Consider the following 329,098-nt stretch of genomic DNA (forward strand, 5'->3'; position numbering starts at 1 on the left):
GGATCTCCGGCTCGTAGGTCGCGTGCTTGCCGATGGAGAAGAAGATGCCGGTGGTGCACTCGTCAGCGAGCGCCTTCAGCACCGCGGGCGTGTTCTTAGGCCATGGGCCGTCGTCGAAGGTCAGCACGACCTCCTTGTCGCGCAGGAAGTCGAGCTCCTTGAAATGCTCGAAGCCGAAACCGGGACCGCCCGTGGTATCGATCTCGACGGTGCGGGCGACCCCGAGCGCGCCCGGCGTGTTGCAGGCTGCGCGCGCGGGCTGCGGCGCCTGTTTAGGCGGGGGAGGATTGACGAACCCCGCCGGCGCGGCGGCTGCTGCAGGAGCGGGTGCGGGAGCTGCAGCGGGCGCAGCCGCAGCCGGTGTTGCCGCCGGTGCGGCCTGCGTCGCGACAGCGGGCTTCGCAGCCGGGGTCTGCGACCATGCCGCGCCCGTCATCGCCAGAGACATCGCGCTTGCCAAAATCAGTCCTGCCGCCACACGCATGGTGTTGTCCTCGAGATTGATCCCGTTGTTCCGCCGCGGCTTTTCGCCTCCGGCAAAACCATCCTGCCCCTAACGATCCTAGCCTAGATGGTGGGCCCTCGCCATTGCAACGGCTGTTTGGCGCGCCAGCCCAATTGTGCCCAACCGGGTTGGGGACGCGTGGCGTCAAGTGTCGGCCAACGCCTTGGCGATTGCTGTCTTGATCCGGGTGTCGGCCGGCTCGACCGTCGATGCAAAGACATCGGCAATATAGCCGTCCCGGCCAATCAGATATTTGTGGAAGTTCCAGCGCGGAACTTCTCGCGGGCGCGCCTCTGCCGCCCATTTGTAAAACGGATGCGCCTTCGCACCGACCACGGCGGCCTTGGCGGCAATAGGGAAGGTAACGCCGTATTGGTGGTGGGCGGTTTCCGATATCTCGCTGGTGCCGCCGGGCTCCTGTCCGCCGAAGTCGTTGGAGGGTACGCCAATGACGGTGAGGCCGCGTTCGCGAAACTCGCCCCAGATGTCTTGCAGGCCGGCATATTGCGGCGTGTAACCGCAGAGCGAAGCGGTGTTGACCACCAGCAGCGGCTTGCCGGTGAATGCCGCAAGGCGGATGTCGTCGCCTGACAATGCCGGGAAAGAGAAGGCATAGGCGGAGATTCGGCTCATGCCGCCATCCGCCAGTGCACGCGTCGCCGGCGCCAGCGTGCCAGCAAAGGCGGCGATGAGCATGGTCCTGCGGTTCATCATGACGGCGTCCCCCGAAATGATCCGGGGCGGATGTTACCCCCTCGGCGCGAGCGGCGTCGTCAACACCGCGTTATCTGACGCGATGAAGCGCTTAGTACAGGCGGACTATGAAATCGGTGCCTTCGCCAGTCTCGCCCTGGTTGATGCCCTGATCGGAGACGATGATCGAGCCGCCTGATGTCAGCATTTCGTTGATCCTTGCGATCGTGTCGGCCGGGATCGAGACGCGGTCGAGCGCCTCGGCAGGGCTGTCCGGCGTGACCACAGGCTTGGCAGCGACGGGAATCACGGCCGCGCCACGCTGGCGGACTGTCAGGCGGACGTTATCTTCGCGTGCGGCAGAGCGGACGGACACTGGCAAGGACACCACCGACCAATGCAGCGCATTGGAATCCGTCTTGTCGACTTCGGCGGTGAAGACATGCGTGCCGAGCGGCCGATCGCTCGCAGCGATCGTGACAGGCACCTCGAACAGCGGCGCAAAGTTCTGCCGGACGTAGAGCTTGGAATCCTTGCGGCTGATGAAGACCGCGATCTGGCCCGCCCGCTTGGGCGCGTCGGGTTTTGCCACGGGCGCCGGATCGGCAACGCGGGTTTCGTCCTTCTTGACCTCGGGCGTCGCCGCCTGCGCTGGCGCCATGACCGGCGCATCGGGCGTCTTCGCGGGTTCGGACTTGGCCGGTTCAGGCTTGGCGGTTTCGGCCTTCGGCGCTTCCGCGGCGTCGACAGGCTTCGCTTCAGTGTTCGCGGGCAGCGCGGCGTCTCCGGCCTGGGGCTTGGCCGCGTCCGCCGCCTCAGCGGTGTTGGTCTCGGGCTTTGCCGTTGTCTCGGTCTGGTCGACCGATGCCGCCGCCTCCTCGCGGGCCGGGACATATCCGGTGGTCACGTCCGACATGACGGTGTGGCCGACCGACGAGCGCAGCTCGAGCACGCCGTCGGCGCTGGCGGTCTTCGTTTCGGCCGGGTTTGCTGCGGCGGCTCCGGTATTGGCAGCGACCTTGTCGGCCTTGTCGCCGGCATTGGTCTGCGGCTCGAGGCTGGCCGCGGATTGGAGCGGCACGCGCAGCGAGGCAAGCAGCGGATGTGAGAAGTTCTGCGGCGACATCTGGCCCGGCGAAACTATCACGCGCGCGCCCATCCTGGTCCAGTTCCACATCTTCACAGCGAACGCCATCGGCATGCGGATGCAGCCATGCGAGGCCGGATAACCCGGCAGCACGCCGGCATGCATGGCAACGCCCGACCAGGTGATCCGCTGCATGTACGGCATCGGCGCGCCGCTATAGATGTTGGAGTGGTGAAATTTGTGCTTCTGGATGACGCTGAACACACCCATCGGCGTCGAATGGCCCTTCATACCCGTCGACACCGGGGATTCCGCGAACACGCCGTTGGTGTCGTAGACCGTGACCCTCTGCCGGTCGATCGAGACGACGATGACCAGAGGACCTTGCGGTTTCGTGCCGGCTTCCTTTTCGGCAACAAGGTCTTTCTTGACGGCCGCACCGCGCTTCTGCGGCTTCTGGCGCGGGACTTCGGGATGGCGCTCCTGGCGCCCGTAGGACCCGTCGGAATAATCCGTCCAGTAATAGAATGCTGCATCCGCCTGGCTCGCCGTGCCGATCGCACCTGCCGCCGTCAAAATGGCGACCTGCCAAAATCGCGCCGGCTTGGCAGAAAAACCAGACCCGTTCACGCTGTTCATCATCGAATCCATAATCCAAATCAGATGTTAGTCTCTCAGAGGGGATACGCGTTCACCAGCACGGCGGTTCTGCGATCAGCTACTTTTGTCCAAAGCGTAGCAAAAAAGCCTCACGGAGCGGTAAACGGCGGCCGCGTCGGCTGGCCGGCCGTCTTCCTGATCGGTCGCCCGATGCCTACATTGCTGGGACTTGTTACTGGAGAACTTCATGTCATCTCGTTTCCCCGGTCTTTCCAGCATCCGCTTGAAAGGCCTCGCTTTATTCCTCCTGGCGCTGACCGTACCGGCAGCGTCCGCCTTCGCCGCGGACGAGCCGGATCTGATCTTCCGCCGCTCGACGGTGTTCAAATGGATGAGCCCGAACGACAAGCTTGCGACCTATGGCCTCGACGATCCTGAAGTCGAGGGCGTGGCCTGTCATTTCACGGTGCCGGAGAAGGGCGGCTTCAAGGGCTGGCTGGGTCTTGCCGAGGAGGTCTCGGACATTTCGCTGGCCTGTCGTCAGGTCGGCCCGATCAAGTTCAAGAACAAGATGGAGCAGGGCGACGACATGTTCCGCCAGCGACGCTCGCTGTTCTTCAAGAAAATGCAGATCGTGCGCGGCTGTGACGCCAAGCGCAACGTGCTGGTCTACATGGTCTATTCGGACAGGCTGATCGAGGGTTCGCCGAAGAACTCGACCTCGACCGTGCCGGTCATGCCGTGGGGACCGGCAGACGCCAATGTCCAGAAGTGCGGAGAGTTCTTCACTCAGTGACGCTCTTGCGTTCACTCACTGAGGGGTTTGCGTTCACTCGGTGATGTCAGCGCGGCTGGCGCGCGGTTTTGCAAGATGCGAGCCGGTCAGCCGCACGAATGACTGCGGCGTCGCCTCAAATCCACGACTTGATTGCAGCGCCATTTCGCCAGGCGAATTGGCGCTGCTGTGAACAGGTCGTTGCTCCCGGCGGTCCGTTCGTTGGTCCGCATCGCGCGCCGTTGCGCGATTCTGCGCCGTCATGATGGCCGTTCCTCGCATGAACGCGCTCGGCGATGCCCGGGCGTCCTCGGTCTCGATAGCTTGGGTCGCAGTCGAAGCGCCCCCGGTTCGACAGCACCCAGCCTTCGTTCGGCTTCTCTTCAGCAGAAAAACGTAAAACGCATGTGAAGGGTGTGAGGCGGGATCATGACGGCGCCAGCGTTCCGGCGCGCATCCGATCTCGCCCGGAACCCGCCAAATCACTTTGGGCTGCCGCACGACCCATCTGAAAAGATTGAGATTTTCCGTCGAATATGTCGTCGCCGCGAGCGGGACGAAACAATTCTCACGGAGATGAAACCATTTTCCGGCTTTGGCGCATCACGCGCGAAACCGCCCATGGTTATCAACCTCACAACGACGACGGCGCACGCCGGCCACCGAATTCGGAGAGAAGTTCATGCGCACGCTTAGCCTCATTCTTGCTTTTGGTTTCGTGCTCGCCGGCTCCTCGTTCGCAGGCTCGCCGGATGGCAATGTCCCGGGCATCGGTACGTTCCAGTACAGCGGCTCGCCGATCATGACCCCGGCGCCGCAGCCGATCGTGGTTGCCGCGCGCTTCTGATCGTCAACAAGAAAAATCAGCCGATAAAGGCCATCATGCTTGTTCGTGCTTTCGCTGCGGCGTTCATATCCCTTCTGACGATCAGTGCCGTTCAGGCGCAGGTGCGCTCTCCCTCAAGATTACCCGATCCCCGTACTGAGTTCGTGAGGCAATGTGCGCCGCGCATGCTCGGACGGTGGGAGCATCCGGAAGAGGTCTGCGGCTGCCTGCACGATCATGCTGCCGCCGTCGTCGAGGATCGCGATCTCCGCGAGGCCCTGCTGCGCGGCATCAGCGAGACCGGGGTGCCGACGATCGAGACCGACTGGGTGCCGGCCGCAAAGCAGACCGAAATCGGCCCGACCTTCACCAAGATCGCCAAGCCGACCCTGCAATGCATGTTCGATCCGGCGAAGTAGCGCTCATCGCTTTGATTTCGGACCAAACCGCGACACGCAGGTGCTGGTCCGTGCGATGCCCTTGTCGGTCATCTTGGCGCCGCGCACTTCCTTGACCTGTCCGGCGGGACAAGTTCCGTCGTCCACTTGCACGCGCTGGCCGAGCTTGAGATCGACGATGTCCTGCTCGCGTCCGACCGTGCCTGCGCGCGCCGTCGCGGCAAGTGCGATGAAGATCATGAGCGAGAGGCAAGTCGCACGGCGTAGCAGCATGGTGTGAGCTCCCGGCATCGGTGCCGCAATGTAGGGACCGGCAGCCGATTCTCATAGTGAACGTTCGTCATGCGCGCCGGGCCGGCTTGCGCCTTGCACGCACGGCTGCTCGCGATTCCTGCGCGAGCCGCGCGGCGGATGCCACGAGCTTCGGAACCGCGTGGCCGGAAAATCCCAGCACGAAACCGGGCAGTGGACGTGAGCGTGAATAGGTGTCGGCCAACAGCCAGCCTTCGGCGCCGGCGGCCTGCTTGGCTTCTGCCGCCACCAGCAGGTCGACCGAGGGATCGAAGCGGGCGACAAGATGCAGGCCCTGTGATGGGACCGGCACCGACAGCACGCCGCCGGATACGGCTTCGAGCGTCCCGGCCAGCGCGTCGCGCGCCTCGCGGTAGAGCTTGCGCACGCGCTTCAGGTTGGCCGCGAAGGCGCCGGAATTGAGCATGTCGGCCACCGCGGCCTCCATCAGCGTGCCGGGAAAGCGGTCGAGCGCGGCCCGCGCTGCGGTGACATCCGCAATCAAGCGCTCGGGCAGGGCGCAATAGCCGATCCGCAGGCCCGGAAACAACGTCTTGGCGAACGTGCCCATGTAGATCACACGCTGGAGGTGATCGATGCCGGCCAGCGACATCAGCGGCGCGCCGTCGTAACGGAATTCGCTGTCGTAATCGTCTTCCAGCACGAAGGCGCCGGCCTGCCTGGCCCAGTCCAGCAGCTCGAGCCGCCGCGGCATCGACATCTGCACACCCAGCGGAAACTGGTGCGACGGCGTCACATAGGCTGCGCGCGCGGACGGCGCCGCCGCGCGGCCTCTGGCGATCCGCATGCCGTGCGCGTCGACGGGCACGGACACGGCACGATAGCCGCAATGCGCGATAGTCTTGCGCGCGGCGGGATAACCTGGGTCCTCGCACCAGACCTGGTCGTTGGACTTCAGGATCGCGCTCAGCACGATGCGCAGCGCGTGCAGCGTGCCCGACGTCAGCATGATCTGATCGGGATCACAGCGCAGGCCCCGCGCCGACAACAGATGATCGGCGATCGCCGCACGCAGCTCGCGGCTGCCGCGGGGGTCGCCATAGTGCAGATGCTCCGCGCCGAAGGCGCGCATGCGGCGGCCGACAAAGGCCCGGAAACGCTGCACTGCGCGCGCGTCAATATGGGTGCAGCCGAGCGAAAACGCGCCTTGCCCGGGCGCTTCCACGAAGATCTTCGGCCGCTTCGGCTCGGCCGCGCGCGCGGGGATGCGCGTGGCAACGAAGGTGCCGGAGCCGACGGTGGCATCGGCAAAGCCGTCGGCGATCAGCCGCTCATAGGCGGTGACGACGGCATTGCGCCGAAAGCCCGTCTGCTTGGCCAGCGTGCGCGACGGCGGCAGCGGCTCGCCGGGTTTCACCAGGCCGCCGACGATCATCTCGCACAGCGCCTGGTACAGCCGGTGCGCCGACGAAGCGCCGGCCGTGATGTGCGGGCCTGCGAGGTCGAGCGGCAGCTCGGCTTTGGCCGGCGAGGGGACAGAATTGGTCGGAATTTTTTGCATGGAATTGGCACTATCGCAGACCAAATCCGCGGCTACAACTGCGCTGGAAGTGATCCAATCCGACAGGAGCGGCCGTGAGCCAGACCGAGAGCCCAAATTCCTATCCGACGTCCGCGCGCAGCCAGGTGAAGCGCCGTCACGACCGCGGCTTCTACGATCACGACACCGTTCATCGCATCCTGGATTCCTCGATGCTCTGCCACGTCTCCTATGCGATCGACGGCCAACCCTATTGCACGCCGACCTTCTTCTGGCGCGAAGGGACGAAGCTGTATTGGCATGGCTCGAGCGCCAGCCGCATGCTGCGCAACCAGACCCGGGGCGAGCGTGTGTGCCTGACGGTCGCCCATCTCGACAGCATGGTGCTGGCGCGCTGCGGGTTCAATCACTCCGCCGACTACCGCGCCGTGATGGCGTTCGGCACCGCCTATCTCGTCACCGATCCCGAGGAGAAAGAACGCGCGGTTATCGCGATGGTCGACCGCTTCTTCCCCGATCGCACCGCAAGCCTGCGGGCGAGCAACACGCAGGAGATCAAGGCGACCTCCTTTATCGCGATGGAGATCGAGGAAGCCTCCGCGAAAATCCGGGCCAAGGGTGTGGCCGACGATGAAGAGGACTATGCGCTGCCGATCTATGCCGAGCGCATCCCGGTACGCACCGTGCTCGGCGCGCCGGAGCCTTGCCCGCGGCTGCTCGACGGCGTCAGCCGGCCAGCGACACTGAACGGCTATTCGGAAGGCCGGCTGCTCGAAGATGCATTGCGGGATGCCTATTTTGCAGAGTACCCGAACGGCTGAAATCGGTTAGCTTGCGCTCCATCGATGATCTCAATGCCCGATTGGAGTTGCCTGATGAATGCCGAAACGCAGCAGAGGATTCTTGACGCCGTCGATGCCGGCTTCGAAACCCAGCTCGCGACAACCCGCGATTTCGTGGCGATCCCCTCGACCCGCGGGGCGGAAGGGCCTTGCCAGGACATGATCGGCGACCTCCTGCGCGCGCGCGGCTACGAGGTCGACGACTGGCACATCAATGTCGACGACCTCAAGGATCTGCGCGGCTTCGGGCCCATCGAGCACGATTTTTCGAAGGCGCGCACTGTGGTCGGCACGTACCGGCCCAAAACCGAGGCGGGCAAATCGCTGATCCTCCAGGGTCATTGCGACGTCGTACCGGCCGGGCCGCTGGAACTGTGGGACACCCCGCCGTTCTCGCCCGTCATCGAGGACGGCAAGATGTTCGGTCGCGGTGCCTGCGACATGAAGTCGGGCACCATCGCAGCGCTCTCCGCGCTCGATGCTATCAAGGCCGCAGGCCTCAAGCCTACGGCGCGGATTCACTTCCAGTCCGTGATCGAGGAGGAGAGCACAGGCGTCGGCGCGCTCTCGACGCTTCAACGCGGCTATCGTGCCGATGCTTGCTTCATTCCTGAGCCGACCGGCGGCAAGATGGTGCGCTCGCAGGTCGGCGTGATCTGGTTCCGCCTGCGCGTGAAGGGCCATCCGACCCATGTCGCCTTCGCCGGCTCCGGCGCGAACGCAATCATGGCGGCCTATCATTTGATCCAGGCGCTGCAAAAACTCGAGATCGAGTGGAACGAGCGCGCGAAAGCCGATCGTCACTTCAAGACGCTGAACCATCCCATCAACTTCAACCCCGGCATCATCAAGGGCGGCGACTGGGCCTCCAGCGTGCCGGCCTGGTGCGACGTCGATTGCCGGATCGCCGTGTTGCCGGGCTGGTCGATCGCCGATCACCAGAAGGAGATCATGGCCTGCGTTGCGGCTGCCGCGCGCAACCACCGCTTCCTCGCCAACAATCCCCCGGAGGTCGAATGGTCGGGCTTTTTGTCGGAAGGCTATGAGCTGACCGACGCCGCCGCGCCTGAGGCGGCGTTCGGCAAGGCCTTCAACACCGTCTATGGCGGCGCAGTCGAAGATCTCGTCTTCACTGCGCTCACCGACACCCGCTTTTACGGCCTCAATCACGGCATCCCGAGCCTGTGCTTCGGCGCGAGCGGCGGCGAGATGCACGGCTTCAATGAATATGTCGATCTGGACTCGCTTAAGAAGACGACCAAGGCAATGGCGCTATTCATCGCGAATTGGTGCGGGGTGGAGAAGGGGTAGGGGCCTTCCGCCGTCATTGCGAGGAGCCCTTGCGACGAAGCAATCCAGTCTGTCACCGCGGAGACAGTCTGGATTTGCTTCCGCCTTCGCTAAAGCTTCGGCGGACAAGTCGCTGCGCTCGCAATGACGGGGATTGCCCAATCCACCGGCGTTCCAAAATCCTTTAAGCTTAAAAGAAAGACTAGGATGCCGCCCGCGCCGGTGGCAGACTGGCGCCAGGTCCAGAAGGCCTTGAGTCCGTCGAGGAAGCACGATGCGCGATTGGGATGACGCTTACGCCAATTCGGCCCATATCCCAGGCTCCGACAAGATACCGGCGCTGTGGGCGGAGCGGGCGGCGGCTTATCGCGCCGGGCTTAAGGAGTTTCGCGCTGACATCGCCTATGGCGCGGGCGAGCGCCAGCGGCTCGACCTCGTCCTGCCCGACGGCGACAGCAAGGGCCTCGTCGTGTTCGTCCACGGCGGCTATTGGATGCGCTTCGACAAATCGGCATGGACTGATCTCGCCGAAGGCGCGCGTCATCATGGCTGGACCGTGGCACTGCCAAGCTACACGCTGACGCCGGCCGCGCGCATCTCCGACATTACGGCAGAAATCACCACGGCGACCGCCAAGGCGGCCTCGCTCGTCGCGGGTCCGATCCGGCTCGCCGGCCATTCCGCCGGCGGCCATCTCGTCACGCGCATGCTGTGCGACGACAGCCGGCTGGAGCCGGCCGTCGCCGACCGCATCGCCGGCACGCTTTCGATCAGCGGCCTGCATGATCTGCGTCCACTGCTCAAGACCAGGATGAACGACACCCTGCGCATGACGATGGAGGAGGCGACGCTGGAAAGCGCGGCGCTGCATCTGCCGCGCGGGCCTTCGCCGGTGACCGCCTGGGTCGGTGGCAACGAGCGACCCGAATTCATCCGCCAGTCCGATCTGATGGCCAATGTCTGGACTGGATTCGACGTGCCGACTCGTCTTGTCGTCGATCCCGGGCTGAACCATTTCACCGTGATCGACGCCCTCAAGGACCCGTCGTCGCCAATCACCGCGCGCCTGATCGGCCTCAACTGACGGGGCCTCAAAGATCGATTGAAAGGGCCTGCCATGACGTCCAGCCAATACGATCCCGCAAGCGAAGGCGCCGAGACCGATTTCGCCCGGCGCATGTCCTACGGAAGCTATCTGGCGCTGGACGCGATCCTCGGCGCGCAGCATCCGCTGTCGGAAGCGCATGACGAGATGCTGTTCATCATCCAGCATCAGACCACCGAACTGTGGATGCGGCTCGCCATCCACGAGCTCAGCGCCGCACGCCGTTCGATCGCGAAGGACGAGGTGCAGCCTGCAATGAAGATGCTGGCACGGATGTCGCGCATCTTCGAGCAGCTCAACGGCGCCTGGGACGTGCTGCGCACCATGACGCCCAGCGAGTATACGCGCTTCCGCTCGCAGCTTGGCCAGTCCTCAGGCTTCCAGTCGCGGCAATACCGGTTGATCGAATTCCTGCTCGGCAATCGCAACCACGCCATGCTCAAGCCGCACGCGCACGATCTGGAAACCACGCAGCTGCTCGAAGCCGAACTCGCGACCCCGAGCCTTTATGACGAGGTGCTGCGGCTCGCCGACCGCAACGGGCTCAAGATGCCCGCGGCGGTGCTGGCGCGCGATGTTCGCGAAACTCATAGCTTCAATGAAGGTGTGCTGCAGGCCTGGCGTATCGTCTACGAGGCGCCGGAAACGCACTGGATGCTCTATGAGCTCGCCGAAAAGCTGGTCGATTTCGAGGATTATTTCCGGCGCTGGCGCTTCAACCATGTGACGACGGTCGAGCGCGTTATCGGCTTCAAGCGCGGCACCGGCGGCACCGGCGGCGTCAGCTACCTCAAGCGGATGCTGGAGGTCGAACTGTTTCCTGAACTCTGGCGCGTGCGCACGATCCTGTAGAGATTTTCATGACCAAGCTTCGCGTCTACGACGACACCAAAGCGCTATTCCATATGCCGGACGGTGTAATCTATCTCGACGGCAATTCGCTCGGCGCGTTGCCGCTTGGTGTCGCCGAGCGCGTCAGCCGCGTCATCACCGCCGAGTGGGGTGATGAGTTGATCCGCGCATGGAATACGGCGGGCTGGTATGCCCAACCGCGCCACGTCGGCGATCGCATCGCGCGGCTGATCAGTGCGGAAGCCGGCTCCGTCATGGTCGGAGATACGCTGTCGCTCAAGGTCTATCAGGCGCTCGCCGCCGCGCTTGACATGAACGCATCGCGCAAGGTCGTCCTGTCAGACACCGGCAATTTTCCGACCGACCTCTACATGGCCGAAGGCCTGATCGCGACGCTCGGCCGTGGCCATCAATTGCGCCTGGTGGCGCCGGAGCAGATCGAGGCTTCGTTGTCGGAGGAGATCGCGGTGCTCTACATCACCGAGGTCGACTACCGCAGCGGACGCCGCCACGACATGGCGAAGCTGACCGCAAGAGCGCATGCGCTTGGCATCGTCACGGTCTGGGACCTCGCGCATTCGGCCGGTGCGCTGCCGGTTGACCTTGCGGGTACCGGCGCTGATTTCGCCGCCGGATGCACCTACAAATACATCAACGCCGGCCCCGGCGCGCCGGCCTTTCTCTACGTCGCGCCGCGCCACGCCGACAGCGTGCGCGCCGCTTTGTCGGGGTGGATGGGACACGCAAAGCCGTTCGCATTCGAGCTTGCCTATGCGGCCGCAGGCGGCGTCGAGCGCATGCGCGTCGGCACGCCGCCGGTGCTGGCAATGGCGGCATTGGAGGCCTCGCTCGACATCTGGGACCGCGTCGATATGGCGGAGGTCCGGGCCCGCTCGCTGGCGCTAGGCGATCTCCTGATTGCCGAGGTCGAACGCCGCTGTCCGTCCTTGAAGCTCGTTACGCCGCGCACCCATGAGCGCCGCGGGTCTCAGGTCTCCTTTGCTTTCGACGGCGGCTATGCCGTGATGCAGGCCCTCATCGCCCGCGGCGTCATCGGCGATTTCCGCGCGCCTGACATCATGCGATTTGGCATCGCGCCGCTGTATATCGGCGAGAGCGAGATCATGCGGGCGGCCGAGATCACGGAAGAGGTGATCGCGGGCGAGATTTGGCGGCGGCCAGAGTATCAGGTGGTGAATGCGGTGACGTGAGGGGGCCCGTGCCCCGGACGCAGCGCAGCGCCTCTCGGCGATGCGCTGCAGAGCCGAATGTCACGGCGGCGATTACCTCGGACGTCATTGCTTTGCCGCGCGGAGCAATTCACCCTGAGAGCAGAATGATTTGGGAGGAGATCCGATGACGCCGCTCGAGAAACTTAAAGCAATGAAGATGCCGTTTGCCGAACTCAAGGGCGTCGAGTTCGTCGAAGCCGGAAAGGATCGCGTGGTGGCGCGGATGATGGTCAGGCCCGATCTCTGCACACTTCATCACACGATTCACGGAGGCGCGGTGATGGCGCTGGCCGATTCCGTCGGCGCGGCGGCCACCGTGATCAATCTGCCGGAGGACGCCAAGGGCACGACCACGCTCGAGAGCAAGACCAATTTCATCGGCGGGGCCAAGGAGGGAACCACGGTGATCGCGACCGCTACCCCAATCCACAGAGGCCGGCGCACCCAGGTCTGGACCACCCGGCTGGAGACCGAGGACGGCAAGCTGATCGCCGTGGTGACGCAGACCCAGCTGGTCCTCGTATGAATACGGGGGCTTGATTTTATTAACGAATTAGTCGCCTCCAATGCCCGAAACTTGGGCAGGTTCCCGTCTTGAAAAGTTTGTTGCGATGCACAATATTGGAGGCCTAGGGATTCGAACGCCTCCTCGAGGGACACCAAGAGGAGTTTTGACTTGTCACTCGCAGCAGATTTTGGACTTGAAGTAACCAGCCGCCCGAAGTCCGTCCAGGGCTACGTGCGGACCTTGAGCCAGCAGGAAGAATTGCCGCTTTTGCGCGATCATCTGCTGAGGCTCGATGCCGAAAGCCGGCACGACCGCTTCAACGGTTTTCTCGACGACAGTTTTATCGAGCGTTACGCCGCGCGCTGTGCCGAGGACGGCACCGTGATCGTCGCCTACATCGTCGATGGCGTGGTCCGCGGTGCGGCCGAGCTGCATCCGCCAGAGGGCGATTCGCTGCCCGAGGTCGCCTTCAGCGTGGAAGCCTCGGCGCGGCGCCAGAACGTCGGCACCGTGCTGTTCAGCCGTTTGATCGCGGAAGCGCGCTGGAAAGGCTACAAGCGCCTGCGCATTACAACCGGTGCCGAGAATCACGCAATGCGCGCGCTCGCCAGGAAGTTCGGGGCGCATCTGCAATTCCGTCATGGCGAATCGACCGGTACGATCGATCTCGCCAAGGCGCCTGAGGACGAGCTCGCTGATCTCGCGGCCTCGCCATTCGCGGCCGGCCGCGCTCTTATCAGCTTCAACTCGACCTGCTGGAAGATCATTTCCAGCATCTATGGCAATCGCGCCGCCTGACCTGAAAAAGCCGACTGGAATCAAAAAGCGGACCGGCAAAACCGGTCCGCTTTTGTATTGGAAATAGGGAACTAAGCCTTCAGGTGCCGGTGCGCTTGTCGTTGCCGAAGCGGCGCACGACACGGCGTTCGACCACCACCGAGCGCTGCGCACCCTGTTCGCCGGCGATCACGCGGGTCGAGGTGATGCGGCTGTTGGTGCGAACCTGTTTCTTGACCTCGGCCTGGACGACATCAAGCGGCATGCCCATCAGGGCTGCGGCGATCTCGGCCTGCTGCTCCTGATCATCGGTGATGCCGACGGCGGCGAAGATCGCCTCGTCCAGGGTCGGCGGATCGTGGCGCACGCGCCGCGTGCCATATTTGGTATTCCAGTCTGCGTTCATAACGGCCTCATTTCGATGCCGGGATACCTAGTGCCGTCTATGTTGCATTGCAATATGAAATCGGTGTGGCATCTCAGCTATGCACCGGTTGGGTGTCAGGGTGGTGACGCGACACCGGCAACATCCGCAACCCGCTGCTGTGGCCAGCGTTTCAGCGCCGCGTGGCCCGCTTCCGTCAGCCCGTAGATTCCCCGTTCGGTGCGTTCGAACCAGCCATACACATTGTTAAGCATGATCTTGCCGGCATCGGGACAGCGTTGGCGCAACTCGCTCACCCTCCGCGGGCCTGCCGCAAGCTCCGAGGCGCAGGCCAGCGCCTGCTGCCGATAAGCCGTCATGATCGGCGCGCGCGTGCTGCCGCCCAGCACCGGATCGCCCTGGCGGCGCTGATGCTCCGCAACGAGGCGCGAACGGACCTTCGGCTCGCGGCGTGGGGCTGCCGTCGGCGGCTTCACCAGCACCTCGACCTGACCCCGGTCGGTCACCCCGAGCATGCCGAAGCCGAGGCGGCGACAGAGATTGCGATAGCGCGCGTCGGTCTCGCGTCCCTTGCCGCGCACCGACATCTTGGCTGCGATCCAGACCTCGTCGCCGGCCGGTGCACGATCGACCGCCTGAAGGATCAGCTCGAGATTGAAGGTGAGCTTGAGCTCGCCGATCACCACCACCGGCGGATCGCCGGCGCTGAGGCCCACGAGATCGCAGCCGCCGATCTCGCCCTTGACCGTGAAGCCGAGCTCTTCGAGGAAGCGTTTGACAGGCAGATAGAGCGTGGTTTCCAAAGCAAGCTTCCGAGTGTCACGTCCGAGAATCAGTCTGCGGCAGTTTAGCCCCGGAATGGACTTAGAGCTCTGCGCCATTTGATCGGGAACAGATGATCCGGCTATCCTGAGGGTAGGATAATCGGGCGGTTCACGAAGATGACCATCAGGAATGGGCTCTATCATATCCGCATCGAAATGTTGGATGCCGTCCAGGGCGGCAACCAGGGCGTCATGGTGATGCGCGACGGCAGCATGCGGGGAGGGGATTCGTTCTTCTTCGCCTACGGCAGCTACACCTCGGCCGACGGCAAGTGGAAGGGCGAGCTGACCAACGAGGAACATCCCCCTTCGTTCGACGAGCGCCCGGTGGGGGGCCGCAAGGTCGTGACCATCGGCTTCAGCGGTACCTATAATGACGAGACCGCGTACGGCGAGGGCATCGCGCTCGCCGGCAAACAGAGCATCCGTTTCAAAGGCAATCTCCGGCTCTTGGTGCCGGATTGATTACACCCGGCCGCCGACCGGGATCAGCGCGCCGGTGACGCCGCTCGCGGCATCGCTGGCGAGGAACAGGATGACTTCGGCGAGTTCTTGCGGTGTCACCCATTTGGTGAAGTCCGCTTTCGGCATGTCGGCGCGATTGGCCTTGGTGTCGATGATCGAGGGCAGCACAGCGTTCACGGTCACCTTGCCTTTCCACTCGCTTGCCAACGCCTCGGTGAGGCGATGGACGCCGGCTTTCGACGCCGCATAGGGGCCCATGCCGGAGCCGGCCTGAAGCGCGCCCATGGCGCCGATGTTGACGATGCGGCCGGCCTTGGACGCGGCCAGATGCGGAAGCGCCGCGTGCGAGGCGTTGAGCGCCGTCAGCAGGTTGAGCGCATGCATGCGCTGCCATGTCTTGATGTCGCCGTCGCCCACGGTCTCGAAGGCGAAGCCGCCGGCGATGTTGATCAGCCCATCGAGCTTGCCAAAGTGTCTTGCCGCCGCCTCGACCGCCGTCTTTGCTTGTGCTGCGTCGGACAAATCGACGCCGCCGATCTCGATGCGCTCAGGCGTCGCGGAGATTTGCGATGGCGCATGGTCGATGCCGGCCACGCGCGCGCCGCGCGACTGCGCGGTCTCGGCGACGACTTTTCCAAGTGCGCCGAGTGCGCCGGTCACCACAATGACTTTTCCCTGCACGAGACTCTCCGTCCATCAATGGGCCGGACTATTGCGCGGCCCGCATTGGACTTGCAATGGCGGCCGGTTCCAAATTGGGCTATAGATGCAACTTCAGATAGTGGAGGAGGCTGTTTCATGGGCGACAATTTGCCGACCCTCGAGTTTCCTGCTGCGATCGTTGACTTGCAGTATCCGCTGCCGAACTTCAGGAAAGCATTGGGCGGAAGGGGGCCCGTGCGCATCGTGGCGATGGGGTCGTCCTCGACGGCCGGACTTGGCAACGTGGTTGCATATCCAGCGCGGCTCGAGCTGTATTTGAGAAAGCACTACAAGGATGACGATCCCCATCGGGACATCCGGATAGATGTGCTCAACCGTGGCAAGGGCGGCGAAGAGGCGCCGCAAGAAGTGGCTCGGTTCAACGATGACATCTTTGCCGACAATCCTTCGCTGGTGCTCTGGCAGGTCGGAACCAACGCCGTGTTTCGCAGCAACGAATTCGACTTCGATAAAGTGTTGGCTAAGATCGCCGAGGGATTGGCCCGCCTGCGCGATCATCCGGCCACAGATGTCATTCTCATCAACCCGCAATACGTCACGGCCATGCTCGGCGACAATGCCAAGCTCTCGGAGAAGATGGTCTCGGCGATCCGGGCCGCCGCGCAAGAGGCCAAAGTCAATTTGTTCCAGCGCTGGGCCCTGATGCGGCACTGGAACGAGCACAACAACGCCTCGCTCGAGCAACTGCTCGCGCCGGACGACGAGTTGAAGCTGCACCAGAGCGACTGGAGCACCATGCAAGTCGCGCGGGCTCTGCGTTCGGCGATCCTAACGGCGACGGGTGCAACACAGAGATGCCCGTGTATGATTACGACGTGAGATAGCGTTCCTTGAGCGCCGTCCGCTCGGCCGCGCCGAGCTTGAGCCCGTCCCGCAAATAGGTTTCGAGATCGCCATATTCGGCGCCGACAGCTTCGAAAGCCGCGGCAAGGTACGACGCCTCTACGCTACCGATGGCATTGCGTACGTCCTCGGGCAGATCGGTGGCCGCCGTCGCGTCGCGCTTGTAGTGCTGGTTGGTCAGCAGATAGTCCTCGGCAATGACGTCATCCGGCACGCCGAGCGCATGCAGGATCAGCGCGCTGGCAAAGCCGGTGCGGTCCTTGCCGGCGGTGCAGTGAATGACGAGCGGCGCGCGGTCCTCCAGGAGATGACCGAACAGGTTGCGGAAACTGGCCGTGTTGTGGCGGACATAGTTGCGATAGGATTCGCGCATGAGTTCGAGCGCGACCGGCGCGGTCAGCCTGCCTCTGGCGAGCTCGGCGCGCAGCGCAGCCACGACCGTCGGCTCGATCGGCAGCGAATGCACGGCGATCTCGTTGATCACGCAGACGCCCGCCGCGCGCTCCTCGACGCCGCGAAAATCGAAGGCGCTGCGCACACCCAGCGCGCGGACGATCTCGACATCGGCAGCAGTGAGCTGGCCGAGATGGTTGGAGCGGAAGATGTGCCGCCAGCGCGTGGTCCGGCCATCTGCGGTCGGATAGCCGCCGAGGTCGCGAAAATTGCTGGCGCCTTGCAGGGCGAGATGGCGGGCAGGGGAGCCCTGTACCGAGGAGTCTTGTCCGGAGGAGTCTTGCAGGGACTTGTCTTGCATGAGATCAGTTTGGGTTATGGTTCCATTGGACGCACAACGGGCGTCCTTGAATCTATTACAGGGGGCGATCATGGGCCGGCACAAGGCCATTCTTTTGACGGTCGCCATGCTGGCGGGCGGAATGATCGGAGCGCGGCAGGCCGATGCGCAGACGTTCCGGACCTACCACTGCGCCGATGGTACGCAGTTCATCGTTGGGTTTTATGACGCCGACAAGCGCGCCTTCCTCCAGATCGACGGCGAGCCTGTCACGCTTGCGAAGCGGCTGACGGTCTCCGGCGCGCGCTATTCGGGGGCGGGCATCACGCTTGTGATCGGCAAGACCGGCAGCACCACGGTCAAGCATCTGAAGCGGCCGGTCACGGCCTGCGCGGGGATCTGAACGGCGGCATTCCACAAAAATCAAAAAGGGCCGAAACTTCGTTGTTTCGACCCTTTTTCAAACTGACGCCGGACGCTTGAGAGGGCGCGGCGGTATCGAACCGAACGCAGGCATCAGCGATCCCATTTCGGCTTGGCTTCATCGATTGCTTCCTGATGGTACCAGCTGCCGCTGCAAATCGTCTCGTTCACGGGGAGCGAGGCGTGGTTGGCGGGAAGGCGGGTCTCACCGTTGCGGCGCCCCCCGAGAGCGGAGCGGCCCCCGACAGGGAATTGGTAGATCTGTGCAGATCCGTGACTCAGTCCATTGTTCATCATTGCGGTATCTCCCGAGATCGCAGCGCTGGCCTCCATGGTGCGCCCGACTCGTTGGCTTGTGGTTACTGGAATCCCCATATCGGCCGCGCATTCCGAAATGCAAAGTGCTGAAAAGGAAATCAGCCTTGGCCTATTTTGTAGGCAGGGTGCATTCTGCTTCCTCTAAGGCAGCGGTCGGGTGGCTAACGCGTGGGCCATTGCGAAGGTTGCGGGCGACGGGCGCAGACTTGGCGAATATTGCCGGACGTTGATGCGCGTTTAGTCGGCAACCTCAGGCACCGGCCTGCCTGCTCCAGAATCGGGCGTTTTCCGCGGGATTTTTGCGGTGCAGCTTCACGCAAAGGTGCGCCGCTATGACGCACGGCGCAGTCGACGATCCGACGGGCGGGAGAGGAGGCCGGCCGCGGTGGAAAACCTCCCGCGCTGCGGCCTTTTGGCACGTTAAATGCTTGGAAAGGGTCGGCCGATGTTGGCCGGGTAAACAATCGTGCGGGGGCCTGCGGCCCCCACCTTTCGCATCATCTACAGAGAGGCTCAATGACCAAGTATAAGCTCGAGTACATCTGGCTCGACGGATATACGCCGACTCCGAACTTGCGCGGCAAAACTCAGATCAAGGAATTCGCGTCGTTCCCGACGCTCGAGCAGCTTCCGCTCTGGGGCTTCGATGGCTCCTCCACCCAGCAGGCTGAAGGCCACAGCTCCGATTGCGTGCTGAAGCCGGTCGCGGTGTTCCCGGATGGCGCCCGCACCAACGGCGTGCTCGTGATGTGCGAAGTCATGATGCCCGACGGCAAGACCCCGCACTCGACCAACAAGCGCGCCACCATCCTCGACGATGCCGGCGCCTGGTTCGGCTTCGAGCAGGAATACTTCTTCTACAAGGACGGCCGTCCGCTCGGCTTCCCGGCCTCCGGCTATCCGGCGCCCCAGGGTCCGTACTACACCGGCGTCGGCTTCTCGAACGTCGGCGACGTCGCCCGCAAGATCGTCGAAGAGCATCTCGACCTCTGCCTGGCCGCCGGCATCAACCATGAAGGCATCAACGCGGAAGTCGCGAAGGGCCAGTGGGAATTCCAGATCTTCGGCAAAGGCTCCAAGAAGGCCGCTGACGAAATGTGGATGGCCCGCTACCTGATGCTGCGCCTGACCGAGAAGTACGGCATCGACATCGAGTTCCACTGCAAGCCGCTCGGCGACACCGACTGGAACGGCTCCGGCATGCACGCCAACTTCTCGACCGAGTACATGCGTACGGTCGGCGGCAAGGAGTACTTCGAGGCGCTGATGGCGGCCTTCGACAAGAACCTGATGGACCACATCGCCGTCTACGGCCCGGACAACGACAAGCGTCTGACCGGCAAGCACGAGACCGCGCCCTGGAATAAGTTCAGCTACGGCATTGCCGATCGCGGTGCTTCGATCCGCGTGCCGCACTCCTTCGTCAACAACGGTTACAAGGGCTATCTGGAAGACCGTCGTCCGAATTCGCAGGGCGACCCATACCAGATCGCTTCGCAGATCCTGAAGACGATCGCCTCCGTGCCGGCCGACAAGAAGGCCGCCGCCTAAGATCCTCCCGGCCCGGGCTGGGGGGCTGGCCCGGGTTGGACTTCGATCCGCCGAAGCCGAAAGGCTTCGGCGGATTTTTCGTTCTGATGACAGCCGTTTGCGGAGCCGCCTCGGACCTCATGGCGGGAAACTTGTCCATCGCCGCCGAAAGCGGGATAGAGTGCGCCTGGGTGCGCGCAGGGCCGGGGACGGCTGGTGTTTGAAGGCTTCTACAAGGTGAGATTTCAGCTCGGCGACGCCGTCGGCCGGAGCGTGATGCATGCCGGCAACGGCAAGATGCTCGGCGGCAATTCGGCCTTCGCCCATATCGGCACCTACGCGAAGACCGAAGGCGGCGTCGACATCGTGATCAACACTGTCCGCCACAATCCCGATCCGAACTATCGCGCCATGGCGGGTACGGACGACGCGACCTTGCTCGCCAAGGGCTGGGCCGACGGCGATCTCTATCGCTTCAAGGGCGAGCTCAAGGAGCTGCCCGGCGTACCCTTTCAGTCGTTGATGACACCCATCACCGAAGACGAGATGCCGATCGCCGGCGGCGTCGGCGAGGCCGGCATCGCCGACGGGCTCTACTCGGTGCATCTGCGCATGCTCGATGGTGTCGACGGCGGTCTCACCGGCGTGATGCTGCTCAACAAGGGCCGCATCCTCGGCGGCGATGCATCGTTCTATTATCTCGGCAGCTACACCGCCGCCAACGGGCGCTGGAAGGGCCAGATCCTGAATCAGGAGCACACGCCGGCCAAGGACGATCCGATCTTCGGCGGCCACGAGGTCGGCATCGGCTTCTCCGGCACTTATGATGCCGAGCAGGCGGTGCTGGAGGCAACGGCGCTCGCTGGCAAGCGTAGCCTGCGCCTGACCGCCGCGCTCAAGCTGATGCACCGCGCCTGATCGCCACAGGAATCGCTGATGGAAAAAATTCGCATGCTTTCGACGCTCGGCCTGATGGGCGCGATGCGCAGCCTGTCCTCCGCGTACGAGACCGCAACCGGCGTCCACATCGACGCCGATTTCGCGCCGACGCTGGCGCTGCTCAAGCGGTTGCGCGACGGCGAGTCCGCCGATCTCGTCATCCTCACCCGCGAAGGGCTCGACGAGATGATCGACGAGGGTCGCGTCGTCGCAGGGAACGCAGCCGATCTGGCGCGCTCCTTCGTCGGCATCGCGGTGCGGGCAGGGCAAGCACATCCCGACATCGCCACCGCATCCGCGCTGCGCAGCACGCTGCTCGCGGCGCGGTCCGTGGCCTATTCGCGGCTGGGTGCGAGCGGCGTCTATTTCGCCCGGTTGATCGCGCAGATGGGCATCGCGGCAGAGATCAACGCCAAAGCCACCATCGTCGAGCAGGGCTTTACCGCGGAGCGGCTCGTGAGCGGCGAGGCTGAGCTCGCCGTGCAGCAGATCAGCGAACTGAAGCAGGTCGAAGGCATCGAGGTGATCGGACCGATTCCGCATGATCTGCAAACGCCGGCCGTGTTCTCCGCCGGCCGGATGACAAACGCCGAGCATGCCGACGCCGCGGATCGGCTGCTGCGCTATCTGGCATCACCCGAGGTCGTCCCCGTGCTGCGCCAATCGGGACTCGAGCCTTGAATTTGCCGGGGCGACGACGCAACTTGGCGTCCATGCGGACTTTCCTCGTTGCCATCCTTCTCACGCTTGCGGCGCCGTTGTCGGCGCATGCGCAATCGGCCGATCTCGTCCTGTGCGACCGCGTCGCCGCGGACCCCAGCGATCCCGACAAGCCGGCCGATATGAAGGGCGTGACGGAGATTGCGGCCTCCGACGTTGCGACCGCCATCAAATTCTGCAAGCAGGCCGCACCCTCATCGCGGCGCGCGATGTTCGCGCTCGGCCGCGCCTATGCCGCCAACCGGCAGACGGCGGACGCGATGGCCGCCTGGCGCAAGGCCGCGGACAAGGGATCGAGTGCGGCAATGGTCGAGCTCGGTGTCGCCTACGGCACCGGCTCCGGTGTCGCCAGGGATGAAGCGCAGGCGCGCAAATTGTTCGAGAAAGCGGCGCAGGCCGGCAATCCCCGCGGCATCAGCAATCTCGCCGCGCTCGGCGGCAGCGGCGGTGCCGCGCCGGCCGATCCCGCACAGGCGCGCGCATTGCTCGGCAAGGCCGCCGAGACCAATGCCGAGGCGCAATACCAGCTCGGCATGATGCTCTCCGAAGGTACGGGTGGTGCGAAGGACGACGCCGCGGCGCGTGCGCTGTTCGAGAAGGCTGCCGCGCAAAACCATCCCGGCGCGCTGGAGCGGATGGGCGCCTTCGCGCAGGAAGGCCGCGGCGGACCAAAGGACAAGGACGCCGCGAAATCCTATTACGAGCGCGCTGCGGCGCTCGGCGACGCGGATGCCAAGCAGGCGCTGGAGCGGCTGCGCTGTCCCTATGCGATCAAGGACAAGCAGGGCAAGCTCGTCACCACGCTGTGCTTCTAAAGCGCGATGAACGCGCTTTGGATTCATGTGTGAGCATGACCTTTTCGGACAACCGCTGCGCACTTTTCCGGATCATGCTGTCGCTCACTTGTAGTAGTAGGCGAAATTGTTGCGGGCGTCGTGCTTGTGTCGACGGGGTCGAATGCGTCAGGAACCAGCTCGGACACGGTCCGTTGAATCCTCGACAGCAGGAGGCGTAACCATGATCCGCAAGCTCGCATCCGGCGAATATCGGCTCTATTCGCGCAAGGTGAATCCCAAGACCGGCAAGCGCCGCAACCTCGGCACTTTCAGGAGCCGCGCGGCGGCCGAGAAGCATGAGCGCGAGGTGCAGTATTTCAAGCGTCACTAGCGCCTGAGGAAGGCCGTCGCGACCGCCCGAACAAAAAACGCGAAAAACAACCCCATGCACAGTAGCCAAGTGCTTGAAATCTCAGCTCTCGCAAATGGTGTGAAATCACCATCTACGGAATTGCCGAATTCGGTTGCGCCGTCGGGCAAAACAGGCGCATGATGGCATCATGGCAGGGGTGTGGCTTCGCGAATGGCCCTGCGCGAAAAAGCCCGATGGTCTTGGTGCGACGGCGGTGCTAGGTAGCGCGTGCTTTCCTTCTGATATTGCGGGTCAATTGCGTTGCTGGATGGGCTCTACAAGGTTGAATACGGCGTCAACGATGCCTTCGGCCGCAGCATCATGTGCATGCATGACGGCAAGCTGCTGGGCGGCAATTCGGCCTTCGCGCATCTCGGAAGCTATGTCGAGCGCGACGGCGAGATCATCGCCGAAGTCATCACCGAACGGCACAACGACGATCCCAACTACAAGCCGCTGATGGGGGCTGACGTCGCCTCGATCGGCGCGCGAGGGCGGCTCGTCGGCAACCAGATCCACCTCGCGGGCAGCGCGGACACGATGCCGGGCGCCGGTTTCTGGGCCAATCTCACGCGGCTCGATGACGATGGGCTGCCGCCGCAGGGGACGATCGGTCCGGGCGGGGTCGTGAACGGGCTCTATGCAATTCATCTGCGCGCACTCGACGGCGTTGATGCCGGACTCTCCGGCGTCATGCTGCTGATGGACGGCCGCATCCTCGGCGGCGATGCTTTCTTCTACTACCTCGGCTCCTATTCCTCAGCTGACGGCCGCTGGAAGGGCGAGATGCTCAACCAGGAGCACACGCCAGCGAAAGGCGAAAACCCCGTGTTCGGCGGCTACGAGGTCGGGATCGGCTTCTCCGGCACCTGCACAGAAGACAGCGGCGAGCTCGAAGGCATTGCGCTCGCTGGCAAGCGTAGCTTGCGGCTGGCAGCATCGCTCAAGCTGATGCGAAGGGCGTAGGCTACCGATCATCTCGTCGCGTGCTAGTCCTGGTTCTCCAATGCAGAGGGTTGCATGTTTTGGCTGGATCTCTCGAGCCACTCACGCGTCGTGACCAGATTGACCGCATCGGTGAGGTACATCCCCACTGCGAGGCCACGGTCATAGCTTGCCCAGAAACGCGGAAGAATCTCGATGTTGCGTCCCCCGCGTCCGATGATCCTGACGAGCCCGGCTGATTCAGCGGAGATCATCAAGTTGCGGACATGGGTTCGGGAGACGCCAAAACGGCTGGTGGCCTCGATATAGGGCACGACCGCGCTCGGGTCGCCGGCATCCATTGCAGCCTTGAGCACCGCATTCTGGATGAGCGGCCCGGCGGCATGGCTGAAGAGCAGCATCGTGTCCGGCAGCGTCATCATGAGGCGAGCCGCTGCAGGATTGAAGGGCGGAGATTTGCTGCAGTTGAGGACGTAAAAGTCCCGATCGCGCGAAAATATCGGGCCGTAATCGTGACCGGGATACAGCGTGGCAAGGGGCACATAGTGAGCCACCAGCCATTCGATGTGATGCGCGCGCAGCCTGTCCGTGGTTGCCAGCAATCGGACCCGGCCGTCGTCGGGGGCTCTGCGCAATTCGAGAAACCCGACCTCCCGCAACCGCGCGATCAAATGATCCACCTGCCGGTCGCTCGCGTATCCGAACAAGGCAAGTTGCTGTTTGAGGGCGCTGACGGTGAACCAGGTCTCGTGTCGGGAAGGGTCATGGGCGGCTTCGAGGACTGCCGCACAGTGGAAGACAAAGAACCGCCCCGCCTCCAGGAGAAGCCGAACCAGAAATGGTTCGCCCTCGTACACCTTCACGAAGCTTGCCAGATAAGCGTGCCGCGCCTCAGGCAGGCGAGAATGCTGCACGATCTCATCAAGCGTCAATCGCAACCGGCCGCCAACCAAGCGCTCAAGTTCGTCCTGCTCCAAAGCCGCCCCCTGATCCTGACGTGAGGAAAATATAAAAGGGGCGAAGCGATAGGCGCAATGTTTTCCATTCAATCCTGAGTAGAAGCCGCTAGGTTTCTGGCGATTGCTCGGGCACCGGCCGCCCCAAGGAAGTTTAGCTGGGGCGCGGCCGAGCCCGTGCGGCGTCGCAGTTTGCAGCGATAGGCCGGCAGCGATCTCAATGAGTGCGTGTGTTGTTTCCGATAATACAAAATACTACTTAAAATTGTCTTTCATGAGGCGTGCCATTACGGAGTCCTTCAAAATGCCTGATACGAACACAGATTTCCCGCTCGTCCCCGAACTCGCGAACGCGAACAGTCAGCCGCCGGACAGGTCAGCCTATGTCCAGCTTCAAAGCGTGGATCGGCCCTTGGTCATGTGGGCCAATTCCGACAATTCGAGCAAGAGCGCCTATGTCTGCGACGAGCCGAACGAGAATCTGTCAAACACCACCGCGATCATCGAGAACTACTGGGACGGCAAGGGGCCGCCGGTCTACCAGCTGGTCTTGCGGCAGTTCTGGCGCCCCGTTGGGAAGTCGTACCATCGGATTCCAGTGGGCAACACCCTGACGATCAGTGTCACGAAGACTCAGGGGGTATCCTCGACAGTCTCACAGTCGATTACCGCATCGCTGGGCATCTCGTACGGCGCACTGAGCGCCGAGGTGTCAGCGACGTTCTCGAAATCCGTGACGACTAGCGACGAAAGCTCGTACACAGAAACGGTCCAGATCAGTCCGCCAGCGGACGGAATGGTTCGGGTGTGGGTGCTGTGGCAGCTGGTGCACGAGATCGTGGCGATCCAGGGCTCGTACGACACCGGCGGCAAGTTCGTTTCCAACGGCAACGTGCTTCCGAAGGGGGACCGGAACTACGCCAATCGCAAGGCTCAAGTCGCGTGGAACGGGCGCGGTCGTTACAGTAGCGGGGCGTGGGTCAACTACGACGATACGTCCTGGTTGTTCCCGTCCGATACGTTCGTGGCCTACCAAAAGGACTTCCCCGCAAGCGGGGCTGTTGGCAGGCTGGCATAGGCTCGGGCGAGTGCGGCTAGGAAGAGTGGCGCATCCGTGACGGAAAGTTCCTGCTGTGCGGTGACAGTGCACTCAATGATCCCAGCCACACTCGTGCGCTCGAAGTGCTGACTGAACCAAAGTGCACTGTCACCGCAATATACTCCTCGGCGGATTGCCGTGGAAAGTTGAGATGCTGAACCCGGCGCAAACGTCGCCGAAAGGCGAGAACCCCTCGTTCGGCGGCTACGAGGTCGGGATCGGCTTCTCCGGCACCTGCACGGAAGACAGCGGCGAACTCGAAGGCATCGCGCTTGCCGGCAAGCGCAGCCTGCGGCTGGCGGCCTCGCTCAAGCTGATGCGGCGGGCGTGAAGGTGCGGGTACACATAAGCTTGCAAGTATCTGCTTTTCACGCGCGCAACACGGCCATGAACATTGGTTCCTGTGGTTTTGACGCTCGCCGGCCGCAGATCCTTCGCCACTCCTCGAAGTGGCGTTTGGGACAAGGGCTCACCTTTTCATTCGCGCGCAACACGTAGGCGGCTGCGTCAAGAGACTTTTCCGCGCGCCTTGTTTGCCGCGGACCACCGCCGCTCGATTTCCTTCACCGCCGCCCGCATGTTGGGCAGATACTTTTTGGCGGCCACCTCCGGCGTCATCGACGACGAGAAGAAAATCAGATTCAGGCTGCCGAGGACGGGGCCGCCCCCCGGAATGGCCAGCGCGATCGCGCTGATGCCCGCCTCCGATCCACCGACGGACGAGGCGTAACCGTCCTTTTTCGTCTGTGAGAGAATGTCCTCGATGAAACGACGGTCTTTCGCCAAAGCCGCGTCCTCCTCGACGAGTGATGCGGTGAGGTCCAGCATCTCTCGTCGCAGAGCAGGCGCGGAGGCAGCCAAGATGGCTTTCCCAAGCGCGCTGCGCACCAAGGATCTCCTCCGTCCGACCATGGACCGATGAACGGAGAACGGACTGAAGGGATGTGTGCTTTCCCGAATAAGTACCGACCCGAGTTCGAACACTCCGAAGTCGCTTGGCCAGGAGACGCCATCCAGTAGGCCGAACATCGCGGGCAGTGCCGCCTGGCTCGATAGATCCCGTGAAGACACGCCTTCGCTCAAGGTGCGTACTTGGGACGTCAAGCCGAACAAGGCATTCGTCTCGTCAAAGGTCACGTAGCCATCTTCGCGCAGCGTATCGAGCAGACGATAGCAGGTGGTACGGTTGAGTCCTGTCCGCTTTGCGAGTTGTACGACGTTGGATGGGCCGCTTGCATTGAGCTCGTTGATCAGCGCCAAGCCACGGGAAAGTGCCCTTACGCTGCGGTGCATGATCCCTCCAGACGTGTTCGCACTGCGAACATTTCATAGACTCAGATGGAATCCTAGTTCAATCGGCGGCAATCCATCCCGGCACGCCCAAAAGGGCGGCGACGGGAGGAAACGATGGTTCATTCAAGCTTTTATTTGTCTGCGGCCGTGTGCTTGGCTCTCGCGGCGCCGGTCGCGGCGCAGACCGCCGGCGGCCCCCCGAATCTCAGCGGTGGCAAGGTCAAGGTCGGTGTCCTGACCGACATCGCCGGCCCCACGGCCATGGCGAACGGCAAGGGTTCGGTGATCGCGGCTGAAATGGCCGCCGAGGACTTCGGCGCCGGCCTCAACGTCGAGGTGATCTCGGCCGACCATCAGGGCAAGCCGGACGTCGGATCGCAGATCGCCGCACGCTGGTTCGACGTCGAAGGCGTGGACGCGATCGCCGACATGCAGGGATCCCCGATCGGCTTCGCCGTGCAGAACATGGCGGCGCAGAAGAGCAAAATCATGCTGTTGTCCGGTTCGACCTCCTCGGACTTCAACGGCAAGGCCTGCTCGCCGCTAACGGTCCAGTGGACGGTCGACACCTACAATCTCGCGAAAGGCGCCGCCAAGTCCGTGGTCGAGGCCGGCGGAACGAAATGGTACTTCCTCACAGTCGATCAGGCGTACGGCAATGCCCTGACGCGCGATACGTCTGAGCAAGTCAAGCTCAATGGCGGGCAGGTGGTCGGCAATTCCGTGTTCCCGCCGAATACGTCCGACTTCGCTTCGTTCCTACTCACCGCGTCCAATGCCGGCGCCAACGTGATCGCGATCGCGGCGTCGAGCGGCGATACGGTGACCGCGCTGAAGCAGGCGGACGAATTCGGTCTGAGCTCAACGGCCAAGATCGTTCCGCTTCAATCGGTGCTGACGGACGTCTACGCGGTAGGTCAGAAGATTGCGCACGATGCCTACGAAGTGTCGCCGTTCTACTGGGACCGGACGCCCGAAACGCGCGCTTGGGCCGAACGCTTCTTCGCCAAAGCCAAGATAATGCCGACCGGATTCCATGCGGGCGTCTACTCCTCGGTCGCGCACTACCTGAAGGCCGTCAAGGCCACCGGTACCGACGACGCCCCGACGGTCATGAAGCAGATGGAGAAGGAACACGTGCACGACTTCTTCGCGGCCGACAACTACATCCGTGCCGACCGCAAGATGATCCACGACATGTACCTGCTCCGGGTCAAGAAGCCTGGCGAAAACAAGGGTGCCTGGGATCTCTACAACGTCATTCAGACGCTGCCCGGCGAGTCCGTCAACCGCCCGCTATCCGAAAGTCCGTGCCCGCTGGTGAAGAAGTAGCCGCCAGCCATCGATCGACCATCCAACTCGGCGCGAGGAATCCGAACATGTCAGTCGCCATCGTCTGCGCTTCTCACACGCCTCTGATGTACAAGGGACCGGCCAGCAACGAAACCGAGCAACGCGTCCGAACCGCGTTTGGACGGCTCGGGACCTTCGTGAAGGAGTTCGCACCCGACTACATCATCCAGTTCGCTCCCGATCACTTCAACGGCTTCTTCTACGACCTGATGCCCTCGTTCTGCGTCGGGGCCGGCGCAGTCTCGCTGGGCGACTGGGGAGGCGGGACGGGACCGCTGGATGTTCCGGAGAAGACGGCGCTCGAGCTCATCGACCACGTGAGGGCCGAGGACTTTGACGTGGCCGTATCTTATCGCATGCCGGTCGATCACGGCTTCGTTCAACTGTGGGAGGCGATGCTCGGTGACTTCAAGTCGATCCCGATCCTGCCGATCTTCGTCAACGCCGCTGCGCCGCCCGTTCCGACCTACCGCCGTGCCCGGCAAATCGGTGAATCGGTAGGGCGGTTCGCTGCGCATTCCGGCAAGCGAGTCTTGTTTGCCGCGTCGGGGGGCCTCTCGCACGATCCGCCACTGCCATCGATCAAGGACGCGCCACCGGAGATTCGGGAGCGGCTGATTAATGGGCGAAATCCGACCGCGGAAGCCAAGGAAGCCCGCGAGAAGCGGGTGCTCGAGGCGGGCGTTCTCGCAGAAGCGGGAGAGGGGCCGTGCCAGCCGCTCAATCCGGATTGGGATGCGCAGTTCATGGAGATCCTGCGTAGCGGCCAGATCTGGCGTGCCGACGCGCTCGACACCGACAAGGTCCGCGAAGTTGCGGGACGCGGTGCCAACGAGGTGCTCGCATGGGTCGCCGCCTTCGGCGCCTTCTCGACCGGCGGCCGCTTCAAGATGGAGCAGGAATTCTACGAAGCCATTCCGGGCTGGATCGCCGGCATGGCGATGATGGCGGCCAAACAGGCTGACGGCGCTCACTGATCACGAAAACACCGCGCGAATGCGGAAGCATCGCGGAGCAGGCAAATGGCATACGAAACAGACGTGCTCATCATCGGCGCCGGGCCAACGGGCTCGACGACCGCTCTGGCGCTCGCGAACTGCGGCGTTCGCAGTCACATCGTGTCACGCGGCAACTGGATGGCCGACAGTCCGCGAGCCCACATCACGAACCAGCGGGCCAACGAGGTCTTCCGCGATCTCGGGATCGCGGACGACGTGGCCAGGTACGCGAGCCCCTGGGAACTGATGGGCGACACGACCTTCACGACCAGCCTGGCCGGCTCCGAGTTGATCCGGATGCGGACGTGGGGAACCGGCGACGATCGCCGCGGCGATTACCTGCGTGCCAGTCCGTGCGGAATGGTCGATATCATTCAACCGCTGCTCGAGCCCATCCTGTTCCAGAAGGCGGCCGAGAAGGGTGCGACCTTCGCATTCAACACCGAGTATATCCGTCATGAGCAGGATGCGGACGGCGTAACGGCGACGCTGCGAGATCGCCTGGATAGGCGTGAGTACACCATTCGCGCACGCTACATGGTCGGCGCGGACGGCGCTCGATCCATGGTGGTGGACCATCTCGGGCTTCCGATCGAAGGCCAGATGGCGCGCGCCGGCACCGTCTACACCATCTTCAACGCAGATCTGTCCAGGTACAGCAAACATCGGCCGAGCATCCTGAACTGGATCGTCACTCCGGACGCGAGCTTCGGGGAGATTGGCATGGGGCTGCTGCGGGCCGTGCATCCGTGGACGCAGTGGATCGCCGGTTGGGGCTTCGATATCAGCAAGGGCGAGCCGGACCTCGCACCGGAAGCGATCATTCCGAAGATCAAGGTGCTGATCGGCGACCCTTCGGTCGACATCGACATCGTGAGAACCTCGATCTGGTACGTCAACCAGGCCTACGTGACCCAGTATTCGAAGGGTAGGGTGTTCTGCGGCGGCGACGCGGTCCACCGGCATCCGCCGTCGAGCGGGCTCGGCAACAACACATGCGTACAGGACAGTCACAACCTCGGTTGGAAGCTCGCGTACGCCGTGAAGGGTTGGGCCGGTCCGAAGCTTCTGGAAAGCTACTCACAGGAGCGGGCGCCGGTTGGAAAGCAGATCGTGCTGCGCGCCAACCAGTCCCGGCTCGACTATGCCCCGCTGAACGCATGCTTCCGCGTGCCCGGCGCCGAGAATCCGGTCGCCGCCGGCATCGCGCGTTTTCGCGATCCGGGCCCAGATGGCGTCGCGGCCCGGAAGGCGGCGCAGGCCGCGCTTGATCTCAAGCAGACGGAATTCAATGCCCAGGGTACCGAGATGAACCAGCGATACGAATCCTCGGCCGTGATTCCCGACGTCGGTGGCGAGCCCGAGCAATGGCGGCGAGATCGCGGCCTCTACAATCAGCCCACGTCGCGCCCGGGTGCCAAGATCCCGCATGCGTGGCTCGTCGATCGCGACGGCTTGCGGGTGTCGACCCTCGACGTGACGGGTAAGGGCCTCTTTGCCGTCGTGACGGGCCTCGCCGGCGTCGCGTGGAAGGAAGCGGCACTGCGCCTTGACCTCCCGTTTCTCCGGGTCGTCGTGACGGGCTCGCCCGAAGCGCAGGACCTCTATTGCGAGTGGCAGCGCATTCGCGAGATCGACGAAGCTGGAGTTCTTCTTGTTCGCCCCGATGGTGTGGTCGCCTGGCGCGACATGGAGGGGACTTCGGACACTGGAGAAGCCGTGGACCGGCTGAGCGCTGCGATACGGAGGGTCCTCGATGTTTCGGACCTTTCGGCGATCCCGCGCGAGAAGCCGCAGCCGCCATCGAGGCCCAGCGGCACCCCGCTCTTCGCCTGACACACAAACCAACGAGATCGAGTCATGAGCGACACAAGACCAGCGAACTTCTCCAGCGTCTGGGCCGACCTGCGGGGCGCTTCCTTCAAGCAGCACTACATCGACGCCGGCGGAATCCGGACCCGCTGCATCGAGTCGGGCGACCCGTCCAAGCCGCTCGTCCTGGCGCTGCACGGTGTCGGGGGCCATGCAGAGGCATATTCGAGGAATTTCGGCCCTCATGCCGATAGCTTCTGGTTCGTTGCCATCGACATGCTGGGACACGGTTGGACCGACAAGCCCGCGATCCACTACCAGGTCAAGGACTACGCCGACCACGCGCTCGCCGTCCTCAAGATCCTCGGCAGGGACAAGGCGATGATCAGCGGTGAATCGCTGGGTGGATGGGTCGCGACCTATCTCGCCGTACATCATCCCGCCGTGGTGGAAAAACTGGTCCTCAACACCGCCGGCGGTTGGACCGCGCACCCGCAGGTGATGGAACGACTGAAGAAGCTGTCGAACGAGGCTGCTTCCGATCCCTCATGGGAGCGGATCAAGACGCGCCTTGAATTCCTGATGTGCGACAAGAGCATGGTCTCGGACGACCTGATCGAGACCCGTCGTGCGATCTACGCGCAGCCGGGATTCGCCGACACGATGAAGCGGATCATGTGTCTGCAGGACATGGAAATCCGTCGACCGAACATGATCACCGCCGACCAGTACCGATCGATCAAGGCTCCGACCATGGTCGTGTGGACCTCGCATGATCCGACCGCCACGCCCGAGGAAGGCAAGCAGATCGCGGACATGATTCCGGGTTCGAAATTCGTCGTCATGAACCGCTGCGGCCACTGGCCTCAGTTCGAGGACGCGGAGCAGTTCAACCGCCTCCACATCGAATTCCTCCGGACCGGCAAGTAAGGATCGTTCAGATGAACCAGCAAACCAAGCACGGCGGGCTCGCCGCCGAGATCCGCGCGGCTTACGCCGGCACCCCGATCGCGCCCATCCGGACGCAAGTGGCAGAGCTCGATGTCGATGCAGCCTACGCCATCCAGCAGGAGAACACTGCGCACTGGGAAAACGAGGGGCGGCGCGTCGTCGGAAGCAAGATCGGATTGACCTCCCGTGCGGTCCAGAAGCAGCTCGGCGTCGATCGTCCCGACTTCGGCGTACTTTTCGCCGACATGATCGTGGGAGAAGACGAACCTGTCGTGGTGGGACGCGTCCTGCAGCCGAAGATCGAGGCGGAGGTAGCCTTCCTACTCGACCGCGATATCGAGGTCGAAACGCCGACCGTGGCCGACGTTGTGCGGGCAGTGGCCTATGCGATGCCCGCCCTCGAGATCGTCGGCAGCCGTATCACCAATTGGGATATTGGGATCGTCGATACCATCGCCGACAACGCCTCGTCGGGGCTCTTCGTTCTTGGAGGACCCGTCAGACGGCTGGATGGCTTGGATCTCCGCTCGCTCCAGATGCAGATGACGAGGAAGGACGAGGTGGTCTCGAAGGGGACGGGCGCCGCCTGCCTCGGCAATCCGCTCAACGCGATGGCCTGGCTCGCCGGCGAACTGGCCCGTCGCAAGCGACCGCTGCGCGCCGGCGACGTCGTTCTCTCCGGAGCGCTGGGGCCGATGGTGCCCGTGAATCCGGGCGACGCATTCGAGGCCAACATCGCCGGGCTCGGGACCGTTTCGGCGCGGTTCGCCTAGCCACACGAGCCGTACGCGTCGTGAACTCCTCGGGTGGCGGTGGTGCAGTCGACGTCGTCACGGCGCCGGGCAAGCCGCTCCGGTCTTCACCCACGCCTCGACCAGCGCGCCGGCCTGCGCTTGCGTGCCCGGCACGGGCGAGCGGCCGAAGCCGGGCTTCCAGGCCCAGCCGACGAGGGTGTCCTTGCCGATATGGTCGATCAGGACTTCCACCTTGCGCCCGCCATTGCGGGCGGGATCCCTGATCTGTTCGCAGATCTCGCCGACGGTCTTGCCCTCCCAGGCCATCTCGCGCGGGGCGAGATGCCAATCGGGATGGCCGGGCATGCGGCCGGGCTCGAAATTGGCCTTCTGATGGCAGCTGTTGCAGCGCATCGCCTCAAGGCCGTGGCCGTCAGCGCCGCGCGTGACCGGCGGCTGATGCAGGCGGGCATTGTCGCCCTGGTGCGGCCTGTCGCCGGCCGGATGGCAATTGGTGCAGCGCGGATTTGTCAGCACCTTGCCGAGCTCGCTGAAGATTGCAACCGAACGCTTCTCTGTGTCTCCGATCGAGGCAAAGCTCTCGGGCGAGGCGAGGGCATGGCTTGCCGTCTCCGAGCCCGCGTAGCCCGCACCGAGACTGCCGGCGAGGGCGGCGACCACGGCGATCATCTTGAACCGCACGTCGGAGATCATGATGCGTGTCACTTCGTGGCCATGAGGTAGCGCTTCGAATCGGCCAGGATCACGTCGCGCACCGCCTCGTGATATTTGACGTAGCCGGTGCAGCGACAGAGATGACCGTCGAGCGCATCCGCGATGGTCTGCTCCAATGCTTCCCGCGCGACCGGTGTCCGCGAGAGGCGCTCCAGCAAGACCTGGCCCTCATTGAGGAAGCCGGCGGTGCAATAGCCGCACTGAAAGGCGAAATGCGCGATGAAGGCCTTTTGCAGGGTCGAGAGCTCGCCGTCCTTCGCGTGCCCCTCGACGGTGCGGATCGACGTTCCGTCGAAATTCACGGCGGGCGCGACGCAGGTCGGGCTGGTGGTGCTGGTGCCGTCGGGCGCGTCGACGATGACGGCGCAGCTCAGGCATTGCGCGGCGCCGCAGCCGAACTTGGTGCCGGTCATGCCGAGCATCTCGCGCAGAAAATCATTCATCGAGAGGTCGTCGCGGACGTCCATCGGACCGTGCTTCTGGCCGTTGATGGTGAGGCTGAGGGTCGTCACGCGAGCACTCCCTTCAATAGGCTTGCGGTGACCGGCAGCGCGCGGAAGCGATGGCCGGTGGCGTCGTGGATGGCGTTGATCAGCGCCGGCACGATCGGGATCATCACGACCTCCGCCATGCCCTTCGGCGCTTCGTCTGGTACTAGCGGCTTCAGCATCTCGATCTCGAGATCGCGGAGCGGCAGGTCGGAGCCGCGTGCGACCAGATAGCGCCCGAGATTCCATTCGCCGTTGCCCGGCCCGCCCTCGAACGGGGGCAGGGTTTCGAGCAACGCGTAGCCGACGCCCATGGCGAAGCCGCCCTGGGCCTGGCCCATCACCACCTCGGGCACCAGCGCGGTGCCGCATTCGAGCACGCTATAGGCCTTGGCGATGCGAAGCGCGCCGGTTGCGCGCTCGATCTCGATGCGAACGACCGTGCCGCACATCGAGGTGTAGGCGGTGCCGATCCGGTTGTTGTCGGTCGGCGGAAACTTGACCCTGGTGCGGTTGATCCGCTCGAACTTGCCGTTGCCTTTGCGGATCGCCAGTGCGTCGATATCGGCGCGGTACTGCTCGCCGGAGAGCGGAAAGCGGGCCCGCGACCACGCCCAGCGCGAGAAGCTGTGCGCAACCGCACCGGTGACGAAGCCGCGCGCGTGAGCCGTTGCCGCGAGCGCAGGGAGGCCGAGCGGTTCGAGGCCGGGCATGGTGAGCTGGCCGTTCTGCCAGCTTGCGGTGGCCCATTGTCCCGCGCGCGGATCGGCCTTTGCGATGCGCCACAGCTCGAGCGCCGCGGGCCACAGGCCGAAGCGGAAAATGACCCGGGCGGCCTCCGCGGCGGAATGCGTGCCGGCATGGGCGCCGATCGAGGAACTCGTCGGCGAGCTGATCGCAGGCACCCAGCGCGGGTTTTTCTCCGCGGCATCCTGCGTCTTCTGGTCCATGGTGGAGGGATCGCCCGACGTGACCAGCCCGAGCACGTCATAGCTGTCGACGCGGGCGACCGAGACCTCGTCGGCGATGGCGCCGAGATGGCCGGCGACGCGGTTGGCCAGCGCCGTCCCGATGCCGTTGCCCATCTCGACATGATCGCAAAAGATCACGATCTTGCCGTCGGGGGCAAGCTCGACACGGCCGAGCGAGCCGTCCGCGCCGGAGCCATAGTCTTTCGTCACGCAGGCAACGCCGGTGCCGACGAGCCGATCCGACGAGGTCTGCTTGAACTGCGCCCGCTGCTGCCAGATCGGGTGCTTCTCGAGCTTGTCGAGGATTTCGGGCGTCCGCACCGAGACGATGTAGGGATTGCCCGTCATGGTCCGACCGTTCTGCGGCAGCGCATTGCGCCGCCGGAAATCGATGGGATCGCGCTTGAGCTCGGACGCGGCTTCGTCGATCAGGACCTCCAGCGCCGTCATGGCTTGCAGGATGCCGTAGCCGCGCATCGAGCCCGCGCTCACGCCGCGCGAGTGCACCGCGACGGTCCTGACGTCGACCTTCGGAATGTCGTAGATGCCGATCGCGCCGGTGGCCGCGACGACGGCGACGCTGGCCGAGAAATGGGCGAGCCCGCCGCCGTCGAGCACGTGATCGGCGGCGAACCCCTTGATCTTGCCGGTTGCGCGATCGATGCCGATGCGCGAGCGCATCTTGATCGAATGGCGCTTGATGCCGGCCTGAAACTGCTGGTAGCGGTCATGCGCCAGCCGCACCGGCTTGCCGGGAAAGCAGATCGCCGCGAGCGCAACATAGAGAATGAAAGGCGTGTGATCGCGGCCACCAAAGCCGCCGCCGACATGGGCGAATTGCGCGTTGATGTGCGCCGGCTTGTAGGGCGCGCGGGCCTTGGCCAAGAGATGCGCGATCGATTCCGCCGCCTCGTAGGGCGACTGGACCCCAAGCAGCAGTTCGAGATTGCCGCCCTTGCCGTCGTACCAGGCGAGCCCGCATTCGGGCTCCAGGAACATCGGGTCGACCGATTGCGTCTCGAACTCGCGGTCGAGCACCAGCATGGATGCGTCATCCGCGGCAAGCTCGGCACGAATCTGCTCGCCATGTTTCGCCGCCTTGGCGTAATCCGCCGGCATGTCCTTCGCGAGCGGCGACCACACCGGCAGCGCCGCGCTCTGGACCTTCTTGGGCGAGACCCAGCCGGCCTGGAGCGGCGAATAGACATCCGGCTTGTCAGGCGAGGGACCTGCCACGCGCGTGAAGCGGAAAGCCCCGTAATCCGGCGCGACGACAGGCCCGGTCTCCTCGCCGAACTGGACGAACGTGCCGTCGCGCAGCGCGAGACGCGCCTGGTCGAAGGTGTCGAACTTTTCGAAGATCAAAAGCGCGACCGGCTGGCCGAGGTAGAGCGGCGTCTTGCCGATCGGACAGAACAGGTCGCCCGCGTAGAACTCCGGCACCTGCGTCCCGATCCGGTCGAGCTCGGCGGCAGTCACCACCACCGACGGCTTGAGCGCGCCGCCGAGGCGGGCGAGGTCCAGTCCGGTGTAGACGTGCGTGGCGTCGTTGGCGCGGACCAGGATGGCGTGCGAGGTGGCCTGCGGCCAGCCCTGCAGATCATTGGCGCGGAAGTCGGAGGCGTAGAGCTTCGCACCGGTGACCTTGGCGACGCCGTCGACGCGGCCGGCGCCATTTGTCGCGGGATTGAACTTGCCGCGTCCAGGCAGCGTCTCGTGCGCTGCGAAGGGCACACCGGCTGCGGATGCAAGATGTGAGAGGCTGACCGAGATGCCTCCCGCCGACAACCACTTCACGAACTCGCGTCGCGAAGGCCCCATGATCATATCCTTGTACAGAGTTTCGAGAACATCGGGATGCCGTCAACATGCGATGTCCGAAGGGCATAGGCGCGCGCCAGCGCGAATCCGTCACGATGCATCATGCGACGATAGAACGGGTGAGAAGGTTTACAACCGCTGAATGTCGTGCGCTCGCAGATCGAATTGTGGTTTCGTGCTTGCTTTAGAGTCGAATCGAACGGAAGACGGTCCGGCAACAGAGGGCGCAATTCAAATGCAGCAGGATCCGAACGGTGCGTCTTCAGTCACCGGCACGATGGGCACGACGACATTGTCGCGCCGTCAATTGCTGGATTGCGGTCTCAAAGCCGGCGCGTTGTCGCTGTTCGCAGGTGCGGCGAACGCCCAGCACGCCGTGCACGACCATGCGGGCACGTCCCACACCGCGGACATGTCGCCGAGCATGGGGATGGTCGCTGAAACGCCCGTTCCTGCCATGGACCAAGCGCTGGTCGAGCCCGAGGTGCGGCGGTCCGTCAATGGCGTGCTGAGCACGACCATGCGGGTCGGCTATGCCTATCGCCAGATCGGCGGCGTCAGGCTCTATGTCAGGTCCTATGAGGGCGGCAGCCCCGGCCCGACCTTGCGCATGAAGCCCGGCGATACCCTGCGCATCAAGATGATCAACGATCTGCCGCCGAACCGCGATGGATTGCCGGCCGACATCAGCCATCCGCACCAGTTCAACAACACCAATTTCCATTTCCACGGCGCGCACACCAGCCCGAGCGGAATTTCCGACAACGTCATGCGCTCGATGGCGCCGGGCCGCAGCTACAACATCGAAATCACCCTGCCGGCCGATCACACCAGGGGCACCTACTGGTATCACCCGCATCACCACGGCAGCGCCGACATCCAGATGTCCTCCGGCATGGTCGGCGCCATTGTCATCGAAGGCGATTTCGCCGAAATTCCCGAGATCGCCACAGCCCGCGAACGGCTCATGGTGCTCACCCAGGTGGTCTACGATGCCAACGGAATGGTCGAGAATTTCGAGACGCTGTTTCCCGAGACTGCGACGCGCTTTCTCGCCATCAACGGCCAGCGCCGGCCAATGATCGAGATGCGACCCGGCGAGGTGCAGCGCTGGCGCATCCTCAATGCCGCGTACCAGGACGACATGCTGCTCGACCTGGAAAAGCACGATCTGCAAGCGATCGCCTATGACGGCATCCAGCTCGGCGCCATGCAGCCACTCAAGCAGGTCCTGATCGCGCCCGGTCAGCGCGCCGACATTCTGGTGAAGGCAGGAAGCCCCGGCACCTACGCCTTCAACGCCACGCCCTACGATCAGGGGCATCCTTCGCCAGTGGGACCGCTGGCGCGGGTCCTGGTGTCAGGCGCGCCAATGGACATGAAGCTGCCGCGCGCTTTGCCACCGGCGCCGCTCGCGACCATCAAGGACTCCGAGATCACCAACCGCCGCAAGGTGGTGCTGTCGGCGACCGCGCCGGAGGCGGATGCCGCCGGCCATTGGCAGGAATTCGAGTTCTTCGTCGACGGCAAGAAGTTCGACCCCGGCCGCATCGATCAGCGGGTCAAACTGGGTGCGGTCGAGGAGTGGACCATCGTCAACACGCACGAGCATGACGACCACGTGTTCCACATCCATACCAACCCGTTCCAGGTGATCTCGGCCAACGGCAAGGCGCTGGCGGTGCCGGAATGGCGGGATTCCGTGATCGTGGAGCGCAAGGGCGGGCAGGTCGTGTTCCGCTCGCGCTTCATCGATTTCACCGGCGTCTACATGCTCCACTGCCACATGATGAACCATGAGGAGATGGGCATGATGCAGACCGTGGAGGTCTACAAGGCGTAAGCTGCGGGTCGAATTGCGCGAATTTGGCGGCGGACAGGGCGGATCCGGGTCCGGCCGGGCTTCCCCTGGCGGCCCGCATGGCCTATTGACGCTGCAACGCAACAATCCTCCAAAAAGACCTCATGATCCGCCTCGACAACGTCAGCAAGCAAGCCGGCCACCAGATCCTGTTCATCGAAGCGTCCGCCGCCCTCAACAAGGGCGAGAAGATCGGGCTCGTCGGCCCGAACGGCGCCGGCAAGACCACGCTATTCCGGATGATCGCCGGCGAGGAACTGCCCGATGAGGGGCAGGTCTCGACCGACCGCGGCATCACCATCGGCTATTTCAACCAGGACGTCGGCGAGATGGCCGGCCGCAGCGCCGTGGCCGAGGTCATGGACGGGGCGGGGCCGGTGAGTGCGGTGGCCGCCGAACTGCGCGAGCTCGAGACCGCGATGGCCGACCCTGACAAGGCCGACCAGATGGACGAGATCATCGCACGTTACGGCGAGGTGCAGCACGCGTTCGAGGAACTCGACGGCTACGCGCTCGACGGCCGCGCGCGCGAGGCGCTGTCCGGCCTCGGCTTCAGCCAGGAGATGATGGACGGCGACGTCGGCAAGCTCTCCGGCGGCTGGAAGATGCGCGTGGCGCTCGCCCGCATCCTCTTGATGCGTCCCGACGTCATGCTGCTCGACGAGCCCAGCAACCATCTCGATCTCGAAAGCCTGATCTGGCTGGAGAAATTCTTGCACGACTACGAAGGCACGCTGCTGATGACCTCGCATGATCGCGAGTTCATCAACCGCGTGATTTCGAAAGTGGTCGAGATCGATTCCGGCTCGCTCACCACCTACGCCGGCAATTACGAGTTCTACGAGCAGCAGCGGGCGCTGAGCGAGAAGCAGCAGCAGGCGCAGTTCGAGCGCCAGCAGGCGATGCTCGCCAAGGAGATCAAGTTCATCGAGCGGTTCAAGGCGCGCGCATCTCATGCGGCTCAGGTCCAGAGCCGGGTGAAGAAGCTCGACAAGATCGAGCGGGTGGAGCCGCCGCGCCGCCGCCAGACGGTGGCGTTCGACTTTCCGCCGGCGCCGCGCTCGGGCGAGGACGTCGTTGCGCTCAAGAAGGTGTTCAAGGGCTACGGCAGCAAGCGGATCTATGACGGGCTCGATTTCATGATCCGCCGCCGAGAACGCTGGTGCGTGATGGGCGTCAACGGCGCCGGCAAATCGACGCTGCTCAAGCTCGTCGCTGGTGCGAGCGAGCCGGACGATGGCACGGTGGCGGTCGGCGGCAGCGTCAAGATGGGTTATTTCGCCCAGCACGCGATGGATTTGCTCGACGGCGAGCAGACGGTGTTCGAGTCACTCGAATACGCGTTTCCAACGGCGGGGCAGGGCTCGTTGCGCGCGCTCGCCGGCTGCTTCGGCTTCTCCGGCGACGACGTCGAGAAGCGCTGCCGCGTGCTCTCAGGCGGCGAGAAGGCGCGCCTGGTGATGGCGAAGATGCTGTTCGATCCGCCGAACTTTCTGGTGCTGGACGAGCCGACCAACCATCTCGACCTCGCCACCAAGGAGATGCTGATCACGGCGCTGTCGGATTTCGAGGGCACCATGCTGTTCGTCTCGCATGACCGGCATTTTCTCAGCGTCCTGTCGAACCGCGTGCTGGAGTTGACGCCCGAAGGCATCCACCAGTTCGGCGGCGGCTACACCGAATACGTCGCGCGCACGGGGCAGGAAGCGCCGGGGCTGCGGAGCTAGCATACCGCTACGCCGCCTTGACGCGTTGCTGCGGCCCGCTACGCTCCTTCCAAAAGGGGAGCGAAACAGCCATGAAGCAGCTGCGCATCGGCGACATCACCATCGATGCGGTGATCGAGCGGGAGGGGCCGTGGCGGCGGCCGCAGGATTTTTTCCCGGCTTATGACGAGGCCGTGTTCAGGCATCATCTGCCGACGATGGAGCCTGAGGTGTTCGACGCCGCGCGCGGCATGATGGTGATCACCTATCAGACCTTCGTGGTGCGCACGCCGCGCTACACCATTCTGGTCGATACCTGCACCGGCGAGGACAAGGGCCATCCGCCGCCGTTCGATTTTCCGGGCAAGGAGCGCTGGCGCAACGAGCTGTTCGCGCTGGGCATCCCTTTCGAGCAGATCGACTACGTCTTCTGCACGCATCTTCATATCGACCACACCGGCTGGAATACGACCTTGCGCGACGGCCGCTGGGTGCCGACGTTTCCCAATGCGAAATACGTCTTCCACAAGGGTGAATATGCGGCCTGGGAGGCCGAGCATGCCAAGGGCGGCAATCCGCCCGGTACCGTGTTCCGCGACAATTGCCTGCCGATCGTCGAAGCAGGCCAAGCGCTATTGGTCGATGACGACTACGCGCTCGACGACACCGTCACGCTGACGCCGACGCCGGGGCATTCGCCCTACCATTGCTGCGTGAACATCTTCTCGAAGGGGCGCCGCGCGGTGGTCGCTGGCGATCTCATGCATCACCAGATCCAGTGCCGCGAGCCGGACTGGTCGGCCAAGCCGGATTGGGATGCGAAGCAGTCGGCGGTGTCGCGGCGAAAGTTCTTTGCTTCCGTCGCCGACACCGACACGCTGATCTTGCCTGTCCATTTTCCGGCGCCGACGGTCGGGCTGATCAAGCCGCTCGGCGCCGCCTTTGATTACCGTTTCAAGCGGGAGTAGGGCGACCGCCTCGCCGTCATGGCCGGGCTTGTCCCGGTCATCCACGACCTTTGCTACACGGAAACAAGGCCGTGGATGCCCGGGCCTTCGCCTCGCCGAAGAGGCTTCGGCCTCGCAGGCGGGACAAGCCCGGGCATGACGAGTTCGTGGAGCGACCGTACGTCCGACGGTCTAGTACGTGTAGAACATCCGCTGGATTTCCTTCGTGTCGGTCGTCCTGGTCAGCGCCAGCATCAGCAGAATACGCGCCTTTTGAGGATTGAGCGTATCCGAGACGACGAAGTCGTGCTCGTCGTCCTTGGCCTCGCCGTTGCGCGCGACGATGCCGTTGCCGACCCGGCTGCTGCGCACGATCACGACACCCTTCTTGCGGGCCTCGTCGAGCGCCGGCTCGACCGCGGGACGAGCCAGGCTGCCGTCTCCGACGCCGGCATGCACGATCCCCTTGGCCCCGGCGGCGACAAACGCGTCGATCGCAACCCGGTTCATGTTGGCGTAGCCGTAGACGATGTCGACTTGCGGCAGGACATCGAGGCTGGAGACGTCGAATTCGGAGTCTGCCGTGTGCCGGCGCGTCGATTGACGATAGAAGTACGGCTTGTTGCCCTGCATGTAGCCGAGAAAGCCGAGTTCAGGCGTGCGGAAGGTGTCCGCCGTCGAAGTGTTGTTCTTGGTGACATCGCGGGCCGCGTTGATCTGATCGTTGAGAGCGACGAGCACGCCCTTGCCGACGGCCTCGTCACTGCCCGCGAGGATCACCGCATTGAAGAGGTTGATCGGCCCATCCGCGCTGATCGCCGTCGACGGCCGCATCGCGCCGACGACGACGACAGGTTTCTTGCTCTTGACGACGAGGTCCAGAAAATAGCTGGTTTCCTCGATCGTATCGGTCCCGTGCGTGATCACAATGCCATCGACGTCGTCCTGCGCGAGCAGCGTGTTCACGCGCTTGGCAAGCTTGAGCCAGTAGTCATTATTCATGTTCTCGCTGGCGATCTGGAAGACCTGCTCGCCCTTGACGTTAGCCACCGTTTTCAGTTCGGGAACGGCGTTCAGGAGGGTCTCTATGCCCACGGTGGCTGCGGTGTAACCCACCACGGTGGTGCTGCTCGCCCCGCTGCCGGCGATCGTGCCGCCGGTTGCGAGCACCATGACGTTGGGCAGTCCCGGGCCCCGCGCGTTCGCGGCTTCAAGTCCGATGAGCAGAGCGAAGAGCAAGCTCATTGCCGCCATCGTGTAATCACGCACTCGAAACTGCAACATCTCGACCACCCTTTGCTGGAAGACTCGTTGGTGCGCCCCGGTTCGCTCAGCGCTGCATGTTCCGCTAGCCGAGGCACTCTGTCTAGGGTGGCGACGATTTTGCTGTGCGCGCTCGGCGCGTGCGAGAAGAGGCAAACGGTCTTTGCCTCTGTTATTTGGAAACAAAAACGTGGATGCCCGGGACAAGCCCGGGCATGACGAGTTTGTGGAACCGTTGCTCGCTAAATGAGCACCAAAATCGCAGCGGTCAGGCGCCGACTTCGCACTTCTTCATAAAGCTGTTCTTGGCGGCGCCGGCGAGCGGCTTGCCCTCGGCGCTGACGGCCTTGGGCGCGCAGGCGTCGGCCTTGCACTTTTTCATGAACGAGGTCTTGGCGGCGCCAGCAAGGGCCTTGCCGTCCTTGCCGACGGCCTTGCTTTCGCAGGTGTCTTCCGCGAAGGCCGAACCCGCCGCAAACGTGGCAACGATCGCAGCCAGGAAAATTCGCTTCATCATGATTGTCTCCCTAAACCAGAAATGGCGCGCGGATTGGAGCCGGGAATCGTGGCGCAATCAAGCTGGATGATCGCCTGCCGCCCGGTCTTCCTGGCGATTTTCCGAGCGCGGGTGCGACGGGGCCCACCGCCTGCTGCACTGCTCGCTGACCGGGACGGGCGATCCTGCTAGCTTCGGGCGAGTATAGCCGAAGGGAGCATCGTGATGGAGACCCTGATTGCGAACATGCCGGATGCCGCTTCTGACCGGCATTCTCACCTGGTTCGGCCGCAAGACATGGAATGGCAGAAGACGCGCTTTCCCGGCTGCGAGGCCAAGACACTGCTGTTCGATGGCAGCAGCGGTCTGATGACGGCCTTGATGCGCTTTGCGCCGGGATCGGTGCTGCCCGATCACGAGCATGTCGGCGTCGAGCAGAGTTATGTCATCGAGGGCGCTCTCGTCGACAACGAGGGGCCGGCCAAGGGGATTGCCTGCAAGGCCGGCGAATTCATCTGGCGCGAGGCGGGCAGCCGGCATGCTGCCTGGTGCCCGGAGGGCGCCCTGATCCTGGCGATCTTTCAGGTGCCGAACAAGTTCTTCGAAGCCGACGGCCGCGTCGTCGATGCCGCCGGTCAGGATTGGGACCAGACGTGGGGGCACACCGACGCGCAACGGGCGGGGAGCACCTAGCCGCTCATACGCCGCGCGCGAGAAGCGCCTTGAAGTCCGCGCGTGCGCGCTGCGCTTCGGCGCGCGCCACCTCGGAGGCGTCGCCGAGGCCGAAATAGCCGTGGATCAGGCTGGGGCCTTCATGGTGCTTTACCGGCACACCGGCGACTTCCAGCGCCCGTGCATAGGCCGTGCCCTCGTCGCGGAGGGGATCGAACCAGGCGGTGGTGACGATCGCGGGCGCGACGCCGGCAAGCGAAGTCGCGCGCAGCGGCGAAACGCGCCAGTCGGTCGCGTCCGAGGGATCGGCGAGATAATGACCGCAGAACCACTCCATCACGGCGCGGGAGAGGAAGTAGCCTTCGGCATTCTCGGCGCGCGAGGGGAAGCGTGCGTTCTCGCGCGCGTCCGCATAACTCCCAAGGACGTCGGTGACGGGATAGACCAGGAGTTGCGCGGCGAGCTTGATGCCGGCGTCGCGGCAGGCGATCGCGGTGGTGGCGGCGAGATTGCCGCCGGCGCTGTCGCCGGCGACGCCCAGGCGTTTTGCATCGCCGCCAAATTCCGCGACGCGGCCAAACACGTCGCTGACCGCGGCAAAGGCGTCCTCGAACGCGCCGGGAAAGCGCGTTTCGGGCGGGCGACGATAGTCGACGGAGACGACGACTGCGCCGGTCTCGATCGCAAGATTGCGTGCCTGCCGGTCGTGGGTCTCGAGGTCGCCCGCGACCCAGCCGCCACCATGGAAGAACACCACGGTCGGTGCGGGCGTGGTGCCGACCCGGTAGACCCGTGCATCGAGCGGTCCGGCGCCGCCTTTCACCTTGATATCCGCGACGATGTCGACCGGCGGCGGCGGTATGGCCGCGCGCGAGGCAGCCAGTGCGCGCAAGGAATCGCGGGCGCTCTGTGGCGTCATCGTCGTGTGATCGCGCATCGGCAGCAGCGGAATGATCTGGGCGATGACTGGATCGAGCGGTGCGGCCATGGAATCCTCACACGGTTCTTGGTCTTGCTTGCGGGTTAGCATAGATATTGCGCGCCGCATCGGCAACCGCTCGCATGTGGCGATGCCGGGGAATGCAATGCCGTGGGATGAACGGGCAGGGAGGTCTTGAGGTGGAATTCGAAACGCTGGTCCAGTCGCGCCGCAGCGTGCGCGGCTTCAGGAACGAGCCGGTGCCGCGCGCGGTGATCGAGGCGATCATCGACAGCGCCAAGCGTGCGCCGTCGTCGATGAACACCCAGCCCTGGCATGTCCACGTGCTCACAGGCAGTCCGCTGGAACAGCTGCGCCGACGCAACATGGAGGAAATGGTTGCCGGCGCCAAGGTCAAGCGCGACATCGTCAGCCACGGGGAGTACCAGGGCGTGCACCGGACCCGGCAAGTCGACGTCGCCAAGAAACTGTTCGGCGCGATGGGAATCGCGCGCGACGACAAGCCGATGCGCCAGGACTGGGTGCTGCGCGGCTTCCGCCAGTTCGACGCGCCGGTCTCGCTCGTCTTGACCTATGACCGCGTGCTCGATCCCGGCGCGGTCTGCCATTTCGATCTGGGCGCGCTCTGCTACGGAATCGTGCTCGCGGCCTGGGACCGCGGTCTCGGTTCTGTGATCAACGGGCAGGGCATCATGCGTTCCGACATCGTGCGCGAGGTCGCAAACATTCCGGAGGACGAGGTGATCATGACCTGCGTCGCGATGGGCTATCCCGACGACAACTTTGCCGCGAACGCCGTTCGCTCCGATCGCGAGGGCAACGACGATTTCGTGCGCTACGTCGGATTCGCCGAGTAACGCAGGCAGAGGAGATTATTCTCTCGCCGGAATTTTTTTGGTGCGGACCCCTTGGCGGCCTCTTGCAATCTCTATCGTGCAGGAGGAACAATGTACGGACTGAAAGGTTTGATGCTGGCGCGAGGGAATTGACATGCGGCGGCTCGCTAGCCTGGTTCGACGGTTCTTCGGCCCGCGAGTGCGGCGTCCGATCGATGATGATCCAAGTCTTCCTTTCACACCCGAAGAGTTCGGCCGGATGATCCGTAGCGGCCGGCACGAGGACATGAAGCTGCTGGCCGAAGGGCTCGCCTGCCGGACCGTTCCGCGCCGCACCAGACATCGCGCCGCGCACTAGACTGGGGTCGAGACGGATTGCTGCGCTCATCTCGTGAGAGCGACCTGCCTGAACGCGGTCAGCAGCGCCTTCTCCAACTTTCCGCTCATCCCGCATAGGATCTCATAGGCCTCGCCGCGTGGCAGCGTCGGCTTGTAATGCCGATATTCGATCAGGGCCGCGAAGATGTCCGAGATCGTGAGAATCCGCACGATGTCGCCAATGCTCTCGGCCCCGAGCGCATCCGGATAGCCGCTGCCGTCGAGATATTCGTGATGATGCCGCACGGCATCGAGGATCTCCGGCGAGATATCGTCTTGGTCTTTCAGAAAATCGTAGCCCGCTGCCGGGTGAGTCTCGATCATGGCACGTTCCTCCGGATCGAGACGGCCGGGCTTGTCGAGGATGGCAAGAGGGATCCGGGCCTTGCCGATGTCGTGGAACATGGCCGCCGTATACAGGCGCTCCAGATCGGGCCTGCCGACGCCGAGGCTCAGGCCGAAGTCGATGGTGACGCCGGTGACGAGGAGACAATGCTGATAGGTCCCCTCGTGATGGCGCCGCACCGCCGTGAGCCATTCCGACAGGCCATGCTGGCTGATGCGATCGGCGATCTGGCGGCCGGCTTCTCTGGCGCCGTTGATGTCGATCGGCTGGCCTGATGTCACCGAGGTGAACATCGACGCGATCGCGGTCGCCGCGGTCTCGACTGCATTGTCCGACTGCGCCGCGTGACCTGAGGAACCAGACGCCTCTTCGGCGGGATCAGCAAGCGCTGCCAGCAGCTTGATCTTGTCGATCGTCCCGGGAAGGACGAGCGTGGCCCCGAGCGCGTAGGCCTGCGAGATACTCATGTGAGAGGCGTGCTCGACCAGGAAGATGCGCTTCGTTGCCTTCGCGAGCTTTACGGCTCGTTTCTTGATGGCCGCAATGGTGCGGACATCACGCAATTCCGCACGGATGACGATCGCGAACGGCACCTGGGACAGCTTGGCTTCCGCGTCGAGCCGTTCGCCTGCGACGGCAAACTGCTGCTCGAGGATCGAACAGATGCTCGATAATTTGTCTGAGGAATCAGCCAGCACATGCACGAACGGGCGTGCCGCTTCCTTCTCTCGGATGCCGCCGTTGCCTTTGACGGGGCGGGATATAATTCGCGCGTTCTGCACGGTTGACCTGAATTATGCTGAGTGGATGGGGCTGATGAGTCCTTGGGCCTATTTGCTCTGAGCGGCAGCGGCGGCTGCCGGTTTCCTCTTGCCGTCTACGGTGACGAAGTGCACGCCGGCCGTGGTGCCGTCGATCCAGACCAATTCGCAGCGCCGGTAGGCGAGCCCCGTCGACGACAGCAGCAGGAAGAATTCCTTGGCCCGCAGAACATCGAGCGTGCCCTCGACTTCGATCTTCGCACCGCTTTGCGATATGTCGAGCAGAACGCAACTGCGCCGCCACGTGCCGTCGGAGCCCATCAGATTGACCGGCTGCTTGTGATCCATTTTCACGCGCTGCGCTTTGCGACCGTCGAACTTCATCGGCTAACCCCCATCTTCGCGCCGCGATTTGCCGGATCGCTCGTGTTGGCGCTTGCGGCTATTTCCCCCCATCGCACTGTCCATTGGCTGGTGGACAGAAGCAGCGTCTCGAAGATCCGTTGCGCGCGCTCGCGCCCGGCATAGGAGAGCCTTTTCCCGCTGCGGTTGCTCAGGATGGTCAGGGTGGTCTGCCAGTTCAGCCGCGAGGCCCGGCACGCCATGACCAGCCCCTCGCAATCGTCGTCGCTCACGACATGCTCGATGATTTCGAGCGGCGCCCCTGAAAGCACCGACAGCGCCGTGAACAGGTTGGCCGTCTCGCCGCGGATCGCAAAACGGTTCACCGTGGAATCGTTGAGCTTGCCGATGCGGTTGAGGATGACGATCTCCGGCCTCGCGCTTGCATACTCGGCCCGGCAAGGCCGCTTTGGCGGAGCCGGCTCCGCTTCCGGCACCGGCGCCGCGGCGGATGGGTTGGGCGTCGCCGGTGCCTGCCGCATTGGTGGGGCGGAGAGCAGCTTGCGCACGACCAGGTCGGGCGTGCCGGGCCGGAGCGCCAGCGCCTTCGCGATCTCGCCGTCCTGGTCGGCCTTGGCAATCAGCGCTGCATAGGCTGCGTCGGAGAATTTCGTTCCCGGGTTCTTGATCAGGGCAAGGCAGATCGGGCCGCCGTGCTTGATCAACGCTTCGGTCACGGCCGGCGCGATGTCGCTGCGGGCGGCGATTGCGCGTCGATGCAACTCGCCACGGGAGTCAATGACAGCCTCGAGATCTGCCGCGGAAAGTGCGCGCGACTTGAGCAACACAGGACATGCCACGTCCGGATTATCGTGCGAGGCGAGACGCCACAATGTTTCGGGAGGCGCGATGTCAAGCTCGGCGAGCGCCGTGCTGAGCTGAACCAGTGCGCTGGTCTCGACTCGTTCCGTCAATCGCAGCAGAACACCATCGACCACGTTGCTGAGCAATTCCCGGCACTGGTCGCGGCTGCCAGTGAGCAACTGCACCATGCCGGAGAGAATGCGTGCGCAACGCTCCGCCGGGCAGGTTGCGACCGTCTCTTCCAATTCAGCAAGAACATCAGCAGGCGAATTTGCCATCATGGCAGGGGCCTGACCTAAAATTAATTTGGACTATCGAACTGCGCCTATTCCGCTCGACAGACGTTAATTTGAAATTTGGATTTTGCTCGTCTAGGTATATGTGCACCGCTGGATACACGGAAAACGCTATCGAAAATTGGCGAGATTTGATGCGCCGGCTTGTCCTTGGACTTCGCCGCTCGCCAACTGGGCAACATAGTGCGAAGTGATTCTTTCAGACTTAAGGGACACCGGAACGGGGAAGTTGGGCCGGCATCCTCGCCGGACGCGCGTTTGTTGCGACGCGAAGTTTCACATTGCCATGAACAGAACTGATGATGCGCCGACGCTGGCGCCGAAGGTATTTCGTTTCACCGACGTCGATGAATTTCGAAGTGCCATACGAGGCCTGAACTTCGAGTTCACGCCTTTCGTCCGGAGGATTTCGGCCGAGCAGACCATTCTGTCGCTGCCCGGCTGCGACGTGAATCTGACGCGGGCATTTCCGCGGGTGGTCGACGCACAACTCGTCGAGAATTGCACCGCGATCGGATTCACGATGGACGATTTGGACGTGCCGGTTCGATTCAACGGCACGCAGCGCACACGACCCGTCATCGTCATCGGCAGCAGCGGCGCGGCTTACACCACCATCGAGGAGGTGCAGCGGCAAATCGCCTCGGTGGTGTTCAGGCCGGAGGTGACAGATCGCGGCTGGCCACAAGCAGCCCTCTGCTTCAACATCTTCGAAACGACCGCCGCGGGCTTGAACCGGCTCCGCGGTGTGGTTCGGGAGGTGTTGGCAGCCGCTTCAGAGCCGGTCGATGCGCCCGACGTGCCGCTGAAGGCTGCCGCCATGAGGGAGACCCTGCTCGGCGCTGTGGACGCAATTTTCGAAAGCATCGTTCCTGCGCGATGGACCCTGCGCCCCAATGACGAGCGGAACTTCAAGGTCTTTCAGGACATCCGCGCGCTGCTTTCCGACGACCTCTCGCAGCCCATCTACAGCGACGAGATCGCGCGCACGCTCGGCCTGTCCGTTCGCACCATGCACGACGTCGTCCGCCGCTATCGCGGCATGAGCCTGCACCGCTACTTGCGCCTGCGCCGGCTGTGGCTGGTGCGCCAGCGGCTGCTCGCCGGTGCCGACAGCGTCAAGGCCGTCGCGCTGGCGTTCGGCTTCTGGCATCTCGGCGACTTCTCCAGAAGCTATCGCGACCAGTTCGGCGAGACACCGTCGCAAACGCTTGAATGCGGACGGCGAACCTAGTGCGTCAAAACGTTGAGGCCGGTCTTGATGATCCGTGCTATACTACCGGTCATGAGCAATCGCATCCTCCTCCTCTACGGTTCCTACCGTTCCGACCGCATGGGCATCCGCCTCGCGAATTTCGTCATCGATCGCCTGCGCGCCCGCGGCGACGAGGTCGTGTTCATCGACGCCAAGGCGATCGGCCTGCCGATGCTCGATCGCATGTACAAGGAATATCCCAAGGGCTCCGCACCCGAGGCGCTGGAGAAGCTGGCGGGAGAGATCCGCGGCGCCGATGGTTTCGTCTTCGTCACCGGCGAATACAATTGGGGCATTCAGCCCGGCCTGAAGAATCTCACCGACCACTTCCTCGAGGAGTGGTTCTGGCGTCCAGCCGCGATCGTGAGCTACTCGGCCGGCCGCCTGTCCGGCGCGCGTGCCTCGACCGCCTGGCATGGCACGTTGTCGGAGATGGGCATGGTGGTGGTGTCGAGCACCATCGGCGTCGGCCCGATCGCACAGACACTGTCGGAGGCGGGCGAACCGATCGGCGAGGGCGGCAAGGCGCTGGAACGCTCGTTCCCGCGTTTCGCCGACGATCTCGCATGGTGGATCGAGGCGGCCAAGGCGCAGCGGGCGCGCAAGGCGCCGCCGTATTGAGCGCCTTACGCGGCCCTGACCTCACCGAGGAAGCGATCGAACTGTCCGGCGAGATCGCGTGACTGGGTCGAGAGCTGCTCGGCCGCGCCCAGCACCTCCCGCGCGGCCGTACCGGTATCGTCGACGGCGCGCTGCACGCCTGATATGTTGGTGTTGACCTCCTGGGTGCCGCGCGCGGCCTCCTGGACGCTGCGGGCGATCTCCTTGGTCGCCGAGCCCTGTTCCTCGATCGCGGCCGCAATCGCGGTGCCGATCTGGTCGATTTCGCCGATCACGTCGGCGACGTTACGGATCGCGGTGACGGTCTCGTCGCTCGCGGCCTGGATCGCCGAAATCTGCTCGGAGATTTCGGTGGTGGCCTTGGCGGTCTGGCCCGCCAGCGATTTCACCTCGGCAGCAACCACCGCAAAGCCGCGGCCGGCATCGCCGGCGCGGGCAGCCTCGATGGTCGCGTTCAACGCCAGCAAATTGGTCTGCTCGGCGATGCTCTGGATCAGCGTGACGACGTCGCCGATCTTCTGCGCGCCCTCGGCCAGCGCACGGGCGGTGTCGCCAGTGCGGCGGGCGTTGTCGACGGCGCGGGCGGCGATCTCGGTGGACTGGGCCACTTGACGGCCGATCTCCGAGATCGAAGAGGTCAGCTCTTCGGTGGCGCTCGCGACGGTCTGCACGTTGCTCGATGTTTGCTGTGAGGCGGCGGCGACGACCGCGGCCTGGCTGTTGGTCTGGGCCGCCGTCGAGGTCATCGACTGCGCCGTGCTTTCCATGGTGGAGGAGGCTTTCGACAATCCGCCGACGAGCTCGGTGACCTTGGCTTCGAACGCGCGGGTGATCCCGTCGAGCGCCTGGGCGCGGCGCATCTTGCCGTCGTTCTCGGCCTGCTTCTCGGCCGCAAGGCTGTCGGCCCGGATCATGTTGTCCTTGAAGACCCGCACGGCCGCGGCCATGGCACCGATTTCATCGGAACGCTCGGCGCCGGGAATCCCTTCCGCGACCTCGCCCTCGGCAAGCCGCGACATCCGCGTCGTCAGGTTGACGATCGGAGCGCAGACCCGGCGGCGGACCGTGACGATGAGGCCGGCGCTGGCGATCAGCACAGCGAGGAGGCCCGCGAGTGCGATGGTGAAGCTGGTGTGGGCCGCAGTGGAAGCACCTGCGAGAATCTGCTCGGCGTTGTCGTAAAAGGCGTCGCGGACCTCGATGATGGTGCTGAGGCCGCGCTGCGTAGCGGTGTAATAGGTGTCCATGTCGTGTTCGTACTTGCCGCTGACCGCACCCTCCTTCACCAGCTTGAGCTCGCGGCCGAACTCTTCGATGTAGATCGCGTTGAATTTCTCCAGCGCGGCGGCAACGTTCGCCGGCGTTGCGGGATTGCCGCGCAACTCCAGCAGCGACATCACGATCTGGTCGTTGCGGCCCTGCGAGCGGCTGATCTCGGCCTTCTCGGTGTCGGTCGCCGGTTTCTTGCCCCCGACGAGGTTCTTGTGCAGGCTGGAGTTGAAGCCGCCGACGTCGCGCAATGTCATGGCGATATTGGCGTAGCTGGCCTGCCGGTAGGCGTCGCCATTGAGGATCGCCATGCGGCGGACCTGCTCGTTGAGCAGCGCAGTCACGCTGGCGTTGAGCACGGCGTTGTCGGCGACGATCTTCTTGGCCGCGTCCTTGCGCGCCTCCGGCGGGCCCGACATCGCCTTGTCGATGGCCTCGCGCAGCGCGGTGAACTTCGAATTGATGGCGTCGATGTTGCCGCCGATGGTGTTGCCGTCGTCGAACGGGCCGGGCAGGTCCTTGCGCAGCGCGTTCATCGTGTCGCGGGCGGCATCGGTCTGCTTGCGCAGCTTGCCCTGCTCGGCAAGCAGCGCCGGGTCGACGGCGGGAGGGCCATAGAGGATGTTGGTGGAAAAGCCGCGCTCGGGATTGAGGTAGCGCGGGATGTCGCTGACGGCGCGGACGATCGCCAGCCGCCCCTGGGCTTCGGTGATCCGCTCCATCGTGTGGTATTTCGTCACGGCGACGTAGACGGCGAGGCCGCCGCCCACGGTCGAGAGCGAGACGATGGCGGTGGTCAGGAGCGTACCGATTTTCATGATTCTGTCCGGCAACTGGCGCGGGAAATTATTTGCACGGACAATAGGCAGGCGATGTTAATCCCGGGTTTACGCTGGTGGCCGCCGGTGGCCGCGGTCACCTGGCCTTGCGGTCGAGGGCGGCGAGGATATCGAGCGTTGCCTGATCGCGATCGCCGGAAAAGTACCGGACGAGCGCCTCGTCGAAAACGGGTTCGTCGGACACCGCGTCGAACAGCGTCATCGACGAGCGGAATTTGGCGTCATCGGGCGCGCCGAGGATGGCGTTGATGGTCCGACCCTCGATGGCAAGCACGAGGCGGGTGCATTCGATCAGGCGCGGACCGAGGATGGGGTGGGCGAGATAGGCCTTGGCCTCGGCGCGGGAGGCGATGGCGTAGCGCTGCGACATGGCGCTGAAGCCGAGGCCGGCGACCTGCGGGAAGATGAACCACATCCAGTGGCTCTGCTTTCGGCCCCGGGTCAGCTCCCCCTGGATGTCGCGGTAGACCGGGTCCTGGGCCCGGACAAAGCGTTTGAGGTCGAAAGGATCGGTCATTGGATACCTTAGGATACCCTGGAATGGCTTGCCGGAGCCTTGCCGGCCGCGATTATGCCTAACTTTTGGCTCCCAATGTGGTAGCTGGTATAGAATCTTCGGGTGGGGGTGGGTCCCCCCGGGGATCGATTTTGGGGAGCTGATGGTTTCCGACCGGGCACAAGCCGAGAGGCTATTGTCGCGCCGCCGTATTGGGCGAGCCGAGGCGATATTGCTGTCTCTGGCCGCCGTCGCCCTGGCCCTGGGCGCTGCCGCCTGGGTCGCGGATATCGGCGGTTCGGGCTCGCTGGTCACCGCCGCGCTGCCGCCGGCCAATGCGCCTTCATTCGATGATCGTTTCGCTTCTGCTTCGAGCAGTCCGCCCGCCCGCGAGCTCGGCTTACGGACGCTGGAGCGCTCCGCGGTGAGTGCAGTACAGCTCAAATTGCGCGACGCCAAGGCGATGCTCGCCCAGAAGCTCCAGGGTGACGACTGGCGCTCGACCCTGACCGACGACGACCGGCACATGTCCGAGGAGGCAAGACTTGCGCAGCGTGCCGACGCCATCCCGATGCCGCGCTCGCGCCCGCCGCAGGCGGACTTCTCGGCCCAGATTGCTTCCAGCCAGGCTTATGCCGAGACCAACCCGAGGGTCGACAACCGCAACTTCTTCGAAAAATTCACCGACAAGATCAAGCTGGCCTCGCTGACGCCTGACAGCGGCCTGTTCGGCAAGGCGCCGGATCTCGCCGCGCTCGGTTACGATTCGCGCACCGCGGTCTATGACATCTCGGCCAAGGCGCTTTACCTGCCGAGCGGCCTCGCGCTGGAAGCGCATTCCGGCATGGGCGCGCTGATGGACGACCCGGAGCACGTCGACCAGCGCATGGTTGGCGCGACCCCGCCCGCGACCTACGACCTGAAGCCGCGCGAAAAACTGTTTCACGGCGTCCGCGCGCTGCGCTTGACGCCCACCGAGGGGACCAGCGCGCTCGGCCGCGTCGGCCTGCTCACCCACAATTACATGCTCGGGCCTCGTGGCGACTCCAACGGCTGCGTTTCGATCAAGGACTATGATCGTTTCATGAAGGCCTACGACAATGGTGAGTTCAACCGTCTGGTCGTGGTGCCCAGGCTGACCCCGTCGGCGACCGCCTCGCAGCGGGCGAGCACCGAGTCCTGATATCTGCTCCTGATATTTGCCTGCCGCGGCGGGGCTGCCGTTTTCCCTTCCTTGAGCCGTCATCGTCCAGAAGCAGCCCATGAGTGATCCGCAAAGTGAGTGATCCGCAAAGTTCCGAGACCCCGCTGCGCACGACGTTCAAGATCAAGCTGAACGGCGACACGCTGGCGATTGCGACCGTCGGCCAGGCCTATCAATTCCTCACCAATTTCAAATCGGTCGAGTGGATGGAATTCCGCTCGCTGCATGAAGACGCGGTCGCAGCGCTCGAAGGCGCCGCCGAGAACGCCATGCTCGTCGTGCAGGCGACCAACGCCGTGCGCGCGCTGTTCGTCAGCGCAAAGCTGCTCTGAGAGCAACACGGCGTAAGCCGGGGTTGCGGCGCTCCCTCCGGGCTACCGCTCACGACTTGAATTCCGCTATAGGAACTGGCAATGGCCCACGAAGATCGTTGCCTCAAGCCGATACGTTGAAACATACTTCAGGGAGAGACCCATCATGAAACGCCGTACATTCCTCAAGGGCGGCGCGGTCGCTGGTGCGACGACGCTGGTTGCCGCACCTGCGATTGCGCAAGGCGCGCCCGAGATCAAATGGCGTCTGACCTCGAGCTTCCCGAAGTCGCTGGACACCATCTACGGCACCGCGCAGACTTTTGCGAAATATGTTGCCGAGGCCACCGACAACAAATTCCAGATTCAGACCTTTGCGGCCGGCGAGCTCGTCCCCGGCCTGCAGGCGCTGGATGCGGTCAGCACAGCCTCTGTCGACATGGCGCAGACCCCGCTCTATTTCTACATCGGCAAGGAGCCGGCGCTGGCCTATGCGACCGGCGCGCCGTTCGGCATGAACCATCGCCATCAGGAGTCCTGGTGGCACTTCGGCGGCGGCGCCGATTTGACCAACGAGGCGCTGAAGCCGTTCAAGGCGCACGCCATCCTCTGCGGCAATTCCGGCACCCAGATGGGCGGCTGGTTCCGCAAGGAGATCAAGACCGTCGACGATCTCAAGGGTCTGAAATTCCGCATCGCCGGCATGGGCGGCCATGTGTTGGCGCGGCTCGGCGTGGTGCCGCAGCAGATCGCGGGCGGCGACATCTATCCGGCGCTGGAGAAGGGCACGATCGACGCGGTCGAATTCGTCGGTCCCTATGACGACGAAAAGCTCGGCTTCCAGAAGGTCGCCAAATACTACTACTTCCCGGGCTGGTGGGAAGGCGGCGCCATGCTGCACATGATCGTCAACGACGAGAAGTGGGCTTCACTGCCGAAGCAGTACCAGGCGATCGTCAACCAGGCCGCCTCGGCCGCGGGCGCCTGGATGCTCGAGAAATACGACAGCGTCAATCCGGCGGCGCTGAAGCGGCTGATCGCCAATGGCGCGGAGCTGAAGGCGTTTCCGCAGCCGGTGCTGGAGGCCTGCTACGCCGCGACCCAGGAGCATCTGAACGAGCTCGCCACCAAGAGCGACCTGTTCAAGCGCACCAAGGAAAGCCACGACGCCTATATGAAAGAGCTGCTGTTCTACACGCAGATCGCGGAGAATTTTTACGACAATTATCTGCTCGGCAAGATGCGCAACAAGACCTGATCGCAAGAGGGGCGCGGTGCTCACGCCGCGCCCGGCTTTCGTAGCCTGGATGGAGCGCAAGCGTAATCCGGGGTCTTTGCTATCGATAGATTTTCCCGGATTGCGCTGCGCTCCATCCGGGCTACGGATTCATCAGGCGCCTTCCGCCGCGCCCAAACCCAGCTTCTCGTAAATCCGCCGCGCATAGGCGCCGAACGCGTCCGTCGTCTTGAGCGGCAGAGCCCGCGGGAAGGGCAGATCGATCGGGAAATAATCGGCCATCTTTGCCGGGCCTGCCGTCAGCACGGCGCAGTGCGAGGACAGGAACACGGCCTCCTGGATCGAGTGCGTGATGAAGATGATGGTCTTGCCGCTCTCGCGCCAGATCCGCAGCATCTCCAGATTCATCTGCTCGCGCGTCAAGGCGTCGAGCGCGCCGAACGGCTCGTCCATCAGGATCAGTTTCGGGTCGTGAATGAAGGCGCGCGCGATCGCGGTGCGCTGCTGCATGCCGCCGGACAGCTCTCGCGGATATTTCTGCTCGTAGCCGGCAAGTCCCACCAGATTGAGCAGATCGCGTGCCCGCTCGCGCGCGGCCTTCATCGGAAGGCCGACGATCTCCGCCGGCAACAGCACGTTGTCCAGGATGGTACGCCATTTCAGGAGCAGCGCCTGCTGGAACACCATGCCGATGTCTCGGGTCGGATCGAACGGGCTTTTGGCATTGCCGATCTTCACCGTGCCGCCGTCGGCGCCGTGCAGGCCGGCCAAAATCTTCATCACCGTGGTCTTGCCGCATCCGGACGGGCCGACCAGCGAGACCAGCTCACCCTCCTGCACCTCCATCGTGACGTCGGACACTGCCAGGAATTCGGCTCCGCCGCTGCGGTAGACCTTGCGGACGCCTTGCAGGCTGATGAAGGGGCTCGAGCTCATGCCAGCCATTTATTCAAGTTTGCGGCCACGAACGCGTCGTCGCTGAGGTCGGAATGCTCGCGGTAGACGCGCTCGATCTCGTCCTTCTGGCCGGGGCTCAGGCTCTCGTTCGGATCGAGGCACCACAGGCCCTGCATCAGGCCTTGCCGTCGCAGTATCTCGTGGCAGCCGGCGATGCAGCCGTGAAAATCGTTGGCGACGTCGAAGAAGGCGCTGTTGCAATCGGTGACGCGGGCATCGAGCGCGAGCAAATCGGCCGGGACGCTGTCCTTGTTCCGTGCCGCCTTGCAGCGCTCGAACTGTTTGATCGCGCTCGCGGTCCAGACCGACCAGTGGCCGAGCAGGCCGCCCTTGAAATAAGTGCGCGTGGTGATTCCGTTGTCGCGCAGGTCGAACGGCAGCATCAAATCGAGCAGGATGTGGTCGTCATTGCCGGTGTAGAGCGCGACGCGGTCGAGCGCGCCGGCTGCCGCGACGCCGCGCAGAACATCGAGGGTCCGGTAGCGGTTGAACGGCGCGATCTTGATCGCGATGACATTGTCGATCGAAGCAAAGCGCTGCCAGAACCGGCTAGACAGGAGCACGCCGCCCACTGCCGGCTGAAGGTAGAAGCCGACCACCGGAATTTCGGCTGCGACCGCTGCGCAATGCGCGATGATGTCGTCTTCCGACGCGCCCTTCATCGCGGCGAGGCTGAGGAGCCCTGCGTGATAGCCGATGTCGCGCGCGGTGCGGGCTTCAGTGGTGGCCTGCCTGGTCGGACCGGCGAGGCCCGCGACCAGCGCCAGCGGACGCTTGGTCCAGTTCGCCGCCGTCTCGGCAGCGAGCTCCAGCACGGGACGATAGAGGCCGACATCGCGGATCGCGAACTGCGTGGTGTGCACGCCGACCGCAAGGCCGCCGGAGCCGGCGTCGATGTAATAGCGCGTCAACGCGCGCTGATGCGTTTTGTCGAGCTGGCGTTCGGCGGTGAGCGCGAGGGGATGCGCCGGCAGCACGGTGCCGTCGGCGATCAGCTTACGGATTTCGCTGTTGATCTGGCTGTGGTGCATGATGTCCTATCCGAATTCAGGGCCGGCGACGGCAAACGGCATGTCTTCCCCCGCGGCACTGGCGGGGCCGAACCGCATGCGCTGGAACGGGCGTTCGATGCTCCAGCCCGATGCGGTCAATCCGTCAGGGAACGCGGCTTGCGACGTGACGGCGTCGAGCAGCAGCGGTCCGGTTTCAGATTGCGCAATGGCATCGACCAGGGTCAGCGCGGCTGCGGTGTCGTCGGCAAACAGCGGGCCGATATGGCGCGCGGTGCGTCCGTCGCGAACCAGCGCGATGGCGCCGTTCGCGGAAACGATGCGTGAGCCGGGACGCTGAGCGAAGTTGGAGAGCAGGGCGGTTCGATCGAGGCCCGTAGCGCGCCGGTCACGCGCGCAGAGCGCGTCGAGCGTCGCGGATGAAGGTGCCTGCCCGGATGCGGACGCGGATTTCACCAGCTTGAGACGGCGCAATTGCAGGGTCGGCGTGAACCCGAGCGGCCCATAGACGGCAGCACCGTCGGGCGTCGCGTCGAGCCAGCTTGTCAGGCCGTTCCTGCGGGCGGTTTCCAGGCAGGCATCGACGAGGCGCGTTGCAAGGCCGCGGCGGCGATGGGTGCCTGACACCAGCACCATGCTGATCCAGGCGTTTTTGCTGGAGTAGGGCAGCAGGGCCGCGGTTGCCACCAGCCGTCTGCCGTCGCGGATGCCGAACACGATTCCGTCGTGCAGGAAGATGCGCCAGTCCTCCTCGGTCTGGTTCCAGCGTGCTTCCGCCGACAGCACGAGCCCGGCGATCGCATCGTCGACGCCGAGCTTGATGATGGCCGGATCGTCAGTAGCGTCCATCGCGCACCTCGTATTTGGTGGGCTTGCCGAGGCTCGGCATGGCGCGGGACACCCAATCCGCGGTCCATGCGATCAGCTGATCGGTGTCGACGACCGGCAGGCCGAACAGCTCGACTGCCTTGGACGTGTCCGTCAGCCACGCCGTCGGCTGTTCGTTTCCTGTCAGCACCGGCGCGCGGCCGAACCTCGCCCCGAATCTTGCCGCGAGGTCGCGCACCGCCAAGATCTCGTGGCCGCTGACATTGATCGACGAGGTCGGCGCCGTGCAATGCGCGAGGCAGCGCAGCGCCTGGGACGAGGCATCGCCCTGCCAGATGAAATTGACATGACCGATGCTGACGTCGATCGGCGTGCCCGTGAGCACTTTCGATGCGATGTCGTGGAGCACGCCATAGCGCATGTCGATCGCGTAGTTGAGGCGGAACAGCCGCCCGGGCGTCCCGAACTTGCGCGAAAAATACTCGAACATGCGCTCGCGGCCGACGCAGGACTGGGCGTATTCGCCGGGCGGGTTCGGCGCCATGTCCTCGCTCGAGCCTTTGCCGTCGACCGGGACGAAGGGATAGATGCAGCCGGTCGAGAACGCCACGATCCGCGATGACGGGAAGGCCTGCGCGACCAGCGCCGGCACGTGCGCATTCATCGCCCAGGTCAGCGACAGATCGCCCTCCGCGCCGAATTTGCGGCCGGCCATGAAGACGATGTTCGGCGCCTTCGGCAGCGCCTGAATCGCGGTCTCGTCCATCAGGTCGCAACTGATGGCCTCGACGCCACGCGCATGCAGCCAGTCCTTGACGCCGGCGTCGCTGAAGCGGGCGACGCCGATGACGCGGCGATCGGGCGCTGCGGCTTTGGCAAGCCCCGCCAGCGTCGGCCCCATCTTGCCGGCGACGCCGAGGACCATGATGTCGCCCTCGACCCTGGCGAGGTCGTCGATCAATGCCTGCGTCGGCCGGCACAGGAGATCGTCGAGCGCGGCGATATCGGGGATGGTCTTCGGCAGTGTCTGGCGGGTCAGGAGCATGGTTGTGGTCCTTGGTCTTGGCTTTGCCGTTCAAGTCGGTGTTGCGTCACCGACCACGAACATGCGTTCGAGGACGAGCACGAAGCCGTAAAGCGCGACGCCGAGCAGCGTCAGCAGCACGACAGCCATCACCATCGCGGGCGTGTCGAGCGAGGATTGCACCTGGATCATGAGGTAGCCGAGCCCGCGCTCGGAGGCGATGAACTCGCCGACAATGGCGCCGGCGACCGCGAGGATGGCGCCGACCTTCATGCCGGAGAAGATGTAAGGCAGCGATCCCGGCAGCTGGATCTTGCGGAACAGCGTCCAGCGCGAGCCGCGCAGCGATTTGACGAGGTCGAGCAGATCCGGCTCCACCTCGCGCAAGCCACGCGCGGTGGTGAGCAGGATCGGGAAGAAGCAGATGCTGAAGGCGATCAGGATGTTCGGCACGATGCCGTAGGAGAACCAGACGATGAGGAGCGGACCGAGCGCGACCTTTGGGATCATATTCAGCGTCACGAACAGCGGCAGCAGTACGAGGCTGATCAGCGGCGCCCAGCTGAAGATGACGGCCAGCGCCACACCGACGAATGCGCCGAGCGCAAAGCCGCCGAGGATCTCGATCGCCGTCACCAGCGTATTGGCGCCCCAGGCGTAACTCGCGGTTCCCAGCGTCTGGATTGTCGCGAGCGGCGAGGGCAGGATGAACTTTGGCACGTGGAAGGCATCGACCAGGACCTGCCAGAGCACGAGCACGGCGAGGTGCACGATCAGGATGACCGCAAAGCTGCGCGTATTGCGGGCGCCGTCTCCTGTCACCGGTTGCTCCCTGTTGCCGCCGGCCACCTTGCCGCCTGGTCTCTAGCCTAACCGTCCCGGAGGGAAGTTTCAACCAGTTGGTTGATTACGGCCGGAGCGAATGCAGTACGAGATCGGCGACGTGCCGGCGGCGGGCGCGCCGCGCCGCCCGGCTCGACAGGTCCTTGCCGAAGATCGCCGACAGCGTCGGTGTGTTGGAGAGATAGAAATAGCTGAGGCCCGCGATGGAGATATAGAGCTGGATTGGGTCGATCCCCTTGCGGAACATGCCGGCGCGGACGCCCTCGTGAAGGATGTGGGACACGCTCTTCACCAGCGGCGAATGCATCGCCTCCAGCCGCGTCGAACCGCGGACGTGGCGGGCACCGCCGCGGTTCTCGTCGTTCAGAAGCACGATGAAATCGGGGTTCGTCGCCAGGTAATCGAACGAGGCTTCGATCAGCTTCCGGATCGCCTTTTCAGGCGGCAGGCCTTCGAGATTGAGCTGGCGCTCCTGCTCGCGAATATCGGCGTAAACCCATTCGAGCACGGCAAGATAGAGCGCGTCCTTGTCGCCGAAATAATGGTAGACGAGCTGCTTGTTGACGCCGGCGCGCTCCGCGATCTCGTCGACGCGGGCACCGGCAAAGCCGTGCCGGGCGAACTCCTCGCGCGCCGCGGTGAGCAGTTTCTTGCGGGTGGCGACCGGGTCGCGCCGCTGCGGCACGGTGTCGCCTGAACGTTTTGCGGGCATTTCCAACCAAACAGTTGACAAGTTGAGGGCGGCCTTGTTGCATTGGTATCCTCACAGGGGGAGAGCGACAAGCCGGTCGCAGGCACGAGGAGAGATGCGATGAAGCGTTTGCAGGCGGCGGGCTCGGCTCTGGCTGTGGCCCTGATGCTCGGTTCACCAGTCGTGCCCGCGACCGCGGGCGAGGCGGTCAATCTGATCCTGAACTGGGCACCGACCGCCGATCACTCGCCGTACTATTACGCCAAGGCGCAAGGCTGGTACGAGAAGGCGGGCATCGATCTGACCATCGAGGTCGGCAAGGGCTCCGGTGTCTCCGCCGCCAAGGTCGGCTCCGGGGGCTCGCCGTTCGGCGTCGCCGATCTCGCCACCATGCTGGTGGCGAAGAGCAAGGGCGCTGACGCTGTTGCCGTCATGAGCGTCTACGCCAACACCGGCCAGACCTTCTACTGGCTGAAGAGCTACGGCGTGAACGGGGTCAAGGATTTTGCCGGCCACAAGATCGGCAATCCGCCCGGGGACGCCTCGCGCGTGATGTGGCCGGCTTTCGCCAAGGCCGCAGGGCTTGCCCCGGACTCCGTCGGCTTCGTCAATGTCGGGCCGACGGCGAAGATCGCCGCGCTGAAGAGCCATACCGTCGACATCATCAGCGACTTCTACAACGAGCACGATTTGAAGGTGATCGAGTTCGGGAGCGATCTCGGCTACGTCAATTGGAAGGACATCGGGCTCAACCCTTACGGCAATTCGCTGATCGTCAACGGCGGCTATCTGCAGAAGAACCCGAAGCTGGTCGAGGAGTTCGTGCGGGTCACGCAAAAGGCGTTCGCGACTTGCGTCGCCGACGCCGCGCCCTGCCTGAAGGCGTTGCTCGATCAGGTCTCCGGTCTCGACAAGGAGAATCAGGAGCGCCAGTGGGAGCGCATCAAGTTCCTGATGACGGACGAATTCACGACGACGAAGGCGCTCGGTTGGATCGACGGTGAGCGCATGAAGAAGGACTACGAGCTGGTCCAGACCTATCTCGGCATGGAGAAGCCGTTCGACGTCACGACGGCGTTCACGACCAAGATGCTCGATCCCGCCATCAAGATGGATGCGAGCAAGGTCAAGAAGTAGGGGGGCTTCCTTATCGTCGTCCTGGCGAAAGCCAGGACCCATCACCCCAGGGCGCGGTTTGGCGAAGACTCGTGGTTCGGTGCTCCCACCGTCCGCATCGATGGATCCCGCGGTATGGGTACTGGCTTTCGCCAGGACGACACCGGAGATCGGGGCGGCTGCCCGTCGCCGAGAGCCACGGCCGGCCAGCCCGCCTCCACGTAACCCCACGGAGAAATTAACCGGCCATTAACCATATCGGCGGCATCGTTAATTATTCAATAACAGGGAACGAGTCGGCCGCTATGGAGGCTGCAGTAAAACCTCAACGCCAAATGGTGCGCTTGCGTGGGCGCTCCTATGTGGCCTTCGTGTTCGTGCCGACGGTTCCGATCCAGGACTGGCTGCAGGAGATCGACACCACCATCGCGCGCTCGCCGGGCTTCTTCGCGGGCCGCCCCGTGGTGATCGACCTGTCCTCGGTCGATCTCAGCCAGTCCGGCATCGGCCATCTGCTCACCAGCCTTCAGGACCGCAACATCCGCGTGCTCGGGATCGAGGGCGTGGAGGAGGGCCGGCTGACCCCCATGATGCCGCCGCTGCTGTCGGGCGGGCGGAGCTGCGTGGTCGAACCGAGTGCGCCCAAGAAGGTTGAGGCAAAGGTCGAGACCAAGCCGACCTCGCTGCTGCTCGAAAGCCCCGTGCGCTCCGGCCAGACCGTGATCTTCCCCGAAGGCGACGTCACCATTCTGGGGTCGGTCGGCTCGGGCGCCGAGGTCGTCGCCGGCGGCTCCATTCACATCTACGGCGCGCTGCGCGGCCGCGCCATGGCGGGCGTGAACGGTCACACGAGCGCACGCATCTATTGTCAGAAGATCGAGGCTGAACTGCTTGCAATCGATGGCTTTTACCAGACCGCCGACGATATCGACGCGGCCCTGCGCGGCAAGCCGGCCCAAGCCTGGCTCCAGGGCAACACCATGCGAATTACTGCGCTGAACTGACCAGAAGGAGATTTTTGAGATGGCCAAGGTACTGGTCGTGACGTCAGGCAAGGGGGGCGTCGGTAAGACGACGACGACCGCCGCACTGGGGGCTGCGCTCGCGCAACGCGGCGAAAAGGTCGTGGTCGTCGATTTCGACGTCGGCTTGCGCAACCTCGACCTCGTGATGGGCGCCGAACGCCGCGTCGTGTTCGACCTCATCAACGTGGTGCAGGGTGTCGCAAAGCTGCCGCAGGCGCTGATCAAGGACAAGCGGCTGGAGAACCTCTGGCTGCTGCCGGCCTCGCAAACCCGCGACAAGGACGCGCTGACCGAAGAGGGAGTGGGCAAGGTCATCGACGATCTGCGCAGCCGTTTCGACTGGGTGATCTGCGACAGCCCGGCCGGCATCGAGCGCGGCGCCTCCATGGCGATGCGCTTTGCCGACGAAGCCGTGATCGTCACCAATCCCGAAGTCTCCTCGGTGCGCGATTCTGATCGCATCATCGGCATGCTCGATTCCAAGACGGTGCGGGCCGAGAAGGGCGAGCGGGTCGAGAAGCACATTCTCATCACCCGCTATGATCCCTCGCGCGCCGCGCGCGGCGAGATGCTGACTATCGAGGACATTCTCGAAATTCTTGCAACACCCTTGCTCGGCATCATCCCGGAGAGCCAGGACGTGCTGCGCGCCTCCAATGTCGGTACGCCCGTGACGCTCTCGAACGCGGAAGGCGCCCCGGCGCGGGCCTATATCGACGCGGCGCGGCGGCTGTGCGGCGACACCGTGCCGATGCAGGTGCCGACCGAGCGCAAGGGATTCATGGACCGCCTGCTGCGACGGAGGGCCGCATGAGCATGGGTCTGCTTCGGCTTCTCCGCGGCAACAAGGCCTCTGCACCCGTCGCGCGCGAACGGTTGCAGATCCTGCTTGCCCATGAACGCGGACTGCGCGGCCAGCCCGATCTGCTCGGTGTGCTGCGTGAGGAAATTCTCGCGGTCGTCTCCAGGCACGTCACGCTGGACCCGACCAAGGTCATCGTCCGGCTCGATCGCGGCGACGAGGTCTCGACCCTCGAGGTCGATATCGAGGTGCCCAACGATTTCGAGCGCAGGCGCGCGGCGGCCGGATAGGGATTTCGGCCGCGACGCTTCAAATTGGGGTGGGTGAAAAGGCGGTCCGCTGGGCATAGCGGGCCGCCTTTTGCGCGCGGACGGGAACGCTGCGGAACGAGGTCCGGGGCTCAATCGTTGTGAACAAGCCGCGGCGGCGCGATGCACCGCGGTTTCGTCAAACGGGAGAACGCCCATGATGACCGAGGTCCAGGTCCACACCGTCGCGCGCCAGATGCTGGAACAGCATGGTTTTGCGGCGATCGCGAAGGCCGCCGAACAGGCCAGGGCTTGCGAGGGCCGCGGCGAGGCCGATGAGGCTAAGGAGTGGCGTCACATCGCCGACGCGATGAAGATCATCCGCGGTCCGCACCAGAGCTGACACCCTCGCGCGTCAAGGTTCCCCGCGTTCAATGCTCCCCGCGATCCGCGCCCTGCGGTGATGTGCGATGCTGCGTCTGCGGCTGCGAGCGCTCGCCGGTCTCCTTGCAGGGGAGCGGCTCCCACGAGCCGTCCGGCGCCTGCTGATAGGCGCTACACGATGACGACGAGGTCGATTTGTCCTCGCCCTTCTGGGTATCGGAATTCTTCGCCAGCACGGGCGCAGTCGGCGTCATGGCGACGGCAAACGCCACGGCAAGAAGGACATGGTTGATCCGCATGGGGCTCCCCTGTTCGAATTCGAAGAGAGCCGCATGCTGGCGAGGATTGTGACGATTATTGGCCGAAGCGAAAGTTCCGGCGCGGCGTGCTTAACGCCGCGCGATCACGCTAGCCGCCCTTGCTGCGGATCAGGCCGGCGAGGTTGGTCTTCTGGGCCTCGCACCAGCTGGGCATGCCGAGGCGGCGTTGGTTGAGGTCGGTCGCCTGGGTGGCCACCGCGACCTCGGCCATCAGATCGTCGTCCTGCTTCTCGCCCAATTTGCCGCCGGTGTGCATCCAGGCGATCGCCTTGCGGACCTTCTCGGTGGTGCCTTCGGGCAGCTGCATCTGCTCCGCCTTCTGCACCAGATCCTGGTAGACGACATCGGTGCCGGGACATTCGACCTTGGCGGCGAACGCTTGCAAAACCAACGTGACATAGGTCGAACGTGGATGGTCGGCCGCTTGGGCCGGCGCCGCCAGCAGCAACAGGGCCGTCATCAGAAAACCAGTGCGCATCCTTGGTACCTCCCCGAATTTTCGGGAAGGCTAACGGCTGGCGCGCCGCTCCGCAATGGGGATAGCGTGCGGCCGCGAAGACGGCCGGCGAGCTAGCGCCGCCAGGCCGGCACCGGATCAAGCGGCGTGCGATAGACCTCTTTGTGATCGCGGTCGGTGACGCGCACAGCGCAACCCTTGCTTTGCAGCTCGGGCTTCACCTGCGACAGCTCGGTGGCCAGCTGAACGGCGCGATCGGAGGCGACCTCGATGTCTTCGAGGATGATACCGCCCTGGTTCTTGAACTCTTCACCAACCACGAGATCGAAGGAATAGTAAGGCATCCGAATTCCCCGGTATGACGAATTGAGCTTCGGGTCGACGTTTCAACACATGACCGATGGTACCACTGAGTCGATGTTTATCGAATGAACGGCGCGCGCAATCTCTGTGCTTATGGCGCAGAAATGATGTGCAAGATTCAAGCGTGTTAAGATTTTATTAAAGATGTCGGCGTGATCATGAGGCATGGAATTGCAGCAGAACCGGGCTCCGGGAACCGGCAGCTGCAAGAGAAGGCCGCCGGCATAGATCCCGACGGCCTTTTCTCTTGATGCAAAAACGATCGAAGCATCGCTTCCCGTAGTCATCCGGACTCAACGCATCACACCGACTCGGACAGCGTTCCTGGCGCGACGCGTCGTGTCCTCGCGTGAGATGGTTCAGCGCAGCGGCATTGGCGGGCGCACGACAGGTCCGTCGTCGTCGGCAACGGCTTGCGTCGTCATGGCAGCTGGCGGTGGGGCTGCGGCAGCCTGCGAGGCCGGCGGCGGCGGCGCGAGCGGCGCGGGCGAATAAGCCGGCATGTAAGTATGCGAGACGACCGGCTTCGGTATGCGAACCGGCGGCGGCGCAGGTCGCGGCGGTAGCGCGGACATTTGCGCGCGCGGATCGACGCGCGGCTTCGCATCGGCCACCGGCTTCGGCGCCGGCGGCTTCGCCATCTCGCGTGCCATCTGCTCCTGCCCGGCCTTCAACTCGGCGATGTTGGCCTTGAGCTGCTCGATCTGTTGCGCCATCGCGATGAGATCGCGCGTCATCGACTGCACCGATTGTACAGGATCGGGTTGTGTTGCCGTGGGCACTGCTGCTGCAACCTGGGTTGCAGGCGGAGCCGCAGATTGATCGACCGCTTGATCCGTGGCGGCTTGACCCGTTGCGGCCTGGTCCGCAGGCGGCGCAGCCTGTGCGGCGGCGAGCGGTGCCGTCTCCGAGGTCGAAGGCAGTAGCGACGCCAATGCCGGCGTCCATTCGGCGAGCATCTGTCTTGCGGTGTCGCCATGTTTCTCCCAGGCGACAGTGGCGGCCGCGCTTCCGCCCGCAAACAGCATCGTGACGAACGCGCCGCGCAGCCATTTGCCGGCCGAGGAGCGCTTCTGCCGGCTGAGGCCATCACCGGGCGCGACGCGCACGGCGGTGTCGACCGAGGGCGCTGCCGCCTGCGGCTCCGCGATGGGACTGAACTTCGGCTCCGGATTCATCCTGGACTTCAGCGCGAACGCCGGATCTATTTTGGGGTCCGGACGGGCCGTGATCTCAGGCGCAAGCGCGGGCGCGACGCTGAGACGGCGCGAGGCCAGCACAATGTCAGGCGAAATCTGCACCGCGTCGTGCGGGTCGTTGTTCGTGACCGTGTCCTTCACGATCTCATCGACGATTTGCCGAGAGTTCAGCGTCGCGAGCATCGCAGCTCCTTTGAAGCCCGGGTGTTTTGAAGCCCGGGTGTTGAGTAGTTGAAGTGTTGGCCGTCCGCATTCGCGCGAGCAGATCCGTGAGGTGAGCCCATCCAATTCCCGAGGCCCAAGCACATGACGCACGAGTCCAGCCGGGTTTGACCAAAGCAAGGCGAGGGGATGGAGACTGTGCGACGCTCTTGCGCCGTTTGTGGTGATGGAACCCGCCTCAGAAAACACGCGCAATTGTTCCGCCATGCCTTGTTTTCAGCACGATTTTGGCAGCATCTGGGGTCGCTGGGGGTGCTGCTATCGCTATCGGGGCCGGCGGTGCCAAGATCCTTATTCGTTCTATTCGTCCTTGCCATGCTTCCGTTGGGCGGCTGCATGCAGACGACGCTTTCGCCATCGACGGACGCAAGCATGACGCCGCGCGACCGGCAGTTACTCGCTCATACGCCGTACGCGCAGGCGAACGTGCCCGAGCAATATCTTCGTCATATCGTCGATTACCCGCGCAAGGAGCAGCCGGGCACGATCCTGGTCGATACCGATGCGCGCTACCTCTACTTCGTGCTGCCCGAAGGCAAGGCGATCCGCTACGGTGTCGCGGTCGGCGAGGAAGCCATGGCGTTCTCCGGGGTCGCGCGGGTCGGTCGCCTTGCGGAATGGCCGGACTGGGTTCCGACGGCGGACATCCAGGCGCGGCTCGGACCCTATCCGGCGCGTGTGCCCGGTGGTCCCGCGAATCCGCTGGGTGCTCGCGGCATCTATCTCTATGCCGGCAACAAGGACACGCTCTACCGCATCCACGGCACCAACCAGCCGGAATATATCGGGCAGGCGATCTCGTCGGGATGCATCCGGATGCGCAACGAGGACGTGATCGATCTCTATGACCGGGTGAAGCTCAATTCAACGGTCGTGGTGCTGCCGCCCGGACAGAACGCGCAAGTCGAGGCGCGACCCAGCTGGCGCGGGTGAGGTCGCCCTAGTTCTCGGGACGGGCGATGCGCCATTGCAGCGTCGTGGCATTGCCGTTGGCCTCGCCCGGCGCCTTGTCGGCCGGCGAGGTGTAGAGCGGACGATAGCGATATGCCCACATCTTGCTGCCGTCGTTGCGGTTGATCACGGTGAAGTCGCCGATCGCCTTGGCATCGGCCGTTGCGGAGAGCGGAATCCAGCTCTCGACGCATTTGCCGTTGCAGTTCGACGTCTTGCCGGTGGTATCGCGCTCGTAATAGTAGAGCGTCATGCCGTTGAGGTCGACGAGCGTGGGGCCTTGCTTGGTCAGGATGACCTTCGCCGGTGAGGTCGCGGGCTTCGGCGGAGGAGGGGCATCGCCGCCGCCATGGCCGTTCGCGAGTGCCGGAGCGGTCGAGAGCGCGATGGCCGCCGCCGCAATGAGGAACCTGAACATCCGAAACTCCAGACCGGCAAAGTTAATCGCGCGTTAAACGCCGAATGCGGCCGACCGTAACAGGCGAAGGTTAGTTCCTGGTTTCGCGACACTGCGACAATTACCGGTAGAATTACGGGGGTTATGCCTGCGCCTCGCGCAGCGGGGCGCGGCTGAGCTCGTTGCCGGCGGCGATGGCCTTGTGCAGAAGGCGCATCAGCTCCTCACTTTCTTTCGCGCTGAGGCCGCGCAGCATGATGCGTTGCGCGGATTCCACGGCCGGCGTGATCTTGCGCAACGTGCGGCGGCCTTCGTCGGTGATCTCGAGCTCGCGGGCACGCCGGTCGCGGCGCGAGGCGCGGCGCTCCGCGAGCCCCTTTTGCACGAGGCGGTCGATCACGCCGGTGATGGTGGTGCGGTCGTAGGCAATCAATCCTGCGAGGGTCACCTGGTCGAGCCCAGGATTAGCCTTGATGGTCGCGAGCGCGGCGTATTGCACCGGCGTAAGGTCGAACCCGGCATCCCCGACTTCGGCCAGAAACACCGCGACCGCAATCTGCTGGAATCGGCGCGCCAGATGTCCGGGCATGTCGTTGTTGTCTCTCACCGAATTTCTCCGTTGGGGCAGGTCCGCCGGGTCGTTGACAAGTATACTGATAGTCAGCATACTGAGCAATATCCAAACAGAGCGTATCCGGGAGAGGTGCTCATGCAATTCCATCTCAATGGATTTCAGCCGGGCGACCCTGAGATCGCCGATCCCGCCGCGCGCATTCAGGGTTCGGGCGCAACGGGGGGCGTGCCTGACGAGGTCGATGTCCTCATCGTCGGCTGTGGCCCTGCGGGCCTGACGCTCGCGGCCCAGCTTGCCCAGTTTGCCGACATCAAGACCTGCATCGTCGAGCAGAAGCCGGGCCGCCTGCTGGTCGGGCAGGCCGACGGCATCGCATGCCGCACCATGGAGATGTTCCACGCCTTCGGATTCAGTGAGCGCGTCCTGAAGGAAGCCTGCTGGGTGAACGAGACGACATTCTGGAAGCCGGACGAGCGGGCGCCGGAACATATCGTCCGCAGCGGCCGGGTGCAGGACGTCGAGGACGGTTTGTCGGAATTCCCGCACGTCATTCTCAACCAGGCGCGCATCCATGACGGCTTTCTCGACGTCATGCGCAAGGCGCCGGCGAGGCTCGAGCCCCATTACAGCCGGCGCCTGCTCGACCTTCGGGTCGATCCGGCCGCGGGTCCCTCCGACCATGCCGTGACGGCGCGGCTCGAACGGGTCGATGCCGAGAACGAGGGCAAGGTCGAGACGATCAAGGCGCGCTACGTCGTCGGCTGCGACGGCGCTCGCAGCATGGTGCGCAGATCGATCGGCCGCGAGTTGCTTGGCGATTCCGCCAATCATGCCTGGGGCGTGATGGACGTGCTGGCGGTGACCGATTTTCCGGACATCCGCTTCAAGGCCCTGATCCAGTCGGCGAAGGACGGCAGCCTGCTGATCATTCCGCGCGAGGGCGGCTACATGGTCCGCCTCTATGTCGAGCTCGCCAAGCTCGACATCGGCGAGCGCGTCGCCAATCGCAACATCACCGCGGATGACGTGATCGCGAAAGCGCAGCGGATCCTGAAGCCGCATACGCTCGATGTGAAGGAGATCGCGTGGTGGTCGGTCTACGAGATCGGCCAGCGCCTGACCGACAAGTTCGACGACGTGCCGGAGACCGATATCGCCACGCGTCTGCCGCGGATCTTCATCGCCGGCGATGCCTGCCACACCCACAGCCCGAAGGCGGGGCAGGGCATGAACGTCTCGATGCAGGACGCCTTCAATCTCGGCTGGAAGCTCGCTGCCGTTTTGCGCAAGCAGTCTGCGCCGAGCCTGCTGCATTCCTATTCGGAGGAGCGCCAGGCGGTTGCGAAAGAGCTGATCGATTTCGATCGCGAATGGGCGGGGATTCTTGCGTCCGCGGCCAAGACCGGCGGCGCCGACGCCGCCAGGATGCAGGACTATTTCGTGAAGCACGGCCGCTACACCGCGGGCACGGCGACGCATTACCGCCCGTCGGTTCTGACCGGAGCGACCTCCCATCAGCATCTCGCGCAAGGTTTCGTCATCGGGACGCGCTTTCATTCCGCACCGGTGATCCGGCTTGCGGATGCCAAGCCGGTGCATCTCGGGCACGCCGCGCCGGCGGATGGCCGCTTCCGCATCTACGCTTTCTCCGGCGCTGATGATCCGGCAGCCGCCGGCTCGGCCATTCGCGCCTTGTGCAATTTCCTCTCCGAGGCGCGGGAGTCGCCGGTCCGGCGTTACACGCCCGCGGCCGCCGACATCGACAGCGTGATCGACCTGCGGGCGGTGTTCCAGCAGGATCATCGCGAGCTCGCGGTCGAGGCGATGCCCGCGCTGCTGCTTCCGCGCAAGGGCCGGTACGGCCTGATCGACTACGAGAAGATGTTCTGTCCGGACCTCAAGAATGGTCAGGACGTTTTCACCATGCGCGGCATCGACCGTAGGGCGGGCTGCATGGTCGTAGTGCGGCCGGATCAGTATGTCGCGACCGTGCTGCCGCTCGATGATTTTGCTGCGCTTGCTGCGTACTTCGACGCCTTCATGCTGCAAGTGAACTGACGAGTGAGGTCGCCGGCGCACCCGCAGGCTCTCTCTCCGTGCGGTGTCGATGAACGGCGAATGAATATTGAACCGCGCGCGGTATACGTCTCGATCTTTTGACGAATGAGATCTTCGCACGCGGAACGCCCGCTGTGCCTGCGCGTTCCGACTCGAAAGAGGAGGACTACGCCATGAAATTCCGAAGCGTGTTGTTAGCCGCATTGCTGCTCGCCCCGACGGCCGCGTTGGCCGCACCGGGCATGGTCACCGTCTCGACCGGCCTGCGCGCCGGGCCGGGTCCGGGCTTCCCGCTGGTCGATCGCATCCCCGAGGGCGCCCGCGTCGACATCCATGGTTGCCTGCGCGGCAATGCCTGGTGCGACGTGAGCTTCTCGGATGACCGCGGCTGGGTGTCGTCGCAATATCTCGAATATCTCTACCGCAATCACTACGTCTATCTCCCCGACTATGTTGACGAGATCGACGTGCCGATCGTCCCCTTCGTGCTGACCTCGTACTGGTCGAGCTATTATCAGGGGCGGCCCTGGTATCGGCGGCATGCCCACTGGAATAGCTACTGGACTTCGCACCAGCGCGACGCGATGCGGATGACGATCGATCCGCGCGCGGCTCGCATCGGCCGCGCGGCAACGCGCGATGCGGCGGTCGCACTCGGGCGCAACGGTGCCAATGCCAAGGTAAATGCGAAGGAAAGTGTTAAGGGCGCGGCCGCGGTCTCCGGCCGTGATACCATGACTTCACGACACGACGCCGCGATCGCCAGGCACGAGACTGCGGTGACGACGGACCGGAGCCGTGCGGGACGAGCTGACCGCATCGCGCATGAGCGGACCAATCTTCAGGGCCGCAATCCGCGCGATGCACAGGCCCGCATCATGCACGAGCAGGCCGCACACCGCGCGGGTGTGCCTGCGCAACCGATGGCGCGCGCACACGAAGCGCCGCGTGTATCAGCCGCGCCCGCAAGCCGGCCCGCGATGCCGCATATGGCCCAGCCCAATGTGAGCCGCGGCTCGCCGATGAATGCTCATGCCCAGATGCCGGCGCCGCGCGCGGCTGCGCCTGCGATGCCTCATGGCGCTGGTGGCGGCGCACCTCACATCAACGCCGCGCCGCACGGCGGCGGTGCGCCGGCCGGCGGTCCCGGTGGCGGCCACCAAAAGCACTAAATTTACCAACGAAAGCCCGGCCCTCGCGCCGGGCTTTCTGCTCGGGGCGGACCGGGTTCCGTGCGCGTACAATTTAAGAAGCTTCTTCGCGGACAGATTTCATCGATCGTAATATGTCTACTCAAAGCTGTAAGCATTCCACTCGGGGCAGCGGGGCACGGGAGGATGACGACGATGAGACAGAACCAGGCGGAGACGCGCCGCCATAATGTCGCGAAGCGGTCGATGACCAAGGAAGCCAAGCAGCTGTCCGGGCTGATTGCCGGATTGCGCCAATCTCTCGAGGTGATTCACAAGGAGCGATCGAGCACCAAACTCTCCGGCGCCGAGATGGGCCTTCTCGACGAACGCCGCAACAATCTGTTGCTGACCATCGCAGCCCTCGACGACCGCCTCTCGGCGGTGCAGGGGCTGATCGATCTTGGCCGCCCCCACATCATTCGCGTCCACTGATCGGAGCGCAGACCTGTGCTATCGGCTTCGTCGCGGCGGCGACGGAACCGGGCTCAGCTGCCGGCTCTGCGCGGCATAGGGATTGGCGTAGCACTGGGCGGACTGCCCGGACGCGGTCGCGGCGCACTGCGCCATTGTCGCAAAGCTACAATCGATGCTGCGGCCGTCGATCGTGTAGATCTCGATGCAGACGGGATGACGCGGATCGTAGGTCTGCGCAGCTGTCGGCGCTGCGCGGGGCAGGCCCGCACCAAACAAGCCCGCGAGAAGCAGAATCGCATTCATGATGCGGCGCACGATCGATCTCCCTCGCTCAGCCGGAACAAAGCACAATGCTGCCGCGGATGGCACCAAATTGCCACGCTCCCGGCGAATTGCCGCCAAAGCCCGCTGCCACGACGAGAGCGGGTGCAGGGCAACGCAAGGGGATGCGCATTGGCCTACAAGATGGTCGCAGAACGCGACAACGAGAAGTGCAGTTTTGCCCGCGAGAGCCGTTTGCTCATCGTCGCGAAGGCGAAGGTTTGGGCGAGCGAGGGGTGGAAGGTCGTCATCACCGACCAGGACGGCAAGGCCTACGCGCCGCCCGAATTCGATCAGCTATTGGCGGCCTGACCGCAAGACGGGCAGGGACGACATTGATTTCGCACATTCGATCGGGGCGCGGCGTGACCGCGCGCCTGATGAGTCTTCCAACTATGACTCTTGCAGCCGCCGCCGTCCTGACGGCGACAATTGCCGCCGCGCAAAATCTCGATGCCGGCAAGTCGCCGCAAAAGCTCTTCGCCGATGGATGCGCGACCTGCCATCGCAGCCCGCGCGGCCTCGCCAAAGGGCGCTTCAACCTGACGCTGTCCTGGTTCCTGAAGGACCATTACGCAACCAGTTCGGCCACAGCCAAGGCACTTGCCGCCTATCTGGAATCGGTCGACACGGCGCCGCCTGGAGCTGCGGCCAAGCCTGGCGCGAAGCGATCCAGGCGGCGTGCTCCCACGCCGTCGCAAAGCCAGTAGGTGTGAGCCGGCTGCCCGAGAGGGCGTCGCCAAGCCGAGGCCTTGCCGGCATCAATGCACCGTGGCCGCCGAGAACAGGTTGATGACCACGACTCCGGACACGATCAGCGCGATGCCGACGAAGGCCGCAGCGTCGAGCATCTGGCGAAACAGCACGAAGGAGACCGTTGCAGTCAGGATGATGCCGACCCCGCCCCAGATCGCATAGGCGATGCTCAGGGGGATGATCCGGATCGCGACCGACAGCGCGTAGAACGAGGCGACATAGAACAGCACCATCGCCAGTGTCGGCCACAGCCGCGTGAACTGCGCGGATTGCTGGAGGAAGGCAGACGCCGTGACCTCCAGGACGATAGCGAGGGCAAGCGCTGCGTAGGCATTGAAGGCCGAAGTCATCACGGGCTCGGGCGTGTTGCGCAAAGAAAGATACCGCGCGGTACGGGGAATATGACGTTTGCCCGGGTCCAGCTATCACGTGTCAGTGACGAGCCTGCGACACGGCGGAGCGCAGCACGAAACCGCCGCGCGATGGTTCGCGCGGCGGCCCATTGGTGGTGGCGTTAGTTGATCCGCACGGAGAGTTCGACATCCTCGGCAAAGGCCGTGGACATGTAGCCGCTTCCGGGCCTGAGCATGCGCGCCAGATAGTCGGGACTGTCGTCCGCGTTGTCGGCGACGATGATCGCGCCCGGTCGGAGATGGCCTTCGACCAGATCCAGGATATCGGGATAGAGCGCCTTGGCGCCGTCGAGCAGCACGAGATCGATCGTGTCGGGCAGGTCGACTTGAAGCGTCTTCAGCGCGTCGCCTTCGCGGATTTCGACGAGATCCAGCAGCCCGCCGGCCGCGAGGTTCTCGCGCGCCCGGGCCGCCTTGGACGGTTCGAATTCGGTGGTGATGAGGCGGCCGCCGCCATTGTCGCGCAAGCCCGCGGCAAGGTGCAGGGTCGAGACGCCGAACGAGGTGCCGAACTCGACGATCGCTTTAGCGCGGGAGCTGCGTGCGAGCATGTAAAGCAGGTGACCGGTCTCGCGGGAGACTGCGAGCGGTGCGTCCTTCAGCCGCCCGTAGAGGTCGCGGTAAGCGGTCTTGCTCCGCATCATCCGTGCGCGTTCGGCGTCGGTCACATCGGCGAACGCGGCTCGCATCGCGCCGCGCGCCGCTTCGTCCTGGTCGAACAGACGATCGAGCAGTGGTGCAAGTGATATGATGGTAGGGGTGGTCATGTGTAGTCTCCAGATGTCGTCGCGAGGCGCGTGCTTGCGTGAGAATTGAAATACGACTAATTCGTCGCATTCGCTATTCGCATTGTCCGAGGGCGCCATGGCCGATCGCCGAAGCCGTTCAGTTTCCTCACGTAAACAGCCGCAGCAGGCCCGCTCGAACGAGCTGGTGGCGGCCATTCTGCACGCGGCTGTTCAGGTCCTTGCCAAGGAGGGGGCGCAGCGTTTCACGACGGCGCGGGTGGCCGAACGGGCCGGGGTGAGCGTCGGGTCGCTCTATCAATATTTTCCGAACAAGGCGGCGATCCTGTTCCGCCTCCAGAGCGACGAGTGGCGGCGCACGAGCGAGCTCCTGCGCGGCATCCTGGCGGACCGGGCGAAACCGCCACTGGTGCGGCTGCGAGCGCTGGTCCACGCCTTCATTCGTTCCGAGTGCGAGGAGGCTGCGATCCGCACGGCGCTCAGCGACGCCGCGCCGCTCTATCGCGATGCGCCCGAAGCACACGACGCGCGGGCCGCCGGTAACGGCATCGTCGCGGCCTTCATGCGGGAGGCCCTGCCCAACGCGCCGGATGCGACGCGGGAGCTTGCCGGCGAGCTGATCAAGACGACGCTGAGCGAGGTTGGCAAGCAGTTCTCGGAGACACCGCGCAACGAGGCGGAGATCGCGCATCATGCCGACGCAATGGCCGACATGTTCTGCGCCTATATCGATGAGCTGGCGCGGCGGCGAGATCATTCCCGACATCCGCGTTTGCGGGCCAATATCGCTTCTGACTTGACCGGATCATGAGTTAGCCTCGGTTTGTCCTCCAGCCAGTCGACGAGCGCCCCGCCATGCATGTCCTCCGCCCCCAATTCCGCATCGAGGAGCAGCAAGCGCTGGAATTCGCAACCCAGCGCGGCTTCGGCATGATCGTCGCGGCGGATGAGCGCGGGCCGCGCGCTTCGCATGTGCCCTTCGTGCTGGAGCAACGCGAGGGGCGCACGATCGTGCAAATCCATTTCACCGCCGGGAATCCGCTCGTTCCGCTCGCTGATGGCGCGCGGCGCTTTCTGCTGATCGTTGCCGGCGACGACGCCTACATTTCCAACGACTGGTATTCTTCGCGCGACAACGTCTCGACCTGGCTCTACGAGGCCGTGCACCTCTCGGGCGTGGCGCATCGGCGCGGGCTCGAGGAGAACCGCAGGCACGGCGATGCGCTACTCGCGGTCGCCGAAGCGCGGCTGCCGAAGACGCCATGGGACCTGGCGCAGATGGAGCCAGACAAGCGCGAGACCATGTTGGCCGCCATTCGCGTCATCGATCTCGTAGTGGATACCGTCGAGGGGCAGACAAAGCTCAACCAGCAGAAGAGCGATGCGGACCACGTCGCGGTCGCCGGCCGGCTGGCACGGTCGGAGGAGAGCGGGCATCGGCGGCTGGCGCGGAAGATGCAAGTGCTGCGGCCGGGGCTTGGGTACCACGGTTCGTGATCCGGGCTACTCTTGCGCGCTCCGGCATTTGACCCTACGGACCTCTTTCATGCTCGTCATCTCCATTCAAAGCCAGGTGGTCCACGGTCACGTCGGCAACAGCGCCGCCGCCTATGCCATCCAGGCGGAAGGGGTGAATGTCGCGGCGGTGCCGACAACGCTGCTGTCGAACCATCCGCGTTATCCGAGCCTGCGCGGGCGGGTGCTGGAGACAGAGCTTGTTTCAGATTTGCTCAGAGGCGTCGAGGAGCGCGATCTCGTCGACGAGGCCGCGATCCTCGTCACCGGCTATCTCGGTTCGTCCGGCAATGCCGCTGTCGTCGCCGATTTCGTCGAGCGGGCGCTGACCCGCAATTCGAAGCTGGTCTATCTCTGCGACCCCGTGATCGGCGATGACGGCCGGGTCTACGTCGCCGACGGCATCCTGGACGTGGTCCGGCACCGGCTGCTGCCGGTCGCCAATCTGACCACGCCGAACCAGTTCGAACTCGGGCTGCTCGCAGGCCTCGACATCGCGGATGTGCAGGGTCTGCGCGCGGCGTGCGCGGTGCTGGCCGGGACCGGCCGCATCGACGTGGTCGCCACCGGTTGCACGCTCACTGATACGGCGGAAGGGCAGGTGGAAACGATTCTGTGCGCCGACGGTCAGTTGTCGCGCTTTGCGACGCTGCGCCTGCCGATCCGCCCCTCAGGCACCGGCGATCTCCTCACCGGCATGATTGCGGCGCATCTGGCCAAGGGCACAGCGATCGAGGCGGCGGTACGGCTCGCAGTCGAAACCATCTTTGCAGTGCTGGTGCGCACGCAGGAAGCAGGCACCGCGGAGATGCGGCTCGTGCCGCTGCCGACGCCGGGACGGTAGACCGTCATGCTCAGGTCGCGCGCTTCGCGGCCGATTGCGCTGATTTCTGCGGCTTCGCCGGGACCCTCTGCTCGCGCGTCGCTTGTGCCTTCGCCTTTGGCGGCTTTGCGCTTGCCACGGCCCGCGCCTTCCTCGGCTTGACGCTGGCTTCCTTGCGGTCCGACGTGCCTCGGCGCGAGACGTATTCCGTACCGTCGACCGGGCCGACATGCGGGGGATCGCGGCCGAGATAGGGTCGGCCGATGCCGAGCGCCTTGCCATTGGCATCGACCCACTTCCACAGCACCTCGGTCGAGACCCAGCGCTGCGCGCGGTTGTCGCCCTTGGTGCTGACGATGTCGGCCGCCATGCCGTGGCCGTAGCCGCCGCGCGTGCTGCCGCCGTGATAGGAGCGGTCGGAGGCGGCTTTCAGGCCGCTCGCGATCGACTGGCGATAGTCGTCGCGGAACGCGCTGGTGATGCCCGGCGAAAGCCCGGCAGCCTCAGCCGCGAGCAACGTACGAAACAGCTTTTTCTTGAAACTCTTGTCCATGCCGCCGATGACGTAGTCCATCATCGACATGCCGGCGCGGTCGGCCGCCTTCGGATCCTTCCAGCCAAAGTCCTCGTCGACCAGTTTCGTGAAGCTGCGCATCACGGTTACCATCTTGCCCTTGCGCTTGACGGTGACGGCGCGGCGATCCTCGACCTTGACCGAGTCTTCCTTGGGCGTGCGCTGGTAGAGCGCCCAGAGATAGCGGTCGATGCAGGCTTCCATGACGTAGCATTCGTCGAGTACCGCGGTCGTATCCGCAGACGGCGAAGCCTTGCTCGCGGCAGGCGCGGGGCCGGTCGCGATCGTCGCGGGCGACAGCGCGTCCGTCGTCACGATCTCAGTGGGATCGGCGGATGCGAGCTTGATCACGGGCTCCGGCGCCGGAGCCGGAGCAACCTCGCTGGCGACTGGTGCTGGGTCAGGCGAAATCTGCGGCGCGAGCGGCGCCTCGGTCGGCAAGATCAGCACTGGGTCGGCCGAGGCGAGCTTGATGGCCAGAGCTGGGGCCTCGGGCGCTGCCACTTCGGTGGTTACGATCGAGGGTGTCGCAGCGACGGCGGCCGCGATATCGGCGGTCAGGGCGACGCCGTCCTCGATGGCCGCAGCGTGCGGGATGTCGGCGAGGTCGAGCCGGCCAAGATCCTTGGCGCGCGAGACGGCAGAAGCATTGGCGCCGCTGTTCTCGATGAGGGCAGGAGCATACGCGGACAAAGAAAGCGCCAGCCAGCCGGCGAGAACCGCCGAGGGGCAGGAGACCGCCACCAGAAGAGACCGCCGATCATTCATGATCCCTGCCTCCAAACGGTTCTGTTGAACCTCGTCTTCTCCGAATAGTCTGACCAGACAGTCTTGGCCAAACAGTCTTGCACGAAAAGGCACGCCGCGCGTCGATTGTTCGGAGGACGGTGTGGCGGCGCAATGGCGCAATTCGGCAAAAGCGGGCTTTTCGACCAGGTGTTGCGCGGGGGCAACGCGGGTTCCATCGCGGTTCCACCGGCGCTTGCGCGCGGGCGGTGTGCAAAATTCGATAAGGGCGAATATTCTGGCACGGGTCGCCGTAGGGGTGTTTCACCCACACGTTGCGCAACCTTGTCACGGTCGGCGCGTTAGGCGCCCATGACGCACTCCTCGCTTCGTCCGATGGACGCCTTCGATCCCAGCGAGCCCGCCATCCTGCACGACCAGCTCTCCGATACGATCATCACTTGGACCGCTGAGCAGGCCGACGATTTCAGGCGGGCCAGCCGAACGGGCGATGACGGAACCGTGATCTGGAAGGACTACGTTTTCGACGGCTGGGGCCATGTGCTCGGCGGCTGAGTCCCCGCCCACGCGCATTAAACATCTTGCCATGCACCCGGCGCGTTGTTGCGTTGCAACAACGGATGTCGCAATGCAGCAAAACGCGCTTAAATGTGCTCCGAATCTTCCACTGAAGGAGCATCACCCATGAACAAGAAGACTCTGTCGATCGCCGCCGCCATCCTGACGATCGCGGGCAACACCGCGGCTTTCGCCGCTGAGCTGCCGACTTATGAGGCCAACGGCTTTCCGGTTTCCCCGATGCAGGTGCGCGTGCTCGGTGCCGCGCATGTCGAGCAGCAGGCCTCGGCGCCCACCAACGTTGCTTCGGTTCACCAAGCTCGCGTTCTGTCGCCGCGCAAGGTGAAGACCGCTGATGTGACAACGGGCAGCGCCCGCTGATCTGGGGCCCACAAGCCAACATCAAGCCAACGCAGGTTCTTTTTCCGAGCCTGCCTGGACCGCGTTCCCTTCGGGAGCGCGGTCTTTTTTTTGCGCGGCGAGTCATGATCACGTGTCACTTGTGTACGGCCGTTCAAAGCGAGTGTGATCTCTTTAATAGTTGCTTTGCAGATCGCGGCGCTTGATGCGGTCGCTGCTTATTGAGCAGCCAAGAATCATTTTCATAATGGAGTAGTCATGCCCATTGCACAGAAAGCCGTTGTTGCAAGCGTCTCGCCGCGCGCGTTCATTCTTAGGCATCTCGCCTTGTTCGCAGCCGCCGCGATGTTCGTGTTCGTTCTGAGCCTGACATATGGGCTCGATCTCAGCCCCGGATTTTTCTAGCCAGATCTGCAACTGCATGGGTTGAGCCTCGTCGCTGGCTGACATAAGCCTTGCTGATGGATCAGCGGACGAGCGGCGCCGACGCTCTCACTCAAAAGAACGATGCGGCGCCGGCGCTTGTCGGCGTGCTCTGCGGCCTCGCCGCGGCGGTGTTCTGGGCGCTCGGCTTTGCCGGCACGCGGCACGGGCTCAAGGTCGGCTTCACGCCGGTCGATCTGCTCGTGCATCGCTATGTCTGGTCCGGCTTCGCGTTCCTGCCGCTGGTGATACGCGGCGGGATCTCCGATCTCTGCGGCATCGGCTGGGGCAGGGGCCTTGTGCTGATGGTGCTCGGCGGCCCCGTGATGTCGCTGATCTCCTACACTGGTTTTCTGTTCGTGCCGCTCGGCCATGGCAGCGTGATCCAGCCCTCCTGCGCGACGCTCGGCGGCCTGCTGCTCGCGGCCTTGTTCCTGAAGGAGCACGTCTCCGCGTCGCGCATCGCCGGCGCTGTCGTCATCGTCGGCGGACTCGGCGTGATCGGCGCGGAATCAATCGGCCATATCGGCGTCGACGGCGTGCTCGGCGATCTGACCTTCGTGCTGACCGGATTGATGTTCGCAGGTTTCGGCGCGCTGCTGCGCCACTGGCGTGTCTCGGCCGTGTCGGCTGCGCTCGTTATCAACGTGCTGTCGCTGCTGCTGCTGCCGATCTACCTCATGACCGGCGGACTCGCGCGGATCGCGGCGATCGGTATCGGTGAGAACGCCATCCAGGCGCTGGCGCAGGGCGTGCTCGCGGGCCCGGCTGCGCTTTATCTGTTCGCCGTCTCGGTGCAGCGCCTCGGCGTCGCCCGCGCCGCCGTCGTCCCCGCCTGCGTGCCGGCGCTAACGGTGCTCACCGGCTGGCTCCTGCTCGGCGAGCCGCCGACACTATTGCAGACGGCGGGATTGGTCACGGTACTGTGCGGATTCTATCTGGCGCAGAGGCAGCGATAGATCGCAGCCTCCAAAACGGCGCTTACCATTCGATGGTGGTGAACTTGACGCCGCGGCAGGTCAGCTCCCGCCCGAGCCGCTCGGCGCGCTCGCTGGCGGATTTTCCGAGCAGCCGATACCTGCCGCCGAGCGCCTTGTCGGCGGCAACCTGATGCCGGATGTTTTCGTACAATCGCAAGACGGCCTGATCGCTCAGATTGTCGAACATGTCATCGGTGGGGTTCGGCCCGGTCGCGTCGCTTGTTGGCGGTTCTCGCAGAGCGGCCTCCCAAAATTGTCGTGCGGATGCTGAGTGATCGGTACCGGCCCGGCGCAGCAGCGTATGTCCACTTTTGAACAGGACGTGCGGCTGGCGGGATCGTAAGGCGGGTTATTTTCGCGTAGCGGCCGCTGAACCTGACGACGGCGTCGCGGGCTCCCATGGCGCGGGCAGAACGACGCGAATGGGTCGCGCATCGCCCGCAGGACCGCTCGTGCCGGCGGCGGCCGAGGACGGCTGGTCGTGCAGATCGCTGGCCGCGGCAACCGCGATCGAAGCCAAAACGAGACTCGCCGAGATCGCGATGATCCGCAAATCGAAAACCATTTCCGCCATCCTCTGTTGACACAGAGAACGGCCGAACTCGCGAAAAGTTCAGGCCGACGCATCGCTTCTTCGTCCCGATGCGTCGTTGGCGGTCGCCTGGCGTTCGCGGCCCTTACGCCTTCCTCACGAACTCCGATTTCAAATTCATCGCGCCGATGCCGTCGATCTTGCAGGCGATGTTGTGGCCGTCGGTCGCGTCCTGCAGGCGGATGTTGCGGACCTTGGTGCCGCCCTTGACGACGGAGGAGGAGCCCTTGACCTTGAGATCCTTCATCACGATGACGCTGTCGCCATCAGTGAGCGCATTGCCGTTGGCATCGCGCACGCCGGTCTCTTGCGCGGCGTCCGCGGCGGCCTCCGCCGTGCCGCTCCATTCGTGGCCGCATTCCGGGCAGACCCAGAGGCCGCGATCCTGATAGGCGTGCTCGGAGCTGCAGGTCGGACATTTCATCGCGTCGGTCATTATTCGCCTCGTCGCCCGTCACGGGCGCGCCGCACGCTTTCCGCCGGAAAAAGATGGATTGGGAGCAAATCCTTTACCATGGCTTTCAGTCCTGGCGGAACCCTTGGAAACTTAGGAGTTCAGGAAAAACTCTGAGGTATCGAGGTCCGGAATTTGTAGCTGCGTCGGTTCGACGTCGCGGCGGAAGGAGTGTTCTGGTCATGAGCGAGCATCGCGCCGCAGTCAGACATCACACGCTGCGCACCGGCATTGTCGAGTTCGACAACGGCACCGGCAAGATCATCAGCGCGCCCTGCACCATCCGCGATGTCTCCGGCACCGGCGCACGCCTCGGCCTCAACGCCTCGCTCTGGGTCGCCGAGCAGTTCACGCTGGTCTTCAGCAGCGGACTGCGCAAGGACTGCCGGGTTGCCTGGCGCAAGGGCAGGCTGATCGGCAGCGCGTTCGCGGACGGTTATGCGAGCGCGGACGAGCAGGCCGTCATGATGACCGCGGACGAGCAGTCCCGACACCGGCTGGGGATAGGTGCGCGCCTCAGGGCTGCGCGCGAAAAACGCGGCTACACGCAAAGCCAGCTCGCCGAGCTTATCGGCGCCACGCCTGCCTTCGTCTCTCTGGCCGAGGAGGGCCTGGCGGACATTCCGCTGTATCAGCTGATGCACATCGCCGATCTGCTGATGGTCGGCCTCGACGGGCTCGTCGCGGGGCCGGCGCCCGAGGATGTCGACGCGGCGTAGTCAGCACCCCGTCAAAATAAAAACGTCGAAAACAACCCCATGCACAGTAGAAATCCCGAGGGATTTCAGTGTGTTGGAAATCCGAAAAAGCGTTGGTATTGGGCCGTAGCCCGGATGGAGCGAAGCGCAATCCGGGAATCGCGCCGCGGGCACCGTCCGGGCTACGGCCTCGCCTCGACTTCGGCGATACCGAATCGAATTTGACTCGTCGGGCAAAACAGGGGCAGTATGGCAAGATGGCGCCGCTGGAAGCTGGTGGCTCGCCAGCTGCGGAGCGACATGCCAAAGAAAGCAAAACCAAAAAGAAAACTGAAGACCTACCAGACCTCGCTCGGCTTCTACGACCAGGCGATCGCCGCGCCCTCGATGAAGGCGGCGCTGGACGCCTGGGGCGCCAGGTCCAATCTGTTTCATCAGGGTGCTGCGAAAGAGACCGACGACCCCGACATCGTCGCGGCGACGATGGAGAAGCCGGGCGTGGTGCTCAGGCGTCCGGTCGGATCGGACGGGGCGTTCACCGAGCATTCCGAGTTGCCGACCGATCTCGCTGACGACGGGGCCAAGCCCAAACGCAAAGCGAAGTCCAAACCGAAAAAGAGTCCTTCAAAGGCTACAAAGCAGCCAGCCCGCAAGGTCGACGCTCAACAGGCGCGCAAGGCCGCCGCAGCATTCGAGAAGGAAGAGAAGCGGCGGGAAGCCGAGCGCCGCAAGGAAGAGGCCGCCCGCGCCAAGGAGCGCGCGCGCCGCGACAAGGCGGTCGCGAGCGCGCAGGCGGCGCTGGACGAGGCGAGGCGGCAGCACGAATCGCGGGCGGAGGCGATCGAATCTGAGCGCGCCGCGCTCGATCAACGCGCCGAGGCGGAGGCGACGCGTTGGGACAAGCAGCGGATGAAGCTGGCGGAGGCTGTGCGTCGCGCGCGGGAGTAGGGCTTAGCCGCGTGCTTCGAGGCAGGCGCGGACCTTGTCCGCCTGCGCGCGCGGCACGGCATGGGCGCGCCACTGCTCGCGCGTGGCGCCCGCTGCGGTCAGGCACCGGCCGATGTTGCGATCGTAAGCGTCCTGGGACATGCGCTCGCGCTTAGCCTGGCAGGCAGCGTTGCCGCCACACTCGTAAACGGGGGCAGCCTTGGCCATCGAGATACCCAGGGACAAAAACGCCACGACCAAAGATGCCATCAGCTTGTACATATATCCCCCAGAGGCCGGAATCGATTTGCTTCAATCGCAGACGTTTAGCGTGTTGGATCGCTATTTGCAATCCAGGCGAGAGCGGAGGCGATCAAAGCGCAGCACGCTGCGCTGGAGAGCGCGCGGAAGCGGAGCAGAGCCGGTGGGACAAGCAGTGGATGAAGCTGACGGAGGCGGTGCAGCCAGCATCGGTCGTTCCGGCAAAGCTTGATCGCAAATTCGCTTGCCTTGCCTGGCGTCCTTTTGCACTCTGGCGGCAAGGAGACAAACGCATGAAGATCATGACTGTCGCGTGTGCGCTCGGAACCGCCTTGGTGCTGTGTAATCTCGGGGTATCGGATGCCGAAGCCCGGGCGCGGAAGGCCCGCGTGGTGGATGAACAACGGTTGAGGGTGGATGTCCCGGTGCTCAGGCCGACGCCGTGGGATTACAATATCGTTCCGCGCTATCGTTATCGCCCTGAAGACGACCGGGTCGACCCCTACGGCCCGCCTTTGGTGTCGTCGTATGTCCGCTATGAGGGCTGGCGCTGGCCGTACTGGTGGTGAAGGCCAGCGACGGAGGTGGAATTGATGACGGCCTGCATCGCGACGCTAACGTTTGCGTGGCGATGAAGGTTGCTCCAGTTGAGGGTCATCCATGTATTCCTCCGCCAAGGCTCCATCCAGCACGGCGCGAAATTGTCCTGACCGATAGAACTGGCGAGCTTTGGCTGTCTTCAATCGCTTCAGGAGATGCATTGTATCCTCCAGGACGCTGGAGACCATCACCTCCTCGCAAACCCAGATTGCCGGAACCGGCTCGAAATCGTCGGTCCTCCTGCATTGAAATGGGGATGTGAGCTGACTGGCCGTATCGATCAATCCGTCGCACGATTTTGACCGGGGAGCCGATTGGCATTGCCGCAACTGCTGGACGAGAACCGGGCAAAGCTGTCTTGCGGGACACTCGCCGTCGCGGTCCCAGGTTCGATCGGAAAACGATACTTTCAATCCGGCGAGTGATTGCGTTGCTCGGATTTCGATGTGACCCGGAACATTCCGAGGAGAGAAAAACCAGTTGAAGAAACATTGAGGGTTGCCTTGAGCGACCGAAAGATGGGCGGTCTTCGCGGTCCAGGGGACAAGCCAGGCGGCAGGCTGCCGAAACGGAAAGAACGGATTTTCGGGTGTCCAGATGATATCGAGGTCGGTCGGCTCGCTCAGTCCCGCAAGCTGAATGCGCTTGTAGAGATGTCCGTCCATTGGAAAGAAAAGGCTGTCCTGGCTCGGCGTCGTCCTGCTGCGATCCGGCTCGGGCATATATGGTTGCTCGATCGGACAGTCCGGGACCTGGACCAGGTCGGTCCCCCGCATCAGGGCTGGGCCGCTCGCGCCTGACACGGCAGTGCACACGAGCAGGACCGCACCCAGGAGGGATCGAAGCGTCCTCACTCCGGGGACGCACTTGAGAAAGTGAGACGATGCCATCCAGCGTCAGTATCGCCCAGAGATTGCGGAATCCATAAGGGCGTTCTTCGAATTGAAGAGGCTGTAGCGGCGCTAACCGCCATCCTCCGCCGCAAGCCGCACAAACTGCCGCTTCATCGCGTTGACCCTGGCGACGTAGCTCGCGACGAGGTGATCGCCGCAGCGCTCGTCGGCGATCATCTGGAACTTGCGGCGCGCGTAGGCCGTGGCGGGGCCAGCGCCGCAGAGATGGATGAAGGCGGCGAGATCCTGCCTCTCGCGCGCACTCGCCTTCACATCGCCCGCGCGGGCGAGAACATCAGCGACATTGCGGTCGAGATACACCGATGCCAGCTCGATGGCGTGGCTCGGGATTGCGCGAACATAGAGGAAGGTCGAACCGCAGCCGGCTTCCGTGACCGCATTGCCGCGAACGCAGAACCGGGCGGCGTCGGCGTAGGCCCCGTCCAGCATCTGGAACAGGCCGACGGCGCTGGAGGCGGGCCGGTAGATCGCGAGCGGATTGAAATTCCATCGCCAGCGCCAGTAGGTGCGCGCGAGCGGATTGCCCGATGTCTCGACCTGCGCCAGCGCGGCCAGCAATTCGGGCGTGATCGTCGCGGTGGCATGCTTGCGGAACAGCGGCCCGTATTGCCGCCAGGTCTCCGATGGCTCCTTGTCGAGCGCGTGGCCGACAAGGACGAACAGCTCGGTCGGCTTGCGCATGGTTTGATAGGCGATATTCACGAGCACGACGACCGCAAGCAGCATCGCCATGCCGCCCGCGATCCGAACCATCCGCGGTGCGCGCGCGAAAGTCTTTCGCATCCATCGCGCGCTACGCCGGAGCTTGCGAAGGCGAGAGAGGAGGGGCTTGCTTCGTCCTGGCATCGGTCTTGTGGGAGTGCATCGCGGAGGCTTTGTACCTGGTTAACGCTGTCACCAGGCCTTGAAATCCGGCTTCTTTTTCCTCCGGTCGCGTCTTTCAAGTCGCCGCTCCGTACTCCCACGGCAGCTCCAATCCTTGATGGAAATAACCCGAGGTTGTACTGTGCGCCGCAACAGGGTTAATTTTGTGTGAATGGATCGGCTGGAATGACCGTGATCGAAAGCGTGGTGTCGGCGGAAGCTGCGGAGCGGAAAATGCCGCCGGGCGTGCTGGTCGAAGGGCCGGTGGTCGAGGCCAAGTTTCGCGATTCCTACATCTCGTTCGTCATCATGATCGGCGGTTCGATCGCGGCGCTGGTCTGGGCCTTCTGGCAAGGCATCGGCTGGGTGGAGGTTTCGGTCTTCGCCGGCACGTTCGCGTTGTCCACGGTCGGGATCGGCTTCATGCATCGCTATTTCGTGCACCGCAGCTTCCGCTGCGGTCCGGTGATGCGGACGCTGTTCGCCGCCATCGCCACCATGGCGGTGCAGGGCTCGATCCTGAAATGGGTGAGCAATCATCGCCGGCATCATCTCCACTCCGACAAGCCCGGCGACGTCCACAGCCCTTACTATGACGGCGACGGCAACCCCTATGTCACCTTCGCCAAGGGGATGATGCATGCGCAAGGCGGCTGGGTGTGGGACCAGGCCACCACCGATGCCGGATACTACGCCAAGGATATCCTGGCCGACCCGATCGCCATGTTCTTCACCAGGACACGCTGGTACTGGTACGCGCTCTCGGCGGTGATCATTCCGGGCGCGATCGGCTACGCCTTCGGCGGCGTGCACACGATGACCGGCTGCATCCTGTTCTCCGGCCTGTTCCGCAGCTACCTCATGACCATGGCGACATCGCTGGTCAACTCGGTCTGCCACAGCGACGGCCGCTACGGCTATCGCCGCTTCGATCTCGACGACGGCACCACCAACGAGTTCGTGACCACGATCCTCACCTTCGGTGAAGGCCTGCACAACAACCATCACCGGTTTCCCCGCGACGCCTACATTTCGCACGCCTGGTACGAGATCGACATCAACGGCCTGATCATTCTGGGGCTGGGGAAACTCGGGCTGGTGCACGACATCTTTGCGGCGGGAAGCAGGACTGCTCGCGCTGGAGAGCCAGACGGCGGAAAACGTCCAGTGGCAGACACGGAAGCGATGGTCTGACTCCCGTAGAATGGGTCAAGCGGAAGCGAAACCCATCACTCGCCGTCATCGTACGATGGGGTTCGCAAGGGCAGTTCTTGATCGGGATCAATTCTGCGTCCTCGCGCCGGGCCTACGCTCGCAAGCTGCCAAGCAAGCGCGAGGTATGGCAATGTCGCGGAGCATTCGCAATTATTTCGGCCTGGGCATCCTGATCGCGCTGTCGGGGCTGTTTCTTGTCATGATCGTCCACAGCGCCGGCGGGGCACCCAGGCCGGCCGCGCGCACGGCATCGGAGGGGCATCGTCTTGCGCAAGCGTGGTGCCAGACGTGTCACGCCGTCGAGCCCGGCATGGCCGGACTGTTCGATACGGCCCCGGGATTCGAAGCCGTCGCAAACCGCAAGGGCACCACTGCGCTCTCGCTGAAAGTGTTCCTGAAGACCAGTCACCAGAACATGCCGAATCTGATCGTGACGTCCGATCAGGCCGATGCGCTGGCGAGCTACATCCTGAGCCTGAGGAGCGACTAGCCGCGGTTGAGGGGTGTCGCTTCGCTTCGCGCCGTCGGCTCATCCGCGTCGCGGGCTCACCAATCCGGATCGCCGTAGTAGGGATCGACCATATAGGGCGGGGGCATCCAGGGCCCCCGCGAGGGCCGGGGTCGCCGAGGTGCGGCCGCTTGCGCGTGCGGCCGTGCCGGCGCAGCGGTCTCGTTGTTCATCACGCTTCGCGCGGCGGGTTTCGCGGATGCAGGTGCGGATGAAGATGCGGATGACGTCGTCAGCTCCTTTTGCAGCGCCTGGACCTGTGCGGCGAGGCGCGCATTGGCCGCCGCATCCTTCTCCTGCGCCGCCTTGAGCTGTTGAATGGTGTCGGCCTGCTCGCGCAGCGTCTGCTCGTTGCGGCTTTTCAGTTGCTCGAGCTTTCCGTTGATGTTCGCGAGCTCGCTGGTGATGGTCTTGAGCGATTGCGCGAGATCAGAGGACGACGAGTCAGGCGTCGTGGCGCCAGATTTTGAAGCGTCGGGTCTTGGAGCGTCGGGTTTTGAAGCGTCAAACCCTGCATTGCTCTCGGTGTCCTTGCCGACCGGCGGCGTGGGCACCGTGCCGGGCTCATCCGCGGCAGCGAGCTGCACGGCCGGCGGCTGCGCCGGAGTTTCAACCGTGGACGCTTGCGGAGGCTCGCTCGCCGCCGGTGGAGTCCATCGCGCCATGATCGACCTGCTCATGGACCTGGCCTCGTCGCGATATTGCGAAGCGAAGGCGGCACCGAGAATGCCGATCGCCAGCACGAGGCCGACCAGAGCGCGCAGCATGGGCCGGTCTCCCTTCAGGCCTTGATTGCGAGCCGTGCTAACCGGCGCCAGCGCCGCGGCCTTGGGAGCCTTGGCCTCGGGAGCCTTGTCCTTGGGAGTCTCGACAGCCTCCGCACCGGCGCTTGCTCGCGAGGCCCTTGGGCTTTCGCTGCCGCGTTCCATTCCGGAAACCAGCCGGTCCAGCCGCGCCAGGTCTTGCTCTGCGCTCTTGATCCGGTCGTAGGCCCGCGCCAGCCCGCCATCGGCGCGTTCCGCGTCCGACTTTGGGGCGTCCGGCTTGGGGGCGTCGGGCTTGTGGTCGTCAGGTTTGGGGTCGTTCGTCTCGGGCACCGATGCGCTCTCGATCCAGTCGGGCGTCAATGGGAGTGCGGCAGTCCGATCGGAACGATAAGACTCGCCGCCGTCCCACACAACGCGCGTGCGAAGGAGAAATTATGGCGAGGCCTCGGGGTGGGGCGGTCGCGGGGTATGCAACGGGCGCCCTTGATCTGGATCAAGCATGCAGCGCCCGACCGTCGCCACCGTGCAGACATTCATCGGAAGGAACACATGGTTCAGACAAGAGCGATCATCCTTGGTGCCTTCGCGGCCCTGCTGCTGGCCGTGCCGGCCAAGGCCCAGGTGCTGGTCGACGTTTCCAAGATCAGCTGCGACCAGTACATCACCCAGCGCATTACCCACATGCAGACCGTAAACGTTTGGCTCGCCGGGTTCTACGCCGGCCGCCGCAACAATCCCGTCGTGGACACGCAAGCGCTGAACAAGAACGGCAACAAGCTCTCACGCTTCTGCGAGTCGCATCGCGAGATGCCGCTGCTGGACGCGGTCGAGGCCAATACGAAGTAGGGGCCGAGGAGGGCGCGGGCGTTTGCGGTCGTGTCCGGCCTGACCGTATCGCGCATTACGGCGACGCGCATTGAATCTACATCGACAGGTGAAGTGCACTGGCACCGTCATCGCCGGCCATCAATAGCGGCCGCCGTGGCCCTTTTGCTGCGTGATCCAGTCCGACAATGTTTTCGGCGACGATTTCGCAGTCCGGCCCGGTGATGCCTTCGGATTGTCGCGAACGCCTTTCGTCGGACGGGTGCGCGGCGCTTCCGTTGCGTTGACGCTCTTCGAGCCAGCCATAGATGCTTCCGCAGCTTCCTTCTCGAGGCGCAGCTGTTTCAATCGCGCCATCTTGATGCGCTCTGCCTCGACTGCGGGTCCTTCGGACAGCAGCGGCCTGTGTTGAGCGACTTCCGCCGGGACGATGACACCGATGATGGTCGTCTCGCCGAGCGCCTTGCAGGCTTCGAGCCGATGCAGCCCCTCGACCAGAACGAGGCGGTCTCCGTCGAGCCGGACGGAAATGGGTTCCTGTTGTCCGATGTCCAGCATACTTTCAGCGATCTCCCCGACGATCCCGGGCTTGATTGCTTTCTTCTGCTTCGTGGGAACGAAGATCTTCTCGATCGGGAAGCTTTCCGGTTTGGGCATAATCTGACTCCGCTTCTACCGGGCCCGTCGGAACCGATGCCGGCGGTGGTCGGAGTTTAGGAGGGAAGGGCTCGACCGCAAAGGGAATTTCGGCGGCGGCTCGTAGGATGGGTTGAGCCCTCGCGAAAACCCATCGCTCTCATCGACCGGGATCGATGGGTATCGCTTCGCTCCACCCAACCTACGGGCTAACGTTTCTCGCGAATGTACGAGCCCTCGGGTCGAGGGACTGGGCTATTAATTTGCTCTTGAGAGACGGATCGGTACCGGCGCGGAAGCCAGTTGGCCTTCAGTAGGACGTCCCTATTGTCGACGATCTCCTGCTCCATCAAGCGGAGAAAGTGGCCGACGTTGCCGCTCGCCATGAGCAAGGCCTCAGCTTCTGGGGGATTAGCCGAGCCTACTTCGTATCTGAGTACGTTTAATTCGCGCTCGGCAGCAAATAGCATCTGATGGATTTTGCTCAATGGTGGAAAGTAGAGCCGAATATACAAGATGATTTTCTTGGCACGATCGAACCCATAGTGTGTCAGATCATCCAGTGCATTGAGCGCCTTGCGCGCCTCTACGTCCCCGTCCATGGCAAGGTGATAAAGCTTGAACATGCGGGCGTTGTGTTCTGAATGTTCGTTGAGCAGGAGATAAAGTTGTTCTAGTTTAGGGGAGAGAAGTTGGACTGCGTCCCGCCTTCGCCCGATCATCTGCGTAACCGCAAAGACGATTAAGGCGACCGAGGCGGCGATGACGGCTGATGCCATAGATGCCGCGGCGGAAGGATTGGCAACGCTCCAGTCAACAATATTCATTTGCGTTCAAAGCCTTCGAATTGAAGCAAGTTGCGCCTAATTGGCGAGCTGCGTATCTTTGGCAAATGCTGCTCGCGACCAAGCTCGTAGGATTGGTTGAGCCGTTGCGAAACCGATCATCTTTGTTGAATGACTGATGATGGGTATCGCTTCGCTCCACCCATCCTACGCTCTGTCGCCCCAATACGGCGCAAATGTCGCTCACTCGGGCTTTGCCCGCAGCTTCAGCGCGACGCATCCGCAGGGCGGATCGGCCACTTAGGCGGCGTGTTCCGCAGAGCGCGTGACATCGCCGCGTCCCGCGAGAAGGCCGGCAATGGAGATATCTTCGTCAAGCGCTTCCCAGTGCAAGCCGACGCGGCTGAGCTCGACCTGGTTGCGTTCGTCTGGCGTTGCATGGAGCAGGCGCGGAAACCACGCAAGCGGGATCCCGAGTGTCCTTCCATCGGACAGTTCGACCCACATCGTGTGTTCGTCGAAGCGAACGCTAGTTGCCGAAATGGTCATGCCAAGCCTTCAGAAGAAGCTCGCGGTTGTCTTCCACGACGCGCAGGATATTCGAAAGTTCCCGCGGATTGAAGCCATAACTGTCGGCTATTGATATGCCAGGCTCAAGCCAAATCTTGGCGTCCCGGCCGCCGCCTTTGACATGAATATGGGGCAGCTCGGGTGGCTGCCCCTCATTTGAGAAGAAGTAGTAACGCAAGCCGCCCTGGCGTAATGCAACTGGCATCAATGCCTCCGGGCGGCTTGCGCTATTGGTATCAGCTGCACCCCGTCGTGCTGCCGCAAGTATCGCACTTCATGCACGTGCCGTTCCGCACCAGCGTGAAGTTGCCGCACTCGCTGCACATCTCGCCCTCATAGCCCTTGGCTTTCGCTTCCGCGCGGCGCTCGGCCTTGCTGGGCACTGCGACTTGCGCGCTGCCGGCCTTGCTCCACTGCAGGGCTTCCAGCTTCTCGGTGGGCGAGAGGTCGTGGGCCACTTCCTGCTTCAGCGCGACCGCGCCTTCCAGGACGTCGCCGGCACGGCCTGCACCGTGGGAGGCGAGCGAGGTCACCTTGCTGCCGCCTGATGGTGCGCTGTCGTTGCCTTGCGCGACCGCGGTCGAGCCGCCGCGCATCACCACGAGGTTGTCGGTGCGGGAGCGGGTGAGGCCGCGCGACACCAGCTTGGACGCGCCGTGGCTGTGATCGCCCGGCTCCTTGCCTTCCTCGACGCCCTTGCCGAGCACGTCGAACCCGGTCTCGCTGGGATCGACATGGGCGAGGTCGAAGCGGCTGAGATAGCTCACCGCCAGTTCGCGGAAGACGTAGTCGAGGATCGAGGTCGCGTACTTGATGCTGTCGTTGCCCTGCACGGGGCCCGCCGGCTCGAAGCGGGTGAAGGTGAAGGCGTCGACATATTCGTCGAGCGGCACGCCGTACTGGAGACCCAGCGACACCGCGATGGCGAAGTTGTTGATGAAGGAGCGCAAGGCCGCGCCTTCCTTGTGCATGTCGATGAAGATCTCGCCGATGCGGCCGTCGTCATACTCGCCGGTGCGCAGATACACCTTGTGGCCGCCGACGACCGCCTTCTGGGTGTAACCCTTGCGGCGATCCGGCATCTTCTCGCGCTCGCGCATCACGATGATGCGCTCGACCAGCTTCTCGACGATCTTTTCCGAGACCTGGGCGGTGCGTGCCGCCATCGGCTTGTCGTAGAGATGCTCGATCGCATCGTCCTCGTCCTCATCGTCGGCGATGAGCTGCGAGTTGAGCGGCTGGCTGAGCTTGGAGCCGTCGCGATAGAGCGCGTTGGCTTTCAATGCGAGTTTCCACGACAGCATGTAGGCGGACTTGCAGTCCTCTACAGTCGCGTCGTTCGGCATGTTGATGGTCTTGGAGATCGCACCCGAGATGAAGGGCTGCGCCGCCGACATCATGCGGATGTGGCTCTCGACCGACAGATAGCGCTTGCCGACCTTGCCGCATGGATTGGCGCAGTCGAACACCGGATAGTGCTCGGCCTTGAGGTGCGGAGCACCTTCCACCGTCATCGCGCCGCAGATGTGGACGTTGGCCGCCTCGATCTCGCGCTTGGTGAAGCCCACGGCCTGGAGCAGGTCGAAGCCCGGCGCGGCAATGGCTTCAGCGCCGATGCCGAGCTGGTCGCGAATGAAGTCTTCGCCAAAGGTCCATTTGTTGAAGGCGAACTTGATGTCGAACGCGGTCGGCAGCGCCTTCTCGACCTTGGCAATGGCTTCGTCGGTGAAGCCCTTGGCCTTCAGCGTCGAGGCGTTGATGCCGGGGGCGTTGGAGAGCGAGCCGTGGCCGACGGCGTAGGCCTCGATCTCCGCGATCTCGCTCTCGCGATAGCCGAGCGCACGAAGGGCAGCGGGGACCGCCCGGTTGATGATCTTGAAGTAGCCGCCGCCGGCGAGCTTCTTGAATTTCACCAGCGCGAAGTCGGGCTCGATGCCGGTGGTGTCGCAATCCATCACGAGGCCGATCGTGCCGGTCGGCGCGATCACTGTGGTCTGGGCGTTGCGATAGCCGTGCTTCTCGCCGAGCTCGAGCGCCGCATCCCACGCCGCTTGCGCATGGGTGACGAGGTCGGTCTGCGGGCACGACACCAGGTCCATCGGCACGGGATTGACGCTCAGCGCCTCGTAGCCGTTGGACTGGCCATGGGCGGCGCGGCGGTGGTTGCGGATCACGCGCAGCATGTGCGCGGCGTTCTTCTTGTAGCCGGGGAAGGTGCCGAGCTCGGCCGCCATCTCGGCCGAGGTCTTGTAGGTGATGCCGGTCATGATCGCGGTCAGCGCGCCGGCGATGGCGCGGCCTTCCTTCGAGTCATAAGACAGACCCATGGTCATCAGGAGGCCGCCGATATTGGCGTAGCCGAGACCGAGCGTGCGGAACTCGTAGGAGAGCTCGGCGATCGACTTCGACGGGAACTGCGCCATCATCACCGAGATTTCGAGCACGATGGTCCAGAGCCGGCAGAGATGCTCGTAGCCTTCGACGTCGAAGCGCTTGGACGGGATGTCGTAGAACGTCAGCAGGTTCGCGGAGGCGAGGTTGCACGCCGTGTCGTCCAGGAACATGTATTCCGAGCACGGATTGGAGGCGCGGATGTCGCCGGACGCCTTGCAGGTGTGCCAGTCGTTCATGGTGGTGTTGAAGTGCAGGCCGGGGTCGGCCGACGCCCAGGCGGCGTAACCGATTTTTTCCCATAGGTCGCGCGCCTTCAGCGTCTTGGTGATCTTCTTGGTGGTGCGTCCGACCAGATTCCAGTCGCCGTCGGTCTCGACCGCGCGCAGGAAGTCGTCCTTGAGCGACACCGAGTTGTTGGAGTTCTGCCCGGACACCGTGAGATAGGCTTCCGAATCCCAGTCGGTGTCGTAGACGTCGAACTGGATGTCCTTGTAGCCTTGCTTGGCGAACTGGATGACGCGCTTGATGTAATTGTCGGGCACGAGGCTGCGGCGCGCGAGCTTGATCTCGCGGCGGAGCGCCGGGTTCTTCTCGGGATCGAAGCAATCGTCGCCCGAACCTTCGCAGTTGACGCAGGCCTTCAGCACGGCCTTGAGGTGCTTCTGGTTGATCTTGGATCCGGTGACGAGAGCCGCGACCTTCTGCTCCTCCTTCACCTTCCAGTCGATATAGGTCTCGATGTCGGGATGATCGACGTCGACGACGACCATCTTGGCGGCGCGGCGCGTGGTGCCGCCCGACTTGATCGCGCCCGCCGCGCGGTCGCCGATCTTGAGGAAGCTCATCAGGCCGGACGAGCGGCCGCCGCCGGAGAGGCGTTCGCCTTCGCCGCGCAGGCGCGAGAAGTTGGAGCCGGTGCCGGAGCCGTATTTGAACAGGCGGGCTTCGCGGACCCAGAGGTCCATGATGCCGCCCTCGTTGACGAGGTCGTCACCGACGCCCTGGATGAAGCAGGCGTGCGGCTGCGGATGCTCGTAGGAGGATTTCGACCGGGTCAGCTTGCCGGTGAAGGGGTCGACGTAATAATGGCCCTGGCCGGGGCCGTCGATGCCATAGGCCCAGTGCAGACCGGTGTTGAACCATTGCGGCGAGTTCGGCGCGACCATCTGCATGGTCAGCATGTAGCGGAGCTCGTCGTAGAAGGTCTGGGCGTCCTCGTCGGAGGAGAAATAGTTGCCCTTCCAGCCCCAATAGGTCCAGCAGCCGGCGAGACGGTCGAACACCTGCTTGGCCGAGAGCTCGCTGACGAAGCGCTCTTTCTCGGGCAGGAGGGCGAGCGCCTCGGTGTCGGGCACGGAGCGCCACAGGAAGGAGGGGACGGATTCTTCCTCGACCTTCTTCAGGCGCGCGGCGACGCCGGCCTTGCGGAAGTACTTCTGGGCCAGGACGTCGGAGGCGACCTGCGACCACGCGGTCGGCACCTCGACATTGTCGAGCTTGAACACGACCGAGCCGTCGGGATTCCTGATCTCCGACGTGGTCAGCCGGAACTCGATGCCGGCGTAAGGTGACTGTCCCGAAGTGGTGTGGCGCCGCTCAATCCGCATGGTCTTGCCCCGTCCTATCTTTGACCGGACCGCCTCCGTTCAGGCGTGCCTGGTCATCATTTCATTTTGCGGTGCTTGAGGGCGGTCGGGCCCCTTGGCATCGCAGCTCAGCCGGTAGACCCGGCCCGTTTTCTCCCGACGCGATTGCTCGATGCGCGCACCGATCATCCGCCGGCACGTCCAGACCCATCCGCCCCAAAGGGATGAGCCCGACATGCGTTCAACGCCCCACAACGTCACGTCTTCAACCATTGCCATCCGAGCCTGTTTCCAGCCCGTTCAGGCGCCCGAAAAGTCCGCTCGCCGGGCAGACAAGCCCGTATCCCGCTGCCTTTGTCTGGCTTGGCGGAGTGCTGTTTTGCAGACCCTTTGGGGGAGTGCCGGCGGGACGCAAACACACTCGCGCCGAACGGATCGAAAACTAGGACTCTCCGTTACGCCCGTCAAGAACTAGTGCGAGTTCCTGAATCAAATACTAAATATGGTGGATTGTGGGGGATAACAGGGGGCAGGCCCGCGCCTGTTGTTGAGCCAAGTATCAGTGAGTCCTCAGGGATTCCCAACCGAAAAAATTTCCATCTTGGGGTGCCGCTGAGGCTTCACCCCGCTGTTCACAGGGCAGGTATATTTTTGGATCGCGGGCTTGCCACACCGGGACTCACGTAGGGCTACGGAAGGTGAGGGCAGGCATGCCCGCCGGGGTGGTGGTGGGAGGGGCGAATCCGCGCCAAGCTGCCCTCGATTTTGCCGGACTACCCACATGCTTGATTCGACTCGGCCGGTGCTGCGACCGCGCATCGCCCCGGCCGGCCTGATGTTCCTCGCCATCACCTCGGTGGGCTGGGGCTTCAACTGGCCGGTGACGAAATTCCTGCTCTCCGAGCTGCCGCCGCTGACCTTGCGCGGGGTCACCGGCGTGCTGGGCGCAGTGCTGCTGGCGGCGCTGGCGCTGATCCGCCGCGACAGCCTCAGTGTCCCGCGCGAAATCTGGCCGCGCCTCGTGACCGCCGCGCTCCTCAACGTCACCGGCTGGATGGTGCTGATGGGGCTAGCGCTGCTGTGGCTGCCGGCCAGCGAGGCGGCGCTGATCGCCTACACCATGCCGGTCTGGGCCTCGCTGATCGCCTGGCCGGTGCTGGGCGAGCGGCCGACCTTGTTGCGCACCATCGCGCTGGTGATGGCCTTTGCCGGGCTTGCCTCGATCATGGGCGGCAACGGCTTTGCTGCCACCGCGGACAAGCTGCCGGGCATCGTCATGGCGCTGTGCGGCGCGCTCGGCTTCGCCGCCGGCACGGTGTTTTCGAAGAAGTACCCGATCCGTCTGCCGCCGATCACGGCCGCGGCCTGGCAAATCGGGATCGGCTGCCTGCCGATCACGATCATCGGCCTTGCCGTCGAGACCACGCATCTGGAGCTGGTGACGCCGGTCGGATGGTGGCTCCTGGTCTATTCGACCGTGGTGCAGTTCTGCATCGCCTATGTCAGCTGGTTCGCAGCGCTCGCGCGCCTGCCGGCCTCCGTCGCCGCGATCGGCACCATGGCGGTGCCCGTCATCGGCGTCGTGGCGTCCGCGATCGCGCTGCACGAGCCGCTGGGAGCGGGGCAGATCGCCGCGCTGATCTTCACGCTGGCAGCGGTGGTGCTGGCGACGCGGTAGGGCGTGTAGTCATGAAGGGGCTGGCCGCCTGATGTCCTAAGCGGACGCTCGCGCGCGCTCCAACAGGCACGCGGCGGCGAGCAGATCGTGAGTTTGGAATCCTTCACTGAACTGCTCGTAGATCGGAGTGAGCAATCGGACGGCCTTCGGCCGGCGCCCGGCCGCTATCCAGCGCGCTGCAAGATCGGTGGCTACGCGCAGCTCAAAGGTCTTCGCCCCTATCGCGCGCGCCTCAGCCAGTGCCTGCTGCAACAGGTTTTCGGCAAGAAGCGGCTCACCTTCGGAAAGGAGTACGGAGGCCTCGACCCGCTGAAGCTCCGAACGACACCAGCGCTCTCCCTGATCTTCCTGATGGTGAATAGCCCTTGTGATCGCCTTTCGCGCCTCTTCGATCCGCCCTTGTCGCAGATAGGCGCGGCTGAGGATGGCGAGATAGCTGCCGATCCGCATCAGGAAGCGACAGTCGATCAGCTCCTCGATCGCCGCACGGATGTCCTCCACCGCCGCAAGATCTCCGCGCAAATCGCGCAGGCACGCCGAGAAATAGCGTTCGACCGGAATCCAGCGCGAGATGCGCTCCCGATCCAGATTGCGACGCAGCCGCTCCGCGTAATGCTCGAGCGCCGCCAAATTCCCGTTTTCGAGTGAGATCGGAAGCGCGGCGAGGCCTAGCGCATTCGACTGCGACACCCAGTGACCGCCGCGATCCGCGGCCTCGACGGCATCGTTGGCCAGCTTCGCCGCATATTCGGCTTGCCCCTGCATCCAGGCCACGAAAGGCAGATTGAAGCGAACGGTGATGAAGCGATAAACCTCGTTCGCATCCTTGCGCGAACGGCTTTCGGCCAGCGAATAGGTCGCTGCGAGGCGATCGAGAACCAGGCGGCTCTTGCTTAATTCGCCGGCGAAGGCGTGAGCCCATGCCAGGGCTCTGTCGGCTTCGGACGTCGCCGTCAAATCGCGCGCCCGGTCGGCCAGCGAGGTGGCCTCCTCAAGATAGGTGATGGCACGCGCGAGTTCGCCGATCTGCAGCAGATAGAACGCAAAACCCACTAGCCCCCGCTGCTGATAGTCGATGCTGCCGGCGCGCCTTGCGAAGGCGATCGCATCAAGCCAGGCGACCTCGTTCTCATTCGAACTCTTGCGGGCGTAGAACAGGCTCCATCCGAGGGCGCAGGCGAGCTTTGCCTTCGATAGATCGTCGCATGCGACGCTCTTGGCCAAGGCAAGTGCGCCCTCTAGCCGCGCTTGCGCCTCCGACAGGATGGAGGTTTCCGACCACAGGGTGATCGCCGCAACCGCAAGCCTGATGCCGAGGATGGCATCGCCCTGCTTCCCGAGCGACCATGACAGCGCGGTTCTCAGATCGGCTATACGGCCGAGGTAGCGCTCGGTCCAATCAGCCGGCTCGCGCCAGTTCCACTCTTCCTCGGACTGCTCGAACAGCGCAACCATGCGCTCCGCATGGCGCCGCGGCGCCCGTCCGCACGCCGGATCGGCCTGACGCCGTTCCGTGGCATAGCGGCGCGTGCTGTCGATCAGCCGGTAGCGCAGGCTCGCGCCCCGGGCCTGCGCGCTCAACAGTGATTTGGCGACGAGGCTGCCGAGTCCGGTCACGACGTCGACTGGCGTGAGCCCTGCCGCTTCCGCGACGAAGACCGCATCCTCGACCTCGAACCCATCGCTGAACACGGACAGCAGGGCGAACAGCCTGGCTTCCTTCTGCGACAGCAGCCGGAAGCTCCACTCAATCGTCGCCATCAGGGTCTCATGGCGCGGCGGCGCGCCGTCGGTCCTGGCAGCGCTAAAACCGAGCTTCTGATCGAGGATGACCAACAACTCCCGAGGAGTGAACCTGCCGATCTGAGCTGCAGCCAATTCGATGGCCAGTGGAAGTCCGTCCAGCGAATGGCAGACCGCGGCGATGGCTTCGCAATCATCGTCGACGAACTCGTAGTCCGACCATTCGGCGGCGCGGCGGACAAACAGCTCCACCGCCGGGAACCTGACAGCCTGATCAACCGACAGCCCCAGGCCAGATCCCGGAGAAGGTAGAGAGCCAAGCCGCACGATATGCTCGGTGGTGGTGCCGAGCGGCTCGCGACTCGTCGCAAGCAGCCGGGACGGCGATGTGTCCGTCATGAACTTGCTGGCAAAGATTGTGGCGGCGGGCAGCACATGCTCGCAATTGTCGAGGATGAGCAGCATCTGCCGCGGCCTCAGATAGTCGAGTACAGCAGCCAGATCAATGTCCGTATTGCCTCGGATACCGAGTGCCGTCACCAGCGCCGCGCCGAACAGAGTAGGATCGGAGATTGTCGAGAGATCGACGAAGCAGACGCCGTCGCGATACCTTGACGCAAACGCTTGGGCGACGGCCAAGGCTACGGTCGTCTTACCGATTCCTCCTGCGCCGGCCAGGGTCACGTGCCTGTCCTCAACGAGCAGATCGGCGATTTCTCCGATGTCGGCTTCGCGGCCGACGATGCCGCGCGGCAATGGTGGGTGCGAAAGGGGGAGCGGATCGGCCAGCGTAGGCTTCTCCTCGATCTCGCCGATGCCGACCCGGACATCGGCGATGAATTTGTACCCGCGCCGCGCCACGGTCGCGATGTAGATGGGCTCGATCTGGGTGTCTCCCAGCGAGCGCCGCAAGCTCGACAAATTGACCTTGAGATTGCTGTCGTGGACGAACGTGCCCGGCCAGGCTGCCGATATCAGCTCGTTCTTGCTGACCAGCTCGCCACGGCGCTGCACCAGCAGCCGCAAGAGCTCAAACGCACGTCCGCCCAGTTTGACGGGGCGCTCGTCGAGAAGAAGCAACTGACGGCCGGGGACCAGTCGAAACGGGCCGAAACTGAATGTCAGCTCCTGTCGAGGTGCGCCCCGTTGCCGTGTGGCGGTCCGCATTGAGCATTGCCAATCGATCGAAGTGATCGACTGGTATTATCATGCACGGCAAACTTGTTGAAGTGAGCCTTTCTGAAATTGCACGACTGCTGCATAAAGCCGCTTGAGCGGGCGCCTCTGGCCATTTTTTTAGGCTTGCCACAAGCCGCTGTGCTCACAAGCTCGACGCTTCATAGCTGAGTTCCGGAAGCCGGGCGAACCACTCTTCACATGCACTTCAGTGGGGGAGCGGAGCTGCGGGGTTGACGAGCGACGCCGAGCGCAGCTCGCGCCAGAAATCGGCGGGGATGACTTCCTCGAGCGCAGCTCGATCCTCGGCAATGCGGCCTGGACGGCTGGCGCCTGGAATGACGGCAGCCACCACCGGGTTTGCCAGCGCGAACTGTAGGCCCGCCGCCTTCATGCTGATGCCGTAGCGGTCGGCGATCGCCTTGATCCGCCCCACCTTGTTGATGATTTCCGGGGGCGCCGGCGCATATTCAAAATTCGGGCCGCCGACGAGCGCGCCCGAACTGTAGGGGCCGCCGATGACGATCGCGAGCTCATGCTCCGCAACCATCGGGATCACCCGCTGAAGCGCCCTTGCATGGTCGAGCAGCGTGTAGCGGCCCGCGAGCAGGAAGCCGTCGGGGTGCGGCTCTTCGAGCGCGAGCAGCAGTTCGATCGGCTCGACCCGGTTGACGCCGAGGCCCCATGCCTTGATCACGCCTTCGTCGCGCAGCCGGTCGAGCGTATTGAACGCGCCCTTGCGTGCGCTTTCGAACACCGAAAGCCATTCGTCGCCGTAGAAGTCCTGCGCCACGTCATGCACGAAGGCGATGTCGATGTGGGAGGTCGCGAGCCGATTCAAGCTGTCCTCGATCGAGCGCAGCGTGGCGTCCGCGGAATAGTCGTTCACAATCTTGTTCGGACGCCCGTATTTGAACACGCCGCCCTTCTCGGCGACGTCGCGCGCGCCGACATCCTCGATCTCATCCAGGATCAATCTTCCGACCTTGGTGCTGACGACATAGTCGCTTCGCGGCCGGCCTCCGAGCGCGGCGCCCATGCGGATCTCGGCAAGACCCGCGCCATAGAATGGCGCGGTGTCGAAATAGCGGATGCCGTCGTCCCAGGCCGCATTCACGGTCGCGAGCGCTTCTTGCTCGGGAATGTCGCGAAACATGTTGCCGAGCGGCGCCGCGCCGAAACCCAATCTTCCTGGCAGAATATCCTTGAGGGCCATGTTGCGAGTCCTTGTCTGCGACAGGCATGTCCGTCCGTGCGCGGCGCCGCCGGTCTCACTCGGTCGCGGACGTATCCGCGCTTCTGATGAACGCCGCGACTTCCCGCGGATGCGACAACATCACCGCGTGGCCGCTTTTGATCTCCGTCACCTTCGCGCCCGAGCGCTTGGCCATGGTGCGCAGCCAGGTCGGAGGGATAATGTGATCCTCCATCGTGACCATGTAATAGGTCGGCTTCGTCTTCCAGGCCACGCGGTCGACCTTGGACTGCACCGCCTGCAATCCAAACGGCAATTGCGCCGCAGCCATGAAGCGAGCGGTCGCAGCGTCGACGCCGCCAGCGAAAGAGGTCGGGAATTTGTCGCGATCGACGAAGAGATAATTGCCCTCCGTGACCAGCGGCCCCTTTTGCTCGCCGACGGGCACTGGGCCTTCCGACAGCGTACTGACAGACTCTCCGGCGTCGGGAGCATATGCCGCGAGATAGACAAGGCTGCGAACCTTCGGATTGTTGCCGGCCTCCGTGATGACCATGCCACCATAGGAATGGCCGACGAGGATAACCGGATGCCGCGCCTTGGCGATCACGCGTTCGGTCTCCGCGACATCGTCACGAAGCGAGATCGTCGGCTGCTGGACGACGAGCACTTCATAGCCTGCATTCGAGAGAATGTCGTAGGTGTCCTTCCAGCCGGAGCCATCGACGAAAGCGCCGTGGACAAGGACGATGGAAACGGTCCTCTCGGCGGCGACCGCGGGGGCGGCCGTTGCGATCGACATTGCAGCAAGCGCGGAAATAAGCGGCTTCATAGCAGGCTCCGATCATTGATGCGGCGACATTGCCGTTTGATGAGCCCTTCACTAGCGCGCTTGAGAAGTTGCGGTATTTCCGATTCCTGCGCGACGATGGACGCATCTTGCTCATCTGCAGTGAGAGCAGCTTTCGAAGCGCCGGTGCGCCGGCTCCAACCTTTTGCTTTGCTTGCCTTTTACCTCTTTTAACCGCGCCCCCTCTGGACTTCGCTATCGCTCCTTGTGAGAAATCCAGGATCGGCGTGGCAGCGGGCCGGGCTGCACTCATTGACCGGATGGACTGATCGCTCTCTTGCGATACGGGGCCGGGAGTCGCCGCAACTTGCGGAGGTCGTGATGGCACTCGTGACTCATGGAGATCGGAAGTACCAGAACAGCGAGAAGCTCGCAGCGGCCAACGACTGGCCAGGGCTGAGCATCGAACATCGTAAGTTCGAAGCAGGGCGCCAGGCGACGCCCGTTCCCATCTGCACCGAGCTTGTCATGCTGCTGTCGGGCGGCGGGATGGTGTGCCGCACCGGCAACGGTGAAGTCCAGAAGAGCCTCGCGCGCCCGGGCATGAGCTACCTCGTCCCGGTGGGGACGCAGGAGAGTCATCTCGAGCTTTCGGACCGGATGGAGTGTCTTCATCTCTACCTCCCGCCGGCGCTGCTGGACCAGAGCGCGCTTGCGGACTTCAATATCGATCCGGCAAGGATCGAGATCGCCTACGCCCACGGTCTGACGGACCAGGTGCTCTTCCACATCTGCTCGCCGCTTCGAGATCTGCTTCATCGTCCGCGCCAGTCGACTGACGCGCTGTTCGTGGAGGGAATTCAAGTAGCGCTCGCGGCGCATCTTCTGGGCAATTATACGATCGACCGCTGGCGCGCGCCCGACAGGTCGCCGTCGCTCGATCCACGGCGCCTGCAGCGCGTGCTGGACTATATCGAGGCTTCTCTGGGAGACGAAATCAGACTTGAGGATCTGGCGGCTCAGGCCTGCCTCAGCCCCTATCATTTTTCGCGGCTGTTTCGCGAGGCGACCGGTCTATCGCCGCACCGCTACGTGACCGATCGCCGCGTACAGGCGGCGCGGCACGAACTAGCGCGCGACCGGCTGTCCCTGGTCGAAATTGCCTTGGAGTTCGGTTTCGGCTCGCAGGCGAACTTCACGCGCGTCTTCCGAAAGGCTGCAAGCCTCACTCCGGGGCAGTATCGCGAATTGTGCTGCGGCCAGATCGAGGTGAATGCCCATCGGTCTGATCTAGGGTACCGCAGGGATTGCGCATGATCCCGCAGGATTCGGATATACGGTTCTTGGCTGCCCGGGTAGTGTCGTAGCGACGACAAATTTAGCGGACTTCTCTAGGAAACGCATCATGACTCAGCACGTCCTGGTTATCGTCAGCAACGCAGCCGTGATCGGTCCGAAAAATCGTAAGACGGGCTTCTTTTTCGCCGAGGTCGCGCATCCGTTCGATGTGCTGGACAAGGCAGGCATTGCCGTTGAGTTCGCCTCTCTAAGGGGCGGATGGACGCCATATGATGCCTATGACGAGAAAGATCCTGCGGAGAAGGCTTTTCTCGAAAGCAAGGCCTTTCGCCGCTTGAATCGCAGTCGCAAATTAGCTGAGGTGGATGCTGCCGACTACGAAGCCATCTTCGTGCCAGGCGGTCTTGGACCGATGGTCGACATTCAGCGTAACCCCGTCGTTCAGAATGCAGTCGTGCGCGCCTGGAGCACTGGAAAGTTTGTAACTGCCGTTTGTCACGGTCCGTGCGCGCTCCTCGGGGTAGACCTTGGCGATGGCAAGCCGTTCGTGCAGGGCAAGAAGCTCACATCGTTCTCGAAGAAGGAAGAGTACGACTACGCGCGCGAAGACGTGCCTTACGAACTTGAAGATGCCCTGCGGGCAGAGGGTGCCGAGTATACATCCGCAGCAAACTGGCAACCTCACGTCGTCGTCGACGGACGCCTCATCACTGGCCAGAATCCCGCCTCGGCCGGGCTCCTGGCCAAGGAGTTGCTGGCAGCACTCAGAAAATAAAGAACAGCAGCCGGGCATCGCCTGCCTGACCTAAAGACCGCAGTTCCCCCCTGAGGAAGCCTGGTTGATAACAATGCCCTCGAAGATCACTGCCATTCTAGTTGCTCACCCGGGCAAGAACGTTGAGCTCAGAGAACTGCTTGTTGGTCTGGCGCCCCATTGCAGGGCCGAACCCGGCAATCTGCGCTGGGACGTCTGGCGCGACAGTTCGGACGACCATCGTTACGTCCTTGATGAGCTTTACCGGGACGCCGCTGCGGTCGAAGCGCATCGAAGCTCGCAGCACTACCAGGCCTACTTGGCCAAGGTTCCTGAACTGGCGGAACGTACGGCAGTCATCGCGAAAGCCGTGGATGTTGGATGATGGGCATCACGCCGCGAATGGCCCAATCGCCATTCGTAATGGCCGTGCGCGTTTACCACACCGACATTTCCAGGTGGGACTTCGACCAAGGCGCGCGAGCCAGAAACTCTAACCCGCCACCCCGCCACCCAGCGCCTTCCGGATCATCTCGGCGAGCTGGTTGCGGCGGTAGGGTTTTGTCAGGAGCATGACGCCGTCGTCGAGCTTGCCGTGGTGGACGATGGCGTTGTCGGTATAGCCCGAGGTATAGAGCACCTTCACGCCGGGGCGGATCGTCGCCACCTTGTCGGCGAGCTCGCGCCCGCTCATGCCGCCGGGGATCACGACGTCGGTGAACAGCAGATCGAACGGCTGGCCGGCCTGGATCAGCTCCAGCGCGGCCTTGCCGTCGGGCGCGGCGACGGTCTGGTAGCCGAGGCTCTGGAGCTGCACGGTGACGAAGTTGCGCACCAGCGGATCATCCTCGACCACGAAAATGGTCTCGGCGCCGCCTTCCGCCGGCGGCGTCGTGGTGGGGGCCAGTTCGGCCATGCCTTCGCCCGGCGGCAGATAAAGCTTGATCGTGGTGCCGTGGCCTTCTTCGCTGTAGATCTTGATGTGGCCGCCGGACTGCTTGACGAATCCGTAGACCATGGAAAGGCCGAGGCCGCTTCCCTTGCCGACCTCCTTGGTGGTGAAGAACGGCTCGAACGCCTGCTGCTGCACCTCGGCCGGCATGCCGGTGCCGGTGTCGCTGACGGCGAGCATCACGTAAGGGCCGGGCCGCACGTCGGGATTGTTTTGCGCATAGGCCTGGTCGAGCACGACGCGGTGGGCCTCGAGCAGCAGCTTGCCGCCGTTCGGCATGGCGTCGCGGGCGTTGATGGCCATGTTGAGCAGGGCATTGGTAAGGCGGGACGGATCGATGTGCGCGGTCATCTGCCCCTGTTCGAGCACGGTCTCGATCTCGATCTGCTCGCCGAGGGTGGGGCGCAGGAGTTTTGCGATGTCCGCGACCGCGGCGTTGATCTCGACGTTGCGCGGCTGCAGCGGCTGCCTGCGCGCGAAGGCGAGCAGATGCTGGATCAGCTCGGCGCAGCGTTCGGCGGCCTCGTCGATCAGGCGCGCTACGCGCTGGAGCTCGGGCTGCTGCTTCAGGCTTGCCACCAGCGTCTCGGTATTGCCGGAGATCACGGTCAGCATGTTGTTGAAGTCGTGCGCGACGCCGCCGGTGAGCTTGCCGATCGCATCCAGCTTCTGCGACTGGTACAATTGCCGCTCGGTCTCGCGCGAAATGGTTGCGTCGTGATAGACCAGCACCGCGCCGGAGACGTTGCCTTTCCCATCCAGCATCGGCCGGCCGCTGATCATGAGATGACGGGGAGCATTGCCGCTGTGCGGGCGGACGATCATCTCCATGTTCTCGAACGGCTCGCCGCGCAGCACGCGTGCCGAAGGCAGCTCGTCGGGCTTGAGCGGGGTGACGCCGTCGCCGTGAAGCACGCTGGACATCGCGCGCAGATTGCGCAGGTTCGTGCCGGTCCGGTGCAGCAGCATGCGCTCCGCGGCGGGATTGGACAGAAGGACATTGCCCTCGGCATCGATGACCAGCACCGCCTCGGCCATGCTGTGAAACGTGCTCTGGAGCACGTTGACCGACAGGCGCAGCTCGTCATGCGCGGTGACGAGATGCTCGGTGCGCTCGGCCACTGCGGCCTCGAGCTGCTGATTGGCGGCCGTGGTCTCCAATAGCGTGCTCTTGAGTGCGCCCTCGCTGCGCCGGCTCTCGCGCATCATCATCACGACCAGCAGCAGGATCACCAGCGCGCCGGCGACGTCGATGCCGAGCAGCACGATGCCGGTGCGGCGCGAATCCTGGGAGCGCGCGGCGAGCAATCGTTCTTGCTCTGCGCTCAAATGATCGAAATTGCCCATCACCGTGTCCATGAGGCCGCGGCCCTCGCCCTTGCCCTGGACCGCGGCAATGCCGGCCTGATCGTTTCCGGCGCGCAGGCGCATCACTTCGGCGGCGATCTCGATCCGGCGCAGCGCCAGCGGCTCGGTGCCCTCGAGCAGCGCGACATGTTCGGGAGTGTCGCGCACGCTGCGCTTGAGGTCGGCGAGTGCCGGTGCGATCCGTGCGTGCACCGCCTGGAATTCTTCGCTGAAGCTCGGGTTGCGATAGATCTCGTAGCCGCGTGCGGCGCTCTCGGCACTGCGCATCAGCACGCGCAGATCGGAGATCTTCTTCAGCACCTGGACGGTATGATTGACCCAGGCCGCGTCGGACCGTGACTTGACGTCGAGGCCGATCGAGGCTGCGGTGATGATCAGGAGGATGGCAAGTCCAGCACCGAGAATGACGCGCTGCGTTGGGATCAAGGGGCTTCTTTCTTGTCCTTCGGCTGTGAGCCACCGCCCGGCTCGGCGATGCATTCCCGGATCGTGGTCAGCAGCGCGTCCGGCGTGAACGGCTTGCGCAGACAGCGAGTCGCGCCGAGTTCCAGCGCCATTCGGAGGAAATCGGGAGAGGGCGAGGCGGACGATGCAAAGGCGTAGCCGGACATCGCGATCAGCGGAACCGCCGGCGCGCGCTCGTGAAAGATGCGAATGGACTCGAAGCCGCGCATGTGCGGCATGAAGATGTCGACCAGCATCACGTCGAAATTCTGGGTTTCGAGCGCAGCCAGACCCGTTTCTCCGCCGTCAGTCAACGTGACGTCGAAGCCCTGACGTTGGAGGAGGACCTCGATGGTCGCGCCGACCATCGGATCGTCATCAACCACGAGAATGCGCGGCATGACACTTCCCAGTCATCGAAGTCCCCACAGCCAAGTTGATACAGGTGAATCGCGCGTCGGGTCAATTTGGGATTGGATAAGGGTAGATATGCACGGTGCGGTGAATAGAGGTCCCCTCGCATCGGTTGTTCGCGGCATCGCCGATGACGAATACGAAGCGAGCGAAACAGGTGGGGCGCCGGAATGAAAAAGGCGCCGCATCGCTGCGACGCCTTCTTCTTCAAGTACTCTCGGTGTGCTTACGGGCAGGGATGACGCTGGCCGTCATAGCCAAGATAGGTGCCGGAGGCGGGATCGTAGGACTTGTAGCGCTGCGCGCAGTAGCCCGCGGAATCGCCGCCGCTATCGGGGACCACGGCCACTGTCGGTTCATCATAGTAGCTGTCGCCATAATAGTAGGGGTCGTCATAGTAGCCGCCGCCGTAATAGGCGTACGAGCCGAGGCCGCCGATCGCAGCGCCCGCCGCGACACCGGGCCAGAAGCCGCCGCCGTGACGATGATGCCAGTGACGACCACTCCAATTGCCGCTACCGCCCTGCCAGTTGCGCGCAGTCGCGACGCTGCGTGTACCGCTGTACGACGGTGAGAAGGCCGGTCGGCTCGCCGTGCCGGCTGCGAAGCTGCCACCGCCGGGACGTACTGCTGCGCCGGCCGCGAAATGGCCCCCGCCGCCACCGATCCGTGCGCCGCCGAAGTTGCCGCCGCCCATGCGGGCGCCGCCACCGCCAAAGTGAGCGCCGCCGCCACCGAAGTGTGCCCCACCGCCGCCGCCGCCAAAGTGTGCCCCGCCGCCAAGGCCGCCGCCAATGTGGGCACCGCCTCCAACCGCTGCGGCCCGACTTTGGGCAAAGCTCGGCGTCGCCAACGGGATAACCAATGCCACTGCCGCAGCCGTGCTCAAGACTTTCAGACTTTTCATGATCAAAACTCCTTTTCCCGGAAGCAAACCCCATGAAAGGGCCGGAGTTCCTGGGATCACGGGGGTTTGCGTGCGAGGACAAGCTCACATGGCGACGCTGTATCCCACATGAACGGATCGCGTCCGCTTTGCGGCAGCGTTCCGTGCCGGTAGACCAGATCTGCAGCGGGGCGCCGCCGCCCGCGCCGAACTGGACATTTCGCCGTCCGGATGGCATCAGGACCCGACGAAGCAGGGCCCTTGCCGAATGAAACAATTCTTCCTCAAGTTCTTCACCTGGTGGAATGGCCAGACGTTTGGCACCCAACTCTGGACCAAGCGCTACGGCGAGCTGGTCGGCCAGGACGAGCAGGGCAACCTCTATTATCGCACCCGCGGCGGGGCGATCGACCCGGCGCTCGGCTTCGAGCGGCGCTGGGTGGTCTATAACGGTTATGCCGAGGCCAGCCGTATCCCGCCGTCCTGGCACGGCTGGATGCATCACACCGTCGATGTGCCGCCGACGCAGGACAATTACCAGCCGCGCGAGTGGGAAAAGCCGCACCAGCCCAATCTCACCGGCACGGCCAACGCCTACCGTCCCTCGGGCTCGACGCTCGCCAGCGGCAAGCGGCCGAAGGCGACCGGCGACTATCAGCCCTGGACGCCCAGCTAGGCTCCCGATCCCCGCCTGAACCCTTGTCGTCGGAGTGGATGCACCCGCATCCGCCTCGCCTTGCTGTGGACAGCGGGAACAGCGGGGATGAGTCCTGCGCGCGGGTTGCAGCCACGCGAGCGATGCGGCTCAATGGTCGCATCTTACGGAGATGGGAGACCATCGCGTTCGGTTCGGGCAACAGTTCGCGACTGTCCCGAAATGCAGCGGCCGCCGACCAGGACTCGATCGGGAGATAGGCCCCCGGTCTGCAAGCTCCGAAATCGCCCGATGAAATGTGCAGCCGCCGTAAGACAGGAAAGGCCGCTCGGGAAACCGGGCGGCCTTTTTCTTTGATCTGCTTTTCGGCTGGCGCGGCCGCTCAAAGATAAAGCCGCGGCGAGTTGCCGACCGGCATCATTTCATAGGGCGCCTTCCAGCCAGGCAACGCGGCGACACGCCCGCGCCAGGCATCAATGGCCGGAAATGCCGTGGCAAGATCAAAACCTGTCTCCTCGGCTGGATAGTACAGGTAACCCAACAGCGAGAAATCGACGATGGTCGGCCGGCTGCCCAGAATGAAGCTGCGTTCGGACAGGTGCCTGTCCACGATCGAGAAGGCACTTTCGGTCCGGGTTCGCAGATAAGCGAGCACCGCGGGATGAGCGGGCTCCGGCATGAAGCAGCGCTGAAACCGATGCTGGGCAAAGCTCGACGTGAATTTGTGGTTGTCGAACAGCAGCCAGCGCGTCGCCTCGAATGCTTCCTCGCGCGTCGGGCCGTACATGCCGTGAGTTTCGGCGAGCCACATCAGGATCGCGCCGACTGAGTCATATGCAGGCCGTCCGCCTCGAGGACGGGGACCTCGCCCATGACGTTGGTTGCGGCCCGCCAGTCCGGTGTGCGGGTTTCGCCGCCGGCGAAGTCGACGCCGACCGGCTCCCAGTCGAGCCCGGCGCAGTTGAGGAACAGCGCGACCTTGAAGGAATTGCCAGAAGCTCCGACGCAGTGCAGCCGGTATCGGGCCATGGTCAGCTCCTCCTGTGCGCGCGGCCGGGAGCGGCCGTGGCTGTCAATCGCGGGCCAGATCGTCGCACCAGGCTCCTGACAGCGTCGTGTCAGCAGTGCCGCGCGTTGGCGACATGACGGCAGAGGCTAGTTCAACCGTTCCGCCGCCCGTTGCACGGCTTCGAGACGGCGGACCTGGTTCGGCGCGATCCGTTGCTTGACCTGCGCCAGCACGTCGGCTGACGCAGTATCCGGCGAACCGGAATTGAACGGAGGCGCCGGATTGTATTCGATCCCGAGCTGGATCGCTTCCGCCGTGGTGCGGTCGACCAGGATCGACACCAGCGTCAGCGCGAAATCGATTCCCGCGGTGACGCCGCCGCCGGTGATGCGGTTGCGGTCGACGCAGACGCGCGTCTTGGTCGGCGTCGCGCCGAACTGGGCCAGCATCTCCATTGCGCTCCAATGCGTCGCGGCGCGGTAGCCCTTCAGGAGGCCGGCGGCGCCGAGCGCCAGCGATCCCGTGCAGACCGAGGTGACGTATTTGGCGCCCTCGGCCTGCCGGCGCAGGAAACCGAGCACCTCCTCGTCATTGAGCAGATCGTCGGTGCCGCGGCCGCCGGGCACGCAGATCACATCGAGCTGCGGGCAATCGGCGAACGTCATGGTCGGCGTCAGCGTCAGCACGGAATCGCTCGGCACCGGCTCGATCCGTTTCCAGATCAGATGCAGTTTTGCACCCGGCACGGCGGAGAACACCTGCAAGGGACCCGTAAAATCGAGCTGGGTGACGCGCGGAAACACCAAAAGGCCGATCTGGAGCGGGGACGACATGAGAGCCTCCAATTATGAGCTTGACGGATGCAGCCTCTCATGATGCCCTTCTGTCCAAAATGGCGTATTTCCCTCGCTTTCGGACATGAGCATGATCGGCATCCTGATCTTCCCGGACTTCCAGTTGCTCGATGCGGCCGGCCCGATCTCGGTGTTCGAGATCGCGGCGCGCTGCACAGGAAAGACGACGCCCGGGATCCGCGTGCTGGCGGTGAACGCGGGGCCCGTGCGCAGCTCGTCCGGCGTGGAGATGATGGCGCGCGACTTCAAGTCGGCGAACGCGATCACCACGCTGGTCATCGCAGGAGGCGCGGGCGTGACGGACGCCGCGCGCTGCGAGGTCACGCGCGCCTTCGTGCAGCGGCTGGCGAAGCGCGGCGTGCGGGTTGCGAGCGTCTGCTCGGGCGCCTATGTGCTCGCCGAAGCAGGCTTGCTCGACGGACGCCGCGCCACCACGCATTGGGGGCGGACACGCGATTTCGTTGCGCGCTATCCCAAGGTGAAGTTCGAGCCGGACCAGATTTTCACGCGCGATGGCAATGTGTGGACGTCGGCGGGCATCACGGCGGGCATCGACCTTGCGCTCGCGATGGTGACCGAGGACCATGGCGAAGAGATCGCGCAACAGGTCGCGCGGCAGCTCGTACTGTATCATCGCCGCAGCGGCGGCCAGTCGCAATTCTCGTCACTTCTGGAATTGAAGACGCCGAACGGCCGCTTCGGTGCGCTGCTGTCCTGGGCGCGCGAGAACCTCGACGCCCGTTTGACGGTCGAAGATCTCGCCGACCGTGCCGGCATGAGCGCGCGGCATTTTGCCCGCGCCTTTGCCGCCGAGACCGGCACGACGCCCTCGAAGGCCATCGAGCGCTTGCGCATCGAGGTCGCGCGCGAGCGCGTGCAGTCCTCGCGCGAGGCGATCGAGCTCGTCGCGGAGGCGACCGGCTTCCGCGACCCCGAGCGCATGCGGCGTGCGTTCATCCGCGCTTTCGGCCAGCCGCCGCAAGCGCTGCGGCGCGCGGCAAGGGCGGGGTAGGGAGATTCATCGATTGGAGAGGCCGCTTGAGCGGGTGAGCAGACTTGCATATTCCCCGGCCTTGCGTCACCCGTTGCAGACGATCAGTACAACACGTACCGTCGCTGATCCCGATGCAAGGAACCCCAATGACTGATCGAGAAAAGATTCTGATTGCCCTTCGCGAAAAACCTTTGAAGACTTTCGAAGTCATGAAGCGCGTGAACATCAAGAACCAGGACGACTGCCAATCGCTCCTGTTGAAGATGCGTGACGAAGGCGCCGTGAAGTTCGATATTCACAAGGGACATTGGCGCGCTGCGTGACGACATTCGCTTGGTCACCAGCAGTCTCGCGATGGCAGAGCGGACAAGACTTGCTATTTGGGTCAGCCCGATGCGGCCTTGCCGCCGGTTGCCGCGGCGCCCGAGGCCTGTGCGCGCGCCGTCAAGCGCCGCGCGATCGGCATCAGCATGTAGGGCGCCAGGTGAATGGGAAACTGCGTCATCGCGAAATAGAGCCAGGTGGTGGGCGGCAGCGCGCCGGCGGTCGCGGCGAGCATCAGGCCCAGATTGCGCTGTGACACCATCAGCCCGAGCGCCAGCGCGCGCTCATAGCCGATGCGGCGGAACAGCAGCGTGGTCACGGCGAGCAGCGTGAAATAGATCGCGAACGCGAGCGCCGCGAAGCCGATGGTGGAGACCGGCCGGGCGACGAGATCGCTCGCGACGTCGCCCATGATCGCGGTCGCGAAGACCAGCAGGATGACGATGTTGAAGCCGTCGATCGGCTGCCTGTGACGCTGGATCGCGGCTGCCCCAAAGACCTGTCGGATCACGGTCGCCGCCAGCAGCGATGCTGCGAGGATGCCGAGCAGTTTCAGCCCCAGCGCAGGCGGCGAGATGCTGAGCATGCCGTCAAGGAACAGGCTTGCGAACAGCGATGCCGTGAACGGCACCAGCGCGGTCGCGCTCACCAGCGTGACCAACACCAGCGTGGCGTCGAGGCCCATCAGCGCAGCCAGCGCCGGCGCGGCCATCATCGGCGAGGCCATGCTCTGCAGCATCAATGCGAGCGCAAGGTCGGGCGCGCGCGCCGTGAGCCCGGTGAGATGGACAATCAGGCCGACGATCACAGGCACGCCGATCATGGTCCAGACGGTCGCGGTCCCGACCAGCGCCGGCCGCCGCAGATGGCCGGTGAGCGCGGCGAGATCGACCCGCATGAAGGAGATGCAGAGCAGAACGAAGATCGCCTCGGTGACATAGGGTCGCAGCATCACCCCGAGCGGCGGCACCGCGAGCGCGATGAACACGACGGCGGCCACCGCGCGGGTGCCTTGGCCGCCGAGCCATGTCAGCCCGCGCAGGGGGAGGGCGAATATGCTTTGAAGAACCGGCGGCATCGGGAACGGCGTTTCAGCCCAATCCTTTCAGCCAGGCGCCGATCTCGCTCACGGCGACATTGGCCTCTCGCAGCAATTTTCCCATGTTGAGGAAGCCGTGGAACTGGCCGGGATAATGCTTGGTGGCCACGGGCACGCCGGCCTCCTGGAAGGCCTTGTAGACGGCGGCGGCATCGGGATCGAGCACAACGGGCATGGGGAAGCGACCTTGCGGGTTTCTGATTGTTCGTTGGACGTCATTTTCGGGGGCAGCGCCCGCCTGACCGCGGAGAGGAGTGCTCGACTATTCCATCCGGGGGCCGATCTGGCCAGACCGGGCCGGGAAGGGCAGGGATGCCGCCCTTCCCCCGCCGTATTCGCCGTGTTAACCGGATGGCCTGCGAGCGGCGGTATCCCCTGTAGAATGTCCAGCAAGCCCGATTCGCTGTTGAAGCCGCGCGAGATGTTTCGAACATTTACCCTGACAGGCCTTGCGGCGCTTCTGGCCGCCACCGCACTGACGGCTGCAACGCCGGCGCAGGCGCAGATCGGCACGATCTTCTCCGATCCGCCGCCACTGCGGCCGCCCGGCAACATTCCGCGTGGCCAGCCCCAGCCGCAGATCCCCGACGACGACGAAGAAGTGCCGGAGCTGCCGCCGCAAGGCCGTGTGCTGCCGTCGCGCCCGATGGCGCCCCCGCCGGGCCGGCAGGGCAATGTGATGCCGGGGCCGGTCGAGAGCCAGCCTCTGGCGCCGCCGCCCGGGTCGAGCGCCGCTCCACCAAACCAGCCGCCGCCCGTCGCGGTCGCTCCGCCCACTCCGCAAGGCGCCCCGGGTGCGCCTGGTCAGCGCCAGCCACAGCAGAAGGGCGGGCCGGGCGGCGCTGTCCCGCAGACGCCGGCGAGCCTTCAGCCGGGCGACGAGGTCGTCACCGAGCCGCCGGCCCAGAAGATCGTGAACAAGAAGGCGACCTTCTCCGGTCTCGACAAGATCACCGGGCGCATCATCAATTTCGACGAGGAGATCGGCGAGACCGTGCAGTTCGGTGCGCTGCGCGTCAAAACCGACGCCTGCTACACGCGGCCGGCGACCGAGGCCGCCAACACCGACGCCTTCGTCGAGGTCGACGAGATCACCTTGCAGGGCGAGGTCAAGCGCATCTTCTCGGGCTGGATGTACGCGGCAAGCCCGGGCCTGCACGGCGTCGAGCACCCGATCTACGATATCTGGCTCACCGACTGCAAAGAGCCGCAGCAAACGATTGCGACCGCGGCTCCGGATCCCGGCACCAAGCCGGCAGCACCGCCGCCGCCCGCGCAGAAGAAAGCCGCGCCCAAGCAGGTGCAGCAGCGTCCGCCGCAGCCCTTGCCGCCGATCCAGCAGCAGCAGCCGGCACCGCCGCCACCACCTCCGCCGCCCGAGCAGCGGCCGGGTCTGTTCGGTATCCCCGGGTTTGGCCGCTAGGCCAAATCCCCCGGGGTTTGGCCTGACTATTGGCGCGCCGCGATGATCTCGAGGGCGCGTGCGCCCGGGATCGCTTCGCCGGCGGAGAGCCTCAGGAAATCGCCAGGCTCGCCCGCGAGCGCCTTGTCGAGCAGCGCGGTGTAGCGCCGCCGCGAAATCTCGGCCGCGCCAAAACTCTTCAGGTGCTCGGTGACGTACTGGGTGTCGAGCAGCTCGAAGCCGCCATGGATGAGCCGCGCGACCAGATGCACCAGCGCGACCTTGGAGGCATCGCGCGCGGTGTGGAACATGCTCTCGCCAAAAAAAGCCCGCCCCAGGCTGACGCCGTAAAGCCCGCCGACGAGGTCCTCGCCCTGCCAGGCCTCGACGCTGTGGCAATGGCCGAGCTCGTACAGGCCGCCATAGAGGTCGCGGATGCGCTTGTTGATCCAGGTGTCCTCGCGCCCGGCCTGCGGGGCGGCGCAGCCTGCGATCGTGGCCTTGAAGGCGGTATTGACGGTGACGCGGAATGAATCCGAACGCACGGTGCGCGCGAGCCGCGAGGCCACGCGAAATCCGTCGAGCGGGATGACGCCGCGCAACTCCGGCTCGACCCAGAACAGGGTCGGATCATCGGCGCTTTCGGCCATCGGAAAGATGCCGCAGGCATAGGCGCGCAGCAGCACGGCCGGCGTGATTTCAGACGGGGCAGAGTCGCGCGAAGTCATGGCTCGCCACAATAGCAGGATCGCAATGCGGTTGCGATGGGCGGTGCGGATCAGTTCGCTGCGGCTGCAGCCGGCTTGCCGGCGGCAGCCGGGACACGGCGGAACATCAACATGATTCGGGTTCCGGAATGGGTGGGGTCGCGCTCGACCGAAGCATCGAGCTTGGTGGCCATGGCTGCGACGATGCGCTGGCCCATGCCGGTGGAGCGCGGATCGGCCTTGACGTTGTCGCCGACGCCATCGTCGCTGATCGACAGCAGGAGATCGTCGCCTTGCGAGGTCAGCTCGACATGGATCGGGCCGGCGCCGTCAGGGTAGGCGTATTTCACCGCGTTCATCACCAGTTCGTTGACGATGATGCCGACGGCGACCGCACGGTCCGGATCGATCTCGATCGGTTCGGCCTTCAGCGTCAGGCGCGACATCCGGTTGCCCTCGGCCGAGCGCCTGAGATCCTCGAGCAGCGAATCCAGATACTGGTTCAGGACCACGCTCTTCAGGTCTTGCGAGGTGTAGAGGCGGCGATGCACCTGTGCGACCGCGGCGACGCGGCCCATCGCGTTGGTCAACGCAGCCTTGACCTCGTCCTGCGCGGCGGAGCTTGCCTGCAGATGCAGCAGGGAGGCGATGATCTGCAGCGAGTTGCCGACGCGGTGATTGACCTCCCGCAGCAGCAGCTCGCGCTCGGCGGCGAGCGCAGCATAGCGGTCGCGCGAGGCATGGATTTCGGCTTCGGCTTCCTCGCGCGCCTTCTGCAATTCGGCCTGACGCAGCGCGCCGTCGGCCGCGACGTGGAGCAGGGGGATGAAGTCGCCCTTGACGTCCTTGACGAGATAATCGGCCGCGCCCGCCTTCAGCGCCGTCACCGCAATGCTGGAATCCTGCGACGCCGTGACGAAGACCACCGGCGGTGCGCCTGGTATCGCCATGATCTGCTCCAGCGTCTCGAGCCCGTCGAGGCCGGGCATGTACTGGTCGAGCGCCACGACGTCGATACCGCTATCGACGCTGTTTTGCGCGCCCGCGCGGCGGATGAGCTCGAGGCCTTCCTCGCCGCTCGCGGCGTGAACGACTTTGTAGCCGCGCCGTGTCAGGCCGCGATCGACCAGGCGCGCAAGCGCCCCGTCGTCGTCGATGTAGAGCAGTGTGGGCATGCGCTGGTTCATGGGGCGGCGGGCGGAACCTGGATGACCGAGAAGAACAAGCCGAGCTGCCGGATGGCATTGGCGAAATTCTCGTAGTTCACGGGCTTGGTGATGTAGACGTTGCAGCCGAGCTCGTAGCAGCGCTTGATTTCCTGGGAATCGTCGGTGGTGGTCAACACCACCACGGGCGAGGCCTTCAAATATTTGTTCTCCTTGATCTGCTTCAGAATGTCGATCCCGGTCATGTCGGGGAGGTTGAGATCGAGCAGGATCAGGAGCGCATTGCCCTTCTGCACGAGCCCGCTGCCATCGGGTCCGAACAAATGTTTCATCGCGTCCGTGCCGTTGGCAAAGGAGATGATCTCGTTGTTGACGCCGGACCTTCGGATGTTCCGCTCGATCAGCCGCGCGTGTCCTTCGTCGTCCTCGATCATGATGATGCTGACGGGTTGAGTCATTGATCCGCGTTCCGGTTGCTGGCGTTCCAGGTGATGGGCAACGTGATGGTGAAGGTACTGCCCGTATTCAGTTCCGATGATACCGACATGGTGCCGCCGAGGCGACGCACAAGTGCACGCACATGGGCAAGACCGATGCCCTGACCGGGCTTGTCCTGGGTTCCGGCGCGGCGAAACAGGTCGAATATCCGCTGGTGGTCTTTTGGGTCGATGCCGCGGCCGTTATCGCTGACTTCGAAGATAGCGTAGCCGAGCTTGGTGCGCCCGCGAATTCTGATCTCGCCGGGGACGCCGGGCTTGAGATATTTGATGGCGTTGTCGATCAGATTGGAAAAGATCTGCTCCAGTGCCAGGCGATCGCTGACGAGATTGGGCAGGGGAGCGACATGGATCTCGGCCTGTGCCTCGGCGGCCTGATGCGCCAGCGTCGACACGATGGCTTCGATCAGCTCGCGCGTGTCGATCTTTTCCGGCTGGAACTCGCGCCGGCCCTCGCGGGTGAGATTGAGGATCGCCGAGATCAGGCGGTCCATCTTGGCGATCGACGACTTGATGAAGCCCAGCGCTTCGGAAAAATCCGCTGAGAGCTGCTTGTCGGGACCTTCGAGCGCGATCTCGCCGTCCGGCAGCGGCGGCCCGTCGGCCGGGACGTGGGTAAGGCCACCGATACGGCGGAAAATGTCGCCGCCGAGCTCTTCGAGTTCGCTGGTGAAGCCCATGATGTTGACGAGTGGCGAGCGCAGATCGTGGCTGACGATATAGGCAAAGCGCTGGATCTCGTTATTGGCTTCGCGCAGATCGGCCGTGCGTTCGTCGACCACGGCCTCCAGATTGACATTGGCATCGCGCAGGCGCGCCTCGGCGTCGTCACGGGCAAGGGCCGAGCGCCGCACCAGCCAGATCGAGATCAGCGCCAGCAGCACGACGAGGCCCGAGCCAATGCCGGTCATCGACGCGGCCAGGGTCTGGCTGCGGTCCGAATTGACCGTTCGCAGCCGGAACAGCCGTTCTTCTTCCTGGATCATCCCGGTCGCGACTTTGGCGATCGCGGCTGTCGCGTCCGTGGAGACAACCTCGCGGACCAGCGCTGCGGCGTTCTCCGGCTCACCCCGCCGGAGGAAATCCATCTCCTGCGCGAACTGGCCGAGACGGGTCTCGATCGCCGCGCTCAGCTTCTCGATGTTCTCGCGTTGCGCCGGATTGTCGCCGGTCAGGCGCGTGAGCTTGTCGAGAGCCGGGATGACGGCCGCCACGGCCTTGTCATGGTCGACCTTGAAATCCTCGCCTTGTGTCAGGAGGTAGCCGCGGGCGGTGCTCTCAGCTCTGCGGATTTCCAGCAGGAGGGCGTTGATCTGGTTCTCCGCCTCGATGGTGTGAATCACCCATTTGCTGTCGTCTCTCGCCTTGTTGACGAGGTAGACGGAGCCGGCGCTGATCACGGTCAGCACCAAGAGCCCCGCTGCGAGCAGCAGGATCTGCCAAAATCTACGCCGTCGCTGTGCGTCAGCGGTCACGACGGTCTCGCTCGATCAGGCTTGCCGGACTTCAAATCGCCCCCTCGGAACTGTCCCCACGTCCTAAACGCGATTAGGGCCAAAGGGTTCCATGCGGAGGGACGGCTACTTCGGGGCGGGTTCCGCCTTGCCGGCGAGATATTGTTCCAGCCAGTGGATGTGGTAGTCGCCGTTGATGATGTCGTCCTCGCGCACCAGCGCGCGAAACAGCGGCAGGGTGGTCTCGATGCCCTCGACCACCATCTCGTCCAGCGCCCGGCGCAGCCGCATCAGGCACTCGCCGCGGGTCTTGCCGTGCACGATCAGCTTGCCGACCAGCGAGTCGTAATAAGGCGGGATCGTATAGCCTTGATAGACCGCGGAATCGATCCGCACACCGAGCCCGCCGGGTGGGTGATATTGCGTGATGCGGCCGGGCGAAGGACGAAAGGTCTCCGGATTTTCGGCGTTGATGCGGCACTCGATCGCGTGACCGATGACCTGAACCTCGTCCTGCCTCGCCGGCAGGTCGCCGCCGGCGGCGATGCGGATCTGCTCCAGCACGAGGTCGATGTCGGTGATGCTCTCGGTGACGGGATGCTCGACCTGGATGCGCGTGTTCATCTCGATGAAGTAGAACTCGCCATCCTCGAACAGGAATTCGATGGTGCCGACGCCGAGATATTTCATCTCGCGCATCGCCTTGGCACAGGTCTCGCCGATCTTGGCGCGTGCAGCCGCAGTCAGCACGGGCGAGGGGCCTTCTTCCCAGACCTTCTGGTGGCGTCGCTGCAGCGAGCAGTCGCGTTCGCCAAGATGAATCGCGCCGCCGCGGCCGTCGCCGAGGATCTGGATCTCGATGTGGCGCGGCTTCTGCAGATATTTTTCGAGGTAGACGGAGGCATCGCCGAAGGCGGATTTGGCCTCGTTGGCGGCCGTCGACAGCGCGACCTGAAGATCGGCCTCGCTCTCGGCCACCTTCATGCCGCGGCCGCCGCCGCCCGCCGCGGCTTTGACCAGCACGGGGAAGCCGATCTTCCTGGCGATCGCCATAGCGTCGTCGTTGGGGCCGACCCCTCCGTCGGAGCCGGGCACCACGGGAATGCCGAGCTTCTTGGCGGTTCTCTTGGCCTCGATCTTGTCGCCCATCAGGCGGATGTGCTCGGCCTTCGGGCCGATGAAATGCAGATTATGCTCGGCGAGGATTTCGGCGAAGCGCGCGTTCTCCGACAGGAAGCCGTAGCCGGGATGCACGGCATCGGCGCCGGTGATCTCGCAGGCCGCGAGCAGCGCGGGCACGTTGAGATAGCTGTCCTTGGACGCCGGTGGCCCGATGCAAACGCTCTCGTCCGAGAGGCGCACATGCATGGCATCGGCGTCGGCGGTGGAGTGCACGGCGACGGTCGCGATCCCGAGTTCCTTGCAGGCCCTGAGGATGCGAAGGGCGATCTCGCCGCGATTGGCTATGAGGATCTTGTCGAACATGGTGTCCTTATTGGACTGACGCGCGGAAAGCGGCGAGGGCGATGAGATCGCCCTCGACCGTCACTCAATGATCACGAGCGGCTCGCCGTACTCGACCGGCTGGCCGTCCTCGATCACGATCTGCGTCACCGTGCCGGCGCGCGGCGAGGGGATCTGGTTCATGGTCTTCATGGCTTCGATGATCAGCAGCGTCTGGCCGACCGAGACCTTGCTGCCGACCTCGATGAACGGCTTGGCGCCGGGCTCCGGCGCCCAATAGGCGGTGCCGACCATCGGCGAGGTCACGGCGCCGGGATGCTTCGACAGGTCGGCAGCGGCAGGCGCGGCGGCAGCTGCGGTCGCCGGGAGGGCGGTGGGGGCGGCCGCCATCTGCATCGGCATGGTCGCGGCGACGCTGATGTTGCGGGCGACGCGCAGGCGCAGGCCGGCACGCTCGATCTCGATTTCGGTGAGGCTGGTCTCATCGAGCAGCAAGGCAAGCTCACGGACGAGGGCGGAGTCCTCGCTGGAAAACTTTGCGGCTGCTTTGTCGTCTGGCTGGCGCGCCATGTTGTTTGATCCGAATGTTCTGTGTGAAGGGGGAGCGTCAGGCTTTGGGCTTGATGCCGAGCTTGGCGGCAAGGCCCTGGATGGCGAGGCGGTAGCCCTCGATGCCGAAGCCGCAGAGCGAGGCGAAGGCCGCGCGCGCGGTGTAGGAGTGATGCCGGAAATTCTCGCGGGCGTGGATGTTGGTGACGTGCACTTCGACCGTCGGGATCTGCACCGCGAGCAGCGCGTCGTGCAGCGCGATCGACGTGTGCGAATAGCCGCCGGCATTGATGATGATGCCCTTCATCTTGCGGGCGTATGCCTCGTGGATGAAGTCGATCAATTCGCCTTCGCGGTTGGACTGCCGGCAGTCGGCCTTGAGGCCGAACGTGGCCGCCGTTTCCCGGCACAGCGCCTCGACGTCGGCCAGCGACGCATGCCCGTACTTCTCGGGCTCGCGCGTCCCCAACATGTTGAGGTTCGGCCCGTTCAGGACAAGGATCGTGTCGGTTGCTGGTTCGGCCATTCCAATCCCGCAAGAGGTGCTTCGGCGTGGCGGGGGTTATAGGTAACAAAGCGCGTGAGGGGAAGCCTTGAAGGACCTCCCAGGTGGCTTCAGATAGCTCATCCCAGGTGCAAAAACCTGTGCGCAAGCTATGGAAATCGCTTGTTAACCAGTCCGAAGCATGGCTGCCGGCCGGCGTGTGCGGGAAGACGCCGCCCGGTAACCCAAAAGCCCCTGCCGATCTCTCGGCAAGGGCTCATTTGGAGCTTCAGCGAAGCGACTTAGCCTTCGATGATGTACACGATCTCGCGCGTCTGCGGACGAACGATGACGTACCGCCCGTGCACCAAGATCACATCATAGCCGCGCCATTCCGGATAAATCTCGACGATCCGCGGCGGGAGCGGGTGGAAATGAACGCTGGCAGGGACCGTCGTGCCGACTGAGATGTTGAAGTTGACGTTGGTCGTTTCCTCGATCTTGGTCGACTTGATCGCGGATGTGATCTCGGTCCGCTTCTCGGGCGGCGGCGCAGAAGCGGTCGCGGAGGCCGTGCCGGTCGTGGTCTGAGACTTGGTATCGGCAGCCTTGTTGTCCGCACCCTTGGTCTGGCTGTCTGCGCCCTTGGTCTGGGCGTTCATGTTGCCGCTCTTGGTGTCAGTCTCCGTGCTCTTGGACTTGTCCGTCTGGGACTTGTCCATCGTGCTCTTCGACTTGTCCTGCGCTGCCTTGTCCTGCGCTGACTTGTCATGCATGGACTTGTCCTGCGCGGACTTGTCTTGCGCGGACTTTTCCTGCGCGCCCTGGGCGTGCTCACCCTTCGCCGCGCCGGCCTTCTCGTCGGTCGCGTTCTTGTTCATCGCGCCGGACTTGTCCATCCCGCCCGACGACTTCTCCTCGGCTGCTCCGCCGGACTTCATGCTGCTGGAGCCGCCAGCCTGACCGACGGTGCCCTTCTCATGGGCGGATTCCTTACCCATCGAGCCGCCGCGTTCGGCGGCGCCGCCGGAAGGCTGCGAATGCTGCATCTGCGCACCACCGGCGCCGCCACCGCTGTCGCGGTTCATGGTGCCCTGTGCGTTCGCCAGACCGGTGCCCGCGACGAGCGCGAGTGTGGCAACCGAGATCATAAAGCGGTTAGACATGGAATTCTCCTCACGTGTTCATTTGCGTCATTGCCCGCGCCGACAACGAAAGGAGATTTGAGTAGTTCCGGAACTTTGGTGGTTCCGAGGCTTTTGTTTGTTGAACGCCAGATGAACGCGCGCGCCAGATTTCGGCGCAATGAAAAGACCGGCTTTTCAGCCGGACTTTGCATGCGTGATTTTTAACGTGATCAGCGGGTCGCCTTGTCAGCAGGTCGCCTTGCCGCAGCGCGCCACAGCGATCTTTTCCTTGAGGCTATCGACACCGACGGCGCCGACGACGATCTGCTTGCCGATCACGTAGCTCGGCGTGCCGTTCATGCCCATCGCTTCGGCGAGCTTGAAATTCTCCTCGATGGTGCTGCGCACCTCGGCGCTGCCGATGTCCTTTTCGATCTTCGCGACGTCGAGGCCGGCTTCCTTGGCCGCCTGAAGCGCGCGCGCCTTGTCGGCCGCGCCACGGCCGCCGAGCAGCTTCTGGTGGAAGTCGAGGTACTTCTTGCCGGAGGGATCCTGCATGCGCACCGCGACGGCGACCTGGGCTGCTTCGACCGAGCCCTGGCTCAGCACCGGAAACTCCTTCAGCACCACCTTCAGCTTCGGATCGGACTTCATGAGGGTGAGCATGTCGTCCATCGCGCGCTTGCAGTAACCGCAATTGTAGTCGAAGAACTCGACGAAGGTGACGTCGCCGTCCTTGTTGCCGAGCACGACCTGGCGCGGTGAGTTGAAGATCGCATCGGAATTCTGCGCGACGCTAGCCTCGTGCTTCTGCGTCTCGGCCGCGGCCTGGCGCTTGGTAAGCTCGGCCATCGCTTCCTCGAGCACCTCGGGATGGGTGACGAGATAGTTCTTGACGATCGCCTCGATGTCCGTGCGCTGGGCATCGGAGAAGCTGTCGGCCGACGCGGGCACGGCTGCGCCGAACATGGCGAGCGCAAACAGCGCGGGAGCAAGCAGGCGCAGCGAAGGCATAGGCAAATCCTCTTATCCAAAGCAGGTTTCGGGAAACGTCCCGGCGGACTTAAGCTCGGTGTCGTGACGTCGTTTCGTAAGGCGTCGTGGCGTAAGGCGTCGTCTTGGTCTGGTCAGTTGCGCGGCGGTTTCGACGCCACGATGTCGTCGGCCTTGACCCATCCGGGCGTGCCGACGGCGAAACGGGTTTTCGCGCGCGTCGCAAGCTCGCGGGCGGTCTTGTTGTCGCCGCGCAGATAAGCGGCCTGCGCCGACGCCAGATCGGCCTCGGCATAGTCGCCCTTCCGGCCATAGGCCATCGCGAGCTGCATGTAGCCGAGAATGGCCTCCGGTTCCCGTGCCACCGCAGCCCGGAGAATCCGAACGGCGTCATCGGTGTAGGCCTTATTATCGGACCCAACCAGAGCCTGCCCAAGTAACATCTCGATGAGGGGCGCGTTGTTCGAAAGTGCGACAGCCTTGCGCAGGGCAGGAATTGCCTCGGCCGGCTTGCCGCCCTCCAGCAGCGCCTGGCCGCGCACCTCGTAAAAATACGCATTGTTGGGCTGGATCTGGATCAGCGCGTCGATCTGGGTGAGCGCGCTGCGCAAATCGCCATGCAGATAGGTGCTGATGGCGCGGGCGTAGCGCGCCGGCATGCTGTCGTTGGTCAGGGGATAGCGGCGGTACACCGTCTCCGGCCGCTCCATGAAGGCGGAGATCTTGGCGCGCACCATGTCATGGCGGAGCTGGAGCGCGGGATCGTCCTTTTTGTCCCAATAAGGGCTGGAGCTGGCGAATTCCTGCAGGGAAGCGACGCGCTCGGCGGGCATCGGGTGCGACTGGAGATAGGGATCGGCGCCGCGTGCGGCGAACAGGCTCTCGCTGGTGAAGCGCTTGAAGGTCTCGTACATGCCCTTCGGCGACTGCTGGGTCGCCGTCAGGAATTTCACGCCGGCGCGGTCGGCGTTCTCCTCCTGCTGGCGCTGATAGGACAGCAGCGTCCGGCGGATCATCTCCTGGGGGCCGGCGAGGGCGGCGGCTCCGGCATTGGCAAGGCCATTGTTGCCGGCGCTGCCACTGCCGCGGGTGCTGCCCACGGCCATCGCGCCGGCGCCGAGCAGCATCGCGATGATCATCTGGGTCTGGGCGTTGGCGAGCTGCTCGCGCAGCTTGGACAGATGGCCGCCGGCCAGATGCCCGGTCTCGTGCGCGAGCACGCCGATGATCTGGTTCGGCGTCTCCGATTGCAGGATCGCACCGTAATTGACGAAGATGCGGCGGCCATCGGCGACGAACGCGTTGAACGAGCCCTCGTTGACGATCACCATCTGGATGTTCTGCTTTTCCAGACCGGCGGCGCGCAGGATCGGGCGCGTGTATTCGCGCAGCAGCTGCTCGGTCTCGGTGTCGCGCAGGACCGGTGGTCCCTTGGCCTGCGCATGCGCAGCCGAGAACGGCGTCAGCGCGATCGCAGCCGCCGCGAGGAGGGAGGTGAGGGCGGTGGCCTTCTTGCGCAATGCGATCTGGAACAACATCACGGTCTGGGTCAAACGGTCTTGTCAGCAGGCTTGTCAGGCATTCCTGGTCAAGCAGTTCAGTGATTGGCTTTGGCGATTGGCGGCGGACCGGATACGCGATATGCCCCTTTGAGCCGTACCCCTTATGAGCCGTACAATGCGGCCAGTCTGGGGCGCAAGCACCCCGTTTCTCCGGGTCGGACGGATCGGCCCGCCAGCGAATAGCAGAAATCGATGCACGATGCGACCTTGAGGAACCGATTGGGAGAGTGGCTCGCGCCCTCCCGCCGCAGCGATGTTCCCCCGTTCATGGTGATGGACGTGATGGCCGCGGCGGCCCGAATCGAGGCGGCCGGTGGCCATGTCATCCACATGGAGGTTGGCCAGCCCGCCGCCGGCGCGCCGAAGACCGCGATTGCGGCCGCCCATGCGGCGCTCGAGGCGGGGCGGATCGATTATACCTCAGCACTCGGCATCCCCTCCTTGCGCGCACGCATCGCGCGGCATTATCGCGATGCCTATGGCTGTGACGTCAGCCCCGAGCGGATCGTGGTGACCACCGGCTCTTCCGGCGGGTTCATTCTGGCATTCCTGGCGATGTTCGAGCCGGGCGACCGCGTTGCCGTGACGGTGCCGGGTTATCCCCCGTACCGTCATATCCTCACCGCGCTCGGCTGCGAGCCGGTGCTGATCGAGACCACGAACGAGACGCGCCATGCGCTGACCGGCGAGGCGCTGCTGGCCGCCCATCGCAAGGCGCCGCTGAAGGGCGTGCTGGTCGGCAGCCCCGCCAATCCGACCGGGACCATGATGTCCCGCGAGGCGCTCGCGGGCCTGATCGCGGCGGCGGAAGGCGTGGGCATCCGTTTCATCTCGGACGAGATCTATCACGGGCTCGACTACGCGTTTCCCGCCGCAACGGCTGCGGCGCTGTCGGAGCACGCGCTCGTGATCAACTCGTTCTCGAAGTATTTCTGCATGACGGGCTGGCGCGTCGGCTGGATGGTCGTGCCCGAGATTCTGGTACGGCCGATCGAGCGGCTGCAGCAGAACCTGTCGATCTCGGTGCCGTCGCTGTCGCAGATCGCCGCCGAAGCGGCCTTCGACGGCGCGGCCGAGATGGAAGAGATCAAGCACGGCTATCAGGAAAACCGGCGCCTCCTGATCGAGGGATTGCCCAGGGCCGGCCTGACCAGGTTTCTGCCGGCCGACGGCGCGTTCTATCTCTACGCGGACGTCTCGGACTTCACCTCCGACAGTTTCGACTTCGCCAAGCAGATGCTCGAACAGGCCCATGTCGCGGTCACGCCGGGGCTCGACTTCGATCCAATCCACGGTCGTTCGTTCATACGGCTCTCTTATGCGCGTTCGGCTGCGGAGATGCGGGAAGCAGTTGACCGGATCGCTCACTGGCTTAAATAGCCGGCAGTTTTCGCCAGCCTTCTGGAGTGCAACTTGTCCGACCGTTCCGTCCCGTCTACCGCCACACATTCTCCTCTCGCCGCATTGATGTGGCCGATCCGGCCGGGTGAAACTGTCGGTGCCTTGCGCGCCGTCGTGCTGATTGCGCTCGGCACCGCCTTGATGGCGCTGTCAGCCAAGGTGAACCTGCCGTTGCCTTACGTGCCCATGACATTGCAGACGCTGGTCGTGTTGATGATCGGCGCCGCCTATGGCTGGCGGCTTGGCAGCGCAACCATGATCGCCTACCTCGCCGAGGGTGCGATGGGCCTGCCAGTGTTCGCCGGTCCCGTTGGTGGGATCGCACCGCTGGTCGGCCCGACCGCGGGCTATCTGTTCGGCTTCATTGGCGCCGCCTTCGTCACCGGCTGGCTCGCCGAGCGCGGCTGGGATCGCAGCGTAACGCTGCTGTTTGCGGCCATGGCGGCCGGCCACATCCTCATTCTGGCCGCAGGCTTTGGCTGGCTGGCCTTCGGCCTTGGCCTTGGCGCCGCGAAGGCGTGGCAGGTCGGCCTGATGCCGTTCGTTGCGGCCTCGCTGGTCAAGAACGCGCTGGGCGCGACGTTGATGCCGGCGTTACGCCGGGCGGTCGATCGCGGGTAAAGCCCGCAATATCGAGCAGTTCCGATTGACAGGGCCGGCCAAGTTGATCTTGGCTGGCCTGGCGTTTTGAGGGGGAGTGAAACAATGACGACGACAACGATGGTGGGGGCGCCGGTCGCGCCGCCCGCCGCCAAGCCGTGGTACAAGGTCCTTTATATCCAGGTGCTGATTGCGATCGTGCTCGGCGCCATCGTCGGCTGGCTCTGGCCGTCAGTCGCCACCAATGAGTGGATCAAGGCACTCGGCGACGGCTTCATCAAGCTGATCAAGATGGTGATCGCCCCGATCATCTTCTGCACCGTGGTTTCGGGCATCGCCCATATCCAGGACGCCAAGAAGGTCGGCCGCATCGGCGTCAAGGCGCTGGTCTATTTCGAGATCGTCTCGACCTTCGCGCTGGTGATCGGACTTATCATCGGCAATCTGGTGAAGCCGGGTGCGGGCTTCGGCGGCGCCGCCGCCAACGCGCAGGCCGTCGCCAATTACGCCAAGCAGGCCGAAGGCCAGAAGTCGGTCGACTTCGTGCTGCACATCATTCCGGACACCGTCGTCGGCGCCTTCGCGCAAGGCGAGATCCTGCAGGTGCTGCTGTTCTCGGTGCTGTTCGGCTTCGCCATCATGGGGCTCGGCGAACGCGGCCACACCATCCGCTCGTTCATCGACGACGCCGCGCATGCGGTGTTCGGCGTCATCTCCATCGTGATGCGCGCGGCGCCGATCGGTGCCTTCGGCGCGATGGCCTACACCATCGGCAAGTTCGGCACCGGGGCGATCCTCAACCTGATCGGCCTGATCGCGACGTTCTACCTGACCGCGGCGCTGTTCGTGTTCGTCGTGCTCGGAATCATCGCGCGCTTCGCCGGCTTCTCCATCTTCAAGTTCCTCGCCTACATCAAGGACGAGCTGCTGATCGTGCTCGGCACCTCGTCCTCGGAGAGCGCGTTGCCGTCCTTGATGGAAAAGCTCGAGCGCCTCGGCTGCTCGAAGTCGGTGGTCGGCCTCGTGGTGCCCACGGGCTATTCGTTCAATCTCGACGGCACCAACATCTACATGACACTGGCGACGCTGTTCATTGCGCAGGCGCTGGGCTTCGATCTCACCTTCGGCCAGCAGCTCACCATCCTGGTGGTGGCGATGCTGACCTCGAAGGGTGCCTCCGGCATCACGGGCGCGGGCTTCATCACGCTGGCGGCGACGCTCGCCGTGGTCGATCCGCGCCTCGTGCCGGGCATGGCGATCGTGCTCGGCATCGACAAGTTCATGAGCGAGTGCCGCGCGCTGACCAATCTGTGCGGCAACGGCGTTGCCTGCGTGATCGTCGCCTGGTGGGAGGGCGAACTCGATCGCGACAAGCTCAACGCCAACCTCGCCAGGCAGATCGATCCGACCGACATGGAAACCGCGGTCACGACGGACTGATCTGCATTTGCCGGTGCCGAGCGCCGTCAGATCTTGAAGTAATAGGGCTGGTCGAGATCCTCGATCAGCCCTTTCTCTTGCGGCGACCAGCCGAGAGCAGCACGCGTCTTCGCGCTCGAGGTCGGAACGTCGGCGCCCGCGAACTGTGCGAACCAGCCGAAATGCGCGGCCGCTTCCTCGGGCGATTTGGACACGACGGGCACGCCGAGCCGCCGGCCGATCACCTCCGCAATCGCCTTGAACGGCACGCCTTCCTCGGCGATCGCGTGATAGTGCTTCGCGGGTGCGCCTTGCTCCAGCGCCAGCCGGTAGACGCGCGCGGCATCGAAGCGGTGCGCGGCGGGCCAGCGGTTGCTGCCATCGCCGACATAGGCCGATACGCACTTCTGGCGCGCGAGGTTGATCAGGATCGGGACGAAGCCGTGGTCGCCCTCGCCATGCGTGGAGGGCGGAAGACGCACAACGGCGGCGCGGAGGCCGGCCAGCGACAGCGCGGTCGCTTCCGACACGCGCGGAAAGCGCTGCGCCGACACATCATCCTCGGTGGCGAGGCGGCCGGGCGCAAGCAGTGCGACGCCGGAGGTGACGATGAGAGGGCGACCGGAGCCCTTGAGTTCCTCGCCGATCGCCAGGATCGCGCGGCGGTCGAGCTCGCAATTGTCGGCGAATTTCGAGAAATCGTGGTTGAAGCCGAGGTGCAGGACGCCATCCGTTGCAGCGGCGCCGCTGCGCAAGGACGCGTGGTCCTCTAGCGACCCGCGGTGGACATCGGCGCCCATCGCGGCGAGCGCGGCGGCTCCCGCGTCGGAGCGGGCGAGGCCCGTGACCCGGTGGCCGGCGGCGATCAGATCGCGGACGACGGCGGAGGCGACGAAACCGGTGGCGCCAGTGACGAAAACACGCATCAGTATCTCCAGGGTTGGTGGAGACGACCATCCGCGCCAGGATTATCCGGGTAAAGTAGTGATATTATCGGGGTATAATAGCTAACAGGATGAGCGAGACCGCTTCAGCCGAAAACCTGCTCGGGGCCTACCTCAAGGACCGCCGTACCCGGCTCGACGCCGCCGCGTTCGGCTTCGCGGGTAGCCGCAGGCGTACGCCGGGACTCCGCCGCGAGGAGGTGGCGCAGCGCGCCAATATCAGCCCGACCTGGTACACTTGGCTCGAGCAGGGCCGCGGCGGCGCGCCGTCGCCCGATGTGCTCGACCGCATCGCACGAGCGCTGATGCTGACCGATGTCGAGCGCGAGCACCTGTTCCTGATCGGCCTCGGCCGTCCGCCCGAGGTGCGCTACCAGGCCGGCGAGAGCGTCTCGCCGCGGCTGCAGCGCGTGCTCGACGCGTTCGCATTCAGCCCGGCGCTGGTGCGGACCGCGACCTGGGACGTCGTCGCCTGGAATCGTGCCGCAAGCGCCGTGCTGACCGACTACGGCGCGATCCCGCCGGGTCAGCGCAACATTCTGCGCTTCATCTTCTGCGATCCGCGCGTGCGCGCCGCGCAATACGATTGGGACAGCGTGGCGCGCTTCGTCGTCGCGGCATTCCGGGCGGACGCCGCGCGGGCCGGCGCAGTCTCGCATGTCGCCGATTTTGTCGACGAGCTGTGCCGGACCAGCCCGGAATTCGCCGCGCTCTGGCGCGACAACGACGTGCGTCACCACGGCGACGGCACCAAGCGGCTGCGGCATCCCGTTCACGGCACGATGTCGTTCGAATATTCGAGTTTTATCGTCGAGGGACGCTCCGATCTCAGCATGATCGTCTACAACCCCGCGACTCCCGAAGACGCCGAACGCATCCGGACACTGCTCGCCGAGCGCGCCGATTGACGGAATTTGCGAATTCGCGCGTTCAACCTGCATCTGGCGACGCGCGCGCGGTGCTTGCCGCCAACACTGGGGTTAGAATCGCTCCGGCCGGTATGGGGTCGGATCGATCGCCGGCGTTTCGCCGCTCATCATCTCCGCGAGCAGGCGCCCGGTCGCGGGTCCCAGCGTAAAGCCCTGGTGGCCGTGGCCAAAGTTCATCCAGAGGCCTGCATGGCGCGGGGCGGGGCCGAGCACCGGCAGCATGTCAGGCGTGCAGGGGCGGGTGCCGAACCAGGGGTCGGGCTCGACCCGCTTGCCAAGGTCGATCAACTCGCGCGCGGACGCTTCCGCGCTGGCGAGCTGCACGGGCGTTGCGAGCGCGTCCAGGCCCGTCAACTCCGCGCCGGTGGTGATGCGGATACCCTTCGCCATCGGACCCATGGCGTAGCCACCGGCTTTGTCGACCAGCGGCAGATCGAGCGAGGCGCCACCGCTGTAATGCATGTGGTAGCCACGCTTGCGCACCAGCGGGATGCGATAGCCGAATTTGAGCAGGAGATCGGGCGACCACGGCCCGAGCGTCACGACCGCGTGGGCGGCGTCGATGTGTCCAACGTCGGTCTTGACCGACCATCCGGTGGCGGTCTGCTGCAGGCTTTGGGCATCACCAAGCACGATGGTGCCGCCGAGGCGCTCGAACAGATCGGCATAGGCTGTGACCAGCGCGCCGGGATCGGACACGGTCCAGGTGTCGAGCCAATGGATCGCGCCGGGCAGGTCGTCGCGCAGGACAGGTTCGGCCTTGGCGAGCTCGGCGCCCGAGAGCGCACGAAACCTCACGCCGAATTCGCGCTGGTCTTCTTCCGCCGCCTTGACGGCGAGATCGAACGAAGCTGCGTCGCGATGCAGGTGCCTGTATCCCGCGCGGCGGATCAGATTGTCGGCGTGGGCTTCGCGAATGAGGATGTCGTGCTCCGCCGTCGCGTAGGCGATCAGCCGCGCCCAGGCGTCGATCGCTTCGCGATGCCGCTTCGGCGCCGAATGCCACCAATAGCGGAGCAGGGGCTCGATATGGAGATGAAGCGATGAGAGGCTGTAACGCACGTCGTTGGTGCGGCCAGTCGCGATCTTCAGGAGCGTGGCGAGATCGCGTGGCATCGGATAGGGGCGCACCGCTTCCGCCTGGATCATGCCGGCATTGCCGTAGCTGGTCTCGCGGCCCGGCTCCCTGCGGTCGATCAGCGTGACGGACCAGCCGCGCTGCTGGAGGTGCAGCGCCGCGCTGACGCCGATCATGCCGCCGCCGAGGACGATCGCGCTTTGCATCGGAAGAAATTCTCCTGTCAGGCCGTCTGCGGCGTGAGCTTCGGCTCGGCCGTGTTGATGGTCGCGGCGACCACGACGGATAATGCCGTCATCGCCACGAGGAAGCCGAAGGCGGCATCGAACGATCCGGTTCCGGTCACGATGAAGCCGATCGCCACGGGTGCGACGAAGCCCGCGCTGTGGCCGCCGAGATTGACCATGCCGATGCCGGATCCGATCTGGTCGTCGCGGAGCAGCTTGGTCGGAAGCGCAATCACCGAGGCCAGCACGAAGGATTTGAAGAAATAGACCACCGACTGGTAGGTGATCAACATCGCGATCGTCTCCGCCTTGTACATGGCGTAGAGGAAGATGCCGGTCAATGCGGAGGCGCCGATCAGCAGATATTTTTCGCGCTCGGCGAAGAACGTCGTCATCACCCAGCCGCCGATCGCAGTCGCGATCGTCGCCATCACGAACGGGATCGGGGCCACGATGCCGACGGTCTTGAGGTCGAGCCCGCGCTGCTGGAGCAGATAGAGCGGCATCCAGGAATCCAGGCCCTTGTTGACGCAACTGAGGCCGAACCACACCACCATCAGCTGCCACAGCAGCGGATTCTTCATGAGCTCGCGCATCGGTGCACGGTTCTCGGCCTTCGTCCCCGCCGGGGTCGGATCGTTCGCACCCGGGCGGCCCAGATAGGGGACGAAGACGAAATAGGCCACCGCGAAGACGATGCCCGCAATGCCAATCGCGTTGAAGGCATGGCGCCAGCCGAGCCAGAGGATCAGCGGCGCCATGATCAGCGGCGCGATCATGCTGCCGGCATAGTTGGATGACAGCAGCAGCGCCGACATCTTCGGCCGGCTGTCCTTCTTGAACACCTCCGCGACGGCGCGGATGCTCGCCGGCGGGAAGCCGCCCTCGGCGATGCCGAACAGGAAGCGGATCGCGATCAGCGATGTCAGCGACCAGGCAAGACTCGTGAACGCCGTGAACAGCGACCACATCACGATGGTGATGATCACCACATATTTCGATCCGAAGCGGTCGGAGAGCCATCCGCCCGGCACCTGCATTGCGGCGTAACCGAGGAAGAACGCGCTGATAACGATGCCGAGATCTGCGGCCTGGAGGTTGAAGTCCTTGCCGATCTGGGCCAGCGCCAGCGAGATCGCCGCGCGGTCGACATAGGAGATGCAGTAGGCGACGTAGAGCAGGACGAATGCGATGACGCTGGTCTTCCTCGGCAATTCCGTCATCCTCGTCTCCATTGCGCTGCCAGGGCTGGTTCGGTCGTTGCCGAGTTCAGGTCATTCCCGAGCTCTGATCATTCCCAAGTTCTTCATTCCCAAGTTCTTCATTGCCAAGTTCTGATCATTCCCAAGTCAGGAAGCCGGGTGCAGCCGAGAGCGGCGGCGCCACTGCAAGCCGGGCCAGATCGGGCGCGGGCCGGCACAATTGCGCGTCGCCGGAGAACGCTGCTTCGAGGCTCGCGGCCACCGTGAGCACGGCGGCGTCGCCGCCACGCTGACCAACGATCTGCAGGCCGAAAGGCAGCCCGGCTTCATCAAGGCCGAGAGGGATGCTGATGGCGGGATGGCCGGGAAGCGTGACCGCATAAGCGAGCGCGAGCCAATGGAAGTAGGATTTCGTAGGTACCCCGTCGATCTCCGCGGGATGGGGCTCCGACCACGGCCGCGGACTGAGCGTGATGGTCGGGCTGATCAGCACGTCGCAGCTTTCGAAGAAGCTTTGCCAGGCGAGATAGATCCGCGTCTGCGTCGTTGCGGCGCGCGCGTGATCTTCGAGGGTGTAGCCGAGGCCTTCCTCGACATTGGCGCGGACATTGGGCCCGAGCATCTCGGGCCGCTCCCTGTAGTTCTTGCCGTGTGTCGCCAGGAACATGCCGGCGCGCAGCACGGCGAAGGCGTCGTCGGCGCCGGAGCAATCCGGCGTCGTCTCGCGGCACTCGGCGAAGAGCGGTGCAAGCTTGCTCACGCGATGGCGGAACACGCGCCGGATCGCCTGCTCCGTCGGGGCAAAGCCGAAGTCTTCGGTGAAGGCGAGGCGCAGCCTGCCGAGTTCTGCGGGGCGCGGCGCGGCCCAGCGTTCGGCACGCGCGCGCACGGACTCGCCGGGCAGCGTATAGGCGAGCGGATCGCGGGCATCGTCGCTCGCCATCACCGACAGCATCAGCGCGGTGTCGGCGACATTACGCGCCATCGGCCCGTCGGTCGACAAATTGGACCAGCCGAACACGCGCTTCTCGCTGGCGACGAGGCCGTAGGACGGACGCATGCCGACAATGCCGGCGAAGCCCGCCGGATTGCGCAATGAGCCGCCGGTGTCCGAGCCCGAGGCGAGCGGAGCCATGCCGCAGGCGAGCGCCACCGCCGAGCCGCCGGAGGAGCCAGCCGCCGAGCGCATTGGATCGAACGGATTGCCGGTCGCGCCGAACACGGGGTTGCGGGTGTTGCCGCCGGCCGCCCATTCCGGTGTGTTGGTCTTGCCGAAGATGATGGCGCCAGCCGCGCGCAGCCGAGCGACCGAGCCCTGGTCGGCGAGCGGGACGTTGTCCCTGAACAACGGGCTGCCATAGGTGGTGCGCAGGCGAGCGGTGTCCTGGGTGTCCTTGACGAGAACGGGGAGCCCGTGGAGGGCGCCATGATCCTCGCCGCGCAGGATGGCGGCCTCGGCTTCCCTGGCAGCGGCGCGAGCGCCGGGCTCGTCCAGCGTCACGACGGCGTTGACGGCGGGATTGACGGTGGCGATCCGCGACAGGCAGGAGTCCAGCAGCTCGACGGGCGAGACGTCCCGGGCGGACAGGCGGCGGCGCAGCTCAACGGCGCTGGAATCGCAAAGCTCGGACAACGCCAATCCCTTTCAAAATTTGAAAATGATTTAGCATATCGGAAAGTCAAAGCCGCGCACCAATTTTCGTCAGAATCGGCCGTTTCATGCACAAATGCTGGTTTACCTGCCCACACGCCGACCAGACGCGGAACCCAGGGCCGGCTTCAGCCGAAAAGATTAGGTGGATCGGTCAAACAATTTTTCGGCGGCCGTGATACCCTCGCTCGATGAGCGAGATCATGACGACGCCGGAGGGCGCCAACTCCCAGCTCGGCCAATGCCTCAAGGCTGCCCGCCAGGCGCGAGGGCTGACGCTCAAGCAGGTGGCGGAGCGGACCGGCATGGCACTGTCGACCCTGTCCAAGGTCGAGAACGGCCTGATGTCGCTGACCTACGACAAGCTGCTCCAGCTCACCTCGGGCTTGAAGATGGAGATCGCCGAGCTGTTCAATCCGGCACCCCCGCGCCCCGAGCAGAGCCGGCCGGTCACGGCACGACGGAGCATCAGCCGCGCCGGGCAGGGGCAGGTGATCACGACCGGATTCTACACCTACACCTATCAATGCACCGATCTGATCGGCAAACGCATGGTGCCGATCCTGGCAGAAGTCCGGGCACGCTCCCTGGAGGAGTTCGGCCCTCTGCTGCGCCACGCCGGCGAGGAATATTTCGTGGTGACGAGCGGACGCGTTGCCGTCCACACCGAGTTCTACGCGCCGGAGATCCTGGGCGAGGGCGACGGCATCTATCTCGATAGCACCATGGGCCACGCCTACCTCAACGCGGGCGAAGCGCCTGCTGCAAAGGGCGTCTGCCTTTGCACCAGCGAGGCGCCTGACCTTTACGATCAGCTTCGCCGGATTGTATCGCGCGACGTGGCGCCGATCGAGGATGATCCGCCGTCGCTCTGACGTCTGCAAAGAGAGCGTGGAACGAAAAACGCCCGGCCGAAGCCGGGCGTTTTTGATTGGGGCTCGTCTATTCGCCGCCGCCGAAGCGGCGCGACCACCAGCCGGCGCGACGCGGTGCGGCCGACGTTTCGCTTGCCGCTGCGGGCGCGGGCTCCGGAGCCGGTGCGGGCGGGGCAACCGGCTCGGCCGCCTGCGCGACTGGTACCGGTTCACTCTGGCTGCTCGACGGGAAGCTCACCTTTTCCCGAACCGTCGAACGGCGTCGTGCGGCCTTGTCGTCGGCGTGCTCTTCGTCCGCGGCAGCAGGAGCCGGCTCAGGCCTGACCGCTGCCTCAATCCGTGCTTCGGCCCGCGGCTCAGGCTGGGTGACCTGAGGTTCCGACGTGTGCTCGGCCTGCGCGATCGAGGGCGCTGCCTCGCCGCCAAAACTGTCGAAATCGGCGACTGCGTTGGTCGCTTCCGACGGCGCATTGGCAGTGAGCTCGTCGCTGATGGAGCCGGCCAGACCTTCCTCGCCGGGACCACGACGGCGGCGACCGCCACGGCGACCACGCCGGCGACGGCGATCGGCGCTGCCCTGCTGTTCGCCACGGCCTGCCTGTTCCTCGCCTTCCTCGCCTTCCGGCTCGGCCTCGGCATCCTCTTCGCCTTCGCCGGCCGCCATGGCCGTCTCGGCAATAGCGGGAGCGCCATCCTCGCGCGTCTCCTCGTCGCGCGGGCCACCGCGACCGCGGCGGCGACGGCGACGCTTGCGGCGCTGGCCGTCCTGCTCGGTAGCGGCATCGCCTGCGGTCTGCTCCTCGGCGAGACCTTCGGTCTCCTCGGTCTCGACCTCGGATTCGGTCTCCGGATCGAACTCCTCGTCGTCATAGGCCTCTTCGACCAGGGGCGGCGGGCTTGCGGCCGCCTGCGCCGCCAGCAGAGCCTTGGCAGCTTCCAGCGTATGCACCTGCTCGCCGCGGTCGATGACGTAGGCCTGAGGCCCGTTGACGCTTGGGTCGGCGATGACCGACAATGTGACCTTGAAGCCGTTCTCCAGATCGCGCAGATGGCCGCGCTTGTGGTTCAGCACATAGAGCGCGACGTCGGTGCGGGTGCGGACCACGAGGTTGTGGGTCGCGCCCTTCATCAGTATCTCTTCGAGACCGCGCAGCAACTGAAGCGCAACCGAGGACACCGAGCGTACATGGCCGGTGCCGCCGCAATGCGTGCACGGATCGGTCGAGGACTCCAGCACGCTGGCGCGGATGCGCTGGCGTGACATCTCGAGCAGGCCGAAATGCGAGATGCGTCCGACCTGGATCCGCGCGCGGTCCTGCCGGAGGCAATCGGACAGCTTGCGTTCCACCGCGCGGTTGTTGCGCTTCTCGTCCATGTCGATGAAGTCGATGACGATCAGGCCGGCGAGGTCGCGCAACCGAAGCTGACGCGCAACCTCCTCGGAGGCCTCGAGATTGGTCTTGAGCGCGGTGTCCTCGATATGATGCTCGCGCGTCGAACGACCGGAGTTGACGTCGATCGAGACCAGCGCTTCGGTCTGGTTGATCACGATGTAGCCGCCGGAGCGCAACTGCACGGTCGGCGAGAACATCGCATCCAGCTGGCTTTCGACGCCCATGCGCGAGAACAGCGGCTGGCCGTCACGATACTGCCTCACCGCGCTCACATTGGCGGGCATCAGCATTTTCATGAAGTCGCGCGCTTCGCGGTAGCCGGCATCACCCGCCACCTGGATCTCGTCGATCTCCTTGTTGTAGAGGTCGCGCAGCGAGCGCTTGATCAGGGAGCCTTCCTCGTAGACGAGGGTCGGGGCCTGCGACTTCAGCGTCATGTCGCGCACCGTCTCCCACATCCGGATCAGGTACTCGAAATCGCGCTTGATCTCGGGCTTGGTACGGGCGGCGCCCGCGGTGCGCAGAATGATCCCCATGCCCTCGGGCACGTCGAGATCCTGCACCACTTCCTTCAGGCGCGAACGGTCCTGCGCGCTCGTGATCTTGCGGCTGATGCCGCCGCCGCGCGCGGTGTTCGGCATCAAGACGGCATAGCGGCCGGCGAGCGAGAGGTAGGTCGTCAGCGCCGCGCCCTTGTTGCCGCGCTCTTCCTTGACGACCTGCACCAGCATCACCTGGCGACGCTTGATGACTTCCTGGATCTTGTACTGGCGGCGGGGGCGGAAGGTGCGCTCCGGCACTTCCTCCAGCACATCGTCGCCGCCGACGGATTCGACGACGTCCTCTTCGGCTTCCTCGTCGTCCTCGTCTTCGTCGTCGTCCTCGGCGGTCGCTTCGGATTCGTGATGTGGAGCCTGCGCATTCTCGCCTGCGGCGTACACGGCGTCGGCAGGCTCAGCAGCCGATGTCACGGCCTCGGCAAGATCGTCGGCGTGTGCGTCGGAGGTAACGTCCTGCGGCTCGGCAACGGCTTCTGCGGCAACCACGGGCTCGGCGCCGATCGCTGCGACAGGCGCCGGTGCCTCGTCGGCATGATCATGGTCGTGATGGTCGTGCTCGCCATGATGATCGTGGTCGTGCTGATCATGGGCGTGAGGATCGTCACCATGGGCATGATCATGGTCGTGGTGATCATGTCCTTCGTGGTCATGTGTTTCGTGGCCGTGATGATCGTGGCCTTCGTGCTCGCCGTGATGCTCTACGCCGGCGTGCAGGTGCTCGCCCTCGTGCGAAGCGCCCTCGGGCAGCGCCTCGCCCTGGACCTGCCGGGCCGCGGGATCGCCTTCGACGACCTCGCTGCGGACGCGCTCGCCATGACTACGGCGGCGGGAATTGCGATGGCGGGAGCGGCGGCGGCCTTGGGAGCGGTTCTCGCTCTCTTCCTCGGCCTCGCGATGGGCCTGCTCCTCGGCTTCGATCAGCGCCTGCCGGTCGGCAACCGGGATCTGGTAGTAGTCGGGATGGATTTCGCTGAAGGCGAGGAAGCCGTGGCGGTTGCCGCCATATTCGACGAAAGCGGCCTGGAGCGAGGGTTCGACCCTTGTGACCTTGGCGAGGTAGATATTCCCGCGCAGTTGCTTGCGTTGCGCGGTCTCGAAATCAAACTCTTCGACGCGATTGCCGCGGACCACGACGACCCGGGTCTCTTCCGGGTGGGTGGCATCGATCAACATCTTGTTGGGCATGTCTTAACTCTTGGCGGCGGCGGGCGCGATTCACCGTGGGCGCCATCAGCGCTGCCGGGTGACGCGACGGTCCACCTGATTCGGGGGTGAGGGGAAGGCCGAAACGCCGTCTCTCGCGCCTTGCCGAACCGGAAGCCGGAGGACCAAAGTGGCGCGCGGAATTTTCACTCCGCAGCGTCGCGAATGGTCCTTCAGAATTGGTCGGCACAGTCTGGCGCATCAAGCGTCGGCCCGTATGAAACATTGGGCGGCGGGGCCGCCCCTCAATCAGTTGCTGTTGGCCAGGCATGGCGCGAGCGCGCTCGCCTTGGGTATTACGAACCGCTCCCTTGGGATTAAGGGACCGGGTAACGGGTTGCGCCGCTGTCAGAACCGTCCCGGAAACGTGGTGGTAACCGGGGACCGTCCGCCGCCGGGGCTTGTCCCGCTCCACCTTGCTGCCGCGCACCGCGCTGGACTTAGAGGGGAACGGAAAAACGCTGGAATTCCCAAACCTTGAGAGTTCCGGCGCTGCACCGGGAGGCTGAATGCGACACAACCGGAAATATCGGCCGTCAGCATTCCGTACATACGTGGATTGGGCCATCCGTGCAAGGAGCGTCGCACGGCGGTCACAGTCAGCGAGTTTCGCGTGTCTGTCATTAAGGATCGTTTAACCCTGTGGTTCTATTGCGTTAAAGAGGCTGCTCGGAGGCACGGAATCGGTGGCGAGCCGCGCAAATCAAAGGATCTTGCTGGGATGCGTGCTGCTCTGTGCGGCGGCATTGCCGTGTGCTGATTCCTCGCGCCTGAAGGCCGCGGAAAGCCAAACCCCTGTTGCATCAGCGAATTTCCCGACGGCCTCGGCCGCCCGGCTGGCCGGTGACGGCAAGCAAACGCGCTTTGTCCTCGACATCGACCAGACCGTTAGCTTCCGCGCCGTCACGCTGGCCGACCCATACCGGGTGGTGGTCGACGTTCCCCAGGTCAACTTTCAACTTCCCGCCGGCACCGGGTCCGGCGGACGCGGACTGGTCAAGGCCTTCCGCTATGGGCTGGTGATGCCCGGCGGCTCCCGAATCGTGTTCGACCTGACCGGCCCGGCCAAGATCGCCAATTCCTACGTGGTGGAGGCTGCCAATGGTCAGCCGGCGCGGCTGGTGCTCGAAATGGAGGAGGTCGAGCGCACCGCCTTCGTGCCGTCGCTGGCTCCGGACAACCGTCCTGAGCTGCGGCCGGCAATTGCCGATCCGCTGCCCGCGACGGTTCCCGCATCTGCACACCCTGAAGCCGGGCAGAAGGCCGATGGCCGCGCGGTGGTCGTCATCGATCCCGGCCATGGCGGCATCGACAACGGCACGCAGTCGAGCGGTGAGAGCGAGAAGAATCTGGTGCTGGCCTTCGGCCTGGCGCTGCGCGAACGGCTGGAAAAGACCGGCAAATATCGCGTGGTGATGACACGGGACGACGACACCTTCATCCCGCTCAACGACCGGGTCAAAGTCGCCCGCAGCCTCAAGGCGGCGCTGTTCGTCTCGATCCATGCCGACGCGCTGCCGCGCGCCGAGGGCGATGCGCAGGGCGCGACCATCTACACGTTGTCCGACAAGGCTTCCGACGCCGAGGCGCAGCGGCTCGCGGATGCTGAAAACCGGGCGGACGCCATCGCCGGCTTCAACCTCGCGGAAGAGCCGACCGATGTCGCCGACATCCTGATCGATCTCACCCAGCGGGAAACCCGCACCTTTTCAAGTCGTTTTGCCCGCCTGTTGATGGGCGAAATGAAGTCGACGGTGCGCATGCACAAGCATCCCCTGAAGTCGGCCGGCTTCCGGGTGCTGAAGGCGCCCGACGTGCCGTCGGTCCTGGTCGAGATCGGTTATGTCTCCAACAAGGGCGACCTCGAGCATCTGGTCTCCGAGGGATGGCGGTCACGTGCCGTGGGCTCGATGGCGCAGGCGATCGACGGGTTTTTGGCGAAACGGATGGCTACGGCCGGGTCCTCGAATTGAGAGTGATTTTCCGTCCCGCCGCAAAAGCCCTAGTTTGGCCACAGCGGGCGCTTTATAAAAACGCCGCAGGGGGTTCCGGAATCGGCGAGAATCCCGCTCGGCAAGCGTCTTGAGTCCGGTACTGATAGTATTGAGTAAGGCCGGTGAATTCACGATGGTTTGGCGCCTGTTTCGGTGCCAGAGGCTGATCTTTGGGCTGATCCAGAGTTTGAACGGATAAACAGATAATGCGCTTGCTGGTGCGGTTCATGGGCTTCCTGTTCGCCGCGGGAACGGTGTTGTTCCTTGTGGGGGTCGGTGCCGTCGCAGGCCTGATCTGGCATTTCTCCAAGGACTTGCCGGACTACTCTCAGCTTCAGGATTACGAGCCGCCGGTGATGACCCGCGTGCACGCGACCGACGGCTCGCTGCTCGGCGAGTACGCCAAGGAGCGGCGGCTGTACCTGCCGATCCAGGCGGTGCCGAAACTTGTGATCAACGCCTTCCTCGCGGCCGAGGACAAGAATTTCTACGAGCATGGCGGCATCGACTATACCGGCATGGCGCGCGCCGGCGTGGTCTACATCCAGAATTACGGCTCCAACCGCCGTCCGCAGGGCGCTTCCACGATCACCCAGCAGGTCGCCAAGAACTTCCTTCTGACCAACGAGGTCTCCTTCGCGCGCAAGATCAAGGAAGCCTTGCTGGCGATGCGGATCGAGAAGACCTACTCGAAGGACAAGATCCTCGAGCTGTATCTGAATGAAATCTATCTGGGCCTCGGCGCCTACGGCATCGCGGCTGCGTCGCTGGTTTATTTCGACAAGTCGGTGAACGAGCTGACGGTGGCGGAAGCGTCCTATCTCGCGGCGCTGCCGAAGATGCCCGCGACGCTGCATCCCGTTCGCAACCGCGACCGCGCCATCGAGCGCCGCAATTACGTGATCGATCGTCTGGTTGAGAACGGCTGGGTCAAGCAGGCCGACGCCGACAAGGCGCGCAAGGAGCCGCTGGTCGTTACCAGCCGTTCCAACGGCGCCCACACATTCGCCGGCGAATATTTCGCCGAGGAAGTGCGCCGCGACATCTTCGAGCGCTATGGCGAGAAGAAGCTGTACGAGGGCGGCCTCTCGGTCCGCACCACGCTCGATCCGAAGATCCAGGTCATGGCGCGCAAGACCATGGTCGCCGGTCTCGTGAACTATGACGAGCAGCAGGGTTATCGGGGCGCCATCAGCAAGCTCGACATTTCGGGCGACTGGGGCGTGAAGCTCGCCGAGATCAAGTCTCTGTCCGATATCTCGCCGTGGCGCATGGCCGTGGTGCTGGAGACCAGCGACCAGTCGGCGCGCATCGGCTTCCAACCGAGCCGCGAGCTCGGCGGCGCGGTGAGCAAGCAGCGCGAGACCGGCCTTATCACGCTCGACGGCATCAAATGGGCAAAGTCGGCCTCCGGCGCCACGAAGGGCAGGGCGGCAAGCGCAGTGTCGCAGGTGCTCCAGCCCGGCGACGTGATCTACGCCGATCCGCTGTACAAGGACGCCCAGCCTGTCGAAGGTCAGTACCGGCTGCGCCAGATCCCCGAAGTGTCCGGCGCGATGGTGGTCATGGACCCCTGGACCGGTCGCGTGCTGGCAATGGTCGGCGGCTTCTCGTTCGACCAGAGCCAGTTCAACCGCGCCACTCAGGCCTATCGGCAGCCCGGTTCGTCGTTCAAGCCGATCGTCTATTCGGCCGCGCTCGACAACGGCTATACGCCCTCGACTGTCGTGCTCGACGCGCCGATCGAAATCGACCAGGGCCAGGGCGCGGGCGTGTGGCGGCCTGAAAACTTCTCCTCGGGCAAGTTCCAAGGGCCGGTGACGCTGCGCAATGCGCTGCGGCAGTCGCTCAACACGGTGACGGTGCGCCTCGCCCAGGACATCGGCATGCCCCTGATCGGCGAGTATGCCCGCCGCTTCGGCGTCTATGACGAACTGCCGAACTATCTCTCCTACGCGCTCGGCGCTGGCGAGACCACGGCGATGCGCATGGTCACGGCCTATTCGATGCTCGCCAATGGCGGCCGCCGGGTGAAGCCGACTCTGATCGACCGGATCCAGGATCGCTACGGCCACACCATCTTCAAGCACGACCAGCGCGAATGCCGCGGCTGCGACGCGCCGGGCGGTTGGAAAAACCAGAACGAGCCGCAGCTGATCGACCGCCGCGAGCAGGTGCTGGATTCCATGACCGCCTATCAGATCACCGAGTTGATGGAAGGCGTGGTCCAGGCCGGCACCGCGACCGTGGTCAAGCAGGTCGGCAAGCCGATCGCCGGCAAGACCGGCACCACCAACGAGGCCAAGGACGCCTGGTTCGTCGGCTTCTCGCCCGATGTCGCCGTCGCCATCTATATGGGCTACGACAAGCCGCGTCCGCTCGGCAAGGGTAACGCCGCGACCGGTGGCCATCTCGCAGCTCCCATCGCGCGCGACTTCCTCCAGCTCGCGCTCGCCGACAAGCCCGCGGTCCCGTTCAAGGTGCCGGCCGGCATCAAGCTGGTGCGGGTCGTCGCCAAGACCGGCATGCGCGCCGGTCCGGGCGAGACCGGCGGAACCATCCTCGAAGCCTTCAAGCCGGGCACGGCGCCGCCGGATAATTATTCGGTCATCGGCGTTGCCGATGCCGACGGCCGGATGCCGGCGTCGCAGCAGCAGCAGCCGGATTCCGGTTTCTTCATGCGGCCGGGCACCGGCGGGCTGTACTAAGGCATAGGACAAGACAGACGTTCGTCGCCGCGGCGGTTGCGCTTTGCAGCCGCCGCCGCTACATCCCGTTGCAATTCAACGCGGAACAATTCCGCGAGACCAGAGAATCCCATGCGCGCCGAAATCGAACGGTTGGTAGAAGAGATCAAGCAGTCTGTCGGGCTGCTGAGGAGGCATCTTTGACGTCGAGAAATCGACGGCGCGCCTCGCTGAGCTGAACAAGCTCGCAGAAGATCCCAACCTCTGGAACGATCCCCAGAAAGCCCAGAAATTGATGCAGGAGCGCACCTCGCTCGAGGATGCGCTCTCCGGCATCGGCAAGGTCGAGCAGGAGCTCGAAGACGACATCGGCATGATCGAGCTCGGCGAAGCCGAGGGCGATGAGGGCGTCGTCAAGGAAGCCGAAGCCGCGCTGAAGACCCTCAAGAAGGAAGTCGCCCGGCGCGAGCTCGAGGCGCTGCTCTCGGGCGAGGCCGACGGTTTCGATTCCTATCTCGAAGTCCATGCCGGCGCCGGTGGCACCGAGAGCCAGGACTGGGCGCAGATGCTGCTCCGCATGTACTCGCGCTGGGCCGAAACCCACGGCTTCAAGGTCGAGGTGCTGGAAGAGTCCGAGGGCGAAGAGGCCGGCATCAAGTCCGCGACCATCCAGGTCTCCGGTCACAATGCCTATGGTTGGCTCAAGACCGAGGCGGGCGTGCACCGCCTGGTGCGGATCTCGCCATTCGATTCCAACGCGCGGCGGCACACCTCGTTCTCGTCGGTTGCCGTGTTTCCGGTGATCGACGATACCATCAAGATCGACATCAAGGAATCCGACGTCCGCGTCGACACCATGCGCTCCGGTGGTGCCGGCGGCCAGCACGTCAACAAGACCGAGTCCGCGGTGCGCCTGACGCACATTCCGACCGGCGTCGCCGTGGTTTGCCAGGCCGGCCGCTCGCAGCACAAGAACAAGGCGCAGGCCTGGGACATGTTGCGCGCACGGCTTTACCAGATCGAGCTGAAGCGGCGTGAAGAGAAAGCCGCCGCCGACCAAGCCGCCAAGACCGACATCGGCTGGGGCCACCAGATCCGCTCCTACGTGCTCCAGCCCTACCAGATGGTGAAGGACCTGCGCACGGGTGTGCAGACCTCCGACACATCAGGCGTGCTCGGCGGCGATCTCGACGACTTCATGGCCGCGACCCTGGCGCAGCGCGCCTTCGGCACCCCCGGCGCCGACATCGAGGACGTCGACTGATGCCCCGCATCGCCTTCGTCGGACTTGGACGGATGGGCCATGGCATGGCCGGTCGCTATCTCGATGCAGGCTTCACGGTGACGCTGTGGAATCGCAGCAAAACAAAAGCTGAAGACCTGATCGCGCGCGGGGCGCAGTGGGCGACCTCGCCTGAAGACGCGGCGATCGACGCCGACGCCGTCGTGACCATGGTCGCCGATGACGAGGCCTCGCGCGCGGTCTGGCTCGGGCCCAAGGGCGCGGCCAAGACCGCGAAGGCCGGCACCATCGCGATCGAATGCTCCACCGTCTCCTATGACCATGCGCGCGAGATGGGCCGCGAAATGAACGGGCGCGGCCTGATCTATATCGATTGCCCGGTGACGGGATTGCCGGACGCTGCAGCAAGCGGAAAGCTGACGCTGCTCGTTGGTGCCGATGCCGCCGATCTCGAACGCGCGCGGCCCTATCTGACACCGATCGGCTCGACCATCCGCCATTTCGGCGCGGTCGGCGCCGGCACCGTCTACAAGCTGATCAACAATCTGATGGGCGCGATTCAGATCGCCGGCCTCGCCGAGGGACTTGCCATCGCCGAGCAGGCCGGCCTGGACATGAATCTGGTGCTGGACTCGATTCAGGCGGGCGTCGCCGCAAGTCCGCAGGTGCAACGACACTCCAAGCGCATGGTCGCCCGCGATTTTTCCGGCGCGACATTCACGGCGGCGCTGCGGCACAAGGATGCCGCTTACGCCGTGAAACTCGCCGAGAGCCTGCTGGCCGACAAGCCGCTGGTCGCGCGCGCCGCGGTCGAGGCCTACGCGCAGGCCAAGGCCGTGATGCCTGACGACGACGAAGGCAGGATGATCGAGCTGGTGTCGCGGCCGAAGAGGCTGTCCTAGCGGATCACATCGACATGGGGCAGCCTCGTTCGCCTCTTTCGAGCATCGGTCTTGTAAACGGGTGCGTCGTCGGAAATCGGGTGGCGCTGTTCGCCGTGTTGTCTTAGGCGGCTGTCTCGGCCACCGTCATGAGACGCCATGTCCCCGAACGATAACCGTATCGACGCGCGAGACTGGTCGCTGCTCGCTGTGCTCTCGGCGCTCTGGGGCGGCTCGTTCTTTTTCAACGGCACGGCGCTGCGGGAATTGCCGCCGCTCACGCTGGTGCTTTTGCGCGTTGCCCTTGGCGCGGCCATTCTGCTGCCGCTGCTCCGCATGCACGGCATCGGTTTTCCCAAAGGCATCGCCGGCTGGAAGCCGTTCGTCGCGATTGGGCTCCTCAACAACGTCGTCCCATTCTCGCTGATCGTGATGGGCCAGACTTTCATTCCAAGCGGGCTGGCGTCGATCCTGAATGCCACCACGCCGCTGTTCACGGTGATCGTGATGGCGGCGGCAGGCGAAGAGGCCTTGCGGCTGCGGCGCGTTGTCGGCGTGGCACTGGGCCTCGCCGGCGTGATCATCCTGCGCGGATGGGGCGTTGAAACACGGGAGGGGCAGGGGCTGGGCATCCTGCTCTGCCTCGGCGGCGCCTTCAGCTATGGTTTTGCGGCATTGGCAGCGCGACGGTTGTTGAAGGACTCCCCGCCGCTGGGGACGGCAGCATATCAACTGATGGCTTCCACGGTGATGATGGCGATCGTCGCCGGCGTGGTGGAGCAGCCGTGGCGTCTCCCGATGCCGGGCGTGACGATTTGGCTCGCGGTGCTTGGCCTTGCCGGCCTGTCGACGGCGCTCGCCTACATCGTCTTCTTCCAGATCCTGCGGCGGTCGGGCGCGACCAATGTGATGCTGGTGACGCTGCTCATTCCCGTCACCGCCGTTCTTCTGGGATCGCTGGTGCTGGGCGAGCCGATCGCCATGCGTGAGATCGCGGGCGCGATCGTGATCGGCAGCGCGTTGCTGGTGATCGATGGGCGCGTTCTGAACCTGCTGCGGCGCGGCACATAGTTCCAGATCCGCCGTTTCACCTCACGGAAAATCGCGGCGCTTGCCAGCCGCAGGCGGCCTTGCGACACTCTCGGCAAAACAAGACTACAAAACACAGGGGAGAGAACGATGCCGGGTCGTCGCAATAACCTTGCTGCCCTCGCCATTCTTGCTGCCGGCGTGCTCGTCTCGACACCGGCCCTGGCGCAGAAGAAATATGCCCCCGGAGCGACCGACACCGAAATCAAGCTCGGCAATATCATGCCCTATAGCGGGCCGGCGTCGTCCTATGGCGTGATCGGCAAGACCGAGGCCGCGTTCTTCAAGATGATCAACGACCAGGGCGGCATCAACGGGCGCAAGATCAATTTCATCAGCTATGACGACGCCTATTCGCCGCCGAAGGCGATCGAGCAAGCGCGCAAGCTGGTTGAGAGCGACGAGGTGTTGCTGATCTTCCAGCCGCTCGGCACGCCTTCGAACTCCGCGATCATGAAATACATGAATTCGAAGAAGGTGCCGCAGCTCTTCGTTGCCTCCGGCGGCACCAAGTTCGGCGACCCAAAGAATTTCCCATGGACCATGGGATTCCAGCCGAACTACCAGAGCGAGGGGCGGATCTACGCGAAATATATCCGTGACAAGTTTCCGAACAGCAAGATCGCGGTGTTCTGGCAGAACGACGACGCCGGCAAGGACCAGTTCAAGGGCCTGAAGGACGGGCTCGGCGACAAGGCCAATATGATCATCGCCGACAAATCCTATGAGGTCAGCGATCCCTCGATCGACTCGCAGATCGTCGCCTTGCACGATTCCGGCGCCGACATCTTCTTCTCCTGGGCCGCGCCAAAGGGATCGGCGCAGGCGATCCGGAAGGTCGGCGAGCTCGGCTGGAAGCCGAAATTCTTCCTGGCCAATACGGCTACGTCGATCGCCTCTGTGCTCAAGCCCGCCGGGCTCGACTATTCCAAGGACATCATCTCGACCGCATATTTGAAAGATCCGACCGACCCGACCTGGGACAAGGATCCGGCCGTGATCGCGTGGCGCACCTTCATGGACAAGTACTATCCCGAAGGGGACAAGACCAACGCCAACAACCTTTATGGCTACGTCCAGGCAGAGGCGATGGCGCAGGTGCTGAAGCAGTGCGGCGACAATCTCACGCGTGACAACGTGATGAAGCAGGCCACGAACCTGAAAGATTTCCACACCGACCTGATGCTGCCCGGCATCATGGTCAACACCTCGGCCGACGATTATTTCCCGATCGAGCAGATGCAGCTGATGCGCTTCAACGGGCAGGCCTGGGAGCTGTTCGGCGACGTCATCACCGGTGAGGTCGGCCACGAGCGGGGCCAGTAGTCAGGGCCGTCACGTGCTTCCCTCCTGGAGTACGTGCGCCTCGCCGTTCGTTCCGAGGCCGGCCGCATCGCGTTTCGCCGCGTCGCTCGTCGCCGCGGAATGATCGGCGGCAAGCAGAATGTAGAACGCCGGCACCACGAACAGGGTGAACAGCGTTCCAATCGACAGTCCGGAGGCGATCACCAGCCCCATGTTGAAGCGCGACGCTGCGCCGGCGCCGGTTGCGGTGATCAGCGGCATGACGCCGATCACCATCGCCGCCGTCGTCATCAGGATCGGGCGCAGCCGGATGGAGGTGGCTTCGATGACCGCATCGCGCTTGGAGCGGCCGGCATGCTGCAGCTCGTTGGCGAACTCGACGATGAGAATGCCGTGCTTGCTGATCAGTCCCATCAGCGTCACGAGGCCGACCTCGGTGTAGATGTTCAGGCTCGCGCCCTTGATGCCCAGCATGATGAAGATCAGGGCGCCCGCGATCGACATCGGCACCGAGACCAGGATGATGAGGGGATCGCGGAAGCTTTCGAACTGCGCCGACAGCGCCAGAAAGATGATGATCAGGGCAAATCCGAAGGTGGCGGCGAAGCCGGATGATTCCTGGATGAACTGGCGCGACTGTCCGCCGTAGTCGATGCTGTAGCCTTTGGGCAGGGTTCGGTCGGCGATCTCCTTCAGCGTTGCGAGCGCTTCGCCGGTAATCACGCCCGGCATGGCCACGCCGGAGATAGTGGCGGCATTGACCTGCTGGAAATGGTTCAGGGATTGCGGAACCGTGGTCGTTTTCAGCGACGCCACCGTCGAGAGCGGAACGGACGTGCCGTCGGAGGTCTTGATGTAGTAGTTCAGCACCTGATCGGCGTTCAGTCGCTGGCGTTGCTCAACCTGCGGGATCACCTTGTAGGAGCGACCGTCCAGGCCGAAATAGTTGACATACCCGCCGCCCAGCATGTTGCCGAGGGCACCGCCGACATCGCTGAGCTTCAGTCCGAGCTGTGCGGTCTTTTCCCGATCGATCAGCACTGTGGTTTGCGGCTGGTCCACCTTCAAGTCGTTGTCGAGGAAGATGAACTTGCCGGTCTTCAGGGCCTCGGCGGTGAACGCTTTGGCGATGCCGTCAAGCCGCTCGAAGGGGTCGGTGGTCTGGATCACGAACTGGATCGGGAGGCCGCTCGCGCCTGGCAGCGGCGGCAGTTGGAACGCCACGATCTTGGCTCCGGCGACCCCGGCCATCTCCTGTTGCAGCACCGGCTGCAGTTCCGCCGCGGTCTTGTCGCGCTTGTCCCAGGGCTTCAGCACCCAGCCTGCAATCGAGCTGCCGACGAGATCGAGCTGAAACACGCCGGCGGTTTCAGCATAGGCGGAAATGCGGCGGTAGACCTCGGCCGAATACAGCAGCTTCTGCTGCAGCGTTGCGGTCGGCGCCAGCGTCGACTGCATCAGGATCGCGCCCTGATCCTCCTCCGGCGCCAGCTCGTTCTTGGCGTTGATGTAGAGCCAGTAGATGCTGCTCAGGACCAGGGCCGCGAACACGACCGTGACCGGGATCGTCGTCAGGCTGCCGGCGAGCAGGCGCCGGTATCGATGCTGCAACGTCTCCATCCGGGCATCGATGAAGGCGACGATGCGATCGTCGAGCGTCGGCTTGCCGCTCGTCGGCGGCTTGAGGATGTAGGCGCAGCACATCGGCGTCAGCGTCAGCGCGACGACGGCCGACACCGCGACTGCGCCGGCAAGGGTAAAAGCGAACTCGGTGAAGAGCGCTCCGGTCAGGCCGCCCTGGAATCCGATCGGCACGTAGACCGCGATCAGCACCACGGTCATGGCCACGATCGGACCGGCAAGCTCGCGCGCGGCGGCGATCGCGGCCTGCAACGGCTTCGCGCCCTCCGCCAGATGCCGATTGACGTTCTCGACCACGATGATGGCGTCGTCGACCACAAGCCCGATCGCGAGCACCAGCGCGAGCAGCGTCAGCAGGTTGATCGAGAAACCGAGCGCCAGCAGCAGGGTGAAGGTGCCGACCAGCGAGAGCGGAATTGCGATCACCGGAATCAGCACCGAGCGCCACGAGCCGAGGAACAGGAAGACGACCACGGTGACGATCAGAAGTGCTTCGACCAGGGTATGAATCACCTCGTCGATCGAGCTGTTCACGAATTCGGTGGAGTCATAGATGATCTCGGACTTCAGCCCCTCCGGCTGCTGCGCCCTGATATCGGGATAGACCGCGCGGATGCCCTTGATGACGTCGAGCAAGTTGGCGTTCGGCGCCACCTGGATGCCGATATAGACCGCCCGCTTGCCGTTGAAGCCGACCGACGAGTCGTAATCTTCGGAGCCCAGGGTGACGTTGGCTACGTCCGACAGCTTGACGTTGGAGGCGCCGGCCTGCTTCACGACCAGGTCGCGAAACTCCTGCAGCGACTTCAGGTTGGTCGCGGCCGTCAGGTTGACCTGCACCATTTGGCCCTTGGTGGTGCCGAGCCCGGCGATGTAATCGTTGCCGGACAGCGCGGTCGAGACGTCCGATGCGGTCAGCCCGTAGGCCGCAAGCTTGATCGGATCGAGCCAGGCCCGCAGCGCGAAGGTCTTGTTGCCGAGCAATTCCGCGGTCTGCACACCCGACACCGCCTGCAGTTTCGGCTGCACCACCCGGATCAGGTAGTCGGTGATCTGGTTCGGCGCCAGCAGGTCGCTGCTGAAGCCGAGATACATGGCGTCGATGGTCTGACCGACCTTGACCGTCAGCACCGGCTGTTGCGCGCCGCTCGGAAGCTGATTGAGCACCGAGTTCACCTTGGTGTTGATCTCGGTCAGCGCCTTGCCGGAGTCGAAGTTCAGCCGCAGATTGACCGTGATTGTCGAGGTGCTCGACTGGCTGTTCGACGTCATGTAGTCGATGCCGTTGGCCTGCGCGATGGCGTTCTCCAGCGGCGTGGTGATGAAGCCGGCGACGATCGCAGGATCCGCGCCGTAATACGTCGTCGTCACGGTGACGATCGCATTCTGGGTCCGCGGATATTGCAGGATCGGCAGCGAAGTCATCGACTTGAGACCCAGCACCAGGATCATCAGGCTGAGGACGATCGCAAGCACCGGCCGACGAATGAAGAGGTCGGTAAAGGACACGTTCTCGCTCCTCACTGATCGGCGGGTGCCGGACTAGGATCGTTCGCCACGGCAATGGAGTTGTCGACCTTCAGCAGGGTGCCATTGCGCAGCTTGATCTGGCCGGCGGTGACGACGGTCGCGCCCTGGTCGAGACCCGAGATCACCGCCACTTGATCGCCGCGGGCGGCGCCGGTTTTGACGAAGGTCTGGCGGGCGACCAGCCCCTGCTTGCCCGCGTCCTCACTCTTGACTGCGAGGTACACGGAATCTCCGTAGGTGTTGTAGACGATGGCGGTCTGCGGCAGCGTGACGTAGCTCGCGGCGTGGCCGATGTTGAGGTCGATCCGCGCGAACATGCCGGGCAGGAGCTTGCGATCCGCATTGTCGAAGATCGCACGGACCTGAACGTTGCGGCTGGCTTGATCGACCTTGGAATTGAACGCCTGCACGACGCCCTTGAAGGTGCGCCCGGGAAAGGCGTCCATGCGCGCAACGACCTGCTGGCCAACCTTGACCTGATCGACCGCCTGCTGCGGCAGCGTGAAGTCGACAAAGAGCCGGTCGAGCGCCTGCAACGTGACGATGGCGGTGCCCGCGGTGAGATATTGGCCGACGTCGACCTGACGCACGCCGAGCCGCCCTGCAAACGGTGCCTTCAGGGTCTTTTGATCGAGCAGCGCCTGCTGCTGCGCCACCAGTGCCAAAGCGTTGCGCTCGTTCACGAGATCACTGTCGACCGTGGCCTGACTGACCGCACTGATCTTCAACTGACCCTGATCGCGCCGCAACGTGATGGCGGAGCCGTCAGCGGTGGCCTGCAGGGATTGCAGCTTGGCGATGTCATCCTCTTTGCGCAAGTCGAGCAACACGTCACCCGCGGCGACATCCGTGCCCGACTCGAAGTGCACGCTGTCCACGATGCCGGACTGCTGGAGCGAGAGATCGGCACCGTTCACCGCGCGGAACGTGCCGATGGCGGTCAGGGCCGACTGCCAGTCGCTGAGCACCGCAGTGGTGGTCGACACCGTCTGCGGCGGATCGGCGAGGGCAGCCATGGCTTGCCTGATCATGCCGGCGCGGAAATTGACGAACCAAGCCAACGCGGCGAACACCGCACCGACGACACACAGCATGATCATCATGCGCTTCAACATGGCTTCGGACTCTCGGATCAGTTGGCTGGTGGGGTCGGCTGTGCCGGCAGGGCGCCTGCGGGAACGAATATTGCGGCGATGCCTGCGGGCTTTGCCTCGGCCGCCGGAGTTTCATCGACACGATTCCACCAGCCGCCGCCCAGCGATTGGTACAGCGCCACGGTGTCGGCATAGCGCGAGGCCTGCGCCTTCACGCGGTTGATCCGTGCCGTCAGCAGCGTCTGTTCGGCGTTGATGACGGAGATGAAGGTGGTGGAGCCGGCCTTGAATTGGGCTTGGGACATCTTCAGGCTTTCGGCGGAGGCCTTTTCCGCCTCGAACTGGGCCTTCAGCAGATCGGCATCCGATTGGATCGCGCGGAGCGCGTCGGCGACATTCTGGAACGCGGTGATCACCGTCGAGCGATACTTTGCGCCGCTCTGCTCCAAGGCTGCGACCTTGGACTCCTTGGTGTGGAACAGGGCACCGGCATCGAAGATGGGGCCCGTCACACTCGCCGCCACGCTCCAGGCTGCCGATTGCGGACCATAGAGTCCCGACAGCGCCACCGCGGAGCTGCCACCCGAGGCCGACAGCGTCACGTTTGGGAGCATGTTGGCTGTGGCGACACCAACATTCGCGCTGGCCTGATGAACCTGACTTTCGGCGGCACGAACGTCCGGGCGCTGCCGCACCAGCAATGACGGTACGCTGACCGGCAGATCGCGCGGCAAGCGCAGATTTGCCAGCGGCACCGCCTCGCCCCTGTCCTGGCTCGGCAGCCGGCCGAGATAAGCCATCAGCTGGTTGCGATTTTGCGCGCGGGATTTCTGCAGCGGCGGCAGCGTCGCAATCGTCTGCGCCAGTTGGGCCTTCTGAGTCAGGACATCGCTGTTGGCGACGGCGCCGAGGGCAAACTGCTGGTCGAGCAACGCGACCAGCTGACGCTGACCGTCGATCTGCTCCTGGGTCACCCGAATTTGCGCCGCGTAGGACGCATCGCTGATCGCGGTCGTCACGACGTTTGCGGTCAATGTCAGGTAGGTCGCCTCGAGCTGGAAGCGCTGATAGTCCGCATTGGCAAGATCCGCCTCGATGCCCCGCGCCTTGCCGCCGAAGATGTCCGGCGTGAAGGAAACCGGGACCGAAGTCTTGTAGAGGGTGTACAGAGACGATGGCCCGGCTTGTCCGGATTGTGCCAGCGGTACTTCGTTGCGTGTCACGCTGCTGTCCCCGGTGATGGACGGCAGCAGCGCGCTGGTATCTGCCGCGGCAACTTCGCGGGCCTGGCGCAGCGCAGCCTGCGCCGCTGAGAGGTCGGGATGGTTGTCGATCGCTTCCCGGACGAAGGCTTCGATCTGACGCGAGCGGAACACCTGCCACCACACCGCGGGCACATCGGCGCCGTACGAGAACCGTTGCGCCATGCCGCCGGGGCCGTCCGCGCTTTGCGTCGCGGGCAGTCGGCCCGCCGTGTAACCGCTCACCGCTGGGGCGGCCGGGGACTCGAAATCGGGGCCTACCGCGCAGCCGCCAAGGGAAAGGGCAGCCTGAATGAGCAGTAGTAAAGTACCTGTTTGGAGCAATGTTCTCGCCGACATCCGCCGCCTTATTAAACTGAACCGTTTAGTACTTGACCGGCCCTGCCGGGATTGTCAACAGTACTGAACTGTTTAGTTTTATTGCAGCATCAAACATTTTGATGTACGCGGAGTCCCCAGGATCAGGTTGTTTGTTCTTTCAACTCGTTGATGCGGCGTCATTCTGCGCGCTGACGGCAGCGACACCGATTCGTGACCCGACGGAGTGCCATCATTGATCGAAACGATCGCCCATCCCGCTGCTGAGCAGCCGAGCCCGCCGGCGGGCCGCAAGATGGAAACTGTCATTCGCGCGGCATGGCAGCTGTTTCTCGACCACGGCTTTTCCGCAACCAGCATGGACGCAATCGCGAAGGCCGCCGGCGTGTCGAAAGCAACGCTCTATGCGTATTTCCCTAGCAAGGAAGCCTTGTTCGCCTCGTTGATCGTGGCGGAATGCGACAGCCTGCAACACGACCTGCCGATGCCCAAACTGTCGGCCGGACTCTCCGAGGCGCTGAGGGAGTTCGCCAGGCAATACGTCCGGACCTTCATCGACCGGAAAGACGTCGCCTTCGTCCGCATCATCGCCAATGAAAGCGGACGCTTTCCCGTGCTCGCGCGGCTGTTCTATGAAAGCGGACCCGAAGCGACGATCCGGCGGCTCTCTCATTTCCTCGAAGAGGCGAGGGCGGCGAAGCTGCTGGAATTTGACGAGCCGATCGCAGCCGCCAGACAATTCCTGAGCCTGATCCGCGGCGAGCTGCCGCTGCTGATCGTGCTGGGTCTCAACGAGCTCACGGAAGGAATGATCGAGCAGGAGATCGAGGCGGGACTCAATCTCTTCCTGAAAGCGTGTCAGCCTCGCGGCTGAAATTCTCACGCATATCGCATGAAGGAAGAGGCCAGCTCTAGCCTGCGCTGAGACGCACACCGGCGCGCAGGAACTTCTGCGGATCGACCGCTTCGCCGTCGATGCGGGTCTCGTAATGCAGATGCGGGCCGGTCGAACGTCCGGTCGAGCCGACGAGACCAACGACCTGGCCGATCTTGACGATCTCGCCGACCCGGACATTGATCTCGGAGAGATGGCCGTAGCGCGTCGCAAGGCCATTGCCGTGATCGACCTCGATCATGCGGCCGTAGCCGCCGGACCAGCCGGCCGAGACGACCTTGCCGTTGGCGGTGACGCGAACGGGATCGCCGCTCGCGGCGCGGAAGTCGAGCCCGGTGTGCATCGCGGGCCGGCCCAGGAACGGATCGCTGCGCACGCCGAAGCCGGAGGTGAACTCGACCTCGCCGATGACGGGCTTGCGATAGGGCACGAGTGCGAGCGTGCGATTGAGCCGGTCCATCTCGGCGCGGGTGCTGTTGATGCGATAGAGCTGCTTCTCGAACGGCCCCGAACTGGCGGTGAGTTTTACGGGTACGAAAGGCCCGCCCATCGCCGTGCGCGGCACGGCGGCTTCGAGACTTGCGAGGTTCAGGCCGAGATCGCTGACGACGCCGCGCATCCGGCGCATGCGCGAATCCATGCCTTCCTCGACGGCGTTGAGTGCTGCCATCTGGCGGCGCTCGACCTGGTCGAGCGAGGTCGTGAGCCGAACGACGACGTTGTCGAATCCCTGGTTCTTGGCGAATTGATTGACGGGCGGAGCTGCAAGGCTCGGCGCGCGCGATTCGAGCCGCGCTTCGCGATCCGGCGGCGCCACGAAGATGACGGTGTCGCTGATCGGCGAGGGCTTTGGCGTGCCCTGCGTCGTCTGGCTGGCATCGCCACGCTGCGGGGTGGACCGGGAAATCGATCCGGTCACGTCTGGCATGGACCCGAGCGCCGTGGCACGGGACTCCAGCGCCGTCTGGCGCTTCATGATCTGGTCGAGCTTCTGGTCGAACTGCTCCTGGTCGAGCAGCTGCCGACTGGTGGTGCGGTCGACCTTGGCGCGCAGCTCGGCGATGCGGTCCTCATAGGCGTATTGCATCTCGGCCTGCCGGGCGATCAGCCGGGTGAGGACGTCGTCGCGGAAGGCGAAATAGGTGGCGGTTGCGGCCGACCAGAGCCCCAGCAGCACGACCGTGCCGACCACGATCCAGAACACCACAGGCCCCAAGCGAACCTGCTTGCCGTGATGCACGATGGTGTAGGCGTCGTCGGTGTCCGGAAGGGGGAGCGCGGTTGCCACCGCGGCAGCACGGCGGTGAAAGGCTCGACCGTGGTCGTGGGGGTGATGTTGGGGGTACTGCGAGAATTGGGCAGAACTTTTCAACATCGGCACTCCCGCGCCGGTCGGATGAGTCCGTACGGCCTAATTGCCGCGGCAATCTGGGCCAGTCATGGTTAATTTTCCGGAAACGGAACCGCTTGAATTTAAATGATTGGTTAAAGGCTCCTTGCGGCTTCCAGCACCTCGTCGGCGTGGCCGTCGACCCGGACATTGCGCCAGATCCGGGCGATCCTGCCGTCGGCGCCAAGCAGCATCGTGGTACGAAGAACTCCCAGGAAGCTCTTGCCATACATGGACTTTTCGCCCCAGGCGCCGTAGGCCTGCAGCATCTCGTGTGTCTCGTCCGAGATGAGGGGCACGCCGAGACCGTGCTTGTCGCGGAATTTGTCCTGAGCCTTGAGTGGATCGGCGGAGATACCAAGCACGGCGGTGCCAGCCGTGGCGAAGGCGCCGGTCAGCCGGGTGAAATCGATGGCCTCCCTGGTGCAGCCCGGCGTGTCGGCGCGGGGGTAGAAGAACAGGACCAGCTTCTGGCCGGTATAATCCGACAGCGCGACGACACCGCCACCGTCGCGGGGCAGGCGGAAGGCGGGAGCCTTCTGACCCTCGGCCAGGCCGGCCTTCGCCGCCGTTTCGGGCGTGGATGCCGATTTGGAAGAATTTAACCGTTTCGATGCGGCCTTATGCGATGCTGTCTTTGCTATGGTCCCAGTTGATTTGCTCGCCGGTGTCCGCTGTGTTTTCGCGGGCTTGGTTTGAGTCGCAGCCCGCGCTTTCACGGGCTTCTTTTTAGCCGTCGGCCTGCCGGAGGGCGTTTTGGACGATTCCTTTTGGGATTTCTTGGACATACGCCTTCCTTTCGTCGCTTTCGGCGGGTCAACCAAAGCGGTATTGCAGCCCTTTTCCGCTATGCCGGAATCGTGCCCTCGGCGGGGCGAGTCTGACGACGCCGGAGTCTGGTTACAAGGAATTCCACGCACCACCCCACTGCTCGTTGAACGCGCTCCCGGGGCGACATGACGAACAGAAGGAATATTCGAGGTATGGCGGCAATGCCGGGGCAGGAAGCTTCGCTTCCTGTCGATGGCTGCAGCCCCGGCGGCGCTCAATCCTACGACGGGCGCTTGTATCGAGAGGCAATGGCAAGGAATACGTCGCCCCAGGATTACAATCGGGATTTAGATCGGCGCGGCAGCCAACCAGAGCAGCAGCAATGGGACGACGCCGATTGGGATCCGGATCAGGAAGCGGCGGCGGGCTATCGCGCGCGCCGGCTGTTGTCGCGTTCCAATTCGGGCTTCCATCGATTCACTGACGGGTTTGGTCCGTTGCGCCGCTGGCTGGGCGGTGGTCGCTGGCTGAAGCGCGTGGCCGTGGTCGCCGGTGCCCTGATCGTCATCTTCGTCGGCTGTTTCGGCGCGCTGTGGTGGCGGCTCGGCGCCGGTCCCATCAATCTCGACATTGCGACGCCGTGGCTCGCGGCCGCGATCGAGGACAATATCGGTCACGGCAACACCGTGGAGGTCGGCGGCACGCAGATCGAGCGGGCCGGGCGGATCCGCATCGCCGTGCGTATCCGTGACATCGTGGTGCGCGACCACGATCATGTCATTGTCGCCACCGCACCGAAGGCCGAGGTGAAGCTGTCGGGGGCGGGCCTGCTGATGGGGCATCTGCGCGCCGAAAGCCTCAACCTCGTCGATGCCGAGCTCGCGATCCGGATCGCGCCTGACGGCACCGTCACGGTGTCGGCTGGCGACACCGCAAAGCCGCTCGCGACTGGCGTCGCCTCCAAGAAGGATGCGGGGCTGCCGCCGACTTTCCCGCGCAACGGTGTCCCGCCGCCGCCATTCGCAACCGAGCCTGCGACCCCCGATGCATCGCAAGCCGCGACCCAGGCCACGGCCCCGACCGGCATTCTTCAGGGCCTCGACTGGCTCGACAGTCTGAGCATGACCGGCCTCGACGGCCAGAACCTCAACGAGATCGGCCTGAAGAACGGCAATCTGATCGTCGACGATCAGCAGCGCGGCAGCAAATGGACATTCGAGAACATCACGCTCAGCCTGCGCCGTCCGAGCCGTGGCGGCGTCGCGCTTAGCCTCGGCGAGGAGGGCGCGCGTCCGTGGTCGCTGCGTGCCACGATCGGCCCCACCGAGAACGGCGTGCGCTCGGTCGATATCCGCGCCGACAAGGTCTCGACCGCCAACATCCTGCTGGCGCTGCGGGTCAAGGACCTCACCTACACCGCCGACCTGCCGCTGACCGGCGAGCTCAAGGGCGAGCTCGGCCGCGACGGCGTGCCGACCTTTTTTCGCGGCAAGATCGCGGTGGGCGCGGGCAACATCATCGACACCGATACGCCCGACTATCCGATGGCGATCGACTCGGCCGAGATCAATGTCGAGTGGGACGCCAATCGGCGGGTGCTGGTCGCTCCGTTCAAGGTCCTCTCGGGCGCGAATCGTCTGACGCTTCTGGCTCATGTCGAGCCGCCCAACGGCACCGTCAACGACTGGCAGCTCGGTTTCAGCGGCGGTTCGATCCTGCTCGGCGGCATCGACAACGAGCCGCCGCTGGTCTTCAACCGTATTGCGATCGGCTTCCGCTTCGACACCGACCACAAGAGGCTGCTGTTGACGCAGGCCGATATCTCCAACGGAGAGATCGGCGTCGCCGGCACCGGGGCCATCGACTATTCGGGCGAGCCGCGGCTGACATTGGGTTTTGCGGGAACGCCGATGTCGGCCTCCGCGCTGAAGCGGATGTGGCCGACGCTTGTCGTTCCCGAGTTGCGCGAATGGGTGATCGAGCGGATCGAGCGTGGAACGCTCCAGCGCATCGAGATCGGCGTTAACTCGCCGACGAAGAATCTTCCGCGCAAGGGCCCACCCATTCCCGATGACGGCCTGTCGGTCAATATCGTGGCGAGCGGTGTCACGGTTCGGCCCGTCGATGGCCTGCCGGTGGTGCACGATGCCGATTTGAAAGCGCGCGTGACCGGCCGCACCGCCACCGTGAATATCGGGCAGGGCATCGCCGATACGCCAGCGGGCCGCAAGATCACGATTTCCGACTTCGTCTTCGAGGTGCCCGATATGGCGCCCAAGCCGTCGCCGTCGCGGACCAGGTTCCGTGTCGAAGGCCCGGTGCCTGCGGCCGCCGAAATGCTTTCCAATGATCGCCTGAGCGATCTGTCGTCGACCGTCATCGATTCCAATACCAGCAAGGGGACGTTCTCGGCGAACGTCCAGCTTGGGTTGCCGGTCAAGGGCGAGCTGACCAAAGCCGATACCACCTACAGCGTTACCGCCGATCTCAACGGTTTTGGTGCCGACAAGCTGGTGATGAACCAGAAGCTGGAGGCCAACAACCTCAAGATCGTCGCGAGCAACCAGGGCTATCAAGTCAAGGGCGACGTCAAGATCAACGGGCAGGCGGCCTCGCTCGACTACCGCAAGCCGGCTGATGGTGATGCGGACGTCAAATTGCAGGCCACGCTGGATGATGCGAGCCGCGCGCGCCTCGGGTTCGATCTGGGCCCCGCCGTCAGCGGATCGGTGCCGATCAAGCTTTCAGGCAAGATCGCCGGGGGGCCCGACCAGACGACGAAGCTCGGCATCGAGGCCGACCTGACCTCGGTCAAGCTCGACAACATCCTGCCCGGCTGGGTCAAGCTGCCGGGCAGAGCGGGCAAGGCCAGCTTCAAGGTGGTGCCGACAGCGCAGTCGACACGTCTGGAGGACATCGTCATCGAAGGCGGCGGCGCTGCGATCAAGGGGTCGCTCGAGGTCGATCCGAACGGCGGCCTCATGAACGCGAACTTCCCGACCTACGCGCCGTCCGACGGCGACAAGGCCTCGCTGAAGGTGGAGCGCAGCCAGGATGGCGTGCTGAAGGGCACGATGCGCGGCGACGTATTCGACGGCCGCGGCTTCCTGAAATCGGCGATCTCAGGCAGTTCCAAGGACGATGCCAAGAGCAAGACGAAGAACCTCGATTTCGACATGGACGTGAAGCTCGGCGCCGTCATGGGTTTCAACGGCGAGGCGATGCGCAGCGTCGAGGCCAAGATGTCGCGGCGCAATGGTGCGGTCAAAGCCTTCACGCTGAGCGGCAGGATCGGAAAAGACACGCCCGTGGCCGCCGATTTGCGCGGCGGCCGCGCCCAGGGCAACCGCGAGGTCATCTATCTCCAGACCAGCGATGCCGGCAACTTCCTGCGCTTCACAGACACCACCAACAAGGTCTTCGGCGGCCAGATGGTGGTGGCCATGGAGCCGCCGACGTCGGAGCCTACGACACGGGAAGGTCTGATCAACGTGCGCGACTTCTCGGTCAAGGGAATGGATCAACTCGATCGCGTCGCGGCGGGCGCTCCCAACGGTGCGCAGAGCGGCGTCGCCTTCACGGCGTTGCGCGCGGAGTTCACGCGGCAGAACGGCGCGCTCACGATCCGCGACGGCGTGGTCAAGGGGCCGATGATCGGTGCCACCATCGAGGGCTCAATCGACTTTCCCGGCAATCAGGTCTGCATGAGCGGCACCTTCGTGCCGATGTATGGCGTCAACAACATCTTCGGCCAGATCCCGTTGTTCGGCATCTTCCTCGGCGGCGGCAACAATGAAGGATTGATCGGGGTGACCTACGAGGTCGTCGGCACGCCGGCCGCGCCCGTGATGCGCGTCAATCCGATTTCGGCGATGGCGCCCGGTCTGTTCCGCAAGATCTTCGAATTCAACACCGGCAAACAGAACTCGCCGTTCGAGGAATTCCCGTCGCAGTCGAGCGATGGCTCGACCGGGCCGACGCGCCAGCTATCGAGCGGCTGCACCCTCGCGCGGCGATAGGGGCGAGGCTGGGCTGATTTCGTTGACTGCGATCAAGTCGGGCCGCCGCCAGGACGGAGCTGCGCTCCTTCCCCGCTTGCGGGGGAGGGTTGGGGAGAGGGTGTCTCCGCAATCGAGAGCCCCCAAGAGGAGAGAGCCCTCACCCGGCGCTTCGCGCCGACCTCTCCCGCAAGCGGGAGAGGTTCAGAACCCGCGGCGCGACCCTGCGTGCTTAACCCAGCGCAACATTCTCGGTAGAACGCGCGCCTAGCTAGCCGGCCGCGTTACGCCGCGCGCACGCCGGCCAGGAAGGTCCCGACTTCGCCGGAGAGCTGCTCGGCCTGCTTGGAGAGGTTCGAGGCCGCGGCGAGCACCATGCCTGCTGCATTGCCGGTCTCGTTCGCTGCCGTGCTGACGCCCCCGATATTGGTGGTGACCTCCTGGGTGGCCTCGGCCGTCTGCGAGACGCTGCGGGCGATCTCGGCGGTGGCGGCGCCTTGCTCCTCGATCGCAGCGCCGATCGAGGTAGCGATCCGGCTGACCTCCTCGATGGTGGCGGTAATGCCGCCGATGGCGTCCACCGCTTCCTTGGTCGCGCCCTGGATCTGCGCGATCTTGTCGCCGATCTCGCGGGTGGCTTCCGCCGTCTGGCTCGCCAGCGACTTCACCTCCGAAGCGACGACGGCAAAGCCGCGGCCGGCTTCACCGGCACGTGCGGCCTCGATGGTGGCGTTGAGCGCGAGCAGATTGGTCTGCGCCGCGATGCTGGAAATCAGCTCGGCGACGTGCTCGATCTGCTGGGCGCCGTCGGAGAGGGCGCGCACGATGGTGTCGGTGCGGCGTGCGCTATCCACGGCGCGGCCGGTGACCACGGCGGACTGCGCGACCTGTCGGCTGATTTCGGTGATGGAGGAGGAGAGCTCCTCGGCGGCGGCCGCGACCGTCTGGACGCGCTGGCTGGCTTCCGTGGCGGCCGAGCCGACGACGGCGGCGCGGCGGTTGGTGCCTTCCGCGGTCGACGACATCGACTTGGCGGTGACCTCCAGCTCGCCGGAGCCCGAGGCCATCAGGCCGACGAGCTGGCCGACGGAGGCATCGAACCGGTCGGCAAGCGAGATCAGCGCGTCACGCTTCTCCTGTTCGCTGCGGGCCTTGGTGGCGACCTGCTCGGCCTCCAGCTTGCGCGCCGTCAGCGCGGTCTGCCTGAGCACTTCGAGGGTCTCGGCCATGCGGCCGATCTCGTCGCCGCGACCGGTCTCCTCGACCGGGGCGTCGATGGCGCCTTCGGAAATGGCCTGCATGCGGTTCTTCTGGCGGTCGAGCGCGCCGAGCACGTCGCGGGCAATCAGCCAGGACAGTGTCGCCATCAGCAGCATCAGGCCGATGCCGATCGCCCCCAATTCCAGCGTCAAGGCTCGCACGTCGGCGTCGATGTCGTCGACATAGAGGCCGTAGCTGATCGTCGCGTTCCAGGGCGCGAATTTGCGCGCGAACACGGTCTTGCGGACCGGCTCCGTCTGGCCGGGGCGGGGATAGAGATAGGAGGTTACGCCGCCCTGTGCGGTCTCAGCGCCGGCCTTGATAATGGCGTCGGCGATCAGGACGCCATTGGAGTCCTTCGCACCGGTGATCTTGCCTTCGAGCTGCTGGTTGGCGCCGTTGACGATGAGGGACGTATCGGCGTTATAGACTACCGGATAGCCTTGGCCGCCATTGAAGCTCATGCGGCGGCCGCGCTGGTGGAACTGGACCTTCGCTTCGGCCTGCGTCAGCTTGCCGGCGCCGACCTCCTCTTCGAGTGATTGGGCGAGGTTGTGGAGCATATCGACCGCGGTCCGCATCTGCTGGACGCGGTCCTCCAGCATGCGGCTCTTGCTGAGCACGGACGACACCCCGATGATGGCCGTGACCGTGAGTGCCGAAAGACAGACCATGCTGGCGAGCTTGGTGCGGATCTTGAGGTGGCTCAGCAGCTTCATCACGGCCTCGACGGAATGGTTATTGTTGCTCGCGTCGGTAGCATGAAATTCTTACCAATCATGAATGGACGCGTGCGACGGCTGCCGCGCAAGCGGCGTCCGCGAGCCGCATGCGCAAACATCCATGCGGAAAAGCGCCGTGTCGGCGCATGGCAAGTCAACTGGGAGAAAGATTGTGTGGGTCTTTAGTCCCGACCGAATCCGGTGGGAGCGGACATGAACCGATTCGTCCACCGCCTCATCATGTCGATGCTGCTGGTCGCGGTCCTCGTCCTGGTCTGGAACGTGCTGGGCTCGCGCTGAGATGGCACCCGTAAATGTACTGGTGCCATCCCTTTATTCACGAATCAATTGCTGACGCCTCAGCGCCGCGCGAACGCGCCGCCGGTTGTGCCGCTAGTCCTTGCCCATCGCCGCATCGGCGCTGACCGAGCCGCCGCCGGCTGCCGAGAGGTAGAGGCAGGCGAAGCAGAACAGGATCGCCGCGGTGCCACCATTGAGCAGCGGCAGGAACACCGGCGTCTCGCCCTTGAACATGTGGCCCATGAAATAGGCGAAGGCCATCTCACCCGAGAGGATGAACGCCGCGAGGCGGGTGAACAGGCCGATCATCAGCAGCGCGCCAAGCACGAGCTCAAGCGTACCGGCTGCGTAGATGATCGGCGGGATGTTTGCGAAGTAGGGAAGCACCGGAAATTTGAAAAGCTTGGCGATGCCGTACTGGAGCAACAGGAGTCCAGTGATGAAGCGAAACAGGCTCAAGAGAACCGGTTGAAAGCGAACGAGATAGGGAAAGTTCATTGGTTTGTGCCCTCCATCCAATGCTTGCGACTAGCCGCATTCAGTTCTGCCCTGCAAGCCACCCAAGGGCAATTTGCGCTGACATTTTTGTCATGTCGGACAAAACACCGCAGCCGGGACTTTCAGCCTCGCGCGATGCACATTTTTTTGCAGCTATTCGCGTCGTGCCCATCCGTAATTTCCCGGTGACGCGAATGTCCGCAGGTTACCTTCAGGAGACCTAGCGCCGCAAAGCGGGCACGACCAGGAACGGGATCATCCCGAGCACCACGCTCGCAAGCGCGAAGGCGAGCAGCGCGTTGTAGCCATGGGTCGCGTCATGGATCAGGCCGCCGCTCCAGGAGCCGAAAGCCGAGCCGAGCCCGCTGCCGATCGAGATGGTGCCGTAGATGGTGCCGACGCGCTTGCCCCCGAAGATCTTCATCGCGGTCGCCGTGATCAGCGGTCCACGTGAGCCCATCATGCTGCCGAAGCAGACCACGAATCCGGTGAGCAGGAGGAGATTGGCGGAGTATTGCAACAGCCACAGCAGGAAGATGCCGAGGATCGAGATCGCGTAGCTGAGCAGCACCGATGGCCGGCGTCCGATCAGGCCGTCGAGCGCTGACACCCCTAACATGCCGAACACCAGCACGACGCCGGAGAAGCCCCAGGCCGTCGCGGCCTGCAGCGGCGGAAAGCCGGCATCGATCAGATAGGCCACGATCTGGGCGGCGATCGCGTACATGCCAACCGCGGTGAAGAAGAAGGTCGAGAACAGCGCCCAGAAGGCGTGATGGCGCATCGCGCTCGGAAGGGTCCAGCCGTGATCGACGAAATCCGGATCGGTCTTCTTCGCGATATGCGGCGAGCCCGAGGCGAACAGCCGCCATGGCAGCAGCATGAGCGGCACCAGCAGGCCGAGCGCGGCGAAGCCGAACAGCTGGTAGGTTTCGCGCCAGCCGAGATGATCGATCAAAAGCTGCGAGGCCGGCAGCAGCGCCAGCACGCCGCCCCCCATGGCCGAGTACACCACCGCCATGGCGGTCGGCAGCTTGGGGCCGAACCAGCGGCCGAGCAGGATCGAGTTCGGCACATTGCCGATGAAGGCGACGCCGATCCCGACGCAGAGTCCGATCGAGAGCTGGAATTGCCAGAGTGACTGCGCGTGGCTTGCGATCAGGAAGGCCGAGCCGAGCAGCAAAAGGCCCAGTGCATAGACGATGCGCGGTCCGGAATGATCGAACAGGCGCCCGACCAACGGCGCCATCAGTCCGCTGACGAGCCAGGTTAGCGAATAGATCGAGACCACCTGGGCTCGATCCCACCCAAAGTTTTCCGAGATCGGCTTCAGGAAGACCGTGAAGCTTTCGCTGAGGCCGCGGCCGAGCACGGCGAGTGTGAAGCAGAGCGCGAGCACCACCAGTGCGGTGCGAACGACGCCCTGCGGCGTCGCCGTGACGCGATCCCTGGTCGCTTGCTTGGACTGTTCCTCTAGCGTGTTCTGGTCCATTGCCGATCAGGGAGCGCGCTTCAGCGCGCCCTGACAAGCAGCGAAAAGCTCATACGCCTATGCAGGCCTGAGGAGGATGTGCTTCTTCTTGCCGAACGACAGCTTGACCACGCCTTCCGGCGTCAGGTCGGCTGCCGACAACGCCATCTTCTCGTCAGTGACGGGCTCGTCATTGACGCGTAGGCCGCCGCCCTTGATCTGGCGCCGTGCTTCGCCATTGGAGGCAACGAGGCCCGCCTTGACGAAGGCATTGAGCACGCCGAGGCCGGCGTCGAACTCGCCGCGCGGAATTTCCACGGTCGGCAGGCTCTCGGCCAGCGCGCCTTCCTCGAAGGTGCGGCGCGCGGTCTCGGCCGCCTCGTTCGCGGCATCGCGGCCATGCAGCAGCGCGGTCGCTTCGGTGGCGAGCACCTTCTTGGCCTCGTTGATCTCGGAGCCTCCGAGCGCCTCGAGCTTCCTGATCTCGCTCATCGGCAGCGTCGTGAACAGCTTGAGGAATTTGCCGACGTCGGCATCCTCGGTGTTGCGCCAGTACTGCCAGAAATCATACGGCGAGAACTGGTCGGCGTTGAGCCAGACTGCGCCTTGCGCGGTCTTGCCCATCTTGGCCCCCGAGGCCGTCGTCAGCAAGGGCGTTGTCAGCGCGTACAGTTGATGGGTGCCCATGCGGCGGCCGAGATCGACGCCCATGATGATATTGCCCCACTGGTCGGAGCCGCCCATCTGCAAGTTGCAGCCGGTCCGCCTGGCGAGCTCGACATAGTCGTAGGCCTGGCAGATCATGTAGTTGAACTCGATGAAGCTCATCTCCTGCTCGCGCTCGAGGCGTAGGCGCACTGAGTCCATGGTCAGCATGCGGTTGACCGAGAAGTGCCGGCCGACGTCGCGCAGCATCTCGATGTAGTTGAGCTTTGTCAGCCACTCGGCATTGTCGAGCATGATGGCGTCGCTCTTGCCGTCGCCATAACGCAGCACTTTTGCGAACACGCCGCGGATCGATTCCTTGTTCGCCTCGATCTCGGCGACGGAACGGATCGCGCGCGTCTCGTCCTTGCCGGAGGGATCGCCGACCATGGTGGTGCCGCCGCCCATCAGCGTGATCGGCTTGTTGCCGGAGTCCTGCAGCCAGTGCAGCATCATCATGGTCAGGTAATTGCCGATGTGCAGCGAGCGGGCGGTGCAATCGTAGCCGACGTAACCGGTCACCTCACCCTTGGTGGCGAGTGCGTCCAGCCCCTCGAAATCGGAGCACTGGTGGATGAATCCACGTTCCTGCAGCGTGTTGAGGAAATCCGATTTGAATGCAGTCATTTGTCGGCGCGCCTGACAATTCTTGGTTTACTGTTTCGGGAGCAATTTAAGGGTCTTCCGTGGGAACTCGGTTGCTGCCCGCCACTTTGGCCTGTGGCATTATAAGATGTGTCCCTCTGGCACAAGATCGGCATGCCGGAAGGGTCTCTTGAGGACGCTGATCCATGATGCTGACGGCAATCGGTTTGATGAGCGGCACCTCGCTGGACGGGGTGGATGTCGCGCTGATCGAAACCGACGGAAAGCAGGTGAAGGCATTCGGGCCCTCCGGCTACCGGCCCTATAGCCCGGCGGAGCGCAACCTGCTGCGCCAGGCGCTGAGCGAGGCGGTGCACCTGCCGCAGCGCGATGCCCGGCCGGGGATTTTGGCCGAGGCCGAGCGCGCGGTGACCCAGGCGCATGCTGAGGCGGTTGCCGCCTTTGTCGCCCAGAACCGGATGAGGCCGGAAGACATCGACATCGTCGGCTTCCACGGCCAGACCGTGCTGCACCGCCCCGAGAAGAGACTGACGGTGCAGATCGGGGACGCGCTGACGCTGGCCAAGGCGATCCACATCCCCGTGATGCATGATTTCCGTGCCGCCGACGTCGAGGCCGGCGGGCAGGGCGCGCCGTTGGTGCCGGTCTATCATCGGGCGCTCGCCCAGTCGCTGGAGCGCGAAGGGCCGATCGTCGTGGTCAATATCGGCGGCGTCTCCAACATCACCTACATCGACGGCAGCGATGCGCTGATCGCCTGCGACACCGGTCCGGGCAACGCGCTGCTCGACGATTTCATGTACCGCACCATGAATCAGGCGTTCGACGCGGACGGAAAGTTCGCAGCCCTCGGCAAGGCGGACGAAGCCTGGATCGCGCGGGCGCTGCAGTTGCCATTCTTCGCGAGCCCGCCGCCGAAATCGCTCGACCGCAACGATTTTGCCGCACTGAAGCTCGGCGATGTGCAGCCGGCCGACGGCGCCGCGACGCTCACGGCCTTCACCGCAGCCGCGGTCGCCCGCATCATCCCGTTGCTGCCACGCAGGCCGCGAAGCTGGATCGTCTGCGGCGGCGGCGCCCGCAACCGGACCATGCTCCAGATGCTGCGGGAGCGCGTTGGGTCCGCCACTGTTGAGGCCGCCGAGACAGTCGGCTGGGCCTCCGACGCCATCGAGGCGCAGGCCTTCGGCTTCCTTGCCGCGCGCGGCCTGAAGGGCCTGCCGCTGTCGTATCCCGCGACCACGGGCGTGCCGATGCCGATGACGGGCGGGGTGATCGCGCGGCCTTGAGGTAATCCTGAGATCGATGGCGGTTGATGCAAATGCATTGAACTTGACGAGTACATGCAGATGCATCTATATTGGATGCAGTTGCATCAACTGCCGGGATCTTTGCCATGACCGCTTCACTCAAACTGATCAGTCACAAGCTTTGTCCATACGTGCAGCGCGCGGTGATCGCGCTCAAGGAGAAGGGCGTCCCGTTCGAGCGGGTCGATATCGATCTCGCCAACAAGCCGGACTGGTTTCTCAAACTGTCGCCGCTTGGCAAGGTGCCGGTGCTGGTCGTGACGAGCGAGAAGGGCGAGGTCGCGCTGTTCGAGAGCAATGTGATCTGCGAGTACATCGAGGAGACGCAAGGCGGTGTGAAGCTGCATCCGGCGGATGCCTTGAAGCGTGCCGAGCACCGGGCGTGGATGGAGTTTGGTTCGGCAGTGCTCGGCGACCTCTGGGGCCTGGAGACCACCACCGATGCGGAGACCTTCGAGAGCAAGCGTCAGGCGCTCGTCGCTAAATTCGCCCGGGTCGAAGCGGCGCTCGGTGCCGGTCCTTATTTTGCTGGCGAAGCGTTCAGTCTGGTCGACGCCGTGTTCGCTCCCGTCTTCCGCTACTTCGATTTGTTCGACGAGCTGACCGAGCACGGCATTTTCCGCGATGTGCCGAAGGTGCGGGCGTGGCGCGCCGAGCTGGCGCTGCGTTCGAGCGTCCGTACCGCCGTCGGCGCAGACTATCCGCAATTGTTGCGCGCCTTCCTCGTGCGCCACGACGCGCATCTGCTCAAGCTTGCGGCCTGAGCACGCGGGATGTCGCAGTCCATGGCCTGGCTGATGCTGGTGATCGCCGGAGCACTCGATGTCGGTTGGGCGATCTCGATGAAATATGCGGAGGGCTATACGCGGGCTGGCTGGAGCATCGTCTCGCTCGTGCTGCTCGCCGCCTTCGTTGTCCTGCTCGGGCGTGCCTTGAAGGTGCTCGAGGTCGGCGTCGCCTATTCGGTCTGGACCGGGATCGGCGCCGCCGGCACCTTCGTCATGGGCGTCGTGCTGTTCGGCGAGACCTTGAGCGCGATGAAGCTTGCGGGCATCGCGCTCGTCTTGATGGGAATCGTCGCGCTCAAGCTGGCCTAATGCCGAGCTTTAGTTTCCTACCCGGATTTCGCTTCGCTCCATCCGGGCTACAGGGGCTTAGCGACGAGGCCTCAGCGCACGTTGGCGAGGCGCATGTCGAGATAGGCGGTGATGGTTTCCATCAGCGGCTCGAGCTTGGCGTCGAAGAAATGATTGGCGCCGGGGATGACCTGCTGGTCGATCACGATGCCCTTCTGCGTCTTCAGCTTCTCGACCAGGGTGTTGACGTCCTTGGGCGGCACCACCGCGTCCTTCTCGCCATGCACGATCAGGCCCGAGGACGGGCAGGGCGCGAGGAACGAGAAGTCGTAGAGATTGGCGGGCGGCGCGATCGAGATGAAGCCCTCGACCTCCGGACGGCGCATCAGCAGCTGCATGCCGATCCAGGCACCGAAGGAGAAGCCGGCAACCCAGCAGGCGCGCGCTTCGGGATTGATGGTCTGCGCCCAGTCGAGCGCCGCGGCCGCGTCCGACAATTCGCCGGTGCCGTGGTCGAACGAGCCCTGGCTGCGGCCGACGCCGCGGAAATTGAATCGCAGCACCGAGAAGCCGCGATGCGCGAACGCATAGTAGCACTGGTAGATGATCTGATGATTCATCGTGCCGTGGAACTGCGGATGCGGATGCAGGACCATCGCGATCGGCGCGTTCTTCTGCTTGGCCGGATGGTAGCGGCCTTCGAGACGGCCGGCGGGGCCGGTGAAAATAACTTCAGGCATGATGATCTCTTGATTGATCCCTTGAAGACGCTCTTCAACAATCAACCGATTGTGCGGATTTCATCGGCTGCTGGCCGATCAAACCGCGAATGGAAGGGTGGAGCGGCGCCCTCGGATGATGCGCGAGCGGCGCGCGGCGAACTGACGCGCGCGTTCTAACATGAGGCGAGGGTCAAAAAGCAAGCATCTTGAACATCCCGCAATCCGCTCAAGACGTTAGCGTGTGATGGCCGTCATCGCGCGATCGCGATTGGGAATCGAGATTGCCAAGCGCTCCCTGCGGGCCCATGTCGGGTACCAGAGCGCGCGAAGCAGCCCTGACCGAATGGTAATATAATACGTCATGCCGAGCCGTGTTTATCTCGACTGGAACGCGACCACGCCGCTTCGCGCCGAGGCGCGAAGCGCAATGCTCGCAGCCTACGAGCTGATCGGCAATCCGTCCTCGGTGCACGCCGAGGGGCGCAAGGCGCGTCGGCTTGTCGAGGACGCACGGACCACGCTCGCGGTGGCCGTAGGCGCGCTGCCGCGGAACGTGGTTTTCACCTCCGCGGGAACCGAAGCCAACGCGCTGGCGCTGTCACCGGGCTTTCGAGGGCCTTCTGGCGGGCCTGTCGAGCGGCTTCTGGTCTCGGCTGTCGAGCATGCTTCGGTGCTGGCGGGCGGCCGGTTCCCAGCGGATAAGATCGTCCAGATCCGGGTCACGCGCTCCGGCGTGATCGACCTCGGCCATTTGAAGGCGCTGCTCGGCGACGGCTCGCCGGCGCTGGTCTCTATCATGGCGGCCAACAACGAGACCGGCGCGCTGCAGCCTATCGCCGAGGCCGCGGGAATCGTTCACGGGGCTGGTGGCCTCCTGCACGTCGATGCAATCCAGGTGCTTGGAAGAATTCCTTTCGATATCAAAGCTATCGGCGCAGACCTTGCGACCTTTTCTGCACACAAGATCGGCGGCCCCAAGGGGGTCGGCGCGCTGGTCGTGGCCGAGGGCGTGGCCGGACTTGAGCCGTTGCTGCGGGGCGGCGGGCAGGAGCTGAACCGGCGCGCCGGGACCGAGAATGTCGCCGGTATCGCCGGCTTCGGGGCAGCGGTGCGGGTCGCCCTTCAGGCTTTGCCGGAGGATGCGGAGCGCATGGCAAGCCTTAGAGATCGCTTGGAAAATAGCATTCGCTCCATGGCCGGCGCAACGGTCTTCTCAAGTGACGTCAGGCGGTTGCCCAATACCGTTCTTTTCACCGCTCCCGGCCTGAAAGCCGAGACCGCGGTGATCGGTTTCGACCTCGAAGGCATCGCCGTGTCTTCAGGCTCCGCCTGTTCCTCCGGCAAGGTGCAGCCGTCCCATGTTTTGTCGGCAATGGGGTATGATCCCACCGTCGCCCAGGGAGCGGTGCGTCTCAGTCTGGGCTGGTCCACGGAGCCGGATGACATCAACAGGGCGTTAGAGGCTTGGCGAAAGCTCGGTAATACCCTACTTAAGGGATAAGCGATGAAACACGGCTTGAACGGTTCTAAGCGCGTGCGTCCCGCCAAGAAACATCGTAATAGTCGTCCGAGTTTGTTGATCCACCGCGGTCCTTGAAACCGCGAGCGGAGGATAGAATGCCAGCCGTGCAAGAGACGGTCGAGCGCGTGAAGCGCATCGACGTCGATCAGTATCGTTATGGGTTTGAGACCCTGATCGAGTCCGACAAGGCCCCCAAGGGGCTGTCGGAAGAGACCGTCAAGTTCATTTCCGAGAAGAAGAACGAACCCGCCTGGATGCTCCAGTGGCGGCTCGAGGCCTATCGGCGCTGGCTGACCATGACCGAGCCGACCTGGGCGCGCGTCGACTATCCCAAGATCGACTTCCAGGACCTCTATTATTATTCGGCGCCGAAGCCGAAGAAGACGATCACCTCGCTCGACGAGATCGATCCGGAGATCCTCAAGACCTACGAGAAGCTCGGCATTCCCTTGCGCGAAGTCGCCATGCTCGAAGGCGTCGAGCCGAAGCCCGGCGAGGAAGACCCTAACAGGCGCAAGATCGCGGTCGATGCCGTGTTCGATTCGGTCTCGGTTGCGACCACCTTCAAGGCCGAGCTGAAGAAGGCCGGCGTGATCTTCATGCCGATCTCGGAGGCGATCCGCGAGCATCCCGAGCTGGTGCAGAAATATCTGGGATCCGTGGTGCCGACGTCGGACAATTTCTATGCGACGCTGAACTCGGCGGTGTTCTCGGACGGCTCGTTCGTTTACGTGCCGCCGGGCGTGCGCTGCCCGATGGAGCTGTCGACCTATTTCCGCATCAACGAGCGCAACACCGGCCAGTTCGAGCGCACGCTGATCATCGCCGACAAGGGCTCCTACGTCTCCTATCTCGAGGGCTGCACCGCGCCGCAGCGCGACGAGAACCAGCTGCACGCGGCCGTGGTCGAGCTCATCACCCACGACGACGCCGAGATCAAATATTCGACGGTGCAGAACTGGTACCCGGGCAATTCGGAAGGCAAGGGCGGCATCTACAATTTCGTCACCAAGCGTGGCGATTGCCGCGGCAACAATTCCAAGATCTCCTGGACCCAGGTCGAGACCGGTTCGGCGATCACCTGGAAGTATCCGAGCTGCATCCTGCGCGGCGACAATTCGCGTGGTGAATTCTATTCGATCGCGATCTCGAACGGCTATCAGCAGGTCGACTCGGGCACCAAGATGATCCATCTCGGCAAGAACACGTCGAGCCGCATCATCTCCAAGGGCATCGCCGCCGGCAGGTCGCAGAACACCTATCGCGGCCTCGTCACGGCGCATCGCAAGGCGACCGGCGCGCGCAACTTCACCGCCTGCGATTCGCTGTTGATCGGCGACAAATGCGGCGCGCACACCGTACCCTACATCGAAGCCAAGAACTCGTCGGCGACGTTCGAGCACGAGGCCACCACGTCGAAGATCTCCGAGGACGTGCTGTTCTACTGCATCCAGCGTGGCCTCACGCAGGAGGAGGCGGTCGGCCTCGTCGTCAACGGCTTCGTCAAGGACGTGCTGCAGCAACTGCCGATGGAATTCGCGGTGGAAGCGCAGAAGCTGATCTCGATCTCGCTGGAAGGATCGGTCGGCTAGCGCCGACCCTCGCGGCGCGCATTGCGCGCCCCATGCATCATTTGAATAAACTGGACACCAAGATGGCTTTGCTTGAAGTGAAAGACCTGAAGGTTCGTGTCGAGGAACGTGAGATCCTCCACGGGCTGACGCTGACCGTGAACGAGGGCGAGATCCACGCGATCATGGGGCCGAACGGTTCCGGCAAGTCGACGCTGTCCCACGTCATCGCCGGCAAACCGGGTTACGAGGTCACCGACGGCGAGATCCTGTTCAAGGGCGAAGACCTGCTCGCGATGGCCCCGAACGAGCGCGCCGCCAAGGGCGTGTTCCTGGCGTTTCAGTATCCGGTCGAGATTCCCGGCGTCTCCACCATGAATTTCCTGCGCACCGCACTAAACGCGCAGCGCAAGGCGCGCGGCGAGAACGAATATTCGACGCCCGACTTTTTGAAGAAGGTCCGCGAAGTCTCGAAGTCGCTGAACATCCCGCAAGACATGCTCAAGCGCGGCGTCAATGTCGGGTTTTCCGGCGGCGAGAAGAAGCGCAACGAGGTGCTGCAGATGGCGCTGTTCGAGCCGAGCCTGTGCATCCTGGACGAGATGGATTCCGGTCTCGACATCGACGCGCTGCGCATCGCAGCCGACGGCGTCAACGCGTTGCATTCGCCCAAGCGCGCGATGGTCGTCATCACCCATTATCAGCGGCTGCTGAACTACATCGTTCCCGACATCGTGCACGTGATGTCGAAGGGGCGTGTCGTGAAGAGCGGCGGCAAGGAACTGGCGCTGGAGCTGGAAGCGTCCGGCTACGCCCAGTTCGAGGATGCCGCGTAAGGAATTTTGCGATGAACGTTGCTGTGGCAAAGACCGGAAACGGCCGCGCGGTGAGCGATCTGTTCGCCAGCGCCGAAGGCCGTCTGCCGGGTTCGCCTTCCGTGATCGCGGCGCGCCGCGAGGCGTTCGAGACCTACGAGCGTCTCGGCCTGCCGCACCGCCGGATCGAGGAGTGGAAGTACACCGATCTGCGCGCGCTGGTCGGCGAGGTGCTGCCGCTCGCGGCTGCGCCCGATGCGGCTGCGTTGAAGCGGGCCGCAGACGCGGTGAAGGCGCATGCGATCGCTGGCGCCCGCAAGCTGGTGCTGGTCGATGGCGTGTTCGCTGCCGATCTCTCTGACGTCAAGGCGCTGGCCTCCGAGGCGGGCTTTAAGACGTTGCGGGAGACGCTGGAGAAGGATTCCGGTCTGTTGAAGACCGCGGCGACCGATGCGGTGATCGCGCTGAACGCGGCGATGGCGACCGACGGTGTCGTGGTTGATATCGCCGACGGCGTGCAGCTGTCCGCGCCGATTCAGGTCATTCACATCGCGGTTGCGTCTTCCGCGTCGGCTTTCACCCGCTCGCAGGTCGCCGTCGGGAAGGCCGCTCGTGCCACCATCATCGAGACCTTTGTCGCGGCCGGCGCCAAGGCTTACCAGGTCAACGATGCCGTCATCCTCTCGGTCGGCGACAACGCCGACGTCGCGCATATCCGCCTGATGGACGATTCGCCGGACGCGGTGAACATCACTTCGCAGTTCGTCACGGTCGGTGCGAACACGAAGCTGAATTTCTTCAACATGACCACCGGTGCTGCGGTCAGCCGCCTGCAAGGCTTCATCACGCTGGCAGGCGAGGGCAGTGAGCTCTCCGTCAACGGCGTGAACCTGTTGCAGAAGACCGAACATGGCGACACCACGCTGGTCGTCGACCACGCCGTGCCGAATTGCGTCAGCCGCGAAGTCTTCCGTGCCGTGATCGACGATCGCGCCCATTCGGTGTTTCAGGGCCGCATCATCGTTCGTCCCGATGCGCAGAAGACCGACGGCAAGATGATGATCCGTGCGCTGCTGCTCTCGGACGAAGCCGAGGCCGACAACAAGCCCGAGCTCGAGATCTTCGCTGACGATGTCTCCTGCGGTCACGGCGCAACCGCCGGTGCGCTCGACGAAAGCCTGCTGTTCTATCTGAAGGCGCGCGGCCTGCCGGAGAAGCAGGCCCAGGCGCTGCTGATCCAGGCTTTCGTGGGCGAGGCGATCGAGCAGATCGCCGACGATGATCTGCGCGAGCACGTGATCGGCATTGCCGAGCGCTGGCTGGAGCGGCGCCAATGAGCACGCATCCGGCAGTCAAGAACGGCGCCTACGACGTCGCGCGCGTGCGCCAGGATTTTCCGGCGCTGGCCATGCAGATCTATGGCAAGCCGCTGGTCTATCTCGACAACGCCGCCTCGGCACAGAAGCCGAGCGCCGTGCTCGATCGCATGACGCAGGCCTACACCTCCGAATACGCCAACGTGCATCGCGGCCTGCATTACCTCGCCAATGCCGCGACCGAAGCCTATGAGGGCGGCCGCACCAAGGTGGCGCAGTTCATCAACGCTGCCCGGACCGAGGAAGTGATCTTCACCCGCAACGCGACCGAGGCGATCAACCTCGTCGCCTCGTCCTGGGGTGAACCGAACATCAAAGAAGGCGACGAGATCGTCATCTCGATCATGGAGCACCATTCCAACATCGTGCCCTGGCATTTCCTCCGGGAACGCCATGGTGCGGTGATCAAATGGGCGCCGGTCGACGACGAGGGCAATTTCCTCATCGACGAATTCGAAAAGCTGCTGACATCGAAGACCAAGCTGGTCGCGATCACGCAGATGTCGAACGCGCTCGGCACCATCGTTCCGGTCAAGGACGTCGTGAAGATCGCCCACGCCCGCGGCATTCCCGTGCTGGTCGACGGCAGCCAGGGCGCCGTGCATCTGCCCGTCGACGTCCAGGACCTCGGCTGCGACTTCTACGTCTTCACCGGCCACAAGGTCTACGGTCCGACCGGCATCGGCGTGCTCTGGGCCAAGTACGACCACCTGGTCGCGATGCGCCCGTTCAACGGCGGCGGCGAGATGATCCGCGAGGTCTCGCGCGATGTCGTCACCTATGGCGATCCCCCGCACAAATTCGAGGCCGGCACGCCGGCGATCGTCGAGGCCGTCGGACTTGGCGCCGCCATCGACTACGTCAATTCGATCGGCAAGGAGCGGATCGCGGCGCATGAGCACGATCTCGTCACCTACGCCCAGGACAAGCTGCGCGAGATCAACTCGTTGCGGCTGATCGGGACGGCGCGGGGCAAGGGCCCGGTCATCTCCTTCGAGCTCAAGGGCGCGCACGCCCATGACGTCGCCACCGTGATCGACCGCCAGGGCATCGCCGTGCGCGCCGGCACCCATTGCGTGATGCCGCTTTTAGAGCGGTTCAACGTCACGGCCACATGCCGGGCGTCGTTCGGCATGTATAATACGCGGGAAGAAGTCGATCATCTGGCACAGGCGCTGTTGAAGGCGCGGGATTTGTTCGCATGAGTGACACGGCCGAAATCAAAGCCAATCCGATGGAGACCCAGTCGGCGCTGCCGCCTGAGGAGACCGAGCGTTTGACCACCGAGATCATCGCCGGGCTCAAGACCGTGTTCGATCCGGAAATCCCGGCCGACATCTACGAGCTCGGCCTGATCTACAAGGTCGAGATCAAGGACGATCGCTCGGTCGACGTGCAGATGACCCTGACGACACCGAATTGTCCGGCCGCCGGCGAGCTTCCGACGATGGTCGAGAACGCGGTCGCCAGCGTTCCCGGCGTCGGCGTGGTCGACGTCAAGGTGGTCTGGGAGCCGGCCTGGACGCCGGAGCGCATGAGTGACGAGGCTCGCCTCGTGCTCAATATGTGGTGACGCGTAACCTGCTTTCGATCCTTGGCATTGAATTCGCTCGGCAACGGACCACATCACTGACATGACACAGATATCGTCGGGCTCGACACCAGCATCCACTCCAAAGCCGCGGCGGCCCCGCCCGCAGGTGATGCGGCTGACGGACGCTGCTGCCCAGCGCATCAACGAGCTGACCCAGCGCGCCGATTCCGAGATCGTTGGCCTGCGCGTCGGCGTCAAGAACGGCGGCTGTGCCGGTCAATCCTACACCGTCGAATACGCCCATGATGTTCGTCCGACCGACGAGGTCGTCGAGGACAAGGGCGTCAAGATCCTGATCGATCCGAAGGCCGTACTGTTCCTGCTCGGCACCGAGATGGACTACAAGGCCGACAAGATGCAGGCCCAGTTCGTCTTCAACAACCCCAACCAGATCTCCGCCTGCGGCTGCGGCGAGTCGGTCGAGCTGCGTCCGGCGCAGATCGACGGGTAGTTTTCTCACGTTGCTCTCGTATCCCGGACGCGCTGCAGTGCGCTTGCGTTGCTGCGCAGAGACGGGACCCACGCTATGGTCACCAGTACAAGACGCTGGGCCCCGGCTCAGCAGCGCACCGTTTCACGCTGCGCTGCGTCCGGGGCACGAGAGAGCCTGCCCATGGACCGCGGATTCCTGATCGACCTGTTCGCCGATTTCGGCCCCGTCGCCATCCGGAAAATGTTCTCCGGCTACGGCATTTCCGCCGACGGCATCAACTTCGCGCTTGCCTTGCGCGCCGGCCTGTTTTTCCGCGCCGACGAGGTGACCATCCCGGATTTTGAAGCGGAGGGCTCGAAGCCGTTCCAATACGCGACCCGCGCCAAGACCGTGGTGGTGAACTCCTATTGGGAGCTGCCCGCGCGCTTGTTCGACGATTCCGCGGAACTCGCGCAATGGGCGAGGGCGGCTCTCGCCGCCGCCCAGCGCGCCAACGTGAAGAAGCGACCCAAGGCGAAGGAGGCGGTAAAGAAGCCAGCGAACAAGCCGGCGAAGAAGGTCGCCAGGCCTGCGAAAGCGGCGAAGAAAGTCGGCAAGAAGAGCCCGGCCCGCAAGCGCGCCACGCGAAGGGCTTGAGGTTCACTCCACGGCTTTGGTCAGACCAACCCGCATGTCCTTGGCGGTGAAGACGCAGATGCCGTCGGCCAGCACGCGACCGTCGGCAATACCGAGCACCAGCTTGCCGCGCCGGACCATCCTCATGGAGACTTCGTAGCGCACGCGTTGCGCGTTCGGTGTGACCTCGCCCGTGCACGCGACCTCGCCGACGCCGATGGCGCGGCCCTTGCCCGGGGAGCCCGACCATCCCAGCCAGTAGCCGACCATCTGCCCATGGCATCCAGCCCCAGAGACGCCGGCATCGTGGCATCGCCGCGAAAGTGGCAATCGAAGAACCAATGGCCGGGCGCGATGTCCAGTTCGCCGACGATGTGGCCCTTGCCGAACTCGCCGCCGTCCAGGCTGATTTCCGTGATGCGGTCCATCATCAGCATCGGCGGCGCCGGCAATTGCGCATTGTCTGGGCCGAAATAGCCGCCCTCGCTCGATCTCAGCAGCTCGTCCCTGGTGTAGGACGGTTGCGGTGAGTGAAAATCATGCGGATTGGGCAAGACGACAAGTCCTCCGGATGCGCGCGGGCGGACACCTCAAGGCGGCGAGGGAGATGTCGTTCGTCAGGTCAGAATGTCAAGCGCGGGTGGCGGTGCGCGGCTTCGGCGTCACGCCACCCGGTTGTGCGTCTCGACCGCGAATTCCGGATCGGCCTCGCAGATCACGCGGTTGCGGCCGTTGCGTTTGGCGGCGTAAAGGCAGGCATCCGCGCGTTCGATCAGCGCCTCGGTGTCGTCGCCCTGCTTGAGCATGGAGACTCCGACGGAGATGGTGACGCGGCCGAGGATTTCGCCGGTCGACTTCTTCTTCAATTCCTTGGCCATCACCGCGCGGCGGATGTGATCGGCCACCGTGAGGGCCTGGCGCAGCGCGGTGTTGGGCAGCACGACCGCGAATTCCTCGCCGCCATAGCGGGCGGTGATGTCCTGGCCCTTGATGGTCTGCTTCAGCGACAGGCCGACCAGCCGGAGCACCTGGTCGCCGGTGAGATGGCCGTAGGAATCGTTGAACGACTTGAAGTGATCGATGTCGACCAGCAGCAGCGACAGCGGCTCGCCGGAGGCGAGCGCGCCTTGCACGGCCATGTCGATCATGCGATCGAAATATTTGCGGTTGCCGAGCCCCGTCAGCGGATCGGTCAGGCTCTCGGCGCGGATCGCCTCCAGGCTCTGCTGGAGGTTGCTGATCTCGCTCTTCGAGAGCGTCAGCCGGTCTTCCAGTGCCTTGTTGGTCTCACGCATCTCGCTGGTGGAACGCAGCAGCGTCTCGACGATCGACTTGATCTGCTCGCGGCTCTTGGCCGATGACAGCTTTTCGGTCGCGCCCGACAGACTGGCATCGTAGGAGCCGGTCATCCCGAGCGCGTCGCCCAGGACCTTCATCACGTCGTCGATCTCGCCGATGACGCGCGCGCCGACCTTGTCGATGCGGTCGGTGGTCTTGATGTGGGAGAGGTAGGTCTCGTAGATCTGATCGAGATCGGCTTCGGTCAGCTTGCCGCTCCGCGCCAGCGTCTCGTTGATGATCTTGTTGAGCGGGGCGTTGTAGCCGGTGGCGTAGACGTACCAGATCTCGTAATTGCGGGGAATTGCCGTCTGCCGTAGCGACCGGATCTGACCGAGCGCTACCTCGGCGAACGCCATCGTGCGTTCGTGTTCGTCGAGCACCTTGACCACGGAACATACCCCACAACGATCGGCGCGCCGTCGACCGCAGCAATACTTAAATTATGTTCGTAGGCTAACGGACGATCGTGAACGCCCCGTAAATATACGTCCACGAATGCATCCGAAAAAGTGCGCGCCGGCTTGGTTTCAACCAAAGCCGGAGCACATCGTGCTTCAGGCCCCGGCGGGGGAGCGAACCGGACGCAGCAGAAATGCCGGCAGATGCGAGTGGTCGCCCGGCTCGCTGTCGGCCTCGCGTTGCCGACGCGGCTCGGGACGGCCGATCGATGGCACATGCGACGGATTGGCCTGCTGGCGCGCCCCGTCACGCGGCTCGGATGATGGCTTGCCTTCACGCGCAGGTCTGCCTTCACGGGGAGGTCTGGCTTCACGCGGAGGCCTTGCCTCGCGCGCGGGCCTCGCTTCGGAAACGGGCCTTGCTTCGGGAGCGGGTCGTGCTTCGGCTGAAGGCTGTGCCTCGCCACGTGGTTCGCGCGGCTCGTGGCTGCGCTCACGATCACGGCCGCGTTGCGGCTTGCCGCGAGCGCCGCCTGAACGTTCACGGCCGCGCTGCTCGCGCGGACGCTCGCCAGCATCGGAAGCATCCGTGCGGACTTCGAAATCGCCTTCGGCGCGCGGAATGCTCTGGCCGATCAGCTTTTCGATCGCCACCATCGACTTCTGGTCGAGCGGCGTGACGAGCGAGATCGCCATGCCGGACCGGCCTGCGCGACCGGTGCGGCCGACGCGGTGGACGTAGTCGTCGGGATGGTGGGGAACATCGAAATTGAAGACGTGGCTAACCTCGGGGATGTCGAGGCCGCGGGCGGCGACGTCGGATGCGACGAGGAGGGGCAGCTCGCCCTTGCGGAACTGCTCGAGTGCCGCCGTGCGGGCCGACTGGTCCATGTCGCCGTGCAGCGCGCCGACGCTGAAGCCGTGCTTTTGCAGCGATTTGTGAACGACGGCGACGTCGCGCTTGCGATTGCAGAAGATGATCGCGTTCTGAAGATCCTTGGCCTCGCGCAGCAATCGGCGAAGCAGATCGCGCTTCTCATGCGCCTCGCGCCCGGCCGGGACCTGACACTGCGTAACGGTGACAGCGGTCGTGGCGGGCTTCGATACCTCGACCTTCTGCGGATTATGCAAGAAGGTTTCGGTGATGCGCCGGATCTCCGGCGGCATGGTCGCGGTGAAGAACAAGGTCTGCCGCGTGAACGGGACGAGCTTGCAGACGCGCTCGATGTCGGGAATGAAGCCCATGTCCAGCATGCGGTCGGCTTCGTCGATGACGAGCAGCTCGACGCCGGTGAGCAGCAGGCCGCCGCGCTCCGTGTGGTCGAGCAGGCGGCCGGGAGTAGCGATCAGCACGTCGACGCCGCGCGTCAGCTTGGCATCCTGGTCGCCGAAGGAAACGCCGCCGATCAGGAGGGCGACGTTGAGTTTCTGACCCGCGCCGTAGCGGTCGAAGTTTTCCTTCACCTGCGCCGCGAGTTCGCGGGTCGGCTCGAGGATCAGGGTGCGCGGCATGCGCGCCCGGGCGCGACCCTTTTCGAGGATGGTGAGCATCGGCAGCACGAAGGCTGCGGTCTTGCCGGTGCCGGTCTGGGCGATGCCGAGCACGTCCTTGCGAGCGAGGACGTGAGGGATCGCCTGTTCCTGAATGGGGGTGGGGGTGGTGTAACCGGTGGCCGCCACTGCGGCGAGGACTTTTTCGGATAGTCCGAGATGGGTAAAAGACATTGAGCCTCTGGTCGAAACCGCCGTTCGGAATCGAGGGTAATAAGGCTGTCGCGTTCCACCCCGAAACGGCGCGCTCTCAAAGAAGCTGGGGGTGCTGACTCACGCGAACAAAGCGCCAGGCTCAGGAATCGCTCTTCGATCTGAGCCGCGTCGCCACGGAACATAGGGCGGAATCGGCCAAAGTCAATGGAGCAGGCGCGGGAAGGCCCTAAAAAACCTGAGGTTTTCGCCCAAATAGCGGGCGCGGCTGCGGTTTTCCGCCCAATCCGGCGATCGGCCGGAACGGCCCAAACGTCGGCTAGCCCCCCTCCGGCCCCTGCGCGCGGAAGTCGCCGGGCGCCATCCCGTAAGCGGCATTGAAGACCCGGTAATAGGTCGCGAGGCTGTCGAACCCGCAGGAGGTCGCGATGTCGGCGATCAGCCGCTCCGGGGCTTCGCGCATCAAACGGCGGCTCTGGTTCAGGCGTTCGTCCGTCACGGTTTGCGAAAAACTCCTGGCCGCGCTTTCGAACAACATATGCAGGTGACGCACGGAGACGCCGAGCAGGTCGGCCACCATCGTCGGCGCCAGATTTGGGTCTTGCAGGTGACGCGCGATCAGGCGCCGTGCGTGCGAGAGCCGGGCGGTCCGCAGTGCGGCCTGCCCGAGGCGGCTGCCGGGCCGCAGGATGCCGCGCTCGATCAGCGCCAGATGGGCTAAAGCCTGGACGAGGGAAGCGGCATCGGCGGCGCCGTCATCACCCGCGGCAACCTGGCCGAGATCGGCAAAGCAGGCGCCGAGCAGAGGCGTCAGGGTGGAATCGTCGAACGTCCGGGGCGCAAGCTCGCGCATGCGCTTGTCCTGTGTGGAGAGGCCGCTCAGCGGTACCTTCAGGATTCGCAGGTGGAAGCCTCCCGTGCCCAGCGGCTCCGCGCGATAGGGCTGGTCGGTATGGCTGGTGGCGAAGCTGCCATTGGCGATCGTGAAGTCGCTGCCGCGCATGCCGCCGAACCAGGCGCCGCTGCCGAGCTGCTGATAGACGCAGAGGCTGTCGCCCGGCGCGTGAGAGATGTCGGTCGTGCTGCGCTCGACCGTGTAATGGGAGGCCTTCAGCTCGACCAGGCCGGCTCCGCCAAGCTGGCGCAGCGAGAATTCGCCGAAGAAGTCCGCGCGGCGTTCGCGTTCGAGTTCGACGGTGACGCCGAACAGGCCCTTGGCGCGCACCTCGCGCCAAAAGTCGAAGCGGTCGTGCGGCTCGACCTCGTCGGTGCACCAGCGATACACGGCGGCCCCCACTTCCAGCGGAATTGCCCACAAGAATTCACCGAGAAAAAGCAGATTCCGGTGGCATCTACCATAGGCTAGACGACAGACCTGACTCCTCAGGGCTGTTGAACCAGCGATGTGGCTGGGCCGACTATCACATCAACGACGCGGTTCCCATGAACCGCTGTTCGAAGGAACCGGCGTGGGCCGTTCTTGAGGGATTTTCGATGACGCGTCGGCTTTTCAGAGTACTGGCAGCGCTTGGCCTCGCGGCCGGCCTCAGCGGTATCGCGCTTCCCGCCTGTGCCGAGAAGCGCGTTGCGCTCGTCGTCGGCAACAACGACTACAGGAACGTTCCGAAACTGCTCAAGGCGGTCAACGACGCCCGCACCATGGGCGATACGCTGAAGCAGCTCGGCTTCTCGGTGATGGTCGCCGAAAACCAGAGCCGGCAGCAATTTTCGGAGACGCTGCTCGCGTTCGATCGGACGATCGAGCCCGGCGACACCGCGTTCTTCTTCTATGCCGGCCACGGCTTCGAAATCGCAGGCCAGAACTATCTGCTGCCGACGGACGTGCCGGCGGCGACGGAAGGGCAGGAAGAGCTGGTGCGTGATGCCTCCATCCTGGCCGATCGCATCGTCGAGCGCCTCCAGAACAAGAAGGCGCGAACCTCGATCCTGGTGTTCGACGCCTGCCGCAACAACCCGTTCGAGCGCAAAGGTACCCGCGCCGTCGCCGGTGGCGGCGGGCTTGCCCCGATGGTGCAACTGCCCGAAGGCGTGTTCTCGGTCTTCTCCGCGGGCCCGCGCCAGACCGCGCTCGACCGGCTCTCCAACGACGACGCCAATCCCAATTCGGTGTTCACGCGCACCTTCGCCAAGGAGTTGCTCCAGCCCGGCGAGAACCTGGTGCAAGTGGCGCAGCGTACGCGCCGTCTCGTCAGCGAGATGGCCGACACCGTCAAGCACAGGCAGGTGCCGGTCTATTTCGATCAGATGGTCGACGACGTCTTCCTCAGCGGCATCGCCAAGGACGCCGCCGCGCGCCCGGCCGATCCGCCGGCGCAGAAGCTCGCGGCGCTGCCACCGGTGTCGGTGCCGCGCGTGCCGAAGGAGGAGACCACCAACGCGCCGATCGCGAGCTTCTCGCGCCACAATGGCGGCTGGAGCGTGGTGTTCTCCTTTGCCGATCCGACCCTCGGCGTTTCCTGGCGCATGGCCGGCAATGGCGATTTCCGCGAAACCGGTTTCATCGATACGCTCGACCCACGCACGCGCAAGAGGATGCCGAACCCATCGATCGAATTGCCGCCGGACGCGCAGGCCGGCACCATCGAGGTCCGCTATGTCGACCAGTCCGGTGACATGCAGGGCCCATTCCCGATCAGGTTCGATCCCGAAGCCGCGCTGATCCGCGACCAGCGCAAGATCCTCGACATGACCGCGACGAGCTGGCTGTCATTCCGCGAGTTCAACGGGCTGCTGGTCTACTACACGCACCTCGTGTCCTACCGCTGCGCCATCCGCGAGGTGCGCATCGGCATCGACACCGCCGTTCCGAACCAGCTGTTGAAGATGCCGGGCTGCGACATGCGCGATCCCAGCGCGATCAGCGCCGGCATGCCGCTCTACATGAAGCTCGCGCCGGCAACGCAGTTCATCTCGGTGGAGCTGACCTATCGCGACGGCAGCGTGTCGGAGATCAAGAGCTTCCGCAGCGCGAACCGCAGCAACAACTGATGACGCGGGCGAAGGCGTCGCGCACGCTTTTGCTACCCGCTTCCTGATGAAGCGCTTGAGCTTGTCCTACTCCTCGTAGGGATAACCGTTGTGTTCGATGCGCACCGGCGCAAGCGGCGGCCTGCGCGGTGCGATCATGATCAAGACGAAAAGCACGTTGATCAGGATCCAGACGCCGAGCAGTATGAGGATTGTCTGCACTGCAATTTCCTGAATGAGTCGGAATTGACGGCAAGGCTAACGGCCATTCACAACTGCGGCAAATGAATCTTGTTTGCTGCACTGCACGCAAACCTTGACCCGTAAATGAGGACCCGGCCGTGAAACCCGATACGTCGCAGAATCCCCAGGGCTCTTCGTTGAAGGTCCAGTGTTGCATCGTCGGCGGCGGACCGGCGGGCATGATGCTCGGCTATCTCTTGGGGCGCGCCGGCATCGATGTCGTCGTGCTGGAGAAGCATGCGGATTTCTTCCGCGACTTCCGCGGCGACACCGTGCATCCCTCGACCCTCCAGGTGATGGACGAGCTCGGTCTGATCGACGGATTCCTGAAGCTGCCGCATCAGCGCCTGCAGAAGATGGACGGCCTGTTCGGCGGTACCCCCGTTCGCATCGCCGATCTCAGCCGCCTCCGCACCAAGTTCCCCTTCATCGCCTTCATGCCGCAATGGGATTTCCTGAATTTCCTGCGCGAGGCCGGCCAGCGCTTCGCCTCGCTGAAGGTGATGATGAACACGGAGGCGGTCGATCTGATCCGCCACGGCGAGACCATCGCCGGCGTGCGGGCGAATACGCCGGACGGTATCGTGGACATCGAAGCCGATCTCACCATCGCCTGTGACGGTCGGCATTCGACCGTGCGCCAGCGTTCCGGCCTCGAGGTCGAGGAGATCGGCGCGCCAATGGACGTGCTGTGGTTCCGCGTCGGCCGCAACGCGAACGAGACCGAAAACCTGTTCGCGCGCGTCGAGCCCGGCAAGATGATGATCACCTTCGACCGCGGCGACTATTGGCAATGCGCCTATGTCATCGCCAAGGGACGATACGACGCGGTGAAGGCGAGGGGATTGCAGGCGCTGCTCGACGACGTCGTTCGCATGGCGCCGGTCCTGAAGAGCGGCATCGCGGATGTGAAGAGCTTCGACGATTTCAAGCTGCTCACCGTCGCGATCAACCGCCTGCCGCGCTGGACGCGGCCGGGCCTGCTTCTGATCGGCGACGCCGCACATGCGATGTCGCCGGTCGGCGGCGTCGGCGTCAATCTCGCTGTGCAGGATGCGGTCGCGACCGCAAACCTGCTGGCGGACAAGCTGCAGCGCGGCTGCCCGTCGGAGAACGAGCTCGATGCCGTGCGCCGTCGCCGCGAATTCCCGGTGAAGATGACGCAGCGAATGCAGATGATCGTGCAGAACAATATCATCAGCAGCGCTTTGCAGGGCGACGACCGGCCGCTGAAAGTGCCGCTGGTCCTGCGCCTCATCACCGCGCTGCCGTGGCTCCAGGGCATTCCGGCGCGCCTGCTCGCCCTTGGCGTCCGGCCCGAGCACGTGCAGTCGAAGGCTGCGCCGGCACGGTAGCGCAAGGACCCGGTAGGGATAACGCGGCGTTAAATCGCGCTCGGCGCGTTGCCTGCGTGCAACAGCGCAAACGGATTAAAGGCGCGCTGCTTGCCAATCCAACGTCTTAACTGTCTTGATTCAAATTTGAGTAAGACCTGCGTGTGAGCGTGCACCCATCAAAGGACACGGGGTGTACCATGCGTAACAAGTTGATTGCCGCCTTCGCCTGCACGACCGCTCTGATTTCGACCGGCGCCGCTTCCGCCGCCGATCTCGGTGCACGGCCCTACACAAAGGCGCCGGCCTATATGGAGTCGATGTTCAACTGGACCGGCTTCTATGTCGGCGGCCACATCGGCGGCGCATGGACCAACGAGCAGTTCATCAACAACGGGACCGGCGCACCGTTCGGCGATCTGACCCCGGGGCAGGGCTACCGTCAGCGCAACTCCGGCATCCTGGGCGGCGCCCAGATCGGCTACAACTGGCAGGCCAACAACTACGTGTTCGGTATGGAAGGCACGATCTCGGGCCTCGACAACAAGGGCTCGTTCTTGAACACCGCGTTTGGCGCGGGTGACGACGTGTTCTCCTGGCGCGCCAATGTGCTTGCCACCGTCGTCGGTCGCGCGGGCTTCGCCGTGCAGAACAACCTGTTCTACATCAAGGGCGGCTATGCCGGCGTGAACAACCGTCTCTCGGTCACCGACACGGTCGGCGTGGCCACCGGTTCTGGCGGTCAGACCCATTGGGCCAACGGCTGGACCGTCGGTGCCGGCTGGGAATACGGCATCACCCGCAACTGGATCGTCGGCCTCGAATACAACTACGCCGCCTTCGCCAGCCAGACCTATCAACTTGGCGGCACGTCGGGCAACTACAGCTTCGATGCCAAGCCGCGCGATCTCCAGTGGGCCGTCGTGCGCGCCAGCTACAAGTTCGACGCGCCGGTCATCGCCCGCTACTGAGTGGGTCAACGAACGACCAAGCAGCCATAAAAGACGATCACTGCCCAAATTTAAAAGCCCCGGCATTGTCCGGGGCTTCTTTTTTGTGTGCAGATTATCGCGTACGGCCTACGCCATCACCGAGAACCCGCCGTCGACGGGGATCGCGGTGCCGGTGACGAAGTTGGAGGCGGACGAGGCAAGAAACACGGTGATGCCGGCGAAATCGTCGATGTCGCCCCACCGCCCCGCAGGCGTGCGTGCCAGCACCCGCTCGTGCAATCCTGATACCTGCTGCCGCGCGCCGCGGGTCAGGTCGGTGTCGATCCAGCCCGGGAGGATGGCATTGACCTGGATGTTGTCGGGCGCCCACGCATTGGCGCAGGCGCGCGTGTACTGAACGATGCCGCCCTTGCTCGCCGCGTAGGCCGTCGCGAAGCTCGCGCCGAAGATCGACATCATCGAGCCGATGTTGATCACCTTGCCGTTGCCGGACGCCTTCAGCGCCGGATAGGCCAGCTTCGAGCACAGGAAGGCGCTGGTGAGGTTGGTGTTGATCACCGTATTCCACTCGTCGAGCTCGAGCTCGTGCGGCGGCTTGCGGATGCTCATGCCGGCATTGTTGACGAGGATGTCGATGCGGCCGAGATCCCCGACGACACGCTCGATCATCGCGGCGATTGCAGCCTTGTCGGTGACGTCGGTGGGAACACTGATCGCCTTCACACCGCGTTGACTGAGATCGGCGACGGCCGCGGCGGATTTGGTTTCGTTGCGTCCGACCACGGCGATGTTGGCGCCGGCGTCGGCGAGGCCACGGGCCATGCCGAGCCCGATGCCGCCATTGCCTCCCGTGACGATCGCGACCTTGCCGCGGAGATCGAACCGACTGGTTGTCATGCTGCTATTCCCTGGTTTCTTCTATTGGTTGCTCTGCCAGATCAGCACCAGCCCGAAGCCGGCCATGGCTGCGCCATAGCCGGCCCATTGCAACTGGTTGACCATGAAGCTCGATCGCGGCCACGCGACGGTGCCCGTGCCCTGTCCGATCCAGAGCAGCCCGACGGCGAGGGCAAACAGGCCTGCTACAAGCAGAAATCTGCGCATGCATTCCTCCCCATGGGTCCGCTTCTGTCGTGACGCGGTCCATCAATGACGTCTGCGCTCACGAAAGCTTGGCCTACACAGTAGCCGGCTTCGATTTAGATACAATGGTTTGGGACAAGGACGGAGGTGAGCGCTCGGATTGCTGAAGGCCAGCTTGGGCGCTCGATAACCCCAAACGAAAAAGCCCCGGACCATGCCGGGGCTTTGACGTCTGAAGATTAGGTCAGATCGGATCAGTACTTCGCGACGACCGGACCGGTCCAGTTGAAGCGGTAAACCAGCGAAGTCGAGATCGTCTGGTTCCAGGTGTTGGCGCGGATGCTCTGACCGACCGCGACGTTGCCGACATCGGTCAGGATGTCCTGGGTCTTGGCGTTGTAGAAGGACGAACGATATTCGGTCTTCATGAACCAGCCGGGCGACTGGATGCCGAAGATGTTCAGGTTGTTCTCGACGCCGCCGCCGACGAACCAACCGTTGCGATTGTAACCGTTGAGATGAACACCGGCGGGAACGCCAGCCAAGGTCATGAAGTTCGTGCTGCCGAAGTGGGCGCCCGAGTAACCGCCGTTAACGTAGGAGAGAACGTTCGGAGCAACCAGCCAGCCGAGGCGCACGCCCGCAGCCCAGGAGTCTTCCAGCTTCTGGTTGCCGGTGATGCCGCCGAAGAGCAGGGGATCTTGAATCGTAGCACGGATGCTGCCGAACTGACCGTCAGCGAACACACCGGCGACCCAGGTGCCGCTGAACTGCCAGTCGTAGCCGAGACCGACGGTGCCAAACCAGCCCGAGCCACCCTGGCGCTGATCGATCGTCAGGGGAACTGCGCCGACCGTGGTCTGCACGCGCTGGTCAGAGGCCGAGAGACCGCCGCCGGCGCCGCCGAAGAGGTAGAAGCCGGTCCAGCTGGCGACGGGAGCAGCCATCGGGGCCTTCACGTAGGGGCGGGCGCCAAGGTCAGCGGCCGAGGCCGAACCGGTCATCGCGGCAACCGCGGTCAGTGCGAGCAAAATCTTCTTCATCTTAAATTCCCCAAGCTTTGGTCTGTCTGGAAGGCGCGAGCGCACTGAAGTCCGTGTGATCTGATGTCCCGGACTATAGCTACTTCTCTCCGAAATGCTGTTGCAGAGCAGGCACAGTCGCCGGGAAACGCCGCACGGCAGGGATTCTGAGCGTCGTCGTTGGAATGCAAAATAAGTACGTATTATCAATGCAGTACGTCGAATTTTGCGATCTGTTTTTTGGTAGCTTCTCGTTAGTGAATCCGGCTTTGTCCGAAATGGAGGCAATCCTGCATCGGCCTGGCTCGATGAGTCGTTGGCCGAGTCGCGACGCGACAAGGCGGAGAATCAGTGGAGATGAGGCGGGGTAGGGAGGTTGCCGTCCCCAAAAACAAAAGAGCCCCGGGCTTCGTGCCGGGGCTCTTGATGGGATCCGACCAGGCAGCGCCCGCGGATCAGACGTCCAGCAGGTCGTCATTGGCGAATTCGGCCTTGTCCGAGATGAACGCGAAGCGGGCTTCGGCCTTGGTGCCCATCAGGCGCTCCACCGAATCCGCCGTGGTGTCGCGGTCGTCGGCGAGCAGAACCACTTTCAGCATGGTTCGCTTGGCCGGATCCATGGTGGTTTCCTTGAGCTGCGCCGGCATCATTTCGCCGAGGCCTTTGAAGCGATTGACCTCGACCTTGGCATTGGCGTTGAATTCGCTCTTGATCAGCGCTTCCTTGTGCGCGTCATCGCGGGCGTAGACCGATTTCGTGCCATTGGTCAGCTTGTAGAGCGGCGGCACGGCGAGGAAGAGGTGGCCTTCGTCGATCAGCCGCGGCATCTGCCGGTAGAAGAAGGTGATCAGCAGCGAAGCGATGTGGGCACCGTCGACATCGGCGTCGGTCATGATGATGATGCGCTGATAGCGCAGATCCTCCTCGCGATACTGCGCGAGCATCCCGCAGCCGATCGCCTGCACGAGGTCGGCGAGCTGCGTGTTTGCCGTCAGCTTGTCCTTGCCGGCGGACGCGACGTTGAGGATCTTGCCGCGCAGCGGCAGCACGGCCTGGGTCTTGCGGTCACGCGCCTGCTTGGCGCTGCCGCCGGCCGAGTCTCCCTCGACGATGAAGAGTTCCGAGCCGTCCAGACCGGCATCGCTGCAATCGGCGAGCTTCCCGGGCAGGCGCAGCTTCTTGCCGGCCGTCTTGCGCGCGGTCTCCTTCTCTTGCCGGCGGCGCAGCCGCTCCTCGGCGCGGTCGACCACGAAGTCGAGCAGCCTGTTGGCCTGGTTCGGATTGCCCGACAGCCAATGGTCGAACGGATCCTTCATCGCCTGTTCGACGATGCGCTGCGCTTCGGCGGTGGCGAGACGGTCCTTGGTCTGGCCCTGGAATTCAGGTTCGCGCACGAACACCGAGAGCATCACGGCTGCACCCACCATCACGTCTTCAGACGTAATGGACGACGCGCGCTTGCCTTGGCCGACGCGTTCGGCGTGGTCTTTCAGGCCGCGCAGCAGCGCGCTGCGCAGGCCGGATTCGTGCGTGCCGCCGTCGGGCGTCGGCACGGTGTTGGTGTAGGAGGACAGGAAGCCGTCGGCATCCGCGGTCCAGGCGACCGCCCATTCGCAGGCGCCATGCGCGCCGTTGCGGCCCGACTTGCCGGAGAAGATGTCGGGGTGCACCAGCGTGTCGGCATGGATCGCCGCCGCCAGATAATCCTTGAGGCCGCCAGGAAAGTGGAACGTCGCTTCCGCCGGCACGTCGTCGATGCCCTTGAGCAGTTCGGGCGCGCAATTCCAGCGGATCTCGACACCGCCGAACAGATACGCCTTCGAACGCGTCATCTTGAACAGGCGCTGCGGCTTGAACGCGGCCTTGGCACCGAAGATGTCGGTGTCGGGCTTGAAGCGCACGCGGGTTCCGCGGCGGTTGTTGATCTTGCCGAGATCCTCGAGCTTGCCCTTCGGGTGCCCGCGCTCGAAGGTCATGCGATAGAGTTTCTGGCTGCGCGCGACCTCGACCTCGAGCAGCGAAGAGAGGGCGTTCACCACGGAGATGCCGACGCCGTGCAGGCCGCCCGAGGTCTCGTAGACCTTGGAGTCGAACTTGCCGCCCGAGTGCAGCGTGCACATGATGACTTCGAGCGCCGACTTCTTCGGGAATTTTGGATGCGGATCGATCGGGATGCCGCGGCCGTTGTCTGTGACGGTCAAAAAGCCGTCCGCGCTCAACTCGACTCCGATGAAGGTCGCATGCCCCGCGAGCGCCTCGTCCATCGAGTTGTCGATGACTTCGGCGAAGAGGTGATGCAGCGCCTTCTCGTCGGTGCCGCCGATATACATGCCGGGCCGGCGGCGCACCGGTTCCAGACCTTCGAGCACCTCGATGTCGGCTGCGGTGTAGTCGGCTTCGGCGCCGCCCGCGCGCGCGGCTGCTTTGCCGGGACGAGGCTTCGGCTCATCGCCACCGAAAAAATCGTCTTTTGCTTTGGGCTTCAACTGCTTGGACATATATCTTTATGCGTTTTGAGGGCCGCATGAACGGCGAATCGGTTGAGCCGACTATGCCACTTCTGACCTGGAAAGGTTATCGCAGGGCGGGCCGGGCGGTGTGGTTGGGAGCCAATCCCGGCGATTTTACGCCGCAGCCCCATCAATTCCCGGCAATGTGACGTTCCGGTCCGGTCTGGATCGGACTTTGTGACTTGATGTCACACAAGTCCTTGGCTTACCAGTCCTTTTCATCGAGCAGCACCTTCGGGCAGGGCGGAAAGGCTATTTTGAATGGAGCAGTTTGCGCACGCGCTGGCCGATTTCGTGCGCGCTCACCAGACTTGGGCAGCTCCCATCGTGTTTGCGCTCGCCTTCGGGGAGTCGCTCGCCTTCATCTCGCTGCTGATCCCGGCCTGGGGCGCGTTGGTCGCTATCGGCGCGCTGATCGGTGCCAGCGGCATCAGTTTCTATCCGGTCTGGATCGCCGGCGGCATCGGCGCGGCGCTGGGCGACTGGGTCTCCTACTGGTTCGGCTATCGCTACAAGGAGAAGGTCGCCCAGATGTGGCCGCTCTCGCGCTATCCGGAACTCCTGCCCAAGGGTGAGGCTTTCGTGCGCAGCTGGGGCGTGCCGAGCATCTTCATCGGCCGCTTCTTCGGCCCGTTGCGCGCCTCCGTGCCGCTTGCAGCCGGCATTTTCGAGATGCCTTATTGGAGTTTTCAGGCCGCAAATTTCGTCTCGGCGCTGGTCTGGTCGGCGGCGCTGCTGCTGTTCGGCGACGTGATCGCGAAGATCATGGAATGGATCTGGCGCGTGGTGTGACGTCCGAACCTTGACGCGAACCGCATCTGGCCTTATAGCCCCGCGCCATGATCAACGCCGCGACCATCCTGTTCGCCCGTCGCCGCCGCCGCAGCTTTGCGGTTTGGGCGGTCGATCGCGTTTGAGATCATCGTCTTTGCCGCTGGATCCGGTCCGCGGCATTCTCTCTCCTGTCAGTGCGATCTGATCCGGCGGCCCCCAAGGAGGCCAGCAGGAGACTACGATGTATACGCCACCCTTTTTCAAGCAGGACCGCGCCGCGAGCCTGAAATTCGCCGACATGCGGGGCTTCGGCACCATGTGCGCCTTCGACGGCCACAAGCCCGTGGCCTCGCCGCTGCCGTTCTATTTGACCTATGCCGCGGACGGCACGCCGCAGGCCGCCTTTCACGTAGCCCGTCACAATCCGCTGCTAAAGCTTGCCGACGGGACGACCTCCTGGCTGCTCGCGGTCAACGGCCCCGATGCCTACGTGTCGCCGGACTGGTACGTCTCGCCGGATCAGGTGCCGACCTGGCTGTACCAGTCGGTCCATCTGACCGGGCCGGTGCGGTTGTTGTCGGATGGTGAACTGGCCGTGCAAATCGATACGCTCAGCAACAAGTTCGAGAACTGGCTGTTGCCGAAGAAGCCGTGGACGTCGGGCAAGATGACGGCCGGGCGGCTCGAGGCGATGAAGAAGGCGATCGTGGGTCTGGTCATGACGGTTGAGGAGGTCGAAGCCAGCTTCAAGCTCAACCAGCACAAGTCCGACGCCGACTATACGGCGATCGCCAATGCGCTTGGCGCGCAAGTCCATGCCGACGCCAGGGAGATCGCACAACTGATGCAGGACGTAAGGCCCGAGGCCTTCGCATCCGAAACCAACATGCTCGAAAGGAGCGCGCCATGACCTTTTCTGAAGCCAGTCTCGTTGACACCAAAAATGCCCCGAAGACGGGCGCTGCGACAAAGCCCGCCACCGTCTTCGTCGACGGCGGCTCCGGCACCACCGGCCTCGGCATCAACGAGCGGCTGAAGCTGCAGAGCGACGTGGTCGTGAAGACGATTGCCGAGGACAAGCGCAAGGATCCCGCGGCCAAGAAGGCGCTGATGGAGGAGGTTGATCTCGTCATCCTCTGTCTGCCCGACGATGCTGCCAGGGAAACGGTTGCGCTCATCGACAGCATGGGGCCGTCGGGCCCGAAGGTGCTGGATGCCTCGACCGCGTACCGGGTCGCGCCCGACTGGGCCTATGGTTTTCCGGAACTGACGCCGGATCAGGCCGGCAAGATCAAGGCTGCGAAGAAGGTCTCCAATCCCGGCTGCTATCCGACCGGCGCGATCGCACTGCTGCGACCGATCGTCGATGCCGGCTTGCTGCCTGCGGACTATCCCGTCACCGTCAATGCGGTGAGCGGCTATTCTGGCGGCGGCAAGTCGATGATCGCGAGTTTCGAGGACGGCGGCGCGCCGTCCTTCGAACTCTACGGCCTCGGCTTCGAGCACAAGCATCTGCCGGAGATGCAGCTCTATTCGAACCTGACGCGGCGGCCGATCTTCATCCCGTCCGTCGGCAACTACCGGCAGGGCATGCTGGTGTCGGTGCCGCTCCAGCTCGACACGCTGCCCGGCAAGCCCAGCGGCGCCGATCTCCAGGCCGCGCTGGCAAAGCGCTACGCCGGCTCGAAATACGTCTCGGCGATGCCGCTTCAGAACGAGGCGGCCAAGGGCGGCAAGCTCGAGCCGGAAGCGCTCAACGAGACCAACACGCTCGAGCTCTACGTCTTCGCCAGCGACAAGTACCATCAGGCGGTGCTGGTCGCGCGGCTCGACAATCTCGGCAAGGGCGCGTCCGGCGCGGCCGTGCAGAACATGCGGCTGATGCTCGGATTGCCGGAGGAGTAGGAGCAATCTCGTGCCCCGGACGCGGCGCAGCGCCTCTCGGCGATGCGCTGCAGAGCCGGGGCCCGCGCCTATTGTCCTGCTTAAGCTTTCTGGGTTCCGGCTCTGCGGAGCAGCGCTACACGCTGCGCCGCGTCCGGGACACCAGACCTCAATACTTCGCGATGATCGGGCCGCCGAACCTGTAGTTGATGCGGGCGGTGATCAAGTCGACGTCCTGGCCAATGCGGTCAGTACGTGAGAACGTACCGACGGGTGCCAGCGCGCCGTTGGAGGTAAGCGTGACGTCGTGGCGGCCCATGAACAGATGGTCGTATTCGACGCCGACCGACCAGTTCGGCGCAAAGCCGTATTCGATGCCGACGCCGACCGTGCCGCCCCAGCGGGTATCGTCGGCACCGTCGAACTCGGCTCCGGCCAGACCGCCCGTTCCGATGCCGCGGTAGCGGTTGCGGGTGACGGCGGCGCCGCCCTTCACGTAAAGCAGTGCGCTGTTCCAGGCGTAGCCGACCTGGCCGGTGAACAGGCCGAAAGCATCGACACGGGTGCGGTTCGCGACGCCGAGCACGGTGCTGGCGTTCCGGCCGGAGAGGTCCGCCCAGTCGCCCTGCGCTTCGAGGCCGAATACGAAGGCGCTGCTCTGCCAGCGATATCCGATCTGGCCGCCGGCGACGGCGCCCGTCGCGTCATGGCAGCCTTCCGCAACGCCGGCGGCGAAACCAACGGTCTGGTCCCAGCAATTGCGTGACGAGCCATAGCCGCCGTTGGCGCCAATGTAGAAGCCGCTCCAATCATAGATCGCCGCGATCATCGGCGGCGCCTTGGTGTAGGGACGTGCGGCGAGATCGGCGGCACTGGCCTGGGTGGTGACGGCTGCGAGCGAGAGTCCGGCGAGCGCGGATGCAATCTTCCAATTCATATCTGCCCCGAATCATCAATGAGATGACCAAATATACCTGTGGATGGGCGATCCTTCGTGTCAGTCTACCGATGGCATCCCTGTTTTTGTCGCACTGTCATCCTTTGGCAACACCAGCAGCCGGGCAGGCTTTCGAGGATTTCACTCCTTGGTTGCAGGCGCTGAGCCATCGGAGATGCGATCAAACCACCTTGAAGATCGCGACGGCCAGCACGGCCTGGGCGATGAAGCCGACGGTGAAGGCCAATGTGCGGAATACCGGGATCCCGAGCGCATAGACGATCAGATGCGCAACGCGCGACCAGAAATAGACGGCGCAAGCAAGCACCGTCCATTTCGAGGAGTAGTCGATCGCGTTCAGGATCAGCACCAGCGGCGCGAACAGGACGAGGTTCTCGACGGCGTTGTCGTGCGCGAACATCAGCCGGTTCGCCCATTCCGATTGCGGCTTGTCGGTGCGCGAGGGATTGGCCATCGCGCCACCGAGACCGCGAATCTGGCAGCGGTTGATGGTGTAGGGAATCCAGAGGATTCCGGTCAGGACCACCGTCAGTGTCAGCCAGAACAATTCACGCGTCATAACCCGGTCCCCTCATCAAATTCTGCTGCAGGCGTGGAGCTTATACGAAAGCGCGGAAGATTCTGCTATGCGCGAACCCTGACATAGCTGCCGGGCGCGTCCTCGATCGGGGGAAACGCCTCGCTGCCGACCGTGCGGGCCGGGACTTCCTCGGGATCGAGTGCGCCCAGCCATTGCCGCCAGTCCGGCCACCACGAGCCCTTGTGCTCGACCGCGCCCTTCATCCACTCGGTGACGTTGGCGGACTTCAGGTTGTCGTTGGTCCAGTACTGGTATTTGTTCGAGGCGGGCGGATTGACCACGCCGGCGATATGGCCCGAGCCGGACAGCACGTATTTCACCGGACCGCCGAAGAACTGGGAGCCGTACAGCACCGATTCCGCCGGCGCGATGTGGTCCTCGCGCGTTGCGAGATTGTAGATCGGCACCATGACCTTGGAGAGATCGAGCAGGGTGTTGTCCAGCACCAACGTGCCGGTCGAGAGCCGGTTCTCGAGATAGCAATTGCGCAGATAGTACGAATGGTTCGACGCCGTCATGCGCGTCGCGTCCGAATTCCAGTGCAGCAGGTCGAACGCGCTCGGCTGCTGGCCCTTGAGGTAATTGCTGACGACATAGGACCAGATCAAATCGTTGGAGCGCAGCATGTTGAAGGCCATCGCCATCTTCGAGCCTTCGAGCACGCCCGCCGCCTTCATGTCCTGCTCGAGCGATGCGATCTGCTCCTCGTCGACGAACACGAGCAAATCACCGGCATGGGTGAAGTCGACCTGTGCCGCGAAGAACGTCGCGGATGCCACGCGCTGGCGGCGCTTCTCGGCGAGCCAGGCCAGCGTGGTCGCGAGCATGGTGCCGCCGACGCAATAGCCGGCGGTGTGCACCTTCATCTCGCCGGTAACCTTCTCGATCACGTCCATCGCCGTGAGCGGGCCTTCCTTCATGTAGTCTTCCCAGCTTTTGGCTCCGAGACGCTTGTCGGGATTGACCCATGAGATCACGAACACGGTGATGCCCTGATCGACGCACCACTTGATGTAGGATTTCTCCGGCTTGAGATCGAGGATGTAGAATTTGTTGATCCAGGGCGGGATGATCAGGAGCGGCGTGCGCAGCACCTTCTCCGTCGCCGGCGCATACTGGATCAGCTGCATCATCTCATTCTGGTAGATCACCTTGCCCGGCGTCGTCGCCATGTTCACGCCGACGACGAGATTGTCCGGATCGGACTGACGGATCTTCAACGTGCCCTTCCCGGCGGCAATGTCCTCGGCCAGCATCTTCAGGCCGCGCGCGAGATTTTCGCCGCTGCTGGCTACCGTCGCGCGCAGCACTTCCGGATTGGTCAGCACGAAATTGGACGGCGATATCGCGTTGGTGACCTGCTGGACGTAGAATTCGGCCTTGCGGCGGGTCTGCGGATCGAGCCCCTCGGCGTCCCGCACAAGCTCCTGCGCAAATTTGGTCGTGAGCAGGTAGAGCTGCATCATGAAATCGAAGAACTGGTTCGACTTCCATTCCGGATCGGCAAAGCGCTTGTCGCGCGGCGAGGGCGCGATCGCAGGCGGTGCGTCCTGACCGGCCATGCGGCGCGCCGCCGAGCCCCAGAGGTCGAGATAGTCCTTGGCGAGCTTGGTTTGGAGCTCGGAGGCCCGCGACGTATCCGACAGCCAGTATTCGGCGACGGCGGTGAAGGTCTTGACGACCTCCGTAAGCTCCGCCGGCGGACGATCCTGCACCTCGCCGCTCTCGCGCGGCTTCAGGTACGCGGCGAGCGCCTTGCCGCCGCTTTCCATTGCCCGCGCGACATTCATCGCGAAGGCTTCCGCATCGAACTTCGTCTCGGGTTTGGGCGTATCGGTCGTGGCCATACTCATGAGGCGAACAGTAACGATTCATTCCGTATTCGTCACCGCGAAGCTCGCATGTTTGGCGTTAAACACTCTCGAAGATGTGTTGCAGTGCGACAAATTTTCTTGGTTCCGTCACAATCGAGCCGCACCGCTCGGCTTGGTGGACTGGGCTATTTTCTCGCTCGCACCATTTGGGCAGCAATGGTTTGAGCTTGGGCGCGGACTTGGGTAAGGTTGCCCCGGGGCCGTGCTTTGGGACGAAGTGGGGATTTCCCTAGTGTTGGCGTTGAGGGACCTGCAAAAGTCGCGGCGGATCTGTGGCGCGCTGCTGATGGCGACGCTCACCTTGGGCGGCTGCTCGAGCCAGCTCGCGGATATGACGCCTTCCGATGCGCAAGCGCATCCCAGGGAGGCTGGTAGCTATCTGCCGGTGCACGATCTGCCGCCAGATCGCGATCAGGCGGTCATGCCGCCGGACCAACGCGCCAAGATCGAGGCCGAACTTGCTGCCGCGCGCGACCGTCAGGCGGTTGCCACCAAGGACGCGAAATAGGGCGCCGCAAGGTAATCGCTGGCGCCTCCGGCTCGCCGTGCTAAAAGACCTTAGTTCAGCCGAGAGTCAGGGCGAACGACTTCAGTCACCGTTGTCGATGATTGCTCTAAGTATTTGATCTTGAGTAATTTTCGCGAGGGACGCGGGCGCCGTCCGCCTGGTCTTTGTGGCCTGTCGATTCTGTCCTGACCGGTTGCCCGGAGCCGAGAGAGCCATGGAAGAGTTTTACCGCATCCGCCGCCTTCCGCCTTACGTGTTCGAACAGGTCAACCGGGCCAAGGCAGCCGCGCGGAATGCCGGCGCCGACATCATCGACCTCGGCATGGGCAATCCGGACCTCCCGGCGCCAGCGCATGTGCTGGAGAAGTTGAAGGAGACGTTGGGCAAGCCGCGCACCGACCGCTATTCGGCCTCCCGCGGCATCCCCGGGCTGCGCCGGGCCCAGGCCGGCTACTACGCCCGCCGCTTCGGCGTGAAGCTCAATCCCGACACCCAAGTGGTGGCGACGCTCGGCTCCAAGGAGGGCTTTGCCAACGTGGCGCAGGCGATCACCGCGCCCGGCGACGTCATCCTTTGTCCCAATCCGAGCTACCCGATTCACGCCTTCGGCTTCTTGATGGCGGGCGGCGTGATCCGCTCGGTGCCCTCGGAGCCGACGCCGCAATTCTTCGAGGCCGTCGAGCGGGCGATCGTGCATTCGATCCCGAAGCCGCTGGCGCTCGTCGTCTGCTATCCCTCGAACCCGACCGCCTATGTTGCGAGCCTCGACTTCTACAAGGACCTGGTAGCGTTCGCGAAGAAGCACGAGATCCTGATCCTGTCCGATCTCGCTTATGCCGAGGTCTATTTCGACGAAAGCAACCCGCCGCCCTCGGTGCTCCAGGTGCCGGGCGCGATGGACGTCGCCGTTGAGTTCACCTCGATGTCGAAGACCTATTCGATGGCTGGCTGGCGCATGGGCTTCGCGGTCGGCAACGAGCGCGTGATTGCGGCACTCGGCCGCGTCAAATCCTATCTCGACTATGGTGCGTTCACCCCGATCCAGGTCGCGGCGACCGCCGCGCTGAACGGACCGGACGATTGCATCAAGGAGATGCGCGACACCTACCGCAAGCGGCGCGACGCGCTGGTGGAATCGTTCGGCCGTGCCGGCTGGGAGATCCCGCCGCCGGAAGCATCGATGTTCGCCTGGGTGCCGCTGCCGGAAGCCTTCCGCAGCGTCGGCAGCATGCAGTTCGCGACCCTGATGGTGGAGAAATCCGGTGTCGCGGTCTCGCCCGGCGTCGGCTTCGGCGAACATGGTGAAGGATATGTCCGCATCGCCATGGTGGAAAACGAGCAACGGATCAGGCAGGCCGCGCGCGGCGTGCGCCGCTTCCTTGAAAGCGGCATCGAAACGTTGCACAACGTCGTTCCGCTCGCCACTCGGCGTTAAGTTCTCTTCCGCAGGTTTTCCAAGGCATCATGGTTGCACCCCTGAAAGTGGGCATAGCGGGGCTCGGCACCGTGGGCGCCGAAGTTGTCCGTCTGATCGAAACGCAGGCGCGCGTGCTTGCCGGCCGCAGCGGCCGCGGCATCCGCGTCGTCGCCGTCACCGCGCGCTCGAAGGCGAAGAAGCGCGGCGTCGATCTGCGGGGCGTCGAATGGGTCAAGGATCCAATCGCCCTCGCCACGCATCCCGGCATCGACTGCTTCGTCGAGCTGATGGGTGGCTCCGGCGATCCCGCGCTGGCGGCGGTCGAAGCCGCGCTGAACGCCGGCAAGTCCGTCGTCACCGCCAACAAGGCGTTGCTGGCAAAGCACGGTCTCAAGCTGGCAAAGGCCGCCGAAAAGCACGGCGGCGCGCTGAATTTCGAGGCAGCCGTCGGCGCTGCGATCCCTGTCATCAAGACGTTACGCGAAGGTCTTGCCGGAACCGGCATCAACCGGGTCTACGGCATCCTCAACGGCACCTGCAATTACATCCTGACCCGGATGGAGCAGGAGGGCCTGTCCTTCGCCGAATGCCTGAAGGACGCGCAACGGCTCGGCTATGCCGAGGCCAATCCGTCGTTCGACGTCGACGGCCACGATACTGCGCAAAAGCTCGCCATTCTCGCCAGCCTCGCTTTCGGCACGAAAGTTGCTCAAAGCGCGGTCTATGTCGAAGGTATCTCCTCCATCGCGCCGGAAGATCTCCGTGCCGCCGACGATCTTGGTTACCGGCTCAAGCTGCTCGGCGTCGCCGTTCGCACGGCCACGGGCATCGAGCAGCGCGTGCATCCGACCATGGTTCCGAAATCCTCGTCGATCGCACAGGTGATGGGTGTCACCAATGCTGTCACGATCGATGGCGAAGGCATCCCGCCGATCACGCTGGTCGGCCCCGGTGCCGGCGGCGCTGCGACCGCATCCGCCGTCGTCGCCGACATCGCCGACGTCGCGCGCGGCATTCGCGCCAACCCGTTCGGCCGGCCGATTTCACAGCTGCGCGATACCAAGAAGGCGCCGATGGAGCGCCACGAGGGCGGCTACTACATCCGCCTTCTGGCACGCGATTTCCCGGGCACCGCGGCTGCGATCGCAACGCGGCTCGCGGAGCAGAAGATTTCGATCGAGTCGATCGTGCAGCGCCATCCCAATGGCGGCGCTGCGCCGGCAGACGGCAAGGCGGTCCCGGTGCCCGTCATCCTGATCACCTATGCCACGCACGAAGACGCCGTGCGCCGCGCGCTCGCGGCCGTGCAGAAGGACAAGGTGATCAGCGGACGGCCGCAGGTCATCAGGATCGAGAAGAACTGAGCATGCTTAGCAATGACACGGTTCGAACGAACTGTGGGTGTTACGAGTTGATGCGGCGGAGATGTCCGTCCAAAACTGTTTCGAAGGAGTGAGCCGATGTCGACCCATATTTCAGTCCCGCCGCAAGCGTTGCTCGAGCGCATTCTCACGCTGGAGATCGTGCGTGTGACGGAGCGGGCGGCGGTGTCTTCGGCGCGTCTGCGCGGGCACGGCAACGAGAAGGCGGCCGACCAGGCCGCGGTGGATGCGATGCGGCGCGAGCTCAACAAGCTGCCGATCGAGGGCACAATCGTCATCGGCGAGGGCGAGCGCGATGAAGCGCCGATGCTCTTCATCGGCGAGAAGGTCGGCATGAACGCCGGCCCGCAGGTCGACATCGCGGTCGACCCGCTCGAAGGCACCACGCTGTGCGCGAAGAACATGCCGGGCTCGATCGCCACCATGGCGATGGCCGACGGCGGCACGCTGTTGCACGCCCCCGACGTCTACATGCAGAAGCTCGCGATCGGTCCCGGCTATGACAAGGGCGTCGTCGAGCTCGATGCGACGCCGGCCGAAAACGTCCGCCGCCTCGCCAAGGCCAAGGGCGTCAAGCCGGACGGCATCACCGTTCTCGTGCTCGACCGGCCACGCCATGCCAGCATCATCGAGAGCGTGCGCTCGACCGGCGCCGCCGTGCGCCTCATCACCGACGGCGACGTCGCCGGCGTGATCCACTGCGCCGACCCTGACAATACCGGCGTCGACATGTATCTCGGCACCGGCGGCGCGCCGGAAGGCGTGCTCGCGGCCGTGGCGCTGCGCTGCATCGGCGGCCAAATGCAGTGCCGTCTCATCCTCGACTCCGAGGAGAAGCGCGAGCGCGCGGCGAAGATGGGCGTCAACGATCCCAAGATGATCTACGGCATCGAGGACATGGCGCGCGGCGACTGCCTGTTCGCCGCCACCGGCGTCACCACGGGCTCGCTGTTGTCGGGCGTCAAATTCCGCAAGGACGGCGTGATCGAGACCGAGACGGTGGTGATGCGTTCGGTCACCGGCACGGTGCGCTACATCAAGGCCGAGCACCGCGAGCTGGCGAAGTTCCATTTGGACTAAGTCCGCAACCATCCCGCGTGCGCTCGTTCGGCCGGTTCAGCCGGACGCCGCCGTGTAGGCACCTCGACGGACCTGATCCATCGCGTGTCCGCTAGGGATGGCGCGCCGCCGCCGGCACGAACATGAACGCGTCGCACAAGGTCAGAGCGAGTTGGAGCGCCTCTTGAAGCTGGCCAACTTCCTCAGCCCAAGGCTGCAAAAAAGACGTCGCTGACGCTATGTCTTCGCTCGCGAGCGCGCGGCGCGCGTTCGTGTCCGCCTCGGCATAGGCGTCGGTCGCGAGCATTTTGGACAGCTCTTGCGACACGCCGCCATCGAGGCTCTCCAGGCGAGTTTCCGAAACGTAGTGATCTGGCCGCAGCTCTATGAGATTTTCGGACTTCGTCGGATAGAAAAGCCCGACCTTGCCCAGCATGATCAGAAGCGGGTGATTTCGCGCGAGAGATGACGGAATGATCTGGTAGGTCTTGAGCCTTCCAGCTCGGTCTTGAAGAGAAAAGAACGAGATAACCGGCCCGATCCGAAATCGCGAATTGCGATGGAGCACGGCAACATGATGATCGACCTCGGAGTCGGCCTCGAACACGGCACCGCTCTTGGGCCCGGCCTCAAGGCCGTTTGCGATCAGGTAGGATGAAAGGCCGGCAACGCGGGCTGTGACGGTGCGTTCATCGAGCCCGTCCACCTCAAATTCGATCTCGCGTCCGATGAATGCGGATAGTCCTTTCGTGTAAGCCCCAATCGTCTTGCCGCTCACGAAGTGAACAATCTCGATCCATAGGCTGTATGGATGATCCGGAAACGGATCGAACGATCGGCGGGACTGCTCTAGCCACTGTTCGGGAGAGCGTCCGAATTGTCCGTTCCAGGCTATGGCCATACAGCCAGGCTGCGCCTCAATCAGGCTACCGACGACGGCAGTGACGATGCGGGTGCTTTCGATCACACTGGGCTTCCCGGTTTCCGCACCCTTCGCAGCAGAACCCGTCATTGAGACGACCAGGTTCGCACGGTGGTTCTCCAGCGCCTGCAATGCCTCCGGCCATTCCGAGGAGGCCTGTTGCCACGCCGACGGATTGATCGGCGTTGGCGCACGCATCAAAAGGACTCCCGCCAAATGATCGCCCACGCGGATCAGGAGCAGATCGTCGGCTTCCGCAGGTGCTGCGGCCGTGCTGATCTCCCAATGCAAGCCTGGATGTCGGCGGCGTAGCGTCTCGACCAGGACCTTCTCTTCTGGAAGGCCGGCGTTCTCTAATAAAACAAATGCAACAGGGTTGGTCATGACAAATACGCTGCACCCCGACTGGTTGAGGCCCGTAACCTTGTTCATCTTATGCGTGTCTGGTGTGGCGGACTAGCGCTATTGTTGCATGGAAAAGATCATGCTTTAAAGCCCTTCATCTGAGACAAAGCCACCCGGAGCGCGGAAAATCCGCGAAGCGAAACATGACCACGACCTCCGATCTCACCGCCGTCAAAGCCCTCGTCTTCGACGTGTTCGGCACCGTCGTCGACTGGCGCACCAGCCTGATCACGGACTTCATGTGGTGGGCGAAGGGCCGCGGCATCTCCGCCGACTGGACCGCCTTGGTCGACGGCTGGCGCGGCATGTACATGGCCTCGATGGATGACGTGCGCAAAAATCCCGAGCGCGGCTATGTCATGTTAGATGATCTGCATCGCCGCTCGCTCGAAAAGCTGGTCGCGCAATTTTCGATTCCAGGCCTGACCGAAGCCGATCTCGATCACCTCACCAAGGGTTGGCACCGCCTGCACCCGTGGCCCGACAGCGTGGCGGGCCTGACGCGGCTGAAGACGAAATTCGTGATCTCGCCGCTGTCGAACGGCAATGTCGCGCTGCTGACCAACATGGCAAAGTTCGCAGGGCTTCCCTGGGACCTCATCATGTCGGCCGAGCTGTTCGAGCACTACAAGCCCGATCCCGAAACCTATCTCGGCGCCGCGCGCCTGCTCGGCCTCAAGCCGGAGCAGGTGATGATGGTCGCCGCCCACAACGGCGATCTCGCCGCCGCGCAGAAGAACGGGCTGAAGACCGCCTTCGTGGCGCGGCCGACGGAATACGGTCCGCTCCAGAAGGTCGATTTCGAGGCCACCGGCAATTGGGACATCGTCGCCAAGGATTTTGGCGGAATCGCCGACAAGCTCGGGTGCTAGGCCGGCCGCGACGTTGGCACTCCACCTTGCGGTGGCGTTCCCGTCGCGCTGTGCTTCTTGTTGGTCCTTGCCGCCTGCCAGACCTCGATGAGCAACGCGGGGACAATGCCGTGCGCGGGGCAACGATTCCACGCATCGGCAAAGAATGCGAATCCCGGGTCGGAGGCACGTTGCTGTCGGGCGCCCTCGACCGCTAGCAGCACCAACGTCCGTGACCGCAGCCGGATCAAACCAACACAGTCTCCATCGCGCGCTTCGCGGATCACGCGCGCGGGCGCGCGCAACGTGCGAAGCAGAGCATCCTGCGGTTCGATCTTCGCCAGATTGTCCCCGCGAAGCACCAGCTCGCGCATCAGATCGATCGACTTCACGATGTTGTCCATCGCAAGCGCAGTTGCATGCGCGCAAGCCATATCGCCGCGCGAGGCTGCCTCAATTCGATCGAGCGCAGCCTTCAACGCGCCGCTGCATCTGATCCAGTGTGCACGCAGCGGCCAGGCCGACAGCCAGGCCTGCAACGTGCGCGCGGCGGCGTAGGACTCCTCGCTCGCAACATAGTCGGCGAAGAAGAGCCGGCCTATCGCTTGTTGAACAACGACGCCCATGCTGCGATCTGCGTGCCCGTCGCGGATGTAATTGCCGAGCTCGGCGATCTCCGGCGCGATCCGTTGCAACAGTGGCTCGACATTCGAAAGCGCGGATTCGAGGGTCGCTTGATGGGCCACGCGCAATGGATCGTGCCGGTCGCGAAACGCCGGCCAGATGTCGCCATCGGGCGTACGGAAAACGGCGAGCTTTGCCGCGACCGAGCGATTGAACAGGCCTCCGCGGCCGGAGAGTGGGCGGGCGACGGTACCCGCGTTGTTGACGCGGAGCAGTTCGTCGGGATCGCGGACGACAGCGAGGCGGACGAGGCCCGGAATGCTGAGGATGAGGGCCATGGGTCAGCCTCGCAGCACGTTCCAGGGGGCAAAGGCGTTGTTGACGCCCTCGAGCGCCGATCCGAGTTGCGGCACATGCCGCAGCAGGACCGATTTCATTCCGTTGTTCTGGATCCAGTCCAGACCGAAGTTCGTGTAAACTTCCGCCCGGTAGTCGTCGGTGAAAAAGCGGTCGCTCTTGAGACGCCGCGATGCCATCAGGATGAAGATGCGAAAGGCGGTATCGCTGAAGCCAAAACCGTCCGGCAGGTCCTCGGCTAACAGCCCCACCATCAGATCAACGCGGTCGACGTCGCCCTTGTAGATCGTGCGCATCTTCTTGGCGGCACCGGGGATGCTGGTGATTTCCTCGAATGTCTTGACGCGCTTCTTGCCGACCAGCTCGCGGAAACGATTGTAGCGCGGCACGCCGCGCTCGCGATCGCGCATGATATCTATCGCGGCCACGTCCAGCAGCGGCTGGCCGTCTTTAGTGAACTGGCGCAGGAAGTTGGGGTAATTGTGGAGGCGAATGGCGCCGGGATGAGCGGTGCCGAAGGAGTACATCAGGTTGGCGAAGCCGTGAGACTGAACGAACTTGCGGGAGACGCGCCCCTGCATGTTGACCAAGTCGCAAGATTTTGGCTCTGTGGTATCGAGCCGCCGCACATCCATCTTGTCGGGGAGCAACGGGTGGAGGCGGTAGACAGCGGTGAATTCCTCGGTCATCGCGTAGGGCGCGCTGTGCTGGTCCGTCGGAGAGCCGATGATGCCATAGGCGGCCTCGCTGTTCTTGCCGAGCACTGCGCGCAGCACCCGGTATGGTATCCCCGACCAGTTGGCGTGCATGCTGAAATCCAGCGCAGGATGGCCGAGGATGCCTGGCGTCCATTCGACGGTGTGGATCTTGGCGATCAGGGCCGCGTTGATCAGGCGCGCACGCTGGAATAGTTCTTCGTCATTCCAGTCCGGATACCGGGTCTTCAAGCCATCGCAGATGAAATTGTGCTCACGCGCGAAGAGATTGTGCAGCAGGCTGAGCCCGACCCACCAATTGTCATTGAAGCCGGTGAGATCGGCACCCGGATGGACCGGATCGGCTGGGAGCATCCCATCATCGCCGACCCTGATCTTCCCATCGACGCCGGATCGGATCTGCATCTGCCTCGCGCGATCGCTGCCGTAGATCTGCCCGGCGTCCCACCAGTGCGAGTTGAAATTGCGAAATGTCGGTGTGGCGCCGAGCCACGATTCACGCGATGTCTCGTCGCAAACCGTGCGACGGATCTTCATGCAGTCGTCGAGCCGCTCATTCTTGGGCCATTGGTCGCCCGCTTTTAGCGGGATTTTGAACTCGTTTCCCGGCTCGGGCACCCCATGACTGAACCAATTATGTGTTTCGAACTGAATCCAGGCGGCGGCCAGCACATTGAGGCTGGTCGCGGGAATAAATTGGTCGCGCGCCAGCAATTCCGTCGAAATTTCGCGCGGACTGGGTTCGAGCAGATCGTCGACGCCGTCCGGCACGCATTCCGGCAGCGGGAAATTGCGTCCGAACCGGGCGCCCGCCATGCCCATGCGCGGATGGTCGAGGCTGTTGAACGAGCCGTCGGCGGAACGCCACCTGTCATTGCCGGTGCTCCAGCCGGGCGATGTCGGGCCGTAGCCGGTATGGTGGAGATTGTGCTCGCGCAGCCGGTCGCGGAACACCGAAAGATTGGCAGCTCCGAGCAGGGTCGGCAGGTGGTCCCATCTCACAAGGAAGTTAATGGCCCGATAGACAACATCCAGGATTGCCTGGAGCAGGTCACGATGGAAGCCAAAACCATCGTTCTCGCGGGACATTGACGCTCCCAAACGCAATCGCGTGAAATAAAGTCAACTTGCAACTAGTAAATGCAGTTCAATAGCACCAAAATGCCCGTTTGCCAACGTGGCTTTCCGGAGGCCGCGGTCGCCCGGTCGTTCGATTTCCGCTGTCCGCTAAATGTTTGCTCGGATAGGATGGCGTACAGCCGTGGGTGCATCGGGCGCCCCGGCTGAGTTTCCGTGAGCGGGGCGAAGCTGCGCGACAACGCGCTTCACCTCGTGAGAACCAGGCCGGCACCGGCGCCGGCAGGCCGAAAAGCCATCTTAAGTTGCGTGTTTCGCCGTCAAGGGGGTGACGCAGATGGGCATCATGGTTCGCAATTACGACGGCGGGATCACAAGCTCTCCCGCGCAGCTGGTGTCACCGCGCTCCGTCGACGAGATTCAATCGATCCTCAGGGATGCCGATCGCTACCCAAGCCCTGTTCGGGCGATGGGCAGCTATCATTCCTTGACGCCTTGCGCGTCCTCGGACGGGACGATCATCGACATGTCCGGGATGAGCCGCATCCACAAGATCGATCCACACAGCATGACGTTCACGGCCGAGGCCGGTCTCCAGTTCATTGCTGCATCGCGGCTATTGCGGGCGATGAACCTCCAGTTTCTGACCAATATCGAAATCGGGAACATGACGCTCGGTGCGGCGGCCTGCTGCCACACCAAGGACGGCCTGGACGGCGGCGAGTTTGGGCAGGTCGGCTCGTACATCACAGCGATGAAATGGGTGACGCCCAGCGGCGGGTTGGCGGAAGCATCGGAGGATAAAAACCCGCAACTGATGTACTTGATGCGCTCGAGTTACGGCCTGTGCGGCGTCATCTACGAGGTGACGTTTCGCATCAAGACGCTGGAAGCGGTCCACTTTAGATATTTGCCGCGCCCGATCGGAGAGCTGACCGAGAAGGAAGTGGATGGAATCATCGATGCATCGCGAGGCCTGATCTGTTGGACGGTCGGTCGAAAGGCGCATTTCCAGACGCGGCATCCTGTCGACAGGGTTGGGCCGTTAGGGTCGCTGTTCGCCGCCGGCCGCCGTACCCTCTGGAACCATACGGAAGCCCGCGTTGGCAGGTTTATCGACAGCAGCATCCCGACCAAGCCTCTCCGGGATGCGTCGCTCGACACGTGGTTCGTTGGCAGCCGGTTGTTGATGTCATTCCTGCACTTGGTCGGCGGGGCGACGCTGTACAATCCCGACAAGACCATCGACTACAGCAAGACGCCGCCGTCGGCGCGATATGCATTTACATTCTGGGCATTTCCGCGCTCTGAATGGCTGAATGTGCTGCGCGACTACGTGGACTTCAGCGAAAAATATTTCGAGGAGCATGACTTCCGCTGCAACATGGCGCTTGGCTCCTACTTCATCCGGAAAGACGAGCATTCGTTGTTGTCCTACTCGCATGACGGAGACGTTTTTTCGGTCGACCCCATTCACGCTTTTACGGACAGGCCGGCGTGGGACGGGTTTTTGGAGGAGTTCAATGAGTTCGCGCACAAGAGGAATGGCATTCCTTTGCTGAATCAGAGTCCGTTCGTCACGCGGCAGCATGTCACGGCCGCGTATGGAGCGCGATGGACGCAGTTTTCTGCGCAAGTCAGGCTGGAGGATCCGCACGGGCGTATGCTGAACCCGTTTTTTGCCAATCTGCTCTGAGCCGGTGATGGCCAGCCTGGAGCCGTGATACGGAAGTTGACGTGCCTGCAATATCCGACCTGGACCGGAAATTTCGTGCGACGTGGTCGGACAGTTTGGCTGATTGATTGTCACCCACGGCGGCGTAGACTTCTCTCAAGAGGTGGACTTCTCTCAAAAGAATGGCGCAATCTCTGCGCGCTCAGGAAACGGTAGCGGCGCCAATCGAACCGCGGAACATTGTCAGAATTCCGGGATGAGTAATGGACGACCCTCACGACAGAGTACCCGAACGCCGGCAGCTCACCGTTCTGTTCTGCGACGTCGTTGATTCAACGGGCCTCTCCGAGCGTTGCGACATTGAGGATCTGCGCGAAATATTGCTGGAATTCCAGGCGATAAGCTCGCAATGCATCAGCAATGCCGGAGGTAGCGTCGTCAACTACATCGGCGACGGCATCCGTGCGGAATTCGGCTATCCCCTCGCATCGGAGAACGAGGCCGAGAGCGCGGTACGCGCCGGCCTTGTGTTGTTGCGGGCACTTCACGAATTGAGCGAGCGCGCCATCGCGGCGATCCAGGAACCGCTTCGCGTTCGGATCGGGGTCCATACGGGCGTTGCGGTGATCGGCAAGGCGGGGCCGGGCCATGTGCACGATGCGACGGAGATCGTCGGCGAAACGCCTAACGTCGCATTCCGGTTGCTGGAAATGGGCGAGCCCAATTCACTCGTGATCAGCGGTGAGACCAGGCGTCTCCTCCGCGGCAAATTCGCCCTGCAACCGCTCGGTATGCGTTCGCTCAAGGGATTGTCGCGAAAAGTCGAGGTGTTTCTCGTCGTGAGCGAGGCGTTGGAAGATGGCGGCGGCCATCGTGCACGCCGTCGCAATGCCTCGCGCCTGGTGGGCAGGGTCGCTGAAATGGACCAGCTGCTGCAAGCGTGGGAGCTGGTGCGGACCGGGCAGGGGCGTACGGTGGAGATCACCGGGGAGCCCGGGATCGGAAAATCGCGCCTGGCATTGGAGCTGATCGAAAGGGCCGCGCTGCCGGACGACCTGATGCTGGTGATCCAGGCCTCCGCCCCGCATCAGAACACGCCGCTATACCCGATCATGAGGGCGCTCGAGCAGCGCGTCGGCATCGGCAGGGATGGAGACGCCGAGGCGAATTTGGCGCGTCTGCGTGATTTCGTGGCCGCGACGTCCGGCGGCGATGAGGAGCAGTTGACGCTGATCGGCCAGATGCTCGGCTTGGCGGTGCCGGCGGCGTCAGGCCCGATCATTCCCGACGCGCAGGAGCAGCGTCGAAAGACGCGTGATGCGGCAGTGCGGCTGTTGATCTCGCAAACGCGCGGCGAAGCCGGCCTGATCCTGATTGAGGATTTTCACTGGGCCGATCCATCGACAATCGAGATCGTCGAGCGAATTGCCGGCCAGATCGGCGGTACGCGGAATCTCCTAGTGGTCACCAGCCGGGCATCCGTGCTTGGTCACGTGTCGCCCACGATCCTGCGTATAGTGCTTCAGCGTCTCGACGATGAGCACTGCCGCTATCTTGCCGGATCGGTCGTGCGCGACAAACAGCTATCAAACCAGCTGATCCAGCAGATTGTGGCGCGATCGGACGGTGTGCCGCTGTTCGTGGAAGAGCTGGCGGCGGCGGCCCTGGAAACTGGCCAAGTCGATCCGGGCGTCCGAACGGCCGGCGGCAGCGGACCTTCAGAAGTGCCATCGGCGCTCTACGACTCCCTGATGCTGCGTCTCGAGCGCCTTGGCAATGCCAAGGCGGTCGCGCAGCTCGCGTCGGTGATCGGCCGAAGCTTTCCGCATCGGCTTCTTGCTGCCGTCGCCGGCGAGCTTGAAGATGGCCTCGAACCGGCCCTCGAGCGGCTGCGAGCGTCTGGACTGATAGGACTTGAGCGCAACGACGACGAAAAGGTCTACTCCTTCAAGCATGCGCTGGTCCGGGACGTTGCCTATTATTCGCTTCTCAAACGGCAGAGACGAGAGCTTCACGACCGCGTGGCTGCAGAGATCGAGCTCCATCTGCCGGAGGTTGCCATCACCGAACCCGGCTATCTTGCGCAGCATCTGTCCGAGGCCGGGCGCACCTCCCGGGCGGCACAGATGCGGCTCAAAGCGGCCCAGCAGGCAGCAGAACGTTCGGCTAATCTGGAAGCCGTCGCCGAGCTCAATATGGCGCTGGAGGAGATCAGGAAGCTTCCGGCGGGACTTGAACGGGACAATCTGGAGCTGAACGCCCAGATCGCGCTGATCGGACCCACGATCGCGCTGCAGGGATTCGGCGCCGATGCGGTCGCTGACGTCAGCAGCCGCGCCATCGAGCTCTGCCGTGCCCTCGACAACGATCCGCGCATCTTTCCGGCGCTGTACGCAAGATGGTCTTATTTGCGTGTTGCAAGCAACGTGCGGGAGGCCGGCACGCTGGCGCGGGATTTTCTGACGCTCGCCGAGCAAAAGGGAACGAGGGCCGATCGGATGGTGGGCCACCGCCTGCTCGGCACGTCGCTGCTCGATGGGGAGACCGAGCAGGCGTGCGTCCATCTCGATCGGGCCGCCAAACTCTACGATGCTGCCGCCGACCGCGCGACGGGCGTGACATACGGCACTGACGTGCAGATCACGAGCCTGTCCAACCTGTGCATCTGCTACTGGCTGGTGGGCCGAGTTGCCGACGCGGTCACGCACGGCCGAGAGGCACTTCGACACGCGCAGCAATTGTCGCATGCCCATACCCTCGGTTACGCCTATGCCCACGCCTGCATGCTCTACACGCTGGAGCGGGACGTGCAGACGGTGCGGGCGCTCGCCCAGCAGACGCTCGATGGGGCGATCAGACGGGAGCTTCCGCTCTGGGTCTCGGTGGCACGGACATTTCTCGGTTGGGCCGACGTTGAAAGCGGCCGCCTCGCGGAAGGCATCGATCTGCTTGAGAAGCAGCGCGATTTTCTGCAGACGGCGCACCTCGTCTATTGGCTGCCCACTTACCTCTGCTGGTTGGCTGAGGCCTATGTCCGCGCCGACCGTCTGGCAGACGCACGGCGTTGTCTCGATCAGGCGCGCAACGTCTTCGGGCGGGGTGGCAATTACTGGTATGAGGCCGAGTGCCTGCGCATCGAAGGGCGATTTGCCGCACATGCGCAGATCAACGACACTTCGCTGGCCGAGCGGAACTTCGAGCTGGCGCTCGCGCTTGCCAATCGTCGTGGCCAGCACGGATTTGGCCTACGTGCCGCGGAGAGTCTTGCGCGCCTGCTCGCCGCCAAAGGAGAGACCGAGCGCGCCCGGACGCTCCTGCATCACGAACTGCAATTTTTTGTCGGTCAGCCGGACGGCGGCGATCGTCCGGAGGCCAGCAGGCTGTTGCACTCCCTCCAGGAGCGCTCGCGCTGACGGCTCAGATCCGGGGTCGATCAGGACATCGTCCGGCGAGACGGTGCGCATCGGCGATTTCGCCGCCGCGCAGAAGATCGGGTTGACCGCTTTCATGGGTAAGGCCGATCGAATACGGTCCGCTCCAGAGGGTTGATCGAGGCATCCGGCAATCGGGACACCGTGCTAAGGATCTTGGCTGAATGGCGGACAAGCTCGGGGTGCTAGGCAGCCTTTCTACGGTTTGACATCCCTCAAGAGGGCGCCTTTCATATCGACTATGTCGATGTGAGGCCCGCCCTTGGATACCGAGCTTGCGCGTACATTCCTGACCGTGGTCGCGACGGGCAATTTCATTACGGCCGCCGAGCGGCTTCACGTCAGTCAATCCACCGTCAGCACGCGGATCCAGAGCCTCGAAGACCTGCTTGGCTGCACGCTGTTCGTGCGCAACAAGGCCGGGGCGACGCTGACGGCAGCCGGGCGCCAATTCCAGCGTCACGCCTCGACCCTGGTGCGCACCGTCGAGCAAGCCCGGCATGATGTCGGCGTTCCCAAGGGCTTTAGCGGGGCGTTGGTGATTGGCGGCCGCATCGGGCTGTGGGAGGAGTTTCTGCTGCTCTGGCTGCCGCGCATGCAGGAGGCCAATCCGCAAATCTCCATCCGCGCCGAGAGCGCGCTCGAGCCCGAGTTGATGCAGGGGCTGGTCGAGGGCCGCATCGACATCGGCGTGATGTACACGCCGCAAAGCCGGCCCGGCCTGAAAGTCGAGCTGCTGATGGAGGAGCAATTGGTGCTGGTCTCGACCAATCCCAAAAGCGAACCCGAGCCGCAGGAAGGCTACGTCTATGTCGACTGGGGGCCGGAATTCTATGCCCGCCACAGCGCCGTCTTCCCCAATTTTGCGGGGCCCGCGCTGACTGCCAATATCGGCTGGCTTGGGCTTCAGCATGTTCTGGCAAACGGCGGCTCCGGCTACTTCGCGCACCGGATCGTCGAGCCGCTGCTGAAGGCGCGGCGCCTGCACCTGGTGGCCGGCGCGCCGAAGTTCTCCATGCCGGCCTATGTCGTCTATTCGGTCGACCAGTCGGACGATCATGTACAGAGCGCCATTGTGATCATGCGCGACCTCGCCGCCGAGCAAGCGCGGCGCGTGACGGAAACGCCGGCGCGGAGCGTGCGCAAACGCCACTGACAGCAGGCTCGCAGCGGGCGGAGGGTACTAGCGCCGGCGGTGCAAGCGGGTTTCGGCGACGGCCGTGACCACGCCGATCGCGAGCATGGCGACGACGATGTCCGGGGTCGCGTCGAAGCCGAACGCAAAAACCGCAGCGGCGAACACCGCGGCCAGCATGCAGAAGGTAAAGCCCTCATCGGCGATCAATTTCCGCGCGCCGCCGACGCGCGTTGCGGGCTTGTCCGTCGAGCGCATGGGTTCGTGCCTACTGGAACAGCTTCATCGCGTTGAGCAGGGTCTGGATGACGCCCGCAAGCAAGGGGATGCCTGCGAAGCTCCAGGCCAGCGCCAATTGCAGCGGCGTGGTTTTTACGATTTTGGCATGATGCATGATGACGTCATGCTCCCGAGGGATTGTTGCTCGCCGCGGCGGCGGCAGCGATCTCGCTGGCGCGATGGGACGGCTCGATCGCCGTCATCCGGGACACACGATGGGTGATCCAGCTCAGCAGCAGCTGGGAGAATGACGCTTCGCTTCGCGATGTCGTTGTCATGGTCGCTCCTTCTGTTCCGCCGCGGCCCAAGCGCGCGCCGGCTCGAAACCTGCGTTGTCGTCTTTCATGTGATGGCGCTTGTCGACGGCGCGGACGCAGAGGTTGGCGAGGAAGCCGACCACGAGCAGTCCGGCCATGATGTACATGGTGGTGTTGTAGGCCTGCGCCTTCGGCACCCCGTGGGTGACGTTGTATTCGCGGATGTAATTGATCAGTACCGGTCCGGCGATGCCGGCCATGGACCAGGCCGTGAGCAGGATGCCGTGGATGGCTCCGACATAGCGGGTGCCGAACATGTCGCGCAGATAGGCCGGCACCGTCGAGAATCCGCCGCCATACATGCTGACGATGATCAGGAAGCACAGCACGAACAGCACGACATTGCCGCTCGCGCCGGCATACGGCACGGTCACGTAAAGCGCGAAGCCGAGTACCATGTAGACGAAATAGGTGTTCTTGCGTCCGATGAAGTCGGACAATGAGGCCCAGCTGAAGCGTCCGCCCATGTTGAACAGGCTCATCAGGCCGACGAGACCGGCGGCCGCGACCGCGGTGATGTGCCCCGGGAACATCTCCTGGCTCATCGCCGAGGCTTGGCCGAGCACGCCGATGCCGGCCGTGGTGTTGCAGAACAAGACGATCCAGATCAGCCAGAACTGCGGCGTCCTGATTGCCTGGTAGACGAACACGTCATTCTTCGTCATCAGCTTGGTCGCGGTTGTCGGCGGCACGTAACCGTCCGGTTTCCAGCCCGGCGCGGGCACGCGCACGATTGCGGACCCGACCATCATGAAGACGAAATAGACGCAGCCGAGCGTGATGAAGGCGCCGAGCACGCCGACGTCGGTCGCGCTGGCGAACTTGCTCATCAGCCAGACCGAGAAGGGGGAGGCGATCAGTGCGCCGCCGCCAAAGCCCATGATCGCCATGCCCGTCGCCATGCCCGGCCGGTCGGGAAACCACTTCATCAGCGTCGAAACTGGAGAGATGTAGCCGATGCCAAGCGCGCAGCCGCCGACCACGCCGTAGCCGAGATAGATGATCCAGAGATTGTGGAGATACACGCCGAGTGCCGAGATCAGGAAGGCGCTCGCCCAGGCGACGCCGGCGGTGAACATCGCGCGCCGCGGGCCGCCTTCCTCGACCCAGCGTCCGAACACCGCGGCCGACAGTCCGAGGAACACCATCGCAATGGAAAAGATCCAGCCGAGCTCGGTCAGTTTCCAGTCGCCGGGCGCCGATTGCGTGACGCCGATCAGCTTGGTCATCGGCAGGTTGAAGACGCTGAAGGCATAGGCCTGCCCGATGCAGAGGTGCACGCAAAGCGCCGCGGGCGGCACCATCCATCGGCTATAGCCCGGCCTTGCGATCGTATGCTCGCGATCGAGAAACCGCAGTAGCGAGCGTGCAGGCATTCCCGATGCGTCGAGCGTCGTCGTCATCTTCATCCTCCTCGTGCTTCGCCATTCTTGGTGGCGGCCGTTCAGGGCGCGGGCGATAGCCGCGCTGCCTAGGCTACGCAGGAGGACGATTTTGACAAACGAATAATATTGGCCGATTAAATCGGAATATTGGATATAAAAAAGCGCGTTGGGCGGGAAGCAACTAGTCCGGGCAGCGGGCGCTGCCCGGACCTCGACGATCTACAAAGTCATCTGCATCGGTTCGGGATAATAGTGGAATCCTTCGCCGGCCTTGGCGACATGGCCGTAGCCCGGCCAGGCGAAGTGATAGGACATCACCGGGACCTTGTTCGCCGCAAGCATGGTCAGCAGTTTTACGCGTGACTCGGCTGCCTGCTTGGGATCGGTATCGTAGGAGAATTCCATCCGCGGCCGCTCCAGCAGCAGCACCGAATGGTGCGAGAGGTCGCCCATGAAGGCGAAGGACTTGCCGGCCGACGAGACCATGAAGATGGTATGGCCGACGGTGTGACCGGGCGCTGCGATCGCCTGAACGCCGGGCAGGAATTCCTGGCCATCCTTGAAGAACACGATGCGGTCGCGCACCGGCAGCAGGTTCTTGCGGGCGTGAACGACGAAATCCTTGGCGTCGCTGCCGAGCTTGCCTTCGTCGGTCCAGAAGTCGAAATCGGTCTGCGAGATGTAGATCTGCGCGTTCGGAAACAGCGGCTTGCCGCCGTCGTCCACGATGCCCCCGATGTGGTCGATATGGGCATGCGAACAGACCACCGCATCGATGTCGCCGGGCTTGATGCCTGCTTCGGTCATGCTCTTCTGTTGCCGTCCGGTGGTGGCGCCGAACAGCTTGGAACTGCCCATGCCGGTATCGAACAGGATGAGCTTGTCTCCGGTGTTGACGATCGGCGAGTTCTGTTCGAGCACGACATTGTCCGGCGACAGGAAGTTGTCTGCCAGCATCTTCTTCACCTCTTCCTTGGGAACGCCGGTGAAGGTGCCGGAGGGATCGCCGAGCGGCAGCGGGCCGTCGGAGACGATGGTGACTTCGGCATCGCCGAGAACGAAGCGGTGCCAGTAAGGCGTCTGGGTGCCGAGCTTGGGAGCGCGCGCTATCGCGCTGCTGCCGAGCATTGCGCTGGCACCAAGGCCAGCCCCGAGGGCGAACAAGGCGCGACGTGAGACATCGATTGTCATGCGTTTCCTCCGCTTTTGTCTTTTGTTTTGCGCAATTGTTTGCGCGTTATTTCGGCCTGCGCCGATCGCCTCGCGTCAGCACGATCCGACCGTACAGTTGAATGCAATCAATGATTGTGTCGCGATTGTGTCTCTTGACCGCGCGTTGTCGCGGGGCCGCAAGTTTCTTTCCGCGTCGCGAATGCCGTCTCACGCAATCCGCGGCACCAGGTCACTGCCTTCCGTTTCGGCAAAGCCCGCCTGTAAAACCTCTTCGCGCTTGTGGCGCAAATGCGCGCGCAGGATATGGGCGAGGCCGACGCCGTCGCGCCTCTGCAGTGCATTCAGGATGGCGTCGTGCTCCTTAACAGCGACCGCCCAGCGCTCGGGCGTCATCGGCGTGACATAACGCGCGCGGCGGATGCGCGCGGTCACCGACGCATACAGCCCCGCAAGCACCGGGTTTCCGGCCGCAGCGACGATGCCTTCGTGAATGGCGCGGTTGCCGCGATAGTACTGGATCAGGTCGCCCTCGCGATGATGATGCACCATGTCCGCGTGCGCGCCGGCGATCGCGTCGATCTCGGCGTCCGTGATGCGCTCGCAGGCGAGTTCTCCGGCGAGTGCCTCGAGACCCTGGCAGACCTCGAACAGGTCGCGCATGTCCTTGTCGGTCAGTTTTGCCGCACGCGAACCGCGATGCGGCAGGAGCTGCACGAGCCCTTCGGCGGCAAGCACCTTGAGCGCCTCGCGGAGCGGCGTGCGCGATATCTGAAGCCGCTCGCACAGCTCGCGCTCGGGAATCCGCGCGCCCGGTGGAATTTCGCCGTCGAGCAGGATGGTCCGGATGCGGCCGACGACTTCCTCATGAAGCATGGGTCTGAAGTCCATTTGAATGCAAAAATAGAAGCTAGATGCGAATTAATGCAAGTTCCAGCTTGTAAATCGATTATTTTGCATTCAAAAATGTAAAAAAGCAGAAGGACATTGAGGAAATGGACCAGCAGGTGGTGGCGGAAGACCTCGTTTTCGAGCGTCAGGACGGTATCGGACGGATCACCTTCAACCGTCCGCAGGCCCGCAACGCCTTCACCTTCGCGATGTACGAGCGGCTTGCCGCGATCTGCGAGGAGATCAACGACGATCACGCGGTCAAGGTGCTGGTGCTGCGCGGTGCCGGCGACAAGGCGTTTGCCGCGGGCACCGACATCAATCAGTTCCGCGATTTCAAGTCACCGCAGGACGCGATCGACTACGAGAACCGCATCGATCGGGTGCTGACCACGCTCGAACAGTGCCGCGTGCCGACGATCGCCGCGATCAACGGGTTCTGCACCGGCGGCGGCGCGGGCATTGCCGCGGCCTGCGACCTCCGCATCGGCACCCAAAGCGCGAAAATCGGCTTTCCCATTGCCCGCACGCTCGGCAATTGCCTGTCGATGTCCAATGTCAGCCGTCTCACCGCGCTGATCGGTGCCGCCCGCGTCAAGGATCTGATCTTCACCGCGCGCCTGGTCGACGCCACGGAAGCCGCGAGCGTCGGGCTGCTCGGCGAGGTCGTTGAGGATCTCACCGCGCTCGACAGGCGCGCGGACGAGGTGGCCCGATTGCTCGCCAGCCATGCCCCGCTGACGCTGAATGCAACCAAGCAGGCCGTGGCGCGCCTGCAAAGGCGGCTGACGCCGGACGAGGGCGAGGACCTCATCCTGATGTGCTACACGAGCCAGGATTTTCGCGAAGGGCTCGATGCTTTCCTCACCAAGCGCGCGCCGAAATGGCGCGGCCAATAGGACGCCCCGATGCAAAGCGATCGCCCGCAATCAACCTCCCGCCGTTCGGGGCCGCTCGCCGGCCTCAAGGTCATCGATCTCACCCATGTCATGGCGGGGCCGACCTGCACCTTGATGCTGGCCGACATGGGCGCCGACGTCATCAAGATCGAGAAATCGCCGAACGGCGACGACACCCGCCATTCGGTGCCGCCAAAGATTGGCGACGAGGCGGCCTCCTTCCTGATGATGAACCGCAACAAGCGCGGCATCGTGCTGGATCTGAAGACCGATGGCGGCAAGCAGGTCTTGCGGCGGCTGATCGCGGGCGCCGACGTGCTGGTCGAGAACTTTGCGCCGGGCGCCATGGAGCGCCTTGGCTTCGGCTACGACGATCTGCACAAGCAGCATCCAGCGCTGATCTATTGCTCGCTGTCGGGCTTCGGCCGCACCGGCCCCTACAAGCACCGCCGCGGCTTCGATCTGGTCGCCCAGGCCATGAGCGGCATCATGAGCTTCACGGGCGAACGTCCCGATGGTCCGCCCGTCAAATGCGGCCCGCCGCTGTCCGACATCACCGCCGGCCTGCTGGCGAGCATGGGCATCCTCGCGGCCTACACGCACCGTCTCAAGACCGGCGAGGGGCAGTGGGTCGAGACCTCGCTCTATGAGGCCGCGCTGGTGCAGACCTACTGGCAGTCGACCATCGCGCTGGCCGCGGGCACCGCGCCGCGCGCCATGGGTTCGGCCCATCCCCTCAACGCGCCATATCAGGCCTTCGAGGCCTCCGACGGCTGGCTGGTGGTCGGTGGCGCCAACAAGAAGCACTGGCTGTTGATGCTGGATGCGCTCGGTGCGAGCGAACTCGCCTCCGATCCGCGCTTCGTCAGCGGGGCCGACCGCATGGCGCATTTGAAGGAGCTCGAAGCGGTCCTGAGCGAGCGCTTCCGCACCCGGACGCGGGCGCACTGGCTGGCGGCGCTGGACGAGAAGGGCGTGCCGTGCGGACCCGTGCACGACATGCTGGAGGCGCTCCGCGATCCGCAGACGCTGGCGCGCGAGATGGTCGTCGAGGTCGAGCATTCCACGCTCGGTCCGGTGAAGACCATCGGCTTGCCGGTCAAGTTTTCGGAGACCCCAGGCAAAGTGCGCACCGGCGCGCCGGTCTACGGTGAGCATACAAGCGAGGTGCTGGTCGAGCACGGGTTCGACCAGAAGCAGATCGAAGCGCTCGAAAAAGAAGGCGCGATCGTCACGGCCTCAGGAAGACGCGAGGAACGCGTCGCCTGACCGGACGTCGAGAAAAACAAGAACAAGAGACAAAAATCAGCTGGAGGACATCATGGGTCGGACGTCAACACTTCTGCTCTCCGCAGCCGCAACCGTGCTCGCCGGCACGATGCCGGCGCTCAGCGCCTGGCAACCGCAAAAGCCGATCGAGTTCGTGGCGACCGCCGGGCCCGGCGGCGGCACCGATAATCTCGCGCGTGCCGTGCAGAACATCATCACCAAGCACAAGCTGGTGGAGCAGCCGATCGTCGTCGTCAACAAGGGTGGCGGCAGCGGCGCGGAAGGCTATGTTTACGGCAAGGCATCCGCCGGCGATCCCTACAAGGTGATCTTCGGCACGTCGAATGCCTGGCAGCAGCCGCTCGTCTCCAAGGTCGCCTTCAACTACACCGATCTCACTGCGATCGCGGCGATGGCGCAGGACGAGTTCCTGCTCTGGGTCAAGCAGGACGCGCCGTACAAGACGGCGGGCGACTATCTGAAGGCGGCCGCGTCGGGCGAATTCAAGATGGGCGGCGCGCAGTCGAAGGACACCGACGAGGTGCTGACCCGCATGATCGAGAAGGCCGGCCACATCAAGCTGACCTATATCCCTTTCAAGAGCGGCGCCGAGACCGCCGTGCAGCTCGCCGGCGGCCATCTCGACTCCCACGTCAACAATCCCAGCGAAAGTCTCGGGCAATGGCGCGGTGGAACGCAACGACCGCTTTGCGTTTTCAGTCCGAAGCGGCTGCCGCAGGGTGCCAAGGTCACCGCGACCGAGGGCTGGGGCGACGTTCCGACCTGTGTCGAGCAGGGCCTCGACATCAAGCAATATGAGCAGCCGCGGACAGTGTGGCTCCCCGGCAAGGTCACCCCGGACCAGGCCGCATTCTATGTTGACCTGATGAAAAAGGTGCAGGCGACACCGGACTGGAAGGACTACATCGAGAAGAGCTCCCAAATCGACACGTTCCTGACCGGGGACGAGCTCGACAAATTCATCAAGGAGGACCTCGAGCGCGTCAAGCAGGTCGCGGGCGAGCAGGGCTGGTTGGTGAAGTAGGACGGCACTCTTGCATGGGTGACCACGTGGACAGGCCTTCCAGCTACATCTCGGCGTTCGTGCCACAAACTCCGCCGTCGTCCCGGCCTAGTGCGCAATTGCGCACTAGGCCGGGACGACACCGAGCGTTGGGGAACATGTGCGCCATAGCCGGCCATTGTACTTAGCCTGACCGGAGCCTTCTATGATATCGCGACGCGCTCTTGAACTTGCGACTGCCATCCTCACGGGCGGTTTTGGCGTTGCAGTTGTGGTCCAGAGTCTCGACAACGGCATCGGCTGGTCGAGCGCGGGCGTGGACGCCGGGACGTTTCCGTTCCTGACCGGGATCATCATCGTGCTCGGGAGCCTCTACAACCTCGCGCGAGGTGTCGTGCCGGCCGCGACGCTCGCCAGCGTCCCCATTGCCATCACACCGATCGAGCTGCGCCGGCTTGCCGGCCTGTTCGTGCCGGCCGCGATTTTCGTGGCTGCGATCCCGTTGGCGGGGATGTACGTCGCCTCGGCCCTGTACATCTTCGCGGTGCTGGCGATCCCCCGACAACAATCCGTGCCGCGCGCGCTTGGCATGGCGGCGGCGACAGCGCTCGCCCTCTACGTCGTGTTCGAGCGCATGTTCCAGGTGAGCTTGCCGCACGGCGCGCTCGCCGCCGCGTTTGGCTTCTGACGGAGAGGCCGATGGACAATCTTGGAGAACTCCTTCACGGCTTTGGCATCGCGATCACGCTGCCGCATCTGGCGCTGATGGTGATCGGCGTGCTGCTCGGCATTCTCGTCGGCGTGCTGCCTGGGCTTGGTGCTCCGAACGGGGTGTCGCTGCTGCTGCCGCTGACCTTCGGCATGCAACCGGTCTCCGCCATCATCCTGCTCTCCAGCATGTATTGGGGCGCGTTGTTCGGGGGATCCGTGACCTCGATCCTGTTCAACATCCCGGGCGAGCCGTCGTCTGTCGCCACCACCTTCGACGGCTACCCGATGGCGCGCGACGGACGACCGACGACGGCGCTCGCCACCGCTTTTGGCTCGGCGGCATTCGGCGCGCTGATCGGCGTCATCCTGATCACCTTCCTCGCATCATGGGTGGCGCAGGTCGCACTTGCCTTCGGGCCGGCGGAATATTTCGCGGTCTATTTCCTGGCCTTCGCCAGCTTCGTCGGCATGGGCGGGGCGGCGCCGATCAAGACCATCGTCGCGCTGGCGATCGGCTTTGCCATTGCCGCCATCGGCATCGACACGGTCTCCGGGAGCGTGCGCCTCACCATGGGCGTCGACGAGCTCGTCAAGGGCGTGAACTTCGTCGTCGCGGTGATGGGTCTGTTCGGCATCGGCGAGCTGCTCGTCGCCGTCGAAGAGGAGTTTCATGCGCGTGCGGTCTCCTCCAGGATCGATTGGCGTGAGGTGTTCCGTGCCGTCGGCCGCCTGCCACGGCATAGCGTTGCGCTACTGCGGAGCGCGGCGATCGGATGCTGGATGGGGATCACGCCCGGCGGGCCGACTGCGGCATCCTTTATGAGTTACGGCATTGGCCGTCGCTTCTCGCGCCGTGGCCGATACTTCGGTACGGGGGAGGTTGAAGGCATCATCTCGCCGGAGACGGCCGATCATGCCGCCGGGACCAGCGCGCTTCTGCCCATGCTCTCGCTCGGCATTCCCGGCTCGGCCACCGCGGCCGTCATGATGGGCGGGCTGATGATCTGGGGCCTCAATCCCGGGCCGATGCTGTTCGTCGACCAGAAAGACTTTGTCTGGGGCCTGATTGCCTCGATGTATGTCGGCAATATCGTCGCCGTTGTGCTGGTGCTGCTGACTGTGCCGATCTTCGCCGCCCTGATGCGGATCCCCTTCGTGATCATCGCGCCCCTGATCGTGATCATCTGCGTCGTCGGCGCCTATTCGGTGTCGAACTCCTATCTCGATGTCGTCATGATGCTCGGTTTCGGCATCGTCGGCTATCTCTTCAAGAAGCTGTTCTATCCGCTGGCGCCACTCGTGCTCGCCATCGTCATCGGCGACAAGGCCGAGGACGCGTTCCGGCAGTCGATGCTGATGTCGAAGGGATCGCTTGGGATATTCTTCGCCAACAAGCTGGTGACATGCCTGATCGTGGCCGGCATCGCGCTGTTGCTGTTGCCGCTCGTGTTGCAGCTTGCGCGCTTGCTGCGCAAGCCTGCGCCGTCGATCCACGAGACGACAGTCCAGAACACAGATCGAGAGACCGCGCGAGAGAAGGTGATGATATGACCGCAAAGCCGCTCATTGCACTGGCAATGGGAGATCCCGCCGGCATCAGCCCGGAATTGACCGCAAAGCTCGTGTTGCAGGACGACATCCGCGCCCGCAGCCGGATCGCCGTGATCGGCGACCGCCGCATCTTCGACGAAGGCGCGCGCATTGCCGGCGTCAAGCCGGAACTGACCATGGTGGAGCAGGGGGCCGATCTGCGCGAGGCGGAGGGCGAGACGCTGTTCGTCGATCTCGGCCACCTCGGTCCCGGCGACATCAGGCAGGGCATTGCGAGCCTTGCCGGCGGCAGGTTCGCACTTGCCAACTACAAGCACGCGCTCGAACTCGGCCGCGACAGCCGGGTCGATGCCGTCTGCTTTACGCCGTTCAACAAGCAGGCGATGCGACTGGCCCGCGCCGAGTACGACGACGAGATCGCGTTCTCCGCAGAAGTGGTCGGACTCAAAACGCCCGCAAGCGAATTCAATGTGCTGGACCGGCTCTGGAACGCCCGCGTGACCTCTCACATCCCGCTCAAGGACGTTGCCGCGCGACTGTCCGGCGAACGCATCCATCGCGCGCTTGAGTTGACTGATGCCTGCATGCGCAATGCCGGCTTCGCCCGGCCGCGCATCGCGGTCGCCGGGCTCAACCCGCATGCCGGCGACGGCGGCAATTTCGGTCGTGAGGAGATCGATGTCATCGCGCCCGTGGTCGCGGCCGGTCAGCGCGAGGGCATTGCCGCCGAAGGGCCATTCCCCGCCGACACGGTGTTCCTGCGCGCCAAGGGCGGCGCCTTCGATGCTGTGCTGACGATGTATCACGACCAGGGTCAGATCGCGATGAAGCTGATGGGGTTCGATCGCGGCGTGACCTTGCTCGGCGGTTTTCCGTTCCCGATCTGCACACCGGCGCACGGCACTGCCTACGACATTGCCGGCCAAGGCATTGCATCAGTCGGTGCCAGCCGCGCCGCGGTGTTGCTCGCCGCGGAGATGGCCGTGCGTCGCCTCGCGTGATCCGTTGCTACTTCGGCAGCGGCATCGTCAGTTCCTTGTCGGCGGTATCCACCACGAACACGGCAAGCAGCTTTGCGGGCTCGGTATCGCTGGCATTGGCGCTGACGGCATGGCGGTCGCCGGGCTTTTCAGAGAAGTTCTCTCCCTTGCGAAAGACCCTGGCGGGCCCGTCATTGACCTGACTGCGGATCGCGCCTTCCAGGACCGTGGCATAGATGAAAGCCGAGGGTGCGTGGATGTGGGCCGGTGAGGACCCTCCGGGACCATACTCGACCAGCACGCTCTTCATGCTCTTGCCCGGGACATTCGGCAGCGCCTGGTCGAACACGAGCGTCACCTTGGCCGTGGCTGCCGCTGTCTCGGCGGCATGGGCCGTCAGGAATGATGCGGCATAAACAGCAATTGCGATCAGCAATCTGCGCATGGAAGCCTCCTCAAAGTCTCGCGAGCCATGTTGCGAGCGACGTTTTGCCGAGCCGCGCCTCGCCGAGAGGGTTCAGCGATGTGTCGTCGATGGGAGCGCCGTAGTACGGCGCCTTTGGGTCTCCCACCACCAGTCGGGTGTCGCTGGACGCCTTCAGGCGCCGTGCGATGAATTCATTGAAGGGCGCCTTCTCAGGTCCTGCGATATCGATCGTGCCGTTGAGCGGTGGCCCCATCGCGACCTCTGCGAGGCGATCAGCCACGTCGTCGGCTGCGATCGGTTGAAACAATGCCGAGGGAACGACGATCTGGCCGTCGGCCGCGCCCATATCGCCGATGGCGCTGAGGAATTCGAAGAACTGGGTGGCGCGGACGATCGAGTAGGGGACCGGAGATGCCTTGACGATGGTCTCCTGCGCCAGCTTGGCGCGAAAATAGGCGATGTCGGGCGAGCGCTCGGTTCCGACGATCGAGAGCGCCACATGATGCTTCACGGCTGCAGCCGCCTCGGCCGCAGCGAGGTTCTTGCTCGAACGTTCGAAGAATCCGAGCACGGCGGCAGGCTCCCAGGACGGCGCGTTGGCAACGTCGACGACGACGTCCGCGCTCGCCAGCACGGCGGCGAGGCCTTCCCCGGTGACGGCGTTCACGCCTGACTTCGGCGAAGCCGCGACGGCGTCGTGGCCTTGCTGCTTGAGCTTCGCTACGAGCTTGGATCCGATCAATCCGGTCCCGCCGATCACGACGATCTTCATGGCATGTCTCCTCGGCACGTTGCGGGCGCGAGCGTTTCAGGATCGACGGCGCGCGCGTCGCGAGAGCGATGAGGCGACTCTTACCGTGGATATGGGGCAGGCTCTTGCCTGTAACCCGCCTGCCTTGTCCAAAAATGCTGAAGATGTTTATCGATCGCCGATGGATAAAGTTGCGTATCGAAATAGTCCAACGCGCAGAGCGCACCCCTGACGCCGCATGCGCCAGCGGCGCTCGCTAGATTGCAGCACGTCCTTCTTGTTGGCGTTCGGTTACAGACGGCATTCGCACCACGCAGCGGAACCCGACATGGCTGGTCGAAGTATCGACCGGTTCGGCGTGGCGCGCGGCCGGGCGATAGCGGCGGCAATAGTTCGGCGCGCAGAGGTGCGAGCCGCCCTTGAGGACCTTGCGCGAAATTTGGATATCGGGGACGCGAGGGTCGTAACTAGTGTGCTCACCGCCGCCGCGGGGATTTTTGGGGATGCAGCAGGGTTTTGCAGCGTCGGCTGCGTGCTTTGATGACCACCAGTCGACGGTCCACTCCCAGACATTGCCGATCATGTCATAGAGACCGTAGCCGTTCGGCGGGAAGGCCATGACCGGCGAGGTACGCTCGTACCCATCCTCGCCGAGATTCTGGACGGGGAAGTTGCCCTGCCAGATATTGGCCATGTGCTTGCCGCCCGGCATCAGCGCATCGCCCCAGGCGTATTCCTCCGCCTCGAGGCCGCCGCGCGCGGCGAACTCCCATTCCGCCTCCGTCGGCAAGTCCTTGCCGGCCCAGTGGGCATAGGCTGCCGCATCGCTAAAGGAGACGTGAACGACCGGATGATCGTCGAGGTCCTTGATGTTGCTGCCGGGACCATAGGGATGACGCCAGTTGGCCCCGCGCAGGAAAGTCCACCACTGGCTCCAGTCGGTGAGATCGGTGATGCGCGGCAGCGGGGAGAACACCAGCGATCCCGCGTAGAGCATCTCCGCCAGCGCGCCTGGATAGTCCTTCGGGTCGGGAACGATCTGCGCCTCGGTGACATGGCCGGTCGCGTTGACGAACTGCTTGAACTGCCGGTTGGTTACGGGCGTGCGGTCCATCCAGAAGCCGTCGACAGCGACGCGATGGCTCGGCGCTTCCTCGGGATAATGATGGTCGGATCCCATGCGAAACGTTCCGCCGGGAATGAAGACCATCTCGCCGGTCTTCAAATCATCCGGCAACCACTCGCAGTGATCCAGATCCGCTCGCAACATGGTGGAAGCTCCGATACGCGCATTCCACCCGATGTTACTGCGCCAACTCTGGCAGACTTCGACGATAGCGCTTTGCCCGGCCCATTGGACGCATTGTTCGGTCCCCTCTTTTTTGGCGCTCGGGGGAGAGAAGGACGCTGCGTTGCGTCAACATCTCTTTCCTTTGCACGCACGTTTTCGAGCACGCCGCAAATCCATGCCGCGTGCGCTCTGCCATCCGCAGAACGCTTCCGCTCAATATCGCTAAGGTTGCAAACGGTATCCGAAGATTGGACGGCTGTGATGTGCAGTTTGTGCCAGTCTGCCCGGGCAGTTGGTGAGACCTAGTGACCCATGTCGAAAATCCCTCAGTGCAGGGCAGTTCAGTGGCATATCTAGCAACAAACTTGCCGATGATTTGTCTCAAAACGCGAAGTCAGCCTCTCGCACCCACCTCGCGTTGTGGTGGTACTTTGCTATCGGGTGCCGCAGAATTGTCGCGCTTCAGTAACAGGGTCCGGCCATGGGGCAATTCTTTCTGGTTGATTCGCGCAAGCTGGATGGTTTCGAAGGTCTTCAGCAGGCCGTCCACGGCTCGCATGTCGATGTGATGCAACTTGGCCGCGGTCGGTTGCGCGGAACGTTGTCCCATGTCGGCATCGGCGACTTCTCGCTCAGCATTGGTGCTTTCAACGTCGGCATGCGCACGCAGCGGGTGTCCAGCGACGACAGACTGATCATCGGGATGCTGCTTGCGGCCGAAGAGCGCGTCGCCCACTGGTCGTTCGACATGCAGCTCAACGATGTGCTCGTCATTCCGCCGCGGCTCGAACATGATGGTGTTTTTCACGGCGGCTCCGCTTACGCCGCTATGCGCTTCGACCTCAACGAAGTCGCGACGCTGTTCGGCGGTGAGGCACGGCTGAGCGACCCCGACACCTGGCGCAGCCGCGGTCATTTCCGCGCGGACGTCGAGACCGGCGCGATCGCCTCGCGCCGCCTGGTCCGGATCATGTCGCACCTGCGCGACAACAAATATGGGCTGACGCCATCAACCGCCGAATTCTGGAAACGATCGATCGCCGAATGTATGGCTGCCAACGTCGCGTCGTCGCTGCCACCCGATGGCAACGGCTGGCTGCCTTCCGCGCGACGGCTGGTCCGCAAGGTCGAGGAGTTTCTCGACGACGCCGGCACGCGTCCGGTGCATGTTTCGGAAATTTGCGCGGTGCTCGGCGTATCGCGGCGTACCCTGCACCGCGCCTTTCAGGAGGTATTCGGCCTCGGTCCGGCCAGCTTCCTCAGGCACAAGCGTCTCTGCGCTGTTCACTCCATCCTGCACCAGAGCGCACCCGGCTCGACCACCGTGACAGCCGTCGCCATGCAGCAGGGCTTTTACGAACTCGGCCGGTTTTCGCAATATTACTTCGCAATGTTCGGGGAGCGTCCGTCGCAAACGCTTGGAATTACGACGCTGCAGCCAGTCGAAGACGACATCGCCAGAGCCTAGCGCTCTGGGCCCGGACCGCGACCGACGCCATGATCGCATGCATGCCGGTGTTTTGCCGGCGTGAAACGGCGAAAAAAACCGTCATGAAAACAACCAGATGGCTACTGTGCATGGGGTTGTTTTCACGGTTTTGAGTTGGATGGGCAAGCTGGCGGCTTCACGCCCCGCAGACGATCACACCATACCAGCCGAGCCCGCGATAGGTTTCGTAGCCCGGCGTGGCATGGAACGCGACCAGCGTGCCCGAGCGGTCCTGATAGAAGCCGGAGCGCTGGCCGTCCAGCGAGAGCGAGATGCGCTCGCTGAGGATGCCCTGGCCGTCCGAGGCGGCGATGATGCGAAGATTGGAATCGACCAGCAGCACGCGCGCCTTGTCGCTGTCGCCGACGCGCACGCCTTGCACGATGGCGCGGGCCTGTGCCTCCCAGTCGAAATGGATGGCGAGCACGCCGATTGGCGCGCCGTTGGCCTGGCCGCCGGCGCGGACGCTGGCGCAATAGGTCGCGACCTGGGCATTGCCGAGCAGCGGCTGATTCTCGACGTCGCCGGCGACATAGTCGTCGCCGGAGCGCAGGGTCTTGGCCTCGCGAAACCATTTGGTGTGGGCGACGTTCTGGCCGACGGTGCGAAAGCGGTCGGCGCGGCCGTTGGCGATGACGTTGCCGTCGAGGTCGCAGAGCCAGAGGTCGATATAGACGGTGTAGGCTCCCAGGATCACGCCGAGACGCTGCGAGGCATGGGACACGGCCGCGCCGTCGGGCGAGGCCGCGCAATCGACCAACGCGGAATCGGTCGCCCACCAGCGCACGTCGCAGGTCCGTTCATAGAGGTTGCGGTCGATCAGTTCGATGGCGTTGAGCGAAAGGTCGACCATGCGCTCGCCGCGCGAGCGCTGGCTCATCCGGTCGATCGAGGAGACGAGATCGCCAGTCCGTTTCGTCAATTGGCTTTCGAGTTCGCGGGCGATGGTCTCGACCTGCTGGCCGACGCCGCGGACCTCCTGCGCCACAACTGCGAAGCCCGCGCCCTGCGCGCCGGCGCGCGAGCTTTCGATCAGCGCGTTCAGCGCCAGCATCTTCATCTGGTTGGTGATCTGCTGGATCGCCTTGGTCTTGTCGACCGCGATCTGGTTGACCTCCGCCGTGAGGCGGTTGATCAGCGCGGAGATGTCGGAATCATCATCAGCGGGTTCGGTGGTGATCGGCTTGGTTTTCAGACCCAGCGCAGCGGACATCGGGGCTTCCTTGGCAATGAGGCCTGATCTGCAATGAACCCGGAACAATCACGTCAGATCGAATACAATTCTTTTTCGGAGATTCCGCCTAACGCCTGCTTAATTTGCTGTTTTGCGGCATGCTCAAATGATAGTCAGTGCGCGCAGCAAAGCGGCAATCCACCGCTTTGTGCCGCGCAGACATTGCAAATCCCGGGGGATTGCGGGCCAATCGTGCCATCGGCCGGACGATGCAATACCTCCGGCTTCCAGGTTCCTCAAACCGACCGATGTTCATGACGCCGCCCGCCACCGCCTTGCCTGTCGAAGCGCCCCAGGCGTTCCTGGGAGTGGCGCGCTCGCTCACCGACAAGCTCTGGCGCGACCGGCTGGATGCGCGCGGGGCGGCGAAGGCGCTTGCCATCGTGCAGCGCCACCTATTGCCGGAACTGCTGGCGCGGGTGCTGGCGGGGCGCGGTGTCGACAGCGACGCCGTGGCAGATTTCCTCGATCCAACCATCCGCAAGCTTCTGCCGGACCCGTTCACGGTGACGGAGATGGAGGCCGCCGCGAAGCGGATCGCGGATGCCGCGGCGAACAGCGAGAAGGTCGCGATCTTCGGCGACTACGATGTCGACGGCGCCACCTCGGCGGCGCTGCTGACCTGGCATCTGCGCCATTGCGGGCTCGATCCGCTGATCCACATTCCCGACCGCATCTTCGAGGGCTATGGGCCCAACACGGAAGCCGTGCGTGCGCTGGCCGCAAAGGGCGCCACGCTGCTCGTGACCGTCGATTGTGGCACCACCAGCATCGAGCCGCTCGCCGAAGCAAAACGTCTCGGCATGTCCGTCGTCGTGATCGACCATCATCAGGCCGGCACGGAGCTGCCGGAGGTCGACGCGCTGGTCAATCCGAACCGGCTCGACGATCTCTCCGGCCTCGGCCATCTCGCCGCCGTCGGCCTCGTGCTGGTGACGCTGGTCGCGGTCAATCGCGAATTGCGCCAGCGCGGCTTCTGGAACGCGGAGATGCCCGAGCCGGACCTGCTCGGCATGCTGCATCACGTCGCGCTCGGCACGGTTGCCGATGTCGCGCCGCTGATCGGCCTCAACCGCGCTTTCGTCGCCAAGGGCCTGATCGCGATGCGGCGGCGCGACCATGTCGGCCACACCGCGCTGATGGACGTGGCGCGGCTCAACGGCCCGCCGGAGGCCTGGCATCTCGGCTTCATGCTGGGGCCGCGCATCAATGCCGGCGGCCGCATCGGCCGCGCCGATCTCGGCGTGCGGCTGCTTTTGGAGGGTGACAGCGTCGAGGCCGCGCGGATCGCCGCCGAACTCGACCGCCTCAACAGCGAGCGCCGGATCATCGAGCAGGCGGCCGAAGCGCAGGCCGAAGCCGAGGCACTCGCCTCGATCGGGCTCGAGGACAAGATCGGCGTGATCGTGACGGCCTCCGAAGGCTGGCATCCCGGCGTGGTCGGTCTCGTTGCGTCCAGGTTGAAGGAGAAGTTCTCGCGGCCCGCCTTCGCGATCGCGCTGGAGCCCGGTGGTATCGGCACCGGTTCCGGCCGCTCGATTGCCGGCGTCGATCTTGGCAAGGCAGTACGGCAGGCGGTCGCCGACGGCATTCTGCTCAAGGGCGGCGGCCACGCGATGGCTGCGGGCGTCACGCTGCGGAAGGAAAAGCTCGCCGAGTTTCGCGCCTACCTCGAGAACGCGCTGGCGCGCGACGTTGCCGAGGCGCGCCACGTCAACGAGCTCTACATCGACGGCGCGGTCTCCGCGCGCGCGGTGACGACCGAACTTGCAACGACGCTCAATCGCGCCGGCCCCTTCGGCAGCGGCAATCCGGAAGTCGTGTTGGCGCTGCCGGCGCACCAGCTCGTCTATGCCGACGAGGTGGGACAGGCACATTTGAGGCTACGCTTCAAGTCGGGCGACGGCGCCATCGTCAACGGCATCGCGTTCCGTTCGATCGGACAGAAGCTCGGCAACGCGCTCGTTGCCAATCGCGGCCAGCAATTGCATGTCGCGGGATCATTGTCGGTCGATCGCTATCAGGGCGCCGAGCGTGTGCAATTCCGCGTCATCGACGTCGCGCTACCCGACCAGGGACCATCCATGATTAGATAGGCCCGGCAAACAACAAAAAAGCTAACAGCAAAAAAGAAAAAAGGGAGTGAACATGGCAGGGCAGGTTCAGGGCAAGGTCGCGCTGGTGACCGGCGGCGCATCCGGAATTGGCGAGGCGATCGTCGAGCTGTTCGCGCGCGAGGGCGCCACCGTCATCGCCACCGACATCGACGAGCTGCGCGGCCCCGAGCTCGCCAATCGCGTCACCAAGGCCGGTGGCAAGGCGATTTTCCTGGAGCAGGACGTCACCAGCGAAGAGCGCTGGATCGAGATCACAGCCGAGATCGCGAAGCGCTTTGGCCGGCTCGATATTCTGGTCTCTAACGCAGGCATCGGCCTTGCCGTGCCCTCGATCGTCGACATGACGCTCAGCGACTGGCGCAAGCAGAACGCGATCAACCTCGACGGCGTCTTCCTCTCCGTCAAGCATTGCCTGCCCCTGATGCGCAAGACCGGCGGCGGCTCGATCGTCATGATGTCCTCGCTCGCGGGCCTGCGCGGCGCGCCCGGGCTGTCGGCCTATTCGGCGACCAAGGGCGGCGTGCGGCTGTTCGCAAAGTCGATCGCGATGGAGTGCGCGGCCGCCGGCGACGGCATTCGGGTCAACTCCGTCCATCCCGGCATCATCGACACGCCGATCTGGGGCAAGATCCCGACCGGCGCGACCGGCAACCAGGGCAACGCGCCGATCGATCCTGAGGAGCGTGCGCGCGTCGTCGCGCCGCTCGGCCGCGCCGGCCAGGCTGCGGAAATTGCCTCCGGCGTGCTGTATCTGGCCTCCGATGCCTCGCGCTACGTCACCGGCAGCGAACTCGTCATCGACGGCGGCATGAATGCCGGCGGCGTGCCGCGGCGGCAATAGCCCGCCGGGCGGGCTGCGAAGGGCAGGGTGGCGCCCGCGGGGGCTGACGCGCAGGCGTCGGACCTGTACAACGCGGGCGTCTTCCGGCCGACAGAGGTGTCCTTCCGCCATGGCGCACAGCCTTCACTCTTCGTCATCCACGCCAGCAACGTTCCGCTCGAACCGTCCGGACCTCGTGACTGACGCGATCCGCAGTGCGCGCGAGGATCTTGCCGCTTGCTTTCGGATGGCCGCGCGCAACGGCTTTGAGGAGGGCATCTGCAACCACTTCTCGGCCGTGGTGCCGGGCCATGACGATCTCTTCCTGGTCAACCCTTACGGCTACGCCTTCCGCGAGCTGACCGCGTCAAAACTGCTGATCTGCGACTTCCACGGCAACGTGCTCGACGGCGAGGGCGTGCCCGAGGCGACCGCGTTCTACATCCATGCCGAGATGCACAAGCGCCTGCCGCGCGCCAAGGTCGCCTTCCACACCCACATGCCCTACGCCACGGCGCTGTCGATGACTGAGGGCGATCCGCTGATCTGGGCCGGCCAGACCGCGCTGAAATTCTACGGTCGCACGGCCGTGGACCGCGACTACAACGGCCTCGCGCTCGACAACCGTGAAGGTGCGCGCATCGCCTCCAGCGTCGGGGATGCCGATATCATCTTCATGAAGCATCACGGCGTGATGGTGCTGGCCCCGACCATCGCGGAGGCCTGGGATGATCTCTATTATCTCGAACGCGCCGCCGAGGTGCAGGTGCTCGCGATGTCGACGGGGCGACAGGTGCTGCCGGTCGGTCCCGCCATTGCGGCCGAGACCTACAGGCAGATGCGCGAGGGCGATTCCGAATCCGCCCGGCTGCATCTCGCCGCAATCCGTCGCCAGCTCGATGCCGAGGAGCCGCAGTATAGGCACTGAGCCTGCCTACGCCCCCTGGCGCAGCTTCGCCAGCACCTTCAGCCCGCCATAGCCGTCCGCAGGCGTGATGCCCGCGCGCTGCTGAAAATCCTTGATTGCCTTCATGGTGTCGTTGCCGACACGGCCGTCGGTGCCGCCGGTGTCGAAACCGGCCTTGGTCAGGCGTGTCTGCATCTCCTGCACCTCGGCGAGCGTCAGCGCGCGCTCGGAGCCGGGGAACGGCTGGATGAAGGGCGGGCCGCCGAGGCAGCGGTCGCCAAGATGGCAGATCGCCAGCGCGTAGTTCATCGAGGGATTGTAGCTCTTTACCGCGTTGAAATTTGGCCCCAGCAGAAACGTCGGCCCGCCCGCAACCGGGGTCCACATCTGCGCGGATGCGGAGGCTTGCGGGAACGGCTGGCCGTCGGCGCGGGTGACGCCGGCCGCCTGCCAAGCCGCATAGGTCCGACTGCCGCTCATCTCACCGGGCGCGCGCACCTCGTAGCCCCAATGCTCGCCGCGGTGCCATTTGCCACGGTTGACGAGATATTTTGCGGTCGAGCCCAACGCGTCGTCGGGCTTGCCGAACGGCGATACCTTGCCGTCGCCGTCATAGTCGATCCCGACATTGAGCCAGACCTCCGGCATCCATTGCGAATGTCCCATCGCGCCGGCCCAGGATCCCTGCATCTGCTCCGGCGTGCTCCAGCCCTTGTCGACGATGCGTAGCGCGTTGATCAGCTCGGTCTCCCAATAGGCTTTTCGGCGCGGCTCGTTCCAGGCGAGGGCGGCGAGCGAAGGAAACACCGGCGTCATGTGGTTCTGCTGCACCAGCGGATCGCCATAGGCGGACTCGACGCCCCACAGCGCCAGCAGCGTACCGCGCTCGACGCCGAAATCGCGCTCGATGCGTGCGAGCAGCGCCTCGTTGTTCTTCAGCGCGATCTTGCCGTTGATGATGCGCCAGTCGGAGACGCGGCGGTTGATGTATTGCCAGACCTGCTCATGGAATTCGGGCTGGTTGCGCATCTGCTTGAACACGCTCATGTCAGGCTCGACGCGTGCCATCGCGCGCTGCCAGGTCGCGGCCGAGATGCCTTTCGCCAAGGCACGGGCGCGAAAGCCCTCGCGCCATTCCTCGAAGCCCGGAGGCGCGGCCAGGATGCGTATTGGGAATGCGATGAGTGCGGCTGCGCCAAGCGTGGATCGAAGCAGGGCGCGACGGCTGCGAGAGGCTATGGAATCAGCGTGTTTCATGAACCCATTCTAGCGGGAAACATGGCGGCTGTGACCCAGTTCCTGGAACTGCAGGAACGCGGGTCTCGCGTTCCCCGGAACAAACTGTCGCACTCCCGCATTCCCCCAGCACCAATTTGAGGAGGAGAAGATGAGGAAATATCTGTTTGCCGCCGCCATGGTCACCGCCATCGCCGCGCCTGCTTTTGCCGACGAAGTCGGCGTTCACGTTGGTCCGGTCGGTGCCGGCGTGACGGTCGGACAGTCTCACGAATATCGTGAGCGGGACCGCGATCGCGATCGCACCACCGTCATTAGGGAGCGTGAACCCGCCGACCGCACCACGGTGATCAAGAAGGAAGATGAATTCGGCAATCGCAGCAAGACCGTGATTCATCACGATAACGACTGACGGAGCGGGGCCCCGGCCAACCGCCGGGGCCCTCCGTAGCACGCAGTCCGCTCATCGACGATTCGGGGTGGAATGAAGATACGCGCGCATGCGGAAAGCCATGTCGTCGAACTCGACGACGGATCGCAATGGCAGATCTTTCCCGGCGATCTCGCGAGCACGCTGAGCTGGCAGCCCGAAACCGATCTGCACCTGGAGCGAAGCTGTGACCGGGTGTGTTCGCATGAGCTGGTGAACGACGCCGATCAAAGCCGCGTGCGAGTGATCGCAGCGGGCGAGACCTGGCCTGATGGCGAGGTTAAGAAAGTGTTGAAGGGCGGGTAGGGCCCGCCTGCAAGGGGGCGGATATCCCCAGTTTTGACCCTGTCACTTTACGGTCGGTTTGCTTCCGTCTGCGCACAATGCGTGAATGCAGGAGCTGTTCGACATCATCCGCGCCAATCCCTGGCCGTTCGGGGCCGGGTTGTTCGTCGTCATCCTGATGATCCTCGCGGAGAACTTTGGCCGCGGTATTCAAGGCGACGGCGCGGTCAGTGACTTCCCGGATTCGGACGGTGGCGGCTGCGGCGACGGAGGAGGCGACTAGCTCCCGCCAGCGCCAAGCGCGCTTCGCCTAGTCCTCCTGCAAATCGGCCGCGATGCCTGCGAGCCAGCGGCGAATGCTTGCCTCGGCCCTGGCATCGAGCCCGGCGGCCAGGCGCTTCTCCAACGCAATCACCCGCTCCCGGCACGCTTTCAAAAGCGTCGCGCCGCGCGGCGTCAGCGTCCATTGCTGGATGCGGCCATGGACGGGATGGGGCGTCATCACAATCGCACCGTCACGTTCGAGATTGCGGACGATGACGCCGACGGTCTGGGGCGTCAGAAAGGTGAGACGGGCAACGTCGGCCCCTGACAGTCCCGGATAGGCATTGAGCATGGTCAGCACCGCGAATTGCGGGGAGGTGACCCCGAGATCGGCTAGCGACCGCTCCATCGTCAGACGAACTGCGGCGTGGGCCTGCCGCAGCAGATAGCCGAGATAGCCTTGCTCGCCGCGCTTGCCTTCCCCTGGGGCCGGGACGCGCACCGTCGGGGCAGCCGGGGATGCCTTCCGCTGCGGTTGCGATCTCGTGATTTCAGGCGGCTTGCGCATAATATAAGTGCTCTTATAATGTGTCAGCACTCTTACAATACCACGAGGTAAACGGCAATGTCACACGCCCGCAGCGAATACGAGGATTTCAAGAAGATCGCGCCCGATGCGTATGAGCTGGTGCTGGCGCTCGGCCAGGTCGCGGCCAAGGCCGGCCTCGACAAGCAGCTTCTCGAGCTGGTCAAGCTGCGGGCATCGCAGATCAACGGCTGCGCCTTCTGCCTGCAGCATCACATCCTGCTTTCGGAGCGAATCGGCGTGCCCGTCGACAAGCTCAATTTGGTCGTGGTCTCGCGCGAGGCGCCGATCTTTTCCGCGCGCGAGCGTGCCGCGCTGGCCTGGACCGAGGCGCTGACCTGCCTTCCTGACGGAGTCGGCGAAGACGTGTACGCCGAGGCGAGCCGAGAATTCTCGGAGACCGAGCTGACATACCTGACCTCCGCGGTCGCCTCGATCAACGTCTGGAACCGTTTTGGCGCGGCGTTTCGCTGGACGCCGGCGAAGCGGCCGGTCGCAGCGAATGCAGCGGCATCCTGATTGTAACGAAGGGAGATCATGATGACAGCAATGAGTTTGCCCACCACACCGCGCCCGGCGCCATCGCGCTCGATGGCGATCGCCGTCATCGGAGGGCTCGCCTGCGCACTTGCAATCGGCAAGGCGCTGCCGGTAACGATGGACACCATATCGGGCGCACTCTCGCCGCTCTGCGCCACAGCCGCCGAAAGCTCGCCGCTCGACAAGGTCGAACCGATCGGCTCCTACGCGCTGCCGAACGTACCGGGCAAGCGCGTCACCATCGTGCGCGTGTTCTACGGTCCCGGCGGGTTCTCGCGGCCGCATCGTCACGCGGGATCCGTCACCGCCTACATCACCAAGGGCGAGATCCGCTCCCAGCTCGGCGGCGGCCCGGTCGAGACGTTCGGCGTCGGCCAGTCCTTCTTCGAGCCGCCCGGCTCGACGCATCTGGTCTCGGCCAATGCCAGCACCACGGAGTCGGCGGAACTGATTGCGGTTTTCGTGGCGGACGAGGGTGCGCAACTCACGACGCTGTTGGAGTAGCTGGCACTCACAATCCGAAGCCGCTTTTGTTCAGGTCGGCTGCGATCGCTTCAGACGTTTCCATAGCGGCGCAAGACCGTATGTGACGGCCGGTATCGCAACCGCGCCGACAACGAGGCCAACGACGCCCGAGATGGCTGCCTCGACCGACCATTCGACGATGCCGGCAATGGGGGGAAGGAAATGCGCGGCGGCCTCGGCCGCGGCATGGACCGTATGGCCGATCACTGGTGGGCCATATTGTTCGATGCCGTGCAGGATGATGCCGCCGCCGACCCAGATCATGGCGGCGGTGCCGATCGTGCTCAGCACCGCAAGGAAGGCCGGCATGCCGCGGACGAGCGCGCGTCCAAGCAAGCGGGTTGCGCCGCCAATGACTGAGGCGCCGCTATACCGCGCAAGGGCCAGGCCGACATCGTCCGCCTTCACGATCAGGGCGACCACGCCATAGACACCAACTGTGATGAAAATGGCGACGAGCGCCAGCACGAGCGCCTGCGTCCAGATGTTGCCCGCCGGGACGGCTGCCAGCGTGATCGCCATGATCTCCGCTGACAGGATGAAATCCGTCTTAACGGCGCTCGCGACCTTCTCGTCCTCAAGCGACCGTGCATTCGATGCCGTCGCCTGGCGCTGAGTTTCGTGGTCGTGCGCATGATGCGGCATCACGGCCTCAAGCACCTTCTCGGCACCCTCGTAGCAGAGAAAGGCGCCGCCCAGCATGAGCAGCGGCGTGACTGCGGCGGGAAGGAAATAACCAAGCGACAAAGCGATGGGCAGCAGGATCAGCAATTTGTTGCGGAGCGACCCAACCGCAATCTTGCCTACGATCGGCAGTTCGCGTTTCGAGGCAAAGCCGAGCACGTAGTTGGGCGTGACGGCTGCATCATCGATGACCACGCCAGCCGCCTTTGCTCCCGCCTTGGCCGTCTGGCCCGCGACATCATCGAGCGAGGCTGCCGCCACCTTTGCGATCGCTGCGATATCGTCGAGAAGACCAATCAGTCCGACACTCATCAACCCAGTTCCTTCGGCCTTCCAGCGGGCGGCGTGTGCGACAACACGCTTTTGCGCTGCCTGGCATTGGAAGGAGCAAGCCGTCAATTCTCCTCGCCGCCCGATCCCTCGCGCAGGTCCGGCTTGAGCACGTCCTCCGGCAGCGCATGCGCCACGGGCTGTGGCGTGCCGGCGATCTCCGGGCCGACCTCGCGGCCCCGGGCGCGGATCAGGCGCTCGTACGCCGAGACCAGCGTGACGTATGGACTGACCCAGATCCAGCCGTCGCGGGTGAACACCTGCACGTCGAAATGCAGGTGCATCGAGGTGCCGGCGGGATGATCGAGATAGTTCGAGACCACGCCGATCTTCTCGCCCTCGGATACGATGCGGCCATTGAGCAGGCCATCGGCGTTCAGCGCCTGCGGGTTCATATGCATGTAGCGGAAACGGATGTGCTCGGTCCTGCTGTTGATTTGCAGCGTCACGGCCTGGTCCTTGGAAGCGCGTATGACCCTCGCATCGCGCACGGCGACGACGGCGCGCTGCCTGGGATCGCAGGCTTGGCGGCCGTCACCGGGCGGTGGGCACTCGGCCGCGCGGATGTCCTCGCCCTGATGGCCATAACCGCCGCCGCATTGCCAGACCTCGAAACTGCGGGATTCGCAGAAATTGTCGCGCCAGGGGTAAGCGGTCGTGCTCTCCATCTTGTCGCGCTTGGCGTAGGATTGCGAGTGTACGAACGCGGGCGCCTTCTCGAGAGGAAAGCGGATCTGTGCGTAGGCCATCACGTCGGGATGGCCGCCCTGCTTGCGATAGCCGGTGTTCGGGATGATGTCGCCGCTCGGCCGGTAGGTGAAATCAGGGGAACGTGCCGCGGGACGATCGAGAATGTTGGAAGCGATGTCCGTCAGCGGCCGCATGCGCTGGCCGCCGGCCAGGCGCAGCGCCTTCAGGAAGCGCTCGGCGACTGGATAGGCCTCCTTGCAGGCAAGCCGCCGCGGCTTGGCGACGCTGTCGAGGCATTGGATCGACACCACATAGGCGACGCCGAAACGGGTGAAAGCGTAGCGCACATAGCCTTCCCGGATGAACTTGCGCAGGTCGGGGTAGAGCGCTGCGAGCGGTTTGACCGGCTCGCCCTTGCCGCCCGAGGGATCGGCAATGTCATAGACGAGCGCCGAGCCCGTGATCTGCACCTCGACCGGCCTTGCGAAGACCCGGCTCGGCATGCCGTCGCCGGTACCAGGCTCGAACGAAAAGGTCGCGCTGTAGCCGGCGGGCCCGGCATCGAACAGGTCGACGGAATTGAAGTCGGCCTGGTAGCGCGAGAGCGCGACGGTCGCCGGCGCGCCATTGCGTCGTGCTTCGAAATACGCAGCAGCGTCGAACGGCAGCAACACGGGCACGGAGCTGCGAGCGATGCCGGTGAAGAATTGCGAGGAGATCGCATTGAGCTGCACCAGCGCCGGCATCGCGCGCGGATCGTAGCGCGGCACCGAACGACGGGGTGCGAAGATGAAATTCTCGGCGGTCCGGGGATGGACGTTGATTTCGGTGCGGAGCTGGTCGAGCGCCGCGCGCCAATCGACGCGCAACGCCGTGAGCGAGGGGCTGCGGAATTCATCCGCAGCCAGCGGAGAGGCAATAAGGAGCGAAAGCGACGCCAGAACTTGCGAGACGAAGCGGAAACCTTTCCAAACCACTGTCTCGCCCCCCGGCGGCACCTGTTGCGCTCGCTTTGGCCTCGTCAGTCCTTGGCGCGCTCGGAGTAGGAGCCGTCTTCGGTCATCACGACGATTCGGGTGCCGACTGCGATGTGCGGCGGCACCGTGGTGCGAACGCCGTTCGAGAGCACAGCGGGCTTGTAGGACGAGGAGGCGGTCTGGCCCTTGGTCACGGGCTCGGTCTCGACCACTTCCAGCGTCACGCGCTGCGGCAGGGCGATCGATACCGGATTGGAGCCGTGCAGCGACAACTTGACCGTCATGCTCTCCTGAAGATAGGCCGCGGCGTCGCCGATCACGTCCTTGGACACCTGGACCTGGTCATAGGTCTCCGGGTTCATGAAGTGATAGCCGTCACCATCTTCATACAGGAAGGTGTAGTTGCGCTCTTCGATCGTGGCCTTCTCGACCTGGTCGGTGGTCTTGTAGCGCTCGGAGATCTTTACCCCGTCCGAGATTCGGCGCATTTCGATCTGGCTGACCGGGGTGCCCTTGCCGGGATGGATGTTCTCGGCGGTCACGACGACATATAGCTTGCCGTCTTGCTCGATCACGTTGCCCTTGCGAATAGAACTGGCGATGACTCTCAAAGCTGTATTTCCTGCTTGCTTGGCCCGGCTCGGGCCAGGAGGTGGTCAAATTAATGGGGGACCTGGGGCCCCAAATCAGACCGCGGCACCCGTTTCGGGCCGCAACATACTGGTTTTGCCGTTGGATGCCAGCATTTTGCTGGCCTGCGGGACGGCCGGTTGATGGCTGGGGACAAGCCAATGTCGCCGTTCTGGTCCCCATCCCGGCATCTCGACCGCCGGCCCTTCCTGCAGGCCAGGGGAGCCATCACCGGGGCTCTACGGGGATTTTTCGCCGAGCAGGGCTTCGTCGAGGTCGAAACCTCCGTTCTCCAGGTCTCCCCAGGCAACGAGACCCACCTGCATGCCCCCCGGACGGAGATCATGCGCCCCGACGGCAGCCGTGTGAGCCGATATTTGCGGACCTCGCCGGAATTCGCCTGCAAGAAGCTGCTGGCGGCCGGGGAGACCCGGATTTTCGAGTTCGCCCGGGTGTTCCGGGACCGCGAGCGCGGCGACCTGCATTTGCCCGAATTCACCATGCTGGAATGGTACCGGGCAGGCGCCCCCTATGACGCCATCATGGCCGACTGCGTCGTCCTCATCGCCCGCGCGGCCCAGGCAACCGGTATCGGCACCTTCGCCTTCCGCGGCAGGACCGCCGATCCATTCGCCGAACCTGAGCTTGTGACGGTCGCGGGCGCCTTCCAGCAGTTTGCGGGAATCGACCTGCTTGCGACCATTTCCGGCGGCGAGGGCGACCGCGCCGCGCTCGCCCGGGCAGCTGCCGGCAACGTCCGTGTGGCCGAGGACGACACCTGGTCCGACATCTTCAGCAAGGTTCTGGTCGAGCATGTCGAGCCGCATCTGGGGCAGGGGCGTTTGACCATTCTGTTCGAATACCCATCTCCAGAGGCGGCACTGGCGCGCGTGAAGGCGGGCGATCCCCGCGTTGCCGAGCGGTTCGAGGTCTATGCCTGCGGTGTCGAGCTCGCCAACGGTTTTGGCGAACTGACCGACACCGAGGAGCAGCGCAAGCGCTTCACGCAATCCATGGCGGAGAAGCAGCGCCGCTACGGCGAAGCCTATCCGCTGGACGATGACTTTCTGGCCGCGGTCGCGGCGATGCCGGAGGCGAGCGGCGTCGCGCTCGGCTTCGACCGGCTGGTGATGCTGGCGAGCGGCGCGTCGCGAATTGATCAGGTAGTGTGGACGCCGCCTGCAAATGAAACCTTAAGCGAGACATGACGAAGAGCAATCTTGCACGCACATTGCGCGAGCCGGCCGAACTTGTGGCCGAGCAACTGGCGCCGGCCACAGCGCTGCCGGCACTCGATCGCGTTGCCGCACGCTATGCGGTCGCGATCACGCCGGCGCTGGTCGATCTGATCGACAGGTCCGATCCCGACGATCCCATCGCGCGGCAATTCGTTCCGACTACCGCGGAGCTCGAGATGCAGCCGGGCGAGAACGCAGATCCGATCGGCGATCATGCGCACTCGCCGGTTCCCGGGATCGTGCATCGCTATCCCGACCGTGTGCTGTTCAAGCTCGTTCACGTCTGCGCGGTCTATTGCCGCTTCTGCTTCCGCCGCGAGATGGTCGGACCGGGCAAGGAGAACGCGCTCTCGGACGGCGCCTATCGCGCGGCGATCGACTATATCCGCGCGCACAGCGAGATCTGGGAGGTGATCCTGACGGGGGGCGATCCCCTGATGCTGTCACCGCGGCGGATGAGCGAGATCATGGCGGATCTTGCCGGCATCGATCACGTCAAGATCATCCGCCTTCACACCCGCGTGCCGGTGGCCGAGCCCGCGCGCATCAGCGACGAGATGGTTGCTGCGCTTAAGGCCGAAGGCGCCACCACCTGGGTGGCGCTGCATGCCAACCATGCGCGCGAACTGGCGGGGCCGGCGCGTGCCGCCTGCGCGCGGCTGGTCGATGCCGGAATTCCCATGGTGAGCCAGTCTGTGCTGTTGCGCGGCGTCAATGACAATTTGGCCGCCCTGTCGGATTTGATGAGAGCTTTCGTCGAATGCCGGATCAAGCCTTATTACCTGCATCACGGCGATCTCGCGCCCGGCACGGCGCATCTGCGAACGACACTCGCCGAGGGGCAGGATTTGATGCGGCAGCTGCGCGGACGGGTGTCGGGACTGTGTCAGCCCGACTATGTCATCGACATTCCCGGCGGCGCCGGCAAGTCGCCGGTGGGGCCGAATTACGTGTTGCCGATGCAAAATACCGCACCTGATGCGCGTGATGCAGATCAAGAAACGCGCTATCGTATCGTGGATTATTGCGGCGACGTTCACCTCTATCCGCCCGAGACCTGAATGGTGGTGATGGAGATGCCGGCTTGAGGAATGGAGGGAGAGACATGAAGAAGATCATGGTGGCAGTATCGCTCGTGGTCTTGCTCGGCGGCGCGGCGGTTGCGCAGACCGGCAGCCCCAAGGGATCGACAGCCGGGGGCGCGACCTCCGGATCTACGCCGTTGGCACCTGTGGGCCATCGCCAGCCGCGTGTCGCCGATGTGCCCAGCGAAAAGAACCTGAGCGACCCGAACGATCCCCTCAGCAAGGAAAATCAGGCGCTCGACAAGAAGATCAAGAGCATCTGCCGCGGCTGCTAGGGCCGGGAAAGCGGGCAGGGTGCGACAGCCTCACCCCGCCCGCGATCGTTCGGTCAGGCGGAGCGCTCGTGCAGCCCTGCGCCCTTGGTGTTGCGCCGGATCTCGACCGCGTCAGCGAGATGCTTGAGCACGGTTGCCGTGGTCGCCCAGTCGATGCATCCGTCCGTGATGCTCTGGCCATAAATGAGCGGCTTGCCCGCCACCACGTCCTGGCGTCCGGCGACGAGGTTGCTTTCGACCATCACCCCCACAATGCGGTTCTCGCCGCCGGAAATCTGCTTGGCGATGTCGGCCGTCACGAGCGGCTGGTTTTCCGGCTTCTTGCTCGAATTGGCGTGGCTCGCATCCACCATCACGAGCGGTGCGACGCTCGCTTTCGCCAGATCGTTGCAGGCCGCTGCGACGCTTGCCGCATCGTAGTTCGGCTTGCTGCCGCCGCGCAGGATGATGTGACAATCCTCATTGCCCGCGGTTGAGGCGATCGCCGAGCGGCCGAGCTTGGTCACCGCCATGAAATGATGCGGATTCGAGGCCGACTTCACCGCGTCCGCCGCGATCCGCACATTGCCGTCGGTGCCGTTCTTGAATCCGACCGGGCAGGACAGCCCTGAGGCCAGCTCGCGATGGATCTGGCTTTCGGTCGTGCGCGCGCCGATCGCGGCCCAGGACACGAGGTCCGCAATGTACTGCGGCGTCGTCATGTCGAGGAATTCGGTGCCGGCGGGCAGGCCGAGATTATTCACCGCCGAGAGCACGTTGCGCGCCAGCCGCAGGCCCTTGTTGATGTCGAAGCTGCCGTCCAGATCAGGATCGTTGATCAGGCCCTTCCAGCCGACCGTGGTGCGCGGCTTCTCGAAATAAACCCGCATCACGATCTCGAGTTGGTCGGCAAGCTCTTCGCGCAAGCTCGCGAGGCGCTCGGCGTATTCGAGCGCAGCCCTGGGATCATGCACCGAGCACGGGCCGACCACGACCAGAAGCCGGTCGTCCTGGCCATTGAGGATCGCATGGATGGCGTTGCGTGCGGCCATCACCACGCGCGTCGCGGTGAGCGTGCGCGGGACTTCCCGCATCACCTCTTCGGGCGTGCTCAGTTCTTTCAGTTCGCGGATACGAAGATCGTCGGTCGTGCTCAGCACGGCGGGCTCCTGTCATTTTGAGACCCTGCCGGCCAATAAAAAAGCCGCCAGGTCTGGCGGCTTGTTCGGACGTTTGCTGCAATGTTTCAGATTGAGCGCGATCCTCCTGCCGCCAGCGAGCTGTCGTAGCTAAAGTACCAAAAATAGCTGGTGACGAGGGTGATCATGGCCCGTCATATAGCGTGCGATCGGCGGCTTGTCACCCCCCAATAGACCTGACGGCCACGCGGCGCCTCAACTGTTGCTTTTGCGTGCCGCCAGCGCCATGCCGATCAGGGTGGCGCCGCCGAACAGCAGGTTGATGCCGACGAGGATGCCGATCGCCCATTCCGCCGAGCTCGGCAATCCCGTGATCACCATGAACGAGATCGCGATGTCGACGAGGCCCGAGATCAGGAGCCACGACCAGCGGCCACCCGGCTCGCGGCGGTGCTCCAGCGCGTACATGATGGTGGCGACGCCCTCGGCGAGGAAATAGGCGCCGAGCACGATGGTCAGCGTCAGCACGGCCTGCATCGGTCGCGCCAGCAGCAGCATGCCTGCGAGCACGGCGAGCGCGGCCGAGATCAGCGACCACCAGAAGCCGGGCGTGCTGCGCGCCCAATAGGTCGCGATCAATCCGCCGATGCCGCTGATCAGGAACATCCACCCGAGGAAGATCGCAATCGCAAGGCTGGCGAGCGGCGGCAGGATCAGCGCGGCAACGCCGAGCACCGCGAGCAGAATGCCTTCGAACAGGAAGGCCTTCCAATGTGCCTTGACCGTCCGGCTCATGGCGGATTGCAGCCGGGAAAACTCCTCAGGCGATGTCATGGGCGGGCTCCGGATCGAGAGGTGTGTGCTCAATCTAGTCTAGTACGCACACACTGCGCTTGCCATCCCGCGGCTCAGCCGCCGCCGTGCGCCGACGAAAAACCTTCGCCGCTGGTGCGGATGCGGTTGCGGCCGAGAACATAGATCGCAGTCGTGACGATCAGAAGGGCGAAGCCGAGCAGGATCGAGACCAGGCCGATCGGGATCAGGGCCAGCGTCAGATTGCGCTCGGGGTTGATGAGCCAGTGATGGATTGAGGTCAGCACGAAGGCGAGCCCGAGAAAGCCGACGCCGCCACCGGCAAGCAGCAGCGCCCACATCCGGCGGAGCTGGCTGAGCCGCTCGCGCGCGACGTCGGTCCGGGGCGCGTGATGGCGCGCGACGCGCCGCACCAGTCGGATGGCGAAGGCGATTGAGCTGAAGCCGATCAGCAGGCTCGCGCCGCCCAACCACATCCGCAGCGTCGGATCGAGATCCGGCATGCGCTGGAGTGTGAGCAGCGGGAAGTCGAACGCCGAATGCAGGGCGAGCGGGCCTGCGAAGATCAGCAGCCGGCTGGAGAGACGGGCCCAGTCGCGATGATGGCGGTTCGCACCCAGCGCCGTGCCGGCGCGCGCGATGGTCAGATAGGCGCCGGCGATGATGCCGAGCGCGCCGTGGAACGGAACGGTCAGCACGCTGCGCAAGGCTGCCAGCGAGCGCCACATCTCGGCGTGCTGGACGAGATAGGCGAGGTTCTCGTAGGCGGCGAAGCCCAGGCCGACCGCGGCGCCATAGACCACGCTGTCCATCGGATTGGCGAAGGTCCGCCGCTTCGTCGAGGCGACCAGCACGATGGCGATCACCTTGACCGCTTCTTCCGGAAGCGCGACGCCGAATATCGAATGCATGGCCAGCGCCGCCCACGGGTTGTCCGGGGCCGCGACCATCTTGGCGAAAGGGGCGCGGGCCAAGCCCAGCAGCGAAATGCTGGCCGCGCCGAGCAGGAACGCGGTCCAGACCTGGGCCGGCGGTCCCGGGCGTTCCTCGGCGGCAATGACAAGCCACAGCATCAGCAGCGCCGGGGCGATGGCGGCCGTTCCGATGACGGTGGGTAACGCTTCAATCAGGTACATCGGCGCCGAAAATAGGTTCCCTTGATCCGCTTATCTACATTCAGCGATGCGACCTTGTGTCATGCGCTTGCTGTCGCGTCTCTTAACAAGCGTGACAGCCTGCGTTCATCAGGACAGTCGCCGAGGCGTAGAATACGGAGCGCGATCAATCGCATGACAGAACCACTTCGTTTCCCATGACAACGGTCGCGGGCCCGTCATCGGATCGCGATTGGCAAGTCAGATCAAGGCAATGTGCAGGTTTCTTCGATTCACGATGCACGTGTCGCCGCGGCAAGTCCAGAGCCGGGATTGCCCCGTCCGGGCTACGAACGGCCTGGCGGACCGGCCTAGTCACGCTTCGTCGCGCGGGAGGATGACGCGATCCGGCGGGCCCGGGCCTGCTCCAGCTCCCAGAAGGCGCGTATGAGGCACGTGCCGAGGCAGAGCACGATGAGCAACAGCAGGAAGGCCTGATCGACGGCGGGAATGTGACTCATGGCAATGATAAAGCAACGCCCGTGCCACGCGTTCCCGTCACGTGGCCTGCCGCGGCCCGCCATCTGCGACGGCTGCCGATCGCAGCCCGCTTTGACCGTCTCAATGCGTGGTGATCGGCGGCGGTGCGTCGGGCGCGACGTCGAAGGCGCCGAGATGGAATTCCTCGCCGATAGATGCGTCCGGCTCGGCACGCTGCGCCATCAGCGTGAACGCGGCCTGCGGGTATTGCTTCCAGATATCGAGATCGCCGGCGGTGATGGTGAGCCAGCCGAACGTGTACATGTAGCGTCCGGGCTCGGTGACCCGGCCGACCCTGTCCCAGGTAATCTTGTCCACTCTGATCTTATCGACTGTAATTTTCTCGACTGCCATTCGGTCCCCCGATCGCAAGTCTGCAGATGATGCCCGGCACGAGGCGCGGACCTCCAAAAAGTGACCCCGGAATGGGGCTGCCATAGGGCGGCGCGGCCGGAGGATCAGGCCGATTGCAGCATGGGCGAGCGGACGATCAGCCGGACGACGTCATCCCGCGACTGCTTTTCCGCGAATTTGACCGCAAACCCGTTTTCGAATTTGCGGATCACGCGCCCGACGCAAGCGCCGACCGCAAGCGGAGTTCCCACTGGCGGATCGTATTCGGAGGAAATCGCGACACCGGCCGTGGAGACGTCGATGATGAAGCAGGCATGGGTGCTGCCATCGGCGAGCGTCAGGAAGGTGTGCGCGACCTGCGGAACGAAGCGCGCGTCACGCCGCAGCTCCTGGACGCTGGCGTCCTTCTGCTTCTTCTCCAGCCAGGTCAGCTTTTCCGACATCCAGGCGCGGCGTGCCCGCGTCATCTCGAGCTCCATCAGGAAGCCTGATTTCAGCGTCGCGCTGATGGTGCACTGGAATTCGCCGAAGTCCTGGAAGTAGGAGGTCACGCGCTCGCCGACCTTTCCGACCACGGGAACGTCGACCATCATGCGGAACGGTGAAACGCGGCTGGTGCGGCAGGCGAAGGTACGGAGCTTGCCCTCGCAATCGTACCAGCGCGGCAGCGAGTAGCTGCCGCTCACGGTGACTTGCACGGCACGCTGTCTGAGGAACTCTGCGACGGACATGGGCGCCAATCGTGTTTCGGAGGTTTTCCGTAATTCCACGGTAGCAATCAAATTCTAAGCAAATGATACCGGCGCTCACGAGCAGGGGTAAATTTTTGGTAAATACGCCGATCGCGACGGGCGGCATAGCGCCGCGATTATCAGGCCCGTGACCTCACGATCGCGTCATCCGAGCAGCACCAGCAGAGCCAGCACGCCAAGGGCCATGACGAGCTTGATCGTCGCGCAGGCGAGGCTGCTCGGTCGCCTCTCAAATCCGAACCACGGCAATGCATGCTGCATCGCGCGCGTTGCGAATGCTTCGACGATGGCGAACAAAAGAGCGATTCCGGCGAGGAAGGACCATGATGCGTCCGGAAGCATCCATATCGCGAGCCACGCGGGAACGGACGCTTTCAGCGACGCCAGCAGCGCGAACCATCCGAACAGGGATACGAAGGCCTTGATGATTTCGGGCCCAATCGTGCCAGGCTCGAGACGGACGCCAATCTCTCCAAGAGCGAGTTCGATGCGCTCGCCATCGCTGAAGAAGAGGAAAGCGCCAACGTAGAGCGGAACGCGCGACTGAAACAGCAGCGCGATGATGCCAAACAGGACGGCGTAGCCGTAGGCGTCAGCGAGAATGTTCGTGCCGGCCCTATGCGAAGGCTCCGACGCAGCCGGTGCCCGAGGCAGCGATCTGGCGCGTGCCATGTGCTCCAGCATTCTGGCGCGGCGCTCCGGCACGTAAGCCGCCGTACGGTGGATCCATGGCGGCGGCGCTGGCGAGGCAATCCCGGCCTGGTCGTCCGAGGGAGATTTATGCTGCGCCATGGGCCTGCATCCGGTTCCGTCTGGACATTGGTCGGAGGCGAGGGGCAGGGAGGTTCATGCGGGGCGGCAGATTTCGCCGCGTCATCCAAACGCTCGGATGATGGCGCTCCCTAGCGGAATCGAACCGCTCTCTCCACCGTGAAAGGGTGGCGTCCTAACCGATAGACGAAGGGAGCAAACCCAGGGCCCCGCCGCTTTTCGCGGCACGGCCGCTGGCCGCCCGAGTCATGCCCGGCGGCTGCAGCGGGCGAACCTATAATGGCCTTTGGCGCCCTGGGCAAGCCGTTCGGGAACGGTCTTTTGGCACCGGTGGATAGCATCCCGCCCCAGGATCAGTCGGGGCGAATTCAACGGTTTCTTAGGTTCCCTGAGCTAGCGCTGGACTGGGAGAATTTGAGCCGATGCCACCGCCCAAGAAGCGCGCAGCCCGCAAGTCGCTGTCGCAGCATGCCTGGATCACGCTCGAGGGCGGATTCGCGGCGCGGCAATGCCTGGTCCAGGACATCTCCGCCACGGGCGCCAAGATCACGCTGGACGAGGATGCGAGCCAGCTCCCGGGCGTGATCCGGATGGCGTTCGCGCGCGATGCGCGGACCGGGCGGAGCTGCCAGGTGGTTTGGCGCCGCGGCAAATCAGCCGGCATCAAGTTCATCTGATCCCGGGCGAAGCGACCCCCGATGGCGCGCGACGCTGGTCCGGGTTAGAACGGCCCGCATGCGTGCGCCGCTCCTCATCCTGATCTCATTGCTGACGACGTCCGCGGCCGCGGCGGAAGCCTTGCGTCTGCCGCCTGCTGAGCGTCCACAGGCCGGCAAGGCCTTGCCGCTGAAGGGTGCCGGCGGAAGCGCGAAAGCGAGCTCCTGCGCCGCCTATGGCCGCGGCTTCCATCTGGTCGAGAGCACCGGCACCTGCGTCAAGATCGGCGGCTCGATCAGCATCGAGACCACGGTCAGGCGCTGAGGCCCCATGCCACCGGACATCATGCGGCCCGAGATCATCGTCCCGTTCGTGATGTATTGCGCGCTGCTGTGGTGGGTCGGCCGCGGCCTGAGCTGGACCGCCCGGCTCGCCACCGCGGCCGTGACGCTCGTGCTGATTTTCTGCGTGCTGCTGTTCGAGCGCGGCTGGCCTTAACAAAAAAACGCGAAAACAACCCCATGCACAGTAGCCGCCACCTCCCGGCGGCACGCGGCGAAATGCCGATTCATCGTGCTCTCAACGAGATTTAAGCCGCGTCACCGCTCACGACATCGGCGGTGCCACAAATTGCGCAAAACCGGGCCGTTTGCCGAGCTCGGCGAGCCAGCGCGTCAGATGCGGCTGCGCGGGCCGGGTGATGCCCTCGACGCCGAGCCAGCGCCGCGCATAGGCGCCGATCGCGATGTCGGCGAGGGTGAACGCATCGCCGTCCATGAACGGACGCGTGGAGAGCAGACGGTCGGCGATGGCCCAGACCTCGGCGGCGGCATCGGCATCCTTCTGCAGCTGGATCATGTCGCGCTCGGCGGGCGGCGTGCGCACGAGGCCCCAGAACACCGGGCGGTCGACCGGCTGCACCATCGACAGCGTCCAGTCGAGCCAGCGGTCGACGCTGGCGCGCAGCTTCGGCGCCTCGGGATAGATTTGCGTGCCGCGCCCGTGCGCAAGACAGAGATAACGCATGATCGAATTGGATTCCCATAACGTGAAGTCACCCTGGACCAGCGTCGGGATCCGCGCATTGGGGTTCATCGCGAGATAGTCGGCCTCGCGGGTCTTGCCGAACGCCATGCCGGCGTCGATGCGCTCGTAAGCCAGGCCGAGCTCGGCGAGGCACCACAGCACCTTCTGCACGTTGACCGAATTGGCGCGGCCCCAGATCGTCAGCTTTTGGTCCGGCACGTCATCCTCCCCAGGCTTTTTCTTGGTGTCGTAGCCCGGATGGAGCAAAGCGCAATCCGGGGTGCTTCGGCAGCGTCAGTCCCGGATGACGCGTGCGCTCCACCCAGGCTGCAAGCGCTGGTGATAGCGGAATCCAGTGCGGCGAGCGACGCGCGATTGCGCCGATCCTCTCATGCAAAAAGGTCCGCATGCAAAAAGCCCCGCCTGAGGCGGAGCTTTCATTGCAAGGCAAAGCTGGTCAGGCGATCAGCGGCCGAAGAACAGCCATAGCAAGATGATCACCGGGATCGGCACACCCAACATCCACAACAAAATTCCGCGTCCCATCGCGTCCTCCTCCAATTGCATTGTCAGGGAGAGAACGCTGCTGGCGCGGGCTTGTTCCAGCGGCGAACCTACCAATGGCCGGTGTTGGGCATCGACGACCACGGCTCCTGCGGCGGCTTCGGGTCGCCCTTCTGCAACAGCTCGATCGAGTGCAGATCCGGCGAGCGGACGAAGGCCATGTTGCCGTCGCGCGGCGGACGGTTGATGGTGACGCCGGCCTTCATCAGCTTCTCGCAGGTCGCGTAGATGTCGTCGACCTCATAGGCGAGATGGCCGAAGAAACGGTCCTCGCCATACTTCTCCTCGTCCCAATTCCAGGTGAGCTCGACCAGCGGCGCGCCGCGCGACTGCGGCTGCTTCTTCAGCGCCTCGAGATCGTCCGACGAGCACAGGAACACCAGCGTGAACCGCCCCTTATCGTTCTCGATCCGCCGCACCTCGGTCAGTCCCAGCGCATCCTGGTAAAACTTCATCGCGACATCGAGATTGCGCACGCGCAGCATGGTGTGGAGGTATCGCATGGTTGTTGCTCCCTTGGATGGATGGGGTTTTGCTTTGGGCCGGGACGGCGGGGGTAGGAGATAGCAGGAAAGTGGAAGGAGGGGCAGGGGGCGGGTGCACGTGTGCGTGAGGGGCCGAGCGGCTTGTGAAAGTAAGGGGCCGAGTGTGGAATCAAGCCACGCAATTGCAAAGCGTGACTTGCACTAATAGGTGGTGTATCTAACGCATGACAAGTAAGGGGTGAATTTTAGCTGCTGAGGGATTCATGTCTGACAGAACCCGTCTCATAATTGACGTGGCCTGCAACATTACCGAGATTTTGCTCAATTTACTATTGCGGTTCATGCGTCCCTTTTCATCGGGCGACAAGGAGCTAAGAATTCGGCCCTTCGCTACCGATGGTCGATACATTTTTTTCGGTAAGCAGATCGAGCCGACGACCATTGATAGTCGAATTCAAAAGATAGATTCAGCTCGTGCGGGTCTGACGGAAGCCCTATCAGCGATGGATGAGCTGAAGTTGATTGCAGAGGCAAACAAAAGGGATCTTGCTTTACTCAACTCTCAAATAAGGAGTGCCGAAGCCCAGCGGCAGAGTGTGAGCACGCGGTTGAATACTATCAAGGGGATTGCTGCACTAGACTCCGAATCTGTGCGCGTCGTGTTGAGACTTCCAACCCGCATAGGTATCTGGACGGATCGCGTGCTGGCATTTGCATTCGGCGTCGGTTCGTCGATCGTTGCGAGCTATGTCTATGATTATTTCATCAAGCCTCATTTGTGAGCCGCACAGGACGTGGGGTGGGTAATTCGATGGAGATTGATGATGACGGTGAGTAGCATAATGCGACCGGAGTGTTTGTATCGCTAGCCGAAACGTTGCCTTGCTCATCTATGCTGTAAGTCTCTTCCAGCATCGCTGCGTGCTCGTGGGGTGATAAGACGGAATGCAGCCGGCTCTGTTCGAGGATGCTCAGCTTAAGCCGCCAATTTAGACCCTCGATAGCGGCAAAGACCGCTCGGATGTAATCCCGTCGATTGCCTTGCGTGTCATTGGCACGCATCCGTTTTTCGCAAGCCACAACATCGTCGATAACTGTATGCGTGAATGATTTCTGGTCCATCATTTACCTCAAAAGTGGACGATGGCAATTCTGGGTTGCTAAGCCAAGAGGCTATTCGGTTGCGCAGCCCAAGGCGCGGGCTGATCCAACACATTTGCCTCAAGCATCGTCTTTTTACGGCTAGCGCACGACTGCCACCATCCGACGCAAAGGCATGGTCCTTAATGCCAACGGCGCTGAATAAGGCCTCGCCAGATGAACTCCTCGCGGACATGACGCGACTAACCGCCATGGCCAATATTCTAGGCGAGCTTCTGTTCGCACTTCTCCGCTCAATTGTTGCTGGATGGGCGTATGCGCTCTGGGTCAAAGTGGCGACATGGCTCGAGCCGAAAATCCAACGGCGTTGGGTGAAGGTTGCCGTAGGAGGCCTCCTCGGCCTCGCAGCCTTTTTTATGATTCCGATCGTGATGGGACTGTTGGGGCTTTGAAGACAATGAAATCGGGTGTCATCATCGCACTGGCAATCGGGGCGGTCGTCTCGACGGTGCTGCTCGTCATGGAGCAGCTCACCGACTATTCCATCGCTGTGATGGCATGGGAGATGCCGGGTATATCCGCAGCTTACCTTTTCTGGGGAGCGGTCGGCAGCTCCGTGTTCCTGGGCGTCGCCATCACTTGGGCCGTGAATGCCGTCGTTTACGGGGCGCCCGCCTTCGTCCTCGTTACAGTGGTCAAGCTGGCAATCCGCGATGTACGGAAGTGATCTGGCAATGACCGTGATGTCCGATATTGGCCTATCCGTCGGGAATTACGAATTACGGTGACGCGCAGTTGGCTGCCTGATCGCAGTGCTCTTCGCGAACACCGATGGCTCCCCTTGCGGGACAGTGCACTGACACCGCCCGTGCCCAACGAAACGCATCGCGCTTAACGTTTGTGAATGCCGCGTCGGCCGAACGTCTGCAACCTCTCTCGGTATCGGCGGCACTTCGGACATTGGTGGAGTCAGGCTCTCCCATCTCGCAGGGCGCGCGGGGTGCATGCCTTTCGGCGTCCGTCGCCCAACAAGTAATCTTGATGAGATTGAGGACTGTTGATGTTGCTTCTGGAAGAGTTCAACGCACGAACGCTGTCGCAGATGGACAGGGCGCTGGAGCGCGTCAGCGAGATGATGCCTGAGGTGATGGACGCCTACGCCGCGCGCCGGTATGTCGCCGAACGGATCATCCACTGCGCCAAGCACGAGACACGCGAAATCGACGGCCTCGTCGCGGCCGGCCGTCGTGCGGTCGCTGAGCTCGCTGTCAGGGTCGTCGGAAGCGATTAGCCGCCTGGTCGCGAGCCTGCGTTACAGGACCGCGCTCGCCGTCGATGATTGGTCCGAATTGGCGCTCCGCGAAAGCGATCGGCGGCCTTCCTGTCGGCCGCCGCCCCGTCAATCCCAAGTTTCGAAATGCTGAAGCTCTCTACTTCTCGAGCCCGGCCTTCTGCCGCATCGTGTCGATCAGCTCTGACGCCTCTGCCTTGGTCAGATTCTCCTCGGGGAGGGGCTTGTGCGCCTGCTCGGCGAGGGTCTTGAGGTAGGATTCCTGGGCGCCGGTCATCGGGTCGTCGCCGGAGACCCAATCCTTCGGATCCTTTTGTGTGTTGTCCGTGGGTTGTCAGCTGTCTTGTCAGCCATCTTATTGTTAGTCATGGCGATCTCTCCTTTTCAGGTTCAATGCCGGCTTGTGCTTTTTGTTCCTTGTTTGTTCGTGGCTCGCCCATGACGCGGCAAGGTGCCCACCTGCCCAGATGAGGCTTGGCTGCATCCATCTGCGTTGAAATGCTGCCGCATACTCATCCCTCATACTGAGGGCCCGCCGCAGGCGGGCATCTCGAAGGATGGTCGCAGTCGAGCTTCAGCCAAATGTTTCTGCATATGCGATAGCCTTGATATCGATAGCCTTGACATCGATAGCCTTGCACGCGATGGCGCGTGTATCGACAAACCGCCCCCGACATTGCCGGAGGCGGTTCTCGAAAATCAGGCCGGAGAATTATCGCGAACCGATATTCAGTCCACGCGAAAATGCCCTAGTGACCGGTACCCGGCTTGGTCGTCTTCGGCGGCTTGCCGTCTTCGATCCGGCCTTCGTTGCGCAGGTCTCGACCTTCCTGAGCCTTCTTCTGGCTCTCGGGGGACTTGCCGTGTTCGTTCATCTCTTCTTTGATGAACCCGGCGCCTTCCTTCACTTTGCCTTCAACGCTCATGACGATCTCCCTTGCTGGAGATGGGGCAACTCGCGGCGAGAGCTGACCGTTCCGGTGCGCGCACGATTGTGAGGAGTGCATTCGCGGCAGGTTCCAAAAAGACCCTTGTCATGAAATGGCCGCGCCGCTTGTGGAAGCGACGCGGCCGGGAAGCCGGCCGTACAAGGAAACCGGCTTACTTCATGTTGCTGCGGGTCCTGGTGCCGCCCTGGTCGCTGCCGGGGCCGGAGCCACCCTGGCCGGAGGCGTCGGGCCTCACCGTTCCGCCCTTGCTCATGCCGTCATGGCTCATGCCGGTCGTGCCGCTGCTCATCGTGCCCTTGTCCGTGTTGGTCATGCCGGGCTTCTGCATGTTGTCGGACTGCGGGGCAGGGCCGGTCTGGTTCTGCGCAAAGGCGGAGCCGCACATGAGGCCCAGGGCGGCAGTCGCAATGATGAGCTTCTTCATCTCAAACTCCTGGTTGGTTGTGTGGCCCAACGGGAGTGCAGAAACCGTGTTCCTAAAACAGGGCGTTCCGGAGTGCAAAAATTCTCGTCTGCAATGAGGGTACTTTCGGTTCTGATCGACTCAGAACCGTTCCAGATTGTTGTGACGCGTTTTCTTCGCGCGAACTTGAAAACGCTCTAAGCCGCAAGCCGCTGGTCGGCCGGGCCCGTCAGGTGCTTGAGCACCTCCGCATGCTCCAGGTCGGGAACCGCAATGGCCGTGTGGCTGTAGCTCGTATGGGTTCGTGATTTCGAGATCCTGTCCAGGATCTCGCCGCCCTTGATGACGTGAAGGCCCATGCCCTCTCCGGTCGGGAAGATTGCGAGCACCACGTCATAGGCGGTGATGACGGCGCGAAGCGCTTCGGCCTTGTCTTCGGCAATTTCGACGAACACGCGAACATCAGCCGCGAGTTCACGCAGCTCGTTAAAATCCAGCACTGTGGGTTACTCCAACGCAACGATACTGAGAGGAGCTTGGAGGCGTTAGGTTACCGAAGTCTCAACGGCGCATGCCCGGTCACAGGTTTATCGACCAGGCGCCCTCGCGAGGCGATAGACAAGCGAGCGTTGCCGCCTGCTCGGCAATGCGCCGGCACGGAAAGAACGTCTGGAACGGGGAGGGACGAAGCGCGCCTCATACCCCTAAGGGCGTCACACGATGCGCGCGTGACTTATGCGCGCTTTACTTGGCGTATCCCTGGGAGCGGAGCCACGCGATCTTGCGGTCGCCGTTGATCCAGTCGTCGGCATCTGCCTTGCTGGTAAAGCCCTTGATTTCGCGCTGTTCGCTGTCCGGGTAATCCGCCAGGATTTTCCAGTCGTTGTCTGCAATGCGGACGGTTTTGAAGGTCACTTTTGTTTTTGCCATGCCGCATTATGCAGGAGATGACCGGAAAAGAGAACCTGCCTTGTGACGGTCACCCGTGCGGCCCCAGGCGTCGACCTGGGGGCCAGCCTGATCGGCATTGCGCGGCCGGGTCCCCCGGAAAAGGCGAAAGCCCCGCCTGGGGGAAGCGGGGCTCTCTGATGGGGGTGAAGCTTGGGGACTTCAAAGAGTTAGACGCCTCAGGGAGAAAATGGTTCAACGCGGAAACGGCGCAAGCTGCGGCATCTTTGCCCGGGCGTCCGCCGCTCCCGCCGAACCCCCTGCTTGCGTTTTGGGCGTCGATGGGTTCTAAGCCCCGTCACTTCATGAAAGTTGGCATGAATCAGAAGCGCGTTGCGCGGTTGGACCGCGTCCTGAGCAAAGCCTGCTCGCGCGCACAGAAGGAAATTCAGACATGGCGAAGATGACCAAGACTCAGTTGATCGATGCAATTGCCGAGGGCACGCAGCTGTCGAAGAACGACGTGAAGTCGGTCATCGAGTACATGGCGACGGTCGGCTACAAGGAGCTCAACGAGTCCGGCGAGTTCGTCATTCCCGGCTTCGTGAAGATGTCGGTGGTGAACAAGCCGGCGACCGAAGCCCGCATGGGCGTCAACCCCTTCACCAAGGAGCCGATGCAGTTCGCCGCGAAGCCGGCGAGCAAGTCGGTGAAGGCCTCGCCGCTGAAGGTGGCCAAGGACTCCGTCTAAGGGCTCGCGTTTTCGTTGCGGTGGCTTCTTTTTCGGAGTCCCGCAATGACTGCTTGCTTGTGCTGAACCAATAAGGAACTCTCTTAAGGAACTCTAGGGCGTCGTCAGGCTTTGCTTCCGAAAGGGAGAAATCACATGACTGGTCTCAGCGAAGAAGAGATTCGAAACCGGGCCTATCACCTCTGGAAGGAGGCCGGCGAGCCCGCGGGCACGATGGACACCTTCTGGTACGAGGCCGAAAAGGAGCTTCTCGCCGAGCGGACCAAGCAAGGCGAAGTGCCGCCCGGCATGACCGACAATCTGCCGGTCTGACTGCGCTGGTCTAAGAGGCGGACAGAGGCGAGCGTCGACAATTCTCAAAGCAGCCACCCGGCGTAACGCCCGGTGGCTGTTTTGCTGTTCGGGCCATTGCTTGGATGGCGCCGCCTCAAAGAAAAACCCCGGACTTGGGGACCGGGGCTCTTCAAGCTGGTCGGCCGCGTCGCGACATGCCGCCAGCACCACTGAATTCGGCCTGACAACGCAGGCCGGGAAAATTCGTTCCGGCCGCTAGTCCGGCGACACGGATACGTCGATGATCGCCGGCGTATCGACCTGACGCTCGCGCCAGACGACGAGATCACATTTGGGATTGAGCCACTGATATTCGGAGCCGCGCGCCTTCAGGTGCGCGAGCGCTGCATCATGTGCGGCGGTCTGGTCCGGCGCTTCGACCATGATCTCCACGGTCTCCTCGATCTGACGCACCACCTCGACGGCGTAGTATTTTCTGGTCACGGTCCCTCGCTCCGGAATGACTAACGGGGAGGGCGATGGCGCGTTCCCCAAAAGAAAACCCCCTGCGCTTTCGCACGGGGCCTTTTTGGCGGGCGGCGATGGGATTTCAGCGCCTGGCCGCCGCCGTGAGTCGAACTTAAGGTTGAAAACCTAAAAAACCAACCGCCGGCGCGCGGAAGGCTCAAGGCGATCTGCCCGGCGAATTTCGCGAGGAGGGGATAGACTTTTTGTTCCTATTTTGTTCTAGTGCGCATCTCTTTTGGCCGCGACATTGTTTTGGAGGTGCCCATGACTGTCGAGAAACAACGCGAAGTAATCAGGCTCTGGAATCAGCTCAGGAAGCTCGAGGGGCCGGCCGCGGAAGAACTCCGCATCCAGATCCTCGAATGCTTTTCGGAGAAGGATCTATCGAAGGACACGGCGAAGCGAGCGGCGTGATGAGCGTCGCGCTATGTCGATGACAACAGGCAATCGCGTCCGCCTTCACCGGTCGTTAGGAATCGATTTGCGCTGATTTCTCGACTCCGATTCGTTCCCTGCGAACGAAACGGAGTCGGATGCAGAACAAGCCGTGGCTTCTGTGTCGATGCGGGACACGCCCGTCCTGACCAAGCCGGCGTGATGCTTCGCACAGTCCCGTCCGCCTGTCCCTCGCTACGATATGAGGCGAGCGAGACGCGACATGGATGCGTGCTGGTTGCTCGAGATGTTCGCCGAGATCGCAAAAGTGTTTTAGTGCGACCGGCACCCGCGCTTGCGCAAAGGCAGGCCATCGGTGCCGCAGGTGCCACCGCGGTCGAAATCCGAAGACGCGATGTGAGCGCGCGATCGTTGGCGACGGCGCTCGTTCGTGTGCAAACGAAGTCTTAAGACTTGCCTCGCGCCGATTTCTGCGATTCCGATTCGTTCTTCGAGAACGAAAGGCAGGTGAAGCTGGAACAAAGCCGGACGGCGGATCCACAGATCCACAGCCTCCGCATCGCGCGAGCTTGAAGCGGCATGGCGGGTCCTGAAGACGCTTCCGCGAACTCCTAACGTAAGCTTGCCGCGAAGCCGATAACCCTATTCGGTTAGGTTAAAAGCCCAATCGCGTTGCGCTTGCCGCTGCTTGGGATAGGTGTGTTTGGCGAAGACTGGAAACAACTTTGCCAACAAGCAATTTTGGCGAAGAAGCAATTTTGCCAAGAACGAATTCATGACACCTTTTTCAGAACCGAGCTTTTATCAGGGCGACCGCCACACCTATCGGCGCGTCGCCATCGTCGGCACGCTCTTCTGTCTGGCTTTCGTGGTGATCAGCGTCTCGCTGCGGCCACAGCTCGAGGACACGCGTGTCGCGGTCAAGGCCGACAGGCTGATGCGCACGGCGGGCCAGGCGTCGCACGCGAATTAGCGGTCGCCGCCAGAGATCTGATGGTCGGCGGAACTGCCGGGGCACGCGGGGCCGCGTGAGGCGAGCGCCACGAAACCGGCATAGCCGGACAGGTTGAGCAAGACTTCGAGCCAGACAGGCATGTCGGCCTCTTTTCTCCTTGAAGGCTACGCCAACGTGCGCGCGAAGCGCATGTTCCCGGACAGGACGGACCCGCGCCTCAAAGCGGGGTGGTGGGGTCGAGCCGCCGGCCGAGGGCCCCTACGGACTCGCTCGACGGCTGTTCCTTGAGGAACTCGGCAATCGCCCGCGCCAGTTCGCCGTCGCTCATCGGCGTCGGCGGCGGGCGCAGCGTGCCGACACCGAAACTGCGGACGATCTCGTCGTAATGCTGATCGCCGGATCTGGGAACGAGCCTGCGGATACGGGCCAGCAATCTGGATATCGGCACTTCATTCTCCTAGGCGCTCCCCGCTGGCAGCAATGGTGGTGCGTTGCCAATTTGCTGTCGTAAAACTGAAAACCCCGCCAGCATTTGTGATGCTGACGGGGTCTTTGTGCTGTTGCCTCAACCCGACGGCAGAGGCTTCCGCACTTCAACAAACAATTCGCGGAAGGCACGCCTGTTCCATGCGTGGCCGGATTTATTCCGAGCTCGGTTCCACAGGCTTGCGCGCAACCATCGCAACGCGCCGGCGTTGTCTGTGCGAGATACGAAGGAGGACATTTATGATCAGGAAGACACTGGCAGTTCTGGCTACCGTTGCGGCCGTCGGCGTGACCGCGGTCGCGGCGCCTGCGCCCGCTGAGGCGCGCGGTCGCGGCATCGGTCCGGGCCTCGCATTCGGCCTCGCCGCCGGCGCCATCACTGCGGGCGCTGTCGCCGCGTCCCATCCTTATGGCTACGGCTACGGCCCGGGGTATGGCTACTATGGCCGCCCCGCCTACGCTTACGGCCCTGGTCCGTACGCCTACTACGGCGATGGACCGTACTACCGCCGCCACCACTATTACCGTCACTGGTAACGGCTGAACAAACGAAAGAGCCCGGAGCAACGCTCCCGGCTCTTTTCATGCCTGGTGATCTGGTGTCGTTACGGCCAGAGCGAGGGCCGTTCCACCTTGCGCGCGTTGTCGAGCGTCGACACGAAATACTCGTCCCGCTCGCGTTTGAATTTTTCCTGGGTGGCACGGAAGGCGGCGACACGGGCGGCGATCTCTTCGCGTTCGCGGATTTTACGCTGTTCGTCCTCGGTCATTTCAAATCCCCTCTGCACGTGAGTATGTGTCCTACTGAACCCAAGCACTGCCGCCGCAATCACATTGAGTCGCATCAACACATGCATTGGCGCTTCTGATTGGGGCGTCAATGGGGAGGAGGCATTGCAGGATTGTGATAAGCGAGGGTCGGAAAAAATTGCCGACCGCGTCTTGCGCGGCAGTGGATAACAGCGTCAATAATCTTGTCGCTTGCACATGTTGCAGCTAGCGCAAAAACAAATCAGCAAAACTGATCAGCCAAGCCAATCGGCAAAGCAAAACGGGAGGCCGCGTTGATTGCATCGGATCTTCGCAGCGGCGTCGAGCGTCTCGGCGACATGATCGCCGAAGCCAAACGGATCGTGCCGTTCACCGGCGCCGGCATCTCGACCGAATGCGGCATCCCCGACTTCCGCTCGCCGGGCGGAATTTGGACGCGCTACCGCCCGATCCCATTCGACGAGTTCGTCGCCAGCCGGGAGGCGCGCGACGAATCCTGGCGCCGGCGCTTCGCGATGGAGGAGGTCTTTGCGGCGGCGAGGCCCGGTCGCGGCCATCGCGCGCTCGCCTCGCTCTACCGCGCCGGCAAGGTTCCCGCGATCATCACTCAGAACATCGACAATCTGCACCAGGCCTCAGGCGTCGCGAGCGATCACGTGATCGAACTTCACGGCAACACCACATATGCGCGCTGCATCGGATGCGGTCAGGCCTATCCGCTCGACTGGGTGAAGCGCCGCATGGACGCGGAGGGCGCTGCACCCAACTGTACCGTGTGCGACGAGCCGGTGAAGACCGCCACGATCTCCTTCGGCCAGATGATGCCCGAGGACGAAATGCAGCGCGCGACCGCGCTGTCGCAAGCCTGCGACCTCTTCATCGCGATCGGTTCCTCGCTGGTGGTGTGGCCGGCCGCTGGCTTTCCGATGATGGCGAAGGAATCCGGTGCGCGCCTGGTGATCGTCAATCGCGAGCCTACCGAGCAGGACGACATCGCCGACCTCGTGATCCGCCATGACATCGGCGAAACGCTCGGGCCCTTTGTCGGAAATTGAGGCAGCAATTTGATTCGCGGCTGTGCAAGCTGTTCATAGGTTCCGGCGAATCTCTTTTTTGTCTATGCGTCGCAACCGGGAGTGTTATCTTTTGAGTCGAAAGATTCGCGTCGCGTCGAGTTGAGAAGATTCTCTAAAGACGCGTGATTCGGCGCCGCCATTCAGGCGGGTTGCATGGCATGTGTGGGGTCCGGGGTTATGGGGTCGTCGGACGGATTTGAGTCCAAGAAGGTCGGAGTTCCCGCGGTGGGCGAACACGGCGGTGGCGGTCGCGACAGCGCACTCAGTCCGTTCACCGGACTTGGTGAGAGCAGCGCCAACCTCGTCGAGGTTCACGGCGTCATCAAATGGTTCGACGCATCAAAGGGCTACGGCTTCATCGTTCCCGACAATGGCTGGCCCGACGTGCTCCTGCACGTTACCGTGCTTAGGCGCGACGGCTTCCAGACCGCCTACGAGGGCGCCCGCATCGTCGTCGAGTGCATCCAACGGGCCAAGGGCTACCAGGCGTTCCGCGTCGTCTCGATGGACGAGTCGACTGCGATCCATCCGGCACAGATGCTGCCGCCACGCACCCATGTCACGGTGACGGCGACCAGCGGACTGGAGCGGGCCCAGGTCAAGTGGTTCAACCGGCTGCGCGGTTTCGGCTTTCTGACCTGCGGCGAGGGTACGCCCGACATCTTCGTGCACATGGAGACGCTGCGCCGCTTCGGCATGACCGAGTTGCGGCCCGGCCAGTATGTCCTGGTCCGCTTCGGGCCCGGCTCCAAAGGCATGATGGCGGCCGAGATCCATCCCGAGACGGGATCGCCGGTCTCGTCCCACTAAATCCATTCCCGCGATCGTGAGCAGAGGCGCGCTGCCTGGCCGGCGCGCCTCTGGCTTTTCCGGCGACCGCCACGTAAGGACTGGTCCAGTCCCACGCCTCGAGAGCCATCCATGAATTTCGATCGAAAGGCCGTCTTTGCCGTTGCGAAGGGCTGGCTCACCGCCATCCTCGTCGTCGCCGGCTGCGCTGTCGCGAGCGCGCCCGTCCGCGCCGCCAGCTTCCAGCCGCTCGAGATCGTCACCAGGAACGGCGTGCAGGTGTTCTCGGTCGAAATTGCGACGACGGAGGAAGAGAAGCAGACCGGCCTGATGTACCGGAAAGAACTGGCGGACGGCAAAGGCATGCTGTTCGACTTCAATCCCGAGCAGGAGGTGTCGATGTGGATGAAGAACACCTACGTCTCGCTCGACATGATCTTCATTCGCGCCGACGGCCGTATCCTGCGCATCGCCGAAAATACCGAGCCGATGTCGACAAAGATCATCTCATCCAAGGGGCCCGCGCGGGCTGTTCTGGAGGTGGTGGCGGGGACGGCGCAAAAATATGGGATCCGCGCCGGCGACCGCGTCGGCCACCCGCTGTTCGGCAGCAAGTAGGCGGGCCAGGGGCCTATTGGCAGGGCTATTGCCCCGTCCTGGAGGTCTTTTGGGAAGCTTGCCAGTGCCGTTGGGAGGCTTGCTGGCGCTTTGGGAAGCGTGTATCGACGGGGCTCGCCGGACATTCGGGGTATAGCGCAGCCTGGTAGCGCGGCAGTTTTGGGTACTGCAGGTCGTTGGTTCGAATCCAGCTGCCCCGACCAGTCCCGAGGTGGGTCGGAACCGCGCCTCAGATCAACAGCCATTCGGCGAGGCGCCGGGCGAGAGCGCAGCCGCCGAGCATGGCGCCCGTTCGGTGCCGATCCCCCAGGGCTGCCAAAGCATCCTAACCCTCGGGGCTCATTCTCTGCGCGACGCGACTTCCGCGCGATTTTTCAAGGCATTGGGCGGGTCGGGCGGCGCGGAAATCGCAAGACTTTGTCGAACCTTTGAGCGTCGCCATAGACACATAGGTGTTGGGGGATTTCAGCGCCCAATGCCTAACGGACGCCGCCAAGCGATGATATTCCGCTTGCGCGGCGTCGCGCTTTTCCAACCGTCAGTTCGTCGCGTACCAGCCGAACGGAAACGGCAGGAACGGCCAGGCCAGCTGATTGTCGTTGGCGACCTTCCGTGGCTCTTGCTCCGGCATCTTCGCGGGCAGAGCAGGCGGCGTCGATCGCAGCGCCAAGCGCAGACATGCACATTGCAAATTCATCGTGGTGGCCCCCGCCCGTCAATAGTCTTCAAAAATTCGCGTCAGCCTGGAAATCACCGCGCGTCCTCAAAACGACGCGCTCATTCTCAAATCGCACACAGTCTAGGAAAATCGGCGACCGCTTTCAACCAATCTTGCCGCGCGCTCACAGGAAGTAAGGTTGATCGGTTAGGTTAAGGGCGAGCGGTTGTTGCGGCCGCCTCCGTGACTGTTATCAGATCGATCCGGCTTGCGATGGCTGCCTGAAATTCGTGCTCACACGGCATCACAGTTCGTCGCAGCGCTCGTATCCCGTGAGTTCTGCATCATGTCTTTCGATCGCAACGTCCGAAACATCGGTCCGCAGGCGAGCTGGACCGAGATCTGGCACCTCTGGACCGTGTTCGTGCCGCGCCGCTCGATCAACGGCCAGCTGGTTTACGGCAAGGTCTGGCGCCGCCACGACGGCCGCGACTGGATCTACAAGAAGTTTACCGAGTACGACAACGAAGCGGCGGCCTGAAGCGGCGTCGCTGTCGTCCGGCGCGGTATCGTTGCGGCCCTTCAAGCGGCCTTTGCGGCGGCAGGCTTGGGCGGCGGCGGCTTCAGCGGCTTGTCCTGCCTCTTCGACCAGGAGATGTAATAGGCCACCGTCGTCATGATCGCGATGCCGGCGACGCTGACGAAGATCTGCGCGAACAGCGAGCCCGAGCTCATCGACAGCTCGAAATGACCGACGAACGACAGGAACACGCCGACGCAGAACACGGCGAGCGACTGCTGGCCGCACACGATGATGGGATCGAACCCTTTCCATTCCAGGCCCGGCCAGTCCTTCGGCACGAAGCGGATCACCAGGATCACGATCACGACGAAATGGATGAAGCGGTAGGGCGCGAGGTTGGTCTTGTCGTTTGGATTGAACGCCGAGAACAGCCATTCCGGGAACATGCCGCCGAGGGTCGGGAAACGGCCAGCCATGGTCATGACCAGCGCGAACAGCATGTAACCGAGACAGAGCCAGAGCGTGACCGGCGCATTGATCAGCGCCATCGAGCGCCGCGCGCCGCCCATGGCGCACCAGGCGCCGAACACGAACAGCACCTGCCAGCAATAGGGGTTGAAGTACCATTGTCCGGCCGGATAGGCGTTCAGGTTCAAGCCGAAATGGCGCGCGGTCAGCCACAGCACGATGGACAATGCCATCGTCAGGTCAGGCTTGCGCAGCATGAACCAGAGCACCGGCGGAAACAGCCCCATCAGCACGATGTAGAGTGGCAGCACGTCGAGATTGAGCGGCTTGAAGCGCAGGAACAGGCCCTGGCGCAGCGTCTCGGTGGCGTTATCGACCAGGCCGGCGACGTTGAACTCGTTGATCATCTCGGAATCGCCGAAGCGCAGCGCCAGATAGCTGATCGAGGCGATGTAGATCACGAACAGGATGATGTGGGCGACGTAGAGCTGCCAGACCCGCTTGGTCAACCTCGTGGCGCCGACCAGGAAGCCGCGCTCGAGCATCATCCGCGCATAGACGAAGGAGGCGGTGTAGCCGGAGATGAAGACGAACAGATCGGCGGCGTCGGAAAAGCCGTAATTGCGGGTGGTGATCCAGTTCACCACGTTGTCGGGGATATGGTCGAGGAAGATCGCCCAGTTCGCAATGCCGCGAAACAGGTCGAGCCTGAGGTCACGGCCCTTCTCGGGGAGCGTGGCGTTGATGTTCAGGAAGGACATGCGACGGGAGCTTTCGGAGGGGACGGACAGGGAGAGGTCAACGAAGCAGGGCCGCCGGGCGAGATCCCGGGGCGGAAGGCGGGTACGCAATTGTCACGATGCAGCATAATGATTATACCGGTCGGCGAGGCATCCCGGGGGCCGGAATCACCGATCAGTTCCCAAAAGGTGTCTCTATACTATGCCCGCGGTTTCCACCAACTGCTACCGTGACGCATCGAAATCGAACGAAAAGACGAACAAGAGGCCCGGACCATCAATGACCGCACGCATTTTCAAGCCGGCCAAGAACGCGATGCAATCCGGCCGGTCGAAGACCAAGGAATGGCAGCTCGACTACGAGCCCGAGCAGCCGCGCGCGGTCGAGCCGCTGATGGGCTGGACCTCGTCCGGCGACATGAAGCAGCAGATCACGCTGCACTTCCACAGCAAGGAAGAGGCGGTCGCCTATTGCGAGCGCAAGGGCATCGCCTACCAGGTGATCGAGCCGAAGGAATCGGTGCGCCGTCCGGTCGCCTATGCGGACAATTTCTCGTTCCGCCGCGGCGAGCCCTGGACGCATTGAGAGCGGGCCACGCGTCGAGACTCGCGTCATGCCCAGGCTTGCCGTCTTCGCTGAAGCTTCGGCGGCCCAACACCGAATGCCCGGCGAAGCCTTGGCGGAGCCGGGTCCCGGGCATCCACGTTTAGCCCCCGTAAGAGCCTGCGGCTGGCCGGAATAAGCTCGGACAACCACGCGAGTTCTTCCCATCGTCCTGGCCTTGGCAGCCATTCCGCCCCGTGCTTCGCTGCCGCGTAAGACAGGCTCATGACGAGGTGGGGTATGGCCGGGCGTGACCAGCTCGACGGCGTCGATCTGAAAATACTCTCCGAGCTGCAGCAGGACGGGCGGGTTCGCAACAACGAGCTGGCGCTGCGCGTCGGGGTGTCCGGGCCCAACTGCGTGAGGCGGCTGAAGTCGCTGTTCAGCCGCGGCGTGATCCGGGCGGTGCGCGCCGTCATCGACGAGCGGCTGCTCGGCTACGAGGTGGTGTCGTTCGTCTCGATCCAGCTCGGCAGCCAGGCCCAGCCGGTGCTGGCCGCGTTCGAGAGCTCGATCGCGGCGATCCCGCGCATCCAGCAGTGCTGGCGAATTTCGGGCGATACCGACTATCTTCTCAAATGCGTGGCGCCGAGCGTCGAGAGCATGCGCCAGCAGCTGCTGCATTTCGCCGCGATGCCGAACGTGAAGAACGTCCGCAGCTTCCCGGTGCTGGGCGTGGCCAAGGACGTGCCGCTGCCGTTGCAGGAGATCGCAGCGGCAGGATAGTTCGGCGGCGACGGGTCCCGAAACGTAGCCGCACAACGACATCCAAACATCCGACGGCCCGGGGGGTGATTCCCTTACTGGGATACAGGTTCGGATAAGGCGGATATAAGGGTAAGTAACTCACCTAACTGTGACATGTGATTTGCGAAGTCCTGCAATGCGCCGAGTCGTGATTGCCGGTTCCCGGCGCCGGCCTACATGCGAGCTGTGAACCTCAGCCTGCGTCGCATGCCGAGGCCTCTTTTGTGGGACCCTGAAGCAGGAAAAGACAACATGACCTCGACCTCGAAGACGTTCGTCGCATCCGCTGCGACGCTGTTTGCATCTGCGTTTCTCATGATGACCGCGCCGGCTGCCCAGGCAGAAGACTACTGCATCACCAATGGCGCCCAGGCCGCGCATGGTTGCGGCTATCCGACGATGGAGGCCTGCCGGGCCGCGGCCGGCGGCATCGGCGGCTCGTGCTCGCAGAGCGGCGGCGCGAAGACGTCGGCCGACGCGCTGGCCTTCCAGCCGAAGCAGACCCAGTCGCGCACCAAGCTGCGCCCGGGCGGGCAGACCAACTCGAACTGATCGAGTTTCGAAATGTTGCGGCCTCCGAGTTGGATCTCGGAGGCCGCAACGGCATGACAGCCCGCGCGTCAGCGATACCTGCCGCGAAACTCGCGCGGAGAGGCGCCGGCCCAGGTACGGAAGGCGCGGGAAAAGCTCTTCTCACTGCGGAAGCCGGCGATTTCCGCGATCCGCTTGATCGGGCTGCGACCGCGCATCAGCTCCTGCTTGGCAAGCTCGAATTTTGCTTCTTCCTTGAGATCGCGCAGCGAGGTCGCTTCCTCGCGCAGGCGCCGATGCATGGTGCGGGTGGAGAGTGCCAGCTCGCGCGCGACATCCTCGGCTCCGAGACTGCGTCCGCGCGCATTGCGGAGCACGCGGCGAACGCGCTCGACCAGCAGTCGGTCGCGCCGATAGGGGAGCACTGTCAGCCGCAGCGCGCCCTTGAGCATGTTGTCGAGGTCCGCCGCGCTACGGGTGAGCGGCAGCGACAGATAATGCTTATCGAAGACGATGGAAGCACGGTCCGCATCGAAGCGGATGTTTCGGCAAAAGATGGTTGGATAGACCGAGACGTGGCCGGGCTCGGGGTGCGGAAATTCCGCGGCGCGGAGCGCGATCCTGGAATCCACGGCCCAGCAGGAAAAGCCAAGAACATAGCGAAGCAGGGTGACGAGGCAGAATTCGCGTAGAGATCCGAGGTCGGCCAGTTCGCGGATGGACACGACCGCGGTCTCCTTGCCGACCTCGAGATCGAGCAGCACGTCTTCTGTAAGCAGACGATGGTGCCGACACCAGCGCTTGAGCGCGACCTCCAGCGTCGGGGCGGTGATCGAGGCGCGGCACAGCATGCCGTAGGTGCCAAAGGGCAGCCGCCGCGAGAACCAGCCGAGCGCCTCGTCATCCAGTTCGCGCATGGCGTGGCCTGCCAGCGCCTCGAACTGGCCGGCCGTGACCCGCCCATCCGGAGACTTGACAAGGTCTGGCGTTACCTGACCCCGGCTCAGCGCCTCGGTCGGATCGCGGCCGTAGCGTTCGTAAGCGGCAACGACGCCGCGGACGAAGGCGGCAGGGGTCACGGCACGGCGCGGGATCGCGGTTGCGACCTGAAAAGGCATCGGGAGTCCTCTGGGAAAATCCTCGCCAAATTTGGCGGAAAATGCAACCTTTTCGACGGCAGAAGGGCTCCGATGCCGCTAGGTTCGGTCCCCAAAATACGGAGGAATCGCCTTGAATATCCCGAGCATCGATTTCGATCTGGGCGAAGACATCAGCATGCTGCGCGACACGCTACGCGCCTTCGTGGAGGCGGAGATCGCCCCGCGTGCCGCCGATATCGAGAAAGCCAATCTGTTTCCGGCAGACCTCTGGAAGCGCCTCGGCGACCTCGGCCTGCTCGGCATGACCGCGCCGGAGCAATATGGCGGCTCCAACATGGGCTATCTCGCCCATATCGTCGCCATGGAGGAGATTTCGCGCGGCTCGGCCGCGGTGGGCCTTTCCTACGGCGCCCACTCCAATCTCTGCGTCAACCAGATCCGCCGCAACGGCAATGATGCGCAGCGCGAGCGCTATCTGCCAAAGCTGATCTCCGGCGAGTATGTCGGCGCGCTCGCGATGTCCGAGCCCGGCGCCGGCTCAGACGTCGTCTCGATGAAGCTGCGCGCCGACAAGCGTGGCGACCGCTACGTGCTCAACGGCTCGAAGATGTGGATCACCAATGGCGGCGATGCCGACGTGCTGGTGGTCTATGCCAAGACCGACCCGGAAGCGGGCCCGCGCGGCATGACCGCCTTCCTGGTCGAGAAGGGGGCCAAGGGCTTCAGCCATGGCCAGCATCTCGACAAGCTCGGCATGCGCGGCTCCAACACTTATCCGCTGTTCTTCGACGAATGCGAGGTGCCGGAGGAGAACGTGCTTGGCAAGGTCGGTGAGGGCGTCAGGGTGTTGATGTCCGGCCTCGACTATGAGCGCACCGTCCTCTCGGGCGGCCCGCTGGGGATCATGGCGGCCTGCATGGATGCGGTGGTGCCCTACATGCACGAGCGCAAGCAGTTCGGCCAGCCGATCGGCGACTTCCAGCTGATGCAGGGCAAGCTCGCCGACATGTACGCGACCTGGCAGGCCACGCGCGCCTACGTCTATGCGGTGGGGCGTGCCTGCGACCGCGCCGATCACGCGCGCAGCTTGCGCAAGGACGCCGCCGCTGCGATCCTCTATTCCGCCGAGAAGGCGACGTGGATGGCGGGCGAGGCGATCCAGGCGTTGGGCGGGGTCGGCTACACCTCCGAATTTCCGGTCGGGCGTCTGTGGCGCGATGCAAAGCTCTATGAGATCGGCGCCGGCACCTCGGAGGTCCGGCGCATGCTGATCGGGCGCGAATTGATGGCCGAGACGGCTTAAAACCTTCACGCAATTGGAATCAACATGCCGCTCCATTCCAGCATCGATACGTCTTCATCGGACTTTGCGCGCAATTCCGAGGCCATGCGCACTCTCGTCGCGGATTTACGCGAAAAGCTGAGCCTGGTCGCGGGCGGCGGCGGCGAGGTCTCGCGCAACCGCCACACGTCGCGCGGCAAGATGCTGGCGCGCGAGCGCGTCGACCTGCTGGTCGATCCCGGCACCGCGTTCATGGAGCTGTCGCCGCTCGCGGCCTATGGCCTCTATGGTGGCGACGTGCATTCGGCGAGCGTCGTCACCGGGGTGGGGCGCATCTCGGGCCGCGAATGCGTGATCGTCGCCAACGACGCCACCATCAAGGGCGGTACCTATTATCCCATGACCGTGAAGAAGCATTTGCGTGCGCAGGACGTGGCGCGCCAGAACAATCTTCCCTGCGTCTACATGGTCGATTCCGGCGGCGCCTTCCTGCCGCTGCAAGACGAGATATTTCCGGACGAGCGTCACTTTGGCCGCATCTTCTACAACCAGGCGCAGATGTCGTCGCAAGGGATCCCGCAGATCGCCATCGTGATGGGTTCCTGCACGGCCGGCGGCGCCTATGTCCCCGCGATGTCGGACGAGAGTATCATCGTGCGCAATCAAGGCACCATCTTCCTCGGCGGACCGCCGCTGGTGAAGGCCGCCACCGGCGAAGTGGTGACTGCAGAGGAGCTCGGCGGCGCCGACGTGCATTCGCGGCAGTCGGGCGTGACCGATCATTACGCCCAGAACGACGCGCACGCGATCGGCATCGCCCGCCGCATCGTCGGCACGCTGAAGCCATTCGTGCGACCGAACCTCAACATGCATCCGCCGCGTGATCCCCTGTTTGCTGCAGAAGAGATCTACGGTGTGGTGCCGGTCGACGGGCGCAAGCCGTTCGACGTGCGCGACATCATCGCACGCGTGGTCGACGGCTCCGAATTCGACGAGTTCAAGAAGCTCTACGGCACGACGCTGGTCTGCGGCTTCGCCCATATCTGGGGTTTTCCGGTCGGCATCATTGCCAACAACGGCATCCTTTTCAGCGAGAGCTCGCTGAAGGGGGCGCATTTCATCGAGCTGTGCTGCCAGCGCGGCATTCCGCTGGTGTTCCTGCAGAACATCACCGGCTTCATGGTCGGCAAGAAATACGAGGCCGGCGGCATCGCCCGCGACGGCGCCAAGCTGGTGACTGCCGTCGCGACAGCGTCGGTGCCGAAATTTACCGTCGTGATCGGCGGCTCTTACGGCGCGGGCAATTACGGCATGTGCGGCCGCGCCTACTCGCCGCGCTTCCTGTGGATGTGGCCGAACGCCCGCATCTCGGTGATGGGCGGCGAGCAGGCCTCGATGGTGCTGAGCCAGGTCCGCCGCGACAATATCGAGGCCAAGGGCGACAGCTGGTCGAAAGAAGACGAAGATAAATTCCGCGAGCCGATCCGCGCGCAATATGAGAGCCAGGGGCACCCGTATTACGCGACCGCGCGGCTCTGGGACGACGGCGTGATCGACCCGGCCGATACAAGGCTGGTGCTCGGCCTCGGCCTCTCGGCGGCGTCGAATGCGCCGATCGAGCCGACGAAATTCGGCCTGTTCAGGATGTGATGCGATGGACCGCTCAAAGCTCTACCGCCGTTTTCGCACGCTCCTGATCGCCAACCGCGGCGAGATCGCCTGCCGCGTGATCCGCACCGCGCGCGCCATGGGTCTGCGCACGGTCGCGGTCTATTCCGAGACCGACCGCGACGCGATGCATGTCGCGCTCGCCGACGAGGCCGTGCTGCTCGGGCCCGCTCGCGCCCGCGACAGCTATCTCAATGTCGAGCGGCTGATCGAGGCCGCGCGCAAGACGGGCGCAGAGGCGATCCATCCCGGCTACGGCTTCCTGTCGGAGAACGCCGAATTCGCCCAGGCGTGTTTCGACGCGGGCCTGGTCTTCGTCGGCCCGACGGCCGGGATGATGACGGCGATGGGCTCGAAGTCCGGCTCCAAAGCGCTGATGGAGAAGGCCGGCGTACCGCTGGTGCCCGGCTATCACGGCGAGGCCCAGGACGATGCGACGCTGGCGAAGGCGGCAGAGAAGGTTGGTTTCCCAATTCTGGTGAAGGCGTCCGCCGGCGGCGGCGGCCGTGGTATGCGCATCGTTCGCTCCGCGGATGAACTCGCGCCTGCGATCGTCAGCGCGAAGCGCGAGGCCAAGGCCGCGTTCGGCGACGACCGCATGCTGATCGAAAAATATGTCGACAACCCTAGGCATATCGAGGTGCAGGTGATCGGCGACAGCCACGGCAATCTGCTGTCGCTGTTCGAGCGTGAATGCACGCTGCAGCGCCGCCACCAAAAGGTGATCGAGGAGGCGCCGTCGCCGACGCTCAATGCGGCCCAGCGCGAGACGGTCTGTGCCGCCGCGCGAAAGGCGGCCGGAGCCGTCAATTATGTCGGAGCCGGCACGATCGAGTTCGTCTCCGACGGCAAGGACGTGTTCTTCATCGAGATGAACACCCGCCTCCAGGTCGAGCATCCCGTGACCGAGCTGATCACCGGGATCGACCTCGTCGAATGGCAGCTCCGCGTCGCCTTCGGCGAGGCGCTCCCGATGAAACAGGACGAGATCAAGCTTCACGGCCACGCCGTGGAGGCGCGGGTCTATGCGGAGAATCCGACCAAGAACTTCATGCCGTCGGTGGGCAAGATATCAACCTGGCGTCTGCCCGCTGAAACGGGGGGGCTGCGCATCGACTCCGGCTATCGGGAAGGCGATGCGGTCTCGCCGTACTACGATGCGATGCTGGCGAAGATGATCGCCTGGGCGCCGACGCGGGATGTCGCGATCGAGCGGCTGAACCGCGGGCTGGAAGAGTCCGACGTCCGCGGCATCGTCACCAACATCCCGTTCCTGTCGGCGCTGATGACGCATCCGAAGGTGCGGGCGAACGCGATCGACACCGGGTTCATCGAGCGCGAGCTGGCGGTCCTGACGCAGGCCTCGCCGGCGCCCGGCGAGCTCGAGCTGTGTGCCGCGGTGGCCGCTGTGATCAACGACGAGCGGCAGGCTGCGCAGGCGGAGGCGAATTCGCCCTGGCAAACGTTTGGCTGGATGCCGGTCGGCCGCCGCCAGCGCGGCTTTGCTTTCCGCGTTGGCCACGGACCCGAGCAGAAGGTCGCTCTAAACTATGGCAGCGGCCCGTCGACGCTGATGATCGGCGAGCGCGAGCTGGCGTTCGCGATCGTGACGAAGGACGGCGGCTTCGACCTGACGCTCGACGGCGTCAAAACGTCGGTCGCTGCCGTGATCGACGGCCATGAGCTATATCTGCGCACGCGCAACGGGCGATTCGACCTGCATTGGGTCGATCCGTTCGGTGGCGAAACCGAGGAGCAGGCCGGCGCGGACAAGATCGCGGCGCCCTTGCCGGGCACGGTCGTCGCCGTGCTGGCGGAGGAGGGTGCCAAGCTCGAGAAGGGCGCGCCGATCCTGACCCTGGAAGTGATGAAGATGGAGCAGACCTTGCGTGCGCCCTATGCCGGCGTGCTGAAGTCCATCAAATGCAAGGTCGGCGACATCGTCCAGGAGGGCGTCGAGCTCGCCGTGGTCGAGCCTTCCGGAGAATGAGATGAGCGATCAGGTCCGCATCATCGAAATGGGGCCGCGCGATGGCCTGCAGAACGAGAAGACGGCGGTCAGCGTCGAGGCCCGCATCGCCTTCATCGAGGCGCTGGTCGCCGCCGGCCTCAATACAGTCGAGGTCGGCGCCTTCGTCTCGCCGAAGGCGATCCCGCAGATGGCGAGCTCGGACGCTGTGCTGCGCGGCGTCAGCCACCTGACCGGCCCCGAATTCCACGTGCTGGTGCCGAACGAGAAGGGCTATGACGCCGCGCGCGCCGCCGGCGCCGAGACCGTCTCGGTGTTCGCCGCAGCCTCCGAGGGCTTTTCGCGGGCCAACATCAACTGCACGGTCGCGGAATCCATCGAACGGTTCAAGCCGGTGCTGGCGCGCGCCAAGGCTGATGGTGTCAAGGTACGCGGCTATATCTCCTGCGTGCTCGGCTGTCCGTTCGACGGCGAGATCAAGCCGAAGGCGGTGGCCGATCTCGCCACCACCCTGTGGGAGCTCGGCTGCTACGAAATCTCGCTCGGCGACACCATCGGCGTCGGCACGCCCGAAAAGGCCAAAGAGATGCTGCGGGCGGTCAGCGCCAACATCCCTCCTGCCAATCTCGCGATGCATTTCCACGACACTTACGGCCAGGCGCTCGCCAATCTCTATGCGGGGATGGAGGAAGGCGTCCGCGTCATCGACGCCGCCGCCGGCGGCCTCGGCGGCTGTCCCTACGCGCCGGGTGCGACCGGCAACGTCGCGACCGAGGATGTCGTCTACATGCTCGAGGGCATGGGCGTCAGGACCGGCGTCGATATGGACCGGTTGCTGGCGGCAATCAACGAGATGAGCGGCGTGCTGGGCAAGCCGCCGGTGAGCCGCGTGGCGTCCGCGCTGAACGCCAAGCGGAAGCGCGTCGCGATCTAGGCCTATGCTGCCTTCAGCCCGACATCCGGCAGGCGCGGCCGGGTCCTGAGCGCCTTGACCATCATCGCTTCGACCTCGGCCTTCTCCTGCGGCAGCAGAGCGAGGCGGGGCGGGCGGGTCAGCGCGGTGCCGCGGCCCATGATGTGCTCGCACAGCTTGATGCACTGGACGAGGTCCGGGCGCGCGTCGAGATGCAGCAGCGGCATGAACCATTCGTAGAGCGGCATCGCCTCGGCAAGGCGGCCCGCCTTGGCCAGGCGAAACAGCGTTTCGCCCTCGCGCGGGAAGGCGTTGGACATGCCGGAGACCCACCCCACGGCGCCCATGGCGATGCTCTCGACGATGACATCGTCGAGGCCGGCGAACAGCACGAAGCGATCGCCGACCATGTTCCTGGTGTCGATGAAGCGCCGAGTATCTCCGGAGGAATCCTTGAAGCAAACGACGGTCTCGACATCGGCGAGCGTGGCCAGGATGTCGGGGGTGACGTCGTTCTTGTAGATCGGCGGATTGTTGTAGAGCATCACGGGCAGATCGGTCGCGCTGGCGACGGCGCGGAAGTGAGCGGCGGTCTCGTGCGGCTTGGACGAATAGACCAGGGCCGGCATCACCATCACGCCGTCGATGCCCACGCGCGCTGCCTCCTTCGCGGTTTCGACCGCGAAGGCCGTGGTGAATTCGGCGATGCCGCACAGCACGGGCACGCGGCCGGCTGCGACGGACTTCGCCGTCTCCATGATCGCGACCTTCTCCTTGCGCTCCAGCGAGGTGTTCTCGCCGACGGAGCCGCAGACGATCAGGCCGGAGACGCCGTCACGGATCAGCCCGTCCATCACCTTGGCGGTCGCGTCGATGTCGAGCGAGAGATCGTCGTGGAATTGCGTGGTGACGGCCGGGAAGACGCCTTCCCAGGAAACGCGGCGGCTCATGGTTCGACTCCGAGTGGATTTGGCCGGCGGGGGGCTGGATCCGCCGGGTGTTTTGAAAGGGGATAGCGGGGTGGGTTAGAGCGTGGCGCCGACCTTGCGCAGCTCGGCCAGGACGGGTGCCTTCGGCAGCCAGATCTTATCGAACTCGGCAATGACAGCTTCGGTATCGCCGGCCGGCACCTGGCGGATCGGGATCGGCGCGTTCTTGAAGTTTTCGATCAGCGTCGGCTCGTTGGAGGCCAACTCGTCGATCTGCGCATCCAGCGTCGACTTGACGGTCTTGGCGATCAGCTCGCGGTCGGCGGCGGGAAGCGACTGCCAGACCCGGCCCGAGACCACTGCGGCCATCGGCATGAAGACGGCGTTCATCTGCAGGATCACTTTCGACACCTTGTCGAAGCGCTGGTTCCAGGAGAATTCAAGGTCGGCTTCGAGGCCGTCGACCTGACCGTTGGCCATCGCATCGAACACCTGCGGCGTCGGGATCGGCGTTGGTGCCGCGCCCAGAGAGGAATAGAAATCGCGATAGACCGGCGTCGGATTGATCCGCAGCTTCATGCCTTTGATGTCAGCAAGCGAAGTCAGATCCTTGGAGGAGAATACCGCCCGCATGCCCGTGATGCCCCAGCCTAACCCGATCGTCCCGGTCTCCTGCGGCAGCACCTCGAACAGCTTGACCGCCGCCGGATGCCGCACGAATTTCGCGACCGCAGGGGTCGAGCGGACGATGTAGGGCGCGTTGATCGCGGCGATATGCGGCACGCGCGAGCCGAGCTCCGCGGCCTGGATGAAGCCCATGTCGAGGGCGCCGGACTGCAATTGCTGCATCATCGCGGGTTCGTTGCCGAGCTGGCCGGAGTGGAACACGGTCAGGGTCAGGCGGCCGTTGGTGGCGGCCTTGAGGTCTTCACCGAATTTGAGCGCAGCCTTGTTCCAGGAATGGCCGTTGGGCGTGATCAGGCCGAGACGGAATTCCTTGGCCTGGGCGAGCGCCAGCGACGGCGTAAACACCGATGCGGCGGCGCTGGCAGCGAGAAAGCGGCGGCGTGAAAGCGGCATGGTCGGGCTTCCTTTTGGACGGGCCTATTTGATGAGGATCAGCGAAAGCGGCGGATAGAGCGAGAGCAGCACCAGCAGGACGCAGGAGATGACGAAGAACGGCAGCGTCACCATGAACATCTTGCCGGGCTTGGCGCCGGTGACGGCGGCCGCGACGAAGAAGCAGAGCCCGACCGGCGGCGACAACAGGCCGAGCACGAGGTTGATCACCACCACCACGCCGAAATGCCTGGGATCGATGTGATAGACGTCGGTTGCGACCGGCAGCAGGATCGGCACCGTCATGATCAGGCCGGGAATGCCGTCGATGACAGTGCCGATCACCAGCAGGATCACATTGCAGATCAGCATGAAGCTGACCGGGTCCTTGGCGGCCGTCTGGATCCAGGCGGCGGTTTCCTGCGGCACCTTGCCGAAGATCAGCACCCAGGAGAACACCGCCGCGGCGGCCACCAGGAACAGCACGATCGCCGAATAGATCGCGCTACGCAGCATCATTTGCGGCAGCTGCGAGAATTCGAACTCCCTGGTCCAGAACTTTCCGACCAGGGCTGCGGCAACGGCGCCGACGGCGGCGGATTCCGTCGCGTTGGCGAGGCCGCCGAGGATGGTGCCGACGATGACGATCGGGATCAGGAGGGTGGGCGAGGTCCGCAGGATCGTCATGACGCGCTGGCGCGGCGTCTGATAGTCCGCGCGCGGATAGTTATAGACGTATCCCATCAGTGCGATGACGACGCAGAACATCACGGTGAGGATGACGCCCGGCACGATGCCGGCGATCAGCATGTCGCTGACCGAGACCTGCGCGAGCACGCTGTAGACCACGAACATCACCGAGGGCGGGATGATCGGGCCGAGCATGCCGCCATAGGCGGTCAGTCCCGCCGCAAACGTCTTGTCGTAGCCCTTCTTCTCCATCTCCGGCACCATGATCTGGGCCATGATCGCGACCTGCGCGGTCGCAGATCCCAGGATCGAGGAGATGAACATGTTGGCGAGGATGTTGACGTAGGCGAGCCCGCCCTTGAGCGAGCCGACGAAGGCCATCGCCATGTCGACGATGCGCCGCGTGATGCCGCCGCCGTTCATGATCTCGCCGATGAGGATGAAGAGCGGGATCGCGATCAGGCCGTAGCTGTCGACCCCGCCGAACAGCTGGAGCGGATAGGACTGGAACAGCACCGGATTGCCTGACGCTGCGATGTAGACCAGGCCGGCAAGGCACAGGCAGAGGCCGATCGGCACGCCGACCAGCATGATCGCGAGGAAGGCTGCCGACGTGATCATCAGTTGACCCCGTCGAGTTCGGAAAGGGCAAAGCCCTTCGGGGGCGTGCGCGGTACCAAGTCCAGATCTTCCAGCAGATTGGCGAGACCATGCACGGTCATCGAGACCGCGAAGATCGGCAGCGTCAGATAGAGCACCCAGGTTGGCCAATTCAGGGTCTGGGTATGCTCCGTGTAGAGGAAATTGAAGGTCTCGGCGGCGAGCTTGCGCCCGTCGAAACCGGCGCGGGCAAGGCCAATCGGGTCCATCCAGAGCACGCAGGTGACGATCAGGGCGAGGCTGAACACGACGACGAGGCCAGTCGAGATCACCTTCGCGATCTTCTGGGCGGGGAGCGAAAGACGTTCCGTCAGCATCGTGACCGCGAAATCGAGCCGCAGCCGCGTCATTGCGGAGGCGCCGACGAATGTCAGCCAGACCACGCAATAGACCGCGGACTCGTCGATCCAGTAGATCGGGAAATGCGAGTAGCGGGTGACGACGTTGACCAGGATCAGGGCGGTGAGCAGGTACATCAGGCCCATCAATGCGATCCGCTCGACGGCGAGCAGGGCGCTGGAGGCGCGGACGACCATGCGTCGAACGCTGAACGCGCGCGTGGCCGGCATCGTCTGCTCGATCATGAAGAGGCCCCATTGCCCGCAAGATTTATCGTGCGATGACCGAATGTATAATTTATACATTTTGGCTGTCGAATGGAATCGCGAGCTGCGTCGAAGGCGTGCACGCGTTTTTTTGCGGGGACGCGATGACCTCAACATGCAAGACAGGGACCGTTCCGGCCGGCCGAGTCGGGGAGGGACGGAAGATCGGATGAAAGCGCCTCTGAAACATCGCACCCTGTCGGCTGCGATCGTCGACCAACTCCGGCAGGCAATCCTCGACGGGACCTATCCGGCCGGATCGCAACTGCGCCAGGATGCGCTTGGCGAGGCCTATGGCGTCAGCCGTATCCCCGTGCGCGAGGCGCTATTTCAGCTCGAAGCGGAAGGCTTGGTGCGGATCGTTCCGCAGAAGGGCGCCATCGTCTCCGAGCTGTCACTGGACGAGATCAACGACGTCTTCGACCTCCGCCGTATCCTGGAGCCGCGGCTGCTGGCGCACTCGGCTCCCCGATTCACAACGGAGGATTTCGCCGGGCTCGACGACATCCATAAAAGCTTTGAGAAGGCGATTAAGGCGCGCAATGTCAGCGAATGGGGTCAGCTCAACGCCGACTTCCATATGGCGCTCTATGTCCATGCCCCGCAGCCCCGCACCCGGGCGATCGTGCTGTCACTACTCCAGACCAGCGACCGCTATACGCGCCTTCAGCTCTCCAACACCAAGGCGATGGGGATTGCGGAAAAGGAGCATGCCCACCTGATCGCGCTCTGCCGTGCGCAGAAGGTCGAGGAGGCCTGCCGGTTTTTGGGGCGTCACATCGAAGCCGTGCGCAAGGATCTATTGCAGGTGGTGGCGATCGCGCCGCGGTCGCGGCGCAAAGAGAAATCGTAGTGTGGGTGAGCGAAGCGTAACCCACCACTTTTCTGACCGCATTGACGAGAGGAGGTGGATTGCGCCTTCGGCGAATCCACCTTACGGGAGGAGTTTCACCTGCTCCCGTCCGGCCCCATCACCAGGTCCGGCAGCGCGGTCGAGATGCCCGGCACAAAGCACAGCAGCAGCACCGCGAGCATCATCAAGAGCACGAAAGGAAGCGTGCCCCAGATCACCTCGCGCAGGGGAATGTCCGGCGCGACGTTGCGAATGACGAAGATGTTGAGGCCGACGGGTGGATGGATCAGCCCCATCTCCATCACGATGGTCATGACGACGCCGAACCAGATGATGTCGAAATTGGCGGCGCGGAGCGGCGGCAGGATGATCGGCGCGGTCATGAGAATAATCGAGACCGGCGGCAGGAAGAAGCCGAGCACGACGACCATGACGAGGATCGCGAACAAGAGGCCCCAGCGCGGCAGATGCATCGCGACGACGGATTCGGCGGCGGATTGCGAGATGTGCAGATAACTCATCACGTAGGAATAGAGCAGCGACATGCCGATGATCATCATCAGCATGGTCGATTCCCGGATCGTCGATTTCAGGATCGGCGCGAGGTCGCTCGGCCGCCACACGCTGTAGATCGCCGCGATCAATGCCAGCGCCAAGAGGCCACCGAGGCCGGCAGTCTCCGACGGCGTGGCGTAGCCGCCATAGAGCGCGATCATGACGCCGGTGAGCAGCAGCACGAAGGGGATCACGCGCGGCAGCACGCTGAAGCGTTCCGCGAGCGTGTATTCGTCACGGGCGAGGATCGCAGCTTCCGGGCCGCCGTTCTTGTAGATCGCTTCGGCCGCGGCATATTCCTGGCGGAAGCGGATCACGGCGTAGACGCCGAACAGCGAGACCAGCAGCAGGCCGGGTCCGATGCCGGCGAGGAACAGCCGTCCCAGTGATTTTTCGGCGGCGACCGCAAACAGGATCATGGTGATCGACGGCGGCAGCAGAATGCCGAGCGTGCCGCCGGCGGCGATGATCCCGGCGGCAAAGCCGCCGGAATAGCCGCGCTTGCGCATCTCGGGGATGCCGGCCGAGCCGATTGCCGAGCAGGTCGCGGGCGAAGAGCCCGCCATCGCCGCAAACAGCGCGCAGGCGAACACATTGGCGACGCCGAGGCCGCCCGGGACGCGGTGCAGCCAGGCGTGCAGGGCCGAGTAGAGATCCTGGCCGGCGCGCGACTTGCCGATCGCGGCGCCCTTCAGGATGAAGAGCGGAATCGACAGCAGCGTGATCGAGGCCATTTCCTCGTAGACGTTCTGCGTCACCGTATCGAGAGAGGCGGCGGGCATGTAGATGCCCATGAACACGACCGCGACCGCGCCGAGCGCGAACGCGATCGGCATGCCCGAAAACATCACGACCAGCGTCGCGATCCCGTAGGCGAGGCCGATACCGAAAACGCTCATGAACGCCTGGCTCCAGCGAAAGGCAGCGCAAGCTGCACGAGGATCTGGACGCAGAGCAGGCTCATGCCGAACGCCATCAGCGAATAGGGGATGGCCAGCGGCGGCGACCACATCGAGTTCGAGACCTGGCCGTCGACATAGGCTTCATGCGCCAGCGTCCAGGACTTCCAGGCGAAGAAAGCGCAGAACAGAAGCGTCACCGCGTCGACCAGCCAAAGCCTGATCCGGTTCGCCAGCGGCGAGAGCAGGCCGACGAAGGCCTCGATGCCGATGTGACCGCGGTTCTGCTGCACGTAGGCGGCGGTCATGAAGGTGGCGCCGACCAGCAGGAACACCGCCGCCTCGTCCTGCCAGTAATTGGCGGCCTTGAACAAGGCGCGGCTGAGCACGCTGTAGCTCAGGATGGCGCAGGCCGCGATCAGTGCGATCGCGGCGAACACGACGATGATGTTGTTGAGGATGGCGAGACCGCGATCGATCGCCGCCGCAAGGCTGGTCCTTGCGGCGGCGTTGGCCTGGTCGTCACGATCCGGAAGCGGACCGTGGCTCATGCGGCGACGTCGGTCGCGAGCTTGAGCAGGTTGGCCGAGGTCGCGGTCTTGGCGCCGTAGTCCTTCCATGCGGTGTCGCGGGCGATGTCACGCCACTTGCCGACGGTCGCGGCATCGAGCACCGAGACCTTGGCGCCGGCCTTCTCGTAGACCTTGGCGACCTCGACGTCGTCATCCTGCGCGCCCTTGCGGCCGAAGGCTTCGAGCTCGGTGCCGACCGCGAGCAGAACGTCCTGCTGGTTCTTCGGCAGCTTGTCGAAGATCGCCTTCGACATCATCAGCGGCTCGAGCATGAACCAGTAGGACGCGCCTGCGCCCGAGGTCAGCGATTTCGCGACCTCTTCGAGGCGGAACGAGATCAGGCTGGTCGAGGAGGTGATGCCGGCATCGCAGGCACCCGTCTGCATCGCTGCGTAGATTTCGTTCGAGGGCACCGACAGCACCGAGGCGCCGGCGGTCTGCAGCACCATATCCATCTCGCGCGAGCCGCCGCGCACCTTGAGACCCTTGGCATCTTCGGGGGCAACGATCGGCTTGGAGCGGCTGGCGACGCCGCCGGCCTGCCACACCCAGCTGAGCAGGATGATGCCCTTGTCGGCGAGGAAGTCGGTCAAGGCCTTGCCGACCGGCTCCTTCTTCCAGCGCATGCCCTGGTCGTAGGTGGTGACGAGGCCCGGCATCAGGCCGATATTGGTTTCCGGCAATTCGCCGCCGGCATAGGGCATCGGGTAGAGGCTGATGTCGAGCGCGCCCTTGCGCATCGCGGAGAACTGCGCGTTGGTCTTGATCAGCGAGGAGTTCGGATAGATTTCGGCGGCGATGTCGCCATTGCTGCGCTTGGCGACTTCGGCGGCGAACATGCGGCAGAGCCGGTCGCGGAAGTCGCCCTTGTCGACGGTGCCGCCCGGAAATTGATGCGAGATTTTCAGCGTGGTCGCGGCATGCGCGGTGCCGGTGCCGAAACGGAGAATGGCGGGTGCGGCGACGGCGGTCGCAATGAGGTGGCGGCGCGTAAGCATGGCGTGATTCCCTTGGACGGTTCTTGGGACGGTTCTTTGGAGAGTTCTTGTTTGCCGTGATTTTGGGCTGGTCTTCGAGATCGTGCTGAGGCTCATCCTAGCCGGTCTTTCAGACAATGTTCTCTAGTCTGATAGTTCGAGACCGAATGCCGCGGCAAGTGTCGGTCATGCTGCGTTGCACACTCCCCGATCTCCTGCATCCGCCAAACAAGGGACGGCGGCGGGCGCGCAGAAATTTATCGGCGGTGGCGTAACAACGCCCCGTGGCAATCCGTCGAGATCAGATAGCGGCGTCCGTCGCTGACAAACATCATCTCGAAGGGAAGACCAGTCATGACCATTCGTACCCGCATCGCGCTCGGCGTTTCGGCGGCCGTTCTCTCGCTCGGCCTCGCGCTGTCGCCGGCCGCCTTTGCCCAGGACAAAATGGGCAAGGACGACGGCATGATGAAAAAGGACACGATGTCCAAGGACGGCATGAAGAAGGACACCATGTCCAAGGACGACGGCATGAAGAAGGACACGATGTCGAAGGACGGGATGAAGAAAGACGACGGGATGATGAAGAAGCACTGAGCTTCCATCGTCGAGGAGGCGCTTGCGACAGGCAGACGCGCGCCAAAAATCCGGGGGCGGTCACGTAGACCGCCCCCCAGAGTGTTGTTTCAGTCCAAATTCAATTGAACGTGACTTGCGAGCGCTAGACTTGCGAGCGTCAGACTTGCGAACGTTACTTGCGCTTCGCCTTGCGGGCGGCGTAGCGGGCGTCTCGCTTGGCTTTTTGATCGGCCTCGGCTTCGGCCGCCTTCGCGACGGCTTCTTCGGCTTCGCGGGCGATCCGCGCAGCCTCGAGCGCGGCAGCCTCTTCTTGCAGGCGCTTCTGCTCGGCCTTTTCCGCCTCTCGCGCAGCTTTTGCCTCGGCGCGCTTGGCCGCAAGGGCCTCGCGCTCCGCACGCTTCGCCACAACCGCGGGATCATCCGGCCCCGGCTGCGACTTGAATTTGTTCAAAAGGTTCTTGCGTGCTTCCTGTGCCGCCTTTTGTCGGTCGGAGAAGCCTGGCTCCCTAAATCCACTCATCGGCGAACCTTGTCATCCTCGCTTTCGATCCTACATCACTGCCTGTTGGTACGTCGGCTGGGCATAGCGGGCGCCGCGCGACGCAGATGCGTGTACATCGGCGCGCGCCGTGATGCCACCTATAATCGCAGCCGATCAGGTAGACGAAAATCGCCGCCCCGACGATCTCTCGTAGCCCCGAAAAACTGCCGAATTGTGATGTCCCTCATAAGGGGGCACCAGGGCGGTGCCTAGCGTCCGCCCAGTATGAGACGCGGAGCACGGGTATGACGATCTCACGACTGAGCCTGAAGGCGCTCGCAATCGCCGTTGTGGTGGCAGCCCTGGCCGGTGCCACGCTGCTCCTGGCCCGGCCGCAGCCGATCGAAAGTGCCGTCCTGGGCACAGATTGGGAATGCACCCAGACCGCGTTTGTGCTTACGACCTGCGCACCGCGGGTCCAGCAGGCGATCCCGGCGGCCGAAACCTCGCGCAAGGAAGCGATCCGGCCGACCCGAGGCTAGGAAGCTTGGCGGGATGTGACCTCACGCCGCGGAGGTGATAAAGCCCGCTCGCCCCCGTGATCGGTCAGCCATGCCCAAGCCCGAAGCCAAGCCCGAACCTAAGCCCGAACCGGGCGCGAAGGCCAAATCCACTCCAAAACCTCAATCCGGTGACAACCGTCGCGGCGCCATCGCCGGCTTGATCATCGCCATCGTGATCCTCGGTGTCGGCTGGTGGCTCGCCCGCGATCTCACCTCCGCGAGCAAGATGCAGGACTGCCTGATGTCCGGGCGAAGCAACTGCAACGTGATCGAGCCGGCCCGCTAGAAGCGCTCCAGCGGGGCTCCCGCTGACGAAAAAATGTCGTGATCTTAATCATTTGTAACGGGACTTAGCCGACCAAAGCAGGTCAGTCATGTCAGCCGGCGTCAGCTCAGCGCGAGCCGAATCATCTATCGCGGCAGGCATCACGGCCATTGACGGCAATCGAGAGAGTAGGGGGCAAGCACGCATGAGTGCGTCCAGTCGCATCAAGATCATCATTCCCTTGGTTTCGGCGATGTCATTGCTCGCCGTCCCGGCGCAGGCTCAGGACGCCAGACCGCCGAGAGACGCCGCCCAGCCATCGGCCGGGCCAGGCGCCGGCGCGCCGCCTCAGAACATGCGAAAGGGGCCGCCGCCGCAGCAGGCTGCCCGGCCTGCGCCACAGGCCGGCGTCCAGCCCTACGCCGGCGGTCTTGGTCATGCAGGTCCGGGTCCAAATCCTGCTCTCGCGAGTCCAGGTCCTGCGCCGCGTAATGCCGGCGGTCCGCCGCCCGGACGCAATTACGCCAGGGGTCCCGCACCGGCGCGCGACTGGGGCGGACACACCTATCGCGGCCATCTCGCCTGGGATGGCGGACGCTGGCGCCACGAAGTCCACAACGGCCGCTCCGGCTGGTGGTGGGATGTAGGCGGCGCGCGGTATTATTATCCGCAGCGGATGGAGGGGCCTCCGGCCTACATCTCGGAGGACTATTACGATGACGTGCCTGTGGCCTACGCCCCGCCGCCGGTCGCCTATGAACCGCCGCCGCCTCCGCCGCCGGCCGATCCTGGTGCGAGCGCGCTTGGTGGCGCTATCGTGGGCGGCGTGCTGGGCGGCCTGATATCGGGCAACGCCTCGGGTGCGGCCGCAGGCGCTGTGATCGGCGGTGCCACCGGGGCGATCGCCGGCGCGACGGCTGCTTCGCGCCCCGGCTACTATCTGGCCCAGGGCAACTGCTACTACCGCTATCCGAGCGGCCAGTATGTGCAGGCTGACCCCCGGGCGTGCTACTGAGCACGCCAGGCGAGAGCTGAAGCGAAGAGGCGGGTGAAAAGTCCGCCTCTTTTCGTTTTGGCGTTGGCCGTCAGCTGGCCGGAAATTGATTCTAGGGCGATCGCCCCGCGCGTCAGGACACCAGCCAGCTGAAGAACGCGATCGCGGCCCAGACCAGACCTGCGATCCAGGCCAGCATCACGATACCGATGGTCGCAAGATAAGCGATGCCGAGCGGGTCGGATCTTTCGCGTCGCGGCGGGACGGCAATTTCGGCTGCGGCTTCTTGTGTCATGACGGGAATATCTCCCAAGCCTTCTCGCTCTCTGGGAGCGCTGAGGACTGTTTAGCGGAGACGCCGGGCGCCGGCTGTGACGCACTTCACAGATCGGTGCGCATCGAGCCCACAATCGGGCGGGTCGCTCGAAACATGCATGAGTTGGATCGCGTCGCAAATCCGTGTCGGGAGGCGTTAACCCCGCAATCATACGGGCGAAATTGCCACGCGCATGTCCAGATCGTCCGGCTAGAATTGGCTTCATGTGTACCAAGTACGATCCACAGCATGAAGCCGAGGCGGCGATGAAGCGCGCCGTGGCGGCCGAAGGTCCTGACCGGCAACGTCTCATCGAGCTGGCCCTGGCCTGGCATCAACTCGCCCGCGACCGGCGCGAAGAGCGGACGGACTGAGGCCACGCTCTTACGACATTACCCCTATTCACAGAAAAACCCCGTGCTCGGGGGGACGAGCACGGGGTTCTCGAGAGCCGATCGGGGCTGGCAAATCGGCGCCACTTGATAGCGAACGCGCTGATCGCAGGTTCGTTCCGCGCCCTTCAATTCTTTTCGCGCGAGAACGCCGCCATCAATGCCCATCGGCTGCGGCCCGTGCTCGTGACGCTCGACGCTTGACGCGAGCCGCCGAAACGCGGCGTTAAGACTCGTTCGGACGACGATTTTCCGATCGCGATTCGTTTCGGGGAACGAAGCGGAGCAGGACCGTGAACAAACAAAAGTCCCGAGGGGACTTGCTGGCTCAGGCTGCTTCCGACTTCGGCACCGCGTCGGCATTGACCGAAAGCTTGACGACATCGCCTTCGACGGCACCCACATATTTCGTGTCGATGTAGTGATGATGGTCCTTGTGACCTTCCGGGCTGTCCTTCCGCGTCAGTTTGATGCGGTTGCCCTCGACGCGGTCGACGGTGCCGACATGGGCGCCGTCCTTGCCGATGATCTTCATGTGCTCTCTGATCTCGCTCATGCTGTTCTCCTTGTGCAGTGTCAACGGCGAGGACCGGCCTTCGTTGCAAGGATGAGCGGGGCCGACTGTCTGGAGCCAATGCGTTCGCCGAACGTTGAAAGGCAGTCGCAATTGCCAAGATCCGCATCAAGACCCTTATCAAGATCCGCATGGAGACCACCGAGGCCTATCTCGAACGAAAGCACAGGGAAATCGGGCTGCTGAACGATTGCCTGAGGAGCCCGCTGCATTTGGCTCGTCCGCAGTCGGTCGACGAGGTCGTGGACTCCAAGTTTCAGCTCGCCGCCGCGCTACGCGCGGAACATGCGCTGCAGGACTGGAAGGCGACGGAAACGGCCTGGTCGCACGCGGCGTCTCCCAGCAGCGGTCCGTTCGTGTTCAGCTACGATTATCAGCGCGCTGACCTCAAGGTACGCGGTCCCTCGTTCTATGAACTCGAGCGGGGCTGCGGCAGCGAGGCGGTCTATACCGCCTCCGGCATGGCCGCGATTTCCGCGCTGCTGCTCGCGTCCGCAGGAATCACCGGCAAGGCAGATGTCGTGGTGCTGCCGGGCACCTACGGCGAGACACTGGAGCTGATCGAGAGCCTCGTCCCCCATTTACGGCTTGTCACCGCCAGGCTCCCGCTGGGCGAAGCGTTCGCTGCGGCGGCCTCGCCACGGCTTCTCCTGCTGGATTCATGCGTCCCTGCCGGAGCGTTCGAAGCCGCTTTGCGTTGCGACGGTTCGGGGCTCGACCTGTTGATTTTCGACACGACATGTTTCGCCGGCAGATCCGGGCGCATCCGGCGCGTCCTGAGATGGGCCGCGAGATGGGACATTCCCGTCGTGTTGGTGCGAAGCCACAACAAGCTGGATTCGCTCGGGGTGGAATACGGCCGGCTCGGCTCTGGTGTGTTCGTGCATTGGAGACGGAAGGACCTCAAGGCGGAGCAGCTGCTGTCCGAAAGCCTGGCGGCGGAAACCCGCAATGCCGTCCGGCTTCTCGGCGGCGCGGCGCTGCCGGCGCACTTCCCGCCATTCGTGGGCTCAGTGGCCTATTGGGCCCTGACGAAAAGGCGCGTCGCCGCGATTCTGCGCAACGGCCGCCAGACGGCGCGATATTTCGCCTCCGAGCTCGCTTCGCTCTCGGCCGAGCTGCATTTCACCCACGGCCTCTATGTCACGCTTCGCGGCAGGCGCGCCCTCGATGAGGCGAGCGCGCGGCAGGCCGCCGAAGACATGAGCCGCGACCTCGGCGGCAAAGGCTTCCCCATTCGCCATGCCGGCAGTTTTGGTTTCGATTTCGCGGCGACCGAGTGGTTTCACGACGCGACTACGGATCGGTACAGCGTCCGGGTGGCGGTGCCGGATCTGCCGACCGAGTTGTGGAAGGATCTCGCGGCGGCGATTGCCGGGTGGTGGGCGCGACATCAGGGGCGACACTGAAGGGTGAGTACGGTGCAAGGCTATGACAGAGCGACCGAAAGCGTTTCCTTACAGGGAATGCACGTGGCATGTGTCAGACGAACAGTCCCAGCAATGGCTTGCGGTGCTTGAAAAGATGGGTGTAGCCAACGTCCGAGCGCGCCTAGCCCAGACCGACGCGGCATCCGCAGGAGCGATTGCGATCGGAACCGCGCCCGTCATGACGATCGGGTTCGCCCAGGAATGGCTGAACTGGAAAGATAATCAAAAATCCGAGGCGGATATCGAACGGCACGAGCGGCAGATCTGGTGGACTCGGACCGCGGCAATCGCCGCATCGGTCGCTGCCTTGAGCGCACTGTTCGGCTGGATTTGGACGATCTTCGTCCGGGGGATTAATGGCCTGTAACAGACATGATTGTTACGTTGCGCCTACATCCGCCAGACGAGAGCGGCGAGTGCGCTGTTTCAATCGATCGCCAGGCATTCTTCCACGGCCGGCTTCTGGTGGCCGCGACGCGCCCACGCCTGAACGGCGAAGGCGAGTTGGTGCTGACTGGCGGCCGCGTCCGCGATGGAAGCCCGCGCCGTCGCGATGGGCTTTGTGATGACGCCGGAGTTCACGACTCCCGCGTCAACTGCCAGGAACGATATTGCCACAATCGCCACCGCAGATGCGATAGCCATTCTCGTCAAGTCGGATAGTGGCATCGAAGTCCTTATCGGGCGCACGTCGCTCGGCGGTTAGATAGGGCTCGTTTGCCAAGATCAAAGCCCGGGGCGAGGCGACCCACGCGTTCGTGAAGGACGGTGGATTCTGCAGGCGCGCATCGTAGACGGGGCTCACGAGTGAACGGCGGTGCATCGAGTCGCCGTGCGCCGGTGATGTCCCGGGTGGATGAGACTGAAATTGGCGATCCCGGCAGGAATCGAACCTGCAACCCTCAGAGTAGAAATCTGATGCTCTATCCAGTTGAGCTACGGGACCGTCTTGAGCCGCCCTGGTTGGGAGCCGGCTGTTCATCTACCATGCCATTATGAAAAATATCGTCTTTCGCCAAGCCTGAACCGAACCGTTTTCCGCGAAGCCGCGACAAAGCGGAACGGTGGGGTGTCAGGGTGCCGGGTTGAGCGGCAGCGGACTGGACGATGGATCACATCGCCGGGAACGCTGGCCAGCTTCCGGGACACGGCCGCCGGACGACTGGTCGGATATTGCTGCGCCATCAGGACGGCGTGCGTGGCGATAGCTTGATCGGTCTCCTCTGGGCCTGCCTTGTCATGGCGAATGCGACGGTTTGCACTTTTGGTTCCATCGCCTTGAGTCCGTCACCTTTCCGCGCATTTCATGCGACAAGCGGCGTTCGTCCGCGATTTCCGGGAGTCCATCCATGATCGGTCTTGTTCGCGCCGTCACACTCTGCGCCACGCTGGCGTTCGGCCTTAGCGTAGCGCAGGCCGCCGACAAAGCCTTCAAACGGGACGACCTCGCCGATTCCGCGATCAAGCTGGAGGCGCAGATCAAGGGCGAGGCGGGGCCGGTCGCCAAGAGCGGCGCGAGCTTGCGCACCGACGCCGATGCTGCCTTCCGGCGCAACGACTACCGCACCGGCCTGTCGGTGCTCGGCCAGATCGCGGCGACCACGCCGGAAGACGCCGGCAACTGGCTGCGCCTGGCAAAGGTCATCTTCCAGATATCGCCGAAGAGCTCGAGCGAGCAGACGTTCCTGCTGGAGCGCGCCTCGACCGCCGCCTACATCGCCTACCAGCGCGCCGGGAATGCGGGCGAGGAGGCCGACGCGCTCGCAGTGCTCGGCAAGTCGCTGTCCGAACGCAAGTTGTGGCGGCCGGCGCTGGATGCGCTGCGGCTGTCCCTCGACATGCGGGAAGTCGCCGACGTCCGCGGCCAGTATGAGAAGATGCGCGACGAGCACGGTTTTCGGCTGCTCGACTACACCGTGGACTCGGACTCCGCCAGTCCGCGCGCCTGCTTCCAGTTCTCGGAGGAGCTGGCAAAACGCACCGATTTCGCGCCGTACCTCGCGCTGGCGGGCCAGGACAAGCCGGCGCTGTCGGCCGAGGGCAAGCAGCTCTGCGTCGACGGGCTGAAGCACGGCGAGCGCTACAACATCAATCTGCGCGCCGGCCTGCCGTCCACCGTGAAGGAAGGCCTGCCGAAATCGGCCGAGTTCAACGTCTATGTGCGCGACCGCAAGCCCTTCGTGCGCTTCACTAGTCGCGCCTATGTGCTGCCGAGGACCGGCCAGCGCGGCATTCCCGTGGTCAGCGTCAACACGCCAGCCGTCAACATCAACGTGTTCCGGATCGGCGACCGCAATCTGATCAACACGGTGGTCGACAGCGATTTCCAGAAGACCCTGTCGAAATACCAGCTCAGCGATCTCGGCGGCGAGCGCGGCGTCAAGGTCTGGACCGGCGAGCTCGCGACCGCGATGACGCTGAACCAGGACGTCACCACGGCGTTCCCGGTCGACCAGGCGCTGGGCGAACTCCAGCCCGGCGTCTATGTCATGACGGCCGCGGCCAAGGGACCGGGCTCGGACGACGACTACCAGCTCGCCACCCAATGGTTCATCGTCTCCGATCTTGGCGTCACGGCCTATTCCGGCAATGACGGCATCCATGTCTTCGTGAATTCGCTGGCCTCGACCGATCCGGTCGGCAAGGCCGAGGTGCGGCTGGTCGCGCGCAACAATGAGATTTTGGCCACCCGCAAGACCGATGAGAGCGGCCATTTGCTGTTCGAAGCGGGGCTTGCGCGCGGCGAGGGCGGCCTGTCGCCGGCGATGCTCACCGTGACCGGCGAGAAGGCCGACTATGCCTTCCTCAGCCTCAAATCCTCCGCCTTCGACCTGTCGGACCGTGGCGTTTCGGGCAGGGCCGTGCCTGCGGGCGCCGATGCCTTCGTCTATGCCGAGCGCGGCGTCTACCGCTCCAGCGAGACCGTCTATCTGACCGCGCTGTTGCGCGACGGGCAGGGCAACGCCGTCACCGGCGGGCCGATGACGCTGGTGATCGAGCGCCCCGACGGCGTCGAATACCGCCGCGCCGTGCTGGCCGACCAGGGCGCCGGCGGGCGCACCCTGTCCGTGCCGCTCAACTCGGCCGTCCCGACCGGGACCTGGCGGGTGCGCGCCTTCACCGATCCGAAGGGCTCTTCGGTCGGCGAGACCACCTTCATGGTTGAGGATTACGTCCCTGATCGGATCGAATTCGACTTGTCCGCCAAGGACAAGCTGATCAAAGCTAACGCTCCGGTGGAGCTTAAGGCCGACGGTCATTTCCTCTATGGCGCGCCGGCCTCGGGGTTGGCGCTCGAAGGCGACATGCTGATCGCGCCCGCGTCCGAGCGGCCGGGTTTCGCCGGTTACCAGTTCGGCGTCGCCGACGAGGAGACCACCTCGAACGAGCGCACGCCGCTGGAAAACCTGCCGGAAGCTGACGCCAATGGCGTTGCGACCTTCCCGGTCACGCTCGACAAGCAGCCGGCCTCGACGCGGCCGCAGGAGGCGCAGATCTTCGTCCGCATGGTCGAGACCGGCGGCCGCGCCGTGGAGCGCAAGATCGTGCTGCCGGTCGCGCCTGCTGCCGCCATGATCGGCATCAAGCCGCTGTTTGGCGACAAGAACGTCGCCGAGGGCGACAAGGCCGAGTTCGACGTCGTGTTCGTCTCGCCCGAGGGTGAAAGGCTTCGCCGCGACGGCCTGCGCTACGAGCTCCTGAAGATGGAGTCGCGCTACCAATGGTATCGCCAGAGCAATTACTGGGAGTACGAGCCGGTCAAATCGACCTCGCGCGTCTCTGACGGCGACGTGACCGTCGCCGCGGACAAGCCGTCGCGGATTTCGCTGACGGCACGGCCCGGCCGCTACCGGTTGGACGTGAAGTCGAACGACGTCGACGGACCCGTGACCTCGGTACAGTTCGACGTCGGCTGGTATTCCGACGGCAGCGCCGACACGCCGGACCTCCTGGAGACCTCGATCGACAAGCCGCAATACGCCTCGGGCGACACCATGATCGTGTCGGTCAACGTCCGCAGCGCCGGCAAGCTGACCGTCAACTTGCTCGGCGATCGCCTGCTGACGACGCAGACCATCGACGTCAAGGAAGGCACCGCGCAGGTGAAGCTACCGGTCGGCAAGGACTGGGGTACCGGCGCCTATGTGGTGGCGACGCTGCGCCGTCCGCTCGATGCGGCCGCGCAACGCATGCCGGGCCGGGCCATCGGACTCAAATGGTTCGGTATCGACAAGCAGACCCGCACGCTGCAGGTGAAGCTGACGCCGCCGGCACTGATCCGGCCGAATGCGATGTTGAAGATCCCGGTCAAGCTCGACGGGCTCAATCCGGGCGAGGACGCCAAGATCGTGATCGCCGCGGTCGACGTCGGCATCCTCAACCTCACCAATTACAAGCCGCCGGCGCCGGACGACTATTATCTCGGCCAGCGCCGCCTGAGCGCGGAGATCCGCGATCTCTATGGGCAACTCATCGACGGCATGTCGGGCACGCGCGGGCAGATCAAGTCCGGCGGCGACGCCGGTGCCGCCGAGCTCAAGGGCTCGCCGCCCGCGCAAAAGCCGCTCGCGCTCTATTCGGGCATCGTCACCGTCGCCGCCGACGGCACGGCAGAAGTGAGCTTCGACATCCCGGAGTTCGCCGGCACCGCGCGCGTGATGGCGGTGGCGTGGACCGCGACCAAGCTCGGTCGCGCCAACACCGATATCGTGATCCGCGACCCTGTCGTGCTGACCACGACCCTGCCGCGCTTCCTGCTCAACGGCGACCACGGCACGGTCAATCTCGAGATCGACAATGTCGAGGGGCAGGCGGGCGATTACGTCATCAACGTGAAGACGGGCGGGCCGGTGAAGATGACCGGCAATCCCGCAACCACGGTCAAGCTCGCCGCCAAGCAGCGGAATTCGTTCACGCTCGCCATCGACGCGACGGCGGCGGGGCAGGCAACGCTCGATGTCGACATCAAGGGGCCGAATGGCCTGGCGCTGGCGCGCCATTATGCGCTCGACGTCAAGGCGGCGACGCAAGTCCTGGCGCGGCGCTCGATCCGGACGCTCGCGAAGGGTGAGAGCCTGACGTTGACCTCGGATATGTTCGCCGATCTCGTTCCGGGCACCGGCAGCGTCTCCGTCTCGGCCAGCCTGTCGACTGCGCTCGATGCGGCGACGATCCTCAAAGCGCTCGACCGCTATCCCTATGGCTGCTCGGAGCAGATCACCAGCCGCGCCATGCCGTTGCTCTATGTCAACGAGCTCGCGGCCGGCGCGCATCTGGCCATGGACACCGAGGTCGACCAGCGCATCCGCGACGCCATCGAGCGGCTCCTAGCGCGCCAGGGCTCCAACGGCTCGTTCGGGCTGTGGTCGGCAGGCGGTGACGACGCCTGGCTCGACGCGTACGTGACCGACTTCCTGACCCGCGCCCGCGAAAAGGGCTTTGTGGTCCCGGACGTGCTGTTCAAGACCGCGCTGGATCGTATCCGCAACTCCGTCGTCAACGGCAACGAGCCGGAGAAGGACGGCGGCCGAGATCTCGCCTACGGCCTCTATGTGCTGGCGCGCAACGGCGCGGCGCCGATCGGCGACCTCCGCTATCTCGCCGACACCAAGCTGAGCAACCTCGCAACTCCCATCGCGAAATCGCAGCTCGCCGCCGCGCTCGCGCTGGTCGGCGACCGCAACCGCGCGGAGCGGGTCTATGGCGCAGCGCTCGACAGTCTCGCCCCAAAACCCGTGCTGGAGTTCGGCCGCACCGACTACGGCTCGCAGCTCCGCGATGCCGCGGCGCTGGTATCGCTTGCCAGTGAAGGCAATGCGCCGAAGGCGACGCTGACGCAGGCGGTGTCGCGGGTCGAGACTGCGCGCGGGCTGACGCCCTACACCTCCACGCAGGAGAATGCGTGGCTGGTGCTGGCGGCGCGCGCGCTCGCCAAGGAGAACCTGTCGATGGAGGTGGACGGCCAGCCGGTCAAGGCCGCGCTGTACCGCAGCTACAAGGCCGCGACCCTGGAAGGCAAGCCGCTGAAGATCACCAACACCGGCGATGCGCCGGTGCAGGCGGTGGTCTCGGTGTCGGGTTCGCCGGTGACGCCGGAGCCTGCGGCATCGAACGGCTTCAAGATCGAGCGCAGTTTCTTCACGCTCGACGGCAAGCCCGCTGATATCAGCAAGGTCAAGCAGAACGACCGCTTCGCCGTGGTGCTGAAGATCACCGAGGCCAAGCCCGAATACGGCCACATCATGGTGTCCGACTATCTGCCGGCCGGCCTGGAGATCGACAATCCAAAACTGGTGTCGTCGGGCGACAGCGGCACGCTGGGCTGGATCGAGGATGGCGAAGAGCCAGAGGACACCGAGTTCCGCGACGACCGCTTCACGGCTGCCGTCGACCGGGCCTCGGATTCGAAGGCGGTCTTCACCGTGGCCTACGTCGTGCGTGTGGTCTCGCCCGGCAAATACGTGCTGCCGCAGGCCTATGTCGAAGACATGTACAATCCCTCGCGCTATGGCCGCACCGGGACCGGCACGGTCGAGGTGCGGGCGGCGAAGTGAATGAGATGAAAGCCGAGCCACATACTCAGTCGTCATGCCCGGGCAAAAGCGCGAAGCGCGTCTTCGCGCAGATGTCCCGGGCATCCACGGACTGTGGTGCCGCCGGCAAGAACGTGGATGGCCGGGACAAGCCCGGCCATGACGGAGCGCGGAGCTGGGGCCGTCGCGTCCTGTCGATAGCCGCCTTCGCGCTCATTCTCACCATCGTCGGCTTCGTCGCCTGGGTTTACTCCCTCGGCCCGCTGCCTTTCGACGAAGCCCGCCAGGTCTCCACCACCATCGTCGATCGCAACGGCAAGCTTCTGCGCGCCTATGCGATGGCGGATGGTCGCTGGCGGCTGCCGGTCGAGACAAAAACGAACGTCGATCCGACTTATCTCAAGCTGCTGCTCGCCTATGAGGACCAGCGCTTTTACGCACATGACGGCATCGACCCGCTGGCACTGGGGCGCGCTGCGTTTCAGCTTGGGACCCGCGGCCACATTGTCTCGGGCGGCTCGACCATCTCGATGCAGCTCGCGCGGCTGATGGAGCCGCGGCGGCAGCGTTCGCTTTATGCAAAGCTGCGGCAGATGGTGCGTGCGATCGAGATCGAGCGCAGCTTGAGCAAGGAGCAGATCCTCGACCTCTATCTTGCGCTCGCGCCCTACGGCGGCAACCTCGAGGGCATTCGCGCCGCCTCGATCGCCTATCTCGGCAAAGAGCCGAAGCGGCTGTCGCTGGCCGAAGCGGCATTGCTGGTCGCGCTGCCGCAATCGCCGGAGACCCGCAGGCTCGATCGCCATCCCGATGCGGCGCGCAAAGCGCGTGACCGCGTGCTCGACCGCATGGTCGAGGAACAACAAATAAGCCTCGACGACGCCAAGCAGGCCAAGGCCGTTCCCGTGCCAAAGCTGCGCAAACCGATGCCGATCCTGGCGCCGCACGCCTCCGATGCGGCGCTTGCGACGGTCAAGGACGCGCCTGTCATCAAGCTGACGCTCGATGCCAACCTCCAGAAGGTACTGGAGCCGCTGGCGCGCGATCGTGCCATTGCGTTGGGGCCGAACATCTCGGTCGGCATCATCGTCGTCGACAATGAGAGCGGCGACGTGCTCGCGCGCGTCGGCTCGGCGGATTATTTCGACGAGCGCCGGGCAGGGCAGGTGGACATGACCCGCACCATTCGGTCGCCGGGCTCGACGCTGAAGCCGTTCATCTATGGGCTCGCCTTCGAGGACGGCTTCGTTCACCCCGACAGTCTGATCGACGATCGGCCCGTGCGCTTCGGCTCCTACGCGCCGGAAAATTTCGACATGACGTTCCAGGGCACGGTGGCGGTGAAGAAGGCGCTGCAGCTGTCGCTGAACGTGCCCGCGATCGTGCTGCTGGACCGCGTCGGCGCGAGCCGGCTGGCCTCGCGGCTGCGCCAGGCCGGTGGCAATCTGGTGCTGCCCAAGGACGAGGCGCCGGGACTTGCGATGGGCCTTGGCGGCGTCGGCGTGACGCTGCAGGACCTCGCCCAGCTCTATGCGGGCTTCGCCCGGCTCGGCACCACCAGGCCGTTGCGCGAGATCATGAGCGAGAGGGACGACCGCGAGCCGCTGCGGCTGCTCGATCAGGTCGCGGCGTGGCAGGTCGGCAATGTGCTGCTCGGCACCCCGCCGCCGGAGAACGCGGCTCACAACCGCATCGCCTTCAAGACCGGCACCTCCTACGGCTACCGCGACGCCTGGTCGATGGGATTTGACGGGCGCATGACCATCGGCGTCTGGGTCGGCCGGCCCGACGGCGCGCCGGTTCCGGGCCTGATCGGTCGGGTTGCCGCCGCGCCGATCCTGTTCGACGCCTTCGCCCGCACCGGCAAGACGCTCCTCCCGTTGCCGAAGCCGCCGAAAGGAACTCTCGTTGCCAGCAACGCCAAGCTGCCGTTACCCTTGAGGCGGTTCCGCCCGGTCGGGGACCTAGTGCGAACCGGGGGCGAGCAGGCTCTGCATATCCAGTTTCCGCTGAACGGCTCGCGGATCGACGTCGATCGCTCGGGTGGCGAGGGCGGCGCAGCCATGCCGGTCAAGGTCGCCGGCGGCGTCCTGCCCATGACCGTCATGGTTAACGGAACGGCGCAGGGCGAGATTGACGGACGGCGCCAGCGGCTGATCGATCCGCCCGGTCCGGGCTTTGCGCGGCTGACCGTCATCGATGCCACGGGCGCCGCGGACACAGTTGTCATTCGAATTCAGTGACCCTGCCTCAAGCGGTTGTGGCGATGGCGGTTTCAGCGTAAGCGGAACCGATGGCCGAGACCTACCCAACACCCCGTTTTGGAGCTCCCCGCGAGCCGAAATCCCCGGTGAATCCGGGCAGCCGGCTCGTGTCCATGTTCGACATCGCCACGGCCACCCACGTCCGCGCGGTGAGCTTCCTGCTATTGTGCGCGCTGCTGCTATTCCTGCCGGGCTTCTTTACGATTCCGCCGGTTGACCGCGACGAGGCGCGCTTTGCGCAGGCCACCAAGCAGATGGTCGAGAGCGGCGATTATGTCGACATCCGCTTCCAGGAGGACGTCCGCTACAAGAAGCCGGTCGGCATCTACTGGCTGCAATCGGCCGCGGTCGAGACAGCATCGGCGCTGGGCCTGCCGCGGGCCGAGTTGCGGATCTGGGTCTACCGGCTGCCGTCGCTGATCGGCGCCATCGGTGCCGTGCTCATGACCTATTGGACGGCGCTTGGCTTCGTTACGCGGCGCGCCGCGGTGCTTGCAGCACTTCTGATGTGTGCGTCCGTGCTGCTCGGGGTCGAGGCGCGGCTTGCCAAGACTGACGCGATGCTGCTGTTCTGCGTGACCGCTGCGATGGGCGCGATGGCGCGGGCGTATCTGTCCTGGCAGCGCGCCGAGGACGAGACGCATCCGCCCTGGAGCTGGCCCGCGATCTTCTGGACGGCTCTCGCTGTCGGCATCCTGATCAAGGGCCCGCTGATCCTGATGTTCGCAGGCCTGACCATCGTCGCGCTCGCGATCCAGGACCGCGATGCCTCCTGGCTATGGAAGCTGCGACCGCTCTGGGGCCTGATGTGGATGCTGGTGCTGGTGCTGCCCTGGTTCGTCGCGATCTTCTGGCGCGCGGGCGATGCCTTCTTCGCGGATTCCGTCGGCGGCGACATGTTGAGCAAGTTGGGCGCGCAGGAATCCCACGGCGCGCCGCCCGGACTGTATCTGGCGCTGTTCTGGATCACATTCTGGCCCGGCGCGCCGCTCGCGGCGATGGCGGCGCCCGCAGTGTGGCGCGCGCGGCGCGAGCCCGGCGCGCAATTCCTGCTGGCCTGGCTGGTCCCGTCCTGGATCGTGTTCGAGGCGGTGCTGACCAAGCTGCCGCATTACGTGCTGCCGCTGTATCCTGCGATCGCGATCCTCACCGCGGGTGCGCTCGAGCGGCGCGTGCTGTCGTGGTCCTGGCTGATGCGCGGCTCGGCCTGGTGGTTCGCGATCCCCGTTGGCGGCTCGATCATCGCGGTCGTCGGCGCGGTGATGCTGACCCGGCAGCCTGCTTTCGTGGCCTGGCCGTTCATCGCGGCCTCGCTGATCTTCGGCCTGTTCGCCTGGTGGCTTCATGACAACAATCACGCCGAGCGCTCGCTGCTCAACGCGCTGGTCGCAGCCCTGATGCTCGCGGTGACGGTCTACGGGATCGTGCTGCCGTCGCTGACGCCGCTGTTTCCGAGCATCGAGATCGCACGCGCGCTTCGGAACGTCACCTGCGTCGGCCCGAAGGCGGCCGCGGCCGGCTATCACGAGCCGAGCCTCGTCTTCCTCACGGGTACGCAGACGCTGCTCACCGACGGTTCGGGCGCTGCGGATTTCCTGCGGCAAGGAAGCTGCCGGTTCGCGCTGATCGAGCAGCGTTCGGAGCGCGGTTTCGTGCAGCGCGCTGAGGCGATCGGGCTGCGCTACAAGGTTGGTACCCGCATCGAAGGCTATAATTTCTCGCAAGGGCGTGCGATCTCGATCTCGATCTTCCGCTCGGAAGGCACCGAGTAGAATGTCGGCGCCCACCGACATCGCGCCGCGCGCGAGCTATCCCGCGCAATTGCTTGCCATGTCCGGGCGCGCCCTGGCGCAGCTCGTGCGTACGCCCTCGCATTCGCGCCGCGCCGAGGCCGCGCGAAAGCTGGCGCGGCATTCGCTGTGGCTCAGTGCGGCAGGTGCAGCCCTGGTCATCGCGCTGATGGTCGTGTTCGACCTGACCGAGATCCAGCTGATGCCGCCGCGTGGCACGCCGGGCCTGTGGCCGATCCGCATTCTCACCGATTTCGGCAAGGACGAGTATGTGCTCTCGGCGCTCGGGGGTGTGCTGGTGGTGCTGGTGCTGGTTGCGGCGGGATTGCACGGCACAAGCCGCGCATTGCTGCTCGGCCTCGGCACGCGACTGCAGTTCATGTTTCTGTCTGTTGCCGTGCCGATATTCGTCGCCGAGATCCTGAAATATCTCATCGGCCGCGGACGTCCGTTCGTCGGCGGCAAGGCCAATCCCTTCAACTTCATCCCGTTCGAGGGGACCGGGGCCTATGCCAGCCTGCCGTCGGGGCATGCGGTGACGGCGTTCGCGCTGGCGTTTGCAGTCTCGGCGCTGTGGCCGCGCCTGCGCGTGTTCATGTTCACTTACGCGATCGTGATCCTGCTGACGCGACTGGTCCTGCTTGCGCACCACCCGAGTGACGTGGTGGCCGGCGCCCTGGTCGGCATGGTCGGCGCGATGGCGGTTCGCTACTGGTTCGCGGCCCGCAGGCTCGGCTTTGCCATCCGTGCCGACGGCACCATTGTGCCTCTTGCGGGGGCAGTCTCAGGCCGCCTCAAAAGGGTTGCCCACGGGGCATCCGCCCCATAAAAGCGGCTGCCTGCCGGGACCGCCGGTTCCCGAGCCAAGCCAATTCCAACCACGAGCTTCGATTTGTCGTCCCAGCCTTCGGTTTTCCAGCCCTCGGTTTCCATCGTCGTTCCCGTGCGCAACGAAGCCGACAACATCGTGCCGCTGATCGAGGAGATCGGCGCGGCGCTCGACGGCCGCTGGGCCTATGAGATCATCTACGTCAATGATGGTTCGACGGACGCGACCGGCGAACGGCTCGGCGCGGTCATGAAGCAGCGGGACAATCTGCGCCAGCTGCGCCATGCCAAATCGGGCGGCCAATCCGCGGCTGTGCGCAGCGGCGTGCGTGCGGCACGCGGCGCGATCGTGGCGACGCTCGACGGCGACGGCCAGAACAATCCGGCCTTCCTGCCCGACCTGATCGCGGCTGTCGAGAACGGAAGCAAGGTCGGACTTGCCGCCGGACAACGCGTCGGCCGCAAGGATACCGGCTTCAAGAAGTTCCAGTCGCGTGTCGCCAACGGCGTCCGCAACGCGATCCTGAAGGATGGGACGCGCGATACCGGCTGCGGCCTGAAGGCGTTCCGGCGCGAGGTGTTCCTGATGATGCCCTATTTCGACGGGCTGCATCGTTTCCTGCCGGCGCTGGTGCGCCGCGAGGGCTACGAGATCGCCTATGTCGACGTGATCGACCGCCCGCGACATTCCGGCGTATCTAACTACGGTTTCTTCGACCGGCTGTGGATCGGCATCATGGATCTCGTGGGCGTCTGGTGGCTGATCCGCCGCAAGAAGCCGACGCCGGAAGTGACTGAGGTGAAGGCATGATCATCCAATACGGTCAGGCGCTGAGCAATTATTTCTACGACGTCTTCGTCGCCAAGTTCGACTTCTGGCTGGCGTTCGGCCTCGTCGCGCAGCTGTTCTTCACGGCGCGCTTCCTGGTGCAGTGGATCGCGAGCGAGCGCGCCGGCAACAGCGTGGTGCCGATGGCGTTCTGGTTCTGCTCCATGGGCGGCGGACTGATGACGCTGGTCTACGGCGTCGTCAAGCGCGAGCCTGTCATCATCCTCGGCCAGGCGCTCGCGACCATCATCTATATACGCAATATCATGCTGATCGTGAAGAACCGCGGCCGCGCGTCAAAGACGCTGGAGCGCTGATCCAAGGCGACTAGCGCGGCAATGCTGACGCCGCGCCTGTTGCAGGCAGGGCGGCGGTCCCCGCCTCGTGCCTGCGATGGGGCTCGCCGGCCGCGTCGAGCACGGGATAGGCGACTGAGCAGATATGCGAGTGGATGCGGCGCAGGTCCCGCAGCACGTCGAGATGCAGCGACGTGGTTTCGATGGTCTCGGGACGGCCCTCGCGGAGGCGGTCGAGGTGGCGCTCGACGGCGGCAAGCTCCGTGTTGCGCAGCGCAGTCTTCTCCACCAGCAGCTTGCGCGCTTCGTTGGCGTCGCCCGACATGAAGACCCCGAAGGCGATGCGCAGCGAATCCATCGTGCGCTTGTGGAAGGCGGCGAGCTCCTCGGCGCCCTCGGGCGAGAACTGGAAGCGGCGCTTGATCTTCTTGGTCGCAAGCTCGCTCAGGCTCTTGTCGATGATGTCGCCGATATGTTCCAGATTGATGGCGAAGGAGATGATCTCCATCGCGCGCCGGCCCTCGCTTTCGTCGAGGCTGCCCCGCATGAGTTTCGTCACGTAGAGCTTGATGGCTTCGTCGAGGCCGTCGACGATGTTGTCCATCTTCGAGACCTGGTCGACCAGCGCGCGGTCGCCGCTCATCATCGCCGTCATCACCTTGCGCAGCATGATTTCGACGAGATCGCCCATGCGCAAGGTTTCGCGGCCGGCATCGGCCAGCGCCAGCGATGGCGACTCCAGCGCGGTCTCGTCGAGATAGCGCGGCCGGGCCGGATCGGCCTCCTGAACACGATCGGGCAGGAGCCGCGTCAGCAGGCGCGACATGGTATCGAGCAGGCCGATGAAGATGATGGCCGTTCCGACGTTGAAGGCGATATGAAACGCCGCCGTCATCCTGGCAAGATCCGGCTGCCAGGCGTGCATGTGCTCGGCGATCGGGCCCAGGAAGGGCAGGACGAGCGCGATCCCGATCACGCGATTGACGAGATTGCCCACCGGCAGACGATAGCTGGCGGGATCGTCACGCTTGGCGCCTTCGAATACGGGATTGATGGCGCTGCCGAGATTGGCGCCGAGCACCAGTGCGAGCGCCGCGTAAGGCGAGATGAACTGCGAATAGGCGAGTGACATGATCAGCAGCACGCTGGCGACGCTCGAATGCACCGCCCAAGTGACGAGCGCTGCGATCACGATGCACAGAACGGGATCGCCCGTGATGGAGGACATCATGACGCGGACGCCCGGTGCGTTCTCGGCTGGCGCCAGCGTGTCGAGCAGGATGTGCAGCGACAGCAGCATCAGTCCGAGACCGATCAAGACACGGCCGACATCCTTGATCCGCGAGCGTGGACCGACACGGAAGGCGACCAGTCCGAGCACGAACAGGACCGGCGCGACGGCGGCGATGTTGAACGACAGCACCTGCACGATCAACGTCGTGCCGACATTGGCGCCGAGCATGATGGCGAGCGCGGTGACCAGGCTGAGCAGGCCCTCGGCTGCGAACGAACTGGTGAGCAGCGCGGTGGCGGTGCTGCTCTGGAGCAGCGCCGTCAGCCCAAGACCGGCGGCAAACGCGTTGAAGCGGTTGCCGAGAGCCTTGCCGAGCAGCCGTCGCAGGTCCGGGCCAAAGGCGCGCAGAATCCCGCTGTGGACCATGTGCAGGCCCCACAGCAACAACGCCACGCCGCCCATCAGATCGAGCAGTACCAACGTTCCCATGCTCCGTGTCCGGATTGGAGTCGATTGGTGAGGCTAGCGCCAAACGACAGGGGATCAAACCGATTGTTGGCGCGTCGACGTTAACGTTTGCGGCAGCTGCGCGTTCCCGCGGCGCGCGTTGGCGCGTCCGCAGGCGCGATGCCTTGTGAGCAGGCTCACATTGCTGCCTTGAGGGCAGCGAAGCCGCGATCGAGGTCGGCCTTGAGGTCGTCGACACTTTCGAGCCCGATATGCAGACGCAGCGTCGGGCCGCCCGGGGCCCACTTGGTCGCGGTACGGTAACCATCGCAGTCGAAGGGAATCACCAGGCTCTCGAAGCCGCCCCAGGAGAAGCCCATGCCGAACAGTTTGAGCGTATCGAGCATGGTGTCGACCGCCTTCTGCGGCGCCGGCTTCAAGACGATGCTGAACAGGCCGGACGCGCCCGTGAAGTCGCGCTTCCAGATCGCATGGCCCGGATCGGTCTCGAGCGCCGGATGCAGCACGCGCGCGACCTCGGGACGGCTCGCAAGCCAGCGCGCCATGTCGAGTCCGGAGCGATGATGCTGCGCCAGCCGCACCGACAGCGTACGCAGGCCGCGCAGTGCCAGGAAGACGTCATCGGGACCGGCGCAGACGCCGAGCAGGCGGATGCCTTCGGCGACCTGCGGCCAGGCCTTGGCATTGGCCGAGATGGTGCCGAACATGATGTCGGAATGGCCGCCGATATATTTGGTTGCGGCCTGCATGCTGATGTCGACGCCCTGTTCGAGCGAGCGGTGATAGAGCGGCGTCGCCCAGGTGTTGTCGTCGATGACGAGCGCGCCGCGCGCATGCGCGACCTCGGCGATGGCGCGGATGTCGGGCATCTCGAACGACTGCGAGCCGGGCGCCTCGACCAGCACGGCGCTTGTGTTGGGCCTGAAGAGCTTGTCGATGCCGGCGCCGATCATCGGATCGAAGTAGGTGGTCTCGACGCCGTAGCGGGAGAGCATGCCGTTGCAAAAATTGCGCGAGGGCCGATAGACGTTGTCGCAGACCAGGATGTGGTCGCCGGCCTTCAGCACCGAGAGCAGGGTGGTCGAGATCGCCGACAGCCCCGACGGCACGATGCCGACGCCGGCGCATTGCGGCCCCTCCAGCGCCATCAGGGTCTCCTGGAACGCCCGGGTCGTCGGCGTGCCGTGCCGGCCGTACTGGAACTCGCCGCGATGGGCGTGCAGGTCCTCGGCGGTCGGATAGAGCACGGTCGAGCCGTGGAAAACGGGCGGGTTGACGAACCCCTTCTGCGCCTTGGTGTCGCGGCCGGAGGTGACCAGCCGGGTCTCGGCGTGCTGATCGGAGGGGTGTGAGGAATCCATGCGTCTGCTTTCAAAACCGCGTTTCCACTAGGCGCGCTACGCCCGCGGGCTGGCCGAAAGGCCGCTGTCGTTAATAACAGAACACAGAAGAGTCCCGTCAACCCCTTGACCCGGCACGCCAGTCGTTCTGTTATCGCAGTGCTATTCAGTCGCCGCATGTTGAGGGGCCTGCCGCGACCTTCGATCCATCGCTTGACCGGACCATGCGCTACAGCCGTAACGGCGGGCGCCTTTCGGCGGGGATTAAGGTAGGGCCTCCCGGGATCGGCGGGTGATCGGCAAGGTTTTCCAGCATGACTCTTGCAAGGCTGGTCTTGATACGGCTAGCCCTGGCAGAGACGATCGCAAAGACAACGTTCCTGACCTTGAGACGACTTTGAAAGGCCCAAAGCCCATGAAACGCGTAACCCTGGCTCTCACTCTCGCACTCGCCGCCGGCCTGACTGCCCAAGCCGCCGATGCGCAAACGCTCAAGACCGTCAAGGACCGGGGCATGCTGTCCTGCGGTGTCAGTCAGGGCCTGCCCGGGTTCTCCTCGCCGGACGACAAGGGCAACTGGACCGGGCTTGACGTCGACGTCTGCCGCGCGATCGCCGGGGCGATCTTCAACGATCCGACCAAGGTCAAATACGTGCCACTCTCCGCCAAGGACCGCTTCACGGCGCTGCAATCCGGTGAAGTCGACGTGCTGTCGCGTAACACCACCTGGACCATCTCGCGCGACACCTCGCTCGGCGCCAACTTCACCGGCGTGACCTATTATGACGGGCAGGGCTTCATGGTGAAGAAGTCGCTCAAGGTGAACTCGGCGCTCGAGCTCAACAGCGCCTCGGTCTGCGTCCAGACCGGCACCACCACCGAGCAGAATCTCGCCGACTACTTCAAGGCCAACAACATGAAGTACGAGGTGATCGCGTTCGGCACCAACGACGAAACGGTCAAGGCCTACGAGGCCGGGCGCTGCGACGTCTTCACCACCGACCAGTCGGGGCTGTACGCCAACCGCCTGAAGCTTGCCAATCCCGGCGATCACATGGTGCTGCCGGAAATCATCTCGAAGGAGCCGCTCGGACCAATGGTGCGCCACGGCGACGACCAATGGTTCGACATCGTGAAATGGACGCTGTTTGCCATGATCACCGCCGAAGAGCTCGGCGTGACCGCGAAGAACGTCGACGAGAAGACGAAACAGGAAAATCCGGAGCTGAAGCGCGTCCTCGGCACCGACGGCAATTTCGGTGAACAGCTCGGCCTGAGTAAGGATTGGGTGGTGCGCATCGTGAAGGCCGTCGGCAATTACGGCGAAGTGTTCGACCGCAACGTCGGCGCAGGCTCGCCGCTTGGTATCAATCGGGGGCTCAATAATCTCTGGAACAAGGGCGGTCTCCAATACGCCCCGCCGATCCGCTGATCCCGCCTGACCCGCGCTCGCGGCGATGAGCATCGAGGCTCGCAAACCCCCGCCCCAGATCGCGCTGAAGATCAGGCGCGTGCTGGGGGGCAAGACAGGCTGGAACGGCATCGCCGTCCAGTTTGTCTTCGCCGCGGTCCTGGGCTGGATTGCCTATGAAATCGTCTCCAACGCCCGCGCCAACCTCGAGAACCAGCACATTGCGGCGGGCTTCGGCTTCCTGGCGAACAACGCCGGTTTCGACGTCAATCAGACGCTGATTTCGTATACCGGCTCGGACACGTTCCTGCGCGTGTTCCTTGTCGGGCTCCTCAATACGCTCGTGGTCTCGGTGGTGGGCATCGTCTTTGCTACCGTGATCGGCTTCATCGTTGCGCTGTGCCGCCTGTCGCCCAACTGGCTGCTCGCGCGCATTGGCGAAATCTATGTCGAGATCATCCGCAACTTGCCGGTGCTGTTCCAGATCCTGTTCTGGTACCTGGCGGTGCTTGCTGCCTTGCCCAATCCACGACAGAGCATTTCGCTGCTCGGCATCGCCTTCGTCAGCAATCGCGGTCTCGTCATTCCCCGCCCGATCGGCGAGAGCGGCTTCGAGGCGTTTCTTGCGGTGCTGGCGCTCGGCATCGTGGCTTCGGTGGCGCTGCGCATCCATGCGCGCCGGGCGCTGTTCCAGCGGGGTCAGGTGATCCGGATCTGGCCCTATGTGCTGGGCCTGCTGTTCGGACTGCCGCTTGTCACCATGCTGGTAGCGGGTCTGCCCTTCAGCTTCGAGCTGCCGCAGCTCAAGGGCTTCAATTTCGCCGGCGGCTCCCGGATCATCCCTGAGTTCGTGGCGCTCACGTTGGCCTTGTCGACCTATACGGCTGCCTTCATCGCCGAGATCGTGCGCGCGGGCATCCTCTCCGTTCACAGCGGACAGATGGAGGCGGGATCGTCGCTGGGCCTGAGCCGCGGCACCACGCTGCGCCTGGTGGTCGTGCCGCAGGCGATGCGCGTCATCGTTCCGCCGCTGACCAACCAATATCTCAACCTCACCAAGAATTCGTCGCTGGCCGTCGCGATCGGCTATCCCGACCTCGTCTCCGTGTTCGCCGGCACGTCGCTGAGCCAGACCGGGCAGGCCATCGAGATCATCGCCATGACGATGGGCGTCTATCTCCTGATCTCGCTGATCACCAGCGCCGTCATGAGCGTCTACGGTTGGCGCGTCAGCCGGAGTCTCGGCGCATGAGCGATATCACCACGTCCAGCTTCGTCCGCCAGGAACTTCTTGATGAGCGTCCCGCGCCGGTGAAGACCACGGGCTTCGTCGGCCTGGTGCGGACCCGCCTGTTCAACTCGCCGACCAACATCCTGCTCACGATCGTCGGCGCCTTGCTGCTCTGGTTCACCGTCATTCCTTCCGTCAAATTCCTGATGGTCGATGCAGTCTGGACCGGCAAGGATCGCACGGCCTGCCTCGCCGAGAACGCCGGCTTTGCGGTCGGCGCCTGCTGGCCCTACATCCAGGCCAAGCTGCCGCAATTGATCTACGGCTTCTACCCCGAAGCCGAGCGCTGGCGGGTGAACCTCACGCTGGTCCTGTCAGTGGTCCTGTTGGTGCCGCTGCTCATTCCGCGACTGCCGTCGAAAGGATTGAACGCAGGCCTGTTCTTCTTCGCGTTTCCAGTGGTCGCATTCTTTCTGCTGCATGGCGGCGGCATCAAGGGATTTGGCCTGAGCTGGACTGCTGACCTGCTGCAATTGTTCGACGACAGCATCATCGGCGCCGGGCAGGCTCTGCTCAGTCTCGGCAAGACGTCCTCTGCCGCGCCGCTGTTGTGGGTCGTCGGCAATGTCATCGTGCTCGTGGGAACCGCGATCTACTGGCTGATCTTTCCGCTGACCTGGCTGCGTGACCAGCTCCAGGGGACGGGCCAGTCGGTCTGGGCCGATTTCGCCATTACGGCCGCGATCGTCTCCCTGATTGCCTTCGTTCTCGGCGGCGGCCTCCGCACCGGGGGGCGGGCCCTGACATCCAGCATCGTCACCTTCGCCGCCATCGCAATCGTGATCAAGCTGATGGGGCTCGATCACGGCGGACTGCCGATCGTGCAGACGAACCTGTGGGGCGGACTTCTGGTGACGCTGGTGGTCTCCGTCACGGGCATCGTCACCTCGCTGCCCATCGGCATTGCGCTGGCGCTTGGCCGCCGCTCGACCATTCCGCTGATCCGGATCTTCTCGATCGCCTTCATCGAGTTCTGGCGCGGCGTGCCGCTGATCACCGTCCTGTTCTTCGCCACCTACATGCTGCCGCTGTTTCTCCCGGGCAATTTCACGGTCGATGGTCTCGTGCGTGCGCTGATTGGAATTTCGCTGTTCACGGGCGCCTATCAGGCCGAGAACGTCCGCGGCGGGCTGGCTGCGATCCCGCGCGGGCAGGGCGAGGCAGCCGCGGCGTTGGGGCTGTCCTGGTGGAAGACGACCTCACTGATCGTGCTGCCGCAGGGGCTACGCCACGTCATTCCGAACCTCGTCAACAGCTTCATCTCGCTGTTCAAGGACACTTCGCTGGTCTCGATCGTGGCGCTGTTCGATCTGCTGGGCTCGCTGCGGGCGTCGTTCTCGGATCCGAAATGGTCGTCGCCGTCGACCGCGTTCACCGGGTTCGCCTTCGCCGGGATCATCTACTTCATCTTCTGCTTTGGAATGTCACGCTACTCGCTCTTCGTCGAGCACCGCCTTAACGCTCACCGCCGCAACTGATCGAGGTCACCATGTCCGACCCCATCGTCAAGATTTCCGGCCTGAACAAATGGTACGGCGAGTTTCACGTGCTGCGCGACATCGACCTTGCGGTCGAGAAGGGCGAGCGGATCGTGATCTGCGGCCCCTCCGGCTCGGGCAAGTCGACGCTGATCCGCTGTATCAACGCGCTCGAGGAGTTTCAGGAAGGCGAGATCGTCGTTGACGGCATCGAACTCGGGCCGAACCTGAAGCATGTCGATGCGGTGCGGCGCGAAGTCGGCATGGTGTTCCAGAGCTTCAACCTGTTTCCGCACCTGTCCGTGCTGGACAATTGCACGCTGGCGCCGATCTGGGTGCGCAACATCCCCAAGAAGGACGCCGAAGCGGCGGCGATGAAGTTTCTGGAGCGGGTCAAGATTCCGCACCAGGCCAACAAGTTTCCAGGACAGATGTCCGGCGGTCAGCAGCAGCGCGTCGCGATTGCCCGCGCACTGACGATGAACCCGAAGGTGATGTTGTTCGACGAGCCGACCTCGGCGCTCGACCCCGAAATGGTCAAGGAGGTGCTGGACACCATGGTCGACCTTGCCGAGGAGGGCATGACCATGCTGGTGGTCACCCACGAGATGGGCTTTGCCCGCGAGGTCGCGAACCGCGTGGTGTTCATGGACGCGGGCCAGATTATCGAAGCCAACACGCCTAACCAGTTCTTCGCGGCCCCGCAGCACGCCCGCACAAAACTGTTCCTGAGCCAGATCCTGCGCTGAGCACCTGCAATCCGGTGGCGTCGCTGGTCTAACCGACCCGCCAGCTTGGCACCATGCGAATCGGCCAGCCTCTTTTCGAGCCATACCCCGGAGAGAGACTTTGCAGAGCAGCGCCGGCGCGCGCGCATTCCAGAACGCGCGATTGCAAAAGAAATTGAAGAAGCAGGCGGACGCGCTCATGTCCGCCGCGGTTCAGGCACTCGGGCAGGGCAGATACGCGGAGGTCGAGACACTCTGCCGCCGGATTTTGACGGAGGTTCCGGATCATTTCGACGCAGCGCACCTGCTCGGCTTGCGCGCGTATGATGGTGGGCGACTCCAGGAGGCGCAACAATTGCTGGAGCGCGCGACCGCGCTCGATCCGCGGTCGCCCGATGCCCATGGTAATCTCGGGGCAGTGTATTTCAATCTCCAGAAATTTCAGGACGCCCGCGCATGCCAGGAGAGGGCCATTGCGCTGAAGCCGAATTCTCCGATCGCCTTGACCAACCTCGGCAATACGCTGCTGCACATGGGCCTCGCCGAGCAGGCTATCGAGCTGCACGATCGCGCTATCAGGCTGAAGCCGGATTATGCCGATGCATTTTGCAATCGCGGCATGGCGGAGCTGATCGAACGCCAGTTCCAACGCGCCAAGGAGAGTTTCGATCGCGCCGTCGTGTTTCAGCCGCGTCACGCGGAAGCGATCGCAGGCAGGGGCATGGTATGCATCGAACTCCGGCACTATGAAGAGGCGGCCGCAGCGATCGCGGCAGGGCTCGCGATCAAGCCGGCTTCGCCGACAATTCTGGCGCAGCGCGGACGGCTCAATCTCGATCTGTTGCGGCTGGAGCAGGCGCTCGCGGACTTCGATGCGGCGCTGGCGCTTTCGCCAAGGCTCGAAGTGGCCTTGCAGGGGAAGGCGCAAGTCAACATTCTCAAGGGCAACACGGCCGAGGCGATTGCGGCGGTCAAAACCTTGCTCGAGGAAAATCCGCGGTCCGACATTGGAATTGCACTTCTGGCTTCCTGCTACGCGAGCCAGGGAGACATTGCGACGGCGCTCGAACATCTCGATGCGGGGCTGGCAATTGCGCCTGATTATGCGGACTTGATCGGGCGCAAGATATTCTTCCTGGACTATCTCCCGGAGGCCGATTTCGCGGTTCAGCAGGCTGCGCGGAAACAATGGTGGGATGCGATCGGCGCCAAATTGCCGCGAAGGGCGTTGGCGCCCCGCGCACTCGATCCGGACAAGCGGCTTCTAATCGGATATGTCGCTTCCGAATTCAGGAACCACTCGGCAGCGTTCGCTGTGTTACCAGTGCTGCGCCATCATGATCACGCCAGGTTCGAGACCGTCTGCTATTCGTGTTCGCCGTTACAAGATGAGATAACAGGCGAATTCAAGTCCATGGCGGACGTCTGGGTCGACGCCTGGCAGATGTCGGATGACGAGTTGGCCGATCGTATCCAGGCCGACGGGATCGACATCCTGATCGACGTGTCAGGGCATTCGACCGGCAACAGACTCCACGTCTTCGCCCGCAAGCCGGCCCCGATCCAGGTCACGGGTTTCGGACACGCCACGGGCACGGGCCTTCAGACCATGGACTATGTGCTCGCGGATCCCGTCTTCATTCCGCAATCGGCGCGCCATCTGCTGGCTGAAACGGTCTACGACCTGCCGTGCCTGATCACGATCGATCCCATTTTGGATGTACCTGCATCGGAGCCGCCTATGCTCCGCAACGGTTATGTCACCTTCGGCGTGTTCAACCGGATCTACAAGATCTCGGACGAGGCCATCCGCGTGTGGTCGAAAGTGATGCGGGAGGTGACGGGTTCGAAGATCGTCATCAAGCATTCTCTGCTTGACGATCCCATGCTGCGCGACAATTTGGTCGCGCGGTTCGTGGCGCAGGGCGTTGCCGAGGTGAATATCACCTGCCTTGGCTCGACGCCGCGCCACGAGCACCTGCGGGCGTTTGCGAACGTCGACATCTCGCTCGATACGTTCCCGCAAAACGGCGGCGTCAGCACCTGGGAATCGCTCTATGCGGGCGTTCCGGTCGTAGCCAAGCTCGGCAACGGTGCCTCCTCGCGGGCTGGCGCCTCTATCGTGACTGCCGTCGGCCTCGGCGACTGGGTCGCCGAGGCCGACGATGGATACGCCGCGATCGCCGGCAAATATGCGGCGCAGCCGGCGCATCTGGCGAAATTGCGCGCGGATTTGCTGGTCCGGATCGCGGCCTCGCCCGCCGGCAATGTCGAGACCTACACGCGGGAGCTCGAAGCGGGCTACCGCCAGTTCTGGCGCGACTATTGTGCTGCGGCGTCGGAAGGCGGCGAGGGCGCCTGACTCGGCCTGCCAGACGAACGCCCCAAATTGCGAAGGTCAAGTTAGTCCTCCGGAAACCATGCGCCGGTGCGCGACCGGGCCGGTTCATGGCTCCGAAAGCTATTTCTTGGCATATGGCGCCAAAAAGGGTGCGCCAATGCTTGGTTTCGTCTTCGGCTTGAACGCCCGGCTCGGGCGATTGCATTTCTTCCTCGCCACGGTCGCGCTTGCCATCGTGATGACGGCAATCTGCTTTGCGATCGCAACGGCGGTGCTGCGCAACACCTCGCCCGGCGCGATCCGGCCTGAAGATCTCACCAGGAGCTGGGCGATGATCGCCGCGATCATCTTCTTCGGGGTTGCCACCTTCACGCTGCAATCGATGCGCATCCGCGACATCGGTTGGGATCCGGTCTGCGTGGTGCCTGCCTGGTTCGCGCTCGTGATCGTCGACCATGTCGTCGCGGGCCGGTTTCCGGCCTGGGCGATCGGGCAGGAGCACCAGGCGACGGCGGTCGGCGCGCTGGTCAACCTCGGGCTGATGCTCGCGCTCATGTTCTGGCCGAGCGGCGACAGCGAAGGCTCCTACGGCGCTCCCCTCCCGCCGCGCACGCGCGCGATCAAACCTTCGCTATCGAACGAGCGCCTCGGGCGGGTGTCGCAGGGATCGTCGCGACCGACCTGGGGCTAGACGAACGGCAGCTTGATGTTGCTGCGCTTCTCCAGCCATTCCGGCACGGGAAGGCTCTTGGCGCGCATGAAGTCCGCATTGAACAGCTTCGACTGGTAACGGCTGCCGGAATCGCAGAGCATGGTGACGATCGTCTTGCCGGGCCCGAGCTGTTTTGCGAGACGCATCGCGCCGGCGACGTTGACGCCGGTCGAGCCGCCGAGGCACAGGCCTTCGTGCTGGAGGAGTTCGTAGATCACCGTCACCGCTTCGGCATCGGGGATGAGATAGGCGTCGTCGACCTTTGCGCTCTCCACGATTGCGGTCGCCCGGTTGAGGCCGATGCCCTCGGTGATCGAGCCGCCCGGCGTCGCCTTGGCGTCGCCCGTTCTGAAATATTCATACATGCCGGCACCGTGCGGGTCGGCGCAGGCGATCCTGACGTCCTTGCTCTTCACTTTCAGGAAGCGGCTGGTGCCGGCCAGCGTGCCGCCGCTGCCGACGGAGCAGACGAAACCGTCGATCTTGCCGCCGGTCTGCTCCCAGATCTCGGGACCTGTGGACTCGTAATGCGCCTTCGCATTGTCGAGGTTGTTCCACTGGTCGGCGAACAGCACGCCGTTGGGCTCCGTCTTGCGCAGCTCGTCGGCAAGGCGGCGCCCGACATGCTGGTAGTTGTTCGGATTGGAATAGGGCAGTGCCGGTGATTCCAGCAGCTCGGCGCCGCACAGCTTCAGAAAATCCTTCTTCTCCTGGCTCTGCGTCTCCGGGATCACGATCAGCGTGCGGTAACCGCGCGCGCTGGCCACGACCGCGAGGCCGATGCCGGTATTGCCGGCGGTCGATTCCACCACAAGACCGCCGGGCTTGAGCTCGCCGCGCTTCTCGGCCTCCAGGATCATCCATTTGCCGGCGCGATCCTTCACCGACTGGCCGGGATTCATGAATTCGGCCTTGCCCAGGATGGTGCAGCCGGTCAGTTCGGAGGCGCGCTTGAGCTTGATCAGCGGGGTGTTGCCGATGGCTTCGACAACGTCTTTTTTGATGGTCATATCAGGGGAAATCACTGGCAAAGGGGTTGATCAGGTTGGCCAGAACCTAGTGCTTGGGCGGTCAAAGGGGAAGGCTTTTGCGCTGCGGCGAAAATGCCCGCAAGCAGTGAAAATTGGAAGGAGAGATCGCCGCTGCTGCTGCTGTGCTACGTCGCGGGATATCGGTAGGAGGATGTGGCCGGCCTCCGCCAAAACATGGAAGGTAAGCGTCGTCGAGAGGCGTCGCCGTCGAAGAGTGCCGATGGTACGCGAGAGGCGGTCAACAATATCGGCGCGATGAACGCCTATTCGTTTCGGATACTGGACAACCTCGCGAGAGTGGCCGGGCCCGGTTTCGAGACCGGACTGAAGCCGCGTCGCGAGCGGTGCAGGCGGATTGAAGGGGATTGGCGTCGGTGTGGCGGCAATATCACATGAAACCTTGGTAAGCTCGAGCGCACTCAGGAACGGCCCTGAAATTCAAGAACCGCCTGCAGGACAGCATCCTTTTGTATTTTCTTCGTTCTAAAATAGTCGTGCTTTGGCGGGCATCTCGCAAGTGCGGGACTGTCCCGCAGTTGCGCGCCCGGCTAGTATGGGCGACAGGTTCCGCAGAAAGCATCACCTCCGTGAACGAGTTGTCCAAAGCCCCCCGACTGTGCCGCCGCGAATCGGTTACTCCGGCTGCGCCGTGGCGGCTCGATCTGCCCGGCGGGGGGTCTGTGTGACACAGGATGTTCCTGCGATCGCCGTGCGGCGGTCTCCAGGCGCCGCGTCCCGGACGCGACGTGCGGCGCGCTGGCTTGCGGTCGCTTGCCTCGCGGCCGGTTCGGGCGCTTGCGTATTGACGCAGGATCTTCCGGATCCCGCGCTCGACGTTCCCACGCAATACAAATACGCCGGGAAGGGCGATGCGCCGCCCTCGCTGGATTGGTGGCGCAGCTTCCGCTCCGCAGAGCTGACGCAGCTGATGGAAGAGGCGCAGACCGTCAATCTCGACATTGCCGCCGCCGTTTCGCGCATCGTCCAAGCCGACGCCCAGGCCCGGCAGGCGGGTGCGGCGCTGCTGCCGAGCCTTTCCGGCACCGGGCAGGAGGCCTATTCGCGCACCTCCGGCTCCTCCGCCTCGGGGCTCACCAATGGCGGCCGTGAGGTCGTCAACTACCAGGCTTCGCTAAGCGCGAGCTACCAGCTCGATTTCTGGGGTCAGAACCGGGACGCACTCCAGACCGCGGAAGAAACGGCGCATGCCAACCGTTTCGATCGCGACGTCGTTGCGCTGACGACGCTTGCGGGTGTGGCTAACGCCTATTTCCAGGTGCTGGCCTCGCAGGATCGCATCAGGACCTCACAGCGCAACATCGCGAGCGCGCAGCGCATCCTTGATGCCGTCAGGGAACGGCGCAAAGCCGGCACCGGTACCGACCTCGACGTCGCCCAGCAGGAGAGCGTGCTCGCAAACCAGAAGGCACTGGTGCCGCCGCTGCGCCAGACGCTCGACCAGAACGTCAATGCGCTTGCGGTTTTGGTGTCGCGGCCGCCGGAGAGCGTGCGCGTGCTCGGCGGCTCGCTGAACCGGATCGCGATTCCCCGCGTGACGCCGGGACTGCCGTCGGAGCTCCTGACGCAGCGGCCCGACATCCGCAGGCAGGAGGCCCAGCTCGCCTCCGCGACAGCGAACGTCGGCAATGCCCGCGCGCAGTTCTTTCCGACCATCCAGCTCACCGGCAATGGCGGCTATCAGAGCTCGGCCCTGGTCTCGCTGTTCCAGCCGCATGCGGCGTTCTTCCAGCTCGTCGGCAGCGCGACGCAGCCGATCTTCGACGGTGGCAAGATCCTCGGCAATTTCGAATTTGCCAAGGCGCGGCAGGACGAATTGCTGCAGACTTACCGCAAGACCATCATCCAGTCCTTTGCCGATGTCGACAACGCGCTGTTCTCGATCAAGCAGACCACGATCAGGCTGCAATTGCAGCGTGACGTCCTCAACGCCTCCCGCCGCGCCTTCGATCTCTCCGAGCAGCAGTTGCGCGCGGGCACCGCCGACATCGTCACCGTGCTCAATACGCAACTAACCCTGTTCCAGGCGGAAGACGCGCTGTCGCAGGCGCAACTTGCCCGCCTTCTTGCTATCGTCAGCCTGTATCAGGCGCTCGGCGGCGGCTGGGAGCCGAGGATGGAGAAACCGGTCAATGCTCTTTAAGCCGGATATCAAGCAAGGCGCGGATGAGGGGACGGCGAAGACGTCGCGCGGGCGCGGCTTCCTCATGACCCTGATCACGCTCGCGATCCTCGGCGGGCTCGGCTATTACGGCTGGACCACCTGGCACCAGCAGCCGCAGCAGGCGAACGGCCGCAATCAACGGCCGGATCTGCCGGTGCCGGTGCTGGCGGCGACGCCCCGCGTCCAGGACGTTCCCGTCTATCTCGACGGCGTCGGTGCGATCCGCGCGCTCAATACCGTGACCGTCCGCTCGCAGGTCGACGGCAAGCTGATCGCGGTCAATTTCACCGAGGGACAGGACGTCAAGAAGGGCGACGTGGTCGGCGAGATCGACCCCGCGCTGTACCAGGCGACGTACGATCAGGCCGTCGCCAAAAAGGCGCAGGACCAGGCCCAGCTCGCCAACCAGCGCATCGACCTCACGCGCTACGAGCAGCTCGCGGCGTCCAACGCCGGATCCAAGCAGCAGGCCGACACCCAGCGCGCGCTGGTCGCGCAGACCGAGGCGCTGGTCAAGGCCGACCAGGCGGCGATCGACAATGCGGCGGCGACGCTGAGCTACACCAAGATCGTGGCGCCGATCTCGGGCCGCGCCGGCCTGCGCCAGGTCGACCAGGGCAACATCATCCATGCCTCCGACACCACTGGCCTCGTGGTGATCACGCAATTGCAGCCGATCGCGGTGTGGTTCAGCCTGCCGCAGCAGCAGATCATGCGGGTCAACGCCGCGGCGTCGAAGGGCCCACTCGCGGTCGATGTGTTCGGCAATGACGGCCTCACCGTGATCGACACCGGCAAGCTCACCGGCATCGACAACCAAGTCGACCAGACCACCGGCACGCTCAGGCTCAAGGCCGAATTCCCCAACGCCAACTACCAGCTCTGGCCCGGCCAGTTCGTCAATGTCCGCCTCAAGGTCGAGACCTTGACGCAGGCGCTGGTGGTGCCGACGTCGGCGGTGCAGCGCGGCCCGATCGGCACCTTCAGCTATGTCATCGGCGAGGATAACGTGGTCGCGGCCAAGCCCGTGACGGTGACGCAGCAGAACGAGCATGACGCCGTGATCGCCAGCGGCCTGTCGGCGACCGACAAGGTCGTCACGACGGGGTTTGCCAATTTATCCGACGGCTCCAAGGTCGTCATCGGCCGCGACGACCAGACCCCGTCGGCCGATCTCGCGCCGCGCAAGCGCTCGCGCGGGCCGGATGGTCAGAAGAAGGATGGCGCAAAAGACGGCCAGAAGGACGGACAAGATAAGGACGGCGAGTTCCGCGCCAAACGCAAGAGCAGCGAAGGCGACCAGAAGGGCCAGACCGGACCGGCACCAGGGCCTCCGTCAAGTCCGGGCGCATCGGGAAGTGGAGCCAGGCAGCCATGATCCCGACAACAGCCGCCTGAGCGGCAGGCGCATCCCATGGGCGTCTCCGAACCCTTCATCCGACGGCCGATCGCGACCTCGTTGCTCGGCATCGCGCTTCTGATCGGCGGGCTGCTGGGCTATTTCGCGCTGCCGGTCTCGGCACTGCCGCAGGTCGATTTCCCGACCGTGCAGGTGACGACGCAATTGCCCGGCGCGAGCCCCGACGTGATCGCTTCACTGATCACCGCGCCGCTGGAGCGGCAACTCGGCCAGATCCCGTCGCTGTCGGCGATGAACTCGACCAGCTCGTTCGGCGTCAGCCAGATCTCGCTCCAGTTCGATCTCAATCGCGACATCGACGGCGCCACCCAGGATGTCCAGGCCGCGATCAATGCGGCGGCCGGCGTGCTGCCGAAGACGCTGCCTTATCCGCCGACCTACGCCAAGGTGAACCCGGCCGATGCGCCGGTGATGACTTTGGCGCTACGCTCCGACACGATTTCGTTGCGGGCGATGAGCGACATCGCCGACACGCTTCTCGCGCAGCGGCTGAGCCAGATTTCCGGCGTCGGTCGCGTCTCGGTGCTCGGCGGGTTGAAGCCGGCCGTCCGCATTCAGGCGGATCTGGCGCGGTTAGCAGCCTATGGCATCGCGATGGAGGATCTGCGCACTGCGATTGCCAATGCCAACGTCTCGGGGCCGAAAGGCTCGCTCGACGGCGCGCAGCAATCCTACATCATCGCCGCCAACGACCAGATCGCCGCCGCCGACGCCTACAAGCCTGTTATCATCGCCTACCGCAACGGCTCTCCCGTCACCATCGCCGACGTCGCGCAGATTGTCGACGGCCTCGAGAACGATCGCACCGGCGGCTGGTACCAGGGCTCGCCGGCCGTCATCATCGACATCCAGCGTCAGCCCGGCGCCAATGTGATCGACGTCGTCAGCCAGATCCGCGCGGAAATCCCGAAGGTCCAGCGCGCCATACCGGCCGGGGTGAACCTCACCATCGTCTCCGACCGCACCGTCACCATCCGTGCCTCGGTGCGCGACGTGCAGTTCACGCTGATTCTGAGCGTCGTGCTGGTGACGCTGGTGGTGCTGCTGTTCCTGCGTTCGCTCCGCGCCACGCTGATCGCCGGGGTGGCGCTACCGCTGTCGCTGATCACCAGCTTCGGCATCATGTATTTCGCCGGATTCAGCCTCGACAATCTATCGCTGATGGCGCTCACCATCGGCACCGGCTTCGTCGTCGACGACGCCATCGTGATGATCGAGAACATCGTCCGCCACATGGAAAACGGCGACAGCGCGATGGAGGCGTCGCTCAAGGGCGCCAGCGAGATCGGCTTCACCGTGATCTCCCTGACGGTCTCGCTGATTGCGGTGTTCATCCCGTTGTTGTTCATGTCGGGCCTCGTCGGCCGCATGTTCCGCGAATTCGCGCTGACGCTGACGATCGCGGTCGTGACCTCGGCCGTGGTGTCGCTGACGCTGACGCCGATGATGTGCTCGCGCCTGCTCAAGCATGCCCATGAAGAGCTGGCCGTGCCGGGTCTTGCCGCGGTCAGCCGCTTCATCGACCGCACCGTCGGGTTCTATCACCGCACGCTGCTCTGGGTGCTGGAGCGCCAGCGCGCGACGCTGGTCGTGACCTTCGTCACGCTGATCGCGACCCTGGCGCTCTATGTCGTCGCGCCGAAGGGCTTCCTGCCGCTGCAGGACACCGCCTCGATCACGGCGGTGACCGAAGCCGGTCCGGACGTGTCGTTCGCGGAGATGCAGAAGCGGCAGGCCGCCGCGGCCGACGCCATCAAGGCCGACCCTGACGTGACCGGCGTGGTCTCGGTGATCGGGGCAGGGTCGGTCAATCCGACCACCAATGTCGGCAGGCTTGTCATGACGCTGAAACCTCGCGGCGAGCGGCGCGACGATGTCAGCGTCGTCATCACCCGGCTGAAGGAGAGGGTGTCGGCCATCCCCGGCATGACCGTCTACTTCCAGCCGGTGCAGGACGTGCAGATCTCGACCCAGTCGAGCCGCTCGCAATACCAGTACACTCTGACCGGCACCGACGCGGCCCTGGTGTCGGAATGGGCGCGCAAGCTGGTTGCGGAGATGCGGCGCGATCCGCTGTTCCGCGACGTCTCCTCGGAGGCGCAGGAAGGCGGTCTGCGGGCGCAGCTCACGGTCGACCGCACCCGCGCCGGCCAGCTCGGCGTCAGCCTCCAGGGCATTACCGACACGCTCAACGACGCGTTTGCGCAGCGCCAGATATCGACGATCTACGGCCAGGCCAACCAGTACCGCGTGGTGCTGGAAGCGCTGCCGATGTACCAGCGCGATCCCTCGATCCTGTCGAAGCTTTATCTGCCGGGCGCGGCGAGCGCGACCGCAGGTGCGCCCAACGCACAGGTGCCGCTTTCCGCCGTGGCGACGCTGACCCGCACCACCGCGCCGCTCGCGATTTCGCACCAGGCGCAATTCCCGTCGATCTCGCTCAGCTTCAACCTCGCGCCGGGCGCGGCGCTTGGCGATGCCGTCGAGGCCGTGAAGACCATCGAGACCCGGATCGAGATGCCCAACAGCATCGTCGGCGTCTATGCCGGCGATGCTGCCGAATTCGCCAAGGCACTCGCCGGCCAGCCCTGGCTGCTGCTCGCCGCGGTGATCACGATCTATATCGTGCTCGGCGTGCTCTACGAGAGCTACATCCACCCGATCACGATCCTCTCGACCCTGCCGTCGGCAGGCGTAGGCGCGATTCTGGCGCTGATCCTGTGCGGGCAGGACCTCTCGGTGATCGGGCTGATCGGCATCATCCTGTTGATGGGCATCGTCAAGAAGAACGCGATCATGATGATCGACTTCGCGCTCGAGGCCGAGCGCGGGCAGGGGATGTCGCCCAACGAAGCCATCGTGCAGGCTTGTCTGCTGCGCTTCCGTCCGATCATGATGACGACGCTGGCCGCCCTGTTCGGCGCGCTGCCGCTGGCGATCGAGAGCGGCACCGGCGCCGAGCTGCGCTTTCCGCTCGGCATCTCCATCATCGGCGGCCTGCTGCTCAGCCAACTGCTCACGCTCTACACCACGCCGGTGATCTACCTGGCGCTCGACCGCATCAACCGCCGCCTCGAGCAGGCGCTGCCGCCGGCCGAACCCGGCGGGCCGCCGGTCGCGGGCGCGACCGAGGGGATGCAGTGATGGCATCGGTCTCGGAGCCCTTCATCCGCCGCCCGGTCGCGACCACGCTGCTGTCGATCGGGTTGTTCCTGCTGGGCATCGTGGCCTACGAGTTCCTCCCCGTCGCCTCGGTCCCGAACGTCGATTTCCCCGCCATCTTCGTTTCTGCCAGTCGTCCCGGCGCCGACCCGTCCGTGATGGCCGCGACGGTCGCCTCGCCATTGGAACGTCGGCTCGGCGAGATTGCGGGCATCAACCAGATCACCTCGACCTCTTCGCTCGGCACGACCAACATCCAGCTCCAGTTCGACATCGGCCGCAACATCGACAAGGCCGCGCGCGACGTGCAGGCGGCGATCAACGCGTCCCTGGTCGACCTGCCCAGCGATTTGCCGACGCTGCCGCGCTTCCGCAAGGCCAATACCGCGGGCGCGCCCGTCTTCGTTCTGGCGCTGACCTCGAAGACGCTGTCGGCCAGCGCGATCTACGACGTCGCCGATACCGTGCTGGCGCAGCGCATCTCGCAGGTCCCCGGCGTCGGCAACGTGGCGATCAGCGGCGCCGACCAGCCTGCGGTGCGCATTCAGCTCAATCCGGTGGCGCTGTCGAATGCCGGCATTGCCACCGATGACGTCAGGACTGCGATCATCAACGCCAACCCGCTTGGCCCCGTCGGCATTTTCAATGGCGAGCGCCAGAGCGAAACGCTGTCGCTCAACAGGCAGATGCGGACGGCGAAAGAGTTCCGAGACATCGTCATCAAGAGCTCGAACGGCAATTTCGTCCGGCTGGCCGATGTCGCCGACATTGAGGACTCCGTCCGTAACGCCCGTTCCATCGCCTGGTTCAACAAGCAGCCGGCGGTGCTGATCCAGATCACCAAGCAGGGCGACGCCAATGTCATCGATACAGTCGACCGGGTGAAGGCGCTGATCCCCGCGCTGAAGCAATGGATTCCGGCCGGCGTGGATGTGTCCACCCTGGTCGACCGGACCAGCACGATCCGCGCCAGCGTACTGGACATGCAATGGACATTGCTGGCGACCGCCATCCTCGTGATGGTCGTCGTGTTCGTGTTCCTAAGGCGGATCACGCCGACGATCGCGGCCGGAATCTCGGTGCCGCTGGCGCTGGCCGGGACCTGCGCCGGCATGTGGGTCGCGGGCTTCTCGATCGACAATCTGTCGCTGATGGCGCTGGCGATCTCCGTCGGCTTCGTGGTCGACGACGCCATCGTCATGATCGAGAACATGTACCGCAATCTCGAGCACGGCATGCGGCCGCTCCAGGCGGCATTGGACGGCGCCCGGCAGATCGGCTTCACAGTGGTATCGATCAGCCTGTCGCTGATCGCGGCCTTCACGCCGCTGATCTTCATGGACGGCATCGTCGGCCGGCTGCTGCGCGAGTTCTCGCTGACGCTGACCTTCGCGATCCTGGTCTCGACCCTGGTGTCGCTCACGGTCACGCCGATGATCTGCGCCCATTATATTCGGCAGACCACGTCCGGCACGGCGACCCTGTTCGACCGGATCATTGAGGGCTCGCTGTCGCGCATCGTCGCGTTCTACACGCGCACCTTGCGCACCGTGCTGGAATATCCGCTGCTGACGCTGCTGGTGTTCTTCGCCACCATTGCGTTGACGGTGACGCTCTATATCAAGGTGCCCAAGGGCTATTTCCCGACCGACGATTCCGGCTTCGTCATCGGGGCGACGCGCGCCTCGGCCGACATCTCGTTCCAGTCCATGCTCAGCCTGCAGCAGCGGCTCGCCGACATCGTGATGCAGGATCCGGCCGTGGCTGGCATCGGCTCCACCGTCGGCAGCGGCGGCGGGCCGGGTGGCGCGACCTCCAATCGCGGCACCATGTTCATCAGCCTGAAGCCGCCGGAGGAGCGCGATCACGTCTCGACCCAGGTGGTGATCGACCGTCTCAGGCGGGCCCTGTTCCCGGTTCCCGGCATCCGGCTCTTCATGTTCGCCGCCCAGGACGTGCGCGCCGGCGGACGGCAGAGCGATTCCGACTACCAGTACACACTGACCAGCACCGACCTTGGCCTGTTGCAGAAGTGGGCCCCGATCGTTGCCAAGCGCATGGAAAGTGTCGAGGGCATCACCGACGTGTCCAGCGACCGCGATCCCGGCGGGCTTCAACTGACCTTGTCGATCGACCGCCAGAAGGCCTCGGCGCTCGGCGTCCGCGTCCAGGACATCGACAACGCGTTGAACAACGCGTTCTCGCAGCGGCAGATCTCGATCATCTACACCCAGCGCAACCAGTACATGACCGTGCTGGAGATCGATCCGAAATTCCAGGTCGACCCCTCCAACCTCGATCGCATCTATGTCGCCGCAGCGGGCGACGCGCAGGTGCCGCTGTCGGCCGTGGTACATGCGACGCGCGGGCTCGCCGCGCTCGCGGTCTATCATTCGCAGTCGTTCCCATCGACCACGGTGTCGTTCAACCTGTTGCCGGACGTCCAGATCCAGGCGGCAACGCAGAACATCCAGCGCGCGGTCGAGGAACTGCACATGCCGGAGGGCATCCGCGGCAGTTTTGATGGCAATGCCGGCGATTTCGCCAGGACCAGCGGCCGCCAGCCGCTCCTGATCCTCGGCGCGCTGGTGGCGATGTATATCGTGCTCGGCGTGCTCTATGAGAGTCTTGCTCATCCGCTCACGATCATCTCGACGCTTCCCTCGGCCGGACTCGGCGCATTGCTGGCCCTGCAGATCACCAACACGCCGCTGACGGTGATCGCCTTCGTCGGGATCATTCTCTTGATCGGCATCGTCAAGAAGAACGGCATCATGATGGTGGATTTCGCGCTCGATGCCGAGCGCCAGCGCGGCCTGTCTTCGGCCGAGGCGATCTTCGAGGCCTGCCAGGCGCGCTTCCGGCCGATCCTGATGACGACCATGGCGGCATTGTTCGCCGGCATTCCGCTGGTGATCGCGACCGGGCCCGGCACGGAGCTGCGCCGTCCGCTCGGCATCACCATCATCGGCGGGCTGTTCGTCTCGCAGATCCTGACGCTCTACACCACGCCCGTGATCTACCTGCTGATCGACCGCCTGCGTCGCCGCTCTGAGCCGCGCCCGCTGGCTGCACCGGCGGAATAGGCGGGTTGTTGAACCGCCGTGCAGAGCGTATAGCGGCGACCATGTCGAACCCCACCGCCGCCGCGCCGGCCGATCCGATCCCCGAATGCCCGCACTGTCAGAAGCCGATGCCGCTGTGCATCTGCGACAGCGTCACGCCCATCAAGAACCGGCTCTCGCTCCTGATCCTTCAGCATCCGCAGGAGCAGGACAGGGCGCTCGGCACCGCCCGGCTGCTTGCGAAGCATTTCGCCGGTGCCACGCTGCGGGTCGGCTTGTCCTGGCCGAGCCTGTCCAAGGCGCTGGGGCAACCGATTGAGAACGCCTCGCACTGGGCCGTGCTCTATCTCGGCTCGGCGCATGCCACCGATCTCGAGGCCGAGGGCGAAATCCTGGCGCTCAACCGCAAGGGCGATGTCGCGGACAACCAGCGCGCGCGCCTCGGCAAGCTCGAAGGTGTGGTGCTGCTCGACGGCACATGGAGTCAGGCCAAGGCCCTGTGGTGGCGTAACCCCTGGATGCTGAAATGCCAGCGTGTCATCCTCAACCCGGCCGCGCCATCGCGCTACGGGCGGCTGCGCAAGGAGCCTCGGAAGGACGGACTGTCGACCATCGAGGCCGCAGCGACGATCCTCTCCACTCTGGAGAAGCGCCCGGACATCGCCGAGACGCTGAATGCCAGTTTCGAACGGATGTTAACCCGCTACCGCGAGGTCCAGACCGAGATGCCCGAACTGGCGCCAAAGCCGCCGGTGAAGGACCGCCGGCGCGGTGTCCGACGGGGCAAGCGGGCCTGACTCCGACCCCGATCATCCGTACGGGCGATTGTCCCGCGAGAGGCGGGCGGAGACAGCGATCCCGTACATCGCGACCGATGAGATTCTCCTCCGATATCTCGGCGGCGGGAAGGCGTAGCTGCCCGGTCGGGGTTGCCTAAACCCGTGATCCCCTATATTGCTCCGCCCTCGTTGGGGCCACGTGGCGGAGTGGTTACGCGCCGGTCTGCAAAACCGTTTACTCGGGTTCGAGTCCCGACGTGGCCTCCATCACAAGCTCCTGATATCTCAGCAATATTCGATCGCATCGCGGCTGCCATCGGCCCGCGCGGGCGATACGCGCTGTCCGTGCACACCGGGTTTGCCCGGGGCCCGGCGGAAACCCGCCATTCAGCCCGCTGGCATAGTCTTCGCATCTGCGAAGTGATGCATCCCAACGATCGAGCGCTGGAGAGCACGTGAGCGAAATCGTCCGATTTGTCCCGAAATCCGAGCTGGAGCGGGCCCGCCTCATTCGCGAGGCCCGCGCGATCTATGACAGCATCTTTCCGCCGGCCGCACCCGGCCAGGCGCCACAGGACGGCGGTGAGCGCGTCAAGACCTGATCGCGGGGCACGCCGAATCTCGCGGCGTGGGGCCCATAGCAAAACGCCCGCGGAACGCGGGCGCATCGGCTCACGGTGAGATTGGCTTCAGCAGGCCGCGTACCAGCCGTCCGGGAACGGCAGCAGGGGCCACGCGCCCTCGTTATCATTGGCGGCCTTGGGCTTCGCGGAGGCGTTGGGCTTCGCGTAATAGGTCCACGAGCGCGGCACGAAATCCTCCCCCGGCACGAACGCCAGATCTTCATGGACCATGGCGTCCTGGACGGCATCCAGCAGCAAGTTGAATTCGGCTTCGCTCATCACACCCTCCGGACCGCGGATGGCGCAATGTCGCAAAGCCGGTTTGTTTCCCGGTTGAGCCGATCGTTCGCATTTTAACGATCCGCCAATCGGGTCCCGATTGGTTAGCGAGTCCTGAAAATCCCCTTGGGGATATTAGGTTCCTGCCGGGTGCCTGCAGTGTGAAGGAGGTCACATCTTCCGCTGTTTAATTCTCCTACCCCGTTGCTTACCGGCCAATACGGGCCGGGCGGGCAGGGCAGAACGGGAGACTGGTCATGAAGGCGAGGTTCTTGCGGTTTGCGGGTGTGAAAAGCCGGGCGCGTCGCGCCTCGACGGTCGGGCTGTTCCTGACGCTGTTTGCCTCCGCCGCCCATGCGCAGCAGGGCACGCCCGAGCAGCGCCGGGCCTGCACCGCCGACGTCTACCGGCTCTGTGCCGGCGAAATCCCCAACGTTCGCGCGATCACAGCCTGCCTGCGCCGTAACAGGCCAAGCTTGAGTGAGGCTTGCCGCACCGTGTTCGATCAGGCCGGCGGCTGACATACCGGCCCTGTGGGTTTGTGCGCAGCAAGTGGCTCACGCGGGCTCGCGAATCCGGCATAGTCGGCCTGTGGATATAGCTGTGGGTATGCTGCGGACAGGCTGTGGACGGCAGTGATGTGCTTCGGATGTCGGCCGCAGATCTGTCCTTCGATCGTCATATCTCTGTCAAACGACCACACCGAATGATTCCCTGATCGTGCAGATCGCGGCGTCACGCAAGATCATATGGTTTCCCCGAATTCGGAATTGCGCGCTGCGGCGTCCGCATTCACGAATAGTTTTTGGGCAGCCGCCTGCCCAAATGGCGGGCTCCTTCCATCCAATTTTTTGTACGCCCGCGGACAAGCTTTCCGGTTCGCTCTCCTCCTAGGCTCGCTTCCGAGATCTGGAACATGGCCATTGCCATGACAATTCGAAGGAGCTGGAGATGGAGAGACCGGTATTGCCCCAGGCGCGGGGGAACGCGCGTGCATCGCTGTCTTGGCGCAAGGCCGCGCTCGGCGCCGCGGTCAGTTTCGGCACGCTGGCAGCCGCGCCCCTGAGCGCGCAGGCTGCGGCGCCTGCGGCCTGCGCCGCGCTCCAGGACAAATATCCGGACTGGAAGGGCAAGACCCTCGTCAACGCCATCAACCCGCACACGCCGGGCTATGAGACCATCGATCCGAAGGATCCGAGCAAATATATCGGCTTCGACATCGATCTCGGCGAAGCCATCGGCGAATGCCTCGGCTTCAAGCTAACCTACAAGCCGGTGACGTTCGCGGCGCTCCTGACCACGCTCGCCGCGGGACAAGCCGACATCGTGATTTCCGACATCTACGCCACCAAGGAGCGCGCCAAAGCCGCCGACTTCATCACCTATTCGAAAGTGTTCGACGGCGTGCTGGTGGCCAAAGGCAACCCCAAGGGCATCAACGGCATCAACATGTCGATGTGCGGCGCCGCTGCCGCCGAGAACACCGGCTATGTCGAGGTGCCCCTGATTCAGGCCCTGATGCCGGAGTGCAAGAAGGCCGGCAAGCCCGAGCCGACCGTCCAGCTCTACGACAACAACGCCAACTGCATCCAGGCGATCCTCGCCGGCCGCGCCGACACCTATGTCAACGACGTCAACACCGTCGACAGCGCGGTCAAGGCCTATCCGGACAAGCTGGAGAAGGCGACCGCGGTGACGATCCCGTATTCGGTCGGCATCGCCGTCCCGAAGGACAAGCCGAAATTCCGCGACGCCGTGCTCGCAGCCCTGATCGAGGTGCAGAAGGCCGGCACGCATATGGAGCTTCTGAAGAAGCATGGGCTCGACGTGAACAACTTCAAGGAGCCTGACATTCTGACGGCCGACTGATGTCGCTGTTCCTCCATTACCTGAGCATGCCGTATCTGCTCGAGGGCATCGAGCTCACCCTCGAGGTGACTGCCCTCGGGCTCGGCGGCGGATTGATCCTTGGATTGATCCTCGCCGGCATGCAGCTCTCCCGCTTCTGGCTGCTGGCGGCGATCGCCAGGGCCTACACCGTGATCTTCCGCGGCACGCCGCTGATCCTGCAAATGGTGTTCGCCTACGACGCGCTGCCGCATATCGGTATCAAGCTGCCGGCGGTGCTGGCCGCCGGGCTTGCGCTGGCCTGCAACGAGGCGCCGTTCATCGCCGAGATGCTGCGCGCCGGTGTGCTCGGCGTCGATCGCGGGCAGGTGACCGCCGGCCAGGCGCTCGGCATGACGCCGCGGATCCTGATGTGGCGGGTGATCGCGCCGCAGGCGATCAGGACCATGATCCCGGCCTTCGGCAACGAGGCCGTGAGTGCGCTGAAGAATTCGTCGCTCGCCTCCGTGGTCGCGGTCCAGGAGCTGACCTTGCGCTCGACCCAGCTTGCGTCCTCGACCTTCGACTTCTTCTCGATCTTCTTCGCCTCGGGCTTGCTGTATCTGGTGCTGACCTTTGCCATCAGCATCATCCAGCTTTTCGTCGAATGGCTGCTCGATCTCGACCGCGCCAAAGGTCGCCAGCGCAAGCTCGCCGATTATCTGCCTTGGCGCCGCGTCGATCTCGCCACCAAGCTCGAACTTGCCGCAGCGCCCGTCGACGTCCAAGTGCCTGCACAGGCTGAGCTCACCCACACGCCGCCGCTGGCCTTGACCCGCGAGGAACGCACCCGGCGTGCGGCAACGATCTCGCGCAACAACATCGCGGTCGAGACCAAGGACCTCACCAAGAGCTACGGCGCGCAAAAGGTGCTTGGCGGCCTCGATTTTACGGTGCGCGTCGGCGAGGTCGTCGCACTGCTCGGGCCAAGCGGCTCCGGCAAGAGCACGCTGCTCCGCTGCATCAATCATCTCGAAAGCTGGGACGGAGGCACCGTGCGCGTCGGCGGCCGGCGCCTCGGTTTTGACGACGACGGCAAGCTGCTGCCGCCACGCGCGATCGCCAATGAGCGGGCAAGCGTGGGCGTCGGCATGGTGTTCCAGCAATTCAATCTGTTCGCCCATCTCTCGGCGAAGGAAAACATCGCGGGGCCCTTGCGCTGGGTGCACGGCATGACCCGCATCGACGCCGATCGCCGCGCCGCCGAGCTGCTCGAACGGGTCGGGCTGTTGCATCGCGCCGATGCGTTGCCGCGGCATCTCTCCGGTGGCCAGCAGCAGCGCGTCGCCATCGCGCGGGCCCTTGCACCGAACCCCAGCGTGCTGCTCCTGGACGAGCCGACCTCGGCGCTCGATCCCGAGCTCGTCAGCGAGGTCCTGGAGGTGATCCGGCGGCTCGCCATCGATGATGGCCTCACCATGATCATCTCGACGCACCAGATCCGCTTCGCGGACGAGGTCGCCGACCGTGTCGCTTTCCTGAGCGGCGGCACGATCATCGAGGAGGGGCCCGCGCATGAGGTTCTCTCCAGCCCCCGCAATCCGCTGACTGCGCGTTTCCTCAGCGTGATGGGAACCGACAAGACTCCGGAGGCGGTGCGATGAGAGCCGCACCCGCAACGTTCAAGACCGCGTTTCCAGAAGAGGCCACCTCATGAAGCATTTCACGCTGCCGGTTTCGCCGAAAACCGTCCACTGGGGCTATTTCTCCAAGAAGGTCGCGCCGGCCCTGACGCTGCGCTCGGGCGATCGCGCCACCATCGAGACGCTGACCCACCACGCCAACGACGATTACGAGCGCATGATCCAGGGCGATCCCGGCGCCGAGAGCGTGTTCCAGTGGACGCGCGAGCACAAGGCAGTCGCGCGGCGCGGCTCCGGTTCTGTCGAGGGCCCCTTCATTCGCGGCGCAGGCGAGGGGATCGGCGTGCATCTCCTCACTGGTCCAGTGGCGATCGAAGGCGCCGAACCCGGCGACATCCTCGAAGTGCGCATCCTCGATATCAGGCCGCGGCCGAGCTGCAGCGCCTGTCATGCCGGGCGCTGCTTCGGCTCCAACGTCGCCGCCAACTGGGGCTTTCACTATCACGATCTGATCGAGGAGCCGAAGCCGCGCGAGGTCGTCACCATCTTCGAGCTCGACACGTCAGGCGAGCCCTGCGCGAAGGCGGTCTACAACTACGTCTGGACGCCGCAGACCGATCCTGACGGCATCGTGCATCCTACCATCGATTATCCCGGCGTGCGCGTCGATCACGCCACCATCAAGAAGCGCGAGAACATCCTCGCCAGCGTCAAGGTGCCGGCACGGCTGCATTTCGGCACCATGGGGCTCGCACCGTCGGAGGCCGATTTCGTCAGCTCGATCCCGCCGAGCTATACCGGCGGCAACATCGACGACTGGCGCATCGGCAAGGGCGCGCGGATGTTCTATCCGGTCGCGGTCCCCGGCGCCTTTTTCTCGGTCGGCGATCCCCACGCAGCGCAAGGCGACAGCGAGCTTGGCGGCACCGCGATCGAAACCTCGCTGACCGGCGATTTCGAGTTCGTCCTGCACAAGAAGGCCGATCTCGCCGGCACCAGCCTCGAAGGTCTCGACCATCCAATGCTGGAGACCGATCAGGCCTGGTCGTTCTACGGCTTCACCTATCCGAACTACCTAGCCGCGCTCGGCGCCGACGCACAAACCGAGATTGCCAATCACTCGAGCCTCGACCGTGCGATGCGGGACGCGTTCCGCAAGCTCAGGAGGTTCCTGATGACCGTGCACGGTTTGAGCGAGGACGAGGCGATCTCGCTGCTGTCGGTCGGCGCCGATTTCGGCGTCACCCAGGTGGTCGATGCCAATTGGGGCGTCCACGGCACGATCCGCAAGAACATCTTCCGGTGCGACTGATGCATTGAAGCACATTCCATTTCGGGATGAGGACGTGACCAAAGACCGTCATTTACGGCCCGTCGCTGCGACGGATGACCGCGTGCGTCTGGCACAGAGGTTGCTTCGATCCACTGCAATCTGGGTCGATCCAATGAGCTTCCGTCCCTTCACCAGCGAGTCCTACGCGCAAGACGACCGCCCCGAAGCCTGGCGGGACGTGCTGGCAGCGGTCGGCCTGCAGCCGGCGGCAGGCCATTCCTTCCTGGATGGGCACGCAACGGCGTCACATCGCCACGCCGCAGGCGTTGCGCTGACGCGCATGGCGGCCGGCGCCCAGACCATCGGTCCGCGTTCGCAGGCCAACGAAGACCTGCCGATAGCGCTGATGCCGGTCGAAGACGGCATGGTGCTCAAGAGCGCCGGCGGCCATCGCATCGTTCCGGTGGGCCATCTCGTGCTGCTGCCGCGGAGCGGGGACTGGAGCATCGTGTTCCAGCGCGACATGCGCGCCATCGTGCTGTCGATGACGTCGGAGGCGCTGCACGGCCGCCTCTCGGGCAGGCCGCGGCTGGGCGAACCCAGGGTCGTTCCGCCCAGCGGCTTTGCCGACGTCTTCGCGCGCTTGATGGACGCGACCGCGCGCACGCTCGACACGCTGAGCGATGCCGAATGGAATGCGGTCACGCAGTCGCTCGTCGATCTTCTGCTGACGCTCGCCCATCAATTGGCGGCTTCGACATCGGACGCCGGATCGAGCGCGACGCAGTCGGCACTCCTGCACCGGATCTGCCAGACCATCGAACGCCGCCTCGACGATCCCGAACTGGTGCCGGCGCGCGTCGCGCAGGCCGAAGGAATCTCCGAGCGCTATCTGCAAAAGCTGTTCGAGACGGTCGGCGACAACTTTACTCACTACGTGCGCGAGCGGCGGCTGCAGCGCGCCTGGGCCGATCTGTCCAATCCGTCCGAGGCGCATCGTTCGATCTCGGAGATCGCCTACGCCTATGGTTTTGGTGATTCCGCGCATTTCAGCCGCGCCTTCCGCCATCGCTTCGGGCTGCCGCCGCGCGAGTTTCGCCAGCAGGAAGCGGAGCGGGCGACGATGCAGCACGGGATAATTGGTCAGCGCGGCTGGCCGCAGGATGCGCTGGCGCAGCTTCGCGTGCACCAGGCGAGCGCCGAGGCGCGCGGCAATCTCGCCCGCACCGACATCGATGAGCCGAGAACGGCCGAACGCAAGCATCATCATCTTCCGATCGAAGCCAACCGTGTTCATTGGGGATATTTCAGTCGAGCGTTACAGCCGCAGATGGAGATCAATTCGGGCGATACCATCACGATCGAAACGCTGACACAGCACGCCTCCGACGATCCAGAGCTGATGATCGCGGGCGATGCGGCCGCCGAAAGCGTATTCGGCTGGACCAAGGCGAGGAAGAACGTTGATCGCCGTGGCGCAGGCCCGATGGATGCCAGCATATTCGGGCGCGGCGCCGGCGAAGGCTTTGGCGTGCACATCTGCACGGGGCCCGTGTCGGTGAAGGACGCGCAGCCCGGCGACGTGCTGGAAGTGCGGATCCTCGACATCGTACCGCGCGCAAGTCGTCATCGGGAACATTCAGGGCGCGTGTTCGGCTCCTCGGTTGCTGCCTGGTGGGGCTATCATTACGACGAATTTCTTTCGGGGCCGAAGCCGCGCGAGGTCGTAACGATCTACGAAATCTTCGACGACACCGACGCGCCGCATGCCCGCGCGCTGTATTCCTACCGTTGGGAGCCGCAGACCGACCCGTTTGGCGTGGTGCACGCCACTTATGACTATCCCGGCGTTCCGGTCTTGCCCGGCACGGTGAAGCGCCGCCACGCCGTGCTCGACGGCGTCCGCATTCCCTTGCGCCCGCATTTCGGCGTGATCGCGGTGGCGCCGCGCGAGGTCGATTTCATCGACTCCGTGCCGCCGTCCTATTTCGGCGGCAATCTCGACAATTGGCGCTTGGGGAAGGGGGCGACCGTCTATCTTCCGGTCTCCGTTCCCGGCGCATTGCTGTCGGTCGGCGATCCCCATGCCACGCAAGGTGACGGCGAATTGAGCGGCACCGCGATCGAATGCTCGATGACCGGAACGTTCGAGGTGATCCTGCACAAGAAGGCCGACCTTGCCGGTCAACCCTTCGCCGATCTGTCTTATCCCCTGATCGAGACCGAGTCCGACTGGGTCCTGACCGGATTCAGCCATCCCAACTACCTCGCCGAGTTCGGCGCTCAGGGCCAGAGCGAGGTCTACGCAAAGTCCTCGCTCGATCTCGCCATGAAAGACGCGTTTCGCAAGATGCGACGCTTCCTAATGAACGTGAAGGGGCTGAGCGAGGACGAGGCGATCGCGCTGATGTCGGCCGCCGTCGATTTCGGCGTCACGCAGGTGGTCGACGGCAATTGGGGCGTGCACGCGATCATCAGCAAGCGCCTGTTTCAAACCTTCCCTTAAGAGACGCGCCGGTACAAGGAACCCCAGTGAAATTCCACATGATCAGCGGCGGACCGAAGCCGGTCGCGCCCTTCAGCCACGCGGTGGAGACCGACGGTTTTGTCTTCGTCACCGGCCAGATGCCGGACACGCCGCAAACACCGGGCGTGTTGCCCGACGGCATCGTCGCGCAGACGAGGGCGGTGATGGAGAATTTGAAGGTGGTCCTGGCGGGCGTCGAACTCGGTCTCGAACACGTCGTGATGACACGCATCTATCTCACGCGTTTCAAGGAAGACTACACCGAGATGAACGAGACTTATCGCGGGTTCTTTCCGCCGGACCGCCTGCCGGCCCGCACCTGCGTCGGTGTCACCGGACTGGCTTACGACGCACTGATCGAGATCGATCTGGTGTGCCGGAGGCCGTGAGTTCGGCTTTTCGTAGCCTGGATGAGCGAAGCGATATCCGGAATCGCCGCTCGCACGAATCCCGGATGTCGCTTCGCTCATCGGGGCTACAATCCCTCGCGTTCCCCGTCGGGCAAAACATCCAAACGGCAGGTCAATCCGCTCGGGCAAAAATATTCGCCTTTACAGAAATTCGGCTTTAGCGTATTCATCCCGCCACCTCATCCCGGTCAGAGGGGCGTATCGCGATCGTCACGAACGTGGG

Annotated in this window: 332 protein-coding genes, 4 tRNA genes and 3 pseudogenes (1 of these 339 running past the window's edge); 183 read left to right on the forward strand and 156 right to left on the reverse strand. The window is 64.1% G+C overall.

Going from position 1 to position 329,098, the window contains the following annotated elements; translation table 11 throughout:
• The 3 genes from AC0L3S_RS02210 to AC0L3S_RS02220 all read right to left on the reverse strand — a co-directional run.
• A protein-coding gene (locus tag AC0L3S_RS02210; RefSeq protein WP_473257103.1) for a polysaccharide deacetylase family protein crosses the window boundary here: on the reverse strand, positions 1-484 show its 5' portion. It extends 542 nt beyond the left edge of the window; the window shows 484 of its 1,026 coding nt (coding positions 1-484); the start codon lies at positions 482-484; its stop codon lies off the left edge, out of view.
• 165 nt (positions 485-649) lie between these two features.
• Positions 650-1,219, reverse strand: coding sequence for a glutathione peroxidase (locus tag AC0L3S_RS02215; protein ID WP_473257100.1), 570 nt, complete (start codon positions 1,217-1,219; stop codon positions 650-652).
• Positions 1,220-1,310: 91 nt separating this feature from the next.
• A complete protein-coding gene (locus AC0L3S_RS02220) occupies positions 1,311-2,924 on the reverse strand; it encodes a L,D-transpeptidase (protein ID WP_473257097.1) in 1,614 nt (537 codons plus the stop codon).
• A gap of 208 nt (positions 2,925-3,132) precedes the next feature.
• On the opposite strand from AC0L3S_RS02220, the gene AC0L3S_RS02225 reads away from it, so the two are divergent.
• A complete protein-coding gene (locus tag AC0L3S_RS02225) occupies positions 3,133-3,681 on the forward strand; it encodes a CreA family protein (RefSeq protein WP_473257095.1) in 549 nt (182 codons plus the stop codon).
• A gap of 33 nt (positions 3,682-3,714) precedes the next feature.
• Here the strand turns inward: AC0L3S_RS02225 and AC0L3S_RS02230 are convergent, their stop codons facing one another.
• A complete protein-coding gene (locus AC0L3S_RS02230) occupies positions 3,715-3,924 on the reverse strand; it encodes a hypothetical protein (protein ID WP_473257093.1) in 210 nt (69 codons plus the stop codon).
• Positions 3,925-4,342: 418 nt separating this feature from the next.
• On the opposite strand from AC0L3S_RS02230, the gene AC0L3S_RS02235 reads away from it, so the two are divergent.
• Together AC0L3S_RS02235 and AC0L3S_RS02240 are read left to right on the forward strand one after the other, a co-directional pair.
• Positions 4,343-4,507, forward strand: a complete 165-nt coding sequence (locus AC0L3S_RS02235) for a hypothetical protein (RefSeq protein ID WP_167552240.1) — start codon at positions 4,343-4,345, stop codon at positions 4,505-4,507.
• A gap of 35 nt (positions 4,508-4,542) precedes the next feature.
• Positions 4,543-4,905, forward strand: coding sequence for a hypothetical protein (locus AC0L3S_RS02240; protein WP_473257091.1), 363 nt, complete (start codon positions 4,543-4,545; stop codon positions 4,903-4,905).
• Positions 4,906-4,908: 3 nt separating this feature from the next.
• Here AC0L3S_RS02240 and AC0L3S_RS02245 read toward each other — a convergent pair whose 3' ends face one another.
• The gene (locus tag AC0L3S_RS02245) at positions 4,909-5,157 is read right to left on the reverse strand and encodes a DUF6719 family protein (protein WP_473257089.1); all 249 of its coding nucleotides are present in this window, start codon (positions 5,155-5,157) and stop codon (positions 4,909-4,911) included.
• Between the two features lie 67 nt (positions 5,158-5,224).
• Positions 5,225-6,697 carry a MocR-like pyridoxine biosynthesis transcription factor PdxR gene (gene pdxR / locus AC0L3S_RS02250; RefSeq protein ID WP_473277958.1) on the reverse strand — a complete coding sequence of 491 codons (1,473 nt, stop codon included), beginning with the start codon at positions 6,695-6,697 and terminating at the stop codon, positions 5,225-5,227.
• Between the two features lie 74 nt (positions 6,698-6,771).
• Between pdxR and AC0L3S_RS02255 the strand changes: the two genes are divergently transcribed.
• The 7 genes from AC0L3S_RS02255 (at position 6,772) to AC0L3S_RS02285 (ending at position 13,303) form a co-directional block, all read left to right on the forward strand.
• Positions 6,772-7,497, forward strand: coding sequence for a pyridoxamine 5'-phosphate oxidase family protein (locus AC0L3S_RS02255; protein WP_473277959.1), 726 nt, complete (start codon positions 6,772-6,774; stop codon positions 7,495-7,497).
• Between the two features lie 54 nt (positions 7,498-7,551).
• The gene (locus tag AC0L3S_RS02260; protein WP_473277960.1) at positions 7,552-8,829 is read left to right on the forward strand and encodes an ArgE/DapE family deacylase; all 1,278 of its coding nucleotides are present in this window, start codon (positions 7,552-7,554) and stop codon (positions 8,827-8,829) included.
• 253 nt (positions 8,830-9,082) lie between these two features.
• Positions 9,083-9,892: an alpha/beta hydrolase gene (locus AC0L3S_RS02265; RefSeq protein WP_473277961.1), complete on the forward strand. Its 810-nt coding sequence runs from the start codon at positions 9,083-9,085 to the stop codon at positions 9,890-9,892.
• 33 nt (positions 9,893-9,925) lie between these two features.
• Positions 9,926-10,765 carry a tryptophan 2,3-dioxygenase gene (gene kynA / locus AC0L3S_RS02270; RefSeq protein ID WP_354163407.1) on the forward strand — a complete coding sequence of 280 codons (840 nt, stop codon included), beginning with the start codon at positions 9,926-9,928 and terminating at the stop codon, positions 10,763-10,765.
• An 8-nt stretch (positions 10,766-10,773) separates the two neighbouring features.
• Positions 10,774-11,976: a kynureninase gene (gene kynU / locus AC0L3S_RS02275; protein WP_473277962.1), complete on the forward strand. Its 1,203-nt coding sequence runs from the start codon at positions 10,774-10,776 to the stop codon at positions 11,974-11,976.
• 145 nt (positions 11,977-12,121) lie between these two features.
• Positions 12,122-12,523, forward strand: coding sequence for a PaaI family thioesterase (locus AC0L3S_RS02280; protein ID WP_007609457.1), 402 nt, complete (start codon positions 12,122-12,124; stop codon positions 12,521-12,523).
• A gap of 150 nt (positions 12,524-12,673) precedes the next feature.
• Positions 12,674-13,303, forward strand: coding sequence for a GNAT family N-acetyltransferase (locus AC0L3S_RS02285; RefSeq protein ID WP_007609461.1), 630 nt, complete (start codon positions 12,674-12,676; stop codon positions 13,301-13,303).
• A gap of 79 nt (positions 13,304-13,382) precedes the next feature.
• Here AC0L3S_RS02285 and AC0L3S_RS02290 read toward each other — a convergent pair whose 3' ends face one another.
• Together AC0L3S_RS02290 and AC0L3S_RS02295 are read right to left on the reverse strand one after the other, a co-directional pair.
• Positions 13,383-13,688 (reverse strand): hypothetical protein, encoded by a 306-nt coding sequence (locus AC0L3S_RS02290; RefSeq protein WP_007591844.1) that lies wholly within the window; start codon positions 13,686-13,688, stop codon positions 13,383-13,385.
• 95 nt (positions 13,689-13,783) lie between these two features.
• The gene (locus tag AC0L3S_RS02295; RefSeq protein WP_063992659.1) at positions 13,784-14,470 is read right to left on the reverse strand and encodes a DUF2161 domain-containing phosphodiesterase; all 687 of its coding nucleotides are present in this window, start codon (positions 14,468-14,470) and stop codon (positions 13,784-13,786) included.
• A gap of 138 nt (positions 14,471-14,608) precedes the next feature.
• Between AC0L3S_RS02295 and AC0L3S_RS02300 the strand changes: the two genes are divergently transcribed.
• Positions 14,609-14,956 (forward strand): hypothetical protein, encoded by a 348-nt coding sequence (locus AC0L3S_RS02300; RefSeq protein WP_473277963.1) that lies wholly within the window; start codon positions 14,609-14,611, stop codon positions 14,954-14,956.
• Here the strand turns inward: AC0L3S_RS02300 and AC0L3S_RS02305 are convergent, their stop codons facing one another.
• A complete protein-coding gene (locus AC0L3S_RS02305) occupies positions 14,957-15,637 on the reverse strand; it encodes an SDR family oxidoreductase (RefSeq protein ID WP_473277964.1) in 681 nt (226 codons plus the stop codon).
• A 117-nt stretch (positions 15,638-15,754) separates the two neighbouring features.
• Between AC0L3S_RS02305 and AC0L3S_RS02310 the strand changes: the two genes are divergently transcribed.
• Positions 15,755-16,498, forward strand: a complete 744-nt coding sequence (locus AC0L3S_RS02310) for an SGNH/GDSL hydrolase family protein (protein WP_473257071.1) — start codon at positions 15,755-15,757, stop codon at positions 16,496-16,498.
• On the opposite strand, the gene AC0L3S_RS02315 is transcribed toward AC0L3S_RS02310, so the two are convergent.
• On the reverse strand, positions 16,488-17,276 hold the full coding sequence (locus AC0L3S_RS02315; protein ID WP_063992655.1) for a tyrosine-protein phosphatase: 789 nt from the start codon (positions 17,274-17,276) through the stop codon (positions 16,488-16,490). The two genes, AC0L3S_RS02310 and AC0L3S_RS02315, sit on opposite strands and share 11 nt — an antisense overlap.
• Positions 17,277-17,346: 70 nt before the next feature.
• Here AC0L3S_RS02315 and AC0L3S_RS02320 point away from each other — a divergent pair, with 70 nt between their 5' ends.
• Positions 17,347-17,658: an MliC family protein gene (locus AC0L3S_RS02320; protein WP_063992654.1), complete on the forward strand. Its 312-nt coding sequence runs from the start codon at positions 17,347-17,349 to the stop codon at positions 17,656-17,658.
• Between the two features lie 113 nt (positions 17,659-17,771).
• Here AC0L3S_RS02320 and AC0L3S_RS02325 read toward each other — a convergent pair whose 3' ends face one another.
• Positions 17,772-18,053 (reverse strand): DUF2735 domain-containing protein, encoded by a 282-nt coding sequence (locus AC0L3S_RS02325; RefSeq protein WP_473277965.1) that lies wholly within the window; start codon positions 18,051-18,053, stop codon positions 17,772-17,774.
• A 459-nt stretch (positions 18,054-18,512) separates the two neighbouring features.
• On the opposite strand from AC0L3S_RS02325, the gene AC0L3S_RS02330 reads away from it, so the two are divergent.
• The 6 genes from AC0L3S_RS02330 (at position 18,513) to AC0L3S_RS02355 (ending at position 23,339) form a co-directional block, all read left to right on the forward strand.
• Entirely contained in the window at positions 18,513-19,547 is a 1,035-nt protein-coding gene (locus tag AC0L3S_RS02330; RefSeq protein ID WP_063992653.1) for a glutamine synthetase beta-grasp domain-containing protein, read from the forward strand.
• Positions 19,548-19,742: 195 nt separating this feature from the next.
• Entirely contained in the window at positions 19,743-20,444 is a 702-nt protein-coding gene (locus AC0L3S_RS02335) for a GrlR family regulatory protein (RefSeq protein WP_473277966.1), read from the forward strand.
• Between the two features lie 18 nt (positions 20,445-20,462).
• Complete coding sequence (locus AC0L3S_RS02340) at positions 20,463-21,146, forward strand: substrate-binding domain-containing protein (protein ID WP_473277967.1); 684 nt, start codon at positions 20,463-20,465, stop codon at positions 21,144-21,146.
• Positions 21,147-21,178: 32 nt separating this feature from the next.
• Positions 21,179-22,000, forward strand: coding sequence for a tetratricopeptide repeat protein (locus AC0L3S_RS02345; protein ID WP_473257061.1), 822 nt, complete (start codon positions 21,179-21,181; stop codon positions 21,998-22,000).
• A 202-nt stretch (positions 22,001-22,202) separates the two neighbouring features.
• Entirely contained in the window at positions 22,203-22,352 is a 150-nt protein-coding gene (locus tag AC0L3S_RS02350; protein ID WP_007591825.1) for a hypothetical protein, read from the forward strand.
• A gap of 282 nt (positions 22,353-22,634) precedes the next feature.
• Positions 22,635-23,339: a GrlR family regulatory protein gene (locus AC0L3S_RS02355; protein ID WP_473277968.1), complete on the forward strand. Its 705-nt coding sequence runs from the start codon at positions 22,635-22,637 to the stop codon at positions 23,337-23,339.
• 23 nt (positions 23,340-23,362) lie between these two features.
• Here AC0L3S_RS02355 and AC0L3S_RS02360 read toward each other — a convergent pair whose 3' ends face one another.
• Positions 23,363-24,295, reverse strand: coding sequence for a hypothetical protein (locus AC0L3S_RS02360; RefSeq protein ID WP_473277969.1), 933 nt, complete (start codon positions 24,293-24,295; stop codon positions 23,363-23,365).
• A 283-nt stretch (positions 24,296-24,578) separates the two neighbouring features.
• Between AC0L3S_RS02360 and AC0L3S_RS02365 the strand changes: the two genes are divergently transcribed.
• Positions 24,579-25,352, forward strand: coding sequence for a hypothetical protein (locus tag AC0L3S_RS02365; protein ID WP_007609501.1), 774 nt, complete (start codon positions 24,579-24,581; stop codon positions 25,350-25,352).
• A 160-nt stretch (positions 25,353-25,512) separates the two neighbouring features.
• Positions 25,513-25,704, forward strand: a pseudogene (locus AC0L3S_RS02370) (GrlR family regulatory protein); the annotation flags it as partial.
• A gap of 176 nt (positions 25,705-25,880) precedes the next feature.
• Here AC0L3S_RS02370 and AC0L3S_RS02375 read toward each other — a convergent pair.
• Positions 25,881-26,666: a helix-turn-helix domain-containing protein gene (locus AC0L3S_RS02375; protein ID WP_473277970.1), complete on the reverse strand. Its 786-nt coding sequence runs from the start codon at positions 26,664-26,666 to the stop codon at positions 25,881-25,883.
• A gap of 114 nt (positions 26,667-26,780) precedes the next feature.
• Between AC0L3S_RS02375 and AC0L3S_RS02380 the strand changes: the two genes are divergently transcribed.
• From AC0L3S_RS02380 to AC0L3S_RS02400, 5 genes are all read left to right on the forward strand, one after another.
• On the forward strand, positions 26,781-27,998 hold the full coding sequence (locus AC0L3S_RS02380; RefSeq protein WP_473277971.1) for an ABC transporter substrate-binding protein: 1,218 nt from the start codon (positions 26,781-26,783) through the stop codon (positions 27,996-27,998).
• A gap of 47 nt (positions 27,999-28,045) precedes the next feature.
• On the forward strand, positions 28,046-28,996 hold the full coding sequence (locus tag AC0L3S_RS02385) for a 3-carboxyethylcatechol 2,3-dioxygenase (protein WP_473277972.1): 951 nt from the start codon (positions 28,046-28,048) through the stop codon (positions 28,994-28,996).
• Between the two features lie 63 nt (positions 28,997-29,059).
• Complete coding sequence (locus AC0L3S_RS02390) at positions 29,060-30,853, forward strand: FAD-dependent monooxygenase (RefSeq protein ID WP_473277973.1); 1,794 nt, start codon at positions 29,060-29,062, stop codon at positions 30,851-30,853.
• Positions 30,854-30,877: 24 nt separating this feature from the next.
• The gene (locus AC0L3S_RS02395) at positions 30,878-31,759 is read left to right on the forward strand and encodes an alpha/beta fold hydrolase (protein ID WP_473277974.1); all 882 of its coding nucleotides are present in this window, start codon (positions 30,878-30,880) and stop codon (positions 31,757-31,759) included.
• A gap of 11 nt (positions 31,760-31,770) precedes the next feature.
• Positions 31,771-32,553 (forward strand): 2-keto-4-pentenoate hydratase, encoded by a 783-nt coding sequence (locus tag AC0L3S_RS02400; protein WP_473277975.1) that lies wholly within the window; start codon positions 31,771-31,773, stop codon positions 32,551-32,553.
• Between the two features lie 57 nt (positions 32,554-32,610).
• Here AC0L3S_RS02400 and AC0L3S_RS02405 read toward each other — a convergent pair whose 3' ends face one another.
• From AC0L3S_RS02405 to AC0L3S_RS02415, 3 genes are read right to left on the reverse strand one after another with little or no spacing between them, the layout of a single operon-like run.
• Positions 32,611-33,228, reverse strand: coding sequence for an Isoquinoline 1-oxidoreductase subunit (locus tag AC0L3S_RS02405; RefSeq protein WP_473278130.1), 618 nt, complete (start codon positions 33,226-33,228; stop codon positions 32,611-32,613).
• Positions 33,229-33,236: 8 nt separating this feature from the next.
• Positions 33,237-33,761, reverse strand: coding sequence for a (2Fe-2S)-binding protein (locus AC0L3S_RS02410; RefSeq protein ID WP_473277976.1), 525 nt, complete (start codon positions 33,759-33,761; stop codon positions 33,237-33,239).
• Positions 33,758-36,529 (reverse strand): xanthine dehydrogenase family protein molybdopterin-binding subunit, encoded by a 2,772-nt coding sequence (locus AC0L3S_RS02415; protein ID WP_473277977.1) that lies wholly within the window; start codon positions 36,527-36,529, stop codon positions 33,758-33,760. Before AC0L3S_RS02415 ends, AC0L3S_RS02410 begins: the two co-directional genes overlap by 4 nt.
• A gap of 235 nt (positions 36,530-36,764) precedes the next feature.
• Between AC0L3S_RS02415 and AC0L3S_RS02420 the strand changes: the two genes are divergently transcribed.
• The 3 genes from AC0L3S_RS02420 to AC0L3S_RS02430 all read left to right on the forward strand — a co-directional run bounded on the left by AC0L3S_RS02420 (position 36,765) and on the right by AC0L3S_RS02430 (position 41,064).
• Positions 36,765-38,372, forward strand: coding sequence for a multicopper oxidase family protein (locus AC0L3S_RS02420; protein WP_473277978.1), 1,608 nt, complete (start codon positions 36,765-36,767; stop codon positions 38,370-38,372).
• Between the two features lie 122 nt (positions 38,373-38,494).
• A complete protein-coding gene (locus AC0L3S_RS02425; protein ID WP_473257049.1) occupies positions 38,495-40,117 on the forward strand; it encodes an ABC-F family ATP-binding cassette domain-containing protein in 1,623 nt (540 codons plus the stop codon).
• 71 nt (positions 40,118-40,188) lie between these two features.
• Positions 40,189-41,064: an MBL fold metallo-hydrolase gene (locus AC0L3S_RS02430; protein ID WP_473277979.1), complete on the forward strand. Its 876-nt coding sequence runs from the start codon at positions 40,189-40,191 to the stop codon at positions 41,062-41,064.
• A 171-nt stretch (positions 41,065-41,235) separates the two neighbouring features.
• Here the strand turns inward: AC0L3S_RS02430 and AC0L3S_RS02435 are convergent, their stop codons facing one another.
• Both AC0L3S_RS02435 and AC0L3S_RS02440 read right to left on the reverse strand, forming a co-directional pair.
• Positions 41,236-42,312, reverse strand: a complete 1,077-nt coding sequence (locus tag AC0L3S_RS02435; RefSeq protein WP_473277980.1) for a type II asparaginase — start codon at positions 42,310-42,312, stop codon at positions 41,236-41,238.
• 262 nt (positions 42,313-42,574) lie between these two features.
• Positions 42,575-42,823, reverse strand: a complete 249-nt coding sequence (locus AC0L3S_RS02440) for a hypothetical protein (protein ID WP_035962662.1) — start codon at positions 42,821-42,823, stop codon at positions 42,575-42,577.
• Positions 42,824-43,027: 204 nt separating this feature from the next.
• On the opposite strand from AC0L3S_RS02440, the gene AC0L3S_RS02445 reads away from it, so the two are divergent.
• Positions 43,028-43,495, forward strand: coding sequence for a cupin domain-containing protein (locus AC0L3S_RS02445; protein ID WP_473277981.1), 468 nt, complete (start codon positions 43,028-43,030; stop codon positions 43,493-43,495).
• Positions 43,496-43,499: 4 nt separating this feature from the next.
• On the opposite strand, the gene AC0L3S_RS02450 is transcribed toward AC0L3S_RS02445, so the two are convergent.
• Positions 43,500-44,462: an alpha/beta hydrolase gene (locus AC0L3S_RS02450; protein WP_473277982.1), complete on the reverse strand. Its 963-nt coding sequence runs from the start codon at positions 44,460-44,462 to the stop codon at positions 43,500-43,502.
• 131 nt (positions 44,463-44,593) lie between these two features.
• Here AC0L3S_RS02450 and AC0L3S_RS02455 point away from each other — a divergent pair, with 131 nt between their 5' ends.
• Positions 44,594-45,271, forward strand: coding sequence for a nitroreductase (locus tag AC0L3S_RS02455; RefSeq protein ID WP_456764590.1), 678 nt, complete (start codon positions 44,594-44,596; stop codon positions 45,269-45,271).
• 133 nt (positions 45,272-45,404) lie between these two features.
• Positions 45,405-45,608 carry a hypothetical protein gene (locus AC0L3S_RS02460; RefSeq protein WP_007591770.1) on the forward strand — a complete coding sequence of 68 codons (204 nt, stop codon included), beginning with the start codon at positions 45,405-45,407 and terminating at the stop codon, positions 45,606-45,608.
• 26 nt (positions 45,609-45,634) lie between these two features.
• On the opposite strand, the gene AC0L3S_RS02465 is transcribed toward AC0L3S_RS02460, so the two are convergent.
• Genes AC0L3S_RS02465 through AC0L3S_RS02475 form a run of 3 tightly spaced genes read right to left on the reverse strand, consistent with a single transcriptional unit; the run spans position 45,635 to position 48,222 of the window.
• The gene (locus AC0L3S_RS02465; RefSeq protein ID WP_473257043.1) at positions 45,635-46,756 is read right to left on the reverse strand and encodes an HD-GYP domain-containing protein; all 1,122 of its coding nucleotides are present in this window, start codon (positions 46,754-46,756) and stop codon (positions 45,635-45,637) included.
• 48 nt (positions 46,757-46,804) lie between these two features.
• The gene (locus tag AC0L3S_RS02470) at positions 46,805-47,119 is read right to left on the reverse strand and encodes a PilZ domain-containing protein (RefSeq protein ID WP_354054974.1); all 315 of its coding nucleotides are present in this window, start codon (positions 47,117-47,119) and stop codon (positions 46,805-46,807) included.
• Positions 47,116-48,222: a DUF2336 domain-containing protein gene (locus tag AC0L3S_RS02475; protein ID WP_473257042.1), complete on the reverse strand. Its 1,107-nt coding sequence runs from the start codon at positions 48,220-48,222 to the stop codon at positions 47,116-47,118. Before AC0L3S_RS02475 ends, AC0L3S_RS02470 begins: the two co-directional genes overlap by 4 nt.
• Positions 48,223-48,523: 301 nt before the next feature.
• On the opposite strand from AC0L3S_RS02475, the gene AC0L3S_RS02480 reads away from it, so the two are divergent.
• Both AC0L3S_RS02480 and AC0L3S_RS02485 read left to right on the forward strand, forming a co-directional pair.
• Positions 48,524-49,471, forward strand: a complete 948-nt coding sequence (locus tag AC0L3S_RS02480) for an AraC family transcriptional regulator (protein WP_473257040.1) — start codon at positions 48,524-48,526, stop codon at positions 49,469-49,471.
• A 51-nt stretch (positions 49,472-49,522) separates the two neighbouring features.
• Entirely contained in the window at positions 49,523-50,113 is a 591-nt protein-coding gene (locus tag AC0L3S_RS02485; protein ID WP_473277983.1) for an NADPH-dependent FMN reductase, read from the forward strand.
• 5 nt (positions 50,114-50,118) lie between these two features.
• Here AC0L3S_RS02485 and AC0L3S_RS02490 read toward each other — a convergent pair whose 3' ends face one another.
• Both AC0L3S_RS02490 and AC0L3S_RS02495 read right to left on the reverse strand, forming a co-directional pair.
• A complete protein-coding gene (locus AC0L3S_RS02490; RefSeq protein ID WP_473277984.1) occupies positions 50,119-52,200 on the reverse strand; it encodes a methyl-accepting chemotaxis protein in 2,082 nt (693 codons plus the stop codon).
• Positions 52,201-52,297: 97 nt separating this feature from the next.
• On the reverse strand, positions 52,298-52,738 hold the full coding sequence (locus AC0L3S_RS02495) for a DUF1810 domain-containing protein (RefSeq protein WP_473277985.1): 441 nt from the start codon (positions 52,736-52,738) through the stop codon (positions 52,298-52,300).
• A 211-nt stretch (positions 52,739-52,949) separates the two neighbouring features.
• On the opposite strand from AC0L3S_RS02495, the gene AC0L3S_RS02500 reads away from it, so the two are divergent.
• From AC0L3S_RS02500 to AC0L3S_RS02510, 3 genes are all read left to right on the forward strand, one after another.
• Positions 52,950-53,900 carry a DUF2778 domain-containing protein gene (locus AC0L3S_RS02500; protein ID WP_473257036.1) on the forward strand — a complete coding sequence of 317 codons (951 nt, stop codon included), beginning with the start codon at positions 52,950-52,952 and terminating at the stop codon, positions 53,898-53,900.
• A 95-nt stretch (positions 53,901-53,995) separates the two neighbouring features.
• Positions 53,996-54,253 carry a hypothetical protein gene (locus AC0L3S_RS02505; RefSeq protein ID WP_007609546.1) on the forward strand — a complete coding sequence of 86 codons (258 nt, stop codon included), beginning with the start codon at positions 53,996-53,998 and terminating at the stop codon, positions 54,251-54,253.
• A gap of 145 nt (positions 54,254-54,398) precedes the next feature.
• Positions 54,399-55,490 carry a TRAP transporter substrate-binding protein gene (locus tag AC0L3S_RS02510; protein WP_027569765.1) on the forward strand — a complete coding sequence of 364 codons (1,092 nt, stop codon included), beginning with the start codon at positions 54,399-54,401 and terminating at the stop codon, positions 55,488-55,490.
• Positions 55,491-55,622: 132 nt separating this feature from the next.
• On the opposite strand, the gene AC0L3S_RS02515 is transcribed toward AC0L3S_RS02510, so the two are convergent.
• The 6 genes from AC0L3S_RS02515 to AC0L3S_RS02540 all read right to left on the reverse strand — a co-directional run bounded on the left by AC0L3S_RS02515 (position 55,623) and on the right by AC0L3S_RS02540 (position 60,843).
• Positions 55,623-56,414, reverse strand: a complete 792-nt coding sequence (locus AC0L3S_RS02515) for an ABC transporter ATP-binding protein (protein ID WP_473277986.1) — start codon at positions 56,412-56,414, stop codon at positions 55,623-55,625.
• Positions 56,402-57,457, reverse strand: a complete 1,056-nt coding sequence (locus tag AC0L3S_RS02520) for a dihydrodipicolinate synthase family protein (protein ID WP_473277987.1) — start codon at positions 57,455-57,457, stop codon at positions 56,402-56,404. Before AC0L3S_RS02520 ends, AC0L3S_RS02515 begins: the two co-directional genes overlap by 13 nt.
• Before the next feature lie 6 nt (positions 57,458-57,463).
• Positions 57,464-58,285, reverse strand: a complete 822-nt coding sequence (locus AC0L3S_RS02525; protein ID WP_473277988.1) for a GNAT family N-acetyltransferase — start codon at positions 58,283-58,285, stop codon at positions 57,464-57,466.
• Positions 58,272-59,309, reverse strand: a complete 1,038-nt coding sequence (locus AC0L3S_RS02530; protein WP_473257031.1) for an NAD-dependent epimerase/dehydratase family protein — start codon at positions 59,307-59,309, stop codon at positions 58,272-58,274. Before AC0L3S_RS02530 ends, AC0L3S_RS02525 begins: the two co-directional genes overlap by 14 nt.
• Positions 59,310-59,339: 30 nt before the next feature.
• Positions 59,340-60,110: an ABC transporter permease gene (locus AC0L3S_RS02535; protein WP_473257030.1), complete on the reverse strand. Its 771-nt coding sequence runs from the start codon at positions 60,108-60,110 to the stop codon at positions 59,340-59,342.
• An 85-nt stretch (positions 60,111-60,195) separates the two neighbouring features.
• Entirely contained in the window at positions 60,196-60,843 is a 648-nt protein-coding gene (locus AC0L3S_RS02540) for a TetR/AcrR family transcriptional regulator (RefSeq protein ID WP_007591743.1), read from the reverse strand.
• A gap of 99 nt (positions 60,844-60,942) precedes the next feature.
• Here AC0L3S_RS02540 and AC0L3S_RS02545 point away from each other — a divergent pair, with 99 nt between their 5' ends.
• The 5 genes from AC0L3S_RS02545 (at position 60,943) to AC0L3S_RS02565 (ending at position 64,416) form a co-directional block, all read left to right on the forward strand.
• Complete coding sequence (locus AC0L3S_RS02545) at positions 60,943-61,959, forward strand: ABC transporter substrate-binding protein (RefSeq protein ID WP_354167437.1); 1,017 nt, start codon at positions 60,943-60,945, stop codon at positions 61,957-61,959.
• A gap of 284 nt (positions 61,960-62,243) precedes the next feature.
• Positions 62,244-62,942, forward strand: coding sequence for a septum site-determining protein MinC (gene minC / locus AC0L3S_RS02550; protein WP_027569772.1), 699 nt, complete (start codon positions 62,244-62,246; stop codon positions 62,940-62,942).
• Between the two features lie 19 nt (positions 62,943-62,961).
• A complete protein-coding gene (gene minD / locus AC0L3S_RS02555; protein WP_007591740.1) occupies positions 62,962-63,777 on the forward strand; it encodes a septum site-determining protein MinD in 816 nt (271 codons plus the stop codon).
• A complete protein-coding gene (gene minE / locus AC0L3S_RS02560; RefSeq protein ID WP_007609560.1) occupies positions 63,774-64,055 on the forward strand; it encodes a cell division topological specificity factor MinE in 282 nt (93 codons plus the stop codon). Before minD ends, minE begins: the two co-directional genes overlap by 4 nt.
• A gap of 175 nt (positions 64,056-64,230) precedes the next feature.
• Positions 64,231-64,416 (forward strand): hypothetical protein, encoded by a 186-nt coding sequence (locus AC0L3S_RS02565; RefSeq protein ID WP_018454544.1) that lies wholly within the window; start codon positions 64,231-64,233, stop codon positions 64,414-64,416.
• 28 nt (positions 64,417-64,444) lie between these two features.
• Here AC0L3S_RS02565 and AC0L3S_RS02570 read toward each other — a convergent pair whose 3' ends face one another.
• The 4 genes from AC0L3S_RS02570 to AC0L3S_RS02585 form a co-directional block, all read right to left on the reverse strand.
• Complete coding sequence (locus tag AC0L3S_RS02570) at positions 64,445-64,696, reverse strand: hypothetical protein (protein ID WP_473277989.1); 252 nt, start codon at positions 64,694-64,696, stop codon at positions 64,445-64,447.
• Positions 64,697-64,805: 109 nt separating this feature from the next.
• Positions 64,806-65,195 carry a hypothetical protein gene (locus AC0L3S_RS02575; RefSeq protein WP_027517634.1) on the reverse strand — a complete coding sequence of 130 codons (390 nt, stop codon included), beginning with the start codon at positions 65,193-65,195 and terminating at the stop codon, positions 64,806-64,808.
• Positions 65,196-65,287: 92 nt separating this feature from the next.
• Positions 65,288-65,518, reverse strand: a complete 231-nt coding sequence (locus tag AC0L3S_RS02580; protein ID WP_007591727.1) for a DUF6894 family protein — start codon at positions 65,516-65,518, stop codon at positions 65,288-65,290.
• 378 nt (positions 65,519-65,896) lie between these two features.
• A complete protein-coding gene (locus tag AC0L3S_RS02585) occupies positions 65,897-66,919 on the reverse strand; it encodes a hypothetical protein (RefSeq protein ID WP_473277990.1) in 1,023 nt (340 codons plus the stop codon).
• Positions 66,920-67,273: 354 nt separating this feature from the next.
• On the opposite strand from AC0L3S_RS02585, the gene AC0L3S_RS02590 reads away from it, so the two are divergent.
• A complete protein-coding gene (locus AC0L3S_RS02590; protein ID WP_473277991.1) occupies positions 67,274-67,891 on the forward strand; it encodes a L,D-transpeptidase in 618 nt (205 codons plus the stop codon).
• Positions 67,892-67,898: 7 nt separating this feature from the next.
• Here AC0L3S_RS02590 and AC0L3S_RS02595 read toward each other — a convergent pair whose 3' ends face one another.
• Both AC0L3S_RS02595 and AC0L3S_RS02600 read right to left on the reverse strand, forming a co-directional pair.
• Positions 67,899-68,327 carry a COG4315 family predicted lipoprotein gene (locus tag AC0L3S_RS02595; protein ID WP_473257025.1) on the reverse strand — a complete coding sequence of 143 codons (429 nt, stop codon included), beginning with the start codon at positions 68,325-68,327 and terminating at the stop codon, positions 67,899-67,901.
• Positions 68,328-68,448: 121 nt separating this feature from the next.
• Positions 68,449-68,913 (reverse strand): MarR family winged helix-turn-helix transcriptional regulator, encoded by a 465-nt coding sequence (locus AC0L3S_RS02600; RefSeq protein ID WP_473277992.1) that lies wholly within the window; start codon positions 68,911-68,913, stop codon positions 68,449-68,451.
• A 102-nt stretch (positions 68,914-69,015) separates the two neighbouring features.
• On the opposite strand from AC0L3S_RS02600, the gene AC0L3S_RS02605 reads away from it, so the two are divergent.
• The 3 genes from AC0L3S_RS02605 (at position 69,016) to AC0L3S_RS02615 (ending at position 72,563) form a co-directional block, all read left to right on the forward strand.
• Positions 69,016-70,938, forward strand: a complete 1,923-nt coding sequence (locus tag AC0L3S_RS02605; protein ID WP_473277993.1) for an FAD-binding monooxygenase — start codon at positions 69,016-69,018, stop codon at positions 70,936-70,938.
• A gap of 173 nt (positions 70,939-71,111) precedes the next feature.
• A complete protein-coding gene (locus tag AC0L3S_RS02610) occupies positions 71,112-72,110 on the forward strand; it encodes an SH3 domain-containing protein (RefSeq protein WP_473277994.1) in 999 nt (332 codons plus the stop codon).
• 174 nt (positions 72,111-72,284) lie between these two features.
• Complete coding sequence (locus AC0L3S_RS02615) at positions 72,285-72,563, forward strand: hypothetical protein (protein ID WP_027517641.1); 279 nt, start codon at positions 72,285-72,287, stop codon at positions 72,561-72,563.
• An 18-nt stretch (positions 72,564-72,581) separates the two neighbouring features.
• Here AC0L3S_RS02615 and AC0L3S_RS02620 read toward each other — a convergent pair whose 3' ends face one another.
• Positions 72,582-72,860, reverse strand: coding sequence for a DUF3551 domain-containing protein (locus AC0L3S_RS02620; protein WP_473257021.1), 279 nt, complete (start codon positions 72,858-72,860; stop codon positions 72,582-72,584).
• 111 nt (positions 72,861-72,971) lie between these two features.
• Here AC0L3S_RS02620 and AC0L3S_RS02625 point away from each other — a divergent pair, with 111 nt between their 5' ends.
• Both AC0L3S_RS02625 and AC0L3S_RS02630 read left to right on the forward strand, forming a co-directional pair.
• The gene (locus tag AC0L3S_RS02625; protein WP_473277995.1) at positions 72,972-73,178 is read left to right on the forward strand and encodes a hypothetical protein; all 207 of its coding nucleotides are present in this window, start codon (positions 72,972-72,974) and stop codon (positions 73,176-73,178) included.
• Between the two features lie 83 nt (positions 73,179-73,261).
• Positions 73,262-73,576: a hypothetical protein gene (locus AC0L3S_RS02630; protein ID WP_473277996.1), complete on the forward strand. Its 315-nt coding sequence runs from the start codon at positions 73,262-73,264 to the stop codon at positions 73,574-73,576.
• Positions 73,577-73,627: 51 nt separating this feature from the next.
• Here the strand turns inward: AC0L3S_RS02630 and AC0L3S_RS02635 are convergent, their stop codons facing one another.
• Positions 73,628-73,972 carry a DMT family transporter gene (locus tag AC0L3S_RS02635; protein ID WP_473277997.1) on the reverse strand — a complete coding sequence of 115 codons (345 nt, stop codon included), beginning with the start codon at positions 73,970-73,972 and terminating at the stop codon, positions 73,628-73,630.
• A gap of 164 nt (positions 73,973-74,136) precedes the next feature.
• On the reverse strand, positions 74,137-74,802 hold the full coding sequence (locus tag AC0L3S_RS02640; RefSeq protein WP_473277998.1) for an O-methyltransferase: 666 nt from the start codon (positions 74,800-74,802) through the stop codon (positions 74,137-74,139).
• 97 nt (positions 74,803-74,899) lie between these two features.
• Here AC0L3S_RS02640 and AC0L3S_RS02645 point away from each other — a divergent pair, with 97 nt between their 5' ends.
• From AC0L3S_RS02645 to pdxY, 3 genes are read left to right on the forward strand one after another with little or no spacing between them, the layout of a single operon-like run.
• Complete coding sequence (locus tag AC0L3S_RS02645; protein ID WP_473257017.1) at positions 74,900-75,592, forward strand: TetR/AcrR family transcriptional regulator; 693 nt, start codon at positions 74,900-74,902, stop codon at positions 75,590-75,592.
• 44 nt (positions 75,593-75,636) lie between these two features.
• On the forward strand, positions 75,637-76,278 hold the full coding sequence (locus tag AC0L3S_RS02650; protein WP_473277999.1) for an FMN-binding negative transcriptional regulator: 642 nt from the start codon (positions 75,637-75,639) through the stop codon (positions 76,276-76,278).
• Positions 76,279-76,327: 49 nt separating this feature from the next.
• Positions 76,328-77,140, forward strand: a complete 813-nt coding sequence (gene pdxY / locus AC0L3S_RS02655) for a pyridoxal kinase (RefSeq protein WP_473278000.1) — start codon at positions 76,328-76,330, stop codon at positions 77,138-77,140.
• A gap of 10 nt (positions 77,141-77,150) precedes the next feature.
• On the opposite strand, the gene AC0L3S_RS02660 is transcribed toward pdxY, so the two are convergent.
• A complete protein-coding gene (locus tag AC0L3S_RS02660) occupies positions 77,151-78,461 on the reverse strand; it encodes a M15 family metallopeptidase domain-containing protein (protein WP_473278001.1) in 1,311 nt (436 codons plus the stop codon).
• A 330-nt stretch (positions 78,462-78,791) separates the two neighbouring features.
• On the opposite strand from AC0L3S_RS02660, the gene AC0L3S_RS02665 reads away from it, so the two are divergent.
• Together AC0L3S_RS02665 and AC0L3S_RS02670 are read left to right on the forward strand one after the other, a co-directional pair.
• The gene (locus AC0L3S_RS02665) at positions 78,792-78,995 is read left to right on the forward strand and encodes a hypothetical protein (RefSeq protein ID WP_473257013.1); all 204 of its coding nucleotides are present in this window, start codon (positions 78,792-78,794) and stop codon (positions 78,993-78,995) included.
• A gap of 129 nt (positions 78,996-79,124) precedes the next feature.
• Positions 79,125-79,379, forward strand: a complete 255-nt coding sequence (locus AC0L3S_RS02670) for a hypothetical protein (RefSeq protein WP_473278002.1) — start codon at positions 79,125-79,127, stop codon at positions 79,377-79,379.
• Between the two features lie 153 nt (positions 79,380-79,532).
• Here the strand turns inward: AC0L3S_RS02670 and AC0L3S_RS02675 are convergent, their stop codons facing one another.
• On the reverse strand, positions 79,533-79,781 hold the full coding sequence (locus AC0L3S_RS02675) for a hypothetical protein (protein WP_473278138.1): 249 nt from the start codon (positions 79,779-79,781) through the stop codon (positions 79,533-79,535).
• 38 nt (positions 79,782-79,819) lie between these two features.
• Between AC0L3S_RS02675 and AC0L3S_RS02680 the strand changes: the two genes are divergently transcribed.
• Positions 79,820-80,740, forward strand: coding sequence for a DMT family transporter (locus AC0L3S_RS02680; protein WP_473278003.1), 921 nt, complete (start codon positions 79,820-79,822; stop codon positions 80,738-80,740).
• A 22-nt stretch (positions 80,741-80,762) separates the two neighbouring features.
• Here the strand turns inward: AC0L3S_RS02680 and AC0L3S_RS02685 are convergent, their stop codons facing one another.
• From AC0L3S_RS02685 to AC0L3S_RS02695, 3 genes are all read right to left on the reverse strand, one after another.
• The gene (locus AC0L3S_RS02685) at positions 80,763-80,948 is read right to left on the reverse strand and encodes a hypothetical protein (protein WP_473257010.1); all 186 of its coding nucleotides are present in this window, start codon (positions 80,946-80,948) and stop codon (positions 80,763-80,765) included.
• A gap of 162 nt (positions 80,949-81,110) precedes the next feature.
• Entirely contained in the window at positions 81,111-81,326 is a 216-nt protein-coding gene (locus AC0L3S_RS02690) for a hypothetical protein (RefSeq protein ID WP_473278004.1), read from the reverse strand.
• Between the two features lie 112 nt (positions 81,327-81,438).
• On the reverse strand, positions 81,439-81,789 hold the full coding sequence (locus AC0L3S_RS02695; protein WP_473278005.1) for a zinc ribbon domain-containing protein YjdM: 351 nt from the start codon (positions 81,787-81,789) through the stop codon (positions 81,439-81,441).
• 200 nt (positions 81,790-81,989) lie between these two features.
• Here AC0L3S_RS02695 and AC0L3S_RS02700 point away from each other — a divergent pair, with 200 nt between their 5' ends.
• Positions 81,990-82,526, forward strand: a complete 537-nt coding sequence (locus AC0L3S_RS02700) for a helix-turn-helix domain-containing protein (protein ID WP_473278006.1) — start codon at positions 81,990-81,992, stop codon at positions 82,524-82,526.
• Positions 82,527-82,805: 279 nt separating this feature from the next.
• Positions 82,806-83,453: a cell envelope biogenesis protein TolA gene (locus AC0L3S_RS02705; RefSeq protein WP_473278007.1), complete on the forward strand. Its 648-nt coding sequence runs from the start codon at positions 82,806-82,808 to the stop codon at positions 83,451-83,453.
• Between the two features lie 3 nt (positions 83,454-83,456).
• Here AC0L3S_RS02705 and AC0L3S_RS02710 read toward each other — a convergent pair whose 3' ends face one another.
• Positions 83,457-83,702 (reverse strand): hypothetical protein, encoded by a 246-nt coding sequence (locus tag AC0L3S_RS02710; protein ID WP_473257006.1) that lies wholly within the window; start codon positions 83,700-83,702, stop codon positions 83,457-83,459.
• Positions 83,703-83,872: 170 nt separating this feature from the next.
• Here AC0L3S_RS02710 and AC0L3S_RS02715 point away from each other — a divergent pair, with 170 nt between their 5' ends.
• Positions 83,873-84,262 (forward strand): hypothetical protein, encoded by a 390-nt coding sequence (locus AC0L3S_RS02715; protein ID WP_473278008.1) that lies wholly within the window; start codon positions 83,873-83,875, stop codon positions 84,260-84,262.
• A gap of 45 nt (positions 84,263-84,307) precedes the next feature.
• Here the strand turns inward: AC0L3S_RS02715 and AC0L3S_RS02720 are convergent, their stop codons facing one another.
• Complete coding sequence (locus AC0L3S_RS02720) at positions 84,308-85,015, reverse strand: hypothetical protein (protein WP_473278009.1); 708 nt, start codon at positions 85,013-85,015, stop codon at positions 84,308-84,310.
• Between the two features lie 240 nt (positions 85,016-85,255).
• Positions 85,256-85,990 carry a lytic transglycosylase domain-containing protein gene (locus AC0L3S_RS02725; protein WP_473278010.1) on the reverse strand — a complete coding sequence of 245 codons (735 nt, stop codon included), beginning with the start codon at positions 85,988-85,990 and terminating at the stop codon, positions 85,256-85,258.
• Positions 85,991-86,257: 267 nt separating this feature from the next.
• On the opposite strand from AC0L3S_RS02725, the gene AC0L3S_RS02730 reads away from it, so the two are divergent.
• A complete protein-coding gene (locus AC0L3S_RS02730; RefSeq protein ID WP_473278011.1) occupies positions 86,258-87,265 on the forward strand; it encodes an acyl-CoA desaturase in 1,008 nt (335 codons plus the stop codon).
• A gap of 151 nt (positions 87,266-87,416) precedes the next feature.
• Positions 87,417-87,776: a c-type cytochrome gene (locus tag AC0L3S_RS02735; protein ID WP_473278012.1), complete on the forward strand. Its 360-nt coding sequence runs from the start codon at positions 87,417-87,419 to the stop codon at positions 87,774-87,776.
• Positions 87,777-87,832: 56 nt separating this feature from the next.
• On the opposite strand, the gene AC0L3S_RS02740 is transcribed toward AC0L3S_RS02735, so the two are convergent.
• On the reverse strand, positions 87,833-88,891 hold the full coding sequence (locus tag AC0L3S_RS02740) for a hypothetical protein (protein ID WP_473278013.1): 1,059 nt from the start codon (positions 88,889-88,891) through the stop codon (positions 87,833-87,835).
• A gap of 219 nt (positions 88,892-89,110) precedes the next feature.
• Between AC0L3S_RS02740 and AC0L3S_RS02745 the strand changes: the two genes are divergently transcribed.
• Positions 89,111-89,407 (forward strand): HdeA/HdeB family chaperone, encoded by a 297-nt coding sequence (locus AC0L3S_RS02745; RefSeq protein ID WP_354254950.1) that lies wholly within the window; start codon positions 89,111-89,113, stop codon positions 89,405-89,407.
• A 120-nt stretch (positions 89,408-89,527) separates the two neighbouring features.
• Here AC0L3S_RS02745 and AC0L3S_RS02750 read toward each other — a convergent pair whose 3' ends face one another.
• The 6 genes from AC0L3S_RS02750 to AC0L3S_RS02775 all read right to left on the reverse strand — a co-directional run bounded on the left by AC0L3S_RS02750 (position 89,528) and on the right by AC0L3S_RS02775 (position 95,636).
• Complete coding sequence (locus AC0L3S_RS02750; RefSeq protein ID WP_473278014.1) at positions 89,528-90,043, reverse strand: ParB N-terminal domain-containing protein; 516 nt, start codon at positions 90,041-90,043, stop codon at positions 89,528-89,530.
• Between the two features lie 188 nt (positions 90,044-90,231).
• A complete protein-coding gene (locus AC0L3S_RS02755) occupies positions 90,232-90,849 on the reverse strand; it encodes a hypothetical protein (RefSeq protein WP_473278015.1) in 618 nt (205 codons plus the stop codon).
• A gap of 258 nt (positions 90,850-91,107) precedes the next feature.
• Positions 91,108-91,356 carry a DUF2442 domain-containing protein gene (locus AC0L3S_RS02760; protein ID WP_473278016.1) on the reverse strand — a complete coding sequence of 83 codons (249 nt, stop codon included), beginning with the start codon at positions 91,354-91,356 and terminating at the stop codon, positions 91,108-91,110.
• Positions 91,337-91,582 (reverse strand): DUF4160 domain-containing protein, encoded by a 246-nt coding sequence (locus AC0L3S_RS02765; RefSeq protein WP_473278017.1) that lies wholly within the window; start codon positions 91,580-91,582, stop codon positions 91,337-91,339. Before AC0L3S_RS02765 ends, AC0L3S_RS02760 begins: the two co-directional genes overlap by 20 nt.
• Before the next feature lie 31 nt (positions 91,583-91,613).
• Positions 91,614-95,378 carry a vitamin B12-dependent ribonucleotide reductase gene (locus AC0L3S_RS02770; RefSeq protein WP_473278018.1) on the reverse strand — a complete coding sequence of 1,255 codons (3,765 nt, stop codon included), beginning with the start codon at positions 95,376-95,378 and terminating at the stop codon, positions 91,614-91,616.
• 39 nt (positions 95,379-95,417) lie between these two features.
• Positions 95,418-95,636, reverse strand: coding sequence for a hypothetical protein (locus tag AC0L3S_RS02775; protein ID WP_473278019.1), 219 nt, complete (start codon positions 95,634-95,636; stop codon positions 95,418-95,420).
• Between the two features lie 502 nt (positions 95,637-96,138).
• Here AC0L3S_RS02775 and AC0L3S_RS02780 point away from each other — a divergent pair.
• Positions 96,139-97,035, forward strand: coding sequence for a DMT family transporter (locus AC0L3S_RS02780; RefSeq protein WP_473278020.1), 897 nt, complete (start codon positions 96,139-96,141; stop codon positions 97,033-97,035).
• A 36-nt stretch (positions 97,036-97,071) separates the two neighbouring features.
• Here AC0L3S_RS02780 and AC0L3S_RS02785 read toward each other — a convergent pair whose 3' ends face one another.
• The 3 genes from AC0L3S_RS02785 to AC0L3S_RS02795 all read right to left on the reverse strand — a co-directional run bounded on the left by AC0L3S_RS02785 (position 97,072) and on the right by AC0L3S_RS02795 (position 101,981).
• Positions 97,072-99,858 carry an ATP-binding protein gene (locus AC0L3S_RS02785; protein WP_473278021.1) on the reverse strand — a complete coding sequence of 929 codons (2,787 nt, stop codon included), beginning with the start codon at positions 99,856-99,858 and terminating at the stop codon, positions 97,072-97,074.
• A gap of 304 nt (positions 99,859-100,162) precedes the next feature.
• Positions 100,163-101,170 carry an aldo/keto reductase gene (locus AC0L3S_RS02790; RefSeq protein WP_473278022.1) on the reverse strand — a complete coding sequence of 336 codons (1,008 nt, stop codon included), beginning with the start codon at positions 101,168-101,170 and terminating at the stop codon, positions 100,163-100,165.
• Between the two features lie 55 nt (positions 101,171-101,225).
• Entirely contained in the window at positions 101,226-101,981 is a 756-nt protein-coding gene (locus tag AC0L3S_RS02795; protein WP_473278023.1) for an alpha/beta hydrolase, read from the reverse strand.
• Between the two features lie 339 nt (positions 101,982-102,320).
• Between AC0L3S_RS02795 and AC0L3S_RS02800 the strand changes: the two genes are divergently transcribed.
• The 3 genes from AC0L3S_RS02800 to AC0L3S_RS02810 all read left to right on the forward strand — a co-directional run bounded on the left by AC0L3S_RS02800 (position 102,321) and on the right by AC0L3S_RS02810 (position 104,377).
• A complete protein-coding gene (locus AC0L3S_RS02800; protein WP_473278024.1) occupies positions 102,321-103,256 on the forward strand; it encodes a helix-turn-helix domain-containing protein in 936 nt (311 codons plus the stop codon).
• Between the two features lie 88 nt (positions 103,257-103,344).
• A complete protein-coding gene (locus AC0L3S_RS02805) occupies positions 103,345-104,013 on the forward strand; it encodes a type 1 glutamine amidotransferase domain-containing protein (protein WP_473278025.1) in 669 nt (222 codons plus the stop codon).
• 64 nt (positions 104,014-104,077) lie between these two features.
• Positions 104,078-104,377, forward strand: coding sequence for a putative quinol monooxygenase (locus tag AC0L3S_RS02810; RefSeq protein WP_473278026.1), 300 nt, complete (start codon positions 104,078-104,080; stop codon positions 104,375-104,377).
• Between the two features lie 108 nt (positions 104,378-104,485).
• Here AC0L3S_RS02810 and AC0L3S_RS02815 read toward each other — a convergent pair whose 3' ends face one another.
• The 3 genes from AC0L3S_RS02815 to AC0L3S_RS02825 form a co-directional block, all read right to left on the reverse strand.
• Positions 104,486-106,738, reverse strand: coding sequence for a CHASE3 domain-containing protein (locus AC0L3S_RS02815; protein WP_473256993.1), 2,253 nt, complete (start codon positions 106,736-106,738; stop codon positions 104,486-104,488).
• Complete coding sequence (locus AC0L3S_RS02820) at positions 106,735-107,157, reverse strand: response regulator (protein ID WP_473256992.1); 423 nt, start codon at positions 107,155-107,157, stop codon at positions 106,735-106,737. The genes AC0L3S_RS02815 and AC0L3S_RS02820 overlap by 4 nt, the downstream gene beginning before the upstream one ends.
• Positions 107,158-107,396: 239 nt before the next feature.
• A complete protein-coding gene (locus AC0L3S_RS02825) occupies positions 107,397-108,077 on the reverse strand; it encodes a BA14K family protein (RefSeq protein ID WP_473256991.1) in 681 nt (226 codons plus the stop codon).
• Positions 108,078-108,324: 247 nt separating this feature from the next.
• On the opposite strand from AC0L3S_RS02825, the gene AC0L3S_RS02830 reads away from it, so the two are divergent.
• Positions 108,325-108,732 carry an NADH:ubiquinone oxidoreductase subunit NDUFA12 gene (locus tag AC0L3S_RS02830; protein ID WP_354054866.1) on the forward strand — a complete coding sequence of 136 codons (408 nt, stop codon included), beginning with the start codon at positions 108,325-108,327 and terminating at the stop codon, positions 108,730-108,732.
• Between the two features lie 361 nt (positions 108,733-109,093).
• On the opposite strand, the gene AC0L3S_RS02835 is transcribed toward AC0L3S_RS02830, so the two are convergent.
• The 3 genes from AC0L3S_RS02835 to AC0L3S_RS02845 all read right to left on the reverse strand — a co-directional run bounded on the left by AC0L3S_RS02835 (position 109,094) and on the right by AC0L3S_RS02845 (position 110,553).
• Complete coding sequence (locus AC0L3S_RS02835; protein WP_473278027.1) at positions 109,094-109,522, reverse strand: glutathione S-transferase family protein; 429 nt, start codon at positions 109,520-109,522, stop codon at positions 109,094-109,096.
• Positions 109,522-109,740, reverse strand: a complete 219-nt coding sequence (locus tag AC0L3S_RS02840) for a glutathione S-transferase N-terminal domain-containing protein (RefSeq protein ID WP_473278028.1) — start codon at positions 109,738-109,740, stop codon at positions 109,522-109,524. Before AC0L3S_RS02840 ends, AC0L3S_RS02835 begins: the two co-directional genes overlap by 1 nt.
• Positions 109,741-109,866: 126 nt before the next feature.
• A complete protein-coding gene (locus AC0L3S_RS02845) occupies positions 109,867-110,553 on the reverse strand; it encodes a DJ-1/PfpI family protein (protein ID WP_473256990.1) in 687 nt (228 codons plus the stop codon).
• A gap of 91 nt (positions 110,554-110,644) precedes the next feature.
• Between AC0L3S_RS02845 and AC0L3S_RS02850 the strand changes: the two genes are divergently transcribed.
• Positions 110,645-111,586 (forward strand): GlxA family transcriptional regulator, encoded by a 942-nt coding sequence (locus AC0L3S_RS02850; RefSeq protein WP_473278029.1) that lies wholly within the window; start codon positions 110,645-110,647, stop codon positions 111,584-111,586.
• A 128-nt stretch (positions 111,587-111,714) separates the two neighbouring features.
• Entirely contained in the window at positions 111,715-111,891 is a 177-nt protein-coding gene (locus tag AC0L3S_RS02855) for a hypothetical protein (RefSeq protein ID WP_018454491.1), read from the forward strand.
• 62 nt (positions 111,892-111,953) lie between these two features.
• Here AC0L3S_RS02855 and AC0L3S_RS02860 read toward each other — a convergent pair whose 3' ends face one another.
• Entirely contained in the window at positions 111,954-112,970 is a 1,017-nt protein-coding gene (locus AC0L3S_RS02860; RefSeq protein ID WP_473256988.1) for a Na+-dependent transporter, read from the reverse strand.
• 13 nt (positions 112,971-112,983) lie between these two features.
• A pseudogene (locus AC0L3S_RS02865) lies at positions 112,984-113,118 on the reverse strand (alpha/beta hydrolase); the annotation flags it as partial.
• A 255-nt stretch (positions 113,119-113,373) separates the two neighbouring features.
• Here AC0L3S_RS02865 and AC0L3S_RS02870 point away from each other — a divergent pair.
• Positions 113,374-114,414 (forward strand): DUF2155 domain-containing protein, encoded by a 1,041-nt coding sequence (locus AC0L3S_RS02870; protein WP_473256987.1) that lies wholly within the window; start codon positions 113,374-113,376, stop codon positions 114,412-114,414.
• A 26-nt stretch (positions 114,415-114,440) separates the two neighbouring features.
• Here AC0L3S_RS02870 and aat read toward each other — a convergent pair whose 3' ends face one another.
• From aat to AC0L3S_RS02920, 10 genes are all read right to left on the reverse strand, one after another.
• Positions 114,441-115,121 (reverse strand): leucyl/phenylalanyl-tRNA--protein transferase, encoded by a 681-nt coding sequence (gene aat / locus AC0L3S_RS02875; RefSeq protein ID WP_026232743.1) that lies wholly within the window; start codon positions 115,119-115,121, stop codon positions 114,441-114,443.
• 50 nt (positions 115,122-115,171) lie between these two features.
• Entirely contained in the window at positions 115,172-116,287 is a 1,116-nt protein-coding gene (locus tag AC0L3S_RS02880; protein WP_473278030.1) for a sensor histidine kinase, read from the reverse strand.
• Positions 116,284-116,724, reverse strand: a complete 441-nt coding sequence (locus AC0L3S_RS02885) for a response regulator (protein WP_007609730.1) — start codon at positions 116,722-116,724, stop codon at positions 116,284-116,286. The genes AC0L3S_RS02880 and AC0L3S_RS02885 overlap by 4 nt, the downstream gene beginning before the upstream one ends.
• Positions 116,721-118,238 (reverse strand): sensor histidine kinase, encoded by a 1,518-nt coding sequence (locus tag AC0L3S_RS02890; RefSeq protein WP_473256985.1) that lies wholly within the window; start codon positions 118,236-118,238, stop codon positions 116,721-116,723. Before AC0L3S_RS02890 ends, AC0L3S_RS02885 begins: the two co-directional genes overlap by 4 nt.
• A gap of 105 nt (positions 118,239-118,343) precedes the next feature.
• Positions 118,344-119,702, reverse strand: a complete 1,359-nt coding sequence (accC, locus tag AC0L3S_RS02895; RefSeq protein WP_473256984.1) for an acetyl-CoA carboxylase biotin carboxylase subunit — start codon at positions 119,700-119,702, stop codon at positions 118,344-118,346.
• A gap of 60 nt (positions 119,703-119,762) precedes the next feature.
• Positions 119,763-120,251 (reverse strand): acetyl-CoA carboxylase biotin carboxyl carrier protein, encoded by a 489-nt coding sequence (gene accB / locus AC0L3S_RS02900; RefSeq protein ID WP_473256983.1) that lies wholly within the window; start codon positions 120,249-120,251, stop codon positions 119,763-119,765.
• A gap of 37 nt (positions 120,252-120,288) precedes the next feature.
• Positions 120,289-120,756 (reverse strand): type II 3-dehydroquinate dehydratase, encoded by a 468-nt coding sequence (gene aroQ, locus AC0L3S_RS02905; RefSeq protein WP_473256982.1) that lies wholly within the window; start codon positions 120,754-120,756, stop codon positions 120,289-120,291.
• Between the two features lie 260 nt (positions 120,757-121,016).
• Positions 121,017-121,880 (reverse strand): DUF1236 domain-containing protein, encoded by an 864-nt coding sequence (locus tag AC0L3S_RS02910; RefSeq protein ID WP_473278031.1) that lies wholly within the window; start codon positions 121,878-121,880, stop codon positions 121,017-121,019.
• 207 nt (positions 121,881-122,087) lie between these two features.
• Positions 122,088-122,855, reverse strand: a complete 768-nt coding sequence (locus tag AC0L3S_RS02915; RefSeq protein ID WP_473256980.1) for a DsbA family protein — start codon at positions 122,853-122,855, stop codon at positions 122,088-122,090.
• Between the two features lie 113 nt (positions 122,856-122,968).
• On the reverse strand, positions 122,969-124,372 hold the full coding sequence (locus tag AC0L3S_RS02920; protein ID WP_473258347.1) for a M48 family metalloprotease: 1,404 nt from the start codon (positions 124,370-124,372) through the stop codon (positions 122,969-122,971).
• 216 nt (positions 124,373-124,588) lie between these two features.
• Here AC0L3S_RS02920 and AC0L3S_RS02925 point away from each other — a divergent pair, with 216 nt between their 5' ends.
• The 3 genes from AC0L3S_RS02925 to AC0L3S_RS02935 all read left to right on the forward strand — a co-directional run bounded on the left by AC0L3S_RS02925 (position 124,589) and on the right by AC0L3S_RS02935 (position 127,837).
• Positions 124,589-125,776 (forward strand): pyridoxal phosphate-dependent aminotransferase, encoded by a 1,188-nt coding sequence (locus AC0L3S_RS02925; RefSeq protein ID WP_473278032.1) that lies wholly within the window; start codon positions 124,589-124,591, stop codon positions 125,774-125,776.
• A gap of 87 nt (positions 125,777-125,863) precedes the next feature.
• Complete coding sequence (locus tag AC0L3S_RS02930) at positions 125,864-126,418, forward strand: biotin transporter BioY (protein ID WP_473278131.1); 555 nt, start codon at positions 125,864-125,866, stop codon at positions 126,416-126,418.
• 84 nt (positions 126,419-126,502) lie between these two features.
• Positions 126,503-127,837, forward strand: coding sequence for a dicarboxylate/amino acid:cation symporter (locus AC0L3S_RS02935; RefSeq protein WP_473256978.1), 1,335 nt, complete (start codon positions 126,503-126,505; stop codon positions 127,835-127,837).
• 26 nt (positions 127,838-127,863) lie between these two features.
• Here AC0L3S_RS02935 and AC0L3S_RS02940 read toward each other — a convergent pair whose 3' ends face one another.
• The gene (locus AC0L3S_RS02940; RefSeq protein WP_473278033.1) at positions 127,864-128,742 is read right to left on the reverse strand and encodes an SDR family oxidoreductase; all 879 of its coding nucleotides are present in this window, start codon (positions 128,740-128,742) and stop codon (positions 127,864-127,866) included.
• Between the two features lie 89 nt (positions 128,743-128,831).
• Here AC0L3S_RS02940 and AC0L3S_RS02945 point away from each other — a divergent pair, with 89 nt between their 5' ends.
• Positions 128,832-129,668, forward strand: a complete 837-nt coding sequence (locus AC0L3S_RS02945) for a helix-turn-helix transcriptional regulator (protein ID WP_473278034.1) — start codon at positions 128,832-128,834, stop codon at positions 129,666-129,668.
• A gap of 72 nt (positions 129,669-129,740) precedes the next feature.
• Here the strand turns inward: AC0L3S_RS02945 and AC0L3S_RS02950 are convergent, their stop codons facing one another.
• From AC0L3S_RS02950 to AC0L3S_RS02960, 3 genes are all read right to left on the reverse strand, one after another.
• On the reverse strand, positions 129,741-130,973 hold the full coding sequence (locus AC0L3S_RS02950) for an NAD(P)/FAD-dependent oxidoreductase (RefSeq protein WP_473256976.1): 1,233 nt from the start codon (positions 130,971-130,973) through the stop codon (positions 129,741-129,743).
• Positions 130,974-130,990: 17 nt separating this feature from the next.
• Positions 130,991-132,217: an MFS transporter gene (locus tag AC0L3S_RS02955; RefSeq protein WP_473278035.1), complete on the reverse strand. Its 1,227-nt coding sequence runs from the start codon at positions 132,215-132,217 to the stop codon at positions 130,991-130,993.
• Positions 132,218-132,332: 115 nt separating this feature from the next.
• The gene (locus AC0L3S_RS02960) at positions 132,333-133,829 is read right to left on the reverse strand and encodes an amidase (RefSeq protein WP_473278036.1); all 1,497 of its coding nucleotides are present in this window, start codon (positions 133,827-133,829) and stop codon (positions 132,333-132,335) included.
• A gap of 209 nt (positions 133,830-134,038) precedes the next feature.
• Between AC0L3S_RS02960 and AC0L3S_RS02965 the strand changes: the two genes are divergently transcribed.
• Positions 134,039-134,722: a helix-turn-helix domain-containing protein gene (locus AC0L3S_RS02965; protein ID WP_473256973.1), complete on the forward strand. Its 684-nt coding sequence runs from the start codon at positions 134,039-134,041 to the stop codon at positions 134,720-134,722.
• 67 nt (positions 134,723-134,789) lie between these two features.
• Here AC0L3S_RS02965 and AC0L3S_RS02970 read toward each other — a convergent pair whose 3' ends face one another.
• The gene (locus AC0L3S_RS02970; protein ID WP_473278037.1) at positions 134,790-137,057 is read right to left on the reverse strand and encodes an Rne/Rng family ribonuclease; all 2,268 of its coding nucleotides are present in this window, start codon (positions 137,055-137,057) and stop codon (positions 134,790-134,792) included.
• On the opposite strand from AC0L3S_RS02970, the gene AC0L3S_RS02975 reads away from it, so the two are divergent.
• From AC0L3S_RS02975 to AC0L3S_RS03005, 7 genes are all read left to right on the forward strand, one after another.
• Positions 137,022-137,951: a hypothetical protein gene (locus AC0L3S_RS02975; RefSeq protein WP_473278038.1), complete on the forward strand. Its 930-nt coding sequence runs from the start codon at positions 137,022-137,024 to the stop codon at positions 137,949-137,951. The genes AC0L3S_RS02970 and AC0L3S_RS02975 overlap by 36 nt on opposite strands.
• Positions 137,952-138,565: 614 nt before the next feature.
• Positions 138,566-139,852, forward strand: coding sequence for an N-acetylmuramoyl-L-alanine amidase (locus AC0L3S_RS02980; RefSeq protein ID WP_473278039.1), 1,287 nt, complete (start codon positions 138,566-138,568; stop codon positions 139,850-139,852).
• A 227-nt stretch (positions 139,853-140,079) separates the two neighbouring features.
• Positions 140,080-142,581, forward strand: coding sequence for a penicillin-binding protein 1A (locus AC0L3S_RS02985; RefSeq protein WP_473256970.1), 2,502 nt, complete (start codon positions 140,080-140,082; stop codon positions 142,579-142,581).
• Between the two features lie 111 nt (positions 142,582-142,692).
• Positions 142,693-143,824, forward strand: a protein-coding gene (gene prfB, locus AC0L3S_RS02990; protein ID WP_473256969.1) for a peptide chain release factor 2 whose coding sequence is annotated in 2 segments (ribosomal slippage) — positions 142,693-142,761 and positions 142,763-143,824 — 1,131 coding nt in all. Because the reading frame shifts where the segments join, the coding sequence is not laid out codon by codon here.
• Positions 143,824-144,705 (forward strand): NAD(P)-dependent oxidoreductase, encoded by an 882-nt coding sequence (locus tag AC0L3S_RS02995; protein ID WP_473278040.1) that lies wholly within the window; start codon positions 143,824-143,826, stop codon positions 144,703-144,705. Before prfB ends, AC0L3S_RS02995 begins: the two co-directional genes overlap by 1 nt.
• Positions 144,706-144,843: 138 nt before the next feature.
• On the forward strand, positions 144,844-145,755 hold the full coding sequence (locus AC0L3S_RS03000; RefSeq protein WP_473278041.1) for a DMT family transporter: 912 nt from the start codon (positions 144,844-144,846) through the stop codon (positions 145,753-145,755).
• A 108-nt stretch (positions 145,756-145,863) separates the two neighbouring features.
• Positions 145,864-147,099 (forward strand): ABC transporter substrate-binding protein, encoded by a 1,236-nt coding sequence (locus AC0L3S_RS03005; protein WP_473278042.1) that lies wholly within the window; start codon positions 145,864-145,866, stop codon positions 147,097-147,099.
• 9 nt (positions 147,100-147,108) lie between these two features.
• Here the strand turns inward: AC0L3S_RS03005 and AC0L3S_RS03010 are convergent, their stop codons facing one another.
• The 3 genes from AC0L3S_RS03010 to AC0L3S_RS03020 are packed head-to-tail and all read right to left on the reverse strand — an operon-like array spanning position 147,109 to position 152,944.
• Positions 147,109-150,228: an efflux RND transporter permease subunit gene (locus AC0L3S_RS03010; protein WP_473278043.1), complete on the reverse strand. Its 3,120-nt coding sequence runs from the start codon at positions 150,226-150,228 to the stop codon at positions 147,109-147,111.
• An 11-nt stretch (positions 150,229-150,239) separates the two neighbouring features.
• A complete protein-coding gene (locus AC0L3S_RS03015) occupies positions 150,240-151,364 on the reverse strand; it encodes an efflux RND transporter periplasmic adaptor subunit (RefSeq protein ID WP_473256964.1) in 1,125 nt (374 codons plus the stop codon).
• Between the two features lie 17 nt (positions 151,365-151,381).
• Positions 151,382-152,944 carry an efflux transporter outer membrane subunit gene (locus AC0L3S_RS03020; RefSeq protein WP_473278044.1) on the reverse strand — a complete coding sequence of 521 codons (1,563 nt, stop codon included), beginning with the start codon at positions 152,942-152,944 and terminating at the stop codon, positions 151,382-151,384.
• Between the two features lie 214 nt (positions 152,945-153,158).
• Between AC0L3S_RS03020 and AC0L3S_RS03025 the strand changes: the two genes are divergently transcribed.
• Positions 153,159-153,797, forward strand: coding sequence for a TetR/AcrR family transcriptional regulator (locus AC0L3S_RS03025; protein ID WP_473278045.1), 639 nt, complete (start codon positions 153,159-153,161; stop codon positions 153,795-153,797).
• Positions 153,798-153,834: 37 nt separating this feature from the next.
• On the opposite strand, the gene AC0L3S_RS03030 is transcribed toward AC0L3S_RS03025, so the two are convergent.
• Positions 153,835-155,193, reverse strand: a complete 1,359-nt coding sequence (locus AC0L3S_RS03030; RefSeq protein WP_473278046.1) for a M23 family metallopeptidase — start codon at positions 155,191-155,193, stop codon at positions 153,835-153,837.
• A gap of 110 nt (positions 155,194-155,303) precedes the next feature.
• Complete coding sequence (locus AC0L3S_RS03035; RefSeq protein WP_473278132.1) at positions 155,304-155,996, reverse strand: peroxiredoxin; 693 nt, start codon at positions 155,994-155,996, stop codon at positions 155,304-155,306.
• Positions 155,997-156,200: 204 nt separating this feature from the next.
• Between AC0L3S_RS03035 and AC0L3S_RS03040 the strand changes: the two genes are divergently transcribed.
• Entirely contained in the window at positions 156,201-159,998 is a 3,798-nt protein-coding gene (locus AC0L3S_RS03040; protein ID WP_473278133.1) for a YhdP family protein, read from the forward strand.
• Between the two features lie 263 nt (positions 159,999-160,261).
• On the opposite strand, the gene AC0L3S_RS03045 is transcribed toward AC0L3S_RS03040, so the two are convergent.
• The 4 genes from AC0L3S_RS03045 to tyrS all read right to left on the reverse strand — a co-directional run bounded on the left by AC0L3S_RS03045 (position 160,262) and on the right by tyrS (position 165,560).
• On the reverse strand, positions 160,262-161,956 hold the full coding sequence (locus AC0L3S_RS03045) for a methyl-accepting chemotaxis protein (protein WP_473278047.1): 1,695 nt from the start codon (positions 161,954-161,956) through the stop codon (positions 160,262-160,264).
• Between the two features lie 396 nt (positions 161,957-162,352).
• On the reverse strand, positions 162,353-162,757 hold the full coding sequence (locus AC0L3S_RS03050) for a DoxX family protein (protein ID WP_007609771.1): 405 nt from the start codon (positions 162,755-162,757) through the stop codon (positions 162,353-162,355).
• Positions 162,758-162,977: 220 nt separating this feature from the next.
• Positions 162,978-164,249: an MFS transporter gene (locus AC0L3S_RS03055; RefSeq protein ID WP_473256957.1), complete on the reverse strand. Its 1,272-nt coding sequence runs from the start codon at positions 164,247-164,249 to the stop codon at positions 162,978-162,980.
• Between the two features lie 57 nt (positions 164,250-164,306).
• Positions 164,307-165,560, reverse strand: coding sequence for a tyrosine--tRNA ligase (tyrS, locus tag AC0L3S_RS03060; RefSeq protein WP_473278048.1), 1,254 nt, complete (start codon positions 165,558-165,560; stop codon positions 164,307-164,309).
• A 164-nt stretch (positions 165,561-165,724) separates the two neighbouring features.
• Here tyrS and AC0L3S_RS03065 point away from each other — a divergent pair, with 164 nt between their 5' ends.
• From AC0L3S_RS03065 to AC0L3S_RS03075, 3 genes are all read left to right on the forward strand, one after another.
• Positions 165,725-166,828, forward strand: coding sequence for an anhydro-N-acetylmuramic acid kinase (locus AC0L3S_RS03065; RefSeq protein ID WP_473278049.1), 1,104 nt, complete (start codon positions 165,725-165,727; stop codon positions 166,826-166,828).
• 107 nt (positions 166,829-166,935) lie between these two features.
• Positions 166,936-167,613, forward strand: coding sequence for a glutathione S-transferase family protein (locus AC0L3S_RS03070; protein ID WP_473256954.1), 678 nt, complete (start codon positions 166,936-166,938; stop codon positions 167,611-167,613).
• 9 nt (positions 167,614-167,622) lie between these two features.
• Positions 167,623-167,946, forward strand: coding sequence for a DMT family transporter (locus AC0L3S_RS03075; protein WP_247286213.1), 324 nt, complete (start codon positions 167,623-167,625; stop codon positions 167,944-167,946).
• A 71-nt stretch (positions 167,947-168,017) separates the two neighbouring features.
• Here AC0L3S_RS03075 and AC0L3S_RS03080 read toward each other — a convergent pair whose 3' ends face one another.
• Complete coding sequence (locus tag AC0L3S_RS03080) at positions 168,018-168,665, reverse strand: alpha/beta hydrolase (protein ID WP_007591562.1); 648 nt, start codon at positions 168,663-168,665, stop codon at positions 168,018-168,020.
• A 343-nt stretch (positions 168,666-169,008) separates the two neighbouring features.
• Here AC0L3S_RS03080 and AC0L3S_RS03085 point away from each other — a divergent pair, with 343 nt between their 5' ends.
• From AC0L3S_RS03085 to AC0L3S_RS03120, 8 genes are all read left to right on the forward strand, one after another.
• Positions 169,009-170,148 carry a cysteine desulfurase family protein gene (locus tag AC0L3S_RS03085; RefSeq protein ID WP_473278050.1) on the forward strand — a complete coding sequence of 380 codons (1,140 nt, stop codon included), beginning with the start codon at positions 169,009-169,011 and terminating at the stop codon, positions 170,146-170,148.
• Positions 170,149-170,264: 116 nt separating this feature from the next.
• Positions 170,265-171,761 carry a Fe-S cluster assembly protein SufB gene (gene sufB, locus AC0L3S_RS03090; RefSeq protein ID WP_473278051.1) on the forward strand — a complete coding sequence of 499 codons (1,497 nt, stop codon included), beginning with the start codon at positions 170,265-170,267 and terminating at the stop codon, positions 171,759-171,761.
• 62 nt (positions 171,762-171,823) lie between these two features.
• Entirely contained in the window at positions 171,824-172,576 is a 753-nt protein-coding gene (gene sufC, locus AC0L3S_RS03095; RefSeq protein ID WP_473278052.1) for a Fe-S cluster assembly ATPase SufC, read from the forward strand.
• A gap of 11 nt (positions 172,577-172,587) precedes the next feature.
• Positions 172,588-173,892 carry a Fe-S cluster assembly protein SufD gene (gene sufD, locus AC0L3S_RS03100; protein ID WP_473278053.1) on the forward strand — a complete coding sequence of 435 codons (1,305 nt, stop codon included), beginning with the start codon at positions 172,588-172,590 and terminating at the stop codon, positions 173,890-173,892.
• Positions 173,889-175,136: a cysteine desulfurase gene (locus AC0L3S_RS03105; RefSeq protein ID WP_473256950.1), complete on the forward strand. Its 1,248-nt coding sequence runs from the start codon at positions 173,889-173,891 to the stop codon at positions 175,134-175,136. Before sufD ends, AC0L3S_RS03105 begins: the two co-directional genes overlap by 4 nt.
• Positions 175,133-175,504 (forward strand): SUF system Fe-S cluster assembly protein, encoded by a 372-nt coding sequence (locus AC0L3S_RS03110; RefSeq protein WP_007591551.1) that lies wholly within the window; start codon positions 175,133-175,135, stop codon positions 175,502-175,504. The genes AC0L3S_RS03105 and AC0L3S_RS03110 overlap by 4 nt, the downstream gene beginning before the upstream one ends.
• Before the next feature lie 61 nt (positions 175,505-175,565).
• The gene (locus AC0L3S_RS03115; RefSeq protein WP_473278054.1) at positions 175,566-175,976 is read left to right on the forward strand and encodes a HesB/IscA family protein; all 411 of its coding nucleotides are present in this window, start codon (positions 175,566-175,568) and stop codon (positions 175,974-175,976) included.
• A gap of 162 nt (positions 175,977-176,138) precedes the next feature.
• A complete protein-coding gene (locus tag AC0L3S_RS03120; protein WP_473278055.1) occupies positions 176,139-176,594 on the forward strand; it encodes a TfoX/Sxy family protein in 456 nt (151 codons plus the stop codon).
• Between the two features lie 3 nt (positions 176,595-176,597).
• Here AC0L3S_RS03120 and fabA read toward each other — a convergent pair.
• From fabA to AC0L3S_RS03140, 4 genes and pseudogenes are all read right to left on the reverse strand, one after another.
• A pseudogene (fabA, locus tag AC0L3S_RS03125) lies at positions 176,598-177,127 on the reverse strand (bifunctional 3-hydroxydecanoyl-ACP dehydratase/trans-2-decenoyl-ACP isomerase).
• A gap of 108 nt (positions 177,128-177,235) precedes the next feature.
• Positions 177,236-178,303 carry a GGDEF domain-containing protein gene (locus tag AC0L3S_RS03130; RefSeq protein ID WP_473256948.1) on the reverse strand — a complete coding sequence of 356 codons (1,068 nt, stop codon included), beginning with the start codon at positions 178,301-178,303 and terminating at the stop codon, positions 177,236-177,238.
• Positions 178,304-178,468: 165 nt separating this feature from the next.
• On the reverse strand, positions 178,469-180,037 hold the full coding sequence (locus tag AC0L3S_RS03135) for a DEAD/DEAH box helicase (RefSeq protein WP_473278056.1): 1,569 nt from the start codon (positions 180,035-180,037) through the stop codon (positions 178,469-178,471).
• Positions 180,038-180,335: 298 nt separating this feature from the next.
• A complete protein-coding gene (locus AC0L3S_RS03140; RefSeq protein ID WP_473278134.1) occupies positions 180,336-181,301 on the reverse strand; it encodes a helix-turn-helix transcriptional regulator in 966 nt (321 codons plus the stop codon).
• A 209-nt stretch (positions 181,302-181,510) separates the two neighbouring features.
• Between AC0L3S_RS03140 and AC0L3S_RS03145 the strand changes: the two genes are divergently transcribed.
• Positions 181,511-183,025 carry a caspase family protein gene (locus AC0L3S_RS03145; protein WP_473278057.1) on the forward strand — a complete coding sequence of 505 codons (1,515 nt, stop codon included), beginning with the start codon at positions 181,511-181,513 and terminating at the stop codon, positions 183,023-183,025.
• Between the two features lie 66 nt (positions 183,026-183,091).
• Here the strand turns inward: AC0L3S_RS03145 and AC0L3S_RS03150 are convergent, their stop codons facing one another.
• Positions 183,092-183,226 carry a hypothetical protein gene (locus tag AC0L3S_RS03150; protein ID WP_456764490.1) on the reverse strand — a complete coding sequence of 45 codons (135 nt, stop codon included), beginning with the start codon at positions 183,224-183,226 and terminating at the stop codon, positions 183,092-183,094.
• Positions 183,227-183,345: 119 nt separating this feature from the next.
• On the opposite strand from AC0L3S_RS03150, the gene AC0L3S_RS03155 reads away from it, so the two are divergent.
• Both AC0L3S_RS03155 and AC0L3S_RS03160 read left to right on the forward strand, forming a co-directional pair.
• Positions 183,346-184,602 (forward strand): FAD-dependent oxidoreductase, encoded by a 1,257-nt coding sequence (locus AC0L3S_RS03155; RefSeq protein WP_473278058.1) that lies wholly within the window; start codon positions 183,346-183,348, stop codon positions 184,600-184,602.
• A gap of 179 nt (positions 184,603-184,781) precedes the next feature.
• Positions 184,782-185,552, forward strand: coding sequence for an outer membrane protein (locus AC0L3S_RS03160; RefSeq protein WP_473256943.1), 771 nt, complete (start codon positions 184,782-184,784; stop codon positions 185,550-185,552).
• 108 nt (positions 185,553-185,660) lie between these two features.
• Here the strand turns inward: AC0L3S_RS03160 and AC0L3S_RS03165 are convergent, their stop codons facing one another.
• From AC0L3S_RS03165 to parE, 4 genes are all read right to left on the reverse strand, one after another.
• Positions 185,661-186,431: an SDR family NAD(P)-dependent oxidoreductase gene (locus tag AC0L3S_RS03165; RefSeq protein ID WP_473278059.1), complete on the reverse strand. Its 771-nt coding sequence runs from the start codon at positions 186,429-186,431 to the stop codon at positions 185,661-185,663.
• A gap of 21 nt (positions 186,432-186,452) precedes the next feature.
• Complete coding sequence (locus AC0L3S_RS03170) at positions 186,453-186,638, reverse strand: hypothetical protein (protein ID WP_007591540.1); 186 nt, start codon at positions 186,636-186,638, stop codon at positions 186,453-186,455.
• A gap of 233 nt (positions 186,639-186,871) precedes the next feature.
• The gene (locus tag AC0L3S_RS03175; RefSeq protein ID WP_473256941.1) at positions 186,872-187,660 is read right to left on the reverse strand and encodes an outer membrane protein; all 789 of its coding nucleotides are present in this window, start codon (positions 187,658-187,660) and stop codon (positions 186,872-186,874) included.
• 434 nt (positions 187,661-188,094) lie between these two features.
• The gene (gene parE, locus AC0L3S_RS03180; protein WP_473256940.1) at positions 188,095-190,137 is read right to left on the reverse strand and encodes a DNA topoisomerase IV subunit B; all 2,043 of its coding nucleotides are present in this window, start codon (positions 190,135-190,137) and stop codon (positions 188,095-188,097) included.
• A gap of 273 nt (positions 190,138-190,410) precedes the next feature.
• Here parE and AC0L3S_RS03185 point away from each other — a divergent pair, with 273 nt between their 5' ends.
• From AC0L3S_RS03185 to argC, 3 genes are all read left to right on the forward strand, one after another.
• A complete protein-coding gene (locus AC0L3S_RS03185) occupies positions 190,411-190,941 on the forward strand; it encodes a DedA family protein (protein ID WP_473278060.1) in 531 nt (176 codons plus the stop codon).
• A gap of 223 nt (positions 190,942-191,164) precedes the next feature.
• Positions 191,165-191,833, forward strand: a complete 669-nt coding sequence (locus AC0L3S_RS03190; protein WP_473256938.1) for an FMN-binding negative transcriptional regulator — start codon at positions 191,165-191,167, stop codon at positions 191,831-191,833.
• The gene (argC, locus tag AC0L3S_RS03195; protein WP_473278061.1) at positions 191,830-192,828 is read left to right on the forward strand and encodes an N-acetyl-gamma-glutamyl-phosphate reductase; all 999 of its coding nucleotides are present in this window, start codon (positions 191,830-191,832) and stop codon (positions 192,826-192,828) included. The genes AC0L3S_RS03190 and argC overlap by 4 nt, the downstream gene beginning before the upstream one ends.
• Before the next feature lie 148 nt (positions 192,829-192,976).
• Here the strand turns inward: argC and AC0L3S_RS03200 are convergent, their stop codons facing one another.
• The 3 genes from AC0L3S_RS03200 to AC0L3S_RS03210 form a co-directional block, all read right to left on the reverse strand.
• Positions 192,977-193,744: an outer membrane protein gene (locus tag AC0L3S_RS03200; RefSeq protein ID WP_473256936.1), complete on the reverse strand. Its 768-nt coding sequence runs from the start codon at positions 193,742-193,744 to the stop codon at positions 192,977-192,979.
• A gap of 181 nt (positions 193,745-193,925) precedes the next feature.
• Positions 193,926-194,324, reverse strand: a complete 399-nt coding sequence (locus AC0L3S_RS03205) for an MAPEG family protein (RefSeq protein ID WP_007591527.1) — start codon at positions 194,322-194,324, stop codon at positions 193,926-193,928.
• Positions 194,325-194,389: 65 nt separating this feature from the next.
• On the reverse strand, positions 194,390-196,198 hold the full coding sequence (locus tag AC0L3S_RS03210; protein ID WP_473256935.1) for a PHA/PHB synthase family protein: 1,809 nt from the start codon (positions 196,196-196,198) through the stop codon (positions 194,390-194,392).
• Between the two features lie 253 nt (positions 196,199-196,451).
• On the opposite strand from AC0L3S_RS03210, the gene AC0L3S_RS03215 reads away from it, so the two are divergent.
• From AC0L3S_RS03215 to glpX, 4 genes are all read left to right on the forward strand, one after another.
• Complete coding sequence (locus AC0L3S_RS03215; RefSeq protein ID WP_473278062.1) at positions 196,452-196,727, forward strand: hypothetical protein; 276 nt, start codon at positions 196,452-196,454, stop codon at positions 196,725-196,727.
• Positions 196,728-196,941: 214 nt separating this feature from the next.
• A complete protein-coding gene (locus AC0L3S_RS03220) occupies positions 196,942-198,162 on the forward strand; it encodes an LL-diaminopimelate aminotransferase (protein WP_018454429.1) in 1,221 nt (406 codons plus the stop codon).
• Between the two features lie 29 nt (positions 198,163-198,191).
• Positions 198,192-199,508, forward strand: coding sequence for a homoserine dehydrogenase (locus tag AC0L3S_RS03225; protein WP_473278063.1), 1,317 nt, complete (start codon positions 198,192-198,194; stop codon positions 199,506-199,508).
• Positions 199,509-199,604: 96 nt separating this feature from the next.
• Entirely contained in the window at positions 199,605-200,606 is a 1,002-nt protein-coding gene (gene glpX / locus AC0L3S_RS03230) for a class II fructose-bisphosphatase (protein ID WP_473256933.1), read from the forward strand.
• A 91-nt stretch (positions 200,607-200,697) separates the two neighbouring features.
• Here glpX and AC0L3S_RS03235 read toward each other — a convergent pair whose 3' ends face one another.
• Positions 200,698-201,939 carry a hypothetical protein gene (locus AC0L3S_RS03235; protein ID WP_473278064.1) on the reverse strand — a complete coding sequence of 414 codons (1,242 nt, stop codon included), beginning with the start codon at positions 201,937-201,939 and terminating at the stop codon, positions 200,698-200,700.
• Positions 201,940-202,055: 116 nt separating this feature from the next.
• Here AC0L3S_RS03235 and AC0L3S_RS03240 point away from each other — a divergent pair, with 116 nt between their 5' ends.
• Complete coding sequence (locus tag AC0L3S_RS03240; RefSeq protein ID WP_473278065.1) at positions 202,056-202,784, forward strand: haloacid dehalogenase type II; 729 nt, start codon at positions 202,056-202,058, stop codon at positions 202,782-202,784.
• Here the strand turns inward: AC0L3S_RS03240 and AC0L3S_RS03245 are convergent.
• Together AC0L3S_RS03245 and AC0L3S_RS03250 are read right to left on the reverse strand one after the other, a co-directional pair.
• On the reverse strand, positions 202,781-203,725 hold the full coding sequence (locus AC0L3S_RS03245) for a hypothetical protein (RefSeq protein WP_473256930.1): 945 nt from the start codon (positions 203,723-203,725) through the stop codon (positions 202,781-202,783). The two genes, AC0L3S_RS03240 and AC0L3S_RS03245, sit on opposite strands and share 4 nt — an antisense overlap.
• Before the next feature lie 3 nt (positions 203,726-203,728).
• Entirely contained in the window at positions 203,729-205,549 is a 1,821-nt protein-coding gene (locus AC0L3S_RS03250; protein ID WP_473278066.1) for a peroxidase family protein, read from the reverse strand.
• A gap of 325 nt (positions 205,550-205,874) precedes the next feature.
• Between AC0L3S_RS03250 and AC0L3S_RS03255 the strand changes: the two genes are divergently transcribed.
• The 3 genes from AC0L3S_RS03255 to AC0L3S_RS03265 all read left to right on the forward strand — a co-directional run bounded on the left by AC0L3S_RS03255 (position 205,875) and on the right by AC0L3S_RS03265 (position 211,799).
• The gene (locus AC0L3S_RS03255; protein WP_473278067.1) at positions 205,875-207,233 is read left to right on the forward strand and encodes an FAD-binding protein; all 1,359 of its coding nucleotides are present in this window, start codon (positions 205,875-205,877) and stop codon (positions 207,231-207,233) included.
• A 242-nt stretch (positions 207,234-207,475) separates the two neighbouring features.
• Positions 207,476-210,625: an ATP-binding protein gene (locus AC0L3S_RS03260; RefSeq protein ID WP_473278068.1), complete on the forward strand. Its 3,150-nt coding sequence runs from the start codon at positions 207,476-207,478 to the stop codon at positions 210,623-210,625.
• A gap of 280 nt (positions 210,626-210,905) precedes the next feature.
• The gene (locus AC0L3S_RS03265; protein WP_473256927.1) at positions 210,906-211,799 is read left to right on the forward strand and encodes a LysR family transcriptional regulator; all 894 of its coding nucleotides are present in this window, start codon (positions 210,906-210,908) and stop codon (positions 211,797-211,799) included.
• Positions 211,800-211,826: 27 nt separating this feature from the next.
• Here the strand turns inward: AC0L3S_RS03265 and AC0L3S_RS03270 are convergent, their stop codons facing one another.
• From AC0L3S_RS03270 to AC0L3S_RS03295, 6 genes are all read right to left on the reverse strand, one after another.
• The gene (locus tag AC0L3S_RS03270; RefSeq protein WP_473278069.1) at positions 211,827-212,036 is read right to left on the reverse strand and encodes a hypothetical protein; all 210 of its coding nucleotides are present in this window, start codon (positions 212,034-212,036) and stop codon (positions 211,827-211,829) included.
• A 10-nt stretch (positions 212,037-212,046) separates the two neighbouring features.
• Positions 212,047-212,172 (reverse strand): MFS transporter small subunit, encoded by a 126-nt coding sequence (locus AC0L3S_RS03275; RefSeq protein WP_473278070.1) that lies wholly within the window; start codon positions 212,170-212,172, stop codon positions 212,047-212,049.
• Positions 212,173-212,179: 7 nt separating this feature from the next.
• Positions 212,180-212,335, reverse strand: coding sequence for a hypothetical protein (locus AC0L3S_RS03280; RefSeq protein ID WP_473278071.1), 156 nt, complete (start codon positions 212,333-212,335; stop codon positions 212,180-212,182).
• A complete protein-coding gene (locus AC0L3S_RS03285; RefSeq protein ID WP_473278073.1) occupies positions 212,332-213,777 on the reverse strand; it encodes an L-lactate MFS transporter in 1,446 nt (481 codons plus the stop codon). Before AC0L3S_RS03285 ends, AC0L3S_RS03280 begins: the two co-directional genes overlap by 4 nt.
• Before the next feature lie 201 nt (positions 213,778-213,978).
• The gene (locus AC0L3S_RS03290; protein ID WP_473278074.1) at positions 213,979-214,950 is read right to left on the reverse strand and encodes an MBL fold metallo-hydrolase; all 972 of its coding nucleotides are present in this window, start codon (positions 214,948-214,950) and stop codon (positions 213,979-213,981) included.
• Positions 214,951-215,139: 189 nt separating this feature from the next.
• On the reverse strand, positions 215,140-215,805 hold the full coding sequence (locus tag AC0L3S_RS03295; RefSeq protein ID WP_473256921.1) for a GntR family transcriptional regulator: 666 nt from the start codon (positions 215,803-215,805) through the stop codon (positions 215,140-215,142).
• 119 nt (positions 215,806-215,924) lie between these two features.
• Between AC0L3S_RS03295 and AC0L3S_RS03300 the strand changes: the two genes are divergently transcribed.
• The 6 genes from AC0L3S_RS03300 (at position 215,925) to AC0L3S_RS03325 (ending at position 222,275) form a co-directional block, all read left to right on the forward strand.
• Positions 215,925-216,719: an enoyl-CoA hydratase/isomerase family protein gene (locus tag AC0L3S_RS03300; protein WP_473278075.1), complete on the forward strand. Its 795-nt coding sequence runs from the start codon at positions 215,925-215,927 to the stop codon at positions 216,717-216,719.
• Between the two features lie 9 nt (positions 216,720-216,728).
• Positions 216,729-217,988, forward strand: a complete 1,260-nt coding sequence (locus AC0L3S_RS03305) for a CaiB/BaiF CoA transferase family protein (RefSeq protein ID WP_473278076.1) — start codon at positions 216,729-216,731, stop codon at positions 217,986-217,988.
• Positions 217,989-218,040: 52 nt separating this feature from the next.
• Positions 218,041-219,033, forward strand: a complete 993-nt coding sequence (locus AC0L3S_RS03310; RefSeq protein ID WP_473278077.1) for a Bug family tripartite tricarboxylate transporter substrate binding protein — start codon at positions 218,041-218,043, stop codon at positions 219,031-219,033.
• A 184-nt stretch (positions 219,034-219,217) separates the two neighbouring features.
• Positions 219,218-219,700 carry a tripartite tricarboxylate transporter TctB family protein gene (locus AC0L3S_RS03315; RefSeq protein ID WP_473261638.1) on the forward strand — a complete coding sequence of 161 codons (483 nt, stop codon included), beginning with the start codon at positions 219,218-219,220 and terminating at the stop codon, positions 219,698-219,700.
• 11 nt (positions 219,701-219,711) lie between these two features.
• Complete coding sequence (locus AC0L3S_RS03320) at positions 219,712-221,274, forward strand: tripartite tricarboxylate transporter permease (protein WP_473278078.1); 1,563 nt, start codon at positions 219,712-219,714, stop codon at positions 221,272-221,274.
• Entirely contained in the window at positions 221,271-222,275 is a 1,005-nt protein-coding gene (locus AC0L3S_RS03325; protein ID WP_473278079.1) for a 4-hydroxythreonine-4-phosphate dehydrogenase PdxA, read from the forward strand. Before AC0L3S_RS03320 ends, AC0L3S_RS03325 begins: the two co-directional genes overlap by 4 nt.
• A gap of 7 nt (positions 222,276-222,282) precedes the next feature.
• Here AC0L3S_RS03325 and AC0L3S_RS03330 read toward each other — a convergent pair whose 3' ends face one another.
• The 3 genes from AC0L3S_RS03330 to AC0L3S_RS03340 all read right to left on the reverse strand — a co-directional run bounded on the left by AC0L3S_RS03330 (position 222,283) and on the right by AC0L3S_RS03340 (position 224,702).
• Entirely contained in the window at positions 222,283-222,699 is a 417-nt protein-coding gene (locus tag AC0L3S_RS03330; protein WP_473278080.1) for a cupin domain-containing protein, read from the reverse strand.
• Between the two features lie 10 nt (positions 222,700-222,709).
• Positions 222,710-223,453 carry an SDR family oxidoreductase gene (locus AC0L3S_RS03335; RefSeq protein ID WP_473278081.1) on the reverse strand — a complete coding sequence of 248 codons (744 nt, stop codon included), beginning with the start codon at positions 223,451-223,453 and terminating at the stop codon, positions 222,710-222,712.
• A gap of 235 nt (positions 223,454-223,688) precedes the next feature.
• Complete coding sequence (locus AC0L3S_RS03340) at positions 223,689-224,702, reverse strand: formylglycine-generating enzyme family protein (protein ID WP_473278082.1); 1,014 nt, start codon at positions 224,700-224,702, stop codon at positions 223,689-223,691.
• Positions 224,703-225,204: 502 nt separating this feature from the next.
• Between AC0L3S_RS03340 and AC0L3S_RS03345 the strand changes: the two genes are divergently transcribed.
• Positions 225,205-226,191: a helix-turn-helix domain-containing protein gene (locus AC0L3S_RS03345; protein ID WP_473278083.1), complete on the forward strand. Its 987-nt coding sequence runs from the start codon at positions 225,205-225,207 to the stop codon at positions 226,189-226,191.
• 157 nt (positions 226,192-226,348) lie between these two features.
• Here AC0L3S_RS03345 and AC0L3S_RS03350 read toward each other — a convergent pair whose 3' ends face one another.
• On the reverse strand, positions 226,349-227,425 hold the full coding sequence (locus tag AC0L3S_RS03350) for a methyl-accepting chemotaxis protein (protein WP_473278084.1): 1,077 nt from the start codon (positions 227,423-227,425) through the stop codon (positions 226,349-226,351).
• A gap of 275 nt (positions 227,426-227,700) precedes the next feature.
• On the opposite strand from AC0L3S_RS03350, the gene recJ reads away from it, so the two are divergent.
• The 3 genes from recJ to AC0L3S_RS03365 all read left to right on the forward strand — a co-directional run bounded on the left by recJ (position 227,701) and on the right by AC0L3S_RS03365 (position 231,311).
• Positions 227,701-229,542, forward strand: coding sequence for a single-stranded-DNA-specific exonuclease RecJ (recJ, locus tag AC0L3S_RS03355; RefSeq protein ID WP_473261620.1), 1,842 nt, complete (start codon positions 227,701-227,703; stop codon positions 229,540-229,542).
• 52 nt (positions 229,543-229,594) lie between these two features.
• Complete coding sequence (locus tag AC0L3S_RS03360; RefSeq protein ID WP_473261617.1) at positions 229,595-230,404, forward strand: SDR family NAD(P)-dependent oxidoreductase; 810 nt, start codon at positions 229,595-229,597, stop codon at positions 230,402-230,404.
• A 109-nt stretch (positions 230,405-230,513) separates the two neighbouring features.
• Complete coding sequence (locus tag AC0L3S_RS03365; RefSeq protein ID WP_473261615.1) at positions 230,514-231,311, forward strand: aldolase; 798 nt, start codon at positions 230,514-230,516, stop codon at positions 231,309-231,311.
• A 6-nt stretch (positions 231,312-231,317) separates the two neighbouring features.
• On the opposite strand, the gene AC0L3S_RS03370 is transcribed toward AC0L3S_RS03365, so the two are convergent.
• A complete protein-coding gene (locus AC0L3S_RS03370) occupies positions 231,318-232,547 on the reverse strand; it encodes a lytic murein transglycosylase (protein WP_473278085.1) in 1,230 nt (409 codons plus the stop codon).
• 130 nt (positions 232,548-232,677) lie between these two features.
• Between AC0L3S_RS03370 and AC0L3S_RS03375 the strand changes: the two genes are divergently transcribed.
• The 3 genes from AC0L3S_RS03375 (at position 232,678) to AC0L3S_RS03385 (ending at position 233,524) form a co-directional block, all read left to right on the forward strand.
• Positions 232,678-232,938, forward strand: coding sequence for a hypothetical protein (locus tag AC0L3S_RS03375; RefSeq protein WP_035974993.1), 261 nt, complete (start codon positions 232,678-232,680; stop codon positions 232,936-232,938).
• A 72-nt stretch (positions 232,939-233,010) separates the two neighbouring features.
• Entirely contained in the window at positions 233,011-233,262 is a 252-nt protein-coding gene (locus AC0L3S_RS03380) for a hypothetical protein (RefSeq protein WP_473278086.1), read from the forward strand.
• Positions 233,263-233,347: 85 nt separating this feature from the next.
• Complete coding sequence (locus tag AC0L3S_RS03385) at positions 233,348-233,524, forward strand: hypothetical protein (protein WP_473278087.1); 177 nt, start codon at positions 233,348-233,350, stop codon at positions 233,522-233,524.
• 27 nt (positions 233,525-233,551) lie between these two features.
• Here the strand turns inward: AC0L3S_RS03385 and AC0L3S_RS03390 are convergent, their stop codons facing one another.
• A complete protein-coding gene (locus AC0L3S_RS03390) occupies positions 233,552-234,076 on the reverse strand; it encodes a MarR family winged helix-turn-helix transcriptional regulator (protein ID WP_473278135.1) in 525 nt (174 codons plus the stop codon).
• A gap of 54 nt (positions 234,077-234,130) precedes the next feature.
• Here AC0L3S_RS03390 and AC0L3S_RS03395 point away from each other — a divergent pair, with 54 nt between their 5' ends.
• The gene (locus AC0L3S_RS03395; RefSeq protein ID WP_473278088.1) at positions 234,131-234,610 is read left to right on the forward strand and encodes a carboxymuconolactone decarboxylase family protein; all 480 of its coding nucleotides are present in this window, start codon (positions 234,131-234,133) and stop codon (positions 234,608-234,610) included.
• A gap of 21 nt (positions 234,611-234,631) precedes the next feature.
• Positions 234,632-235,135 carry a cupin domain-containing protein gene (locus AC0L3S_RS03400; RefSeq protein ID WP_473278089.1) on the forward strand — a complete coding sequence of 168 codons (504 nt, stop codon included), beginning with the start codon at positions 234,632-234,634 and terminating at the stop codon, positions 235,133-235,135.
• Between the two features lie 30 nt (positions 235,136-235,165).
• Here the strand turns inward: AC0L3S_RS03400 and AC0L3S_RS03405 are convergent, their stop codons facing one another.
• The 3 genes from AC0L3S_RS03405 to efp all read right to left on the reverse strand — a co-directional run bounded on the left by AC0L3S_RS03405 (position 235,166) and on the right by efp (position 238,448).
• On the reverse strand, positions 235,166-236,152 hold the full coding sequence (locus AC0L3S_RS03405) for a DUF808 domain-containing protein (RefSeq protein ID WP_473278090.1): 987 nt from the start codon (positions 236,150-236,152) through the stop codon (positions 235,166-235,168).
• 83 nt (positions 236,153-236,235) lie between these two features.
• Positions 236,236-237,858 carry a M23 family metallopeptidase gene (locus tag AC0L3S_RS03410; protein WP_473278091.1) on the reverse strand — a complete coding sequence of 541 codons (1,623 nt, stop codon included), beginning with the start codon at positions 237,856-237,858 and terminating at the stop codon, positions 236,236-236,238.
• Between the two features lie 23 nt (positions 237,859-237,881).
• On the reverse strand, positions 237,882-238,448 hold the full coding sequence (efp, locus tag AC0L3S_RS03415; protein ID WP_007609944.1) for an elongation factor P: 567 nt from the start codon (positions 238,446-238,448) through the stop codon (positions 237,882-237,884).
• A gap of 162 nt (positions 238,449-238,610) precedes the next feature.
• Between efp and epmA the strand changes: the two genes are divergently transcribed.
• Genes epmA through AC0L3S_RS03430 form a run of 3 tightly spaced genes read left to right on the forward strand, consistent with a single transcriptional unit; the run spans position 238,611 to position 241,065 of the window.
• A complete protein-coding gene (epmA, locus tag AC0L3S_RS03420; protein WP_473261591.1) occupies positions 238,611-239,675 on the forward strand; it encodes an EF-P lysine aminoacylase EpmA in 1,065 nt (354 codons plus the stop codon).
• Entirely contained in the window at positions 239,672-240,766 is a 1,095-nt protein-coding gene (locus tag AC0L3S_RS03425; protein ID WP_473261588.1) for a lysine-2,3-aminomutase-like protein, read from the forward strand. Before epmA ends, AC0L3S_RS03425 begins: the two co-directional genes overlap by 4 nt.
• Positions 240,767-240,810: 44 nt before the next feature.
• Positions 240,811-241,065, forward strand: a complete 255-nt coding sequence (locus AC0L3S_RS03430; protein WP_473261584.1) for a hypothetical protein — start codon at positions 240,811-240,813, stop codon at positions 241,063-241,065.
• 53 nt (positions 241,066-241,118) lie between these two features.
• Here AC0L3S_RS03430 and AC0L3S_RS03435 read toward each other — a convergent pair whose 3' ends face one another.
• The 7 genes from AC0L3S_RS03435 to AC0L3S_RS03465 form a co-directional block, all read right to left on the reverse strand.
• Entirely contained in the window at positions 241,119-242,204 is a 1,086-nt protein-coding gene (locus tag AC0L3S_RS03435) for a 3-deoxy-7-phosphoheptulonate synthase (protein ID WP_473261582.1), read from the reverse strand.
• Positions 242,205-242,438: 234 nt separating this feature from the next.
• Complete coding sequence (locus AC0L3S_RS03440; protein WP_473261580.1) at positions 242,439-243,017, reverse strand: HdeD family acid-resistance protein; 579 nt, start codon at positions 243,015-243,017, stop codon at positions 242,439-242,441.
• A 74-nt stretch (positions 243,018-243,091) separates the two neighbouring features.
• A complete protein-coding gene (locus tag AC0L3S_RS03445; RefSeq protein ID WP_473278092.1) occupies positions 243,092-244,132 on the reverse strand; it encodes a PrsW family glutamic-type intramembrane protease in 1,041 nt (346 codons plus the stop codon).
• A gap of 579 nt (positions 244,133-244,711) precedes the next feature.
• Positions 244,712-244,969 carry a hypothetical protein gene (locus AC0L3S_RS03450; protein WP_473261658.1) on the reverse strand — a complete coding sequence of 86 codons (258 nt, stop codon included), beginning with the start codon at positions 244,967-244,969 and terminating at the stop codon, positions 244,712-244,714.
• 119 nt (positions 244,970-245,088) lie between these two features.
• The gene (locus AC0L3S_RS03455; RefSeq protein ID WP_473261578.1) at positions 245,089-245,715 is read right to left on the reverse strand and encodes a PilZ domain-containing protein; all 627 of its coding nucleotides are present in this window, start codon (positions 245,713-245,715) and stop codon (positions 245,089-245,091) included.
• A gap of 165 nt (positions 245,716-245,880) precedes the next feature.
• The gene (locus AC0L3S_RS03460) at positions 245,881-246,528 is read right to left on the reverse strand and encodes a hypothetical protein (RefSeq protein WP_473278093.1); all 648 of its coding nucleotides are present in this window, start codon (positions 246,526-246,528) and stop codon (positions 245,881-245,883) included.
• Between the two features lie 101 nt (positions 246,529-246,629).
• Positions 246,630-246,704 (reverse strand) — tRNA-Glu (locus tag AC0L3S_RS03465).
• A gap of 225 nt (positions 246,705-246,929) precedes the next feature.
• On the opposite strand from AC0L3S_RS03465, the gene AC0L3S_RS03470 reads away from it, so the two are divergent.
• The 3 genes from AC0L3S_RS03470 to AC0L3S_RS03480 are packed head-to-tail and all read left to right on the forward strand — an operon-like array spanning position 246,930 to position 247,662.
• Positions 246,930-247,184 carry a PilZ domain-containing protein gene (locus AC0L3S_RS03470; RefSeq protein ID WP_007610106.1) on the forward strand — a complete coding sequence of 85 codons (255 nt, stop codon included), beginning with the start codon at positions 246,930-246,932 and terminating at the stop codon, positions 247,182-247,184.
• Between the two features lie 58 nt (positions 247,185-247,242).
• Positions 247,243-247,488 carry a hypothetical protein gene (locus tag AC0L3S_RS03475; RefSeq protein WP_473261572.1) on the forward strand — a complete coding sequence of 82 codons (246 nt, stop codon included), beginning with the start codon at positions 247,243-247,245 and terminating at the stop codon, positions 247,486-247,488.
• A gap of 6 nt (positions 247,489-247,494) precedes the next feature.
• Positions 247,495-247,662, forward strand: a complete 168-nt coding sequence (locus AC0L3S_RS03480) for a hypothetical protein (protein WP_007591410.1) — start codon at positions 247,495-247,497, stop codon at positions 247,660-247,662.
• 108 nt (positions 247,663-247,770) lie between these two features.
• Here AC0L3S_RS03480 and AC0L3S_RS03485 read toward each other — a convergent pair whose 3' ends face one another.
• The 3 genes from AC0L3S_RS03485 to AC0L3S_RS03495 form a co-directional block, all read right to left on the reverse strand.
• The gene (locus tag AC0L3S_RS03485; RefSeq protein WP_473278094.1) at positions 247,771-248,409 is read right to left on the reverse strand and encodes a glutathione S-transferase family protein; all 639 of its coding nucleotides are present in this window, start codon (positions 248,407-248,409) and stop codon (positions 247,771-247,773) included.
• A 246-nt stretch (positions 248,410-248,655) separates the two neighbouring features.
• Positions 248,656-248,838, reverse strand: a complete 183-nt coding sequence (locus AC0L3S_RS03490; protein WP_473261567.1) for a hypothetical protein — start codon at positions 248,836-248,838, stop codon at positions 248,656-248,658.
• Positions 248,805-249,257 carry a VOC family protein gene (locus AC0L3S_RS03495; protein ID WP_473278095.1) on the reverse strand — a complete coding sequence of 151 codons (453 nt, stop codon included), beginning with the start codon at positions 249,255-249,257 and terminating at the stop codon, positions 248,805-248,807. The genes AC0L3S_RS03490 and AC0L3S_RS03495 overlap by 34 nt, the downstream gene beginning before the upstream one ends.
• A gap of 245 nt (positions 249,258-249,502) precedes the next feature.
• On the opposite strand from AC0L3S_RS03495, the gene AC0L3S_RS03500 reads away from it, so the two are divergent.
• The 4 genes from AC0L3S_RS03500 (at position 249,503) to AC0L3S_RS03515 (ending at position 251,631) form a co-directional block, all read left to right on the forward strand.
• Positions 249,503-250,021: a hypothetical protein gene (locus AC0L3S_RS03500; protein WP_473278096.1), complete on the forward strand. Its 519-nt coding sequence runs from the start codon at positions 249,503-249,505 to the stop codon at positions 250,019-250,021.
• 504 nt (positions 250,022-250,525) lie between these two features.
• Positions 250,526-250,792: a hypothetical protein gene (locus AC0L3S_RS03505; RefSeq protein ID WP_473278097.1), complete on the forward strand. Its 267-nt coding sequence runs from the start codon at positions 250,526-250,528 to the stop codon at positions 250,790-250,792.
• Between the two features lie 5 nt (positions 250,793-250,797).
• Positions 250,798-251,067, forward strand: coding sequence for a hypothetical protein (locus tag AC0L3S_RS03510; RefSeq protein ID WP_473278098.1), 270 nt, complete (start codon positions 250,798-250,800; stop codon positions 251,065-251,067).
• Between the two features lie 333 nt (positions 251,068-251,400).
• Positions 251,401-251,631 carry a hypothetical protein gene (locus AC0L3S_RS03515; protein ID WP_473278099.1) on the forward strand — a complete coding sequence of 77 codons (231 nt, stop codon included), beginning with the start codon at positions 251,401-251,403 and terminating at the stop codon, positions 251,629-251,631.
• A 139-nt stretch (positions 251,632-251,770) separates the two neighbouring features.
• Here AC0L3S_RS03515 and AC0L3S_RS03520 read toward each other — a convergent pair whose 3' ends face one another.
• The 5 genes from AC0L3S_RS03520 to AC0L3S_RS03540 form a co-directional block, all read right to left on the reverse strand.
• On the reverse strand, positions 251,771-251,908 hold the full coding sequence (locus AC0L3S_RS03520) for a DUF3072 domain-containing protein (RefSeq protein WP_473278100.1): 138 nt from the start codon (positions 251,906-251,908) through the stop codon (positions 251,771-251,773).
• Between the two features lie 472 nt (positions 251,909-252,380).
• Entirely contained in the window at positions 252,381-252,557 is a 177-nt protein-coding gene (locus AC0L3S_RS03525; RefSeq protein ID WP_007610124.1) for a hypothetical protein, read from the reverse strand.
• 175 nt (positions 252,558-252,732) lie between these two features.
• Positions 252,733-253,005 (reverse strand): hypothetical protein, encoded by a 273-nt coding sequence (locus AC0L3S_RS03530; RefSeq protein ID WP_456764436.1) that lies wholly within the window; start codon positions 253,003-253,005, stop codon positions 252,733-252,735.
• A gap of 176 nt (positions 253,006-253,181) precedes the next feature.
• Positions 253,182-253,484, reverse strand: a complete 303-nt coding sequence (locus AC0L3S_RS03535; protein ID WP_473261553.1) for a hypothetical protein — start codon at positions 253,482-253,484, stop codon at positions 253,182-253,184.
• Positions 253,485-253,728: 244 nt separating this feature from the next.
• Positions 253,729-253,914: a hypothetical protein gene (locus AC0L3S_RS03540; protein ID WP_007591378.1), complete on the reverse strand. Its 186-nt coding sequence runs from the start codon at positions 253,912-253,914 to the stop codon at positions 253,729-253,731.
• Positions 253,915-254,326: 412 nt separating this feature from the next.
• On the opposite strand from AC0L3S_RS03540, the gene AC0L3S_RS03545 reads away from it, so the two are divergent.
• Both AC0L3S_RS03545 and AC0L3S_RS03550 read left to right on the forward strand, forming a co-directional pair.
• Positions 254,327-254,623, forward strand: a complete 297-nt coding sequence (locus AC0L3S_RS03545) for an HU family DNA-binding protein (protein ID WP_007591377.1) — start codon at positions 254,327-254,329, stop codon at positions 254,621-254,623.
• A gap of 135 nt (positions 254,624-254,758) precedes the next feature.
• A complete protein-coding gene (locus tag AC0L3S_RS03550) occupies positions 254,759-254,935 on the forward strand; it encodes a DUF2934 domain-containing protein (protein ID WP_007610132.1) in 177 nt (58 codons plus the stop codon).
• Between the two features lie 237 nt (positions 254,936-255,172).
• On the opposite strand, the gene AC0L3S_RS03555 is transcribed toward AC0L3S_RS03550, so the two are convergent.
• On the reverse strand, positions 255,173-255,400 hold the full coding sequence (locus tag AC0L3S_RS03555; RefSeq protein WP_007610136.1) for a hypothetical protein: 228 nt from the start codon (positions 255,398-255,400) through the stop codon (positions 255,173-255,175).
• A 288-nt stretch (positions 255,401-255,688) separates the two neighbouring features.
• Between AC0L3S_RS03555 and AC0L3S_RS03560 the strand changes: the two genes are divergently transcribed.
• The gene (locus AC0L3S_RS03560) at positions 255,689-255,838 is read left to right on the forward strand and encodes a hypothetical protein (RefSeq protein ID WP_473278101.1); all 150 of its coding nucleotides are present in this window, start codon (positions 255,689-255,691) and stop codon (positions 255,836-255,838) included.
• Between the two features lie 757 nt (positions 255,839-256,595).
• Positions 256,596-256,793 (forward strand): hypothetical protein, encoded by a 198-nt coding sequence (locus AC0L3S_RS03565; protein WP_473261551.1) that lies wholly within the window; start codon positions 256,596-256,598, stop codon positions 256,791-256,793.
• Here AC0L3S_RS03565 and AC0L3S_RS03570 read toward each other — a convergent pair.
• A complete protein-coding gene (locus tag AC0L3S_RS03570) occupies positions 256,790-256,915 on the reverse strand; it encodes a hypothetical protein (RefSeq protein ID WP_473261549.1) in 126 nt (41 codons plus the stop codon). The two genes, AC0L3S_RS03565 and AC0L3S_RS03570, sit on opposite strands and share 4 nt — an antisense overlap.
• Before the next feature lie 77 nt (positions 256,916-256,992).
• A complete protein-coding gene (locus AC0L3S_RS03575; RefSeq protein ID WP_027569930.1) occupies positions 256,993-257,223 on the reverse strand; it encodes a hypothetical protein in 231 nt (76 codons plus the stop codon).
• Between the two features lie 278 nt (positions 257,224-257,501).
• Between AC0L3S_RS03575 and AC0L3S_RS03580 the strand changes: the two genes are divergently transcribed.
• Positions 257,502-257,798 carry a hypothetical protein gene (locus tag AC0L3S_RS03580; protein ID WP_007610152.1) on the forward strand — a complete coding sequence of 99 codons (297 nt, stop codon included), beginning with the start codon at positions 257,502-257,504 and terminating at the stop codon, positions 257,796-257,798.
• A 68-nt stretch (positions 257,799-257,866) separates the two neighbouring features.
• Here the strand turns inward: AC0L3S_RS03580 and AC0L3S_RS03585 are convergent, their stop codons facing one another.
• Positions 257,867-258,031, reverse strand: coding sequence for a hypothetical protein (locus AC0L3S_RS03585; protein ID WP_007610153.1), 165 nt, complete (start codon positions 258,029-258,031; stop codon positions 257,867-257,869).
• A 294-nt stretch (positions 258,032-258,325) separates the two neighbouring features.
• On the opposite strand from AC0L3S_RS03585, the gene AC0L3S_RS03590 reads away from it, so the two are divergent.
• The 5 genes from AC0L3S_RS03590 to AC0L3S_RS03610 all read left to right on the forward strand — a co-directional run bounded on the left by AC0L3S_RS03590 (position 258,326) and on the right by AC0L3S_RS03610 (position 261,714).
• Positions 258,326-259,087 carry an SIR2 family NAD-dependent protein deacylase gene (locus tag AC0L3S_RS03590; RefSeq protein ID WP_473261546.1) on the forward strand — a complete coding sequence of 254 codons (762 nt, stop codon included), beginning with the start codon at positions 258,326-258,328 and terminating at the stop codon, positions 259,085-259,087.
• Between the two features lie 198 nt (positions 259,088-259,285).
• On the forward strand, positions 259,286-259,918 hold the full coding sequence (locus AC0L3S_RS03595; protein WP_018457757.1) for a cold-shock protein: 633 nt from the start codon (positions 259,286-259,288) through the stop codon (positions 259,916-259,918).
• A gap of 111 nt (positions 259,919-260,029) precedes the next feature.
• Positions 260,030-260,515 (forward strand): DUF192 domain-containing protein, encoded by a 486-nt coding sequence (locus tag AC0L3S_RS03600; protein ID WP_473278102.1) that lies wholly within the window; start codon positions 260,030-260,032, stop codon positions 260,513-260,515.
• 126 nt (positions 260,516-260,641) lie between these two features.
• Positions 260,642-260,718: transfer RNA gene (locus AC0L3S_RS03605), tRNA-Pro, on the forward strand.
• 801 nt (positions 260,719-261,519) lie between these two features.
• A complete protein-coding gene (locus tag AC0L3S_RS03610; protein WP_473261483.1) occupies positions 261,520-261,714 on the forward strand; it encodes a hypothetical protein in 195 nt (64 codons plus the stop codon).
• A 41-nt stretch (positions 261,715-261,755) separates the two neighbouring features.
• Here AC0L3S_RS03610 and AC0L3S_RS03615 read toward each other — a convergent pair whose 3' ends face one another.
• A complete protein-coding gene (locus AC0L3S_RS03615) occupies positions 261,756-262,925 on the reverse strand; it encodes an OpgC domain-containing protein (RefSeq protein WP_007591348.1) in 1,170 nt (389 codons plus the stop codon).
• Positions 262,926-263,184: 259 nt separating this feature from the next.
• Between AC0L3S_RS03615 and AC0L3S_RS03620 the strand changes: the two genes are divergently transcribed.
• From AC0L3S_RS03620 to AC0L3S_RS03630, 3 genes are all read left to right on the forward strand, one after another.
• A complete protein-coding gene (locus tag AC0L3S_RS03620) occupies positions 263,185-263,490 on the forward strand; it encodes an ETC complex I subunit (protein ID WP_007591346.1) in 306 nt (101 codons plus the stop codon).
• Between the two features lie 258 nt (positions 263,491-263,748).
• Positions 263,749-264,234 (forward strand): Lrp/AsnC family transcriptional regulator, encoded by a 486-nt coding sequence (locus tag AC0L3S_RS03625; RefSeq protein ID WP_007591345.1) that lies wholly within the window; start codon positions 263,749-263,751, stop codon positions 264,232-264,234.
• Positions 264,235-264,507: 273 nt separating this feature from the next.
• Positions 264,508-264,807, forward strand: a complete 300-nt coding sequence (locus tag AC0L3S_RS03630; protein WP_473261478.1) for a DUF3551 domain-containing protein — start codon at positions 264,508-264,510, stop codon at positions 264,805-264,807.
• Between the two features lie 68 nt (positions 264,808-264,875).
• On the opposite strand, the gene AC0L3S_RS03635 is transcribed toward AC0L3S_RS03630, so the two are convergent.
• Entirely contained in the window at positions 264,876-265,904 is a 1,029-nt protein-coding gene (locus AC0L3S_RS03635; RefSeq protein WP_473278103.1) for an AraC family transcriptional regulator, read from the reverse strand.
• A gap of 157 nt (positions 265,905-266,061) precedes the next feature.
• On the opposite strand from AC0L3S_RS03635, the gene AC0L3S_RS03640 reads away from it, so the two are divergent.
• From AC0L3S_RS03640 to AC0L3S_RS03655, 4 genes are read left to right on the forward strand one after another with little or no spacing between them, the layout of a single operon-like run.
• On the forward strand, positions 266,062-267,189 hold the full coding sequence (locus tag AC0L3S_RS03640; protein WP_473261652.1) for an isovaleryl-CoA dehydrogenase: 1,128 nt from the start codon (positions 266,062-266,064) through the stop codon (positions 267,187-267,189).
• Between the two features lie 24 nt (positions 267,190-267,213).
• Positions 267,214-268,818, forward strand: a complete 1,605-nt coding sequence (locus AC0L3S_RS03645) for a carboxyl transferase domain-containing protein (RefSeq protein WP_473278104.1) — start codon at positions 267,214-267,216, stop codon at positions 268,816-268,818.
• Positions 268,819-268,822: 4 nt separating this feature from the next.
• A complete protein-coding gene (locus AC0L3S_RS03650; RefSeq protein ID WP_473278105.1) occupies positions 268,823-270,826 on the forward strand; it encodes an acetyl/propionyl/methylcrotonyl-CoA carboxylase subunit alpha in 2,004 nt (667 codons plus the stop codon).
• Between the two features lies 1 nt (position 270,827).
• Positions 270,828-271,739 carry a hydroxymethylglutaryl-CoA lyase gene (locus AC0L3S_RS03655; protein WP_473261470.1) on the forward strand — a complete coding sequence of 304 codons (912 nt, stop codon included), beginning with the start codon at positions 270,828-270,830 and terminating at the stop codon, positions 271,737-271,739.
• Between the two features lie 2 nt (positions 271,740-271,741).
• Here AC0L3S_RS03655 and AC0L3S_RS03660 read toward each other — a convergent pair whose 3' ends face one another.
• The 4 genes from AC0L3S_RS03660 to AC0L3S_RS03675 form a co-directional block, all read right to left on the reverse strand.
• Entirely contained in the window at positions 271,742-272,668 is a 927-nt protein-coding gene (locus AC0L3S_RS03660; RefSeq protein ID WP_473278106.1) for a dihydrodipicolinate synthase family protein, read from the reverse strand.
• A 75-nt stretch (positions 272,669-272,743) separates the two neighbouring features.
• Complete coding sequence (locus AC0L3S_RS03665) at positions 272,744-273,727, reverse strand: TRAP transporter substrate-binding protein (RefSeq protein WP_473261466.1); 984 nt, start codon at positions 273,725-273,727, stop codon at positions 272,744-272,746.
• A 24-nt stretch (positions 273,728-273,751) separates the two neighbouring features.
• Entirely contained in the window at positions 273,752-275,017 is a 1,266-nt protein-coding gene (locus tag AC0L3S_RS03670; protein WP_473278107.1) for a TRAP transporter large permease, read from the reverse strand.
• A complete protein-coding gene (locus AC0L3S_RS03675; protein WP_473278136.1) occupies positions 275,017-275,625 on the reverse strand; it encodes a TRAP transporter small permease in 609 nt (202 codons plus the stop codon). Before AC0L3S_RS03675 ends, AC0L3S_RS03670 begins: the two co-directional genes overlap by 1 nt.
• 205 nt (positions 275,626-275,830) lie before the next feature.
• Between AC0L3S_RS03675 and AC0L3S_RS03680 the strand changes: the two genes are divergently transcribed.
• Positions 275,831-276,514: a GntR family transcriptional regulator gene (locus tag AC0L3S_RS03680; RefSeq protein WP_473278108.1), complete on the forward strand. Its 684-nt coding sequence runs from the start codon at positions 275,831-275,833 to the stop codon at positions 276,512-276,514.
• A 95-nt stretch (positions 276,515-276,609) separates the two neighbouring features.
• On the opposite strand, the gene AC0L3S_RS03685 is transcribed toward AC0L3S_RS03680, so the two are convergent.
• Genes AC0L3S_RS03685 through AC0L3S_RS03695 form a run of 3 tightly spaced genes read right to left on the reverse strand, consistent with a single transcriptional unit; the run spans position 276,610 to position 279,538 of the window.
• Positions 276,610-277,968: a TRAP transporter large permease gene (locus AC0L3S_RS03685; protein WP_007591317.1), complete on the reverse strand. Its 1,359-nt coding sequence runs from the start codon at positions 277,966-277,968 to the stop codon at positions 276,610-276,612.
• Positions 277,965-278,519: a TRAP transporter small permease gene (locus tag AC0L3S_RS03690; protein WP_473261457.1), complete on the reverse strand. Its 555-nt coding sequence runs from the start codon at positions 278,517-278,519 to the stop codon at positions 277,965-277,967. Before AC0L3S_RS03690 ends, AC0L3S_RS03685 begins: the two co-directional genes overlap by 4 nt.
• A complete protein-coding gene (locus AC0L3S_RS03695) occupies positions 278,516-279,538 on the reverse strand; it encodes a TRAP transporter substrate-binding protein (protein ID WP_247286133.1) in 1,023 nt (340 codons plus the stop codon). The genes AC0L3S_RS03690 and AC0L3S_RS03695 overlap by 4 nt, the downstream gene beginning before the upstream one ends.
• Before the next feature lie 333 nt (positions 279,539-279,871).
• Between AC0L3S_RS03695 and AC0L3S_RS03700 the strand changes: the two genes are divergently transcribed.
• Positions 279,872-280,114 carry a pentapeptide MXKDX repeat protein gene (locus AC0L3S_RS03700; RefSeq protein WP_007591301.1) on the forward strand — a complete coding sequence of 81 codons (243 nt, stop codon included), beginning with the start codon at positions 279,872-279,874 and terminating at the stop codon, positions 280,112-280,114.
• A gap of 154 nt (positions 280,115-280,268) precedes the next feature.
• On the opposite strand, the gene AC0L3S_RS03705 is transcribed toward AC0L3S_RS03700, so the two are convergent.
• Complete coding sequence (locus AC0L3S_RS03705) at positions 280,269-280,616, reverse strand: DUF6481 family protein (protein ID WP_473261455.1); 348 nt, start codon at positions 280,614-280,616, stop codon at positions 280,269-280,271.
• Between the two features lie 266 nt (positions 280,617-280,882).
• Between AC0L3S_RS03705 and AC0L3S_RS03710 the strand changes: the two genes are divergently transcribed.
• The 3 genes from AC0L3S_RS03710 to AC0L3S_RS03720 all read left to right on the forward strand — a co-directional run bounded on the left by AC0L3S_RS03710 (position 280,883) and on the right by AC0L3S_RS03720 (position 282,420).
• The gene (locus AC0L3S_RS03710; RefSeq protein ID WP_473261453.1) at positions 280,883-281,119 is read left to right on the forward strand and encodes a hypothetical protein; all 237 of its coding nucleotides are present in this window, start codon (positions 280,883-280,885) and stop codon (positions 281,117-281,119) included.
• A gap of 70 nt (positions 281,120-281,189) precedes the next feature.
• Positions 281,190-281,426: a hypothetical protein gene (locus AC0L3S_RS03715; RefSeq protein WP_473261451.1), complete on the forward strand. Its 237-nt coding sequence runs from the start codon at positions 281,190-281,192 to the stop codon at positions 281,424-281,426.
• A 184-nt stretch (positions 281,427-281,610) separates the two neighbouring features.
• Positions 281,611-282,420, forward strand: a complete 810-nt coding sequence (locus tag AC0L3S_RS03720; RefSeq protein ID WP_473278109.1) for a hypothetical protein — start codon at positions 281,611-281,613, stop codon at positions 282,418-282,420.
• Between the two features lie 112 nt (positions 282,421-282,532).
• Here the strand turns inward: AC0L3S_RS03720 and AC0L3S_RS03725 are convergent, their stop codons facing one another.
• On the reverse strand, positions 282,533-282,694 hold the full coding sequence (locus AC0L3S_RS03725) for a hypothetical protein (RefSeq protein ID WP_473261447.1): 162 nt from the start codon (positions 282,692-282,694) through the stop codon (positions 282,533-282,535).
• A 245-nt stretch (positions 282,695-282,939) separates the two neighbouring features.
• On the opposite strand from AC0L3S_RS03725, the gene AC0L3S_RS03730 reads away from it, so the two are divergent.
• Complete coding sequence (locus AC0L3S_RS03730; protein ID WP_197031201.1) at positions 282,940-283,089, forward strand: hypothetical protein; 150 nt, start codon at positions 282,940-282,942, stop codon at positions 283,087-283,089.
• 346 nt (positions 283,090-283,435) lie between these two features.
• Here AC0L3S_RS03730 and AC0L3S_RS03735 read toward each other — a convergent pair whose 3' ends face one another.
• The gene (locus AC0L3S_RS03735; RefSeq protein ID WP_247349066.1) at positions 283,436-283,663 is read right to left on the reverse strand and encodes a DUF2171 domain-containing protein; all 228 of its coding nucleotides are present in this window, start codon (positions 283,661-283,663) and stop codon (positions 283,436-283,438) included.
• A 149-nt stretch (positions 283,664-283,812) separates the two neighbouring features.
• Here AC0L3S_RS03735 and AC0L3S_RS03740 point away from each other — a divergent pair, with 149 nt between their 5' ends.
• From AC0L3S_RS03740 to AC0L3S_RS03750, 3 genes are all read left to right on the forward strand, one after another.
• Positions 283,813-285,090 carry a hypothetical protein gene (locus AC0L3S_RS03740; protein WP_473278110.1) on the forward strand — a complete coding sequence of 426 codons (1,278 nt, stop codon included), beginning with the start codon at positions 283,813-283,815 and terminating at the stop codon, positions 285,088-285,090.
• Positions 285,091-285,160: 70 nt separating this feature from the next.
• Positions 285,161-285,478 carry a hypothetical protein gene (locus AC0L3S_RS03745; protein WP_473278111.1) on the forward strand — a complete coding sequence of 106 codons (318 nt, stop codon included), beginning with the start codon at positions 285,161-285,163 and terminating at the stop codon, positions 285,476-285,478.
• 165 nt (positions 285,479-285,643) lie between these two features.
• Positions 285,644-285,817: a hypothetical protein gene (locus AC0L3S_RS03750; protein ID WP_473261438.1), complete on the forward strand. Its 174-nt coding sequence runs from the start codon at positions 285,644-285,646 to the stop codon at positions 285,815-285,817.
• A 163-nt stretch (positions 285,818-285,980) separates the two neighbouring features.
• Here the strand turns inward: AC0L3S_RS03750 and AC0L3S_RS03755 are convergent.
• Positions 285,981-286,057: transfer RNA gene (locus AC0L3S_RS03755), tRNA-Arg, on the reverse strand.
• 403 nt (positions 286,058-286,460) lie between these two features.
• Between AC0L3S_RS03755 and AC0L3S_RS03760 the strand changes: the two genes are divergently transcribed.
• The 6 genes from AC0L3S_RS03760 to AC0L3S_RS03785 all read left to right on the forward strand — a co-directional run bounded on the left by AC0L3S_RS03760 (position 286,461) and on the right by AC0L3S_RS03785 (position 297,672).
• On the forward strand, positions 286,461-291,665 hold the full coding sequence (locus AC0L3S_RS03760) for an alpha-2-macroglobulin family protein (RefSeq protein WP_473278112.1): 5,205 nt from the start codon (positions 286,461-286,463) through the stop codon (positions 291,663-291,665).
• Positions 291,666-291,736: 71 nt separating this feature from the next.
• Positions 291,737-293,887 carry a penicillin-binding protein 1C gene (pbpC, locus tag AC0L3S_RS03765; RefSeq protein ID WP_473278113.1) on the forward strand — a complete coding sequence of 717 codons (2,151 nt, stop codon included), beginning with the start codon at positions 291,737-291,739 and terminating at the stop codon, positions 293,885-293,887.
• A gap of 50 nt (positions 293,888-293,937) precedes the next feature.
• The gene (locus tag AC0L3S_RS03770) at positions 293,938-295,680 is read left to right on the forward strand and encodes an ArnT family glycosyltransferase (RefSeq protein WP_473278114.1); all 1,743 of its coding nucleotides are present in this window, start codon (positions 293,938-293,940) and stop codon (positions 295,678-295,680) included.
• A gap of 1 nt (position 295,681) precedes the next feature.
• Entirely contained in the window at positions 295,682-296,527 is an 846-nt protein-coding gene (locus tag AC0L3S_RS03775; RefSeq protein ID WP_473278115.1) for a phosphatase PAP2 family protein, read from the forward strand.
• A gap of 63 nt (positions 296,528-296,590) precedes the next feature.
• Complete coding sequence (locus AC0L3S_RS03780; protein WP_473278116.1) at positions 296,591-297,337, forward strand: glycosyltransferase family 2 protein; 747 nt, start codon at positions 296,591-296,593, stop codon at positions 297,335-297,337.
• Positions 297,334-297,672 carry a lipid-A-disaccharide synthase N-terminal domain-containing protein gene (locus tag AC0L3S_RS03785; protein ID WP_007591223.1) on the forward strand — a complete coding sequence of 113 codons (339 nt, stop codon included), beginning with the start codon at positions 297,334-297,336 and terminating at the stop codon, positions 297,670-297,672. The genes AC0L3S_RS03780 and AC0L3S_RS03785 overlap by 4 nt, the downstream gene beginning before the upstream one ends.
• A gap of 10 nt (positions 297,673-297,682) precedes the next feature.
• Here the strand turns inward: AC0L3S_RS03785 and AC0L3S_RS03790 are convergent, their stop codons facing one another.
• Positions 297,683-299,374: a Na/Pi cotransporter family protein gene (locus AC0L3S_RS03790; RefSeq protein WP_473278117.1), complete on the reverse strand. Its 1,692-nt coding sequence runs from the start codon at positions 299,372-299,374 to the stop codon at positions 297,683-297,685.
• A 155-nt stretch (positions 299,375-299,529) separates the two neighbouring features.
• Positions 299,530-300,714: a cystathionine beta-lyase gene (gene metC / locus AC0L3S_RS03795; RefSeq protein WP_473278118.1), complete on the reverse strand. Its 1,185-nt coding sequence runs from the start codon at positions 300,712-300,714 to the stop codon at positions 299,530-299,532.
• Positions 300,715-301,108: 394 nt separating this feature from the next.
• On the opposite strand from metC, the gene AC0L3S_RS03800 reads away from it, so the two are divergent.
• The 6 genes from AC0L3S_RS03800 to AC0L3S_RS03825 all read left to right on the forward strand — a co-directional run bounded on the left by AC0L3S_RS03800 (position 301,109) and on the right by AC0L3S_RS03825 (position 308,633).
• Positions 301,109-302,125 carry an amino acid ABC transporter substrate-binding protein gene (locus tag AC0L3S_RS03800; protein WP_027517914.1) on the forward strand — a complete coding sequence of 339 codons (1,017 nt, stop codon included), beginning with the start codon at positions 301,109-301,111 and terminating at the stop codon, positions 302,123-302,125.
• A 25-nt stretch (positions 302,126-302,150) separates the two neighbouring features.
• Positions 302,151-303,356, forward strand: a complete 1,206-nt coding sequence (locus AC0L3S_RS03805) for an amino acid ABC transporter permease (protein WP_473261419.1) — start codon at positions 302,151-302,153, stop codon at positions 303,354-303,356.
• Positions 303,353-304,873 (forward strand): amino acid ABC transporter permease, encoded by a 1,521-nt coding sequence (locus tag AC0L3S_RS03810; protein ID WP_473278119.1) that lies wholly within the window; start codon positions 303,353-303,355, stop codon positions 304,871-304,873. Before AC0L3S_RS03805 ends, AC0L3S_RS03810 begins: the two co-directional genes overlap by 4 nt.
• Positions 304,874-304,884: 11 nt before the next feature.
• On the forward strand, positions 304,885-305,622 hold the full coding sequence (locus AC0L3S_RS03815) for an amino acid ABC transporter ATP-binding protein (protein ID WP_473261415.1): 738 nt from the start codon (positions 304,885-304,887) through the stop codon (positions 305,620-305,622).
• Positions 305,623-305,722: 100 nt separating this feature from the next.
• A complete protein-coding gene (locus AC0L3S_RS03820; RefSeq protein WP_473278120.1) occupies positions 305,723-307,963 on the forward strand; it encodes an O-linked N-acetylglucosamine transferase family protein in 2,241 nt (746 codons plus the stop codon).
• Between the two features lie 136 nt (positions 307,964-308,099).
• On the forward strand, positions 308,100-308,633 hold the full coding sequence (locus AC0L3S_RS03825; RefSeq protein WP_473278121.1) for a DUF805 domain-containing protein: 534 nt from the start codon (positions 308,100-308,102) through the stop codon (positions 308,631-308,633).
• Here the strand turns inward: AC0L3S_RS03825 and AC0L3S_RS03830 are convergent.
• Positions 308,630-309,664, reverse strand: coding sequence for a cysteine synthase A (locus AC0L3S_RS03830; protein ID WP_473278122.1), 1,035 nt, complete (start codon positions 309,662-309,664; stop codon positions 308,630-308,632). The genes AC0L3S_RS03825 and AC0L3S_RS03830 overlap by 4 nt on opposite strands.
• A 730-nt stretch (positions 309,665-310,394) precedes the next feature.
• Between AC0L3S_RS03830 and AC0L3S_RS03835 the strand changes: the two genes are divergently transcribed.
• The 7 genes from AC0L3S_RS03835 (at position 310,395) to AC0L3S_RS03865 (ending at position 320,895) form a co-directional block, all read left to right on the forward strand.
• On the forward strand, positions 310,395-311,846 hold the full coding sequence (locus tag AC0L3S_RS03835; protein ID WP_473278137.1) for an efflux transporter outer membrane subunit: 1,452 nt from the start codon (positions 310,395-310,397) through the stop codon (positions 311,844-311,846).
• On the forward strand, positions 311,836-313,245 hold the full coding sequence (locus AC0L3S_RS03840) for an efflux RND transporter periplasmic adaptor subunit (protein WP_473278123.1): 1,410 nt from the start codon (positions 311,836-311,838) through the stop codon (positions 313,243-313,245). Before AC0L3S_RS03835 ends, AC0L3S_RS03840 begins: the two co-directional genes overlap by 11 nt.
• A 36-nt stretch (positions 313,246-313,281) precedes the next feature.
• Positions 313,282-316,431 (forward strand): efflux RND transporter permease subunit, encoded by a 3,150-nt coding sequence (locus tag AC0L3S_RS03845; protein ID WP_473278124.1) that lies wholly within the window; start codon positions 313,282-313,284, stop codon positions 316,429-316,431.
• A complete protein-coding gene (locus tag AC0L3S_RS03850; RefSeq protein WP_473278125.1) occupies positions 316,431-319,535 on the forward strand; it encodes an efflux RND transporter permease subunit in 3,105 nt (1,034 codons plus the stop codon). Before AC0L3S_RS03845 ends, AC0L3S_RS03850 begins: the two co-directional genes overlap by 1 nt.
• A gap of 41 nt (positions 319,536-319,576) precedes the next feature.
• A complete protein-coding gene (locus AC0L3S_RS03855) occupies positions 319,577-320,311 on the forward strand; it encodes a tRNA-uridine aminocarboxypropyltransferase (protein WP_473261392.1) in 735 nt (244 codons plus the stop codon).
• Between the two features lie 175 nt (positions 320,312-320,486).
• Positions 320,487-320,560, forward strand: a tRNA-Cys gene (locus tag AC0L3S_RS03860).
• Positions 320,561-320,748: 188 nt separating this feature from the next.
• Positions 320,749-320,895, forward strand: coding sequence for a hypothetical protein (locus AC0L3S_RS03865; RefSeq protein WP_473261343.1), 147 nt, complete (start codon positions 320,749-320,751; stop codon positions 320,893-320,895).
• Positions 320,896-320,982: 87 nt separating this feature from the next.
• On the opposite strand, the gene AC0L3S_RS03870 is transcribed toward AC0L3S_RS03865, so the two are convergent.
• The gene (locus AC0L3S_RS03870) at positions 320,983-321,195 is read right to left on the reverse strand and encodes a hypothetical protein (RefSeq protein ID WP_473261341.1); all 213 of its coding nucleotides are present in this window, start codon (positions 321,193-321,195) and stop codon (positions 320,983-320,985) included.
• 257 nt (positions 321,196-321,452) lie between these two features.
• Between AC0L3S_RS03870 and AC0L3S_RS03875 the strand changes: the two genes are divergently transcribed.
• The 6 genes from AC0L3S_RS03875 (at position 321,453) to AC0L3S_RS03900 (ending at position 328,854) form a co-directional block, all read left to right on the forward strand.
• On the forward strand, positions 321,453-321,716 hold the full coding sequence (locus AC0L3S_RS03875; protein WP_473261339.1) for a hypothetical protein: 264 nt from the start codon (positions 321,453-321,455) through the stop codon (positions 321,714-321,716).
• Between the two features lie 430 nt (positions 321,717-322,146).
• Positions 322,147-323,064, forward strand: coding sequence for an ABC transporter substrate-binding protein (locus AC0L3S_RS03880; RefSeq protein ID WP_473261336.1), 918 nt, complete (start codon positions 322,147-322,149; stop codon positions 323,062-323,064).
• Positions 323,064-324,686, forward strand: a complete 1,623-nt coding sequence (locus AC0L3S_RS03885; RefSeq protein WP_473278126.1) for an amino acid ABC transporter permease/ATP-binding protein — start codon at positions 323,064-323,066, stop codon at positions 324,684-324,686. Before AC0L3S_RS03880 ends, AC0L3S_RS03885 begins: the two co-directional genes overlap by 1 nt.
• A 49-nt stretch (positions 324,687-324,735) precedes the next feature.
• A complete protein-coding gene (locus AC0L3S_RS03890; RefSeq protein WP_473278127.1) occupies positions 324,736-325,977 on the forward strand; it encodes an acetamidase/formamidase family protein in 1,242 nt (413 codons plus the stop codon).
• A gap of 133 nt (positions 325,978-326,110) precedes the next feature.
• Positions 326,111-328,444, forward strand: coding sequence for an acetamidase/formamidase family protein (locus AC0L3S_RS03895; protein ID WP_473278128.1), 2,334 nt, complete (start codon positions 326,111-326,113; stop codon positions 328,442-328,444).
• 26 nt (positions 328,445-328,470) lie between these two features.
• Positions 328,471-328,854 carry a RidA family protein gene (locus tag AC0L3S_RS03900; protein WP_473278129.1) on the forward strand — a complete coding sequence of 128 codons (384 nt, stop codon included), beginning with the start codon at positions 328,471-328,473 and terminating at the stop codon, positions 328,852-328,854.
• The last annotated feature ends 244 nt before the right edge of the window (positions 328,855-329,098 follow it).

It is taken from the genome of Bradyrhizobium sp. Ken01 (genome assembly GCF_055807355.1).

What these genes read in the sequence shown, in the direction of transcription:
- AC0L3S_RS02215 (WP_473257100.1), bottom strand. Translation starts at nt 1,219, where the DNA reads ATGATGAACCGCAGGACCATGCTCATCGCCGCCTTTGCTGGCACGCTG.
- AC0L3S_RS02220 (WP_473257097.1), bottom strand. Translation starts at nt 2,924, where the DNA reads ATGAACAGCGTGAACGGGTCTGGTTTTTCTGCCAAGCCGGCGCGATTT.
- AC0L3S_RS02225 (WP_473257095.1), top strand. Translation starts at nt 3,133, where the DNA reads ATGTCATCTCGTTTCCCCGGTCTTTCCAGCATCCGCTTGAAAGGCCTC.
- AC0L3S_RS02230 (WP_473257093.1), bottom strand. Translation starts at nt 3,924, where the DNA reads ATGACGGCGCAGAATCGCGCAACGGCGCGCGATGCGGACCAACGAACG.
- AC0L3S_RS02235 (WP_167552240.1), top strand. Translation starts at nt 4,343, where the DNA reads ATGCGCACGCTTAGCCTCATTCTTGCTTTTGGTTTCGTGCTCGCCGGC.
- AC0L3S_RS02240 (WP_473257091.1), top strand. Translation starts at nt 4,543, where the DNA reads ATGCTTGTTCGTGCTTTCGCTGCGGCGTTCATATCCCTTCTGACGATC.
- AC0L3S_RS02245 (WP_473257089.1), bottom strand. Translation starts at nt 5,157, where the DNA reads ATGCTGCTACGCCGTGCGACTTGCCTCTCGCTCATGATCTTCATCGCA.
- pdxR (WP_473277958.1), bottom strand. Translation starts at nt 6,697, where the DNA reads ATGCAAAAAATTCCGACCAATTCTGTCCCCTCGCCGGCCAAAGCCGAG.
- AC0L3S_RS02260 (WP_473277960.1), top strand. Translation starts at nt 7,552, where the DNA reads ATGAATGCCGAAACGCAGCAGAGGATTCTTGACGCCGTCGATGCCGGC.
- AC0L3S_RS02265 (WP_473277961.1), top strand. Translation starts at nt 9,083, where the DNA reads ATGCGCGATTGGGATGACGCTTACGCCAATTCGGCCCATATCCCAGGC.
- kynA (WP_354163407.1), top strand. Translation starts at nt 9,926, where the DNA reads ATGACGTCCAGCCAATACGATCCCGCAAGCGAAGGCGCCGAGACCGAT.
- kynU (WP_473277962.1), top strand. Translation starts at nt 10,774, where the DNA reads ATGACCAAGCTTCGCGTCTACGACGACACCAAAGCGCTATTCCATATG.
- AC0L3S_RS02280 (WP_007609457.1), top strand. Translation starts at nt 12,122, where the DNA reads ATGACGCCGCTCGAGAAACTTAAAGCAATGAAGATGCCGTTTGCCGAA.
- AC0L3S_RS02290 (WP_007591844.1), bottom strand. Translation starts at nt 13,688, where the DNA reads ATGAACGCAGACTGGAATACCAAATATGGCACGCGGCGCGTGCGCCAC.
- AC0L3S_RS02300 (WP_473277963.1), top strand. Translation starts at nt 14,609, where the DNA reads ATGACCATCAGGAATGGGCTCTATCATATCCGCATCGAAATGTTGGAT.
- AC0L3S_RS02310 (WP_473257071.1), top strand. Translation starts at nt 15,755, where the DNA reads ATGGGCGACAATTTGCCGACCCTCGAGTTTCCTGCTGCGATCGTTGAC.
- AC0L3S_RS02315 (WP_063992655.1), bottom strand. Translation starts at nt 17,276, where the DNA reads ATGCAAGACAAGTCCCTGCAAGACTCCTCCGGACAAGACTCCTCGGTA.
- AC0L3S_RS02320 (WP_063992654.1), top strand. Translation starts at nt 17,347, where the DNA reads ATGGGCCGGCACAAGGCCATTCTTTTGACGGTCGCCATGCTGGCGGGC.
- AC0L3S_RS02325 (WP_473277965.1), bottom strand. Translation starts at nt 18,053, where the DNA reads ATGGGGATTCCAGTAACCACAAGCCAACGAGTCGGGCGCACCATGGAG.
- AC0L3S_RS02330 (WP_063992653.1), top strand. Translation starts at nt 18,513, where the DNA reads ATGACCAAGTATAAGCTCGAGTACATCTGGCTCGACGGATATACGCCG.
- AC0L3S_RS02340 (WP_473277967.1), top strand. Translation starts at nt 20,463, where the DNA reads ATGGAAAAAATTCGCATGCTTTCGACGCTCGGCCTGATGGGCGCGATG.
- AC0L3S_RS02345 (WP_473257061.1), top strand. Translation starts at nt 21,179, where the DNA reads ATGCGGACTTTCCTCGTTGCCATCCTTCTCACGCTTGCGGCGCCGTTG.
- AC0L3S_RS02350 (WP_007591825.1), top strand. Translation starts at nt 22,203, where the DNA reads ATGATCCGCAAGCTCGCATCCGGCGAATATCGGCTCTATTCGCGCAAG.
- AC0L3S_RS02365 (WP_007609501.1), top strand. Translation starts at nt 24,579, where the DNA reads ATGCCTGATACGAACACAGATTTCCCGCTCGTCCCCGAACTCGCGAAC.
- AC0L3S_RS02375 (WP_473277970.1), bottom strand. Translation starts at nt 26,666, where the DNA reads ATGCACCGCAGCGTAAGGGCACTTTCCCGTGGCTTGGCGCTGATCAAC.
- AC0L3S_RS02380 (WP_473277971.1), top strand. Translation starts at nt 26,781, where the DNA reads ATGGTTCATTCAAGCTTTTATTTGTCTGCGGCCGTGTGCTTGGCTCTC.
- AC0L3S_RS02385 (WP_473277972.1), top strand. Translation starts at nt 28,046, where the DNA reads ATGTCAGTCGCCATCGTCTGCGCTTCTCACACGCCTCTGATGTACAAG.
- AC0L3S_RS02395 (WP_473277974.1), top strand. Translation starts at nt 30,878, where the DNA reads ATGAGCGACACAAGACCAGCGAACTTCTCCAGCGTCTGGGCCGACCTG.
- AC0L3S_RS02400 (WP_473277975.1), top strand. Translation starts at nt 31,771, where the DNA reads ATGAACCAGCAAACCAAGCACGGCGGGCTCGCCGCCGAGATCCGCGCG.
- AC0L3S_RS02405 (WP_473278130.1), bottom strand. Translation starts at nt 33,228, where the DNA reads ATGATCTCCGACGTGCGGTTCAAGATGATCGCCGTGGTCGCCGCCCTC.
- AC0L3S_RS02415 (WP_473277977.1), bottom strand. Translation starts at nt 36,529, where the DNA reads ATGGGGCCTTCGCGACGCGAGTTCGTGAAGTGGTTGTCGGCGGGAGGC.
- AC0L3S_RS02420 (WP_473277978.1), top strand. Translation starts at nt 36,765, where the DNA reads ATGCAGCAGGATCCGAACGGTGCGTCTTCAGTCACCGGCACGATGGGC.
- AC0L3S_RS02425 (WP_473257049.1), top strand. Translation starts at nt 38,495, where the DNA reads ATGATCCGCCTCGACAACGTCAGCAAGCAAGCCGGCCACCAGATCCTG.
- AC0L3S_RS02430 (WP_473277979.1), top strand. Translation starts at nt 40,189, where the DNA reads ATGAAGCAGCTGCGCATCGGCGACATCACCATCGATGCGGTGATCGAG.
- AC0L3S_RS02440 (WP_035962662.1), bottom strand. Translation starts at nt 42,823, where the DNA reads ATGATGAAGCGAATTTTCCTGGCTGCGATCGTTGCCACGTTTGCGGCG.
- AC0L3S_RS02445 (WP_473277981.1), top strand. Translation starts at nt 43,028, where the DNA reads ATGGAGACCCTGATTGCGAACATGCCGGATGCCGCTTCTGACCGGCAT.
- AC0L3S_RS02450 (WP_473277982.1), bottom strand. Translation starts at nt 44,462, where the DNA reads ATGGCCGCACCGCTCGATCCAGTCATCGCCCAGATCATTCCGCTGCTG.
- AC0L3S_RS02460 (WP_007591770.1), top strand. Translation starts at nt 45,405, where the DNA reads ATGCGGCGGCTCGCTAGCCTGGTTCGACGGTTCTTCGGCCCGCGAGTG.
- AC0L3S_RS02470 (WP_354054974.1), bottom strand. Translation starts at nt 47,119, where the DNA reads ATGAAGTTCGACGGTCGCAAAGCGCAGCGCGTGAAAATGGATCACAAG.
- AC0L3S_RS02475 (WP_473257042.1), bottom strand. Translation starts at nt 48,222, where the DNA reads ATGATGGCAAATTCGCCTGCTGATGTTCTTGCTGAATTGGAAGAGACG.
- AC0L3S_RS02480 (WP_473257040.1), top strand. Translation starts at nt 48,524, where the DNA reads ATGAACAGAACTGATGATGCGCCGACGCTGGCGCCGAAGGTATTTCGT.
- AC0L3S_RS02485 (WP_473277983.1), top strand. Translation starts at nt 49,523, where the DNA reads ATGAGCAATCGCATCCTCCTCCTCTACGGTTCCTACCGTTCCGACCGC.
- AC0L3S_RS02490 (WP_473277984.1), bottom strand. Translation starts at nt 52,200, where the DNA reads ATGAAAATCGGTACGCTCCTGACCACCGCCATCGTCTCGCTCTCGACC.
- AC0L3S_RS02495 (WP_473277985.1), bottom strand. Translation starts at nt 52,738, where the DNA reads ATGACCGATCCTTTCGACCTCAAACGCTTTGTCCGGGCCCAGGACCCG.
- AC0L3S_RS02510 (WP_027569765.1), top strand. Translation starts at nt 54,399, where the DNA reads ATGAAACGCCGTACATTCCTCAAGGGCGGCGCGGTCGCTGGTGCGACG.
- AC0L3S_RS02515 (WP_473277986.1), bottom strand. Translation starts at nt 56,414, where the DNA reads ATGGCTGGCATGAGCTCGAGCCCCTTCATCAGCCTGCAAGGCGTCCGC.
- AC0L3S_RS02520 (WP_473277987.1), bottom strand. Translation starts at nt 57,457, where the DNA reads ATGCACCACAGCCAGATCAACAGCGAAATCCGTAAGCTGATCGCCGAC.
- AC0L3S_RS02525 (WP_473277988.1), bottom strand. Translation starts at nt 58,285, where the DNA reads ATGGACGCTACTGACGATCCGGCCATCATCAAGCTCGGCGTCGACGAT.
- AC0L3S_RS02530 (WP_473257031.1), bottom strand. Translation starts at nt 59,309, where the DNA reads ATGCTCCTGACCCGCCAGACACTGCCGAAGACCATCCCCGATATCGCC.
- AC0L3S_RS02540 (WP_007591743.1), bottom strand. Translation starts at nt 60,843, where the DNA reads ATGCCCGCAAAACGTTCAGGCGACACCGTGCCGCAGCGGCGCGACCCG.
- AC0L3S_RS02545 (WP_354167437.1), top strand. Translation starts at nt 60,943, where the DNA reads ATGAAGCGTTTGCAGGCGGCGGGCTCGGCTCTGGCTGTGGCCCTGATG.
- minC (WP_027569772.1), top strand. Translation starts at nt 62,244, where the DNA reads ATGGAGGCTGCAGTAAAACCTCAACGCCAAATGGTGCGCTTGCGTGGG.
- minD (WP_007591740.1), top strand. Translation starts at nt 62,962, where the DNA reads ATGGCCAAGGTACTGGTCGTGACGTCAGGCAAGGGGGGCGTCGGTAAG.
- minE (WP_007609560.1), top strand. Translation starts at nt 63,774, where the DNA reads ATGAGCATGGGTCTGCTTCGGCTTCTCCGCGGCAACAAGGCCTCTGCA.
- AC0L3S_RS02565 (WP_018454544.1), top strand. Translation starts at nt 64,231, where the DNA reads ATGATGACCGAGGTCCAGGTCCACACCGTCGCGCGCCAGATGCTGGAA.
- AC0L3S_RS02570 (WP_473277989.1), bottom strand. Translation starts at nt 64,696, where the DNA reads ATGCGGATCAACCATGTCCTTCTTGCCGTGGCGTTTGCCGTCGCCATG.
- AC0L3S_RS02575 (WP_027517634.1), bottom strand. Translation starts at nt 65,195, where the DNA reads ATGCGCACTGGTTTTCTGATGACGGCCCTGTTGCTGCTGGCGGCGCCG.
- AC0L3S_RS02580 (WP_007591727.1), bottom strand. Translation starts at nt 65,518, where the DNA reads ATGCCTTACTATTCCTTCGATCTCGTGGTTGGTGAAGAGTTCAAGAAC.
- AC0L3S_RS02585 (WP_473277990.1), bottom strand. Translation starts at nt 66,919, where the DNA reads ATGCTCGCGACGCTGAACTCTCGGCAAATCGTCGATGAGATCGTGAAG.
- AC0L3S_RS02590 (WP_473277991.1), top strand. Translation starts at nt 67,274, where the DNA reads ATGCTTCCGTTGGGCGGCTGCATGCAGACGACGCTTTCGCCATCGACG.
- AC0L3S_RS02595 (WP_473257025.1), bottom strand. Translation starts at nt 68,327, where the DNA reads ATGTTCAGGTTCCTCATTGCGGCGGCGGCCATCGCGCTCTCGACCGCT.
- AC0L3S_RS02605 (WP_473277993.1), top strand. Translation starts at nt 69,016, where the DNA reads ATGCAATTCCATCTCAATGGATTTCAGCCGGGCGACCCTGAGATCGCC.
- AC0L3S_RS02610 (WP_473277994.1), top strand. Translation starts at nt 71,112, where the DNA reads ATGAAATTCCGAAGCGTGTTGTTAGCCGCATTGCTGCTCGCCCCGACG.
- AC0L3S_RS02615 (WP_027517641.1), top strand. Translation starts at nt 72,285, where the DNA reads ATGAGACAGAACCAGGCGGAGACGCGCCGCCATAATGTCGCGAAGCGG.
- AC0L3S_RS02630 (WP_473277996.1), top strand. Translation starts at nt 73,262, where the DNA reads ATGACTCTTGCAGCCGCCGCCGTCCTGACGGCGACAATTGCCGCCGCG.
- AC0L3S_RS02635 (WP_473277997.1), bottom strand. Translation starts at nt 73,972, where the DNA reads ATGACTTCGGCCTTCAATGCCTACGCAGCGCTTGCCCTCGCTATCGTC.
- AC0L3S_RS02640 (WP_473277998.1), bottom strand. Translation starts at nt 74,802, where the DNA reads ATGACCACCCCTACCATCATATCACTTGCACCACTGCTCGATCGTCTG.
- AC0L3S_RS02645 (WP_473257017.1), top strand. Translation starts at nt 74,900, where the DNA reads ATGGCCGATCGCCGAAGCCGTTCAGTTTCCTCACGTAAACAGCCGCAG.
- AC0L3S_RS02650 (WP_473277999.1), top strand. Translation starts at nt 75,637, where the DNA reads ATGCATGTCCTCCGCCCCCAATTCCGCATCGAGGAGCAGCAAGCGCTG.
- pdxY (WP_473278000.1), top strand. Translation starts at nt 76,328, where the DNA reads ATGCTCGTCATCTCCATTCAAAGCCAGGTGGTCCACGGTCACGTCGGC.
- AC0L3S_RS02660 (WP_473278001.1), bottom strand. Translation starts at nt 78,461, where the DNA reads ATGAATGATCGGCGGTCTCTTCTGGTGGCGGTCTCCTGCCCCTCGGCG.
- AC0L3S_RS02665 (WP_473257013.1), top strand. Translation starts at nt 78,792, where the DNA reads ATGACGCACTCCTCGCTTCGTCCGATGGACGCCTTCGATCCCAGCGAG.
- AC0L3S_RS02670 (WP_473278002.1), top strand. Translation starts at nt 79,125, where the DNA reads ATGAACAAGAAGACTCTGTCGATCGCCGCCGCCATCCTGACGATCGCG.
- AC0L3S_RS02675 (WP_473278138.1), bottom strand. Translation starts at nt 79,781, where the DNA reads ATGCAGTTGCAGATCTGGCTAGAAAAATCCGGGGCTGAGATCGAGCCC.
- AC0L3S_RS02680 (WP_473278003.1), top strand. Translation starts at nt 79,820, where the DNA reads ATGGATCAGCGGACGAGCGGCGCCGACGCTCTCACTCAAAAGAACGAT.
- AC0L3S_RS02685 (WP_473257010.1), bottom strand. Translation starts at nt 80,948, where the DNA reads ATGTTCGACAATCTGAGCGATCAGGCCGTCTTGCGATTGTACGAAAAC.
- AC0L3S_RS02690 (WP_473278004.1), bottom strand. Translation starts at nt 81,326, where the DNA reads ATGGTTTTCGATTTGCGGATCATCGCGATCTCGGCGAGTCTCGTTTTG.
- AC0L3S_RS02695 (WP_473278005.1), bottom strand. Translation starts at nt 81,789, where the DNA reads ATGACCGACGCGATGAAATGTCCGACCTGCAGCTCCGAGCACGCCTAT.
- AC0L3S_RS02700 (WP_473278006.1), top strand. Translation starts at nt 81,990, where the DNA reads ATGAGCGAGCATCGCGCCGCAGTCAGACATCACACGCTGCGCACCGGC.
- AC0L3S_RS02705 (WP_473278007.1), top strand. Translation starts at nt 82,806, where the DNA reads ATGCCAAAGAAAGCAAAACCAAAAAGAAAACTGAAGACCTACCAGACC.
- AC0L3S_RS02710 (WP_473257006.1), bottom strand. Translation starts at nt 83,702, where the DNA reads ATGGCATCTTTGGTCGTGGCGTTTTTGTCCCTGGGTATCTCGATGGCC.
- AC0L3S_RS02715 (WP_473278008.1), top strand. Translation starts at nt 83,873, where the DNA reads ATGAAGCTGACGGAGGCGGTGCAGCCAGCATCGGTCGTTCCGGCAAAG.
- AC0L3S_RS02720 (WP_473278009.1), bottom strand. Translation starts at nt 85,015, where the DNA reads ATGCCCGAGCCGGATCGCAGCAGGACGACGCCGAGCCAGGACAGCCTT.
- AC0L3S_RS02725 (WP_473278010.1), bottom strand. Translation starts at nt 85,990, where the DNA reads ATGCGAAAGACTTTCGCGCGCGCACCGCGGATGGTTCGGATCGCGGGC.
- AC0L3S_RS02730 (WP_473278011.1), top strand. Translation starts at nt 86,258, where the DNA reads ATGACCGTGATCGAAAGCGTGGTGTCGGCGGAAGCTGCGGAGCGGAAA.
- AC0L3S_RS02735 (WP_473278012.1), top strand. Translation starts at nt 87,417, where the DNA reads ATGTCGCGGAGCATTCGCAATTATTTCGGCCTGGGCATCCTGATCGCG.
- AC0L3S_RS02745 (WP_354254950.1), top strand. Translation starts at nt 89,111, where the DNA reads ATGGTTCAGACAAGAGCGATCATCCTTGGTGCCTTCGCGGCCCTGCTG.
- AC0L3S_RS02750 (WP_473278014.1), bottom strand. Translation starts at nt 90,043, where the DNA reads ATGCCCAAACCGGAAAGCTTCCCGATCGAGAAGATCTTCGTTCCCACG.
- AC0L3S_RS02755 (WP_473278015.1), bottom strand. Translation starts at nt 90,849, where the DNA reads ATGAATATTGTTGACTGGAGCGTTGCCAATCCTTCCGCCGCGGCATCT.
- AC0L3S_RS02760 (WP_473278016.1), bottom strand. Translation starts at nt 91,356, where the DNA reads ATGACCATTTCGGCAACTAGCGTTCGCTTCGACGAACACACGATGTGG.
- AC0L3S_RS02765 (WP_473278017.1), bottom strand. Translation starts at nt 91,582, where the DNA reads ATGCCAGTTGCATTACGCCAGGGCGGCTTGCGTTACTACTTCTTCTCA.
- AC0L3S_RS02770 (WP_473278018.1), bottom strand. Translation starts at nt 95,378, where the DNA reads ATGCGGATTGAGCGGCGCCACACCACTTCGGGACAGTCACCTTACGCC.
- AC0L3S_RS02775 (WP_473278019.1), bottom strand. Translation starts at nt 95,636, where the DNA reads ATGGCAATGGTTGAAGACGTGACGTTGTGGGGCGTTGAACGCATGTCG.
- AC0L3S_RS02780 (WP_473278020.1), top strand. Translation starts at nt 96,139, where the DNA reads ATGCTTGATTCGACTCGGCCGGTGCTGCGACCGCGCATCGCCCCGGCC.
- AC0L3S_RS02790 (WP_473278022.1), bottom strand. Translation starts at nt 101,170, where the DNA reads ATGGCCCTCAAGGATATTCTGCCAGGAAGATTGGGTTTCGGCGCGGCG.
- AC0L3S_RS02795 (WP_473278023.1), bottom strand. Translation starts at nt 101,981, where the DNA reads ATGAAGCCGCTTATTTCCGCGCTTGCTGCAATGTCGATCGCAACGGCC.
- AC0L3S_RS02800 (WP_473278024.1), top strand. Translation starts at nt 102,321, where the DNA reads ATGGCACTCGTGACTCATGGAGATCGGAAGTACCAGAACAGCGAGAAG.
- AC0L3S_RS02805 (WP_473278025.1), top strand. Translation starts at nt 103,345, where the DNA reads ATGACTCAGCACGTCCTGGTTATCGTCAGCAACGCAGCCGTGATCGGT.
- AC0L3S_RS02820 (WP_473256992.1), bottom strand. Translation starts at nt 107,157, where the DNA reads ATGCCGCGCATTCTCGTGGTTGATGACGATCCGATGGTCGGCGCGACC.
- AC0L3S_RS02825 (WP_473256991.1), bottom strand. Translation starts at nt 108,077, where the DNA reads ATGAAAAGTCTGAAAGTCTTGAGCACGGCTGCGGCAGTGGCATTGGTT.
- AC0L3S_RS02830 (WP_354054866.1), top strand. Translation starts at nt 108,325, where the DNA reads ATGAAACAATTCTTCCTCAAGTTCTTCACCTGGTGGAATGGCCAGACG.
- AC0L3S_RS02835 (WP_473278027.1), bottom strand. Translation starts at nt 109,522, where the DNA reads ATGTGGCTCGCCGAAACTCACGGCATGTACGGCCCGACGCGCGAGGAA.
- AC0L3S_RS02840 (WP_473278028.1), bottom strand. Translation starts at nt 109,740, where the DNA reads ATGGCCCGATACCGGCTGCACTGCGTCGGAGCTTCTGGCAATTCCTTC.
- AC0L3S_RS02845 (WP_473256990.1), bottom strand. Translation starts at nt 110,553, where the DNA reads ATGTCGTCCCCGCTCCAGATCGGCCTTTTGGTGTTTCCGCGCGTCACC.
- AC0L3S_RS02850 (WP_473278029.1), top strand. Translation starts at nt 110,645, where the DNA reads ATGATCGGCATCCTGATCTTCCCGGACTTCCAGTTGCTCGATGCGGCC.
- AC0L3S_RS02855 (WP_018454491.1), top strand. Translation starts at nt 111,715, where the DNA reads ATGACTGATCGAGAAAAGATTCTGATTGCCCTTCGCGAAAAACCTTTG.
- AC0L3S_RS02860 (WP_473256988.1), bottom strand. Translation starts at nt 112,970, where the DNA reads ATGCCGCCGGTTCTTCAAAGCATATTCGCCCTCCCCCTGCGCGGGCTG.
- AC0L3S_RS02870 (WP_473256987.1), top strand. Translation starts at nt 113,374, where the DNA reads ATGTCCAGCAAGCCCGATTCGCTGTTGAAGCCGCGCGAGATGTTTCGA.
- aat (WP_026232743.1), bottom strand. Translation starts at nt 115,121, where the DNA reads ATGACTTCGCGCGACTCTGCCCCGTCTGAAATCACGCCGGCCGTGCTG.
- AC0L3S_RS02880 (WP_473278030.1), bottom strand. Translation starts at nt 116,287, where the DNA reads ATGAACCAGCGCATGCCCACACTGCTCTACATCGACGACGACGGGGCG.
- AC0L3S_RS02885 (WP_007609730.1), bottom strand. Translation starts at nt 116,724, where the DNA reads ATGACTCAACCCGTCAGCATCATCATGATCGAGGACGACGAAGGACAC.
- accC (WP_473256984.1), bottom strand. Translation starts at nt 119,702, where the DNA reads ATGTTCGACAAGATCCTCATAGCCAATCGCGGCGAGATCGCCCTTCGC.
- accB (WP_473256983.1), bottom strand. Translation starts at nt 120,251, where the DNA reads ATGGCGCGCCAGCCAGACGACAAAGCAGCCGCAAAGTTTTCCAGCGAG.
- aroQ (WP_473256982.1), bottom strand. Translation starts at nt 120,756, where the DNA reads ATGGCCGAACCAGCAACCGACACGATCCTTGTCCTGAACGGGCCGAAC.
- AC0L3S_RS02910 (WP_473278031.1), bottom strand. Translation starts at nt 121,880, where the DNA reads ATGTCTAACCGCTTTATGATCTCGGTTGCCACACTCGCGCTCGTCGCG.
- AC0L3S_RS02915 (WP_473256980.1), bottom strand. Translation starts at nt 122,855, where the DNA reads ATGCCTTCGCTGCGCCTGCTTGCTCCCGCGCTGTTTGCGCTCGCCATG.
- AC0L3S_RS02920 (WP_473258347.1), bottom strand. Translation starts at nt 124,372, where the DNA reads ATGTTGTTCCAGATCGCATTGCGCAAGAAGGCCACCGCCCTCACCTCC.
- AC0L3S_RS02925 (WP_473278032.1), top strand. Translation starts at nt 124,589, where the DNA reads ATGCACGATGCGACCTTGAGGAACCGATTGGGAGAGTGGCTCGCGCCC.
- AC0L3S_RS02930 (WP_473278131.1), top strand. Translation starts at nt 125,864, where the DNA reads ATGTGGCCGATCCGGCCGGGTGAAACTGTCGGTGCCTTGCGCGCCGTC.
- AC0L3S_RS02935 (WP_473256978.1), top strand. Translation starts at nt 126,503, where the DNA reads ATGACGACGACAACGATGGTGGGGGCGCCGGTCGCGCCGCCCGCCGCC.
- AC0L3S_RS02940 (WP_473278033.1), bottom strand. Translation starts at nt 128,742, where the DNA reads ATGCGTGTTTTCGTCACTGGCGCCACCGGTTTCGTCGCCTCCGCCGTC.
- AC0L3S_RS02945 (WP_473278034.1), top strand. Translation starts at nt 128,832, where the DNA reads ATGAGCGAGACCGCTTCAGCCGAAAACCTGCTCGGGGCCTACCTCAAG.
- AC0L3S_RS02950 (WP_473256976.1), bottom strand. Translation starts at nt 130,973, where the DNA reads ATGCAAAGCGCGATCGTCCTCGGCGGCGGCATGATCGGCGTCAGCGCG.
- AC0L3S_RS02955 (WP_473278035.1), bottom strand. Translation starts at nt 132,217, where the DNA reads ATGACGGAATTGCCGAGGAAGACCAGCGTCATCGCATTCGTCCTGCTC.
- AC0L3S_RS02965 (WP_473256973.1), top strand. Translation starts at nt 134,039, where the DNA reads ATGAGCGAGATCATGACGACGCCGGAGGGCGCCAACTCCCAGCTCGGC.
- AC0L3S_RS02975 (WP_473278038.1), top strand. Translation starts at nt 137,022, where the DNA reads ATGTGGAGCCTGCGCATTCTCGCCTGCGGCGTACACGGCGTCGGCAGG.
- AC0L3S_RS02985 (WP_473256970.1), top strand. Translation starts at nt 140,080, where the DNA reads ATGCGCTTGCTGGTGCGGTTCATGGGCTTCCTGTTCGCCGCGGGAACG.
- AC0L3S_RS02995 (WP_473278040.1), top strand. Translation starts at nt 143,824, where the DNA reads ATGCCCCGCATCGCCTTCGTCGGACTTGGACGGATGGGCCATGGCATG.
- AC0L3S_RS03000 (WP_473278041.1), top strand. Translation starts at nt 144,844, where the DNA reads ATGTCCCCGAACGATAACCGTATCGACGCGCGAGACTGGTCGCTGCTC.
- AC0L3S_RS03005 (WP_473278042.1), top strand. Translation starts at nt 145,864, where the DNA reads ATGCCGGGTCGTCGCAATAACCTTGCTGCCCTCGCCATTCTTGCTGCC.
- AC0L3S_RS03015 (WP_473256964.1), bottom strand. Translation starts at nt 151,364, where the DNA reads ATGTTGAAGCGCATGATGATCATGCTGTGTGTCGTCGGTGCGGTGTTC.
- AC0L3S_RS03020 (WP_473278044.1), bottom strand. Translation starts at nt 152,944, where the DNA reads ATGTCGGCGAGAACATTGCTCCAAACAGGTACTTTACTACTGCTCATT.
- AC0L3S_RS03030 (WP_473278046.1), bottom strand. Translation starts at nt 155,193, where the DNA reads ATGTTGAAAAGTTCTGCCCAATTCTCGCAGTACCCCCAACATCACCCC.
- AC0L3S_RS03035 (WP_473278132.1), bottom strand. Translation starts at nt 155,996, where the DNA reads ATGTCCAAGAAATCCCAAAAGGAATCGTCCAAAACGCCCTCCGGCAGG.
- AC0L3S_RS03040 (WP_473278133.1), top strand. Translation starts at nt 156,201, where the DNA reads ATGCCGGGGCAGGAAGCTTCGCTTCCTGTCGATGGCTGCAGCCCCGGC.
- AC0L3S_RS03045 (WP_473278047.1), bottom strand. Translation starts at nt 161,956, where the DNA reads ATGAAGCTGCTGAGCCACCTCAAGATCCGCACCAAGCTCGCCAGCATG.
- AC0L3S_RS03050 (WP_007609771.1), bottom strand. Translation starts at nt 162,757, where the DNA reads ATGAACTTTCCCTATCTCGTTCGCTTTCAACCGGTTCTCTTGAGCCTG.
- AC0L3S_RS03055 (WP_473256957.1), bottom strand. Translation starts at nt 164,249, where the DNA reads ATGGACCAGAACACGCTAGAGGAACAGTCCAAGCAAGCGACCAGGGAT.
- tyrS (WP_473278048.1), bottom strand. Translation starts at nt 165,560, where the DNA reads ATGACTGCATTCAAATCGGATTTCCTCAACACGCTGCAGGAACGTGGA.
- AC0L3S_RS03065 (WP_473278049.1), top strand. Translation starts at nt 165,725, where the DNA reads ATGATGCTGACGGCAATCGGTTTGATGAGCGGCACCTCGCTGGACGGG.
- AC0L3S_RS03070 (WP_473256954.1), top strand. Translation starts at nt 166,936, where the DNA reads ATGACCGCTTCACTCAAACTGATCAGTCACAAGCTTTGTCCATACGTG.
- AC0L3S_RS03075 (WP_247286213.1), top strand. Translation starts at nt 167,623, where the DNA reads ATGTCGCAGTCCATGGCCTGGCTGATGCTGGTGATCGCCGGAGCACTC.
- AC0L3S_RS03080 (WP_007591562.1), bottom strand. Translation starts at nt 168,665, where the DNA reads ATGCCTGAAGTTATTTTCACCGGCCCCGCCGGCCGTCTCGAAGGCCGC.
- AC0L3S_RS03085 (WP_473278050.1), top strand. Translation starts at nt 169,009, where the DNA reads ATGCCGAGCCGTGTTTATCTCGACTGGAACGCGACCACGCCGCTTCGC.
- sufB (WP_473278051.1), top strand. Translation starts at nt 170,265, where the DNA reads ATGCCAGCCGTGCAAGAGACGGTCGAGCGCGTGAAGCGCATCGACGTC.
- sufC (WP_473278052.1), top strand. Translation starts at nt 171,824, where the DNA reads ATGGCTTTGCTTGAAGTGAAAGACCTGAAGGTTCGTGTCGAGGAACGT.
- sufD (WP_473278053.1), top strand. Translation starts at nt 172,588, where the DNA reads ATGAACGTTGCTGTGGCAAAGACCGGAAACGGCCGCGCGGTGAGCGAT.
- AC0L3S_RS03105 (WP_473256950.1), top strand. Translation starts at nt 173,889, where the DNA reads ATGAGCACGCATCCGGCAGTCAAGAACGGCGCCTACGACGTCGCGCGC.
- AC0L3S_RS03110 (WP_007591551.1), top strand. Translation starts at nt 175,133, where the DNA reads ATGAGTGACACGGCCGAAATCAAAGCCAATCCGATGGAGACCCAGTCG.
- AC0L3S_RS03115 (WP_473278054.1), top strand. Translation starts at nt 175,566, where the DNA reads ATGACACAGATATCGTCGGGCTCGACACCAGCATCCACTCCAAAGCCG.
- AC0L3S_RS03120 (WP_473278055.1), top strand. Translation starts at nt 176,139, where the DNA reads ATGGACCGCGGATTCCTGATCGACCTGTTCGCCGATTTCGGCCCCGTC.
- AC0L3S_RS03135 (WP_473278056.1), bottom strand. Translation starts at nt 180,037, where the DNA reads ATGTCTTTTACCCATCTCGGACTATCCGAAAAAGTCCTCGCCGCAGTG.
- AC0L3S_RS03145 (WP_473278057.1), top strand. Translation starts at nt 181,511, where the DNA reads ATGACGCGTCGGCTTTTCAGAGTACTGGCAGCGCTTGGCCTCGCGGCC.
- AC0L3S_RS03160 (WP_473256943.1), top strand. Translation starts at nt 184,782, where the DNA reads ATGCGTAACAAGTTGATTGCCGCCTTCGCCTGCACGACCGCTCTGATT.
- AC0L3S_RS03165 (WP_473278059.1), bottom strand. Translation starts at nt 186,431, where the DNA reads ATGACAACCAGTCGGTTCGATCTCCGCGGCAAGGTCGCGATCGTCACG.
- AC0L3S_RS03170 (WP_007591540.1), bottom strand. Translation starts at nt 186,638, where the DNA reads ATGCGCAGATTTCTGCTTGTAGCAGGCCTGTTTGCCCTCGCCGTCGGG.
- AC0L3S_RS03175 (WP_473256941.1), bottom strand. Translation starts at nt 187,660, where the DNA reads ATGAAGAAGATTTTGCTCGCACTGACCGCGGTTGCCGCGATGACCGGT.
- parE (WP_473256940.1), bottom strand. Translation starts at nt 190,137, where the DNA reads ATGTCCAAGCAGTTGAAGCCCAAAGCAAAAGACGATTTTTTCGGTGGC.
- AC0L3S_RS03185 (WP_473278060.1), top strand. Translation starts at nt 190,411, where the DNA reads ATGGAGCAGTTTGCGCACGCGCTGGCCGATTTCGTGCGCGCTCACCAG.
- AC0L3S_RS03190 (WP_473256938.1), top strand. Translation starts at nt 191,165, where the DNA reads ATGTATACGCCACCCTTTTTCAAGCAGGACCGCGCCGCGAGCCTGAAA.
- argC (WP_473278061.1), top strand. Translation starts at nt 191,830, where the DNA reads ATGACCTTTTCTGAAGCCAGTCTCGTTGACACCAAAAATGCCCCGAAG.
- AC0L3S_RS03200 (WP_473256936.1), bottom strand. Translation starts at nt 193,744, where the DNA reads ATGAATTGGAAGATTGCATCCGCGCTCGCCGGACTCTCGCTCGCAGCC.
- AC0L3S_RS03205 (WP_007591527.1), bottom strand. Translation starts at nt 194,324, where the DNA reads ATGACGCGTGAATTGTTCTGGCTGACACTGACGGTGGTCCTGACCGGA.
- AC0L3S_RS03210 (WP_473256935.1), bottom strand. Translation starts at nt 196,198, where the DNA reads ATGAGTATGGCCACGACCGATACGCCCAAACCCGAGACGAAGTTCGAT.
- AC0L3S_RS03220 (WP_018454429.1), top strand. Translation starts at nt 196,942, where the DNA reads ATGGAAGAGTTTTACCGCATCCGCCGCCTTCCGCCTTACGTGTTCGAA.
- AC0L3S_RS03225 (WP_473278063.1), top strand. Translation starts at nt 198,192, where the DNA reads ATGGTTGCACCCCTGAAAGTGGGCATAGCGGGGCTCGGCACCGTGGGC.
- glpX (WP_473256933.1), top strand. Translation starts at nt 199,605, where the DNA reads ATGTCGACCCATATTTCAGTCCCGCCGCAAGCGTTGCTCGAGCGCATT.
- AC0L3S_RS03235 (WP_473278064.1), bottom strand. Translation starts at nt 201,939, where the DNA reads ATGAACAAGGTTACGGGCCTCAACCAGTCGGGGTGCAGCGTATTTGTC.
- AC0L3S_RS03240 (WP_473278065.1), top strand. Translation starts at nt 202,056, where the DNA reads ATGACCACGACCTCCGATCTCACCGCCGTCAAAGCCCTCGTCTTCGAC.
- AC0L3S_RS03245 (WP_473256930.1), bottom strand. Translation starts at nt 203,725, where the DNA reads ATGGCCCTCATCCTCAGCATTCCGGGCCTCGTCCGCCTCGCTGTCGTC.
- AC0L3S_RS03250 (WP_473278066.1), bottom strand. Translation starts at nt 205,549, where the DNA reads ATGTCCCGCGAGAACGATGGTTTTGGCTTCCATCGTGACCTGCTCCAG.
- AC0L3S_RS03255 (WP_473278067.1), top strand. Translation starts at nt 205,875, where the DNA reads ATGGGCATCATGGTTCGCAATTACGACGGCGGGATCACAAGCTCTCCC.
- AC0L3S_RS03260 (WP_473278068.1), top strand. Translation starts at nt 207,476, where the DNA reads ATGGACGACCCTCACGACAGAGTACCCGAACGCCGGCAGCTCACCGTT.
- AC0L3S_RS03270 (WP_473278069.1), bottom strand. Translation starts at nt 212,036, where the DNA reads ATGCGCTCGACGGACAAGCCCGCAACGCGCGTCGGCGGCGCGCGGAAA.
- AC0L3S_RS03275 (WP_473278070.1), bottom strand. Translation starts at nt 212,172, where the DNA reads ATGCATCATGCCAAAATCGTAAAAACCACGCCGCTGCAATTGGCGCTG.
- AC0L3S_RS03280 (WP_473278071.1), bottom strand. Translation starts at nt 212,335, where the DNA reads ATGACAACGACATCGCGAAGCGAAGCGTCATTCTCCCAGCTGCTGCTG.
- AC0L3S_RS03285 (WP_473278073.1), bottom strand. Translation starts at nt 213,777, where the DNA reads ATGACGACGACGCTCGACGCATCGGGAATGCCTGCACGCTCGCTACTG.
- AC0L3S_RS03290 (WP_473278074.1), bottom strand. Translation starts at nt 214,950, where the DNA reads ATGACAATCGATGTCTCACGTCGCGCCTTGTTCGCCCTCGGGGCTGGC.
- AC0L3S_RS03295 (WP_473256921.1), bottom strand. Translation starts at nt 215,805, where the DNA reads ATGCTTCATGAGGAAGTCGTCGGCCGCATCCGGACCATCCTGCTCGAC.
- AC0L3S_RS03300 (WP_473278075.1), top strand. Translation starts at nt 215,925, where the DNA reads ATGGACCAGCAGGTGGTGGCGGAAGACCTCGTTTTCGAGCGTCAGGAC.
- AC0L3S_RS03305 (WP_473278076.1), top strand. Translation starts at nt 216,729, where the DNA reads ATGCAAAGCGATCGCCCGCAATCAACCTCCCGCCGTTCGGGGCCGCTC.
- AC0L3S_RS03310 (WP_473278077.1), top strand. Translation starts at nt 218,041, where the DNA reads ATGGGTCGGACGTCAACACTTCTGCTCTCCGCAGCCGCAACCGTGCTC.
- AC0L3S_RS03315 (WP_473261638.1), top strand. Translation starts at nt 219,218, where the DNA reads ATGATATCGCGACGCGCTCTTGAACTTGCGACTGCCATCCTCACGGGC.
- AC0L3S_RS03320 (WP_473278078.1), top strand. Translation starts at nt 219,712, where the DNA reads ATGGACAATCTTGGAGAACTCCTTCACGGCTTTGGCATCGCGATCACG.
- AC0L3S_RS03325 (WP_473278079.1), top strand. Translation starts at nt 221,271, where the DNA reads ATGACCGCAAAGCCGCTCATTGCACTGGCAATGGGAGATCCCGCCGGC.
- AC0L3S_RS03330 (WP_473278080.1), bottom strand. Translation starts at nt 222,699, where the DNA reads ATGCGCAGATTGCTGATCGCAATTGCTGTTTATGCCGCATCATTCCTG.
- AC0L3S_RS03335 (WP_473278081.1), bottom strand. Translation starts at nt 223,453, where the DNA reads ATGAAGATCGTCGTGATCGGCGGGACCGGATTGATCGGATCCAAGCTC.
- AC0L3S_RS03340 (WP_473278082.1), bottom strand. Translation starts at nt 224,702, where the DNA reads ATGTTGCGAGCGGATCTGGATCACTGCGAGTGGTTGCCGGATGATTTG.
- AC0L3S_RS03345 (WP_473278083.1), top strand. Translation starts at nt 225,205, where the DNA reads ATGGGGCAATTCTTTCTGGTTGATTCGCGCAAGCTGGATGGTTTCGAA.
- AC0L3S_RS03350 (WP_473278084.1), bottom strand. Translation starts at nt 227,425, where the DNA reads ATGTCCGCTGCGCTGGGTCTGAAAACCAAGCCGATCACCACCGAACCC.
- recJ (WP_473261620.1), top strand. Translation starts at nt 227,701, where the DNA reads ATGACGCCGCCCGCCACCGCCTTGCCTGTCGAAGCGCCCCAGGCGTTC.
- AC0L3S_RS03360 (WP_473261617.1), top strand. Translation starts at nt 229,595, where the DNA reads ATGGCAGGGCAGGTTCAGGGCAAGGTCGCGCTGGTGACCGGCGGCGCA.
- AC0L3S_RS03365 (WP_473261615.1), top strand. Translation starts at nt 230,514, where the DNA reads ATGGCGCACAGCCTTCACTCTTCGTCATCCACGCCAGCAACGTTCCGC.
- AC0L3S_RS03370 (WP_473278085.1), bottom strand. Translation starts at nt 232,547, where the DNA reads ATGAAACACGCTGATTCCATAGCCTCTCGCAGCCGTCGCGCCCTGCTT.
- AC0L3S_RS03375 (WP_035974993.1), top strand. Translation starts at nt 232,678, where the DNA reads ATGAGGAAATATCTGTTTGCCGCCGCCATGGTCACCGCCATCGCCGCG.
- AC0L3S_RS03380 (WP_473278086.1), top strand. Translation starts at nt 233,011, where the DNA reads ATGAAGATACGCGCGCATGCGGAAAGCCATGTCGTCGAACTCGACGAC.
- AC0L3S_RS03385 (WP_473278087.1), top strand. Translation starts at nt 233,348, where the DNA reads ATGCAGGAGCTGTTCGACATCATCCGCGCCAATCCCTGGCCGTTCGGG.
- AC0L3S_RS03395 (WP_473278088.1), top strand. Translation starts at nt 234,131, where the DNA reads ATGTCACACGCCCGCAGCGAATACGAGGATTTCAAGAAGATCGCGCCC.
- AC0L3S_RS03400 (WP_473278089.1), top strand. Translation starts at nt 234,632, where the DNA reads ATGACAGCAATGAGTTTGCCCACCACACCGCGCCCGGCGCCATCGCGC.
- AC0L3S_RS03405 (WP_473278090.1), bottom strand. Translation starts at nt 236,152, where the DNA reads ATGAGTGTCGGACTGATTGGTCTTCTCGACGATATCGCAGCGATCGCA.
- epmA (WP_473261591.1), top strand. Translation starts at nt 238,611, where the DNA reads ATGGCTGGGGACAAGCCAATGTCGCCGTTCTGGTCCCCATCCCGGCAT.
- AC0L3S_RS03425 (WP_473261588.1), top strand. Translation starts at nt 239,672, where the DNA reads ATGACGAAGAGCAATCTTGCACGCACATTGCGCGAGCCGGCCGAACTT.
- AC0L3S_RS03430 (WP_473261584.1), top strand. Translation starts at nt 240,811, where the DNA reads ATGAAGAAGATCATGGTGGCAGTATCGCTCGTGGTCTTGCTCGGCGGC.
- AC0L3S_RS03440 (WP_473261580.1), bottom strand. Translation starts at nt 243,017, where the DNA reads ATGACATCGCCTGAGGAGTTTTCCCGGCTGCAATCCGCCATGAGCCGG.
- AC0L3S_RS03445 (WP_473278092.1), bottom strand. Translation starts at nt 244,132, where the DNA reads ATGTACCTGATTGAAGCGTTACCCACCGTCATCGGAACGGCCGCCATC.
- AC0L3S_RS03455 (WP_473261578.1), bottom strand. Translation starts at nt 245,715, where the DNA reads ATGTCCGTCGCAGAGTTCCTCAGACAGCGTGCCGTGCAAGTCACCGTG.
- AC0L3S_RS03460 (WP_473278093.1), bottom strand. Translation starts at nt 246,528, where the DNA reads ATGGCGCAGCATAAATCTCCCTCGGACGACCAGGCCGGGATTGCCTCG.
- AC0L3S_RS03470 (WP_007610106.1), top strand. Translation starts at nt 246,930, where the DNA reads ATGCCACCGCCCAAGAAGCGCGCAGCCCGCAAGTCGCTGTCGCAGCAT.
- AC0L3S_RS03475 (WP_473261572.1), top strand. Translation starts at nt 247,243, where the DNA reads ATGCGTGCGCCGCTCCTCATCCTGATCTCATTGCTGACGACGTCCGCG.
- AC0L3S_RS03480 (WP_007591410.1), top strand. Translation starts at nt 247,495, where the DNA reads ATGCCACCGGACATCATGCGGCCCGAGATCATCGTCCCGTTCGTGATG.
- AC0L3S_RS03495 (WP_473278095.1), bottom strand. Translation starts at nt 249,257, where the DNA reads ATGCGATACCTCCACACCATGCTGCGCGTGCGCAATCTCGATGTCGCG.
- AC0L3S_RS03500 (WP_473278096.1), top strand. Translation starts at nt 249,503, where the DNA reads ATGTCTGACAGAACCCGTCTCATAATTGACGTGGCCTGCAACATTACC.
- AC0L3S_RS03505 (WP_473278097.1), top strand. Translation starts at nt 250,526, where the DNA reads ATGCCAACGGCGCTGAATAAGGCCTCGCCAGATGAACTCCTCGCGGAC.
- AC0L3S_RS03510 (WP_473278098.1), top strand. Translation starts at nt 250,798, where the DNA reads ATGAAATCGGGTGTCATCATCGCACTGGCAATCGGGGCGGTCGTCTCG.
- AC0L3S_RS03515 (WP_473278099.1), top strand. Translation starts at nt 251,401, where the DNA reads ATGTTGCTTCTGGAAGAGTTCAACGCACGAACGCTGTCGCAGATGGAC.
- AC0L3S_RS03520 (WP_473278100.1), bottom strand. Translation starts at nt 251,908, where the DNA reads ATGACCGGCGCCCAGGAATCCTACCTCAAGACCCTCGCCGAGCAGGCG.
- AC0L3S_RS03525 (WP_007610124.1), bottom strand. Translation starts at nt 252,557, where the DNA reads ATGAGCGTTGAAGGCAAAGTGAAGGAAGGCGCCGGGTTCATCAAAGAA.
- AC0L3S_RS03530 (WP_456764436.1), bottom strand. Translation starts at nt 253,005, where the DNA reads ATGAAGAAGCTCATCATTGCGACTGCCGCCCTGGGCCTCATGTGCGGC.
- AC0L3S_RS03540 (WP_007591378.1), bottom strand. Translation starts at nt 253,914, where the DNA reads ATGGCAAAAACAAAAGTGACCTTCAAAACCGTCCGCATTGCAGACAAC.
- AC0L3S_RS03545 (WP_007591377.1), top strand. Translation starts at nt 254,327, where the DNA reads ATGGCGAAGATGACCAAGACTCAGTTGATCGATGCAATTGCCGAGGGC.
- AC0L3S_RS03550 (WP_007610132.1), top strand. Translation starts at nt 254,759, where the DNA reads ATGACTGGTCTCAGCGAAGAAGAGATTCGAAACCGGGCCTATCACCTC.
- AC0L3S_RS03560 (WP_473278101.1), top strand. Translation starts at nt 255,689, where the DNA reads ATGACTGTCGAGAAACAACGCGAAGTAATCAGGCTCTGGAATCAGCTC.
- AC0L3S_RS03565 (WP_473261551.1), top strand. Translation starts at nt 256,596, where the DNA reads ATGACACCTTTTTCAGAACCGAGCTTTTATCAGGGCGACCGCCACACC.
- AC0L3S_RS03570 (WP_473261549.1), bottom strand. Translation starts at nt 256,915, where the DNA reads ATGCCTGTCTGGCTCGAAGTCTTGCTCAACCTGTCCGGCTATGCCGGT.
- AC0L3S_RS03580 (WP_007610152.1), top strand. Translation starts at nt 257,502, where the DNA reads ATGATCAGGAAGACACTGGCAGTTCTGGCTACCGTTGCGGCCGTCGGC.
- AC0L3S_RS03585 (WP_007610153.1), bottom strand. Translation starts at nt 258,031, where the DNA reads ATGACCGAGGACGAACAGCGTAAAATCCGCGAACGCGAAGAGATCGCC.
- AC0L3S_RS03595 (WP_018457757.1), top strand. Translation starts at nt 259,286, where the DNA reads ATGGGGTCGTCGGACGGATTTGAGTCCAAGAAGGTCGGAGTTCCCGCG.
- AC0L3S_RS03600 (WP_473278102.1), top strand. Translation starts at nt 260,030, where the DNA reads ATGAATTTCGATCGAAAGGCCGTCTTTGCCGTTGCGAAGGGCTGGCTC.
- AC0L3S_RS03610 (WP_473261483.1), top strand. Translation starts at nt 261,520, where the DNA reads ATGTCTTTCGATCGCAACGTCCGAAACATCGGTCCGCAGGCGAGCTGG.
- AC0L3S_RS03615 (WP_007591348.1), bottom strand. Translation starts at nt 262,925, where the DNA reads ATGTCCTTCCTGAACATCAACGCCACGCTCCCCGAGAAGGGCCGTGAC.
- AC0L3S_RS03620 (WP_007591346.1), top strand. Translation starts at nt 263,185, where the DNA reads ATGACCGCACGCATTTTCAAGCCGGCCAAGAACGCGATGCAATCCGGC.
- AC0L3S_RS03625 (WP_007591345.1), top strand. Translation starts at nt 263,749, where the DNA reads ATGGCCGGGCGTGACCAGCTCGACGGCGTCGATCTGAAAATACTCTCC.
- AC0L3S_RS03630 (WP_473261478.1), top strand. Translation starts at nt 264,508, where the DNA reads ATGACCTCGACCTCGAAGACGTTCGTCGCATCCGCTGCGACGCTGTTT.
- AC0L3S_RS03635 (WP_473278103.1), bottom strand. Translation starts at nt 265,904, where the DNA reads ATGCCTTTTCAGGTCGCAACCGCGATCCCGCGCCGTGCCGTGACCCCT.
- AC0L3S_RS03640 (WP_473261652.1), top strand. Translation starts at nt 266,062, where the DNA reads ATGCTGCGCGACACGCTACGCGCCTTCGTGGAGGCGGAGATCGCCCCG.
- AC0L3S_RS03645 (WP_473278104.1), top strand. Translation starts at nt 267,214, where the DNA reads ATGCCGCTCCATTCCAGCATCGATACGTCTTCATCGGACTTTGCGCGC.
- AC0L3S_RS03650 (WP_473278105.1), top strand. Translation starts at nt 268,823, where the DNA reads ATGGACCGCTCAAAGCTCTACCGCCGTTTTCGCACGCTCCTGATCGCC.
- AC0L3S_RS03655 (WP_473261470.1), top strand. Translation starts at nt 270,828, where the DNA reads ATGAGCGATCAGGTCCGCATCATCGAAATGGGGCCGCGCGATGGCCTG.
- AC0L3S_RS03660 (WP_473278106.1), bottom strand. Translation starts at nt 272,668, where the DNA reads ATGAGCCGCCGCGTTTCCTGGGAAGGCGTCTTCCCGGCCGTCACCACG.
- AC0L3S_RS03665 (WP_473261466.1), bottom strand. Translation starts at nt 273,727, where the DNA reads ATGCCGCTTTCACGCCGCCGCTTTCTCGCTGCCAGCGCCGCCGCATCG.
- AC0L3S_RS03670 (WP_473278107.1), bottom strand. Translation starts at nt 275,017, where the DNA reads ATGATCACGTCGGCAGCCTTCCTCGCGATCATGCTGGTCGGCGTGCCG.
- AC0L3S_RS03675 (WP_473278136.1), bottom strand. Translation starts at nt 275,625, where the DNA reads ATGCCGGCCACGCGCGCGTTCAGCGTTCGACGCATGGTCGTCCGCGCC.
- AC0L3S_RS03680 (WP_473278108.1), top strand. Translation starts at nt 275,831, where the DNA reads ATGAAAGCGCCTCTGAAACATCGCACCCTGTCGGCTGCGATCGTCGAC.
- AC0L3S_RS03685 (WP_007591317.1), bottom strand. Translation starts at nt 277,968, where the DNA reads ATGAGCGTTTTCGGTATCGGCCTCGCCTACGGGATCGCGACGCTGGTC.
- AC0L3S_RS03690 (WP_473261457.1), bottom strand. Translation starts at nt 278,519, where the DNA reads ATGAGCCACGGTCCGCTTCCGGATCGTGACGACCAGGCCAACGCCGCC.
- AC0L3S_RS03695 (WP_247286133.1), bottom strand. Translation starts at nt 279,538, where the DNA reads ATGCTTACGCGCCGCCACCTCATTGCGACCGCCGTCGCCGCACCCGCC.
- AC0L3S_RS03700 (WP_007591301.1), top strand. Translation starts at nt 279,872, where the DNA reads ATGACCATTCGTACCCGCATCGCGCTCGGCGTTTCGGCGGCCGTTCTC.
- AC0L3S_RS03705 (WP_473261455.1), bottom strand. Translation starts at nt 280,616, where the DNA reads ATGAGTGGATTTAGGGAGCCAGGCTTCTCCGACCGACAAAAGGCGGCA.
- AC0L3S_RS03710 (WP_473261453.1), top strand. Translation starts at nt 280,883, where the DNA reads ATGACGATCTCACGACTGAGCCTGAAGGCGCTCGCAATCGCCGTTGTG.
- AC0L3S_RS03715 (WP_473261451.1), top strand. Translation starts at nt 281,190, where the DNA reads ATGCCCAAGCCCGAAGCCAAGCCCGAACCTAAGCCCGAACCGGGCGCG.
- AC0L3S_RS03720 (WP_473278109.1), top strand. Translation starts at nt 281,611, where the DNA reads ATGAGTGCGTCCAGTCGCATCAAGATCATCATTCCCTTGGTTTCGGCG.
- AC0L3S_RS03725 (WP_473261447.1), bottom strand. Translation starts at nt 282,694, where the DNA reads ATGACACAAGAAGCCGCAGCCGAAATTGCCGTCCCGCCGCGACGCGAA.
- AC0L3S_RS03730 (WP_197031201.1), top strand. Translation starts at nt 282,940, where the DNA reads ATGTGTACCAAGTACGATCCACAGCATGAAGCCGAGGCGGCGATGAAG.
- AC0L3S_RS03735 (WP_247349066.1), bottom strand. Translation starts at nt 283,663, where the DNA reads ATGAGCGAGATCAGAGAGCACATGAAGATCATCGGCAAGGACGGCGCC.
- AC0L3S_RS03740 (WP_473278110.1), top strand. Translation starts at nt 283,813, where the DNA reads ATGGAGACCACCGAGGCCTATCTCGAACGAAAGCACAGGGAAATCGGG.
- AC0L3S_RS03750 (WP_473261438.1), top strand. Translation starts at nt 285,644, where the DNA reads ATGGAAGCCCGCGCCGTCGCGATGGGCTTTGTGATGACGCCGGAGTTC.
- AC0L3S_RS03760 (WP_473278112.1), top strand. Translation starts at nt 286,461, where the DNA reads ATGATCGGTCTTGTTCGCGCCGTCACACTCTGCGCCACGCTGGCGTTC.
- pbpC (WP_473278113.1), top strand. Translation starts at nt 291,737, where the DNA reads ATGTCCCGGGCATCCACGGACTGTGGTGCCGCCGGCAAGAACGTGGAT.
- AC0L3S_RS03770 (WP_473278114.1), top strand. Translation starts at nt 293,938, where the DNA reads ATGGCCGAGACCTACCCAACACCCCGTTTTGGAGCTCCCCGCGAGCCG.
- AC0L3S_RS03775 (WP_473278115.1), top strand. Translation starts at nt 295,682, where the DNA reads ATGTCGGCGCCCACCGACATCGCGCCGCGCGCGAGCTATCCCGCGCAA.
- AC0L3S_RS03785 (WP_007591223.1), top strand. Translation starts at nt 297,334, where the DNA reads ATGATCATCCAATACGGTCAGGCGCTGAGCAATTATTTCTACGACGTC.
- AC0L3S_RS03790 (WP_473278117.1), bottom strand. Translation starts at nt 299,374, where the DNA reads ATGGGAACGTTGGTACTGCTCGATCTGATGGGCGGCGTGGCGTTGTTG.
- metC (WP_473278118.1), bottom strand. Translation starts at nt 300,714, where the DNA reads ATGGATTCCTCACACCCCTCCGATCAGCACGCCGAGACCCGGCTGGTC.
- AC0L3S_RS03800 (WP_027517914.1), top strand. Translation starts at nt 301,109, where the DNA reads ATGAAACGCGTAACCCTGGCTCTCACTCTCGCACTCGCCGCCGGCCTG.
- AC0L3S_RS03805 (WP_473261419.1), top strand. Translation starts at nt 302,151, where the DNA reads ATGAGCATCGAGGCTCGCAAACCCCCGCCCCAGATCGCGCTGAAGATC.
- AC0L3S_RS03810 (WP_473278119.1), top strand. Translation starts at nt 303,353, where the DNA reads ATGAGCGATATCACCACGTCCAGCTTCGTCCGCCAGGAACTTCTTGAT.
- AC0L3S_RS03815 (WP_473261415.1), top strand. Translation starts at nt 304,885, where the DNA reads ATGTCCGACCCCATCGTCAAGATTTCCGGCCTGAACAAATGGTACGGC.
- AC0L3S_RS03825 (WP_473278121.1), top strand. Translation starts at nt 308,100, where the DNA reads ATGCTTGGTTTCGTCTTCGGCTTGAACGCCCGGCTCGGGCGATTGCAT.
- AC0L3S_RS03830 (WP_473278122.1), bottom strand. Translation starts at nt 309,664, where the DNA reads ATGACCATCAAAAAAGACGTTGTCGAAGCCATCGGCAACACCCCGCTG.
- AC0L3S_RS03840 (WP_473278123.1), top strand. Translation starts at nt 311,836, where the DNA reads ATGCTCTTTAAGCCGGATATCAAGCAAGGCGCGGATGAGGGGACGGCG.
- AC0L3S_RS03845 (WP_473278124.1), top strand. Translation starts at nt 313,282, where the DNA reads ATGGGCGTCTCCGAACCCTTCATCCGACGGCCGATCGCGACCTCGTTG.
- AC0L3S_RS03850 (WP_473278125.1), top strand. Translation starts at nt 316,431, where the DNA reads ATGGCATCGGTCTCGGAGCCCTTCATCCGCCGCCCGGTCGCGACCACG.
- AC0L3S_RS03855 (WP_473261392.1), top strand. Translation starts at nt 319,577, where the DNA reads ATGTCGAACCCCACCGCCGCCGCGCCGGCCGATCCGATCCCCGAATGC.
- AC0L3S_RS03870 (WP_473261341.1), bottom strand. Translation starts at nt 321,195, where the DNA reads ATGAGCGAAGCCGAATTCAACTTGCTGCTGGATGCCGTCCAGGACGCC.
- AC0L3S_RS03875 (WP_473261339.1), top strand. Translation starts at nt 321,453, where the DNA reads ATGAAGGCGAGGTTCTTGCGGTTTGCGGGTGTGAAAAGCCGGGCGCGT.
- AC0L3S_RS03880 (WP_473261336.1), top strand. Translation starts at nt 322,147, where the DNA reads ATGGAGAGACCGGTATTGCCCCAGGCGCGGGGGAACGCGCGTGCATCG.
- AC0L3S_RS03885 (WP_473278126.1), top strand. Translation starts at nt 323,064, where the DNA reads ATGTCGCTGTTCCTCCATTACCTGAGCATGCCGTATCTGCTCGAGGGC.
- AC0L3S_RS03890 (WP_473278127.1), top strand. Translation starts at nt 324,736, where the DNA reads ATGAAGCATTTCACGCTGCCGGTTTCGCCGAAAACCGTCCACTGGGGC.
- AC0L3S_RS03895 (WP_473278128.1), top strand. Translation starts at nt 326,111, where the DNA reads ATGAGCTTCCGTCCCTTCACCAGCGAGTCCTACGCGCAAGACGACCGC.